Source organism: Psychroserpens luteus, assembly GCF_015319355.1.
In the GTDB taxonomy this organism is placed as follows: domain Bacteria; phylum Bacteroidota; class Bacteroidia; order Flavobacteriales; family Flavobacteriaceae; genus Psychroserpens; species Psychroserpens luteus.
Window position 1 is genome coordinate 173,015 of record NZ_JADILU010000002.1, and the last position, 461,373, is coordinate 634,387.

Here is a 461,373-nt window from a genome sequence, read left to right on the forward strand (position 1 = left end):
GTTTATAGAAATTACTGGTGCATATTCATTTTTGCTTTTAAATAATTATGATTTAGAATGGTACATAAATTTAAAAAATAGTGTATTTTGCTCTAATACTTGGCTATATAATATTTACTCTTTTTTAGCCATTGGTATCATTGGTTTATTTTATTCCAATTTAATGACATCAAAAGTATTTAAAAATGGTATTAGAGTTATTTTTATAGCCTATGCAGTATTCGCATTTGCTTTTTTTACGTTTACAGATGCTTTTTTTACCAAATCGTTGCCTTACAGTTTTATATTTGGTACTGTATCCATAAGTATTTATGTCATATTTTATTTTATTGAGTTAATGAGAAGTGATGAGATACTTAGCTATTACAAATTACCTTCATTCTACATTAGTATTGCTTTATTAATTTGGTATATATGTGTAACACCTCTATTTATTTTTGATTCATATTTTTATGAAATGAATACTAAATTTGTTGAGTTTAGAGGGAAATTCCTATTGTTTATTAATATTTTTACATATCTATGTTTTGCATTCGGTTTTTGGTATTCGCTCAAGAAGAGCAAGCAATAAATGAAGAGCAAATTGCATTAATAGCTTACGTTATTTTTGCTGTCTTGTTACTTTCTATTATGGCTATCTTGTTTTTTGTAACCTTCCAAAAACGAAAAAACAAACTGCTATTAGACCAAATTAAGCAACAAAAAGCTTTTGATGAAGAAATTTCTAAATCCCAAACAGAAATTCAAGAAGAAACCTTAAAACACGTTGGTAGAGAGTTGCACGATAATGTAGGTCAATTACTCGCTTATGCCAATATGCAACTCAATGCATTAGCAGCTAAAGTGCCAAAAGACATGAAGGGTAATGTTGATGAAACCACTCAAATCGTTAAAGATAGTTTGACAGAGGTTCGAGCACTTTCAAAATCTCTAAATAGCGATGTATTATCAAATATGGGATTAGAAGCTTCTATTGAGAATGAATTACAGCGCCTAAAACGTATGGATTTTTCTGCTACAGAATTAATTGTGAAAGGAGAACGAAGAGAACTCAATGATAAAAAGCATGGAATCATCCTTTTTAGGATTTTGCAGGAATTTTTCTCTAATTCGGTGAAATATTCCGAAGCAGATGAAATAAAAGTCATTTTAGATTATCAAGCAAACCAATTGGTAATTACAGCTTCAGATGATGGGAATGGGTTTGATATGGCTTCCGCAAAAAAAGGATCTGGGCTTATAAACATGATCAGTAGAGCAGAACTTATTGGAGCCATTTTTAAGATAGAATCACAATTGAAAGAAGGCGTGAATGTTACGCTTACTTATAAGTTTATATAAAAACAATTTTAACGATTACGCTTCACAAGCCTTCCAAATAGGATCGTCAGGTAGATCTGCTAACACATCAATAACGTCTTTAGAGACAGGATGAGTAAATTGTAGTCGTCTTGCGTGTAAACTAATACTAGCGTCTTTATTGCTTCTATCAAATCCATATTTCAAATCTCCTTTTATAGGAGAACTAATATTTGATAATTGAACTCTAATTTGGTGATGTCTGCCAGTTTCTAATTCGATTTCTAAGAGAAAATAATTATCTAACGCTTTTAAAGTTTTGTAATGTAAAATGGCTTTTTTGCTCTCTGTAATTTCTTTAGGGTAAGCAGTAGACTTATTATTTTTAGGATTTTTCTTTAACCAATTAATTAAGGTGTCATTAGGTTTGTCTGGAGCATTTTTTACAATTGCCCAATACGTTTTGTTGGCTTTCTTCTCTGCAAACAGCTTATTTAGTCTTGGTAAAGCCTTGCTAGTTTTTGCAAACATAACAATACCAGTCGTAGGTCTATCTAATCTATGTACAACACCCAAATACACATTTCCTGGTTTGTTGTATTTATCTTTGATGTATTCTTTTACAACATCACTTAAAGGTTTGTCGCCAGTTTTGTCACCTTGTACAATGTCACCAGCACGTTTATTAACGATAATGATGTGATTGTCTTCGTAAATGACCTGAAGGTTAGATTTGTTGGAAAGAATTTTTTCTGCCACGAATACACTAATGTTTTTACTATTGTTTTCTAAAAACTAATATTGTTCTGAGTCATTTGGGAAATCTTCAGCCTTCACATCATCAACATATTGACCAATAGCTTTTGTCATATCCTCATATAAATTCATATAACGACGTAAAAAACGCGGATTGAATTCATGCGTCATCCCAATCATATCATGGAGAACCAATACTTGCCCATCAACACCACCTCCAGCACCAATTCCAATGACAGGTATTGAAACACTTTTAGCAACTTCCTCAGCCAATTTTGCAGGAATTTTTTCTAATACTATCCCAAAACAACCTGCTTTTTCAAGCATTAAAGCGTCTTCTTTGAGTTGTTGAGCCTCTTGCTCTTCTTTAGCACGAACAGTATAAGTACCAAATTTATAAATAGATTGAGGAGTTAACCCTAAGTGACCCATAACAGGAATTCCAGCATTAAGAATTCGTTTTATAGACTCTTTAACTTCTTTACCACCTTCCATTTTCACTGCATGACCTCCAGATTCTTTCATGATTCTAATGGCAGATCTTAACGCTTCTTTGGGATCACTTTGGTAGCTTCCAAAAGGTAAGTCAACAACGACTAAAGCTCTATCAATTGCTCTAACTACAGATGATGCATGATAAATCATTTGGTCTAAAGTAATAGGTAAGGTCGTTTCATGACCAGCCATAACATTACTTGCAGAATCTCCAACTAAAATCACATCAATACCAGCACCATCAACAATTTTTGCCATGGTATAATCATACGCAGTAAGCATTGATATTTTCTCACCTTTAGATTTCATATCTATTAAGGTTTTTACTGTAATTCTTTTATATTCTTTTTTTGCTACTGACATGTGGTGTTATTTAGTTATTCGTAAAAATACAGAGATTTCTTAAAATATATTTATTCTGAAGCTCAAAAACTATTAAATTTATAATTCTTAGGAAATTTTAAAACGTGAAAAAGTATCTCTTTTGTATTGGACTGTTGATTATCAGTTTGTTTGGGTGGTTGAGCATGTCGAAACCCCAAACTTCAGAAACAGATAATGTCAAAGCTACTATAGAACATTTTTTTGAAGGTTTTCATAAACAAGACAGTACGGTGGTTTTAAAGACGGTTCATTCAGATATTAAAATGCAATCTATCGGAAAAAATAAAAAAGGTCAAACGGTTTTAACTCACGGTAATTTTGAAGATTTCCTTAATTCTATTGTTTCAATTCCGAAGGAAAAAACATTTAAAGAAGAACTTTTAAGCTATAATATTCAAATTGATGGCGATATGGCACATGTTTGGACGCCTTATAAATTCTATTTCGACGGAAATTTTAGTCATTGTGGAGTTAATTCGTTTCAATTGTTCAAGGATAATGAACAATGGAAAATCATTTATCTAATTGATACGCGACGACAAGATTGCAAAGAATAAAAAATTTTTAATTCTCCTTCTTTTTTCAAGGAGGAGTGAATTCGTTCTCAGTAAAGAGAACGAAGAAGAGGTGGTTTAGGGTTTGTTAATCTGATTGATTTCTTAACGGAAATCAAATCCATCTTCTCTTAAAAAAAAGAAGGATTATTTTTCACTACCTATTTCAAAAAGTTGATTTATTTTTAGTTTGTGTTTACTGAGCACGTAAAAATTTAGCAATCACTCAAATTCACACCAACAGCCAAGCCACCTTCACTAGTTTCTTTATATTTTGTATTCATGTCTTTAGCAGTTTCCCACATTGTTTGTACTACTTTATCAAAAGGCACTTTTACATTTTTAGGATCTATATCTAAAGCGAGTTCGCAAGCATTGATTGCTTTTATTGCTCCCATGGCATTACGTTCTATACATGGGATTTGTACCAATCCACCAATGGGATCACAGGTCATGCCTAAATGATGTTCCATTGCAATTTCAGCAGCAACTAAAACTTGTTCTGGAGTTCCTCCAGAGAGTTCACAAAGCGCACCTGCTGCCATGGCAGATGACACTCCAATTTCAGCCTGACATCCACCCATTGCAGCACTAATGGTCGCTCCTTTTTTAAAGAGACTGCCAATTTCTCCTGCAACTAATAAAAAGCGTTTTATATCTTCAAAATTAGCATCGTGATTTTCTATAACTAAATAATACATCAATACAGATGGTATCACACCAGCACTTCCATTGGTAGGTGCAGTGACAACGCGACCAAGTGACGCATTAACTTCATTAACAGCCAATGCAAAACAACTTACCCATTTTAGGATTTGTCTAAACTTAACTTCAGTACCTCTAATAGCATAGAGCCATTCTACAGGATTTGTATAAGGAACTTCTCCTTTAAGTTTTTGGTGCATGTCATAAGCACGACGTCTTACATTTAATCCGCCAGGAAGATTTCCTTCAGTATGACAACCAACATACATACATTCTAACATGGTGTCCCAAATGCGCTGAATTTCAGAATCTATAGTTTCTATAGGACGTATAGATTTTTCATTTTCTAAAACCACGCCAGAAATAGGTAATTTTAATTGCTCACAATATTTTAATAATTGTACTCCACTTTCAACTGGATAAGGAAACGTACAATAAAATGTGATTTTATTTTTCTTAGAGATTTTTCGTTCTTCTTGTACAACAAATCCACCACCAATAGAGTAGTAGGTTGATTTGTAGCGCCTACCATTAATAAGTGCCGAAAAGATCATTCCGTTAGAATGAAACGGTAGAAATTTTCTATTAAAAACAATATCTGCTTTAATATCAAATTCAATTGGTCTCTCGTTATTAAATAAAAGAGTATTAGTGTTTTTTACAGAAGTAACAATGATATCAATAGATTCTACTGGGATATATTCAGGGTCAGCTCCACTTAAACCAAGTATTACCGCATAATCTGTGGCATGACCTTTTCCAGTTAAAGATAATGAACCAAAGAGATCAACAGTAATTTTTTCAACTTTATCAAACTTTTTAGTTGCTTTGAGTTCTTCAATCCAGCGTTCGGCAGCTCGCCAAGGTCCCAATGTATGAGAACTTGATGGGCCAACACCAATTTTGAGCATGTCAAATACAGAAATACACTCCATTTACGAAACCGTTTTAGTGGGTCAAATATATCAAATGTTACCTGTAATGTTTCAATTTTTTTGAAAATAAAAAAAGCACTTTCATTTTACTGAAAGTGCTTTGGTTGATACTTAATTTAGGGATTACTTAATAATGATAATTTTTTTTGTTTCTCCTGTATTAGCTCTTATGAAATATGTACCAGAATTAATATCTGGTATTTTAAAAGAAATGGTTTGAGTTTGAGTTGTAATTTCTCGTCCTTGAATATCAAATAAGGTAGCATCAATTAGTTTGTTAAAAAAAACGGTTTGATTTGCTTTACTTGGGTTAGGGTATATTTTTAAACCATTATTTATTAGTGAAAACTCATCAATATTTAGTGTTACTTCGTCTAAAGAATACACACTTACAGTTGAGCTTACTTCATTAGAAAGCACTATTAATGCTGTGTCAGTTGGGCTATCTTCTGGAGAAATATAAAGAATCCCTTCTGGACCTAAATCGCCACCTTCGTCATCTCCTAAATCTCTATTGTTTACATAGTTTTCAAAAACAGGGTTTGAAGGGTTGGTAACATTATAAGTCATAAATCCACCAACTCGCTCTAAAGTGATAAAAGCATAAAATTCTCCATCTATTTCTGCAACAGTGACACCTTCTGGTTCAGGACCTTTATTATCACTACGGTTTTTAAATGAATTGTTGCTATTGCTTGCGTTAAATAATGCACCATAAACAGGATCTGCAGCAGTGATGCGTTCAAAATCGTCACCACTGTCAAACATTAAAGAACTTGTTGTGGTATTCCAAATACTAAAAGAACGTGTCCCAAATACATGAATTTCATCAAAATCACCATCGTTATCTGTGTCTCCTGTAGCATTTGTGATTGAAAGAGCACCAAGATTTGCGTCTAACGCTAATTGATCTTGATTATTAAATATTGAAGGGTCTAACGTAATATTTCCTATAGATACCTCTTCTTCGAAAGCATCATATTCTCTTGCGTCACCCTCATTTGCAGTGACTAGATACGTGATGTCTCCAATTTTATAAGAAGCAATCGCATCTGGCATATACATGCCTTTTATTGGCCAATTTGCCATGAAAATAAAATCTGTATCGTTAGAGGTGTCTAAAGTGTTTCCTGGTAAGCTATGATCTTTTAAACCCAATGGAAAAATATCTGTAATTGTATTTGTCGTTAAATCAATAACACCAATAGCATTATTCTCTTGTAAAGAGACCCAAGCAGTTTGTGAATCATCAGAAAACGTAATATATTCTGGTTCCAAGTCTTGAGAAACAGATGATCCAGGTCCAAAAATTCTAACATTTTCAGCTCGTAAATTTTCAAGATCTACATCAAAATTGTTAAAGTTGATACTAATAGCATTTGATTGAGTAATATTTCCTAATCCGCCAGTAACATCAATAACTGTAATAGTACCTTCAGGGTCTATCGTATAATCACTGTTTGGTTGACCTTCATTAGCCACCAAGACTTTTGTGCCATCTGGAGAAAAAGTGACCATGTCTGGCAAATTTCCGACGGTAATGGTAGAGATATTAGTTCCATTTGTATCCATAAAAAGAACGAGGCCATCTGCTGTAGGTCCATTTGAAACTGCAGCAACAACTAAACCATTATGAGTAGCAACACTTGTTGGTCCTTCTGTGCCATAAGAGGATAAATCAATTGAAGTTATGGTGTTGATCGCATTTAAATCTGAAAAATCTAAAATTTCAACCTTAGCACCTATAGAATTTAATACAAATAAACGTTCGGTTGCTGGATCAAAAGCCGAAATTTCGGCAGAACTAGATCCATCTATTAAATAGCTTGTTTGAAAATTTATACCTAATAAATTGTTTGCCGAAGGAACATTGACATCATCATCAAGAATGTAAACACCTGTAACATCATTATTTCCTAACGTTGCATTTGTAGGATTAGATAATTGTAAAAGAAATAACTCATCAGCCTCTTCAGTTGTGTCATTTAAAATAACAATATCTAAAGTAATTGGAGTAGTGCTATTAGCTGGAATTGTAACGGTTTGGTTAGTGAAAACAAAGTCTGTAGTTAATGTCGCTGTTTGTAATTCTGTTATCACAGCTACATCAACCGTGATGTCATTTGTAGATACTGAAGTTGCTTCAATTATGACAGAAATGGTAATATCGTTTTCATAAACATTATAAAATGCTTCACTAAAAGTTATTTGTGGGACCACATTTGTATTTGGTATAAAAACTCCTGGTGAAGCCAAAACATCAAAACCGTTATCTTGACCAACCAAATTTATAGCTGGTGCCCAATTGGTACCATCATTGAAATCGTTTGACGGATTTTGTAATTCTAAAGAAGGACCATCACCATCTGCAGATGTTGGCCAAGGTGCATCATCAATATATTCCATTTGGAAAATGATGGTTTGTTCAGAATTTAAAATTTGTAATTCTTCACCACCATTTCCTAAAGCATTAGAAATACCTTGAGGCATATCTAAAAATGTAACTCCGTAAAATGTATCTGCAGTTGTTTTATCGGTTGCTAATAATACTATTTCTCCAGATGCTAAGGTTTGCTGCGGAAATGTAAAAACAAAATTAGCTTCGTCTTTAACCTGTATACCACCTAAATTAATAGCAGAGATAGAATTATTGTAGATTTCTAAAAACTCAAGAGCATCGTTATCTGATGCAGTATTATACATGATTTCAGTAATAATCAATCCTGAAGTTAAGTTGTTAAAAAACAAATCTTCACTTTCAAATGGCAGATTTTGAACGTTTGTAGATAAGTCTTCAATTGAGTTTACAATAAGATTGTAAGCAGTTCCGGTTGAGAACCCAGAATGTGTCACAGTAGCAGTTTGATTACTATTATCATAAGATATAGAAATAATTGTAATATCATTATTAATGGTATAGTTTGTCATGTTTTCTGCAGAAGCTGTAGTTACTTCTTCAGAAAATATAACACTTATTATAGTAGCACTAGTAACTAAAGCATTACTAACTGATGGTGTTGTGTTATCTGTTGTTGATAATATAAAAGGTGTTGTGTCAAATGGTAAAACAGAAGCGCTTTGGTCTCCACTTGCATCATCTAAGAAATAATTAGCCATGTCATTTAAGGCAGCTAAATATCCATTGGCTTGTAAGCCAGTCCTTGCTCCAGTGTATTGAGCAACGTCTGTTCCACTTGGGTAAGTTATAGCTGTCATACCCTCTATAAGGTTTGTACCTTCTAAACTACCATATCCAGAACCAGAGTTTGCCACTGCAGCTATAAATGTTGATGGTACTCTAGGTTGGTTTACATCATCAACTAAAAATACAAAAATAGCTTCAGCACTTCCAGAAATCCCACCAGGTTCTCCAGTTATCGTTCCTACAGATACTGTTGGAACCGCAGCACTAATAGTGTTAAATGTAATCACTGTTCCCGCAACAATACTAGAATTTCCAGAATTCCACGAGAAATCATTCTCATCATCTCCAAATGCAGATCCATCCCATTCAGAATCTGTAAAATAAAGTGTGGTATTTGCAGGTATATCTACAAATGTTACCATTGCAAAATCATCATCTGCATCTGCATTGAATGCAATAACCGCCATGTCTCCTGTACTTAGTTGGGCATGTGTTAGATTGGCAATTAAAATAATAGAAATAAGTAAAAGTTTTTTCATAATGATAGTTGGTTTAATTTTGGTGAAGGTATCAACCTAACGTTTTAAGAAAACTATCTAAATATTAAGAAACTATAACTAAATGAAATCAGTAATCAATGAATTGGCCATTGATGTTATCAAATACATGAATCTATTAAACTTTAGCTAACAATTAATTAACTAATTATATTGTGATTTTTTTTTTATACTATATAAGGACTTTAGAGATAAGAGTAAAAAAAAGTCTGAAAACAATGAAGCTTTCAGACTTTTAAAATTTTAAAATCTAAATTATCTCAAATTAAATGATTCTATAGTATTGGCTTGCATTACCAAATCAAGATTAGATGTGTCTAAACCGTCAACATTATCTGCAGGAACAACGACAACTCTAAATACTTGATTTTGTGTCCATTCTTGTCCAAGTAGATTGAAGTTTGTTGTGCCATCTAAAAAGAAACGCACATCTGTTTGTGTGAAATCATAATTATATGTCAAATTTCCATCTATAAATTCTACAGTTTGTGGCAATAATCTCCATATGTCTTGTCCGTTTTGTGTGTCCCAAAGAATATATACTAAGGTGACGTCAGATGGATAAACTTGAAAACCATAAGCTTCAATAAATTCATAATTATTAGTTTGTGTAAAATCTACTGAGATTTCAAAGGCACTTGAAACAATAAGTCCACCATCAAATCCTGGAGGTCCTTGCTCTCCTTCACAAGCTGTAAATAAGAATGTTGAAATAAACAATAAGGCTAAGATCTTTTTCATAATATATGTTTTGAGTTATATGTAAAGGTACAAATAGTAATGAATCATATATAGGTTATAAAAGCATTTTATTACTAATAAATGACATCATGTCATACTTTTTGTAATGGCATAATCATTGACATATAGATTACGAAGTTAAAATGAACATAACATTTCCGAAGCAAAAAGGAAATACTTAAAACAAATATAATTATGAGTAAGATTATTGGAATCGATTTAGGAACTACCAACTCTTGCGTTTCTGTAATGGAAGGTAACGAGCCAGTAGTTATCCCTAATGCAGAGGGTAAAAGAACAACACCATCAGTTATCGCCTTTGTAGAAGGTGGAGAAATTAAAGTTGGAGATCCTGCTAAAAGACAAGCAGTAACAAACCCAACAAAAACTGTTTATTCAATTAAACGTTTTATGGGTAACAAGTATTCTGAATCTAAAAAAGAAGCAGAACGTGTACCATATAAAGTGGTAAAAGGTGACAATGACACACCAAGAGTAGATATTGATGGTCGTTTATATACGCCTCAAGAATTGTCAGCAATGATTCTTCAAAAAATGAAGAAAACTGCTGAAGATTATTTAGGTCAAGATGTAACTGAAGCAGTAATTACTGTACCAGCTTACTTTAATGATTCTCAACGTCAAGCTACTAAAGAAGCAGGAGAGATTGCAGGTTTAAAAGTTCGTAGAATTATCAACGAACCAACTGCAGCAGCTTTAGCTTATGGAATGGACAAAAAAGGTATCGATCAAAAAATCGTAGTTTTCGATTTTGGTGGAGGAACACATGATGTATCTATCCTTGAATTAGGAGATGGTGTATTTGAAGTATTATCTACAGATGGTGATACACACTTAGGTGGTGATGATGTTGATCAAAAAATAATCAACTGGTTAGCAGATGAGTTTAATACAGAGGAGTCTATTGACTTACGTAAAGACCCTATGGCTTTACAACGTTTAAAAGAAGCGTCTGAAAAAGCGAAGATTGAATTATCATCTTCTGAACAAACAGAAATTAATTTACCATACGTTACAGCTACTGCATCAGGACCAAAACACTTGGTACGTACATTAACACGTTCTAAATTTGAGCAGTTAATTGACGATTTAGTCAAACGTACGATTGAGCCATGTGCATCTGCTTTAAAAGCTGCAGGATTATCAAAAAGTGATATTGACCAAGTAATTTTGGTAGGTGGATCTACACGTATTCCAGTTGTACAAGCTGAAGTAGAGAAGTTCTTCGGAAAAGCGCCAAGTAAAGGAGTTAATCCAGATGAGGTTGTATCATTAGGAGCAGCAATTCAAGGTGGTGTATTATCAGGAGATGTAAAAGATGTATTATTATTAGATGTTACTCCATTATCTCTAGGTATTGAAACTATGGGTAACGTAATGACGAAGTTGATTGAAGCAAATACTACGATTCCTACTAAGAAATCACAAGTATTCTCAACAGCAGCAGATAATCAGCCATCGGTAGAAATCCATGTATTACAAGGAGAACGTCCAATGGCAGCAGATAACAAAACAATAGGTCGTTTCCATTTAGATGGTATTCCACCATCACAAAGAGGAACACCTCAAATTGAAGTGACTTTTGATATTGATGCCAATGGTATCATCAAAGTTTCTGCTACAGATAAAGCAACAAATAAAACTCAAGATATTCGTATCGAAGCATCTTCTGGTTTAACAGAAGAAGAAATTGCTAAAATGAAGCAAGATGCAGAAGAAAATGCAGATGCAGATGCTAAAGCAGTAGAAAGTGCTAAGAAATTGAATGAAGCAGATGCTATGATTTTCCAAACAGAAAATCAGTTGAAAGAATTTGGTGAAAAATTATCAGAAGATAAGAAACAACCAATTGAAGAAGCACTTGAAGAGTTGAAGAAAGCTTACGAAACTAAAGATATCGCTTTAATAGAGCCTGCTTTAGAAAAAATAAACGAAGCTTGGAAAGTAGCTAGTGAAGAAATGTACAAAGCACAAGCAGATGCTCAAGGTGGAGCAGAAGCACCAGGACCAGATGCAAGCCAAAATGGTGAAGCAGAAGGAAGTGATGTGGAAGATGTAGATTTTGAAGAAGTAAAATAAAATTGTCATTCCTGCGAAGGCAGGAATCTCAAAAACATACTTATTTTAACATTTGAAAAAACGCAATCAGAAATGGTTGCGTTTTTTTATACATAAAGCTGAAGTTATATTTAAAACCCGTTAATTTGCATTTATGACATTTTCCTCATCAATAGAAAGCACATTTAAGCCCAAACGTTTAGCCATAAAACTCACTGCAAAAGGAGAAAACTACGTACAACAAGGTCATCCTTGGGTGTTTTCAGATAGTATTGTGAAAATCAATGCAGATGCAAAAACAGGTGATTTAGCAATTATCTTCGGAAAGCGAAAAAACGGAATGATTGGCATTGGATTATACGATGCAGATTCGCCAATTAGAATTAAAGTAATTTACAGTGACGGTAAACCTACTCAAATAGATGACGCCTTTTTTCTTCGGAAAATTGAAAATGCATACCAAAAACGTCTTCCATTACTAAAAACAGAAACGACAAGTTATCGATTGATTTTTGGTGAGAATGACGAATTCCCTTCATTAATTGCAGATGTTTACGATTCTGTTATGGTAGTAAAACTCTATTCTGAAATCTGGTTACCTTACATTAAAACTATTTTGGAAAGTTTAGTAAAAACTTCAGGTTGTGAGACCGTTGTGATGCGTCTAAGTCGAGGATTACAGCAATCTAGTTCTCACAATTTAAAAGATGGTGAAATTGTTTATGGAACCTTAGAAAATGAGACTGTAGAATTTGTTGAACATGGTGTTAATTTTTCGGCAAATGTGATTAAAGGTCATAAAACAGGCTACTTCTTAGATCATAGAGACAATAGAAGACAAGTTGGTTTGTTGAGTAAAAACAAAACGGTGTTGGATGTGTTCTCTTATGCTGGCGGATTTTCAGTACACGCCTTAGCGAATGGAGCTAAAGAAGTGACTAGTTTAGATATTAGTTCACAAGCATTGGAAATTGCAGTTCAAAATGGTAAATTGAATGACTATCCAGGAAAGCATTTTACTTTAGCTGGTGATGCGTTTAAAATCTTGGAGCAGCTCATTTCAGAAAAAAAGAAATTTGATGTGGTTGTTATTGATCCGCCAAGTTTTGCAAAACAACAATCTGAAATTCTGCTCGCTAAAAAGAAATATGCTCAGTTGGCTAGACTAGGAGAGAAGCTTACAGCCAGAGAAGGCTTATTGGTTTTAGCATCATGCTCATCTAGAGTCACTGCTACAGCTTTTTATGATATTAATGAACAGACCATAAAATCTACAAAACGTTCATTTTCCGTAGCACAAAAAACGCAACACGATATCGATCATCCTATTGGTTTTGAAGAAGGTGCCTATTTAAAATGTGGTTATTATAGATTTCAAGATTAGCAAACTGTTATGCGTGCATAATATTTATTATATTTGTTCTTATTCAACGAAACCTTTTCAATGCTGAATTCAAAATAATGTAATATTTATGGAAACGAAACTCACCAAACTTCTTAATATAAAATACCCAATTATACAAGCACCAATGTTTTTAGTGTCTAACGTTGCTATGGTAACTGAAGCTATGAAAAGTGGAATTGCAGGTTGTATTCCAGCACTTAATTATAGGACTCTGGATGAATTAAGAGTTGCATTACGCGAGTTGAAAGCAAATAAAGTAGAAGGAGGATCTTTTGGGTTTAATCTTATTGTCAACAAATCTAACATTAAATATAAAAGTCAGCTAGAGGTTATTTGTGAGGAAGGTTGTGATTTTATAATTACATCTTTAGGAAGTCCAGAGGAAACGATTAACCAGGCACATGCTGTTGGTATTAAAGTGTTTTGTGATGTCACCGATTTACGTTTTGCTAAAAAAGTAGAACAATTGGGAGCAGATGCTGCAATTGCTGTAAATAATGAAGCAGGTGGTCATAGAGGAAATCTTACACCAGAGGAATTAACAAATCAATTAAGTAAAGCGTTAACTATACCTGTGATTTCTGCAGGAGGTGTTGGTTGTAAAGCTGATATTGATAAAATGTTGAGCTATGGTGCAGAAGGTGTTAGTGTTGGGAGTCCGTTTATTGCATCAATTGAAGCAGGCGTGACAGACGAATACAAACAGGCTTGTGTTGATTATGGTGAAAAAGATATTATTATGACAGAGCGTATTTCTGGAACACCATGTACAGTAATTAATACACCTTATGTTCAAAAAATTGGAACAAAAGCGACATGGTTAGAAACCATGCTTAATAAAAGTAAGAAACTTAAAAAGTGGGTAAAAATGGTGCGTTTTTCAATAGGAATGAAAGCGACTGAAAATGCTGCTAAAAAAGCGACTTATAAAACAGTTTGGGTTGCTGGTCCAAGTATTGAGCACACTAAAGAAATACTTCCTGTTAAAGATATTGTTGCTAATTTGGTATCCTGATTATAGTTACTATTGGAAGCTATGATTTAGATTGAGGTGAGATGATAGATTTTGAATATTATTTTTCTGTCAACTATCTGGTATAATTTATTTGGAAATTGAATTCGGTTAATTAAAATTGTAATAGCGTTCACAAATAATTCTATAAAAACTTAATTTTAGAACACATAATTTGTTTTAAATGAAACGGTTTTTTTACGCAATTCTCATATCACTTTTACTTCTTGTAGCTGTTGTCTACTGGTCTTTGTCAAGTACAGATAAAACATTTGAGCGGAATAGGGTTTTAAATTTTAAAGATATACAAGCTGTTAATTTTCGTGACTATGATTCTGTTTTGGTTGCAGCTAGTGAACTTTACGAACCAAATTTTGTAAAGGAGTTTATTCAAGGTTCTCAATATCGAGATGTATGGGCAACATCAGTTAAAGTTCCTGTTTTATTTTTAGATACACTGTTTGGAGGTGTCACTATTTTGAAAGAAGGAGGAGGAAAGCAAACTCATTCTTTAAAACTAAAAGCAAAAAATGGTATTGAATACACATTAAGAAGTGTCAATAAAGATCCAGAACCACTTATTCCAGAATTTGCTAAAACACTCGGTTTAGAAAATATTGTTGTTGATGGCATTTCGGCTCAACATCCTTATGCAGCAATATTAGTGGCAGAGTTGGCGCAATCTGTAAAAGTGCTACATACTAATCCTAAATTGGTTTTTCTTCCGAAGCAAGAAAAATTAGAAAACTATAATGATAAATTTGGAAACCGATTATTCTTATTAGAATACGAAACAGAAGGTGAAATCAACTGGACTTCATATGAAAACATAGATCAATTAGTAGATACAAAAGATTTACAAGAACTCAAACAAACCCTAAAAGACAGTTTGAAGATTGATAAAAGAGCGCTCATTAGAGCGAGACTATTTGATTTTTTAATTGGAGATTGGGATAGACATACCAAACAATGGGGTTTTGCGCTCCAGAAAACAGATACTAATTACGTGGCAATCCCAATTGCTGGTGATCGCGACAACGCATTTTTTAATACTGATGGATTAATCCCATCAATACTCACAAATAAAAATGTAGTACCAGAGCTTAGGCCTTTTGAAAATGACATAGAATTTATTGAAGGATTGGTATATCCTTTTGATCGCTATTTCTTAATTAATACTCCAGAAACTCTTTTTTCTTCGGAAGCTAAAGCACTCCAAAATTTGTTGACAGATGATGTTATTGATGCATCTCTAGAGGTTTGGCCAGTTGAGATTTCTGTATTAAACGGAAAAGAAATTACAGATAAAATTAAAAGTAGAAGGGATGACCTTTTAGACTATGCTCTAAAATTTAAAATAGAGATTGATAAGCAAGGTATTGTGAATGAAAATTTAAAAGGATCTGAAGATTTAAATTTGTCTAAAAATTTAATAAACTGTTTTGAATGTGATTAATTATTGATCATTAACTAATTGGTACAGTGTTTGTTTGTAACAAATAGTCGTGTTTTACGACTTATAAATAAAGACGTTTAATTAAAAGAAAACCAAGTTATGATAAATAAAGGAACAGTAATATTAGGAGTATTGATTGGAGCAGCTGCAGGAGTTTTATTAGCACCAAATAGAGGAAATATTACAAGAGAAAAACTGAGAAAAGAAAGTAAAGAGATAAAAGACCAATTAACAACTGATTTAACAGAAGTAAAGGAGGATTTATCTAAAGCAGCTGTGTCTGGTAAGGAGACATTAAATAAAGAGTTTAAGGACATAGCCTCTAAAACAAGTTATAAAACAGAACAAGCAATTACATTTTTAGAAAAGCAATTAGCTATTTTAAAAGAAAAAAATAAAACGCTACAGAAGACAAGTTAAAATCTTTAAAAAAAAGAATGGTCAACTTAATAGTTGGCCATTCTTTTTTTTAAAGACATTACAATAAATTTTTTGTCTAAAAATTTTTATATCACTTAACTAGATATGGTCGTTACGAGTTAAGTGAGATTAAATGAATTATTAATTTTTTTATTGAAAATATTTTTTTTTTCACAAATACCACTTCATAGTAAATCTTTGTATTTCAACGAATTAATTTTATTGGTCAATTTGAATTCTCATATATTTACACCTCCTTTTTATTTAGTTTTTAGAAGATTAGAAACTAATTTCATTTAATAGCATTTTTAGTAAGGTTGATTAATAGCAAACATTAACCCCAACTACCTAAAGCATAATTTATAATGTGATGGTTTAACTTAACAAACCAAATACACTATGAAGTTCAATGCTATTATTTCGCATTTAGTTTATTGTTGTTTCAACAATAAACTCTTGAGTAAAAGACCATTATTAATTGTAATACTGAGTCTTAGTTTTTTTATAACATCTGCACAAACGTTTTGCGAGGATATTTCGGGAAGTGATTGTGATGATTGTCCAGCAATCCCTATAACTATTAATCCAGATATGTTGGTTAACTGTGAGGATGAAATTGACGTAATATTAATTTTGGACGAATCTAATTCTATAAATAGCCAAACATTAGAAAATCAAGTTAGAGATGGTGTTTTGGCATTTCTTGAAGAATTGGAATGCAAGCCTGTAAATGTTGCTATCATAGAGTTTGGATCGGTAGCTAATTATGTTGTGCCAACTTATAGATCAGTAGCCACTGTGCTTCCAGATATCCAGAATTATTTTGATGATAATGTAGGATTTAATGGGAATACGTATACACCTAATAATTTTTCAAATGACCAATTAGGAGGAACTAATTGGCAAGCAGCATTGTTAAGAGCAAATGCATTACCAACCGCAGACTTATTATTGATGTTTACAGATGGTAAGCCAACTGCTTATTCACCAGACGCTAATAATCCTGGGTCAAGTTATGATTTTTGTAATGATGGTGCTGATACACAAGAAGCTGAAATTTATAATGCAGCTATTGTAGCAAACTTAATAAAAACTAAAAACACACACATGTTTGTGTTGGGAGTTGGAAATGTTGATGATACTTATATTCCAAGTATTACAGGAACTAATGAATATGATCCAAATTTAGGAGACATAATTGCAGATTCAGACTATGAAATAGATCCAAATTTTGCAAATCTTGCAGCTTGTTTTCGCAGTATAGCTAATAATTTATGCTCAATTATTGTTGAAAGTGAAGGTTCTACAATATGTGAAGGAGAAGTAAATGGAGTTATAGATATAACATTAACGACGCTTGCGACAGGACCTTTTACAGTAACAATATCCAATGGACCAACTAATGTTAGTCCGTTTTCTACCTCTCAAACAATTTTTTCTATTTCTAATCTTTCGGCAGGAACATATAAAGTTGAGGTCGAATCTAATGATGGATGTTATGAAGAAGGAAGTGTTTTTGTAACAATCGAAACTAGTAATCCAATTGCTATTACTAATGGTCCTTTAGAAATAGATTGTATAAATAGTACCACCACATTAGATGGTACTGGAAGCACAACTTCAGGTGTTACATATTTATGGTCAACTAATGATGGTGCTGTTTCTGGTCCTGTTAATCAGATTACTGCCACAGCTACAGCAATAGGTACATACACCTTAACAGTTACAGATATTGAATCAAATTGTTTTGCAACTGAAAATGTAGTGGTAACATCTAATGCTAATATTCCATCAGTAGATGCAGGATCAGATGCAGAGATAGCATGTGGGACTTCAGAATTAACGATAAATGGTTTAGGAAGTTCAACTAATCCCGATTCAGACTTAAGTTATGCGTGGAGTGGTCCAAATGGTTTTGACGAGTCAACTGAAGATATTACAGTATATGAAGCAGGAACTTACATGCTCACAGTAACAGATAATGATAATGGTTGTTCTGCAACAGATGGTTTAGAGGTTACGCTATGTGTAGATCCATGTACAGATCCATTAGGGGTTGATACAGATGATGACGGTATCAATGATATCTGTGACTTAGATGATGATAATGATGGAATTTTAGATGATGATGATTGTGGAATAAATTTAATTATACCTATTGGATTTGATGGGCAGCAAGAAAGAGTGACTATTTATCCAGAAGATGATCCGCGTAATCATTGGTTCTCAGATTTCAACTTTTTGGTTATAGATGATGTAGATTTTACTTTAGGTACACCAGATTATGCAGCAGATGCTATAGATTCTCCATGGTATGCAGTACCTCAAGGAGATTCATTTGCTTGGTTACAAGCGAAAAATAATATTCCAGGAACAAATACATTTGGTAATGACGGTATTTTTGTAACCTTAACTGCTTCCGAGTTGGCTGCAAAAGGCGTAGCAATAGGAGATATTTTAAATGTTACAGTTAAGTATGCTCCAGGTTTTAATTATTTTGCAGGTAGAAAATCTGACCATGATACTACACTTAATATTTGGTATGGAAATGGTGTTGTGACGAGTTCTACAATACCTTCGACTCCAACAGAAACAGTGCTTCCTGGATCTTGGGGTTCTACAAATTTTCGTGAAGGAAATGCAGATGATTGGAAAGATTTCTATGCCTCTTTTGTATATAATGGCGGAGATATTTTTTATGGTGTACAAGCTACTACTGGACCTGATGATTCTGGTGATGAGTCATTGTATATAGACTTTATGAGGTTAACCTCAACTGACTGTGATGATACAGATGGTGATGGTCTACCAAATAATATTGATACAGATAGCGATAACGATGGCTGTCCTGATGCGTTGGAGGCTTTTCAAAATTTGACTGCACCAAATATTTTAACTGGAGGTAGTAATGGTGGTAGTTCTAATAATATTACTCAAACAGATGTTAATTTTTTAGGTGTACCAAATGATGCCAATGGAGGTCAATCAAATACTACAGCTACAATTACACCTGTAAATTATTTAGGAGATACATTAATTACTGGAAGTACAGTTGTTAATCAAGGAGATTCATTTACTATAACTTCTAATGCAGTCTCTATGACGACAGATATTTGGAGTTTGTCATCACCTTTCGCCCCAAATTATTTGGCGCCCACAGCTACAGATGTGTCAAATGATCTAATTTATACTTGGACATTTGATGATGGTGGAGGCCCAATTTCAATTGCTCCAACAGAATCAGGTCCAACCGGTCAAACCTTTGATTTCGGTGTGATTACTTCAGCTAATGCAGGAACATACCATGTAACCATTACTCACCCTAATAATACATGTATTAATGAGGTAAGAAGTATTGTTTTAGAAGTAAACGAGATTTGTACAAATCCACCTACAGTAAACTTGTCTTCAGAGACAGGTTCAACGTGTGCCGATACTTCAATAACAATTTCAGGAAATACATTTGGAGGAGGAGCTACAGCAATTGAAAGTATTACAGTAGATGGAGCAGGAACTTTAGATGTATCTTCTGCAGCAACGTCTCCATTTAATTTTACATATACACCTGCAGTTGGAGATGAAGGAAATACAGTCACAATTACTGTGATAACAAATAATCCAGATCCACAAGGTGATTTATGTGCTTCAGCTACAGCTACATATGAATTAACTATTAACGCATTACCAATAGTTGCTTTTACAGCCCTAGCAGATCTATGTTTGGATGCAGGAACACAGTTAGGCCTTGGAGGCGGAAGTCCACAAGGAGGTATTTACTCTGGAGCAGGCGTAACTGATGATGGTAATGGCATGACTTATAGTTTTGATTCAGGATTAGCAGGAGCAGGTGTACATACAATTATTTATAATTATATAGATGCAAATGGATGTTCAGATTCAGCAAATGATAATGTTGAAGTTTATAATGCAATCCCAGATGACACAGCGTCAGGAGAAGTTTGTGAAGGAAACACATATAACTATGAAGGTATAGAATATGCAATAGGATCACACGATATTCCAAGAACAGATGCTAATGGTTGCTCATACAAAACGGTTTTAACGGTTTCAGCATATGAGGTAACACCAGATGAAACAGCATCAGGGGAAGTTTGTGAAGGAAATACATATAACTATGAAGGTACAGCATATGAAGTTGGAAGTTATGATATCCCAAGAACAGATATTAATGGATGTTCATACAAAACAGTGTTAACAGTTTCAGCCTTTGAAGTGACACCAGATGACATAGCTTCAGGAGAAGTTTGTGAAGGAAATACATATAACTATGAAGGCATAGAATACGAAGCAGGAAGCTATGATATCCCAAGAACAGATGTAAATGGATGTTCATACAAAACGGTGTTGATAGTTTCAGTATTTGAAGTGATACCAGATGATACAGCTTCAGGCGAAGTCTGTGTTGGAGATAAATATACTTATGAAGGTCTTGAATATGAAGTAGGGATTTATGATATTCCAAGAACAGATTCAAATGGATGTCCATACAAAACAGTATTGACTGTTTCAGCATTTGAAGTGACACCAGATGACACAGCTTCAGGCGAAGTTTGTGTTGGAGATAAATATACTTATGAAGGTCTTGAATATGAAGTAGGATCATATGATATCCCAAGAACAGATATTAATGGATGTTCATACAAAACAGTATTAACAGTTTCAGCATTTGAAGTAACACCAGATGACACAGCTTCAGGCGAAGTTTGCGTAGGTAATACATTTAATTATGAAGGCACAGCATATGAAGTAGGATCATATGATATCCCAAGAACAGATATTAATGGATGTTCATACAAAACAGTATTAACAATTTCAGCATTTGAAGTGACACCAGATGATACAGCTTCAGGAGAAGCCTGTGTTGGAGATAAATATACTTATGAAGGTCTTGAATACGAAGTAGGATCATATGATATCCCAAGAACAGATATTAATGGATGTTCATACAAAACAGTATTAACAATTTCAGCATTTGAAGTGACACCAGATGATACAGCTTCAGGAGAAGCCTGTGTTGGAGATAAATATACTTATGAAGGTCTTGAATACGAAGTAGGATCATATGATATCCCAAGAACAGATATTAATGGATGTTCATACAAAACGGTATTGACAGTTTCAGCATTTGAAGTGACACCAGATGATACAGCTTCAGGAGAAGTTTGTGAAGGAAATACATATAACTATGAAGGCATAGAATACGAAGTAGGATCATATGATATCCCAAGAACAGATATTAATGGATGTTCATACAAAACAGTATTGACAGTTTCAGTATTTGAAGTGACACCAGATGATACAGCTTCAGGAGAAGTTTGTGTAGGTAATACATTTAATTATGAAGGCATAGCATATGAAGTGGGATCACATGACATCTCAAAAACAGATGCGAATGGTTGTCCTTATACAACAGTATTAACAGTAACCGCATTTGATGTGACTCCAGACGTTGTAAATAATGTGACTATTTGTGAAGGAGATTCTTATCTGTGGTCGGTAGATGATATGACTTATACAGCAGCCGATTCACCAGTAGAATTAAATTTACTAGATGATAATGGTTGTCCTTACACAGCAACATTAACAATTACCGAAGACGATGTACCAGATACAGGAGAAAACGGAATGTTAACAGTTTGTGAAGGCGTGACACCAACAAATGAAGAATTATTTGACTCTTTAGCAGGAACTCCAAATGAAGGTGGAGTTTGGACTGGACCAGATTCAGGAGTTTACACATATACTTTTGCAGCATCAGGATCATGTCCTGAAGTATCAGCAACAGTAACTGTAGATTACTACGAAGTGACACCAGATGACACAGCTTCAGGAGAAGTTTGTATAGGTAATACATTTAATTATGAAGGCACAGCATATGAAGTAGGATCATATGACATTCCAAGAACAGATATTAATGGATGTTCATACAAAACGGTGTTGACAGTTTCAGCATTTGAAGTAACACCAGATGACACAGCTTCAGGAGAAGTTTGTGAAGGAAATACATATAACTATGAAGGCACAGCATATGAAGTAGGAAGCTATGATATTCCAAGAACAGATGTAAATGGATGTTCATACAAAACAGTATTGACAGTTTCAGCATTTGAAGTGACACCAGATGATACAGCTTCAGGAGAAGTTTGTGTAGGTAACACATTTAATTATGAAGGAACAGAATATGAAGTGGGATCACATGACATCTCAAAAACAGATGCTAATGGTTGTCCTTATACGACAGTATTAACAGTAACCGCATTTGATGTGACTCCAGACGTGGTAAATGATGTTACAGTTTGTGAAGGAGATTCTTATCTGTGGTCGGTAGATGATATGACTTATACAGCAGCCGATTCACCAGTAGAATTAAATTTACTAGATGATAATGGTTGTCCTTACACAGCAACATTAACAATTACCGAAGACGATGCACCAGATGCAGGAGAAGATGGAACTTTAACAATCTGTGCAGATGTAGTACCAACAAATGAAGGATTATTTGATGCTTTAGATGGAACTCCAAATGAAGGTGGAGTTTGGACTGGACCAGATTCAGGAGTTTACACATATACTTTTGCAGCATCAGGATCATGTCCAGAAGTATCAGCAACAGTAACTGTAGATTACTACGAAGTGACACCAGATGATACCGCTTCAGGAGAAGTTTGTGAAGGAAATACATATAACTATGAAGGCATAGCATATGAAGTAGGATCATATGATATTCCAAGAACAGATGTAAATGGATGTTCATACAAAACGGTATTGACAGTTTCAGCATTTGAAGTGACACCAGATGACACAGCTTCAGGAGAAGTTTGTGTAGGAAATACATATAACTATGAAGGAACAGCATATGAAGTGGGATCACATGACATCTCAAAAACAGATGCTAATGGTTGTCCTTATACGACAGTATTAACAGTAACCGCATTTGATGTGACTCCAGACGTTGTAAATGATGTTACAGTTTGTGAAGGAGATTCTTATCTGTGGTCGGTAGATGATATGACTTATACAGCAGCCGATTCACCAGTAGAATTAAATTTACTAGATGATAATGGTTGTCCTTACACAGCAACATTAACAATTACCGAAGACGATGCACCAGATGCAGGAGAAAACGGAATGTTAACAGTTTGTGAAGGCGTGACACCAACAAATGAAGGATTATTTGATGCTTTAGATGGAACTCCAAATGAAGGCGGAGTTTGGACTGGACCAGATTCAGGAGTTTACACATATACTTTTGCAGCATCAGGATCATGTCCAGAAGTATCAGCAACAGTAACTGTAGATTACTACGATGTGACACCAGATAATACAGCTTCAGGAGAAGTTTGTATAGGTAACACATTTAACTATGAAGGCATAGCATATGAAGTAGGATCATATGACATTCCAAGAACAGATATTAATGGATGTTCATACAAAACGGTATTAACAGTTTCAGCATTTGAAGTGACACCAGATGATACAGCTTCAGGAGAAGTTTGTGAAGGAAATACATATAACTATGAAGGCACAGAATACGAAGTAGGAAGCTATGATATTCCAAGAACAGATGTAAATGGATGTTCATACAAAACGGTGTTGACAGTTTCAGCATTTGAAGTGACACCAGATGACACAGCTTCAGGAGAAGTTTGTGTAGGTAACACATTTAATTATGAAGGCACAGCATATGAAGTAGGATCATATGACATTCCAAGAACAGATATTAATGGATGTTTATATACAACAGTACTCACCGTTACTGCTTATGAAGTAACTGAAGATGTAGTTGAATATGCTACAGTTTGTGAAGGTGGTTCATACTCATGGTCAATAAATGACATGACATATACTGCATCAGATTCACCAGTTGTAATTGAATTGCAAGATGTCAATGGATGTTCATATACAGCAACATTAAACATTACAGAAACACCAGGATTAAATGCAGGTGAAGACGGAGTCGTGACAGTATGTGCTGGAGAAACACCAACATTTGATGAATTATTTGCATCATTAGGTAGTTCAGCAGATGAAGGAGGCGTATGGAGCCAAGTATCAAACGGTGATTATGTTTATACTTTTGAATCAACAGAAGACTGCTCAGGATCATCAGCATATGTAAAAGTGTACTATTATGAAGTAACCGAAGATATAGTTGAAGACGTCACAGTTTGTGAAGGTGGTTCATACTCATGGCTAATAAATGACATGGCATATACTGCATCAGATTCACCAGTTGTAATTGAATTGCAAGATGTAAATGGATGTTCATATACAGCAACATTAAACATTACAGAAACACCAGGATTAAATGCAGGTGAAGACGGAATAGTGACAGTATGTGCTGGAGAAACACCAACATTTGATGAATTATTTGCATCATTAGGTAGTTCAGCAGATGAAGGAGGCGTATGGAGCCAAGTATCAAACGGTGACTATGTTTATACTTTTGAATCAACAGAAGACTGCTCAGGATCATCAGCATATGTAAAAGTGTACTATTATGAAGTAACCGAAGATATAGTTGAAGACGTCACAGTTTGTGAAGGTGGTTCATACTCATGGTTAATAAATGACATGACATATACTGCATCAGATTCACCGGTTGTAATTGAATTGCAAGATGTCAATGGGTGTTCATATACAGCAACATTAAACATTACAGAAACACCAGGATTAAATGCAGGTGAAGACGGAGTCGTAACAGTATGTGCTGGAGAAACACCAACATTTGATGAGTTATTTGCATCATTAGGTAGTTCAGCAGATGAAGGAGGCGTATGGAGCCAGGTATCAAACGGTGACTATGTTTATACTTTTGAAACAACAGAAAACTGTTTAGGATCATCAGCTTATGTCAAAGTTTATGAATATGATGTCACACCAGATATTGAAGAAGACGTTACTATTGCTATTGGAGCATCATATACATGGTCAATTACTAATGAAACATATACTGCTGAAGATTCGCCAGTTGTCGTAGAACTTTTAGATGACAATGGATGTACTTATACTGCATATCTTAAGATAACTGAAGATAATAGTTTATCAATAGAAGGTTTGGATATCAATGACACAACACTTGTAAAAGTATTTCCAGTACCTCATAATCAATTTATAAATATATTATATGAGTTTGGGTTTGATACAGATGTTTCAATACAGGTAATCGATGTAAGAGGAGTTATACTTAAAGATATTAATATTGATGACTATGGTCGTAACTCAGAGAGAAGAATGCAAATTGATCTTAGTCAAATAAGTGATCAAATGTTGTTAGTAAAAATCACAACTAAAAGAGGAAGTATTATTAAAAAGATAGTTCCTTCAAACAAGAGGTAAAAGTCTTGTAGGATTTTATTAGTATTTTAATTAAAGCGAAGAGTAGTCATAATTTATGGCTACTTTTTGTTTTTAACAAGGTTTCCTATAAGTTGAGTATTCACTTCATGCACACCTTCAAAAGGAATAATCTCTAAATGAGAACCAAACAAGTTTTTAGCTTTTTGAAGTTCTTCTTTCATTCGCTCATCATTGAGGTATTCATCTTTGTCACCATAAACAAGTTTAGCTTTTCCGTTAAAAAAGTCAAAATCTTCTTTTTTTAATTCCTTCGGAATTCCACCAGAATGCAATACCAATTGCGAACATTGCAATTGTCGGTTGGCAACATATCTCATAGCAACGCTCACACCTTGCGAATAGCCCAAAACAATAAGGTTTTTTCCTTCGGAAATTTTCTCAGCCTCAAAAATGGAATCAAAATAAGCCATTATGTTTTCGGTGTCCATTGCAGTGTTTTCTCGCGTTAACCAACTTGCTCCAACATGTTTAAATTTAGGAGTACTATAATATTTACTTTGAGCCTGAGGTGCAATAATATAATTCTCTTCAGGATTTAAACCCTTAAAATATCTAAGAAAATACCGACTTAAATAACCCATACCATGACAAACAAACCAAACGTTTTTTGTAGATGAGGTCAGTTCATTTAAAGTAGAGTAACTATTGGTAATGGAATAAGAAATTTCCTTTTCTGTAGAATTCATTTTTGTATCTTTGTGTTTCTTAAAAATCATGCTAAAAATACAGTAATTATATGCAATTATCTAAACAGGATGTGCTTGCAAAAGCTAATGCAGCGAGTAAAAACACCTTAATGGAAACCTTAAATATTGAGATGGTAGATTATGGTGACGATTTCCTTGTAGCTAGAATGCCAGTAGATTCAAGAGTTTATCAACCAGATGGTGTTTTACATGGAGGAGCAACTGCAGCTTTAGCAGAAAGTGTTGGTAGTTTTGCATCACATATTTTTTTGGATATTGAGAACAAATTTGTTCGTGGTTTAGAGATTACAGCCAATCATTTAAAAAGCGTTACAGAAGGGTATGTTTATGCTAAAGCTACTTTTTTACACAAAGGTAGAACCACACAATTATTAGATATAAGAGTTACAGATGATAACGATAATTTGGTATCTATTTGTAGATTGTCAACAATTTCGCTTCCCAAAAAGAAGTAGAAGATGATAGAAAAAGAGTTCTTTACAACTATAGAAACCCATTACAATTCGCAACTGCCTTTTGTAGCTTATAGAAAACCAAACGAAGGCTTTGTGAAGGCAATTCTTCAAAAGGATGGTGCAATACATACTGTAAATGATTTTACTGAGAGTGGTTTTCTTTTCTCACCTTTTGATTCTAAAAAAGACACGATACTGTTCCCTCTAGAACAATCAAAAACAATTTCCTGTGAGTATATTATATCTTCGGAAATATCTAATATTTCAAAACTAAAGCGTAAAAAGGAAGCTTCTAATAATTCTGAAAACGAACAAGAACAACACATCAAATTAGTAGAGCAAGGAATCAAAGCTATAAATGAAGGCAGATTTGAAAAAGTGGTTTTATCAAGAGTTGAAGGTGTTCCAATTTCCGAAGAAAATCCAATAGAAATTTTTCAAAACTTACTTGAAAACTACCCAACTGCATTTGTATATCTCTGGTATCATCCAGAAATAGGTCTCTGGCTTGGTGCAACACCAGAAACACTTTTAAAAATTGAAGGACAACGATTTAAAACCATGTCATTGGCTGGTACAAAAAAGTATGACGATGCGATTGAAAAACCTTGGGGAACTAAGGAAATTGACGAACAACAAATAGTAACAGATTATATTGTTAATAATCTTCAAGACATCGTTAGAGACATTAATGTGACAACTCCAAAGACAATTAAAGCTGGAGAATTATTACACCTACAGTCTAAGATTTCGGGTGTTTTAAAATCGGAACATTTAAAACTAGTTGTTGAAACTTTGCATCCAACACCTGCTATTTGTGGTTTACCCAAAATAGAAACCAAAAGTTTCATTTTAAATAATGAAAATTATAATAGGGAATTCTACACAGGATTTTTAGGAGAGTTAAATATTAAAACCTCAAAATCCCGAAACACCAATAGGCGTAACGTAGAAAATAATGCTTATTCAACTGTGAAAACTACAAGCGAATTATTCGTCAACTTACGTTGCATGCAAATTAAAAATCAACAGGCTTTTATTTATGTTGGAGGTGGCATTACAAAAGATTCTAACCCAGAGTTAGAGTGGGAGGAAACGGTTAATAAAACCCAGACGATTTTGAGTGTGTTATTAAACTAAATTAGAATTCTAATTAATTCCCTTCAACAACTCAATAACAGCAGCTTCTATTTGTTCATCTTTTCCGTTGGTAATTGCATCAAAACCATTTTTAACTAAAATGTCTGGTTGTAATTCTTTGTTTTCTAAAACTTCACCTTCAATATCTAAGACTTGCATGTTTGGGATCCCAAAGACAATACCGTTTTGGATACGTTCCCACCACACAAAACTACAAGTTCCAGGAACTGGCATTCCTACCAGTTTTCCAATTTTTAAATCTTTATAACCTACAGGAGTACAGTGTGCATCAGAATAGTTGGATTCTCCCATGAGCATGATGCTTGGTTTTGTCCAACGACGTTGTGATTCTGTACCAACAACTTTTCCTCCGTTTCTAAACTCCATATATTTTGTTCCGCTTAAAAAAGTAGTGATATCATCTACTAAATCTCCTCCACCATTAAAACGAGTATCAACAACCAAAGCTTTTTTGTTCACTTCTTCTCCCATCACTTCTTCTAAAAATTCTCTAAAACTACTATCATTCATATTACGAATATGCATGTAACCAATTTGATTATTTGATAGTTTATGTACCATTTCTCGGTTTTTCTTAATCCAGCGTTGGTAGCGTAATTCGTTTTCTGCACCTATTGAAATTGGCTTCACACGTTCTTTCCATCTATTTTTTGTTGTAGAATTGTAGTAAGAGATTGTAATAGCATCACCTGCTTTTCTATTTAACAGAGTATAATAATTAATTTCTTTATTTATCGCTTCTCCATTAATTGTTTCAATGATTACTCCTGTTTTTACTTTTTTATCTCCATTTAATAATGGACTTCCTTCAATAAGTTCAGATATTTTGAGTCCGTCGCCATCGTAACTATCATCTATAAAAATACCAAGTGATCCTGTTTGATCACCTTTTTTATTTGATTCTCTAAAACGTGCGCCAGTGTGAGAAGCATTTAATTCTCCTAATAATTCTCCCAATATGTCTTTGAAATCAAAGTCATTATTAAGATTAGGTACGAATTTTTTGTAGTTAGCAGATAATTCGTCCCAAGGTGCTTCATGAAGATTAGGGTCTAAAAACTTTTTCTTTACCTGACGAGAGACGTGATCCATGAGATATAAACGTTCTGCAGATAAATTAAAAGACATTTCGTCATTGATTCCAACTCCTTTTTTCTTACCAGAATCGACATCTACCTTGGATATTTTTCCAGCACTCAAAATAAAAACTTCCTTAGCATCTTTTCCAAATGCTAAACTGCCTCCACGATCATATTTACCCAAAGATTTGATTTCTCTGGTGCGTAAATCTAGTTTCCATAAATTGGCTTTATTATCTACACGACCTAAGTATAATAAGGATTTAGCATCTTTAGTGACTAACATGTCAGATAGGTTAGTAGAAAATAATGAAAGTTTGACTTTACGCTTATATAAATTTTCAAGTTCAATTTCAATAGGCTTTAATTTTTTCTTTTCATCCTTTTTGTCATCGTCTTTTTTGTTTTTATCTTTTTTAGAATCCTTATCGTCTTCTTTCTTGTCATCGTCTTTATCATCTGAAACAAAAGCATACTCATCTTTGCTTAATTTGAATTTGTCATATGCTTTTTGAGTTAAAAACACACCATATACATCTAATTGAGAAGGACCTGTTTTTGCAACACTATGCATCCCATTTCTATCTGAAGACCAATAGATCATAGAACCATCAAGCGACCATTTAGGTGTAAAGTCATTAAATCCACTTTTTGAAACATTAATCAAATCACCAGTTCCATCGGCTTTTAAAAGTCCAATTTCTGAAACCCAATATTCATCTGGATAGAAGGTTAAAGCAATCCATCTACCGTCAGGACTCCACTCAAATTGTTGGTCTCCATCTGCATACGAGAACTGTTTTTCGCCATTATGAATTGATGTGATTTTTTTAGTTTTTAGATTGATAGTTCTCAATTTTGTGCGCTCTTCTAGGTAAGCGATATCTTCTCCTGTTGGCGAAAATTTGGGTTGAAAACTTTCCGAAGCATCAGCTAATAAAACTTCTTCATTTAATTCAATGGCATTCAAAAAATATTTTTCTTCTTTCTTCGGAAGCGTTTGCGTGTAAAGGTTCCAGCTATTATTACGTTCTCCAGCGTAAACAATTGTTCTACCATCTGCGCTAATATCAATGCTGCGTTCTTGTTCTGGAGTTTCGGTAAGTCTACGTGTTAAACTTCCATCTACAGACGTTACAAATACATCACCTCTATGGATGAAAATTAATTCTTTTCCGTTTGGAGAAGGAACCATATCTGTCACGCTTCCATTAACAAATAATAACTCATTTTCCATTATTGATTGGTCACCACTAACATCTACAATTACTTTTTTGGGAGATTCCCCAATGCGCTGAGTGTAGATATTTCCGTTGAAACTATAAGCCAAAAGATCATCATTTGAAATCGAAAGATGTCGTACAGGATGCATTTCAAAATTTGAAACTTGTGAAGATTCATTAGGATTAGAGAAGGTAGACTGAAATACGTTAAACGTTCCAGATTTTTCAGATAAAAAATAAAATGTATCATTGGAACCAAAAAGTATATTACGATTTTCACCTTTAAAATTAGATAGTTTTGTGTAATCTCCCGAAACCGATTTGATCCAAATATCTCTAGTTACAGATGAGGTATGATGTTTTCTCCATTCATCTTCATAACCTTTGATTTCTTCAAAAATCATATCACCTTTACTATTGTTTTTAGCTTCATAAGCAGGAAAACTGCTGAGTTGTTTAGGTGTTGATGCATTTTTGTTTACACTATATAATTCTCCTAATCTATGAAATAGCATAGAGTTTTCATTATCTAAACGAATACTATTGAACCAAATATCTTCATTGTTTTGAGAGAAGTCTGTTGGCATATCGTCAGCAGAATGAAATGTTAATCGCTTTACATTAGTTCCTGAAGCTGTCATTATAAACACATCAAAATTTCCATGCCTGTTAGAAGCAAAGGCGATGTGTTTACCGTCGTGTGACCAAACAGGTTTTGTGTCATAAGCACTGTGAGTTGTTAATCGTGTTGCTCTCCCACCATTTGAAGATACTAGATAAATATCTGCATTGTAAGTGAAAGCAATTTGATTTCCATTTGGAGAGATAGCTGTATGTCTAAGCCATAATTCGTCGTTTTGTTGTGCTGTTACGAAGTTGCTAAAAGCTAAAGATAAAAGGAGAAAAAGGAGGGAATGGATTTTCATATAATTTAAATTTGATTATAAAGGTTTGGAAGTTAGTGAATTAATTGTATTCAATCTTGTTTTTTTTGAGTGACATTTTGAATAACTTTGTAAACAGATGATATACCCTAAAATTCCGCTTGCACAAACTGTAATTCAGTTGTGTAAACTTAAAAATATAAAACACATTGTTATTTCTCCTGGAAGTAGAAATGCACCTTTAACGCTTGGATTTAGCAATGATGAATTCTTCAATTGTTATAGTATAGTAGATGAGCGTTGTGCTGCTTTTTTTGCTTTAGGTATTGCTCAGCAAACCAAAGAGCCAACAGTTGTTGTTTGTACTTCAGGTAGCGCGTTACTTAATTATTATCCTGCGATTGCAGAGGCTTTTTATAGTGATATTCCATTAATAGTACTTTCAGCAGATAGACCAAAACATTTAATTGGTATTGGTGACGGACAAACGATCAATCAAAAAGACGTTTTTGAGAATCATATCCTATATTCAGCAAATTTAAAATTAGATTTAAAGGATGAAAAGCGACCATCAGACAAAGATGAGCTTCCTATTTTTAAGAATTTAGAAAATAAGCTAGAACGTATCTTAGGCTTGCAGCAAAGTATTCAGTCTCATAACGAAGAAGAAATAAACAAAGCATGTAATCTAGCGAGATTTGGTAAAGGACCAGTGCATATTAATATCCCTTTTGACGAACCGCTTTATGAAACCGTTGAAGAATTAACAGTTCATCCTAAAACCATAGAATTAGATGTTAAACCATTAAAAATTGATCAGGCAGAGCTTAAAGACTGTATTGATGAATGGTATGTATCAAAGAAAAAAATGATATTAATAGGTGTGTTGCCACCTAATCAAATTGAACAACAATGGCTAGATGAGTTAGCAAATGATAATAGTGTGATTGTTTTTACAGAAACGACTTCTAATGTGCATCATCAAAAATTCTTTCCCAGCATTGATAAAATGATAGCACCTTTAGAAGCTGATGATTTAAAAGCTTTACAGCCAGAAATATTAATAACTATTGGAGGTTTAATTGTGTCTAAAAAGATTAAAGTCTTTTTAAGAGAATTTCAACCAAAACACCATTGGCATGTAGGAGATAAACATGCAAATGATACATTTTTCTGCCTAGATAAGCATATTGTAGCACCACCCAATGATTTTTTTGCTGAGTTTTTGCCAAAAATAACACACGTTGCTAAAAGTAATTATTTAGATACCTGGACTGCAGTAAAACAATTACGCCATAAAAAACATTTGGAGTATGTGAAGCAAATTCCGTTTAGTGATTTTAAGGCTTTTAGTCTCATGTTAAAATCTATTCCTAATAAAACTATTTTACAGTTAGGAAATAGCTCTACCATAAGATATGCACAATTGTTTAATATGAATTCTTCTTTAGAAGTGTTCTGTAATCGCGGTACAAGTGGTATTGATGGCAGTACATCTACAGCTATAGGTTGTGCAGTTGCTAATGCTAAACAGACGACTTTTATCACAGGAGATTTAAGTTTTTTCTATGATAGTAATGCATTATGGAATAATTACATCCCAAAAAACTTTAGAATTATAGTGGTTAATAATCAAGGAGGAGGAATATTCAGGATTCTCCCTGGACATAAAAACACAGATAATTTTGATTACTTCTTTGAAACCAAACATCATCTAACCGCAAAGCAATTATGTGAAATGTATGATTTTGAATATGTTACAGCCAGTAATGAGCAAGATTTAGATGTCGCTTTGAAATCATTTCATAATAAATCAAAACAACCACGACTGCTAGAGGTGTTTACACCAAGAACAGAAAATGATTCTATCCTCTTAGACTACTTTAAGTTTATCAAATAAAATTGTGACATCTTAAGTTTTCATGTGTCTAATAATTAACTATATTTATAGAGCAATTATTTATTAACCTAAAAATTAACAACTAAGATGAGTAAAAGAGACGATTTAATAGTAAAGTATGCTGCAGATTTAAAAGATAAATGCGGAGTTACTGCAGACATGGATTTTTTAACTAAAGTAACCATTGGTTGTGGACCATCAATATATAATGCAGATGCTGCAACAGTTTCTGGATCTGATCCATCTGAATTAGCTACAGTAAAAAATAATTTCTTAATTAAAAAATTAGGATTAAAAGATAGCGCAGATTTAGACAAAGCAATTGATTCTGTAATGGAAACATACGGTAAATCAAACCGAAATAAATATAGAGCTGTTGTATATTATTTATTAGCAACACATTTCAAAAAACAATCTGTTTATAAATAGAATTTTTAAAATATATCAAGAAGCGTTACGAGAGTGACGCTTTTTTTTATTCTGAAATTTTAAGTCTTGAGTATTTGTAAAGAAAATACATGTAAATTTCTTGCATCATAAGTCAATAACTCAAGCCAACTAAAACTCTTTTTGCATATCTTTGGAGCATGATTAGAATAGGAGACTACAACACATTAGAAATAATACGCGAATCAGAGCAAGGAATATACTTGTCTGATGCAGAAGATAACCAAGTTTTACTTCCAAATAGGTATGTACCAGAGACATTTCAAATTTGGGATCAACTTGAAGTTTTTGTGTATTTAGATAATGATGAACGTCCAGTTGCAGTAACCGATGAACCTTATGTTATTCGTGATGATTTTGCTTTATTGCGTTGTAATCAAGTGACAGATCATGGCGCTTTCTTAGATTGGGGATTAGTAAAAGAACTCTTTTGCCCATTTAGTGAACAAGCCTTTAAAATGAAAGCTGGTGGATGGTATCTCATCTTTTGTTATCTCGATGAGAAAACAGACAGATTAGTTGCTTCTAGTAAAACCAATCGTTTTTTAGATAATAAAGACTTGACGGTTCAGCAATTTGATGAAGTTGATTTAATTGTATCTCATCCATCAGATTTAGGAATGAATGTTATCGTTAATAATCAACATTTAGGTTTAATATTTCATGAAGATATATTTAAAGATATTAGTGTTGGAGATCGTTTAAAAGGATTCGTGAAAAAAGTACGTGAGGATAATAAATTAGATATTGTTCTTGGTAAAATTGGTTATAGAAAAATTGAGCCAAATGCCGATTTAGTCATGGAATATCTTGGTGACACCGAAGGCGGTTTTTTAGCGCTTAATGATAAATCTAATCCAGACGACATTAAAAACGTCTTACAAATGAGTAAAAAAACTTTTAAAAAGGCTATAGGTACTTTGTATAAACAAAAGTTGATTACTATAAAAGATGATGGTATTTATTTGAATTAAATAGAAGCAGCTGTTTCTTTTAGATGATATTCAATCCATTGTATAGCATCTTCTAAATTATCAAAATTTCTCCTATTAAAATTGAAGAAATGATTTTCTATTTCAAATACCTTACTAGCTAATTCTGAGTAAGTTACTGTAGCGTAGGCTTTTAGATTTTTAAATATCTCATTAAATATTGGAGCATCTGTGACTAAAATGGAGTATGAATGTATTCTGTTGCTAATAAAACCGAAACTGGTATTACCATATTGCTTTTCAATTTCAATCTTGGCTTCATTAAAATTATCAAAATTAATGTTTATACCTTCATTGAATTCGCAGACTACAAATTTCTTAAAAAAATATAAATCTCCTATATCTATAGTTTTTTTGAATATGAGGTCTTCATAATAAGGAAAATCAACAATTGACATATTTGTTATTTTAAAAAATTAAAAATGCAAATATACTATGCTTACATAGTATATTTATTGTAATTATTAACTTAAATATATTATTATAAATTCTCTATTTATAGGAATGAAAACTTTACGAATAATGCATATTTTATGAAAATAACTCATAATGATTATTAAAAAAAACATTTAGAGTGTTTAAATTAATAATCTTCTAACAATATGCATTAAAAAAAGATTATAGAATTTAATTAAGAGGTAAAGGAATAGTGCTTATCACTCTCTTGTAAACAGTATCTAAACCTTCATAAAGGTTATTAAAGCTGATATCTTCGGAAGTGCAAAACTGACTTTCAATATCAGCATTCATGCGTCCAGCAAAGTTATAACTAACAATTCCGTAGGCAACTAAATTCGGAAACATAGAGCGCACTTCAACAGTTTCTAACAAAGCTATAGAATAAGAATTAATTCTATTGGCAACAATACCAAAAGGTTTAGAATTTCCGAAGTAATTCATCATAGATTCTAAAATTTTCTTCCCGTTTTTTATGTCAGCATGAATGCCTTCGTTAAATTCTACAACAGCAATATGGTTGAAGAAATGAATAACACCTGCTTCAGATTGTTCTTCTTTAATAATTTGATGTGCAATATTAGAATTCAAAATTTTCATAGCCCTAAAAGAGGTATTAATTATTATGGCGTTTTAAACTGATGCCTATAATAAGACACCTAATTTTATAAAATGTCACATAAATATATAATTGCTAGAATTTTATGTGTTAGCCTCATAAGATTTAGATGTTTTTTGATTGAAGTATTATTTTTAAAGCAGTATTTTTGTATTAAATATTAATAATTATGAGTCAAACCGAATGGGTTACCGCAAAAACCTATGAAGACATTACCTATAAAAAACGCAATGGTGTTGCCAGAATAGCGTTTAATCGTCCAGATATTAGAAATGCATTTCGACCTAAAACAACAAAAGAACTTTACGATGCTTTTTACGATGCAGGAGAAGATGTAAATATTGGTGTTGTACTTTTATCTGCCGAAGGTCCATCAACAAAAGATGGGATTTGGAGTTTTTGCTCTGGAGGTGATCAAAAAGCAAGAGGTCATCAAGGTTATGTTGGAGAAGATGGTTATCATCGTCTCAATATTCTTGAGGTTCAACGTTTAATTCGTTTCATGCCAAAAGCTGTTATTGCAGTGGTTCCAGGTTGGGCAGTAGGAGGAGGACACAGTCTTCATGTAGTTTGTGATTTAACCTTAGCGAGCAAAGAGCATGCTATTTTTAAACAAACAGATGCAGATGTGACAAGTTTTGATGGTGGATATGGATCTGCTTATTTGGCTAAAATGGTCGGACAAAAACGCGCTCGTGAGATTTTTTTCCTCGGAAGAAATTACTCTGCTCAAGAAGCCTATGATATGGGAATGGTCAATGCTGTGATTCCTCATGATGATTTAGAAGATACAGCCTATGAATGGGCTCAAGAAATTTTAGAAAAATCACCAACATCAATAAAAATGCTAAAATTCGCTATGAATTTGACAGATGATGGGATGGTTGGTCAGCAAGTATTTGCAGGAGAAGCAACTCGTTTAGCATATATGACAGATGAAGCTAAAGAAGGTCGTGACGCGTTTTTAGAAAAACGTAAGCCTAACTTTGACAAAAAGTGGATTCCTTAATTATAGCGTTGTTTCATGATTAAAAAAATAAAGCCTTGGCTTTCCGCTTTTAGATTGCGCACCTTGCCACTTTCGGTATCTGGAATTATTATTGGGTCTTGCTTTGCATATTACAATGGCAAATTTGACGGACTTATAATGACTTGCGCTATTCTTTTAACTATAGCATTACAGATTCTTTCAAATCTTGCTAATGACTATGGAGACGGTATAAGAGGTACAGATAACGAAAATCGAATAGGACCAGAGCGTGCTATTCAAAGTGGAGCAATTACTCCAACAAAAATGTTTGATGCTATTAAAATCAACGTGCTCATTGTTATTGTGCTCACTGTTGGACTCATATTTGTATCATTTGGAAGTAAATATCTTCTCTATACAATATTATTTTTCTTGTTGTCTGGATTTTCGGTGTATGCAGCTATAAACTACACAGTAGGGAGTTCTCCCTATGGTTATAGAGGTTTAGGAGATGTATTTGTTTTTATTTTCTTCGGAATTTTAAGCGTCGTTGGGACTTACTTTCTTTACACAAAACATTTAGATCACCATGTTTGGTTACCTGCAATTTCATTAGGTTTTTTAAGCATGGGAGTTTTAAATCTCAATAATATGAGAGATATAGAATCTGATAAATTATCAGGAAAAGAAACGCTTGCAGTCAAGTTAGGTAAAGATAAAGCTAAGACTTATCACTTGACACTTATTTTTTTAGCTATTGTTGTATCTATTGTATTTTCACTTTTATACTTTTCTAACTTTTGGAATTTCTTATTCTACATAGCTTTTATTCCATTATCTATTCATATTAATAAAGTTAGAAAAGCTAAAGACCCAAGAGACTTCGATCCACAATTAAAAGTATTGGCTTTAACCACATTTCTATTTTCAATCCTTTTAGGTATTGGGTATATTTTATGATTTATTTAACATAGATATTTGGTTATCAGAGAATTAATCCTTATATTTACTATAGAAATTTTGTAGGTAGACACCTTGTTTATGAGGTGTCAACAATAAAATTTGGGGCTTAAAAACTCAGACAATTTCTTCAAATCTGTCTGAGTTTTTTTTGTATTTTCGGGTCAGGTAATTAATCTTATTAAATTTATCACCAATGCAAATTACATTTTACGGTCACGCAAGTTTAGGAATCAAAATTGAAGATGTTAATATTTTAGTAGATCCTTTTATTTCAGGAAATCCAAAAGCTGCTCATATAGATATAGAAACGCTTAAAGCAGATTATATTTTGGTGACTCACGCGCATCAAGATCATATTCTAGATGTAGAAGCCATTGCCAAACGCACAGGAGCAGTTATTGTTTCTAATTTTGAAATTGCAACACACTTTGATAAATTAGGTTTAGAAAATCACCCGATGAATCATGGCGGACAATGGGATTTTGAATTCGGAAATGTAAAATACGTCAATGCCATTCACACCTCATCCTTTCCAGATGGTAGTTATGGTGGTCAACCAGGAGGTTTCATCATAGAAGGCGAACATAAAAATATATACATCGCAGGAGATACCGCTTTAACAATGGATATGAAACTCATCCCATTATTCACAAAGTTAGATTTAGCTATTCTCCCAATAGGAGATAATTTCACGATGGGAATTGATGAAGCCATTTTAGCAAGTGATTTTGTGGAGTGTGATAAAGTATTGGGTTACCATTTTGACACCTTTGGTTATATAGAAATTGACCACGAAGAAGCAAAACGAAAATTCTTTGACAAGGATAAAGATTTAATGCTGTTAGAGATTGGTGAGAGTATTGAGTTGTAGATTGACTTCAATTTGACTAAAAACTAATGAAAAGAAAAAAAGGATTAATACATACACTAATCTATTATAGTATTTGTGTGGTAGTCTTTATGGTTTTATCTGTGACATTAGAACAACCAAGACATTTTATTGGTTTGAATTATATATTTCTCTTTTTGATAGCATTAATTGCGTTTTTCTTGATACTTATGAACCTGATTAGTATAGATATGAATAAACATAAAGAGTATAATATAGGTGCTCTTTTTGTTCATTTATTTTTTTTAACAGGAGTAATAACATGGTATGTAATTATTTATTATAGTCAATTTGAATAAAATATTTGTGACTAAAAAATTAGGAGATTATTTTGCTAAACATCTTCTGTGATCTTTACTCACAAACAAAAAACCTACCTCACCTTACTACGCAACACAAATTTATGAACCAATCTTGGTGACAAGCGTTTTAATAACACACCAAAACGTTCAAAATTACCAATATAAGCTTCATACTTTTCTTTACGAATGGCTGTAATCATTTTTTTGACGAAGACATCAACATCTAATCCGTTTTCTGTCATCTCATCTTGATAGTCTTGTTTGCTACCATCTGCAGTTAAAGCATTTCTTGCCACATTGGTATTTACAAAACCAGGACATATAAAAGTTACTTTCACATGGTCTTTGTCATGTTCTAAACGCAACGCATCAAAAAATCCATGCAAGGCATGTTTTGCACCACAATAGGCAGAGCGATAATGAGAACTAAACTTTCCCATTAAACTAGACACGACAACATAATGACCAGATTGGTTGGCAACAAAATGAGGTAGCAATGCTTTAGAGATAGCAACGGTTCCTAAATAATCAACTTCCATAAGTTTACGATCTACAGCTATAGAGGTTTCTATAATTGGAGAACGCTGACTAATACCACCATTATTCACCAGTATATCAATAGTTCCAAATGCTGAAATAGCTTCCTTTGCAATCTCTTGCATGGCATCAGTTTCTGCTAAATCTAGAGGTAATACATACACCAAATCTGGATTATTACATAGTTCTTTAACCTTTTCAAGTTCTGAAGTTCTTCTAGCAGACAAGATTAATTTACAATCGTATTTTGATAATGCAATTGCTAAACTTTTTCCAATTCCGCTGGAAGCACCAGTAATCCAAATGATTTTATTGTTAAGCTTCATTTTTGTTTTTTTTAACTGAAAACTGCTCATTTCTTAATAAATCTGTCCATTCCTTCCTTAAATCATCCGAAAGCTGTCCAGTGCCATCATGTCTCCAACCAGGAGGTTTAATCAGATAAAGTAATCTGTGTTTTAACGATTTCCGACCAGAAAAAGCATCTTTAAACATTTGTACCCATTCAATAAAAGCAATAGTAATTGGGTTATAGGTATCGATGTTTTTTACCAGTCCGTAAACTACTTTTTCATCTTTTAATTCAGGTTGAAATGTACCGAAGAGTTTATCCCAAATAATTAAAATTCCTGCGTGATTTCTATCTAAATATAAAGGGTTGCTTCCATGGTGCACACGATGATGCGAAGGTGTGTTAAAAACCGCTTCAAACCATTTTGGGAGTTTATCGATGGCTTCAGTATGAATCCAAAATTGATAAAGCAAACTTATTGACATTTGTAATAAAATCATTCCTGGATGAAAACCTAAAAGTGGCAACCAAAGCCAAAATATGAAGGAGTAAAATCCGCCAGACCATGTTTGTCTCAACGCTGTACTTAAATTATAATGTTGAGAGGAGTGATGCACAACGTGAGAAGCCCAAAATAAACGACACTCATGAGATGTGCGATGAAACCAATAATAGGCAAGATCATCTGCAAAGAATATTAAAACAAAACTCCACCAAGTAATTGGGATGGTAAACAATCTAAAATGTTCATAAATGTAAAAAAATGCCAATAGCACTAATGCTTTACTAAAAAAGCCAAGAAATACGTTACCTAATCCCATTGCAATAGAAGAGACTGCATCTTTAGTTTCGTAAGTTTTAATGCCTTGTTTTACTGTTACATACAATTCTAATAACATCGCTATGATAAAAACAGGAATGGCAAATAAGATAATATTAGGAAAGTTTGGGTCTTGCATGTGCTAGTTTTACTTTTAGCTAAAGTACAAAATTGTTAAACTATTACCTTCATTATAATGAAGCAGACTTTTTTGGCCTAAGGACACTTATCGTAAAAAGTAAATTAAGTTTTCATCATAACTTCTAACTCAATCAAACGTAATTTATGCACACAGATTTCTTATTTTTGTTATAATGATAAAAGCAACATACAAACACTACAAACTACATTTCAAAAACCCAAGCGGAACTTCCAGAGGTATTCTTAAAACCAAAGACACGTGGTTTATCATATTAGAAAAAAATGGTAAAACAGGTATAGGAGAATGTGGTATGTTTAAAGGTCTCAGTATTGATGATAGACCAGATTATGAGGATAAACTCCAATTTACTTGTGACAACATCAACTTAGGTTTAGAAAATTTGGTCAGCGAGCTTATTGAGTTCCCGAGCATTCAAATAGGTGTAGAGATGGCTTTTAAATCTTTAGAAAGTGAAGATGGTTTTAATTTGTTTCCTTCGGAATTCACTCAAAACCAAAAACCAATTCCAATTAACGGATTAATTTGGATGGGTGACAAGACCTTCATGAAACAGCAAATCAAAGACAAATTAAACGCTGGATTCTCATGTATAAAACTAAAAATAGGAGCCATAGATTTTTCTTCGGAAATTGAACTCCTCAAATCCATTAGACAGGAATTTTCAGCAAAAGATATAGAACTTCGAGTAGATGCAAATGGTGCATTTTCGCCACAGGAAGCTTTAGAGAAATTAAAATGTTTATCAGATTTTGATTTGCATTCTATAGAACAACCCATAAAACAAGGTCAATGGAATGAGATGGCGAAATTGTGTGAAAGCACACCTTTACCAATTGCTTTAGACGAGGAGTTGATTGGCATATTTTCCGAAGAAAAAAAGAAAGAGATGCTATCTATTATTAATCCGCAATACATCATTTTAAAACCAACCTTAGTTGGTGGATTTGGAGGTAGCGAATCGTGGATAAAATTAGCAGAAGAGCAACAAATAAAATGGTGGATTACAAGCGCTCTAGAAAGTAATATTGGACTTAATGCTATTGCGCAATGGACTTTTACGCTTAACAATAAATTGCCTCAAGGTTTGGGTACAGGTAGTTTATTTTCTAATAATTTTGATTCGCCATTAATTGTAAAAAATGGTACATTGCAGCACGAAAATAATAGAGATTGGAACACGTCGTTTCTCGATATTAAACTAAAATAAGAATGAACAAATTTATTGCACAAGCTTTTAAAGTAGAACATGATTTTTGGAAATATTTAGTAGGATCTATAGTGGTTTTTGCTGCAGCGCTTGTTGGCCAATTTCCGTTATTGGGAGCAGTGGTTATAAAAATGATTAGTGATGGCACTGATATAAATGGGCTTAACGAATCAACGATGTACACTATTTTAGATTCTAACGTATTTTTGTTTTTGGCTTTGCTCTCTTTTGCAGTCGCTTTTATTGGCTTATACATTGCTGTGAAATTTATTCATAAACAAAAAATGATAACGGTTGCCACGTCTAGATCAAAGTTAGATTGGAAACGAATTTGGTTTGCTTTTTTCTTTTGGGGAATTGTATCTTCTGGATTAGTATTAGTCGATTTTTTCTATTTAGCACCAGAGAGTTATGTTTATAATTTTGAAATGCAACGCTTTATTATTCTAGCAATTATTGCTATTGCTTTAGTACCAATACAAACAAGTTTAGAAGAGTATTTGTTTAGAGGCTATTTAATGCAAGGATTTGGTGCAGCAACTGTTGAGCAATATTTCCCTTTTGCGTTCTTGATTTCGTTGATTACGATCCCAATGTTTATCATATTAAATATTAAATATTCTATTAGTTATGTAATGAATTTTGGGTTGTTATTGATTGTGATTAGTGTTGGAGTTGTCATATTTCAGATTATAAAAGTAAATAACGGATTTGAATCTAAAAGTTTTAATAAACTTAGAGACGTATGCCAAAGAAACTGGACACCTTTATTGATTACATCTGCTATTTTTGGATTATTGCATATTGCAAATCCTGAGATTGATAAACTGGGATATATTTTATTAATTCATTATATAGGTACTGGTGTTTTCTTAGGGATTATGACTTTAATGGATGAAGGTATAGAGCTTGCTTTGGGCTTTCATGCTGCAAATAATTTGTTTACAGCCCTATTGGTGACTGCAGATTGGACAGTGTTTCAAACCCATTCTATTTTAAAGGATGTTTCAAGTCCTAAATATGAACTTATGGATGTGATACTTCCTGTCTTTATAATGTATCCAATCTTACTATTAATTTTCGCCAAAGTTTTTAAATGGACTAATTGGAAAGAAAAATTGTTTGGTAAAATTGAAGTTCCACCACAAGATGACTATAAAATTATTGATTAAATATTTGTATTAAGCTGAAATATTATGACACCAACATTTGATAAAGTTCATTTAAAATTTAAACTCAACGGAAATAATTATGACCATGAGGATCTAAAAGAAGTAGCTTATAGCTTGATAAAAGAAGGTGAGCCTTATGAGCAAATCACTGGAGATTTCTTGTTAGATTGGTTAGATGAAAAAGATTTTGTTTTAGCACAAACCTCTGGTTCTACAGGAAAACCTAAAAAAATAAAATTGAGTAAGCAAGCCATGGTTAACTCTTGTATTGCTACTGGTAATTATTTAGGATTGGAGCCTGGAGATTCTTCATTACATTGTTTGCCAACACAATACATTGCTGGTAAAATGATGTTAATTCGTGCTATGATTTTAGGACTAGAAGTAGATCTTGTTGAGCCAACATCACAACCTATATTTGATTACGACAAAAAGTATCGTTTTTGTGCCATGTTGCCAATACAATTAAAGTCTACGTTAAGTTATTTGCATAATGTTGATATTCTGATTGTAGGAGGTTCTGCAGTGTCAAAACATCTTATTGAATCTACACAAAATTTAGAAACAAAAGTGTTTGCTACCTATGGTATGACAGAAACTGCAACGCATATCGCTTTAAAACCTTTAAATAACAATCAAAAAAAACCACATTTTGAAATTTTGCCAGATGTTACAATTTCGCAAGATGATAGAGGTTGTTTGGTTATTGATGCTCCAAAAGTAGCTTCAAAAAAAGTGGTAACTAATGATATAGTAAAACTCTACTCAGATACTACTTTTGAATGGCTTGGTCGTATTGATAATGTTATTAATTCTGGCGGATTAAAATTATTCCCAGAGCAAATAGAAGAGCAATTAAAAGGCAAAATAAAACAACAATTCTTTGTGGCTTCTGAGCCTAACGAAACTTTAGGAGAGCAACTCATTTTGGTTGTTGAGGCAGATGATGCTACTTTAGATAAAGATGTCTTTGATGGATTAGGAAAACTTGAAATTCCGAAGAAAACCTACGCAGTACCACAATTTGTGATGACAGAGACTGGTAAGATTCAACGTAAGCAAACACTTGCGAAAATTAAATCTTAGTTATTTGAGAGTTTTAGCTTTTGGTAAGCGATAAAGGATGTAAGCAGCAACCAGTCCAACGCCTGCAAAAATTGACATGACTCCAAAAGTATATTGTAAGCCTAATGCTCCAGGATGAGCATCTAAAAAATAACCCATTAAAGGTCCTGCAAAAATATCTGGAGTGTAGCCAATAATAGAAATAAAACCAACAGCAGTTCCCGTTAACGCTATCGGGATTTTACTTTCTTCTAAGGTTGCAAAATAAAGTACTCTTGCAGAATAAACACCAATTGCCATTGTTCCAATTGAGAGGATAAAAAATAGAGTAGAACTATCATCAATTATTCCGCTGGCAAAAATACCACTTGTAATGAGCATGAGAAAGAATCCTATGACTATCCATAATGATGCTCTTGTACGATCTGCAAGTAAACCAATAATAACGCCAATTATTGGTCGCATATATAAAAGGTAAGTACCCACTTTTGCAGATTCAATATCATCATATCCCATGACATCTTTAGCATATAAACTAAAAACATCGGTCATTTTATAGGCGTAATAAGCACAAAGAATAATAATCATCAATAACCAAACCGACGGTATTTTCATAACAATTTTAAAGTCAGCAAAAGTTAAATTGGATTTAGATATGGTTATATTTTCTTCGGAAGAATTGAGACGTTTCAAGAAAAAGAAAACCAAAACACTTACTATACAAATAGCAACAGAGGTATAAATAATCACTTGTTTAAAAGCCTCTTGACGTTCTAAAAGTGATGTTAATTCAATGTCCTTTGTAATAAATAAGGAAAATATTATCAAACCTACTGATCCAAAAAGAGCAGCAACTAAACCACGACCACCATCTAAAAATCCAAAAGCAATACCTTGTTTATCTTTTCCTCCCCAAATTCTCGTGGCTTTAATCATTGCAGCCCAAAAGAGAAAAATAGTTGTGAAACCCCAAAATCCATACAAAATATGAAGGTTTGTGAGAGAAGGGTAGGTGGCAAGATAAAATCCGCCACATGCAGTGAGCATTAAAGCGACAGACATTAATATATGCGGTTTAAATTTGTCTGCTAATGGTCCTCCAAAGAAATAGGAGAAAAAAGCAACCGTTCCATACACTGAAAAACAACTTCCTATTTGTACATTATTAATGGCAAAAACTTCTAGAAATGTGGGTCTAAAAATACGTTGTAAAACAAATGGTAATATAAAAACTGCCTCACCAGCTAAAATGAGTAGGATGATGATATATGCTGGTGAGGTAGTTTTTTGTTTTGACATACTAAACCTGTAAAACTCCCATGTTAAAAGGTTTTTCAATAGGAGCGTGGTTTGCAGCTTCTATTCCCATACTAATCCAAGTTCTTGTATCAAGAGGATTAATTACTGCATCTGTCCAAATACGAGATGCAGCATAATAAGGAGATACTTGGTTATCGTATCTATTTTTAATTTTATCAAACATTTCTTTTTCTTTCTCCTCAGTGATTTTCTCACCCTTTTTAAGAAGTGATGCTTTTTCTATTTGAAGTAAAACTTTGGCAGCAGAGTTTCCGCTCATTACCGCTAATTCAGCACTTGGCCAAGCGACTATTAATCTGGGATCGTAAGCTTTTCCACACATAGCGTAATTTCCTGCACCATAACTATTTCCGAGGATAATAGTAAATTTTGGTACTACAGAATTACTCACAGCATTTACCATTTTAGCACCATCTTTAATGATACCACCATGTTCAGATTTACTTCCAACCATAAAACCAGTGACATCTTGTAAAAACACTAGTGGAATTTTTTTCTGATTACAGTTTGCAATAAAACGCGTCGCTTTATCAGCACTATCATTATAAATTACACCACCAAACTGCATTTCACCTTTTGCATTTTTTACGAGTTTACGTTGATTGGCAACAATACCAACTGCCCAACCATCAATACGAGCATATGCTGTGATGATTGTTTTTCCGTAATCTTTTTTATATTCATCAAACTCACTATTATCAACTAAGCGTTTGATAATCTCTTTCATGTCGTATTGTTCTGCACGTGATTTTGGTAAAATTCCGAAGATATCATCAGGATTCTCTTTTGGTTTTTTAGAAGCTGCTTTATTAAATCCAGCCTTATCATAATCTCCAATTTTATCCATTAAACGTTGAATAGTTTCCAACGCATCCTTATCGTCTTTAGCTTTATAATCTGTAACACCAGAAATTTCGCAATGTGTAGTTGCTCCTCCTAAAGTTTCATTATCAATTGTTTCTCCAATGGCAGCTTTCACTAAATAACTACCAGCAAGAAAAATACTTCCGGTTTTATCTACAATAAGAGCTTCGTCACTCATAATTGGTAAATAAGCACCACCTGCAACACAACTTCCCATCACTGCAGCAATTTGTGTAATACCCATACTGCTCATCACTGCATTATTTCTAAATATGCGACCAAAATGTTCTTTATCTGGGAATATTTCATCTTGCATTGGTAAATACACACCTGCAGAATCCACTAAATATATGATCGGTAATCGGTTTTCAATAGCAATTTCTTGAGCACGTAGGTTCTTTTTTCCTGTAATAGGAAACCATGCTCCAGCTTTTACTGTAGCATCATTAGCAACAACGAGACATTGCTTGCCTTTAACGTATCCCATTTTTACAACAACTCCACCAGATGGACAACCACCATGTTCTTCATACATGCCATCACCAGCAAAAGCACCAATTTCTATGGATGGTTTTTTTGAATCTAAAAGGTAATTAACACGTTCTCTCGCAGTCATTTTGCCTTTAGCATGGTGCTTCTCAATACGTTTTTCTCCACCACCTAGCTTTACTTGGGCGAAACGCTTTTTAAGGTCAGAAAGAAGTAATTTATTATGATCTTCGTTTTTATTGAAGTTTAAATCCATAGTGTGTTTTATTTCCCACGAATTTACGAAACCAACAACGGATTTAAAAGCGAATATTTTGTTAAAATTAATTACATGGAAATAGTTTCCTAGGGATATATAATTATTTTATTGTATATTTGTAGTAATTAAAAACCAATTTAATATGAAAAGAGATAAAATTATTTATTACGTAGCTACAGGATTATTGACATTGTTGATGTTGTTTTCTGTAAGCATGTATTTTTTTAAACATGATGATGTATCAGCAATGTTTACAAATTTTGGGTATCCAACTTACATAATATATCCATACGCTGTTGCTAAGCTATTAGGATTAGTAGCGCTTTGGTTGCCAAACTTTAAAACGCTTAAAGAGTGGGCCTACTCAGCATTCTTTTTTGCTTTCATACTTGCGTTTTTTGCACATTATATGATTGGTGATGGCGAACAAACAGGAGCTTTGATAGCATTAGTATTATTAGGAGTATCGTATATTTTTTATAAAAGAATTAATAAGTAATAGACATGAAGAAAGTTTTAGCATTCGCAGGAAGTAACAGTAAAAGATCAATTAATAAGCAATTAGCTATATATGCAACAACTTTATTAGAAAACGCAGATATCACTGTTTTGGATCTAAATGATTTTGAGTTGCCTGTCTACGGAATTGATTATGAAATTGAACATGGTATTCCAGATAACGCAAACAAATTTTTAGAGCATATAAAATCTTCAGACGGATTAATAATATCTCTAGCAGAACACAATGGAGCATATGCAACAGTATTTAAAAACCTATTTGATTGGTTATCTAGAGCTGAGCAGAAAACTTTCCTAGGTAAACCAATGTTGCTAATGGCTACTTCACCAGGAGTAAGAGGAGGTCAATCTGTTTTAGGGATGGCAACAGATCGTTTTCCTAGACACGATGCGAATATCGTTGGACAATTTTCTTTACCATCGTTTAATGATAACTTTTCCGAAGAAAAAATAAATAACCCAGAATTGAATGATCAACTACTAGAAGAAGTTAAACAATTTGAAAATAGCTTATAGTCATGGAAGTAAAACATAACGAATTAAAGAATAAAGGTAAATTCTATTTAGAAGATAACGGAAAGGAAATTGGAGAAATGACTTATGTATTTGTAGATGAAAATACTATTGACATTAATCATACATTAATTGATAAATCTTACAGAGGCAGAGATCTTGGATTACTACTTATTGATAAATCTGCTGAATTCATGAGAGCGCATCAACTAAAAGCAATCCCATCATGTCCTTATGTAGACAAAGTATTTAAAGAGTCAACAAAGTATGACGATTTAATAGCCTAGAAGTAAGTTATTATCAAAGAAATATTTAATAATAGTTCACATATAAATATGGGAGATTTAGCAAAAGATATCAATTCTAAGTTTGAAAATAATAGAGTAAAAGCAATGCTCAATATTATTTATACAGCAAATTGGATTACGAGCTATCAAAATGAGTTTTTTAAAGACTTTGGTATTTCACCGCAACAGTACAATATTCTTAGAATTTTAAGAGGAGCAGGAGAGCCATTGAACGTTCAAACTATAAAAGATAGAATGTTAGAACGTTCACCAAACGCTACACGATTAATGGATAAATTATGTGCTAAAAATTGTATAGAGCGTTTACCATCAGAACATGATAGACGCGTTGTCAAAATAGCGATTACTAAAGAGGGAATAGCATTACTAGAATCCATACCAAATAATATCAATAAAGAATTGCTTAAAAACTTGAATGAACAAGAAGCAGAGCAGTTAAGTAATCTTTTAGATAAAATGCGTTAAGTAAATTTTTGTGTAATTAGAGATTTCTCTAAAGATAAAAACAAGCGTATTTTTTTAATCAAATAGTTTCCATGGAAACTAATGCAATGAAAGAATTTTAAATGAAACATCTATATCTAAAAATTTAGTTACTGTCATCAAATTTTAAATAGATGTTCCATGTGACATAACAAATAATAAGTAAAGACACATGAAAACAAATACAATAAAAAGAGCAGGACGAAGCCATTTCGTCAATATGGGACCAATAAGATTGCGTCAGCCATTTCCAACACAACATATAGAAATGATAGATCCATTTGTGTTATTACATCATTATGGACCTTACGAAATTAGTGAAGAGCACAATCCGTTTGATTTAGGTCCACATCCACATAGAGGTTTTGAACCTGTGACTTTTTTAGTTCAAGGTGAACAATTACATCGCGATTCTTTGGGTCATGAAAGCGTCGTAAAAGCAGGTGATGTGCAATGGACGACTGCTGGACGAGGCATCATTCATGCTGAAAAGCCAACCAAGGAGTTTGTGAAAAAAGGGGGTACGATAGAAGGGATTCAGTTATGGTTGAATTTACCAGCAGAGAAAAAGATGATGCAGGCAAATTATCAACATGCAAAAAGCGAAGAGTTCAATATGATCGTTTCCGAAGACAAAAAAGTTGAGACCAAAATTGTAGCTGGCGAGTTTAATAATAACTACGGAAAAATAGCAACGCAAACACCTGTTAATGCATTTATGATTGATGCTCGAGCAGGAGGAAAGCAAACCATAAATTTTGATAGTTCTCATCAAGGCATGTTGTATTTATTACACGGAAAAGTGATTATTAATACTTCGGAAATTTTAGAACTCGACAAAAATCAACTGTTAGAGTTTAATCAAGATGGCGACGGATTTTCAATAGAAGCAGAAACCGATAGTAAATTATTGTTTCTCTCTGGAGAACCTATTAATGAAACCGTAGCAACTTATGGACCTTATGTTATGAATTCGCAAACCGAATTGTTAGAAGCTATGCGAGATTATCAAATGGGTAAAATGGGGTTTTTACCACCAAATTAATGCTCTTCTCATTTAGAGCAAAACGAAGAATCTAAAACGATTTTCGTTTAACAAAAAAACAAAATAAGATGAAAACTATATTTCACAAAGCAAACTCAAGAGGATTCGCAAACCATGGATGGTTGAAATCATACCATACCTTTAGTTTTGCAAGTTATCAAAATGCAGAACGCATGAATTTTGGAGCACTTCGTGTATTAAATGATGATGTAGTACAGCCAAAAATGGGATTTGGTACACATCCACATCAAAACATGGAGATTATTTCTATTCCCTTACAAGGCGCATTGTCTCATAAGGATAATATGGGAAACAAACGTGCCATTGAAGTAGGAGAAGTACAAGTAATGAGTGCAGGAACAGGTTTAACACATTCTGAATTTAATGATAGTAAAACAGATGAGGTTAATTTTCTTCAGTTATGGATTATTCCAGAACAATCAAATGTAGAACCTAATTATGAGCAACGAGCATTTTCTTCCGAAGAAAAAAAGAATCAACTACAAACAGTTGTTGCTCCAAAAGATAAATTAGAAGGTCATGCTTTACCTATTAGTCAGCAGGCTTACATTTATCGTACTAATTTAGATCAAGATAAATTAGTAAATCTTACTGTGAAATCTAGTAATAACGGATTTTATATTTTCGTTGTTGAAGGCGATATTGATGTTGCTAATCATGTTCTGGGAAAAAGAGATGCTATTGGTATTTCTGAAACTGAAACTGTTGACATTAAAGCAAATAAAAATTCAGAATTAATTATTGTCGAAGTTCCAATGAACTAAGTAAACTTTAATTGTTTAATAGCAAAAAAGCATTCTGTAATGGAGTGCTTTTTTGGTTAAAAAATGCGATATTTGTTATTCCCTTAAAAATAATTGAATTATGGCAATGAATAAAAATACAGTGTTGGCTTGGGCTACCACAATTATGGTAATAGTAGGATTAGGTTTAATCGCTTTAGGAGCGTTTAGATATGATGATGTCGCTGGTTGGGGATTTGCTGCTGTTGGTGGTGGGTTTTTCTGTATAGCATGGGTGTTTAACGCTTTAAAAGGTAGAGTGTAAATCTTTTTCTAGCGAGCAATCGCAGTGATTAGTTCTACTCAAATAAAATAAATTATAAATCTAAATTCATAAAAAAATATGTCTGACGATAAAAAAGTAATCTTTTCAATGTCTGGTTTAACCAAGACATTTCAAAGTTCACAAACTCCAGTTTTAAAAAATATTTATTTAAGCTTTTATTATGGAGCTAAAATTGGAATATTAGGACTTAACGGTTCTGGTAAATCAACACTTCTTAAAATTATAGCTGGTGTTGATAAAAACTACCAAGGTGATGTTACATTTCTTCAAGATTATTCTGTAGGTTTTTTAGAGCAAGAGCCAAAATTAGATGATGATAAAACCGTAATGGAAGTTGTTCGTGAAGGTGCTGCAGAAACTGTAGCAATTCTTGACGAATACAATAAAATTAACGACATGTTTGGTCTTGAAGAAGTCTATTCAGATGCAGATAAGATGCAAAAGTTAATGGATAGGCAAGCAGTACTTCAAGATGAGATTGATGCAGCAAATGCTTGGGAGTTAGATACCAAATTAGAAATAGCAATGGATGCGCTTCGTACTCCAGATGGTGATAAGAAAATTGGTGTGCTTTCTGGTGGTGAGCGTCGTCGTGTTGCTTTGTGTCGTTTGTTATTGCAAGAACCAGATGTATTATTATTAGATGAGCCTACCAATCACTTAGATGCAGAATCTGTACATTGGTTAGAGCATCACTTAGCACAATATAAAGGAACTGTTATCGCAGTAACTCACGATAGATACTTTTTAGATAATGTTGCTGGATGGATTTTAGAACTAGATAGAGGAGAAGGTATCCCATGGAAAGGGAATTACTCATCATGGTTAGATCAAAAATCTAAGCGTATGGCTCAAGAAAGCAAAACTGCTTCAAAACGTCAAAAAACATTAGAACGTGAGTTGGAATGGGTACGTCAAGGAGCTAAAGGGCGTCAAACCAAACAAAAGGCGCGTTTAAATAATTACGACAAACTAATGAGTCAAGATCAAAAACAACTTGACGAGAAGCTAGAAATCTATATTCCTAATGGACCACGTTTAGGGACTAATGTTATTGAAGCTGTTGGTGTTAGTAAGGCTTATGATGATAAGTTGTTGTATGAAGATTTAAATTTCAATTTGCCACAAGCGGGTATTGTTGGAGTTATTGGACCTAATGGAGCTGGTAAAACGACGATTTTCCGTATGATTATGGGAGAAGAAACGCCTGATAAAGGAGAGTTTAAAGTTGGTGAGACAGCTAAAATAGCTTATGTGGATCAAAAACATTCTAATATAGATCTAGAAAAATCAATTTGGCAAAACTTTAGCGATGAGCAAGAGATGGTCATGATGGGTGGAAAGCAGGTGAATTCTAGAGCGTATTTAAGTCGCTTTAATTTTTCTGGTAGTGAGCAAAATAAAGCTGTTAAATTATTGTCTGGTGGTGAGCGTAACCGTTTACATTTAGCCATGACACTTAGAGAAGAAGGTAACGTATTACTTTTAGATGAGCCAACCAATGACCTTGATGTCAATACATTAAGAGCTTTGGAGGAAGGTTTGGAAAATTTCGCAGGATGTGCAGTAGTCATTTCTCACGATAGATGGTTTTTAGATCGTATCTGTACGCATATTTTAGCTTTTGAAGGTGATAGTCAAGTGTATTTCTTTGAAGGTAGTTTCTCAGATTATGAAGAGAATAAGAAAAAACGTTTGGGTGGAGATTTAATGCCTAAACGAATTAAATATAAAAAGTTAGTGAGATAATCTAAATTGAAAATTAATTATAGTCACTGAGCATAATCGAAGTGAACCAAGAACTATTAAAATAAAAAAGCCAGCAATTTGCTGGCTTTTTTAGTAAATATGATTTGAACTTACTTTATAATAATTTGATAAGTCTATTTTTTTTAATGTTTCTAAGTTTGTTTCAAATTTCTCAAGTTCTGTTTTAATTGAAGATTCATGTTCGTGAACATAGAGATTTTTTTTAGCTTTTAAAGCAAAAATTAACGTGACTAATAATGAAATACAGCAAGCGATGACTTCAATCATAACTAATTATTATTATCATATAAATGACTATCAGTAAAATCTTGGTAGCTTTTATCTATTTCAGATTTATAGAAACTACTGTCTAATAGGCGTTTATTTTCTGCTTTCAGTTTATACATCTTAATAATTGCTACTGCAATAAAAACTAAGAATATCGAAGCTGTTACGATAAGAACTATAGTAAGTTGCATCGTGCTTGCAAGAAGAGTATTTGATATATAAGTAGTTAGCATATCGCTATTTTTATAATGATTCGGAATTCAAATATACAAAATAAATGAATACGATTACACTTTATCTGAAAAAAAACACACTTCATCGATAAAATTTATAATCAATCTATCTTTAAATAGTTAAGAACTCTACTATTTATACCATTCTAATTGAATAACTTCAATGCTTTCATCTCCTTGATTAATAAGTGTTTTAAAGTTTTTTACATCACTAAAACCATCAGTTCCTCTATAGTGATATGGGTAAACTTGCTTTGGTTTAAACTCTAACACAGCACTAACAGCACTTTCTACAGTCATTGTGTAAGGTAAATTCATACAAACAAAAGCTTTGTCAATATTCTCAAGAGCTCTCATTTCTGGAATATCTTCTGTATCACCAGAAATATAAATACGCTCACCACCAATAGTTAATATGTAACCATTCCCACGACCTTTAGAATGAAACTTTAAAGCTTCTTCTCGTAGGTTATACATTGGGATGGCTTCAAATGAGTGTCCGTTTATTGTAGTGGAATTTCCATTATTGAGCGTTACAATTTTTCCTGGTTTTAAATCCTTCGGAAATTTATCAACTACAGCTTTAGGTGCTATTATAATAGCATTAGATAAATCCAACGCTTTCAAAGTATCAAAATCTAAATGATCGCCATGAATATCTGTGATTAGGACAATTTCCGGAGAAGAAAAACCTTCAAAACTTTCGGCACCTCCTGTTGGATCAACAAAAATATCATCTTCGCCATAGGATAAAACCATAGTAGCATGTGATATTGGGTTAATTGTTAATATGTTTTCTTCGGAAAATGTTTCAGTAATCAAATCCTTTGCGCTAGTTTCTATAGCATTAACAGATTGTTCTTTTGAGTCTGTTTTGCACGAGAAAACAGTCAAACACAAGAAAAGAGATAGTAAATTGAAATATTTCATAATAGATATGTTTTAAGAATCTAAAGATAATAACAAAACAATTCCGAAAATAATTTGTAACAAAACATTAAGTTTTACTACATATATTTTAGGCAGTTTATGTTTATAAAATCAGATTTTTTAACGAAATTGCTTGACCTAAACATTGTTCAACCTAAATACACAACATAATATGTCTGATGATTTTGATTTATTAGAAACAAATTCCAACGAAAAAACTGAGAAAGTAGATGTCAATTGGGGAAAAGCCATAGACCAAATGAAGTCTAAGCTTGCTCAAGAAGATGATCCAGAAAGTCGTCAAAAGATCTTAAATGCCACTTTAGACAATGTTGTTGATATGGCAGAGAAAGATCGTTCTACATTATTAGATGCGATTAAAGATTTGACCGATTATCAAGATGAGGTTGGGATTATGTTTGAAGGTTTTTCTGCATTAAACGCAGGAGAGCAAAAAATCATTGATGATGCTGTCAAACGTTTAGAGCGTGCAAAAGTAGAACTGGAAGATGCGAATGCAAAGCCAGATACATTTTGGAATAACCTCTTTGGAAGAAAAGGAAAAATCAAAACTGCAGAGCAAGAACTTAAAGATGCTCAAAAAGTACGTAATGAAGCAGATAATAAAGCAAAAGCAATGTTTCAGCAACGTATCGAAACTGCAGATGTACAAACATTATTAAATGAATTGTCTTTTAAAAGTCAGGCAGCTGTAAAGCGTTTAAAAGATAGAGAAATTGAAATCAAAGAAGTAGAAGAAAGTTTAAAAACTGCTATAGTAGAAGCTAGTAATAATCACACAAAGGCACTTCAAAAGAAAAAAGAAGTAGAAGATAAGTTAGAAGAGCAGTATGCCTTATTAAAACAAGCAAGGCAAGGTTTAGAAGAAGTTGCAGATAAGCAATCAACACAATACTCTGAAGCTTTGAGCAAAGTCACTACTCTAGAACAAAAAGTTGAAGAGTTAGAAGGTCTTAAAAATGCATACACAACCCTTGCAGCTTCAAAAGACAGTTTTGTACACAAACATAATTTAACAATTAAAGTATTAACATCACTGCGAAGTAATTTACAAACGCATCGTGCTAAATTAAAGAGTGATACAGATGAGCGTCTTAAATATTATGATGGTTATGTAGTGGCTTTAAAAGCACGTACAGATCAAGAGTTCGCTGCGATTTTAGAACATTTAGGTGTTAAAACAGATGAACATATTGGAGAAACACTAGCATCAATGCATACTGCAAGTGCTAAAGCACGTCAGGAAATGATGGATAATATCCCAGTTCATGAAAAAGTGATGCAAGGTGTTTACGGTAGTTATGCTGAGGCTTTACAAGAAATTCGAGAAAAAGATAAGTCTATTCAAAAGAATTTTGCTGAGCGCTATGGTATCGATATGAAAGAAATTTTTGAAGATTATTACGCTGCAGATGCTAATGCACCATCAGGAGATGGAGGAGGAGAACCAGAAGGCGAACCAAAACCAGAAGCTAACGACGACGATTTATTGTCTTAAAATAATTATAATAGCGTTACCTACTTTTGCTTTAAATGACAAAAGTAGGTCAGGCTTTCGGCAGTCGCTTCCCGATAACTATCGGGAGAGCTTCAACAAATGCCTCAACTGTTAAGCAATCATGAGGACATTTTAATAAAAATGTAAAAAACCGAATAATCCTTAACGCGCTTACTCAAATTCCAAAAATCAGCTATGAAAAAAACAATTATTTTCTCTTTTTCAGTGATTTTAGTATCGGTTATGGCAATTCTATTTATAGATAATTCTAATGACCATGAAGAATGTTCTCAAGTTAAAGAAACAAAAACCTTTGCAAACGGAGCAACAGCAATAACAACAGAAACACACATTTGTAAAGAAGAATTTAATTTATAAAAACCTAAAGTTTGCTTGTGGCCAATTACCAATAGCTAAAAGTTAAGAGCGAAAAAACATGATTGTAACACCATTAGATTCTGCAGTACTAGACTCCAAAGAGCAATATATTTTTTACCATAAAATGGTAGATTTTTCGCTCAAAGAACTTATTGTAGCAGTACAACAAAAGCAAATCTTAGAAAAGACAGAGATTTTATTGTTCAAGCAATATTCAGATTTGCTCTTATATTCTATAGAAGCTATGCGTGTAAAGTACATGTATGACGATGAAGAAAATATGAAGGTGGATTTAACAGATTCTGGTTTTCCTAATTATTTGGAGTTTCGTTATTTGTTTAATGATTTAGAACTACGTGATGATTATTTAGATAAGCTCACCAATATTGAAGTTCTAAAAGACGAGTTTCTTGATACACTATTACGTAAGAAAGAACCAATTGCTAAGCGTAAATTATTTCAAGCGTCTTCAATTGTATATTATACATCAGCAAAAAAAGAATATATTTTTAATCGCTTTGTACAAGGCAAAATTATTGAAGCACCTCAAGGCTCAGTTGGAGAATACATGGTAAGTTGGAGTTTTTATGATGTATCACACAACAGACCGTTTATTTGTTACATGTATTTTAATTACGATGGTGATCCGCAAAAAGATAGAGATGATATTTACTATGCATTAAAAACAGTTGCAGATAGAGATATGGCTTTAGATACAATGGCTTATGGGATTGATAAGCGTATTCCAAAACTATTTCCGAAGCTTATAAAACGTGTCGATTTAGGACCAATCCATAATGTGTTTGCAAAAGATGAAAATAAAGTAACACATGCTATTTTACAAGGCATTGCAGAAAAAACAATCCCATTAGAGTCTTATGCTATTTCTTTTAAAATTGATGAAGTAAGCTCAGCAAGTGAATTTAAAGAAGGTAGTTTTTTTAATAAACAAACCTTCCAAAAATGGGATTCGATTTTTAGACAACGTTATGTGTTTGCACCACATAGAATTATACAATTATTATATAATAAAACACCTGAGATAATGAATAAGCTAGCGAAAGCACCTATTCAAATTGCAGATTTGAAAATTAAGAAATAACAGATAAAATTAATTCCTTCCTTTGTTAAAGGAAGGTGGATATATTTTGAGACACCAGAACAAAGGCGGAAGGGTTATAACCACCTCGTCTTTTGCTAAAAAGCAAAATCCACTCCTCCTTCAAAAGGAGGAGAACCAAATTGATAATTAAATAAAAAGACTCGGCAGAGTAAGACATAAATTTAAATACAGAAGACTGCCAACTGAAGACTAAAAAAATATGGAACACAACTCAACATTTCCAATAAAACAAAATGAACTTGATATGCTTCGTGATGAAGCAACTTCCTATATAAAAAGTATTCAATGGGAACAAGGTCAGCGAGCAAAAAACAAAGATAAAGACGCTAAAGATGAGTCTATACTGCTGTATTTATCTCGTGCTAAAGGAAATGGAGGAGGAGTAGACGTGACTTCAGTATCAAAAACGATTTTAGAACTTAAAAAACGTTTGTTGCCAGAGTCTATTGCGATTCCAATACATTTAAACCAAACGCTTTATGCAGTTCAAGAAGGCATTACTTTAGGAATTTGGATAAAAGACAGTTTCTATGACTCTTCTGGATTATCTAGTTTATCTGAAAACAGATCTGCTTTAGATAATTCTGGCAAACGCGAGTATGAAAGTAAAATGCAAACAGCAACAGCATTCATGCTATTTTCTACTGCATACAAGATCTTACATGATTTAAAAAACATAGCATCAGACGATTTAAGTGTCATGAAAAATAAATTTGCAGGAATTCCAGAAGTGTCTCTCATGACACCATTAAAAGGGATTTCGTGCGCATTATTTTATTATGATAAATATTTAGGACATCCAGAAATCATAAAAACAGATAAAGACGTTATCGACTTTACGGTTGTTTATTTTGAAGCTTTAATTGCTGAAATTCAAATGCGTAAAAGTAGTTTGGAGTATACAGAGACTATTGCTGATAGAACCTACAAATTAGAAAATTCAGAATTTGCAGTTTCAGGTTGGGATAATGTGTTTCAAGGCACAGCAAAAAGTGTTGAGTTTAATAAAATACAGTTTGAGCAAATTGTAGGTAATAGAGATGCAAAGCATTTTGCTCGTCGTTTGACAGAGCGTATGTTGAGTTACGATTTTGAAGCAAAAAAGAATCCGTTTCAAGAATTGGGTGGTTTTATGCCAGTGTTTATGGGCTACGGAATTCCGGGAACAGGAAAAAGTATGTTAATTGCTGCAATTGCAACGCGATTAAAAGAACATTCAGATAATTTAGATATTCCGTTTTTGTTTCACCCAATGCCAGACACGCTGATTTCAACCTTTCAAGGTGGTTCCGCAGAAAAAATGGTAGATTGGATGAAACCAATGCAAGATCCGTCAAAATTAATTTTTGCTCCAATAGATGATGCCGAAAACAATTTGCAAGAACGTACAGCACAAGGTGTTTCCGCAGGTGTAAAAGAAGTTATTGGTGTGTTTTTGAGGTATACTGAAGGTGCTTACGCTGTTAACTACGGAAATAGTTCTATTGGACTATTCACGAATCTTCCAGAAATGTTAGATAAAGCGGTCATTTCTCGTGTACAAGGACGTTTCAAAATTGATGGTGCTCGCACAGAACATGACTTTTTAGATCAAGATCATTTGTGGTGGAGAAAGTTAGATACTACAATGCAAGATTTCGTAAATATGAATGGTCCAGAAAACTATAGCTATTTGCAAGATCAAGGATTGGCGAAGAATATGGGAGAAATCTTTAACGTATCTGATAAGCCAACCGAACAACGTGTTTTAGATGCTTATGACAAAACCGAGAAGCATTTTAAAACCAATCATCATTTATTTTATGCGAATCTTTATACTGAAATTCAGAGAATCTTTCCATTCTTTTCATCTCGTGATGTGAGAAACATACAGAGTGCTGTATCATTACGATTAACAGATTTTGATTTAGAGGAAGATTGGTTTGAAAATCCGGAGATCTATTTCAAGAAAGATTATGAAACGAAGTTTAATATGCTTCAGGAATTAATGCGAGGAAATATGAAAGGGTTAGATTTTTCTGAAATTCGCCGACAAGAAGTCGTTCGCTATTTAGATAACGTTGCGACAATTGCAGATACCGACTTTAAACGAAAAGTAGATTCTAGAATCAACCAATTAAATATTGAAACTGAAGCTAGAGAGCAGTTTGAAAATAGAGATTAAATGCAAAATTTAAGAAACATAAAACATGTTAATCTATCTAACGATTGGGCAAAATTAGATAGAATTGATTACGATTATAAATTTAAAAATGGCGAATGGAAACGCTTATCACGCGAAACCTATAACAGAGGCAATGGCGCAGCTATTTTGTTATATAATTCTAAAAAAGGAACTGTAATTTTAACCAAGCAGTTTAGAATGCCAGTTTATGAAAACAATGAACTTGAAGGTATGTCTATTGAGGTATGTGCAGGAGCCATTGATGGAAATGAAAGCCCTATTGAAACAATTTTAAGAGAAACAGAAGAGGAAGTTGGTTATGAAATTGATAATGCTAAGCAAGTACTTACAGCATACACATCACCAGGTGCATTGACTGAAAAAATGTATTTATTTGTTGCTCAATATTCCGAAGAAATGAAAGTGAATAATGGTGGTGGATTAGAAAGCGAAGATGAGGAAATAGAAGTTATAGAGCTTCCCTTTTTGGACGCTATTAAAATGATAGAAAGCGGTGAAATAATTGATGCTAAATCGATTATGTTATTACAATATTTACAAATTCATAAGTTGTTAGACTGAAAATGAACAAATTAAAAGCAGCAAATTTATATAGAAGTGAATTAATTCCAGTGAGTGGAAAGCTCGTTGAGCGTTATAATAAATGTCTTAAAAAACTTGGTTTTACAGAGACTAAACTTACTCATTTTCATATTGATGGTATTGGTTGGAGTCCAGAAATAGCCGAAGAAAAAGCCAATGCTAACTATTTATGTAATGGAGAGTCTAATCCGCATGGTATTATCATTTCTCCTCTGCAAAATAAAAAACCTGTATATATTCCATATCATACTTTTGATAGGGAAATGATGCAAGAGGTTTTTAAAGTTCATGGTGAGAAGATTAATGATATTACTAGAGATTCTGCTATTTGTATTGATTTTGATCAAAGTATAGATGCATTTTATGAACCTCTAGATGTACTCAAATATCACATAGTAACGATTAAGTTTCACCTCATTGATAATTTAGATCATGTTAGAGAACAACAGTTAGATCTCATTGAAAAGTTTAAAATTGGAAACAACTTTATTGACGAAGACTTACATAAACAGTTGTTGGAATCTGCTAACAAATATGGTGATTTAAGAGAACGTGATTTAAATTTGAGTTCAGTTAATTTCGTAACCGATTCTTTCTACACAAAATCTTTTGGAGGTGTTTATGTGCTACGTGATTTTATAACACCAATAGTTGTGTTTGAAGATATGAAATGGTACAAAGAAGCCATTAAGGATACGCTTCATGAGGTCATGATTTTTCATATTTCGCAACCAGAACTTATAGAGAAACTTCGAGACCATATCATAATTGCTTATGATTTAGAAGAGATGGTGAAGACCAAGCGCTATGAACGTATTAAGAAATATGAGTTTGCTCAGTATTTAAAAGATACACAGCACCCAATAAGAGATATTCTTAATGATCCATTATTATTTAAAAGTTATTTAAATAAAGTTGACATTGACACTCGTAAAAAGGTGATGAGTGTAGAGCGTTACTTAGAAAAGTTAGAAAAGAGTAATCAATATAAAATTTCAGATATTATAGATGACGATTTATTTGTAGCTATGCATGAACCACATTCTAGTTTGCATCCAAAACATCAAGACTTAATTTGGAAATTACTAATTAATATCTCACCAAAAGATGTCTTGTTTTTATATTGGTATGACAAAGAAGAGTTTTACAAACAATATAACACTTGGGATGATTCATTAAAAGACTGGGTGATTGAAACGATTAGTAACAATATCTAATAAAATTAGACTAACTTTATAAGTGGTTGTCATTCTGCACTTGATGCAGAATCTCAAAACATTATGAAAGGTAATTATCATCAATATTTTACTTATTTAGTCACAAATAATAAAGAAGGAACACTATACATTGGTGTTACAAATGATCTAGAAAGAAGAATGTATGAGCATAAGAACAAATTAGTAGAAGGTTTTACTTCTAAATATAATTTGAATAAATTAATGTATTTTGAACAATTCCAATATGTTAATGATGCTATAAGAAGAGAAAATCAATTGAAAAATTGGAACAGACAATGGAAAATTGAATTAATTGAAAAGGACAATCCAGATTGGAACGACTTATCATTTGATTGGTAACATATAATAGATTCTGCGTCGTAGCGCAGAATGACAAAAAAGACAACTATGGGAGCAGACATCATAATTTTTATCGTAGCAATTCTATTTGGAATTTTCCTGTATTGGAGAGAATCAAATGGAAATGGTGTTTATCGTTTTGTAAACAAAATGGTCAATAGCAAAGAATTGCAGATGGCTCCAGATAGTAAAAAAGGCTTTATCTATCAACAAGCATTTTTACCACGTCTTATTTTTGTAGTTGCAGTGGTTTTAATAGCAGCATTGATTGTTGAATTTTTAACACCAATTTCAATATTTGGAAGTTACTTAGGCATTTCTGCTTTTGCATCTTTTGCTGCAGGAACATTATTAGGAACGTATTTGGCTAACTTAGTATTAAAGTCTGGACAAGTTTTAGAAGAACAAAGTGAATCTTTAGAAGACAAGTTTGATCATGCAGTTGAAAAAGGAAAAGACTTTATTGAAGAATTGAAAACTAGAGACGCTAAAGTTGTTGAAGAAGCTAAACAAGAAATCAAAGTAGAACCTAAACCAAAAGCAGATGATAAATCTGCACGTGACCGTTTGAAAGATAAGGGTCTAATGTAGCAGGTACTGTCATCCTGAACTCGTTTCAGGATCTCATTATTAAATTATAAAACTAACACAATTGATTGCCACATCACGCTTGAAAGCGTAATTCGCAATGACAAAACATAACCAATGATCAAATCATACTGGAATAAAGGCGCAAAGCAAAAATTCATAACCATTTTGTTGGGTTTAATTCTACTCATTGCATTATTTGCTTTTAGAGATGACTACCAACCTGGATTATTATTTCTTCGGAAATATATCTTCATCATTCTATTAAGTCTGGTGGTTTTGTTTTTCGGACTTAAAAAATTCCGAAGCTCTGTCAGCACAGGAAAACGCTTAGGAGTTTTAGCTTTACTTATTTTGTTTTTTGGGCTAATTTATGTCGCAGGATGGCATTATAAGATGTATGATTATATGAGAACATATAATGTGTTCAACGATTTAAATAAGGTTGAAATTAACGAATTACCACTAACGCAAAATGAACGTATCCAACCATTACGTAATATTTTTACAATGGCAAATGAGAGTGTTGGAGAGACTAAAGATGTGTCACTGCCTCATTTAGTTCGCGTGGACAATCAGAATAAATGGACGATGGCAATCCAACCTTCAGAGAATTATACATTTCAACAAATTAGTGATAATACAGAAGAAGTGTTTGCTGTATCCAGTACAACGCCTTTTCCTCGTTTTTCTAATGAAAATAGAATTCCGGTGACGTTTTCCATAGGAGAATCCTTAAAATTTAGTCGTAATACTTATAATGCAGTAGTGCAGCGTTTTAATCCATGGATGCTTTTCAATTATGAACCTAGTGATACGTTTTACATGAAAAATGATTCAGGAGAATGGGTTGAAGTCGTGAGTTTAATTAAATGGAAAGGTTTTTTCTTTCCATATCCAAGTTTTGGAGGTGTTATGGTCATTGATAGTGGTGAACATGATATGAACGATTATTTAGAACGTATCACCATTGGTAAAGGAACTTATATTTCGCCAGATGAGATGCATAATTATCCTTATCTTACAAAACAAAATACCTTATCAGAAAAAGTATCTCAATTACAAGCAGAGTCTTTAAAATTTCTTGGTGGATTTAGTGACCCTTTACCATGGAACATGTTAACAGCAGTTAAAATTCCAAAAATGCCAAAAGACCAAAATCAACAACCTTATGTGACCGATTTTGATTTTGCAGGTTCAGAAAGTGATGCATATAGTGGTTTGTATCATTGGTTTGGTCTAGAGCCAGTAGGTGCAGAGCGTACAAGTTTAAGTTATAGCGTTTTTGTACCAGCAGATGGAACAGATAAATTATATTATTATGATCACGCCTCTAAAAAGCAAGGATATGCAGGTGTATCTGCGATGCCTCAAAAAGTAAAAGAATCAAAAAAAGAAATAGATTGGACAGCCAATACTCCTGTTGAGTTTAGACCATATATTAAAGATATAGCAGGACGTAAACGTATGTTCTTTTTAGGAACAATTTCAGCAATTAGTAATACTGATGCAAAACAATTTGATGGTTCTGCAACGCCAGATTTAGTATTGATTGATAGTGAATATCGTGACGTAATTTGGATTGATGTAAAGCATCCTAGCACATGGGATGAAGAAGTGTATAACCAATTAGGTGAAGCGTGGAGAGCAAGTGAAGGAATTGGTTATTACTACCAAAAAGAAATCACAGATGAAGATTTACAAAAAATAGTAGATTCTTTAACTGTAATTCCTAAACAGACTAAAAATACTACAGAAATTGAAGCGCTACAGCGTAAGTTGGATTCTTTGAAGGCTTTGGATGAGTAATTAAAATTCATGAAATTTAGGTTAATTTTTGCTATGTATGTTTTCTTGTTTCTTATGCTCATTGCTACAGGATTGACTGCTGTATCTAGATTTGTTGAAACTTTTGCAGGGATAGACTTTGATTTTACTTCAAGTAATCATATTGGATTTGCCTTTTCAATCTTTAGAACATCATTAGCAGTTACTCTTCCTTTATTCGGTCTTTTCTTTAGAAATAGATTTGGATGGTTTTTAATCACTCAGTATTTCTATTTTATTTTATTCAATCTCATTTTTTCATTTTATGATGATTTAGTTAATGATGAATGGGTTAATGATATTAGATATTTTTTAATCCTTATTTTCTTTCTATTAGTCAACCTTGGATTACTTTTTATTGTAAATCATCATAAGATTTTCAGTAAAGAATTTCATAATGACCTAAAGCTTAAATCAAAATATAATTTGATATCTGCTATAATTGGATTTGGGATTAGTATAATCTTTTTCGTGTTGAAAAATTAAATATTTGTTATCTCAACGATAGGAGGAATCTCATAAGAAATACATCTCAAATTTCGTAACAAAACCCATGATTTTCAGACTAATAAGTAAAGTCTGTTATGGGAGGTTACATGGGATTTGGTATGGCTTCTTGGATTTATAAACAAGGTCCAAGAAAAGCGTTTTCTAAAAGAAAACGACGACCAACATGTAACACCCTTTCTACTTATGAAAGAGTGTTTAAATTACAGCCATCAAAAAAATCAAGTAATCTTTATATTGTTTTTAGTTTTTTGTTAATAGGCATAGTTGCTGTTGGCTTGTATTATACAATTCCAGAATTTACAGATTATCATAATAATAGATCTACCAAATTGCAAAAGCGAGCTAAACGAGCTGACAAAAATGCTTTTAATTTTTTAATGAATTCTGGGATGAATAGATTGAGAGCAAATAATTTAGTTGGTGCACATTCTGAATTTAAATTAGCAAAAGCAATTTATCCTAATGATGACACTGTAAATCAATTATTGATTGAGACTTTGGTTGGATTGTGTGATGATAATAATACGTATTGTGTTGAGTTAGATGACCTTTTAAAAAGTTTTTTATAACAATTTCAACTCCATCTTAATATCACTACGTTTATAAGGACTATCTTTTTCAAGTTCCAACTCAACAAACCCAAATTTTCTATAGAGATAAATGGCATTCTCTAATTTGGTAGCAGAGTAAAGCATGAGTGATTTAAAGTTATTCTCTTTTGCGAAATCTATACAATATTGGAGTAGTTGTTGACCAATTTTTTTTCCACGTTGATTTGGTAAAACTGCCATTTTGGTGAGTTCAAAAACTAAAGAATCATTTGTGGGCATTAAAGCAGCTGTTCCTAAAATGGTATCACTAGATTTTGCAAAAAAGATATAGCCACCTTTATTAATAATGTGAGTTTCTGGTTTGCTTAACACGTCTTCATCAAAAGGCTCAACATAGAAATATGTTTTTAACCACTCGATATTTAAAGCGTAGAAATTCTTAGCATATCTATTATCAAAAGGTATAATCTCAAATGTTTTCATGTGCTCTAATAAAATCGGTTATGAGATACGAAATGAGTTTCCCAACCTGAGTCTCGGTTTCTGGAGTAGGAGCAGCTTCACAAATATGTAAATAAGATACTTGCTTTCGTTTGCCAAAATAATTGACAAATGCTCTAGTTTTATTTACTGAAAACCCACTAGGAGTCATCGCACTGCTTGGCACATCTTGGATGGCATCACAATCTATTTCTAACCCAAAGTGTCTTGATGAGATGTGTTCTAAAGCAATTTTCATTTCAGCATCAAAAGAAGTGTCTCTTCTCACCATCATACTCTCAAATGTATTGTATTTAATTGCTTTAAGCTTTTTTAAAGTTCTAAAAATTCTATCAGATGTATAATTTTCATGCAGACCAAAAACGAAATAATTTTTTAAAAAGCCTTCAGCGAAAGCATAACTAAATCCGTTACCACTATGACGACCTTCTTCTGCTCTAAAATCGTGATGTGCATCAAAATTTATAGCATTTATAGGCTTATTTAGTGCTAATGCTGTGCCTTTAATATTTCCGTAGGCATTATTATGACCACCTCCAATAATGATGGGAATCTTACCAGCACTCACAATTTGTGATACTAAAAAGGAGACCGATTCATCAATTGATGAGACTTTTTTACGTGCTTTAGCAACGTCTTTCTTTTTATTTTGATCTAATTCTTGTATTTGTTCTTGATACTTCGGAAATTCTAAACATCCTAAAATTGCTATTTTATTTGCATGTGTATGTGCATTACTTTGAATATTTAATAAAATTTTAATGGCTGCATCCCAAGCATTGTAAGTTCCTGGATTACCGTAATTTGCAAACACACCAACGTCTTCTTTGATACCAAAAATAACGTAAGAAACGTCTGTTTTTAATAATTGCTCGTATATACCTTTGAGGTTGGGAAGTAACATGACATGTTCTCCTAGTTTGGTTTCTTTAGAGCGTTTTTTCAGAATAGAATTTAATTCTGAAGTTGTAAAAAGTTTTAAGTTATCCATTAACAAAATTGTTTAATTTTGGCGTAATAAAAGTACAGTTTTTTTATTCTCAACTTCAATAACTATTAACTAAAATTAAAGATTAAATTTTTAAAATAATTTAAACAAAAAGTAACTTATGGAAAATTCAAAAAGTAAGAGTACAGGATTAAAAATTGCTTTAGGGATATTGCTAGCATTATTTTTAGGTACAGGATTTTACACATCTAAACTCTATAAAGAGAAAAAAGAAAATGAAGCTTCACTAACTCGCGAGAAAGAACAAGTTATGGCAGATTTGAATACAATGGCAAAACAATATGATGTTGTAATTGGTGAGAATGAAGAGTCTAATGAACGTTTAGAAGAAGCTAGAGGACGTATTCAAGGTTTAATGGATTCATTGAAGATTTCTCAAAATAGTGTAAGTAGTTTATGGAGATACAAGAAGAAATTCATGGCTTTACAAGAGGAAATGAATGTGTTAATGACAGAAAACGGTAAACTTAAAGTAGAAAATTCTCTATTAGCATCTACTTTAGATAGTACAAATGTTCAATTGGCAGAGCGTACAGTTTTTACAGATTCTCTTTTAGTACAAAACACACAATTAGCAGAAGTTGTTGAAAACGCAGCAGTTTTACAGACTACAGATCTTAAGGGATTTGGAGTTATTGAGAGAAGCTCTGGTAAATTGATACCTACAGAACGTGCTGGACGTAGTGACAAAATTAGAGTTTGTTATACGGTTGCAAAAAACAGACTAGTTGGCTCTGGAGATAAAGAATTATACGTTCAAGTTTTAGATCCTAAAAACAATGTTATAGGTTCTAATGATCAAGTTCAGTTTGGAGATACGGTTTTAAATTATAGCTTAATTAGTAAGTTTAATTACGAAAATAGAAACTTAAATATTTGTGAGTTTGTTGCTCCTAATGATGAGTTTGAAAAAGGACGTTACATTATAAATGTTTTTAATAATAAAGAATTAATTTCTTCTTCAGAATTTACACTGAAATAAGAATAATAATTTAGGTTAGATTGAAAAATCTGGGTGTTCAATTGAGCTCCCAGATTTTTTTTGTTTTATTCGGAAAGTTGAGCAATACATAATTCTCTAGCTGTCCACAATTCATCAAAGCTTAACTGCACATTTTCTTTAAGATTAATGTGTAATCGTTTCTGTTAGAATTTCTACCATAAGGTAGTTGTTTTACGTAGTTATAAACAGATTCAAAATTGGTAAGTCCCAATGCTATAGATTGTTTTGAAAGAACTTCATTTTTAGACAAATTAAAATTTTTCACCATTAATGATAACCGTTTCAATACCATTTTCTCCAAAGGCATAAGGTAAATGGTAGTAACTAGGAAGCTCTTTGGTGATAATTAAATTTGCTTTTTTTCCTCTGCAAATACTTCCGTAGAGATTAGAAATACCCATTGCATATGCTCCGTTAATTGTTGCTGCGTTAATAGCTTCTTCTGGAGTTAATTTCATTTTAATACAAGCGGTAGAGACTACAAAATTCATGTTTCCGCTAGGTGTAGAACCAGGATTATAATCTGTTGCCAAAGCCAATGGTAAACCAGCATCTATCATTGCTCTTCCTGGAGAATAAGGAATACTCAAAAAATACGAACACGATGGTAAAGCCACAGGCATCGTATTGGATGTTTTTAATACAGCAATATCATCGTCGTTAAGTTCTTCTAAATGATCTACAGAAAGTGCGTCATATTTAACACCAAGAGTAACACCTCCAAAAGCATTAAATTGATTGACATGAATTTTTGGTGTCATGCGATGCTCAATACCTGCTTTTAAAACACGTTCTGTATCCTCTAAATCAAAATAGCCTTTCTCACAAAAGACATCAATATATTCTGCCAAGTTTTCTTTAGCAACTGCAGGTATCATTTCATTAACTACCAAATCAATAAAACCACTCTTATTATCTTTAAACTCTTTAGGAATGGCATGAGCAGCCAATAATGTTGGTTTTATGCTAATAGGGAAATCATGTTTTAATCGTTTAATGACACGAAGCATTTTCAATTCTGCATCGATGGTCAAACCATAGCCAGATTTTATTTCTATAGCACCTGTACCTAATTTTACAACTTCGGTTAGTCGTTTAGATGCTTGGGCATACAAATCATCTTCTGAGGTGTTTTGTAACGTTTCCGCAGAATTTAAAATTCCACCACCACGATTAGCAATATCTTCATAAGACAGACCATTTATACGATCTACGAATTCTTGAGTTCTATCACCAGCATACACAATATGCGTATGAGAATCACACCAAGCAGGTAATACAATTTTCCCAGTAGCATCAATGATTTCATCTGCATCAATGTCTATACAATCTTCCATGCTACCATATTCTACTATGGTATCATGTTCAATTAAAACATAAGCATTTTTGAGAATAGGTAAGGTTTTCATGTCTTTACCTTTAACGATTGTAACGTTGGTTTCTCTAACTTGAAGTAATTCTTTGATATTTGTAATAAGTATGGACATAGTATTAATCTAGAGTATAAATTTATAAATTAATCTATAACTATAGAAGGCTAGAGGTCTCTATTTTTTGATAAACTTAAATACGCTATTGGTATTATTAAATTTCAGAAAATAAATACCACTTACAAATTCTGAAACATCAAATGCTTCATTTAATTGAAGCTGTTGTGTTTTTAAAGTTTTACCAAGACTATCAATTATAGATATTTCTGTAGAAGTTGTTAACCCATTGAAATAGAGTTTATTATTTGTAGGATTTGGAAACATCGTAATATTAAAGTCTTCAATTTGAGAAACCGATAATACAATCTTCTCATTTTTGAACATATTTACCTTATCATCGTTGTATGCAATGGTTGAGATGTCTAAATCGCCATCATTTTCAAAGTCTGCAAACGTAATGGTGTACGCTTGACTCTGTGTAGCATCGATTATTTGTTCTGGGCCAAAGCCTCCAGTACCATCGCTTTTAAACCAAACGATGTCATTTCCAGAACCCGAAGAGGCACTAGTAAGTACAAAATCATTGATGTTATCATTATCCAAATCTCTTAAATCTAAGCATGCAGGATTAGCAATACTCGTACTAATTACAGATTCTACGTAAGTTGCTGTTCCTGGAGTAATTTCTGTTCGTTTAAACCAAGATGCATTTCCTGTAATGTCTGTGACTAATATATCTAAGCTGGAATCATTATCAACATCTTCTGCCATGACACTAAAAATATAATCTTTAGAATTTAAGGATACAACATTAGCATCTGGAGTGAAATTACCATTACCATCGTTATAAAAAACTTCAATTCTACAATCGTTTGGAACTCCAAAAGCAATAGCATTTGCAATAACACTATCGATATCACCATCAAAGTCAATATCTTTCATAGCAAATGCACCAGGACTAATTATAGTATTGTCAATGATATTTTTTGTTCCAAAATTACCAAGACCATCATTTGCAAACCAGATGACTTCATTTCCATTGTAAGCAGCAACTGCGACATCTAAAGTTGCATTATTATCTATAGTTCTAACATACACTTGTCCTGGACCATTTATGGTAGACGAGATTATTTGTTCAGTTCCAAAATTACCAAGACCATCATTTGCGAACCAAACTAGTGTTCCGTCTGTAGATGACGTTGAAACGACATCATTAAAACCATTCCCATTAAGATCTGCTATGGCAACACCTCCTGCGCTGTTTAGTAAGCCAATTGGCGTTGATTGTAAATCAAAATTTCCTGTACCATCATTTTTTAACCAATACACAGTCCCTCCAATTGTGGTGCTCACTACGATATCATGAAAAGCATCGTCATCAATTAAACCTGATGCTATATTGTAAGGAGCGTCTCCTCCAGGAAGCGGTAGTTCAATAGATTGCGTTTTATTAAAAGTTGTTTGTGCAAACAGATTAAAATTTCCGAAGACAATTAAAAGGGTATAGAATAAAAAATTACGCATGGTCATGGAACTAGGTTTAAAACAAAACAAGCAAGTAAATAAAAATTCACCTGCTTGTTTTACGATAAGAATGAATTTTTATTGTTTAATAAACTTTCTTGTCATATTAGAATTGTTATCTTTTATGATGTAAATTCCATCACTTAATTGCGATACATCTAAATCTTCACCAGCTGCAATTTTATTTGATAAAACAACATGTCCTAGAGCATCATAAACTGAAACTTCTAATATGTCGTTGAAATTTCCTGAAAATGTTAATTTGTCTGTTGCAGGATTAGGATGAATAATTAAGTCATTGACTTCAAACTCAGAAACACCAAGCGTAATCAGTTCATTTTCAAACCAGAAAACAGTATCATTAAAATTACCAATAGAAGCAACATCTTTATCACCGTCTGCATCTAAATCATCTACAATAAAATCAATCATTTGAAAATTATTATCTGCAATTGGATCTGCTGTAGCACTTGGGCTTGCATTAGCTGCGCCTTCAAAGTAGATTATTGCAACGTCAACTGATCCACCATCTGAGACAAGCACATCATTATTACCATCATTATTAATATCTGCAACAACTGCGAAAGCAGGTCTATCAATAATAGTTTCATCAGAAATTATATGAGGTGTTGAAGCAACATCTTTTTCTGTATCATACCATGTAACATCTCCACTCAAATTATCAACAGATACAATATCAATTTTCCCATCATTGTTTACATCACCAGTTGTAACATTAAATATGTAGTTAGCTGCAATTGATCCACTGTCAACTGTTTCATCATCTTTTATCCAAGATACAGCAGTAGAGCCACTTTCAAAAAATTGATTGTAATATATTTCTATAGATTGTGTGTAGTAATATGTGACAACAGCATCCAAATCTGAATCACCATCAAGATCTGCCAAATCAACAAAAAGAGTCCCATTTGTAGTTCCATTTTCAATATCAGGTTGAGCCATAAAAACTCCTGATCCATTACCAGAATACCAAACTGTTTTATTGTCGTTAAACGCAATTGTAACAATATCCATATCACCATCTAAGTTGATATCTCCAGCAACAACTTCACCAGGACCACCAAGGGTAGCGTCAATAACCACTATAGGATCAAAACTACCTACAGCATTGCTAAGGAAGTAAGCCAAACCATGGCTAGCTGAAGTGACAATAATATCCAAACCATATTGACCATCAATATCTGCAACAGTCAATCCGTCTATCCAATATAATGCAGAAGATATTGTTTCTACAGCAAAGTTTCCACTACCATCATTTTTGTACCATTTTATATAATCTGTAGCAGGAACTCCTCCATTGTAATCATAAGTAGCCATAACAAGATCAATATCACCATCTCCATCTAGATCACCAGATGCAAATTCATAAGGTTCGTTTCCTGTATTTGGATCAATGACTTGAAAATCAGTAAAAGTCTGAGCGTTAAGTAGAGTACAAGCTCCAATTAAAGTTAATAAGCTAAGTAATTTTAATTTCATAATTGTAAATTTTAGATTGCTAATATACGAAAAACGCTAATAAATTAGCGTTTTATCGAATTTTAACGCGTTTTATCGTTATTTTATGGTGCCAACCATGTTTTCAGGTTTTACCCATTCGTCATAATCTTCAGCAGTAACATAACCAAGATTTATAGCTTCTACTTTTAATGTTGTTCCGTTTTTATGTGCAGTATTTGCTATTTCCGCAGCCTTATAATATCCTATTTTAGTATTAAGTGCAGTTACTAGCATTAATGAGTTATTCAATAATTGCTTGATAACTTCATAGTTAGGTTCTATACCCGCAGCACAATGCTCTTCAAAACTCACACAAGCATCTCCAAGTAATTGAGCACTCTCTAATACATTTGCAGCCATCATTGGTTTAAACACGTTGAGTTCATAATGACCTTGCGTACCACCAACAGTCACAGCAACATCGTTACCCATTACTTGAGCACAAACCATTGTTAAAGCTTCACATTGCGTAGGATTAACTTTTCCTGGCATAATAGAACTTCCAGGTTCGTTTGCAGGAATCGTGATTTCTCCAATTCCACTTCGAGGACCAGAAGCCATCATTCTAATATCATTCGCAATTTTATTAAGCGAAACTGCTAATTGTTTTAAAGCACCATGCGTTTCTACTAAAGCATCATGAGCTGCAAGCGCTTCAAATTTATTATCTGCGGTAATGAAAGGTAAGTCGGTAAATTTTGCAATGTATTCAGCCACTAATTCGCTATAACCATCAGGAGTATTTAGACCTGTACCTACTGCAGTTCCTCCAAGAGCCAATTCACTCAAATGCGGAAGTGTGTTTTCTAACGCTTTCAAACCGTGATCTAATTGTGACACGTATCCCGAAAATTCTTGTCCGAGTGTTAAAGGCGTCGCATCCATTAAATGCGTACGTCCAATTTTAACCACTTCTTTAAATTCTATTGATTTGTTGTGCAATGTATTTCTTAATTGAATCACACCAGATATTGTTGTCTCTACAACTTTTTTATAAATTGCAATATGCATTCCTGTAGGGAACGTATCATTAGACGATTGCGATTTATTCACATCATCATTTGGCTGAATCGTTTTCTCTCCTTCACCAATCACTTTACCAGCAATTTGATGTGCTCTATTAGCAATCACTTCATTAACGTTCATGTTACTTTGCGTACCAGAACCTGTTTGCCAAATGACTAACGGAAACTGATCATCATGCTTCCCTTCTAAAATTTCTTCACAAACCTGAGCAATTAAATCACGTTTTTCACTAGCCAATACACCTAACTCACAGTTGGTGTATGCTGCAGCTTTCTTTAGGTAGGCAAAACCATATATAATTTCTAGAGGCATCGACGCTGGAGCACCAATTTTAAAGTTATTGCGAGAGCGTTCTGTTTGTGCTCCCCAAAGTTTATCTGCAGGCACATTAACGTTACCCATCGTGTCTTTTTCTATTCTATACTCCATAATTGTTTGTGTTTTTTTAGGTATTACAAAGTTATGATTTTTGATTGTTTTTTGGGAGGTATTTTTTCTTTAATTACTTCGGAAGAAAGGAAATAGATACTTGCGTAATAAATCGATTATTTATGAAAATTAAAGATTTGCTACCTTAGTATTATAACACGGTTATAGACAATAGCGTATGTCTAATTCTTGTAAAACATTAAAAATGACATCGAAATCAATTTGTAATCTTGAAAAATCAGATATAAAAAATCTCCTTTATTAAAACATATACTAAAACAAAGTAGATTTAATTAAATCATCTTATTCAAAAAGGTCTGACGATAAATAGCGATCGCCACGATCACATATAATGCTAACGATAACGCCACTTTTTAATTCATTTGCGAGTTTTAATGCTGCTGTGATGGCTCCTCCGCTACTCATACCTGCAAGAATACCTTCTTCCTTTGCCAATCTTCTCGTCATTGCGATAGCTTCATCACGACTTACTTCTAGAGTTCTGTCCACTTTATTAGCATCAAAGATCTTAGGCAAATACTCTTTTGGCCATTTACGTATACCAGGTATACTTGAGCCATCTTTAGGTTGAACTCCCACAATCTGAATATTTTCATTCTGTTCTTTTAAATAACTAGAAGTGCCCATAATGGTTCCTGTAGTTCCCATAGATGAAACGAAATGTGTAACTTCTCCATTGGTATCTCTCCATATTTCAGGTCCTGTAGTTTTGTAATGAGCTTTCCAGTTGTCTTCATTTGCAAATTGATTAAACGTATAGTAACCTTCGTTTTGAACTTTTGCCATTGCATAATCACGAGCTCCTTCAATACCGTCAGGATGTAAAGTAACTTTAGCTCCATAAGCCTTCATTGTTTGAACGCGCTCTTTAGTAGCTGAAGCTGGCATTACTAATTCTATATCTAGTTTGAATATCCCAGCAATCATTGCAAGAGCAATACCTGTATTTCCGCTTGTAGCTTCGATGAGCTTTGATGTATTATCTATTCTTCCAGTATCAAGAGCATTTTGAATCATATTGTATGCAGCCCTATCTTTTACACTTCCTCCAGGGTTGTTTCCTTCAAGTTTAAAATACAAACTCACATTAGGGTTTATATTTAATACCATCGATTTTACAAGAGGTGTATTTCCTATTTGACCAATTAATGTATTGTTCATATTATTTGTCTGATTTTGTAATTATTTGTAATTCTGGAGTATGCAAGACTTTAGAGTTTTTTGGGATTGATGCAGTTAACCAAGTGTTACCTCCAATAATACTATTTTCTCCTATAACCGTTTGTCCTCCTAGAATAGAAGCATTTGCATAGATCACAACATTTTTTTCAATGGTAGGATGCCTTTTAATATTCTTAAGTTGTTTTCTTACTTTAAGAGCTCCTAAAGTAACACCTTGATAGATCTTAACATTATCGTGTATTTCAGTGGTTTCTCCAATAACGACACCTGTACCATGATCAATAAAAAAAGAATTCCCAATCTGTGCACCTGGATGAATATCGATTCCTGTAAGCTGGTGAGCATATTCTGTCATTAGTCGTGGTATGAGTGGTAATCCTAATTTAAAAAACTCTCTCGCCATTCTATAAATGGAAATAGCAAAAAAGCCAGGATAGGCTAAATAGATCTCTTCAATAGACTCAGCTGCAGGATCGTTATTAAAAATAGCAGTTGCATCCTTTTTTAAACTACAAAATAAATCAGGTATGTTTTTAGTGAAATCATCCCAAGTTTTACAAGGAGCATCTTTAATTTCTGGACAGGCTATATTCCTTATTTTTAGAAATAAAGCTTCGAGTTCAATAAGTGCTTTTTCTGCTTTTGTATTTTGATCAAACAATGCATTAAAAAGCAATATGGTAAACCGTTGAGATTCCTGCTTTAGCGTGATGGAAACCTTAATTTCCTGCTTTTGTTTATTTATAGCTTGTATTAATTTTGATTGCTCCATATTATTTTTCAAAGACACGAATTTTAAAATAAAACATAATTAAAAGGGCGTTAAAAATTTATTTATTTTTATTTCCATTTTCAAATAGTAACAGTATAGACTATTTGTAATGCCAATTTACAAAGTTTTTGATGTGTTTTTATTAGAGACTAGCATAAATCTGATTTTTTATGGAATTAAAAACTCACTAGACATACGTCTCTTTATATTAATATAATTCCATATTTACTTACCTTCTAAAATTTCTTCACAAGCCTGACCTGAGTAATCAAATCACGTTTTTTACTAGTCAAAACATCTAACTTACAGTTAGTATAAGCAATAGTTGAGTTAAGTCAGTTTATTGAAGGATAGGTCTAAATAAACTTGTGTTAATGAAGTGTGCAGTGGATTATATATAAAAAGAATGCATCAAAGTATTTCAAGTTTTAAGTTATTCTCTTACTGTGCAAATCAAATTCAATTACATTTGCAATGATTAATAACTTTGTTATTTTATATGAAAATAGCGTGTTTAATGTCCCCAAAAACTGTGTTTAAACATTTGAAATATTATAGTATTATAGCTCTTTTTTTAGGAGCAGGCTTATTTGGTGTATACAAATTTGTTGATTCTCACCAAACACTTGAGCACCAGAAATTGGATTCAAGATTGGAACAAGCGCATTCTGATGCTATTTTAAGAGCGGAAGCAGCTATAGAAGTTTATGCTACTCTAGTATCTTCATTAAAAAGTTACACAATAAATCAAGAGACTTTTCCATCAGAATTACAATTACAAAAATATTTAAAAGATTTACTTAAAGAAATTAATTTTAAAGATTCAATTCTTGTTAATTACATAAATAAAGATCATGTATTTGAATATGTAGTTACTCCTAATGAAATTGATGTTGTTGGCTTAAAAGGGATTTCTGTTAGGAGTATATTAAGTCCAGAGAGAGTAGAAGAGTTAGATGAATTAATGAAACGGGAAAATATTGTTTTATTTTCACCTATTAATCTAAGAGAAGGATGGGCAGGTTTTCCTTTTAATTTTTCTGCTCGCAATTTAGACAATGAAGTTTTAGGTTATGTTGCTCCAGTATTAAATGTGAAATACTTACTCGATTATTTCTATAATACTAAGACCGATAATAATTATGTACATAGGTTTATCGTTAATGATTCTTTTGATCTTACAAGAGAAGCCTATTATGATGGTTCAGAAATTTTTAATAATAACCGTGATTCAGAATATTATAAGAATTTTAATGTAGATGAAAACAATTTTATATACTCAAATATTACACTTTTTGGCTCACAATTAAAAATAGGAAGTGCATATAAAATAGAACCAAAAATTGGCTATACAATAGCCATACTTGCCTATGTTTGGTATTGTTTAATTGCATTACTTACAATAGTTATCTTTAATCAATTTATTAAAAATAAAGTATTAAATAAAAGATTAATTTTTGCTAATGCAGATTTAGAAGCAAATCTGCTTAAAATTCAAACACTTATCAAGGAGATACATCATCGCGTTAAAAATAACATGCACATGATTGCAGGTATATTAACACTTCAAGAGGATGAAGAAGAAGATGAAAAGGTTATCGCTGCGTTAACCCAAAGTAGAAATAGAATTCAGTCTATGTCTTTAGTGCATGAGAAATTATATGGAAGTAAATCTTTAAATGAGATTAAAATTAAAGAATATATAGAAGAGCTTATTAATTTTGTTGAACAAACTGTTGGAGGTAAGGAAATTAAACTCAAAAAGACTATTTCTGTTGATGCGGATTATATGTTTGATGGAGACACAACATCTAATCTGGGGTTAATTGTAAATGAACTTATCACTAATTCATTTAAATATGCTTTTAATGTTCATGACGAAAATATCCTTAGTATTTTTATAACTAAAGACAGTGATGACACCTATAAATTAGTTTATAGTGATAGTGGGAAAGGTTTACCTCAAGATTTTAATATTTCTGAAAGCACGTCTTTAGGGATGCAATTAATTCAAATACTTACAGAACAATTACATGGGACATTAACTTATAATAATGATTCTTTAAGTGCTTTTACTATTTATTTTAAACCATTAGAAAAGAGTTTTAAGGATTATTAGATTTCTTAACAACATGATGTTAATAATTCTTAAATTTCTTATTGCAAAACAAATCCCTTTATTATATCTTTGCAGTAACAAAAAATAAGAACATGTTCGATTTTGACCAATATTTAGGATTTTTAGCATTTTTAGGAATATTTACTTTAGGATTCTGGTTGATGCTTTTTCTCATCACATTTGTAATTCCTTATTGGATTGGAGGATCGCTTATTGAGCGTTTAAACGAAATTAAAGAAGAAAAGAAAGCTAAGCGTGAAGCTGCGACTCACTAGAAGTCATTAAACTTTTATATAGATACTAAAAAAGGAAACCAATTTGGTTTCCTTTTTTAGTATCTATAATTGAAATGAGTCTGTTTGTTTTAATTCTCCTCCTTTTTTCAAGGAGTAATGAATTCGTTCTCAGATAAGCGAACGAAGAAGAGGTGGTTACCTTTGAATACTGAATATATTACTAGAGTTTACCTAATTTATCCTTTAGATATTCCCCTAACATTTTTGACTACACTCAATGATCAAAGGAAGTGAGTGACCTAAACTCTTATTTTGTATTGGCTCGGTTTTTAATAGATTTTAAATTATCCTTCCCTTGAAAAAAAGGAAGGAATTAACTCAGTTTTCTTTTTTACTAAAGGCTAAAGTCCTTTTTATCCAAAACTGTTAGCACTTCAAACTGCCTACTTAAAAATTATCCTTCAAAATCAAAATCATCACCTCCTGCAGAATTTCCACGACCATCTTTTTGACGTTTTTTCTGTTGGTTAAATCTATAGGTAAATGTGACATTAAAACTACGTTGTCTCCATTGAAATTCACTCTCATTAATAAAAGTATCTGTTGTAGTAGTAGATTGACGCTTTCTAGAATTAAAGACATCACTTACGTTTAATGCTATAGATGCTTTAGAATCCCATAAATCTTTGCTAAATGCTAGATCTGTTGATAAAATTCCTTCTTGTGTGCTTTGTGCATCTTCACTAGCTCCACGATAGAATAAACGAGTTTGCCAATCTATATTACCTGGTAAGGTATATTTATTATTGATTCTTGCAAACCAGCTAAAGTTATCTGCTCCAAAATCTGTTCCTTCATAAATACCTTCTGTAACAGATTTAAATAAATTTAGGTTTCCGTTAAGGTTCCATTTTTTTGAAGGTCTGTAGGTTAATGTAAATTCAAAACCATAACGATCATTTGTTGCCAAGTTAATTGGTGAACGTCTAATGATTGGAACTTCTGTTCCACCTACTATCGTAGTTTCTCCTGTATCTAGGCTCACAAATGTAAAAACATCTGTTGCACGTTGGTAATAGATAGAGGAATTAAGTGTCATTTTTCCGAAGCGATTCAAATATCCAAAATCAAATGAATTTGAATAACTAGGATCTAAATCTGGATTTCCTTGAAAGATGTTAGTAGCACTACTTCTAGAAGGAAACGGATTGATATAACGAGAACGTGGTCGTCTAATTCTACGATTGTAACCTAAAGTTAAACTTTGCTTTTCGGAAATTTCATAACCAAAATTTACAGTAGGAAAGAGTCCTGTATAGTTTTTACGCTGTAAGTCATTGGTCGTAATTTGGTTTATAGTCACACGAGATTGCTCCATACGTAAACCAAATAAATAAGAAAATTTATCTTTTACTTTGCTACCAAACTGTGTATATAGTGCATTTACATATTGACGAAATATTAAATTATTACTCACATCATTATCTAAAATATAAGTACCGTCTTCATTAAATTCTAATGTATAATCTGTATCTGTTTCTTCAAAATTACCTCGATAACCAAATTCGAAACTACTTTTTTCACCTATTGGACGTGTATAGTCTAATTGTAAAAGGATTTCATCTTGATTTTCTATAGTTTTCACACGTTCAGCAGCATCACCATCTTGCGCAATGATAGATTGTTCTTCTTCACCATTATCTTCATACTGAAAATCGATGGTTAAACGATGCTGACTATTGCCATCAAATTGTTTATCATAATTAACAGCATATTGTCTTGTTGCATCTGTCTCTTCTTCTGGATCTAATCTAAGAGATTGGTTGATAAGGTTTCTATTACTATCAAATTCTTGAATAGTATTTGTATTATTATTATTTTGATCACTATCACGATACACAAATGAAGCCACAACAGAAGTTGTTTCATTGATATACCATTCTACACCAAGATTAGTATTAAATCCTTTTCTTTCTCGATCAAAAATTCTTGATTCTTTAAAAAAAGTACTAGGATCATCTCCATTAAAGTACTCAGTATTTGTAGTAGCATTACCAGGAGATTCTCTGTAGCTATATCCAGAGGTATTAAAAAAGTTAAAATCTCCAGTTCTATAATTAATATTACCAGAAGCACCCAATTGTGTTGGATCACCTGCATTTAAAGTCACAGCTCCATTAAAACCTTGAAGCTTGCTACGACGCAAAATAATGTTAAGAATTCCTGCAGTACCTTCAGCATCATAACGAGCAGAAGGAGATGTAATAACCTCTACACGTTCAATAGATTCTGCTGGTAATTGTCTCAGGGCATCTGTAGAATTTAAACCAACTAAACCAGATGGTTTACCGTTAATTAGTATGGTTACGTTGTCATTTCCTCTTAAAGCAACATTCCCTTCAACATCTACCGAAACAGAAGGTACGTTATCTAAGACATCACTTACGGTACCACCTCTAACAGTTAAATCACTACCTACATTATATATTTTTTTGTCTAATTTAATCTCTACGGTTGTTTTTTCTGCAATAACCTCTACCGCATCTAATGCTTCTAAATTAAGCATTAATGATACTGTACCAAGATTTATATCTTGAGTAAACGTTTTATTTTCGTAGGTTTTAGTTTTATAAGAAAGATATTCAACCTTAACGTCATAGGTACCTGGAGCAACGTCTATTTCAAATACACCTTTAGGATCTGTAATGCCACCAGTAATAGTCTTGTTTTCTTTTTTGCTGAAAAGCGAAATAGTAGCATATTCTAATGGATAGTCTCCATCTGCATCTAATACAGTACCTGATACAGTGATTTCATTTTGTGCAAAGCCAGATGCAAAGCATAAAAATAATAATAGTAATAAATAAGTAGTTTTTCGAAACATTTTCAAGTGATTAAAATTTGTGTGTTTAGTTTCACAAAAATAAAATTACTTGCACTGGAGATGGGTTAATGTTTTGTTAAACAAAAAACATAAGAATGTTAAAAAAAATATAAGATGATGTTTAGTACTAAACGATATTATGATTTGTTTTTATTCTTACGCTTTTTATCTTTCTTTTTCTTCTTTTTTTCTTCGCTATGATTCCATTTACCTTTTAAGGCATCCATAATTTTAGACATTTGTTCTTCAGTAATCATCGCTTTTAGATCTCTAAAATGTTTGTCATCTAAGTTTTGAACATATGTTTTTCTTTCAAACTCTCGTAGACCAAGCATATTAATTTTTTGATACTCTTCAAAGTACGACTCCATCTGTTGTTTGATAATTTCTTTTTGAAAGTCATCAACTTTTAAAGTTCCTACAAAGTCATTGATGTATTCTCTTTTTTTCTGTTCCATCTCTGCTTCGTATTTGAGACGGTCTTTTTCTTCTATAGCTTGAGAAAAACTGTTACTAATAAATAATACTGAGCAAAAAATGGAGATAAATAATGTTTTCATTTTGTAATAATTATATAATGTCTAATATGTTTTGTGACGGACGACCAATCACAGCTTTCTTGCCATTGATAACAATAGGGCGTTCTATTAATTTTGGATTAGCGACCATAGCTTTTATAATTTGAGCATCTGATAATGTTTTACCTTTAAAATCAGATTTCCAAATAGTTTCGTTCTTTCTAACTAATTCAATTGGAGTAATACCCAAGAGAGAAATGATGTTTTTCAATTTTTCTTCGGAAATTGGCTCATCCAAATATCTTATCACTTCAAAATCTTTGCCAGAATTTTCTAAAAGGCTCAAACCTTCTCTGGATTTACTACATCTTGGGTTGTGAAGTATTGTAATCATTATATTTCTTTAAATTATAATTGGTTAGGATCTTCTTCTTTTTGTCCCATCATCATCAAATACGCTTTTAAAAATGGCTCAATATCACCATCCAATACAGCATCTACATTTCCTGTTTCGTGAGCAGAACGAACATCCTTAATTAATTTATAAGGATGCAACACATAGTTTCTAATTTGGCTTCCCCATTCAATTTTCATCTTGCCAGCTTCTATATCATCACGTTGTGCTAATTGCTTCTGTAACTCTATTTCGTAAAGTTGAGATTTCAGCATTTGCATAGCACGAGACCTGTTATCGTGTTGCGATCGTGTTTCAGAACAAGAAATCTGTATTCCAGATGGTTTGTGAGTTAACTGTACTTTAGTTTCTACCTTGTTAACGTTTTGTCCACCAGCACCACTTGAGCGTGCAGTTGTAATTTCAATATCTGCAGGATTGATATCTATTTCAATTGTATCATCAACTAAAGGATACACATAAACCGAAGCGAAACTTGTATGACGTTTGGCATTACTATCAAAAGGCGAGATTCTCACCAAACGATGCACACCATTTTCACCTTTAAGCCATCCAAAAGCAAAATCGCCTTCAATTTCTAAAGTAACCGTTTTTATACCAGCAACATCACCACCTTGGTAGTTGAGTTCTTTGACTTTAAATCCGCTTTTTTCTGCATACATCAAATACATGCGCATGAGCATACTTGCCCAATCACAAGACTCTGTACCTCCTGCACCAGCAGTGATTTGAAGAACCGCACTTAGTGAGTCACCTTCTTCAGACAACATATTCTTGAACTCTAACTTTTCTATAAGCAGTAAGGCTTTATCAAATCGGCTTTGCACATCATCTGCAGTAGCTTCATCTTCTTTGAAGAACTCATATATAATTTCTAAGTCTTCAATAAGCGTTTGAGAAGTGTTGTAATCTTGAACCCAAGCCTTTTTTGTTCTTAAAGACTTCATTATAGATTCTGCGTGTTTGGAATCATTCCAAAAATTAGGATCAAAAGTTTGTTCCTCTTCGTTTGAAATTTCTATTAATTTGGCATCTATGTCAAAGGTAGTGCCTAAGTTTATCGAGGCGTGTATTGAGATCTTTAATTTGATCTGATGTTATCATTATAAATAATTTTTGGTAAAATTAATATTTATATTGTTCAGCAGAAAATTTAATGACGACTATGTTGTTTTGGATTTTATAATTTTCCGAAGAAAAAGTGCTAAGAATAGTTCACTAAGGTTACATCTGCTGTTTGTTTAAAAATAACTAAATTTAGGTTTTAAAATTGATTATGAAAAAACAAATACTTCTCGCAATGACGTTTTTGATTGTCTTAAGTGGGTTTTCCCAAGTATTAAAGACAAAACAATTAAAAGATTATAATGGGTTTTTTAATTTCCATTATGAAGAATCAACAGATAAAATCTATCTAGAGGTCAATGATTTAGATAAAGAATTTCTATATGTAAACTCTTTAGCAACAGGAGTAGGCTCAAATGATATTGGGTTAGATAGAGGACTAATAGGTCGAGAACGAATAGTGAAATTTGAAAAAGCAGGGAATAAATTATTGCTCATTCAGCCTAATTTGAATTATAGAGCAATAACAGATAATGAACTAGAGAAAAAAAGTATAGAACAAGCCTTTGCAAAATCGGTACTTTATGGGTTTAAAATTGAAGAACATAATAATGGTACATACATTATAGATCTCACACCCTTTCTAATGGAAGATACAAATGGTGTTGCAAATAGGTTGAAAGATGAAGGCGCTTATAAACTAGATTTGAGTAAAAGCGCATTATCATTAGATAGAACTAAGGCATTCCCTAAAAATGTTGAATTTGAAGCCTTGCTAACGTTTAAGGGTGAACCTAAAGGTCGAAATATTAGAAGCGTCACACCAACATCTTCATTAGTAAGTGTGATACAACATCACAGTTTTATTGAGTTGCCAGATGATGGTTATAAAATGAGAGAGTTTGATGTGAGAAGTGGAGCCATTGCTATGTCTTATTTAGATTATGCAACGCCAATTCAAGAGCCAATTAGAAAACGGTATATCATTCGCCATCGTTTAGAAAAGAAAGATCCAAGTGCACAAATTAGCGAAGCAAAAGAACCAATTGTTTATTATTTAGATCCAGGAACACCAGAACCTGTGCGTTCTGCATTATTAGAAGGTGCTCGTTGGTGGAATCAAGCCTACGAGTCTATAGGGTTTAAAGACGCATTTCAAGTAAAAATGTTGCCTGAAGATGCAGATCCTATGGATTGTCGCTACAACGTGATTCAATGGGTTCATCGCTCAACAAGAGGATGGAGTTATGGTGCAAGTGTTATAGATCCTAGGACTGGTGAAATCATTAAAGGTCATGTGAGTTTAGGGAGTTTGAGAATTCGTCAGGATTTCATGATTGCGCAAGCCTTGATGAACAAACCATTTGTTGAGCGCGACGATAATTATCAACCTATGCTAGATATGGCTTTGGCAAGAATTAGACAGCTGAGTGCTCATGAAGTTGGTCACACTATTGGGTTTACACACAATTTTGCTGCGAGTGCAAATGGTAGAGCTTCGGTTATGGATTATCCGCATCCTATGATTTCTATTAACGACGGAAATATCAACTTTTCAAACGCTTATGCAGTTGGAATAGGAGCTTGGGATAAAGTTACAGTTGCCTATTCGTATTCGGAATTTAATGACAATCAAAACGAAAAAGATAATTTAAATACAATTTTAAGTGATGCTAATAATGCAGGTTTACAATTTATTTCAGATGCTGATGCCAGAGCACAAGGAGGAGCACATGCTTTTGCACACCTTTGGGATAATGGCAAAAGTGCTTCTCAAGAATTAGAAAATGTAATGACCATTAGAGCTCAAGCCATTTCAAATTTTTCTGCGGATAATATTCGTGATGGTGAACCATATTCAGTTTTAGAAGATGTGTTTGTGCCTTTATATTTCTTCCATCGTTTTCAAGTTGAAGCAGCAACTAAGGTTGTTGGCGGATTAGATTATAACTATGCTGTAAAAGGTGATGGTCAAACGATTGTAGAGCCAGTGGACGTCAACATTCAAAAAGAAACCTTAACTCAAATCTTAAATACGATTTCTGCGGAAGCGTTAGCAATTCCGAAGTCAAAATTAAAACTTTTTCCTCCACGAGCGTACACCTATAGTAGAACGCGAGAATCCTTCAAAGGAAAAACAGGCGTTGCTTTTGATCCTATGAGTGCAGCAGTGACAGCAAGTGATATGACATTGAAGTTGTTGTTACATCCGCAACGTGCCAATAGAATGATTCAGCAAAAAAGTTTAGATGATAAGCAGTTAGGATTGGATGAATTGTTTGATGACGTTTTAAATAATTCCTTCGGAAAGCGATATGATGATGCTTATAAGGATGAAATTCAACAATTGATAAACGAACGTGTATTACTATATATCATGAATTTGGCAGTAAGTGATCAATCGATATTTCAAGTAAAAGCAAAAGCAAATGATGCTATAAATTCACTTTTTAGAGATTATCTTGCAGATAAAAAGAAACCATCACTGTATGCAGCGCAATTTGCAATGCTTGTAAAAGAATTTAGAGAACATCCAGAAAAGTTTAAAATAGAAAACGCTCCAAAAATACCTGATGGTTCACCAATTGGAAGTGATTTTTGTAATTATAATGAGAATTAAAATATGATTATAGATTTAAGAAGTGATACGGTTACAAAGCCAACAAAAGGAATGTTGGAAGCTATGATGAATGCAGAAGTAGGAGATGATGTTTTTCAAGAAGATCCTACTGTGAATGCATTAGAAAAGCGACTAGCTGAGATGTTTGGTAAACCTAGAGCTTTGTTTTTTCCATCGGGAAGTATGGCAAATCAAACTGCCTTGAACTTGCACACTAATCCTGGTGAGCAGGTCATTTGTGACAAATATGCACATATCTATAATTATGAAGCAGGAGGAGCTTCTTTTAATAGTGGGATTTCATGTCGTTTACTTGATGGTCAAAGAGGAATGTTTACTGCTTCTCAAGTTAAAGACGCTATTAATCCCGATGCTTTTTATTACAGTCAAACCACATTAGTTGAGGTTGAAAATACAACCAACAAAGGTGGAGGAGCTTGCTGGGATTTTGAAGAATTAAAAAAAATAAAAAGTATTTGTACTAATCATGAATTAGGTTATCATCTTGATGGTGCTCGACTTTGGAATGCTTTGGTTGCAAAACAGGAAACGACGAAACAGTATGGAGGTCTTTTTGATACCATTTCAGTATGTTTAAGTAAAGGGTTAGGTTGTCCTGTGGGTTCTGTGTTGATTGGAGATGAAGCAATAATGAAAAATGCCATTAGAGTAAGAAAGATCTTAGGTGGTAACATGAGGCAAGTTGGGTATTTAGCTGCAGCAGGTTTATATGCTTTAGATCATCATATAGAACGTTTAGGCGACGACCATAAAAAAGCAAAAGAGATTGGTAAGGTTTTAGAAGATTTATCTATCATCAGAAAAGTAGAGCCAATAGAAACTAATATCGTCATTTTTGAATTAGAGTCTCACGTAGATGAAAATGAATTTATCAGCCAATTAGCAGATAAGAACATTAAAATTATTGGTATGGGAAGCAATAAATTACGAATGGTAACCCATTTGGATTATACAGATGAGATGCATGAAAGATTATTGGATGTTTTGAATGAGTTTTAAAATATGACTAATAAATCTTTTAGAAAAGTGCTGCTTTTTTTTGCAGCGATAGTTTTTGGAGCAGGTTTGTATTTGTTACTTAAGATATTGACATTTTCTCTTTTTGATAATAAGCCTTTATCAATAGAAATTATAAAAATACCGAATAAGAATTATGATATTGAAATTTGTTATTTTCCTTCAAATGCCACGGTTCAGCCTTCAATTCAAATTAGAAAAATCACCAATGACAGTGTTAAGGTCATAAGTGATTATAATAGATATAATTTTCTAAAAGAATATCAAATTAAAAATGATAGCTTATTCATAACCTTGAGTGATACCATGAGAAAAAATGTTAAAGAAAAAAAGACAGGAATAAAACTACCTAATGAATAATTCTTTCTATTTAAACATATCCATCCCAGGAATACTTGGCATCCCTTCTTTGGCTACAGCAGCAACTTCGGTTTCATGAACTGTCGTAGCACGAGCAATAGCTTTATTTATTGTAAGAATTAAATAATCTTCTAACATATCTTTATCTTGAAGTAACTCATCATCAATCTCGATAGATTTTAAAGTACGATTAGCAGTAATGGTCACTTTTACTTTTTCATCATGACTTTTCATATCAATCAAAACGCCATGTAAACGTTCTTTAGTTTCTTCAACTTTTTTTTGAGCTTCTTTGAGTTTGCCCATCATTCCCATCATATCTCCAAACATAATATTCTGTATTAAAAATTATCAGTAGCAAAATTACTAAATTGCAACGCTTTTAAAAAGAAAAATGCTATCGCATAATTTTCCGAAGACATTTATATGAAGAAAACCATTGAAGTTCCTGTAGCTAGAATAATTCCGAAGGAATTAAAAATCCATAACGATTTAAGAATAGATAATTATTTTTGGCTCAATCAACGCGATGACCAAAATGTACTAGATTATCTTAATGAAGAGAATAATTATTATGAGCAAGAGACTGTACATACTAAAGGTTTTGAAGTCAAGCTTTTTGAAGAAATGAAAGCTAGAATTAAGGAGGATGATTCTTCAGTTCCTTATAAATATAATGGATATTGGTATATTGTTAGGTATGAAAAAGGGAAAGGTTACCCGGTTTATACACGTAGGAAAGAAACCTTAGAAGCTGAGGAAGAATTGCTTTTTGACTGCAATAAAATGGCAGAAGGTCATGCCTATTTTAGATTAGTAGGTTTGAGTGTGAGTCCAGATAATACCATGATTACCTTTGGAATGGATCTTACAGGAAGAAGACAATACACATTACAAATCAAGAGTTTGATTACTAATGAAATTTTCTCAGATGCCATAGAAAACACAACTGGTTCATCAACATGGGCAAATGATAATTCAACTTTGTTTTATGCAAAGAAAGATGAACAAACATTAAGATCTAATGAGATTTTTAAGCATAAAATTGGAGATTCAGAAAAAGATGATGTTTTAGTATTTACTGAAGAAGATGATACATTTGGTGCAGCAGTTTATAAAACCAAATCAAGAAAATATATCATTATTGCTTGTTATAGCACGCTAACTAATGAATTTCATGTTCTAAATGCTGACACGCCAGATGATAGCTTCAAAATTTTTCAACCTCGTGTTCGCGGATTAGAATACAGTATTTCTCATTTTGAAAATCAATTTTATATTCTTACAAATAAAGATAAAGCGACCAATTTTAAACTCATGAAAACTCCAGAAACCAAAACTGGAATCGATAACTGGGTTGAGGTTATTGGACATCGTGATGAGGTTTTATTAGAAGATATAGAGATTTTTAAGGACTATTTAGTCATTAGCGAACGTACCAACGGATTAAATAAAATAAGAATTACACGTTGGGATAAAACCCAAGATTATTACTTGCCATTTCATAACGAAACGTATACAGCCAATACAGGAACTAATGTTGATTTTGATACAGAAATTTTAAGATTTGGCTATAATTCGCTTACTAGTCCAGCTTCGGTTATTGATTTCAATATGCGAACTAAGGAGAGAGAAATCAAAAAAGAGCAAGAAGTTTTAGATCCAAATTTTGATAAAAATAATTACACATCAGATCGCATCTGGGCAAGGGCAAAAGACGGAACTAAAATACCAATGTCATTAGTAAGACGAAAGGATACAAAGCTAGATGGTAATGCGCCTTTACTTCAATATGCCTACGGAAGTTACGGTTCTACAATAGATCCTTATTTCTCAACAATACGATTAAGTCTTTTAGATAGAGGTTTTATTTATGTGATTGCACATATTAGAGGAAGTGAATATTTAGGAAGAGATTGGTATGAAAACGGAAAGTTATTACAAAAGAAAAATACGTTTACAGATTTTATAGATTGCTCCAAACATTTAATTGAAAATAAATATACTTCAAAAGAACATTTATATGCAATGGGAGGAAGTGCAGGTGGTTTGTTAATGGGAGTTATTCTTAATCAAGCACCTCATTTATATAATGGTGTGATTGCTCAAGTGCCTTTTGTTGATGTTATTACAACTATGTTAGATGATACTATTCCATTAACTACAGGTGAATATGATGAATGGGGAAATCCTAATAATAAAGAATACTACGATTATATTAAAAGCTATTCTCCTTATGATAATGTAAAGACTCAGGATTACCCTAATCTTTTAGTGATTGCAGGTTTAAATGATTCTCAAGTGCAATATTGGGAGCCAGCAAAATGGGTAGCAAAATTAAGAACGCACAAACAAAATAACAATAAGTTGTATTTTAATACTAACATGGATGCAGGACATGGAGGTGCATCTGGGAGATTTGAATCTCTCAAAGAAGATGCTCAAGAATACGCATTTTTACTAGACTTAGAAGGCAAAATTGACTAATTCAAAAAAAAGTATTAATTTTGCAAGGTTTTATGTTTCAGATTTGAATTAGGATTGAAACTGATAAATAGCATTTATGAAAAAAGACATACAAGTATTTGATAACGTTTTACAATTAATAGGTAAAACTCCCCTCATCAAATTAAATAAAATGACAGAAGGATTTAATGGAGACTTCTTTGCGAAAGTAGAAGCTTTTAATCCAGGTCATTCGTCAAAAGACAGAATTGCACTTCACATTATAGAAGAAGCTGAAAGAAAAGGCATCTTATCTCCAGGAGATACTATTATAGAAACGACATCTGGTAATACAGGATTTAGTATTGCTATGGTGAGTATCATAAAAGGTTATGAGTGTATATTGGCTGTAAGTTCAAAATCATCTGCAGATAAGATAGATATGTTAAAGTCTATGGGAGCACAAGTTTATGTGTGTCCTGCAAATGTAAAAGCAGACGATCCACGTTCGTACTACGAAGTAGCAAAACGTTTACATAACGAAATTAAAGGCTCTGTTTATATCAATCAGTACTTTAACCAATTAAACGCAGACGCTCATTATCACTCTACAGGTCCAGAAATTTGGGAACAAACGGAAGGAAAAATTACGCATTTGGTAGCTTGTAGTGGAACAGGAGGAACAATTTCTGGAATTTCTAAATATTTAAAAGAGCAAAACCAAGACGTAAAAGTTATTGGTGTTGATGCTTATGGATCTGTATTAAAAAAATACCATGAAACTCGTGAGTTTGATGATAAAGAAATTTACCCTTATCGTATTGAAGGTTTAGGTAAAAACTTAATTCCAACAGCTACAGATTTTGATTTAATAGATAAGTTTGTCAAAGTTACAGATGAAGAAAGTGCACATACAGCACGTGAAATCTCTAAAACCGAAGGTTTATTCGTTGGTTATACAAGTGGTGCAGCAATGCAAGCGCTAAAACAACTTAATGAAGAAGGTGAGTTTAAAGCAGGAGACAAAGTAGTTGTCGTTTTTCCAGATCACGGATCTCGTTATATGAGTAAAGTGTATAGTGACAAATGGATGGAAGACCAAGGATTCTTTGATAGTAAGACACAAATTGCTGAAAAAATTCAGTATATAAAATAACAGCATTTTTAATGCTTTTTAAGTCCTATTGCGATATTTCGTGATAGGATTTTTTTTGTTTAAACTAATTATGAACATTGGTTCATAAAAATATTATGCGGTCATAATATATTTAACTAATTTTGCATCGATTATGTCTTCTTGTTTTCCGAAGAAAAAACTAGAACACTAAGGCAAATTCAAATAACTAATATGACTAAAACTGACTTATAAATGAAGGACTTATTTGCAAAGATATATAAGGACAAGGGACCATTAGGGAAATGGGCTTCTCAGGCAGAAGGCTATTTTGTATTTCCTAAGCTAGAAGGAGAGATTTCTAATAGAATGAAATTCCAAGGAAAAGAAGTTATTACTTGGAGTATAAATGACTATTTGGGATTAGCTAATCATCCAGAAGTAAGAAAAGTAGACGCAGAAGCTGCTGCTCAATATGGATCTGCTTATCCAATGGGAGCACGTATGATGTCTGGTCACACAGAGCTTCATGAGCAATTACAAAACGAACTTGCTGAGTTTGTTAATAAAGAAGCTGCGTATTTACTAAACTTTGGTTACCAAGGAATGGTATCAACTGTAGATGCTTTAGTAGCTAAAGATGATATTATTGTTTATGATGTAGATGCTCATGCTTGTATTATTGATGGTGTACGTTTGCATATGGGTAAACGTTTTACATATAGACATAACGATGTTGAAAGTTTAGAGAAAAACTTAGATCGTGCTACTAAAATGGCAGAGCAAACTGGAGGAGGAATTCTTGTTATTTCTGAAGGTGTCTTCGGAATGAGAGGTGAGCAAGGTCGTTTAAAAGAAATTGTAGCGCTTAAAGAGAAATATAACTTTAGATTATTTGTTGATGATGCTCACGGTTTTGGAACCTTAGGAAAAACTGGAGCAGGAACAGGAGAAGAGCAAGGTGTACAAGATGGTATCGATGTGTATTTTGCTACGTTTGCTAAATCTTTAGCAAGTACAGGTGCTTTTATTGCTGCAGATCAAGAAATTATTGATTATTTAAAATATAATTTGCGTTCTCAAATGTTTGCTAAATCGTTACAAATGCAACTCGTTGTAGGTGCTTTGAAACGTTTAGAAATGTTGAAAACGATGCCAGAATTAAAAGAAAACCTTTGGAAAATCACCAATGCGTTACAATCTGGATTAAAAGAACGTGGTTTTGATATAGGGACGACACAAAGTTGTGTAACTCCAGTATATTTAAAAGGAAGTATTCCTGAGGCTATGGCTTTAGTAAGAGATCTACGTGAAAACTACGGAATTTTCTGTTCTATTGTTGTGTATCCAGTAATTCCTAAAGGATTAATTCTTTTAAGAATGATACCAACTGCAACACATATATTAGACGATGTTACGCAAACTCTTGATGCTTTTGATGCCATTAGAACACGTTTAGAAAACGGAACATACAAACGCTTATCTGCCTCAGTTATGGCTGCAATGGGTGAGTAATTTGATTATAATATAAAGATTTAAAAAATCCGATTCTATTTAGAATCGGATTTTTTTATTTAGTTTTCTTTTCAGTTGTTTTGTAGATGTATTCAATTATAAAACAAAAGGCTATAATGGATAAAGCCACTATAACTCCGGTTTTATTAGATTCAAATTGTTTTATAATTAATACGATTAACGATAAGGAGCATAGAATAAAACCTATTAAGGGAACCCACCGTTTTGCGTTAATTTGTTTACTTAATTTGAGTCCGACGTAATTGACAACTGCAAAAATGATTAAGAATCCAACACTACCAGCAGTTGAAATACTCTCTAATTTTAAAAAATTGACAAGAATTAAGGTCGCAATAGCAGTAATGATAAGACCTATAGGTTGGTTCCAAAATTGACCTGTAAGCTCGTGAGGTAATTCGTCATCTTCAGCAATTTGATAACTTACTCGACTTCCTCCATATAAAGATGCATTTATTGCCGAAAATGTTGAAATAAGGGCTGCAACAGTCATCACAGTAAATCCTAATTTACCTAGCATTGGTTTAGCAGCTTCAGCTAGAACATATTCTTCAGCAGATTTTATAGCATCAAAAGAAAGTGAGCCAACAGTGACTATAGAAATTATAATGTATAGCAAAATCACAAAGCTAACAGAATAGTAATAGGCTTTAGGGATATTTATTTTTGGGTTTATAATATTTGATCCTGCATTAGCGATGAGTTCAAATCCTTCATAAGCTACAAAAATTACCATTCCTGCAGTTAGAATTTGGATTGGGCTCTCCCAATTTTTAGCCGAAAGTTGTGATAAGTTAGGATTTCCGAAGAGACCATAAATTCCAATTCCAATAAAAGCAATTAGGATAATAAGTTTTATGGCTACGGAATAAGTCTCAATCGTAGAAACGACTTTTACACTGTAATAATTGATGATTGTAGCAATAATTATGATAGCACTAGAATAAATATGAGAGTCGATTTTTACACTATCTGTAAGTTCTAAAAGATTTGGTGCGTAAGACCCAAATGCAGAAGCATAAAGGGACAGCATAATAATATAACTTATCCAGAGCAGATTATTGATAGAACCACTAAAAATAGTTTTTCCAAAACCTTCGTTTATAAACTTTACAGTGCCTCCATTATCAGGAAATTTAAGTGTGAGTTTGACATAAGAATAAGAGGTGATGAAAGCTACAATGCCAGCAAAAAGAAAAGCCAAAGGAGTTGCACCTTTTGATAATGAAACAGCAAGACCAAGTACAGCGAAGATTCCTCCACCAACCATACCACCAATACCTATAGAAATTGCACTTTTTAAACTTATTTTGTCACTCATTGCAATTCTATTTTATCGTTATAGGATTTATAAAGATTTTCTAAACGTCTTACGACGTCTATAAACCACAGGAAAAAAGTGCTTCCAGATTTTATGGATAGCTTCATTGTCTTCTAACTCTGGAGTTCTATAGCAGGTTTCAATGCCTAGTTTTCTAAAAGTTTCATAGTATTCGTTGAAAATAACAGCGTGAACACCTTTATTTTGATATTTAGGATGGATGCCAATCAAATAGAAAATAACGTCTTTACTATTGGTTTTGGCTTTTAAAATATGTCTAAATCCAAAAGGAAATAATTTACCATTAGCTTTTTGAAGCGCTTTAGAAAATGCAGGCATGACAATAGCAAAACCAACTAACTCATCATCTTTATCAACGACGAATTTGATATAATCTGGATTGATAAAACTTATAAATTTCTTTTTAAAATATTCTTTCTGAATGTCTGTAATCGCAACAAAAGAAGATAATGAAGAGTAACTTTCGTTAAACAAGTCAAACATCTTGTCTGTATAAGGCATGACTTCAGATGTTTTAGTAAACTTAAGTGCTCGTAAGTTATAGCGACGTTTAATGAGTTCTTGTGCTTTTTTAAAAAATTCTGGTTTTACGTTTTCAAAAGGAAACTGGCTTTCAGAATAACTTTTTTCAACAGCATAGCCATGTGCTTTATAATGATCCACATAATAGGGATGATTATACCACGTTACCATAGGTGCGATTTTATTAAAACCTTCGGTAATAACTCCAACTTTATCTAGGTTAGAAAATCCTACTGGACCTTCTGTATAATCTAGATTATTTTCTTTTCCTATACGATTTACTTCTTCTAAAAGAGCTTTAGAAACCTCTTGGTCATCAATAAAATCAAACCAACCAAAACGCATTTTCTTCTGGTTTTGGTTTTTGACTTCTAACCAATTAATAATGGCAGCAACGCGACCAACGATTTTATCGTTTTTATAGGCTAAGAAAAAACGAGCCTCTGCATCTTCAAAAATCGGGTTTTTGTCTTTATTGAACGTTTCTAATTCTTGCTTAATAATAGGAGGTACCCAATATTCTGAATCTTTATAAAGTTCAAAAGGGAATTTTACAAATTGTTTTAACTCCTTTTTAGAGTGAATTTCTTTAACTGTAATCATAGTTTAGGCTTAAAGGCTTCCGTCGTCATCAAAATCATCTGTTCTTTTTTTCTTGCCTTTTTTCTTTTTCTTAGGTTTTCGTTTGTCGGCAGCATCTCTAGAATTCCCATTATCCGTTTCTTTATCAACATGGAAATCGAAGCGGTACGACATTCCGAAGTTAATACCAAAAACAGAAGGCGTATCCTTACTGTTAAAGGTAACAGCAGTATCTAATTGAAAATCTTTACTCCATAAATAACCACCTCCAAAACGGAATAAGTTATCTGCATAAAAATCACTTTTGATACCTTGTGTTTCTGCAAAAATCACCCATTGCGGACTGAAAGAATGCGTAAGTGTTATGATATATTGAAATTCTGAGTAATCTGTACCAATTTTATCCATTAATAAATTAGTCACTAAAACCCAACCTCCAGAAAAATTATTTTGAGAAGCCACCATGATTTTTGGACTAAAACCTTCAATTCCTGGTCCTGTGTATGGATTATTTTTTGTGTCAAAATTAGCACCTGCATATACTGCAACTGCAGGGATTAGAGATTTCCATTTGAAAGAATGGTTAGCGTGATAACTGTATAAATTTGGTTTTTCTTCTTCACCATCAGCAGTTTTATAAGGGTCATAAACTAAATATTTTGCTCCAATTGTAAATTGCTTAAAATTAGACCGTTTATCTTCTGTAGAAATAGTAGAACGATTATCTGTAAATGTATCGTTTTGATAAGTTCCTTCTATATTAAGTTCTAATTGCTCAAAAAGAAGTCCGTAACGAGCTGTAAAATCAGCTCCAAAACCAGAAACTTCATATTTTAAAGGTGTATGCTTTTCATTTATGATATAAGGTCCAACCTCTAATTGTGCAACATTTGTTCCTACGGAAAAAGCACTTTTAGAGACACCTGGTCTGTTAGAATTAATCACCTCAGTATATTGGGCAAACATAAACTGAGCACATAGAAATGTTGTAAAAATGAGTGCTTTTTTGATGTGTTTCATAGGTTGTTGATTAAATTCAAATATAGAGATTTTATATAATTTTTAAGTATTTATAACAGTAATTATATAGAGATAATTGTATTTTTGAATAAATTTAATTTAATGTTACAAGAAGCATCATTATATGGTTTTGTGAGAACCATTCTTATTATAGTTTTGGTGTACTACGCTATAAAAATATTAACGCGCTTTTTTGCGCCTTATTTTATGCGTTACATGTCAAAGAAAATGCAAGAAAAGTTTGAAGGTCAATTTGGTCAACAGCAGCAACGACAACAACCTAAGCAAAAAGAAGGTGAAACCGTTATTGATAAAATGCCTAATAGAGATTCCTCTTCAAATAATAAAGTAGGCGAATATATCGATTACGAAGAAGTTGATTAATCACTCTGCGTAGTATTAAAACGTTTTATTTTTTACTTCGGAAATTTTAATGACTCACACTTTGTAGCCTTTTTAAGTCCTATCTTTTAAAAAAAATAACTACTTTTCAGAATCATTCAATTTAATAGCGTTTCATGCAATTTTCATTTAAAAAATTTCTGCCTCATTTATTGGTTTTAGTTGGTTTTGTAGCCATTTCACTTGCTTATTTTAGTCCAGTTTTACAAGGGAAGAAAATATATCAAAGCGATATCATGCATTATATTGGTATGGCTGAGCAACAAAAAGAATTTAAAGCCACTACAGGACAAGAAACCTATTGGACTAACAGTGCGTTTGGTGGAATGCCAACCTACCAATTAGGAGCACGATATCCACATAATTATATCAAAAAATTAGATTCTGTTTTGCGTTTTTTACCGCGTCCAGCAGATTATCTCTTCATTTATTTCATAGGATTTTACATTTTATTACTCTGTCTTAAAGTAGATTACAAACTAGCTGCTTTGGGAGCATTAGCCTTTGGTTTCTCTACCTATCTCATCATTATTCTTGGTGTAGGACATAATAGTAAAGCGCATGCAATAGCCTATATGCCAATGGTTCTCGCAGGAATTGTACTCACCTTTAGGCAAAAGTATATTGGAGGTTTTCTACTCACAGCAGTTGCTTTGGGTTTAGAAATAGGAGCCAATCATTTCCAAATGACGTATTATTTAATGCTGTTAGTTCTAGTTTTAGGAATTGCTTATTTAGTAGATGCGTTTAGAAAAAATATGTTGCCACACTTCTTTAAATCCGTTGGTTTAATGGTCGTTGCGCTCATCTTAGCCATTGGTCTCAATGCCACCAATATTCTAGCAACACAAGAATACGTTAAAGAAAGTACACGTGGACAAAGTGAATTAACCATCAATCCAGACGGTTCTCCAAAAGAAGTGAGTTCTGGTTTGAGTAAAGAATATATTACTGAGTATAGCTACGGAAAGTTAGAAACCTTCAACCTTTTCATTCCAAGATTTTTAGGAGGAGGAAGCGGAGAAGATGTTGGTAAAGACTCAGAGATTTACAAGTTTTTTAGAAACATAGGAGCAACTCCTGTACAAGCCTTGCAAGAATCTCAAAATGCACCTACTTATTGGGGAGAACAAACCATTGTAGAAGCACCAGCTTATATAGGAGCAGTGATGATTTTCTTATTTGTTTTTGCATTGTTTTTAGTGAGAGGTCGTTTAAAATGGTGGCTTGTTGGAGGAACAATCTTATCTCTTTTATTATCCTACGGAAAAAATCTAGGGTTTCTAACCGATTTCTTTATTGATTACGTACCACTTTATAATAAGTTTAGAGCAGTAAGTTCAATCCAAGTGATTGTAGAATTGTGTGTTCCAGTATTGGCGATTTTCGGATTGGTTAAACTATTCAACGATTTTGATAAAGACGAGCGTAAACTTAAAGCACTCAAAATTTCTTTAGCAATTGTTGGAGGTTTAGCATTGATATTCTTACTCTTTAAATCAACGTTCTTTGAGTTTGTTGGAGCAAATGATGGTTACTACAGACAAGCGTATGGAGAATACGGTCAAGGCTATATTGATGCGCTTAGAGATGATAGAAAAGCGTTCTTCACACAAGATACCTTGCGCACATTAATTTTAGTACTGCTATCTGCAGGAACGATTTTTATGTTTATAAAGAAGAAAATTTCTGAAACTTTAGTCGTCGGTATTTTTGCTATTTTAATATTATTTGATTTAGTAGGAGTTGATAGACGCTATGTGAATACAGATAATTTTGTGTCTGCATACAAAGTTGATAAACCGTATCAACCAAATGCAGCAGATCTAGAAATTATGGAAGACAAAGGTCATTTTAGAGTCCTTGATATTTCTACCGAAGGCAGCAGAGCACCAGCTAGAGCAGCTTATTTTCACAATACATTAAGTGGTTATCACGCAGCAAAATTAAAACGCTTTGATGAGTTGTTTGATTTTCATATTGCTAAAAATAATATGAATGTTATTAATATGCTTAATGTTAAATACTTTATTGCAGATGAACAAGGGCAAGTATTCCCTTATGTGAATGAAGATGCTAATGGTAATGCGTGGTTTGTTTCTGAAATTGAAAAACTAGACAACGCAAATGCAGAAATTAAAGCTTTAGATAGTTTGCAAACGTTAACAAAAGCAGTAACAACGGTTTCAGAATTATCATCAAAACGTTTCAATGTCGATTCCACAGCAACAATAAATTTAACAGCACATCAACCAAATAAGTTGACGTATAAGTCATCAAACTCAAATGATGGTTTTGCAGTTTTTTCTGAAATGTACTACGGAAATGGTTGGATAGCAACCATCGATGGAAAAGAAACACCAATCCAACGCGTTGATTATACACTAAGAGGTTTACAAATTCCTGCAGGAAATCATGACATTGAATTTAAATTTGAACCTCAAGTGGTACAAACCGGAAGTATGATTGCGCTTGGGAGTTCTGTATTATTAGGACTGTTGTTGATTGGTGGTGTTTGGTTTGGGTTTAGGAAGGAAGATTAATTGTCATTCCTGCGCAGGCAGGAATCCAGAATTAATAAAAAACTAATAGATTCCTGCCTTCGCAGGAATGACAAAAATGAGTAAAACAAAAGTACTTATCATCACATACTATTGGCCACCAGCTGGAGGTCCAGGAGTTCAACGATGGTTGAAGTTTGTAAAATATTTACCTGAGTTTGGTGTTGAACCCATTGTCTATTGCCCAGAAAATCCAAGTTATCCAATTGTTGATGAGAGTTTATTGAGTGAAGTTTCTTCAGAAATAAAAATCATTAAACAACCCATAAGCGAACCTTATCGTTTTGCTAGTATGCTTTCAAAAAAGGATTCTAAACAGATTAGCTCTGGTGTGATTCCGAAGAAAAAAAAGCAAAGTATTATGCAACGTTTAATGTTGTACGTAAGAGGTAATTTTTTTATACCTGATGCGAGAAAGAATTGGGTAAAACCATCGGTAGAATTTCTCAACGATTATATTAAACAAAACAATATCAAAACCATAATTACAACTGGTCCACCACATAGTTTACATCTCATTGGCTTACAATTAAAAGCGCAACTAGGAGTGAAGTGGCTGGCAGATTTTAGAGATCCTTGGACAACCATTGGTTATCATAAACAGTTGAAACTTTCAAAATCTTCTGCAGAAAAACATAGAGCATTAGAATCACAAGTTTTGCAAAGCGCAGATGAGATTATCGTCACCAGTGAAAATACCAAAAAAGAGTTTTTATCCAAAACAAAACAACCTATAACCGTTATTACCAATGGTTATGATGCTCATAAAATTGAGCGACCAGAAAAAGACAAAAAATTTACGTTAGCTCATATTGGTTCATTACTATCTGAAAGAAACCCAAAGCAATTATGGGCATCTTTAAAAGAACTCATTGACGAGAATGAAAATTTCCGAAGTGAATTTGAGCTAAAATTAATAGGCGTTGTGAGTGAAGATGTTTTGCAAACACTCAAAGAATTTCAATTAGAACCTTACATTAATACTGTTGGTTATGTAACTCATGAGGAAGCAATAAAAGCCCAAATGGCATCTCGTGTATTGTTGATGGTAGAAATAGATTCTGCAGATACGAAAGTTATTATTCCAGGTAAAATATTTGAATATATGGCTTCGGGAACTCCAATTATTGCGGTAGGTCCAAAAGAATCTGATGTAGAAACCATTTTAAAATCAACAAATACAGGTCGTTATTTTTATTACGACGATAAAGAAAAAATTAAATCACAAATTTTGTTGTATTTTGAAGCTTTTAAATCCAATTCTTTAACTGTAAATGCGATTGGATTGGAGCAGTATAGTAGAAAATCACTAACCAAAGTATTGTCTGGAATTATCTAATGGGAATCGTTCTTCATCAATCCTTAAGAAACACAATTACAACCTATTTAGGTTTTGGTTTAGGAGCTATTAGTACACTTTTTTTATACACCAATTTTATAAGTGCTGAATATTACGGACTCGTAGCTTACATACTCTCTGCAGCAAATATTATGATGCCTTTATTGGCTTTTGGAGCACACAATACGATTGTAAAATTCTATTCTACATTTAAAACTAAAAACTCACTCAATAGCTTTTTAACATTGATGTTGTTTTTACCAATTGCGCTCTCAATACCTTTGGCTTTTGTTGGTTATTTGGCTTATGATACAATTGCAGATTTATTAACTACAAAAAACGAAATTGTTAGAGGCTACCTCTGGTATATTTTTCTCACTGCTTTATCCATGGCATATTTTGAGGTATTTTATGCTTGGGTAAAAGTACAGATGCAAACTGTTTTTGGTAATTTTATGAAAGAGGTTTTTCATCGTGTAGGAGTAATGTTACTCTTATTTGCAGTCTATTTTAAACTCATAGATATTGACCAGTTTATGCTAGGCATTGTTGGAGTTTACATCTTACGAGCTTTAATTATGATGTTTTATGCGTTTAGCAGAAGACTACCAGTGTTTAGGTTTAATAGAATAGATAAACTGAGTTCTATTTTAAAGTATTCATCACTTATTATTATTGCAGGTTCCATTTCAACCATCATCTTAGATCTCGATAAATTTATGCTCAATAATTATATCGAAATCGAAAAAGTGGCCTATTACAGCGTTGCAGTTTTTATTGCAACAGTAATTGCGGTTCCCCAACGAGCCATGCACCAAATATTATTACCACTTACTGCTCAGTTTTTGAACGAGAAAAATAAAGTAGCGCTTAGAGATTTGTATCAGCGAAGTTCATTGACTCTATACGTTATTAGCGGATTTATATTTTTACTAATTGTTCTAAATATCAATGAATTATATACTATTATTCCTTCGGAATTTAGTGGTGGATTAATCGTCGTTTTCCTTATAAGTATTGCCAAATTATACGACAATCTTTTAGGAAATAACAACGCTATATTATTTAACAGTGATTACTATAGAATGGTGCTTGTTTTTGGTGTTGTCTTAGCAGTTTTAGCAATCATACTCAACATAATATTAATCCCAATGTATGGTATTAATGGAGCAGGATTAGCAACTTTTATTGCTATTGTGATTTACAATACGATTAAAATTATTTTTGTAAAACGAAAATTTAATATGCTTCCATTTACTTCGGAAACTTTAAAAATCACAATACTCTTAATTCTTTTAGTAATTGGGTTCTACTTTTGGGAGTTTCCGTTTCATGCGTATTTAAATATTACATTGAAGTCGATGGCAATAGGAGTAGTGTATGGTTTCTTAATTTATAAATTAAATGTTTCTGAAGATATTTCCGAAGTCATAAGAAAATACTTGAGGCTTAAAGCCTAAAATTGCCTTGTAAATGTTAATCATTGCTAAGTAGGCAGGAGTCTACTATAAAAGGATATCATTTTCGTGGTTACTAGAATGAGAAAGTCCCACAAGGTGCTTTGAGGCATACTCTTATGGGACAATCTACTAACCAACCAAAACTTTAATATTGTTATGAGCGAGATCTTGTCTTGCTCGTTCCAGAACTTCTTCCTGTAGATGATGTTCTTGAACTTGATTTTTTTACTTGCGACTGACTTCTAGATTGTGTTGCACCACTTGAAGTTGTACTTCGCTTGTTACTAGATATACGTGTATTTGTTGTTTTTGGTTTTCTAACACTCGTATTTTTATTAACCGTTCTAGGTGTTGCTTTTCTATTAGACACAGTTCTAGGTGATTTGGTCACATTTGTAGTTCTTGGTGTAACTGTTCTAGGTGTTGATGTTCTAGGTGTCACTCTTGTGTCATTACTTTTTGTTCTTGGAGTTCTCGTATTTCTTGGTGTAGACGTTTGTCCTTGAGTTGTTCTTGGAGTTGATGTTGTTGCTCTATCACCTCTATTTGTTGTTCTTGGTGTAGAAGTTAAACTTCTGTTATCTCCACGTCTTGGTGTAGCTTCTTGTCTGTAACGATCATTCATTGTTGAACCTCTACGATTTGTTGTCGCTACTGCACCTCGTCTGCTATTTACTCTTACAGGTTGTCTATAATTATCTCTATATGGTCTGTAATATGTATGTCTTACAGGTGTGTAATATTGTCTATATGGTCTTGCATATACAACACAGTAATTTACTGGAGGTATAACATAATACGTGTGCCATGGTCTGTAAACATAAGCTCTATTATATACATTTATGAAACCTGTATAATGAGTATATACTCTATTTCTGTTGTAATGAACATACATTCCTCCTAAACGTGTGATACGTCCATAAGAATTATAGTTAATATCTACGTTTCCAATTTGAGTTACACGACCGTAGTAATCATAATAAATTGCTGTGTTTTCAACTTGAATAATTGCTCCAAAATCGTCATACTGTACATAAGGGTCATAATCATAACCAGAATTAAAACTAATAGAGAAACCTGGTGTGTTGATGCCAACACTTACATCTGGTCCATAATTTTGCATGAAGAAATCAAATTGCCCATCAGGAAAAACCGAAAATTCGACGCCTCCTTCTACAAATATGAAAGAATTACCATAACCTCTAACATAGTTGTTTGATGTGTTTGATTCTACTGTGTTGGTGGTTGTTGCGCTTACCGTTGTTCCTACTAGGAGCAAAAGGGTAAAAAGTGATATTAATCTTTTCATAATTGTAAAGTGTTTTTTGATTACAGTTATTATAAAACAATTAACGTGCCAAAAACGATAACACTAGTTAGTGTGTTGATTTGTAGTGATTTGTGTAAACGGGTAAATCTACCTACACATATTTCAATAGATATAATTAATTTGTTGCTTTATAATTTTAGTAGCGAATAATCATGAATACATTAGAAGAAACGATAACAAAACTAAATCGTGTTAAATTGCCTTTTAATTTTAATGCGCAACGAATGCATGACGAATATTTTAAACTCCAACTCAAAGATTTTGAATATTACAATGTGATTCAGTTAAGAGCTCCTGCTCATCTTGTTGATACATCTTTGCCTTTTCCTCCACCTGCAGATGATTATGCAGATGGTTCATGGACAGATTGGTTAGATACAGATAATTTAAATTCATCACCTTATTTAAAAAGTATTATAGATTCTTTTAAGGAAATTACAACGGTAACTTTAGTGAGACTACTTCGATTAGCTCCAAAGTCTGAAGTTAAAGAACACACAGACCCAACACTTGGCTTAGAAGTTGAAAAATCTGTAATACGATTAACCATTCCAATTTATAATAATGAGGAAACCACATTTTATTTGAATTCTATACCTGTAGATATGCAACCTGGAGAGTGTTGGTATTTAAAACTAACAGATCCACATCGGGTTGTAAACTCTGGAGATACAGAACGTGTGAATTTGACGATAGATATGATACCTAATGAAGATTTGAGAACGCTTATAAAGGAAAGCCATTCGGTAACTAATTGATTAAAATTAAAAAATCCCGAAGGTTTGGGGAAACCTTCGGGATTTTAGATCTATTCACATTAAAGTGAACAACTAATCAATATGTAATCTTTTATATTTTCTTGTTCTTTTTCTGCTTTTTTACAGCACCGTTTTTACGGTAGTAGTAAAAATCATCGTCATCACTATAGTCATTGTTATAACCATCATACTGTTGTCCTCCATGTCCAGATTCAACGCCATAATTATGGTTTGCATTATTGTGATTTACAACACCTGTAAAGTGAATAATTTCTCCCCAACGGTTGTAGTTTATTTTTAATCCGCCAACCTGACGAAGCAATCCATTACTACGTTGGTAGCTCATATATACAGATCCAGCACGTTTGATTCTACCTTCTCTGTCATAGTTAATAAATACATTTCCAATTCTACGAACCTTCCCATTACTATCATGTGTAATAATTACACCTCTTGGTCTTGGCGTTGAATAATGAACTCTGTTTACAGTTCCTGGAGCTCCATAAGTGGTGTTTACAGAACTTCTTCGTGTTCGTGATGTTCTGTAATACGTTTCTGTGACATTGTTTTCTATTTCTGTATTGAAATCGAAACTTCCATCAGGAAAAATTAAAAATTCTACACCTCGCTCAATGAACACTATTGGTTCTGCAAAACGATAATTGGTATTATTAAAATCTTCCCCATGTCTAACAACATCTCCTGTTGTAGTTGCTTGTGCAGATGTTAATCCAATTAACAGTGCTGCAAAAAAAAGTACTTGCTTTTTCATAATTAAGGGTTTTTAGATTTAGTCTTTATTTCTAACACGTTTAGAAATTTTTAGACTTAAGTTATTTGACAGGAATAAAACAATTTGCGTGCCAAAAAATACAATTAACTGATTGTCAGTAATTTGATATGTATTTTTGGAGGCTTAACATTTCCGAAGTGATTAAGAAAAACATTAATTATGAGAATTATTAGTTAACATATATATATTTCTTCGGAAATATCTCAAATCAAAATCATCATTTTTTTTACTACTTTTATAGCACCAACCAATACATACTAATGGGAAACCAATTGATAAAATGTCAAAATTGCGAATCTGAGATAAATGAAGAATTTGAGTTTTGTCCAAATTGCGGACAAAAAGTAAATGAAGACCTTACTATAGGTGTATTGTTTTATAACACCATTAGTAATTATTTTTCTTTTGACGCACGATTTTTTAAGAGTTTCATACCATTAATGTTCAAACCTGGCTATCTGGCAAGAAAGTTTCTGGAAGGAAAACGATTACTCTATTTGCATCCTGCACAAATGTATTTGTTTATTACAGTTGTTTTCTTTTTTATATTCTCATTTACAGTACGTAACCAAACAGATACGCTCAATAAAGAATTAAAAGAAACCTTAAAAAGTAATAAACCTGTTGTAATTACAGACTCACTTGAGCGACGTAAAAATGATTCGATAAACAGAATTGAAACACTAAGAAAAGATTCTATAGCACGAGCGGAAGTTAGAAAAGCGCTTGATGATAATAAATGGATTACTGGAATGGATGATAAACAGATTGATTCTTTAATGACTCGAGATGATTTCAGTAAAAATAAAAGCGTGAATTTTGATTTCAATGAAAACAAAATAGATTCTTTAATTGAAATTGATGCCTCAGATAAGGAGATCTATAAAACCATGGGACTGGAAGAAGATGATGGTTGGTTTAAGAAAAAACTGTATGCTCAGGCCTTAAAGTTTTATAAAGCAAGAGATGGAGGTAATATTCTAAAAGCTTTCTACGATACCGTACCAATAGCATTGTTTATATTGTTGCCAATATTTGCATTTATTTTAAAAATTCTATATTTCAATAAAGGTCGTTATGCTCACCACTTAGTCTTTAGCTTCTACTATTTCTCATTTTTGTTTACAGTGTTTAGCATCATTTTTGGAGTTAATATCTTTTGGGATGTTCCAGATGGTATAGATTGGTTAATTGCCTTATCAACATTTATTTATCTATTTATAGCACTTAAACGTTTTTATGGACAAGGTTGGTTTTTGAGTTTCTTTAAGAGTAGCGTTGCGACGTTTACTTTTATGCTTTTGGTTGTGCCAACAGCAGCATTTATTATAGGTTTACTGTCGTTTATGATTTATTAGAAGTTCAAAAAAGTCAAGTGTTTTCACAAGTATGCTAAAATCATAAATTTATTATGAATGTTATTACATGTGGTTTTATTTATTCTTTATCTAAATACTTTATTATCATAATTATCTTCTACTATTGAAGGTTTTCCTTTATAAATGAAGTTTGGAAAGTTTTGCTTTAGCCCTTTTCTAATATCTTCGTCTCGAACTGATTCTAATAAGATTTTAGGATTATGACCTTTTGCAGGAATGACTATTATCATATGAATTTCATCATTCTTTTTATTAACAACTGTGTTTTCAATAAAAAGACGAATTCGACTTATCAATAAGTCCTTATTGTCTTTGAGGCTCTTTTCTATACTATAATCTTTGCGAGCTTTACCAATTCTGACTAGATCAAATTTCGTTTTCATATTATCTTACATTCTGATTTTTTATTCTGCGTTCTAGTAAAACTATACTATAAATAAATTCATATTTTAAGTAAAAAATTTTTAATCATATTTAGTCTTAAACCTTCTCTTTCAAATAAACACCAGTAATAGACTTCTTATTCTTCACGATTTCTTCAGGAGTTCCTGCAGCCATGAGTTGTCCACCTCTAATTCCACCTTCAGGACCTAAATCAATAATATAATCGGCACATTTTATTAAATCGAGATTATGTTCAATGACAATGATAGAATGACCTTTTTCAATTAGAGCTTGAAATGATTTGAGTAATTTTTTAATATCGTGAAAGTGAAGTCCAGTTGTAGGCTCATCAAAAATAAATAGCGCATTATCACTCTTGGATCCTTTTCCGAGGAAAGAAGCCAATTTAATACGTTGTGCTTCACCACCAGAAAGAGTAGAGGAGCTCTGCCCTAAAGCAACATAACCCAAACCAACATCTTGAAGTGGTTGTAGTTTATTCTTAATTTTGGTGACATTATGTGTTTCAAAAAATGCAATCGCATCATCAATAGTCATTGACAAAATATCATCAATATTTTTACCTTCAAAAGTAACTTCTAATACTTCTTTTTTGAAACGCTTCCCATTACAAGTTTCACAAGTTAAGTGCACATCTGCCATAAATTGCATTTCAATGGTTACTTCACCATCACCTTTGCAGGTTTCACATCGTCCGCCATCCACATTAAAACTAAAATGTTTGGCTTGATAGTTTCTAATACTGCTTAATTTTTGATTAGCAAACAATGCTCTAATATCATCATATGCTTTGATATACGTCACAGGATTTGAACGTGACGAGCGACCAATTGGATTTTGATCTACAAACTCTATATGTTTTATGTTTTTGAAATTCCCTTTTAGTTCTGTGAATTGACCAGGTTTATCTCCAAAACCTGTGAGTTGTTTTTGAATCGCAGGAAATAAGATCTTCTTTACTAGCGTACTTTTTCCACTACCAGAAACACCAGTAATTACCGTCAACATTTCTAAAGGAAACGTCACATCAATATTTTGAAGATTATTCTCTCGAGCTCCAATAATCTCAATTTGATATTTACTTGTTCTTCTTTTCTTCGGAAGTTCTATTTCTAACTTTCCGTTAAGATATTGAGCAGTTAATGAGTTAGATTTTAAGATGTCTTTAAATGTTCCTGTAGCAACAACTTCACCACCAAGAGTTCCTGCTTCTGGACCAATATCAATGATTTCATCTGCAGCTTTCATTATGTCTTCGTCATGTTCTACGACAATAACTGTGTTTCCTAAATCACGAAGCGCAATTAAAACTTTTATTAGTTTCTCTGTATCTTTTGGATGCAATCCAATACTAGGTTCATCTAATATATACATTGAGCCAACTAAGCTACTACCAAGAGATGTTGCTAGATTAATACGCTGACTTTCTCCACCAGAAAGAGTGTTTGATTTTCTGTTAAGCGTTAAGTAATCTAAACCTACATTACTTAAAAATTCGAGTCTGTTTTTAATTTCTTTTAATAAACGTTTCGCAATGGTTGTGTCATGATCATCAAGTTCTAATTTCTTGAAAAATACAGCGAGTTCATCTAAAGGCATTTCTACCAAATCAGTAATAGTCACATTAGCAACCTTTACATAATTTGCTTCTTCTCTTAATCGCTTGCCTTTACAAACGGTACATTTTGTTTTTCCGCGATAGCGAGATAACATCACACGGTTTTGTATTTTATAAGCTTTAGACTCTAATTCTGCAAAGAACGAGTTAAGCCCTTCAAAGTATTCGTTACCATTCCAAATGAGTTGTTTTTGTTCCGCAGATAATTCGAAAAACGGTTTATGGATAGGGAAATCAAATTTATGAGAGTTGTTTACTAATTGATCACGATAGTAGCTCATGCTTTCTCCTCTCCAAGGAAAAATAGCATTTTCGTAAACTGATAATCCTGTATTTGGAATAACTAAATCGCTATCAATACCAATTACATCTCCATAACCTTCGCATTTAGGACAAGCTCCATAAGGGTTATTAAAACTAAATAAATGCGGATTTGGTTCTAAAAACGTCATTCCATCCAATTCAAATTTATTATTGAATTCTGTTCTTTTATTATTAGAAAGCGATTCTATGATAGCTGTTCCTTTTCCTTCAAAAAAAGCAGTTTCAATGGCATCTGCAAGTCTGTTATAGAAGTCTTCTTCGTGTTTTACAATGATACGATCAACAACGAGAAAAACATTTTTTTTCAAGTCTTTTTCAACAGCATCATCAATTCTTAATACTTCATTTTTATATTGAACTCTAGCATATCCTTGTTGTTTAAGGACATTGAGTTTGTCTTGCATTGTTCGTCCTTCTTCAAGAGTAATAGGAGAGAGGAGTAATAGTTTTTCACGTTCATCAAATGATTTTACCAAATCTAAAACATCTTTTGTGCGATGTTTTTTTACTAAACCTCCAGAAATAGGAGAGTAGGTTTTACCAATTCTAGCGAATAATAATTTTAGGTAGTCATAAATTTCTGTGGAAGTACCAACTGTAGAACGCGGATTTGTACTATTTACTTTTTGTTCAATGGCAATAGCAGGAGCAATACCTTTTATAACGTCAACCTTTGGTTTATTGAGTCGTCCTAAAAACTGACGAGCATAACTTGATAAACTCTCAACATAACGACGTTGACCCTCTGCATATAAGGTGTCAAAGGCTAAACTAGATTTTCCAGAACCCGAAAGACCAGTGATTACCACTAATTTGTTTCTTGGAATAACAACATCAATATTTTTTAGGTTGTGCAATTTTGCACCTTTTATGATGATATTTTCTTTTGGGTTAAGGTCTAGAATATTAGTGCTCATAGGTGTTTTGACGAAAATGAAAGTGCAAAGATAAGTCTTTTATAAATGCCTAAAAAATGGATTATTGTTCATTAAAATGTTAAAGTTTGTTACTTTTTTTTGGAATTAAGGAATGATTGTTGTTATATTTGGGAACATAAACAATTAAAACAGAGTGCTTATAATATAATATTACTTTAAACATTTAACCCCAAGCTGAGATTAAAATCTTTGCCATTAAAGTAATTATTATGAGACACGAACTTATCACAGACGCTGTTTTAGTTAAGAACTACATGAATGGAGACGAAAGTGCTCTTTCTACTCTTATCCACAGACACAAACAAAGAATTTACAGTTTTATTTATTCAAAAGTATTTGATAGAGATATCACTGAAGATATTTTTCAGGATGCTTTTATCAAGGTTATTAAGAATTTAAAACTCGGAAAGTATAACGAGGAAGGTAAATTTTTACCTTGGGTGATGCGAATCTCTCATAACTTGGTTATTGATCATTTCCGTAGAAATAATAGAATGCCAAAATTTGATAATGCTGGTGATTTTAATATCTTTTCGGTACTTGGAGATTCATCTTTAAATGCTGAAAAGCAATTAATTAAGGAGCAAGTTGAGTGTGATTTAAGACGACTTATCCAAGAATTACCAGAAGATCAAAAAGAGGTTTTAATAATGCGTATGTATAAGGATATGAGTTTTAAAGAAATCTCAGAACGCACAAATGTGAGTATCAATACAGCTTTGGGAAGAATGCGTTATGCACTCATTAATTTGAGAAAGGTGATTGATCAAAATAATATCATTTTAACAAATTGATATAATAAAGTAAGTTTTGTTGCGTTATTAAGTTTATAACAAACTAAAAAACGTAAAATGGCAAAACTTTACTCAGAGTGTACTAAAAAACAAAATGAACGAAACCCAAAAGAAGAGACAGTGGATTTTCTTTTAAATTACAGCAAGGCTTTAAGTGTTATAAGTTATAAAAATTTGAAGTTTGAAGCACTTCAAAACTAAATTTGAGAAAGTCCCGAATCGTTAGTCTTCGGGACTTTTTTTATTCCTGCGAAAGCAGGAATTTCTTTTCTTCGCAAATGTAATGCTATTATAGAATTTTCTCTAAAACATCAAAATGATGCTCTTCTGATCTTAGTTCAATAGTTAACTCATTTCTTTGTAATTCAATTTCGTAAATAATCTTTTTATCAAAAAGCGGTTTTAAAGCTATAAGAATATTTTTTACTTGTTTAGATAAAGGTCTACTTGAATTTATAATGTAGCCAGTTTTTTGGTTAAGGGTATCGATGTTTTTATTGAATAATTTTCTTATAAAGTCGAAGTTTTTTGTTCTACGAATTGAAAAACTTGAGTTTTCACTTATATATAATTTTGTAGACCATGTAGCCATTGTTAACAGGCACTGACTTTTAGATGATAATAATAAATTACCAGATGATGAAAACGTCGACTTCTTATACATCAAATCCCACGATTTTGAACTTTCAAACTTTCCAAAAATCAAATAAGACCAAGCGTTATATTGGCCTTTAATCATCCCGTTTTTTGAAGCTATATAATTTTCAAATCTTATACAAAAGTCTTCATTTGCCTTATAGAAAGGGGAAGTGAGTTCATTTTGAGCTGCGTGTGATTTGATTTTCATATAAATAACAATCTAATTTATATGTAGCTTTTAATCCAAAATGTTACAATTTATTTATATTTCATTTCAAAGGTTTCTGTAACTATGATAATTCTACTGACTGTATTTTATCTCTAGAGTTTCCATTGAAGCTTCAGCATCAATAAAGAAGTTTTCTTTGTTAGATAAGTTTGTGTAAAACACAAATTCTATCAACTCACCATTTAAATTTGTTCCGAAAGTTATTGATTTGTCTACAGCATCATTGAATGGCATCATTACTTTTAAAACACCAAATGTTCTATTGTTTATGATTATAGAATCGGTTGTGACTTCAATATTGATTTTTTCTTCTTCGAGTAGTTGTTTTTTATCTGAAGCCCAAGTTTTTAGTTCAAAAGGTGCAAATTTATTGAATGCTCGAGGTTCTGAAATTGTAAACTGTTCAAATTGTGTTTTTTCAGTTTTGTAGAACATACCACTTTCCATTAATACTCCCAACTTAGAATTTTGAACTCTATAACATTTTCTGTCGTCCATGACATTATCCGAATAATTATCCCAAATATTTAAAGTATCATAACTTTTAGGTAAATTAATAGATATAGAACGTTTGTAGTGCGTCAAATACATGTCATAACGATTGTCTTCTTTTCTAGAACACGAAAAGACTAATATCAATAATAGAATTGTTATTACATTTCTAATATTTAACATCTATCACTTTTTCTTTGCATAATATTCCTTCAAAACCGATGACCTTCCAATCGTTTTGGTTATCACATCCTTTTCTATATCCCAACCTCTGGCTGGAGAGTATTCTCGTCCGTACCAAATGATTTGGAGGTGTAAATCGTTCCATATTTCCTCCGGAAATAGGCGTTTTGCATCTTTTTCGGTCTGTACAACGTTTTTTCCGTTAGTGAGATTCCAACGATACATTAATCTATGAATATGAGTATCTACAGGAAATGCAGGAATCCCAAAAGCTTGGGATAAAACTACAGCAGCTGTTTTGTGACCAACAGCTGGCAACTCTTCTAAATCCTCGTAAGTTTTTGGAACTTCGCCATTATGTTTATCAATTAAAATATGAGATAAGCCATGAATTCCTTTACTCTTCATAGGCGATAATCCAACGGGTTTAATAATCTCTCGAATTTCTTCAACAGACAGTTTTATCATATCATAAGGATTATCTGCTTTAGCAAATAGGAGAGGTGTGATTTTATTCACTCTAACATCTGTACTTTGAGCAGACATTAAAACAGCAATTAATAACGTATAGGGATCTTTATGTTCTAACGGAACAGGAATCGTTGGATACAATTCTTTTAACGTATTAATAACAAAATCTACCTTTTCTTGCTTAGTCATAAGTTGTATTTTTACTAAAACCAAAGTTAACAATTATGACACAATTAAAAGCAGGAGATCCTGCTCCAAATTTTTCGGCAAAAGATGAACAAGGAAACACGATTTCTTTAGGAGATTATAAAGGAAAAAAGCTAGTTGTATTCTTTTACCCTAAAGCGAGTACACCAGGATGTACAGTTGAAGCGTGTAATTTAAATGATAATTTTGAGCGTTTTCAATCTCTAGGTTATGAGATTTTAGGAGTTAGTGCAGACAGCGCAAAACGTCAATCTAATTTTAAAACTAAATACGGATTTCAATACCCACTTTTAGCAGATGAAGATAAAGCTGTTATTGAAGCTTTTGGAGTTTGGGGACCAAAGAAATTTATGGGAAAGGAGTATGATGGGATTCATAGAACAACTTTTGTCATTGACGAAAAAGGCGTGATTGAAAATGTAATCACTAAAGTTAAAACAAAAGATCATACTGCTCAGATTTTGGCAGACTAGACTTCATAGATTTATTAATTAGATACTAGTCAAGTTTTAATATTTCCGAAGTGAGATAGATACAAAATAGTGTAAACGAAAAAAACCGCATGAATTTCATGCGGTTTTTTATATATCATAATTTGAAATTACTCTCCTAAATAGGCTTGCTCAGTTTCACAACCAAAAAGACTTTTCTCTTTGATAAGGCTTGATACACCTTCTGGCAACATGCTTTCCCAGCCATCATCACCATTAGCAATCATTTTTAATACTGTTCTTGAAAATACAGATAATGTAGATTCATCATAATCTGTGATATCTACAACTTTACCATTGTATTTAAAGAACTTGTACAGTTCTTTCATACGTGGATGTACTTTTAAATTTTCACTATCTGTTACAGTACCATCTTCATTTTTCATAGGATATAGGTACACTCTTAAATCTTTGTAGAATAATTTACCGAAGGCTTCTAAGATTCCACCACTTAAATGACGGTAATATTTCTCATCAAAAATATCAACGAGGTTATTAACTCCCATTGCTAATCCCATACGAGCTTTAGTATATTGAGAGAAATATTCAACCAATTTATAATACTCTTGAAAGTTTGAAATCAATACTGTTTGTCCTAAAGAACAAAGTAATTTAGCACGATCCATGAAATCTTGTTCATCAATTTCGCCTTCTGCACGAAGATTTGATAATGTAATTTCGAAAATTACTTGAGTTTTATCTAAATCAACTTTATTCTCTTTAATGAACATCTCATAAGATTTCTTATACATGTCCATATTAACTTTTGTTACAGGTCTAAAACTACCACGTAACGCCAAAATATTCTTTTTGTAAAGTACTTTTGCAGGTAATACATTTGTTCCATCTGGAGAAAACATGACAGCATCTGTCATTCCGTTTTTTACCAATTGTAAACTCATTAAACGATTATCAACACCTTCAAAAATAGGTCCGGAAAAATTAATCGTATCAATTTCTACTTGATCTTTATCTAAATGGTCATATAAATAACGTAAGAGTTTTTTAGGTTCATTGTATTTATAAAATGCACCATAAATTAAATTAGTCCCTAAAACACCTAAGGTTTCTTGTTGTAATCTTGCATCTGTTTCTTTAAACCTAAGGTGTAAAACAATTTCATTATAACCTTCATCTGGATCAACTTGGTATTTAATACCTACCCAACCATGACCTTTATATTTTTTGGCAAAATCAATTGTAGCAACTGTATTTGCATACGCAAAAAACATTTTATTAGGATGTGTTTCTCTTAGAATACGCTCTTCTACAAGGTTTACTTCATGGTCTAGCATTTTTCTAAGACGAGCTTCTGTCACATAACGCTTGTCGTTTTCAATACCATAAATGGCATCACTAAACGCTTTGTCGTAAGCAGACATTGCTTTTGCAATCGTACCTGATGCTCCACCTGCTCTAAAAAACTGACGTACAGTTTCTTGTCCTGCACCAATTTCGGCGAAGGTTCCGTAGATGTTTTCATTTAAGTTGATGCGTAAACATTTCGTTTTTAACGAAGGAATCTCATCAAACTCTCTATCTCCTTTTAAGGTTATTTCCATTTTGTGGTTTGGGTTTTGTCAACTACACAAAGGTATTAAATTAGGAGGTTAAACTAAAAAAATTAGTTTTATTTTTGCTGTAAAGAAAATAGACATTGAAAGTAACATTTTTGGGTACAGGTACATCACAAGGAATTCCAGTTATTGGGAGCGATCATCCTGTGTGCCTAAGTACCAATCCAAAAGATAAACGATTGCGTGTTTCTGTGATGATAGAATGGGATGATTATGTTTATGTGATTGATTGCGGACCAGATTTTAGGCAACAGATGCTTAGAGCACATTGTAGTAAGATTGATGGTATCGTTTTTACTCACGAACACTCAGACCATACAGCAGGACTGGATGATATTCGTCCGTTTTATTTTCGTCAAGGTGATATTCCGTTTTATGCGCATAAGCGTGTGTTACGTGAATTATCAATACGCTTTAATTATATTTTTACTACTGAAGACAAGTATCCTGGAGTGCCTAGCGTGATTCAGAATGAAATAAAAAATGAATCTTTTCTCCTCGGAAATTTGCCAGTCATGCCAATTAATGGCTATCATCATAAACTTCAGGTTTTTGGGTTCCGTTTTGGAGATTTTGCATATCTCACAGATATGAAAACTGTAGCAGACGAAGAAATTGATAAATTAAAAGGTGTAAAAGTACTTGTTGTTAATGCTTTGCGGGAAAAAGAGCATATGTCACATTTTAACTTAAAAGAAGCACTCGATTTTATTGATAAAGTCAAACCAGAAACCGCTTATTTAACACATATTAGCCACTATTTAGGTTTTCATGATGTGGTACAACAAACCTTACCAGAAAACGTTTATTTAGCTTACGATAACTTACAAATAGAATTATAAAAGATGGAACGAGCATGCTAAAAAGGTTCTTGTTTTTGATAATTATGATTTGCGAACAACATATGACAACTAAAAAACATTAAAAAATACCATATGAAAAAAAGACTTTTTATGTACCTGTTTATTTTCACGCTATTGCTCGTGATTTTTCAATTCGTAAACTCAAAAAAGATTATTGAGAGCTATGACCAGAAACTCACGAATTATATGGAGAAGAATACGGAGTTAAAGGATTCAATAAGTTCTATAGAAGATAATAAAAGTATAGATTTATATACCTTTAGATTTGATACTAATGATAGTGCGATGACGTATTGGGAAAATGAAGGCTATCGTATTTCAGAATTTGTACCCTTTTTAAAAGATCAACTCATGAATCTTAATATTTATGATACCGAAGATCATCCATTAGTGCCTTATGCATCAATGACTGGAAATAAAATGCTTATCGATCAAATAAGAATTATCAACCATAAATGGATTGTTGCTAGTTTTACAGATGGTACATATTGGGGAGAAATGCTTTTGGCTTATGATATTGAAGATAAGAAGAACCTGAAATTTAAGGTGATTGAGTCTATTTTGTATCAGCCTTAAGCTATAACTACTCAATAATCGAATTTTTGAGTCTTATGTATAAATATTATAAATGAAAATAATCCCTTCTGATACTATAGAGATAGTAACTTCACTCACGATCAAAGAGGTAAAGGACATATTGGATAATAACATTCAACCAAAAGTTAAGTTTGATTTTAGTTTCTCTAATAAGCATAAAGTTTTTGAAGGCTTTTTGAAACAAGATTCTTTTGAAATACAACGAATTATCAGAGGAAGAAATTCATTCATACCACAAATAAAAGGAAAAATTAAAAGCAACAATAATGGTTCAACATTAATGGTAGAACTTAAAATGAATCAATTTGTTATTGTTTTCGTGATAATATGGCTTGGAATTACTGGTGTAAGTTTTTTTGTTTCATTATTTGCGGTTTTTAATCAAGGCTTAAACCCAATAGCAGCTATTGGACCTGCTGTGATGATTGCTTTTGCTTTTGGTTTAATGAATTATGGGTATAATAGCGAAAAGAAAAAAGCAATTGAAGCCTTAGAAAAAATATTAAAAGGTAAGATGCATTCTGCATTTTAGAAGTGATTGTAGACTTCTGTTTTATATTTGAGCTACATGTTATTTTCTTTCAGCCACTTTGTTATAGTAATACTAAATACCTTAAAACCATCAACTTGTTTTTCTAGAGTCATTCCGTTTTTGATGGCGACAATTTCCGAAGCTATATTATCTACATGCATCATAGAAACAACATTATCTGTGAATTCATGTTCAAAACAGAAGTCTCTACATTTTTTAGCAGCTTCTTGAGCATAACCTTTTCCCCAAAACTTTGGTAGAATAGAGTAGCCAACTTCTAAACGTTCTTCTTCTTCAATGGTTTGAATTAAAAGTCCAGATTGTCCAATAAAATCTCCTGTTTGTTTATCAATAAGAGCATTCATGCCTCCAAGATTATTCTCGTATCTATGCCATACTTTTTTGAACCAATAGTCGCATTGTTCGGTTTGTGACAAACCTTCTGGCATGCCTAGAAATTTATCAACGTTTTTTTCTTTGAATAGAGGTAACCAAGTATCATAATCAGCTGCAGTGACTGGTCTAAACTGTAAGCGTTCGGTTTCTTGACCTGTAAGGAGATAGTTCATTTTTAATAAATTTTATACAATTTAATAATTTACTATGAGATTCCTCGTTCCTCTGAATGATAAAAACAGATTGTATGTCATTTAGAGCGTAGCAAAGAATCTCTAAAATAAGTTCTTCGCTTGTAATTAGATAACTTAAAGATGTGTTCTCAATGAAGGTACATCTTTATTTAACAATGTTCAGTTTGGTAATTTGAATAACGAAATTTATATACGCGTTTCTAACCACCTCTTCAACTCATAAAAGTTTTGAGGAGCAACACCATGACCAACAGGGAATTCTGAAAAGGTGTTTTTTATATGTAATGTATCTAGAAATTTAGGTGCTTTTCTCGCCCAATCAATAGGTATTACTTGATCTACGCTACCATGAGAACAATAAAAATCCAGATTAGAATAGTCTTTATCTTTTAAATTATCGTTGAGCATATCTTCACTTATGTAACCACTTAAAGCGATGATATTCTTAACTTTTTCTGGATAGGTGAGTGCCACAGCATAACTTAAAATCGTGCCTTGACTAAATCCTAAAAGCGTCACATTATCTTTATTTACTGGATATTCTGCACAAGCATCACCAATAAACTGAGCTATTTTATCTCTAGATTCTACAGCTTGTTCAACATCGTTCCATTTATTTTGTTGAGCATCAAAGTTTATAGCATACCAAGCGTTTCCGTATGGTTGCATTGGGTAAGGAGCTCTAACCGAAATTATAAACAATTCTTCTGGTAATTCTTGAGCAAACGAGAATAAATCGTTCTCATCGCTACCATAACCATGACACATAATTAGTAATGGCGCGTTCTCTTTTAGAGTAGAAGGTCTGGTGATGTGGTGTAATTGTAAATTCATAAATTATTGTCCGATTTGTGCAAAAAGTTTCTGAAAATATGGTCCTAGAATTGGGACTTCATTCATTTTTTTTCCGACAGCTCCAAATATTCCATAAGTAAAAAGTACGATAAAGAAAATCCAAAATGAAGTGGAAATCATCAAGCTGTCAAATGCACCTATAAAATAGCCTAGTAATATTTGAAGCAACCATAAACCTAATGCTTGACGTATGTGAAATAATACTAAAGGGTTTTGCTTCTCACGATTCATAAAGAAAGCAATTAATGTTCCAATAAGTGTGATATAAGCTACGATAGCTAATTTATCGTTGTTGTCTTCTGATGTATTTTGCATTTAACTTAATTTAAAATCAATTGATTATTAGAAATAATACCATAAACGATTCCTTTTAATTCCTTATCAAGAAACATAGAGTTTTTGGATGTAGATATGATGTTTTCCGAAGAAAAAGTATAAGTTTTATTAGGATTAAATAAGGCTAAATTAGCTTTATTTCCAATAGAAATAGGAGCGCTTTCAACTTTAAAACGGTCTTTTCCTTTTGTAAGTAATTCAATAGTTTTCTTTACTGTAAAGATAGAGTTTAATGCTCCAAAAGCGCTTTCTAAACCAATAGTTCCATATTTAGCGTAATCAAATTCTATCTTTTTATGCTCGATGTCTATTGGGTTATGATCACTTGTGACCATATCGATTGTTCCATCTTTGAGTCCGTTAATTAACGCATCAATATCGCTTTGTGTTCTAAGAGGAGGCAATACTTTAAAGTTGGTGTCAAATGTTGTTAAATTTTCATCTGTAAACACCAAATTATGAATCGCAACGCTACAAGTAACGTCTAGTTTTTTTTGTTTTGCAGCTCTAATTAATTCAACCGATTTTGCTGTAGATATGGTTGGGATGTGAAGTTTACCTTCAGTATATTCTAGAATAAATAAATCTCTGGCGATTTGTAATTCTTCGGCTAAAGTAGGATTCCCTTTTAAACCTAATGAGGTACTCGTCACATTCTCATTCATGACGCCTAATCCTGTTATTTTTGATTCCTGCGGAAATGAGCAAACCAAACCTCCAAAATTGCTAGCATATTGTAATGCGACTTTCATCAAGTTTGGATTGGCAATTGGTTTTTGATAATCATAAAAAGCCACAGCTCCAGCCGAAGTCATATCGAATAATTCGGCTAAATCCGTACTATCGCTATGCTTTGTTAAGGCTCCAATTGGTAATAATTGGACAGCATGATTGGCAGATTTAGATTTCAAGAAAGAAATATCTGCATAACTATCAATCACAGGATTGGTATTTGAATTCACTGCAACCGAAGTAAATCCAGAGTGTACAGCTGTTTTAAGTCCGTTTTCTATCGTCTCACGTTCTTCATAACCAGGTTCTCCAAAACTTACCGAACTATCAAACCATCCTTGTGAGACATGGAGGTGATCTAGTGTAATCTCTTTATAGTTTTTAGGGTTTTGAATACGTTTTGAAATTTGAGAAATCAATCCCTTTTCAATTAGAATATCAACGGTTTGATTGTGAAAATCGCTTTTAGGGTCAACTATTGTGGCAGATTTTACAAGTACGTTCATTTTAGGAATTTTAAGATGAGCATTTCAATGATTAAGAAAATCACTGCAAAAATAACAAACCATTTCCATAGTTCGTTAACATTTGTTGCACTTTTGATATCACTTATTGCAGAGGCTACCGAATTATTTACACTAGCGTTCGTAAAATTTTGAGTATCAAAATAATTGAGATTACTTTCATTACGGTCAAAATTGAAGCTTAAGTTTTTTAGAAAAGTCTCCTTATTTTGAACAGAAATAATTCCAGCAATATCTGGATATGTATTGGTAATTAACTCCACTTTGTTATCATAAGTTTGCTGTAACGGGATTACAGAATTCTCACCATTAACCAAAGTTAGAATATCGTCTTGTTGCAGTTGTGTAGCGATATCAATTGTATTTTCTTCTCCAATAGTATAATATAAATTTCCAGTTTTTAAACTCTGTTTTCCAATATTATACAAGACAGGAACAATTAAAGGCGAGTTTTTAAAATTAGAATTTTTATCATCTACTGCTGCGGAAAATCGATAGGCATTACCACTTTGAGCAAGAAAAGACGTACCATCTTCATAACTTAAAATTGATGATACTGAGCTAGTCGCATTTGCATAAAACCCATTTACTTTTGGATACTGAAAATTAGAAACCCGCTTATCAAACACATTAGTTAATAAAGGATGCGAATAGTTAATCGTAGTAATTTTCTTTTCTACGGAATTTAACCCTCCAAAACTCGATAATCCATAACTATTAAAAAGTTGATTATAAGTATTGACGTTAATATCATTTGAAGGAATGACTAATAGTTTTCCATCATTATCTGTAAACGATTTTAAGGCAGTTGTAAGAGAATTTGGGATCTCTTTCAACTCATTTAGGATGATTAAATTTTGTTGCTCTAAGGTATTGTAATTTAAAGCATTAAAATTTGAAGATGTATATTGAAATTCATCACTCGTGTAAATTTTTTGAAGAAATGTGTCATCAACTTCATTGATTGCTAACACATTTATTTTTTCACGCTGATCTATATTAAAATAGAGTGTATTATCATATTGAAGGTTGTTGTCATCAATTACGAGTTTACCATTAAAAACCGAATTTGTAGGTATTGTAAAACTTGTCGTTGTTTCATCAGTAATATCAACTGCAGTTTTAGCAATGAGTTTGTCGTCGTTAAACAGAGATACAGGTAAAGTTTCTATAGCGTCACCTTGATTTTTGAGACGAACAGTAAGTTCTAAATTTTCAACCGTAGTTTTAGAAATGTAAACGCTGTCTATCGCAATATTACTTTGATTTGAAGGTTGGAGTTGTACTAGTTTTAAATTTATCAAACTATCATTTGTAACTGTTAAACTTTCGCTTTTTTGCTGAAAATCTGATACTAAAACTAAGTTTTTAATAGAACTCTCATCATTAGAAAATAATTTTTTTCCTTTTAGAACAACTGCATCGTAAGCTAGTTGATTAGGAGAATGTTCTAATTGGATTAAATCATTCTTAATCGCTTTGATACTCGTTTTATTAAAATTTGCATCATTTGTAAAAATAGAAACTTGTTCATTCTCATCAATATTTTCTATAATATCTTGAACTGCAGAATTAAGCAAACTCCCATTATTACTAGGAGATTGCATACTAAAAGAATTATCGAGATAGATAACCGTTTCGCTTTTGGTATTAAAACTATCAGAATTTGAAATGTATGGTTGTGCAAATGCAATAATAACACAAGCAAGAAGCAACATCCTTGTAATTAAGGTGAGCCATTTTTTTATTTGAGAGCTTTTACGTGTTTGTATCGTAAGTTCCTTTAAAAACTGAACATTAGTAAAAGGTACACTCTTAAATTTTCTAAGTTGAAATAAGTGAACAATAATAGGGATGATGAGCAGCAGTAAAGCGTAAAGAAGTTCTGGGTGTTTAAACTGCATTCCTGTTTTTGAGATTGTTTGTATTAGAAATCAAATATAGAAAATGATAAGGGATTTGCGGGTTTTGGTTTTGAGAATTTTAACAGATAGTTTTTTTAACGCAAATTATTCTAGCAAAAAAAGAAATAATCAACCATAGACTCCATTTGTTGTGCTTTAAAATAAGTCTTAATTTCTAATTGAGCTTCAGTATTAGCTACACTCACAATACATTGAGGATGCTCTAAAGCATTTAAATGTTCAAAGCTATACATTAACTCATCATAAATGTGTTTGCCTATTTTTTTAGGGTTGTCACAAATCCAGATAAAATTAATACCTTTCTGTTTGAGAAGTTTCGCTACTTTTTTCCCTTTTTGACCTGCTCCCCAAATGGTTAATGGTCTTGAAGCATCATAATTAAGCTCTAAAAAATAATCGATTTTAAGTTCTAGAAAATGATTTTCGGCATAATGATCGTCAGTTCTTGATGCTCTTGTGCTGTAATCTCGCCAATAGTGTAAAACAGATGTGGTTGGAATACAGCGCATTTCATTTTTGTAAAACCGAAATGTTAAGTCATAATCTTCGGGATAGCGATTTGGAGAAAACGCGCCACATGCATCAAAATCATCTCGATGAATCATCCAACAAGGTGATGGGATGACACATTCTTTATAGATTTCTTGATAGTTATGACCATTTTGTGTCAATGTGTTTAACCAAGATTCATATTTAGCATAACCCTCACCAATACCTTCTTCACTAAAATATTTTACGAGACCTAATGCAATATGTTGTGTGCCATGGCTTTGTAAATCTTTTAGCATGACGCTCAACTTTTCTGGATGCATGATGTCATCACTATCCATTCTTGTGATGTAGGTTCCGTTACTTTTAGAATGCGCTAAACGTAGGGCTTCAATAATGCCTTGACCTGAATTTTTTATCAGTTTTATGCGTTTATCCTTTTCCGCGAAAGCGAGAACAATATTATAACTTTCATCTGTAGAGTGGTCATCAATAATGAGCAATTCCCAATGCTTATAAGTTTGATTTACAATAGAATCTAAGCATTCTGTCAAATAGTGAGACGTATTTTTAAAAGGCGTAAGTATGCTAATTAGCGGTTTCTGCATGTTACAAAAGTACCATTTTTAACAAAATCTTAGCTTATTTAATAGTAACAGATTGTAGTTTTGCACGTCGAATCCTACAATTAAAAAAACAATTTATTATATATGAAACATATTTTTTCGACTTTAGCCTTAGGAGCTTTGTTATTCTCTTGTGGAGGATCAAAACCAACGGTTAATGATTTGGCAACTGCCAATCCAATTACAACTTCAATTAATTTATCTAAAGTAACAAATGATAAAGCACCAGTGACTATAAATCCTGGTAGATTTACTGTAGAAACGGTAACTTATAGAATGCCAAAAGTAGTTCAAGGGACGTATTCAATTAGTGACTTTGGAAAATATATTGACGATTTTAAAGCTCTTGATTATAAAGGAGAAGAAATGAGTGTTACGAGAGTTGATGATAATACATGGACGATTGCCAACGCAACTAATCTTGACAAAATTGAGTACTTAGTTAATGATACTTTTGATCAAGAAGCAATAGGAGGTATTGGAGGAGAACAACCTTTTTCTCCAGCAGGAACAAACATAGAACCAGATAACTACGTATTAAATTTACATGGTTATATTGGTTATTTTGATTCTTTAAAAAATGTACAATACACATTAGATGTTACTGCACCAGCAAGTTTTGTTCGTACTTCTGCATTGCAAAACACAAATACAAAATCTAGTAGTGATGGCACACAAATCACAACGTCATATTTTGCACCACGTTATTTTGATATTACAGATAACCCAATGATGTATGGTAAGTTAGATGTTGAGGAGTTTATGGTTGGCGATATTAAAATTGTATTAAGCGTTTATTCTCCAAATAAATTACATACAGCAGCAAGTATGAAAGAGACCGTTTATAAAATGATGGAAGCTCAAAAATCATATTTGGGTGATGTGAATACAACTCCTCGTTATGATATTTATTTGTACTTGTCTGAGGGAAGTCCAGAGTCACCAAAAGGTTTTGGAGCCTTAGAACATCACACATCTACAGTGGTTGTTTTACATGAGCAATCAACCAAAGATCAATTGTCTGCAGCTATAATTGATGTTGTTGCACATGAGTTTTTTCATATTGTGACACCACTGTCTGTACATTCTGAAGATGTACATTATTTTGATTACAATGAGCCAACTTTCTCTAAACATTTATGGATGTATGAAGGTGTGACAGAATACTTTGCTCAGCATTTTCAAGTGTATGAAGGTCTTGTAGATGCAGAAACATTCTATAACACAATGGATCAGAAAATTAAAGGATCTATGCGTATGGATGACACGATGAGTTTTACTACAATGAGTGAAAATGTGATTGAAGAGTCTTATGCATCTAATTATTACAACGTTTATGAAAAAGGTGCTTTGATTGGAATGTGTATAGATATTATAATGCGTGAAGAGAGTAATGATAACAGAAGTATGTTATCATTAATGAAGGAGCTTTCTGCTAAATATGGTAAAGAAAAACCATTTGTTGATGATAATTTAATAGCTGAAATTACTGCAATGACGTATCCATCTGTTGGAGAATTTCTAAATACACATGTTGTTGGGACAACACCTATTGACTATGCTAAGTTTTTTGAAAAAGTAGGAGTAGAGTATAAAGATGTAAAAGTAGAAACGTCTTATATACAAGATAATAACGGATTTATTTTTGATGGAGATCGCGAGAGATTAGTGATTTACTTTTCCGAAGGTGTAAAAAATAATAGTTTTTGGGCAGATCAAGGTGTGTTACCAGGAGATGTTATTAAAACTGTTAATGGCGAAAAATTAACGGTTGTAAATGCTCAGGCAATGCTTGGTGCAATGTACCAATGGCAACCAGGACAAGAGATTAATGTTGTTTTAGATCGTGATGGTAAAGATGTTATTGTGAAAACGACATTGACTCAATCATACACAACGGTCAATAAACTTGTAGAAAATAAAAAAGCAACAGATGCTCAAGTTAAGTTAAGAAAAGCTTGGTTAAAAGGGTAGTCGGTAATTTTTTTTGAAAATATATAAAGCTGATGAACATCAATGATTGATGTTTATCAGCTTTTTTTTATACTATTTCTGAACTCATTTTTTTAAATTTTAATAATCATTCTATTTTAAAAGTGTAAAAGAAAACTTACTTCCTTTATCTTCTGTAGATTCAACAGTAATGTTCCCACCCAATTTCTCTACTAAATCTTTAACTGTACTTAAACCTATTCCAGTACTCGTTTTACCAAAGTCATTTTTAACGGTTTTAAAAATTTCAAAAATGTATGCTTGCTTATCTTTTGGGATTCCAATTCCGTTATCTATCACACTAAATTGATGTTTAAATAAATTTGATTTGTATGTGATTTCTACCAGTCGTTTTGACTTATCGTTATATTTTAAAGCGTTATCTACTAGGTTTATCAAAATTTGAGACAAAGCAGCTTTATTTACATTGTTAACAATTAGTCCTTTTGGGAATTTTAATTCGTCTGTTTTAGAGATGAGAATTTGTTTTATGTCTTCGGAAAGCTCATCAAGATTAACATCCTCACGTTTTGATTTTAATAATTCATCTGCTTTATAATGTATTAAAATTCCGTCAATATAATCTTTAAGTATTGATGTAGACTCTTCGATGTAGGCTAAGTATTCTTTAGAATCACCAGATAGATTGTCTTTGTTGTCATCACGTAATAAACTGGTAAGCGAAATAATATTTGCTAAAGGTGATTTTAAATCGTGTGATACATGACTGGCAAACGACTTTAATTTTTTATTACGTTTTTCTAATTCTAGTTTCGCCTTTTCGAGTATTGCGTTTTTTTTCCTGAGCTCAAAAAGATTAATCACCTGCTGACTCAAAATCTTTAATGCATCAATTTGATTGTCATCAAGAACTCTAGGCTTGTAATCAAAGACACAAATACTACCAAGGTTATAACCTTCTGGATTAATTAAAGGCATACCTGCATAAAATATGGCTTCAAGATCTGTAACCAATGGATTATCTATAAAACGCTCATCTAAACGAGCATCTTCTACAATTAAAATTTCGTCTTGTAAAATAGCATGTCCACAAAAAGAAATGTCTCTTGGAGATTCGTTAAATGGGATTCCATGATGTGATTTAAAGAAATTTCGATTTTCATCAAGAACTGTAATTAAAGAAATAGGAACATCGCAAATATTAGCTATCAATTTGGTGATATTGTCGTAATCAATTTCTGGAAGTGTATCTAAGATATTGTAAGACTTTACAGCATCTAGACGCTGTAGCTCATTTTTAGGGAATTTTGGGCTTTGCATATTGTGAGTTAATTTGCTATCAAATTAGTTACGTAAAAAATAGTTGATTGGTTTTGTTTAATTTTAAAATCCTTCAAAAACACCTAGTCCAAATAGAGCAAAATCGTATTTTACAGGATCGTTAGGATCTAGTTTTCGTAAGGCTGTATCAAGTTCTAAAAGCGCTTTGCCATCATTTTGTTTGCGTTTTAAGAGTTTTAATTTTCTAGCTACGTTTCCAGAATGTACATCTAAAGGACAAGATAAAAGCGCAGGAGAAATGCTTTTCCAAATCCCAAAATCTACACCATTGTTATCCTGTCGTACCATCCATCGTAAATACATGTTGATTCTTTTTGCTGCAGAATTTTTAAGAGGATCGCTCACATGTTTTTTCGTACGATCTAAATGGTCAATCTCAAAAAAGATGTTTTTAAAATTGTGGATAGAATGCTGAAGATTTTTTTCTTCGGAAACATTAGTAAATACACCTTCCAGTCCGTTGTGAGAGGTATAGATATGTTTCAAGCTTTTTATAAACTGAACCAAATCGTTGCCATTAAAGGTTCTATGAACAAAAGGAAGCAATTTTTCTAAATCTGTTTCTTCGTGATTTATGATGAAATCGTGAGGCGATTGATCGAGAAAGTTCATCATTTTATTAGCATTATTGATGATGCTTTTACGATTTCCCCAAGCAATAGTTGCAGTTAAAAAACCTGAAATTTCAATATCTTCCTTTTTAGAAAACTGATGCGGAATTTGAATAGGGTCACTCTCAATAAATCTAGGATGATTGTATTGCTCTACTTTAGTATCTAGAAATTCTTTGAGGTCTTTTTTATTCAAGCGGTTTTAATTTATAATAAACAAAATTAAGTTTCTTTATGTCATGAAACAATAATAATTATTACTTAAAATTCTAGTATTTTTGTCACACAAACTAATTTTTATGAAATCTTTAATATACACTTTCGCTTTAGTATTTTTAATGTTGTTCTCTTGTGAACGTGTTAAAAACAAAACCCAAGAAACCATAAATGCTGGAGGAGAAGTCGTTGGTAAATCTGCAACAGAGTTTGTTGAAGGAATTTCAGAAGGCATTGATAAAACTCTAGAATCCAAAATAGAATTGTCTCATGATTTAATAAAAAAGGGTTTGTCAACAGGAAAATTTGAAATCTCAGACAACCCATTAGGAGGTAAAGATAATTTACTCACACTGTATCTTATTTTTGATCAAGATTTTGATGGAATTCTACAAGTCAAGGTTTTTGATAAAAATGGATTGGAGACAGGTCGTGCTAAATTAGAAGTCAAAGATGTTGGTGGTCACGCCAATTATTTTGATTTTACTTTTGGTAAACGCGTTGAAATAGAGGCTAGGAGTTTGATTGTTGTGGAGTAGTCTTTGAAATTTGATTAGTGAAAAAAAATATAATTTTTGTTATCCTTTTACTAGTGTCTGTAAATATGCAGGCTCAAAAAAAACACATAGACCAGAGTGAACCTTTTGAAAATGTTTTGTTAGCAATGAAGACAGACTCTATTTCTCTTTTTAAAAGTGTTTTTAGTAAGAGTATTAAAAATGATGATGATGATGATGATGATGATGATGATGATGATGATGATGATGATGATGATGATGATGATGATGATGAAAATTGGAAAGCTAAGTTAAATGAAGGTCAAGAAAAATTCAAAGAGAAATTTGGTGATTACAAAATAAAGTCATTTTCATATGTTTTTAATGAACAAGACATGTTATTGATCGTTTATTTTAAAAAGAAAAAAATATCAGGTATAAGAGTCATTAAAGAAAATGGTGTTTGGAAACTAGACCAGCATTAATTTCTAAAGCATAAAACTTAAATAATTACCCAACAATCTTCCCATCAACCATTGTCAATTTTCGGTCTGCCATATCTGCTAATTCTTCGTTGTGAGTAACGATAACAAAGGTTTGACCAAATTCATCACGGAGTTTAAAAAAGAGATTGTGAAGGTTTTCGGCAGATTCACTGTCTAAATTCCCAGAAGGTTCATCTGCAAAAATCAAACTTGGGTTGTTAACTAAAGCTCTGGCTACTGCAACACGTTGTTGTTCACCTCCAGATAATTCATTTGGTTTATGATGGTATCGATGTGATAATCCAAGGTAGTCTAATAATTCTTTAGCGCGTTTTTCGGCTTCCAACTGCGATTTTCCGAAGATAAAAGCAGGAATACATACATTCTCTAAAGCTGTAAATTCTGGTAATAATTGGTGAAACTGAAATATAAAACCAATATGCTCGTTTCTGAATTTTGCTAAAGCCTTATCTCCCAATTGCGGAATAGAAACCTCATTAATCACCAATTCACTAGAGTTGTTTTTTTCAATTTGATCTAGTGTACCAATAATTTGAAGTAAAGTGGTTTTTCCAGCACCAGAAGCGCCAACAATAGATACAACTTCGCCTTTTGAAATATTTAAATCTACACCTTTTAAGACGTGTAAATCACCGTAATATTTATGAATGTTTTTTGCTTTAATCATCTAGTAGAAATGAATTTCGAAAATACTACTTTAATCTGAATTATCGTAAATTATAAAAAACGAGAATGTCTTTGATTAGTTTGTGATAGACTACTTAGTTTATTCGCATTATTATCTTTCTTTTTAAAGATGCCTTTAACATTGTTATAATCTATAAAATATTGAAGTCTCAAAGAAAAAGAATGTAATACTGGTTGGTCAAAAAGGTTGTTTACACTTTTGCTATAATTTATTGTAGCATCTCTATCTCTATTAAATAATTGATTTCGATATAAGGCAGTTAAAAAACTTCCTGGTGCAAATTGCCATGTGTAGTTTAAATCTAAATTCCATGTGCTAAAGTTGACATTAGAGCTGTCTAAATCTAAACTTTCATATGTGTTTTCTGTGTTTTGGAGTTGGCCATTTTCTTGTAAAAAATAAACCTCATTCTCATAATCAACAACAGACCAATAGTTTCTAAATGTTAAGCCTAAAGAATGAAACGGATTAAAATTATAATTACCTCTCACTTGATTTACAATGGTTGTTTGGTCACGTTGTCCAAATACAATCTCATCATCTAAATCATTAGAGTTATTGGCATAACCTCTGTCTTTAAATACTTTATTGATGTCAAAAGAATAGATGACTAAAAACTTATCGCTTATTCTAACTCTAGGATCTATTCCTATCCAAAATTCTTTAGTGTCTCTGTCATCTTCAAAAAATAAAACGCCTCCAACATTAATATCGTATGCAAAAACGTTGTTGTAATTAGATGAAAAATATGCGCTTCCGTTAACACGATTTTCATAGACGAAAAAACGGTTATCTTCTCTGGCTTCAAAATAATCGTATTGCTTTCCTGCAAGAATATTTAGACTTGCACCAAAACCGTGTAATTTTTCTTTCAGCTGAAAGTTGATGTTTCCACCAAATCCAAATCCAGTAAATGCACCAGGATCTGCTAATCTAGTGTAGTTGATGTAAGTGCTCCAGCTTCTGCTGATGTAATTTTTAGTTGGCTCAAAAATTTGATGGCTAAAATCAACTCCAAAATTATTGTAGTTGTTTCTGTAAATAAGTCCTAAATCATTAATATCGTATTTTGTATCTGCATAGCTGTGATCAAAACTATATCTATAATTTCCATGAATTTTTCTAGCCATAAAAAACGTGCTCAAACCTGTAGATGTTTCTTCTGCTAGGTTAACATTACTCATTTTAGCTTGACCATATAAATTGTATGTATTTTTTTTATTAGTAATATCTGCAACCAATGCAGTGACATTTGCATCTCTAAAATGACCGTTTCTTGACACATTAGTATTGACTAAACTTATAGATGAATTTTGGTTAAATTGTTGATCTAAAACCAAAATATTGTAATTAGAGAGTGGTTCTACAACTTGCTCCCTATATTCTCCAGTAATGGTATCTCTGGTTGTGGCGAATGTTTTTTCTGTAATGGCATTAAAAAAGCCAATCCCTAAACCTTTTTTTGTACGACCAGAAACTTTAGCTGCATTTAAAACTTTTACCGTATTTGGTTGATCTGTAGTAACTTCATTGTCATTTAGAGAAACACTTCCAACAGGTCTGCTACCTACACGTCTTGAGAAGAATAAATCTCCTTTGCTAAATAGGTCAACACCTTCGGTGAAAAATTGACGTTGCTCAGAAAAAGTCTGCTCAAATGGACCTAAGTTTAATGATAAATTATCAAAACCTGCCTGACTAAAATCTGGTACAAGTGTCATATCAAGTGTGAAATTCTCTGTGATACCATATTTAACATCTAAACCAAATTTCAAATCGGTTTCTGTATTACCATCAAAGCTATTTATGATTCCTGTAGAAAACGGGTAGAAAGCCAGTCGAGTAGGAGGTTCAATGTTTTTAATTCCTGTGAGTTCTCCATGATACAAGCCAATATTACCCTTAGTGATATCTATGGTGTTCCATGTGTATTGTGAACGATGACGTCTAAACTGTCTGTGAAATTGAATTCCCCAAGTTTGTACTTCCTGGTTAGAAAATCGTAAACAGCGGTAAGGTATTTCCATCTCTACAACCCAACCATCATCATTAATTTTCACTTTACTATCCCAAACCGCATTCCATCCAAAATCTTCACCATTACTTGGTGTTCCAACAGCATCTGCTTGAGTTCCTGAGCTAAACACAAAAAACTCGGTATCGTTTTGAGCATCGTTGTTTGGGTTTAATATGAGTCCGAAAAAATCCGATTGTCCAAAATCATCTCTACTCGTGAGTTGGCTCATTATTTTTGAAGGATCATCATACAAATATGCAGCGACGTAAATCGCTTTATCATCATACGTCATTTTTACAATGGTGCGATTTTCAAGAGAATCTTTAACACCAGCATCTGGTCTAAACTGTGTAAACCCTTTGGCTTCTTGTGCGGTTTGCCAAACAGCATCATCTAATATTCCATCTATTTTTGGAGGTGTAGACGTTCTTTCTATTTGGAGTTGTTTTTTTTCTTGAGCATGAGAGAATACACTCAATAATAAAAGGACAGCAAGTAGTGATCGAAAATTCATTGATTTATTGATTGATGATTAGTGTCTTGTTTCAATAAAGACACCAAAAAAATTAGCTTGTTACAGTCAGGTTTTTACAAATCTAATTATGAAAGAGCTTAATTTTCATAAACAAACGTTAAAATGAACGTTATTGTTACTGTTAAGACAACATAAGTGTAAGTTTTGTGTGATTTTTTTTACTTACTTTTATTAAAAATAAACTCAATTAGACAATGCCATATAAAAATTTTGAAGAATATAACATGCAAGTTACAGATGACGTTAAACAACGTTACAAACAAATTATTGAAGATTTAGGAGAAGATACAAAGCGAGAAGGCTTATTAAAAACACCAGAACGCGCTTCTAAAGCGATGCAGTTTTTAACGCAAGGTTACAATCAAGATGCTGCCGAAATCCTCAAAGGAGCCATGTTCAAAGAATCTTATAATGATATGGTTATTGTAAAAGACATTGAGTTGTATTCTCTTTGCGAGCACCATATTCTTCCTTTCTTCGGAAAAGCGCACATCGCATACATTCCTAACGGACACATTGTTGGTTTAAGTAAATTACCAAGAATTGTAGATGTTTTTGCTCGCAGACTCCAGGTACAAGAACGACTCACACATCAAATTTTAGATTGTATTAATGATACATTAAAACCAGCAGGAGTTGCAGTCGTTATTGAAGCATCGCATATGTGTATGATGATGAGAGGTGTTCAAAAACAGAATTCAGTAACCACAACATCAGGCTTTAGAGGTGCTTTTGAAAATATAGAAACCAGAACCGAATTTCTAAACCTGATCAACGCTAAGTTGTCATAATTTTAACTTTGGAATGTTATTTGCTTTAGATTAAGTAAATTACAATACAATTTATGACATTAGAAAACACATCAAAAACTAAAAAATTAGCATTAGGTCTTTTATTTGACGCCTTAGGTTACGTCTCTTTTATTTTTCCACCATTTGATTTTGTTTGGGCACCAGCATCTGCATGGTTAATGACCAAACTTTATAAAGGTAGAAAAGGAAAAATAGCTGCAGCCATATCATTCGTCGAGGAAGCTTTGCCATTTTTTGACGTTATCCCAACATTTACACTCATGTGGTTATATACGTTTGTTTTTTCTTCGGAAAAAGGGAAGGAAGAGACTATTATTGATATAAATTAAAATGAAGTAAATATCTTAAACAATTTTATTTTATGAATTATAGTAAAAACCTCAAAGAACACCTTGAAAAATGGTTCAGTAAATTACGTAATTCAAACTTGAAATTATTTCATGTAGAATTAAAATTATTACTTGACAATATTGAGTCTAATCAATTAGCTTATTCAATTATAAGAGAAGCTATTTCAAAATGGTCAATTTCTTCGAATGAACTAAGCCGAATATCTGACAATTTACATTATGATTTTTATCAACAAAAATTTGAAAATTCAGAAAACAGAGCTGCATTTTGTTATCAGCTTTGTCATTATTTGGTTAAAAAAAATAATTATGAATTAAATTATAATGAAGATTTTGGAGGTAATGACTATAAGGAAACTCAAAATAATGTTAGTAAAGATTTAATTCTGCCTTTTATCGATTATATAATAAGTGTGCTTGAAGAAAGTAATTCTGTTTTATATCTGCTTGAAAAGTATAAAAAAAGGACAGAGTGGTTTACCCATGAAGAAATTTATACTAACTACGGAATTCTTGAAAAAGGATATGAAGATTATCTAGAAGATGACTTGAGAAAATTTTTATTTGATCAAGGAATTGAATACCCGTTTTCTACTCCAAAATCTCCTTCTGGACGAGTAGATATAGTAGGTAATATAAATACAGAAGATCCATTGATTATAGAAATAAAAATAATTGATAAATCCAAAGGTTACGGAAAAAACCGCATAAAAAGTGGGTTATCTCAAATAATAGATTACACAGATAAATTTCATAAAAATCAAGGTTTTTTAGTCATCTTTAATTTTGATAATCTCGAAATTAACATCAACCTAGATGATGACAATGAGTTTTACCCTCCAAATCTTGTACTAAATAATAAAAATTACTATTTCATAATCATAAATATGAATTTAGAGATACCAGCAAGTAAAAGAGGTAAAAGAAAAATCATGAATTTGACTATTGCAGATTTAGTAGATTAAAGTTCTCTTTAACAAACAGTCTTCTAAATCAAGATTCAATTGTGAATGAAACTACAATATTTGTTTTATACTAGAGTTTAATATGATAAAAAATATTATCTCCCATAAAACCCCTTCCTAATCCAAACAAATACAAAGATCATCACTGAATACACAATAAAAAACGGGATGATATGATCCTTCCATCCTAAGACCAAAAAGATCGCAATTAGTAATAGTTGAAATCCTAATCCGAAAATAGAAATAGCAGTCATTAGCCAATTGGGTGTAATTTTTCCTCTGGATGCATTCTTGTCTAAAGCGTAAATAGCGTTGTCAAAGTTTCCGTAGAGAAATTTATAAAGTTTAAATAAAATATTGACATGACTTTGTTTTTCACCTTCTAAAGCTTGAGGTGTTTTGTTTTCAAAAACTCTACTTGTCATATCACCATCAAACTGATTTCGTAAAATCACATAATAGTAATTATACAACGTACCTTGCAATTGTATCCCAATAAAAGCAAGTATAGTCATCCAAATCTTAGCATCACTAATATACCAAACAGCTATTAAAATAATAGCATTTAGAATAATATCTGCAACCGAATCTAAATAACGTCCAGTATACGAAGGTGTCTCTTTTATTCTCGCCAATTCACCATCTGCAGCATCTAAAATAGATTTGAAAATTAAAAAGAAAGCAGCAGCCCAAAAATAACTAGAGATAATACAAATAACAGCTATCAAACCAGAAATGATAAAAGCTATAGTGACATGAATAGGAGTAAAGCATGTGTTTTTTAAAGATGTAGCAATACATCTTGCTATTGATCTTCCATAATCTGAAAGATCAATAAATTTATGCGCTTTGGGTAATTTGGACATGTATAATCATGAAGATAATTGTGCTGTGGAATATACCAAGTGAGTATTCAAAAATGAAATTTCTTATTCTAGTTTGTAAATATAAGGTTAATAGAATGTTTAATAACACAATTTAAAACACAAAAAATCCCACTAGTTAGTGGGATTTTTTGATAAGTCAAAAAGAATTACAACGTATAATTCAATCCAAAACTAATATTGCGTCCCATATTTAAAATACCATCGGCTTTTAATCTCGATAAATGATTGATGTAGTTCTCATCTGTAATATTAGTTGCAGAGATAGAAACTTCTAAATCGTTTTTAAAGGCTTTAACAGTACAACCAAAACCAGCACTTAATAAATTATAAGCAGCAGTAGGCGTTTCAAAAGCACTTACATTATTTTGATCAAATGTTGAGCTGTATTTTACAAAAGCATAACCTTGTTTGAACCAGTCTTTTTCAAACTCTACTCGTACTGTATTGTGTAATGAATTCGCAGGAATTAATGGCAAATAATTATCGTCTTCCAATTGTCCTGTAACGGTTTCAAAGCTCGTTTCTATGTGCAACCAATCTAGAGGATGCGGATGAAAATGAAACCCAAATTCTCCACCATACAATCTCGCATTATCTTGAAGGTACACATACACAGGATTACCATCAATTAAGTTACCATCTGGATTTAGAAAAATATAATCGCTTATAGAGTTATAAAACGCATTTGCAAAAACCTCTACATGTTCGTTTTTGTATTCTAAAGCCAAATCAATTTGAAGGTTTTGTTCGTTGTTTAGATCGAGGTTTCCAATTTCGTAACGGTTAGTTCCTTCATGTGTTCCGTCAGAAGCTAATTCTGCTAAATTTGGTGCTCTAAATCCGCTAGCCAAATTCAAACGTGCTGTCACTTTTTTGAAGAGATTTGTTTTTATTCCGAAGGCACCATTAAAACTATTGAAACTTCTATCGATTTGATCATTTATAGTGATTGATCTATTGTCAAATCGTGCACCTAATTGAATGTCAATAGTTTCAAAGTGAATGTGAGACGTCGCTAAAACACCAATATCATTTGTAGTTGCATCAGGAATCAACAACTCTTCACCATAATTTGTATTGACTTGGTTCATCCCTTGAACACCAACAATAGTCTCGAATTTACCAATATATGGAAGATGATATTTTGCATCATAATTAAATGTTTTTAACTTCATGTGAAGCGCTGCAGCTTCATCTTCTTCATGTGCTTCCTCTTCATGATCTTCGTCTTCAGGTTCTTCTTCATCACCATGATGATGATCTTCAAATTCCTTTCTATCATTATACAAGTAACCAAGCGTTACATCTAAACTAGAATTATTAAAAAACACAGTTGATTTTGAACTAAAAATATGATTTGTCAATTCCTGAAAAGGCTCAAGAGGTGTTCTATTAGTGTTTTGCTCACCAATTTCTTCTGGGATTCCTAATTTTGATTGGTTGATATTGTAACGGATTTCGGTTTTAAATTTATTTTTTTGATACCCAATACCAGCTTTAAAATCTTGCTCTCTAAAACGCGTATTTGTGACTCTGTAATCTTGAGTTTCATAATCGGAATGTTCTGAAACACTTCCTCTAAAAATGTATTTAAAATCTGATCCAGATGATTTAAAACCTGCACTTGTATTGTAACCTTGTGTATTTGTGAAATAGGTAGCCCTAATGTTTCCTTCGGAAGAATTTTCCGCAGAAAAACGTTCAGGATTCAAATACAAAACGCCTCCTAATGCATCACTACCATAGAGTAGGGAAGCAGGCCCTTTGATGACTTCTACGCTTTCTATTCCTGCATCATTGAGTCCCAAACCATGCTCATCTCCAAATTGCTGATTTTCTAATCGCACACCTTGCGCATAGACCAAAACACGATTAGAACTCAAACCTCTAATCACAGGTTTACCAATACTCAAACCTGTGCTCACGCTAGAAACTCCTGCAATGTTTGTTATCCCTTCGGAAAGGTTTACAGCTCCACTTGCTTTCATTTCTTTGATACTCTGTCTTTCAACTTTCATCACGTTTTGACTCTGAAGTTTATGAAAAGGTGTTGAAATAATGACTGCTTCCATTTCAATAGCAGACGGATTTAATTGAATGTTTAAAGGTTCTGATACTGGAAATAAAATCGTTTTAGCAAAAGTTTCATAACCAACGAACGATATGACGAGTTTATGATTTCCGTTGGGAATATTATCAATAGAAAATTCTCCATTCTCATTAGAATTTGTGCCTTTTTCTAACTGCGGAAAATAGATATTCACAAAAGCTAAACTTTCATTAGTTTGAGCATCTGTGATTTTACCTGTTAATGTATGTTGTGCAAATAATGGTTGCATTGCCAGTATACCTAGCAATACAAAGTATGTTATATTTTTCATTTGTATGATTTATAGTTAATAATAAAAACTGTCTAGGTGGTATTTACCAACAGACACTATGTATTTAACTATAAATTGGAGGACCTCTAAGTGAGAAGTGAAGTCTTTGGTAATCACTTAGAAATTGATATTGAGATTTGGTTATTTGTTTGATTTCTATAGGAATATATAGCTCGTAATTCTCTATAGTGAAGGTGTAATGATTAGTGATTTTAAAATTGTAAAAACTACAATCTAAATCTAAATTATGTAAATGCGCTTGAGAATAATCTGTACAAACTTCATGATTATGATGACTAAAAACATGCGTAAATTTGACAACAGTAGGCAATGCTAACGCTACAACTAAAATGAGTGTTGCGATGCTGTAAATAATATGTTGTTTGTAGTGTTGCATTAATCTAAAAATTGACCTAGTCCAAAACGTCTTAGCATTTTCTTCTCAAACTGCCAGAAAAATTTAAACTGACCAAAGAGCCAACCAAAAGTTACCAATAGAATTTGATAGAAAATAAGACCAATGATAATAAATAATACCCAATAAAGAATAGGGTTTAAGTTTTCTTTAGTAATTCCTATAGCTCTAATAATTGGTCTTCCAATAAAAAGAGAAGATGATCCAGTGATTGCAAAAACAATAAAAATACGTATGATTTCCCAACGATTATCTACAACCCATTTGTTTTCTAATTTTTTAAATAGAAACAAAATAAATTTTAAAAGCGCAACAAACAAAATTACTGCCAGAATAATCGTGACAGTAATATGATATGTTTTTGTAATTAGTAATGCGAGTTTGTAACTGCTATATGCTAACCCTAAAAGGCCGAGTATAGGAAATAGTAGTTGCCAATTTTGTTGAATCTCCCAATTCTTTTTAAATACTTTTAACATAGCTTAAATTCTATGCAAAGATAATTTAAATTCTAGGAACAAATGATGATAATCGTTGCTTATAGGTTAATTGAAAGTAATTGAAATAGTTAAATAACTTATAATTAACGTCGTAGCCATAATCTATGTTAGAATTGTAATCTATTCGTAATTCATAAAGATTTGGATCATATGTTTGTGGCTGCATAACTCTGTTATTCCATTCTATAACATTAACAATATTTCGTGCTTCCATGTAAGATTGAGAGTAATAGCCTTCTGGTTTTGCCATAGAAGCGAGCCATGTATTAAAACCAGGTTCTATAATTATGATTTCATATTCGATATCATCATTAGCTATTCGTACAATATCTTCTTCTGGAACATCTGTTAGATCAACTTCAGAAGTTGATTGATAGGAACCACAGCTTACGACGAGTAAGGCTAAGATAAAAAATTGAGTAATACGTTTCATGGCGTTTTTTATATTTTAAAGTTACAAAAATCATTCCGAAGCAAATAGCATCAAAAATCATTTTTTTGTTTTGATTAACCCAAAAGTAAAGCGGTTATGTGATATAATATAACAACAATGAGTGAATGCTACTTTTCAATGAGTGAATAGTGTCTGGGTTTAAATGCAATAAAATTAAGAACGTCTAATTAGGACCAATTATTAAATGGCAAAAAAAAAAGCCAAACCTGACGTTTGACTTTTTATATATGTATTGTAAACTTGTTTTATTTTCCAAAAAGTCCGCCAAGCAAACCGCCTAAACCGCCTTTTTTACCTGCGCTTCCTAATACCATTCCTGCAACATCATCAATAACGCTACCGTCACCATCTGCATCTAGTATTTTTTCTAAGAAACTTTGTTCTTCTTTTGCATCGTTTCCGCCAAGAAGACCACTTAATAAACCCCCTAAATCACTAGAAGAACTTACATTGTTTTGTGCTTTTTGTTTACCTAAAACACCCATTAAAATTGGCGCAGCAACTTTAAGGATATTTGCAACAGATCCCATGTCTAAACCAGATTTCTCACCTAGTATTTTTTCAACACCTTGTTTTTTGTTACCTAAAACATGATTCAAAATTTTATCGCCATCATTTTTTACGTCGTCATTAACTCCACCACCAAACAAACCACTAAGGTTATCTAAGATACTACCATCGTGTTTATTGTTAAGTGCACTCATTAAACCTTCAGCACCTTCTGGTGTAGAAGCATTTCTTTCCATAGCTTTCATTAACACTGGCAAAGCCATTGTTAAAACGCTACTTGTTTTACTTTCATCTGTTCCAGCAGATCCAGAGACACCACTAATAATTGTTTTACCTAAGTCACTGTTTAACAAGTCTAAAATTCCTGACATAATTTATTTTTAATTTAAGATTAATATAAGTTAGAATTCAATGTACAAAAAAAAGTCCTAACATTAAGTAGGACTCATTTTTTTGCAATAGGTCACATATTATGACTATTTATTTTAAAATGCTTATAATTTGCTCTGCTAATTCGGTACCAATTCTATCTTGAGCTTCGTTTGTAGCTGCTCCAGTATGAGGTGTTAATGATAATCCAGAATTCATAAGTAATTGCATTTCTGGTTTTGGTTCTTTTTCAAAAACATCTAAAGCACCTCCTAAAACTTTACCACTTTCAATTGCTTTAATTAATGCAACTTCATTGACCACACCACCACGAGCAGCATTAGCAATGATGATACCATCTTTCATTTGCGCAAAATCTGCTTCGTCAATCACATAATTTTTTTGAGCTGGTACGTGAAGCGTTAAAAAGTCTGATTGTTTTAGAACTTCTTCTTTAGAGATTGTTTTAATCTCAAAATTAACTTTTTGTCCATCAAAAAACTCTAACTCTAAATCTGCCTTTTCTAAGAACGGATCAAAAGCAATAACTTTCATTCCTGCACCAAGTGCAACTTTAGCTGTAGCTTGACCAATACGACCTAAACCTAAAACACCTAAAGTTTTACCTTTTAATTCTATTCCTTTAGCATATGCTTTTTTAAGACCTTTAAAATTTGCATCACCTTCTAAAGGCATATCACGATTAGAATTATGTAAAAAACGTGCTAATCCGTAGAAATGAGCAAAAACCAATTCTGCAACAGAGTGTGACGATGCTGCAGGTGTATTGATTACTTTTAATCCTTTGCTACGTGCATAATCTACATCAATGTTATCCATACCAACACCACCACGACCTATGATTTTTAGGCTTGGGCAATTGTCAATAATATTTTTTCTAACTGTTGTTGCGCTACGAACTAATAAAACGGTAATATCATTCTCATTGATATAATTTTCTAATTGTTCTTGGGCTACAGTTGTTGTGATAACTTCAAAACCAGCTTTTTCTAAAGCGTCAATTCCACTTTGTGATACTCCGTCGTTTGCTAATACTTTCATGATTTTTATTTTTGTCATTGCAATTACATCTCGTGTGACCATCTTATTAAATAGAGTCCTTCACTTGGTTTAGAATGACGATTATTTTATTTTTTTATTTAAGTCTGAGTAAGCACTGTAAACTTTTATCGTTCGAGTAAAAACGGTTTACTGCGACTTAAAACTGCAAACTTATTTAAGCTTTACGCTCCAATTCACTCATCACATCTACAAGTACACCAACACTATCTAATGGTAATGCATTGTACATTGATGCTCTGTAACCACCAACACTCCTGTGACCATTCAATCCGTTGATTCCTGCTTCTTTAACCATAGTTTCAAAAGTTTCCTTTAAATCCTCATTAGCTAATGTAAATGTCGCATTCATTGTAGAACGATCAGGTTTTGCTGAAAATCCTTTAAATAATGGGTTGAGATCAATTTCAGAATATATCAATTGAGCTTTCTTGTCATTTTCTTTTTCAATAGCTGCAATACCACCAAGATCTTTTAACCATTCTAAAGTTAGCATTGATGTGTAAACCGCAAAAACAGGAGGCGTATTAAACATACTACCTTTGCTAATTTGAACTTTATAATCCATCATTGACGGAATTTTACGAGATACTTTACCAAGTATATCTTCTTTCACAATCACTAAAGTAGTTCCTGCAGGACCCATATTTTTTTGAGCTCCAGCATATATCAAATCAAATTTTGAAAAATCTAACTTACGAGAAAAAATATCACTACTCATATCACAAATCATTGGGATAGGAGAGTTAGGGAATTCTTTCATCTGTGTTCCAAAAATGGTGTTGTTAGACGTACAGTGAAAATAATCGTAATCTGCAGGAATATCAAATCCTTTTGGGATGTAATTATAGTTAGCATCTTTAGAAGAAGCAACCTCATAAACATCATCATAGATTTTTGCTTCTTTGATGGCTTTGTCACTCCAAGTACCAGTATTTAAATAACCAGCACGTTTTTCTAACATGTTAAGAGCGACCATGAAAAATTGAGTACTTGCTCCACCTTGTAAAAACAATGCTTTGTATCCTTTTCCTTCTAAACCTAATAACTCTAAAGCTAAGGATCTAGCATTTTCCATTACATCAACAAAAGGCTTGCTTCTATGTGAGATTTCTAATAATGATAAACCGTTGTCAAAGTTAATTACAGCTTCAGAAGCTTTTTGTAGAACGCTACCTGGTAAAATAGAAGGTCCAGCGCTAAAATTATGTCTTTTCATGAAAATTTAGTTTTCATTTCCGATCCCAATAACTATCGGGAGGAAATCTATTTAATTTTTAATCTTCACAAAGGTGGGAAATTCTGTAAAAAAATGTATTAAGAAAATGATAATTTATTAACAGATTGTCAACGAAAACGTAATAGTATCAACGTTATCTGCATAATCCCATAATTTTGGCAATTGCGTTTGCCCAAATTTGATTTCGGTATCTAAAAATCCATTAGAAACGACACATTGTATGGCATCACTTTTCTCTTTTAGGGTTGCTTTTAATTTTTCTTCGGAATCATAGCGCTCATAAAACACTGTTGCGATAGGTGAGGAGAAGCTTTCGTCTTCTTTAATCATTAAAAAACCATTCTCTAACATGTCAAACAAACTCATTAAATACACAGCTTTGTTATAATCGTAGTTGTTTGCGTATTTATTTTGGTGGATGATTGGATTCCAATGATACATAGCCTTAAAAAAGCTATCAAAATCATAATCTTTAGGTACAAATAATTTAGAGACATTTCTACAACCCAAACCATAATATCTAAATATATCTTCGGAAAGCGCTACAAGCTCATCCTCAGTTTCTTTTCCAGTTAAAATGGCTACAGAATTGCGATTCTTTCTAATCACCGAAGGTTTATCTTTAAAATAATATTCAAAATAACGTGCAGTATTATCGCTTCCTGTGGCAATAACAGCATCAAAATTCTCTAATTTACCTTCTGTGAATGTGATACGACCTTTAAATTCTGGTTCTACATACTCTAAATACTTCGCCAAAAAAGGCAATAAATGTTTGTCATTTGAAGATTGCTTCACCAACACGTTTTGACCAGAAATCAATACCGATAAAAAATCATGAAACCCAACTAACGGAATATTTCCAGCCATCACAATAGCAATAGTTTTTAGATTTTCCGTAGTAAAGTTATAGTTTGAAGTCCATTTGTTAATGTTGCTTTCAGTCAATTGATTAGACCATCCGTTTAATGCAAAAACAACATTTTCTTTTGTAAACCAACCGTTGTGCTGTTGCGCTAATTTTATTTGGTGTTTAAATCCGTCAAAAAACAAATCATTATGTTCGACATGGTCTTTTTGTTCAAATTCTTCCGAAGAAAACTGACTTAAAAAATCTCCTAATTTTACAAATGCGTTAATTCTTTGTTGTAAATCCATGTTGAGTTTGGTTATACGATGTTTTGGCTTTATTTTTGCAATTGCAAATTTACGCAAACAAAAAAGAAATGAGCTAATTTAAAATTGATGTGTTTCATCGCAAATTTTCTGCGAATTCATGACGACTTTATTTTAGCAATATTAACGAGAGAATAATTATTACTATGGCAATTATTATAACAGACGAATGTATTAACTGTGGCGCATGTGAACCAGAATGCCCTAACACAGCAATATATGAAGGTGCAGATGATTGGAGATATAATGATGGTACAAGTTTAAAAGGCAAAGTTGTTTTACCAAATGGTAAAGCTGTAGATGCAGATGATGCTCAAGAGCCAGTAAGTGATGAGATTTATTACATCGTACCAGATAAATGTACAGAATGTAAAGGGTTTCATGAAGAGCCACAATGTGCTGCTGTGTGTCCTGTTGACTGCTGTGTGCCAGATGATGAGCACGTAGAAAGCGAAGAAGTACTATTAGGAAAGCAACGTTTTATGCATCCTGAAGATTAGTCTACACTAAGATATATTGAACATAAAAAAGCCGAATTCTATTCTAGATTCGGCTTTTTTATGTTTTAAAAGTTTATTTTATTCTTGATCTGTGATTTCAAATACCATGAATTCCATAACACGATCTGTAGTAGTGAAATCTGGATCTGTATTTTCAGTATGAAATGAAGAGTAGAGCACGCTTCCATACCCTAGTTTAAATGATACTGCCAAATCTTTGTTTTCTGTAACCATATTGTTGTTGTCGTTAATGTATGTCACAGGACCATTTAGCCACGACATCGTAGTTTCAGCATCATAAGAATCAATTACTTGCCACGTTGGTAAAAATTCATCTATATAAATGGTATCATTATTACCAATGCCAAAAGTTAATAACCATGCACTGAGATCTATATCTAAAATGGTTGCAGTTGTTTCTAGAGAATTTCCGCTTCTTTCTGGTACAAGGAATGACACAAAATCTGCGTTGTCATTAGTAATCGTAGTTAACACTTTTGAAGCCCAATCTGTAGCATATAAATAACCACCATTATCAACATAATCGTAAAGATTTTGACCACCATCAAGGTCTCCAGTATAAATTCCGCAGTTAATAAAAATAATATCATAATTATCCAGTAAGTCAGGATCGTTTAGTAAATCCTGATAGCTAAAATCAACATTAGATGCTAACATAGGATTATTTCTTTCTACATTAGAATCATGACTATGGCCATGATGATTATCGCGATCATTAGTAACGTCAACTCTATTAAAACTCATACCATCAATGATATCAAAGAGAGGTAAACCAGTATCTAAATCTACGAGACCAATATTATAAAGTATGTTTTCTATATTATCATAATCACCAGTTACAACTGCAATGCTTGGTAAGTTTTCAATTCTATAAGTCTCTAAAGTCGTTTCTTCTTCAACGGTAATGTCTTTTTGTGTTGAGAATAAGCCTTTAGTTAAATTAATGTTGTAATCTCCAATTGGAATAACTAATGTGTATTCACCATTTGGATTTGTGGTGGTTTCAAAAATAACAGTATTGTTTTGTACTGCGGAAACTTTAGCATTCACAATAGGATCTAAATTATTGGGAGCCAATAATCTTCCCATCACGTTTACTGTTTCTTGATTGATATTATTAGGGTTGTCCTCTTTAGAACAAGAAAACACCAGTAATAGAAAAATAAAAGCGAAGAATATTGATTTCATAATATAAGGATTGTGGATTAATAGATGTTTAGGTGAGATGCCTAAATGTGTCATTCTATGTATTAAACAAACAATACGTTGTTTTCCCTACCTAATGTAATGAAATCTAGATGTTAATGAAATAAATTTAGCATAAATAATCGACATTTGGAATATAAAAAAAATCCCAAGCTCTTAAGCTTGGGATTTACTATTATTTATTCCTCTCCATCAAAAGTTTTTAGTTCTGCTGAAGGAGCAAGCGTTTGTTTACCGCTCCAATTGCTAGCATCGTATTTTCTTAAAACATCATAAGCAATCGCTTCTTTTTCGTTGAGCGCGTCAAATTCTGTACGGTCTAAATTAGTTATGGAAGAGAAGAGTAATTCTTTTCTGGAGATGGTATTCCCAGCAATTTTACAATCAAATGTGGTTTTATTTTTATCTGAGCTGTTTTCAATAAATTTTAACGATCTATTGAGATAAAAATATTGTCCAAATTCACTTTTAATATAACGAGGTTCGTACAAGTTTTGGTCATTCATTGTATAAATGATGGTTCCTGTATTAATGTTTTCAATAAACTTAACACCAAAGAGTAATTTTAAATTAAGCTTATGACCTTGTTTTCCTTTAGCATAACTATAGTCTAGTTTTAGAACACCATACGTGTCTTCAGACACATACAAACTCCCTGCAAAATTAGCAGAAGATCGATTAGGTTTAAACGTTATTAAATATACCATTTCACCATTTACCATACTGGCATTGTCTAGAGTGTATTCATAATCATCTTGATTTAAGACTTCTTTGAGCATACCACTTGTACCTGTTCTAGATTTATCTAATACTGAAATCGTTCCTTCTTTAAGATCTTTAATTTTAAACTCGTTTAAGGTTTTTTCTTTTTTGTCATCATCATTTAGAGATAACGAATCTTCAATTTTAAACAATCCGGTTTTTAATTTATAGGTCATTGTAGTGTCTAAATACTTCAACACTGTAAGTCGTGCATTTTTTTGAATCTCCTCTAAAGACACATTTTCATTAGAATTAACGATTTTAGTAGCTTTATCAACATTGAGTTTCAAACTATCGTCCATGATATTTAATGTGCCTGAGTAATCTGTGAAGTACACAAAATCACCATTTTTAATGCCATTACCCATTTTAGTAAGTTTATCATTGGCTTCCTCTAATTGACGTTTTTTAACTTTAGACGATTTTTTGATTTCTAAGTCCAGATCTTCAAAATTGGTATAAGCTGTTTCGCGATAGAAAAAATTATAGCTTAGCGCATCGCTTTTGTAATTCTTAATTAAATTTCTATTTACTCTAGAAATAATAGAATCTACATTAGGCTTTGAATTTGTGAGATAAATAGCATTAAGTTCGTTTATTGCAGGTTCTAACTGTATGATGTAATTGTTAGATTTTAAATCGGAAATGGTAATTGTTAGTGATTGGTAACCTAAACACGAGAGTTCAATAGTATTTGCATCTACATCTTCTAAATCAATAATAAACTCACCTTCTTCATTAGAAATAACACCTTTAAATTCAGCTGTTTGTACTGCGACAAAAGGTATGAACTCATTAGTTTTACTATCCACAATTTTTGCAGTGAGTTCTTGTGCATTTATAAAAGAACTGAGTAATAAAAAGACTCCTAGAGTAAAATACGTTTTCATAATTGGATGGTTTATTATGTTTAGACGCTAAGAGTTTTGTTTTGTTACTGAAATTTGAAAACTTTAATATTATTGATTTAATTAGAAGACATAGTTAGAAACGGAATAGGGTGGTATTTTGCTAAAATACGTAGTTCTACGTATTGACATTGTGTTTTAAAAAAACTAACTTCGCTTATCAATCGATATAGTTTATTGAAACGAAACTATATCTTTACGTTACAAACAATTTAAAACCAAAATTACGAATGAAAAAACTGAATTTATTATTAGCAATTATTATCACTTTAACAATTTTTTCTTGCACATCTGATGACAACATTTCAAGTGAAGAACCTGAATTAACTGAAAAAAAACTTACTAAAGTATCAGAAGAAGGGAATTATGGAATTTATGAAAAACTATATATTTATAATTCAGATAATAATGTAACTGAAATGGAAAGCAGTTTTACAGAATTTGGACAAACAGCTTCTGATTTACACAATACTGTTTTTAGCTATGAAAATAATTTAGTTGTTTCTGCTATAGATTACGAAAATGGAGCTTTATATAAAACTTATGAATTTAACTATTCAAATGATAATTTAACTGAAAGAATAATTTATGATTCCGATGGAATTGAAGATGAAAGAATAGAATTCACTTACAATTCTAATAATGAAATTGAAAGTTTTGATTATTATGTTGATTCTATTTTACAACAAACACGAAATTTCACTTATAATACGAATGGTAATATTATAATAGCTGAAGATATTGATTATTCAGAAATTGAATATGACACAAACCCAACACCAAGTAGTAATTTCACTAGTTCAAATAAAATAATATTCGGAGCGGAAAGTCTTATTATGAATCTATGCGGAAATAATGAAACGATGAGAATCACTAATTACAATAACTCACTTCCGAGTGAAACAGTAAGAAATTTTGAAACTACCATAACTTATGATACTGATAATTATCCTTTAAGTAAAGTTCTAGTGCAAACTGACAATAGCGGAAATGAAATAAACACTAGAACAACAACTTTTGAATACGAATAAAAACTGTTTGTAACAACGTGTATAATTAATTGCTTTGGTCGTTGTTTATTTGGAAAATTCCTTCGGAATTTTCTCGCGTTCGTTTTTGTTTACTAAATTAGTTGCTTAAACACGCAACTAACCATACACAATACCGATAAGCGCCACCCATTTACAAATCATAATTATTTCAAAATAATAAATAACTCCTTACTAAAATATGTCTTATTTTCTTGTCCACTTTCTTTGGATTTTATATAAGCGTTCTTCTTTTTGAAAAAGGCTTGTAAAAATCAAATAATTTTTGTTGCATAAACTCTTGTATTTCAGGTAACTTGCATACTAGTGTTAAACTTGTCTCAGTATCAATGAATTTCTATCAAAAAATATTTGCCTCAAAATATGATTCGTTCATGACGAAACTAGAAAGCACATTGCAACCCATTAGAAAAGAATTAATAGGTGATTTAGAAGGATCTATATTAGAGGTAGGCTCGGGAACAGGAACGAATTTCAAACATTATAACGCTAAAGCAAAAGTAATAGCACTGGAACCTTCTTCTTTCATGTTAGATAAATCAAAAGCTAAGCTTCCAAAAAAAACACAAATTACGACCTACAATATGGGTATTGGGGATAAACGATTAGATTCAATTATCAAAAACAATTCATTGGATTACATTATTTGCACCTTAGTTTTATGTACAATCCCAGATCAAAACTTAGCATTAGATAAATTTAAAAAATGGTTAAAACCTACAGGTAAGCTCATTGTCTTAGAACATATTCACGCTCAAAATAAGCCTAATAGATTACTATATAATATGGTAAACCCATTATGGAAAATTGTTGGTGATGGCTGTAATTTAAATAGAGACACAGATCTTTCAATAAAAAAAGCAGGCTTTAAAGTAGAAAGTGAACACTACTTTAAAAAAGCATTAGGTTTTTACCAAGCAGTTTTTACAGTGTCATCTTCTAAATAAATCTAATCATGTATATGCGATAAGCGCAACACAATTCCAAATTATAATAATTTGAAAATGACAAACAACACTTTTACTCACTACCTTTTCCAGACTGCTCCTTTAAAATCTTAACAACCTCTTTACTAAAAGACGTGCTATCTGCTTGTTTACTTTCTTTAGATTTTATATAAGCGTTCTTCTTTTTGAGTAAGGTTTGTACTTTGAGTTGTTAAAAACTGTTCATGACGTTACCTTTCAGGTTGTTGACTTGTACTTGACTTATTTCAGTATCAATCAATAAAATTCATTGAAATAGAAAGATGTATTAACGTTGGCGCACATTATTCACTCTACTCTATAAAATTTCAAATACAAAACCCTAAACTGACAATTAATAACAATCTAAGAGTAACTATTGTGAAGACTGACATTGGATAGGGTTAATTTTGAAATAGATTCTTTTCGATATCTCACAAAAATAACTTAACTTACTGAATGTAAAATACTTAACATGGTATTTGATTTTGTTTAATCCATTAAAACTTCAATCATGCTATATTTAAAAAAATATTTAACAGGTGTATTAATTTTATTTGTTTTGACGTATTCTTCTGCTCAAGTAAACAATAAATTCCAGTCTTCTATTGAAAAGCTAAACACCTTTATAATTGAATCTAAAGAAAAGAATTCGGTCAACTTCATTCAAGATAAATTTCAAACTTTGCAAATAAAAAAAGATTATTTAATAAAAGAGTCAAAATCAAAACAACCTAAATTCCTTCTCGATAGTCTAAGAACAACTTTACAACTAAAAGCAGAAATTGATAACTTTATTAAAAACTATGAAAAAGAATTGACTGACGTGGTAAAGTTAAGAAGTATCATACATAATACATCCTTTGCAAGGAAATATAAATATGCATCTATTTCTAAAGCGGAAGAGTTTTATAATAGTTTAACTAGTGGACAGGAAAAAATTGTAGATTCCAAATTTATAAAAGACATTTCCTCTCTAAAAAAGCAATATGGTAGTATAATAAACGCATCCTATGCTATTCTTCAAAAAGAGAGCATAACTACATTAGAAAAATTTCAAAAAAATATTAATCTTGACATACAAACAATCAGTAATCAAAAAATTGACACTAAAGTTATTTATCGAGCTCAAGATTTATTTAACAGAATAAACCCAAGTAATAGCTTTAATAGCGATTTAGGTAATTTAGGAGTTAATGACTTACCTCCATATTATCCTCCAAATCCTTCAAATGGACCTCGAGCTCCTGTTGTTGCAGATATCATAGCAAGAAATTCTAATTCAATGACTGTTGCATGGCATGATAGATCAGATGATGAAGAAGGTAATAGACTGTTGAGAAGTACTGATTTGTTTAATTTTACCAGTGTTCAAGATTATGGTCCATTTGAAAAGTTTTCACGTCAAGAATTTACTGACCAAAATTTAGAACCAAATACAAAGTATTGCTATAAGCTAGAAACATTTAATTCTGAAGGTTCAAATTCATCCCAATATAGATGTGCTTACACAACTGATGGTAATAATATACCAGTTTGGAGAGTTCAGTTAAAAGTCAAAGTAGCAGATCTCTCAAATGCTGGAACTGATAGGTTAATTAGATTTTATTTGGATAGAGGTAATAGTGTATTACCAATTACTACTAATATTGATTATGGTGTGAATGATTTTGAAAGAGGTGAAGAATACTTTTATGATCTAAATTTTGATGGTATAACCGATTTAAGTGACATAATTGGTTTTAGAATTGTAAATAGTTCTGGTGATAAATTACTTCTTAGTGAAATGAGCCTTTTAATAAATCAAAGGAGTGTATTTAGTAGAGATTTTGGAATTACTAGTAGTTCAGTACTCAACTTAGAAAATAGTTATTATCAAGTTGAACATGACGAATTACAAGCTCATTCATCTTGGTTAGGGTTTATTGAAGCGTATTTAAGTGATCCAATTTTTCTAATCAGACCATTGATCAATAATGTTGATAATAATATTGTCTTACAGATTTCTAATGAACAACTCGTTTCCAGAATAGAAGGATTAATAGGTCATTTATTACACGAAGATCCTGATTTAAGTAGTAAAACAGAATGGGGTAAATTAAATGGTCCAGCTGTTGAAATTGTTAGAAAAGATGCAAGTACCATATCAGTAGATCTGGATTTAGAATTAGACGAAATTGGTTTTAATCCATCATTAGATGTAGATTTTGATATTAAATTTAGCTCATCATGTAGGCAAAATGGGGAGATTTTTAAAATTACTTTTAATTCCCAAAACTTTACTACTAATGCAGATGCTTCTTGGTGGCAAGATATAATATCTTTAGGGTTGTCCAAAATTGTTTCTGATGTTGCAGATTGGTATTCAGAGAATTGTACGTCTCCTCCATTAATTTCAAAATCAATAGAAATTAATTTGCCTGAAAATATAAATTGTGATGATTTGTCTGTTAATGTGGATATCAATGGTAATTTAAATATTTGTTGTATTACATTTTAAGGATTTGAATGAGCACTTTACGATAAATTGCTGGTAATGATTTCATAACAAACAAGTGACTTTTTTACTCACTACCTTTCCCAGACTGCTCCTTTAAAATCTTAACAACCTCCTTGCTAAATGACGTGCTATCTGCTTGTTCGCTTTCTTTAGATTTTATATAAGCACGTTTCTTTTTAAATAGTTCTTTAAGTTGCGATTGATTATGATCTCTTCTGTTAGATAATTCTTGTATCATTTCTTCCTGTTGAGAAATGTTAAGTACTCTAAGTTCTTTTGGTAATTTGTCTTCTTCAATAGTGTTTAAGTTGAGCTTTCCGTCGTTATAATCATTAATGATTTCATTAGTACCATAAGACCCTTTTTTGCCTACTTTACTATTTTTGTATTCTGCACGTTTACTATTAGCAGTTGCAGAACCGTCATCATAAACCTTCATAGATTTTTCTTTCTTATCGTAGTTATATTCACGCTCATTAAGAGTGCCATAATACATTCTTGTATCATCAATTTCTTTAGAGAGTTCATTGATTTCAGCATCAAAAGGTGTTGCTATTACGTAATCTTTTGCATCTTGATCTAGCATTAAAAATTCTCCATTGGTGCATTGGGACATTTCTCTAAAGTGAGGAATCGCTTCCTGGCAACTATTACCCAATTTTATAGTATTGATAATGATGCCTTTTTGTGCTGCGAGTTTACAGCTTTCGGTATATTTTACATCGTCTTGATAGTCCATGTGTGGCGGACAATCGCCAACCACAAATATCGTTTTATACGTATTTCTGTCTGTTGACCATTTCATATCAGTAATAGATTCATGTAAGGCTTGATTGACGCTTTCTGGTGTGTCGCCTCCACCATCTGCACTCATTTCTAACAAATCTGCATAAACTTCATCTAAATCTGTAGTGATTGCAATTTGTCGCGTTACAAACGAATCTCCACGATCTCTGTAAAAAACCATTCCCATTTTTAAGGTATCAACGTCATTACTTTGTGCTAGTTCTGTGACGATATCCCAAATCTTTTCTTTTGCTGTGCCAATAAGTCCGCTCATACTACCTGTTGCATCTAGGCAAAATACTATTTCGGTGTTTTTTATGGGTTTTTTATTTCTTTGTTTGGTTACTGAAGTCTCAATAGCATTTGCTAAATCTTTATTAGAGTTTTTATGGGTTGAATTTTTACAATTCAGTAGAAATAATACTACGAGTAGAAGGCTGAGTTTTTTGATCATGAGATTAGAATTTGGATTAAAGGTATAACAGCTAAATTGTAATTGAAACCGTAAACTAGCAAACGAACTAATGCAATTAGTAAACGAGAGGTTTGATTGAGTAAACGTTTCTTTTTGATTAGTGAACTAGAATCTTGAGCTTTGGTTAAGCTGTTTTTTGTATAAAAACGATTAACTTCGTTTTCGTCTTAATAAAGACATACTTCATATTTCAAAAAACGAATTAAAATTTATAAAACCATAACCAAATGAACGAGAATCAAATCAATAAAAAATTAGAAAGAAAAATTAATTTCCTTACTGCTTATGCTTTTTTGAGTGCATTAATTATTGCTTTTTTTGCATTTAGTAGTTTTAGTGATAAAGATAGAAATGAAGAATACGATGAACTTATAGTGAAAAAAATCACTGTTATTGGTGAAGATAATTTACCTCGAATGGTTTTGAGTAATGAGAGTAGACAACATCCTGGAAGAATGAATGGTAAAGAATGGGAAAAAAGAGAACGTCCATCAGGACTTATTTTCTTTAATAACCAAGGCGATGAGTGTGGAGGTTTAGTATATCAAACAAAAGAGAAAGACGGGAAAGTCATGTCTGGAATGTCTTTTACAATGGATAATTACAAAGACGACCAGGTGTTACAAATACTAAATGATGAGTATTATAAAGATGGCAAAGCTTATATAAAAAGAGGGATTTCAATTAATCAATTTCCAGTGGGATCTAATGTAGATGAAAGAAATGATAAGCTTAAAGTCTTAAGAATGATAGAAGATAAAAAAGAACGAAAAGAGAAAATCAATGAATTAATGGAAAAAGAAGGATCTGTAAACCGTTTGTTTATTGGGAAAACAAAAGGAAACAGTTCAGGACTATTTTTATCAGGACCTGATGGTTCTCCAAAAATGATGATTTACGTTGATGATAAAGGAGAACCAAAAATTCAAACGTTTGGAGAAGATGGAGAAATTACGGACTTCCTTGTAAATAATTAAATTAGAACATAGCATAGGTTATAAAATAATTGCGGATTCTTACATCTGATTTTTTTCTTCGGAAAAGCTTCGTGTGAGAATCCGCAATTATTTTTATATATGAAAGATAGGCGTGATAAGAATTAAAATTATAATCATTTTATTGAGTAAATGTGTTTTTTGAATTAAATGAAGTATGGTATTGAGTTTGGAGTTTTTTTTGTATAATTTAGGTTCATGAAATTTTTAATAATTTTCTTACTTATTATAATTCTTCTTTCTTGTTCCGAAGAAAAAAAGACTTCATTGCAGCCACTTTTTGTTGAATATGTTGACGATATACCTTATTTAATGACTCAGAACCAAATAGGTTCAGTATTTGAAATTATCTCCTATGGAGAAATCGCTTATTTAGCAAAAAATGATACATTAAATTATTACGTCCTAGATACTGAAAATAGAGTGACTCAAAAACTAAAAAGTTTCATGTGCTGCTCTTATGTTTATGAATTTGATTCTTTAGGCTTGTTGAAACAAAAACGAGTGTTTACAGATTATCCTGAGTATTTTTCATACGATAGATTAAGAGAAGAAAATGTTATTTATGAAAATCAGTCTTCTAATATGGGAACAGAAGTTGAATATAAATATCAAATTGAAAACAAAAAAATAATTTCACGAGTTGGTAAGATAAAAGGAGATTCTAAATTTAGTGATAGTACACATTACGAATATTCTAAAGAAAATAAGCTAAAAACAAAAATTAGAATTCGATTAAATGATTCAAAAGGTGAATTTATAAATGATAATACAATAACTTCTTATGTTTGGAATCAAAACGTTTTAGAACACGTTGATATTAAACAGTTTTTGATTGAGGACCAAAGACAGCCCTATTTTACAACTTCTATTTCATTTGATTCTCTTGGGTTTCCGAGAAGTACTGTCCTATTAATCAAGCAAGACACAATCTCTAAAACATCAATAATAAAAAAATAGGGATGACTTTTTGATTCAATTACTATAGTTCTGTTTTTTATTTAAAACAATAAGATATTTAACTACATTTGCACTCGCAAAATCACAAATTATGAAAGCTGGAATTGTAGGATTACCAAACGTAGGAAAATCAACCTTATTTAACTGTTTATCTAATGCAAAGGCGCAAAGTGCAAACTTTCCGTTTTGTACTATAGAACCTAATATTGGTGTGGTGAATGTACCAGATCCAAGACTTCAAAAATTAGAAGAATTAGTAAACCCAGAGCGTGTATTGCCAGCAACTGTAGAGATCGTTGATATCGCAGGTTTGGTAAAAGGAGCAAGTAAAGGTGAAGGTTTAGGAAATCAGTTTTTAGGAAACATTCGTGAAACAGATGCCATTCTTCATGTATTGCGTTGTTTTGATAATGATAATATCGTTCATGTTGATGGAAATGTAGATCCTATTAGAGATAAGGAAACTATCGATATGGAGTTACAGCTTAAAGATTTAGAGACTGTAGATAAAAAATTAGATAAAGTTAAGCGTGCTGCAAAAACAGGAAATAAAGAAGCTCAAAAAGAAGAAGCGGTTTTATTAAAACTGAAAGCAGGATTAGAAGCAGGAACTTCTGTTAGAGCATTAGAGTTTAGCGATGAAGATTTAGAAGAGTTTGTAAAACCAGCTCAATTAATTACAGCAAAACCAGTCATGTACGTTTGTAACGTAGATGAAGGAAGTGCAGTTAATGGAAATGCTTATGTAGATTTAGTAAAAGAAAACGTAAAAGATGAAAATGCTGAAGTTTTAGTGCTTGCAGTAGGTACAGAAGCAGATATCACAGAGTTAGACGATTTTGAAGAGCGTCAAATGTTTTTAGCAGATATAGGATTAGATGAAGCAGGATCTGCAAAGTTGATTCGTTCTGCATATAAGTTATTAAATCAACAAACATATTTCACAGCAGGTGTTAAAGAAGTTCGTGCTTGGACAGTAAATGTTGGAGCAACAGGACCACAAGCTGCAGGAGTTATTCATACCGATTTTGAAAAAGGTTTCATTAGAGCAGAAGTTATCGCTTACAACGATTTTGTTGAATACGGTAGTGAAGCTAAAGTAAAAGAAGCTGGTAAAATGCGTGTTGAAGGAAAGAATTACGTTGTTAAAGATGGTGATGTGATGCATTTCTTGTTTAATGTTTAAATAAACACCTCGCTTTCTGTTTCTTTATTGAAACAAAAACTACTCTAAAATAAGAGGAGAATTAACTAGGTGGTTTGTTATCATCTTAGCAAAATTTCAGTTTTAATAAAAATATTAAATCCCTTCCCTTTTTTTAGGGAAGGTGGATTTGATTTTAGTTAAAAAAATCAAATACGGAAGGGTTATTTTAGAAATTGAATTTAAGAACTCTTTAATTACAATAACCACCTCATCTTCGTTCTCTCTGCAGAGAACTAATCCACTGCTCCTTCAAAAGGAGGAGAATTATAATAGATATGCCAACAATAGAAATCAAAACTTACATTTCTGCAGATATCCAAACCTGTTTTGATTTAGCGCGTAATATTGATTTTCATAAAGCATCGATGGAACATTCTAACGAGAAAGCTATTGCAGGCAAGACTTCTGGCTTAATTGGTTTAGGAGAGTGGGTGACTTGGGAAGCCGAACATTTCGGTATTGAACTACAACTCACTTCAAAAATTACTGAGTTTGAAAGTCCGAATCGTTTTGCTGACGAACAAGTAAAAGGAGCCTTTAAAAGCTTTAAGCATGAGCATGTGTTCATTTCCGAAGAAAAAGGAAAAACACTTATGATTGATATTTTCGAATTTCAATCGCCTTATGGTGTCTTCGGAAAATTAGCCAATCGATTATTTTTGAAACGTTACATGACCAATTTGCTAACGACCAGAAATTCATTTTTAAAGCAAAAAGCAGAAGAATTAGCTCAAATAAGCTAAAACCCTTGGGTTCTCAACAATATTAAAGTGGTATTGTTAATTACTTTGTGCCATCACTATTTCATTTTTTATAGCGTTACCTTATATTAGCTGTCTATCTAAATTTTTCAACCTTTTATGTCTCAAGAAACCAAATATACCGAAGATAATATACGCTCGCTCGATTGGAAAGAACACATCCGTATGCGACCAGGAATGTATATTGGTAAATTAGGTGATGGTTCTTCTCCAGATGATGGAATTTATATTCTAGTTAAAGAAGTTCTAGATAACTCTATTGATGAGTATGTCATGGGAGCAGGAAAGACGATAGAAATTTCCATTCAAGGTAATAAAGTGATTGTTCGAGATTATGGTCGTGGAATTCCGTTAGGGAAAGTCGTTGACGTAGTTTCAAAAATGAATACTGGTGGTAAGTACGATTCTCGTGCGTTTAAAAAATCGGTTGGTTTAAATGGAGTTGGTACTAAAGCGGTAAATGCATTGTCCAATTATTTTAGAGTAGAATCTACAAGAGATGGGAAATCTGCTTCGGCAGAATTTACGCAAGGAAATCTAGTTGATGAAGAACTGTTAGATGACACGTCTAGACGTAAAGGAACAAAAGTCTCTTTTATACCTGATGAAGCTATATTTAAAAATTACAAGTATCGTAATGAGTATGTTGCAAAAATGCTCAAATACTACGTGTATTTAAATCCAGGATTAACAATCGTTTTTAATGGTGAAAAGTTTTATAGTGAAAACGGACTTAAAGATTTATTAGCAGATAATATTTCTGAAACAGATAGACTTTACGATATCATCCATTTGAAGGGAGAAGATATCGAACTAGCCTTGACACATAGTAAAACTCAATATAGTGAAGAGTATCACAGTTTTGTTAACGGACAAAATACAACTCAAGGAGGAACACATTTAGCAGCATATAGAGAAGCGCTAGTAAGAACGATTCGTGATTTCTACGGAAAAAACTATGAAGCGTCAGATATTAGAAAATCTGTAGTGTCTGCAATATCTATTAAAGTGATGGAGCCTGTTTTTGAGAGTCAGACGAAAACAAAACTTGGTTCTACAGATATGGGAGGCGACTTGCCAACGGTAAGAACTCACATCAATGACTTTTTAAAACGTTACTTAGATAACTATTTACATAAAAATCCAATTGCTGCAGAGAAAATTCAGCGTAAGATTTTACAAGCAGAACGTGAACGTAAGGAATTATCTGGAATTAGAAAATTAGCCAAGGATAGAGCAAAGAAATCTAATCTTCATAACAAAAAATTAAGAGATTGTCGTGTGCATTTTGGAGATGCTAAGAATCCTAGAAACCTGGAAACAACCTTGTTTATTACAGAGGGAGATTCTGCATCTGGTAGTATTACGAAGTCTAGAGATGTGAATACTCAGGCAGTTTTCAGTTTAAAAGGGAAGCCCTTAAATTGCTACGGTTTGACTAAGAAAATCGTTTATGAAAATGAAGAGTTTAACCTCTTACAAGCAGCACTTAATATAGAAGAATCTTTAGAAGACTTACGTTATAATAATGTGGTGATTGCAACAGATGCCGATGTTGATGGAATGCACATTAGGTTGTTGTTGATTACATTTTTCCTTCAGTTTTTTCCTGAAGTCATAAAAGAAGGTCATTTGTATATTTTACAAACGCCTTTGTTTAGAGTGCGTAATAAGAAGAAGACTATTTATTGTTATTCCGAAGAAGAAAGACGAGCAGCATTAGAAGAATTAAAACCTAAACCAGAAATCACCCGATTTAAAGGTCTTGGTGAGATTTCGCCAGATGAGTTTGTGCATTTTATTGGAGAAGATATTCGTTTAGATCCAGTTATGTTAGAAAAAGACATGTCTATTGAAGATTTATTGTCATTCTATATGGGAAAAAATACACCTACGCGTCAAGAATTTATCATTGATAATTTAAAAGTTGAATTAGATATTGTTGAAGACTAAACACATAATGAAAATATTTACTCTAAGTACTTTAAAGATTGTAATCATTACATTTTCGTTTTTTGGTTTTGCTCAAAACGCTAATTTAAAAAAGGGAAAAGTAAATGCTAAAAATTATTATCAAGAAATTTCATTTGAGTTTTTGAAGAATAAAATTGTTATTCCGGTAACAATAGAAGGTCATACTTATAGATTTTTATTAGATACTGGTGCTCCAAATATTGTGTCTTCAGAAGTATATCAAGCGATAAAATCTAAAACAGTTACATCAATTTCAACAAGTGATGCTAATAGTAAAAGTCAAAATCTTGATGTTGTTACAATCAAAAGCTTAAAACTTGGTGATATTGAATTTAAAGGTTTTAATGCTCTTGTTTTTGATCTTAACGGAAGTCATATTTTTAAATGTTTTGGAATTGATGGATTTATTGGTAGTAATTTATTGAGACATTCAATAATTCAAATTGATGCTGATCAAAATCTTTTGAAATTAACAGATCAAGCCAAGTTGCTCAAATTGAATAAAAAAGAATCTGATAAAATTAAATTAGTAGGTAATCAAAGTAGTCCGTATGTGCAAATTCAGCTCACTGGTAAAGAAAATGGTCGTGAAATGGTACTCATAGATACAGGAATGGGTGGTTTGTATGATGTGTCTAGAGATAATTTTGAGATTTTTAAAACTAAAAGTATTTTCAATATCATTGGAGAAAGCGATGGTGCATCATCTGTTAGTTTATTTGGAGAAGTACCTACAAATAGGCAATTAAGAGTTCATTTACCACAACTGATGATTAATGATTTGATATTAGAAAATCACATTACTCATACATCAAACTCTGATAATTCAAAAATAGGTGCAGATTTATTAAACTATGGAGTAATGACTATTGATTATAAAAATAAACGGTTTTACTTTGAACCAAAAATGAATAATGTAGATCTTTCTAAATCAATTCCTGGTTTTACAACAACCATAAAAAATAAACGAATTGTAATTGGTTATGTCTGGGATAGAAGCTTACAAGAAAAACTAAATTATGGCGATGTGATTTTAGCAATAAATGGTAAGGAACTCAACGATTCAAATTTTTGTAACTCTGTTATTAATGATTCTAGCATTAGTTTACTTAATGAATTTGTTTTAAATATAGAGAAGGAAGCCGATGGTCAAGTTATAGATATAAGTATTACTAAAAAAGAATTACTTGCAGTTTTAAATGATTTTAATATAAGTTTAAATTAATAAAATGATTATTTTAAAAAAATAATATGAGGATTAATAATTCAAAAGTTAAAAACACGATTATTTCTGTCTATTTCATTTTGATAGTTTTAGCTATTGTTTTTGCTACGATTTTCAAATTGTTTAGTGACTTAACATCTAATCCAACTGTAACTTTTGTTATCATATCTATTGGTTTTGCATTATTGTTTTTTCTTGTTCATTTTATTTCAAAGTATTTTGAATACGATAGCGACGGATTAAAAGTTGTCGTTACCAATAAAGGTTTGTTGTTATCTGATAGTTTTAATTACAGAGAGCATCTACTGGAGTTTGATAAGGGAGACTTGTATGCTTATAAATTCCGAAATTTTATAGTGTTCAAAACCTTAACCTTCTATCTAAATGATAGTCGAGGTAAGAAAAAAAAAGAGACTTTTAATGTCACTTTAGTGCCAAGAAAGAAGAGACGATATATTAGACAATCATTAAGTAAAATGATTAAGATGAATAAAAATTCCCAATAGATTAATGAGCGAAGATATTAATGATAGTATAGATAGTCAAGACGAACCACAAGAAAGCATTACCAAAGTTACAGGTATGTTTAAAGATTGGTTTCTTGATTATGCATCATATGTGATTCTTGAACGTGCAGTGCCAGCTATAGAAGACGGTTTTAAACCTGTACAACGACGAATCATGCATTCTATGAAAGATTTAGATGATGGTCGTTACAATAAAGTAGCCAATATTGTTGGTCACACGATGCAGTATCATCCTCATGGTGATGCAAGTATTGCAGATGCGATGGTGCAAATTGGTCAAAAAGATTTATTAATTGACACTCAAGGAAACTGGGGAAATATTCTAACAGGAGATAGAGCAGCTGCAGCACGTTATATTGAAGCACGAATTTCTAAATTTGGTTTAGATGTCGTTTATAATCCTAAAATTACAGAGTGGCAATCCAGTTATGATGGTCGTCGTAAAGAACCAGTGAATCTTCCTGTGATGTTCCCTTTATTACTAGCTCAAGGTGGAGAGGGAATTGCTGTAGGTTTATCTACTAAAATTTTGCCACATAATTTTATTGAGCTTATTGATGCTTCCGTAAAACATCTTAATGGGAAACGTTTTACAATTTATCCTGATTTTCCAACAGCAGGTATTGCAGATATTTCTAATTATAATGATGGTTTGCGAGGTGGAAAAGTAAGAGTACGTGCAAAAATCTCGCAGTTAGATAAGAACACGTTGGTAATTACTGAAATACCTTTTGCGACAAATACATCTTCATTAATTGATTCTATCCTAAAAGCTAACGATAAAGGAAAGATAAAGGTTAAGAAAATTGAAGACAATACTGCTGCAAATGTTGAAATTTTGATTCATTTGCCTGGAGGCATTTCACCAGATAAAACTATAGATGCATTGTACGCATTTACTAATTGTGAATCTTCTATTTCACCATTAGGATGTGTGATTGAGGATAATAAACCATTATTTGTTGGTGTGACTGAAATGTTGAGACGTTCAACAGATCTTACGGTTCAATTGCTTAAAAGTGAATTAGAAATTAAGCTTGGTGAGTTTGAAGAGCAGTGGCATTTTGCATCTTTAGAACGTATTTTTATTGAAAAACGAATCTATCGTGATATTGAAGAAGAAGAAACTTGGGATGGTGTAATTAGTGCCATTGATAAAGGGTTACAACCACATATTAAACATTTAAAACGTGCTATTACCGTTGAGGATATTACACGTTTAACAGAAATTAGAATTAAACGTATTTCTAAATTTGATATTGATAAAGCACAACAAAAAATTGATGCTTTAGAAGATCAAATTGCTGAGGTGAAACATCATTTAGCAAATCTAATCGCTTATGCGATAGCTTATTTTGAACGTCTTAAGAAAGAATATGGAGAAGGACGTGAGCGTAAAACAGAATTAAGAGCTTTTGAAGATGTAGATGCTGCAAAAGTGATTATTCGTAATACAAAATTATATGTCAATAGAGCCGAAGGTTTTATAGGTACATCATTGCGTAGAGACGAATATGTTTGTGATTGTAGTGATATTGATGACATCATCGTGTTTACCAATGATGGTAAAATGATGGTCACTAAAGTGGATAGTAAAACCTTTATTGGTAAAGATATTATTCACGTCGCAGTCTTTAAAAAGAAAGATAAACGTACCATTTATAATATGATTTATCGTGATGGCGCAAAAGGATCAACGTTTGTGAAGCGTTTTGCTGTGACATCAATAACCAGAGATAAAGAATATGATTTAACTAATGGGTCTAAAAGTTCTAAGTTGTGGTATTTCTCTGCAAATCCGAATGGAGAAGCTGAGGTTATTACGATATTCTTACGTCAGGTAGGAAGTATTAAAAAACTGAAATGGGATTTAGATTTTGCAGAAGTATTGATAAAAGGTCGAGCATCTAAAGGAAATACAGTAACTAAGTATCCTATTAAAAAAATAGAACTCAAAGAAAAAGGCGTATCTACACTAAAACCACGTAAAATCTGGTTTGATGATACGGTTCAACGTCTTAATGTTGATGAAAGAGGTGATCTCATTGGAGAATTTAGAGGAGAAGATCGATTGTTAATTATCACACAATCGGGTGATGTGAAAACCATTCTTCCTGATTTAAGCACTCATTTTGATGATGACATGATTATTTTGGAGAAATGGATTCCGAAGAAACCAATATCTGTTATTTATTATAATGGTGACAAGGAAATGTATTACGTTAAGCGTTTCTTGATTGATAATGAAGGACGAGAAGAATCTTTTATTTCTGAGCATCCAGATTCTCAATTAGAAATTGTGTCTACCGATTGGAAGCCAATGGCAGAGATTGAGTATAAGAAGGAGCGAGGTAAAGATCGTAAAGACAACGAAACTATAAATCTTGAAGAATTTATTTCTATCAAAGGAATTTCTGCTTTAGGAAATCAATTGACTAAAGATAAAATCAATCAGGTGAGTTTATTAGAGCCTTTGCCTTATGAAGCTCCGGAGGAAGTTCCTGCAGAAGAGATTGAAGTGGTTGATGAAACGGTTGAAAATTCGTCAGACGATGATGATAGTGAGCCAATTTCCGAAGAAAAACCAGATACGTCATCAAAAGATAAAAAGAAAGATGATGATATGGATATAGATGATAAAGGGCAAGTGACTTTGTTTTAAAAAGTGATATTTATCATTTTTTAAGAGTATTAATTGCTGTTCCTTTGTTTTAACATTTTTTAACGCTGCTATTGTAAGTATTTATAATATTTAGCGTTCTTATGTTAGCAAACACCTAAATACATAACGAAATGAAAAGTAATAGTCTAATTGCTTTGTTCATGCTTTTTACAATATCCTCATTTTCTCAAGATTGGAATACGGATTTTGAAAAAGCAAAATCTTCTGCAAAGGAGAGTCATCAAAAAATAGTATTGGTTTTTCAAGGATCAGATTGGTGTGCACCTTGCATCAAATTAGATAAAGAGATTTGGCAAACAGAAACCTTTAAAACTTATTCAAAGGACCATTTTGTGATGTTGAAAGCTGATTTTCCGAAGCGAAAGAAAAATGCTCTAACTGAAAAGCAACAAGCACATAATGATAAATTAGCCGAAGCTTATAACAAAAATGGATATTTCCCTTATGTAGTCGTTTTAGATGAGAACGGTAAAATTTTAGGATCTACCGGTTATAAAAAAACATCACCTTCAGAGTATATAAAGATTTTAGAGTCATTTAAATCTTAGTGTTTTTGAAAAATCTATCAATAATTATTTTAGTGTTGTTTCTCAATTTTCAAGTAGGAGCACAAATTACTCATAAGCGAACTTTGAAGCTTATGGGAAGCCGATTTGATATTACTGTCGTCGCAAAAGATACAATTCAAGCTGATGGTTTTATTGATTTAGCAATTTCAGAAATTACAAGAATAGAACAATTAATATCCTCTTGGGATCCAAAATCACAGACCTCAAAAATCAATGAGAATGCAGGTGTAAATCCAGTAATTGTTGATAAAGAGCTTTTTGATTTGATACAAAGAGCTATGTCAATTTCTAAATTAACAGATGGTGCTTTTGATATTTCTTATGCTTCAATGGATAAGATTTGGAAGTTTGATGGCAGTATGACTCAAATGCCTTCAGAAGAAAATATTAAAGCTTCCGTAGAAAAAGTGGGTTATGAAAATATAGTTCTTGATGCTTCTAATTCTTCTGTTTTTCTTCGGAAAAAAGGAATGAAAATAGGTTTTGGGGCTATAGGAAAAGGTTATGCTGCAGATAAAGCAAAATCACTTTTAATAGAAAAAGGTGCTGTCTCTGGAATTATTAATGCTTCTGGAGATATGAATACTTGGGGAAATCAAGTCAATGGAGAAGAATGGAAAGTAGCCATTACCAATCCGTTAGATAAAAACAAAGCATTTGCATTGCTGCCAATAACCAATGGCGCAGTGGTGACCTCTGGTAATTATGAAAAACAAGTGACATTTAATGGTAAACGTTACACACATATTATTGATCCAAGAACTGGATATCCTTCTTCTGGAATTATAAGTGTTACCGTTTTTGCTCCAAAAGCAGAACTGGCAGATGCTTTGGCGACTTCTGTTTTTGTAATGGGAAAAGAGGTTGGTTTAAATAGAATTAATCAGTTGCCAAATATAGAATGTATAATAATTGATGAGAAAGGGAATCTTTTTACATCTAATAATATAGAAATCAATAAAATATGATCAAGCGAATAGGATTACTTGTGATGGTTTTGTCTCTGTCAACATCATGTGTTGTAGTAAAGGAATATGAAAAAGTCAACTTAAATGATCCAGACATGGTTTTGGCAGATAAAAAAGCTGACAGAAACATATCAACTGCACATTCTTACAGAGAAGCAGCTTCTGGAGCAAATGGAGGAAAAACTGGTGGTGGTTGCGGTTGCAATTAAATAATTTAAAAAGAGAAATTTGAAACATATAAGTTTATTAATTATTGCGGTTTTGTCAACTCAATTCGCAATAGGGCAAGCACAAGATTCAACCCAAGTTTATAAAAAGAGAGTTTTAGAAACGACTGAGGTTGATTTTCTATCAAGTTATTATACTCAAGATGGCGATAATGCTGCAGTGAGTGGAGGAATAGGATCAGAGGAATTAACAGATGTTACCGCTACATTTATTATATCGATACCTTTAAACGATGACGATGTATTAACGATTGATGCTGGAGTTTCAGCTTATACATCAGCATCTTCAAGTAATGTTGATCCTTTTGATGGTAATAGTCCTGCAGATCCATTTGTAGCAAGTTCTGGAGCTTCTGAGTCTGATTTGTGGACCAATTTAACAGGTTCTTATAGTCATAGTTCAGACGATAGAAACGATATTTGGTCTGCAAAACTATCTGTGTCTGCAGAGTATGATTATTTTTCTATTGGAGTTGGAGGTAGCTATACCAAACTTTTTAATGAGAAAAATACCGAAATCAGTATTAATGGTAATGTTTACGTAGATACATGGAACGCTCTTTATCCAACGGAACTAAGACCCTTTGCAGGAAGTGGTAATGGATTAAATAGTAGTTTATTTACTCAAAACACCATAACAGGAAATGCTAACTATAATCCCAATTTCACAACTTTTGATAGCGAAGGTAGAAATACCTATGCTTTAGGTTTTGGCTTTTCTCAAATTTTATCTAAAAACCTTCAAGGTTCGTTGGCGTTAGATTTAGTTCAGCAAGACGGTTTATTGTCTACACCTTTTCAGCGTGTATATTTTAGTGATATTGCAGACTCTTTTATTGATAATTTTCAGTTGGCTGATGATATTGAACGTTTGCCAGATACAAGGTTTAAAATAGCTGTAGGAGGACGATTAAATTATTACATTAATGAAACGTTTGTAGTAAGAACGTTTTATCGCTATTATACCGATGATTGGGGAATTAAATCTCACACAGCAAGTGTAGAAGTGCCAATAAAAATTACTGATAAATTTACATTGTACCCATCATATCGTTTCTATAATCAAACAGCAGCAGATTATTTTAATATATATGAAGGACATCTATCTACAGATGAGTTTTACACCTCAGACTATGATTTGTCTGAGTATTCTGCCAATCAATTTAGTTTTGGAGCATCTTACACAGATATCTTTACCAAATTCCATATCTGGAAATTAGGACTAAAGAGCATTGATTTAAAATACACGCAGTATGATAGAGACAACACATTGAGCGCAAATATTATTACTGCTGGATTTAAATTTGTGATTGATTAGTTGTTCTCAGGTTTCTTCTTGCTCTTCTTACTGATTTTATAATTTAACATTTCAGTAAATAAAGAGAAAGCAATAGCGAAATACAAGTAGCCTTTTGGTATAGCTCCAACTTCATTACCAAAGAATTCTGTGTGTGATAAATGAGCAGCTTCTGTAATTAGCATAAAGCCAATTAAAATTAGGAATGCTAGTCCTAGCATTTGAATACTTGGATTCGTGTCAATAAACTTACGTATTGGGTTTGCAAAACCAATCATAATTGCAATAGAAATCATAACAGCAATAATCATTAATACAAGGGTGTAATTATGGTTTGGATGTAAACCATTCGTCATTCCTACAGCTGTTAGAATAGAATCTATCGAAAATATAAAATCAAGAATCATTATTTGAACAATAGCATTTGATAATGATGTTATCTTTTTACCTTTTATTTCGTCTTCATCATGTCCAGGGTCTGTTACTTTTTCTCTAATCTCAGAGGTGCTTTTATAAATTAAAAATAATCCTCCAGCAAACAATATAATAGCTTGCCAACTGATGTGTAATTGAATCCAGCTAGTTTCTAAATTGTAAAAAGGTTCAGATAGTCCTACAAGAAAAGATACGAAGAACAATAGAATAATACGTTGCACCATTGCTAAAAGTAAACCAATGTTTGTCGCTTTGCTTCTTTGGTGCTCTGGGAGTTTGTTAGCTGCAATAGATATAAAAACAATATTATCTATTCCTAAAATAATTTCTAAAAACGTTAAAGTTATTAGGGCCATTATGGCATCGCTTGTGAGTAAGAAGTCTAACATTGCACCAAATAGATTTGAATTATATATTGTTTGTATTTAAATATAAACAAAATAGAAATGAATTTCAACAGTTACTTTGAAGTTTATTTAATACTACTTTATCTTTTTTGCGGTTCCTTTTTCAACACGTTTCTTTTTGTAAGGATCTTTTACTGCTAATTGGTATTCAAAAGTGTACGAATCTTTAGAAGTCGTGAGAATTTTAAAATGGATTGCTTTTTCTTCGTTTTTATTTTTCGGATTTATTTTCTTCTGAATAAACTCACAATCATTAATCCATCGTATAGAAGCAGAATCTACCTTACTTTCATAATAATCAATATTTAGAGTATCTGTACGAACAAATCTTCCTGTTTTTTCTATACCATCTACAGTATATTGAAATTCGAAATTACCAGTTTTAAAATCTGAGCAATTTCTTTCAGTTTGAAAACAGCTTAAACATAATAATGATAATAGTAGGAGTAGACTTTTTTGCATTTTGGTTATTTTAAACAAAATTACGAAACAGTTCCTGAATTACGTGAGTTACGTATTTGAAAATTTAGAACTTATCTTAAGTTCTCATAGAAGTTTTTTATGATTGTTCAAAATTCTTGAATGTTCCGTCTTTATAAAAAATCACGATACGTTCAATTGTTTTGTCTCCGGAAATTGAATCCTTCAAAATTTGAGAATTTGATTCTGGATTTGAAGTCAGATTTTTTTTCTCTTCGGAAATTTTAATAGTTTCATTCTGAATTTTTGTAGCAGGAAAATTTCCTTTGCCATTCATCAACCAATACAATTCAACTTCCGGAAAGGAGGAAAGTACCTTCAATACAAAATCCAAACTTGGCTTATTTCTACCAGATAATATGTGTGAAATACTTGAGCGTTGAACTCCAATTTTTTCGGCAAAAGACGAGGCAGATTCACCATAGAAATCTATGACTTTTTGGAGTCGTTTTGTAAATTCTTCGTTGTTTATCATTGTAAACGGTAAAGTTTAGTTTTGTAACGTTACAAATGTAAACATATTGTTTTAGATCTACTATGATTATTTGTTAAAGATGTAATAGTGTGGTATTAAAACTTTATATAAAGTGTTCTAAGTAACTGAAATACAAGTAATCTAAGTTATTATTTTGTTTTAGGTTGTGTAATCTCTATTGGATTCATTCATTTGCTTGTTGAATTGTAAACAAAACACATGATTTTACAATGTTAAACTTGAAATCAGTGTTTACAATTGTAAAATATCATTTGTTTACCTTTGTGGTTCTTAGATAAAAACAATGCAAGTAAAAACAATAAAATCTCTTTTTAAATCTCATAAAGAATCTACTCTTTTTGGTCGATATATTCATGGCGAAAACATAGAGTCTCTCTTTGAGAAATTCATAGGAAAATTTCAGATTAGCCAAGTTGGAAAATCTGTAAACGGGTTGCCAATTCATACAATCACTTTTGGTTCTGGTGATAAAAACATATTGATGTGGTCTCAAATGCATGGTAATGAAAGCACGACTACAAAAGCTGTTTTTGATATGCTTAATGTTTTTTTAGAAGAAAAGAATGAGATTAAACACGTTTTAAAACACTGTAAAATCTGTATCATACCAATGCTTAATCCTGATGGAGCTAAATTGTATACACGATTAAATGCTAATAAGGTTGATTTAAATAGAGACGCTCAAGAATTATCGCAACCAGAAAGCGTAGTGTTGCATAGCGTTTTTGAAGATTTTAAACCTGATTTTTGCTTTAATCTACATGGTCAGCGTACTATTTTTAGTGCTGGTAGTGTTAATAAGTCTGCAACGATATCTTTTCTTGCTCCAGCTCAAGATGAAGATACAACGGTGACTCCAACTAGAAAAATAGCTATGGAGGTTATTGGTGTGATGAATGAGAGTTTGCAGGAGCAAATACCAGATCAAGTAGGAGTGTATGACGATAGTTTCAATATTAATTGTGTTGGTGACTCTTTTCAAGCTTTAAATGTGCCAACATTGCTTTTTGAGGCTGGACACTTTGCTGGTGATTACAATAGAGAGAGAACGAGAGAGTTTATCTTTCAGTCATTGTTAGTGTCATTAGATTATATAGCCTCTAATAATGTGGATGGTGATAATTACAAGTCGTATTTTAAAATTCCGCAGAACGAAAAGTTGTTTTTTGATATTATCATAAGGAATACAAAAGAACAAGACATTGCTGTTCAATATTCAGAGCGATTAATAGAAGGTTCTATTGCTTTTGTGCCTGAAATTGTAAAAATATCTGATTTAAGTAATTTTTTTGCTCATCGTGTGATTGATGCCAATGATTATGAGGTGTTTAAAGAAGATGGTAGTGTGTTGAAAGTAGGAAGCGAAATCGATTTCGTAATGATAAACAATGAAAAATTCTCACTTAAATCGTAAAATATTCAAATTTTTATGAGATATCTTTAAAGAAAATGCGTTATTTTTGCTTAAAATTCAATAATACTTAAAAATGGCTAAATTTAAATTAGACGAAGTTGATCATCAAATTTTAGATATGTTGATTGATAATACAAGAATTCCTTTTACAGATATTGCTAAAAAATTAGTTATTTCTGCAGGAACGGTTCATGTTAGAGTGAAAAAAATGGAAGAAGCGGGAATAATTAAAGGCTCGTCTTTAACTTTAGATTACTTAAAATTAGGATATTCGTTTATTGCTTATGTAGGTGTGTTTTTGAATAACACGTCTCAAACAAAATTTGTTTTAGAGCGCATTCATGAAATCCCATATGTTACTGTAGCTCATATTACTACAGGTAAGTTTAATATTTTCTGTAAAGTAAGAGCTAAAAACACATCTCATGCTAAAGATATTATTTTTATGTTAGATGATATTGATGGTATTTATAGAACAGAGACAATGATTAGTCTAGAAGAAAGTATAAACGATAAGAAGCGTTTAATGCATACGATATTTAACGAGCTGTAAACATAGCTTTATTTATAAAAACAACCCTTCATTGCAATTGTAGTGAAGGGTTTTGTTATTTTTATTCATTAAAATTTAAGTTATGACAAAAGAAGATTTAGCTATAGATGAGTATAATCCTTACTATCAGCAATATATTCAAAAGGCTGGTGATGCTACTATTTCAGAAGGCTTGAAAGAAAATGGAGATGCGACAATTGCTTTTTTGGAGTCAATTCCTGAAGAAAAATTAGAATACCGTTATGAGGAAGGTAAATGGACAATAAAAGAAATTATCCAACATCTTATAGATACAGAGCGCGTATTTACTTATAGAGCATTGTGTATAGCGCGAAAGGATAAAACATTGTTTCCTGGTTATGATCAGGACGAGTATGCGGTAAATTGTGAAGCTAACAATCGCTCCATGTATAGTTTAATGAACGAGTATAAGACTGTGCGATTAGCGAGTATTATTCTGTTTGAGAGTTTTTCTTCGGAAATGTTAAAACAAATAGGGATTGCAAGTAATAGTAATTTGTCGCCTAGAGCAGTTGTTTTCATTACGATTGGGCATGAAAATCATCATTGCGAAATCATAAAAGAAAGGTATTTGTAAGGTTTACTATGAATTCATGATATAACGCAAAACAGCCACTTCAATTGAAGTGGCTGTTTTTATATGTTACTATCTATTTAGGTTTTAGAATCTGTATCTAATTCCTAAAGCGATATCAAAATCTAAATCATCTCTAAAGTCTCCAAAACCTAATTCTGGTCTAGCATCAAGCGATAATTGTAAAGGAATGTCAAAATTGTATTCAATACCTATATCACCTGCTGCAAAGAAAAAAGTTTCGCTATCATCATTCTTGTCATTAAAGGGTTTGTCAAAACTATAAGACCCAACTCCACCACCAACACCAGCATACCAGTTAAAAGCGCCATCAAGTTGCCATACCCATTGGTATAAACCAGCGAGTTTGAAACCGTCGTAACCGTTTCCGCTTCTTAGTCCAAGGTCAATCTCTAGACGGTTATTGTCGCTAAGTGCTCTTTGGTATGAAACTTCTGCGCCAAAACCATCACTATCACCTAAACGTAAGCCGATAGCATTCTCTGAAATGTCTTGTGCGTTAGATAGTGCTGAAAATCCAATAAAAGTAATCGCTACTAAAAATATTCTTTTCATAATTTATAGTTTTAAATTTAAGTTATATTGGCAGTGATTAGCACTGCCTTATTAATAACGACAAAATTATGTTAATATTGAATATTAAGGCTTGTTTTTAAGACAAATTTATAGTGCTTTCAATCAAAATATTGACTCATATCCTATGCTGAGAAACATAAATAACGAATTCAAGCAATTAGCTGCTAATTTGACTGGTGAATTGCATTTTGATGACTTAATGAAAACACTGTATGCTACAGATGCTTCGGTGTATAGAATGCTGCCATTAGCAGTAGCATTGCCTAAAAATAGTCATGATATAAAAATTCTTGTAGATTTTGCTAAGCTCCATAAAACATCGTTAATTCCAAGGGCAGCAGGAACTTCACTTGCAGGACAATGTGTTGGTAAAGGTATTGTGGTTGATGTGTCAAAATACTTCACAAAAATTATTGATATTAATGAGAAAGCGCAAACTGTAACGGTTCAGCCAGGAGTTGTGCGAGATGAACTTAATAATTATCTAAAATCATTTGGTTTATTTTTTGGACCAAACACATCAACTTCAAACAGGTGTATGATTGGAGGTATGGTTGGGAATAATTCATCTGGTACAACCTCAATAAAATATGGAGTTACGCGTGACAAGGTTTTGGAATTACATACAATTCTAAGTGACGGAAGCGATGTTGTTTTTAAAGATTTGTCTTCGGAAGAATTTGAGAAAAAACAAGGTCTAAGTACTTTAGAGGGTGATATTTATAATGCCATCAAATCTCAATTGTCATCAAAGGAGATTCAGGAACAAATAAAATCTAATTTCCCAAAACCTGAAATTCACCGCAGAAACACGGGTTATGCCATTGATGAATTAATTAAAACCGAAGTGTTTTCCGAAGAAAAAACACCTTTTAATTTATGTAAACTATTATCTGGAAGTGAAGGTACACTTGCGTTCACGACACAAATCACTTTAAAGCTTGATAAATTGCCTCCAGAAAACAGTGTTATGGTTGCTGCTCATTTTGATACGATTGAAAATTGTATGAATGCAGTAACTATTGCAATGAGGCATGATTTGTTTACATGTGAAATGATGGATAAGACTATTTTGGATCTTACAAAGCATAATAAAACACAACAAGAAAACAGACAATTTATTGAAGGAGATCCAGAGGCTATTTTAATTTGTGAGCTAAAAGAGAATGATCTTAAAATTCTAAATGATAAAGCACAAGAGTTGATTATGTCATTAAAAGCTTCAGGGTTGAGTTATGCGAATCCGTTACTTAAAGATGGAGATATCGATAAAGCGAATGAGCTTCGAAAAGCAGGTTTAGGCTTATTAGGGAATATGATTGGAGATGAAAAAGCTGTTGCTTGTATTGAAGATACTGCAGTTGGACTTGATGATTTGTCAAATTACATAAACGATTTTTCGAAGTTAATGCAGACTTATAATCAAAAACCCGTGTATTATGCACATGCAGGAGCAGGAGAGTTGCATTTGCGTCCGATTTTAAATTTAAAAAAGAAAGCTGATGTTGCGTTATTTAGAAAAATCACAACAGATGTAGCGCATTTGGTCAAACGTTATCAAGGCTCTATGAGTGGTGAGCATGGTGATGGGATTGTACGTGCGGAGTTTATTCCTTTGATGATTGGAGATGACAATTATGAAATTTTAAAACGAATCAAATTTGCTTTTGATCCTCAAAACATCTTTAATCCTGGGAAAATTGTTGATGCGTTTCCAATGGATAAGTCTTTGCGTTATGAGCCAGATAGCGAGAAACCTGAGATTAAAACAGTTTTAGATTTTTCTAGTTCGCAAGGTATATTGCGTGAGGCTGAAAAATGCAACGGTTCTGGAGATTGTAGAAAGCTGCCTGAGTTTGGAGGAACGATGTGTCCAAGTTATCGAGCAACTAGAGATGAAAAAGACACCACTAGAGCGCGGGCTAATGCTTTGAGAGAGGTGTTGACTAATTCTAAAAAGCCTAATAAGTTTGATAGTAAAGAATTAAAAACTGTATTCGATTTATGTTTGAGTTGTAAAGCATGTGCGAGTGAGTGTCCAAGTAGTGTGGATGTGGCGAGTTTAAAAGCAGAATTTCAGTATCAATATCAAAAGGCTAATGGTGTAAGTTGGCGAACAAAATTGTTTGCTTATAATAATCGATTGAATGACTTCGGAAGCAAATTTCCTGGCCTAACAAATTTTGTATTTTCTAATAAAATGACGTCTTCTGTTTTAAAGAAAACCTTCGGAATTGCTAAAAATCGAAGCCTGCCTTTAATTTCAAATAAAAGTTTAGATAAGGTGATTCAATTATCTAAAAATAAAGTAATTAACAATAAATTTATTAGAGAAGTGTATTTCTTTAATGATGAGTTTACCAATCATTTAGACACATCAATAGGTATAGATGCTATTGATCTTTTAAAGGCCTTAAATTACAATGTGAAATTTATAAATCATCACGAATCTGGTCGTTCATTTTTATCAAAAGGATTGTTGGAACAAGCTAAGGAATTAGCAAATAAAAATGTATCGGTTTTTAAAGATTTGGTTTCAGAGGATGCGCCATTAATAGGTATTGAACCTTCTGCAATCTTAACGTTCAAAGATGAATATTTGAGGTTAGCAGATGATAAGCCTTCCGCAGAAAACATAGCAAAACATGCATATTTGATTGAAGAGTTTATTCAAAAAGAAATAGAATTGGGTAATATTAAGTCTTCACAATTTACTTCCGAAGAAAAAACAATCAAGTTTCATGGACATTGTCATCAAAAGGCATTACTGAATCAATCGTCTAGCTTTGCTGTACTAAATCTGCCTAAAAACTATAAAGTGACTATTATACCTAGTGGTTGCTGTGGTATGGCAGGTAGTTTTGGTTACGAGAAAGAACATTATGAAGTAAGCATGCAAATAGGAGAGCAGACTTTGTTTCCTGCAATTAGAAATGCTAATGATGATGTGCAAATTTCAGCAAATGGAACGAGTTGTAGGCATCAAATTAAGGATGGTACGCAAAGAGTAGCTTTACATCCTATTACAATTCTTAAAGAAGCTTTAATCTGATTTTTTCTTTTTCTTTTTTTGTTCAACAATGGTAATAGCAGCTATTAAGTCTTTTATTTCCATGTCTTTAATGTCTTCATCTGCATAAAAGGCTCTTAGTTTGTCATTATTATAGTTGTAGATTTTCCATCGCTTAAATTGGTATTCTAGTGCTGTAAAATTCTCAATCCAATCACCAGAATTTAAATAAGTAGTTTTACCGTGTTTATTTTTAACTATTTGCATTTTTGGTTGATGTATATGTCCACAAATCACAAAATCATATCCATTTTCTATGGCTAAATCTGTAGCAACCTTTTCAAAATCATTAATATATTTAACAGCACCTTTTACACTATTCTTGATTTTTTTAGAAAGTGAGTATTTGTCTTTTCCAATTTTATCCAAACACCAGTTTACAAAGCTATTGAGACGTATGAGTAAATCATAACCGTAACCGCCAAGTTTTGCTAACCACTTAGCATTCTGTATAGATACGTCAAATATATCACCATGAAAAAACCAAGCTTTCTTTCCGTCAAGTTCTAAAACAATCTTATCTACTATTGAGATGTTGCCAATAGTTGTGTCACTAAATTTACGTAGCATTTCGTCATGATTTCCAGTGATATAGATGATTTCTACACCGTTAGCAGCCATGTCCATAATTTTTTTAATAACTCTTAAATGAGATTTCGGGAAATATCGTTTTTTAAATTGCCAGATGTCAATAATATCTCCATTAAGAATAAGTTTTTTTGGAGAAATACTGTTAAGGTAAGTTAGTAATTGTTTCGCATGGCATCCATAAGTTCCTAAATGAACATCAGAAATAACAACGACTTCTACTTTGCGTTTTGTTTTCACGGACTTTTATCAATTTACATGACAAAGAAATTAATATGTTTTTAAACAGCATAAATTTTGTAATTAACAAACAATCAGCAAATTGTTAAGCAATTGTTATGTGAAATATCTTCGGAAATAGGATGCTTTATGGATTTCTGTTTTTGTTTGTCTATTTTTACAAGTACTTTAGCGTAAAATCTTTTATTATGGCAGGAAATTCCTATGGAAACATTTTTAAACTTACCACATTTGGTGAGTCACATGGTGCAGCAATTGGTGGAATTATTGATGGCTGTCCTCCAGGAATACTACTAGATTTTGATGCTATTCAAAATGAAATGAATAGACGAAAGCCTGGACAGTCAAATATCGTTACCCAACGTAAAGAGCCTGATACTGTTGAATTTCTATCAGGAATTTTTGAAGGTCAAACCACAGGAACTCCAATTGGATTTGTTATTAAAAATACAAACCAAAAATCAAATGACTATTCGCATATAAAAGATGTTTACAGGCCAAGTCATGCAGATTACACCTATGAAAAAAAGTATGGTGTGCGTGATTATAGAGGAGGAGGACGAAGCTCTGCACGTGAAACAGCGTCTAGAGTGGTTGCTGGAGCAATTGCGAAACAATTTCTAAGTACTATCAAAATTAATGCTTATACATCATCTGTAGGTGATATTTTTTTAGAGAAGCCTTATCAAGCTTTAGATTTTTCTAAAACTGAAACTAATGCTGTACGTTGTCCAGATGAAGCAGTTGCAGAACAGATGATTGCAAAAATAAAAGAAATTAAAAAAGAAGGAAATACTATTGGAGGCACAGTGACTTGTGTACTTCAAAACGTACCAATAGGATTAGGAGAACCTGTATTTGATAAACTCCATGCAGAACTAGGAAAAGCAATGCTTTCTATAAATGCAGTTAAAGGTTTTGAGTATGGCAGCGGGTTCTGTGGAGCACGAATGAAAGGAACAGAACATAATGACCTTTTTAATGAAGATGGAACCACTAAAACCAATCTTTCTGGAGGTATTCAAGGAGGCATTAGTAATGGAATGGATATCTATTTTAGAGTAGCCTTTAAACCCGTAGCAACAGTGATTCAAAAACAAGATGCGCTCAATAGCTCTGGTGAAATTGTAGAAATGCAAGGTAAAGGTCGTCACGATCCTTGTGTTGTACCAAGAGCAATACCAATCGTAGAAGCAATGGCAGCTTTGGTAATAGCCGATCTTTATTTGCTCAACAAAATGTATAATTAGAATACACATAGATTTTAAATCCCAATAGATATATGAAAAAACTGGCATTACACTGGAAAATTTTAATAGGAATGCTACTAGGTTTAGTATTTGGTTTTATAATGCTTCAAGTAGGAGGAAGAGCATTTACAGAAGATTGGATTAAACCAATAGGTTCTATCTTTGTGAAGTTATTAAAGCTTATTGCTATTCCTTTAATATTAGCGTCTTTAATTAAAGGGATTTCAGATTTAAAAGATATTTCTAAGTTTAAAAATATTGGTTTAAAAACGATTGGGATTTATATAGTAACTACTGTAATTGCTATTTCAATAGGATTGGCTCTCGTTAATATTATTCAGCCAGGAGATGGAGTTTCCGAAGAAACAATAGCTAAACTTACCGAAACGTATTCTGAAAATAGTAGTGTAAAAGCAAAAATAGCAGAAGCCTCTAAGCAAATGGATACAGGACCTTTACAGTTTTTAGAAGACATGGTTCCTGATAATGCGTTCAATGCTTTAAGTAATAATAAGCTAATGCTTCAAGTGATTTTCTTTGCTATATTTTTGGGGATTTCGATGCTTCTAATAGGAGAAAAGCAAGCGAAACCAATGAAAAAATTATTCGATTCATTAAATGATATCGTATTAAAAATGGTGGACTTGATTATGTTATCGGCTCCAGTTGCAGTGTTTGCCTTATTAGCTAATGTTGTTGTGTCTTCAGATGATCCAGACATATTGTTTGCCTTATTAAAGTATGCAGGAGTTGTTGTTTTTGGATTAGTCTTAATGATCGTTTTTTATTGCATTATCGTTGCAACGTTTACAAAGAAAAATCCATTTTGGTTTTTAAAAGAAATCAGTCCAGCTCAACTATTAGCATTTTCAACGAGTTCTAGTGCTGCGACACTTCCAGTAACTATGGAGCGTGTTGAAGAACATATAGGAGTTGATAAAGAAGTTTCTAGTTTTGTTCTACCAGTTGGAGCAACAATTAACATGGATGGTACAAGTTTATACCAAGCTGTTGCTGCAGTATTTATATTTCAAGCACTAGGATTAGATTTAACTTTTGCAGATCAAATCACTATTGTTTTAACAGCTTTGTTAGCATCAATTGGTAGTGCAGCAGTTCCAGGTGCAGGAATGGTAATGCTTGTTATTGTTTTAGAATCAGTAGGACTTCCTCCAGAATTATTACCAATAGGCTTAGCATTAATTTTTGCAGTAGATAGACCTTTAGATATGTGTAGAACAGTCGTTAATGTTACAGGAGATGCAACAGTATCAATGATTGTTGCTAAATCTGTTGGAAAATTGCACGATCCTAAACCTAAAGAATGGGATGATAACTATGATGCTGTAAAATAGCTTTTAAAAACCGTTTAAGATGCGTAGTGATAATTCACAAATTGTTAGTGTAAAATGGCTTCATGACAACCTTGATAATGAAAAGCTAGTCATTTTAGATGCAACAATTAGAAAAGTGTCAGATTCTATTTCTTTTTCTTCGGAAGGATGGATTCCTAAAACAAGATATTTCGATTTAAAAGGAAAATTTAGCGATACCGGAGCTGAGTTTCCAACAACAGTGCCTTCTGCAGAACAATTTCAACGAGAAGCGAGAGTTTTAGGAATTAATCAAGATTCTATTATAGTCGTATATGACACTAAAGGGATTTACTCAAGTGCCAGAGTTTGGTGGCTCTTTAAAACGTTTGGTTATGACAATGTGGCTGTTTTAGATGGCGGACTTCCAGAATGGAAAAAACTAAACTATAAAACAGTAACTTCTTTAGATATTCCAAATTGGAGTACTGGAAATTTTGTGGCAAATTATCATCCCAAATACATGCGTTTTTTTAATCATATTTCTGAAATATCTAATAATAAAGATTGTTTGATTTTAGATGCTCGTTCCCAAGATAGGTTTAAAAGTAAAGTGGCAGAACCTAGAGAAGGATTACGAAGTGGGACAATTCCAAATTCTGAAAATCTACCTTATACAGATTTACTCAATGGTAATTGTTTAAAATCTAAAGAAGAATTGGAATCTATTTTTAATACTTTTGAAATTGAAGATAAATCATTAACTTTTTCTTGTGGTTCAGGAATAACAGCTTGTATTTTAGCTTTGGCTGCAACTATTTTAAATTATAAAAATATATCTGTTTATGACGGTTCATGGACAGAATACGGAACTTTAACAACATAATTATGACAAATAATAATTGGACAAAACAAGAACTAGTCGCATACACTTTATTATATGTGGCACATTCTGATTTAGAAGAAACTAAAAAAGAACGTCATTACATCCTTTCTCGCGTTGATCTCAAAACTTATCTTCATATAAAAGAAGAGTTTGATGCAGACAATGATTACCAAAGTTTGAATAAAATAATTGAAGCTGTCAAGCATGAAAGCACTTATAACAATAATTTAGATGACTTATTTGCAGACATTAAATTAATGGCTTTTGCTGATGGGGAAGTGGATCAAATGGAATTAGCTACTTATAATGTTTTAAAGAAAATATTGAGTTAGTAAGTAAGAAGTAGTTAAGAATAAATTCAAACGTTTGTAAATGTTCGAGGGTGATTTTAATTGATTATTTAATATAAACGGAAACCTCTTTTTAAAGCTAAAAATAAAAAAAGCCTTAAAACTTAAGTATTCTATCAGATTTTTAAAACCTGAAACTCATTTGCTGTTAGACTATTCATCAAACGAGAACTTGATATATTCCCAACTAACTGAAGTTAGGCTCAAGCTGAACATGTCGCTTTAAGGCTTTCATGTATTAACTTTTACAAATTTACACGTTTGTATTTGGGATACTTGACTGTGTATGAAAATTTATGAGTTTCTTTAACATTTGTATCAAGTTTAAGCGTCCATTTTAAGATTCCTTTTTTGTCATCGTAATTTGAGCGACCAGTTTCTATATCATCAATTTTAATGTCTTTATTCTGGCTAATTGGGATACGATCATATAAGACCAAGTCAATTGCAGATGATTTATTGTTTTTCAATTCTATTTCGTATTGTTTTGAAATGATTTTATTACTGCCAATAAACGCATTCTTTTTAAAGTCTGTTGGTTGTGTTCGTTTTACCACAACATTTGGATCAACACCTAAGGAAATGGTTAATTTTTCTGTGGTGCTCTGCGGATTGATGTTTGTTTTCCCAGAGTAACTCCCTTCAAAATAAACGTTTGCTTCTGCTGGTAGCAGATTATATTGTTCCCAATTTTCAATTTCCGCAGTTAAAAACACATTTTCATTTAAAACAGGAGCAGCAAAGTAAGAGTAGGTTGCTGGTACTTCATAATTTTCTATTTCAATTACCGTAACATCGCCACTGGTTGGGATGGAGTGTAGTTTGCTAATTTCAAAACGTGTATTGGTAATACCTTCTTCTATAAAATCGCCATTAGATGTAAAATCACCTTCTTTTGTTGAAATTAAAATAACACCACCTGCGCCTCGATTGCCATATAATGCAGTCGCACTAGCGTTTTTTAGTACTTTCATGTCTTTGATGTCATTTTGATTTAATTCTCTAAAATTATCCTGGTCTACAGGAACACCATCAATTATAAATAATGGCTCAGTATCTCCATTTAGGGAATTTCGACCTCTTATAATGACATTTGCGCTTTGTCCAGGTTGACCATTGCCAGTACTTATGTTTAAACCTGCAGTTTGACCTTGTAGTAATTCATCAATACTTATTGTTTTAACAGCACTCGATAATTTACTTTTCGAATTTTTTCCAGCATAACCCGTAATAACAACTTCATCTAAAGCATTCAAATCCTCCAACATAGTAACATTCATAATACTCGAGTGAATTGGTAAAGTTTCACTTTGCATGCCAATAAACGAATATTGTAAATCTTTACCACCTTTGGTTTTTATAGTATAATTACCATCAAAATCAGTTTGGACACCATTACTTGTTCCTTTTTCTATAACATTAACTCCTGGAAGTGGCAATCCGTCGCTTGAAGATGTCACCACACCAGATACTGTTTTTACTAAAGGGTTGTATTTATAGTTATAACTCTTAGTTGCTCGATTACTGTTGTAGTTACTGTGTTTGCTAATAAAATTTAAATATTTAGGATCTATATTTGGTTTTACATTATTGGTATTTGGATCACTTGTAGAAAGTGTTAGTTTTACATTATTCCAATCGTTACCCGTGTTTTGGTAAACGTGTGCTTTGTATGCTAATTGTAAAGGCTTATTGATTTTCTCAGCCTTAATATCATATATAGGAAACCAGCCAGCCTCACTCACATTGTATTTTATAATCAAGTTTAGATCTGTTGCAATCTCTGTGTTTAACTTAATTTTAATTTCTCCAGTTTGGACTTTTTCGTCCACATTAAGTTCATTAAGTTGTTTTTTTAAATCTGAAATTTGAGCACTTAGATCACTTTTAACACTTGTAGATTCTTGGATTTTTTCTTTAATCTCTGTTATTCTCGTTCTGAAATAGGTTGAAAACTTTTGAAGCTTCTCTAAGCTTACAACTTGTGTAGTATTACCAAGAGATCTGTTTTGTTGAATGAGATAAAGTTCTTCATTATAACCAGTAATGATATTGTCTTGGCTTATGTATTTGTTGTTTAAATCTTTAATTCGTTGCTGAATATCCTCAACTTCTTGAGAGTTATCCTGCTTTGATAAATAATTAATTCCGAAGTTAACAGAAAGAATAGATGCACTTTTAAGTCCAGAAATTTGAATACTACTTTCCTGAATATTTGGTGAGAGTTTATTAAATACAAACTCAGTTGTGCCTTTTGCTAATTTAATGGTTGCAATGCGCTCTATTTGAGCTCCACTTAAATAAACTGTGACTTCTTTTAGTGTAGATGATGTATTGTTTTTTTTGTTTTTGTCTGTTTTGGCAAAACATAATGCTGATATAAAAAATAGGAGGAAAGTAATGTGTCTCATAACATGTTGGTTTTAATTCAATGTAAACATAGATGACAGTCACATGTTTTAAAACCTCGTTTGAGTAAAACCTTGATTTGAGTTAGTTAACGTATCGTTTGAATGAGTTTTGGAATAAATTATGCATCTCATAGATGTTTTTTACACGTTAAGTGTATTAAACAATTTTTTTCGGGTTTATAACGATGTTTTTACTCAACATCTAAGATATGCAGTAGATTTATAGTATAAATAATGTGCTATTAATCAAATATATCGTTAGATAATCCCTCTTTGATTAAAAATTATTTTAGTTTTAATTAGTTGTTAATTATTAAAGTCCTTTTTTCCCGAAAGGACTTTTTTTATACCTATTATTTACAAGAATTTAGATTTTAACTCAGGAGTAGGAATCATACATGCTTCTTTCTTACCATACCATTTGTAACGGTTTTTTGCAATGTAATCATAAACCCAATTTCTAATAAATGTTGGAACAATAAAAAATACAGACATTAAATTTCTAGGAAACCCAAGGTGTTTAGCCACTTTTAAAGCAGCTGTAGATTTAGATGATAACCCGTTTTCAATAGAGTAAAGTAGAATAGAATCTGTTTTTTTAGGATCTATTTTATATTCATTTATGATGTCTTGACCAATGTTACTCTGTAAAGGCGCAAACATAAACAGATTTTTTTCATCATGTTTAATCACATATTGAATGGAGCTATTGCAAAGATTGCAAACACCATCAAATAAGATTAATTGTTTGTTTGTTGGTAAGGATTCTATCACGTTGCAAAGATAAGCTAAGTGTTATTAGTCTTTTTGAAAAATGTGTTAAAAGCATAAGATTAGAGTTTAAACTATTTAGAAACTGCTTACTTTTTCACAGCCTCAACCAGCTCCAATTGATCCATACTCACATTAGTAGTAAACATGCCATAGTTAACTACCGCTTTGTTTTTTTCTATTTTATCAATAGTTCCAACAGCGCGACCATCTTCCATTCTTACACGATCACCCAATTTTAATATAGCTTTAGGTTTTTCAACAGGCTTTGCTTTTTCTTTGGCGATTTTTTTCTTTTTACGAATGACAGCAACTTTTTGTTCTGCTTCTTTTTTTACTTGCGTTTCTTTAACTTTTTCTGCCTTTTTTTGTTTAGCGGAAACTTTCTTTCGTTTAGAATTTTCTATTTGAACCAATTTAAATAGCTCTGCCATTAATTCTCGCTTCTTCTTGTCGTCAAAAAATTTCTCTGAAATATCGTTAACCTTCTGTCCTAAGTAAATAAGACGTTGGTTAGAATCGTATAACTCTTGAAAACTCTCTAATTTCTTTTGAACTTTAGCATTTATTTCTTCTAGCTTATCTGCTTCAGTTTGTTTTTTCTTCTCGTTTTCTTTGAGAGAACGTTCCGTTTTTTCTAGTTTACTTCGTTCTTTTTGAAGTTTTGCAATCGTTGCATCAAAACGAACTTTACCGCGTTCTATTTTCTTTTTTGCTCGATTGATAAGGCTATATGGGATTCCGTTTTTTTGTGCAACTTCAAAAGTAAATGAACTACCTGCTTGACCTAAAGCGAGTTTAAACATAGGTTCTAAACTCTTTTCATCAAACATCATATTAGCGTTTTGCATGAACGGTAACTCGTTTGCTAAAACCTTAAGGTTAGAGTAGTGGGTTGTTATAATTCCGTAGGCTTCACGATGATAAAATTCTTCTAAAAACGTTTCAGCTAAAGCGCCTCCAAGTTCTGGATCACTTCCTGTACCAAATTCATCTATAAGGAAGAGTGTGTTTTTGTTACATTTCCGAAGAAAAAAGTTCATTTGTTTTAAACGGTAACTGTATGTGCTTAAGTGGTTTTCAATAGATTGATTGTCACCAATATCACTAATGATACGGTCAAAAAAGCATACGTTACTTTTCTCATGTACAGGGATTAATAAGCCACTTTGCAACATCACTTGCATTAAACCAATGGTTTTAAGCGTGATACTTTTTCCACCTGCATTAGGTCCAGAAATAACAATAATTCTATTTTCTGGGTGTAAAACGATAGATTGTGGATGGGTTTTCTTGCCTTCCGCTTTATTAGAAACATAAAGTAAAGGATGGTAAGCATCTTGAGCATTGTAAACCTTGTCGTCGTTTATTGTTGGGAGAATTCCGTTGATAGAATGAGCGTATTTTGCTTTTGCATAAATGACATCTAAATTTAAAAGAAACTCTTGGTATCTCTGCAGTAGAGAGGTGTAAGGACGAATGTATTCGGTTAAATTTCTAAGAATTTTATCAATTTCTTCACTTTCATCAAACTCTAGGTTATTAAGTTCTCGCGCATATTGAAAGGTTTGTTCTGGTTGGATGTAAACGATGCTTCCCGTTCTGCTTCCACCCATGATACTTCCTTTAACTTTACGTCTGTACATCGCTTTAACAGCTAATACTCGTTTGTTCTCAACGACAGATTCTCGTATATCATCAAGATAATCTAAGTTATGATATTGCGTCAATGCAGCATTGAAACTGATGTTGATCTTTCCTCTAATTGAGTTTATAGATTGACGTAATTGATACAATGTATCTGTTGCATTGTCTTTTACATCTCCAAAACGATCTATGATTGAATCAATCTCTGTAACAAGATGTGCAACGACTTCCAGTTTAGCAGAGGATGTATATAAAGATGGATAGTATTCTTCGAATTTCTTAAAAAACTTAAGTATCTCACTTATTGTAAGTGTGATAGAAGCTATTTTTTTGAAACTTTTAGTATCTAAATAAGAGTTTTCAATCTTTAAAAGTTTGATTTCTTTTGTGATAGGCTCAAATCCATGATTAGGAATTCTATTATCATTATAAAAGGAAGATACATACTCATTGGTGTAATCTAGAGATTTAAGAACCTCCTCTTTTGTTGTGTAAGGTTTTGTTTTTAATGATTCAACACGACCTAAGTCTGTTATACAAAGCTCTGACACTTGCTGTAAAACAGTGTAGAATTCAACATCTTGTAATGTTTTTTCGTGAATATTAATCATTAATAGTTAACCTCTAATTGTTAAGGAAGCAAAGGTACTTATTAATGGTTTAGTAATAAAATGTTTTAGCTGATTGTGATTTAGCGTTTTACTGTTTTCTTAGCAAAATTTTAATATAGATGATGCCATTGCTCTAAGGCATATTTCATATTTTAGAGCATAAATTTTTTGATAAAATGAACGTAAATATCCATTCTAGTTGGAAAGCAATACTCCAAAATGAGTTTGAAAAACCATATTTTGAGGAATTAATGAATTTTGTTAGAGAAGAATATGCTTCTCATAAGTGTTTCCCTCCAAAGGATGAGATTTTTTCTGCTTTTGATTTGTGTGCTTTTGAAGACGTTAAGGTTGTGATTATAGGTCAAGATCCTTATCATGGAGATGGTCAAGCTAATGGTTTGTGTTTTTCGGTAGCAGATGGAGTAGCTCATCCACCATCTTTAATGAATATTTTTAAAGAATTGGAAACTGATCTTGGTATTCCATATCCAAAATCTGGAAATTTAGAACATTTGGCTAAACAAGGTGTTTTATTGTTAAATGCGACGCTAACAGTAAGAGCGCATGAAGCTGGTAGTCATCAAAAAAAAGGGTGGGAACAATTTACAGATAATGCTATAAAAATGATTAGTAAAGAAAAAGAAGGAGTTATATTTCTACTTTGGGGAGGATTTGCGAAAAAGAAAGAAAAATTAATTGATACGAGTAAGCATACAATATTCACTTCGGGTCATCCTTCACCATTAAGTGCAAATAGAGGATATTGGTTTGGTAATAAACATTTTAGTAAAACTAATCTCTTGTTGAAATCAAAAAACAGAAAAGAAATAAATTGGTTATAATTAACTTCCTGTAGGTGCTAATTGCCTAGTTGCGAGTTGCTTGGTTTCTGTCTGTGGTTTAACGACTTTAATAATAGTTGCTTGTTGTTTAAGAGTTGTTTTCTTAGTTGCTTTATTGCAGCTAAAAATTAATAATAAAAAATTTACTGCAACTAAAAATGATATAGCAAGAGTAATAGTTATAATCATAGTTGATTGATTTTGTTAAGTTAGTTTAAAAGATTTGGCAATGCTAATGTAATTAAAATTTTGATAAATAGAAAGTTATGAAAAAAAAACAGGTAAATTTACCTATTACATCGACAAATTACATTCAAACATAAAACATCTTTAAGATCTTTTTTCCTACCTAAAATGATTATAATTTCATAACTAACTTCTTATAAGCTACTTTTTTAGGAATAATATCTAATTTAAGTAGTTTATCTTGTATTGTATTAATTGTAGTTTCATCAATAACCTCTTGAGACCATTCTGTTAATGATAACCATTCTTGAACATCTTCTAACTTTTGATCATATCTGTTAGCAATGGTTTTATCAATGCTTGGAATGAGTTTAAATTCTTCTGTAGTATTATTAACAATATTTAAAATCGTTTTTACGTCTTCTAAATTTGATTCTAAAAATTCTTCTCTCACAGCAATAACGAAACAAGGCCATGGAGTAGGACAGTTGCTAATTCTTCTAAAAACACCATCATCAACGATTGGTTTTGTTGTGAATTTTTCCCACATAAAATAATCTGCATCTCCATTAGATAACCCCTCTACTGCACCATCAAGATTTTTAATAACCTCAAAGTTCAAGTCTTTTTCTAAATTCCATTTATGGTTTTCGGCATTTATGTAAGCCATCAAGTGAGAACCTGAACCATATCTGCTTATGGCAGCTCTTGTACCTTTTAAGTCGTCAACGGTTTTGAATTGAGAATCATGAGCCACATGAATTCCCCAAATTAATGGAGATTGCACAAAAGTTTGTACAATTTTGGTTGGGTTCCCATCAATAATATCCTTGATGACACCTTCAGTAAGAATAACTGCCATATCAATTTCGCCTTCGCGAAGTGCTTTATTCATAGCTCCTGTTCCTCCAAAATAATCTTTCCAACGCAGATTAATACCTTCGTCTTTGTACTCACCATTTTTTAGAGTAAGATACCATGCAAGATTAAAATGCTCTGGAACGCCTCCTATATTTATTTTTTTCAATGTTTTTGTCTTAAAATTTTAATCTTACTCTACTATTTTGTCTAAGGTATATTTAATGAGTTGTTCAACAACCTCTTTTGGATCTTCACTAAATTCACCAGTTGCTCTATTTGCAATTATAGCATTCATTGAGAGTGAGTTATGACCTAGTAAATTAGAAAGCCCATAAATTCCAGCAGTTTCCATTTCTAGATTGGTAATTGTTTTTCCGTCGTAATTAAAATTAGCAAGTTTATCATTTAACTCATTATCCTGAATTGCTAATCGTAATATGCGTCCTTGTGGACCATAAAAACCAACATTAGTAGCTGTAAAACCAGTGAATGTTTTTTCACTAGATAGTTTTTTTAATAAACGATCACTACATTTTACAACATAAGGATCAGATTTTTTATCAAACCAATTGGTTTGTGCTTTCAATGCTTCTGAAATTTTAAAATACTGCACATGCTCGCTATCATAAAAATGTAGCAAACTATCAAAACCTACAGCATATTCACTAATTACGATAGAATCAATAGGGATGTCCTTCTGGATAGAGCCAGACGTACCAATTCTAATAATATCTAGCGAAGTTAACTCAGGTTTTATTTCCCTTTTGTCTAAATCGATATTGACTAGTGCATCCAATTCATTGAATACAATATCAATATTATCTGTCCCAATACCAGTCGAAATTACAATGATTTTTTTTCCTTTATAAGTTCCTGTTTGTGTATGAAATTCTCGCTTACGTGTTGTGAAATCTACACTGTCAAAATGTTTTGTGACACTAGATACACGATCTGGATCACCTACAGTAATAATTGTAGTTGCCAAATGTTCTGGACGTATATTTAAGTGATAAACACTTCCGTCAGGATTTAAGATTAATTCAGATGCTTTAATTGGCATTTGCTATTGTTTTAATGAGTTTATTTTGTTGTTTATCAAATTTAAAATCCAATGCTCGTACACCTCCATATTGGATGGTATTATTCATTTCGACTTGATAATTATGTTGATGTTCAAGAGCTAAATGCCCTTTTCTATTTAATATTAATGAGTTTTCTGTTTCAGTAAAAAACAAAGATAATAGATCTATAATACGAGCTAACTGTAAGTCGCCATAACCGTAATAACCTTGATAGTGAAGTGTGTATCCTACAAGGTGGTGTCTGGAAGTAATGGTGTTTTCTTTAACGAGTTTTAAGATGTTGTACTCTAAAGTACTAATTCCACTTCGTACATCTGGAAAACGTTTAATATGAGCCTTCAAGCAAATTCCCATATATTCAAATGAAGACGTTCTAGTTATAAGAGGTTTGAGTAAATTATGATCATTTCCGCAGTAAATTGTCCAAACTTTTTTTGCTAATGCAATATCATCAACGTTAAGTTTTACTTTGTTGTCGTAATGAGTTTGTAATTGTTGTGGATTTAATTCTCCTAAAGCTTTTAGGCCTTTTTCTCCTTCAACGCGACCACTACAAACCAAATACAATGGTAAATAGATTCCTTTTTGCTCTAATAAACTTATAACTGCTACCATATTAATGTGACAGAATAAATCGTATTCAAACCATAAAACGATCTCTGTAAAATTTGAAATGTCGTCTAATTTTTGAAGACCACTAATGAGGTCTTTCTTGCTTAAAGTGAGATCATAAAACGATTTAAAAAAGGCTTGTCTAATCTTTATAAATGCAGGAGAAGCAACTTCTTCAACAGTAGGTCCAACACAAAGTGTTTCTTCCCAAGTGATGATGTTTTCTTTTTTAGAAATATCTAATTTTAGTAGATAATCGGTTAAAGCACTACCGTTTGTGATATGTAACGTTGTATCAATCATCCACCAACACGTTTTACATTAAAGCCTTTATCTTTTAAAATTTGCATGATTTTATCTCTATAATCACCTTGAATAATAATCTTGTCATCTTTAAAACTGCCACCAACACTTAATGTTTGTTTTAGTTCTTTGGCTAGTTTTTTAAAATCTTCAATTGCTCCAGTATAACCTTCAAGAATAGTGATAGGTTTCCCTTTTCGCTTTTCGTATTTGCAAATTATAGGGTCGTCTTGTAACCAAATACCTTTCTCTTTCGGAGTTTTTTCTTCGGAAACATCTGCCTCAACATGTTCTGGGAAGAGATTTTTTAATTGGTCTTGTAAATCCATCTTATTAGTATTTAGTAAAAAGTAAGAATCGTAAAATATATGATTCTTATGTTATTTTAGAATAAAGCTATTTTACACTTTTTTACTACTTCTTAAGTCCAAGTTCAATTAAACGTTCATTTAAAAACTCACCAGCAGTAATATTATCAAACTGCTTAGGGTTATCTTCATCAATACAACTTTCTAAAACGTCTAATTTCATTTCGCTTATTGGATGCATAAAAAACGGAATTGAGTAACGTGACGTTCCCCAAAGTTCTCTTGGCGGATTTACAACTCTATGAATTGTAGATTTCAATTTGTTATTGGTATGTCTTGATAACATATCACCAACATTAATCATCAATTCATCAGGTTCTGCCATGGCATCAATCCATTCTCCTGCGTTGTTCTGTACTTGTAAACCACGTCCTTGAGCTCCCATTAACAATGTGATTAAATTAATATCACCATGAGCAGCTGCACGAACAGCATTTTCTGGTTCTTCTAAAATAGGAGGATAGTGGATAGGTCTTAAAATAGAATTCCCATTATGGATATAATTATCAAAATACGTCTCTTCTAAATTTAAATATAAAGCTAATGCTCTCAACACGTACTTCGCTGTTTTCTCTAGCATTTGGTATGTTTCCTTACCAATCTTATTAAATTGTGCTAGTTCATTTACTGTTACATTTTCAGGATATTCCTTAGCACGTTCTGGATCGTCTTCTACATATTGTCCAAAATGCCAGAATTCTTTTAAATCGCCTTCTTTTTTACCTTTTGCGCTTTCTTTTCCGAAGGAAATATAACCACGTTGCCCACCAATACCTTCAATTTCATAACTACGTTTCGTTTCGACAGGTAGGTCAAAAAAGTTCTTAACTTCACTATATAAATTATCAACGAGTTGATCGTCTAAAAAATGACCTTTCAATGCTACGAAACCAATTTCTTCGTATGCTTTACCAATTTCATCAATAAATTTTTGCTTTCTATTTGCATCTTCAGAAAGAAAATCCTGAAGGTTTACACTTGGTATTCTATTCATTGTATCCTGTATTTATTTACACTTCGATAAAACAAAAATAGCGAAAATAGTCCTAAAATCACAGATTTGAGTTCCACTTAAAAAAAACACACTTAGCCTTTATAAAACTCAATTTTTATTTACATTTGATTTACTAATGTAATAATTCAAATAATGTTGACTTCAACCAAGAGTTTAATAGCCTACGATAAAAAAAATCTAGACGATAAAACTTTAATTAGCCTTTATAAAAACATGCTTAAACCTCGCATGATAGAAGAGAAAATGCTCATTCTATTACGTCAAGGTAAAATTTCAAAATGGTTTTCTGGGATAGGCCAAGAAGCTATTTCTGTTGGTGTGACGATGGCAATGGAAAAAGAGGAGTATATCTTACCAATGCATAGAAATCTTGGTGTTTTTACGACACGTGAGATTCCGTTATATCGCTTATTTAGTCAATGGCAAGGAAAAGCCAATGGGTTTACAAAAGGTCGTGATCGTTCTTTTCACTTCGGAACACAGGAGTTTAATATCGTTGGAATGATTTCACATTTAGGTCCACAATTAGGAGTTGCAGATGGAATTGCTTTAGCGAGTTTATTAAAAAAGAAACAACAAGTAACTGCAGTTTTTACAGGAGAAGGAGGTACGAGTGAAGGTGATTTTCATGAAGCATTAAATGTCGCTTCTGTTTGGCAATTGCCTGTTTTATTCTGTATTGAGAATAATGGCTACGGATTGTCAACACCAACCAGTGAACAATATAATTGTAAAGATTTAGCAGATAGAGCTAAAGGTTACGGTATGGAATCTTTTATTCTCGACGGAAATAACATACTAGAAGTTTATGCCACAATTAAAAAATTGGCAGAAAGCATTCGTAAACGTCCACGCCCGATTTTAATTGAGTTCAAAACCTTTAGAATGAGAGGTCATGAAGAGGCAAGTGGAACAAAATATGTGCCTAAAAAATTAATGGATGATTGGGCTAAAAAAGACCCAGTAGATAATTTTAAAGCTTATTTAATAGAACAGAATTTGCTTACTGAAAAAGATGACAAATCCTTTAGAGAAGCCATTCTTGATGAAATTAATGAGCATTTAAAGTTAGCTTATGACGAGGATGATATTGTTCCTGATGTGGCAACAGAATTAAATGATATTTATAAACCGTTTCAATATAAAGAAGCGACACCAAGTACAAAAACAGAAGAATTACGATTAATAGACGCTATTTCTCAAGGTTTAAAACAATCTATGGAAAAACATAATGATTTGGTCATTATGGGACAAGATGTTGCAGAATATGGAGGTGTTTTTAAAATTACCGAAGGTTTTGTAGAAGCATTTGGAAAAGAACGTGTACGCAACACACCAATTTGTGAGTCTGCAATTGTAGAAGCAGCAATGGGATTATCAATTGCAGGTATTAAGTCTGTAGTTGAAATGCAGTTTGCAGATTTTGTAACTTCTGGATTTAATCCAGTGGTTAATTATTTAGCAAAATCTCATTATCGTTGGGATCAGCAAGCAGATGTTGTTTTAAGGATGCCATGTGGTGGAGGTATTGCAGCAGGACCATTTCATTCTCAAACTAATGAAGCTTGGTTTACAAAAACACCTGGTTTAAAAGTTGTATATCCAGCATTTCCTTATGATGCAAAAGGATTGTTAGCAACAGCGATAGAAGATCCAAATCCAGTCTTATTTTTTGAGCATAAAGCCTTGTATAGAACTATTCGTCAAGAGGTACCAGTAAATTATTTTACAATTCCTTTAGGAAAAGCAGCCTTGCTTAAAGAAGGAACAGATGTTACGATTATCACTTATGGAGCAGGAGTACATTGGGCTTTAGAAACTCTAGAGAATAATCCAGATATCAATGCAGATCTTATAGATTTAAGAAGTTTACAACCGTTAGATACTGAAGCTATTTACGCATCTGTTAAGAAAACAGGTAGAGCCATTATTTTACAAGAAGATTCTCTTTTTGGAGGTATTGCCAGTGATATTTCTTCACTAATAATGGAGAATTGCTTTGAGCAATTAGATGCACCAGTAAAGCGTGTTGCTAGTATGGAAACTCCTATTCCTTTTATTGGGCAATTGGAGAAACAGTATATGGCTAAAGGTCGATTTGAAGAGGCTTTGAAAGAGGTTTTGGGGTATTAAAATTACTCTGATTTAAAGTCATGATTGCAGGATTAAGCTATATGCAAATCATAATATTTTAAAAAGTTAATGGATAAAAAGTTACAGAATTTAATAAAATATGGATTAGGTCAGAAAATGGCTAGTTATTTTATTGAGAAAGGTCTGTCTGTAACAAGCATAAAAGGAAATTCTAAAAAAAATCTAATAGAAAAATTTGGACTTACAAAAATAGAAGCTGATGAAGCCAAAAATAAAATATCAAGACAACCAATAGATAAAAAGGTAGTTAACGATTTGTTGCTTCATAATAATTTCACTTGCTGTTGTTGTTTAGGTAATAAAGGTAAGAGTTATGTAATTCATCATATTGAAGAATATGAAATAAGTCAGAATAATAATATAGAAAATCTAGCATTGATTTGTCCTGTATGCCATGATTTAGCACATAGTAAAAGAGCTTTAACACTAACAATATCAAAAGAACAATTACTAAAAGCTAAAAGGACTTGGGAAGAGAGTTGTATAAATAAACGAGGAATAAAAGAAACATATCCATTAGATCAAACTTGGGAAGCTGAATTCGATTATTTTGATGATAATTTTATTTTAAAATACTCAATGGATTTAAGTGTTTGGCAAGAAAAAGGTAAGACTAAAGGATACTTTAATGTAATTTATTTGGATAGAGGTAATATCTGTTTGGCAGGAGAGTTTGAACACCAAACAGTTGAAATGGACGTTGACGTAAATATCAATTATTGGTTTATGAATTGGAATATGAGAGTTTCAAAAAAAATGACTGAAAGAATTATATTAAATTATGGTTTTGGAGATCAAATAATTTGGATTTGTAAAAATGGTGTTGCTGATATAATTCCATATAAGTTAGAATTTCGTTTAATAAAACAATCATAAAGATGATGAGGATATGAAAAATAATGATTGCTAACTTAAAATGAACCCAAATAAAAACTCAAACAAATCCTTCCAATTTGCAATCATCACTATTGTGTGCTTTTTGATATTTATTGTGTTTCAGTTTCTTGCTGGGAGTGATAAAATTTCCGAAGAAACCTATACCTATGCAAGTAGCTTTTCTATTTCATTAGTTTTTGTGGCAGGAATTGCTGGCTTTATTTATAGCATGAAAGGGCTGAAGGAGCCAATTTCAGTAAAAAAAATAATTGGGTTGCTCGTCAATTCTATTTTAATTCTATTATTAGTCGGTATTATTGTTGCTAGTGTTAAGGATATTAGCAATTTGTTAGCCTAAGATTGCATTTTTTTTGCCACAGCCTGAACTTCATCCAAAACTCTTAATAAATTGCCACTCCAGAGCTGTTCGATTTCTTTTCCAGTATAACTACGGTTTACCAATTCTAAAGTCACATTAAAAGTTTCTGAAGCATCACTCCAGCCTTCAACACCTCCACAACCATCAAAATCGCTACTAATTCTTACATGGGAATATCCCATTTTTAAACATAGCTTTAGTTAAATCTCTAAAATGTATTAACTTACAGAGTTATAATCCAAAACCATATCAATGAAAACATCCATTTATTCATTACTAGCAATTACATTACTAATTACAAGCTGTAAAACTGAAAAAAAAGAAACGGAAACAGCGTACAAGTCTATAGAAACTCCTGTAGCCAAAAAAATTGCAAAAGAATTAACTATTCATAACGATACCAGAACAGATGATTACTTCTGGATGCGTTTAAGTGATGAACAAAAAAATGCAGAGTCTCCAGATGAACAAACTCAAGATGTTTTAGATTATTTAGGTGCAGAAAATGAGTATTTAGACAAGGCTATGAGCCATACAAAAGATTTACAAACCAAATTATATGATGAAATTGTTGGACGTATTAAAAAAGATGATGCATCTGTCCCAGTTAGTAATAGAGGTTATTCTTATTATACACGCTTCGTTGAAGGAGATGATTACCCTTTATATTGTCGAAAAAAGTTAGAAGATAATAGCAAAGAAGAAATAATGTTAAACGTTCCTGAATTGGCTAAAGGACATTCATATTATGAATTAGTAGGTCAATCTGTAAGTCCCAATAATAAAATGATTGCTTTTGGTGTGGATACAATATCGAGGAGAAGGTATACTATTTATTTCAAAGACTTAGATAAGAGTAAGGTAATTGAAGATTTCCTAACAAACACAACAGGAAGTGCTGTTTGGGCAAATGATAATAAAACGGTGTTCTATACCACAAAAGATCCAGTAACTTTAAGATCTAATAAGATTTTTAAGCATGTTCTAGGCACAAAACAAGTTGACGATGAATTGGTTTACGAAGAAGAAGATGAAGCGTTTAGTACCGATGTTTTTAAATCTCAATCCGAAGCGTATTTAATGATAATTAACTATCAAACACTTTCTACAGAATACAGATATTTAGATGCCAATACGCCCAATGATGAATGGAAAATAATTCAACCAAGAGAGAAAAATTTAGAGTATCATGTAGGAGATTATAAAGACCATTTTTATATAAGGACTAATTTAGATGCTAAAAACTTTAAAATTGTAAAAACGCCAATTAATGCAACAACTAAAGATAACTGGGAAGATGTAATTCCGCACAGAGAAGATGTTTTGGTTGGTGGTATTGATTTATTTAGCGATTATTTAGTGATCAGTGAGCGTATCAATGGATTAAGCGCAATTAGAATTAAACCATGGAGTGGCAGTAAAGATCATTACATTGAATTTAATGATCCTGCATATTTAGCATATCCAACAGCTAATTTAGATTACAACACAAAAGTGCTTCGATATAATTACACCTCGTTAACAACACCTATAAGTACTTTTGACTATAACATGGATACAAAAGAACAAGTGTTATTAAAGCAACAAGAAGTATTAGACCCCAATTTTTCTTCGGAAAATTATGTGTCTGAACGCATCACAATAACAGCGAGAGATGGTGTTAAAGTACCAATGTCTATTGTATATAAAAAGGGAACTAAAAAGAGTGCAGAAACACCTTTATTACTATATGCTTATGGCTCTTATGGTGCTAATTCTGAAGCTACATTTAGATCCGTTGAATTAAGCTTACTAGATAGAGGTTTTATCTTTGCAATTGCACATATTCGTGGTGGTCAAGAAATGGGTAGAGATTGGTATGAAAACGGAAAACTCTTTAATAAGAAAAATACATTTACAGATTTTATAGACTGTGGAGAGTATTTGGTTAAAGAAGGTTACACGAGTAGCGATCATATGTATGCATATGGAGTAAGTGCAGGTGGCTTATTGATGGGAAGTATTTTAAATATGAAACCAGAACTATGGAATGGCGTGGTTGCTGCTGTTCCTTTTGTAGATATTGTGTCAACAATGTTGGATGAAACAATTCCGTTAACTACTTCTGAATTTGACGAATGGGGAAATCCAAAAGATAAAGACTATTACGATTATATGAAGTCTTATTCTCCTTATGATAATGTTGAAGCCAAAGACTACCCAAACATCTTAATTACCACAGGCTACTGGGATAGTCAAGTGCAATATTGGGAGCCAGCAAAATGGACTGCAAAATTAAGAGCGCTAAAAACAGATGACAATTTATTAATTATGCATAGTAATATGAAAACTGGTCATTTCGGTGCTTCTGGACGCTTTCAAAAATACAAGCGACAAGCACTTTATTATGCGTTTATATTAGATTTAGAAAATATTTCTGAATAAGGTATACAAAAAAGCCAGTAAGTTTTTGTTCTTACTGGCTTTCAATTATAAAATAGTATAAAACTTGAAGTATATCTATCAGGTTTTTTGAATTTCTTAGCAATAACCTGAACTTCATCCAAAACTCTCAATAAATTGCCACTCCAGAGTTGTTCGATTTCTTTTTCAGTATAACCACGTTTCACTAATTCTAAAGTCACATTAAAGGTTTCTGAAGCATCACTCCAGCCTTCAACTCCGCCACCTCCATCAAAATCACTACTAATCCCAACATGTTTAAGTCCGATTTTTTTAACCATATAATCTATATGGTCTACAAAATCTGATACATTTACTTTAGGAGGAAAGTTTTCCATCTCACGCACTTTTTCATCAGCAAGTGTCACAATAGTACTTCGGATATCATAAAATGCATTTCGTTCTTCATCTGATAACGTTTTGATTTCACTCCATTCATACCATTTGTTGCCTAAAGAGTCGGCAATATTTTCCCGTATTGATTTTAGAGCTTTATTTCTAGCATCATTTTTTTCGGTATTTGTATACGTTTGAAAGGCTACGGTTTGAATCACACCTCCATTTTTCTTCATCCATTCTAATTGTTCGACATCTAAATTCCTACTGTGATCACACAACGCTCTAGCCGAAGAATGTGACGCAATTATTGGAGCTTCACTTAATTCTATCATTTGTCTCATAGATTCTTTAGATGGATGAGACACATCTATCATCATCCCTAAACGGTTCATTTCTTTGATGACTTCTTTTCCTAAATCACTCAAACCATTATGTAACCAGACATCATCTTCTTCTCCAGTATTACTATCACATAGTTGGCTATGACCATTATGAGATAAAGACATATAACGTGCTCCTAAATTATAGAATTTTTCAACATTAGAAATGTCTGTTCCAACAGGATAACCATTTTCTATACCAATCATTGCTACTTTTTTTCCTGCTGCGGAAATTCGCCTAACATCATCAGAAGTCACAGCCAATTCAATTTGGTTTGGAGCAATATCTTCAACTAATTTATGAATCGCATCAAACTTAGACATCGCATTATCATATGCTTTTTTGTAACCTTCATCAGTTAACGAATCTTGTCCTGTATAAACGATAAACCAAGCAACATCTAATCCGCCAGCTTTCATTTTTGGTAAATTAACTTGAGATTCTAAGTTTTGGGTGTAGTTAATAGAATCTGTGAAATTTTTAACATTAATATCGCAGTGTGTGTCTAAGGTAATCACACGTTCATGAATGGCTCTAGCACGTTCAACTAATGCAATAGTATCTGCTTTATCAGAGTTCATATCATGAGGTTTATTGTCAATTTTGCAAGAGGTGACCATAATTACAAGGCATAATGAGATATATATGGATTTCATAAATTTTAGATTTCATTTTGATTGTGAAGTTACAAAATCTTATATTTAAAAATGAATTACTTCAAGCGCTATAAATATGTCATCTTCTTGTTTTGTTTGGTTCTTCTTAATTGTAAAAAAGAAGCATCTACTAACTACGAATGGAAAAAGATTAAGGTGACAGCAACCGCTTTTAATTCCTTAGCGTATCAAACGAGTTCGAATCCGCATATTACAGCTTTTGGAGATAGTTTAAAACCTGGATTAAAATATATAGCTGTATCTAGAGATTTACTGAAAAACGGACTAGAACATAATACTTTAGTAAAAGTTGAAGGTTTAGATGGTACATATTTGGTCAAGGATAAAATGAATAGCCGATTTAGAAATAAGATTGACATTTATATGGGAACTGATGTTAAAGCTGCTAAAAAATGGGGCAGACGCAAGGTTAACATCAGTTATAGGGTTGAGCTTGAAAAAGATTCTATAGCAACAAAATAGCCATATCTGTCGTTTCTAGTAGCTATTTGTCATTCCTGCGCAGGCAGGAATCCACTTTTATTTTTAGAAATAGATTCCTACGAAAGCAAGAATAACTGCACTCACTAATTCTTAATCTCAGCCTCAGATAATATAAAAGGATAAGCCTTTTTTACAGCTTGAAGTTCTTCTAGAGTCAATTCATTACTAGGTTTGTTTAAAACAGTTGTAGTGTAATCACTTCGTAATTCATAATAAGCTTTTGTAATTTCATCTTGAACTTTAATATAGAAATCATAAGATGTCATTTTATCATTAGCAAGTGACACCACTGCTTTTTTAGGGTTGTCTGATGACTTTTTATCTGCTAAACCAACACAATAATCACAAGAACCATCTCCATTGTTATTTAAAAATGCTTTGGTGATGTCTTTGAGTTCATCAATAGAAATAACTTCATTTTCTACAAGTAATTCATCTTTTGCATTGACTTTGACTTCTAGAATATTACGTTTATTAATAACTATTCCATCACTACAATCTACATTCACAGGACAAGGAGGTGGTAGTTTTCTATTAATCCCTTTGTCTTTTGGTATGACAGCGGTTACTAAGAAAAAAATAAGCAATAAAAATGCAATGTCTGCCATAGATCCAGCATTAACTTCTGGGTAATCTCGTCTTGAACTTTTCATAATAGTGAGTGTTTATATCCTTAATACTTTTCAGTAAAAAAGATGATTAATAATAGGAGAGACCTCACAAAAACGATACCATAAGTCATCTAAACGTAAAAAGACCAGCATACTAAGAGTTTGCTGGTCTTTCTTGATTTTATATTGAAAACAAATTTCAATATAGATTTTGATTGATGAATGTTTAAATAATTAACACGTACTACGTAACGTTTCTAAATCGTCATTTGTTGTATGTGATGTATTGATAATTCTAGTTAAAGCTCTCATGGTAGATTGATTTTTTTTGATTGATGAATTGAAATAGATTTGATTATCTATATCTTCTTTTCTGGTTCCAAGTATAAATTCGTGTTTCTGTAGATGTACTTGTAATTTGATTGCTGTTTAATGTTCTCATGATTTTTTATTTTTTTATACTGAATAAACTCAGTATTGATTGATAATTGATTGATGACTATTTAATAATTGTTGACTTATTATCTGTAACGTCTTTTTTTATTCCAAGTAAAAATTCTTGTTTCGGTTGATGTACTTGTCAATTGATTGTTGTTTAAAGTTCTCATAATATTTGATTTTAATGATTGTGTTATACTTAAAAGACGACAGAAGAATAAATTTGTTACAGTACTATGCTTTACAAAGTAGTTATTTAACACATTTTAACATAAGTAGGGTGTGATTTTTTTCAATTGTTGTCAACAATATGCTTAGTTAACTATGTAATGAGTTAATTTTGTAAGAATTTTTTTTTCAGAAGCTATTTACTTTATGTCCGAAACCGTTCAAGTATCATCAAAGAAAGAGACGAAAAAGCGCCTCTATGACTATCAAATTGCCGATTTAAAGCGCATTTTTGAAGTATTTGATGCTGCACCAAATAATTATAACCTATTATATCAATTGCCAACAGGTGGTGGTAAAACGGTTGTTTTTTCTGAAATCGTTAGACAATACATTAAAAAGCACAAAAAGAAAGTGGTGATCTTAACACACCGTATTGAGTTGTGTAAACAAACTTCAAAAGTGTTAAATAATTTTGGTGTCAATAACAAAATCATCAATAGTAAAGTTAAGGAATTACCAGACCAAGACCAGTACGAATGCTTCGTAGCTATGGTTGAAACCTTAAATAATCGTCTTAATGATGGCAAGCTTAATCTAGAAGATATTGGTTTAGTTATTATTGATGAAGCGCATTACAATTCCTTCAGGAAATTATTTGGTTTTTTTGAAAACTGTTTTATCCTAGGAGTTACAGCAACACCTTTAAGTAGTAATATTAAGCTACCAATGAAAGACAATTACAAAGAGTTAATTGTTGGTGATAATATTTCTACATTAATAAAAAACGGGTTTTTAGCCTCTGCGGAAATATACAACTACGATGTATCGCTTAACACATTAAAGATTGGTATTAATGGAGATTATACTGTGAAATCTTCTGAAGCTTTATATACCAATACAGCAATGCAAGGCAAATTATTATTTGCTTACGAAGAGCTTTGTAAAGGAAAGAAAACACTTATTTTTAATAACGGTATTAACACATCTAAAGAAGTATATTATACGTTTAAACGTGCTGGATATGATGTGCGTCATCTTGATAACACATCAAGCAAGCAAGAACGTAAGGATATTTTAAAATGGTTTAAAAATACACCAAACGGAATTTTGTCATCTGTAAGTATATTAACCACAGGTTTTGATGAACCTTCTGTAGAATCTATAATATTAAATAGAGCTACAAGATCATTGACACTCTATTTTCAAATGATTGGAAGAGGATCTAGAATTTATGATAATAAATCAACGTTTAAGGTCCTAGATTTAGGAAACAATGCAGTTAGATTTGGTCCTTGGAGTCAGCCAGTAGATTGGCAACATATTTTCAAAAACCCAGATTTTTATTTGGAGAATCTGCGTAATGATGAAGATATAGAGCGTGAGTTTGTGTATGCAATGCCAGACTCTCTAAAAAAACGATTTAAGAAAAATCCGAATGACGATTTTGATATCAAAAAAGAATACAAAAAAGTCACAAGAGAAGGCAGTAAATCTATGCAAGCTATAGAAAACAGTATTGCTCAACATTCTCAATTAGTGATTGCTAATAGTGAAGATGTATTTGAGGCAAGAGAACTGTCTAAACTGTTACATGATGATATTTGTTATCGTATTAAACAATATTGTTACTGTATCATGAACAGCACAAAAAACTACAAAGAGTGGTTGTTAGAAGAGTATACGCGTAAGCTTCGTTTGAGTTTCAACGGAAAATTTTAACGTATTATTTAAATAATTAAGTTTTTAACACGTTACATTTGAGATTAGGTATAGTTTTTGAATTAGCTATACTAAACGATACTATTGATGAAAAAGAACATCCTTTTATTATTTTTCACCCTATTTGCGTTGCAAGTCTTTGCGCAACCAGATACTAATGAGAAAAAGTCAATAAAAATTCCAGCTAAAGAAACAGAGAAAAAAGATACAACTTCTGTTAAACTAGATATTAAACCTAACTCTAAAATAGGTATTACTAAAACAAAAAAGAACATCGCAGGTATTACGATTCCTAAAGAAAGTAAAGAGTCTGCTACAAAGCCGAAAAAGGAATTCTCAATGATTCATGACAATGGATTAAGAAATCCGGGAGAACTTTTTCAGGAAAAATTTAATAAGGTAGCAGTAGAGCAAGGTCTTAAAATTGAGACTATGGCAGATGTCTTTCTAGGTGAAATTAGAAGTAATGGTGCTTTTGTTAGAATTGTTTGTCGTGATCATGAATATCCAGATGGAGATTTAGTTCAGGTAAAAGTAAACGATGATATTATTGTTCCAAGATTATTATTAACTGGAGGTTACAAGGGGTTTAATGTAGATTTAAATGTAGGAAGCAATAAAATTGAATTTCTCGCTTTAAATCAAGGAGACTCAGGTCCTAATACTGCAGAGTTTATTGTTTATAATGATAATGGTACTGTAGTTTCTTCAAAAAAATGGAATCTTCTCACAGGCGTAAAAGCAACAATCATAGTGCTTAAAGACGCTAACCCAATTACTGAAAAGGAGCCAAAAAAGAATTAAAGATTTTCTAAATCTCTAGACAAGCTATTAAACAGTTTCGCTTTTGCAGTCAAATATTTATTTTGAACTTCTAATGCTTTTAATTGTGTATCGATTAAGCTTTTTTCACGAGAATTAATGAGAAATAACGAGCTTTCACCAAAGCTAAATTTGCGCTCTTCTGCACTTAGCATTGTTTTGTAATCTTTTACGATATCGTCTATAAGATCATTTTGAATTTCAAAAGATTCCAATTCTCTGTAAATAGCTAACACTTTATTCTGAATCATAATTTTAGCATTACTAATATCAAATTGCGCATCTTGAAGTTTAAACTTTGCGAGTTTTAAATCACCGCGTTCTTTCCGAAGAAAAAGAGGAAAAGCAATACTAAACCCACCTTTATATTGGTTTGTACTAAATGATCTTGCAATATCTGGATCTTGTGTTAAGAAATTATATTGCACATCAACTTTTGGTAATAATTTGTTTGCTTTTAGTCGTTTGTCTACTTCTAGTCCTTTAAACTTATAATTAAGAGAACGTAGTTTTGGATGATTTTCTAAAACGAAATCGGTTAATGGTAATCCAGAAATTTCTAAAACATCATCTACAGAATCCTCAATAAAAGCGTCAGGAATAACATTAGGTTGCAATTCCACAGGAATCTCATCATTCAACCATAAATAAGTAGATAAATCTAGAGAGGCTTTCATCAATTTTACTTTGGCTTGCTCTAAACCAAGCGTTCTGTTTTTTACTGTAATACTAGCTTCAACAGAATCTATTGTGGCTTTGTCACCATTTTCGACACTTCGCTTTACACCTTTAAATCTAACTTTTGAATTCTCTAAAAATTGCTCATATATTCGAGTTTCATTATAAGCTTGTAGCCAATTAAAGTAGGCGAGAGAGGCATCAAATAGTATTTGATTGACCAAAATTTCTCTATCTACAACGGTTTGCTCTCTAAAGAGTTTTGCTTTCTTTAAATCTGCCATGCGCTGATTAATAAACAGACCTTGACCTAAGGATGCCGAAATTCCTGCGCTGTATAACCCATCTTCTGGAACAATCGCTTGCGGATTCAAAAATACACCATCATTTTGTTCAAAATTACCTTTAAGCTCAATGCCATACCAAGTTGGAATTTTGAAGGTCGCATTTAACTGATCAAAATAGTCTATGTTTTTAAAGGTTTTTCGTTCGTTATCTACTTCAATTTTAGGGTCAAACGCACCACGTGCTTTCATTAAATTAGCTTGACCAATTTGTATCGTCAATTCAGCTTGCTTAGCAATAGGATGGTATTTTTTTACATATCCTAAATACTCACTAAAACTCAATGTGATAGAATCTTGAGTTTGTGCAAAGGATAATGATGTAATAAATACAAATATGATGAGTAGAGATTTATTCATTTTATTTCTCTTTTTTAGTTTGTGAAGTACCTTCTGGTTGATAATAATTAGGGGGAAATCCGTTAAGATTTCTCCATAATTCAAACCAAATTGGGACATCTTCTAAAAGTGCAATTGTTTTTGCTCCAGAACCGACTCTTATGGCTTCAGGCCATTCATAATCTGTTTCATCTGGAGCTAAGAGGATTCTAAATTTTCCGTTATCACTAATAAAATTTTCTATAGCAACTACTTTGGCGCCATACGTTCCGTAGGAAACATTAGGCCAACCGCTAAAAATAATTGCAGGCCAACCGTCAAACTGGACACGAACTTTTTCATTGAGGTGAATTAGAGGTAAATCAATAGGATTTACAAAAGTTTCAACAGCTAAATCATAGTTTGAAGGCATAATCCCAACAAGGCGTTCACCTTCTTTGAAAGTTTCACCAATACCACCTTTTAAAGCTTTATTGATATAACCATTTTGAGGAGCTTTGATATAATACATATCATTTCGCATCTCGTAACTCGTGTAATCACTTTCTAACTTTGTGACTTGTGCTTCGGCATCAAAACCATTAGATTCAGCTGTGAATTTATCGCTCTGTGCTTTTGAAATTTTATCTGAATACTCAGCTCTCACACGATTAATTTCTACCATAGCATTTAATACTTCATTTTTTGAAGCGAGAAATTTATTCTCTTGAGAAATTAATTTGGATTGTGATTCTTGAAATTTAGAACGTTTTTCTTCTAATTGCGTTAAGGATTTAAGGCCTTCTTCATATAGTTTTTCAATTGCTCCAATTTGTCGTTCTGCAATACCCAAATTGATTTTTACAGCTTCTAAATCGATACTATCACTCTTCACTTTTAATTTAGACTGTAGTAATTTATTTTGAGCTTGTTGTAATTTTAAACCACGTTCTGTACTTAAAGCTCCAATTTGATTATTAAGTGCATTAACTTTAGATCCATAAGAACTAACAGAGGCTTCTTTAGCCTTAATTTGTTGTCCTGTACGATTTACAAGATTAGGGTCAAAATATTCGTTTTTTACTTCGGAAATAAACAATATCGTATCTCCTTTCTTAACAAAATCACCTTCTCTAACGTACCATTTTTCTATACGTCCTGGAATTACAGATTGAATTGTTTGCGGTCGTTGGTCTGGTGTTAATGTTGTCACACTACCACGACTATTAATGTTTTGCGTCCATGGTAAAAACATGACTACAAAAACGACGATTGCAAATGCTAGTAAAAAGCGATTAAAATGCTTAAAATGTCTTTTATGGAATACCTTTTTAACCGACTTATAAGAAGATAAATCAACTTTTGTATTTAGTTTATTATTAGAAATATTAAGCATAATCTTAGTTGTTTGACACTATTTTACCTTGTTCTAAATTTATAATTCTTGTGCAGTTATTTTTCCAATCCAAATTGTAACTCACTACGACTAATGACCATGGATTATTTCTATCTGTCAAGAATTTCATAATACTATGAGCTTCTTCTTTTTCAAACTGGTCTAAAGGGTCTTTGAGTAAAAGTAGCTTAGGCTTTTTAAGGATACTTCTTGCTAGAACTATTTTTTTAGAAACCGTAGAGGAGAGTCTTTGACCTTCAGGGTAAAGAATGGTATTTAAACCTTTAGCTTGAGATTTGACAAACGCTATTAGTTTTGTTTTTTCTAGAACAAAATCAATATCATCATCAGTAATATTTGGATCTCCAAAAGTTAAGTTCTCTCTAATTGTACCTTCAAAAGGCGACTCTTCTGGTAATGATTGTCCGATGTTTGCTCTATAATCATTTAATTTAATGCCTTGTAATGCAACATCATTAATGTAAAGTACTCCAGAAGTTGGTTGGTTGATACCAGCAATTAATTTTAGTAATGTTGTTTTTCCTGAGCCATGTGATCCATGAATCATGATACGGTCTTTGGCATTAATTTTAAAGGATACATTGTCAATAATAGGTTTCATCATATCTGGAACGATATAACTCAAACTGTCTAATTCTAATGTAAAAGCTTTGGTCTCACTAATACTTCCGCCATCTTGTGGTTCTAATTCTTTGTCAACTACTTGACCTAACTTTTCAATAGATGTCAATACATCGTAGAACGACTCTAAACCTAAGATTAATTTTTCAACAGAATTTATGACTAATAGGATGATGATTTCCGCAGCAACAAATTGTCCAATATTCATTTCTTGATTCAATACTAAAAAACCACCAATAACCAATAAACCAGCAGTTACAAGGACTTTAAAGCCTATTAATTTGATAAATTGCTGTACTAATACTTTAAAATGACTTTCACGAGCATCTAAGTAATTAGAAACTAGCTCGTCGTTTTTTTGTAGCGCCAAACTTGTTCTGCCAGAAAGCTTAAAACTCAAGATTGAACGTGCGACTTCTTGGATCCAATGTGCAACTTTATATTTTTGTTTAGACTCGTCTAAGCTTGTGTCTAATCCTCGTTGAGCCGAAAACTTAAACACAATATATATTAAGAGAAGGAGTAAAATTCCGTAGATAATAAAAAATGGATGATAGAAAGACAGGAGCATTAATCCTAATATGATTTGAAGTAATGCAGCAGGAAAATCTATTAATATTTTTGATAACCCTTTTTGTACGGTTAATGTGTCAAAAAAACGGTTGGCTAATTCTGGCGGATAATAATTACGTAATTCGCTCATTTTTATCTTCGGAAATCGATAGGCAAATTCAAACGATGATCTCGTAAATATTTTTTGCTGTACGTTCTCAATAATTCGCATTTGCATAAGTTGAAGTAAACCAACAAAAGCAACACCAAGAGTGACCAAAATAACGAGAACAATCCAAGAACTGCTTATTTGTGCACCTTGAAGAAGATTTATAATTGCTTGAATTCCTAATGGTAGTGAAAGGTTTACTAGTCCAGCAAAAATCGCATAATAAAATACCTGTCTAATATCTTTTCTATCTAATTTTAAGAGTCCGATTAAACGTTGCCAGGAAGTTAAAATAGTTTTTGTCATTATTGGTTTTTTAAAGCATTAGATACTAAATGCCTGAAATAATCTGAAGGTTGTGTCTCATCATTGCAATCTGTTAAAGATTTAAAATGGTCCTTTAAAAAATGCTGATGTAGTGCGCCTTCAATAACTGTACTTGCCAAACTATGTGGAAACTTATAAGTGGAATTTACTTCAATAATTATGTCGCGTAGTCGTGTTACTAAACGTTTATAAATGGCAAAATAACCGTCTTTATTCTCTACATCTACTTCTTTTGTTAAATAGGATTTAGAATATTCGTTAATAACGACACGACTTAATACAACTTCATCAATATGAGTGAATGTTGAATCAGATTCAATGGTCCTAGTCAATACGTTAATTGCTTTTTCTAATTTTTTATTGGGATTAGAGATATTGGTTATAGAAAACACGAGTTGATATTCTAACCAAGCCCAATACCAAGATGTTAAATAGAGTAGGAGTTTATGCTTACTATCAAAGTACCTATAAATTGAACTTTCATTAGATCCAATGATGACTCCTAGTTTTTTAAAGGTGAAGCTATCAAAGCCAATGTCGTCTATGAGCTTGATACTGTGTTCAATAATGCGTTTACCTAGATCTGAAGATTCAGGATCTTTTAGATAAATTTTATCATTGATGTCAATTTTAAGATTTGATAGTAAAGTTTTCATAATAATATTATTTACACGCAAATATAATAGTAATACTATTAATATTGTGTTTTTTAACGTTTGTTAACTAAATTATTATAGGACTTTGATAAATTCACAGAATAGCGTATCTTTGTCTATTGGCGCTCTATACGTCATACAATTTAAAACAAGAGAATATAAAGAATGGCAAAGTCGCAACAGACATTTAGTAAAAGTGAAAAAGAAAAGAAACGCTTAAAAAAGCGTGAGGACAAGCGTAAAAAAATGGACGCGCGTAAGAAAGAACAAGAAGACAATGGAGGAGCTGAAAGCATCCCATTTGCTTACGTAGATCAATTTGGTAATCTAACAGATACTCCACCAGATCCAGCAGACAAAGTTAAAGTTAAGGCAAAGAACATCGTTCTAGGTGTGCCTAAAAAAGAAGATATCGAAGAAGAAGAGTACGATCCAATTAGAAAAGGTAAAGTGTCTTTCTTTGATCATTCTAAAGGTTTTGGTTTCATTATTGACACAGAAGACCAGGAGAAATACTTTTGTCACGTTAGTGGTTTAATTGACGAGATAAACGAAAACGACAAAGTACAGTTTGAATTAGAAAAAGGGAATCGTGGTATGAATGCGGTTCGTGTGAAAGTGATTTAAAGTTTGTACTACATATTTTTAGATATGTTAAGAAACAATAATATTAAGAGCCAAAATTGAATATATTCAATTTTGGCTTTTTTTATAAAATTTGATCTAGTTCTTGTACGCTTCCCATATCTAAATTTAATAACTTAATCTTTCCCACTCGAACTCTAACCAAACGCAATGTTGGAAACCCAACTACAGCAGTCATTTTACGTACTTGTCTAAATCTACCTTCGTTTATGGTGAGTGAAATCCAAGTGGTTTTTCCATGACGTTCATCACGAATTTTTTTTGCCCGTTCTGGGAAATCTGGAGAACTTTCTAATTGAAAAGCTTTGCAAGGTTTTGTGAGGTAAGTTTCGCTTTGGTGACTAATTTCTACACCATTTTGTAGTTGATTTATAGCTTCTGGTGTAATCTCACCATCCACTTGCACATAATATTCTTTATCGGTTTTAGAACTTGTGATTTCATAGCTTACTTTACCGTTTGTTGTAAGTAGGAGTAGGCCTTCAGAATCTTTATCTAATCTACCAATTGCCATCGTACCTTCTGGGAAATCGTGTAATTCTCCTAAGAATTTCTTATTGATTTCGTGTTTGGCGTTGGTTTGAAACTGACTTAAATACCCATAAGGTTTAAAGAGTTTGAAATGGCGATGATTCATGTATGAGTTTCTTGTTTTCCTGTAAGGTTTTTAAAACCTTGTAGGTATTCTGGCTTTCTTGGTGTTTTTCATTAAAAACTATAATTGTTTTGATATTGGAGACAACACCAATATTGAAAATATTTCTATTTATATCTACAAACCTACAAGGTTTTCAAAACTTCGCAGGTTAATTTTTAACTTCACGATTAACTTTCGCCTTTTAAAATAGCATACACCAAATCTTTAGTAAGCTTTCTATCTTTTGCCTTTTCACGAATAGCATCAAAAGACATTTTAAAATCACAACCTGATTTATAGTCACTACAACCATAAGCAGTTTTGCCTTTAATGATATGTCCTTTATTACATTTCGGACAGTTAATCACATCCGAATTTTGTTCTGATTTTTGTTCTTCGGAAATTTTAGTTTTTCCTTTTTTTGCTTCTAAAACCAATTTGAAGCTTTCATCAAAACGCAATAAACCTTCAGTCGTTCCAGTTTCCGAAGTGAACCCTTTTAAATTTACGGTAGATCCTTTTTGTAATAATCTAATGAATTGCTTTTCAGAAAACTTCTTTCCGTAGTTCTCAAAAGGCATCACAAAATCACATCCATTTTTAAATGCACTACAACCATAAGCCGATTTTCCTTTTAAAATAGACCCTTTTTTACATTTTGGGCACGTTTCCGAAGTAATACCAGCAGCTACTTTTTTCTTGGTTTTTGCTTGTCGTTGTTTCACAACGGTTGCTTGTGAGATATTGGCACGCTTGGTTTCACTACGAACATCATAAACCAATTCATCAACCATTTTTTTCATGTTTTTGATGAAGAGACTTGCACTATATTCGCCTTTTTCTATGTCTTTAAGTTGTTTTTCCCAAAGACCAGTGAGCTCAGCAGATTTCAATAATTCACTTTGTATCGTATCTATAAGCGCAATACCTGTAACGGTTGGGATTAATTGCTTCTTGTTACGTTTTATATATTGACGTTTAAATAAGGTTTCAATAATGTTTGCTCGTGTTGATGGTCTACCAATCCCGTTTTCTTTCATTAGGTCGCGAAGCTCGTCATCATCTACTTGTTTACCTGCAGTTTCCATAGCACGTAGGAGTGAGGCTTCTGTAAATTGATTTGGTGGTTTGGTTTGTTTCTCTAAAAACGATGGCTCATGAGGACCTTTTTCGCCTTTTGTAAATGTAGGTAAGGTGTCTTTCTCTAATGTATTTGATGATGGCGATTTTCCGAATTTAAAAACAACCTTCCAACCGTCTTTTAAAATTTCTTTTCCTGTGGTTTTAAAATTAACATCTGCAGCTTTACCAATAACTGTTGTATTTGAAACATCGCAATCTGGATAGAACACTCCAATAAAACGTTTCACGATAATGTCATAAACCTGCTGCTGATTGTATTGCAGATTGATTTGAATTCCCGTTGGGATAATCGCATGGTGATCTGTTACTTTTTTATCATTAAAGACCTTAGCCGATTTCTTTATTTTTTTGCCTAAAAGCGGTTGTGTTATCTCAGCGTATTTTGTGAGTTTTTCAAGAATACCGTGAACTTTAGGATACACATCATTTGGTAAAAACGTGGTATCAACTCTTGGGTATGTCACGACTTTTTGTTCATATAACTTTTGAACGATTTTTAAAGTCTCATCTGCAGAGAAACCAAATTTTGTGTTACAGTACACTTGCAATCCTGTAAGGTCAAAGAGTTTTGGAGCGTATTCTTTACCTTTCTTTTTTGTGGTTGATACAATTTCAAAATCGTCTTCTTTGACTTTGTTGGCTAGGATTTCTCCATCTTCCATCTTGAGAAAACGACCTTCCTCATAAGCGAAAAGTGTATCGCGATACATCGTTTGTAGTTCCCAATAAGGTTGAGGCTTAAAATTTTCAATCTCTTTAAAACGATTCACAACCATTGCCAATGTTGGTGTTTGTACACGACCAACCGATAAGACTTGTTTATAACCACCATGTTTTACAGTATATAAACGCGTTGCATTCATTCCCAGCAACCAATCTCCAATGGCACGAGAAAATCCTGCGTAATAAAGATTATCATAATCTTTAGAATCTTTGAGGTTTTGAAACCCTTCTTTAATCGCTTCTGTTGTTAATGATGAAATCCATAAACGTTGCACTTTACCTTTATAATTGGCTTGATCTAAAACCCAACGTTGTATGAGTTCTCCTTCTGTACCAGCATCACCACAATTGATGACTAAATCTGCGTTGTCAAATAAGGACTTTACAATGTTGAATTGTTTTTTAATCCCAGTATTGCTCACCACCTTAGTTTTAAACTTTTCAGGAAGCATTGGTAGGTTATTAAGATCCCAACTTTTCCAATACGGTTTATAATCGCTTGGTTCCATTAATGTGCAGAGGTGACCAAAGGTATAAGTTACAGCATAGCCATTGCCTTCATAGTAACCATCACGTTTTGTGTTGGCTCCAAGAACTTGCGCGATTTCTCGTGCTACGCTAGGTTTTTCGGCAATGCAGACTTTCAAAATATTATTTTCTTCGGAAATTTAACAGACCTGCAAAATAGTGAATTGCGCTTATTTTTTGTCAGGGAATTGTTGGGAGTTATTAACTAAATCTGTGTATTTTTTTTGATTAAGCTAAAAACAGTAATTTTTGATATACGATGTTATACCTTGTTTTTCTTAATTAATTTTAGTTGAGATGACAATTAAACCATTATTATCATAAATGCCAAGACTACCATCACTTTCAATCATTAAATATTCTCCATCATCATTATCATAGGTAAATTTGTCTTTTCCGTTTTCATTTGAATATTCCAAATCTCTATTTGTATCATATTTTCCGTCATCTAGCAACGATTTCATTTTATATTTTTCTCCAATTTTATATATCAGATGTGAGGATTTTGTGTGAGGTGAATCATCATACCATTTTCCAATAACTTCGGAGCTTTCTTTTGGAACTTTTATATTCTTCAACGTTTCAGCAACTACATTTTTAATTCCATTAATTTTTATTTCAAGGTTAGGATTATATGAAGCATTAGCCCAACCTAAAAGTGAAGGTCCCATTTTTGGTAGGAGATAAGAAATATAAAGAAGTTTATTCTGGTTATATTCTATTCTTAAATATTCTGCGATTTCAGTTATTTCATCTTTTGTAATTTCTTTTGGTATTCTAATATAGATTCTCGTTTTGTAAGTTTCAATGCTACCTTTTTCATAAGCTTCTATGTTAATTACTTTACAATCATATTTATCGAGTATATCTTCCTGATTACAGGATATTAGAGTTAAAATAAAACTTATGAGAATTAACTGAATGTTTATTTTTTTCAATTTTTAATAAGGTATAACTAGTTATATACCAACAAATATAGCATATATCCAATATTATTTACTGGATATACCAAGTTTTACAACTGTTTGTAATACTCAAAACTTCTAATAATCAATTCATTATCAACCAAGCAATCAATTTTAGGTTTTCCAATAGTATTTAGTAATACAAAGTTGATATTCCCATGCTCATTTTTCTTATCGTACTTTAAAAGCTCGATAATGGCATCATAATCTGATGAATCAATAATAACTGGTTTGTAGATGTTCTTTAAAGCCTTAGTGATGTATTCTAGATCCTGTTTTGGTAGGTTTAGAATTTCCGCAGAAATAAAACATTCTAAAATCATCCCAATAGCAATGGCTTCGCCATGTAATAATTCTTCTTTTTCGGGATGGCTTAAAAAATAGGATTCTATGGCATGACCTAAAGTGTGACCAAAATTAAGATGCTTGCGCTCATTTTGCTCAAGAGGATCTTTGGTAACAATGGTTTTCTTGATGTCTACAGATTCATGAATTAATTCATCTAAATCGTTAAGTGTAAGTTTTGATAAGTCTGTTAATTTATCAAAATAGGCTTTATCGACGATGAGACCGTGTTTTAACATTTCGGCTAAACCAGATTTCATTTGATTTTGAGGAAGTGTATCTAAATATGAAGTGTCGATGATGACCATATCTCCAGAGCTAATTACTCCAACTTGATTTTTAAGAGCACCTAGATCTACACCAGTTTTTCCGCCAACTGAAGCGTCAACCATTGCTAATAATGAGGTTGGAATGTTGATGTATTTGATACCTCTTTTGAATGTACAGGCAACAAAACCTCCAAGATCTGTGACGACACCACCACCAAGATTTAGCATAAGGCTTTTGCGATCTGCACCAAGATCTGACAGTGCATTCCATACACCAACGCAAGTATTTATGGTTTTATGTTGCTCACCTGCTTCAATTTCTATGACTTCTATGGCGATTTTTGTTTCCAATTGTGCCATAAATTTAGCTAAACAGAGTTCGTGGGTATTAGAATCTACCAAAATAAAAATCTTAGAAAATTGGTGGTTTTCTATGTAGTTATTAAGCTCTGTATATGCTTTTGTGTTGAAGTGGACTGTGTATGTTTTAGTTTCAATAGAATTCATGCCGAAAATTAGCAACTTTTAATAACATATTACCTAACGAATAATTATTTTTGTTATATATTTTTAACATATGAATACAACCACTCTTTTTGATAATACTGAAGTTGCTTTTGCACTCAAAAATGACTCGCAGTTAGAACGTGCTTATTTTTTATTTAAAATGATCTCTTATGAGCCAATGGTTCGCATTGGAACTGCAGCGACAAATTTCGCACTCAAAGCACATTTACCTGTTGAAGGATTGATACGTTCTACGGTTTTTGATCACTTTTGTGGTGGTGTTAATGAGGAAGATTGCTTACCAGTGATTGATAATATGTTTACCAAAGGTGTGAGTGCTGTTTTGGATTACTCGGTAGAAGGGAAGGAAGTTGATTCTGCTTTTGATGATTGTAGAGATAAAATTTTAAAAATTATCAGGTTTGCAGATGAAAAGGAAGCGATGCCAATTGTGGTATTTAAACCTACTGGGTTTGGACGTTTGCATTTGTATCAAAAATTAGGAGAAGGGAAGACTTTAACTTCTGAAGAAAAAGAAGAATGGGACAGAATCGTAGCTCGTTTTGATATGGTTTGTAAACTTGCTAAAGAGAAAGATGTAGAAGTGTTGATTGATGGCGAAGAAAGTTGGATGCAAGATGCTGCAGATGATCTTTGTGAGGATATGATGCGAAAGTACAACGTGACGAAGCCTGTTGTTTATAATACATTGCAGACGTATCGTTGGGATCGTTTTGATTATTTGAAGTCACTTCATGAACGTGCAAAAGCAGATGGTTTTAAAGCAGGTTTTAAAATTGTACGTGGTGCTTACATGGAAAAAGAACGTAAGCGAGCAGAGGAGAAAGGATATGATTCTCCAATATGTGAAAGCAAATTGGCTACAGACGATAATTTTGATACTTGTATGAGTTATATCTTAAATAATTTGAATGATATTTCTCTTTTTATAGGTACGCATAATGAACAAAGTTGTTATCTAGCTATGACCATGATGGATGAAAAGGGTATCGAAAAAACGGATAATAATGTGTGGTTTGGCCAACTCTACGGAATGAGCGATCACATAAGTTATAATCTCGCATCGCAAGGTTATAATGTTGCTAAATATGTGCCTTTTGGACCTGTAAAGGATGTGATGCCTTACTTGATTAGAAGAGCTGAAGAGAATACATCTGTCGCAGGACAAACGAGTAGAGAGCTTAATTTACTTAAAACGGAAAAGAAACGACGTAAGTTGTAATATTTTTTCTTCGGAAAATTGCTTGGTTTTAAATTTGTTGAAATTTCCGAAGTAAAAAAAATGAGATTAAAATTTGAATTTTAATCTCATTGATTTAAGGTTTTAATTTTTGAAATGATACCATTTCTTTTTTCTAGTAGGATTATTTCCGTAGCCATAACCATAGCCTTTCTTTTTAACACTACCATTAAGTAGCGTTACCATATTTGGCAAACGTTTTTCTTCATACATGGTTTGTGCTACATGTAATTGACGTTTATCTATATTATTAGCACTAACGACATAGATAAAGATATCTGCGTGATCACTTATTAAAAGCGTATCTGTTACTAAACCAACAGCAGCAGTATCGACGACGATATAATCATAATCTTTTTTTGCATTGTCAAAAAGATAGTTGACACGATCACTCATGAGTAATTCTGCAGGATTAGGCGGAATTGTTCCAGATGGAATCACGTCTAAAAACGGATTATCTGGTACACTAATAGTGACATCTTTTATTGACAGGCTTTTATCTGAAATGAAATCTGTTAATCCTTTTTTTGGTGTTATTTTCAAGTAATCATTAACTCTAGGAACACGAATATCTGTTTCTATTAGGAGTACTTTCTTTTCTGAATATGAAAATGAACTAGCAAGATTAGTTGTTGTATGAGATTTTCCTTCTTGAGCTGTTGTTGATGTTACAAAAATGACTTTGCAAGGATGATCATTTTTTTGAAGCATAAAATCAACATTTGTTCTAATGATTCTAAATGCTTCTGCCTTTGGGGAATAATCTACTTTTTTAACAACTTGTAATTTACCTTCACCTTTAGGAATATCTCCAATAAAAGGTGCTTTAATTAAACGTTGTACATCTTCTTTTGTGTGTATTTTAGTATCTATTAAATCCTTAACATAAATTAATGATATAGGAATGAAAAGCCCTATTAACATTGCAGATAGATAAATGATTTTGTTTTTTGGTGCAATAGGACTATCACTTGTATATGCAAGGTCAATCACTTTTGCGTTAGCAGAAGACATACCTAAAGTAATGGCAGTCTCTTCACGCTTTTGTAATAAGTATAAGTATAATGATTCTTTGATGCCTTGCTGGCGCTCAATACTCTTAAATTGTCTTTCTTTAGTTGGTGCATTGTATATTTGACCACGAATTCTAGAATTTTCTCTATTTAAATTATTAAGAGTAATTTTATTAGTAGATATTATGTTCTCGATACTTTGATTTAGATTACCTTTTAAGGCATCAATCTGGTTATTTAACTTAACTACTGTTGGGTTTTTATCACTAGAATTTTTTAGAACTTGGTTACGTCTTGATACCAATTCGTTATAGTTATTTGTTATTTGCGAAACATTGCTGTCTGTAATGCCAATATCTGCTGGTAAAAAATCTGATTCTCTATTGTCATTATTAATTTCATCATTCATGAATTCTGCCAACTGCAATTGATTGCTAGTTTGGTTAATTCTATTTCCAATTTCGCGCTCACTTTCTAAAAAGATGTTGGATTGTGATCCTAAAGCGGTAAGCCTGTTATTTTGTTGAAGATTTTCTGCTGTGAAATCAACTTGTTCTAATTCATTTGATACAACGTTTAGTCTATTGGTAATAAAGTCTGAAGTTATTTGAACAATCTTCTCTTTGTCTTTTATGACATCTTCATTGTATTTCTCAATCACTTTATTAAGTATGAGACGAGCTTTCTCTTTTATACTTTGATTAATCGATAATTTTATAACGTTTGACTTTTCTGTAGTACCAATTTGTATAGCAGAAAGATAGGATTCAACCACACTGTGTACTGGGCTAATATTGATTTCTACAAATGAATTTGGACTAGAACCATATATACCAATATTTGGAGTTAAAACAAATTCTCCAAACGAAGCTTTTACTTTCTCACCAAAACTGTGTGTTGTTGTTCCTCCATCATCAAACTCAAATAATTTATTAGTATTGACCCTTGAAAGCTCATATTTTTGAGCAGATATTATTTTTATATAAAGTGAAGCGCTCAAGTTTTGGAGGATAGAATCACTCATAAAAAAGTTGATGCTAACTGGAGGATTAGAATAAACCTCTTCTTTCTTTACTTTACCAGTCACATAAATCGTTGTGTTTAGTTTAAGCTCTTTAACAACCTGTGTAATGATAGACCTAGATTTGATAACTTCAATTTCGTCTACAACATTTGGTAGAGCACTTCCTCCTAATCCACCATTTTGGAGAGAAGAAATTTCAGATAAACTACGTGAATTCTCATCTTCTTTTAATTTAATTGTAGCGCTCGCTTGATATAGAAACGTACTATATCTAATTTTCAAAAAAGCAATAGCGAATGCGATAAGTAAACAAACTAGAATGAGTTTCCATTTTGATAGGTATAACTCAATTAAATGTATGATAGAGTCTTTATTTGTAAGTTGATTTTGAGACATGATATGTTTTAAACTTTATTAGTTTCTAATTATAAAGATAGCTGCAATTGTAGCCAATGTTGATATAGCCGAAATTAACACACCAGTATTTGGGTTATATGTTGATGTTTTAATTTTTGCATTATTAGGCTCAACATAGATAATGTCATTTTGTGAAAGATAATATACTGGAGAATTTACGACGTTAATAGAGGTTAAATCATATTTTGCATACTTCTTTTTCCCGTCAACTTCACGTATTAAAAATATATTATCTCGCTTTCCATAGATGGTTAAATCTCCAGCTAAACCTAAGGCTTGAATTAACGAAATTCGTTCGCCTTGCACAATATAATTACCAGGTTTGTTAACTTCTCCATTAACTGTAATTGTGAAGTTTACAAGTCTAATGTTAACGATGAATTCATTAACGTATTCACTAATTATCTCTTTAAGCATGGTCGTCGCTTCTGTTCTTGTGAGTCCGCCCATTTTAATGGTTCCAAGTGTAGGGAATTCAATATTACCTTGAGGGTCTAATAAATAAGTTTGTCTTACAACTGTACCTTGTTCTGTAGCTCCTCCAACTGTATTATAAGAAATCGCAGGTAAGTTAAAGGGAAGAACTGACTCTATATTTTGAGAAGTAACGTCAATTGTTAAAATATCATTTGGTTTATATCGTATCTCAAAATTATTATCTAATTCACTTAAACTTTGATCTGTAATTGGTTCATCTTGAAAGTATACTAAATCTTTTCTAGAACCACATGATGTTAAAATGATTATGGAAGATAAAATGATTAGTGATTTTGATAGAGATATTAAATGTTGACGCATCATATTTAGTTTGATTTGAGTGTGCTTATTTTTTAGAATCAAGTACTTCGTATTTAGAGTTGTTAGAAATATATTCTGGAATAATATCTTTAATTAATGCTACAATTTCTAAATTTTGTGATTTTGTACTAACAGCGCATAAATTAGAAATTTTATCACTAATTGTAAGTGCGTCGATTTCTTTTGTTCTGGCTATCATTATTTTCTCATGGTAAGTAGGTCTTGTATTCTCACCATCTGCTAGTAGTTCTTCATATATTTTTTCTCCTGGTCTTAAACCAGTAATTTTAATATCAATATCTTCTGGGTATCTAAGACCAGATAGTATTATCATGTTTTTAGCTAAGTCATGAATTTTTACAGACTCACCCATATCAAATACAAATATTTCTCCACCATTACCCATTGTAGCAGCCTCTAATACAAGTTGACATGCTTCGGAAATGGTCATAAAATAACGTGTAATATCTCTATGAGTTACAGTTAGAGGTCCACCATGGTCAATTTGCTTTTTAAATAATGGAATTACAGATCCATTTGAACCTAGCACATTTCCGAAGCGCGTGGTAATAAATTTTGTTTTACCTTTTCCTTGTAAGCAATTTACATAAAGCTCAGCAATACGTTTTGTTGCACCCATTACATTGGTAGGGTTAACCGCTTTGTCTGTAGAAATGAGCACAAATTTATTCACACCATATTTTACAGAAAGACTTGCCATGTGACGTGTTCCTCCAATATTCACGCTTACTGCTTCATAAGGATTGTTTTCCATTAAAGGTACATGTTTGTAAGCAGCAGCATGGAAAACCATATTAGGTTTATATTGCTGAAAGAGTTTTTCCATACGTCTAAAATCTCTCACATCAGAGACTATAGCTATGAAATTCTTAATACCATTTTGCACAAACTCTTGTTGTAATTCGTAAAGAGGAGACTCTGCAGTATCAACAAGTATTAATTTTTTATAATTATAATTTGTTGTTTTTCTAGCAATTTCACTACCTATAGAGCCTGCAGCACCAGTAATTAAAATGATTTGATTGTCATATTCATCTAATAATGCAGGATTAGTAATTGAAATTGGATCTCTACCTAAAAGGTCTTCAATATTTACTTCTTTAATTTGACCTACACTTAAATCACCATCAATCCAATGTTGAATAGGAGGAACAATCTTGACCTTTAAACCAAGCTCAAATAATAGACCTGATATTTGTAAAAGCCTTGAAGACTCAATATTTTGAACAGAAATAATGACTTCTTCAATACTATGCTTTTCAATAAAAGCAGATGTAATCTTATCAAGACTATAAACAGTTAATGTGTTTATTTTTTTACCGATTTTACGTTCATTATCATCAATAAAACCAATAATCTTGTGACTATTTGTTGGGTCATTAGAAATTGCATCATAGGTGATCATCCCAGCACTTCCTGCTCCAAAGATTAAAACTCTTTTTTGTGTTTTAAAATCTTGCATCAATTTATTGTACACAGATTTTATAAAAAGTTTAGAGCCTACAAGAAAAAGAATGTTGAGTAATAAATGAATATATATGATTGAACCAGAAATATTAAAAATACTCTCATAGTTTAACCTTCTACTAAAAAAGGTAGATATAATAAGAATGGTCGCAAGAATATTAACACCAATGATAATATTGATAACGTCTTTAAAACCAGTAAATCTAACAACACCTTTATAAGATCCAACAAAAATAAAACTAATCAGTGCTGCCAAAAACACAAAAGGAATTTGCTTAAACATGACTACCCAGTCAAAGTCTATAATAAAATTAAAACGGATGACATATGCAGCAATAAATGTGAAAGCAACAATGCTTAAATCAAAAAGCATTACTAGCCACTTTGAAGCATATTTATTTGATATGTCTTGTAATAATTTTTTAATCATGCTCTAAAATACGTTTTTATTGCAGATGTTACTCTATTTAATTCGATATCAGTTAAGTTTGAGCCACTTGGCAAACATAATCCTTTTTTAAATAAGTCATCTGAAACACCATTAAGGTATTTAGGTGCATCTTTAAAAACAGGTTGTTGGTGCATTGGTTTCCAAAGCGGTCTAGTTTCAATATTTAAAGCATCTAAACTTGTTCTAATGCCTTCTCTAATCTCTTCGGAAGGTGTAAGGATACAAGATAACCAACGGTTAGAATAGTAACCTTCTGGCTCATCAACAAATTTTATTTCTTCTATGTTTCTGAAACTATTTTTATAATGCTCGTAGTTAGCTCTTCTAGCAGCCACACGATCATCAAGAACTTCCATTTGACCTCTTCCAATACCAGCTAATACATTAGATAATCTATAATTATAGCCAATTGATGAATGTAAGTATTCAACAGCCTTATCTCTTGCTTGAGTTGCAAGGAAAACAGCTTTCTCTTTAATTTTAATGTCTTTAGTCACTAAAGCACCTCCACCAGAAGTTGTAATAATTTTGTTACCATTAAATGATAATATTGAGATGTCTCCAAATGTACCACACTTAATAGATTTGTAAGTGCTTCCTAAAGCTTCTGCACTATCCTCTAATACGGGAATACTATATGCCTTTGCTATTTTATGCACCTCATCAACTTTATAAGGCATTCCGTAGAGATGAACAGATATAATTGCTTTAGGCTTTTTTCCTTTGCTTATACGATCTTTAATTGCAATTTCTAGTTGTTCTGGGCAAATATTCCAAGTGTCTTTTTCACTATCTACAAAAATAGGAGTAGCACCTTGATATGCAATTGGGTTGGCAGATGCAGAAAATGTTTTACTTTGACAGATAACTTCATCTCCTAAACCTACATTCAATAAAATAAGACCTAAATGAATAGCAGATGTACCAGAACTAAGAGCAGCAACCTGAGTATCTTGCTTGAGATAGTTTTGAATGTCACTTTCAAAACCATTAACATGAGGTCCTAATGGAGCAATCCAATTTGTCTCGAAAGCATTATTTACATAAGATTGTTCTTTTCCACTCATATGTGGAGATGACAACCAAATTTTTGATTCCATAATATATGTTAAGTAAGTTAATTACTATTCAATTACTATTGTTTAGCGAGGGATTTGGGGTTGAATATTTCAAGATAAAATAATATTAATATTATATATTTTACAAATTCGATTTAAAGATGCATTATAACTGCATCATTAACCAAATAAAGACGATAAAACACGCTTTTTCACGATAATAATACCAAGATTACATTTAATGAATATTAATATGATTTTTTAAGAACTAAACGATTCTAAACCCTCTATTGAATTAGGAAGGTTATAAATTTGAAGCTTATCTATGTTTTTTGTTTTTGTAATAAGTGCAAGTGATGCAACATAATGGTCATTTAAATCAAAACTCAATACCTGTAAGTTTTTAAAATCATTTAACAATTTTGAAGATACTGAATGACAACCATCTATTGCAGGAATCAAAGATAAATAATCACTTATACCTTGTCCTGTTGCTTTTACAATGGATTCCTTACGCGTCCAAAAATTATAGAACGCTTGTGTTTTGTTTTTAGCATTTAAAACCGTCTCAATCTCAAGGGTATTGAATATATCTGATAAGATCTCTGAGAAATCGAAATCTCTGTTGAGATATTCTAAATCGATTCCTATAGCTTTATTACTCAGTGTAATAATTGCAAAATCTTCAGCATGAGAAATATTAAAATATACAGATTCTTTTAAATTTAAATAAGGCTTTTTATTTGGATCTAATTTTATATCAATTTTAGAGACATTAAGGTTAGTATACTTAGCAAGTATGAATTTTAGTAAAGTTCTGCAAATAATAAATTGATTTGAGTCTTTCTCAAAATGATATTTTTGGGCACGCTCTAACTCTGCGATACTCAAGTATTTTATAAATTCCGGAACCAAGTTATAGTAGGAGGAGAGTTTAAGTTTAAATAACTTTATATCTGAAGTGCTCTCATCTAGTTGGTTGAAATCCTTGTGTGATATTTGGATTGTCCTACAACAGATTTTACTCATAGTGTTCAGAATTACGATGATCAAGAACGTGTTGAAGACTAGTAGCAAAATCTTCTACGTTTTGCTTTTCAAACATGTCAACGTGATTACCAGTTACCATATGTTTACGAATGCCTTTAAGTGCCATTTTTTTCCAACCAAGAAATTTGTGGTCATGCACAAAATTAACTTCTTCTTTAGCTCTAAATAAATCTATAACAATATCTTGAGGAGTTATGGTGTAATTACCAGTTGCAATATTATGATTGGTTTGCATTTTTAAAGGCACATTGAATTGCAATTCAAACTGTTTAGCCTTTCCATGTTTTAACCTTAGTTTTAATCCTGAAATTTGCAGTTTTATTAATTCAAGTCTACGGTTAAAATTCTTTTTACTACTAAACATATTTAGAAATATGTAGACAACTTTCCCTGATAAATACGTAAGAGATAAAATCTTCTTTTTTAGAGGACTACTATAATAATATTCAGGAAAAACATAAGTATCAAATTGTGCAAGAATTTTTACTTCTCGACCTTGAGCTTTTAGTTGTCGTGCCATTTCATAAGCTACAATTCCTCCATAAGAAAATCCTGCCAATGCATAAGGTCCTTTTGGATTTGAAGCCACAATTTCAGCCACATAATCTGCTGCCATCTGATCAATCGAATTATGCGGTTCTTCAATACCATTTAATCCTCTGGATTGTAGACCGTAAACTGGTTGGTCTTTATCTAATTGTTGAGCTAATTCATTGAATATTAAAACATGATGATTAGCACCATGGACAATATATAAAGGTGGTTTAGTTCCTTCTGGTTTTAGAGGTACTAAAGAATCCCAAGTAAAGAACTCACTGTCCATAAAAGCAGCTAATTTTTTAATTGTAGAATGCTTTAATAAAGCCACTAACGGAAGTCTATTTCCCGTTTCCTTTTCCAGTTTTGCCATGACTTTAACACCAATAAGAGAATGACCGCCAATTTCAAAATAATCACTATTGACATCTATCTTTTCTAATCCTAAGCAGTCTTTCCAGATGTCTAAAATAATTTTTTCTGATGGTGTCGAAGGTTCTTCAAAACCAGATGTTTTAGTTTTATTTGGTGAAAGATTTAGTAGCGCTTTTCGGTCTATCTTTCCATTAAGAGTAACAGGGAGTTCCTTGAGCAAATTAAATTGTTGAGGAATCATGTGTGTTGGAAGTTGTTCTTTTAAAATCGTTTTCCAAGCATTGATCTTATTTGTGTTTTCATTTCCTATTTCCGAAGATATAAGATATGCCACCAAAAGATCATCATTAAGTAATACGACTGAAGATTGCACACCTTCTAACGCATCTAAAGCTTGCTCAATTTCACCCAGTTCAATACGCTGTCCTCTAATTTTTACTTGATTATCAATACGTCCTAAACATTGTACTTCACCAGAAGGGAGTAATTTTGCTAAATCTCCTGTACGATATAATAAAGAGTTTGAGTCTGATTCAAACCGATTATTAATAAATTTCTCAGCAGTTAAATCTGGTCGTTTCCAATAGCCTTTTGCAACGCCATCTCCTGCAATGCAAAGCTCTCCAACCATTCCTGGAGCAACCAAATTATTTTGCTCATTAACTATGTAAAGTTGGGTATTGGCCACAGGACAACCTATGGGAATAAAATTATCTATTTTAGTGATTTGCGTCATTGCAGACCAAATCGTGGTTTCTGTAGGTCCATATAAATTCCAAAGTTCATTTACCCTTTTTAAGATGTTCTTAGCTAATTCAATTGGTAATGCTTCACCTGTAGATATAGCTTTTATAGGCAAATGTTCATCCCATCCAGAATCTAAAAGCATTTGCCACGTTGCTGGTGTTGCTTGCATCATAGTTGCTGATTCATCTTTCAGGACATCTAGTAACAATCGCGTGTCTTTTGCTGTTTCCTCGTTAGTTAACATCAATTTTGCACCTTTTAATAAAGGAGCAAATAACTCTGCCATAGCAATATCAAAGGATATTGTGGTAATAGAAATTACAGTGTCTGTTTCTTTAATTCCTGGCTTTTCTAATACGCTGTAAAGTAGATTTACTAAATTTTTATGTGTAATAGGAACACCTTTAGGTTTACCTGTAGAACCAGAAGTATAAAGCAAATAAACTATATCTTTTGGGTTGACTTCTACGGAAATTCGCTGCTCAGAAAATTCAGAAAGATTTAAAAACAAATCGTCTTGTATTAATACAGTTGCTTTTGAGCTTAATGTTGAAGACACTGATTGTGTTGTAATTAAAAATTTTGCTTTAGAATCTTCCAACATATAATTTAATCGTTGGATAGGATAACTAGGATCTAAAGGAATATAAGCTGCACCACATTGCATGATAGCACGTAAAGTGATAATCAACTCAATAGAACGTGGTAAACAAACACCAACAAAATCACCAGGATTTATACCTTGAGAGGATAAACTATGAGCTAACTGATTAACCTGTAATTCCATTTCCTCATAAGAAATCTCAGTCTTACCAAACTTTAAAGCTTGATTTTTAGGCGTTTTTTTAGCTTGCTCTGAAAGTAACTCGTTTAATGGTTGATTTGGATATAACGTTTTGGTATCATTAAGATGATCATAAGCAGAAACATCTATGTCTATAATTTCTGAAATTGTAACCTCTGGGTTTTCAACGATTTTACGTAAAATCCCTTCAAAGGTCGCCATCATTTCTTTTATCGTTGATGGTTTAAAAAGAGAGGTGTTATATGACCATTCTAAAATAAAATCGTCTTCTGAGCCTGTCGCATTTAAGAAAATCTCGAAGGTTTCGTGTGTTCTAGGATTACTTAATAATTTATATGTTAAGTCTTTGAAATTCACACGACTTGTCATACCCATATCTATATTAAAAACTACAGGAACAAGTGGTACTCGAGATGGATCTCTTTTAATATGTAGTTTTTGTAAGAGCTCTCCAAAACTGAGTTGTTGGTGGTCATAAGCATCAAATATTGATGATTTTCTAAGTTTTAAGTAGGTGTTAAAAGAAAGATTTGTATCGAGCTTACTTCGTAAAGGTAATAAGTTGACACAGTGACCAATTAAATGTGTTAAACCAGTTACAGATTGACCAGCTGCTGGCAAACCAAGCGTGATATCATCTTGACCAGATTGTTTAAATAGAAAAATCTCAAAAGAGGCCATCAAAGTTGTCACAAAGCTAGAACCAGACTTTATGCCTACTTTTTTTAATTTAGCAAGCAATTCTTTATCTATAGAAAAATCTAAGCGTTCACTTTTATGAGTTCTTAATTCTGGTCTAGGAAAATCTGTTGGTAAGGATAATTCTGGAATGGAATCTTGATACTGATTAAGCCAGAATTTTTCAGTTTTAATATGTTCATCACTACCATCATAAACTTGTAAAGCGTCTGCATAAACACTAAAATTATCTACTTTAGGTAATGAATGAGGAGTGTTTGTAACAATAGCTGTAAATAGCGCTCCCAATTCTTCAAGTATGATGCCTAAAGACCAGCCATCACAAATTATATGATGAGCGGTTATAACTAGTTGGTGTTCATTGTCATTTATTTTAAGTAAACCTACTTTAAATAATGAACCTTTTACTAAGTCAAAAACATAATTAGCATCGTCTAATATATAATTAGATACAGCTTCTTTTTTTTCTTCGGAAGAATTATGAGAAAAATCATGACGTTCTATTTTTACAGGAACGTCTTGTAAAATACTCATGAAACGTCCATCAGCACTAAATACTGATCTTAATGCTTCATGTCGTTGCGATAATTTTTGAATAGCGTCTTCAAGAGCATCATCGTTTAATTCACCGTTTAAAACAAGAGTAATAGACTCATTATATGCTCTATTGGCATCATCACCACCTAATTCACAAGCGATCCAAATTTCAGCTTGTGATTGGGTAGTTAGAATTACCTTTTCAACGGTAGGTCCTGCAAAAGGGTTGAAAGAGATAATGTGGTTTTGATTGACAACAGGTTGCTTCATAGACATAGAAAGGATCTTGTGCGATTATTTTTTAAATATTAATTTGCTTTACAAATCTATTTGAACATATTCTCCAACCTTATCTTTATCAGCCACAAACCAAGCAGGATTTCCTAATTCGTCCATACCTAATCGTGCACCTTTTACAGGTGGTTGATTTAATTCTTTAGTGAATGTTTTTTGACCATTCATTATTGAATCATTATTTGATTCTGTATTAAAAAAACCTGCTGATAGAAGTTCATCTGCACACTCTTTAAACGTATTAATCAAATGTGTAAGATCATCTTCGGTATAGGCTTCAGTCATGTAACATGGGAAACCATCCCAAAGGTGAATTCCTTTTTCTCTCATTAAAACAAATACTAATTCTGCATAAGGCACATCTTCTAACATTCTCAATTTCCATAAAGAACGATAGTGCATTATTTCCATTGGAAGATTGTGAGATTCAAAATATCCATTCATTTCAGAAGCAAAAACGTCAATCTTTCTTGACAATTCGTCCTGAAGTGCTACACCTTGCTCTTTCATATGCAATAATGATGCTTTACAAGTAGCTAAAGCAAGAGGATGACGTACAAATGTTCCTGCGAAATAGGTAACTCCAGCTTCTGGAAACGAATCGTCTCCATATTGCCAAAATCCGCCATCAAGCGCATCCATACACCATTTGCTACCTACTATTGCACCTATAGAAATCCCACCACCAATCACTTTTCCGTAGGTACCAATATCTGCTTTTATTCCAAAAAGGGCTTGAGCACCACCTGGATGCATTCTAAAACCTGTGATGATTTCATCAAAAATCAATACAGATTCAGATTCGGTAGTAATTTTTCTAACTTCTTTTAGAAACTCTACAGGTCTAAAATCTGGTCTACGACTCTGTACTGGTTCAACAAGAACTGCAGCTATCTCATGAGCACGTTCTTTAATAATTGCTAAGCTTTCTTCAGTTCCATAATCTAAAATCAACATATTTTGAACTGCTTCTGGTAAAATACCAGATGCTGCTGGAAATGATTTTAATTTTTTAGAACCTCTTACAAGAACTTCATCATTAATACCATGATATGAGGTTGTAAATGCTACAATAAGTGAACGTCCAGTGACAGTTCTTGCAATACGCATAGCACCTAATACAGCCTCAGACCCTGTGTTGCATAAAGCAGCACGATCTTGATTTGTAAATTCACAAAGTAGCTCACAAACCTCACCAGCTATTGGATGTTGAGGACCAACCTCAAAACCTTGTTCTACTTGTTTATGTATGGCATCTTTTATGAAATCTGGTTGGTGACCAAATAAACACGCTCCAAAACTATTTAAAACATCCAGATATTCGTTGCCATCAATATCCCAAAGGCGACTACCTGAAGACTTATCTACCACAATAGGGTAGACCAATTCTTTAGTTAAAGGCTTAAATCCTGAAACGACTCGTGGATCTGACATATGAGCACGATGTTTTTGAGCATAGGCCTTACTACTTGCTGTCTTTTTATTATATCTGGTAATTAGGTTGTCTAAAAATCCTTTTTGATTGCTGTTAAGTTCGGTTGATAGTTTTTCAATTCTAGGTGTTGCTCCAAATGGTTTTTGATGTTCTTTCTTTTCTTCTTCGGAAAGAACTTCAGTTGAAGCATCATTAGATGGGGTCATCATTACAGGTTGTGCAGCATGACTAGTCGCTACAGGTGTTACTGTAGTATTATTTCCCTGAAGCAACTCTATTTGTTTTCCTAAAAGCTGAATTTGTTGCGCTATTAGGCTTAGTGCTGTATTTTGGTTAGCGTTGTTTGTCACATTAAAATTCTGCGGAACAGGATTAAACGATGTTACATTATTAGCAACTGGTGCAATAGGATTTACAGTTGGAGCAGGAGCCATAACCTCTTTTGGTAACACGTTATCTAAATGCGTAGCTAATAAATCTGGTGATCCAAATTCATCATTTAATTGTCTAAATGAAATTGGTGTATTAAATTCATTTTTTAAGTTAATAGCCATTTGAGTAAGAACTAACGAGTCTAAACCAAGTTCTAAAAAGCTTTGGTTAAATTCACTAGCTTCGATTTCAATTCCAGAGTTGTTTTCTACAATCTCTGTTATTTTATTAAGAATTATAGGCTTTCTCATAAATTTTATATTGACATTTGGTAATGATTCTACCGATTGATGTTCTGTATTTAAATGTATTGAATTTTCATTTGTATTGACAGTAGGCTGCGCAGTTATAGTATCTATCCAACATGGTTTGCGATCAAAAACATATGATGGCAACCAAACTTTTTGTCTCGTTTGACCTTCATAAAATAACTTCCAGTTAGGTTCTATACCATTGATCCATAAATCACCTAAAGTAGGTAAAACAGTATGGTGTGCGGTTTCGTTTTCCTTCGGAAATGTCAAACTCGCAATAGAAGCTAATGATTTTAAGCCTTTCTTTTGCATTGATAATGTTGTCAATGCTCGTCCAGGTCCAACTTCTAATAACACAGGATCTTCCAATCCTAAAACGGTTTCCATTGCACCAGAAAAATTCACAGCTGCTCGTAAATGGTTTGTCCAATATTGAGAACTGGTTGCTTCTGCATCTGTAAGCCACGTTCCTGTTACTGTAGATACCATTGGTAAACGTGGTATATTAAGCTTTACTTTATTGACTTCGGCTTCAAAAACATCTAGTACAGGATCCATCATTGTAGAATGAAACGCATGACTTGTTAGTAACAATTTATTGGCAATGTTTTCTTTATCTAATAATTCTGAAAAATCATGAATGTCATTATCGGGTCCTGAAATAACAATTAATTTATCAGAATTTATTGCTGCAATTGATAAGGCTTCCGGAATTAAATTTTTTAAATCTTCAATAGTTGATCGCACAGATAACATACTACCACCAGGAAGTTCGCTTACCAATTTACCACGCATAGTAATTAAATGTAAAGCATCTTCTAAACTGAAAATTCCTGCCAAATGAGCTGCAACAAATTCGCCTATACTATGACCGCAAAGTAAAGTTGGTTTAATTCCCCAACTCATCCACAATTGTGCAAGCGCATACTCAATAACAAAAAGAGCAGGTTGTGTAAACTTGGTGTCTTTTAATTGATTTTCTTTTTCTTCGGAATCAATTTCAGGATAGATAATGTCTCTAATATCTAATTTTAAGTCTGATTTTAATAATTCAGCACATTGATCTACTGCATCTTTAAATACTTTTTCTTCGGAATAAAGCGATTTACCCATTTGAAGATATTGAGAACCTTGACCTGGAAATAAAAATGCGAGTTCACTAGGAACTACTTTTAATTCCTTAGTTTTTATTTGGGTATTATTCTCGTTTAATAGATTTTTACTAGCATCATCAGTATTTCCTGCAATAGAAAAGCTTCTATGCGCAAATGATTCTCTTGTGTGACTCAAAGCGTGAGCAATATCTGCAAGCGAAACATCAGCAGAAGATTTTAGGAATTCACCCAATGCTTTCTGATAACCGTCTAAGCTATTTTGTGATTTAGCAGACCATGTTAATAATTGTAAAGGTCTTTCTATGTTTGATGTTGTTATTGTATTTTCATACTCTTCAACAATGAGATGCACGTTTGTACCTCCAACTCCAAAAGAACTGATTCCAGCTTTTCTTGGGTTATCAGATTTCCATTCTCTCAATGTACTGTTCACATAAAACGGACTGTTCTCAAAATCGATAGACGGATTTGGTTTTTCAAACCCTAACGATGGCGGAATTTGTTGATGTTTTAAAGCTAAAATGGTTTTAATTACACCAGCAACACCTGATGCTGCTGTGAGATGTCCCATATTACTTTTAATAGAACCAATGCCACAATATCCATTTAAGTCTTGTTTTCCGAAGGCTAATTTTAATCCTTCTATTTCAATTGGATCACCAACTGGTGTTGCTGTTCCGTGAGTTTCGATGTAGCTAATTTCCGAAGCATCAATTTCTGCATCAAATAATGCATTAGCAATCGCACCAGCTTGACCCTCTACACTTGGCGCTGTAAAACTTCCTTTATCTCCACCATCATTATTGATACCTACACCTTTAATGATACCGTGAATGACATCGCCATCTCTTTGTGCATCTTCTAAATTTTTGAGAAGTACAACACCAGCACCATCACTAAAAACAGTACCTTTTGCGTTTTCATCAAAAGGACGACAATGACCATCTGGACTCATTATTGAGCCTTCTTGATATAAATGACCACTATTAATTGGCGTTGTGATACTAGAACCTCCAGCCAATGCAATGTCACAGCGACCATTTCTAATGGCTTCTGCAGCTTCTGCAATTGCTAATAAAGATGTTGAGCAAGCAGAATGCACTGCTACAGCAGGACCTTTAAGATTTAAATGATATGCTGTTCTCGTTGATATATAATCTTTCTCATTAATTGTACTGGCTTGAAAATCACCAATTCTATCGATTACATTTTTATTAGGTAGAATATTGTTTTTGTAATACGTATTCATTCCTGTGCCAGCATAAACACCAATATTTCCATCATAATGTGTTGGAAGGTGACCAGATTGTTCTAAGGCTTCCCAAGCTATTTCTAAGAACAAACGTTGCTGTGGATCCATTGCTTCTGCAACTTTTGGGTTAATACCGAAAAAGGCTGCATCAAAGGTTTTAACTGAAGGTATAACACCTCTAGCTCTAACATAGAGTGGATCTTTCCGAAGTGATTCGGAAATACTAATATCGAGTTCTTCTGGTGTGAAAAATGAAATGGTTTCTTTTCCATCTTTTAAAACGTCCCAAAGTTCTTGAATTGAATTTGCACCAGGAAAGCGTCCTGCCATCCCAATGATGGCAACATCTGATGATGAACTATTTCTTTTTTTAGAGGCAGTTGGCTGAAATTTAGTTTCCTTTTTTGGTTCTAAAAATGTCGATAATTCTGATACTGTAGGATGTTGGTATAGCTTTATTATTGGAATTTCATAATTATAATTTAATCTCAAATTAGAAACCGTTTTTTGGGCTAGGAGCGAAGTGCCTCCCATTTCAAAAAAGTTATCTGAAATTCCAATTTTAGGAATTCGTAATATATTAGACCAGACTTTGGCTATATTTTTCTGAATATCTGTAACTGGTTTTTTGTACAATGGTGCTGTACTTGGTCTCTCATATTTTGGAAGAGGTAACTCTTTTTTATTGACCTTTCCGCTTGATGTCTTCGGAAATTCTTTTACCCAAATATAATGGGAAGGTAACATGTAATCTGGAAGTACTGAGCTTACTTGTTCTCTAAAATTTGGAATGTCTTGTGAAGCATCATGAGATTGCAAATAGGCTATTAATTGAGCTTGATCTGATAAATGTGTAGTAGCAACAACAACTGCATTTTGAATAAACGGAAGTTTGTTGAGTGCTATTTCTACTTCTCCAAGTTCTATTCTGTGACCACTAATCTTTACTTGCTCATCATCTCTACCAAGAAATTCTATGTTTCCGTCTGGTAAAAAGCGTGCTATGTCTCCAGTGCGATACATTCTAATTGTTGAAGCATCTGGAAGTTTTAAGCTTGTGAATTTCTCTTTTGTTAGGAGGTTGTTACCTAAATAACCTTCTGCCAAACACTTGCCAGTTATGCAGAGTTCTCCAGTTTCACCATTAGGAACTATTTCTTGGTTTTTGTCAAGAATATAAATTGTGGTATTATCAATTGCTTTTCCTATATTGGGTAATGCAGGCCAGTTTTCTGGATTGCCCTCAAGTTTTAGTTCTGTAACTACATGACATTCTGTAGGACCATATTGGTTATATAATTTGCAATTATTGAGTGCTTTGAAAAATGTTTTTACCTGAGGCGTGATTTTTAATTGCTCACCAGCAGTCATAATTTCTTTTAAATTGGATGGAAAAAGATTGATGCTTACAGCGGTTTCAACTAAAGCTTGTAAAGCCACAAAAGGAAGAAAAAGTCTGTTTACAGAATGTTGCTCAATCAACTTGATGAGCTCTACCATATCTAGTCGTTGTTCTTCATTTATTAAAACAAGCGTTCCACCATTACTAAGTGTTGCCATAATCTCTTGAAAGGAGACATCAAAACTCAATGGTGCAAATTGCAGTGTTCTTGTACCTTTTGTAGCTTCGGAGTTTTTGTTTTGCCAGTTGATAAGGTTGACTGTTGCATCTTGTCCCATGCAAACACCTTTAGGTTCTCCTGTAGATCCTGAAGTGTATAATACGTAAGCTCCATTTTTAGACATTGCGTCTTGCTCCTTTAAATTAGAAACTATTTGTGATTCATGGATTGGTAATGAAAGTAATCCCATTTCCGAAGAAATATGAGCCTCCGCAGGAGTTATTAAGCAAAAGTTGAGCTTAGAATTGCTTATTATTTTTAGAATTCGGTCTTCAGGATAATTAAAATCTATTGGCAGATATGCTTTGCCTGCTTTTAAAATTGCAAGCATAAAAATTATTTGATCTACACCTCGTGTGGTAGATACACCTATTATATTCTCATTACTTGCTTGTTTAAGGATAGTATTATATACTTGAGATACTTTGTTTTCTATTTGAGAGTAGGTTAGAAGCGTATTGTCTGATATGATACAGTAATCATCAGCATAAAGTTTGGCTGCTTGGTCAAAAAGTAAGTATGTAGAATTAGGTTTCTTCATGTCTCAAAATAGTTTACAGTAAAAATACTCATTTAGCAATGATTTTAATTCATTGCAAGTTATAAAAGTTAAGAATCTAAAATCTTATATTTTACATTTAATTGTCTAATCTTGAGGGATTTTGAGGCTTTTTTAAATTTAGATAGTTTAAACTTAAAACTAATTTTAATGCTCCTAAAAAAAAATAGTTATATGACACTTTTTTCGGTTTAACACAACTCCTTTTTTTACTCAGAATACTGTTTTAAACTTATGACTTAACAAAATCTATCAAATTTTGTTTGAATATTTATATTTGAAAGGTTGTTGTTAGTTTTTAGCTCCAACAAACGTTTGAGTATTGCCACCATTAAACCAAGGTTTTTGTGAAAAGTGCCATAAGGTAAAACCTGCATTTTTGAAGAGATGCGGATAGTTGTGTGAAAATGAGGGTTCATTTCCATAAAGTTGTGTCTCAGGTTGTGTGTCAAAATCATGATTTACGTCATTAGGCTCTATGGCTACAAAAAATGTTTTGCCTAATTGATTTATTTCATTTAAAAAATCTTGTAAACGTTGTTCTAAAAAATATTCTAAAACACCTCTTGATGAGACAAATATAGTGTTTGATTGTCCGTTTTCTTTAACCCAATCATAAGCATCTAATGCCACAAACTCAAGCTTTTTATTGCTTTTAAACTTTATATTATTTAATTCAATTTGATCTGGACTAAGGTCAATACCAACGAATTTATTAATTTGAGGGAACTCTGCACTAAGATAATTTAGTACATCACCATTTCCAGTTCCAATTTCTACTAACGTGTCAAATTGTTCTGATTGATTTGATAATTCTTTTTTAAGTATTTCAAATATGAAACTGCAGTGTGGAAGAAAATCAGTTTTGAATGTTTCTTCAGTTTCTTTGAAAAGTTCAATGGCATTGTTATTGGTCCAGAATTCGCGATTTTTTTCTGCTATTGTATCGTGATTTTCTATTTTTTCGAGCTTTTGAACAAGTGCATAACGCATTAATCTTTCGACTATATTCAAATTATTTTTATTCTTATGTATTAAGGTTATTCTATTTTCTGATAGTTGGTGTGCCTTATTAGGAAGTATAAACACAAGTATATTACCTAATATTCTGGCAATTGTTGTAGTAATAGTTGATTTAGCGTTAATACTCATGAGTAATAAATTAGTTATTATATGATTTATTTCAAGTTATACTAAAAGTTCTAATTATAATAAATAACTTTTATACGAATCTATCAAATTAATCAAAAATAACAGATGTATAGTAGTTAATTCGTTGGAATTTTATATTGATTAATTTTTTTTATTGGATTCATAAAATACATAAATACTAACATAGTTAAAAAATAAACTATGGCATAGCCTGTAAATGTAGGTACACCTCCAGTGCTAGGAGAGAGTGATAATGCATTTAGAGTGATGTTAACCATAAACTGTAATATTAATACACAAATACCACTTTTTGAATTGCCATAAACGACAGTACACATACCTGCAATTCCTAACATGAATATTCCTAAAGACACTATTGGAATACCAGGTAGCACACCTTCACCAAGAAGAATTATGGGAATCCACCATAAGGTCCAAACTAAACCAACAATTTGACTTGCATAAAAAGGTTTTGTGATTTTTGACAATTCACGAATACAATAGCTAACCCATACCACTTCACCTAGGAAGGCCCAAACAAATAAAGCTAAAACACTCCTTAATCCAAAAACAGTAAAATCTGGTTTTAAAAACGTGGTATATTCATTACCTGAACAAATACCTTTTAGTGACAAAGTAAAAAGACCTACTGTGAAAGCAAATACAAAACTAAATAAATACCATTTAGGACTAACTTTCCAATTTAACATAGGTCTAAATATATCTATTACACCTTTAACACCTCTAGTGTATAATACTAAACAAATTAAGAATAACAAAAGAACACAAAATCGACCAGTATTATATAAAGGCTGTGGCACTAGGCCTCGGTATCTAGCATAAACAAAAAAAGCATTAATAATAGGGCCAAGAGCTAAAAATACCCAAATTTCATTTTTTTTTATAAATCCCTTCATACTTTTTTGAATTAAAAGAAGTAAATGTAATATTAATATTTAGATAACTTTTTTAGAATGTGACAGATTTTTCACATTTATCATTGCCTTTTTTTAAATATTTATTTTGGATTCTCGAGAATATTTTGTCTAGATATTTTGAAATCTATAACAATAATAGTTTTATTATTTATATCAACAAAAAAAGAAAAAGAATTTGAAAAGATATTTAATAAATGTCTATAAGATGGGTAAACCTATTATATATTGTCTGAGGATAGGATTTTAGTAATATTTCTTATTAATTTAATTGAATTAATTTTTCATTAATATTAAATATTTTTCCCATAATTACTTTATAAACCTTAACAAGCCAAGCTAAATTTGGATGGTGCTTCTGTGCAACTAAATAATTTTCATCCATAAATCTATTCCAATTAAAAGAATTTACATGGTCAATTGCATAAGTAAGGTTGAAATTATGAATATAAGTTGTATGCCACCAACCAGAAGGAATAAACATAGTATCTCCCGGTTTTAGGGTGATTTTTAGAGGCTCTGCATTTTTAAATAATGGAAATTTATCGGAATCAGGATTAATTATATTTACTTGGCTAAGATTATGGTTTATTTTATCTGGGTATAAATAAGGAGTCTGGCTAGGTGGATATAAAATAAAATCTTTCTCTCCTATTATTTGTGTCAATTGTGTGTGCACCCAATGATAATCAATATGTAATGTTGGGAAAGAACAACCTTTTCCTCCAAAAAATAATTGTCGTTGATTAGTTTGATTTGCGATACTGTTAGGTAACATCCAGCTGGATAGTCTATTAGACTTTCCGTAATTTATTAATGGTATATCTTCAAGGTATTCTGGAAAATCTTTATGAAGATCATAAATATTTGGGTAAGGCGCTTTATTTTCTGGTGTTGATGATTCGCATAAATCAATTATTTCTGATAATGAATAAGTTTTACCGTCTATTGTTCTAGTTAAGTGGCTGTAATTAGCTTTAAAATATTCTGTTGTAAATTTTTCTGATGTTGTCCACTCAGCGATATCACTAATTACTACAGGTAATGAATTTTTTACATAAGTATTGTAGAATTCTTTATTAGATAGACCACTACATCTATCGATTTTGGATATGTTTATGGTTGGCTTCATTTTTCTAATGTTTAAATACTTCGGAAAAATATTTCAAACTTTTTTCTATAATTAAACTATAGGAGTCTAGAATAAATGTGGGGATAACTACGTAAAGTTAAATTAATTAGTTAATTATATATTATTAATTTAATATTTTAACTAAAAAAAAGAATATTCTTACATATTTATTTTTAAAAATTAGCTGTTAGGATTCAGAAATCTTCTCATATTATCAATCTTTAGTAATAATGAATTATTGGGTTAAAGTTGATAGTAATGAAAGGTGAAATTTAAAAGTGTTTCTAAATAATTTTAACAATTAAAATCTCAGATTAAAGAATTCAATGTCAATGTATATTTTGATGAATTTTCTTTATGTGATTAAGCTAGTTAGTTTTTCGATATTCTTTTAATAATTCATCCCAAACATAAGTATGCTTGTAATTGTTTACTATGTTTTGTCTTGATTTTGAACGCATTATTTCATGTATCTCTGGATTCTTGATGCAGTATTCCATAGAAACAATAATGGCTTGCACATCTTTTACTGGAATAATTAAACCATTTTCTCCTTCACTGATAATTTCATTGCAACCATTGATATTTGTAACAATGCTTGGTAGTTGCATGGCACCTGCTTGCAATACTACATTTGGAAACCCTTCTCTATAACTAGGAAACACTAAGGCATCAGCAATTGCAAAATATGGTCTAACATCTGCTTGATAACCGACTTGAATAATATCTTTATTTTGTTTTAAAATGTTTTCTGTTTCAGGAAGTAGTGGGTCTAATTCACTTTCTCTCCATCCAACAAGTATTAACTTTGCATCGTGACTTTTAGATAATATGTCAAAGGCTGTCACCAATTCATTGATGCCTTTGTCTGTCACCAAACGTCCTACATACACATAAACAAATTGTTGATCGATATTTAACTTTTTCCTGAGTGCATTTAAATCTGCTTCTTTGAGCAAAGTCCGGTCAAAATGATCTATGTCAATGCCATTGCTACTACCTTTACCAATTACGCCAAGCTTTTTCTTAGTTGTAAATCCTTCTTCTAAAATAATGTCCTTTAAGTTAAAGGAGTTTGGAAACACTTTGGTGGCACATTTATAGGTTAATTTTTCTACGTAATTCAATAAGACTCTCTTTGGTCCAGTAGCTACTAATAATGGCATTCCTGCCACTGTGTGGAAACGATGTTTGACACCAGCTAGCTTTGCAGCAAGCATACCAATAACACCAGCTTTAGGAGTATGTGTATGTACAATATGTGGTTGCTCTTTTTTAAGAATTTTATAAAGGCTATAGACCGCTATAATATCTTTAATAGGAGAGATGGTTCTAGTCATTTCAACAATTTCTGTTCTAATGCCTTCATTTTCTTGAACATCTTTCAAAATTTTCCCATCGCTAGAAACACCAATTACTTCATAATATTGATTAATAAAACGTAGTTGGCCTTCTAGTAAACTCATTAAAGAATCAGGAACAGTTGTGACTCTAACTATTTTTTTCATTTAAACAATCTTAAATTAATATTGAATATGAGTCTTTTTATATTTTTCTGTAAGACCAGTCATAGTTTCACTTTGAAATCCATGAGCTTGTTTTAATGTTTGATAGGTTTTGAAAATGGTTTCTAAGTTTTCTAAGTTTTCATCTAAGTTAGATCCAAAATTATGTGGATGCCACCAAAGGTGATAAACCTCATTATATTTAGCAGCGTAGGTCATTGCTTTCTTTATCCTTCTCAATTTGAGAGGTTCAAAAAATTTGAGTATAGTATTGTAAGGTCTCAAAAAACGACTCGAAGGGATATTAAAAAGAATAGAATTTTTATTTATTTCTTCGAGATTATATGTGTTACTGCCTGTAATATTAAAATAAGCATCTAATGGTTTCAAAGCTTTAAAAATAAAAAAATTACGATACTTTTTTGTGCTGTGAATATTATAGATAAATGATTTTTCTTTACCTCTAAAACTAGTTATTCCATACTTTTTACAAATTTGTAAATAGGGTTTATCAACTTCATCATCAGGATTTATTTGATTTTTAGGAAAAACAATACTGTTAATGTTTATTTTAAGAGGTTTTGCAATATTAATAGCAGCATTTAGATCTTCATCAAATTGCTCTATTGTTTGTCCGAGCGCATGACAGTAAAAATGAGAAAATGTATGAGTTCCAATTTCATGGTTACCATTATCTTTAATTTTTCTAATTTTAGAAAGTGCATAATGAAATGGATCTTCTGACTCATCATTGCCATTTAAATCTATTAGTTCGTAAGGATTTAACTTTTTTAATAGATATGTAGGCTTGTTTTTAGGAATGTGATTATGTAAATCGCTTTTGTCTTTAGCAAATAATAAACCAACTGTAGAAAAGGTAAGTTTAATACCGTATTTGTCACTCATCTCTAGTAATCTATCAATGACTTTATTTACATTTTCTAGATTTTCTCGGTAATCATTAACAGTTTTATTTTCAAAAACTCCCCAATGCATTTCAAAATCTAATGAAATAACTAAATGACCGACCATTACTTATTTTTTCTTTGTTCAAAAGTAAATAAAATAAAAGTACTTTGTGTTTAACACTGTATAGAAATATATCACAGAGTTGATCTATATTTTTATAAAAATTGAATTTAAAACACTAAAAATCAATAGCTTTTGATGCTATTGAGTTTGTTGTTAGATCAACTATAATATTTATGTGAATTTTGTTTTTTATTCACAATACTGTTATTCAGTATAAAATTAATTAGGTTCTCTATAACCAGGAAAGTAATCTGGTTGTGTTGTAGCTTTAGAATTAGTTAAACTATCAAATAGTTCTTGGTTAACTACGTGTTGCCAAACATGAAAATCAACCAATTGTTTAGAGAATGATAATTTAAAGCGCATTAAAGAATCATCTTGACCTCCATAACCACCACCAAGATTAAAATATTTGTAATTTTCTTGTGTTGCAGAAATTCTCATTTCATCAATTAATAGTTTAACAGGTGCAATATCTAAATGCTCTTCTTTAGCTCCAGATATATGATATTGTACTATATCATTTGTTTTGATAAACATAGCTCCTGCAATAATCTCATTAGTGTCAACTAAACTAGCTAATAAAATATCTGTTTGTAAGCTTTTACTTTCTAGAAATTTAAAAAAGTAATCTGGTTTAAAATAATAAGAGCTCCTAGCTTGAACTCTATCCATATTCTCGTAGTATATATCAATAAACTCTAATATATCTTCTTTTGTATTAGCTTTTCTAACATTACACAGTCGTCTGGCCTTATTGATTTGTGTTTTAATTCTTCGTTGATAATTTTGTCTTTGAATATCTAAAGACTTCATTAAATCTATATTTACAATATTTCCAACATGTTTAATTTTACCGATTCCTTTTAATACATCATGTTGAAGGTTAATGAATGGATTTAATCTACTAAATACAGAAACAATATTTTCATTTTTTAAACATGAGTTTAAAGCATTGGAGAATTTTTGATTGTTAAAATTTGCGTCAACGTTTTTTGAAATTGGTCCAGCATAGCCATAAACGGATGTTAGATCTTTAAAATTGCTATCTAAGATTTTTCTTATTATAAATGGTAGTCCTATGCGTGTATCATTTTCAGTATAAGTTATCATAAAAAAGGCTTCATCTTTTTTTATTGATAATTCATGATAATCATAGGTGTGATAAAAATCATAATAATCAACTTTATCTAGAAATGAATCCCATTCTTTTTTACTTTTAATTATTTCAATCATATCTATGTCCCTAAACACAAAATCATTAAATCTAAAGTTATTTGATTCACTGATTATTAATTGTTGGTTTTTTCTAAAGGCTATATTTCTTGTAAAGAGTTATATAAATAGCTTTTTTATTTTTGTATAAATGATTGACACATAGTAATTTATTAATATTAATGTCAAAAACACATTTAAAACTCAAATATAAGAATTTCATTGTCTAAACAATAAAACTCTTTATCATTTACACATAATTTTTTATAAAAGTCCCTAAATGTTAGAACTTTACAATAATTAGTTAGTATTTATCTCTATTATTCTATCGCATTTTGAGAAAAGCTTTCCAGACTCATAGTTATTAAAATGATCTACATTTTTATTGCCTTTTAACCACTCTATATAAATTGCTGCAGTATTAATTCCTGCTTCATGAGAGAAAGGATATCCTCCACCAAATCGAGGATTACATTCTATTATAAAGATTTTATTCTTTTTTAAAATGACATCACAATCTAAACTTCCTAGATGTTTAAGATGGTTTGATAATTGGTTTCCTAGTTTTTCAAACCGGTCATCTATTACAGAGAGTGCTTTGTCAGTTTCACCACAACGCATTTTATGTTTTTCTCTAACAAAAGTTCCATAATAATCTGTTTCAAAATTATTAACAATATCCATACCGTATTCAATGCCTTCAATTTTCTCTTGAATTATGATAGCGTGATCAAAATCTTTAAGGCTAGCAGTATTTAAAACTGATTTTTTTAATCTTATATTTAGAAGTTTAAAAGACAACTCTAATTCCTCGATTGATTCAGGAAAACTTAGACCTATTGAAGCGCTTCCCCAACGAGGTTTTACTACAAGAGGAAATTCAATTTCATCATTTTTTAAAGCAATTTTCACATCTTCTAAAGTAGTGTAGGTGAGTGGTGTTTCAAGACCAATACTTTTTATGAAATTAAAGGTTTCTAATTTATCAAATGTAATATCTATCACTTTTTCACTAGACACTAAAACTTTTGCTCCACAAGCTTCTAATTCATCTTTATGCTTTGATAGGATGGGTAATTCTAAATCATTAAGTGAAATGATTGCTTTGATGCTATGATTTTTGATTATAGTCTTGAGTTCTTCAATATAATTTTCATCATAAATATTAGAGACTAATAGAGAAACATCTGCATCAATCATGGCAGGAGCAGATAGATCTTTGTCTACTGCAAAAATTTTGCCATCATTGCCAATGGCTTTTTTAAAATAATTTATAAGATAATTGCGCCTACCAGCACATGTAAATAGAATATTCAAATTCAATTAATTATTAGATTTAGTTCCCTTAAAATCAGACATGATATCATTATCTACACTATAGATACCATCTTTTTTAAACACTTTATAAATTGTTAAAAATAATATTTTCACGTCTAAGATAAGTGATAAATTTCTTACGTACCAAACATCGTACTCAAATTTCTTTTCCCAACTAATAGCATTTCTTCCATTTACTTGTGCCCAACCTGTTATACCTGGTCTAATGAGGTGTCGCTTTTTTTGTTCTTCATTGTAAACTTGTAGATATTTAACTAATAAAGGTCTAGGTCCAATTAAACTCATATCTCCTTTAATGACATTTAGAAGTTGAGGAATTTCATCCAAAGAATATTTCCGAATAAAAATACCAGTTTTTGTTATTCGTTGCTGTGCAGGAAGTAATTCACCATGTTGATCTGTTTTGTCATTCATGGTTTTAAATTTAATGATCTTAAATATGCGTTCATTTTTTCCTGGACGCTCTTGATAAAAAAAAGCTTTTCCGTCATTTTTTATCATTAAAATTATCCAAGTGACCATAAAAACAGGTAATAATAGAATAAATCCAATACTTGCAGAAAGGAAATCAAAAAGCGGTTTAATGATGTTTTTATACATATAGTCTTTAACTTAAGCTATTATAATAATGTAAAAGTTCATTCCAAACAAATTTTTGTTCGTAACGTTTTATAATTCTAGATCTTGTGTTTTGTTTCATTGCAATTCTCTTATCAGGAAAATCGATCATAAATTGCATTGCTTTTTCTAATTCGGTTTCATTTTTTACTGGAATTATAAGTCCGTTAACATGATCTTCAATCACTTCATTACATCCATTAATGTTAGATACAATACATGGTAATTCCATGCAGCTACATTGCAACACAACATTAGGGAAGCCCTCTCTATAACTAGGAAAAGTTAATACATGTGAAATCGCAACATAAGGTCTTATGTCTTTTTGTAAGCCAACAGATAAAATTTGTTTGTTTTCTGTGATTAATGTTTCAGTTTCTGGTAACAAAGGATCTAATAGGTTTTCTTTATAACCCACTAAAATAAGTTTAATGTTGTGTTGTTTTTTAGATAAACGATTAAAAGCCTGAATCAATTCATTAATGCCTTTGTCTTTTACAATTCTGCCAATAAATATAAAAACAAGATCATTTTCACCAATCCCAAGTTCTTGTTTGAGCTTTTCTTTTTTTTCTTCGGAAATTAAACTCGCGTCATAATGCTTCGTATCAATACCATTAGAGCTACCATTACCTATAACTAGGAGTTTCTCAGGTTTAGTATAATTGTTATCTATAATTATTTTTTCTAATCCACAAGAATTAGGTAATATTTTTGTTGCGCAACTGTAGGTGAATTTCTCAACGTTATCTAAAAGGACTCGTTTTTTTCCTGTAGCTTCTAATAAAGGCAATCCTGCAATGGTGTGTAATCTATGAGGTACTTTTGCTAATTTTGCAGCCAACATGCCTAAAGTTCCTGCTTTTGGAGTGTGTGTATGAACTATAAACGGACGCTCTTTTTTGAAAAACTTGTAAAGCTGGTAAGTTGCTTTTAAATCTTTGAGAGGTGTAATTGTACGTGTCATTTCTACAACATGCGTTTTAATACCTTCGTTTTGTCTAACATCTTGAAGCGCATCACCATCTCCAGATACACCAATGACTTCAAAATGATTGCTCATAAACCGATGTTGACCTTTTAAGAGTGATCTTAAAGAGGAAGGAACTGTTGTAACACGAATTAGTTTTTTCAATAGCTTACGTTTATTAATCTTTATTGATTAAGAATTTAAATAAGTGTTGATATACCATTTTTGAAAGCAAAAGAAAGACCATACCTTAAACGTATTATCTGCTTTACCTTGAATATGATTTTCTACTAGTTTTTGAATTTCGGCTATATTAAAAATGCCTTGAGATTTTAATAAGGGTAATTCAATATAACTTGATAATTCTTTTTTGAGTCCGTCACGAAGCCAATCTCCCACAGGAACACCAAATCCCTGTTTTGATTTCTCTAAAAATCCTTTAGGAAAAACCTCTGTAAAAGCTTCTTTTAAAATATGCTTTTTACTCCATTTTTTTAAGAGATAATCTTCTGGTAAGCTCATCGTAAAATTAAAAAGGTCTCTATTGAGAAAAGGTGAGCGACATTCTAACGAGTTAAGCATACTAGTACGATCAACTTTTACCAACATATCGCCTTCAAGACTTAAATGACGATCAATGGTTCTAAAATCGTTTAATGATTTTGGATTGCTAATATTTGATTTTGTTTTGTAATAATCAAAAATATTAGGCTGTTGAAAATCTGAAACCAACAAATTTTGAATATCATTTTCATTGAGTCCTAGAGAAATAATATCCCAATAATAATTATTGGTATAATCAATAGCATTAATGAGTTTATTAAGTCTGTATTTTATGCCACGACTATCATCTTTTTGTTGCAATAATTTACCAGAAAGCTTATTTACAGTATTATGAACACCTTTTGGTACAACGTTAGTATATTTTGCGTTGAGTTTACCAATATAATATTTGTTATAACCTCCAAACACTTCATCACCACCATCACCTGTTAAAGCAACTTTGACGTGTTGTTTTGTTTTTGCCGAAACGAGATAGGTTGGGAGTGAAGACGAATCTGCAAAAGGCTCGTCAAAATTCATTAAAATTTCATGTGTATGTTTTTTTAAATCGTTCTCACTGATAACAAATTCATGATGATTACTATTCACCATTTTTGCTACAACCTGAGATTTATCGGTTTCATCAAATGATTTTTTTTCAAAACCGATAGAAAACGTATCAATTTTAGCATCTGTCATTTCTGCTAAACAATACGTAACAATTGAAGAGTCTACACCTCCAGAAAGAAAAGTACCTAATGGCACATCTGAAATTGAGCGACTTTCAACACTTTCAAACATTCTTTTATTCACCTCTTTTTTGGCATCGTTAAAAGATAAAGTTGATTTCTCTATAACTTGGTCTGCATGAATTTTTTCAATGTCAATCGTGTTGGTTTTTAAATCATAGCTTATAAAATGATTAGGCTCTAATTTTTGAATACCTTCATAAATTGTATTTGGTGCAGGAATATAGGTTAATCTAAAAAATAGATTAAGACCAGTCTTGCTAATTGGAGGTTTTGCTGGTAAGCTACTAATTATTGATTTAAGCTCAGAAGCCCAATAGAATTCTCCATTAGTATTTGTGTAATATAATGGTTTTTCTCCAAAATAATCTCTGGCAATAAACACTTTACCTACATTAAAATCATAGATACTTAACCCAAACATGCCATCAAGATCTTTGAATGCCTCTATACCTTTTTGTTCGTAAAGTTTTAAAATAACTTCTGTATCACTAGTCGTTTTAAACTGTATGCCATTGGCTTCCAGTTGCTTTTTAAGTGTTTTAAAATTATATATTTCGCCATTAAAAACGATGGCTATATTTTTATCTTCGGAAAACATTGGTTGCTGGCCAGAACTTAAATCTATAATGGATAAACGACGCATTGCCATACCAACACTACAATCTTGAGCAGTGTTAATGAATATACCATCATCATCTGGTCCTCGATGAATAATGAGATCATTCATAACAGTAAGTTTTTGTCTTACGGTTTGTTCATCTTGTTTGGATTTAAATATTACGCCATTAATTCCGCACATAATTAATTAATTTGGTTGTTTATTAACTGTTTTACTTGATCATAAATTTTAGGCAAACTAAAGTTTTGAGCCTTTTGAAAGCCTAATTCACTGTATTTTCTACGTTGATCATCATTGTTACGCAAAAATAGAATAGCTTTTGATAATGCAACATTATCTTCCGGATTTATTAAAATACCATACTTTGCTAAATAAAATTCTCCATTAACAATAGTTATAGGTTCATTATCATTTAGTATTTCTAAAGGACCAGATAAACAGTTTGTTGAAATAACAGGAAGTCCAACTGCCATAGCTTCTAATAATACGTTAGGGAAGCCTTCGGTATTAGAAGAGAGCACAAAGCAATCATTCTCTAAAAGATAATCTTTTATATTCTTTACGCTGCCTGGTAAAATAAGCTGATTTTCAAAACCATTGATTTTAGCAAAATCTGTTAAGTTAGTTGTGAGAGGTCCTGCTCCAGGTATGGTTAATGTATATTCTGTATTTAAATGTTTAAATGCTTTTAAAAGTAAAATTTGATTTTTTGCAGGTGTATGACTACCTACGCTAATTACTTTAAAGTTTTCGGTTTTTTTGTAGCTGTCTTGATGTGGTTTTTGGTCATCTATTTCAATAGGATTGTAAATTAACTCCATCGGGATTTTTATTCCGAAGTTATCCTTTAAATCCTTATTAATATGTAATGAATTAGAAAACAATACATCTGCTTTATTATAAAACTTTGGATAGAATGTTTTTGCAACTTTCATTGCAAAATTATTACCATCATACATCTTTGATGGGAAACAACGCTCGCTAATAATTGTTTTTGGTTTTGATTTTAACTTAGAATTCACAAGACCATTGATGATGTTAGGGAGTGCTAAAAACGACATAACGACATCAAATTTTTCCTTTTTAGCAATGGCACGATATTTATAAACAAATTGAGCCATACTTTTCAATTTTAGTATGGGAGAAGTCGTATCGAGAACATCTGTTTTACCCAAAACTAGAAGCTTTACATTTTTAGGTGGTTCAAAGAAAATATTATTTGATAATAAAATCAAAGTCACGTCAAAATCATGCACTAGATGTTTGAGTAATAAACTTATTACACGCTCTGCTCCACCAGATGAAAGGCTTATAGCTAATACGCAAAGTTTCTTTTTGTTCATTAGTTTTGAGCTACTTTTTTTATGAAATCTTCAAATTGGTTTATAATATGTTCTTTTTTGAATTTGGCAAATACACTTTCGCTAACTGATTTAGAATTTAAAGGATATTGGTTAAGCTGAACTAAATAGTTTAAAAACTCATTTTCATCTTTGGCTAAATAACCATTCACACCTTGTTCTACAATTTCATTTGTACCACCAACAGCATTAAAAGCAATTACAGGAGTACCAATAGCACAGCTTTCTAGTAATGCGTTTGGAAAACCTTCGGCAAATGAACCTTGTAAAAAGATGTCACTAGCCTCTAAATATTCTGGTATTTTATTTGAGTAATCTATAAATTCAACTTGTGTTTTAAGGTCTAGTTTTTCAACATGGTTTTTGATATTATCTTCCCAATCACCAGTACCAATAATTGTATATTTAAAAGGTGTTTTGAGTTGTGACAATACATTTAATAACCTTAAATGTCCTTTTTCTTCATGTAAACGACCAACAGTGATATACCTTTTTATCTCATTGTTTTTTTTGTTTTTAGATAATTTAAAAGCGTCAGATATTGGGTTATTTATTGTTGTGATTTTTGACTTCGGAATTTTATATTCTGAGATTAACTCTTCGGCCATATCTTTGGACTGACAGATAATTGCATTTGTTCTTTTATCTGCTATTTTTTTTAGCACATTTCCGAAGAAAGAACTACTAGAATCATTATACAACGCTGTTACTTTTTTAATATTTGCTTCTCGATTTATCAATTTAATTTTAGGAAAGCATACTAATATTAGTGCTAATGCAGTATTTAAATGTGACATACAACTCACAACAACGTCAGGCTTAGCTTTAGACATGAATTTGAATAACTTAGGTATACCCTTGCCAACACGAGATTCATTGAGATAGATCACATTTAGCCCATCAACATCATATGCTTTATCTTTTTCATAACCAATTACAACCAATGTGGTATTGAAATCGTTATCATTAATGTTTTTAGCAACTAATGACATGACTCGTTCTGCACCACCTGCAACTAGAGAAGGTAAGACAAAAACTACATCTATTTTGGAGTTTGTCATAACCTATTTAATCGAATATCCTTTTCCGTTATTATTAAGCCATTGTTTGAGAACAAGCAAATTCCAAATAAGAGGATATCTATCCCAAGTACCATCCATATGTTGCTTGATCCTAAATTGAACTTTCTCAACATCAATACATGGAATATCTTTTAAAGATTTATCATCTAGTTCACTTAATACATAGTCTTTTAGGTCTTCTTTGAACCAACGTGAAAATGGCATAGTAAACCCAGCTTTTGGACGATCAAAGATATGTTTTGGTACAGATTCATAAAGCACATCTTTTAAAATGCGTTTCATCACACCGTTATGGAATTTAAATTCGGTAGGAAGTGAATTTGCAAAATCGACAACGCGATGGTCGAGTAGAGGAGCACGAGCTTCTAATGAAAATGCCATAGTTGCTCTATCTACTTTGGTGTTGATATCAAAATTGAGGTAGGTTTTAGTGTCAAAGTCAGATATACGCTCATACAGGTTTTTATTTTCATGAACCAGATATTTTAATTCGTCAATGTCATTAGTATCATATGGTGTATTAATATATGATTTGTCTACTCCAGTCATTGCGCTTAAATAGACTTCATTTTCATCCTTATAACGTAATGCTTTTGAAATCACCTTTAGTTTATAATGCGGAGCAAGTTCTAAAATGCTAGCTCCAACTTTTCTAACAGACAATGGTAATTTGTAAAAAATGCTTCCTTTTTTTGCCCAATTATATCTATGGTAACCAATAAAACTTTCGTCACCTCCATCACCAGACAATGCTACTGTAACTTGTTTTTTAGTGTGTTTTGCAAGTAACATTGAAGGAATTGCTGAAGAGTCTGAAAATGGCTCATCATAATAATGGCAAAAATCTTGAATGAGATCTATACCTTCATCATAATTACATTCTATGACATTATGATCGGTTTGAAGATGATCTGCTACTTGTTGTGCATATTTGCTTTCATCAAAACCTTTTTCATTGAATTTTACTGAAAAGGTTTTAATTTTTGTAGACGATGTTTGAGTTGCCATAGAAGCTACCAATGAAGAATCAACACCACCTGAAAGAAATACACCAACTGGTACATCTGCAAATAAGCGAGCAGAAACGGTTTCTCTTAAAATCCCATCTAGTTCTTTCTTAGCATCTTCATAACTTCCTTGATAAGGTCTTTCATTTTTGTAATCGATATCCCAATATGCTTCGGTTTCAAATTTACCCGTGTTTAAATCAAATGTAAATTTATGACCAGCTTTTAGCTTTTTAATTTCATTAAATATGGATTGTGGATCAGGAATATTCCCCCAAGCCAAGTAATAAGCAATGGCTTTTTCTGAAATAGTGAGATCATCCATGTGCATTTGGATTGAAGAAATCTGACTTGCGAATTCAAAATTCTTTCCGTTGTGATAGTAATAAAATGGTTTTTTACCCAAACGGTCTCTAGCTCCAAAAAACAATTGTTTCTTTTCATCATAAATTACAAAAGCAAACATACCATCAAAGTGATCTACACAGTCTTGACCATATTCTAGATATGCAGCGCATAAAACTTCTGTATCACTTGTGGTGGTAAATTTGTAACCCTTTTTTACTAATGTTTCTTTGATGGCTTTGAAGTTGTATACTTCTCCATTAAATACAATATGGATGTGATCGTAATAGGTGAAAGGTTGATCAGATCTTGGGTCTAAATCAATAATAGAGAGTCTATTATGACCAAAAGTAATGTTGTGGTTTTCGTGTTTGTAAAATTGCCAACCCATTTTATCTGGACCTCTAAATGCAGTACGTTTTAGTTTGTCTTTGACTTGCTGTTCGTTGTAATTTAAAGTGGTTCCGTATATTCCGCACATAAAAGATTCAATTTGGGTTTTATTCTTGTGACAAAAATAGATATTTAATCAACTTATTCTCAATAAAGCCTATTAAATGTATATTTATACTATGAAATGATTATGATCTTTTTTTTACTTCTGAAATGTTTATCAAACAACACATTTGTAGAGTTTTAAATGTGTTTGGTATACGTTGTCAATATTGTATTTTGATTTGATTTCACTGTATAGAACTTCGGTCTTAAGAAGTGCTTTTTTGTAATCCTGAATACAAGTTACCATAGCATTATGAAATTCTTCAATTTCTGATACATAAGCGTTTTCATTATTTAAAAAATCTGGGATACTACCAACTGGAGTTGCAATAATTGGTAATTTGGCTGCTGCAGCTTCTATTATTACCATAGGCATTCCTTCCCATTTTGAAGGAAGAATTAAACAATTGGAAGCTTCTAAATAAGGCTTGATATTACTTTTAAAACCCAATATATTGAAATGGTTTTCAAGACCTTCCGAAGAAATTAAACGTAATAATTCTATTTTTTGATTTCCTTCTCCTACAACGTCAAAAATGAAACTTGTGATTCCATTTCTTAGTAGTTGATTAGCAGCGGTGACCATATATAGTGGGTTTTTTTCATCACTCAATCTTCCTAAAAACAAAAAAACAAATGGCTTTGTAATCTCTTGCTCTCTAGTTTTTTGTATTGATAGTTGATCAAAATCAACACCATTTGGTATTATCTTACCTTTTTTTAAAAACCACTTTTGAGCATTACTACTAAAAATGATATCTACTTTTCTAAATGGCTTGGTTAAAAACAAAATTAATCGTCTGCTTGCGCTTTCTATAGTGCTAGAATGTAAGGTGAAAACTATTGGTTTTTTTTTGTAAAATAAATTATATAAAAGTCCAATTAGAAAACCATGATATTGATGAGAATGAAATACAACATCTTCTAAAGAATTAATAATTTCATGAAGTTTCTTAACTCCCTGAATGAGTGTACCATTTTTAAATGATGTTACATTTAAAAAGTGACATTCAATATTTTGTGCTTTAAATTGGGCTTCTAGTGTATTGTCTTTTGAGACAGAAAAGACTAATGTTTTTATATGAGGAGTACTTTTTTTTGCTAATTGCAAAACCATTTGCTCTGCACCACCACCACCTAAACTACTTGATAAATGAATTATTGTCAAAATATTTAGTTGTTTAATTGAGTTTCTATTTTTAAAATAATATCCTCAGATTTACCATTTGGTTTAATTACATTAACAAAGACCCAAATAGATATAAATAAAAGAACTTCATTGTCAAAATAATTATGGATTACCATAAGAAGTGTTACTAGAGCTAATGCCATTAAAGGTAAATGGGTTTTTGTGTATAAATGAGGAATTGACTTTTTTAGTATAAATAAATAAATGCCTATTAATATAAGAAATGGAATAAATCCAGATTCTCCAATAGTCATTAAATATGTATTATGAACTCCTTGTTTACCACCAGCTCCTCCACTGAGAGCTTTGTAACCATTTCCAAAAATTGGATTAGTTAGGATGTCATCTGTATACTGACTCCAAGTAGCTGTTCTTGAATCTTCAGAAAAACCTTTAACCTCAGTGCTATCTTTGTCAAAGATACTTTCTAGCATAGACAAGCGTTTTGTGTTTAATTGTAATACAGTCGCCAAGCTCAATATAAAAATTAAAGAACCAAAGCCTAAAAAAAGGCCTTGTGCATTTTTTTTATTTGCTACAATTGCTATAATACTTACAAAAAGCCACATAACTAAAAAGTATCTAGAGAATGTAAGAATTCCAGATAGCGTGAACAGAATAATATAGAGATATTTAAGTTTTATATTTTTTATACTATATGAAAGGCTATAACCTATCAAACAAATGAAAGATGCACCGTTAGGGTCTAAGTAAAAGCCACTATACCTACCATAACCATCTGCAAAAACAGTAGCATGTATTAAAATACTCAAAGAACCAAGAGCTAAAAATAAACAAAGTTGTTGTACGCTAGTGTTTCTTGCTAACTCTGCTCCACAAACAATAATTATGAAATATTTTATAATCTCATTAATAAAATATTTTGATGATTCAACATAAACAAATCCAGATATCATGTAATATGTGAGTCCCAAAATTATAAAAGGGAATAATAATTTTCGTTTTTCACTTATAAAATAATATCCTAATAAAATCAAATATGTAAAAGCACTAGCTGCGCTACCAGCACCAGATCCAAAAGCCACTAGCGAAAAGCTTGTAATTCCCCAAGTAATCATCATTAATGCTATGAGTTGTATAATAACTTTCATAGTTTATTAAGGAGTCTATTAGGAATTAGTAATATAAAAATAGCTAAAGAAACTAAATATTTTGAAAATGATAATTTAAGTTTTTTATCTGAGTAATAGAATTTAGATTTTGCATATTCAAACGCTATATATCTATAATATTTATTTGATATGATAGCGCTAGTAGATACATCTTTTAACCCGTAATAACCACTGTAATAAGCACCTCTTGCTTCAGCTTTTCTAGAACGTTTTGAAGTTATCAAACTTTGTTCTGTTATATGCGCTTTTAGATGATTAATATTGACACACAAAAAATCATGTTTTTTATTTATTCTATTCCAGGTATGACTTTCTCCTATATGGCATCCATCATCAGAATATAATGGATGTGCTTTTAATATTTCAGTGTTCCAGCAATGCCATTTGTCTCCATGGAGTTGGTTTTTTAAATCTAATACGCGTTCTTTAAAACCAACTTGCCACCAATCTTTTGGGAATTTATCGCCTTTAACGTTATTATCTTCATCTATTACTAGTGTCCAAATAGCACATATATTATGGGAACTTAAATTAATAACATCCCAAATAGATTTTAAGTCACTTAATGTATTTGGTACGTGTGTATCATCACTATCTGCAATTATCGTATAAGGTCTATCACATTTTTGCAATCCAAAATTCACAGCTTCTGGTTTACCAACATTTTGATCTAAATAGTAATATTCTATTTCAAAATCTTCAGTTTCTTTCTGCCAAGTTTGAATAAGTTCTTTTGTGTTATCTGAACTTCCGTCGTCAACAATAATCCATTTAAAATCTTTAAATGTTTGTTTCCGAAGAGAATCATAAACCCTACTTATTAGGTCTTTTCTATTGTATGTTGGTGTAACAATATTAAACATATATTTTGTTTATTTTACTAATATAGATATATAAGACGATGCTATTCATAATTGATACTAAAGAGGTTGCTAAAGCTAAACCATAAACTCCCATAATATCAATTAAAAAATAATTTAAAGTAATGTTTAATAATAGGCCAATTATTGAAGTAATTACCATTATATTATTTCTATTAATTGATGTTAAGAATTTAACCATTACTAGACCAGTTACGTAAGATGGTATTTGTAATAAATACATTTGCTGTATTTTTGATACAACAGCTGTGTCATTACTTGTAAATGCGTTACGTTCAAAAAGAATAGAAATTACGGGATAGGATAATAAAACACCAATAACAACTATTACTGAACCTCCTAGAATTAGGTATTTTAATATCTGTTTAAGTTTAATAAATGTATCCTCTGGATTATCTATAGCATATTTTGAAAAATAGGGTAGCAGCACGTTTCCTAATGCAGCACCTACAATACCAATAGCAAACATTGGTATTTTAATCCCGTATCCTAATGCAGCAATTGAACCAATAACTAATTGTTGAGAAAAGAATTGATCTATTAAAGGATTAATACCGCTTAAGAGACTTGATGATAACTTTGCAGGTAATTGCTTAAAGAGTTTTACAACATTATGAGATTTAAAATCTGGTTTATCTAAATGAATTACCCCTCGTTTAATGGCAACTCCTAGAATGAAAATAAAATTCAAAATACTACCAATTAAAGTACCTACTGCCAATACGACATCACCTAAATAATCTTTAAATAAAAGTAATGCTAAAATAATTGAAATTGGAGTAAAAATTGTGCTTATTGATGAATATTTAAATTCATTATCAATGGTTAAAAGTCCGCTGATTACAGAAGAGAAACCCCAAAATAATATACAAGGAGCAACGAAATAAAATTGTTTTTTAATTAATTCATAATAGGATGCGGTATGACCTTCATATAATAGCTCTAAATAAGTGTCGGTAAATAAAAAAGCTATAATTAAGAAAAAAATAGCAACACCAATTGTTAATATAAAGCTGGTACTTTGAAATGCACCAATATGTTTGCCCGTTTTAAGCTCACTTACATAGTTTGGGATAAATACACTATTAAACGAGCCAAGAAAAACACCGCTAATAAAACTAGGAACAAGAATGGCAATATAAAATGTGTCAATTAATTCTGAAAGACCAAAACTATCAGCAATTACAATATCTTTTAAAAACCCAAAACCACTAACGATTAAGGTTGTTATACCAACCGTTATTACATTAGTAATTGTTGCATTCTTAAGTAAATTACTTATTAATGACTTTAAATCGAATTTTAAATTCAATTGGAATTGTTTTGGTTAAGTTTATCTTAGATATTTTCTAATTGGCCATAATAGTACAAATAAAAATTTGATAAAGTATGAATCAATAGATGTGGTGTAATTTTTTAGGTTGAAATCTAAATATTTTGATTTCGAAGTTAAAAAGTAAAGTTGTTTTAAAAAGTAAATAGGTGACTTGAAAGCATAAGATTTTAAAAACCAATTAAAGTTAGAGATATAGTATATTATAGCACCTAATGCTGTTTTGTCTTCTGAACTTGAGCTAATAGAGCCAGCTGTGTCAATGTGATAAATACGTAATACTGTATTGATGTATTTTGTTTTGTAACCTTCTTTAGCTATTAAATTCCATATAATGCCTTCCAACATAAATCCATTATTAATAAAGCAGTCATTATAACTAATACTTTTTAGAATATTAGTTTTTGTAAAACCCCATTTTTCTCCCTGAATACTATCAATAGCGCTAATATGAAAAGGATTACTTATATAAGGATTTGAAGGGAATTTATCACCAATTAGGTTTCCATGTTGATCTTTACATAAACCAGTTACTGCTACAATTTTAGATTTATCAATATTAGATATGGATTCATATTCATTGTTGAATACTTCTAAAGCGTTAGGTACACATTCATCATCTGCATCAAAAGTTAAAAAAAAATCACCATTAGCTAATTCTATTGCTTGAAAGAAACAAGCCATCTTATGCTTATTCTTTTTATTATTTACATAATTAATAGTTAAAGGTGAATTTTCTTTAATATTTAAAATAGTATTATGAGAATCGTCGTTAGATCCATCATTAACTATAATCCACTCAAAATCTTTAAAAGACTGCCCAACTAACGAGTCATGAACACATTTAATAGTTTTCTCAGCATTATAAACAGGTGTAAATACACTAAATCTATATTTATAATTTTTATCCTTTAATTGATTTATTGAAGGAGTGTATGATTTTAAGTTCATAAATAGGCTCTTGTTACAGGGTTTAAAAGTACTATAAATGTGTAAAAATCTATCTAATAATAAAGTTTGTTTTCACAGTATCTCTTAACATTTATCGAAAAAAAAATCCTACAAACGTTAAAATTTGACACTTAAACGTCTTTTTATATCATTTCAGCGTATTTAAAATATTGAATTGATTGATAATTTACGTTACATATCTAGCCTTGTAAGAAAATATATTCAAAAAGACTACACTTAATCGAATAATTGTATGTTTAAACGATTTTTTCGAATAATATTATCTAGATTGGCCACATATTAAGCCCCAAATTAATATAAAATGATTTCCAAAAGCCCTATTTACCATAGCAATGGTATAAAAATATATTGCTCAATTTTACTATTTGTGTTATTTGTTGTAATACCTACAAGTTTGTTTTCACAGGATTTAGCATTTCCAACTGCCACAGGTGCAGGCGCTTATGCTACGGGTGGGCGAGGTAAACCTATTTATACAGTTACTAATCTTAATAATGCTGGTCCAGGTAGCTTTAGACAATGTTTAGAGGATACTAAATTAACAGATGGAGGTATAATTACATTCGCTGTTTCTGGAACTATAAATTTGACTAGTCAAATTTATTTTTACAATCAAGATAATATTACCATTGCTGGACAAACTGCTCCAGAAGGTGGAATTACGGTAGCAAATTACAGATTGAGATTTCAAAACGTCAATAATCTCATTATGAGATATATTAGATTGAGACCTGCTTATGCAGCATATCCCGCAAGTGAAATAGACTCTTTTGAAATTTTTCAATCTAGTAATTACATTATAGATCATTGCTCATTCGCTTGGGGAACTGATGAATCTGTTGATAGCGGAATTGGTAATACATATACTTGGCAAAGAAATATTTTTGCAGAGAGTAAAACAGGAATGATAATGGGGGCAGAGTCCAATGTGTCTTATGATTTAAGTTTTAACAACAACTTATTTTATCATTGTAGTCATAGATTTCCAAATTGGTCAAGTGATGGTCGTGTAGACGTTATCAATAATGTAGTATGGAATTGGAGATCTCGTATGTCTGTTCCAGGTGGAGGCTTTGAAGTTAATCATATTAATAACTATTATGTTCATTATACAAGTAACCCAGTTCCAGATATAGATGTTAGAGGTATGTTATGGTATCCAAATACTACAAACTTCCCAACAATTTATACAAATGGTAATTATGTAAGTGATGTCTTAACAGATCCAAATGCAGATAATTGGTTTTTATGGAGATTTAGATTTAACCCAACAGGAACTATATATTCTGGAGCAGGTAATGAAAGTCCGTTGACTACAGATTTTAAAACCCTTACACCATTTCCTCAGTTGGGAAGAGAAATAAACATTAAATCAGCAGTAGAAACCTTAGAAAATATTACTTTGAATGTTGGTTCAAATGCAAGATTAGACGAATTAGGATACAAGTTTGAAGAGATTGATTTCGTAGATAATGAGTATTTAACAAATGTTCAAAATGGTAATATAGTCCCTTACACACAAGATAATGTGTTGGAAACTCAATATCATGATGATTTTTTAGATTCAGTAAGCAGCACACCAATAAATTCTCATCCAAATGATTATGATACAGATAATGATGGTATGCCAGATGCTTGGGAGTTTAATCGTTTCGGAAATTTAAATAACAACGGACAATCAGATACAGATAGCACTGGTTACACAGATGTTGAAGATTATTTAAATGGTGTAGATTCAGATTCTCAAGATCCTCAAGGTAATGAAGTCATCATAACATCTCAAGATGAAGATGATGTGCTTTGTGAAGGAGAAAGCACAATATTAACTGCATCTGGAGCAGATTCTTATGAATGGAATTCAGGAGAAACATCTGCAAGTTTAGAAATCATTCCAAATGTTACTACAACATATACCGTTACAGGAACACATTCTGACGGTAGTACAACAGAAGCCGAAATTACAATTACTGTCAATCAAAATCCTATAGCAAATGCAGGAGAAGATATAGACACATGTTTAGGTTCACCAGTAACTTTAACAGCAACAGGAGGAACCTCTTATTTATGGAATAATGGAGCAACTACTGCTTCAATTGACGTAAACCCGAATAGTACAACAACATATATAGTAGAAGTTTTTGAAAATACATGCTCAAGTACAGATCAAGTTATAGTAACAGTAAATGAAATTCCAGTTGTTGATGCAGGAGAAGATCAAACAATATTTGAAGGCGAAAGTGCAACCTTAACAGCAACAGGAGCAGATTCTTATGTATGGAGTACAGGAGAAACGACAGAAAGTATTACAGTAAACCCATTACTAGAGACTTCTTATTTTGTAACAGGTACAACTAACACATGCGAAAATACAGACACTGTCACTGTTTTTTTGCTAGATGACGGTGTCAATGCTAATGCTGGAGTGGACACTGAGATTTGCATTGGTGAATCTACGACATTAACAGCAACAGGAGGAACAACATATTTATGGAGTACAGGAGAAACAACAGCATCTATAGAGGTGTCTCCAATAGAAATTACAACATATACAGTAACTGTATACAGTGTTTCAGGCAATAATTCTGAAGACGATAGTGTTATAGTTTCAGTCAACGAATTACCAATTGCAAATACAGGAGATGATGTTGAGATTTGCTCCGGAAATGCAACTACATTAACAGCTTCAGGAGGTTCAACCTACCTTTGGAGTACAGGAGAGACAACAGAAACTATCACAGTAACTCCTAGTGCAACAACAATTTATACAGTAGAAGTATTTGAAAATAGTTGTTCAAGTACAGATGATATTATTGTTACAGTAAATGATTTACCAGAAACAAACGCAGGTAATGATGTCTCAATCTTTGAAGGTGATTCTACAACATTAACAGCGTCAGGAGCAGATTCTTATGTTTGGAGTACAGGAGAAACAACAACAAGTATTACAGTGAGTCCAACGAGTACAACAACATATACAGTAACAGGTAATACTAATGGATGTGAATTTGAAGATAATGTAATTGTTACTTTAATCTCAGATGATGTTACAGCAAACGCTGGAGATGATATCGAAATTTGCTTCGGAAATGTAACAACTTTAACAGTAACTGGAGGAACAACATATTTATGGAGCACAGGAGAAACAACAGCATCTATAGAAGTCTCTCCAACAGATACAACAACATATACAGTGACCGCATATAGTATCTCAGGAAATAACTCTGCTGAGGATAGTGTAGAAGTAACTGTTAGCGAATTACCAATTGCAAATGCTGGAGATGATGTTGAAACTTGTTCTGGAAATGTAACTACATTAACAGCCTCAGGAGGTTCAACCTACCTTTGGAGTACAGGAGAAACAACAGAAACCATCACAGTAAATCCTAATACAACTACAATTTATACAGTAGAAGTATTTGAAAATAATTGTTCAAGTACAGATGATATTATTGTTACAGTAAATGATTTACCAGAAACAAACGCAGGTAATGATGTCTCAATCTTTGAAGGTGATTCTACAACATTAACAGCGTCAGGAGCAGATTCTTATGTTTGGAGTACAGGAGAAACAACAACAAGTATTACAGTGAGTCCAACGAGTACAACAACATATACAGTAACAGGTAATACTAATGGATGTGAATTTGAAGATAATGTAATTGTTACTTTAATCTCAGATGATGTTACAGCAAACGCTGGAGATGATATCGAAATTTGCTTCGGAAATGTAACAACTTTAACAGTAACTGGAGGAACAACATATTTATGGAGCACAGGAGAAACAACAGCATCTATAGAAGTCTCTCCAACAGATACAACAACATATACAGTGACCGCATATAGTATCTCAGGAAATAACTCTGCTGAGGATAGTGTAGAAGTAACTGTTAGCGAATTACCAATTGCAAATGCAGGAAATGATGTTGAGATTTGCTCTGGAAATGTAACTACATTAACAGCCTCAGGAGGTTCAACCTATCTTTGGAGTACAGGAGAAACAACAGAAACCATCACCGTAAACCCTAATACAACTACAATTTATGCAGTAGAAGTATTTGAAAATAATTGTTCAAGTTTAGATCAAGTTCAAGTTACAGTTAATGCATTACCATCAACAAATGCTGGAAGTAATGTTTCAATAATAGAAGGTGAGTCAACAACATTAACAGCAACTGGTGCAGATTCTTATGTATGGAACACAGGTGAAATCACACAAAGTATCACTGTGAGTCCAACAAATACAACAACCTATACAGTAATAGGGAATTCTAATGGATGTGAATTTAGTGATAATGTTATCGTTTCCGTAGGTGCAGAAGTAGTTAATGCCAATGCAGGAGATGATGTAGCAATTTGCTCTGGGAATGTAATAACTTTAACAGCCTCAGGAGGTTCAACTTACCTTTGGAATACAGGAGAAACAACAGCAAGTATTACAGTAAACCCAAGTCAAACAACAACCTATACAGTTACAGCTTTTAATGAAGCGCAAACAGCATCTGATGACGATAGTGTAATAGTGACAATAAACGAATTACCAGAAACTTACGGAGGAAATGATGTTTCAATAACAGAAGGAGATTCTACAATATTAACAGCAACTGGAGCAGATTCATATGTATGGAGTACAGGTGAAACAACCCAAAGTATCACAGTAAGTCCAACAAGTTCAACAATCTATTCAGTAACAGGGAATTCTAATGGATGTGAATCTAGTGATGACGTTATCGTTTCCGTAGAAACAGAAAATGTAAACGCTAATGCAGGAGCAGATGTTGCAATATGTAATGGAGAAAGTACAATACTTACAGCAGCTGGAGGAGCAACATATTTATGGAATACCGGTGAAACTACTCAAACGATAGAGGTATCTCCAACAACAACGACAACATATATTTTTACAGCATTTAATACAAATGGGACTGAGTCAGATGATGACAGTGTTACAGTTACAGTTAATGAAATCCCTATTGCAAATGCAGGAAATGATGTTGCAATTTGCTTCGGAAATTCTACAACTTTGTCAGCTTCTGGAGGTACAACTTACCTTTGGAACACTGGAGAAACAACTCAAAATATTAATGTAAGTCCAAATAATACAACAACATATTCAGTAGAAGTATTTACAAATAATTGTTCTAGTACTGATGATGTTATTGTTTTAGTAAACGAATTACCAGAAACTAATGCAGGAAATGATGTTTCAATTACAGAAGGTGACTCTACAATTCTAGTCGCTTCTGGAGCAGATTCTTATATATGGAGTACAGGAGAAACAACCACAAGTATTTCAGTGAATCCTATTTTAACAACGACATATACAGTTACTGGTATCTCTAATGGATGTGAATCTATTGATGATGTAATTGTTATTGTAGAGCCATTTATTTATACTGCAAGTGCTGGTGCAAATCAAACGATTTGCAATGGATATGAAACAACACTTACAGCGAGTGCTGGTGATAGTTATTTATGGAGTACAGGTGAGACGACACAAAGTATTACGGTTAACCCAACTAATACACAAACTTATACAGTTACTGTTTATGAAGGGGACTATCAAGCTGAGGCTGAGGTTGAGGTTGGTGTAAATCCTAATCCAAATGTTGTTATTTTAAATGGAGATGATGTTATAATTTTAGAAGGAGAATTTATTACACTCTCTGCATCTGGAGCTAACACGTATTCATGGAACAATGGAGCAACACAGCCAAACATTGCTGTTAGTCCGTCAATTACCACAACATATGAAGTAACAGGATTTATTAATAACTGTGAAGATACCAAAGCGGTTATTGTAAATGTTTTAGAAATAGTTCAAGCAGATGCTGGTGAGGATTTAATTATCTGTAATGAAGAGATTGTAACGCTTACAGCAAACGGAGGTGATGAGTATTTATGGAGTAATGGAGAAACAACTCAAAGTATAGAAGTCTCTCCAGATGTGGATACAGAATATTCTGTTTTGGTTTACAATGCTTTAGATAGTGATGAAGATACAATTATGGTTTTCGTTGAAGAATGTAATACTATTGAATTTCCTATTGAAAGTGAAACGTTTGATTTTATGATCTATCAAGATCCAACAACAGATATTTTGAATGTTCGAATAGATGGTTTACAATCTGTGACTGCTAAAGGATATTCTATTTATGATTTGTCAGGTAAAATAATTTATACCGAAATATTCAATCAATCTGAAATGCAAGATCAGACTCAAATGACAAGAGCATTAGATGTATCAACCTATTCTAGAGGTATCTATATTGCTAAGTTAATTTATGATGATACGAGTTTAATAAAGAAAATCCCAATACGATAAAATAAGAGTTAGTTTTTTAATTAGATTGGTAAACCATTATTAGCGCTATATGCTAGTAATGGTTTTTTTTTATTAAATTGTCATTTATGCGAAGTGAATGTAGAAATCTATGTGCTTTTAAAAACTCCTACCTATCAAAGGAAAGACAGTGCTAACTGAAAAGTTTTTAGAAATTTAATTTTAAAAAACACCCAAGAAAAGTATAGACTAAAGTTGTTTTTATAGAAGCTAAGAATAGTTGTTCTATTTTATTATAATAGATTGTATCGTAGCACTAGAATCACAATTCTTGACCCATAATTCTATGTCTTTATCTTCAAATTCGTTTTCTAAAAGATAGACTTTGCAGGAGTCTGCTTTGGTGTCACTTTCAGAAAAGTTAACACTACTAGTTTTTATTAATTCTGAAACTTTAAGTGTATCCAAACTATAATTTTGCATGGCTAGTTGCGTGTCTTCAGAATAGAAACGCTTTTTTATAGAAATATTCTTTATAGTTCTTGCGTTTGGACCATAAGAACAAGATGTTTTTTTTCCGCCTAAAAAAAAGGCTAATAAAACGAGTCCTATGGAGAATCCTCCCAAATAGTAACCTATTCGATGTAGTAGTTTCATAACAATGTGTAGTATTTATTTAGAAAATTAACAGGTTAACATCGCTGCAGTCTAAATCAAACCAATTGGCTACAGATTTGTTGGTTAAAATTCCGTGGTAAAAATACAACCCATTTTTTAAACCACGATCAAAACGAATGGCATTTTCTATACCACCATCTTCGGCAATCTTTAAAAGGTAAGGTGTAAATATGTTACTTAGGGAAACAGAAGCAGATCTAGAGTATCGTGCAGGAATATTTGGCACACAATAATGAGTCACACCATTATAGTCAAATGTTGGCTTATCATGATTGGTAACTTCACTAGTTTCAAAACAGCCACCCATATCTATACTTACATCAATCACCACAGATCCAGATTTCATAGTATTTACCATAGCTTCTGTAACTATAATAGGTGAGCGGTTATTACCACGTACAGCACCAATGGCGACATCACAGCGTTTTAAAGCTTTTAATAAATTTTTTGGTTGAATTGTTGAGGTATATAAAGTACGACCTAAATTAGATTGTACGCAACGTAATTTGGTGATAGAATTATCAAAAATTTTAACATTTGCTCCAAGACCAATTGCTGATCGCGCAGCAAACTCACCAACGGTTCCTGCACCTATAATAACAACTTCGGTTGGTGGAACTCCACTTATGTTTCCAAACATGAGTCCGTTTCCTCCATTGATATTAGATAACAGCTCAGAAGCTATTAATATAGAAGCTGTACCAGCAATCTCACTTAATGAGCGTACTGCAGGATAAGCACCATCTTCATCTTTTATAAATTCAAACGCTAATGCAGTAATGCGTTTTGATGCCAACGCTTGAAAATAACTTTTGCTTTGTGTTTTAAGTTGTAGTGCAGATATTAATAAGGTTTGAGGATTTATTAATTTAATTTCATCAATAGAAGGTGGCTCTACCTTTAATAAAATTGGGCAGGAGAATACCTTTGCAGTATCTTTTGTGACTTCTGCTCCAGCTTCACTATATGCTTTATCTTTAAAATTAGCACCTTCTCCAGCGCCAGACTCAAACATTACACGATGACCATTAGACACCAATGCATGAACTGCATCTGGTGTTAGACATACACGTTTTTCTTGAAAATGGGTTTCTTTTGGGATTCCTATAAATAAATCACCTTTCTTTTTGTAGACTTCTAATGTCTCTTCTTGAGGTAATAATTGTGCTTTTGTAAAAGGAGATAATGATTCGCTCATTGAATTTTTAATTGGTAACTCAAATTACAAATAATTATTTGATTAATACAAGTAAGAGTAGGATTCAAATTAAAAATATTGCTTAATCGTACCCCAAACCCCTTTAGGCTTCATCATAAATTCTTCTTCCAACTCTTGCATTGATTTATCTGCATAGTTAATTTTATTAAACATTTTTGCCCTAATCAAATATATTGAAGGAATAATTATAGCCATTATTGGTAACATATAGATTAGATCAAAGTTGTCAAAGAATATAACATCTTCATTGATAGTTCCAATCAATTGATATGTAAACATTGCAATTGGAACTAGAATAGAATGATACCACCAGTGGCGACATGTAAAGAACCATATAAATAAAAGGAATAATGGGATGAGTTTAGTCATTATCATCCAGAAACTTGTTCTTACATCTTCATAAAAACCACTGTTATATGTAAAAAGGAAATTTTCCCAAACTTTAGTATCTGGAAAGTAAATATAAGAATAGAAAAAAATGGGAGTTATAGATATTAAAACACCTATTATACTCCCATTAATTATAAGTTTAGAATTGCTTCTCTTATCCGTGTGTTGGAATTTTAACTTTTCTTTTGTCGATTTCTGTTTTTGTTTGTCCATCTAAGTTGATTAAATCAGTTGCATGAGCAGTAAATAACATTCCTCCGAAAATCGCAATCGCGATAACATACTTTTTAGTTTTCATAATTATAAGGGATTAAATTAATTAATTATTCAAATATAGTAATGCTCTATATATTAATTAGTTAAAACGAGTGTTAAAAAACACTCTAAAATCGTCTTACGATTACGGTTTTTCCGTAGTCTGTAACTATGATGCTGTGTGAGGTTGTTGATTTATTTCTAAAATTTTGCTACTTTTTGCTGGTTTTGAGGGTTAATGTTATGATTTTGGCTCAGTTTGAGGATTCTTTCGGTTTTATTTTTATAAGAAATTTCTATAATGTTAGCGTCTTCTGGTATCAAATTTTGAACATTTTGAGGCCATTCTATGAACACCCAATGTGATGTGTTTAGATAATCTTCAAAACCAAAATTTAAAGCTTCTTCTTCATCACTAATTCTATACAAATCAAAATGATGTATAGAGTCATCTTTAGATTCATAATCATTAACAATAGAAAATGTTGGGCTACTCACATCATCATCACTACCCAATAATTTTACTAAAGATTTTATAAGTGTTGTTTTACCAGCACCCATTTCTCCATAGAAAAGAATGGTTTTAGAAGATACATGATTTAAGATTTGTTTTGCAACAGTCTCTATACCTTCAATTTGATAATCTAGTTCTAATAATTTAAACATAATGTAATAGTCAAATCAGTTTATAGGCTGATTTAATCGCAATAATAAGCAATATTATTGATAAAAACTAGCAAAAAGTGTATTTCATCGGTTTTATTTGCATTACATGGATTGTAAACTTTTGAGTGTTAACTATAAAATATTATGTTCTCATGTTTCCGAAGAAAAAATAAATTTCTATTTAGGATTCATTACCACAAAAGGAATAATCATTTCTTCTAAAGAAACTCCACCATGTTGATACGTATTTCTATAGTAACCTACGTAATGATTGTAATTATTTGGATACGCTAAGAAGTAATCACTCTTTGCGAATATAAAAGAACTACTCATTGTAAGTGCTGGTAAATGAATGGATTTAGGGTCTTTGGCTACCATAACCTCTCGATCCTCATAAGTTAAGCTACGTCCAGTTTTATAACGCAAATTCAAACTCGTATCACGATCTCCAATTACTTTAGAAGGATTTTTAACATTTATAGTGCCATGGTCTGTAGTAAGAATTAATTTAAACCCTAAATTTTGAGCTTGCTGAATCATCTCTAATAAAGGGGAATTCTTGAACCAACTCACTGTAAGAGAACGGTATGCTTTATCATTAGAGGCTAATTCTTTAACGACATCCATTTCGGTTTTAGAATGTGAGAGCATGTCAACAAAATTGTAAACGATGACAGAAAGGTCATTATCCTTAAGTGTTTTAAAGTTTTCAACGAGTTTCTTTCCAGCTCTTAAATTTGTAATTTTATGATATGAGGTTTTTAGATTTTGTAATCCTAATCGTTTTAGTTGACCTTGTAAAAACTCATTTTCAAACAAGTTTTTTCCACCTTCATCGGTATCATTTTTCCATAATTTAGGATGTAGTCTTTCCATATCTAAAGGCGTTAACCCAGAGAATATTGCATTTCTAGCATATTGAGTCGCTGTTGGGAGAATACTATAAAATGGTTCTTCAGATACTTTTTTATAGTAATTATTAACGATAGGCTCAAAGGCTTTCCATTGATCATAACGTAAATTGTCTATCACAATAAATAGCGTAGGTTGATCTGTACTCAACTCTGGCACTACTTTTTCTTTAAAAAGATTATGTGATAGAATTGGAGCATCAGAATTATGATCAAACCAATCTTCATAATTTTTTTCAATAAACTTTCCAAATTGAAGATTAGCCTCATTTTTTTGTGATTCTAAAATCTCTGTCATGCCAACATCTTCAATATCTTCAAGTTGTAACTCCCAATAAACTAGTTTTTGGTACAAGTCGCTCCATTCTTCAAACGTATTGACCATAGCCATATCCATCGCTATTTTTCTAAACTCTTGTTGATAGTTTGAGGTTGTTTTTTCTGAAATGAGCCTCGAATGATCTAAGTTCTTTTTTAAACTCAATAAAATCTGGTTTGGGTTTACAGGCTTAATCAAATAATCGGCAATTTTATTACCAATAGCTTCTTCCATGATATATTCTTCCTCACTTTTAGTAATCATAACTACGGGAAGATTAGCACGACGCTCTTTAATTTCATTCAAGGTTTCTAAACCTGTAAGTCCAGGCATATTCTCATCTAAAAACACAATATCAAAGTTGGTATCATCAATAATCTCAATGGCTTCTGTACCACTTTGACAAGTTGTAACTTTATATTGCTTTTGTTCTAAAAAGATAATATGTGGTTTTAAAAGATCGATTTCATCGTCAACCCAAAGAATATTTATAGTGTTCATGTATATTTGTTTATAATATTAATATGATACCATTGTATATGGTATAAAATTTTTCAGTTTGAAGACAAGTAACAAACTTAAAATCTTTAACGACCCAATTTACGGATTTATTACTATTCCTAATTCGGATATTTTTGATTTAATTGAACATAAATATTTCCAAAGACTAAGACGAATCTCTCAAATGGGATTATCTTACTTGGTATATCCTGGAGCAAACCATACACGATTTCATCATGCAATAGGTTGCATGTATTTAATGCAAAAAGCGGTGAATGTACTTTGTTTTAAGGGTGTTGAAATTTCTGAAGAAGAAGAAAGAGCACTTTATATTGCCATTTTGTTGCACGATATTGGTCATGGACCATTTTCTCATGCAATGGAGCATAGCATTGTAAATGGAATTTCTCATGAAGAAATCTCTATGCGTTTTATGCAAAAGCTCAATGAAGAATTTAACGGAAGTTTAACGCTAGCCATCCAAATTTTTGAAGGTAAATATGATAGACCGTTTTTATGTGAGCTTATTTCTAGTCAGTTTGATATGGATAGAGCAGATTATCTCAAACGCGATAGCTTTTATACAGGTGTTGCCGAAGGAAATGTAAATAGCGAACGTTTAATCACCATGCTCAATGTTGTAGATGATCGTTTGGTTGTTGAAGAGAAGGGAATTTATAGTGTTGAAAAATTTTTAGTAGCCAGACGTTTTATGTACTGGCAGGTCTATCTTCATAAAACAGGTTTGGTGGCTGAGCAATTATTGACACGTGTTTTGAAACGAGCTAAAGAATTGACAATTCAAGGTGTTGAGTTAAGAGCAAGTGATGCGTTATCTTTTTTTCTTCGGAATGAAATCACAAGCAAAAATTTTGATGATGACACATTAGAAATTTTTTCTAGATTAGATGATACTGATATTGTATCTGCAATGAAAGATTGGCAATACCATGATGATTTTGTTTTAAAAAATCTGTGCAGCATGATTATTAATAGAGATTTATTAAAGGTCAAGATTAAAAATAAACCTATTAAACGATCAACTTTAGATAAGCATATATCAAAACTTGTTGCTAAATATCATATTTCTAAAAAAGATGCTGAATACTTCGTTTTTAGTAATGAGATTTCAAATTTGGCATATCAATCTAAAACTCAAAAAATAAAAATATTGCAAAAATCTGGTAAAGTGGTTGATATTACAAAAGCATCAGATCAATTTAATATCAAAGCGTTGTCTAAGGCGGTAACTAAATATTATATCTGTTATCCGAAGGAATAATATCCAGTCGGAGTCACGGTTTTTAGTTTGCAATGTCTTGAAGTTTAAAATTCCCGAAGGTATGAAAAACTAATGTATGCAATAGATTGTTCTCTGTTTTGGTCTATATTTTAAATGAGTAAAATTGACAACCTACCTTTTAAACACAAACAACAGTAAATAATTTCTACATTTTTCCTATTTTTGCGAGAATGAACTTTACAGCACAACAAATAGCTGGAATTTTAGAAGGTGATATCGTAGGTAATCCTGAGGTAGAAGTTTCTAAACTTTCAAAAATTGAAGAAGGTATAGAAGGCTCTTTAACCTTTTTAGCAAACCCTAAGTATAATTCATACATATATTCTACTAAAGCATCAATTACAATAGTTAATAAAACATTTGAACCAGAATATGATATTTCAACAACCCTTATAAAGGTGGATGATGCGTATCAATCATTTTCAAAACTTTTAGAATATTACAACCAAGTGAAGATGAATAAAAATGGTATTGAACAACCGTCGTTTATTTCTGAAACTGTTAAATTAGGAAATGATATTTATATAGGCGCTTTTAGCTATGTTGGTGAAAATGTGACTTTAGGTAACAATGTGAAAGTGTATCCAAATAGTTATATTGGTGACAATGTCACCATTGGAGATCATACGATTGTATTTTCTGGTGCTAAGATTTATTCTGAAAGCATTATAGGAAATCACTGTGTTATCAACTCAGGTGTTATTATTGGAGCAGATGGTTTTGGTTTTGTACCAGATAAAAATGGAGAGTATAGTAAAATGCCACAAATAGGTAATGTTATTATAGAAGACCATGTAGATGTTGGTGCAGCAACGACAATTGATAGAGCTACATTAGGTTCTACTATAATAAGAAGAGGTGTGAAATTGGATAATCAAATCCAAATAGCACACAATGTTGAGATTGGAAAGAACACAGTGATAGCAGCTCAAACAGGAATTGCTGGATCTGCCAAAATTGGTGAAAATTGCTTAATAGGTGGTCAAGTAGGAATTGCTGGGCATATAACTATAGGTAATAATGTAAGAGTTCAAGCACAATCTGGTATTGGAAGACATGTAAAGGATAATGAAATATTACAAGGATCTCCATCATTTGCATTTAGTGATTGGAACAAATCCTATGTGCATTTTAAAAACCTACCTAAGATTGTTAAAACCATTAATGATTTAGAAAAAAAAATAGATGGCAATAATTAAAACAGACATTAAGCAAAAAACGATAGAGAATAAAATTTCTCTTAAAGGCGTTGGTTTACATACAGGAAAAGAAGTAACCATTACTTTTTGTCCTGCACCAGTAAACAATGGTTTTTCTTTTAAAAGAGTAGATCTAGAAGGTTCTCCTGTGATTGCAGCAGATGCAAATTATGTGACCAATACACAAAGAGGGACTTGTTTAGAAAGAAATGGTGTGACCATTCAAACCTCAGAGCATGTATTAGCTGCTTTAGTGGGATTAGATGTTGATAATGCTATCTTAGAACTCAATGCAGCAGAGCCTCCAATTATGGATGGATCATCAAAGTTTTTTGTTGAAGCTATTGAAAAAGCAGGAATTGTTGAGCAAGACGATTTTAGAGAAGAATATGTTGTGACAGATGTTGTATCGTATACTGATGAAGAATCAGGAAGTGAGATTATCGTTATGCCTTCTAAAGAATACCAGGTGACTACCATGGTTGACTTTGGGACAAAAGTTCTTGGCACTCAAAATGCGACATTAAATCGTATGTCTGACTTTAAGGAGGATATTTCAGATTCTAGAACCTTTAGTTTTTTACATGAATTAGAAATGTTATTAGAACACGGTCTTATTAAAGGAGGTGATTTAAATAACGCTATTGTGTATGTTGATAAGGAACTATCTCCAGAAACTATGGAGAAATTAAAAGTAGCATTCAATAAAGAATCCATAGCAATTAAACCAAATGGGATTTTAGATAATTTAACCCTTCACCATCCTAATGAAGCAGCAAGACATAAGCTTTTAGATGTTATTGGAGATTTAGCTTTAGTTGGTACACGCATTAGAGGTAAAGTAATTGCTAATAAACCTGGGCATTACATCAATACTCAGTTTGCTAAGAAATTATCAAAAATCATAAAAAATGAACGTCGTAATAACGTGCCACAAATAGATTTGAATCAAGAGCCTTTAATGGATGTGATGCAAATTATGGAGATGTTGCCACATAGACAACCATTTTTATTATTAGATAAGGTTTTTGAGTTATCAGATTCTCATGTGATTGGGATGAAAAATGTGACCATGAACGAAGAGTTCTTTAAAGGTCATTTCCCTGGAGCACCTGTAATGCCAGGCGTTTTAATTGTAGAAGCCATGGCTCAAACTGGAGGTATACTTGTATTAAGTACAGTACCAGATCCTGAGAATTACTTAACCTTCTTTATGAAGATTGATAAAGTGAAATTCAAGAAAAAAGTAGTGCCTGGAGATACACTTATATTTAAGTGTGATTTAATTACACCAATACGTCGTGGTATTTGTCACATGCAAGGTTATGCCTACGCTAACGGACAATTATGTGCAGAGGCAGAATTAATGGCACAGATTTCTAAAGTTAAATAAATAATATTTAACGTATTTTTATCGAATCAATAAAAATTTAGGGATGAATTATAATTCATTATAAAAATAAAGTAATATCAGATAAATTGAACTCGCTTGGACGAGATAGTAATAAAACTATCAAAATTCTTAGCGCACACATTTTGCGATAGAGAAAAAATAATAACGAAAAAATGAACCAACCTTTAGCATACGTACATCCAGGAGCAAAAATTGCTAAGAATGTAGTTATAGAACCATTTACAACTATTTACAGCAATGTTACTATTGGAGAAGGAACGTGGATAGGAAGTAATGTGACTATAATGGAAGGTGCAAGAATAGGAAAGAATTGTAATATTTTTCCAGGTTCTGTAATTTCTGCTGTACCACAAGATTTAAAATATGATGATGAAGATACACTTACAGTAATAGGAGATAATGTTACTATAAGAGAGTGTGTTACAATCAACAGAGGTACAACAGATAAAATGAAAACCGTCATTGGTAATAATTGTCTAATTATGGCATATTGCCATATTGCGCATGATTGCGTTGTTGGTAATAATTGTATCTTTTCAAATAATAGTACCCTTGCTGGACATATTACCGTAGGAGACTATGTGGTTTTGGCAGGAATGACTGCTGTACATCAATTTGTTTCTATAGGAAATCATGCCTTCGTAACAGGTGGATCTTTAGTTAGAAAAGATGTGCCACCTTATGTAAAAGCTGGTCGTGAGCCATTATCTTATGTAGGTATTAACTCTGTAGGTCTACGTCGTAGAGGGTTTACAACAGAAAAAATTAGAGAAATTCAAGATATATACAGAATGTTATATCAAAAGAATTATAATAATACACAGGCTTCAGAATTAATAGAGGCAGAAATGGAGGCAACTCCAGAGCGTGATGAGATTCTTCAGTTTATTAAGAATTCGCATCGCGGAATTATGAAAGGATATTTCAAATCAAATTAATTTTTTTCTTCGGAAAAGATAACACACAATAGTAGTGCGTTTGAGTAAACAACTCAACAATGCACATTAAAACAACTTAATAATAAAAAAATGGCAAGTACTTCAGATATAAGAAACGGATTATGTATCAAATACAATAATGATATTTATAAAATCATTGAATTCTTACATGTGAAACCTGGTAAAGGTCCTGCATTTGTTAGAACAAAAATGAAAAGTGTTACAAACGGTAAAGTATTAGATAATACATTTTCAGCTGGACATAAAATTGAAGATATACGTGTAGAAACACACAAGTTTCAGTTTTTATATCATGATGGTGAGTTTTATCATTTTATGAACGAAGCCGATTATACTCAAATTCGTTTGTTAGAAACTGCTTTAGACAGAGCAGATTTAATGAAAGAAGGAGAAATCGTTACCATTCAAATCAATACAGAAGACAACATGCCATTATCTGTTGATATGCCAGCAACAGTTGTTTTAGAAGTTACAGCTACAGAACCTGGTATCAAAGGTAATACAGCTACAAATGCTACAAAACCTGCAACTGTAGAAACAGGAGCAGAAGTTAATGTCCCTTTATTTATTAATGAAGGAGACAAAATAAAAATAGAAACAGAAAAAGGAACTTATAAAGAACGCGTAAAAGAATAAATGAAGTTTCCAAAACTGCATACACTCAAGGAAATCGCCAATCTTATTTCTTCGGAATATATTGGAGCAGATGACTTTCCGGTTTTAGGAATGAATGAAATTCATGTTGTAGAAACTGGAGACATCGTTTTTGTAGATCATCCAAAATATTATGATAAAGCATTAGAAAGTGCTGCTACTATTGTTTTAATTAATAAAAAAGTAGATTGCCCAGAAGGAAAAGCACTCTTAATTAGTGATGATCCTTTTAGAGACTTTAATAGCTTAATACTTCATTTTAAACCGTTTCAATCATCAAATTCTGCGATTTCTCCAACTGCGAAAATCGGAAAAAACACAACTATACAGCCTAATTGTTTTGTTGGTAATAATGTCACTATTGGTGATAATTGCATTATTCATTCTAATGTTAGTATTTATGATGATACGATTATTGGAGATAATGTGACGATTCATGCAGGTGCAATATTAGGTGCAAGTGCATTTTATTATAAAAACAGACCAGAAGGTTATGATCAATTAAAATCTGGTGGACGTGTTATTATTGAAAACAATGTAGACATAGGTGCACTTTGTACGATTGATAGAGGTGTTACGGGAGATACTACCATTGGAGAAGGCTCTAAATTAGATAATCAAATTCAAATTGGACATGATACTTTAATTGGTAAAAAATGTTTAATAGCTTCACAAACTGGTATTGCTGGATGTGTTGTCGTTGAAGATGAAGTTACAATTTGGGGACAAGTAGGAGTGAAAAGTGGTATTACGATTGCAAAAGGCACAGTTATCTATGCACAATCTGGCTTAGGACATTCTACAAAACCAAACGGAACTTATTTTGGGTCACCTGCAATTGAAGCACGAGAAAAATTTAAGGAAATGGCTTACCTTAGAAAGATTCCTGAAATATTAAAAAAATTAAAAACGAAATAAATGTCTGCAAAACAAATTGCCAAAGCGTTTTACGATTTAGACTTAGCAAAAGATGAAAATAGCATAGATTATTTTCATAAAGATTGTGAGTTGAACTGGCATAGTAGTAAAGGGTATTCGAAATTAGATTTTCAAGGCTTAAAAAATAGGCTTGAAGGTATAAAAGAATCTTTTCATTCATTTAAATACAGATTAAGTCATCTTTTAGAAGATGATAATACAGTTACAGCGAGATATACAATTTATGTAACATCAATTGAACGACCAGAAAAGGAAGATGCTTTAGCACATTTCATCTCTATCTGGGAAGTAAAAGATGATAAATTGTTTAAAGGATATGAGGTGAGTCAGTTAGCAGATAACAGTTCAGATAGCTTAAACTCATATGCTGAAATTAAAGTTTAAAAAAGGTTTAATAATCATAAGCAATATCTTATTTTTGTGACTCAGTTCAGAAATAGTCATCTGAATACACAAAAACTTAAAATCAAAATTATAAATAGCCTGTAATTTTTAAAACGGTACATTTCCGAAGAAATAAAGGCAATAAAACAAAAACAAATGAGCGTTTTAGTTAATAAAGATTCAAAAATAATTGTTCAAGGATTTACTGGTAGTGAAGGTACATTTCACGCTGGTCAGATGATTGAGTATGGAACAAATGTTGTAGGTGGTGTGACTCCAGGAAAAGGTGGTCAGACACACTTAGATAGACCAGTTTTTAATACGGTTGCAGAAGCTGTAAAAGAAGTTGGAGCAGATACAACGATTATCTTTGTTCCGCCTGCATTTGCTGCAGACGCAATTATGGAAGCTGCAGAAGCAGGTATCAAAGTGATTATTACAATTACTGAAGGTATTCCTGTAGCAGATATGATTAAAGCTTCAACGTATATTAAAGATAGAGATTGTAGATTAATTGGTCCTAACTGTCCAGGAGTTATTACTCCAGGTGAAGCTAAAGTTGGTATTATGCCAGGTTTTGTTTTCAAAAAAGGTAGTGTTGGTATTGTATCAAAATCTGGTACATTAACTTATGAAGCTGCAGATCAAGTTGTAAAACAAGGATTAGGAATTACAACTGCTATTGGTATTGGAGGAGATCCTATTATTGGAACAACGACTAAAGAAGCTGTTGAGTTATTAATCAATGATCCAGAAACTGAAGCTGTGGTTATGATTGGTGAAATTGGTGGTCAGTTAGAAGCAGATGCTGCAAACTGGTATAAAGCTAGTGGAAGTAAAAAACCAGTTATTGGTTTTATAGCTGGAGAAACTGCACCTGCAGGACGTACAATGGGTCACGCTGGAGCAATTGTAGGAGGTAGTGATGATACTGCTCAAGCAAAAAAGAAGATTATGAGAGCTTGTGGAATTCACGTTGTTGATTCTCCTGCTGAAATTGGAAAAAAAGTAGCAGAAGTGATGAATAGATAAGAATCTTCTTGTTAAAATAAATATAAAACTTATTCGTTATAAATCCGTTGACAGTAACTTGTCAACGGATTTTTTTTTATAAAAGATTTCAATTAACAATCAATCTAATTCAATTTAAATGAAACACATTAAACTAATCATGATGTTTTGTATTGTCGCTTTGGCTTACAATTGCAAAACAGAAAACAAAAACAAAGATTTGGCTTATGCAGTTGAATCAACAAAAGATGCTAATGGTTTTTCTTATGAAGCAGTATCTAATGACCCAACTGGTTTACGTTTGTACACCTTAGATAACGGACTAAAAGTCTATCTAAGCAAAAACGTAGAAGAACCAAAAATTCAAACTTACATTGCTGTAAGAGCAGGTTCTAATTATGATCCTAAAGAATCTACAGGTTTAGCACATTACTTAGAACACATGGTGTTTAAAGGTACAGATCAAGTTGGTACTGCAGACTGGGAAAAAGAAAAAACTTATTTAGATCAAATTTCAGATCTATATGAGCAACATAGAGCAGAGACTGATCCTGCAAAAAAGTTAGAATTATACAAAAAGATAGATGAAGTGTCTCTTGAAGCTTCAAATTATAGTATCGCGAATGAGTACGATAAAATGATTGGATCTTTAGGTGCTACAGGAACTAATGCTTACACATGGTTTGAGCAAACAGTGTACACAAATAAAATACCAGCAAACGAATTAGATAAATGGTTATACGTAGAAGGAGAGCGTTTTAGTCAATTGGTATTGCGTTTATTTCATACAGAATTAGAAGCAGTTTTTGAAGAATTTAATAGAGGTCAAGATAGTGATGGACGTAAGCAATATGCTGCGATGCTTGAAGGTTTGTTTCCTAATCACCCTTATGGTCAACAATCAACAATTGGTATTGCAGATCATTTAAAAAACCCTTCAATGGTTGATATTCATAATTATTTCGATAAGTATTATGTGCCAAATAACATGGCAATGGTATTGGTAGGTGATATAGATTTTGATGAGACGATTAAATCTGTTAATGATGTCTTCGGAAAATTTGAAAAGAAAGAAGTCGTTCACCCAACATTACCAAGAGAAAAACCAATTACAGCTCCAGTTGTAAAAGAAGTTTTTGGACCAACTTCCGAAAGTATTTCAATAGCCTTTAGAACAGAAGGTGCAGGTACACAACAAGAGAAATTAATCACTATGGCAGATATGATTCTTGCTAATGGTAATGCAGGTCTTATCGATTTAAACTTAAATCAAAAGCAATTGGTACAATATGCTGGTTGTAGTCCACAAATCTTAAAAGAATATGGATATCACTCATTTAATGGTGCACCAAAAGAGGGGCAATCTTTAGATGAAGTTAAATTGTTACTACTTGCTCAAATTGAAAAATTAAAAAAAGGTGAGTTTGATGAATGGATGATGAATGCTGTTATTAACGATTTAAAATTAAATCAAACAAGACAGTATGAAAACAACTCTGCATTAGCAGATATCTATGTTAATGCTTTTATTAAGGATGAAAATTGGAAAAATAAAGTCCAGTTTCTCGATGATTTAAAGAAAATCTCTAAGCAGGAATTGGTAGATTTTGCTAACTCTTTTTATAAAGATAATTATGTCGTGACTTATAAAAGACAAGGTGAAGACAATTCTATTGTAAAAGTTCAAAATCCAGGAATTACACCTGTGAATGTGAATAGAGAAATGAGTTCTCCATTTTTAGTGAATTTCAATAAAATGGAATCTAAACCATTACAACCAAAGTTCATTGATTATAAAGAAGAAATCAAAGAAACTAAATTGGATAACGGTATTAAAGTTGCTCACATCAATAATGAAAACAATGATTTATTTGATATGAATATCATTTTTGATATGGGAAGTGATAACGATAAAAAGTTAGGACTTGCTGCTGGATACTTGGAGTATTTGGGTACTGATAAGTATTCTGCTGAAGAATTGAAAAAAGAATTCTACAAATTAGGTGTTAACTATTATGTAAGTGCAGGAGCAGAAACAACGTATGTTGGATTAAGCGGATTGAAAGAAAACTTACCAAAAGGATTAGAACTTCTAGAACACCTTTGGAACAATGCTGTGCCAGATCAAGAAGCCTACAATAAATATGTGGAGTCTATCACTAAAGGAAGAGTAGATGGTAAATCTCAAAAAGGAAACATCCTTTGGAATGGATTAATGAATTACGGTAAATATGGTGATAACTCACGTTTGAGAAATATTTTTCAGACAAAAGAACTTAATGCTATGGATCCTGCTCAATTAGTAGATATCGTAAAAGGTATGAAAGATTTTGAGCAACGTATTTTTTACTACGGAAAAGATATCGATGCAGCTGTAACAGCTTTAAATATGAGTCATAAAGTTTCCGAAGAATTGAAAACCTATCCAGAAGCAATGGCCTATTTAGAGAAAGAAACTGGTGGAAATGTATACTTCGTTGATTTTGATATGGTACAATCTGAAATGTTATTCTTAGCAAAAGGAGATCCTTTCAATGCAGATAATATGGCAGCTTCAACATTATTCAACACGTATTTTGGTAGCGGATTATCGTCAATCGTGTTCCAGGAAATTAGAGAATCTAAATCTTTAGCATACTCTGCATTTTCTAGTTATAGCACTGCAAGTAAAAAAGATGATAACAATTACGTGATGGCTTATATGGGAACTCAAGCTAACAAAATGCCACAAGCAGTTGATGCTATGATGGAGTTGATGACCAATATGCCAGAAGCAGAAGAGCAATTTAATGCAGCAAAAGAGGCGACATTGAAAAAGCTAGCTGCACAACGTATTACAAAATCTAGTGTGTTTTGGAATTACGAGCGACTTAAAAAATTAGGAATCGATAATGATAATAGAGAAGACATGTATAATACCATAAAAGATATGACTATGGCAGATTTACGTGATTTCTTTAACAAAAATATCAAAGGAGAAAACTATAATGTAATGGTGATTGGTAACAAAAAAGATATCGATTTCAAAGCATTAGAAAAGTTAGGTAAGCTGCAAGAAATGGATATTGATTATCTATTTAATTACGAGCAACCAGAAGATATTAAGATGTAATTTTTCTTCGGAAATATTAAAACTCACACAATTAGTTAGATGAAATTATTGTAAAAGAAAATGATGTATTTTTTATTTGAATGAAATTGAAAAATAAAGCATAGCCTGAGTTAAGGTTTCTTTTTAAATTGAAATAGAAATGAAAAAGGTGCGTTTTATTGCAGAAATTTCATTTAATAAATTGTATAAAAAGCAGTTGCATTCATTTGTAACTGCTTTTTTTGTTCAATTTTTTTACTGTAAAAAAATAAATGTATCACCATGAATAGATTGAAGAAAACTTTGAATCCAAGCATTGAATTTATTTCAGGGATTTTAAGATGTTTTTATATATTCTAAAACTTGTATTTCCTATATTTGAATACCAACTATTTTAATTAAATACATATGAAATTACTAGAAGGAAAAACAGCAATCATAACTGGCGCAAGTCGAGGAATAGGAAAAGGAATTGCAGAAGTTTTTGCACAACATGGAGCCAATGTGGCTTTTACATATAGCGCTTCAGTAGAAGCAGCAAATGAATTAGAAAAAGAATTAAATGCTTTAGGTGTTAAAGCAAAAGGGTATCAAAGTAACGCAGCTAATTTTGACGAATCTCAAAAACTAGCAGAAGACGTTTTAGCAGAATTTGGAAGCATTGATATTCTAGTCAATAATGCAGGAATCACAAAAGATAATCTCCTCATGAGAATGGGAGAAGCAGATTTTGATAAAGTGATTGAAGTCAACTTAAAATCGGTTTTTAATATGACTAAAGCTGTCATGCGACCAATGTTGAAACAACGTAAAGGATCAATAATTAATATGAGTTCTGTGGTTGGTGTAAAAGGTAACGCAGGACAAACAAATTACGCAGCATCAAAAGCTGGTATAATTGGGTTTTCTAAGTCTGTAGCTTTAGAGTTAGGATCAAGAAACATTAGAAGCAACGTGATTGCACCAGGCTTTATTGAAACCGAAATGACAGCCAAATTAGATGAAGAAACCGTTAAAGGATGGAGAAATGCAATTCCATTAAAACGTGGTGGAACTCCAGAAGATATCGCAAACGCTTGTGTGTTTTTAGCAAGTGATATGAGTGCTTATATCACAGGACAAACATTGAATGTTGATGGTGGAATGTTGACTTAATAGGATTAATCAAATGATCGTATAATTAATATAATATTCATTTTGCATGAAATTAAATCAAACAATTGTTTTTATCAGTTTATTGCTCTTAACTTCCTGTGGCTTAAAACCTATAACTTCTGAATATGCATTTGTAAAAACTGACTTTGAAAAGATTGAACTTGAGAAGTTAGGAAATGGAAACATTCTAATTTATAATGGAGCGAATGTATTTCATAAAATAGATAATACAGCAAGACTTAACGTTTGGATTGATGACAAACCATTAGGTCAAATTAAACCAAATGAATACGTCATTATTAATATGAAAAATGGTAAATATACATTTAAAGTACTTCATAAAGATGTTGTTAATATGCGAAGTGAACACGTTGTAGATATTAATGAACAAACCAAAATAATTAAAATTAAACCGAATATAACATCAAATAAATTAGAAGTGACTAACGAATTGCCTGAGAATTTTGGAAAATTTAGTTATGCTGAAAAAAGCTAGTAAAAATTAACAATGCTAACATCAATAAACCCAAAACTCCCAATGCGTAATAAGGCAATTACTAAAGCCTATTACTATAATTTAGGTTTTGAACAATTGGGAGACAAAGAGTACGATGGTTATCTAATGATTCAAAAAGATGATATTCAAATTCACTTTTTTGAATTTAAAGAGCTTGACCCAAAAGAGAATTATGGTCAGGTTTATATTAGAACAGACGATGTAGATGAAATTTATAAATTTTGTTTGGAGAAAAATATAAAAATTCACCTAAATGGTTCTTTAGAAATCAAACCTTGGGAAGTAAAAGAATTTGCTTTGTTAGATCCAGATAATAATTTGTTAACTTTTGGGCAAACAATATGAATCACAAAAATTAAAGAAAATAAAAAACTAATTGCAAACTCAAACGATAACATTCATCATATTAGCAGGAATCATAGCGCTACTACTAGCGCTTTTTCAGTATGCTTATAAAGCAAAACTAAAAGGAAAGCGTGCTTGGATTTTGACAGCCTTGCGTTTTGTGAGCTATTTTTCGATTTTTGTATTGCTCATCAATCCTAAGTTTGATAAGGTCACGTATTATAATGAAAAACCTAATTTGGTGGTTGCTATTGATAATTCAGAATCTATAAGTTATTTAAATCAGTCGCAAAATACTTCAGAGTTTATCAAGTCTTTAAAAGCTAACGAAGAATTAAACGAGAATTTTAATTTGGAGTTTTACCGCTTCGGAAATGAAGTCATTTCAACAGATTCGTTGTCATTTGATGAAAAACAGTCAAATCTCGCTTTAGTTTTTGAACGTTTATCTGAAGTGTATAACAACTCAATCTCTCCAACGCTTATCATTTCCGACGGAAATCAAACCTACGGAAACGATTACGCTTACATGAATAAACGTTACAAGCAATCTATATTTCCTGTTATTTTGGGAGACACGACAACGTATACAGATATTAAGGTTCAGCAATTAAATGTCAATCGTTATGCGTATTTAAAAAATAAATTTCCAGTAGAAGTTATAGCCACTTATAATGGAAATGCGACGGTTAATACGCAGTTGCGAGTTTCCGCAGGAAATTCAACTGTATTTTCAAAACCATTAACCTTTAGTAAAACGCAAACCTCACAAATAGTCAACTTTACATTACCAGCAAATAGAGTGGGTGTGACAAGTTATAGAGCACAAGTGGTGCCTTTAGATAACGAGAAAAACACGGTTAATAATGTCAAGAATTTTGCTGTTGAAGTGATTGACCAAAAAACGAAAGTTGCCATAGTGTCTAATATCCTACATCCAGATTTAGGAGCGCTCAAAAAATCAATAGAAAGTAATGAGCAACGCAATGCAGATATTTTAACAACCCAGGAGTTTTTAAATAAATCAAATGATTATCAATTGGTGATTGTATATCAACCAACCAATAATTTTAGAACATTGTTCAATGAGATTGACAAGTTAAAACTCAATAAAATTGTGATCACTGGTACGAAAACAAATTGGGCATTATTAAATAAATTACAAAGCAATTATAAACAAGAACTGACTAATCAAGACGAAGAGTATCAACCAAGTCTAAATCAAAACTATGGGACTTTTACAGTTGATAATTTGAATTTTGGAGAATTCCCGCCTTTAAAAGGAGAGTTTGGCGAAACCTCATTTACAGTACCTTTTGAAACCATACTCTATAAAACCATCAACGGAACTCAAATTGATGAACCTTTATTTGCCACATTTGAAATCAATGATAGAAGAGAAGCATTAGTATTAGGAGAAGGGTTGTGGAGATGGAGAGCTCAAGCTTATTTAAATGAAAACTCGTTTAATGCGTTTGATAATTTCATGGGTAAATTAGTGCAATACTTGAGTACTAATAAACGTAGAACACGTTTGAACGTTAACTATGAATCATTTTATAACGGTAATGACAATGTGAGAATCACATCACAGTTTTTTAATAAAAATTATGAGTTTGAGGATAATGCTAATTTGAATATTACATTAAAAAATAAAGAGACAGATGATGTGAAATCATTTCCATTTGTTCTGAAAAACACAAGTTACGAAGTAGATTTAAGCGGATTAGAAGCTGGAGATTACTCATTCACAGTAAAAGTAAATAATGAGAATATCTCAAAATCTGGTGAGTTAAAAATATTAGATTATAATGTGGAGCAACAATTCTTAAATGCGAATGTCACTAAACTTCGAACTTTAGCGACTAATAGCGAAGGAACTTCTTATTTTATTGATAATACAAGCGCTCTTGCAAATGACTTGATTAATGATTCTAGGTTTGCAACAATTCAAAAGAGCACTAAAAAAGTCGTACCTTTGATTGACTGGAAATATCTTCTAGGACTCATCGCATTAAGTCTAGCTGCTGAGTGGTTCATAAGAAAATATAACGGACTTATTTAAAAAATTAAACTATGGAAAAATTACCTAAAAGTGCTGTAATTACACTTGTCGTTATTGTAGGAGTATTAATATTATTATTCAAATCAGCAGTTACAATTGATTCTGGTCATGCTGGAGTAGTTCACGAAACACTTGGTGAAGGAGTAGATCCAGAAAAAGAAGCACTAGGACCAGGTTTTCATATAATTGCACCTTGGAATCGTGTGATTGATTATGAAACACGTCAACAGGAAATGCCTGAAAAAATGTCTGTTTTATCATCTAATGGATTGGATATAAAACTGGACGCTTCGGTATTGTATGAGCCTGATTTCAGTAACTTGGGTAGATTACACAATCAAAAAGGAGTTGAATACAAAAGTAGAGTTTTACAGCCAGCTATAAGAAGTGCAGCTCGTAGTGTTGTTGGACGTTACACTCCAGAACAATTATATTCTAGTAAACGTGATGCTATTCAAGATGAAATTTTAGAAGAAACAAAAAAGATTGTAGAGCCACAATTCATTCAGATTAATGATATTTTAATTAGAGATGTCACTTTACCTTCAACAATTAAAGAAGCTATTGAGCGTAAATTAAAGCAAGAGCAAGAATCTTTAGAATATGAGTTTAGATTAGTAACAGCTGCAAAAGAAGCAGAAAAAGTAATTATTGAAGCTGAAGGTAAAGCAGAATCTAACAGAATATTAAGTGCGTCATTAACAGATAAAATTTTGCAAGATAAAGGTATCGATGCCACTATGAAACTTGCTGAATCTCCTAATAGTAAAGTGATTGTTATTGGATCTGGAGATTCTGGATTGCCAATTATTTTAGGGAACCAATAAGATCAAAGTGAGAGTTTTAATTATTATAGTATTATTTAGTTTTTGTGGTTTTGCTCAAAATCAAAATCAATTGCATTATCTGGATGTAGTTGAGGCATACTATAATAAAGAATCTGTCAAACCGCTTTATATTTATGATGCTGTAGATGGAAACATCATTGATACTCTATTTAATATAGAATCTAAAAACGCGTATTATAAAATTGCAATAATTGAAAGTCAATATGGTTGGTTTAAGATTAAGAATCTACAAAGATTACCAGAGTCTTATAAAAACTATGATTACGAAAATCACTGGGTTAAATCATCAAATTTTTTAATTCACGTAGATAATTATGATGAAAAGCGTGTCGTTTATTTATATGATTTGCCTTCAAAAAAGTCAAACAGAATACATAAACTAGATGATTTTCAAATAACAAATGTTATTGAAATAAGTGATCGTTGGGCGAAAGTAAAATTTAAAGTAGGTAAGAAAACAATAGAAGGATGGCTTGATTTTAAAGACCAATGTGCTTATCCTTGGACAACATGTCCAAAATATGATTAATCAATAATTTAGATTACAAATATTAATAATTTCATAAATCATGTTCAAGAATTTGGAATTATGAATTATAATTTGCAATCTTTGTGTATATAAAAACAACAATGACCTTTATTCAATCTCATCATCATCATTTTCATACTGGCCTTCAAGCGAGCTGAAAATGTATTGAATAAATTCAAAACATATTTAAAACCCGTTTGAGCTAATCAAACGGGTTTTTTAATTCCCAATATTAGCTCAGATATAAACAAAAGATTCTCGCTTTCTCGAGATTTATTATGAGTAAATTAAAAATAGCAGTACAAAAATCAGGACGTCTTAATGAAGACTCTATGAAAATCCTCAAAGACATTGGGATTTCTATAGACAACGGTAAAGACCAGTTAAAAGCCTCAGCAAAGAATTTTCCGTTAGAAGTTTTTTATCTTAGAAATGGAGACATTCCTCAATATTTAAAAGATGGTGTTGTAGATGCAGCAATCATTGGAGAAAATGTTTTAATTGAAAAAGGAAACCATATTTCGGTTGTAGAAAAATTAGGATTCTCGTCTTGCAAAGTCTCAATTGCAGTTCCAAAATCTGCCAAGTATAATGGGATTAAGGATTTAGAAGGTAAGCGTATCGCGACATCGTATCCAAACACAGTTAATCAATTTTTGGAGAAAAATAACGTTAAAGCAAACTTACATATCATCAACGGTTCTGTTGAAATTGCTCCAAATATTGGATTGGCAGATGCCATTGTTGATATTGTATCTAGTGGAAGCACACTATTTAAAAACGGACTTAAAGAGGTTGAAGTGTTATTAAAATCTGAAGCTGTATTAGCAGTTTCTCCATTAATTTCTTCGGAAAATCAACAAACCTTAAACAAGTTGCAGTTTAGATTGCAATCTGTTTTACGAGGAAGACAAAGCAAATATGTATTACTAAATGCACCAAATGATAAATTAGAAACAATCATAAATATTTTACCGGGAATGAACAGTCCAACCATTCTACCTTTAGCAAAAGAGGGATGGAGTTCGCTACATTCGGTAATTAATAAAAATGAATTCTGGGAAGTTATTGATGAACTTAAGCAAAATGGTGCTGAAGGTATTTTAGTTTGCCCAATTGAAAATATGGTGCTCTAAAATTCCTTCGAGGGAAGGAATCTCATGGCTGTTTTAAGCAAAGCTGCAAATGAGAACAAAGCATAAATACATAAGAGTAAGTACAATTAGTGAAATCGGTGTAAAAAATGAAAACAATAATAAATCCAAATAAAAAAGATTGGTCAGAACTTCTCAAACGACCTACACAAACCGTTGAGAATATTGAGAATACTGTAACCGAAATTTTTAATGACGTTCAAAGACGAGGAGATAAAGCAATCACTAAGTATACTGAGCTTTTTGATGGTGTCAATTTAAATGAAATACAAGTGTCGCCAGCAGAAATTGAAAAAGCATCAAGTTTAGTTCCTGAAGAATTAAAAGAAGCGATTCAAACAGCTAAAGCCAATATAGAAACATTTCACGCAGCTCAAAAAACGGAACGTGTTTCTGTACAAACCTCAAAAGGTATTGATTGCTGGCAGGAGAAACGTCCTATTCAAAAAATAGGATTGTACATTCCTGGAGGAACAGCACCTTTGTTTTCTACAGTTTTAATGTTGGCAGTTCCTGCTAATATTGCAGGTTGTAAAGAAATCGTATTGTGTTCTCCTCCAAATAAAGAGGGAAAAATAGCTAACGAAATTTTGTATGCTGCGCAGTTATGTGGTGTGACTAAAGTTTTCAAAGTAGGAGGTATTCAAGCTATTGCAGGTTTAACTTTTGGTACAGATGCAATTCCGCAGGTTTATAAAATTTTCGGACCAGGAAATCAATACGTAACTGTTGCAAAACAATTAGCTACAAAATATGGAGTTGCTATTGATATGCCAGCTGGCCCAAGTGAATTGTTGGTTGTTGCAGATGATACAGCAAATGCGAGTTATGTAGCTTCAGATTTGTTGAGCCAAGCAGAACATGGTGCAGATAGCCAAGTGATTTTAGTGTCAACATCAAAATTGTTGTTAGATAAAGTGCAGAGTGAGATACAAAAACAGATCTTAAATCTACCTAGAATGGAAATGACTCAAAAAGCAATTGACAATTCTAAATTGATTTATGTTGAGAATGATGACATTGCGTTAGAGCTCATTAATGAATATGCACCAGAGCATTTTATAATTTGCACTAAAAATGAAGATTTTTATGTTGACAATATAGCAAATGCTGGATCTGTGTTTATTGGGAACTACACTCCAGAAAGCGCTGGAGATTATGCTTCTGGAACCAATCATACACTACCAACTAATGGATTTAGTAAAGCGTATTCTGGAGTTAATTTGGATAGTTTTACAAAGAGTATCACATTTCAGAAGATAACAAAAGAAGGGATTCTAAATATTGGAAATACCATTGAATTAATGGCAGAAGCAGAAGGTTTACAAGCGCACAAGAATGCAGTGACTTTGAGGCTGAACGATTTGAAATAGAAACGTCATGCTGAACTTGTTTCAGCATCACAAACGAATATCTTAATGAGACACTGAAATAAATTCAGTGTGACGACAATGAAAACAAAATTCAACATAAACAATCTCATTCGAGAAAACATCAAAACCTTAAAACCATATTCATCTGCAAGAGATGAATACAAAGAGGTCACAGAGGATATGGTGTTTCTAGATGCTAATGAAAACCCGTTTCAAAATGGAGTAAATCGTTATCCTGATCCGCAACAGAATAAAGTAAAAACTCAGTTATCAAAACTAAAAGGTATTTCTACGGAAAATATCTTACTAGGAAACGGAAGCGATGAAGTATTAGATTTAATTTTTAGAGCATTTTGCGAACCTAATCAAGATAAGATTATCACATTGCCACCAACTTATGGGATGTATGGTGTTTTAGCAAATATTAATGCGGTAGAAAATATTGAAATAACATTGGAATATGATTTTCAACCTAATGTTGATGAAATTTTAAGAGCAGCACACACCAATGCCAAACTGTTGTTTTTGTGCTCACCAAACAATCCCACAGCAAATAGTTTTGAAGCGTACAATATTGAGAAGCTAATTAAAAATTTCAACGGACTTGTAATCATAGACGAAGCCTATATTGATTTTTCAAAAGAGAAATCTTGGATTGCTAGATTAGAAGAGTTTCCCAATATAATAGTGACACAAACACTATCAAAAGCTTATGGTATGGCAGGAATTCGTTTGGGAGTTTGTTATGCTTCCGCAGAAATTATTTCAGTTTTAAACCGAATTAAACCACCTTATAACGTTAATGAATTAACGCAATTAAAGGCTTTAGAGCGATTGTCTAATCCGCAAGATGTTTCCGAAGAAATAAATAAAATTTTGCAACAACGTGATTGGCTCATTTCAGAATTAAAAAATATTAAGTTTGTTACTATTGTTCATCCGTCAGATGCTAACTTTATTTTAGTTGAAGTAGATGATGCTAATAAACGGTATTCAGAATTGATTAACAAAGGCATTGTTGTACGAAATAGAACAACGCAACCTTTGTGTGAAAACTGCTTGCGATTTACAGTAGGTTCACAAATTGAAAACATAAAACTAATTACAGCTTTAAAAGCACTATAAAAGACTACGTCATTCTGAACTTGTTTCAGAATCACACAAATAATGAGATGCTGAAATAAATTCAGCATGACAATAAACTTTAACCACCATGAAAAGAGTATTATTCATTGACAGAGACGGAACCATCATAAAAGAACCAGCAGATGAACAAATTGATTCGTTTGAAAAATTAGACTTTTATCCAAAAGTATTTACATACTTAAGTAAAATAGCTAAAGAATTAGATTTTGAAATTGTTATGATTACTAATCAAGATGGTTTAGGTACAGATGTTTATCCAGAAAATACATTTTGGCCAGTGCATAACTTTGTGCTAAAAACCTTCGAAGCAGAAGGTGTGGTTTTTAAAGAACAGTTTATAGATAGAACTTTCGCAAAAGACAATGCGCCAACTCGAAAGCCAAATACAGGATTATTGACTAAATATTTTTCTTCGGAATATGATTTAGCAAACTCCTTCGTTATTGGAGATCGATTAACAGATATTGAACTGGCAAAAAACTTAGGCTCAAAAGGGGTTTTTATAAACGATAACACCAATTTAGGAACTGATGAAATTACAGTAAAACGTGAAGCACTTGATGATTTTATAGCTTTAGAAAGCAATGATTGGGAAGCTATTTACAAGTTTTTAAAAACAGATGCTAGAACAGGAACTATTGAAAGAAATACAAACGAAACAAAAATCAAAATAGATTTAAACCTCGACGGAACTGGTAAAAGCAACATCGATACAGGAATTGCTTTTTTTGATCACATGTTAGATCAAATTGCTCGTCATGGGCAATTAGATTTAAATCTCAAAGTAGATGGAGATTTAGAAGTTGATGAACATCACACTATTGAAGATACAGCAATTGCTTTGGGAGAATTATTCGCAACGACATTAGGAGATAAATTAGGAATTGAGCGTTACGGATTCTCATTGCCAATGGATGATTGCTTTGCGCAAGCTGCAATTGATTTTGGTGGAAGGAACTGGCTCGTTTGGGAAGCAGATTTTAAACGCGAAATGATTGGTAAAATGCCAACCGAAATGTTTTATCACTTTTTCAAATCATTTACAGATGGTGCAAAATGCAATCTTAATATAAAAGCAGAAGGCACAAATGAGCATCATAAAATTGAAGCGATTTTTAAAGCTTTTGCAAAAGCCATTAAAATGGCTGTAAAAAGAGATGTTGAGAAAATGATATTACCAAGTACAAAGGGCATGTTATAAAATTATTTGTCATCCAGGAGGAGTTCCGACAATTGTCGGATAACCGAAGAATCTATAGCTTAAACTAAGATTCTTCGCTTTGCTCTTAATGACAAAGTCAAAAAAGAATAGACTTTAATGAAATTAGTAATTATAGATTATGGAGCAGGAAATATTAAAAGCATTCAATTTGCTTTTAAACGCTTAGGTATAGATGCTATACTTTCAAATGATCCTGAAGTGATTTTATCTGCTGAGCGTGTTATTTTTCCTGGAGTTGGAGAAGCAAGTTCTGCAATGAAAATGCTTGAGAAAAGTGGATTGGATAAACTCATAGCTGAGTTAAAACAACCTGTTTTGGGTATTTGTTTAGGGATGCAATTGATGTGTAATTCTAGTGAAGAAGGCAATACAAATGGTTTGGGAATTTTTGATGTTGATGTGAAGCGATTTTCTAATGCTGTTAAAGTGCCACATATGGGATGGAATACTGTGAATGGGTTAAAATCTAACTTATTTAAAAACATAAAAGAAGATGCTTTCATGTACCTTGTGCATAGTTTTTATGCGGAAATGTGCCAAGAAGCAATAGCATCAACTTATTATGAATTAGAATATGCTTCTGCATTACTAAAAGATAATTTTTATGGTGTCCAGTTTCACCCTGAAAAAAGTGGAGAAATAGGAGAGCAACTTTTGAAGAATTTTTTAGAATTATAGACTAGAATTTTTTTGCCATATGAGTTAACAGAAGAAAGATTAGTATTGTGGCAGGTAATAGAATTAAATCATAATAATTTTCAAACTCTGTGGCTAACCAGTTAGCCACAACAATGCTAATTAAAAAGCGAAAGAACCAATTTTTGATTATACCCATAATATTCAAATATAATGGTATAGACTTTAAAGTATAATATTAATTAAAAGAGATTCCCAATCCGTGGGAAATGAATATGAGAATAATACCAGCAATAGATATCATCGATGGAAAATGTGTGAGACTTACAAAAGGAGATTATAATACTAAAAAAGTATATAATGAAAATCCATTGGAAGTTGCAAAAGAGTTTGAAGGTGCAGGAATTAAATATCTACATCTTGTAGATCTTGATGGCGCTAAAGCTCAACATGTAGTTAATTACAAGGTTTTAGAACAAATTACATCTAAAACGAGATTAAAAATTGATTTTGGTGGTGGTTTAAAAACAAATGAAGATTTACATATCGCTTTTAATTCTGGAGCAAAACAAATCACAGGAGGAAGCATTGCAGTAAAGAATCCTGAAATGTTTGAAGGTTGGATTAATAAATATGGTGGTGTGAAAATTATTCTTGGTGCAGATTGTAACAATGAAAAAATAGCTGTTAGCGGTTGGCAAGAAGAAAGTAATATAGAAGTGATTCCTTTTATAAAAGGATATGAGGAGAAAGGGATTAAATATGTGATTTGTACAGATATTGCCAAAGATGGTATGTTAGAAGGACCTTCTTTTGATTTGTATAAGCGTATTTTAAATAAATCAAAAGATATTAGATTAATAGCATCTGGAGGTGTAACGTCTATAGATGATATAAATCGTCTTGAGGATTTAGGTTGTGAAGCTGCAATCATTGGTAAAGCACTTTATGAAGGACATATTAAATTAAAGGACTTAGAAGCACACTTTTAAATTATGCTTACAAAAAGAATTATTCCTTGTTTAGACATCAAAAACGGAAGAACTGTTAAAGGTGTAAATTTTGTTGACTTACGTGATGCTGGTGACCCAGTAGAACTAGCAAAACAATATGCAAAGTTAGGAGCAGACGAATTGGTGTTTTTAGATATTTCTGCAACATTAGAAGGTCGTAAAACAATGCACGATATGGTTTTGAAAGTGGCAGAGCATGTTAATATTCCGTTTACAGTTGGTGGTGGAATTTCATCCATTCAAGATGTAGATGATTTATTACATTGTGGAGCAGATAAGATTTCAATCAACTCAAGTGCAGTAAAGCGACCAGATTTAGTAAATGAATTGTCAAATAAATTTGGGAGTCAGTGTGTGGTTGTTGCTATAGATGCAAAACAAATAGGAGATGAGTGGATTGTTCATTTAGCAGGAGGTACAATCCCAACCAAATTAAATTTATTTGATTGGGCAAAAGAAGTCGAGCAAAGAGGAGCTGGAGAGATTTTATTTACATCTATGAATAACGACGGAACAAAAGCAGGTTTTGCCAATGATGCTTTAGCTAAACTTTCAGAAAGTGTAAATATTCCAATCATTGCTTCTGGAGGAGCAGGAACTGTTCAGCATTTTGTAGATACATTTAAAGTTGGAAAAGCGGATGCTGCTTTAGCTGCTAGTGTGTTTCATTTTGGAGAGATTGAGATTTTGGATTTGAAAAAAGAATTAAAAGAGAATAGTATAGAGGTTAGATTATAAATAATGTCATTCAGAACGAAGTGATGAATCTTTAAATGAGATTCTTCGTTTCACTCAGAATGACAATACTAAATGATTATGAATATAGATTACGCAAAAAATAACGGACTCGTGCCAGCAATTATTCAAGATGCAACAACCAATAAAGTATTGATGTTAGGTTATATGAATGAAGAGGCTGTAAAGAAAACAGTAGAAACAAACTTGGTGACCTTTTTTAGTAGAACAAAACAACGTTTATGGACCAAAGGTGAAGAAAGCGGTAATGTACTTAATCTTGTTGGAATCAAATTAGATTGTGATAGTGATACACTTTTAGTGAAAGTAAATCCTAAAGGTCCAACTTGTCATAAAGGTTCTGATACATGTTGGAATGAAGACAATACGCAAAGCTTTGGTTTTCTTTCAGAATTAGAAAGTGTTATTGACGATAGAAAAAATAATGCTACAGAAGAAACATCATATGTAGCTTCATTATTTGCAAAAGGTATTAATAAGATTGCACAAAAAGTGGGAGAGGAGGCTGTTGAAGTTGTTATTGAAGCTAAAGATAATGATGATACATTGTTTTTAGATGAAAGTGCAGATTTACTATTTCACTACTTAATACTGCTTCAGGCAAAAGGATTTAAATTGAGTAATGTTGTGGATGTTTTAATTAAAAGAGAGGCTAAATGAAAAATAACGTCTTTTAATCGTTGAAATATGTATTTGGTCGATTAAATTTTTTTTTAACCGAAAAAAAATAATTAATTCTTGGCTTTTTGCATGTTTTTATAAGTTTGCTGGTATAAATGTTTAAATAAAAATTATAACCCCAAACTTATGAAAAACTTAAAACCGACTTTCACCTTATTATTTATTATGTGCATTTTTAATTTTTCAAAAGCACAAGAGAAATCTGGATTAGATATCCAACAACAAAACCAATCTGAAGTTTCAGGTATGATTGAGTCAAATCAAAATGCAGATAACAAACTTCAAAATTCTTCAGACGAAGAAGAATTGTCGAGAGGAACATTATCTGTTTCTTATACTTATAACGGTACTTGGTCACCAAGTAGTCCAATAGGTGTTGCAACTTCAATTGACACTATAACTTTAGAATCGGGAACTGTTTCTATAACCGCTGATACAGTTTGTGATAATTTTATTGTAAATGCTGGTGCTGGAGTAATAATTGATGCAGGTGTCACTTTAACTACAGCAGTGATAGATTTAAATTCAACATCTCAAGAATTTTCTAGTTTAATATCAAATGGAACAATCGTTGGTATTGTAAATTACCATAGATATACATCACAAATAGGAACAAATGATTTAATTTCCTCTCCTCTTTCAAATCAGAATTTTGGATCATTTGCTACTGCAAACGATGGTGTATTAGCTGCTTCAGGAGCAGTAAGAGCTTTTGCTCCTTATAATACTTTTGCTGGTGCTTACCAAAATTACAATACTGTTGCTCATGACGTAACACCTATTGAAGCAGGAATAGGTTACCGAGCAGCAACAGTTCTTGGAGGTACATTAACATTTACAGGAGATGTAAGAAGTGACGATGTATTAGATGTGCCAATTTCAGATGCTGTAGCTGGTGGTGCTTGGAATTTAATTGGTAATCCATACACAGCTTATATCGATTTTGAAGATTTCTTTATGTTGAATAAAGCACAATTAGCAGATGATTCATTTCAAGCCATTTATGGTTATAATGGAAATCCTTCTGATGAATGGACCTGTTTGAATCAAGCAACAATTGATGCTCCAGCTGGAACAAAGGCAATTGCACCAGGTCAAGCTTTCTTTGTGAAAGCAAAAGCAGGTGGTGGACTTATTGATTTTACTACTTCAATGCGTTGTGTAGAGACGTCAGATGATTTTATTGCTGGAAGAACTACAACAACATCTCCTCATTATGGATATGTAAAATTAGGATTGAATTCTGTTAGTTCTAACTTTAGTACAGACTTTTATTTTAATACTAACACTACACAAGGTTTTGATTCAGGATATGACTCAGCGTTATACAGTCAAAATCCACCAGCATTTTCAATCTATTCTAATTTAATTGAAAACAATACTGGAATTCCATTAGGTATTCAAGCATCTAATCCTGATAACCTAAATACTGTAGCAGTGCCTTTAGGTGTCAATGCTAATCAAGGAGAGGAAGTTACAATTAGTATTATTGCAAGTGATATGTTAGATACTGTGGATGTTTATTTACAAGATAAAGCTAATAATACTTTTACGCTATTAACAAATAGTGACTATGTTTTTACTCCTAGTACTAATCTATCAGGTATAGGTCGCTTTTTTCTTAGATTTTCTGCAGAAACACTAAATACAACTGAATCAGTTTTAGAGACTTTAGATATATACTCAAATAATAATGAAGATACTATTGTTGTTTCTGGTCAATTACAAAGTGATACAAAAGCAAAATTATTTGACATAAACGGTCGCATGGTTTTAACAAATAGTTTAAGTGCTAATAACACGAAGAATACTATTGATGTGAGTCACTTAAGTGCAGGTATCTATGTAGTAGAATTGAATAATGGTACAAACGAAAGACAAGTACAAAAATTAGTAATAAGATAATCAATAAGACAATAATATATGTAGAAAAAAATACTCATATAAATATTATACAAAAAAATAAGCCATCACAATCGTGATGGCTTTTCTAATGATGAATAAATAGAAAGTTTAATCGTGCATTAGAACACTTAAACTTTTATTGTCTTATTGATTATCTTTTGTGATAATTTCTAAAGTTTGCTCTATCCAATCTCTATCAAAATCTAAATGAATTTCTGGGGATACACCTTTACCTTCATATTCAAAGTATTTGTGAAAGTTCATATCTGTTGGTAATATTCTAAAATGACCTGAAGGAGTATCATAACTTCTTCCATAATTAAGTCCATAGGAGATCACTCCAAAAGTACTTTGACCTAAGTGTTTTGAGTTTTTTAAGTTTTTAAGTTTTACTGTAAATTGTTCGCCATTACTTCCTGTAAAACAATTAGTTAAAATATATACATTTTTGTTTTTTAAGAGTTTTAAAAATGGGTCTGAGAATTTTTTATTTCCACCACTGTTACTTCTAAGATCCACGATAATATTTGTAGCAGTCATTTTATTTTCAACATCTTTTAGGAATTGTTGATGTGCCTCTTTCTTGCTATTACTAAAATTGCCAAAATATAAATATTGAGTATCGTTATTGATTTGCTTAAAATCTAATTGAGGTAAGCTTTTGTCGCGAAATTCATTGTTATAGTTGTTGCCTACTTTTTTGTAGCTCCATATTCTACCATTTTCAAAAGAAAAACTCTTTGCCAAACTTGGTGTTCTTGTTGTAGCATTATAGTTGTATACGTCATATTTGTTACCAGAAGTATATGTGGCATAAAATCTAATTTCTCCAGGTTCCCATTGGTTTAAATTACTTTGTAAGACGACGCCAATTAAGTCTTTTTTGTTTTCAGCATAATAGATTCCAATTTTTTGTTCATCTATAGAGTAATCATATATTCCTTCTAAGTCATTGGATGGTTTTTTAGATAAATCCTTTTCTAATTCTTTAAGATTACGAGTCGTTCTAGGGTGGTTTTTAAAACGATTTGAAGCTCTAAACATTGCTAGTTTATCTTCATCTTTTAAATCTTCTTTAGTCAAATAGACATCGTTCATACTAATTGATGCATGTGCATCATTAATTAATGACATTTGCTCTAGTAACATTTTATAGCAATCTTCAACTAAAATAGGTTGTTCCATTTTTGCTGAAAGCGTAGTATATAAATTTTCAAATAGGTTCTTTTTATCACCTTTTATTTGCTTTTTGTAAGAAGGCATTTTTTGTAGTTTTTCAACAACAAAGTCTAAATCGGTTTTGCAGTCGCAGGTTTGTGATTGTGAAAAAATAGAAGTGATTGTGAATAGAGATACAATGCTAAATAGTAATAGATTTTTCATTATTAATGTTTTTGTGTGATTAAACTTTCTGAAACAAAGATATTTCAGAAATCACTTGTAATCCAATAATAATGGGTGTTTGGGGTGAAATGTATCTATTCTGTGGTAGAATGAAGTTGTGTTTTTACCTGTTCTAAGTAAGTTTTTGAAATTGGAACTTCAATGTCTTGAGCAAGTGATAATAAATGTTTTCCTTTTTCGGTTTTCCACGATTTAAAATGAAATGGATTGATAATAAAGCTACGATGTGTTCTTAATAATTCGGGAAAAGAATCTGCTACTTTTGAAAGCGTATTTCTAATCAAACTTTTTTTAAGCACATTTCCGTCGAGATAAAAAACTTCCACATAATTATCTGACGATTGGATGGAGATCAAATCATTCAGTAATAATCGCAAACTTTCATAATTACCTTCGCCTTGAATTTCAATTTTTTGATCCTCAATTTTCTTGTCTTTATATTTTCCGAAGGCAAAGCGACCAATAATTATAATTGGTAAAATCGTTAGAATTGCTGGTAATAATATGGATTTGACGTGATAAAATAAATCATAACGATTGGGATGCCAATTAACAATAATGAATAAGTAGTACAATCTTAGTACAAAAAGAGAAAGGAGGCAAAAAACGCATAAAAGCACTATTTCATTGCCCAAAGTCCACTGAGAGGACTTTCTTTTTAATAACCAATTCTGAAATGGTAAAACTATAACATATAATAAAGCACCAATAAAGCCATAGCCAGGTAGGTAAATGAGTTTTTCTGTAGCGTCAAAATCGCTAACATCCAATGGCTCTGTAAAATATAAAAACATAAAAATCCAAACAACGAGCCCAATTGCAATAAGCAAATGATGTTTTATTGATGGATCAAAAGGATACTTTTTGTGCACTCTCTAATTTTATGCTTAAAAATAAAACTTCAATCTAGAATGACCAACAACAAAGCTTATAAAAATTTTGTAAAAACTCATAAATTAGCGTTCTTGCTTCTATGTTTAATAAACGTTACTATTATTTAATTAAGATTCAATATTTAGGGTACCGTTTTCATGGTTGGCAAAAGCAACCTAAGTTGAAAACGGTTCATTTAATGATTGATAGAACTTTTAATTTTATTCTTGATGGGAAACCATTTAAGACCTTAGGTTCTGGTCGTACAGATGCTATGGTGTCTGCAAACGAAACTGCTTTTGAGTTGTTTATTTATGAAAAAATTGAAGATGAAACTGCTTTTCTAGCATTGTTTAATCATAATCTTCCACAGGATTTACGCGCTTTAGCGATTGAGGAAGTTGATGCAGAGTTTAATATCATTCAAAATTCTAAAATCAAGGAGTACGTTTATCTTTTTACCTTCGGAAATAAATGCCATCCTTTTTGTGCTCCACTAATGACAACGATTCTTGATGATTTAGATATTGAAATCATGAAGCAAGGAGCTCAACTATTTGAAGGGACTCACAATTTTAAACCTTATTGCTTTAGAGCTACAGATCAAGGCTTGTATAGGAGAACAATTGAAAGTTGTGAACTTACAGAAAACACCCTATTTACAGCCAATTTTTTTCCGAAGAAAACATACACACTTATTATTAAAGGTAAAGGTTTTGGTCGTAATCAAATTAGACTCATGATGGGAACTCTCATAAAATTGGGTAGAGGAGAAGTAGACTTGACTTATATTGAAAACTCACTTAAACCTGAAAGTACAGATGTTATGGATTTTGTAGCTCCAGCGTCTGGATTGATTTTAAACTCAGTTGAGTTTGAGTAAGTTTATTTTATATTAGAGCTGTGTGTGATTATTTTTATGGTAAGCTATTCTAGCTTTTTATTTTTAAAAATCGCCCAACTTACAAATACCAGTGCGCTAAATAATACAGATTTTTCTATTATGTATGATACAATAATGATTAATATATCTGTATTAAACTGTGATTCTCCCATGAAGACATCTCTGTGATATGATGCAGTAATGATCACAAATTTTTCAAATATTGATCCTGAAAAAAGAGAAACAATTAATACTAAAAAAGTGATAAGAGCAACATAACGCATTTTAGTCGCTATTTTTTTCAACCAAAACAATTGAAGTAACGCACAAAAAACAAGAGGACGTAAAAGCATCATCCAATAAGCCCAAGCATAGGGACCAACTGCTCTTCCTTCAAAGAATTCAAATTCTTTAGAAGTATAATAGATACATAATGAAATAGCATAAATCACAAAATAGAAGATTGCTAAGTTTTTAGCGACTAGAACAGTATAGTTGATAAATGTTCGTAATTCTCTCTTTTTATAGAATATATAGATCAATAACGCTAATAAAGTCACTATGCAAAAACCAAAGAACAGTCCTTCTAAATAATCGCAAAGTGCTCTAATAATTTTATAAGTTTGTGTATCCATTTACAATTTGCTTTTAGCATGTTGAAGACCTAACTCGATGTAATGTAATAGTTCAGTTTCGGTTTTAACACCATCTTGAGAGACATAAACGAACTCTTTTATTGGTCGTTTAGTAAAATCCATTGGTCTTACTGAATCTTTATCTAATTCTACTTCAATTTTATCTGAAACGATTCTCACCATTAAATTTTCTTTCATAACACCAACTGTCATTTTGCCTTTGTGCAGAAAACTGACACCTCCAAACATTTTCTTTTCAGTAAAATCATCAGGAAAGAATCTCAGTTGTTCTCTAATTCTATTTGCGAGTTGTTCGTTGAATGCCATGTTTGAAGATATCAAGAATTATATTAATGAGAAATATGAGTTGGGCAATTAAGAACACAAAAAATGTAATAGCAATATAAGTCAGTTCATTTGTAGTAACATCAAATAATGGAAAATCTTGATTTTCAGAATTTGCATAGTATAATTTGATAACAGCTATTAATATTATACATGTTGATGATAAATACTTATGGATATTAGACGATAATTTATTTAGTTTTATTGACCAATAATTGAATAGAAAATAAATATTACCAATGACAAAAAGGTAAGATGCTAATAATAACAATAAATCAGCATACGAGATAACAAAATAAGTGTCATGAATATTGATGTCTAAAGCAAGTTCACTTTTATAATAAAAAAATGACCACAGAATTGTTATTGGAATCAATGACATCCAAAACCAATGATAAATCTTTAACTTTTGCATTTAATAATTGTTATCATTTGTAATTTTTAAACTTGAGTAAGCTTTGTGACTCTGCGCCTTTGCGAGAATAAAGAGTCCGAGTAAGAACTGAAAACTGAGATTGCAAACTAACCTTATATCTTCAACCTCGAAGAAGCCATCACATTCTGCTCTGCATAATCACCTTCTAAAAACTTTAAATGCCCAACTATAGCAATCATCGCAGCATTATCTGTTGTGTATTCAAATTTAGGAACATAAGTCGTCCAACCAAACTTGCTTTCACCATCTTTTAATGCTTGTCTAATTCCTGTATTTGCCGAAACGCCTCCACCAATTGCAATATGTTTAATGCCAGTTTGTTTTGTTGCTAATTTCAACTTATCAATTAAAATCCCAATAATCGTATATTGAATAGAAGCACAAATGTCATTTAAGTTCTCTTTAATAAAATCTGGATTTGCTTTTACTTGTTTCTGTACAAAATATAATATTTGAGTTTTCAATCCAGAGAAACTAAACTTCAATCCGCCTACTTTAGGTTTTGTAAATGCAAACGCTTTTGGATTTCCAAGTTTTGCTCTTCTATCAATTTCGGGTCCTGCAGGATAGCCTAAACCAAGAAGTTTTCCACTTTTATCAAAAGCTTCACCAACAGCATCATCCATGGTTTCTCCAATAACTTCCATATTAAAATAAGAATTGACTCTTACAATTTGTGTATGACCACCAGAAATAGTCATTGCTAAAAAAGGAAAAGGTGGTTTTTTAAAATCATCCTCCTCAATAAAATGAGCTAGAATATGTGCTTGCATATGATTCACATCAATCAACGGGATATTTAATCCAAAAGCTAACGACTTTGCAAATGAAGTACCAACCAATAACGATCCCATTAAACCTGGACCTCTAGTAAATGCAATTGCACTCAATTGTGATTTATTGATATTCGCTTTTTTAAGTGCTTGATCCACAACAGGAACGATGTTTTGTTGATGTGCTCTAGAGGCTAACTCAGGAACAACTCCACCATACTCTTCATGTATTTTTTGGCTAGCCACAATGTTGCTTAATATTTTACCGTTACACATGACTGATGCAGCAGTATCATCACAGGATGACTCAATAGCAAGAATATATATATTTTGTGAGGTCATTAATATAAATTAGGCACAATAATTGTTAATTTTGAGGTCAAAGTTATAACTTTCAAGTCGTATCAAAAAATTTCTAAAAATAGTATCAAAGATATTAGCAATTATTTTGCTATTGTTCATCATTTTGGTGCTGATACTTTCTATTCCTGCAGTACAAACCAGTTTAGGGAAATATGTGACTAAGCGTATCAATGATGATTACGGAACAAATATCAACATAAACAAAGTAGGACTTCAATTTAATGGTGATGTTGAACTCAAAGAAATCTATATAGAAGATTATAAAAAAGATACATTGATTGCAATTGGAGAATTAAATACTTCAATTCTCAACTATGGGAATATCATAGATGGCACTCTAAATTTTGGCGATGTTGACATTATGAATTTGACCTTCAATGTTAAAACTTATAAAGGCGAGTCTGATACAAATCTAGATGTTTTTGTAGCTAGATTTGACGAAGACAACCCACGACCAGAGAAGAGTACGTTTCTATTATCTTCAAGTGACGTTTCTATTTATGATGGTACGTTTAGGCTTATAGACGAAAACAAAGAGATTCAAAAAGTATTAGAATTTTATGACTTAAATATTAATGCTACAAACTTTGTAATTGCAGGAAGTAATGTCAATACTCGTATTAATACGCTTAATTTTAAGGATAGTCGTGGTGCATATGTGAAAAATTTGGTAACCGATTTTGAGTACACTTTAGAGCACATGACTTTTGATAATTTAAGTGTTAAAACCGAAAAATCTAATCTCCTCGGAAATTTGCGTTTTGACTATAATCGTGAAGATTTTAAAGATTTTGAAGATAAAGTTAAAGTGACTGCAAATTTTAAAGACTCTGAAGTTTATCTAAATGATCTTAATACTTTTTATAACGAATTTGGAAATAACCAAATAGCAAAACTAGATGTAGAACTTTCTGGAACATTAAATGATTTAACTGCAAAAAACTTAAAGCTTAATGCAAGTGGTAGAAGTAAAATTTATGGAGATATTACTTTTAAAAATTTGTTGAGTAAAGAAGTGGGTGACTTTTCAATGAATGGTAGATTTGATAATCTATCTTCTAACTATTATGATTTAAAAGCCTTATTACCAAATATTCTTGGTGAATCTATTCCATCAGTATTTTCAAAGCTTGGAGATTTCAGAATCGTAGGAACCTCATATATTACAGATACTACAGTTGATGCAGATATTAATATTTATACAGATTTAGGTTTAATTGTGTCAAACATGAAAATGACACATGTAGATGATATTGATAATGCAAGTTATGTTGGTAATGTTGTTTTTGATGAGTTTATATTAGGAGAATTACTCAATGATCCAAAAGTAAAAACAACATCTTTTAACTTAGATGTTGATGGTAAAGGATTTACGCTTAATAATTTGAGTACTCAAGTTAAAGGACAAGTATTTCATATTGAGTATAATGATTATAATTATGAAGATATTGAAGTTTCTGGAAAATTAGGAAATCAAATTTTTAACGGACTTCTAGAATCTAAGGACAAAAACTTTAAATTTAAATTTGATGGTTTGGCAGATTTATCAAAAGACATCAAAGCATTTGACTTTAATGCTAATGTAGAGTATGCCAATTTAAGAGCACTTAATTTTATTACAAAAGATAGTATTTCGGTATTTAGAGGAAAAGTAACCACTTCAATGAAAGGGTCTACTATTGATGATGCTTTTGGAACATTAAATTTTGAAAACACGACTTATGTTAATGAAAATGATGAGTACTTTTTTAAGGATTTTAAAATAGAATCAAAATTTGATAACAGTAAACGTATTCTAACAATTAACTCACCAGATATCATTGAAGGTATGATGAGTGGTGATTTTAAATTTGCAGATATTGGTAAACTTGTGGAAAATTCCGTAGGAAGTATTTATACCAATTTTATACCAAATAAGATAGAAACAGATCAATATTTAGAATTCGATTTTAAAATATATAATAAAATTGTAGAAGTTTTTTATCACGATTTAGAACTTGGACCAAACACAACAGTAAAGGGACGAATTGAAACCGATGAGAAACAATTTAACCTTACATTTAAATCACCTAAAATAAAATTATTAGATTATTTTGCTAATGATATTTCAGTTTTAATAGATAATAGTAATCCTTTATTTAACACTTATGTTGAAATTGATACACTGAGTACAAAGTATTATGATGTGTCTAAATTCAGTTTAATTAATGTAACCCAACGTGATACTTTATTTATTAGATCTGAATTTAAAGGAGGTAAGCAAAATGTTGATGATTTTAATCTTAGTATGTTTTATACTATTGATGAAAGTAATCAATCTGTTATTGGTTTTAGAAAATCTGAAGTTGTATTTAAAAATAACAAATGGGTTATTAACGAAGATAAAAACAAACTCAATAAAATAGCATTTACACGAGATTTTAAAAACTTTGATATTAGTGAAATGGTCATGAACCATTTTGATGAACGCATAGAACTTTCAGGACAAATTACAGGTGATAACTATAAAGATTTAAAACTAGACTTTACAGATGTTGATCTTAAAAAGATAACACCAAGAATTGATAGTCTGTCACTAGAAGGTCGCGTTAATGGTAAATTAGATATTCTACAAAAAGATGGTGTGTATTTACCTGTTTCTGATGTGGTTATTAGTGATTTAAAAGCTAATGATTTTGAATTAGGAGAGCTTAGTGCTCGTGTTAGAGGAAATAATTCTCTAACCAATTACACTGTTGATGTCACACTTAAAAATGACAATCTCAAATCTTTAGACGCTAAAGGTTTAATCGATGTAGAAGGGAATGCTATTGATTTGGATGTTAATTTTGAAGAATTTTTATTAGACCCTCTTAACCCATTTGGTCAAGGCGTTATAACTAATATTAGAGGTCTAGTAACTGGTAAAGCGAAAGTAACAGGTAAGTTAGATGACCCTCAATTTAATGGAGATTTATTATTAGATAACGCAGGTTTAACAATACCATATCTTAACGTAGATTATAGTTTTGATTTTGATTCTCAAGTTAAATTAGAATCACAACGATTTATTTTTCAGGAGGTAGAAATTACAGATTCTGAGTATTTTTCAAAAGCGATTCTTAATGGATACATTGCGCATCATAATTTCTCAGACTGGAAATTAGGTTTGGAGATTGAGACAGACCGTTTGTTAGTATTAAATACAGATTTTGATGAAGAGGAATTATATTATGGTACTGCATTTGTTAACGGAAAAGCAGATATCTCTGGTCCAACAGATAACCTGAAAATAGAATTTAATGGTAGTACAGCTCAAGGTACAGTTTTCAAAATACCATTAAGTGATTTAGAAAGTTATGGTGATAACTCATACATCCACTTTTTAAGTCCTGAAGAAAAAGAAGCACGTTCAAGAGGAGAAGTTATAAATAATACCGAAGTCAAAGGATTAGAATTAGAATTCAATTTGTTTGTTAATCCTTATGCAGATATTGAAATTGTAATAGATAAAAACTCAGGTAGTACCATTCAAGGAAAAGGAAACGGAAACTTACTATTTGATATTAATACCAACGGAAAATTTCAAATGTTTGGAGACTTTCAAATTGTAGAAGGGACTTATAATTTTGCTTATGGTGGCTTAATACAAAAAAAATTGACTGTACAACCAAACGGTTATATTCGTTGGGAAGGAGATCCATTAAAGGCTCAAGTTGGTTTAACAGCGGTTTATGCAACTAGAGCTAATCCATCAGTATTACTAGATGCACCAATTAATAGGAGTATAGATGTTGAAGTAGAAATCAATCTTTCTGGACAATTAGAACAACCAGATCCAGATTTTACATTTAATTTCCCCAACGTAGATACCACTATTAAATCTGAGTTAGATTATAGATTAGAAACCAAAGAGAGTAGAGAAAACCAAGCACTGTTTTTATTGTCTACTGGTTCTTTTGCAAGTGAAGTAAGTTTAGGTCAACAAGCTTATGGTACAATCTCAGATCGAGTTAATTCTTTATTTAATAGTTTCCTAACCGATGATGACGGTAAACTCCAAGTAAACTTTAATTATGAAGCAGGAGCTGTAACTACAGATTATCAAACCGATGACAGGCTAGGTCTTACATTAAGTACAAAGATTAGTGACCGTGTTCTTATAAACGGTAAAGTAGGTGTCCCGATTGGAGGAGTTAATCAAACCGTAATTGCAGGTGATGTTCAAATTGATGTACTATTAAATGATGATGGTACATTAAAAGCAACGTTTTTTAATAGAGAAAATAGCATTAGAAATTTTGGTGAAGAAATTGGTTACACTCAAGGGGCAGGTCTAGCTTACAATGTAGAGTTTGATACTTTCAAAGAATTTTTACAAATTATCTTTTCAGGAAAAAATAAAAAGAAAGACAAACCAAAAGAAGATAAAAAGAAAGAAAACGGGGAGAAACTCACTCCAGATTTCATAAAATTCACAACAGAAAAAGATTCAAAAAGCAATTAATTGCATCGTTTTTTAACAATTTTAATAATACTTATTAACGAAAACGTTTGAATTATTGTAGTACTGTTAAATAAAGTTCAATTCCATTTATATTGTAGTTTTTGTTTACTAGTTTTACTCTATCTAAAGTAAACTATAATGCTACATACCATAAAAAAAATAGGCGTTTTTACCTCTGGAGGAGATTCTCCTGGGATGAATGCTGCTATCCGTTCAGTTGTTAGATCTTGCGCTTTTCATGATATTGAATGCGTTGGGATTTACCGAGGTTATGAAGGTATGATTGAAGGTGATTTTAAGTCTATGAATGCACGTAGTGTAAAAGGCATCATCAATAAAGGAGGAACGGTTTTAAAATCAGCACGTTCTAAAGAATTTAGAACAGCAGAAGGTCGTAAAAAAGCATATGACAAGCTAGTTGAAGCTGGTATTGATGCTTTTGTAGTGATAGGTGGTGATGGTAGTTTTACTGGAGCTATGATTTTTAGTCAAGAATACGGGATACCTGTTATGGGAATTCCTGGTACAATTGATAACGATATCTTTGGAACCTCACATACATTAGGTTATGATACCGCTTTAAATACTGTGGTTGAAGCCATCGATAAAATTAGAGATACAGCAAGTTCACATAATAGATTATTCTTTATTGAAGTTATGGGTCGTGATGTTGGACACATTGCATTAAATGTTGGTATTGGAGCAGGAGCTGAAGAAATACTAATACCAGAAGAAGATTTAGGATTAGATCGTTTGGTAGAATCATTACGTCGTAGTAAACAATCTGGAAAATCGTCAAGTATCGTAGTTGTCGCTGAAGGTGATAAAATTGGAAAAAGCGTATTTGAGTTGAAAGATTATGTAGATGCAAATATGTCAGAATATGAAGTAAGAGTATCTGTGTTAGGTCACATGCAACGTGGAGGATCGCCTTCTTGTTTTGACCGTGTTTTAGCAAGTAGGATGGGAGTGAAAGCTGTAGAAAGTTTAATAACCGGAAAATCGAATTACATGGTAGGATTAAAAAATGATGTGATGGCATTAACGCCTTTGGATCAAGCTGTAAAAGGTAAATCAAAAATAAACTTAGAATTATTACGTGTATCAGACATCATGTCTATATAAGTAGTTCAAATAAAAATTAATATAACAATAGAGAAAATGTCAAATTTAAAATTAGGAATTAACGGTTTTGGTAGAATAGGTAGAATCGTATTTAGAGCAACAGTAAAGCGTGATGATGTAGATGTCGTTGCAATTAACGATTTGCTAGAAGTAGAACATCTAGCATACTTATTAAAATATGATTCAGTTCATGGAAACTTTGACGGAACCGTAGAAGTTAAAGATGGTCATTTAGTAGTTGATGGTAAAACAGTAAGAGTTACAGCAGAAAGAGATCCTAAAAACTTAAAATGGGATGAAGTTGGAGTAGATGTTGTAGCTGAGTGTACTGGTATATTCACATCATTAGAAACAGCAGATTATCATATTCAAGCAGGAGCAAAGAAAGTTGTAATTTCTGCACCTAGTAAAGATGTGCCAATGTTTGTAATGGGAGTAAATGATAACGAATTAACAAGTGATCACTCTATTGTTTCTAATGCTTCATGTACAACAAACTGTTTAGCTCCAATTGCAAAAGTAATTAATGATAACTTCGGAATTGAAGAAGCATTAATGACTACAATTCATGCAAGTACTGCAACGCAATTAACTGTTGATGGACCATCAAAAAAGAATTATAGAATGGGACGTTCAGCTTTATTGAATATCATACCATCTTCAACAGGAGCAGCTGTAGCTGTAGGTAAAGTAATTCCAGAATTAAACGGGAAATTAACAGGTATGGCATTTCGTGTACCAACTGCTGATGTCTCTGTAGTAGATTTAACAGTAAGAACAACTAAAGACACATCATTAGCAGAAATCAAAGCAGCTTTCAAAAAAGCTTCTGAAGGTTCTATGAAAGGTGTTTTAGGATATACAGAAGATGCTGTAGTATCTCAAGATTTTGTAAGTGATGCTCGCACAAGTATTTTTGATGCAGATGCTTGTATTGAGTTAAACTCAAAGTTTTTCAAGCTTGTATCTTGGTATGATAACGAGTTTGGATATTCAAACAAATTAGTAGATTTAGCTCAAAAGGTTAATTCTTTATAATGTAACATTCATTTTAAATCTGTAGTTATATCTATATATAGCTACAGATTTATTTTTTATTCATAACTCATGATTTTAATTACAGATGGTGGTTCTACAAAATGCGATTGGATTGTTGTAGATAATAATGGAAAGCAACTTCAGGAAAAAATTCGTACAAAAGGACTCAATCCAGCTATTTTAAAAGAAAAGAAATTAAAAAAAATCATCAAAAAAAGTGATGAACTCATGAAGTTTAGCGACCAAGTGACACATGTTTTTTTCTATGGTGCTGGTTGTGGTACTGCAAATCCAAAGGCTATACTTACTGAAATTTTAGAATCTATTTTTATCAATGCAGAAATAGAAGTTCAAGAAGATACAATGGCTGCTGTTAGAGCAACAATAAATCGCGATGATGAAGCTGCTGTAGTTTGTATTATGGGAACTGGATCTAATTGTAGTTATTTTGATGGGAAACGATTACAACAACGTGTGATTTCATTGGGTTATACACTTATGGATGACGCTTCTGGTAATTACTACGGAAAAGAACTAATTAGAGATTATTATTATAAAAAAATGCCAGAAGATATTAAAGTGGCATTTGAGCATAAATATAATTTAGAAGCAGATTACATAAAGTATAATTTATATAAGCAGCCAAATCCCAATGCTTATCTCGCTAATTTTGCTGAGTTTATGTTTTTAAATAAAGATTCTAAATATATAAAAGAGCTTATTAAAGATGGTTTAAAACGATTTGTTACAAATATGATATTTCAGTATAAAGAAGAAATCAAAATTGTTCCTGTACATTTTGCTGGATCAATTGCATTTTATGCCGAAACAGAAATTAGAGAAGTCGCAGATGAATTAGGGTTCATAGTTGGTAATTTTGAAAGACGACCAATTGAAGGTCTAGTAGAATATCATACAAAAAGTTTATAATTTTTTTTTAAATATAATTATCTCAACTTTTTAAAAATCTTATTAAAAAAGGCATTAGAAAAATCTAATGCCTTTTTTGGATAAAATTGGTTGGTTAAATAATTATTTTATCCATGTTTTTGATATCGATGATTTTGAAAACCATACTAATAATGCACAAACTACAATAATCATAATAGGCATTACTTTACTAGCCTCTTCAATTTCTATCATTATATAGACTTGTTGAATGGTTGCTGTAATAAATGAAACTATAAAAAGAATATAAGCCCATTTTTTTCTAATTAAAAGCGCTAGACATCCTAAAGCTCCTGCAAAAACTGCTATTGCAAATAAAGCAGTGTACCATGCAGGATGTTCATAGAGATACTCGGCTTGTTGCTCTTTTGGTAAATCTGCAATCATTTCATTAGTCATGAAAGCTTGTGCTAAATATGCCATAACACCTAGAGCGTTCCACAGTAAAGCTATTACTGCTACTATCCAATACCATACTGGTGGCTTAGTGTTTGATAAATCAGTCATTTTTATTGGTTTTAGTTAGTTATAGCAACTAATTTAAATATTATTATTCTATAAAATAAAAAAACTCAACTTAGTTTTATATAAACGATATAAAACTAAGTTGAGCTTAACACTTAAATTTGTATAAACTTTAATCTTCTACAACATGTAGAGTAGGTGTTTTGTTAACCCATTTCCCATTTTTAGATTCACCTAAAATATAAACATCCTTACTGTGTTCATATTCTTTAATAGTTCTCATCATTTGGTCCTTGGTGTCTCTGTGTAATTTAATTCCAGTATTTTTACCTTTATTTCGGATTTCTAAATAAAATCCATCTCTAAATTTTATTGGTCTTGTTGGAGGTCTTCCCATGTATATTTATTTGTAATAATAATAATCTGCATATTAGTAAAAAAATGTGCAATATGCAAGTTGTTTAATAATAATTCAAAAGTAATCGTTATATAGCGCGTATTGCAGAAATTTATATCGCAATTAGTAATTACGTTATAGGTGTCTGCAATAACAAAAAGTTTTTATACATTTAGCTCTATCACAACGTCTATTATTTATGAAAGTAAAAAAGAAAAAAAAGTCTTACAAAACATCTAATCTTGCGCCTGGGACAATTGCATATCTTGGTAAAAAGCAATCAACAATTACAAATATTGAGATTGTAAATTATTCTAAAGATAATTATAAAAGTTTTAAATCTAATGCTGTTAAAGATGCTTTTGACTTTAAAGGTAATGATTGTGTAACTTGGGTTAACATCGACGGACTGAACAATGTAAAAGATATTGAAACCTTAGGATTACATTACAAATTACACCCACTAACTTTAGAAGACATTGTAAATACAGGACAGAGACCAAAATTAGAAGAGTTTGAGAATTATATGTTTGTTGTTTTTAAAATGTTGTTTATTAAAAATGATGACGAGATTCATTATGAACATTTAAGCTTGATAGTAGGAGACGATTATGTCTTAACTTTTCAAGAGGCAGATGGAGACGTGTTTAATGATTTGCGAGAACGATTAAATTCAGCAAAAGGACGTATTCGTACTCAAGGTTCAGATTATTTGATGTATTCTATTTTAGATGCAGTTGTAGATAATTATTTTACAGTAATAGAGGTTTTAGGAGACAAAGTTGAAGATATGGAAGGTTTACTCTTTCAATCTAATGATGCAGATGATAGTACGCCAGGAAAAATTCAGGAATTAAAACAAGAAATTCTTAAAATGCGTCGTTCTATTTATCCGTTGCGAGAAGTTATTAGTCGCATGGAAAAAACCGATTGCATATTTATAGAAGAGAAAACACACAGTTATTTGCGTGATTTATATGATCATATCATTCAAGTGAGTGAATCAGTAGACTTATATCGAGAAATGATTTGGAGTTTAATGGATATGTATATGACAATCATTAATAATAAAATGAATGAAATCATGAAGGTGCTTACTATTGTAGCTACCATTTTTATCCCATTGACGTTTATTGCTGGTATCTACGGAATGAATTTTAAGTATATGCCAGAGCTTAATTCACAAAACGGTTACTTCATATTATTAGGAGTTATGTTTATTATATTCATTTTTATGTTGATCTATTTTAGAAGAAAACGTTGGCTTTAAAATTTTGATTATAATGTCTCTTCAAGAATAAATTTAATTGTTTAATTACTATTATAGTATGACGACAAATTTCAATTGAATCAATTGCTTCATGATATGAGCAAAACTCATTTTATAAATTATTTCATATTTGTAATATGCTTTTAAAGCATGATTATATAAAATAAAATTATTTATAACATAGAGGAATATGAAAGATCAATTAAATACAGCATTTGGAAATTTAAAAGATAAACTTTTTGGATGGTTCAATGCAATTATAGAAAATTTGCCCAATTTAATATTAGCTATTTTAGTTTTTGTTGCAGCATTTTTTTTAGCAAGATACGTGAGTAAGCTAGTAGAAAAGCTGGTTGTTAAACGCGTGGAACAAAAATCTATTAGTTTAGTAGTTTCTAGAATTGCTTCTGTAATTACAGTACTGGTAGGTTTATTTATTGCTTTAGGAATACTTAATTTAAGCCAAGCATTAACTTCGCTTTTAGCAGGAGCAGGAGTTATAGGTTTAGTTGTAGGTCTTGCATTACAAGGCACATTGTCCAATACCGTTTCTGGTATTGTGTTATCATTTAGAGATCGTATTAGAATTGGTAATTGGGTAGAAACCAATGGTTATTCTGGAGAAGTGATAGATATTAATCTTAATACTTTCATTTTAAAAGAAGCGGATAACAATATAGTAATTGTCCCTAATAAAATGATTTTAGAAAATCCACTAAAAAACTATTCGTTAACCACAAGAATGAGAGTGTTTTTGGAATGTGGAGTAGGTTATGAGTCAGATTTAGAGCAAGTTGAGAAACTAACTAAAGATACCATTGCCAAAACTTTTGACCAAGTTGAAAAACCTGAAGATGTTGAATTTTATTATACTGAGTTTGGAGATAGTTCTATTAATTATTTGTGTCGTTTCTGGATTGATGCCGATAGTATGTTAGAAAAGCTTAGAGCAAAAACAACAGCAATTATTGAAATAAAGAAAGCTTATGATAACGCAGGTATTAATATTCCATTTCCAATTAGAACGTTACAATTTGATAATAAATTGGGTATTGAAAATTCAAAAACTCCACAAGAGTCATTTTCTGAAAATTAATAATAACTTATATCATATGTGTTAATACATTTATGTTTTGAGTAAAAAAAATGATTTTAAAAAAACTTTATTTGTATTGTTGATTTAATAAACAAATTAATAATTAACCAATAAAACTATTAACATGAAAAAAATAATTTTAACATTCGCATTTCTATTCACATTAGCAACAGTATTTACAAGTTGTAGAGAAGAGAAAACACCAGATGAAAAAGTAGAGTCTGCAATAGATGACGTTAAAGAAGATTTAGAAGATGCATCAGACGATGTACAAGATGCTGCAGAAGATCTTCAAAATGAAATTGAAGAAACTGCAGAAGAAGTTGGTGATGATAACTAATTTGTAAAATGATACCTTAATTTTATTAGAAGCCTTGATTTTCATCAAGGCTTTTTTTGTACTTTTATTCAGTAAAACAATCACACATGGCAACACCTAAATTCTCGAAAGAAATTTTAGACTTTTTCAAAAAATTAGAAAAAAACAATGATAGAGACTGGTTTAATGAACACAAACCTGAGTTTAAAAAACTAGAAGCTAATGCCAAACATGCTTATAAGCAGATTAGCGAAAACTTAAATAAACATGATGTTATTGACGGTTTTAAACTTTTCAGAATTTACAGAGATGTAAGATTCTCTAAAAACAAATTGCCATACAAAACGCATTTTGGTGGTTCTTTCAGTAGAAAAAAACCAGAGTTGAGAGGTGGTTATTATGTTCATATTCAGCCAAATAATGAGTCATTTATCGCAACAGGATTTTGGGATCCAAACAAAGACGACTTATTAAGGATTCGTCGAGAATTTGAACAAGATGATGAAGAGATTAGAAGTATTCTTTCAAATAAAAAATTTAAAGCTATTTGGGGAGATTTTGTTGGAGATGAATTAAAAACTGCGCCTCGAGATTTTGATAAAGAGCATCCTGCAATAGATTTGATTAGAAAGAAACAATTTATCTTCACAAAAAAGTACACAGACAAAGAAGTTATAAGTGAACAATTTATAGAGGATATAGATGCTTCATTTAAAGCAATAAAGCCATTTTTTGATTATATGAGTGATGTATTAACAACCAATTTAAATGGCGAATCTATTATTTAATGTCTTTGATTTTATAGGCTGTATTATTAAATGTAATACTGTCTCCAATAGTTTTATTGATTAATAACTCACCAATAGGAGATGATTTAGATAGTATGAAATAATTTTCATTATCTATTTCAACTTTACCAATGCTCACAGCCAAATAAAAATTTGAAGTATCAGTTTTTACCAAACTACCTAAAACTACATGTTGATGAATCATGTTAGGTTTAATAAGTTTGAGCGTGTCTAGCATTTTAGTAGCATCACTCAAATATTGAGAGTTTTTTTCTAAGTCATTATAGAGTTTTCCGTTGCCAGAATCATCTTCTCCATCACCTTTATCATTATTTTCAATAGAATCCTTAATGGTTTCTATTTCGTCCTTGTAATTAGCTATACGTTTATTAACGTGTGCTAAGCAAACTTCTAAAAGTTGCGATTTAGTTGAGCTCATATGGCTGTAGCAAGCGGTTGATTAAATAATTGGATGTTATTGACTAGACGTTCTTTTACGATATTCATCATACGTTTATTTAATGCTGAAGAATTCTCAATATAAACACCATATTCCTCCACTGTAAATTGACCTATAATCATGCCTTTTACAGAGTTTCTAAATTTCATATCCTTATTAATAGAATTATCAATATAAGCTAGCTGCTTTTGTAATGATAAATCATAAAATACATTTTTGCGTTTAGAGATATAATTTCTAAATACAACAATTAGCAAATGATTTTGCATTTTAATAATTGGTCTCAATGTTGCGTTTTGAAAGCATTCATCGGCACTCATATTATCATTTACTTGTGCAGATGCAATGATAGGACGTATGGATTTTAAATTCGTAGATCGATCATTCATGGCTTTAATTTTTATTAAAAATAGCTATAAAATATTGCTGATTTTAACCCTAACTTATATGTTGTCAACGGTCTTATTAACAAATAAGAAATTCTTATATGGTAATTGAATTTTATAATAAACGCACTTATCATTTAAAATGATAAAGTATTATCTTTGTTTAAAGCAAGATTATGAAATTTGGAAGTGTTGATAATCCTCAAGATTTTGATTTAAGTTTACCACAAGATCATATAGATACAGCGAGAGTTTTAGATAAGGTCAAGGATGATAATATACCAGAAATATATGTTGGTTGCGCCAAATGGAACAAAGCCGAATTAAAAGGTTTTTATCCCAAAGGAACAAAAGACGAATTAGTCTATTATTCTAATCAATTTAATTCTATAGAGCTTAATGCAACGTTTTACAGAATTTTTCCTGCGGAACAATTTTCTAAATGGTACGACAAAACACCTGATGGATTTAAGTTTTTCCCGAAGATAAATCAAGAAATAAGCCATTGGAAACGATTAAACGAAGTGAGTGCTGTAGTTGATCATTATCTCGAAAATGCAATTAATTTAAAAGAAAAACTCGGAACCATATTTCTTCAAATGAATTCTAATTTTTCTCCTAAAGATTTTGATAGAGTTGTCCACTTTGTTGAGAATTGGCCAAAAGAAATTGATTTAGCAGTAGAGTTTAGACATACTAATTGGTATAATGATGAAGCAGTAGCAAATCAATTGTATGATTTGCTAGAACAAAACAATATTTCAAATGTTATTACAGATACTGCAGGACGACGAGATTTAATGCATATGAGATTAACCAATCCAACAGCTTTTGTGCGATATGTTGGTGCAAACCATGAAAGTGATTATTCAAGACTAGACGATTGGATAGAACGATTGAAAGAGTGGAAGGAGCAAGGAATAAAAGAAGTTGATTTCTTTATTCATCAAAACATTGAAAAAGAATCCCCTTTATTGTCTGCTTACTTTATAAAGAAGCTAAATTCTGAGCTAGGTTACAATCTAAAAATACCAAATGAAGATAACGGAACACTTTTTTAATATTTCATGTTAGAGCAACAGTTAAAATAATTCAAAATATTAACAATAAATAAAGAATAAATGAGATTCCATACAAGAAAATGGGTAAAGCCCGAAGATTTAAATCCTAACCATACATTATTTGGAGGTCAACTTTTAGCTTGGATTGATGAAGAAGCTGCGTTATATACCATTATTCAATTAGAGAATTCTAAGGTTGTGACTAAATACATGTCTGAAATTAATTTTATGGCCTCCGCAACACAAGGTGATATTATTGAAATTGGTATTGAAGTTCTAAAATTCGGAAAATCCTCATTAACCTTAAAATGTGAAGTTCGTAATAAGATGACAAGAGAAACTATAATTACCGTAGATAATATAATTATGGTTAATCTTGGCGAAAATGGAAAACCAAGTCCTCATGGTAAAACACAAATTGAGTTCGTAAAAGATAGGTTAGAAGATAAATAGTTATTCTACAATCCCAGCATTCAATTCAAATAACTCTAAATCAAAATAAGGCACAGCAGCAAGAGTATGGTCAAATATATCACTCATGATATATTCATAATTTTCCCAACGTTTATCACTACTAAAGCAATAAATTTCTAAAGGTAAACCTTGAGCTGTTGGCGCTAATTGTCTAACCATAATAAACATGTCTTTATTTACAGCAGAGTGTTGCTCAATATATGTTTGTAAGTACTTTCTAAAAACACCTAAATTGGTCATATTACGACCATTTATCATTACAGATTTATCTACATTTTTAGCTTCATTAAATGTATTGATATCCTTTTGACGATGATTAAGATATGAGGTAATCAACTCAATTTTTTTAAGTTTATCAATATCATCGTTAGTTAAATATTTAATGCTTTTTGCTTTTAAAATAATAGAGCGTTTTATGCGACGTCCACCAGAAGACTGCATCCCACGCCAATTCTTAAACGAATCTGATATAAGAGCATACGTTGGGATATTGGTAATCGTCATGTCAAAGTTTTGAACCTGGACGGTTGACAAATTAATTTCAATAACATCACCATCTGCTCCATATTTCTCCATGGTAATCCAATCGCCAATACGAACACTATCATTAATAGCAACTTGAATACTAGCTACAAATCCTAAAATGGTGTCCTTAAATATTAATAATAAAACAGCAGAGGCAGCTCCTAACGTTGTAAAGAATTTTAAGAATGATAAATTTATTAATATTGCTAAAATGGAAGCAATACCTACGATCCAAAGAAATAGCATCACAACCTGTATATAGCTGTCTATGGGTTTGTCCTTTAGCTTTGGTAAGGTTTTAAAATAAGATTCAAATGTTTTTAAAACGCTTCGTATAATCCATAATGTGAGAACAATAGTTGCCACCTTTAAAACGATGAGTATGTGTGTTTCAAACTCTGGAAAATCTTTAAAAACTAGAGGAAATAGTTTAATCGTAAGAAATAACGGAACGAGATGGGCAATATTACGAGGAGCACGATTATTAATTAATAAGTCATCAAAGTTTGTTTTTGTACGCTCTGAGAATCTTCCGAAGAAAGTAATTAGCAAGCGTCTTGTTATTTTATCTGCAATGTATGTGATAATCAGTAAAATAATCAACAAGCACAGCATGTTAAAGTATTTCGCAGATAATTCAGAAACACCAATAGACACAAAATAATCGTAAAAAAAACATTGAATCTGTTCCATTATTTAATTGGTTTTAAATATTTTTTTTCGATATAAAATGTGCCAAATGGTATTATGGAAGCCACAAGAATAATAAGTGTGGTTTTGACATCCCACTTAAGTTTATTTGAAAATAGAAGCGCTAAAATAATATAGGTTATAAACAATAAACCATGAGCCATACCCATTGGAAACAACAAAGTTTTATAAATATCTAAAAAATAAGGCTTAATAAATAGCATGTTTCCAAATAATAATAGGTAAGATATACCTTCTAAAAGGGCTATTATTTTAAAACTTTTAAATAATGATAACATAGGTTTCATATTTTGTGCAAAATTACCTTATGTATAATAGAAAGCACTAGTATTTTATGATTTTTTTAATAAATGAAGACTCATTCTTTTTAGAATTGAATTTTGCAAAATATAATCCAGAATCTAAATTAGTCGCGTTTATCGCATTATCACCTGCTTGTAGTTGAGTCTTTAGTATTAACTTACCTTCTAAAGTATAAATAGTAACGTTATATACTTTGGTTGAAGATATATGAACATCATTTTTAAATGGAATTGGGTAAATAGTAACAGGACTTTGTGCTTCAATTGTAGGAGTATTTAAAGTGCCATCAAAATATGTTATTGCTAAATTAAATGCTTCATTTCCAATTTTATCACCAATAATCCTACCTTTTATATCATCTTCTGGCGGATGAATTCCTCCCCAAATTCTTGATAAACTTGTTTGGTCTGATGCGTCTTGATAAGTAGCCCATTGCAAAGTAAAACTTTGAGTTGGCCCAGTTTCAAATACTAAAAAGTCATTTTGAGTAATATCAAATGTTCCCATTCCGTCAGGAAAAAATGAATCACCAGTAAACTGAGTCATCACTTCAGCAGCAGCGCGAGAAAACGTAGAGTGTCCAGATAAATAACCAGCAAAAGGAGGTGTTACAAAAGTCCCTCGTTGATAAGGCCACCAATGTGTACCCATAATCCAGTCAACACCAGCTGTATCTGTAGTTGGGTCTGTAATAAAATCTGGACCTTTCCATGACATAATTTTTATTCGGTTTAAATTTTCATTATTTTCACCACTAAGAGGGTCGCTAGAATCAATCAACTCTATAAGTCCGTCAATTAAAGGCAAGCCATGAGGATCATAACTTGGTAAACTCGCATCTGTACTTTGTCCTTTTCCTGCCATATATCTAATTGCCGAAATAGGTCGTGTATAATCATAATAACCTTTAATTCCCCATGTGTTAATTGCAGCATCATGCATTGCTCCACCAAGTGTTAAATATGCTTTCACATCCCATTCTAAATCTGAAACAATAGCTCCAATACCTGCTATTTTTTTTTCTACGGAAGGATGATCACTCACATAATTTAATACTGTAAACCAATGGCCAGGAGGTGTTTCTGAGTCTGGTCCATCTGCCCAAAACTCTGCAAGAACTCTTGCATAGTCAGATCGTTTAACCATTTGAGGCGTGTAAGCTAATCCTGTTTTTGGGTTTACTGTATGACCAGTACTTGCGTCACCACCATTTGTGAAATCATAAAATGCTTGATACTCTGTAAAAGTTTCAGGAAAATTGTTTAGATCATAATTACCAATGGCTCCAGGTGAAATATCGACAAGTGTTGGGTCATTAGGATCTAGATGTGATGACCATGCTGCTACTAATGCAAAATTCCATTTGTAAGGATCACTTATACCATCTTCATTAGAATTTTGAATATAAGCTGGTGCTCCAGGATCGTTGTAAACATAGCTGTCAAAACCGTTGTTTAAGATTTGTAAATCATCTTGAGATAATGAAAAAGGTGTGACATGTCCCCATTCTGGGCTTAAAAATGAAGGTGTATTTAATGGATATTCATTACCACTTTGGTCTACAAATACATCAAAAGCCAATGGTTGCCAACGATTTGGATCAATATCATTAGTTTCGTAGTAATTCTCTAAAATTAATGGAGAATTTACTGGTCCGTAAAATTGATTAGCATAGTTATTTTGTTCATTTGAGTAATCTTGCAAACCAAAAGCGATCATTTCACTTGCCATATAATTTCCTAAAGCAGCATAAGAATTTGTACTATAATCTGTTGACGTAAAATTAGGATCGTAGCCATATGAAGTGAAAAGAGTTTCAAATTCATTCAATAAATCAATACCTCCAGGTGAGTTTTGAAACCTATGATTGAGTAATCTAAACATTGCAAAACTAATAACTTCGTGTCTTGCAGCATTTATATCTGCAGGAGTAGCAATACCATTGAAAGAACAGTTGTAACCACCATAGTTTTTGCCTAAGAAAACAGTTTTTGCTTGAGAATCAAAAATAGCCCAAGCATCATACATTAATACAGAGGTATGAAATAAATTCCTGGCATGTACTGTTGGCCTTGCAAAATCTGCTCTAATTGCAGTTAATGTCATCTCATTCCAATCTCTTGCTACACTCTGCTGAGCTTGAGAGAAGGATATGTAAAAGAATAGAATGATAAATGTAATGTTTTTCATATGCTAAGTAAGTTGGTTACTCCAAATGTATAAAAGATTTTGATATTTAGAGTTTAAACATAAAAAAGACCGTTGATAACAACGGTCTTTTTCGGATTAATTAACCACAATACTATAGGTTAAGCAAGTATTTAGTTTGATGACATCATAGCAAAAAATTTGTCAATATTTGGTAAAATCACAATACGTGTTCTACGATTTGTTGCTCTATTCTCTTTTGTGTCATTATCTGTTAATGGCTTATAAAAACTACGACCAGCAGCTATCAACTGTTCTGGAGCAACTTTATAATCGTCTTGTAATTTTCTAACAACAGATGTTGCTCTTAATACGCTTAAATCCCAGTTATCTCTTACAGCTGCATTATTTTTCATCAATTTATTATCTGTATGACCTTCTACCATAACGTCAAGGCTCTCTTCAGAATTGATTACGTTAGCAATTTTTTGTAAAATATCATTTGCCTTGTTGCTAATCTTATAGCTTCCAGAATTGAATAACATCTTATCAGAAATAGAAATCATTACAACTGTTTCTTCAATATTGATTGCGATATCTTCATCCTCTTCAATATTGTCTAATGATGATTTTAAGTTAAATTGCATCGCTAAGTTCATTGAATCTTTCAATGTTTTTGCAGTAGCCATGTAAGCTGGTGGTACTTTTGAAAGAGACTCACGCATGGCTGCTTTTTGGTTTTCTGAAATAACAACACCATCTACAGATACTAACTTAGCGTTATTATCATTTGTGAGTTCATTTATTTTAGAATTATAACTGTCAACACGTTGCTGTATTATTGTGAACTTAGATTCTAATTCTTCTTTTTCTACTTTAGTCTTAGTTAGTTCACTCTTTAACTCACCATTATCTTGTTCTAATGCTACATATTTCTTTTTTGAAACACAAGCTGTGAAAAATAATGCTGATAATACTATTACTGAAATTCGTTTCATATTGTTTATTTAGTTTTAATTGGTTTATGTTTATATCTACGATGGGAATAGTCTTACGGACTATCAAGGATTAAAATTTTTATAAATTTAAGATGATAATTATGTTGTTAATAATGTTTAGATGTCACGTTAACAAAGCTCTAGACTCTTAATATGTTTTCATTTTTTCTTTTCGTTTTTTGAGCTGCTTTGTAAGTTCATTTGCAGTTTCAGATACTGCATCTCTAAAATTATCATGAGATGCCTCAGCAAATAGTCGAGGACCAGGAGCGCTTAATCTAATACCACAAATCATTCCTGTTTCATCACTAGATGTGTTCTCTGTTTTGAAAAATACATCTGCCCTAATAACAAAGTCAAAACGTGTGAAAATTGATTCTAATTTTTGTTCTGTAAATGTTTCTAAGCTTTCGCTTGCAGTAACATCATGATATTCATAATTGATTTTCATAATTTTTATTTTTAGTTTAGTCCAACTTACAAACTAATAGAAAATCATACTATCGCTATCCTTATCATTATTGTCTCATTTGCTAAAAGCTATACAAAGGCATTAAAATTTTGTAAAATTCATCAATACCTTATTGTGTTTTATTAATTTTAAGGAAAATTCGAAAAAGATCACTAAATATGAAAAAAACGTTTCTATATGCATTGGTATTAGTATTTTCTTTTATGCCAATAACACATCAAGCACAGTCTACAAAAAACAAACGCAAGAAAAAAAACAAAACAGAAGCTTTACAGTCAAAAGCGACGCCTAAAAAGAATCAAGGTCAAATTAAAGATTATGACAAGGTCATCACAAAAGATGCTGTCACAGACGAAGGTTTATTTAAAGTTCATAAAGTAGGGGACAAGTACTATTTTGAAATACCTAATGAACATTTAGGAAAAGACATGCTTTTAGTAAGCAGAATTGCTAAACTCCCATCAAATTTGGGAGGTGGATATATGAATGCAGGAACAAAAACAGGAGAACGACTCGTAGCTTGGGAGCGTTTTGATAAAAAAATATTAATAAAAGAACGTTCATATAATTCAGTAGCAGAGGAGGAGTTACCTATTAGTATATCTGTAAAATCAAATAATTATGAACCTACATTATTTGCTTTTGATATTGCAGCTTTTAGTAAAGATTCTACTGCTGTAGTGATAGATGTAACTAAGTTTTATAGTACAGATGTTAAAGCTATTAGTGGCTTGCAAGGACGTTTAAGGACGACTTATAAAGTAAGAAATCTAGATGCTTCTAGAAGTTTTATTAATGGTATGAAAAGTTTTCCGAAGAACATAGAAGTCGTACAAGATATGACCTATAACGCGTCACAACCACCATCTGCTCAATCTGCAGAGACGATTAGCTTACAAATGAATCAATCCATGATTTTACTGCCTGAAGTACCAATGCAACCTCGTTTTGCAGATGATCGGGTAGGTTGGTTTACATACAGTCAGGTTGACTACGGAAGTAAAAAACTGAAAGCAGATCGCAAAACATACATTCGTCGTTGGAAATTAGAACCAAAAGATCCTGAAGCCTATGCAAGAGGAGAATTAGTAGAGCCTATAAAACCAATTGTGTATTATCTAGATCCAGCAACACCAGAAAGTTTACGAAAATACATAAAGGAAGGGATTGAACTTTGGCAAGGTCCTTTTGAAAGTGCAGGTTTTAAAAATGCTATTATTGCTAAATATCCTCCAACAAAAGAAGAAGATCCAGATTTTAGTCCGGAAGATATCCGATATTCTGTCATAAGATATGTAGCAAGTGAAACTAGAAATGCAATGGGTCCAAGTGTATCAGATCCTCGTAGTGGTGAAATAATTGAGAGTGATATTATTTGGTATCACAACCATTTGCGTTCATATAGAAATCGTTATTTGTTAGAAACAGGAGCTGCAAACCCAAGTGCAAGAACTTTGGACACTTCTGAAGAAGAAATTGGAGAAATGATGAAAATGGTTATTGCTCACGAGGTTGGTCATGCACTAGGATTGCCTCACAATATGAGTGCTAGTAAAGCTTATGATGTAGAGAGTTATAGAAATGGCGCTTTTACTCAAGAGTTTGGGATTGCATCTACAATTATGGATTATGCGCGTTACAATTATATAGCGCAACCAGGTGATCAAAATATCAGGTTTATTCGTCAAATTGGACCTTACGATCATTATGCAATTAATTGGGGATATCGTGAAATTCCAGGAGCTAACTCTGCAGAAGCAGAAAATGTGACCCTCGATAAATGGATTATGGAAAAAGCTGGTGATGCTAAATATGTCTTCGGAAAGCAGAGCAGCAGATTTGATCCTACGTCGCAAACAGAAGATATAGGAAATGATGCTATAAAAGCTTCAGATTATGCGCTTAAAAATTTAAAATATGTTGCGCAAAACCTTCCGCAATGGACGAGTAGTCAAACTAATGATTATGATGATTTAGAAGAGTTATATGGTGAATTATTAGGTTGTTATAATAGATATGTAGGTCACGTTTTAGGAAATGTTGGTGGTGTTGAAGAAAACTTGATTACACCAAGCCAAGGCGGAATAGCTTATCAAGCTGTTCCGAAGATATTACAACAACAATCCATACAATGGTTGCATAAAAACGCGTTTGAAACACCTCGTTGGCTGGTTGATAAAACCATGCTTCAAAATATTGATTATAATGGATACACTGAGCGATTAAGACGCTTACAAAGTAGATATTTAAACTCATTATTGAGTTTTGATAAGTTAGGTCGCTTAATAGATCATGAAAGTATTGATGCAACAAATTACAGTGCTTTGACTATGATGCAAGATTTAAGAAAAGGCGTGTTTTCTGAAGCTCTTGTTACAAAAAACGTAGATGTTTACAGACGTAACTTACAACGAGCGTTTGTAGATCGTATGGCATTTTTAATGACAGAGGATTTAGAATCTAATAGAAGAGATGATTATTTCAATGTTTCACAATCAGATATTAGAGCAATCGTTCGTGGAGAACTCAATACTTTAAAACGTCAAGTTGCTTCCGCAGGAAACAGACAAGTAAATACAGTAACTAAGTACCATTATAGAGATTTAGTAAAGCGTATTGAAGAGATTCTAGATCCTAAATGATTTAATCCCGATAGCTATCAGGACTGAAAAAAACTAGATTAAAACACCTTCTTGCTTATGTTGAGAAGGTGTTTTTTTTATTGTTTATATTTGGGTAATCAACTAAGCTAAATACAAAATGAAGCTATTTCATAAAAAACGATTTCAATTATTAAGAGGTGCGAGATTGAGTAAATACTTAACTTATGCTTTTGGAGAAATTTTACTCGTTATTATTGGGATTTTAATTGCTTTAGGTATTAATAATTGGAATAACAATAGGCAATTAACCAATATAAATAACGAGCTTACTAAAAAAGTAATAAAACAAATTGAAAGAGATATCCAGAAAACTAAAGCTTTTCAAAAGGATTTGGACACCATTCAAAATATTTATTTAAAAGCATTAGATCGTGATTATGATAGGTCAAAAGTTAAAATGAATTCCATGGTGAGTACATTATTATATGATGTTTATGATTTACCATTAGATCAAACTGCAATTAATTTGATTGATAACGCAACACTAGATAATAGTGCACGATCTAAGGAACTCATTGCTGTAAGTAGTATGTATAAATTGTATGCAAAAAATATTAATGATATTGAAAATATAATCTATGAGAAGTTAGCGTCTAATTTATCTGAAATTGAAAAAACCGAAAATTGGTACGTTGAATTAATCACAGACTACAAATGTAAAGACGATTGTATTCGTTATTTAAGTAGTGCTAAATTTAAATCTAAAATAGCCTCATTACGATTTTTGTATGTTAATCTCTATGGAGATCTTGTTTATGGATTTGAGAATGACTTAGAAGGGTATAAATTACAATTAGAAAAATTATGAGTTTAGAAGTCTAAATTTTTGGTCATCAAACATTTTATTAAAAGCAATAGCAACATGTTTTTCTTTGTAAGCTTTTAATTCTTGTATACTATTAAAGCCACCTGCAGTATAATCTAATCTAAATGTTCTAAATATAAAGCTTCTAAAGAGTAGAGTGATTTCTATATGTGTAAGGGTAGATTTACTTGATTTTAAAATCCCGAAGTATAACAAAATGCAATCATTTATTACGATTTCAGTATATTGTAGCAAATTAACCTATAGATAAAATTATTGTAATGAAATCATTGACCATACAAGAGATTAATACCTTATTAAACGGAGAAGTTTTAGGAGAAACATCTCATCATATAACTGGATTAGAACAAATTCAAAAAGCAAATAACAATCAAGCGACATTTATAGGAAACCGAAAATATGCTGCCATGTGGGCAGACTCTAATGCATCGTTAGCAATTGCAAATGACAACATAGATATAGAACCTGGTGATAACCGAGTTATTATTAAGGTGAAAAATGCCGATTTAGCAATGGCTAAATTACTAGAAGTGTTTGCACCAGAAGCACCACATTTTGAGACAGATATTCATCCTTCTGCAAACATTGATCCTTCAGCAATAATAGGAGAAGGCAGTAAAGTTGGAGCAACTTGCTACATTGGTAAAGATGTCGTTATTGGTAAAGGCGTGATATTATATCCAAATGTGACCATTCTAGATGAAACAACTATTGGAGATTATACTACAGTGTGGTCTGGTACAGTGATTAGAGAACGTTCTGTTATTGGGAGCCATTGTATTTTTCATATCAATGTGAGCATTGGAGCAGATGGTTTTGGTTATCGTCCAAGTGATGATGGTAGAGGATTGGTTAAAATTCCACACATAGGAAATGTAATCATAGGAAATGCTGTAGAAATTGGCGCTAATTCTTGTGTTGACCGCGGAAAGTTTAGCTCTACAATTTTAGGCGATGGATGTAAGATTGATAACTTAGTTCAAATTGCTCATAATTGTATCTTAGGTCGTTCTTGTATTATGGCAGGAAGTAGCGGATTGGCAGGTTCTGTCACACTTGGTGACGGAGTAATAATTGGAGGAAGCGCTTCTATAAAAGATCATACAACCATACACTCTGGTGCCACTGTTGGTGCAGGATCTGGTGTTATGAACGATGTGCCAGCTGGAAAAACGGTATTAGGATATCCAGCAGTAGATTCTAGAGAAATGCTAAAACAATGGGTTGCTTTAAGAAAATTAGCACGCTAATTAATTTGTGGCATCATCTTTGCTTTCTTATTAGTATTAATAATAAATTATATTACAATTATGAGTAAAGGAACAGTAAAATTCTTCAACGATGCTAAAGGCTTCGGATTTATAACAGAAGAAGGTTCAGACAAAGATCACTTTGTGCACATTTCAGGATTAATCGATGAAATTCGCGAAGGCGATGAAGTTGAATTTGATCTTACAGAAGGAAAAAAAGGATTAAACGCAATTAACGTAAAAGTTATCTAATATACGCTTAACCAAAAATTGGAAAGCCCATCACTATGTGATGGGCTTTTTTTATGCAGAAAATTAATTAAAAACCTAACTATGAGTTGATTGATGTGGTATTTTACAAACATAATTGCTTACTTTTATAGATGTTAATTAAAATATTATGGCTGGTAAATACAAATCCCCTGGAGTTTATATAGAAGAAATAAATGCATTTCCTCAGTCGGTTGCAGAAGTGGCAACAGCAATTCCTGCTTTTATTGGTTATACTGAAAAAGCAATAAGAGATGGTCAATCTTTACTTAATACACCTGTAAAAATCACATCAATACTAGATTATATAGCGTTTTTTGGAGAAGATTTTAATGCTAAATTTGATATTTTAGAACCAGAGCTAAATGAAGCTAGACCAATTATAACTATCAATGGAACTGATAAAATCATTGATTACGCAACAAACAATAAAGCTTTTATGTTTAAAAGCCTTAAGTTTTTCTATGCAAATGGTGGTAATGAATGTTACATTGTTTCTGTTGGGACTTATGAAAATCAATCGTCAGCAGATATTGATGTTGATGCGTTATTAGGAATATCAAGTGGTTCACAACCTTTTGAAGGTTTAAACGCATTAAAAAACGAGCAAGAACCTACTATGGTTGTCATTCCAGATGCGGTAAATCTTAGCTCTAGCTATTGTTATAGTTTATATCAAAAAGTACTTGAGCATTGTGCAGAGATGCAAAATAGGATTGCTATTTTTGATATTCACTCTGGATTTAAAGCCAGAAGTATAGTAGGAAGTCAAGATGATATTATTACAAATTTCAGAGAAAATATAGGAACAGAACACCTGAGTTATGGTGTTGCATATTATCCTTGGCTCAATACTAATATTCAACAAAACAGAAACCTTACATTTGAGCATATTAACCTTGAGTTAAGTGCTTTGTCAAATTTATTACCAGAAACGACAACAACGACTTTAATAAATAATTATATAGACTCTTCTAACACTAGCCAAGATAATAAACGATTGCTTCATTTAGAACTTTTGAAAGCTAGTCCAACATACGGTACAATTATAAATGGCATTCATGAAGTTTTAAATTTGCTTCCGCCTTCTGCAGCAATGGCAGGAATTTATTCTAGAATTGATGCTCAAAGAGGTGTTTGGAATGCTCCAGCAAATATTAGTGTTGCTGCTGTAGTTAGTCCGTCGGTACAAATTTCAAATAGTGATCAAGAAAATTTGAATGTGGATTCAATCTCTGGTAAATCAATTAATGCGATACGTACTTTTCCTGGTAGAGGAATACTCGTTTGGGGAGCAAGAACTTTAGATGGTAATAGTGGAGAATGGAGATACATCAATGTTAAACGAACCATCATAACAATTAAGGAATCTATAAAATTAGCAATTAGTTCATTTGTTTTTGAGCCTAATACAGCGACTACCTGGGTTTCTGTTAAAAACAGGATTGAAAGCTATTTAAATGCACTTTGGAGAGATGGTGCATTCGTAGGATCTAGTCCTAGAGAAGCTTTTGGTGTTCAAATTGGTTTAGGTAGTACAATGACTAGTTCAGATATTTTAGAAGGAAAAATGAAGATTACTGTATTCGTGGCAATGATTAAACCTGCAGAATTTATAGTTATGAACTTTGTACAACAGATGCAGGAATCTTAAAAAGAACGGTTGTCTTATTATTTAATATTTCCGAAGAAAAAATAAAGTCTTAACTCAATTAAAGTTTTTGTTCTCAAATATATGCATTCATGTGTATTCATTCTTTAAGTTGAAAAGCACTAAAATCTCATCGATAAATTAGTGCCTTTTGTATAGTCAATTCCCTCAAACGTCTATTACGCTTTATTATAGTAGTACATAGTTTCACCTTTGAAGTGTTAAATATAAACACTCAAAAAATGAAACGCTTTTTAATCATCTTATCCATACTAATCTCACAGATTGCCTTAGCGCAAGAGGTCGGTTATGAGTCATCAAAAGTTTGGTCTTTAGAAGATTGTCTTGAATATGCAGTAGAAAACAACATTACCATAAAAGATGCTGCTCTTAATAAAAATCAGGCTGCAGTAGATTACAGCAAAGCAAAATCTTCTAGATTACCAGACCTTAACGGTACAGCTTCTCAAACATTTTCTAATGGTAATTCTATTGACCCTATCACAAGTGATTTTGTCACAGATCAAATTTATAGTACAAACGTGAGTCTTAGTAGTTCTATGACGTTGTTTCAAGGAAATCAAATTAATAACCAAATAGATCAAAACGAATTGCTCCTCAATCAGAGTGTGTTTTTAGAAGAAGAAACTAAGAACAACATTATGGTGAGCATCTTGGAGAATTACTTACAAATCTTATATGCTAAAGAAGGTATTATTATAGCCGAAAACAACTTAACTGCTTCAGAGAAAGAAGTAGAGAGAGCTAAGGCGAGATTAGATGCAGGATCTATAGCTTTAAGTGATTATACTGAAGCACAAAGTCAAGCTGCAACTAATAAATATGCCATTATTACTGCAAAAAACACGTATCAACAATACATCATAACCTTAAAACAATTATTAGAGTTAGATCCAACTCAAAATATAGAGATTCAAACGTTGGGAGATGATATAGACTATTTGAATCTTGAGCTCGACAAAATGACAATTTACAATAAAGCTTTAGGGATTTTACCAGAGGTTAATGTGAGTAAAATTGGAGTAGAAGCAAGTGAAAAGGACTTGGATATCGCTAAAGGTGGCTTTTTGCCAACCTTATCGCTAACAAGTAGTCTTGGCTCTGGTTACACAAGTGTAAATGATAATAATTTTTCAGATCAATTTAATGTCAACTTTAACCAACGAATTGGCCTGTCATTAAACATTCCTATTTTCAATAGAAATCAAACAAAAGCTAGTGTACAAACAGCACAAATTAATATTGAAAAAGCACAAATTAATCAACAAACAGTTCAAAAAGAAGTATATAAAAAAGTAGAGACAGCTTATCAAAATGCTACATCTGCACAAGAACAATTAATAGCTTCTGAAGCTTCTAAACTAGCAGCAGAACAAACTTATAAGCTAGCACAAAAAAAATATGAATTAGGTGCTTTAAGTACCACTGATTTAGTGATAAGTCAAAACACGTATACCAATGCTCAACAAAATTATTTACAAGCAAAATATTTAAGTGTTCTATACCATCAATTATTACAATTTTATCAAGGAAACGACATCAAACTTTAATCAATAGTATTATGAAAAATAGTAAGAAAATAATAATAAGCGTCATAGTTTTAATAGTACTTGGCATAGCAGTATTCTTTTTTATAAAAGGTGATGATGCCATAATCATAGAAGCTAAAACCGTTGCAGCAAAAAAAGAAAATGTGACGACTATGGTTACAGCAACAGGAACTATTGAACCAATAAATCAAGTAGATGTTGGTACGCAAGTTTCTGGAGTAGTAGAAGAGATTTATGTGGATTACAATAGTGAAGTAAAAGAAGGGCAACTTATTGCCGAGTTAGATAAAACAAATTTAAAGGCGTCGTTAACACAAGCACAAGCAGCATATGATAATGCTGTAAGTCAAAGAAATTACACAAAGACAATTTATGATAGACAAAAAACACTGTTTGATAATCAGGTTATTAGTAAGTCAGATTTTGATGATGCAGATTACAATTACCAAACAGCAAAAGGTACAGTGACGCAACGTTTTTCAGACTTGCAGTCTGCAAGAACAAATTTGGGTTACGCTAATATTTACTCACCTATAGATGGTGTTGTATTATCAAAAGACATAGATGAAGGACAAACCGTTGCAGCAAGTTACAGTACACCAACGCTATTTACAATAGCTCAAGATTTAAAAGAAATGCAAGTAGAGGCAGATGTGGATGAGGCTGATATTGGACAAGTTAAAGATGGTCAACGTGTAGAGTTTACTGTAGATGCCTATATAGGAGAAACATTTACTGGTGTGGTGACACAAGTTCGTTTGGATCCCACAGTAACCTCAAATGTAGTAACTTATACGGTTGTAGTTAAAGCTGAAAATGAAGACCTAAAACTGAAACCAGGATTAACAGCCACCATTTCAATTTACACATTAGAGTTAAATGATGTCTTAACAGCGGAAGCAAAAGCAATAAACTTTACTCCAGAAACTGAAATGTTAGCAACATATAATATGCATCATAATTTAACTGAAAATAATAGTGACATTGTTAAAAAAGAAAATACACTTTGGGTTCTTGGAAAAGATAAAAGCATAACACCTAAAACGGTGAAATTAGGAGCTAGTGATGGCGTAAATATTCAGGTTTTAAGCGGAATTTTAGAAGGAGATAAATTAGTGTATAGTTTAAAAAGTGTTTCTAAATCTGAAGCGCAAGCAGGAGGTACAAATGAGAGTCCATTTATGCCACAACGTCCAGGAGGTAACAAAAAGAAGTAAAAGCCATGAGTAAAGAAATCATTAAAATAGAAGATTTAAAACGTGAGTTTACCATGGGAGCGGAAACGGTACGCGCTTTACGAGGTGTCTCTTTTACAATAAATGAAGGAGAATTTGTTACAATAATGGGCTCTAGTGGTTCGGGTAAAAGTACTTTATTAAATATTTTAGGATGTTTAGATCAACCAACTTCTGGAAATTATGAAATTGATGGTGTAAAAATGAAGGATTTAAGTAAAAACCAACTAGCTACTATACGAAACGAAAAAATAGGCTTTATTTTTCAATCTTATAATTTATTGGCAAGAACATCAGCATTAGAAAATGTAGAATTACCCTTGTTCTATAATAGTAAAGTGTCTTCAGAGGAGCGAAAAGATAGAGCTACAAAAGCAATAGAAATGGTTGGTTTAAGCGACAGAAAGGACCACACACCTTCTCAACTTTCAGGAGGTCAACAACAACGTGTGGCTATTGCAAGATCATTGGTGAACAACCCAGTTATGATTCTTGCAGATGAGGCTACAGGAAATCTAGACACAAGAACTGCTTACGAAATCATGTCTATTTTTCAAGAGTTAAACAAACAAGGTATTACCATAGTATTTGTAACTCACGAACCAGATATTGCATTATTTAGTAATAGAACTATTGTATTAAAAGATGGTAATATTATAAAAGATTATCAAAATCATAATATTCAATCTGCAACAGAAGAATTAGCAAAATTACCTAAACAAGACGATTAATTATGAGACTATTAAATTTATTAAAAATCGCATTTAAAGCTATCGTTCTTAACAAAATGAGAACCTTGCTTACCATGTTAGGTATCATCATAGGTGTAGCATCTGTAATTGCGATGTTAGCCATTGGTGAAGGTTCTAAGGAAAGCATCCGTACCACAATTTCAGCTATGGGTTCTAATATGATTACCATTAGACCAGGAGCTGATGATAGAGGTCCTGCAAGAGGAAGTGGAGGTGATGTGCAAACATTGACTTTAGATGATTACGAAGTTATAAAAGAAAAAGCCACAACGCTAAGTTATATTACACCTATAGTAAATGGAGGTGGACAAGTAATTAATGGTTCTAACAACTGGCCAAGTACTATTTACGGAGTAAATCCTGATTATTTAAATATTAAAGTAGTCGATTTACAAAGTGGAAGTATGTTTACAGATGCAGAGGTGAAATCGGCTTCAAAAGTGGCTTTAATTGGTCAGACTGTTGTAGATAATGTGTTTCCTGACGGTCAAGAACCTGTAGGACAAATGATTCGTTTTGATAATATTCCGTTTAAAGTCATTGGAGTTTTAGAAGAGAAAGGAGAGAATACATTTGGGCAAGATCAAGATGATGTGGTTATTGCGCCTTATACAACTGTACAGAAACGTATTTTGGCTATCGATTATTTAAATCAAGTTATGGCTTCTGCCATTAGTGAGGATGATGCACCAGAAGCAGTGACTCAAGTCACAGAAATTTTACGTTCGCAACATAAATTATTGGATAGTGAAGATGATGATTTTACGGTTCGTTCTATGGAAGAATTAATTTCAACATTTAGTTCAACCTCAGAAATGTTAACTATTTTATTGGTGGCAGTTGCTAGTATTTCTTTGTTAATTGGAGGTATTGGGATTATGAATATTATGTACGTTTCTGTAAAAGAGCGTACTAAAGAAATTGGACTAAGAATGGCAGTAGGAGCTAAAGGAGCAGATATTTTAATGCAATTTTTAATTGAAGCTATTTTAATTAGTATTACAGGAGGTTTACTAGGAGTATTACTAGGTTTAGGAGCAACAGTCTTCATAGAAAAATTTCTTAATTGGCCGACAAGCGTCGCTTTATATTCCATTATAATTTCGTTTGCTGTTTGTGCAGTAACAGGTATATTTTTTGGCTGGTATCCTGCAAGAAAAGCTTCGGCATTAGACCCAATTACAGCTTTGCGTTACGAATAAGAAACATTGAAAAATAAGTATAGAAACAAAATATAGTAATTATGAAAACATTAAAAAACACCACAACAAAAGTTGTAACTTTAATTGTGTTACTCATTTTTACAATCCAAGCATGTAAAGATAAAAATTCAAGTATACACCCAATCACTAATGCTGTACAGAATTATGTACAGGTTGCTACTGGTCAAGTGACTTTGTATGATGAAGATGGCAACGTACTTCGATCTTTAAAACCAAGTGATTCACTTTTTGGTCAAGATGCTAATTATCTTAAAGGCAAAAAAATGTCTTATCAAAAAAATGAAGAAGGCATCGCAACAGATTTAAATACAGGCTTAATGTGGCAAGAAATCCCTACAACAGAAGGCTTTGATTGGGAAGATGCCAAAGCTTATTGTGAAAACCTGGAGCTAGGTGGTTATGATGATTGGAGAATGCCAACAGCAAAAGAATTATACTCAATTAGCGATTTTAGTGAGGGTTGGCCTTATTTAGATACAACTTATTTTTCTCTGGTAAATAATACGCATGTCGATAAAAGTGAACAATATTGGACAAGCAATAAATACGTTGGTCATACAGAAGAAGGACAATATGCTGCTGCCTTTGGTGTTAACCATGCTACGGGTCATATTAAAGCTTATGCAGGAGAAGAACCAAAGGATAGAGGTGATCGTAAAGGTCCTCCTCCTGGAAATCAAAGACCACAAGGACAAGAAAGTGAAAATGGAGAAAAAGGAAATAGACCTCCACCTCCAGGAAATGGTGAGCGACCAACAGGTAACCCAATGTTAAAGCATGTTCGTGCAGTTCGTGGTAACACTTATGGTATTAATGATTTTTATGATAATGGAGATAATACTATTACAGATAAAGCATCAGGTTTAATGTGGTCTAAAAACGACAGTGAAAAAGGTTTAGATTGGAAAAATGCACTTTACTATGCGGAAAATTCAACCTTGGCAGAATATTCAGATTGGCGTTTACCTAATGTAAAAGAACTTCAAGGTATCGTCGATTATGATTATGCGCCAGGTGCTCAAGAGTCAAAACAAGAAGGACCTGCTATAGATCCAATTTTTAATATTTCAGAAATTACTAATGAAAATAGCGATTTAGATTATCCATATTTCTGGACTAGTACTTCTGCACATTTTCAAAAAGGAAAACCCTTCTATTACGCATGGTATGTTGCTTTTGGACGCGCTGTGAATAATGAAGGTTTAGATTTTCATGGAGCAGGAGCCGTAAGGTTCGATACAAAATATGAAAATGGACCAGCAAGCGAAGGTGGTGAACGAATTTATAATTACGTTCGTTTGGTGAGAAACTTGAAGTAATATAAGTTGTTTAATTAAAATTATTGATGTTATGAAAAAGGATATAGACTTCGGATTATTGTTATTAAGAATAGTAATAGCAGGATTAATGCTATTTCATGGCATTGCAAAATTAAATAGTCTCACAGGTATCGAAAATATGCTTGCAGAAGCTGGTTTGCCTTCAGTGATGGCATATGGTGTGTATATTACAGAGCTAATAGCACCAATATTGATTATAATTGGATATAGAATCAGATTAGCGTCATTAGTGTTTTTTCTAGGGATGATTGCTGCACTTATTTTAGCACATTCAGATCATATATTTACTATTTCAAAAACAGGAGGTCTAGAAATTGAATTACTTTTGTTATATGCATTTGGAGGTTTAGTATTCTTTTTTACAGGCTCTGGAAGCTATGCAGTATCTACTTCTAATAAGTGGGATTAACAATAAATACTATAAAATGCATAAAAATAAAAAAATAAGTATCCTTTCACACGTTCTAGTATGGCTTGTGCTATTTAGTATGCCATATCTTTTATCATATGGACAAGAGCAAGAAATAAATAGAGTTATAGCTCATTTCTGGATTCCATTAGTGTTTTATGCTTGCATTTTTTACATCAATTATTTTGTTTTCATAGATCGGTTTTTATTCGAAAAAAAAACAATTCAATTTATTTTAATTAATGTTGTCATTATTGCTTTCTTCATATTTTTAAAAGAGCAAATTGAAGTTACCTTTTTTGAAGAGCTTATGAAAAAGCGAGATAATACTAAAGGTGAAGGTCCTCCTTTTAAAATGTTTGTTTACATCCAAATGCTATCTTACATGGCACCTTTATTATTTTCTATAGCAATAAAGAGTACAAAACGATGGATAAAAACGGAAGCAGAACGCAAAGAAGCCATAAATGTAAAATTGAAATCAGAGCTTCAACATTTACATTACCAATTGCAACCGCATTTCTTTTTTAATTCTCTAAACAATATTTATGCTTTGGTAGATATTTCTCCGGATAGAGCGAAATCATCAATCCATAGTTTAAGTAAATTAATGCGTTATATGCTATATGAAACAAGTGTAGAGTCTGTTTTATTATCTAAAGAAATAGACTTTATGAAAAAGTATATAGAATTAATGAAGCTTAGAATCTCAGATAAAACCAAAGTGAATTATAACTTCCCTGAAGAAGAAACAGGTATAACCATTGCTCCGTTATTATTTATCTCATTAATTGAAAATGCTTTTAAACATGGCGTTTCTGCTAGTAAAGAAAGTGAAATCACTATAAAGATGACTATCATTGAACAAACTGTTCTATTTACTATTGAAAATGCTAATTTTCCTAAAAAGACAGATGATAAGAGTGGCTCAGGAATTGGACTTCCAAATATCGAAAAACGTTTAGAATTACTTTACCCAAACAAAAGCAGTTTTAAAACATTTATAAAGGATAATCATTACATCGCACAATTAGAAATTGAAACCGACTAAATGATAACCTAATAGCATCTCATCTGTGTCATTCTTAAGATTTAAACTTTTAAACTAAAACATATGAAATATAAAATTCTAGTTATCTTTTTCTTTGTACTATTCGGCAATCTTTTTGCTCATGAAGGTGGACATGGAGTATTATTGAAACAATGGAGTTTGAGAGCTAATAACGAAATAATAAATGCAGATTTCATTAAATATGAAAATAATAAAGTCTGGCTTATGGCTAGTGATCACAGTCTTAAAACTTATAAAATTTCAGACTTTTCTAATACCGATCAAGAATTTATTAAAACCAAAAATGAAATCATTCAATCATTAAATGGAGAACATATCTCTGATTTAAAATCTCAGTCATTATCAAAATGGAACATTTTACTTATAGCGTTAGGTGGTTTCCTTTTGTGTTTCTCCGCTTTTAAACTGGTAAAACGAAAACAAATAGTGCACTTAACTTATGGAACTCTTGGTTTAGGTATAATTTTATTTGTATCCTGTAAAAACATTAAAACGGACAAAGAAAGTGTGATAAATGTGCCGCAAAATGATATTTCTATCATGCAATCTTTTTTCGAAAAATTTGATGGAGTCGAAACGCATTCAGATGAAAATTATCTATATGTTTCATCAAATGGCTTGCCTGATCACGATATGATGGTAGGTATATCTAATTGGCAACAACAAGTGCCAATTAATCAAAATTATACAGGAAGTAACAGCTGGGCAATACCTATTCATCCAAAATTGGCAGAACATCCACTTTCTACTAAAACGAACTTGCTTAAAGGCGCAATTGCTGTGGCTGTCAATGGTATTCCTATTTTTAACCCCTTAAATAATAGAGGAGAAGATGCCAATGCTATTGGAGAATTAGATAATTGGGGAGGACATTGCGGACGTGCAGATGATTATCATTACCACTTACCACCATTGCATTTACAAGACCAAGTTGGTGCGGGAAATCCTGTAGCATATGCTGTTGATGGTTTTCCTGTGTATGGAAAAACAACAGATACACTCGATGAGTATTTAGGTAAAATGAATTCCGATGGCTCTTATCAATATCATTCCATAGAAAAGTATCCTTATTTTATTGCTGGTATGCGAGGTGAAGTAAAATTAGATCTCAAAACGGAGGCACCAGAAAATCAGGTTTTCCCTCAACCTAGAACACACGAACTACGACCTGCATTAAGACCTTTAAGAGGTGCTGAAATTATTGATTTTGAATCTTTAGGCAATAATGCGTATTCCTTAATTTATAGTTTAGATTCAAAAGAATATATTATAAATTACCATTGGGACAGTGATGATAAGTATACCTATGAATTTATAAGTCCAGATGGTACATCATCTATTGAAACCTACAAACCAAGAAAATAATGAAGCACTCAATTTACTTATTCACGCTACTATCTATTTGCTTTATTTCTTGTAAAAACAACAATTCAAATGCTACTAAGGTAAATCATGATGATTTTATAACTCTAAATTCAAATTTTAAACTCACTAGTAAAGCAGTAGCAGATGGTGTTTTACGCGATGCCTTTAAATGTGAAGAGAAAATAAATGATGTAGAAAACTCCATTCCGTTATCATGGCAAAACGTTCCTGAAGGCACTAAATCCTTAGCTATTGTTATGTATCATTATCCAAAAAAAGATGATAAAACCGAAATTAATTCATATCTTTTATTGTGGGATATAGATCCTAATGTTACTGAAAAACCTTATAAAATGGCTCCTAATGGAGATTGGTATTTAGGAGCTAATAAAGATGGTACTGCTATATCATATACATCACCTTGTTCTCATGGAAAAGGGAAACACGAATATACCATCGCTCTTTATGCATTGGCTGAAACGCCTACTACTTTGCCTAAAATGAATACTTTAGATGTAAATCACAATGTGTTTATGAATGCAATGGCTACAGTAAAAATTATAGACAGAACAACTTTAACATTTTTAGACACTAAATAAATTACTTATGAAACCTATTAAAAGCACATTATTAACACTTGTTTTTATATCAATTACAACGATGGGTTGTAAAAACAGTAATAAAACAGTACAAACCAATACAATAACACAAACCGATACAACTATTTATAAAGGTACAGCTTCTGTATCTCAAGGACCAGCAACAGTTGTAACTGAGAATGTTTTTGAATGTGATAGAGGTAGAGAAGCACCAATTGGAACAATAATAGCAACAGATGGCACTAGTTGGACAGTTCCTGCATTGGTTAGTTTTACCGATGACAGTTTTCCTTTTGCATCAGATTTATTTAACCCTTGTACTAAGGTCGAGTATAACTCTGCAGATGAAGCCTTATCTGCTTTAGACGGAACAGATATTATAGAAATAGATGAAGGTGGAGAAGTAATTACAGCTTATATTTTTGCTGATAATTATTTTGAAATGTACATAAATGGTGTTCCTGTCGGTAAGGACAATGTGCCTTTTACACAATTTAATTCTAATATTGTTCGGTTCAAAGTGAACAAACCTTTTACCATTGCGATGAAGTTAGTGGATTGGGAAGAAAATAGTGGTTTAGGCTCAGAGAGCAATAGAGGTAAAGCATTTCATCCTGGAGATGGAGGTATGGTAGGTGTTTTTAAAAATGCTAACAATGAAATTATTGCCACTACAAATTCTAATTGGAAAGCACAGACATTTTACACAGCTCCAATAAAAAACTTGTCTTGTGTTTCTGAAGAAGATACTTTACGTTTGAGTACCAATTGTAATGCAGATGATTCTGACGATGGCACTTCGTACTATGCCTTACATTGGAAAATACCTTCAGATTGGCAATTGCCAAATTTTAATGATAGCGAATGGCCAAGCGCATCTGAATATACTAATAATGTAATAGGTGTTGATAACAAGCCATCTTATACCAACTTTACTAATATTTTTGATGATAGTTCTGCAGATGCTAGGTTTATATGGTCTTCAAATGTAATTTTAGACAACGAGGTACTTGTTAGATATACTGTTGATTAAACTTTAGAAAACTCTTCTATATTTATTATAAATTTAAATTATGAGCAATATAAAAATCACCTGTGTTATTGTAGACGATGAACCTATGGCACTTAATCTAGTAGAAAGCTATGTTGAAAAAACACCTTTTTTAGAATTAAAACAAAAGTGTAGCAGTGCGATTGAAGCTATGGAGTTTATTAAAGAACATCCAGTAGATCTATTATTTTTAGACATTCAAATGCCTGATTTAACAGGGATTGAGTTTTCAAAAATGTTACCAAAAGACACGCGTGTTATCTTTACAACAGCATTTGATCAATACGCTTTAGATGGTTTTAAGGTCGAAGCTTTAGACTATTTATTGAAACCTTTTGATTATGCAGAGTTTCTTGCTGCTGCTAACAAAGCAAACACTTGGTTTGAATTGGTAAAAGGTAAATCTCAACATAATATTTTCGAAGAAAAAGAATTCCTTTTTGTAAAATCGGAATACAAGCAACTACGTATTAAACTTGCCGATGTCTTGTACTTTGAAGGCCTTAAAGATTATATAAAAATATGGTTGAAAGATAATCCGAAACCTATTTTAACACTCATGAGTTTAAAATCTTTAGAAGAAGAATTACCAGATGCGCAATTTATGCGTGTGCATCGTTCATTCATTGTATGTTTAGATAGTATTGATGTTATTGAGCGCAGTCAAATAATTATTAATGAACAGCGTATAACCGTATCAGAGCAGTATAAGCCTAAATTCTTAAAATTTGTAAATAATAATTCTTTACTGAATTAAAAGCTCTAGATTCATGTCTTATTCAAATATATAACGTTGTTCTGCTGTTGAAGAGGCATTTAGCAATTGGTTAAATGTCTTTATAGAATCAAAGTTTTGCGTAATGGCTTCGGATACTGCAATACCAGAAATACCTGCTTCGAGTATGTCTGTAACATCTTCTGTAGTGATGCCTCCAAAACCTATAATTGGGATAGGCGTTTTCAAAACATCTGTAATGGCAGTATAGCCTTTTAAACCTAAAACTGGACTCAAATTCTCTACTGTTGTTTCCTTAAAAGGCCCTAAACTAATATAATCAATATGCTTATCTAGTAATAACTCACAATCTTGCAAAGTATTAGCTGTTCCTCCAATCATTTGCCAAGTTTCTAAATGTTTTCTAACTATAGTAGGGCATGCGTCTGTTTTTTCTAAATACACACCATCTGCTTTAATGGTTTTTGCTACTTTATAATATCCTTTAATTATTAATCTGGTTTGAAAATGAGATGTGATTTTTATAGCTTCTTGAGCTAACTTTAAAATCTTTTTTTCTGAAGCATTTTTATAACGTAATTGCACTAATTCTACACCAGATGCACATGCTTTTTGGATGTTTTCTAGAAGTTCTTTTGGTGTGTCTCCTTGAGAGATATAATGTAGTTTAGGTATAATCATGACTTATGTGTTATGTTCAGAATAAATAATATAATCTGCTGCAAAAATACGACTATTATAATCACCTAAAGTCTTCAAGTTGGTTACAAACTCTAAAATTTAATTAACAATTATTTATACTAAAACTATACTGTATTATGTAATTTTACTTCAATAAAAGCGACTATAATAAACATAATAGTACAATTGATTATTGCTACTTATGAAAACGCATCACACCTTATATTCTATCTTAGATCTTGCATTAGTTTCTAAAGATCATACATTAAAACAAACCTTTAATAACGCATTAGAATTAGCACAAAAAGCTGAAACATTTGGATACACACGTTATTGGTTAGCAGAACATCATAATTCATCAAATATCGGTAGTACTGCAACCTCTGTATTAATTGGTTATGTTGCTCAAGGCACAGACACACTTCGTATTGGATCTGGTGGAATTATGCTCCCTAATCACTCACCATTAATTATTGCAGAACAGTTTGGAACATTAGGCTCATTATATCCTAATCGAATTGATTTAGGTTTAGGCAGAGCACCAGGAACAGATCGTGAAACTGCTGAAGCTATTCGATCTGATTTTATGCAAGCTGCACAATCTTTTCCGAATGAATTAGAAAAAATTCAAAAGTATTTTTCTACGGAAAATGTAACTTCTAAAGTTCGTGCTACTGTAGCAGAAGGTGTTGATGTACCTATTTATATTTTGGGTTCTAGTACTGATAGTGCGCACTTAGCAGCAAAAAAAGGATTGCCTTATGCTTTTGCTAGTCATTTTGCGACGACACATTTATGGGATGCTTTAGCTATTTATCGTAAAGAATTTAAACCTTCTAAAGTATTGCAAAAACCGTATACGATAGTAGGTGTCAATATTATTATTGCAGATACTGATGAAGAAGCGCAACGTTTGTCTACGTCATTAATCCGGATGATTGTTGGGTTATTTACAGGGAAACGTGATGCTGTGCAACCACCAACTGAAATGACTAACGATCTTGAACAGGTTTTACAAAATCCTCAAGTACACCAAATGCTGAAATACTCTTTTATAGGAAGTAAAGCTACGGTTAAAGCTCAAGTAAAAGAATTTATAGAACAAACTCAAGCAGATGAGCTTATTGCTGTGACCAATATTTATGATATCAAAGATAGAATACGATCTTACGAGTTATTTGCTGAGATTATGGAGGAGTTAAATGCATGAGTGTGATTGAAATTAATTAAATTAATTATGAATTATTAATGTTAGTAAATCAAAACACTTTTATATCACTAGCATTTTTTATTTCGTCTATAAATTTACTTAATTCACAGGTGAATAAGCGCTGTTTGTCTATTCCTTTTTTTAATACACGTATGTAAAGCTACATTTGCATCAAAATTAAAAAATCAAATACATATCATGAAAAAAGTAACACTATTATTAGTTGTAATTATAACAATTTCTAATTGTAATAGCGTAAAAGATGTCAATACTTCAAGCATCTCTCAAGCTGCAACATTATTAAGTTCATTGAGCTCTAATTCTACAGTACAACAAATTACGAGTCTCTTTAATTTATTAGACAGTAATAATGATGAATCTATTAGTTCTAATGAAGCAATTGGATCTGTAGCAGAAAACTTTGATGTTTTGGATATAGATAGTAGTTCAAGTTTAAATCTTACAGAGTTAACGGGTTTACTTAGTTTATTGAAATAATATTTTTTTGAATTGGTCTAAAAAGAAGGTATATCTTAATGATGTACCTTTTTTATTTATACCTAATAGAAGCAACTAATCCTTAATGATATTTATAATATCTATAAAATTACCTCATTCGTAGATACAATTTAGGCAATCGTCTATTTGCCTTTTTTTGAACACTTTATACAGATACCTTTAAACTATTATAACAAAATAGAGTCTAAGTATTGATAAATAAAAAGAAGTTTAATTTTTTAAATGATATAAACTATGAAAGCATTTTTTAAAACAGTCGTTTTACCAACATTGTTTATTGTAGCTATTACAACACAAGTTTCAGCACAAACAAGACGTAACACAAAAGAGAAAACAGAGGTAAAGACTACTAGAAAAACAAATACTATTAGCAGAAGAGTACCAAGTACCAGAGTGACTTATAAAAGAGCTACACGTAAAGTTGTTTCTGTAAGAAATGTGCCAAACAGAACAGTTATTAGACATAACGGACAAAACTATTATTATGCAAATAACAAATATTACACACAGTCTAGAGGTCGCTATATTGCTATTGCTCCAAAAGTTGGTTTTAGAATAAAAGTATTACCTATAAATTACATAATAGTTCGATTTAATAACTATAACTATTACAATGCTCAAGGTATTTTTTACGTACAAATAAATAACGAATATGAAGTTGTAGATCCAGAAGTAGGAACCATAGTTTATGAACTTCCTGAGGATTATGAAAAAGTAATCATTGATGGACAAACCTATTACGAATATGCAAATATCTTATACGAAAAAGTACAAGTAGATGGTACAAGAGCTTATGAAGTTGTAGGTATCATTGACATGGAATAAATATGAAAAAGAATAATTGATTTGATTGGTTGATTAGTAGTAGAAAAGGAGGATAGTTATCATAGCTATTCTCCTTTTTGATTTTATTATTATAATAATAAAAATTAGAATATTCATCACAAGAACCATTTGTTAATATAGTATAATATTCAGTTAATATTGATGTTTTAATATTGACTTTGTGTACTTATATTAAACCAGGCAATATTGGATGAAACATAAAGTAATTGATTCTTGAAATCGCTAAAAAGAAACATTCAATATACAGACATAAAGCTCCAGATAATTCTGGAGCTTTTATTTTATAATACTATTCTGAACGTTTCCAAGCATCTTTTATATATTCTAAATCTTTTTTTAGATATCTAAAAACTTCTTTTTTATTTATGTTTATTGTTGAAAGTCCTTTTTCTGCACCACCTAAGTCATACTCTGCATGAAGTGAAACAGGAACATTGATTTTATATTTTTTCAGCAATGAGAAATAACGTTTAAAGTCAACCATACCTTTACCTAAAGGAACGTTAATTGGTTTCCATTGCCCATCCACAATTCCCCATTTAAAATCTTTTAAAACTATAGAGTTTATAAACGGTTTTATACGTCTTAATCCAAGTTCCCAACTCTCACCACCTTCAACAACAGCATGCCTAATATCATATTGGCAACCTATGAATTTACCTTTGGTTGCTTCTAAAATTGGAAGAAGATCCCAAATAGGTGCACCAACATGGTTACCTGCATGATTTTGATAGCTTCCAATAATTCTTAACTTTTCGTTTAGGGTTTCTAATTCTCTAGCCTGTTTTCCAAACAACGTTTGGCTTAAGGTAATTGATTTATCTTCTGGATATTTCAACCAATCTGTTCTATAATTAGTAAAACCTAGATGACTAGCAGTTTCTAATACCGTTTTATGTGTAATATTGTTAGCATCCCAAACATTTGTAGACATCATTTTGGGACTAAGACCCTGTTTTTGCATCGCTTCAACAGCTTTAGGTAAATCGTCAATTACATGTTCTGGTAGCACATGACCTTTTCGTCGTACTGTTAAATCTAATCCATTAAAACCCATTTCTGCAGCAGCTGCAGACATTTCATTATAATTAAGAAATTGTAAATGTTTAGAAAACAAATGAACATTAAGTTGGTCTTGAGGTACTATTATTTTTTTTTCTAATTCGTTTTGAAAAGAGAGTAGTGGAAGACTTGCTATACCCATTGTTGAAAGCTTAGTAAATTCTCTTCTAGAATAGAAGGTTTGACGCTTACTCATGTTGTCGTGTGATTTGTAAATAGTTTATATGGTAAGTAAGATAATTATTTTTGATGAGCTTTTTAATCTTCTATTCTATTGATTACTTATTTTTAAAACCATAAATTTTTATAAAAACGAGTAATATATACTTAAATCATTAAGCTTCATTCTTTACAATAATTATAATAAAAGTACTATATCTTAACAAATATTTGCGACAGTGCTATGTGTAGGGGTAAAATAGCACATGTATGTGATAAAAATGTATAGTTGTTATTATGTTTTTCTTCGGAAATTTGCACCAGAGATATTTTGTATTTCTCATTAAACGTTAAAACAAAAACCAATGAAAAAAAATATAAGAGTTAACCAAACTAAAAAAAGAGTTCTTAATTTATTGAAAAATATTATCAGTGGATCTGAAACTTTTTCAAATACATTTTATATCTAAGTTTTGAACTTAGTAAAATTTAAGTACTAAAGGTGTTCTGTTGAGCACCTTTTTTAATTCAAAAGTATTACTTAAAACCTTAAGTTAATTTACCAAATTATAAGCCTGTTTAGCAATTTCTAATTCTTCATTTGTTGGTATCACTAATACTTTTGTTTTAGATGTTGTTGCATTAATTTCTCGTATATCTGAAGATCTTAAATCATTTTTATTGGTGTCTAAATTAATTCCGAAGTAATCCATTTCTGTACATACTTTTTCTCTAATATAATTTGAATTTTCACCTATTCCTGCAGTAAAAACAATAGCATCTAATCCATTCATAGCTGCAACAAAAGCACCAATGTATTTTTTAATTCTATAAGCATTCATTTCTAAAGCTAATTTGCAATCTTCATTTCCTTTGGCAGCTTGTGCTTCTATATCTCTTAAATCACTGTAACCCGTTAAGCCTAACATGCCACTTTCTTTTGTAAGCAACGTTTTTACTTTATCCAAATCATACCCCAAACTATTGACTAAGTAAAATACAATGGCATGATCTATATCACCACTTCTAGTTCCCATAATTAAACCATTAGATGGTGTAAAACCTAAATTATGATCTATACTTTTACCATTTACAACAGCAGTCATACTACAACCATTTCCTAAATGAATTGTAATTATTTTAGACGTTTTAAGCTTTAAATATTGCAGTGCTTTTTCTGTTACATATTTATGACTTGTGCCATGAAAACCATACACTTGAATCCCGTGTTCTATATACAATTTGTTAGGAATAGCATACCTTTTAGCTTTTTCGGGTAAAGTTTGAAAGAACGCAGTATCAAAAATGGCAGCTTGTTTTGCATTAGGAAAAAGTTGCTCAGCAACCACAATTCCTTCCAAATTATTAGGATTATGTAAAGGCGCTAAAGCTGCAAATTCATTAATTTTTTGCTTAACATCTTCGGTAATTAAAGTCGTGTTAGAAAAAGCATTTCCTCCATGAACTACACGATGACCAATAATTTCAATGTCATCAGTATTTTTTATAACGCCTTTTTCAGGATCTAATAATAAATCTACAACGTTTTTTAAACCTTGATTATGATTTTCTATAGGAAGAATCTCTTTTAAATTTATATGATCTGTTTTATAGTTTATGATAGCATCCTTTTCTCCAATACGTTCTACCAATCCACTACAAACTAATGTTTCCGAAGGCATCTGTATCAATTGAAATTTTATGGAAGAACTTCCAGAATTAATGACTAATATGTTCATATTATTTTATATTAAAAGTCTTGAGCTTGTATTGCTGTTACAATTACTGTATTAAAAATATCATCTGTAGTACAGCCTCTACTTAAATCGTTAACAGGTTTGTTAAGTCCTTGTATTATTGGTCCAATGGCTAATGCCTTCGTTTCTCTTTGTACTGCTTTATAGGTGTTATTTCCTGTGTTTAAATCTGGGAAAATAAAAACATTTGCCTGACCTGCAACTTCTGAGTTTGGTAGTTTTATTTTACCAACATTGATATCGACAGCAGCATCATATTGTATTGGTCCTTCAACTTTTAAATCTGGACGTTTTGCTTTAATAAGCACTGTAGCAGCTCTTACGTTTTCAACATCTTCACCAACTCCAGATGTTCCAGAAGAGTAGGAGAGCATGGCTATTTTGGGATCAATACCAAATGCGCTACTTGTTTTTGCTGAAGAAATTGCAATTTCAGATAATTGCTCTGCTGTAGGATTTGGATTAATAGCACAATCACCATAAACCGAAACTCGATCTTCTAAGCACATAAAAAATACAGAAGACACAATAGACGTTTCAGGTTTTGTTTTTATAAATTGTAATGCAGGTCTAATCGTATGCTGTGTCGTATGCACTGCTCCAGAGACCATACCATCTGCATCTCCTTTATAAACCATCATAGTTCCATAATAAGATACATCTTCCATTAAATCTTGTGCCATTGCTAAATTGACATTTTTATGTTTACGCAGTTCATAAAGTGTTTCAGCATAAGCTTCAAATTGCGGAGACTCAATAGGATTTATAATCGTAATTAGGTTTAAATCTAGAACTAAATCTAATGCTATGATTTTTTCTTCTATATGTTTTCTATCACCAAGCAATGTAATTTCAACAGCATCTAAATCTACCAATTGTTTTGTTGCTCTTAAAACACGTTCATCAAGACCTTCAGGTAAAACAATATGTTTTTTATTTGATTTTGCTTGTTTCAATAAGTTATACTGAAACATTCTAGGTGTCACACCTTTTGTTTTAAAAGTAATTAATCGTTCTACAAGCGCGTCTACTTTAACGTGCTGTTCAAAATCGTTTATAGAAGTCTGAATCTTTTCAGTATTTTCAGCATAAATTTGTGATTTAATTTTGCCAATATTATTTACTACGGAAAACGTTCCGCCTTGAGCAGAAATAATAGGTACGATATCAGAAAGTCCTTCAATTAGTTTAATTATGGAATTTTCAGGAGTTAATCCACCAGTTAAAACAATACCAGAAACCGAAGGGTAATTTTCAGAAATATTGGCTTGTAAAGCACCCAAAATAATATCTGCTCTATCACCAGGCGTAATCACCAAAGCATCTTCTTTTAAATGCGTTAAATAATTACGAAGTTGCATGGCGCCAACACTAAAATTACCGGCTTGATTGTTTATATGAGCTTCTCCAAAAAGTAATTTAGCATCTAATGCATCTACAATTTCCTTAATAGATGGATTAGATAATTTTGGATTTAATGGTATGGCATTAGCAATCACACTAGCTGGAAAACTCTTTTCCAATTCAGCAATTACTAAAGCGAGATGCTGTGGTTCTATTTTATTTGCAATCACAGATAGTACTTCAACACCTTTATCCTTAAAAGAGTCATAAGCCATATATAAATTACCAATAAGATCTTCTATCGACTTACCTGTTCCAGTAGCTAAAATAATAGCAGGAACACCTAAGTTTTTTGCAATTAAAACATTAATGTCAAATTCAATGATAGAGCCTTCTCCAACAAAACTGCTGCCTTCTACCAAAACAAAATCAAAGCGATCTTCAATAGCTTTGAACTTATCAATAATTTTCCCGATGATTTCATCGTCTTTATTCTCATTTTTCTTTTTAATGACTTCGCTTCTGGTATATCCATAAGCGTCTTCAAATTTTAAATCGAGATTAAAATAACTAATGACTGTATTGATGTGGTTATCTACTTCTCCTGCTTTTAAATCATCTATGATAGGTCTAAAATAGCCCACTTTTGCTGCTTTTCCCAATAACAATTGCATGAGTCCTAAAGATATTAATGACTTACCACTATTGGGTTCTGTAGTTGCTATGTAAATGGCTTTGTTGGTTGCTTTTTTATTCATTTTATATTGAAAATATGATTAAAATAGTAAGTGTAAGAATTAAGTAACAAATTTACGGATTTCGTCTCGGTTGTTTGTTGAATTTGGATTCAAATTAGATAAAATAAAGTATTAAAATTAAATAGACTTTTTAAGGACAAGACTAGTGACATAATATTAATAATATTGCTAAAAAGCTATGTTCCAAATCATAGTGTTAATTGTAACATAAATAAATAAGAAGTATATAGTGCTATTTTCTTAATCGTAATTTTTATAATAACAATGTAAATAGTATATTTCAAAACCAAACTCCAATATATTATAAATCGCTAATTATTATATGAAAAAGGAAGAGATAGTTGATGTAAATAAATTTTACGAAGACCAAAAAATTAGAAAAGAAAAAGATAAAATTATTGAAAGACAACTTCGTTTCCAAGAGTTATTAATTAATATTTCAACACAATATATCAATTCAGATTTATCAGATATTGATAAAATGGTTCAAGAATCCTTAAAACAAATTGGAGAATTTGTAGAGTCAGATAGAAGTTACATTTTTTCTTATGACTTTATAAATAATACGACCTCTAACACCTATGAATGGTGTTCAAAAGGTATTGATCCCGAAATAGATAATTTGCAAAACATTCCTGTAGATTACATTCCGCAATGGCTCGATGCACATAATAATGGAGAGGCTTTTTACGTAGAAGATGTGAGTCTTTTGCCAGATGATGGTGAATTTGGTTTACGCGCTGTTTTAGAACCGCAAGGCATTAAAAGTTTAATAACAATACCAAAGATTAAAAACAATGAACTCATTGGTTTTATAGGCTTTGACTCGGTCAATAAAATCAATAAATACAATGATAATGAAAAAGACATTCTTTTTGTTTTTGCAAATATGTTAGTGAATGTTATACAGAGAAAAGAGCAAGAGGAAAAAATAAAATTACAAGAAGAGAAAAAAGAGCAATTATTAAAAGATTTATCACTTCAAAATGAACAATTAAATGAGTATGCACATGTTGTATCTCATGATTTAAAAGCACCTCTAATAAACATTCATACGCTTGTAGGTTGGTTTATGGATGATAATAAAGACAAGTTAGAAGAGCAAGATTTGCATCCTCTTACTCAAGTCTTATTTAATGTGGAGAAAATGGATTTTCTAATTAAAGGAATTTTAGATTATTCAACCATAAATAAACTAGAAGCACAAGATTCGCTAGTAGATTTTAATGTAATCATTAAAGAAGTGTTACAAACAATGTTAATTCCTAGTCATACTAAAATTACGATTCAAGATAATTTACCAAGTATTACTGGTAATGCATGGAGGTTTAAACAAGTATTTCAAAACTTGATTCAAAATGCCATAAAATATACAGATAAAGAAAAAGGAATAATAAATGTCGGTTTTATTGAAAAAGACGACAATTACGAGTTTTTTGTAAAGGATAATGGGATTGGGATTAAATCCAATTATTTCGATAAAATATTTAAAGTCTTTACTAAATTAGAAAGTACTGGATCTTCATCAGGAATAGGGCTGTCTATTGTTAAAAAAATCATCAACTATTACAAAGGTACTATCTGGTTAGAAAGTGAAGAAGGTGTAGGTTCAACGTTTTATTTTACGCTATTAAAAAACTAATTATGTAATAATTTCCTTTGCGGAAGTATAAATTCTCAATAGATTTTTCGTTGTTCAATATGTGAAAACACAAGTGTTTACTTCTGTTTATTGAAAAATTATATTCATTAAAACACCTGTATTTATCTTAATAATTATTATTTTAACCGATATTTATACATCTTATCGAACTTTAATGCGAATTTTATTACTCCTTCTAACATTTTTAGTATTTCTAAACGGTCTTCACGCGCAAAAAAGTGAGAATAAATCAAACGTTTCAGAATCTGAAATCATAAGTCATATCGATTCGATTAAAAATCTAATGATTGAGGATTACTATAAGGAGGATTATAGCTCTGTCATCCTTGCTGCTAATGACGTTTTAAAACTAGCAGAGCGTAATGATCTGCCACGAGAAATTATTAATATTCGTAGTTATCTAGCTAATTCTTATCTCAATATCAATGATTCAATCAAATCTATTGAGTATGCGCAGAAAAATAGCGAATTATCTAAAACATTAAATGATACAACAATTATAATAGCTTCTCAAGTAGATTTAGGTAACATTTACTTAGCTTTTGGAGAATCAGATAAAGCCTTGAGTTCATTTAAAAAAGCCATACCACTTGCAAAAAAGCAAGACAATAAAATGGCTCTTTTTATGCTCAACTATAATATAGCCTCTATATATTTTGATCACTTAGAAGATCAAGAAGCAGCGAAACCTTTTCTCGATGCTGCCGAAAAACATGTTTCAGAAGATTTCAAGTATGGTCTTACAGGAGTAAATTTCTTTAAAGCTCAATATGCCTTTTACAATAAAGATTATGATTTAGCTTCGAGTTTGTTTCGTCAGACGATTACAATGGCAAAAGAAATAGAATATCTAGAATTATTAAGAAAAAGCTATGTTGGCTATATTGATTGTCTTGTAAAAAAGGGAGATTACAAAACAGCCTATGAAATAGGTATAATAGAAGATAGTCTTGTTTCTGCAAGAAGCGAAGAAGAAATAGAGAAATCTGCAAAAATTTTAACAGCAGGTCTTAACAACGCTAAAATACAAGAAGAACTTGTGCATAAAGAACTAAGTAATAAACTTGTTGTTGAGAAAGCAGAAATGCAAAAAAAACTCTTAGTTATTAGTGTTGTAGTTTCTTTGTTGCTTTTAGGTCTATTATTCTATCTACTTAGAGTCATTAAAATTAGAAGAAGACTCAATATAGAATTGAGACATAAAAACAAAAAATATTTCGCAGCTAAATTAGAATCAGAAAAATTAGCTCAGGCAAAATCACGTTTTCTATCTACGATGAGTCATGAGTTACGAACACCTCTTTACGGTATTATTGGTTTGAGTTCTGTACTAAACAATGATAGTAGCCTTAAATCTCATAAAACTGAGTTACAATCTTTAAAGTTCTCAGCAGACTATTTACTTAATCTCGTAAACGATGTATTGACGTTAAATAAGATGGATTCTAACGGAAAAACCAAACTAGAATCTAAGGCTTTTCTACTCAAAGATTTACTTAAAAACATTAAAGAATCATTAGAGTATATAACAGGGCAAACCAACAATAATCTTGTGATTTCTATAGACGATAACATTCCTAATAGAATCAAAGGTGATCAAACTAAATTATCTCAAATTCTTATTAATTTATTAGGAAACGCATTAAAATTCACAGAGCGTGGGCAAGTACAACTTGTTGTGAATATGGTAGAACATGTAGAAAATAACTTAACATTAAAATATGAAGTCAAAGATAATGGCAAAGGAATTTCAGAAGTTGACCAGAAAAAAATATTTCAAGAATTTGGGCAATTAAAACATCATGGTGATTTTCAAGGATCTGGCTTAGGGCTAACCATCGTACAAAAACTATTATTAGATATGGGATCTAAGATCCAACTAGAAAGCGTTGTAGGAGAGGGGTCAAATTTCTTTTTTGAAATGACTTTCGGTATTGCTAAAAAGGAAGCATCAAATAAAGGCCTTCAAGATAAAGATTCAATTGAGATGCTACGAGGCAAGAAAATCTTGGTGGTAGATGACAATAGCATTAACCTTTTGGTCACTAAAAAAACATTAGAAAATCACGGTGTATTTGTAGAAGTCGCAACCAATGGTCTGGAGAGTATCGATAAAGTAAAACAAACAGATTATGACATAGTACTCATGGATGTCAATATGCCTGTAATGGATGGTATTGAAGCTACTTCGGAAATTCGAAAACTCAATAAATCGGTCATTATCATTGCTCTTACAGCTGTAACACATGATGAACAAGAAGACCGCTTTAATAATGCGCAATTTGACGATTCTATTGTGAAGCCTTATAAAATGAATGATTTTCTAAAAACACTGGCTTCTAATATTGCTCAGGAAGAGGTTTAAACAGTTCAAAAATATAGATTTCTATTTCAAATTATAGAGGTCATGAATCTTCGTTTTTCGATGTAACAAAAAAAAGAAAGTGACTAGGGAAACTAAATATTTAATCGACTATAAACCATAGACTTATAACTTTCGCCAATAGGGATTCTTTCGTCTTTAATTATAATCCTATTTTTTTGAATGGAAGAAATTTTATTTACATTAACAATGAAAGACCTATGTACTCTTATAAATGTGTTTTCTGGTAACTTAGATTGAATTTCTTTAAAACTCATTAAGGTTAATATTGGTTTTGAATCTTCAGAATGAATTTTCAAATAATCTTTTAAACCTTGAATGTGTTTTATTTTTTTGATATCTATTTTTAGATTTTCATATTCAGATTTCACAAAGATAAAATCATCTTCATGAGAAGATGTTTCTCCTGTTGCTGAAGAAAAATTAATGGAGGCATTAATATTACTTAATCTCATCATTTCTGCTACGCGATTAACTGCTTTTATAAAACGCGGAAATGGAATTGGCTTTAATAAATAGTCAACCGCATTTAGATCAAACCCTTCTAAAGCATATTCTGTATAAGCTGTTGTGAAAATAAAATAAGGTACTTTTCCTTCTAGAGATTTAATAAGTTCTATACCCGAAATATTTGGCATTTCAATATCAGAAAACACTAAATCAATAGTGTTATTATTCAAAAAATCTAAAGCTTCTAAAGCATTAGTAAATGTGCTAATGACTTCAATTTTACTTAAAGTCTGGCAATAAGATTCTATAATATCTATCGCTAAAGGTTCATCATCAATTATTATACACTTCATTGTCTTATAAATTTATCGTTAAATGAACTCTGTAATTAGTTTTATTTTCTTCTATGATTAAATCGTGATTTGTGTGATACAAATGATTCAGTTGATTTTTAATATTCTCTAATCCTACACCAGAGTTTTTTTCATCACGCTTATGTAAACCAATTATATTTTCAACATCAAAGATCAATGTATTATCAAATACCTGAATTTGTATATCTATATGTGTATTTCCTTTATAATCTGTACCATACTTAAATGCATTTTCAATAAAGGAAATTAATAATAAAGGATAGATTTTTAAATTCTTGGTATCTCCTTTTATGTTAAGTTTAACAGCTTCGGTATTTTTAAGTCTTAATCGTTGTAAAGAGATGTAATTCTTGATATAATTCATTTCCTTTTCTAGAGATACTTGTTTGTCTCCTGCTTCATAAAGCATATATCTCATTAATTCTGATAATGAAATCACTGCCTCTGGTGCACTATCAGATTTACTTCTAACTAACGAATAAATACTGTTTAATGAATTGAATAAAAAATGGGGATTTAATTGATTTCTTAAAAACTGAAGATTAATTTCTTTTTGCTCGTTTTCCAATTCTTTAGCTTCACGATCTCTTTTGTAAAAGTCAACCACTAAACTAAAAATCCCACCTAATAGATAAATAGTTAAAGAAAACACAATAGGAATAGCATATCTTATTCCAAATAATCCTCCTCGCATATTTGGAGGTTTGGGCATATCCTTCAACTCATGAACTATCGTGCGCGTAATCAATTCTTCACTAATATAATTGTAGAGTACTAAAAAAGCAATTGAAACTATGATGTATAAAAATAGTTTTCGTTTCAGTAAAATATAAGGAACAAAAACTAAGTAGTTGACGTAGAATAGAATTGGGCGAATCACTTGCCTTAAGTATAAATCTGAAGGTATTTCACCTAAATCAATATAGGCAGTAAGTAAAGGAAATATACTAATACATAACCAAACTAGGATATGAATTGTAATTTCTTTAATGGAGATATGCTTTATCACGATTTGATAATTAATAGGCTAAACTAAATTTATATTTTGTCAAAATAGATATTATTAGTGTTTAAATCATCGGTACTAATAACAGGAACTCTATTTGTTGATAGTTTCCTAACTACAAGTTTTCCAATTTTTTCAGCATCTTCTTTGGTTTTAAAAACTTGTTTTCCTTGTACTGCAGGAATATATTCTTGACTGATAAACAAGTGATTATTGTTGTAGATTTCATAAATCCAAAAACTGTCCTTTTCTTTAACCTGTAATGAAAATGAAGTTTCTTTGACCTCATTGCTATCAATATTCCTGTTTAGGAAATATAAAAGTAAAATACTTAAAATTGAAATCGTTAAAAAAACAGCTATATAACTATATAAATTTTTCATCATTTTTATATTTAAAAAAAGAGCCAAGAATAATAAAGGATACCTATACAATCCTGGCTCTAGGGATTTAACTATGGGCTCAATCAAACCAATAGTCATCAATCAATCTAAAACATTATTTTAATTATCGTCGTCGTCTTGCTCTGCATTTGGAAAGAATTCCATGTTATCATCAAGGTACAAGGTTCCGTTTCTTCCTAATGCTACAAATGCACGGTCACCATTATTAAATGAAATAGCATCTCTTCTTGCATAAAGTTCAAACTCTGTTTTTTCTTCCCATCCTTGGGTTGATGGTGTATATTCATAAACAGTGCTTACGCTTCCTGAATAATCACCACAAGCTACATAGCCTTTACCATTTATTGAAAATGCAACAGCGTTAGATCTAGTTACATAATCATTATCATCTTCATCAATATCTTCAAGCTCTGTCCAAACTTCTGTATCTAAGTTAAATACCCAGAAGTCCTCTTCATAAACACCATTACTAATACCTGTTCCTAAATACACATCGCTATCAATTGTAAACGTAACACCATCTCTTCTTTTGTCACCTCCAAAACCAAATACTTCAGTCCATGAATCAGCTGCTGGATCATATTTCCAAAAATCTTTTTTATCACTTCCGTCATAACCTGTACCAACATAACCAAAAGAATCTGAACCAAAACCTACTGCTCCATATCTTCCCGAACCACCAAAGTCTGAAATTTGTGTCCAGCTATTAGAAGAGACATTGTATTTATAAAAATCAGATAATTCTTCATTAGAATCTCCATTATATCCTGTACCAATGTAACCCTCGTTATTAATCACAAATGATACTGCAGAGCTACGTTCTAATCCAGGAAAATCTGATAATTGTTGCCATGAGTTGGTGTCCATATCATAACTCCAAAAATCTTTGTAATAATCATCACCATCATAACCAGTTCCCATGTATCCAGTATTACCTATTGTAAAGGCTGTAGAACTACTTCTAGCTTCTTCGTTAAACGTCGATTTTTTAACCCAGTTACCTAAAGTATCATCGTCGTCATCGTCATTACTACAACTATAAGACAATACAAGTATAGCACTTAGAAAAAGTAATCTTAAGGCTGATTTGTTATTCATTTTTTTCATTTTTTACTTATTATTTATGTTAAAACTAATTCCTATGTTTAATGACACCGATTCGTTTGAATCAAAATCATATATATTATTACTATTACTATTACTATCTTCAATAGTTAATTCACTTGCTGCCAAATAACCCACGCTAAAAGATGAAGACCAATTGTCATCAAATAAATAGGTATAGACTATTGATAATTTTAAGGCACTAAACTGTAATTTGGAGTTGTCAATAAGGGACTCATTTACGATGTTAAAACCTGAAGGGTTATTGGCATAAATAGATTCTGGTTGTGCTGTGATATCAATTTGACTTTGTTCATTAATTTTATAGTAAGCACCAGTAATAGGGAAGCCTATTTCGTATCTAAACTTTTTATTGACAGCTTTTGAATATGAAATCAAAGGATAAAAGTTTGGTTTCCCAAATAATGATCCATAACCACCACCTAATTTTAAAGAAGATTTAAGTCCATCATTATCCCAATTTTTAATAAAATGTGCCGAATAACTTAAAACAAAGTCTTCTCTAGTGATTCCTTCATTAAACGTTGAAGCCAAATATGGTGCTATAGTGGCATCTAAATTCCAATTATTTGCGAGTGCTTTTCTATATTTTGCATAAACTGATACATGGTGCAATTCTTCAAATGAAGTAAACATATTATGCATATTATAATCTTCAAATCCCATACTATGAGAAGTGTAACGCGCACCAAAACCTATAGTTGGTTTATCAAATAACGTCGTAAAATCAATGACTACAGATTTTTTCTCAAGTTCAATAGCATTCAAACTAGGGTAAATCTCATATTCTAGTGTTACTAAATCGTCAACACCAATAGTCGAAAAAACTTCTTGTCCATATGACACCATAGAAATTAGACTAAAGGCTAAATAGTATATTATTTTTTTCCTCATAGAGTGCGAACATACCACCTCAATCTATTACTGTAATTATGAAATAGACCTAGACTATTTTTTTGTAGACGAACACTGCTTTTTAATCTACAAATCCATCAATACCTTTTTATAGTATAAAAAGCCCATTTTGTAGACAAATACTAACCTTAGGTATATTAGACTTTTAATTAGTTTAAATGGTTAGTTGATTTGTAGAAATTCTACAATACAAATGAATACATCATATTTAAAACTATTTTCTATAATTGTCATTCTGATGATTATGATTTCATGTTCTACAGACACTGAAGAAGAAACCCTACTGGCTGGCGAAGACTTTACAAGTACTAATATTAGAGTCTTGTCTATAGATACCTTTTCGGTGCAATTGTCTACAATGAAATTCGATTCTATTACAACATCTGGAGGCGATAGACTCTTAGCAGGAAAGTATATAGATGAGGATATGGGAATTGTAAATTCTTCAGCATATTTACAACTCATTACCTATTTATATTCCATAGATAATGAAGCTGTTTTAGATAGTGTGGGTTTAACTCTTGGTTATGATAATTACTATTACAATGATACCACACAAGTATCAACAATTAATGTTCATAAATTAACAGATAAGATGAGTACTGAGGATTCCTATTTTTATAACACTTCAGAAACCGCCTATGAATCAACACCTTTAGCGACCAAAATATTCGTGCCAACGCCTAACAAAGATTCACTTTATGTAACATTACCTTATGATTTTGGTGAAGAGCTATTTAATGATATTAGAGATAATAACATTACAGATGTAGAGTCTCTAAATCAAAAACTAAAAGGGTTAGTGATACAACCAGGTACAAATGATGATGGGTCTATTATTGGTTTTTCTTCTGCGAGTGCAGACACCTATCTTAGGTTTTATTACACGATACCAGATGAGTTAGAAAGTGATGAGTACACCTATGATATGTCTATATTTAGTTATTACAATCATATTGAAACTGATCCCACAGGTTTGCCTCTAGAGGTTATTACAGATCAAGAATATAACTTAGAGTCTTCAGCAAGTAATGGAATTAGTTATAACCAGGCTGGCACAGGCTATGTGACTAAAATTGAATTCCCTACACTAAAAGATATTTATAATATTAGCAGTAACGGTACCATATTAGAAGCAACACTTTATATAGAACCAAATACGGTTTCTCATTCTAACATTCAACCTTTAAGTGAAGAATTATTGCTATACACAATGGATCAAAACAATGACTTTGCAAGTCAAGTCACCAACAGTATAGATGTCGTAACAGGATTTCTTACTACAGACGATTCAGAGTTTAATAATATTGTTTATACCATTCCTGTAATTGATTTTATAGATCAAAAACTAAATGAAAGCCCTGAAACTGAGGATGCACTTATCTTAATTCCAAGCGATTACAACTCGTCAATAAATAAAATAATTTTTAACGACAGCCAAAGGTCTGGTTATAAAACAAAACTAATAATAACATATGCTATATATGAATAAATCTAATTATATAATTTTTGCTGTAATGGTATTTGGACTATTTGGTTATGCTCAATCTAATAATCTAACAGGATCGCCTTACTCTCTTTTTGGTTTAGGGGTAGAGAGCAATTCTGGCACAGGTAGAAATAGCGCAATAGGTAAAACAGGGATTTCTTTAGATGGTGATTTTGGTGTCAATCTATACAATTCAGCTTCATTTGCAACTTTAGGTGTAGATGAATTCATTTTAGATTTTGGTGGTGTAGCAGAGCTTTTTACACTATATGGAGATGATTTTACAGAGAAAACATCAAGTTATAACTTCACTAACATCTCTTTAGCTTTTAATAGTGGTGGAAAATATGGTATGGGCTTAACCATAAAACCAGCAAGCAACGTTGGTTATTCATTAACAGGAATAGAAAGTAATATAGAAGGTAGTAATGAGCAATTCACCACAAATATTGAGGGTTCTGGTGGTTTAAATGAATTAAGATTAGACTATGGTAGAAAAATAAATGACAATTTCAATGTTGGTATTAAAGCATCTTATTTATTCGGAAAAATAGAAGAAAGTGAATATGTAGTAACTTCAGAGAGTTATTTAGATGTCAATGAACAAAATTATTACAGTGGTGCACAAATTGGTTTAGGTTTACAATACAATTTTTTAGAAAATCATAATTTCGGACTTACTGTAGATTTTCCAACAGTATTAAAAGGAACTCAAGACATCATTATTGGTAAATACTCAAACTCTGCTTATACATTACTAGAAGAAACCGAAGGCGAAAGCATAGATAACTTCTATATCCCTTTAAAACTTGGTTTTGGTTACAGCAGAAAAATAGATAACTTACTATTATCGGCAGATTATAACAAAAGTTTCTGGTCTACAACAAATCAGTCAGATGCCATAGGAGATTATAAAAATCAAGATGTTTTTGGTTTAGGAGCATCGTATTCCGTAGATCCTACAAGCTACAAATTTTGGGATCGTGTAGACTATAGAATGGGCTTAAACTATAATTCTGGGTATCTAGAAGTAGATGGGCTTAAAATAGATACCTATGCTGCATCCATAGGTTTAGGCATTCCAATAGGAAAAAGATCCTTATTAAATGTCTCGTATTCTTTGGCTAAAAAAGGAACCACAGAGAGCATCCTAATTAAAGAATATGTAAACACTATAAATATCAATATTTCTTTATCAGATATATGGTTTCAAAAGCGAAAGTATAATTAAATAATAAGGACTTCCTGATATCAATTATTTAGGCAAATCCAAAAAATAAAATAGAAGACACCAACAAACTTATTTTCCCTAGTTAGAATTATTTATTTAATACCCTAAGTTCTTAATAGTCTTAAATAGACCAATGGTTCTAGGGTATTTTAAATCTTATTCAAAAAAAAGCATTCATTGGATGCTTTTTTTTATACTTATGTATTCCCTTTTTATTCTGAATTATCTTCAGGATTACCCATATCTAAATATTTTTGTATATTTATAACGTATTGTAAATCAATACAATCCCTTCCCTAAAAAATAGTTAACAAAAATGATTAGAAATAATGCTATTTCTAATCCAATCGCTTGTAGACCATAATTATTTGATTTTAAAATTTTACAAATTAAACCACCATGAAACAGATTAAATACAGCTTGATAATGATCAGTCTTTGTATACTCACATCATGTTATACAGTTAGATTAAGAAGTGTAAACGGAACTCCACAACCTGATCCATTTTCAGACAGAGATGACTATTATAGAGGAATGGCAGTTGTTGAAATAGATACAGTCATTAATATGAAACTTACTTCAAAAGATTTTACGTATCTCATTAAGGAAAGTGATAATTGTGAATCTGGCAAATTAAATATTGTTGAGTATCGCAATACGTTTGGAGGCGTATTACTTAGTGCGATAACTTTTGGGAGAAAAAGAAAAGTAAAAATAAAGTATGTGTGTGAAAAACCTTAAACTTAATTATTATGGCAACTACAAAATCAAAACAATTAAATGAGTGGGATACTTTACATAACAATGGCCCATTTCCTTTAAAAGTTTTATACCAAACCAAATTAGAAGGCGAACGAATAATGCCAAAAAAAATCGATCGTTATAATGATGTAGCTCTTGAAATCCAAAAATTAATAAAAGAAGCAAAAGATGCAAATGAAGGTTTTCGTGCGTATGGTTCTGCTTGGTCTATGAATAATATTGCAAGCCAAAAAGACCGAATGCATTTCAACGGATTCATGAACATATCAATGCCTATTCATTCGAGCAATTGCCATCAAGAGAGTACGTATGATCCCACCAATTTATTTTTATTTGAGTGCGGAAATACCATTAAAGAAATCTCAGAAACTCTAGCTGAAAATGGCAAATCGCTTAAAACAAGTGGTGCCAGCAACGGACAAACAATCGCAGGTTGTATCTCAACAGGTGTTCATGGTTCGGCTCTTGATGTTGGAGCAGTACAAGATTATGTCGTAGGTTTAAATCTCATTATTGGACCAGGTAAAGACGATATTGTATATATAGAACCTAAATCTAAACCCGGTTTAAATGATGATTTTATTAAGACTTTAAACTCAAGAATTATAAGAGATGATGATTTGTTTTATGCTGCTTTAGTTGGGTTAGGAAGTTTTGGTTTTATTCATGGTATCGTCATAAATGCAGAGCCTGTTTATCTTATAAAAAGGTATGTAAAAAAAATAAAGAAAAGCTTAGCGTTTGAACTTGCTAATACCATGGATTTCAAAAATTCGAGTTTTATAATTCCCGGAGAAACAGACGCTCAAGGTAAAGGAAACAGGCCTTATCATTATAAAGTATTTATAAACCAATACAGCAATGAACCAGATTGTGTAGTGGAAATTATGTATAAGAAACCATACAAATCATCTTATCCAGATCCATTTCCAATTATCAAAGAATCGTTATACCGAGATTTAATAAATCTCTTTGTAAAATTAGCCGAAAACTTCCCAAAGAGTATTCCTTGGTTGGTCAAACGGTTAGGCACTACAATTTTACCAGAAGTCAATGAAGAAACGACAGGAATGCTTAAAGAAATTTTTTGGGATGCACCTTATCAAGGTCCAGCATTTGCTTGTTCATTTGGAATAGACCATAAACATTCAGAAAAAGCCATGCAACTTCTTGGCAACCTAACCAGAGATGAAGGACCAATACCAGGAATATTTGCATTACGCTTTGTAAAGCAAACCAAAGCGACGATTGGTTTTACCAAATTTCCAATTACCTGCATGATTGAAATAGATGGTGTGCTTTGGAAAAAAACAAGAAAAATAATGAGTTTAGAAGAGTATTCTAGACGCATGATAGAAGTATTAAAATCAAACAATATTCCTTTCACCATTCATTGGGGAAAAAGTAATGATTGGGGATTTCCAGATTTGGTGAGTCATATGTATGGTAATGAAGCAGAAAAATGGAAAGAACAACGAAAAAAACTACTATCAAATGAAATGCAAAATTTATTTTCAAATGAGTTTTTAAGAACGATTAACTTAGATTAATAACAATTACGATATGGCAGAAACACTTCATCAACCAAAGGGCATCATTAGTTTTCAAATTAAGATAAATGGTTCAAATATTAGAGATATTGTTAAAGTTAAAAACATAGCAATCACAATGGAAGTCAATAAAATTGCTTCTGCAACTATTGTGATTCAAGAAGATTTTGGTAAGATAGATTCAAGTGAGGCTTTCAGTAATAGTGAAAGTAATGACTTTATTCCAGGAAACGATATAGAAATTGCTCTAGGGTACAATAGTAAAAACGAAAGTGTTTTTAAAGGCATTATTGTAACTCAGCAAATTAAATCTAAAGAAGACAATTTCCAGCTTATTGTAATATGCCACGACAAAGCTATAAAGCTGACTAAAAGTAAGCACAATACTTTATTTCAAGATCTGCAAGATGCAGATGTTTTAAAAAGTATTGCTGGTGCACACGCTCTAAAGCTTGACATAGATAGTACGTCCATAAAACATCCTGTTTTAATGCAGTATAACTGTAATGATTGGGATTATCTTATTTCAAGAGCTGAAGCCAATAATATGCTAGTCTATAATTATCAAAATAAACTAAGTATAAAAAATATTGACTTCAATATAAAACCAGAATACGCTTTTAAAGTTGGTGAGAATGTGATTGAATTTGATTTAAAATTAGAAAGTGAACACCTGTCAACAGCTTATAATATGACATCATGGAATTCTAAAACTCAAGACCTTGAAAAAAGCACTGTAATCTCTAATAAAACTTTAAAACAAGGCAATATAACTTCCAAAAAGCTCTCTGAAGTTATGGATACCACTACAAATATGTATTCACCTGCTGCACTTCATAAAGATGAAATGAAACTTTTACTCGAGTCCAAACAATGTAAAGCAGAACTTTCAAAATTTCAAGGCAACATCAAAATTGTAGGATCTTCTAAGATTATTGCTGGCGATTTTGTTGAGTTTTCAAATTTCAGTAAGCGTTATAATGGTAATGCTTTTATTTCAAAAGTAGTACACAGTTTAGAAGATGGTGATTGGTTTACTGAGTTAACCGTAGGTAAAAAAGAAGATTTTCAAACATCAAAATTATTGCCAGCATTAACAGGCACTCAAATAGCTAAGGTGAAACAAATTCATCAAGATCCTGAGGATAATTATCGCGTTTTAGTGAGCATACCAGCCAATGACGATATGAACATTTGGGCAAGAATTTCAATTCCTTATGCCTCAGCAAATGCAGGATTCTTTTTCTTTCCAGAAGTAGGAGATGAAGTACTACTGTCGTTCATGAATAATGATCCAGGGTTTCCCATTATTACAGGATCTTTGTATAGCGCTAAGAATAAACCCAGAGAGACACCTAATGAAACAAATCAATTCAAATCTATTTATTCTAAATCAGGCATAGAGATAAAATTTGATGATGTAGATGAAATTCTAACGATTCAAACACCAGGAAACAATACAATTCTACTTGATGATAAAAATAGAAAGATTAGCATAAAAGATAGATATGATAATGCAATTATTATGGATGAGACAGGGATTGTACTTAAATCATCAAAAGACATAAATATAGAAGCTATGGGAAACATAAACATTGACGCCAATTCTAAATTAAAAATGAAAGTAAAAGGAGATGCCACTTTAGAAGCAACTAATATTATGCAAAAAGCAAGAACTGAATTTAAAGCCAATGGTAGTGCTTCCGCAGAAATATCTGCTGACGGACAAACAACCGTAAAAGGCGCCATAGTAATGATCAATTAAAACTAAAAGAGATGCCACAAGCAGCAAGATTAACAGATATGCACATTTGTCCAATGCAAACACCTGGTGTAGTCCCAATACCACATGTTGGAGGACCAATTGTTGGGCCAGGAGCACCTACCGTTTTAATTGGCGGAATGCCTGCAGCAGTATTAGGAGATCATTGTGTTTGTGTTGGTCCGCCAGATGCTATCATAAAAGGTTCTGCAACCGTAATGATAGGAGGAAGACCAGCAGCAAGAATGGGAGATTCTACAGCGCATGGAGGCACTATAATTAGTGGATGCCCAGTTGTAATTATTGGTTAATACGGAAATTTTATAACTAGAATAATGGTTTTAGTTGAGATTAAGATTTGATAAGTCATACATTCTAAAACAACGAGATCAAATACATTATAGGTCTTCGGTAGTCATAGAATTATTTTTTTTAGCCGAACATTTAAAATGATAAGTAATCCCAAAATTAATTCCGAATGAAGAATAAGGTACCTTTTGCGCCAGTTTTTTTGATGGATCTGTATTGGTATTAGATAGATTATCAACATACGTTGTTTTTTTAACATAGCCAGCAGGCAAGTTGTCTAATGTATAGAAACCACTTACAGCAACATTTCCATCTGGTAAAACAATATCAGTATTAAATTGAGAAATTTCAGAATCCTTTCGTTTTAAACTAATTCCATAATATTCTGCTTCTACAAAAATGCTAAAATTAGAATTCAGTTCATATTTGTAACCAAGAGCAGCAGCAAAACCTAACGGAAATTGTCCGTGAAAATCTTCTTTATAATTGGTTTCAGAATAAGATCCCAAAGGGACACCAAAAGCATCAGCTTCTTCTTGTGAAAAAACAGATTTTTGATACACTACAGCTTCAGTTTTACCACCTACTTTAATTAAAGCACCAAAACGACCATAAATATTATTGGTAAATTTATAAACTACAGAAGCCGAAGCTCCAAAAGCACGAGCTCTGGCAATAGCATCTGTCTCATTATTTGGTAAACTAACTTTAGATGCGGTTTGATCAGTACCATGTAAATAACCCAATCCTATATCAACACCAAAAGAGTCATTAAAAAAATAAGTACCTCTTAATTGAAAATTAAAACCCTCACCATAACTACCATAATCATTTTCTGTTTCATCTACGTTGATCGTTTCTCCTAGTTTCATTTCAGCACTCCCTAAAGAATATCCAGAATTAACCGAAATTTGAAATTGAGCATAAGACGTTGCACTTATTAAAAAGGCAGTTAACATTATAAATAAATGTTTCATAACTAATAATTTTAAATTTATATTTTCATAAAATGATTAAAAACAGGGTGTTTTTATGAGTCTTTAGAGGGATCCGTTTCTTAAAAATACTTTTTAATTTATCTAAATAATATCACAAATTACAATAGACAGTAAATGTATTTTAATAAGGTTTGGTTAGACCATATTAAAGGTAAAGATTCTTAACCTAACACGATAAATCAAATTACTTTTTTTTTTAAATTTTCTTCTGAAATATTAATTATTGTAAGCTTTCGCTTGAGGTTCACTAAATCCTTGAAAGATTAATTGATGCATAACGCTTTTTACATATGACGATGTCAGATAAAAAATGAAATATTTATATTAGGATTGTTCTTACATAGCTAATAATAACTTGTGTTTAAATTTAGATAAAATTTAAGATATCTAATTGAAATTAATCATAAATAACTGATATTGAGTAAAATAAATCGATTAAAAAAAGTTTTGCATTTGTTTTTTTTGTATTTTTATTAGACACAAAATATTTTTATTATGAGTATGCCATCAATTCCAACAACTTTTACTCACAATTTAAAACCGCAAGACATATTTGATATAGAGTCTAAAATTGAAGGCGGTTTAGACACCAATTTATCAGGTAATTTTACTGCTACCCATGCTGGTGCTATTGAAACAAAAGTGAGTGGTAAATTAGAAACTGATAATGTTTTAAAACTAACAGGCGATCCCAAAGCACCTGTAAGTACAGACAGTAAAATTGAAATTTTAAATCTCCCAAGATTTACATTAGAAGACATTAAAGATTTAATGAAAGTAAGGGTTCGTATCCCAAATTATTCTAATGTATGTCTAAGAGTACTTGGTGTAGAATTAATGAGTGTCTGTATGGGTGGAGAAAGTCAAGTGATTACAGAACCTTACAGACCTAATACTGCAGAACAATGTTTGACCGATGAATGTTGTGCACCAGATACCAGACCATTTCCTGAAGGGAAACCACAAAAAAAAGCGTCAGCTAAAAAACAATAATTAAATACTAAGGAATTATGATTACTATAACTTCCGAAAATTCTCAGGAGAAAATTAAAATTGTAGAAAAAGAAATTATTCTTAATGGTTCGCCTAGTAATCTCAACGGACATATCCAGCTCGTAAATCAGCAAAAAGAGGTCTTACGTGTTAAAACGTTGGCGCTTGTAGATAAAAATAATAAAAGAACTAATACAGTTAACGGTTCAGATTTTATTCGTGTGTCTGCCAGATTAAATCCTGGAGAACAAAAGTTAATGTCTATAAATCACACGCTACCTTCAATAACACCTCCAGGAACATATGAACACTATATGATGATAGGCAGTCAAATGCATAAAGTGAAAATGATTGTGCAACCTACATTAGATATTGTAATAAATCCTAGCACATTTACCTTTTTAGACAGCACTCCAGGAAAAAAACATACCGCAGTCTTAACACTTACCAATACTGGAAACATCCCTTTTCAAGTCCCTGTTTTAAAGCATGGTGCTTTATTAGATATGGATTTAATGTGTCGCGCTTTTGGAATGGGTTTTAGAGAAAAAGGAGTAGAGGGTTTTATGTCGTCTTTAGATGAAGTATCTAAAAATGTGAAATCGCATTTAACAGACTGGGTTTCTGTTTCTGTAGATGAATTTGGTCAAATTGTACAGCCTGGAGAATCCATAATTGTTCATGCTAATTTTATAACTCCTAAAAATGCGGATGCTAAAAATGATTATGAAGGGGATTTCAGATTTTGGAATAAAGAAATCTCAATCATTATAAAATCTCATATCGAAAACATTAAAACTAAAGGCAATGGAAAAGCAAAATGAATCTTCTTTACAGAAAACACTTATCGATAACTTTCAAAGTATGTCAAAGCTGTCTGTAAATACTATGCAACCATTATTTAAAAACATGGTTGAGACTGCATCAAATCTAAATAATTCGATTTTAGAAGGCAAAATACCGAGTTTAGATTTATCCTCTTTTCAAATTAATAAAAAAAGTAACTGTTGTCCACCAGTAACAGAATGTCCTCCACAATGTATTGCTTCAATTTCAAGAGAAGCTAGAAGTGATGAGCGTATTATTGTTCCGTTTTTGATAAAAAACACCTGTTCTACTCAAAAAACATATCGCGTTGGTGTTAGAGAATTAAAAAATCTTGATGGCCAATTAGCACCAAACCAACTTTTTTTAAATAAAACCGCTGTGACTTTAGCTCCAGGAGCAAGAGAAAATATTTTAATGTCTTTAGATTTAAGCAATTTTAGCAATGGAAGTACCTATGAAGCAGAAATTGTGATTAGAGAAAAAGAAATTAATCAAAATATTTGCTTCACGCTTTATGTTAATGATCATACACCAATCACTGTTTCTCCCTATAACGAAAACCAATACAAACAAAAATGGTTGAATTGGCAATCCCATTTTTATTGCGATCCACCAAAATATAGAGATGGCATAAACACAGATTTTACGCACAATAATTCTTAATATCAACCAAAGTTATGAGTGAAAAGCAAGATGAAATTGCTAACGACTTTAAAGATATTGTAAAGAAAATAGTAGAAATTAATACACAATATTTTAAAGAAGGGTCCAATTTAGTTAATCAGATAGGTAATTCAGGGAAACAAAATAAAACGATTAATCCGTTTCAACCAGAGCTTCTTACTGGAGCAATTACTGCGTTAACTAAACTCAATATAAATCATTATAAAAACGTAGTTGATTTAGGTTTTGAATTTACTAAAAAGATGATAAATAATGATTTTAAAGACCATAATGATACTGAAGTTGCTACTAAAGACAGCAAAGTAAAACCTTCCTTTATTTTAAAAGAAACCGTTGTTGTTGGAAGTCGTGTTGTACTACAATTTGTATTGGATAATACTAAAAAAGAAGAAGCCACGTGTACTTTTAAAAATTTAGAGTTCATAAATGATAAAGAACCAAAGAACACTCAAAATTTTAAAACCACATTTACACCACAAGCATTTAATATAAAATCTGGTGAATCACAAACCATAAAAATAGAAGTCAAAATAGGAGCGAAGGTAAAACCGGGTAATTACCAAAGTAAAGTTGAAATACTTGGTTTTGAAGCAGCTCATTTTCTTATTAATTTAAGTGTTATAAAAAAACCGACTAAAACCAATATTAATGAGTAATAAGAAAAAAGAGACGTTTAGAAAAACTCTAACCGACGATTTTTTAAATGCTATCAAAAATGAAGAGCTCGTAAGCGGAGCACAGAAGGTAATAAATTCCGCAGTAAATGTCTTAGAAGAAGAAATTGCAGCAGGAATACTAGCTGCAAAAAAAATTGAAAAAAAGATTCTAGACGTTGATGATATCAGGAACGATCCCGACGATTTAATGAATCGTATTAGAAGAGATACTCACGAAGCAGTCGATCTTTTTTTAGATGCAATTACAGCACTTTCAAAACAGGTTAGTGCTCTAACTGCAACTGCCGATAAAGAAAATAAAGCCAAAAATCAACCCGTTTCTAAAACTAAAACAGAAGGTACAGTAACGCTTTTAAAAACAGAATCCCCTTTAAAACCAGGTCAATCAGAGGTTTTTAAATTCGTTCTATTTGAAAATTCTGAACAAATAACAAAAATCAAGTTTCAAAAATCCCATTTATTAGGTCCTAACAATCAAATTATAAATTCGAGAGCTTTAAAAATAAGTCCAGAAACTATTAATTTAAAACCTAATGAAGAGGTCGAAATTAGTATTCAATTAAAACTTCCTAAAAATGCATTACCAGGTCATTACAACGCGTTTATTCATGATGAAGACAATAGTATTGTTAATATCCTTCTTAAGGTTGAAATAATATAAAACGATGGACGACCTTTTTATGAAATCCATGCTTGCAGATTATAGTGCAGATACATTAAAAGGTATTCATAATTTTATTCCAGATAAAGAACCAAAAAAATACTTGTATGATCTTATTTCTGATTACCCAAATCGAGGAGGTAAAGGCTTTAGGCCTGGATTATGCATTGCAACTACCGTAGCTTATGGAGGCAAAAAAGAAGACGCCAGCCATAGTGCAATTTGTTTAGAATTACTCCACAATGCATTTCTAGTGCATGATGATTGTGAAGATGAAAGTTATATAAGAAGAGGCAAACCCACGCTTCATGAAATGACCAATAAGGCAATTGCTATAAACCTTGGAGATGCTATGCAAGCTCTAGCTTTGCAACCTTTAATAAAAAATCAACAAACTTTAGGTGACAAAGTAGCTTTGAGTATTTATTCTGAAATTCAACATTTAGTTTTAGAGTCTGTAGAAGGACAAGCCATGGAATTAGGATGGAGAAAAGACAATGTTTGTAATTTAAAAGAGTGCGATTATTTACAGATGATTCTGAAAAAAACCTGTTGGTACACTTGTATTCATCCCATACGAATTGGCGCCATTATTGGATCTAAAGGAAAAATTAATCCTGATATTTTTAATCGATTAGGCTATTTTATGGGTACTTCTTTTCAAATTCAAGATGATGTTTTAAACTTAGTCGCTAATGAAGATAAATATGGAAAAGAAATATGTGGCGATATTATAGAAGGAAAAAGAACACTCATGCTAATTCATTTGTTAGAAAATTGCAAAGTATCAGAGTTTAAAAAGATTAAAAAATTTCTTTCCTTTCCTATTATAGCAAGAAAACATGATGAAGCTATAGAGATTTTACATTTAATGCATCATTATGAATCTATTGAATACGCTAAAAAAATATCTAAAAATTTAGCTGGAGCAGCTTTAAAAGAATTTTATACCGTTTTTTCCAGATTACCAGAAACGAAAGACAAAACATTAATTGAGAGTATTATTCTTTACATGATTAATAGAGATTATTAAAATATGATAACCGTTAGACCTAAAATAGATTATGATTGTGATGTGCTTATTGTTGGTGGAGGACCAGCAGGAAGTGGTCTGGCATTTCATTTGGCTTCAAAAGGAATTAAAGTTATTGTTGTAGAAGCAGGTGTGTTTCCTAGAGATAAAATTTGTGGTGATGGTGTGAGTCCAATTGCGCTTGCAGAACTAGAAAAAATGGGAATTACTGGAACCAAAAAGTTTAAAAAAGCAAACGAAATAAAAAAAGTAGGCTTGTTTTTAAAAGACAGTAAAGCCTTTATTGATCTTTCAAAACCCGATAATCTTCCATTTCATGCTAGAATAATTCCGAGAATAGAACTTGATAATTGGATCTATGAAGCAGCAAAAAAAGCAGGAGCTACTTACATACAAGGCACACGAGTGATCAATTATTCCATAACCTCTAATTTAGCTTTAGTAGAATTAAAAAATGCTGATAAGATCTTTTCACTTAAAGCAAAACTAATCGTTGGTGCAGATGGAAGCAACTCTACAATAGCTCGAAAATTACATGACAGAAAACCACAAGACGACTACCAATTACTCGGTTTGCGTGCTTATTACAAAAATGTAAATGGACCAAGAGATCGTGTAGATATTTATTTTAATGAAGGAGGTTTTCCTGGTATTTTTTGGATGTTTCCGAAGGGAGAAAACGGAGCAAATATTGGAATTGCAATGATTTCAAAAACATTTCCGCATAAACCACCACATATTAAAGACTTATTGATGACTCATATTTCTAATAATCCTGATATTTTAGAACGGATAGGACCAGGAGAAATCGAAGGAAAAATAGATGGTTGGCCAATTACATTTTTTAATGCGAAACAAAAAATTGTAGCTGATAGGCTAATGTTAGTAGGTGAGGCTGCAGGTTTAATTAACCCATTGAGTGGTGATGGCATTCAATATGCTTTGATAAGTGCTAATTGGGCATCAAAAACTATTGAAAAATGTGTAAAAACACATGACTTTACTTCAGAGGCTTTAGATGCATATACAAAACAAGTCAATCAAAATGTTGGCTATGATTTTGCTTTATCAGATTTACTAGTGCAGTTTCCAAGAAATAAATCGTTTACTAAAGTCTGGATGACGATTTTAACCGTTATGATAGAGCGTGCAAAAACAGATAAGCAATATGCCGATATTGTTGCAGGTATTTTTGAAGGGACTTATCCTTCATATAAAGCACTTACAGGAGATTTTATAATAAAATCTTTAAAGCAAGGAGGTATAGAAATTGGAAAAGCATTAACAAATAGCTTAATAAATCCAAGCGATACAATAAATACAAGTATTGAAGTTACTCAGCAATTATTTAAGCTAATTGAAGATTTAAAAGCACACCCTAAAGCACATTTAAATTGGGTAGGTGATACTGCTTCCAAAGTTTTTACTGTAGCAAAACATGCAGCTAAAAGCAACCCTATAGCTAAATAAAAGTTTTAAAATGATTTGTTTAATTGCCCAAGTTCTGTATCATTTATAACAGAGAATTTCAGTATTGATAAAAATAAATAATTGCCCATTTACAAAAAATTTTAAAAATTAATTTCAGGATTTTGAAGCGTTAAATTGTTTTATAAGTATAACCAAATATTATAATTATGAAAAAGTTACTCTGTATTGTATTCGCATTATTGATTTTTAATTGTTCAAACGACGATGATCTTCGTCCCTTAGAATTCACACAAGACATAGACCTTACAGTATTTAATTCTGAACTTTCAGTAGTAGCAAACTTAGAAAATGGTGTTGCTGTTTTAGATATTACAGAGCAGCTTGGCGTTGAAGTATTTTACGGTATTGAGTATGGTGGAGGTTTTATATTTCATGTAGATGAAACCGACGGAACGCTAATGGTAGCTACAGATTATTCTACTATTGGTACGAAGTCCTGGGGAGATCATTTCGATTTGACCAATAGTGCTTTAATTGGTGACGGACTCGCAAACACACAACAAATAGTTGATGGAAACCTTAACGATAATAGCAATGTTGCCAACGGTTTTGAGTTTGGGAGTGATGATTATGTTTTTAAGATTGTCTCAGATTTAGAGTATCGAGATCATGATGATTGGTTCATACCAAGTAGTGGTTCTATGAAAGCTATATTTGATAATGTCCACACACAAGATTTAGGTGATTTTGATGAAACTCTTTTTTATTGGACATCAACAAAAGAAGGCTATAATCCTTATGTGATGAGTTTTAATGGGAATTTTTTCGGCGGAAACAGTTTTTTAGGAACTTGTTTTGATTCTAATGCAGTTTTAATAGCTAGAAAATTTTAATTGATTTAGGAATTGTAAAATTGATTATAATAAAACATTAAAATTAGTTTGAAAGTTTATAATTTAAAGGTTGTCCTGTTTTTGGGCAGCCTTTTTTATTTTATGTTGAAGGTGAGATTTAATTGTTTGTTTTTTTTTTTTTTTTGATAAAAGTTTCTTTACGGTTGTAATGAAGTCGATTTTACAGTTTATTAGTTCTTAATTTGAGGGACAAGATTCATGAATCCTTTTTATTAAAATAAAAGAGAGTGAATAAAGGACGTAAAGAGAGAAGTGGAATGTGTGTGTGGAATGGTTTTGTTGACTATGTGTTAATAAATTACAGTTTTTACTTTAATATTTCTAATAAAATCATATTAATAAAACTTAATTTGCAATATGGCATTTTTAAGTGGAAATAAATTAGAAAAAGCGTTAGAAAAGGCTCTAGGTGATCAGTTTAAATCTGAAAGAATTAAACAACTTTCATATGAACTATCTTTAGGGGATGAAGTTTTTTTAACAGATTCTAAAGATGGGAAACCAGAAATACTAAATGAAAATAATAGAGTTATAGAAATAAACCCTGGTCAGTTTGCTCTTTTACTTGCAGATGAAAAGATATCAATGCCTGATAATAAGTTGGGATTGATTTCTATTAAAGCTAGTGAAAAACTTAAAGGCTTATTAAATGTTTCAGGATTTCATGTGGATCCAGGTTTTAATGGGCAACTTTTGTTTTCAGTGTATAATGCTGGGCCATCAAAAATTACATTAAAAAAGGGCAATCCATATTTTTTAATTTGGTTTGCTGATATTACGGAATCATTAAACAATGAAGAAGTTTATAGTTCTAAAAGTAATACACATCAAAATCAAAGCGGTATTCCTACAAAGTATTTAGATTCTCTAAAAAGAGGGGAGTTAGCTTCTCCTAATATTTTGCTTGAAAAAATTAAAAGCATTAAATCTGAGTTAGAAAGACATTGGTGGGCAATTGGCATAATTTTAGCAGTATCTATTGCAGCTTGTACAAGATTTTATTGGCAAAAAACTACTTATGAAGAAGGCTTCAATGATGGGTACAATAAAAAAGAAATAGAAGAGAAGGTTGATAAAAAAGTTGATTTAATTTTCAACAACAAAATGGATAGTATAATTGACTCAAAATTTCGTAAATTAGAGAAAAAGATTGATACGACAATAGTAAAATAAAATGGTAGATTTAAAATCAAATAAAACGAGTTTCAATTCAACTTTTCATAAAAATGAAGAGTTACCAAACTCTTTTTTAGTAAATTTTAATGAAATTAAAAAAGAAGGAAAAGAGTTTGTGAGAATTTCAATAGATGGAACTCAGATTGGTGATGTTATAGATGATAATTCTTATGAAAAAGATTTTTATAGATATCATGATGTCTTTCATTATACTTTTGCGACAATGTTAAACTGGTCTCCATGTACAAGAGCGATGTTAGGAAGGAAACGTAAAAGCATTCCAATTATTGATGAATATGAAGATGGAGCGAGAGCAACTATAACTGAAGAGGCAATTTCGTTAATTCTATTCAATGAAGCTAAGCGTACTAATTTATTTGAAAATAGAAAGGTTAGTAAAACTATTTTAAAAATAATTAAGCAAATGACGGAACCTTTTGAAGTTAGAGTTAAAACTGAAAAAGAGTGGGAAAAAGCTATATTGAAAGGCTATAGTTTATTTAAAAAATTAGTTGCTAATAGAGGTGGGGAAATTGAATTTAATTTGGATAATAGAAATGCTATTTATCTAAATAATTAATCTTGTTAGTTAGAATATAATAATATATTAAACTAGCCTAGCTAGTTTTTTCATTTAAAAAGAAAATATTGGAATTAATAATAAAAAAAAGTCTGCCAAAAAAATCTGTTGTTTATGATACTTATTGGAAATTTGCAGTAGAACGACAGAATATTTTTTTTAATAGATTGAATAACGAAACAGTTTGGTCAAATGATGAAATATTATTGAAACATAAATTCACAAATGCATACAGAGCGTCAGATAGAGTAAGTCAATATTTAATTAAAGAGGTTATCTATAATCATAGTCAAGAAGACAAAGAGGTTTTATTTAGAATTTTATTATTTAAAACATTCAATAAGATTCAAACTTGGGAATTGCTGACAAAACGTTTAGGTCAAATTTCTTTTAGAGATTATAGTTTTAAAAAATATGACAATATTCTCACGAATATAATGAATTCAGGAAGCGCTATATATTCAGGAGCATATATAATGACTTCAGGTAGAAGTAGGTTTGGACATTCAAAAAAACATCGTAATCACTTAAAATTAATTGAGTTTATGATGAATGATAATTTAGATGAGAAGATTAGAGGTTTAAGTGATATGAGTAGTTTATTTACTCTCTTGAAATCATATCCAACCATAGGGAATTTTTTAGCTTATCAATATACTACTGATATAAATTATAGTGAACTCTGTGACTTTGATGAAATGGATTTTGTGTTTCCAGGACCAGGAGCTTTGGATGGAATTAAGAAATGCTTCTCGAATTATGGTGAATATAATGAAAGTGATTTAATAAAATATGTTACTGAAGTTCAAGATAGTGAATTTAATAGACTGGAATTAGAATTCAAAAATCTATGGGGACGCAAACTTCAGCTTATAGATTGTCAAAATCTTTTTTGTGAAGTGGATAAATATTCTCGAGTAGCTCATCCTGATGTGAATGGTATTTCTGGTAGAAAAAGAATAAAACAGAAATTTAGAGCAACAAATAATCCCATATCATATTGGTATCCACCAAAATGGGGGATTAATGAATTAATTTTAAATGAAAATGAAAATGAAAAAATCTAAAAATGTTTTTATCAGTCATTACGGAAAAGAGGATAAAAAAGTTCAAAGACTAAAAGAAAGGTTTGCAGAAAAAGGTTATAGTATTCGTAATTATTCGGTTGACAGCACAAAACATACTAGAAAAAAAAGACCAAGTGATGAGCTGATTAAAAGATTTTTGAGAAGACAAATTAGTTGGTCTAGTTCACTTATTTGTATGATTGGACCAAAAACTCATACTAGAGATTGGGTAAATTATGAAATAAAAGCTGCTCACAGACAAGGCAAAAAAATTGTTGGAATATATACTCACGGTAATAATGATAATGTCCCATTACCAGAAGCCTTTAAAAAATATGGAGGTTCAGTAATCGGTTGGAATTCTATTGATAAATTAATGGATATTATGAATGATAAAAAATTTCCTGTAGAGAGTCCAGAAGGTAGCTCACGCACATCTATGTATTCAGTTTCAGATTCTAACTGTTAAAAATGAATTATTTTTCTTATGTCGTTGAGCATGATTATGGTTTAGCTCCCAATCCATTTGGTGGTTATTGCTCTTTGGCTGTTTGCAAGCCAGGTATAAGAGGTAGCAAAAATTTAAATATAGGAGATTGGATAATTGGTACTGGTGGAAAAAAACTCAAAAGTGAAAATCACATAATTTATTTAATGCAAGTTTCTGAAAAATTGAACTTCAATAGTTATTATACAGATAAACGGTTTCAATATAAAAAACCAATTTCAAATGGGAGTTTAGTTCAAATATTTGGTGATAATTTTTACTTCAAAGATACTGAAACAGATCAATGGAGCCAAGATATATCAGCTCACTCTTTTAAGAATAAAGAGAAACATATTAAAATTGATACAAGTTCGGAAATAGTACTTATTGGCCAGGAATTTTATTATTTTGGAGATATGTCTATAGAGATTCCCGATGAATTTAAAGCAATTTGTAAGAAAGGTCCAGGTATGAAATATAAAGAATTGGAAGAAATCGGAACATTATTTGTTAAATGGATTCAAAATTCATTTGGAGAAGGTATCATAGGAGATCCAATTAGTTGGAAAGAATATGATTCAGTACACAATCAATACAAATTGGAAATCTAAAAAAAGTGGAATTTACACAAGAGCAAAATTTATTTATTAATGAGTTTGTTAAAAAACTCAGAAATGGAAATGCTGCAATTTTTTCTGGGGCAGGACTATCTGTTGCTGCAGGTTTTGTTAACTGGAAACAGCTACTAAAAGATATAGCTATAGAGTTAGAATTAGATATTGATAAGGAATTAGACTTGATTTCTTTGGCACAATACCATGTAAATACTAAGCGGAGTAAAAGTCAGTTAAATAAAAAAATACTTGAAGAATTTATTGAAGACGTAGAACCTACTGAGAATCATAGAATCTTATCAAGACTTCCAATTAATACTTTTTGGACAACGAATTATGATACTCTTTTAGAAGATACACTAAAGAATTTCAACAAAATCGTTGACGTCAAACATGAGGTCAAACAACTATCAAATACTAGACATAAAAGAGATGCTGTAGTATATAAAATGCACGGTGATGTTGATCATTCGTCTGATGCAATAATTACTAAAGACCAATATGAAAAATACTATATAACTCATGGACCATTTATAACTGCTCTAAGTGGTGATTTAATCACCAAAACTTTTCTTTTTATTGGGTTTAGTTTTACAGACCCCAATTTAGATTATATATTGAGTAGAATTAGAGTGAATTTTGGGGAGGATAATAATAACCATCACTATTGTTTTCTTAGAAAAATAAAGTTTGGTGAAAAAGGGTGTGAGAGTAAGGCTGATTTCGAATATCAAACAAGAAAGCAAGTATTAATGATTGACGATCTCAAAAGATTTAGTGTAAATGCTATTTTGGTTGAGGAATACCAAGACATCACTACTATCTTAAGTAAAATTGAAACTCGATATAAAAGAAACTCAATATTTATATCTGGTAGTGCAGAAGAATATGGTGAATGGGGAAGATTAAGAGCAATGAAGCTGATTCATAAACTTTCTGCGAAGTTAATAGCTAAAAATTATCGAGTGGTGAATGGGTTTGGATGGGGAATAGGGAGTGCAGTAATCAATGGTGCGTTGGAACAGATTTATTCTAATCCAAAAAAGTATTCAGAAGACCAATTAGTAATGAAGCCCTTTCCTCAATTTGCTACAGGTGAAAAAGATTTACCAGAATTATGGCAAGATTATAGAACAAAAATGATTTCACTTACTGGGATTTCTATTTATTGTTTTGGTAATAAATTTGACAAAAAGGGAAAATATATTATTAATGCAGATGGTGTAAAGGCTGAATTCGAAATAGCATTAAAACAAGGTTGTATGCCTATTCCATTAGGCTCTACAGGATATATTTCAAATGTATTATGGAAAATAGTGATGGATAAGTTTGAAGACATATATGGTAAGAACAAAGAGATAGAAGAAGAAATTAAGGTGCTGGAAAAGGAACAAAATGCTGAGAAAGTAATCCAAAGTGTAGTTCGTATTATTGATAAAGTAAATCAAAATTAAACCTCATTTGATGCGAAATTTTTTAAATATGTGAAATTTTAAAGAACATGTAAAAGCTAGCTTTTTAAATGAGCCTGGCTATTGTAAACTATAGAATTATAAGTAAATATTCTTCGTAAATAACTAGTATACAATTACTATCCATATAAACCGACGTAAGGAGGAAGGCTTAATGCGTGTAAAATGATTTAAAATTAATTAACACCCAGTCATTTAAGTATTTCAAACAAAACAGTTCCAACAAAATTCACCTACATACTTATCAAATAGTTTTTCTGGAACATCTTATCATAAATGTCTTTACTAAACATGTACAATTGAGCAGGTTTTTTAGAAACACCAACTTGTTTTTCGTCTAGAGCAATAATGTATTTTTTGCTAATGAGTTTACGTCTAAAATTTCTATTGTCTATTTCTATCCCTAAAATAGACTCATACAAATCCTGCACATCATTTATGGTAAATTTATCTGGTAAGAGCTTAAAAATAATAGGTTCAGACAAACATTTTTCTTTAAGATCTTTATAAGCTTCTTTAATAATCTTTTCGTGATCAAATCCTAAGTCTGGTAAATCGGTAATAGGAAACCATTTCGCATTATTGTTAGTGTTATCTAAATCAACATCTTCAGTTTTTAATAAGAAATAATAAGCTACAGTAATGGTTCTGGAGTTAAATTCTTCATTTTTAATCCAAAGTAAATCCTTTTCACTTGTCAATCGGTTAGGACTTCCAAAAGCTTTAAACTGTTTCTTGTATTGATTGGTGAGTCCTGTCAATTCCTTTAATACTCGAGTCGCTGTATCATCTAAAGTTTCATGAGTATAAACATGATAACCAGTTAACACATAATCATCTACCAGAATATCATTATCTGTTTCTAAATAACGTTTTATGAGTAAAACATTTAACGATTTTGTAGTAACATCATATCCAAAAACAACACAATCAACAGATATATTTAATATTTTTTCAGGTTTCATAAACTAATTTAGGTTCATAATATTCAAAGATACATTAATAATCAATTCGCTATTAAACGTATATTTTACATTAGTAAATATACTGTTTTATATTAAGAAAACAGCAATTTTGATGTCAATTTAGCACATATAATAGATAATTTAAGATATATTTTTACAAATAATTAGGTTTTTGTAAATATTTTACAATACATTTGAAGAATAAACGTAAATATGACGTTTGTAAATATTTAAGAATTAAAACTTAAAAAATGAAAAATAATTTCATACCATCATTTGATAAGAATTGCAAAACGGAAACGTCTTTTAAAACTGTTTTAATAACCTTAAATATTGTAATGTTTTTTATATTTAACATGACAACTGCTCAAGATACTGTAAAAGCTCACGACACTATAAGTAATAAAATTAGTGTTGATGATGAGTACACACCATTTAGTATTGGTGCTCATTTAAAAAACATGCACACATGGCATGGTTTTGTTGTGCATCCTGGAGCTGTGATTGCAACTAGTTTAGAATATAATTCAAAGAATAAAAAATTCACTTTTGGTTTTTGGGGAGGCGCAAGCTTTTCTACTACAGATGTCAAAAACATAAATACTGGAGAGAACGAAAGCGCCTATTATAAAGAAGTCTCTATATATACCAAATACCGTTTTTCAGATAAGTTCTTTATAGAAGTGGTAACACATAATAATTTTACAGGAGTAGAAGAAAGAGGTGATGAATTGCACTATTGGAGTTATGATAAAACACAAGGATACAACTTTGTTGATTTAAACTTTGGTTACAATGTGACTCCTAACACATTATTGTACTTGGCAACAATTATTGGAGGTGGTTCTGGAGATTATGAAGTACAAGCAGATGGAGAATTAAAAGATTCCTGGACTCATTATTTTGAGGTTAAAAGCAAAGTATGGCAAAATAAAGATTCAAACTTATCACTATTTGCAGGTGGTGCATGGTCATTTATAACAGATAAAACATTTTATACAGAAGGCGCTGGAAATGTTATCAATGTTGGCGCTACTTTTAATAAACAGTTCTCAGTTTTAAAGCACAATGTCCCAGTAGATGTGACATTAATGTGGAATCCTGAGCAAGAAAGAACAGTAATACAATTAGATGTCACTTTATTTTAATAAGATAAAGTATCTTAAGGAACATATTTACAAGCTATAAATCTAAGATTATGAAAACAAAAATGTCTAAATACAGTATGAGAAAAGGATGGATTCCTGTACTGTTTATTTTATTAGTACTTAATCTAACCGGTTGTGCAGAGCAATTAAAAACCTCTGAATCTTCTTCTTCTGAAAATATAGAAGAAACAGGTGATGTTTTTGCAAGTAAAATAGATCTCACAGGAAAAAAAATAGGCTATTGTTCTCCTACATTAAATGCGCCTTACTACCAAGCATTATCGCAAAGTATCAAATCAACAACAGAGAAAAATGGCATGCAATTCATGTCTGCAGATGGTCAAGATGATATCACTAAACAAATTGCTGCTGTTGAAGATTTAATCACTAAAGGTGTTGATGTTTTATTACTAAATCCTAAAGATCCTGATGCGCTAGTTGGCGTTACTAGATTAGCTAAAGCAGCTGGTATTCCTGTTTTTATTATTGATAGTTCTATAAATCCTTCAGCAGAATATATAACGACCATTCAATCTAACAACTTAGCAAATGGAGAATTAGCAGGTGAGTGGTTAGTTAAAAAAATGGGGAATAAACAAATGAATATTGCTTTGTTGAGTGGTAATGCAGGAAATCCCGTTGGTAAAACTAGAAAACAAGGACTATTGCAAGGGATTACAGAAGAGCAATTAAGAACACAAGGTAAAATTGATTTAAATATAAAAACACAAGCCTATACAGAATGGTCGTATGCTGGAGGTTTAAAGGCAATGGAAGACATTTTAGTAGCACATCCAGATGTTAATGTAGTTATCACAGAATCTGATGTTTGCGTATTAGGTGCAATTAAAGCCATTGCTCAAGCAGGTAAAACAGATGATATCTTAATTGTCGCAGGTGCTGACGGACAAAAAGAAGCGATTAAATATATCATGGAAACCGATTTTTACGGTTGTACAGCAATGAATAGTCCTGTTCAAATTGGTAAAAACTCAGTACAATATGCGATAGAATACATGAATGGTAAAAGAGATTTTAATAAAAAGTCTTATACAGCGCCTTTATTAATCACTAAAGAAAACGCTGCAAAATATTACAATCCAAACGCTATATTTTAATTTAAAAGATTTGATATGAATAATTCAGAACATGAATATCGTCTAGAAATGGCAGGAATATCAAAAAGTTTTGGTGTTGTTTCGGTACTTAAAAACGTAAATCTTAAAGTGAAATCTGGTGAGATTCATGCTTTATTAGGTGAAAATGGTGCAGGCAAATCTACTTTAATTAAAATATTAAGTGGTGTTCATCAAAAGGACTCAGGATCAGTGGTTTTAGATGGTCAGGAAATCACACCAAAAAACACGCACGAAGGACAAGTTTTAGGGATCAATGTCGTGTATCAAGAATTGTCTTTAGTGAATGATTTATCGGTTGCCGAAAATATTTATTTACACAAATTAGGTGCCAATAAAACTTGGATGAATTGGAAAGGATTAATCCGTGATGCACAAGAATTGCTGGATTCTTTAGGTTTTAAAATAGATGCTTCAGCAAAAGTTAAAAACTTAAGTATTGTACAAAAACAAGTCGTTGAAATCGCAAAGGCAATATCTGAGGATACTAAAGTTCTAGTCTTGGATGAACCAACAACTGTTTTTGATCCTAACGATGTTAAAAAACTGTTCAATATTCTTTTTAAGCTGAAAGCGTCTGGAGTGTCTATCATTTATATATCACATCATTTAGACGAAATATTTACTATTGCAGATTCTGTAACTGTGCTTAGAGATGGTGTAGATACAGGAAGTATGGCTGTCGCAGATACAGATAAAGATGGTGTAATTCACTTAATGATTGGTCGCGAACTAAAAGATTTATATCCAAAAAGAAATATTAAAATCGGACAAGTACCAGTTTTTGAAGTTAAAAATTTAACAGCAAAAGATACGATGGTTCATGATGTTTCATTTGATGTTAAACCAGGTGAAGTACTTGGTATTGCTGGTTTAGGAGGAAGCGGAAGAACAGAAACTGCCAAACTTATTTTTGGTGCAGATAAAAAGAAATCTGGAATCTTAATTCTGAATGGAAAAGAGATTAAAACAAATTCTCCTGTAGATGCTGCTAATCATCAAATTGGTTTTGTTTCCGAAGATAGAAAAGAAGAAGGTGTCTTTTTACCATTGTCTATTAGACGAAATATTAGTGTCACAAGTTTCGATTCTATTTCAAGTAGACTCGGATTTATAAACGTTGAAAACGAGTATAAAAAAGTTTTAGGTCTTATTGAAAAACTAAATATAAAAACACCAAACTCTGAGGTTAATGTAAAAAACTTAAGTGGTGGAAATCAACAAAAAGTAGCCTTAGCCAAATGGTTGAGTATTGATAGTAAAGTGATTTTTATTGATGAACCAACACGAGGCGTAGATGTAGGAGCAAAAATTGAAATCTATAATCTCATTAACGAAGTTGCTAAAAAAGGAGTAGGAGTAGTTGTTATATCTTCTGATATGCCAGAGATTATGGGCATTTCAGATCGTATTCTGGTAATGCATGAAGGGACACTTTATGGCGAATTACAAAAGGAGCAATTTTCCGAAGAAAACATTTTGCGTTACTCCATTGGAGAACCATTAAAACAACATAATTAAACTAATAAAACACTCGAGTTATGGCTTTAACATTGAAACAACAACTTAGTAGTCCTGGAGGAATACTTAAGTTTTTAGTAAAGTATAATACTATATTCATTTTTTTATTATTAGTGATTTTTTCTGCACTAATCTCTGATGTGTTTTTTACATCGGTTAACCTTTCTAACTTATTAAAACAAGTCTCAGGAATTGGTATTATTAGTATTGGTATGCTTATCGTTATTCTAACGGGTGGAATTGATTTATCTGTTGGTTCTATGGTCGCTTTATTAGCAGTGACTTTTGCTATTTTAGTAAATATCTTCGCTTTGCCTCTTGCAATTTTGTTCACCATTGTATTAGGTTTTGGTTTGGGAAGTGTCTCAGGTTATTTGGTCGCTTATCAAAAAATGGCGCCTTTTGTAGCCACATTAGCTTTAATGACTATTGCTAGAGGAATGAGTTTTATCTATTCTAAAGGATCTCCAGTGACGTTTACAACAGTAGGTGGACAATACATGTCTAATTTTGCAAACAATTCTACTTTAGGGATTCCTAATATTGCCATCGTGTTTTTTATTATTGTGATTATGGCAATGGTAATGCTACGTTACAACGTTTTTGGAAGATTAATAATTGCTATTGGTAGTAATGAAGAAGCTTCGCGTTTATCTGGTATTAAAGTTAATAAATACAAATTTTTAGTCTATGCTATTTCTGGAGCTTTAGCTGCAACAGCTGCAATTATTGTAGCCTCTAGAACTAATTTAGGCTCACCAAACATGGGAATGGCTTGGGAGCTGGATGCCATTGCTGCAGTAGTCATTGGTGGCGCAAGTTTAAATGGAGGTAAAGGAACTGCTATAAACACACTAATGGGAGTTCTTATTTTAGGATTAATTGGTAACATTCTTAACTTATTAAATGTACCATCATATCCGCAACAAGTAGTTAAAGGAGCAATTATCATTTTTGCTGTTTTATTACAAAGATTTGAAAGCAAATAAAAAGACATTCGGTAATGGAAAAATTAAAATTAAATACTAAAAATCTTTCTGCTATTTCAGAAAGAGTTGCTACACCAAAGTACAATAGATCAAATATTAAAACAGGGATTGTTCATGTTGGTATTGGCGGATTTCATAGAGCGCACGAAGCATTTTATACAGACCAATTATTACAAGATGAATTGGTAAAAGATTGGGGAATTTGTGGTGTTGCTTTATTAGATTTCGATACTAAAATTTACAACACATTAAAAGAACAAGATGGCTTGTATACTTTAATTGTTAAAGAATTAGATGGTACTCACACTAAACAAGTTATAGGTTCTATTGTAGAGTGTTTGTTTGCACCTGAAAACCCTTTGAAAGTCATTGAAAAAATGGCTAGTCCTGAGGTGAAAATTATCACATTAACGATAACAGAAGGTGGTTACAATTATAACGAAGCGACGAAACAATTCGATTTTACAAATCCGTTAATTGTTCATGATTTAGCAAATCCAAATGCGCCAAAAACCATATTTGGTTATCTAACGCAAGCTTTAAAATTAAGACAAGAACGTGGTTTGAAAGGTTTAACCATTCAGTCATGCGATAATATTCAAGGTAATGGACACATGACTCAAAATATGTTATTAAGTTATGTTGCAAAAGCAGCACCTACTTTAACAGAATGGATTATAGACAACGTCTCGTTTCCAAATGCTATGGTAGATCGTATAACACCTGTCACTTCTATTGAAGATATAGCACATTTAAAAGAAATTTCTGGTATTGATGATGCGTGGCCAGTCGTTTGCGAGCCTTTTAAACAATGGGTTATTGAAGATAATTTTATTGAAGGAAGACCTGCTTGGGAAACCGTTGGAGCACAGTTTGTCTCTAATGTAGAACCATACGAAAAAATGAAACTTAGTTTACTAAATGCAGGACATTCTGTCTTAGGATTACTTGGTGCATTGGTAGGTTATAATACGATTGATGAAGCGGTGAATAACCCAAATATAAGAACCTTTTTAAACAACTATATGGATGTGGAAGTCACTCCAACGTTGGGTGATTTAGAAGGTATTAATCTTAGTGATTATAAACAGTCGTTATTAGAACGTTTCGGAAACATCAATATTAAAGATCAAATAGATCGTATTTGTTCAGAAACTTCAGCAAAATTTCCAATTTTCATTCTGCCAACAATTAATTCGCAATTAAAAGCTAATGGTTCTATCAAATTGGCTGCATTTGTAACAGCAGCTTGGGCAATATATAGCTTAGGTAAAAACGAAAATGGAGAACCATTAAACATTATAGATGCACTTAAAACGCAATTAAATGAAAAGGCTAAAACTGCCATTCAAAATCCTACTGCATTTTTAGAAATTGATTCTGTATTTAGTGATTTAAATACATCCACAATTTTTGTAAATGAATATACAAAAGCCTATCAAGACATTGCTAATAGAGGTATAGAAGCTTGTGTGAAAGATTATAATAACGATATAAACTAATATGAAAATGAAAAATTTAGTTTGCTTTGGTGAAGTGTTATGGGATGTTTTTCCGACTCACAAAAAAATTGGAGGAGCGCCTTTAAATGTTGCTTTGCGATTACAATCTCTAGATAATAATGTATCTATAATTAGCCGAATTGGAAATGATAAAAAAGGGCATAAAATAGAAGCTTACATCAACAAACACGGTCTAAATACAGAAAATTTACAACTTGATAAGAGCTTAAAAACAGGAAAAGTACAAGTGATGCTTAATGAAAAAGGTTCAGCATCGTATGAAATAAAATACCCTAGAGCTTGGGATAAAATTGAATTAACAGAAAAATCTAAAAGTATAACAGCACAGGCTGATGCTTTTGTCTTCGGAAGTTTAATAGCTAGAGATGAAACATCTAAACATACTTTATATGAACTCTTAAAACTAGCAAAGTATAAAATCTTTGATGTAAATCTTAGGAAACCTTATTATACTATTGAGGTTTTATCTTACTTAATGAAGCAAGCAGATTTTATTAAATTCAATGATGATGAAATTTTTGAAATCGCAAAAAAATTAAAACCTAACACAAACTCATTAGAGCAAAATATCAGGTTCATAGCAGAATATACCAATACAAAATCCATTTGTGTGACTAAAGGTCGTCATGGCGCTATCTTATATTATAATGACACTTTTTATTATAATAGTGGTTATCAAATAAAAGTGGTTGATACTGTAGGCGCTGGAGATTCTTTCTTAGCAACACTGATAAATAAATTATTAAAAGAAGATCATCCTCAAGAAGCTATAGATTATGCATGTGCAGTTGGTGCTTTAGTTGCAGGAAGTAAAGGTGCAAACCCTGAAATAAGTACAGAAGACATCACAAAATTTGTTGACCCTAACAATTAATTTTGTGACCCATAATTGATTAATAGCATTTCAATTATCTAAAAGCTTTATGGAAATATTTCATAAAGCTTTTTTTGTTACTATAAACTCCATATTTCTTTCCATAATTAGCTTTTACATAATTATTTTAGATACAAAATATTTAGGTGTCGTGATCTATGATTATGTCAAACATGACCAAAAGGCACTATTCCTATAACCGTTGTAAATGTCTTATAATATACTTGCGTGAAAATCAAATAGAAATTTATTTCCAAATCAATTCTAAAAAATATAGTAATGCTTGTTTCTTTATTATATTAATCCTCCAAAGAAAGCGTGACAACCAATAAATGCTATTACTGATAAAATAATGCCAATTAAAAAGATGTTAAATGATTTACGAAGTAATTTAAATTTACGGTCAATCGTTTTTCCTAAATGGTAAGTATCTTTAGCAATGGTTTTATAGAGTTCATCACCTTCATTCATTAAGTTGGTAATATTACTTACATATTCATCTTCTTCCATATCTTGAAAATTACCATAAAACATTAAATTTTTAGCATCGCTTTTTCCATGAACCAGTTCTGGGCGTGTTGCGAAAATGGCATAAGCAATAGATGCTAAATTGGTGAATAGTATCATGATTATTGGATAAATAAGATGTGGATCGTTACTTAATTGATTCATTACTGTTCCCAATATTAATGAAAGAATTAAAGCATTTATAGATATCAAAATATTCGATTTTGTATCTATCATCGTATTCAAAGTATATTGATTTTTAGACAGTAACTTAAATAATGTTTCTACACCTCTTTCAGACCTAGGCGAAATTTTTGACAGTTTTTTTTTTAATTGTTTTAAAGCATCTTTATCAATATTTAATTCTTCCATTAAATACTTGTCTTCTGCTTTTTCTTTTGATTTATCTCCCATATCTAGATATTCTATAATTTAAACCTTATTTATGAATAAAGCTGTTACTCTTGTCGTGAGTATTAGCTGGTAATATTTTTCTACTAATCTATTGTATTCAGCACTAGTTGTTTTTTAGTCGATTAATAGCTTCTTCAAAAAATGCGACACCTTCAGATTCCACTATGGTATCTGCATTAAGAATAGCACCAGTAAATCCATCAGATTTCCATTCACCAGATTCTAATTTAGGTAATTGAGAAGTATCTATTGTGCCACCATTTTTGTATCCAGAGATATATAAATAATGTTTGTTGCAAACGGTATCTGGTATTGCCAATCCCAATCCTATAGTAATATCAGAATCGGGTAGTGGACTATAAATTCCTGTATCAAAGTGATGAGGCCAGATTCTAATTGAAGCATCAAGACTGTATTGTTTATCTATGTTTTTAAGAACCAATTGTGCCAAAATACGCAACTGTTTCAACGCTTTCAATTTATTCACATCTAACAATTTGAATGTAAATGCATCGTCTATTGCATAAGGTAAATCGTAGTGATATTGATATTGATACGTTTTATTTAGGAAGGCTTTAGAAGTATCTGTAAGCCATTTTAAAACTTCAGCATGTGAAGCACCATCTAAGTTAAACGTTGTTGTTTCTTGATTAGATTTCCATTTTAAAGCAAAGCTTTCATAATCTAAACAGAGTACATCTCCATTTTCTGAAAGTGTATGTGTATAAAGACATCCATTTTCCGTATCAAACCCTAAATTAGTGTGGCTGTCGTCTGGTTTTTTTTCTAAAAAGCTAATTCCTGCTGCTGCTAAATATTGTGCAGCTAAATGCATTTGTTTTTCCATGATATATTATTTTATTCCTGCGTAATTAATTCCTGTTAAATGATACATCTCTCTATCATAAGTTGACAAATCGTTATGATTAAATTTTGAAATATCATCGTAACCACAAGCACGTGCTACAACTCTAATTAAATCGTTTGTGGCTTCAAAGTAATTTTGTAATTGTTTTGCTGAAGAATCTATAATCAACCTGCTACGTAAAGATTCTTTTTGAGTCGCAATACCAACCGGACAATTATTAGATCCACAAGCACGCATCCCTAAACAGCCAATAGCTTGTAATGCAGAATTAGATACCGCAATAGCATCTGCACCAAGCATCATCGCTTTTGCAAAATCTTCGGCAACACGTAAACCACCTGTAATTACTAAAGAGACATTTGTAGCTCCAACTTTATCCATATAAGCTCGTGCTCTTGCTAATGCTGGAATGGTTGGTACATTAATATGATTTCTTAAAATGGTAGGAGCAGAGCCAGTTCCGCCACCACGACCATCGAGAATAATATAATCTACACCAACATCGAGTGCAAACTGAATGTCTTTTTCAATATGACTTGCAGCAATTTTAAACCCAATAGGAATTCCTCCTGTACGATCTCTTACTTTATCTGCGAATACTTTAAAATCTTCAACCGTGTGAAAATTTGGATTAGCAGCTGGCGAAATAGCTGTTTCACCTTCTTTTAATCCTCTAACCTCAGCAATTTCTTTACTTACTTTACTTCCTGGTAAGTGACCACCAGTTCCTGTTTTTGCACCTTGTCCTCCTTTAAAATGAAAGGCCTGAACATGATCTAATTTATCCCAAGAGAACCCAAATTGCGCCGAAGCTAATTCGTAAAAATATTTAGAATTACTAGCTTGCTCTTCTGGTAACATTCCGCCTTCTCCAGAACAAATTCCTGTTCCTGCTAATTGTGCACCTTTTGATAATGCTATTTTAGCTTCGCGAGATAAAGCTCCAAAACTCATATCACTTACAAAAAGTGGCATATCTAATACTAATGGCTTTTTTGCTTTTGGACCAATCACCACTTTAGTAGCAACATCTTCATGATCTAACAAAGGTCTTGATGCTAATTGTGCTGGTAAAAACTGAATGTCATTCCATTTAGGAAGCGTATTTCTATCGACTCCCATGGAAGCAGAAAACCCATGATGTCCAATATTTTTTAAACCATTTTGGGCCAATTCTTTTATATAACCTGTGTATGGTTCTGTTTCTTCAGGATGCGTATCTGCATAAGCTCCTAAATAAGCATCGCGATTAAATGGTTGCGGACTATTAACTAAATAGGCATCAATTTCAAAAGCATCTACAAATAAATCATCGCCTTCAATTTTAGTTGAAAATTTATGAAGTACTTCTTTATTATTATATTCTGAAACTCCAGAATCTACACGGTAATCCCATCCGTGAACGCCACAAATTAGATTATGTCCATCTATGTGACCGTCGGACATTAGTGCGCCTCTGTGTAAACATCTTCCGTAGAGTACAGAAATATCATCATCAAATTTTACGATGACTAAATCTAATCCGTTTACAAGCGCATGTTCTGGTTGCTTATTTTCTAATGCGCTTACTTGAGCAATGACTATTGGTTTTTTCATGTGATTATAGTATATGTTACTGTTTTATTTAAAAAGCGAAGCCTAATACAAAAGCGATTCTTCCACCATCGCTACTGCCATAGTAGCCTAGATTGGCAGTAAATGTTTCCAAGCCACTGACCCAAAAAGAACCTCCAACACTGTTATGCCATTTGTCTGATGTGTCATCTTCTACCCAAACACGACCATAATCAAATCCTCCTGTTATTCCGTATTTTAATGGGATAATACTGGTTTTAAACTTACCTAATAGTAATCTTAAATCGGTATTATGATACACTGCATATTTCCCTGAAAAGCGTTCTTTTCTAAAGCCTCGTAAGTTATCTCCACCACCTAATTGTGCAGCGTGATATAATTCGAAATCATCACCAAAAATAGCTTCACCACCTAATTTTGTAGCCAATACTAAACTGGCGCTTTTGTTTAACCTATGGTTCATGGCTAAATGAGGTTTAAGATAACCAAATTTGTTATCAGTATCTTCGCCATCTACATTGGCTTTATAACCTGCTGTAAGACCAACATCTAATACCATTGTTGGGTAAGAGGTGTCATCTTTGTTTTTGAAACTATAATCAACTTCGGCTCCTGCATAGGTTTGCCTATCAAATAGGGTAGCAGTTGCAGGTAAACTATTAATGAATCTATCGGCTACATTTTCAACTTCAAAAGATTCTATTAAAGGCTTAAAGTAAAAAGAACCTCCATCTCTACCGCGCCATATTACTGAAATGGCAGCACTCCATTCTTTTATGCTTACACGATTAAAATCTATTTCAACGTCATCTTTATCGTAGGTGGTTTCATTTCCGAAGCCAAAAAAGTTTTGTGCAAAATTTGGACTGGTGTGTTTTGCTTCTATAGCAAAATTCCAATTATGAAAAATATTTGAAAACTCTCCTCTATAAGAGACATCGTAACCTGAATTCCCAGTGTAATAAGAAGCGCTTAGCGAGTGTCTTGTCGTAAACGGGTTGCGTTGTAAACCATAGGTTGTAAAGTTATCTACAAAACCAATACGTAAACCATCGTCTGGATTTGCTCCTAAAATCGGTAAAAATTGATTCATGCTATACTTACGTTTTTTATAGTCGTAATTATTTATCTCATAATCATTTACCAACCATTGCTTCGATTGTTTATTGACTATAGTATTGTCTTTACCTTTATAATCGTAAAGCTTTACTTTTTTTGTATTCTCAAAATTATAAGTGTCATTTTTCTTTCCACCCATAATCTTAATCGTAATTAAATCATTGCCTTCACCTGTAACATTAAAAGTATCTTTTCCGTCCAAACCATAAATCCAAATTTCTTTAGTTTCGTCTTTGGTAAACGTTCTTTCAAAGATTTCAAGATCTTTTCTTTGAACCTCTATAGTTGTTCTACCATTTGGATGTCTTGTGATTTCAAACGTATCAGCTTTTTGAGTTCCTGTAATCACTTCGTGTTTATTTACATACTCATAATAAGTGCGTGCTATGGCAACAATATTTCCACGTCTGCCTTTTAGCTTTCTCTTAATTTCTTCAATAGTTTGACCTTTCACTTCAGCTGGAAGATTTTCGAAGGCTTTTTCTATAACGTCATCTGTTATACCTGTTTGTAAGGTTTGTGCTTCTCTTTCCCAATCTGCCCAATTAGATTGATTGATGAAAGTCATATCTAAAGGATAAGGCTCAAAACTAAACCACTTAGGACTTGGTAATTCATCGTCAAACGATTGCATCATACGTAAACTTGGTACAGCACAACGAAGAAAACCTAATAGACTGCCATCAAAAACTGAAAAGGCTTGATCTCTATCTCTTGGAATGGGTTTACATATTTCGGTACCATCTTCGTTTTCAAAAAGTGCCCAACGCCATTGATCTTCGTGTCTATCCCAATCGCCAATAAGCATATCAAAGAGCCTCGCTCTAATGTATGATGGTTCATCTACAATAGATTTCCCTGATTTATTGATTTCTTGCAACACATCATTGGTACTCAAAATCCTTTTAGGTTTACCAAAGCTTTCTAAATCGCTATGACCAGATTCTACACGTTCTTCTATAATATAAAGTTCATCACCATATTCGTCATTAAAGACTCCTAAACGTTCATGTTTTGGAATATAATACAGTTCTGGATTGGTATGAAAAATGTCTACAGCATCAGCAAGCGTCCCAACAGCTGTTGGTGTATAAGGATGTGCTGTGGTATAAAAATCCAATAAAAAACTATCGGCGAAACTGCCTTCTAAATCTTCTTCAACGTACTTATCTTGAAAGGCGGTAGATTGCAAAAATTTAATAGCACTTTTACGTAATGCTCTCATAACGTATTGTTTACCGTCTTTATCCTCTAGTCGTAAGGATTTAGATTGATGTCCTCCACCACGTCTAACAGGAGTTAAGCCTCCTTTTAAAGTATCTATAAAAGCAACTGGTGCATTTACTGCTTTACTGTAAAATTCTCTATAGTGTTTTCCCCAAAGTCCTTTGTAGGTCTTGCTCTTTTCTGTTTCATCTGATGAATATACAGAAGCGCTATATGTTGAACCAAAGCTACCTCTGTCTTTAAAATCAGTATGTATGAAGTCTTTAACTGGTACAATAACTTCGGTGGTGTAAGGTGTTGTTATGCCTTGAAACGTGACACTAACAGCGCCACCTTTATAAATATCAATTCGTGCATAGCCATTTTCGTTAGAGTTAAAATCGCTTTCGTTTTTTGAATACGCCTTTTTTGTTTTCCCTGCTGCACCACTTATAATTTGAGGCACACCATAGTTGTTAATGTATTGTAAGTTTTTATCATGTCCTGAAACAAAGAATATATTTTCGGTTTGTCTCGCTAACGTAATCAGTCTATTTCTAAATTTTCTGTTTTGCTTGTTCTGAAAATCGTGTAAAGCAGTACCTCCTGTTCTTGCTAATAAGCCATCTGCAGTATTAGAAAAGATAGAGTGGTGCATGGCTACCATTATCGTTTTCCCTTGTGATTTTTTCAGCATACTCTCAAACTCCAAGAAAAACTGTGTTCTGTTTTTAATATCGCAATCCTCGTTAAGATAAATATGGTCGTTCCAATCTTCTAGATACCATTGCGAATCGACCGTAATTAAAACAACATCATCGGTAAGATCCGTCTTTTTGATAGGACAACCTTCATCTGGATAGAATTTGGCCTTACTATTTTTCTGAATAAATTTTTCTATGTCTCTTACATCTCTATGACCGTTAATAGCCCATTCATGATGTCCTGGTGTAAAAATCACTTTACCATCAAATGATTTTAAGACCTCTAATTGAGAACTTATTTGAGTTTTTGCATCTTTTGAATAGCCATCTTTGGATAGAATATTACCTAATATGAGCAATTTTGAATCCTCTAATGTTTTAGCTTCATCAGTAATTTGAATAAGCATAGAATGAGTCTCTGCTGTTCCGGTATTTGCAGTGACAAAAACAGATGTTTCCAGTTCTTGACCTTGTGCAAAATAACTGACTAGCAATAGTATACTTAGCATACTAATTTTGGTTGGTTTGAAAGTTCTCATATTAGTTTTTGTTGTTGCGTTTTAAATGATAAATTTTTAGAAGTATTAAACCACTAAAAATGATTAAAGAATAGTAACACATGGGTGTGCCAGACGCTGTTTTGGGACATTCTGCATGTCCTGTAAATTGCATAATAGAAGCCACCAAAGCAATGCTACCTGCTAATCCTGTAAATAAAAAGTACAAGACATTCCATTTTTTTAATAGATGTGCTATAAGTGGTATAATGAAACAGATTAGAACAACTAAACACATTGGTATGTGCATTATTTTAGGGCAACCTTCTCCTGTTTTAAATTCTTCAAGAACTAATATTCCAGCACCAAATAATCCTATAATTAGGACAACTAGAATGCTGTAATATGTGATTTTTTTTGACATTAGCTTTTAATTTAAACCATACTTTTTACTTCGGAAAAAACAAAAATATGCTAGCCTTTAATATAGTATTAACATTATTTCAGGTTGTTAATAATGGTAGTAGGAGGCAAGTTTTACTTCTTTAAAAAAAATAGAAAAGGCCTAAATTCCAAAGCGTTACTTTAGGCAACACTTCACACATTTTTTGCATGAAGTATTATCTTTAAAAGTTCATATTTCTTAGATTATAGAAATACGGTAGGTCTGATTTTTAATTATCAATGTCTTCAGAAGCATCTATAATTGATTTTTGCTTTTTAAGCTCAGCTTTCAAACTAATGATACTATTGATTTTTGGGTTATCGATATTAATTGCTTCATCGTTTGTTAACCATATTTTTAAGTTAGAAACGGTCGTCTCTTCTCCTAATCCAAATTGAAGCAATGCGGTTTGGTCACTAGCTAAACCTTCTCCAGAGACTAGCCAGTCGGTTAGTGTTTTTGTTGGAGTCGTTACGGTGACTTTTGCACCTTGTACATTAACAGATTCCCCTAAATCTACTTGTAGATAATTATTAGTTCCACCTTTGTTTATATAGGCTAACGAAGGTGTGTCGATATTTACCCAAATCATATCTAAATAACCATCTTGATTAAAATCACTCACTAAAGATGTAATGGCATAATGCGGATTAACAACCCCACTTTTTTCTTCTGTTGGTGCAAAAGTGCCATCTTCTTTTTGAATTAATAATCGACTAGGCAGTTTAAAGAGTTTATTAGGCGCGAAATCCACATAGTTTTCGGCAACCATAAGGTCTTGTAAACCATCATTATTCATATCTGCGAGGGTGCAACCCCAAGAAAATTCGTAATCGGCAATTTTAGTATCTTCAGCTGTATCTGTAAATTTAAAGTCACCATCATTTCTAAAGAGAATCCATTTTTCATTAAATAATGATGCATCTTTAATATCTCCTTTGGCTATTACTCTTGGTAAAGTACTTCCAGTATTAGAGAACATAAAATCTACCAAACCATCATTATTATAATCACCAACAGCTAATCCCATTGGGTATGCAAATTTTTTGGTTAATGGGTTAGGCTTCATTGTATAAGTAAGGTCTCCATTATTTTTATACGTTCTAGCTTCACCAGTATCATGTACGACTACTAAATCTAACCAAGAATCGTTATCGATATCAACTAACACTCCTTGAAAGGTATTATGAATATAATCTAATCCAGCTTCTTTAGTAATACTTACATAATTTTCATTTCCAGTATTTAAAAGGAGTTCACTTGTAGCGCCATAAGTGTCATCTTCAAAAATGGTTTGACCTTCCATTAACTCTTTTTTTAGATAGGTTGCCATAAAAATATCCAGATCACCATCTTTATCAATATCACCAACTGTCAATCCTGCAGGTGTTGATTTTTCGTTTATTGGTGTGTCAATTTTTTTAACTGTGAATTTTCCATCGGTATTATAATAAATCGTTAATCCATCTTCTCTTCCTAGAAGAATATCTGTAAATCCGTTATTATCAAAATCCGCAGAAACAACACCAACAGTAGTAAGTGTGTTTCCTTTTTTAGGTAAGTTGACTTCCGAAGAAATATCAACAAATGCATTATTTCTGTAAGCGAAAATAGCATCTTCCTGATGCATTCCGCCTCCAAAAAAGACTTCATCAATATTATCGTTATCAATATCTATTAATGCTGAAGGTGCAATTGGTAATGATTTATCTCCATTATATTGATGCTTAAAATCGAGAGCAATTTCTTCGAATAAAGGAATTTTATTATCATCTATTGTGATATCATATTTATCGGAAACTGAATCTCTCCAGAAAAAACCAAGAACTAGCACAACTAGTAAAAGGATTAATATCCCTATGAATTTTAGAGTTTTTTTAAGCATTTTGATGATTTTTAGTGTATTTATTAAGTTGATATAGTGATAGTGTGAATAAAATAAAATGGGTGACGTTCATTAAAATGGGCAGCATGTGTTTTCCTATAGAAGGCATTAGTTTCCCTAAAACGACTAATAAAATGAGAATAACAATTGGGTTGAAAATTGCCATCCATTTTTTGTAGTATGTGCCTCCTTTTAAAATAGTGATAGCAAATACAACAGATAGTGATGCAATAATAATACGAAGTGCTTTTACCAATATTTCCATATGGTTTGTGTAATGTGCTAATAGATTTTGGTAAGTTGTTGCATCTATGGTGTCTTTTAAATGAACAATAGCACCAATGGAAGCACGAGAACCAATCCAAACACCACCAACTGCAAAAGCAATAAAACCTATGGCCAAAACCAATCTTGCTAATGTTTCATTACCCGATTTTAGCATTCTATATATATGTATATAGCCAGCAAAATAAAAAGGTAATCCAATAACTGCCAAGAAATGTCCTATTGTAAGATTTTCTAAGGGTACATATTTAAAAAACTCATAATCTGCAGAATGCTCTAAAATTAAGCTGGAATAGTGTAAAAAGTATTCACCTAGTCCGACAAGAATAGAAGCGACAAGACCTATATAACCTAAAATTTTGGTTAGTTTCATTTAGTTGTTAATTGGTTGGTTTTGTGTTTGTCGAGACATGTTAAAGTTCCTTTCAAAATATAAAAGCGGATGTTAAATGTTTAGTTTCTTTATTTTATTCTTCACTAATGTTTCTCTACTCAGTTAATGGCATCGAGGGACGAGATTCATGAATTGTTTTTTAATAAAATGAGTGATAATTAATGAGCGACGTTAGGAGTGAAGGGTAATGTGTGGAATCGTTTAAATTTTAAGTGATTGTCTAAATATATTTAGCATTTTCAAGGTTCATCCTTTTTAATTGATATTCATCATAGTTTATTATTATTTAGTTATTTAGCTTTGGTTTTTTGAAGAAAATACAATTCATAAAATTTAGCATATATATTTTTGTTTGTATAATTAATACCTAGTTTAGAGTATTCTATAGCCACAAATTGGGAACTTGATTTTACGGGACAATCCTTTTTTGAATTTGAAGATTATAAAACATTAGGAAACAGTTTTTTTTACGATTACGATGGAGTTTTTAAAACAACAGCTATGAAAATAATCACATTAACATTAAATCCAGCTTTAGACAAAAATGCGAAGGTAGATGGTTTAATTCCTGCAAGTAAGATGAGATGCCATTCTATTCAATACCAATCAGGTGGTGGTGGAATTAACGTTTCAAGAATACTAAAACGACTTGAGGTAGATAGTAATTGTGTATTTCCATCAGGAGGAGACACAGGAATTCATCTAACAAGATTACTTAAAGAAGAAGGAGTTCAAACTAATCCCATTTCTATAAAAGATTGGACTCGTGAAAATTTAGCTATTGTTGATACTAATACCAATTTACAATATCGCTTTGGAATGCCTGGAAATGAGTTAAGTGAAGAAGAATTAATAGCTATAAAAAAGACATTAGCTAAATACGTACAAAAAGACGATTTTTTAGTATTAAGTGGAAGTTTAGCAAAGAACTTACCGCAAAATTTCTATTCAAAATTAATTGAAGAGTTTTCTAACAAACAACCCAAAATAGTTGTCGATACATCTGGAATTTCGCTGATAAAAACCTTAGAGCAATCGGTTTATTTAATAAAACCAAATCAACGAGAGCTAGCTCAGCTTGCAGGAAAAGAGTTTCTGTCTAATATTGAACAAGAAGAATTTGCTAAAGAACTAGTTGAAAAAGGAAAAGCAAAATATGTTGTGGTTTCCCTAGGAGCTAAAGGAGCATTTTTAGCGTGCAAAGAAGGCGTGTTTTATCAGTCTACACCGTCTGTTCAGGTAAAAAGCACGATTGGTGCTGGTGACAGTATGGTTGGTGGTCTTATATATGGAGTTCAAAAAGAGTACGCTCCAAAAGACATCCTTAAAATGGGTGTAGCTTGTGGTGTGGCAACAACCATGAGTGAAGGAACTCAATTAGCAAGCACTAAAAACATAGACAAAGTATTACAACTAATATCTGTTTAAATTATCTAATAAGATGAGCTGTTTTAGTTGATAAATATCATAGCAATCAAATCTTATGTTTTATATACTTATTGGTAATTTATTTTTACTGATTCCCTGTAAATCAGGAGTTATTACGCTGATTAATATTCATATTATTCAAGTCTAGATTTAGTTACAAGCTTTTTTTTGATTGGGATTTATTTCTTCATCAAATATTTCTGTAATTTTTTTTTCTACAGTGTTTTTATAATAATCTATATCATTCACTAATTAATCTTTCCACAATTAGCTTGTACATAACCACTTTAGATATAAAACACTTAGGTGCTGTTATATCTGCGATGATGTCAAATACCGCTAAAAAGCGCTATTGGGCTAATTGTTATAAAATGTACTATAATGTCATTGCGTTATGTAACTTGAGCTTTATTCACATGATTTCTATTTTAAATTTTTGAGTTCATGAATCTTCGTACCTCGATGTGGTAAAAAGCGAAAGTTGTTACTCCAGTTTCTTTATTTTTTTCTTGACCAAAGTTTCTCTACGATGTTATGAAATCGAGCTTTTCGCGAGATTCATGAACTCCTTTAAAAAAGCAATATAAATCTTGTGAATAAACACGCTTTTCACGAAACGACGATAGGAGAGTAGTGGCAACCGAATTTATGAGGTTCACGATTTACGATTTAATAAATTAAGCTTATATGAGTAATGTGTGTGGAATGGGTGACATAAAAATATTTTTATTATATTTACGTAATCACTTCATTTTTAGTGATTAACTCTCCCTTTTAGCGAAAATAATAACGTATACTTATATGAACTAACTTTTTTAAGTATGATTAAAAAATGATTGCTAACTTTAGATTTATTTCTATTTAAGAATTTGATGTATTCTAGTCCGTTTATCTCACCTTTAATCATAGTTAAAAATATGAATTGAGATTTATTATTTTTTTAAACTAAGACTAAATGTTATGGATATTATCGTTCAAAATAATGGAGTTATTTATTCAGGAGAAAACATTGAGGAGATTAATAAAATTTTCTCTGTAGCGTCTGTAAGGCCCTATTTTATTGAAATACCAGTAACGTTTGTGGGTGTTGAAAGTGGACCGAAACTATTAAATAATATCTCTATTGAAAAAATAATTATCAATTCTGAAGAGTTTCTAACAATTTCTAACCCTAGTTTTCACTCCTATAAAGTAAAGGATAATAAATTAACAATTTGTGATGCTAATCTAGGCGATTCAATCATACTTAAGGATGAAAATTTAAATAATAGCAATACAACAATTGTTTTTAAAGTTTTATTTGATGATTTTGAAGGTTTCTATGAGAATTTACAACACATTAATGAGCCAATTTCTATAGCACTAAACCTTGTTTTTGATTTTCAAGATGCACAAGGTTTAACAATGCGCTATTCAGGAACCATAGAAAATTTCAGAAAAGGAACTATATCAAAGCCTACAATTGAAAGAACAAAGAGTATCGTCTTAACCCAAATCAATCTTATAGGATTATTTTTATTTATTGCCGCATTATCTCTTTGGAATTATGGCTGGAATAGAGAAATACATCAGCAAAAAACCGAATTTTTTTCTCACGAGTTTTTTACAGCTACCATTGGTGTTTTAGCCACATTTTTGGGATTGTCCTTTAAAAAAATAAAATCGCTTTTTGCAGTGTTTACAGGGACATTAGCCTTTTTTAAGTTTCCGGAACTTCATTTGTCTTTAGAACAATTTAGAGGTTTTTCAAATAAACAGTGGTCAATGATGTTAATCGCACTTGTTGGAGTTTCTAGCTATTTTATTTATGAGAATTGGTCGTTTAAAATGGTTTCCTTAGAAGGTGATTACAAATTATATGATACTGTAACTAAAAGTATAGTAACAAATGATAGGATTTACTATTCAAATATATTGGAAGATAGGTTTCGCATTATAAATAATAATTCAGAACCTTATGAAGGTCATATGCATATAGGAAGGATCAAGGCACAAAGTATATTTAAAAAACCTGAAGTTCTATATGACTCATTAACAGTAATTCTTGGTTCTAATAAGCAATCAAAACAAGAGTATAAAACTACAAATGTTGCATATAAATTAATAAAAAATGAGACACTTAGCAAAGAGAACATTTCTATAGATAAGTTATTAACGACGTGTCCAACAAAGCTTAATAATTACATGGTTGAGTATTTTCCGAATATTAGTCTTGGTAAATCTGTAGAGACGGTTTTAATCAAGGATTATATTAATATTAGCACCGCAGACTTGGAAGAGCTCAAAAAAATTTTCACTAACGAAGAATTTAAAAAAATACCTCCTGGACGTAATAAATATAAAGTCTTATATGAAAATCGGAGTAGCCTAATTAGTAAGTTTGTATATAACTTAGAAAATAAATTTTCCTCAAAACATAAAATTGAAACCCATACTCTTATTAGCGTTACTAAGAGTTGGTTTAGTGAAATACAAGGAGATAAAGCTAAGGCCATAGAACGTCAAATACTTCTAACAGGAATATGGGAATACGTCTTAAATAATTTAGAATTGGGTGCTTTTCAAATAGCTGATATCGCATCGGTTAGCGATTTAGCTTATAGTGTTTACGAACGTCATACAGATTGGCTTGTTGCACGAATGAGTGTTAATTTTTTACTAACATTTCAAAAAAATCTTCCAAATTCACAATCAAAAATACCGTTAGAGAAGATCAAAAATGATTTTATAACGCTTAGTGAAGATAAATTTAATGTGATTGATTTGATATTTATCTCGGCAAAAAATGATGTGATAAACAACAACATTCTTAGTAATTATATTGTTGAAAATTTACGCAAAATTAATCTCTATAATTCTGACACAGAAATGTACACAGCCATTTTAAAAATCAATGAAAGTAATGAACGTCATAAGTTAGACTATCTACACACAGATCCCCTTACTATCAAACAAATCAATTCCTTTTGCCAACAGAAATCAATCAAGGATCTGTATAATAATCTAAATAAAAAAAAAGTTTAAATAAGAGTGAGAATATAATAAGTACTTAGAATTTTACTTTACTCACGTGTTTAATTATTTCATAAATTTTAATGGCGTTGGTGAATCTCCTAAAGTCGATTTGGGTAATAGCTAAAGTTGGTACTAAAGTTTCTTCAAAAAATTTATTCTAAAAAGTTTCTTCTATAATGTTAATGACATCGACGAAGGAGATGCATGAATAACTTAAAAAACAATAGACTAGTAATGAATAAACACGTTTGCGGTTCACGAGCACCTATTTATTAAAATACTGTGTGCGAGTAAACACTTTTTACGTAATCGAGGTACGAAGCTTCATGAATTCCTATTTAATGAAATAGAAATGAAATGAGTAAACGACGTAGAAAGGAAGCGAAAACGAAGCTTCACGATTTCATTATGCAATTAAATTTTATAAGAAAATGTGTGTGAAATAGAATAGGTTGTTGATTACTTGTCATATGTTTCTAGCAATAAGAGTTTTAACTCATTTTAAATAAAGCTATATTTGGATAGAATTCATCTAACCATCAATTATGAAAACCCTCTTAAATTACCGCATTTTTATTTCCGTTGTTATCATTCTTCTTAGTAGTCAGTTTAGTTTTGGCCAATCGCAAAAACCGCTTTCTTTAGAGGATTACGCACAATGGAACAGCATTAGACAAACAAGTATTTCACCCAATGGAAATTTCATGACCTATGCGTATGAACCAAATGAAGGTGATGCGACATTACACATTCGCAATATTAATGGCGATACGCTTCGGACAGTACTAAATGGGAAACGTGTTTCTTTTTCTGAGGATAGTAAATGGTTAGGATATTTAGTTGATCCAGCAAAAGAAGTCGCTGATAAGCTCAAGAAATCTAAAAAGCCAGTCTTAAGTGATCTACAAATTCTAAATGTTGAAACTAATGACATTTCCGAAGTAACAAGCGTTAGAGCATTCAGTTTTTCAAAAACGTCCCAGTTTATTGCTATTCATAAAAATCGGACTGATAAAAAGGCAGATCATAAAGGAAGTGATTTGTTGCTTAAGGATTTGCAAGGTGATAAAACACTCAATATTGGTAACGTTTCAAGCTACGCGTTTAATAAAGAAGGCACCCTGTTTTCCTATATAGTTGATGCAGATGGAGACAATGGTAATGGTTTGTACGTTATTGATTTAAGTAACTTACGAACATGGCCATTGCACACAGGACCTTTTACGTATTCTCAAATGACTTGGAATAAAGAAAACAATCAAATTGCTGTGCTATTTGGTGCAAAAGAAGATGATCATATGGAACGTGACAATACAATGTATTGGACGTCTAATCTGGTTCCTGGAATGACAACAGTTGGATTGCAATCCACGTATGCACCAGAAGATGATGCTAAATTTCCTAAAAACATGGTCATTAGTGAGTATAGTAACTTAACATGGAACGCAACTGGTACAAAACTATTTCATGGTGTTAAAGAGCAGCAAACCAAACTAAAAGAAGAAGATTCTCTAAAAGCTAATGTAGATGTTTGGCACTGGAAAGATGAACGCATACAATCTCATCAAATGGTTCAAGCTAAGCGTGATCGTAAGGCTACGTTTGCTTCCGTCTTGAATCTTGGAAACAAAGGATTTATGCAATTGGAAAATGAAGATATGCCTTCAGTAGAAATTAGTGAAAAGAATGATTGGGCTGTTGGAAGTGTAGATACCTTATATCGCAAAAATGTTAACCTTCCTGGAGGTTATGAAGATTTGTACAGTATCAATACAAACACAGGAGCTAAGACCTTAATAGCAGAACGGGTTTATAGAAATATGGGCATGTCTCCAGACGGTAATTGGGAATTGTTCTCTAGAGATGGTGTTGTTATGGCTTATAATTTTATGACTGGAAAATTGACGAATCTAACAGACAGAACAGGAATCAGTTTTATAGATGAAGATGATGACAAACCTGTAGAAAAACGTACTTATGGTGTCGCTGGATGGTCTAAAGATGGAGACACATTGATCTTTAATCACAAATATGATTTATGGACTATTGGTCTAAACTCTGATGTTTCAGCAAATCTAACTCAAGGTATTGGAAATAAAGGAAGCATACGTTTTAGGTTAGTGCAATTAGATCCTGAAGCTAAGACCTTTGATTTAACAAAACCGTTATTGCTTTACGCGTATGGAGATAAAACAAAAAAGTCAGGCTACTATGACGTTATGGTAGGTGAAAAGCCAAGGGTATTGCTTTATGAAGATAAAATGATTGGCAGAGCAACCAAAGCAAAGCACGCAAACAAAATTATGTATACCCAACAAACTTTTGTTGACTTCCCAGATTATTGGGTATCAGATTTGACCTTTTCAAAAGCTAAAAAAATTACAAATGCCAATCCGCAGCAATCCGATTATAGATGGGGAAAAAGAGTATTAGTAGATTATACAGATGAGCGAGGACATGAGTTGCAAGCAACGTTAGCCTTACCTGCAGATTATGATTCTAAGAAGACCTATCCGATGATTGTGTACTTCTATGAGAAAATGTCTCAGCGACACCACTTATATTCAATGCCAACCTATGATGATAGACCACACATGTCTACCTATGCAAGTAATGGCTATTTGGTATTAATGCCAGACATCGTTTATGATGTAGGTTTACCAGGATCGTCAGCTTTAGATGATGTGACGAGTGCAGTTAAAGAAGTGATTAAACAAGGTTATGCTGATCCAGCTAGAATTGGCATACAAGGACATAGTTGGGGAGGTTACGAATCTTCTTTTATCGTGACACAAACAGATATGTTTGCTGCTGTAGTTACTGGTGCACCATTAACCAATTTGATCAGTATGTACAATACCAATTACAGTCGCGCAGGTTTTTCAAATGGTCCACTTCTAGAATGGTCACAAGGACGAATGGGAGTAAGTCCATGGGAAAACATGGAACTCTATCGCAGTCAATCGCCTTTGCATCATGCAGCGAAGATTACAACACCTTTTCTTATTCTTCATGGTACTAGCGATGGCGCAGTAGATTGGAATCAAGGATTAGAGTATTATTCGGCAGCAAGACGATTGGGTAAAGAAGTGATTCTATTGTCTTACCCAGGAGAACCACATCATTTAAAGGTTGAGGCTAACCAAAAGGATTTTCAAATTCGTATGAAGCAGTATTTTGATTATTATCTCAAAGGTGATGTTGCACCAGTTTGGATAACAGAAGGCATACCGCATTTGAGTAAAAATCGTTTAGGACCTGAGGCATTGGAGACTGGGAATTAGAATTGTAGATTATTAAAGAATTGATGGAGTATCAACTTTTAAAATACATTTTTGTATTATAATGTTATTGCGTTTTGCCTGCACTGAGCGTAGTTTAATACACCATTTTCTTTTTTTTTCTTGACAACTGTTTCTTCTGAAATGTAAATAGCATCAAACTTTTGTGAGATTCATGAAAACTTGTGAATAAGCACTCTTTTTATGAAGGGACGCAAGTCATACGAAGCTTTAGCGAAGTAGGATAGGAGCGTAGTGGAAACCGAACTTGCGAGGTTCACGATTTCCGAATTAATAAATTAAGCTTCTATGAGTAATGTGTGTGAAATGATATATTCAAAATATTTTTTGTATATTTAGGTAATCACTTCATTATTAGTGATTAAACTCTCCCTTTTAAGAAATTACAATAGCAAACTTTATGAATTACCCATTATTGGGTATGTTCTACATTCGTTATAAATTTAAAAAATTCAATGTTGAGTCATTAAGAATAGATTTAAGCAAGATAAACAATATTACAGACGCATAACTATAGCAATTAATAGGGATTTATAAATTTGGTTGAAACTAATAAACGAGCAAATTATAAATGAATTTTTATCCAATATTTTAATTATATATGAATTCTGAAGATATACATGAAAAAAGAGAATTAAGCAAAATAGGTCTATCAACTTATTTAGATGAAATAACATTAGCTCATCTAGATTCAATAACAGATAATTTAGTTAAAGAATTAGAGGCTAATTTAGATGATTCATATAAAGAAATATATCAATCTCATTTAAATAATGAATATTACAACATTGAGGATACATACTACAAAGAAGAACAATTACTTGCTATACAAGAGATTAAAATAATTCATCTGTATAGGAATTTTGAAGTTATTATTAAAAAATTACTACGTGCTGCGTATAATATTGATATTTCGAAAATGTATAGATGGAATAATATAGAAGTCTTTTTAAGTGAAAAAAAAATAGATTACAAGAATATTCCTCACTACGAAGAAGTCAATAATTTAAGATTAGTAAATAACCACTTAAAACATTGGGTCGAGGGAGAAAAGTCCAAAATAGATCATATTAGTGACTTTAGTGGAAATGAAATAAGGCAAATAGATTTATTGAATTTTTATAATAATACAAAAGATAAACCCTTAAGATGGTTTTTTAATCTCAGGGAAAAAATTTATGATAATTTATATGTTTTTGATGAAGATAGAATAAATAATATATCAGAACACTTTGCTCTGAGGATGGATAGAGATACTGCCAACAAGTTTATAAAAAATCTGTTAGAAAAATATTGATAATATTGTTTATTTTCTATCGACCTCATAAAATTTTGGCTAAAACAATAGGAGAGAGGAACGTAATATTTTAGACTTTATAAATGCAATTTCCTAATCGCTGTTTCTTTTTGCTACCTTAGGATATATATTAATTAACCATAAACGAACACTTTATCAGCTATTTTGATTCATGACTGTTGTCCTTGGCCAAATAGAATCTTTAATAAGGATTAGAAAAACCTTAGATCAAGAAGGAATCACTAGATTTAATTCTATAGGTGATATTAACAAATTTATTAAAAATTATAACATCGAAAAAGAGGACGCTTTCTTTAAAATTCAAAATGACGTTGATCTTGAAATAGATGTCTTACAAGCTGAATGGCATGAATTGCAAAAGGAATATGACACTTTACAGTCAAATGCAATAACAACACTAGAAGATAGAATAAGCAAACTAAATACCAAATGTGTTTCTATAGGAACAACTACTGCAAAAAATGTATTTATAGAAGTAGCAAACTGGTATCGATTGCTGTTCTTTATACCAATAAAGTTTCTTTTAGAGAAAAATTTCAATAGACTCATTAGTTGGAAGACTAATAAAAAAGGAGGGATTCTAAAATCTAAAATAAAAGTAATAAAGGCAAAAATGCCAAATAGGCAAGTAACTATTTCAAAACGTTTCACCAAAAAACTTAATGAACTTGAGCATATAAAGGAAGTCGCCTGTTCATTAAACTCACTAATTGCAGGAGCAATTGGTGAAAAATTAGTAGAAAAAGAGCTAAAAAAATTACCTGATACACATGTACTATTCAATGACTTTTCTTTAAAATTCAATGAACCAATTTACAATAGACGTGAGAATGACCATATATACAGTATTCAAATCGATCATCTATTAGTTAGCAGAGCTGGTATTTTTATTATAGAAACAAAGAACTGGAGTAAAGCATCGATTGCGAGGTCAGATATGAGATCACCAGTTAGTCAAATACGAAGGGCAAGTTTTGCGCTTTTTGTTATTCTGAATAGCAACAATTCTGAAGAGAACAGTTTTCTCAATAAGCATCATTGGGGAGATAGGAAATTACAAATAAGAAATCTTATTGTAATGATTAATAATAAACCAAAGGAAGAGTTCAAATTTGTAACTGTAAAAGTATTAAATGAGTTAAACGATTTCATAAACTATTTTGAGCCTATATATGATGAATCAGAAGTTGAAAGTATTGTTCAACATTTAAAAAACATTAAAAATTAAAGCATCCTGTGGTGGATTGGATTTGGATACAATTTTCAAAATTCTTAAAACAGTAACACGTGATAAATCGCATGTTTAAAAATTAATTGCCATTGGTACAGAATATTTAAAATTTCAGAAGTATTAAAAGGCTTTCGTTTTCACAATTTACTTGTGCATAATTGTTACAGATATAAAACACTAATCACTATTACATAATTATCGATATGAGCCTAAAGGCGTCATATCTGCGACTATGTAAAATAAATAACAAACATTCAGTCTTAATTTGTCACAACTTACTTGTACATAATCATTACAGATATAAAACACGTAAGTGTTATTATAAATGCAAATTTGAATTATGTTCAGAATTCTTGTATCAAAATAGAATGATCCTCAGGATCATCATATTTTAATAATATGTCAAATACCGCTAAAAAGCGCTATTACGCAAATTGTTGTAAAATGTACTATAATTTATATTATGTAAAATAGAATTATTTGAGTTGAAACCAACATTCCCTCTTTAGTAATAATTATGATGTTTTAATGAATTGAATATTCCGGACAATCATGCGTAAATTTTTAAATACGCGATTTATAGAGATTGGAAATTTTAGAATTCATATAATGTGTTTAATTATAAATGTAGATTCCTGCTTTCACAGGAATGATAAATTCATTTAAAATACATGTAGTTATAAATTACTTTTTTTTCTTCCGCATTTCAGCAAACAACTCTTTAAACAAACCACGAGCAATCAATATTTTCATAATCTCGTTTGTGCCTGCATAAATTATAGTCATTACATTTTAATCTATAGCATTGAATTAAAACAAAATAAGTCATTTGGAAAGTTACTAATTTCATTAGTGCAATGTCTTATGGACAATTTCAAATTTCGGGTAGTTCTGGATTTGCATTAGGAAGTGCTCAAATGAAATTAGAAGAAACTATCAACATATTTGATACAGAAAATGACTATGGTAGTCATTTTAAATCTTCTGCTAAAAAAGATAGTTCTAACATGACTCTAATAGAAATTATAAGAAAAAATACAGACCATTCATTTAAAAATGGTCTGTAAGCATTTTAATTAAGTAACTTTTTACCGGCTAATTGACTTCCATATTTTCTTTGGAATTCTATAGCATCTGCCTTTAAAATTCTTAAAAGCGTTTCATCATCTATAGCTTGCATAACACTATTGTTTTTGTATGATGTGTAATTTTTTCCATTAATATTATATACCATCGTATTTAGATTTGGAACATATATAATTTTAAGAGTTTTGAAACCATTTTGTTTGATATTGTTCGGTAATAAATTTAATTCATTGTGATATTGATGATTAATTAAATCTGTAACTTCATAACGTCCTTGCTTTATATTAGAGACTCCAATGGTTGTAACAACTTTATTGCCATTAACTAATGGTACAATCTTCTTAATTTCAGGTTTTAACAAACTATTAATTCCTTGTTGATTATAATTTAATAAAAGGTCAAAATTCATTTCTTGATATGAAATTGGTGAAGCCATTGATGCGCTTTTCACACTTGCAGCATCAATACCAAAATTAAAATCTTTTCCCGCTTTTGTTAAAATGTCCATAAGATCTGTTTTTCCCTTATTCACCGCATCTTGTATTGATGAGTTATCCTCCTGAGCGTTAGTAGCAACAGTAAAAACTATAGCTAAAATACTTATGTATGTTTTTAAATGTTTCATTATTTCTATATTATAAAGTTAAACTATTTTTTACTTGTAGCATACCACGTTTTCCAATGAGTACTAGAACCTGCAGGATTAACATATTCATCGTAGGTAATTAATCGCTCTGAGCCTACACAAGGTGACCAAGGATCATTTAATACAACATAGTTTGTGGTACCAACGGTAACATAACCCTTAATAACAACGACATGACCAACAACTCCTGAAGTTCCATAAGCATATCCCAGTACATCTTTAGAACAGTATATGCTTTTTCTAAGCTTAGTAAGACTTAAAGCGTCATCTACTGCAGTAAAGTTTACTCCCGCAAAATCCAATTCTAACCAACCAGGATTATTACAGTCGTTAGTTTTTGGACACGATTCTCCATCATTTTGAAAATCACAACAATTTGTCTTTCCAAATCTATGATTTGCTAAATCGCATTGTGATACAATTTGCCCTTCATTTTGAGCGATCATTTGTGTTACTGCTGCCCAACACCAATTGTTTGTTTCTTGTGGTCTTAACGTATTGTTTACGCTTCCTATTGTCGTACTTGGTGTGCAACAACTTTGAACCAGAAACAATACAACTACTACTTTTGCAATTACTAAAATATTTGTTTTCATATTAGATTGATTTTCGCCTACTTATTTTAAGCGTTTCGGTTTCGTTTATGTCTCGATAAGTAAAAAAAGAACTGCATTAAAAATGAAATCAAAACACGAGTTCAAATTCTATAAATAGTGCTGTCATTTTTATCTTTGAAACAAAATTATATAAAAGTAAATTTAGAATTGCAAGGGTATATCCTAATTACATAAAGGTAAAACACCTATTTTTACTACATGTGTTTTACAATTATTACGTGTGAATTTTAGAACTGAACTAGTCACTAGTTGCTAGTATTAAGTAAAAAAAGCACAGAGTGTCTCGCCAAAAGATTCTAAATTTAAGTTTTTAAAAGCCCATTATGGATTCGTGGCACATTTCCGAAGAAAGAATATTCTTATTCGTATTTTAAAATTAACGTTTTTAAAGCCCTTACGTTTTCAGAATTAAACTTGTTCAAGAGCATAATGCTTGTTAGTATAATTTTTTTTAGAATTGGTGTAGTTACCATTTAAAAGAGTTCGGTTCTAATTTAATTAGTGTGTTTTTTCAGGATTGTTTTTTCTGTGCTTTCATCTCAGCAAATAACGCTTTAAACAATCCGCGAGCAATTAATACTTTCATGATTTCGTTGGTGCCTGCATAAATTCTGGCAACGCGATTATCTGCATACATTCTTGCAATTGGATAATCCCAGATATAACCATAACCTCCAAATAACTGAAGACATTCATCAACGACTTTTCCATGCATTTCTGTAGCAGAATATTTCGCCATCGAAGCACTTTCCGCAGTCAATTTATGATCAGATAATAATTGTGTACAGCGATCTAAAAACGTCTGATGTATTTGTAATTGCGTCGCACATTCAGCCAATTTAAATTGTGTGTTTTGAAATCCAGCAATGGGTTGATCAAAAGCGGTTCTTGTAGATGTATAAGCAATCGTTTTTTCTATAGCACCTTCTGCTCCACCAATAGCGTTAAGTCCTACAGTTAGACGTTCTCTGGCTAATTCGGTCATCATAATTTTGAAGCCTTGACCTTCTTTTCCTAATAAATTTTCCTTCGGAACTTTGACATTATCAAAAAATAATTCACAGGTATCCTGAGCTTTCATACCGATTTTCTTGAACGGAATTCCCTTATCAAAACCATCATAAGCGCTTTCCATAATTAATAAAGAAACCCCTTCTCCATCTGTGCCAACATTTGTTTTTACTGCAACGATAGACATATCACTCATATAACCATTGGTGATAAAGGTTTTTTGTCCGTTGACTAAATAATGATCGCCTTTATCTACTGCACTTGTTTTGATGGCTTTAAGATCACTACCACAGTTGGGCTCAGTCATACCTATGGATGTGATCATTTTTCCAGTTGCCATTTGCGGAAGATATTTTTCCTTTTGAGCTTCGGTTCCATATTTTAAGAGATATGGTGCAACAATATCTGAGTGCAATGAAAATCCGACTCCAGTAATCCCTTCTCTTCCCAACTCTTCAATAAATAAAGCGCTAAAACTAAAATCTAAACCACTGCCTCCATAGTGTTCTGGCATATCAATACAGAGTAAACCTAATGCTCCAGCACGTTGCCAGATTTCTCGGGAAACCATACCATTTTTTTCCCATTCGTCTAATTGATCCATAATTTCATTCTTGATGAAATCCTGAATCATTTCTTGCATCATTTTATGTTCTTCAGATGCGTAAATATCGCGTGATAATAGGACGTTTTGTAACATGTCGATTTAGGTTTTGATTCTTACTAAGTTAAGTTATACTGATTACTTTCTCTAAGGTATAAAAAAACAGATGAGTTTATAGGTTTTAAAGGTTAAGATTAGGTTCCCTCCTTTTCTAAACCACTCCACGCTCCTACTTGATAACAATAACTTAAATAAGAAAATCCCGCAATTGCGGGATTTTCACTTTCACTAAATTTTCACTAAACTATTACTAACTAATACTAATCAATGGTAACTGACTAAAACTTTAAATCGTTAAGAAAGTTATTTACCTTTTCCTTAGATTCTCCAGTACGTTTTTGAATTCTTCCTAAGATCTCATCTTCTTTTCCTTCAGCGTAATCTAGATCGTCATCAGTAAGGTCTCCCCATTTTTGTTTTAATTTTCCTTTAGCAATATTCCAATTGCCTTTTGCTTTATCTTGCCATGGTTTAGACATAATTTTTGAGTTTTAATTTGTTGCTGTAAATCACTATTGATTTACTATTGTAAAATTAAAACAACACAACTTAGATCATTATCTTAATCTATTTTTAAATTAACTCAAATGCTTTTGAAGTGTTAAAGGAATATTAAATACACAGTATTCTTATGATTTTATTAACAAATAGTAAGTTTTTGCATTAAAACTTTGTGATATTAATTAAATTATATACATTTACAGTATCATAATTGGGGTGCTTAAGTTAAACAGCTGAGAGAAACCCATTGTACTTCGAAGGATAATGCTAACGAACGGAATTTATGATACCAAAGGGAATCAAGGCTTAAAAAATCTTCATTCCCTTTGTTCCTTTATACAAGTTATTGTAACTAGTTTTTGCCATTAAAACTTGATGTAGATACTAGTTTTTTAGAGGTCTTAAAGTTCTAATCTGCTTTCAGTTTTGATATAATGCGTCCCACATCTTTAGATTCAAACCTTCCAATGGTTTTAAGTGAAAATCGAATCAATCTCGATTTTGGAGACTTAATGAATTTACTAATTTCTAAGATCACGTTATCTAAGGTATTTACAGCTTCAGGTTGATGGTCTTGCCCAAGACTCCATAACAGATTCGCATGATACCAGGATTGTTGACGTGCTTTACGCATACTAAAGTCAATCACTTTTTCGTCTGAATTTTGCCCAGCCATATCTAATAAAAAAAGCATTGGTGATACGCGACTTAATCGGTCTTGAACTTCATTGACAATACTAAAAAGAATAGCATTCACTTTATCAAAGTCGTTTTTAACCATTTGAATATCTCTTCCCTCCATAACATTGCTGGTCGCAATAGCTAAATCAAGATTTATATGAGTATTCATACCCATCATAATATGTTGTAAAATAGTTAACGACTCGTCTTTATTTGTAAAAGCAAACAGCCATGATTTACTTATTGGAGCATTGTTTTGATGTAAATCATAGGCTTCTAGATATAAATTGGCAAATGCAACATCCAACTGCTCTAAGAGTTCATTATTTTCAAAACCTCCTCGCTGCACTTCCTTAAGAATTTCTGCTGTGGTTCTTCGGTATACATAAGCAAAGAGTCCAAGGCGATTATTAGTAATGATTGCATTTTCTATAATGCTATCTAACTGATTAATAACTTCTTGTATGGTGGTTGCTCGACTCATGTAGAACACTAAAATACAAAATTATCGCCATAGAATGCATTAATGTGACAGATGAATTTACTTTGATAGGATGCTATTTGTTTTTTTCTGAAATATGAAACGTCACAACAATTGAGCAAGACAATTAATCTTCTTCCTTGACATGTAAGATATGTAATAATCGATGTGCAATTGGCGCAAAAATAACTGCGACTGTACTTAGAAAAGCAATTCCGCTAAAAAGTGCATAAAACGAAGCGAATAATTTAGCGTTATCTGTTGGCATTGGATCCACAGGTCCCATTCCTGTTAAAATTAATGAAGCATTATAAAACGCATCTACCCAAGAAATGTTGGCATAATGATGATAACCAACAGTGCCTATTCCCAATGAGAATGCAATTAAAACAATGGAAAACAAGAAATACTTGAGCACTCTTAAAAGGAACTTTTTAAAAGGTAAGATTTGATCACTTCTATGTTCTAGTTCAGATTTCATTTTGGGCTACTATTTTAATAAAGGTAATTTAATAATAGCAACAAAAAAAGCAACATCAATTATGATGCTGCCTTTTAAGAGGGATTTCTAAAAATTAACTATCTAAACGTACGCGAAATTGATTTCGACTTATTTCCTTTTTTAAGTTTCATAGTATAAGTTAAAACAGCTTCACCTGTTTTAGCATATGAGATGACACAATTATTAAGATTAAAAGACCATCCTGGAAATTCCTGAGCTACTTGCTTACCTAATTCGTAAGGTACTCTAACATCTTCATAATACTCTTCAGAGCTTATAATCGTTCCGTTGTGGTCATAAACTGCTTTTATATAATTGTCATTAGCTTCAAAAACCACATCATAGGTGATGCTTTTGTTTTTACTATAAACACGATCTTTTGTCACATCGTAATCTGCTGCAATTTTTTGTAATTTTTGAATTCGTGCTGCCAATTGCAAGTTGTTATTATAACTACAATTTAAATACTGTGCATTACTAACGGTTGCTGTCGTTTTGTAAGTAACTTCAGTATCATTAGTGGTTGCCATTGCGATGTCATTTTGTGCATAAATAAGGTTGGTTAGACCTAAAAGACATAAACCAAGAATACATTTTTTCATGAGTGATATGATTTTATGAATTAAACTTATTGATTACATTATTGTATTTATAAGTAGGATCTAAATGTTTACTTTTTTAGGACACCACTAAGGTATAGGCAATGAAGGATTTAACCGTAAATATGGAATAGACTACTAATGTACAAGCAATAGACAATTGATAGACAACGGTCTATTTTTTGAGGTTAAAATGCTGTAAATAAGTCGATTATAGATTTTGAATAAATACGTCTAAATCGGTGTTTTCAGGCAGATTTAGCTTTTTTCTTAAACGATATCTACTCGTATTAAGTGAAGCTAAGGTGATATTTTGAAGTGTTGCTATGTTACGACTTTCAATTTTTAAGCGAATTAAAGAGCAAAGTCTAATTTCATTTTTACTCAAATTAGGATACTCATCTGTAAGCTTACTATAGAACGCATTATTTAAATGGTCTAAATGCTCAAAGAATTCTTGCGTATCGCTATCTACATTTATTTTGTTGTTAATCGTTTGGTCTAATTCTGCAATTAATTGTTCTCGTTCTTTAGAAGACGTTTGTTTAATAGCTTCTAATTGATCTGCGATGCCTTTTGCCCAATCTTGATCTTGGGTTAGTTTTATAGCAAAATCAGAAAGATCTCGTTCTTTAGATTTAATATCAGAGTTGAGTTGCGCGACCTCTAAAGATGACGTTTTTAACTTCTGCTCTGCTAATAATTGCTTGTTTTTTGCATTGATAAGATGTTGACGTCTACTTATGATAAGTCCCATTAATAGAATGATAAAAATGGAAGACAATAATCCCGTAATCCATAGTTTGGTTTTTTGACTTTTAATTTTGTTCTCCTTCTGGATGCGATCTAATTTAAAATTAAGAGCAATTCTATCTATAGTAAAATCGTTGAGTTCTTCTTGCCATTTAATGTCGTTAATCTTAGCAATATGTTGCAAACTATCTGCATAGTTTTTAATTTGTTTTGCTGTAGCATAAGCTGCAGTGATATTACTTTGGGCTTCCAGGAGCTTTTCTTTTGCTCTCAAAAATTCTAATTTAGAACTGGCAGCCAAATCATTAATTTGTTCTTGATGCAAGACGATTTTTTCTAAGTCACTAAACACACGTTGTGCCTCACCTACTCTATTTAAGTACGCATTTGTGGTTACTAATTGCGCACCAGCACTTATCAATCTTGGGATGTCCTTAGTTAAAGAACGTTCGTTTATAGCATTTTTATAAAAGTCGAAATTTGCCTCATACAACACCAATGCTTCTGCATGATTATTTTGGTCTCTATAAACATCTGCAATATTGTCTCTGATACTACCTATCAACGTATGATTAGGAAAATTTGTTTGCGTAATTGTATATGCACGTTTAAAATAATATAAAGCAGAATCCAGTTCTTTTTTGTGCCAATATAAAAACAGACCATAATTATTTATAGACGATGGTTTATAAATATAGTCCAGATGTTTTGTGAACTCCAGATTCTTTTTATGCTGAATGTCAGCACTATCTAACAGACCAAGTTTTGCATAACTATCTGCAAGCATACTCCTGGCATAAGATCGCATTTCTATATAATGTTTGCGATCTTCATCTGTGAGATACTTTTCATTTTTTTGATAATAATCAAAGAAATTGAGATATGATTTTATGGATTCTTTAGGGAAGTCAATTTCTTTAAACCAATTGCCAGAGTGCAAATAACTATTGATAACAAAGCTGTAATGACCATCAATTTGTTTTAGTAAATCCTGACGTTTAAAATGAAGTGATAAATAGGTTTCTAATTGCGAATCTGAAAACGAAGCACGTCTGTACGTCTTGATATCATCCTCAGGAAACTCAGACGAGATAGAATCGCTAATGCTTTTAAATTGTGCAAAGGCCTCTTCGCTTGTGAGTGTTGTGTTTTGAGACCACAAGTTAGTCGTTGCAAGAACTGCAAAACATAAAAGCGATACATAATACTTAAACAACACGTTTACAATAGCTAAGATTTTTTAAAGGTAGTTTTTTTTTATATGCTTCGGAAATGTTATTAGAATTTTGAAATTTGTCAATTTTCAATAACTTATAGTTATTTTTAATGTGTTGTAGAACAATTTAGTATTTAGTTTTATTCTAAAGGATTTATTGATAGATGTCTACTTATATGTCATGTGTTTAGACTAAAATACTGAGTTAATCTCTTCAACATGATTAAATTAAACTAAGTAAAAAGGATTATTTTTGACAAAATCCTATGGTATGAGTAACTAATAATTTATAGTAAAATTAATGCTAATTTTTCTTTAAAATATAATCTTCATTTCCTTCTTTGTCAAATCTCAATTTAACATACTTCTCATACTTATCTGGATATTTACCTTTTCCAGTAGTTAATATTACCTGATAGTCTTTTATTTTTTCTATTGGGTTATCTTTGTCTTTTTTAGATAATTCTAAAGCTTTATCTAACAATATTAAATTGTCTTTCAATCGACTTTTATCAATACCTCCTCTTTCTGGTGTATCAATTAATAAAAACCTCGGATGCTTTACTGTGTCTCTTTTTAAACCCATACTTAATAAAGCAAAATAATACATTAATCTAATAGGCACTATTGTACTTCGTTCTTTGTATTCACCTCGATCAATATATGGCATATAATCATCATTTATTTCTGCATAATTGCTTGAAGCAGATGACTTAGAAAGTAATTCGGAATAAATTTCACTAAATTCCTTTATAGTTTCTTTATTGTTTTTATAAAAATCTTTTTGTATTTTTTCATAAGACGTTTTTTTCGTGTTAAAATCCTTTTTATCAATTACCACTTTATCTTCTAGAATCTTTTTTTCTTCCAATAAATTAACAGTATTACCAATTGTTAAAATTTCTTCTCTAACTTCTAGAATTTTATCATTTAGTTCATCTATCAATTGTGAATTACCTGAAAACTCGATCGAGTTAATTATTTTCTTTAAGCTCTCTTTTAAATTAAATGCCTTCTCTTTTTTTATTTTTAGAGATGATTCTAATGAATCTATTTCTGAATTATAAGATTCAAAAGCTATTTCTATGCTTATTAAACTTTTCTTTTTATGATCAAAAATCTCTTTATATTCACTAGATTTATATACAAATTTCTCATAATCATCATCCTTAATTTCTGAACCACAAATGCAATGTCCCTTTTTAGGATCTACATCTGACATACAGAATGGACAAATCTCTAATGAAAATAAATTTAATTTATCATGAGTAAAAATGATTTTTTCTATTTGAGAAATTTCATTTTTCTGATTACTTAATAGTTTTTTAATTTTATTCTTCTCAATTTCATAATTATTCTTGATAATTGAATTATCAGATATGGCTATTTCTAATTCAATCAGTTCAGTTTGAATATTTGTTAGCTGCCCAGTTTTATCATTTATAATTGTATTTTCCTTCTGATAAGAGTCTCTTTTATTATTTAGTTTATCTAACTGAATTTCTAATTCAGTAAAATTTATTTTTCTCTCTTCTAGAGATTCTCCTTCTAAATAATAATGAATGTTTTTAAAATTTTCAAAAATGGATTTTGATTCATTCTTTTTTCTTTCTGCCTCTTTAAAATCATTAAATTTTATGTTGTATTCTTCTGATGATACACCAATTAAAATTTCAAATATTGATTTTCTAATAATAGAAGAATCTGCTATAAAATTTTCAGCTGAAGGTTCTTTAAAAATTTTTCTTGGGTCAGAATCTTGATCGTGATAAAGTAACCTATACACATCTTTAAAACCAATTAACCAACTAGAAGCCCCTAAATACAACTCAAACACTTTAATTTCAAGTTTTTCTAATAACCAATCAGAAAAAATTCTTGGAGCATATCTAATATCCCTCTTGATTGGTAGCTTATTGATTTTTCCATATTCTTCAAAAAAAACATCATTGCTGCCAATGAATCTTTTTAAAGTATAATCTTTATCATTTACTGATATTTCTAATTTAACATAATTATTTTCATCATCAGTAATTAAACTATATTTAGAATTATTAAGCTTTTTACCATTGGACTTAGGATTGAAAGGAGCAACAAAACCTCCTAATCCATATGTTATAAAATGTGAAAAAGTACTTTTACCTGAGCCATTATCACCAACAATAATGTTAATACCCTTAGTAAATTCAGGAGAAGTAAATGAATAATTCTCACCAGAATAAATTATTCTTTTAATAATTAAATTTCCCATGTTAGTATATTCTTAGAAGTAAATAAAGTATTAACCATAGTTTTAATTGTTGTGGTTCTTAAACCTCGGATTTCTTTTTTTAGTTTCTCAATATTTTTTAATTCATTGTTAAAAACATCATTATCAAAAAAATCTTCTGGCAAATTTTTCTTTTTTAACCATATATCAAAAGATTTATGAGTTCTATTAATTGAAATTCCTAAGTAGTCCTTATTTTTTAAAACTATTAACAAGTGAGATAGTAGTTTCTTTTTGAGTTGAGCTTTGGAATAAATATTACCTAATTCATCTTGTGAAAAATCAGCAATTACTTTGCTTGAACTAGTGAAATCTACTAAATATGCTATTTTTCTAAAATCTCTGAACTCATTAGATTCTTCTGTACATTCAAGTTTGTTTAATATTAGGATTAAATTATAACACAAATAATTATAATCTTCCTTTTGTATAAACATCATTCTTTTTTTTGCGCTTAGTTTATCCATCATAAAGACCTTTTTTATCAAATGACAGAAAACAATCATTAATTAAATCAAGTACTATTTTCCTCATAAAACCTTTATTGTTAACAGGGTAATCATACTGAGTCGATCTTTCTTCAATTGCTTTTTTTCCTTTCTTACTAAATTTTCTTATTAAAGATTCTATTTGTTCTGTAGTCAATTCTTCTATAACACTTGTTTCAACAAAGTTTAAAAGTTCCAATTGGCAAACTTCAAAAACTCTAAACTTTATGGAGCTTATTTGTTGGTCATTATATCTATTGATTTCCACTTTTCCAAATGCCTGTTCTCTGCAATATAAACTTACCCTATTCAAACTAATTGTCTGGCAGGCATCTTTTAACTTTTCAGGTAAGTTTCTTTTATCATTATGAGTTAATTCTTCATAGGCGGTTTTAGCAACAATATCTATTTCTTTGATTTCTATTTCAGAAGTGAAACATATTCCACACTTTTCTTGAAGAGTTTTTTCTAAGTATCTGAGAGATAAAGCACATAACTCCTTGGACTCCTTATTTTCAACCAATTCAGAATTAATAATGCCAATAATTTTATCATCAACAATTAATGGAGCACCAGAAATACCTTCATAGCTCGACCATTTTAAGTTGTGATTCAATTCTATATCATCTTAAGGTTGGACAAATGTTGATGAACCGTATTATCATCTTGATACATGTTTTCACCTGTATCAATTTTACTTTTTGGATAGCCTCTTGATGTCCATTTTGTTCCTGGTTTTATATTTGTACAATTAGCTATGACCAAAAATGAAACGTTTAAAGCTTCTTCTTCTAATTCTAATATAGCAAAATCCATTACTTTTGATTCTTCAATATCATCTGAAATTATTTTTGCTTTTACAATTAACTTATCATTTTGAGATAGCTTAATGTCATGTGATTTATGTTCTGAAACTACATGATAAACAGTTAAAGCAAAATTTTTAGTTATTAAAAATGCAGTTCCATTTTTTGCACCACAGTTAATTTGATATACTAAGTTTGTTAAGTTTTGATTAAACATTAATTTATTGTTATTTCATTTTGAACTATTATTTCATAATTATACTTTTCTTTTAAACTTGAGCTTTGAAAAGGTTTTAATTTTGGATGTTCATAATTAAAGATTAATTCTTTTGTATGTATAGACTCTTTCTTAATAATCTTTGCAATTACTTCTAAATTCGGATGCGAATGCTTTTTTCCATCAGTTGAAATTAAATACCTCTTTGAATCAAACAAACTTAATAATTTATTAGAAGTATTTTTATTACTACCATGATGTGAAATTTTTACTAAATCAAAGTTCAAGTGATAACCTGAAGCTTTGAGTTTATTTATGTTTTTATATATAATATTGATCTGAGAATCTGCTAAAAATAGCATCTTTTTTTCTTTATATTCTATTATAAAAGAAATTGAAGAACCATTTGTTTCAGTATATTCGTTTTCTTCTTTCAAAGCCAGTTTGTCTATATCAAATACATCACTAGAACTTGAGGTATCTTTTAATTCTAATTCAGTGTCATTTAAGTTTTGCATATACAATTCGAACGCATCGTCAAATATTACATCATCACTAATCTTAAAATTATAAAAAATACTATCTAATTTATCTTCCCATTTTTTAGATAATTTTTTTAATTTTTTATGGTCTGGAGATAAAAGAATAAACTTTACACTTTCGATTGTATTATTAATTTTCTCTTCAAAGCAAATAGCTTTATTATTAAACATATGATTCCATTTATATTTGTTCTCATATATTAGACTTGCAAGCGTAACGCCTTCTTCTATACTCGTATCACAAAGACCATCTTGTTTTGAATTATTAGAATTTTGATGCTTAATTAATGTAAGAGCTTTAGATTCTTCTTTCTGTATTTTATCAACTTTTCGTTTATTAAATTGTAAGTGTTTAAATGAATTATGCCAAACTTCTTCTACTTTTATAATATTTGAATTATTACCATTCTCTTTTAGAAAAGATATTGCTCCTTCTATATGGTCTTTATCTATGTGTGTTACTACTAATAATTGAATGCTTTTAGCTTTTTCATTTAATAAAATTAAGTCTTTTTTTATATGATTTTTATAGGTGTCTGATAATCCCATATCTATAATCACATTAATGTTTTTATCTATTCCAAATGAAATTAAGAAGGCATCACCTTCATTAGCTTGGTACATTCTGACGTTAATCATATATTTTATTACTTTTTTTCATCTAAAGTCATTGAAGAATGCATTTTACATTCAACAAAGGTCATTAATACAATAATTCGCTAAAATAATTAAAAGGGAGATTTGAAATATACTAAATTTTGTAAGAAGACAGTTACGGAAAACCGTAAATATTTGAAGGTGAATAATTTTCAAAAGTATTTTGTTTAATTATGTAAATAACAACCACCTAAAACCTCCCAAACTTCCCAACCAAAAACTCATCACTACTTTCGGTTTGCAATTCCAACCAAATAGGTAAATGATCACTCATTTGGTTCCGTTTCCAATAGGTATTAAAATACGATTTAAAAGAAGCGTCATCTGTCAGGTTGCTTGGATCATCTTTGTGTGAGAGCATGAGTGGGTGATAAATTGATATGTCTGCAGTGGTATTTAAATACACATAATCAAAAAGATTAAAAACGCCACCTTTCTCATTTCCGAGGTCATCTGTAGCAATTTTAAAATATTGATCCACATTAAGAAACATACGATCGTAAATTTGGTTGAGACTCGTATTGGTGTATTTGCCTTCTAGCGCTTCACTTTCTACAAAGTCATGATTTGTGATGAGCTCTACAATATCATAATCATCATCATACAAATTGGTGTCTCCTAGAATAATCATATTGCGATCTCTAAAGGTTGGCGATGCTAATTTTGCATTAAGAACCTCCATTAACAGTCGTACTTCTTCTTTTCTAATGGCTTTATTAGATCCACCATCTCCTGGATGCAAATGCACACTTACGATAGAAAATTTACGCCAACCGCTTTCAAATCCTGTAAATGTAGGTGTTCGTTTGAGTTGATTGATGATGGCATTATCGGCAACAGACTCTGGTGCGATGACGATTTCTCCAGAGAGTCCAGAGTGTGTGACGCGTCTGGAGTCATAAATGAAACCAAAGCGCTCATCGTTGCCTGAGTTGCCTTCGGTCACGTCACTTAATGTGTATTTCCAATGGCTGCCTAAGAGTTTGAGTACCTTTTTGAAATCGGTTAAATCTCTATTGATTTCTTGAACAGAAACGATGTCAAAGGCATTTATAATTTCGGCAATGTAGTATAGGGATTCGGCGGTTCTCTTTTTTAAAGTTCCAAAGTTTTTCACATTCCAGGAACAGAGTAATAAATTGGTATCTACGGTTTTTTTGGGGATGTTTTCAAAAAGACCTTGTCGCAATCTAAGCAAATTGGAGATGGTTCGTTTTTTTGCTGCGTTGCTGAGCATACGACTGTAATTATCTTCTCGCTCTAATAATATTAATGAATATCTATCATTAACAAGTTCACTATCTGGTCTTAAATCATTGTACCACATATCGTTTGCCTTTTGGTTATTATACAATCAAAAATTTCTGTAAATGCAAAGCACACAGAAGCGTTAAAACGTTTGTAGGGATTTTAAAAGGGAGGTTTAGATACTTGATATTTAAGCACCTATGTAAATGTAATCAATTATTTTATGGTTTGTATTGTTCTCCTCGGAAATTTTAAGCGATTAGAAAATGTCAACTTTTACACACTCATTTTAGAAGTTTAAGTTTTAGAGTGGTCCAATTTCCGAAGAAAATAGCACGCGTCTTCATATGCGTTAAGATCAATTACAAATCAGCAAAGCAGAACTGATAACGCACTGTATCTTAGCTATAGTAAGAATAATTAATAAAAGATGATAGATATGAATTTAAATGACAGAACAATAATTATTACAGGAGCATCAAGCGGAATTGGTGAATCTACAGCAAAAAAATTAGCTCAAAACGGAGCTAATGTTGTTTTAATGGCAAGAAGTGAAGACAAATTAAATACACTAAGAGATGCTATTGAAAAGGATGGCGGAAAAGCACTCGTTGCCACTGGTGATGTGACTAAAAGTGAAGATTTTAAAAAGGTGGTTTCTAAAGCTGTTGAGACTTATGGCAAGGTGGATGGCTTAATAAATAATGCAGGTCTTATGCCTTTATCTTATGTTGAAAAGTTAAAAACAGACGAATGGGATCAAATGGTGGATGTGAATATTAAAGGTGTGCTTAATGGTGTGTCTGCAGTATTGCCACAGTTAAAAGAACACAAAGGAGGTGATATTATTAATATTTCTTCTATGGCTGCAAATAGATATTTTCCTGGAGGTGCAGTGTATTGTGCGACCAAATCTGCAGTAAAAATGTTTAGTGAAGGGTTGAGACAGGAATTAGCGCCAAAATACGGAATTAACGTCACGTCTATTGAGCCTGGAGCTGTAGCAACAAATTTGACAAGTACCATTACAGATGAGGATATTAAAGAGACCATGAAAGGCATGGAAGACATGACCACTTTAGAAAGTGAGGATATTGCGAATGCTATTTATTATGCATTGTCACAACCTGCTCGTGTAAACATTAATGATGTGTACATCGTACCTAGTGAACAGAAATAAGAATTAAGAAAACAAAAAAAAAGATATGGAAACTCAAACCAAACAACATACATTCAAAACTACTAATCCTGCTACAGGGAAGTCTTTAGAGACTTACAAATATATGAGCAATGATGACGTAGAGTCTGCAATACAAAAATCACAAAACGCTTTTTTAGACTGGAGATTTAAGTCTTTTGAAGAACGCGGAAAAATCATTAAATCTATTGGAGCAGAACTTCAAAATTATAAGTCTGAACTGTCTCAATTGATGACCGATGAAATGGGGAAATTGCTTAAACAAAGTCATCAGGAGGTCGATTTATGTTCTGCTATTTGTGAGTATTGTGCAGATCATGCTGCAGAAAATTTAAAGAACGAAACGCGTGATCTATCTGATGGTGGAAAAGGAATCATTGCCTATGCTCCTATTGGAATTATCTACGGAATTCAACCATGGAATTATCCGTCATACCAAGTCATAAGATATGCCATTACAAATCTAATGGCAGGAAATAGCGTGTTATTAAAACATGCTGGTAATGTCACAGGAACCGCTAAATTATTAGAATCTATTTTTAAAGCTGCAGGTTTACCAGATGGTTTATTTACTGTTTTAGTGATAGAACATGACCAGTCTGATGCTATTATTGAGCACAAACTGGTAAGAGGAGTCACTTTAACTGGTAGTCCTGGTGCTGGTCGCATTATTGGTAAAAAAGCAGGTGAAGAACTTAAGAAAACTGTTTTAGAATTGGGTAGTAATGATGCGTATCTCATTCTTAAGGATGCAGATATTGAAACTGCAGTTAAAAAATCTGTGCAAGGACGTATTTATAATAATGGAGAAACGTGTATTGCAGCAAAACGTTTTATAGCTGTAGCATCCGTGTATGATCAATTTAAAGAAGCGTTTGTGAAAGCGATGAGCGAATTAAAATTGGGAGATCCTAATGATGAAAATTCCGATTTAGGACCAATGGCTCGAAAAGATTTGAGAGAAGAATTACATGAGCAAGTTACCGAAAGTGTTGATAAAGGTGCTGAAATATTGTGTGGAGGAAAAATGAAAGATGGTGATGGTTATTATTATCCTGCAACCGTTTTAGGGAATGTAAAGCCTGGACAACCAGCTTATGATGATGAACTTTTTGGACCTGTAGCGTCTTTAATTAAAGCTAAAGATGAAGAAGATGCTATGCGAATTGCTAATGATAGTAAGTTTGGACTAGGTGGCGGAATTTTCTCAAAAGATATAAAGCGTGCCACAGAATTGGCAGAGAAACATTTTGATACAGGAATGGTCTTTATCAATTCTTTTGGAACCGCAGAACCTACAATGCCTTTTGGAGGCGTAAAAGATTCTGGATATGGTAGAGAACATGGTGGCTTTGGTATGAAAGAATTTGTAAACACTAAGTCTATTATGATCAGGAAATCTTAAAAGTTATAGTAGTTTTTATGATTAATAGTAAACACCCAAGATGAAATGTCTTGGGTGTTTTTTTATGTTTTTTTTATGCTATGGTGATGCTTTTACTCGTCTTTGCAAATTCTTTTTTAATCCCATTATGCAAATCATTTAACTGAATGACTTTTTCACCACGATCTAAGCTTTTGAGCATAGAATTTTGTAAAATATTGGTTATTGCTTCTGGTGTGAGTTCATACTCATAAGCTAGGTTTTCTAAATCTAGGTTTTCATGATACGTAAAATCATTTGTGATGCGTTGTTTCCATAATTGAAGGCGTTCTTCTGTATCTGGCATGTGAAATGTAATGATGCTTTGAAAACGTCTTACAAAAGCAGCATCTATATTTTTAGCTAAATCTGTGCTTAAAATAATTAAGCCATCAAAATCTTCTATGCGTTGCAATAGGTAACTCACTTCTTGATTGGCATAACGATCATGTGCATCTTTTACATTGGTACGCTTACCAAATAAAGCATCGGCTTCATCAAAAAAGAGAATCCAGTTTTGGGATTCGGCTTGTTTAAATAAACGATCTAAATTCTTTTCGGTTTCACCAATGAAGTTAGAAATAACTAATGATAAATCAACACGATACACATCTCTATTTGCAGATTTACCAAGTAAGGTTGCAGTCATGGTTTTACCGGTTCCGTGAGGTCCTGCAAATAAAACCCGATGTCCTTTTGGCATGTGTTTGTTAAATTTATAATCTGTCTTTAAGTCTTGGCTATGATTGAGATATAGCTTTAATTCTTTAATGCTCTCATGTGTATCATGAGATACTACTAAGTCATCCCAATCTTGTAACGTGCTCAATTTTGTTGCACGAAAACCTGGATGTGCTTTTATATTAGGTTCTTGATTGGTAAATAGCGACAGATACTGTTGTGAGAGTATTAATTGTCTAGAATACAAGGGTAAGTTTTGTGTTGTTGCAGCAAATTCTAAAATCCCATCACGAAAAAGTTTATGATTTTCATTGAACAAAGACATCATAGATAAGCGCTTCTCAATATCTTCACTATCTAATAAAAATAAAGCGGTTTCTCCTGTTGGTAATATGCCATTGTAACCTTTTATGGTTCTACCGCCAAATTCTGAAAATGGCTTATCGTAAGTTTTGTTTTTCTGAAATAAGAAGTCTAGAGCAGATGGTCTTATATGAGGTACTAAGGCTAAAATAAGAATGAGCCTCTCTGCTTCTGTGAGTTTATAAGTTTTGATGACATTGGCATATGGCGAATCATGGTCATCAATTTTTGGAGCACTTTGTATATGTTCATCACTAGATTGTGTAAAATGGAATGCTAGTTTTTGATTCACATAATTCTGAAACCATTTCAATTCTTGCTCAATAGTTTTTGCGTTGGATGTATTACTCATAACGTACTATTTGATTTGCGATACAAGATAGTTATTATTCGTTGCAATGTGATTATTTTAGTTTAATATCTTGCTGATAATCTATGAGTTATATTAAATATGTAATTGTATCGAAAAACAAAACTGCTTTGAATATGTTGCAAAATAGTATCCTATTAAAAACAAAAAAGCCAGCATAAAGCTGACTTTCTTAACCAAATGTTATGTGTATAAATTACTTAGGCATTACTACAGAGTCAATGGCGTGAATGACACCATTTGACGCAGCTACATCAGCCATAATTACTGTTGATGTTCCGCCATTAGCATCTGTCAATATTACGTTTCCGTCTTTTAAACTTAATGTAATAGCATCTCCATTTAAAGTGTCTACTGTGAATTTTCCATCGTTGTTTTTAATAGCATCAATTACTGCTGATGCTTCAAATTTTCCAGAAACAACATGGTAAGTTAATATACCAGCTAGCGTACTTTTGTTTTCTGGTTTTAATAAATTATCTATTGTACCTTCTGGTAATTTTGCAAAGGCATCATTTGTTGGAGCAAAGACTGTGAATGGTCCTTTTCCATTTAATGCATCTACTAAATCTGCAGCTTTTACAGCAGCTACCAATGTCGTAAAATTATCGTTTGATGCAGCTACACCTACTATTGTTGGTGTCTCTTCTTTTTCTGTCATTGCAATCTCATTAGATGTTTCAGTTACTTCTGTATCAACAGTTGTTTCAGGAGTACTTTTTTTAGTTTCTTCGCAAGAAGCGAATAATAAGCCTGCTACTGCAAAGGCTGTGAATGTTTTTAAAATTTTCATTTTTATTTAATTTTTTAGTTAATTAATTTTATTTACTCAAGTCAAAGATATAAGATTATATGTTTTGTTTATACATATTAACAAAACATTAAACAAAATTATTCATTTTCTGTAATAGTTTGAATGTTACTATGCATATCTAATTCATTTTCAAAGCATTCCGAAGTAAATATCCTTATAACTAAAAAAGCATACCTTACTGAGGTATGCTATTAAATTCTTATGCCAGATGTAATTAGGCTTCGCCTCGAGCTGGATAGTCTTGATTAATCACATATTCTAAAGAGTTTAAAAGATCTGTAATTCTAGGTCTTGCAAATGGCATCGTTTGTATCGATGACGCATACAGCGTTTGATCTGGTTTAATGATAAACACTCCAGGCTCAATAAAATGCTTAGGTTCTTCTTTTACACCTTCGGAAATGTAAAGACTCCAAGTTCTAGCATCTTCAATCGAAAAATTATAGCCTAAAGGTAATCCATCAATATCCCATTCCTCATAAGTTGCTTTTGCCACGTCCTTAGTATCAGAACTGATAGCAATCACATTAACTCCTTTTTTAGAAAAAGCATCTAAATGTTTTTGAAGCGTTTCTAAATAGGATTTACAGACAGGGCAATGTTTTCCACGATAGAAAATGACCATTGTAAAGTGCTCAGGTTTTTGATCGCTCAATGTCCATTTAGTATCATTAACTAAATCTATATGAATCTCTGGTGTTTTTGTTCTTGGTTTTATCATCGTTTATTTGAATTGGTATTAAAATTTGGGTTCTTGAAAGGGTTCAAATTATTTAATAGTTTCTAAGGCTTTTCCTATTAAAGTTTCACCTTTAATAATTTCGAAAGTTTCCTTATTTGCTGCATCGTCATGTAAAGATCTTACTAATGTTTGCGCAACATCGTCACGTGTAATTTCTCCTTGTTCATTAAGTGATTTTGCTAATTTGATTTTGCCTTCGCCTGCATTATTGGTTAAACTTCCTGGTCTTACAATGGCATAATTTAAATTGGATGATTTAAGATATTCATCTGCATTATGTTTTGCTTTAAGATAATCTTGAAGTTTTTCGCTTTTCTCTGGTTGGTCTGCTCCCATTGAGCTAAGCATTACAAATTTTTTGACATTCCATTTGGAAGATGCATCGACCATTTTTATAGCACCATCTTGATCTACACCTTTTACATTTTTTCCTCCAGATCCTGCTGCAAAAATGACTTTGTCAATGTTTTTAGTGGTATGAGATACATCTTGTTCTAAATCTCCCATAACTGTTTTGACATCGTGAGCTAAAAACTCAGCTTGTTGCTGTTCGTTTCTAACCATTGCAATAGGTTCAAAATATTGAGATGCTTTTAATAATTGAACTATTTTTTTTCCTGTGGTACCTGTGGCACCTGCTACTAATATGTTTTCCATTTGTTTTCTTTTTTACAAGGTGGTGCTTTTACAAGTTTCACCTTAGTTGAGACCATTAAATTGTTAACTCAAATGGATAATTTATATGCATTTAACTCACTGATGTACAACAAATATAAAACTTTGTTAAAAAAAGAATGAACATTCATTTTTTAAATATCTTTGTACCATAATTAAAAGATAATGGCAAAACTTCAAAAAAGTATAGATAAGCGAAATGCATTAGTTAAAGCAACTATAGACTTGGTAAACAATAATGGTTTCCATGCTACGCCTATGAGCAAGATTGCTAAAATGGCAAATGTATCTCCTGCGACAATCTATTTATATTTTGAAAATAAACAAGATTTAGTAAATCAAACCTATATACAAGTAAAAGCAGAATATACTAATTATACTTTTGCGACTTATGAAGATACCATGCCTGTTGAAGCAGGTTTTGCATTGATATGGAATCGTATTGCAGATTTTAAACTTAAAGAGTGCGACAATGCTTTGTTTTTAGCACAATGTGATAATACACCAATGATAGATGAAGAAAGCAGACAAGAAGGTATTAAACATCTACAACCACTACTCGACCTTTGGGAACGTGGTAGAAAAGAAGGCATCATAAAACCAGTATCCGATTATGTGTTGTATGCCTATGCTATTAATCCGTTGTCATTTTTAATGATGACAGAAAAACGTGGCGCATTTCAATTGGATAAAACACATCTTGAAGAAGCCTATGAATCTGCTTGGAGTAGTATAAAAGCTTGTAAATAATATGAAAAAAACAGCAATTATATTAGGAGCTACAGGTTTAACTGGTAGCAGTATTCTTCAAAAACTAATTGAAGATGATCGATATGGCAGTATCAAATTATTTTCACGTTCTAAAATAGAAGGTCTGCCAAAAAAAGTGACACAATTTATAGGTGATCTTTTAGAGCTAGACCAGTTTAAAGCAGATTTTATTGCAGATGAAGTGTATTGCTGTATAGGTACAACAAATAAAAAAACACCCAATAAAGCATTATACAAACAAATAGATTATGGGATTCCAGTGAATGCTGCAAGACTTTCTTCGGAAAATGGCATCCAAACATTCTTAGTGATTTCTGCAATGGGAGCAGATAAAAAAAGTAGTGTGTTTTATAACAAGACCAAAGGAGAAATGGAATATGATGTGTTGCAAGAACAAATTAAACACACTTACATTTTAAGACCTTCATTAATTGGTGGTGATCGTAAAGAAAATAGAACACTAGAAAAGATAGGCTTGGGTGTGTTTAAAATCATCCAACCATTATTTATCGGAACATTAAAAAAATACAAAATAATTGATGCTAAAAATATTGCAAAAACGATGATATACTTAGCAAATAATACAAGTCATTCTGAGGTGATTATAACTTCGGATGAGATCAAAGAACTTTCAGAAAATTAACCAAAAAAAATTGAGAATATGGAATTATTAGACAAATTAAAGTGGAGATATGCTGCAAAAGCGATGAATGGCGAAAAAGTTTCCGAAGATAAAATAGAACGCATTTTAGAAGCTGCACGCTTAGCTCCTACTTCTAGCGGATTACAGCCTTTCGAGATTTTCGTAATTAAAAACCAAGCCATTAAAGAACAAATTAAACCAGTAGCATGGAATCAATCTGTAATAACAGACTGCTCTCACCTACTCGTTTTTGCTGCTTGGGATACTTATACTGCAGAGCGTATTAACCACATGTTTGATTTAACTAATGAAATTCGTGGATTTAAAAATGAAGGATGGGAAAACTACCGTCAGATGTTACTAAGTATGTATCCTCAAAAAGATCCAGAAGAAAACTTTAATCATGCTGCCAGGCAAGCTTACATTGCTTTCACAGAAGCTTTAACTGCTGCAGCTTTTGAAGGTGTGGACGCAACACCATTAGAAGGTTTTGAACCAGATGCTGTAGACAAAATTCTAGGTCTACGTGAAAAAGGTTTACGTAGTGCTGTAATGTTACCAATTGGTTATAGAAAAGAAGATGCAGATTGGTTAGTAAATCTTGTAAAGGTTAGAAAACCTATGGAAGAATTAGTAACTGTAATAGACTAAAAAATAATTATCATGACTAAAACAATTTTATTAAATAATAGACCTAAAGGAAAACCTACAGTTTCAAATTTTGAATTTGTGACTGATGATGCTCAGCTTACAATTTCTGAAGGAGAAATACTTTTAGAAGCAGCTTATGTATCTGTAGATCCTTACTTAAGAGGTCGAATGAGCGATGCAAAATCTTACGTTCCTCCTTTTCAATTAAATGAGCCAATACATTCTGGTGTAGTTGCTAAAGTCATTGCTTCTAAAAACAAAAATTTTGCAGAAGGTGATTACGTGTCTGGTATGTTAAACTGGTCAACGCAACAAATATCAAATGGTGAAGGCTTACATAAAGTAGATGGTTCTAAAGCGCCTTTAAGCACATACTTAGGTGTTTTAGGAATGACAGGATTAACCGCCTATTTAGGATTAACTCAAATTGGAAAACCTGTAGCTGGAGAGACGATTGTTGTTTCTGGAGCAGCTGGAGCTGTTGGTAGTGTTGTTGGTCAAATTGCAAAAATCTTAGGACTAAATGTCATAGGAATTGCAGGAACTGATGAGAAAATTGACATGCTAAAAAACAAGTTTGGTTTTGATGCAGGTATCAATTATAACACCAGTAAAGACATAAATGGAGACCTAAAAAGATTAGCTCCAAATGGTGTAGATCTCTATTTTGATAATGTTGGAGGACCAATATCTGATGCTGTGTTATTCAACATCAACAGATTCGCAAGAATTATAGTTTGTGGTGCTATTTCTGTTTATAATGAAACAGAATTACCGACAAGTATAAGCGTACAGCCATTCTTAGTTAAAAACAGTGCTTTAATGCAAGGATTTATTGTGTCTAATTACGCAGATAAATTCCCAGAAGCGATGCAACATTTATCTACTTGGTTAGCCGAAGGAAAATTAAAATATACAGAAACTATAGTTGAAGGTTTTGATAATATTCCGAATGCTTTTATCGATTTATTTGAAGGTAAAAACAAAGGAAAAATGATAGTAAAAATTTAGATTAAAATAATTAAAAAGAAAAAGAAGATGAACAATTTTGAATTTAAAAACCCAACCAAAATTATTTTTGGAAAGGATACAATAAAACAATTAGAAAAAGAAATACCTCAAGATGCTAAAGTATTATTGCTTTATGGTGGAGGAAGTATCAAGAAAAACGGAATATACGACCAAGTAAAAACAGCGTTATCAAAAGTTGATGTTATCGAGTTTGGAGGAATACCTGCAAACCCAGAGTACGCAACACTTATGGAAGCGTTAAAAGTTGTTAAAGACGAAAATATCACGTATTTATTAGCTGTTGGTGGTGGTTCTGTAATTGATGGAACTAAGTTTTTATCTGCTGCTGCAGTCTATGATGGTGATACGCCTTGGGATATTTTAACTAAAAACATCAAAACTGAAAAAGGAATGCCTTTTGGAACGGTTTTAACGTTACCAGCAACAGGATCTGAAATGAATTCTGGTGCAGTAATTACAAGAGCAGAAACTAAAGAGAAATTAGCAATGGGTGGACCTGGTTTATTTCCTGAGTTTTCTATTTTAGATCCTCAAGTGATTACTTCAATTCCGCAACGTCAATTAGCAAATGGATTAACCGATGCTTTTACTCACGTTTTAGAGCAATACATGACGTATCCAATTGGAGCATTATTACAAGATCGTTTTGCTGAAAGTATTTTACAAACTTTAATTCAAGTTGCACCAACGGTTATAAAAGATCCAACAGACTACAAAGCTGCATCAAACTTTATGTGGAGTTGCACAATGGCTTTAAACGGATTAATACAAAAAGGAGTACCAACAGATTGGGCTGTTCATGCCATTGGACATGAGTTAACTGCTTTATTTGGTATCGATCATGCACGTACGCTAGCTGTCATTGCTCCTAGCCATTACAAGTTTAATTTTGAAGCTAAAAAAGAAAAATTAGCACAATATGGTGAACGCGTTTGGAATATTACTGAAGGAAGTACAGACGATAAAGCTTATGCTGCAATTGAAAAAACAGTAGACTTTTTCCATGAATTAGGAATCGATACAAAACTATCAGATTACACTAAAGATTATGAAGGAACTGCTGAAAAAATCTCGCAACGTTTTACAGATCGTGGTTGGTTAGGTTTAGGAGAACACCAAACATTATCGCCAGACAAGGTTGAAAAAATAGTAAAAATGGCTTACTAAAATTAAAAATGAAATTCATTAAATCAATAGCCTTAACGCTGACTATCATTACAGCATCAAGTTGTAAAGACACAAAAAGCGAAACACCTTCTGAAACAGTTTCAGAAGTAAAAACAGAATTAAAAAAAGATAAAGAAATGAAAATATTATTTGTATTAACATCTCACGATAAATTAGGAGATACAGGAAAAAAAACAGGGTTTTGGGTAGAAGAATTTGCAAGCCCATACTACTCATTATTAGATAAAGGAGCAACAATTACTATTGCCACTCCAAAAGGAGGCGCTGCACCAATTGATCCAAGTAGTGATACTCCAGATGCTGCAACAGAAGCTACAGCGCGTTTTAATAAAGATGCAGATGCAAAAGCTAAAATTGCAAATACTAACAAATTATCAGATATGAATGCTGATGATTTTGACGCAGTATTTTATCCAGGAGGTCATGGTCCATTATGGGATTTGACTAATGATGCGACTTCTGTTGCTTTAATTGAAAAATTTGATCGTCAAGATAAACCAATTGCATTTGTTTGTCATGCTCCAGCAGTATTGAAAGATGTTAAAAATGCAGATGGTACTGCATTAGTAAAGGGTAAAAAAGTTACTGGATTTTCAAATTTAGAGGAAGCAGCTGTAGGATTATCTGCAGTCGTTCCATTATTACTTGAAGATATGCTTATTGAAAATGGTGCATTTTATTCTAATTTAGGAAAATGGGAACCTTATGCTGTGCAAGATGGTAATTTAATTACTGGTCAAAACCCAGCTTCTTCAGAATTGGTTGCTGAAAAATTATTAGAGAGTTTGAAATAGTATACTAGAATTTAAATTTTCCAACAAAAAAGGTTGTCCAAATTAGGCAACCTTTTTTGTTATTAGCAAGTAAAACAATTGGTAGTGTATTTACTTTAAAATCTTACAGCAGAACGTTAATCTTGTGTTCTCTTAAAAGTTTTCATCATTTCAATTGTAGATATATGAGGTCTTCCAGCTGCTTTTTCAAAATCTGAAGTCACATCATTTGCTCCATTTTTAATGCCTTCATAAATTCCTGCAATAACAGTTCCCATAAAATCACCTAATGCAGCAGTTCTTTCAGCTCTATATGCTTTAACAGAAACAGAATTATAGACAAGATTTGTATTAAAAACTTGATTGATATCACTTGCTAGTTGACTTTGTGTAATAGCATCACCAACTAGATTATACACTCGTTTGTTATGTTTTTCTTCTGTTAACATTTTAGCATAAGCCTCACCTAATTCTTCTCGACTTGTGTATGTACATTTTCCATCTGCAGCACAATTTCTTATTTCACCTTCTTTCACATAAGTGTCTAGGTATTCTAAATCTGGTTCAATATAAATTCCATTTCTTCCAATGACCCATTCTAAACCAGAATCTTGTACATCTTTTTCTGTTTGTCTATTACTTTGAACTATAGGGCTAAAAGCATTATTTTCTTCTGCTCCAACGATACTTGTATAGACTATTTTATCAACACCATTCTTTTTTGCTGCTTCAATTACATTTCTATGTTGTATGATTCTTTGATCTGGCTGATCCATTCCTGAAACCAACAATACTACATTGACTCCTTTTAATGCTTCATTAAAATCTTCACGATTATTATAATCTCCTTTTCTAATTTCAACTCCCAAATGCTTTGCTCTTTCTGGTGTGCGTGCAATTCCAATGACATTATCTTTACCAATGATATGGATTAGGTGTTTAACTATTGAAGCTCCTAATTTCCCGCTTGCTGATGTTACTGCGATTACAATATGTGGTATGTCTTTTTGCATGATGATTTTATTGATTTTGTTTGTTATCTACAGCTTTTCTAATGTGTTCGCTATCCCAATGATTATCAAATTCTACAATACCTCTTTTAAAATCTTCATTTAAAAACTTCTCCTGTTGTTCTAACTCTTTCCTTGCTCTAAAAATGTAGTTATCTTCTCTTTTGGGTTCTGAAGCTAAACGTCTTAAACTATCTTCATCATACTTGATAAAATTCTGTACTTGTCTATTTAACGTATATTTTCTGAAACCCATTTTACTCAATACATCTTTAGCTAAGGTTAATGAAGTTTCTAAGGATTCTCGATAGATATTTTCATTTCCAAGATTAAGCAACTCGTAAGCATCATATCGATTTTTAGTACGAATCATGAGTTCTACATGTGGATATTTCTCTTTTACTATTTTGCTAATAGCTTTAGAAACTTCAATCTTATTTGTAGCACAAATAATTATTTTAGCTTCTGCAATTCCTGCAGATTCTAATAGATCGAGACGAGTTGCATCTCCATAATACACTTCGAATCCCATTTTCCGAAGAAAATCAACACGATTAGAATCATGATCTAAAATGGTAGCTTCGACGCCATGGGAACGCAAAAAACGTCCAATGGTACTTCCAAAATGACCAAAACCAACGAGTATTATTTTATGTGATTTAGCAATATGATCCATTGGTCGTTTTACAGATTCTTTAGTACCAATTTTTGGTAGAATAAAACGCTCGTTAATAATACCGATAATTGGTGTAAGTGACATACTAAGCGCTGTTATCACTAACATCATATCCATTTGATCTTGTGATAAAATATTAAGTCCGAATGCAAACGATAATAATACAAAAGCAAATTCTCCAATTTGAGCTAAACTGAAAGTAAGCAGTAATTTTTGGTCTAGCTTTAATTTAAAAATATGACCTGTTATAAATAAAACAACAGCTTTTATAGCGATAATTGCAATTAGAATTCCTCCAATAGTTAACGGACTTTTAGCGATAACAATAAAGTTAATAGATGCGCCAACAGCCATAAAAAACAAACCTAAAAATAAATTTTTAAAAGGCTCGAGTGTGCTTTCTAGTTCATGCTTAAATTCACTATTTGAGAGTACTACTCCACCCAGAAATGCTCCTAAAGCAGGACTTATTCCAACGTATTCCATTAAAAATGAAATTCCGAAAACAATTAAAAAAGCAGCTGCAATTAATAGTTCTCGAACACCTGTTTTAGCTACTTTTCTTAGCATTGGAACTATTAAATAACGACCGGCAACAATGATTAAAACGACTGATAAAATAATAGCTAAAGTTTGAAAACCAATAGGCAGGCTTTCTAATAAATTGGTATGCTCGCTATGTTTTTCTGCGGAAGCATTACCATCTACATTTGATAGCAGTGGAATAAAACCTAACATGAAAATCACGATAATATCTTGAAACAATAAAATGGAAAAAGAAGACGTACCAAATGTAGTATCCATTAATCTTTTTTCTTTTATAGTTTGCATAGCAATTGCTGTAGATGATAATGCCACAGCCATAGAAATAACCAAAGCTACTTTCCACTCAAAACCTAAAACGGAAAACAGTATATACGATAGCAACATGGTTCCTCCTACTTGTATTCCTCCCATCCCAAGTATGGTTTTTCGCATGTTCCAGAAATTTTTTGGTTCAATTTCTAATCCAATTAAAAATAGCATCATTACTACTCCAAATTCTGCAAAATGCAAAATATCTTCCCCTTCATTTCCTATAAATCCTAAAACATAAGGACCAATTAATACACCTGCTAATAAATAACCTATTACAGAGCTTAGACCTAATCGTTTGGCAATAGATACACAAATAATGGCTCCTGCAAGAAAAACTATGGCTTCAAAAAGTATACTTCCAGTCATAGTTTAAGGTGTATTTAATTTATGAATATCGTTTATAAATGAGAATCCTTTACAATCATTATTGGTCAGATTATCTTTAAGTAAAGTAATTAGATTCCCATATTGAATTGCATTTTTGTTTAAATTGTCATCACTTAATTTATGTGTTTCCATTACAGCAAATGGTGGTAAATAACTCATCCCACATAAATTAGCAGTTTGTTCGAATGGTCTTAAAAATTGACGGATTGTAAAGCTATTACTACCTTCTGAACAATAGACTTCTCTAGAGCCACCAGTAGTAATCACATTTAAACAGGTTTTGTTTTGCAAGGCATTACCATTTGGACCATAAGCCCAACCAAACTCTAAAACCATATCTATCCATTGTTTCATTAAAGGAGGGCAACTATACCAATAAAAAGGATGATGCCAAATAATGACATCATGTTTGGTTAATAGTTCTTTTTCAGCAGGAACATCAATATGAAAATCTGGATAACGTTCGTATAAATCATGAAAAGTGACACCTTCCATGTCTTTTATATGATTAACAAGTGCTGTATTTGCTCTAGATTTCTCAAATTTAGGATGGGAAAAAAGCACTAGTATTTTTTTCATATTCAGTCTAGATATTGCACTTTATGTTATGTAGATATTAAATTAAAAGAAATTTTAATTCCTTGGATAATCATACCAGTACCAATAATCGCTATAATTAATCCCATAATTTTTCCAATTACAGAAATCACATTATGACCAACTAATTTAACAATTAAATCACTTAATCTAAATGTGAAATAGGTTAATAGACTCATGGAACCAAATATAAGAATGACTAAAATGATATGTATTGTTTCCACATTAGACACAAAATTCATTGCAGTAACAATAGTTCCTGGTCCTGCTAAAATTGGTATCGCTAAAGGTGAAACAGCAATATTTTCATCTACATGAACGTTATCCAGAGTTTTTACATTAGACTGTTTTGATTGCAGCATGTCGAACCCAATAAAAAAGATCAAAATACCACCTGTAATTTTAAAGGCTGGAATACTGATATTAAACAATTCGAAAATATATTTTCCTAAAAGCACAAAAACAGCTACAATAATAAATGCGATTATATTGGATCGTTTATTGATATCATGTTTTGTTTTCTTATCGGCACCTTGTGTTAAAGACACAAAAACAGTCATGTTTGATATAGGATTCGTTATAGCAAAAAAGGCTGTAAATACCGTAATTGAAAATGTAATTAAGTTATCCATTAATTATGAAATTATAATCTGCAAAAAAATTAAATTACTTCTGTATTACCTAAGTAATTTTGTCTTTTTTTTAAATCGTTTTAATACTATAAAATTGAATCAATTTCTATTCGTTTTATAATATAAGAAATGCTCCAATTAATCACTAAATTAATTGGAGCATTTTACTGAAAAAGTATTTATGACTATTAAAAATCCGATACTTTAAAAGGGTGTTTTCTTGGCGTTTTTTGAATCGTAATCCAATTACTTTTTTTTACAATGAAATTTTCAATTCCGTCTGTAATTCCTGTTACTATTATTGTTTTATTCATGACTTCTACTTGTTCCGTAAAATAGAAAAAGTCACTTCTAACTAATGACTTCTTCAACTATTAATCAATTCTTAAATTATCTAAAAGAAACATCTGTTGTAATAGGTTTAAATCTGGAAATGTAAAATGGTTTTGTAAGTGAATCTTAAAACCCTTCTAAAACTATTTTACCTTTTGCTTTTCCTGTTTCTAAGAAAGCATGAGCTTTACGTAAGTTTTTCGCATTTATAATTCCGAAGTTCTCACCTAACGTGGTTTTAATCGTCCCGTTATCAATTAAAGTAGACACTTCGTTTAAAATATTATGTTGCTCTATCATATCTTCGGTTTGAAACATAGAACGTGTAAACATAAATTCGATATGTGTAGAAACCGCTTTTGCTTTAAAAGGCATCACGTTAAAAGTTTTTGGATCGTCAATAAAACCAAATCTACCTTGTGGTTTAATAAGTTTAGCTATTTCATCTGCGTGTTGTTCGGTTCCGTTTAAACTAACTACATAATCTGGAGCTGCAAGATTGTAGTTCTCTAATTCTTCACTTAATTTATTTCTGTGGTTAATAACTGAATCTGCACCCAATTCTTTTAACCAATCTGTAGTTTCTTCACGAGAAGCAGTACCAATAATATTCAGTTTTGTTAGCTTTTTAGCCAATTGCACTAAAATAGAACCAACACCTCCAGCAGCGCCAATAACTAAAATGGATTTGCTAGCATCCTCTTTTGCAACTTGTAATCTATCAAACAATAGTTCGTAAGCTGTAAGTGTTGTTAATGGTAAAGCAGCAGCTTCCGCATAAGATAAACTTGAAGGTTTTTTACCAACAATACGTTCGTCCACTATTTGATATTGTGCATAACTACCTTGACGTGTAAAATTCCCAGCATACCAAACTTCGTCACCAACTTTAAATAAAGAAACATCATCTCCAACTTCCTTTACAATACCTGTAGCATCCCATCCAATAACTTTCCAATCATCTCCTTCTACTGGCATTCCTGCGCGGACTTTATAATCTACTGGATTTACAGAAATAGCTTTAATTTCTACTAAAATATCTTTTCCAGTAGCTTTTGGTGTGTCTAATTCTATGTCTTGTAATGAATTAACATCTTCGACTGGAAGATTCTCTTTATATCCTATTGCTTTCATTTTTTTGTGTTTTTTTAGATGGAAATGTTTATTTAAACGTCACGATATCTTCAAAGTTTCTTCTTGATTTACCATGTTCTGGATCTGCTTTTCTATACCCAAAAGCAGTCATAAATGATAAACCATATTTATCGGTATCTACTCCAAACTTCTCTTTTAATAATGCTTCTGCTTTTTCTTGGTGAAAACCTTCTATCGGACAAGAATCAATTCCTGTTAAAGCAGCAGCAGTCATCATATTACCTAATGTGATATAGGTTTGTTTTGAAGACCAATCGAATAATTTTTTGTCTGTATCTAAATCGAAATCATTTTCTTGAAATTCTCTGTAGAATTTAGAATACATTTCAATAACATCTTCTGGTAATTGTTTTACATCTTTCATCATGTGCATAATGTAATCTGCATCATGTTTTACCATTGGTGCTTTCATACTTAAACCCAATACAAAATGACTTGCAGTATCTAATTTTAATGGCGCTCCCCAAGCTACAGGTTTTAATAACTCACGTAATTCTTTGTCTTGAACAACAATAAAATGCCAAGGTTCGAAACCAAATGAACTAGGAGATAAATGTGCTGTTTCTAAAATAAATTTCATATCCTCATCGGAAACTTTTTTAGTAGCGTCAAATTCTTTGGTAGCATGTCTAAAATTAAATGCGTTTAATATATCTTCTTTTGCAATGTTTGGTGTATTCATAATTATGTATTATTATCTGATTTATTGTTTTATAATTTATACTATCAAAAGTATAGGGACAAAAGTATATATAGTTTTAGTTTCTCGCAATAACGGTCAAAAAGGATAGTATATAATAAATGTTATAACATATTGATTGATAACTAATTAAATAATAAATAATTTACTATAAAAATTATAGTTGTATTATTTAGTATAGTGCTATATCTTTGTACTATCAGTAAATATAAATATTATAATTTTTTAAATATATTATGTATAAATTCAAAGGAAAAAAATACCCATGTTGCGCAAGTTTAACCATGGGAATTATTGGAGGAAAATGGAAGACAGTCATTTTATTTCATTTAATAGATGGAACACTTCGATACAATGAATTAAGAAAAGAAATGCCAACTGTTACAGAGCGCACTTTAAGCTTACAGCTAAAGACTTTGGAAGAAGATGGAATAGTTAAAAGAAAAGTGTATACATCTAAACCTCCTTTAAAAGTAGAATATTCGTTAACCGATTTTGGAAAAACTTTAATTCCGTTAATCAAATCTATTGCAGATTGGGGAGTTTATGTTGCTGAGGAAAAAGGCGAGATTATAGAATAACTATTTTAGTTGTTGTTCTTAATAATATTTAATCAACTTAGTTTTTCGTTCTAAATTCATTTTTTTAATATTTCTTACCCCATTTTTTATTCACTTTTAATTCATATCCATAGTTCTGTTAAGTTTCAGAAATGGTATCATTTTATTACAGATTTGGTTTTTAAAGCACTTATAGTTTGTCTATCATTTTTACTTACATATTGCATTGCAATTCTGTTTTCTGGTTGGTTATCAAAAGTGTAAAGTACGAATAGAAAAACGAATTCTAAAGGCTTCATTAAAATGTAAACAACATCAGCAACTAGTTTGTTATTGAATATGTGATAATGCTTATGAATTAGATCTCCTACTCTATTATAATTCTTTCTGATGGTTTTATGAATTATAGGATAGTTATCATGAACTAAATCTTCAAAGGCATTAGAAATTAACAATTGCCTATTGCAAATTATTTTATTGCCATTTCGTTCTCCATATCTAATCGGTTTTACTATAAATTGGTGTCCATTTGCTCCTACTGAACACAAGAAATGTCCGCCACATTCAACATTATCGCACAAATGATCTAGTTGTGAAAAACCATGTTTATAGGTTTCTGTAAATGCACTAATAAGACTGTCTGGTTTTTGTCCAAAAAGTAAAAGAAATAGTGATAATAAAATTAATATGGGAACTAAAATTAGAGTTAATGTTGGGTATTTATAAGTTGGTTTAAGTTTCAGGATAAACAAGCTAAATTTTCCGAAGATATGCGTAGAATTCAATTCATGTACTTCTATGTGCTGATTTAATGTCTTTTGGTTTTTGACTAATTCTATACACAGCAATAAAATAATAGGAACATTTCCAAAAAACCAAAATAAAAAGCCAATTTCTATAGGATTAATATGAATGCATAAAAGAATATTAATGATTAACCCAAGTATTAAAAATGAATTCGTAAGAAGCTCAGCTATAGGTGGCAAAATACGTTTTTTAAAAATTGATACGATGTAAAATGCGGTATAAGCTAAAAGCAATATATAGATACCAACTCTGTGTTGAGGAGAAAATAAGGTACTGTCTATGCAACATTCATTTTCTTTCCATAAATCAAAGCTTAGAATAAAAACAAATGGAACAATGGCAACCGTCCAAATTTGAATGACTTTGAATATTGCATCTCTTGTTTTTATTCTGCCTTTATTTAGGAAATAGAAAAAATTAAAAATGATAAAACAAAAAGAAACTAAAATTATTAAGAATAATGGGAATATAGTCATGGATTAAATCACTTATATTTTAAAGATTACTATTTTGTAGTTCACGTATTACATATCGTTTATTAAGATTTGGATATGTAATATGCGCTAAACTACTTTGTATTTCTGAAATGCAGACATCATTATATTTACTTCCTTCATAATAACTTATAGGAACTAATTTGATAATATCATTTTTAAAAAATGGAAAATTAACATTAAACTCTTGTATTAAAGGTATGTCTTGCAGCATTATGGTGTTCTTATATTTATTATTTAGAAGAATTTTCATTTCTTTAACTCTTCCGTTTTTATAGAAAACATCTTCTGATTTTACATAACCATTAACTAAGCTCAATCTAAAAGGTTTTAAAATGGTGTCTTTAGTTTTTAAAACGTCATCAACTGACTTATTAGTATAATAAACATGATTGTCACTATTTCTCAATAGTCTTAGAGTAATTTCTACGTTATCATTTTCTTTAAAAACATAAGCTGTTCCGTAGGTTTTATCAGATAAATTACTATCAGGATAATTATCATTTTTTATATTAGTACTAATATCAAAGTCTAATAATTCTGAATATAAAAGATCTGCTTCAGTACAGCACCTGCCAAACATTTTATCAGACCAAATTTCTACTTCATCTAAAGTTTCAGTATTGTAATATTCAAAAATAGATTGTTTAGGATTAGTATAGTGTTTTATTTGATTGAGTGAAACACTATCGATTTTAGCAATAATTATATTTTCTTTAATTGACTTTTTGTATTCATTATCATCATTAAAATTTAATTTACTATATTTTATTGTAACGGTTTCAGAATTAATACAATCATCATTATTTTCTTCCTTTATTTTAGAATTACAAGACGTTAATAAAATAATTAAGAATAATAAGTGCTTCATTTTAAGCTTTTAACAATCATTTTTATTAAAGATTAAATCATCAAAAAGAATATTATCTAATTGTTCAATAATGGTATCATCTGCTTCGAACTTTGTGTTTAGTAATTGATGTTCTAGTTCTAATTTATATTGTTTTGTAACATCTGGACTTATCCAATAACCATTAAAATTGTTTTTATTTTTGTTTAAAAATAAAGTACCAGTAAAGTTATTTTCAACCATGCAGTAGTTCTTTTTTTGTCGATCTGTGGTGATATCCAATAAAATCCATTTATCTTGATTATCATACTTATACATCGCATTAAAAAATGTTGCTTCTCCTCCACAGGGATTTTCGTGTTCTGTTATGTATAGCGTTATTTTAATCGTTTCGTTTAACACGCCTTTATATAAATTACTATTAATATAACCTGTGTTTAGTATGGTTTCTTCAATATTAGAAACATTGAAATTATCTGCTTTTGATATGGCTGTATTTTCTGAATTTTTTGTCGTGTTTTTATTTTCAAAAGAATTTAAAAGCAAAATGCTAATAACAAAAAAGTATTTGATATTGTTCATATTTTATTCAATTTTAAATATTATTTGTTAAACAATTTATATTCTAAAAAGGTAATATTTATAAATGTAGAAGACTTTTTTAAAATCACATTCATTAAATCACATCAATAACTTTTTCTAAAATATAATGAGTTGTCATCACAAAAACAGCAATAAGAATTATAATTATTAAGCGAATAACTGTTGAGTATCTTCTGTTTTTTAGTTTATGATTTAAGTAAAAAAAATCAATAAGAATAAATAAAAAAGCAATAATAATACCAATGATTGTTCCTATATAAACAAAAGTATATTCATAAACCCAATCAAACATTCTCATGAAATTTGTAGAAGGTTTTGGTTGAGTTCCTAAAATAATATGCATATAAATAAAAGCACATAAAAATGCTATTAATGTTGATATACCATAATTTAAAATCCGTTTTAAAACACTCATAAGCAAATTTGTTGTCGTGTTGAACTGTGTGATTTTATTCAAAATGCATCTTCATTCCTTCATGAGTTGTTTTGAATCCTAAATCTTCATAAAACTTAATGGCTATTGGTCTTTTCTAACTCTTACAGCTTCAATTTGTGCTCTAATCCCTCCTTGATAGGTTAAGTATTGAATAAATGATAAGTGTAACGTTCCAACAATTTCAGGTTTGTTGTTTTCTAAAACAATAAGTTCTTGGTTTTTATCTGCGTTTATATTATCAAACGCATTTGAATATTCTTTAGGCAAAGGTATTTGAAAATTTTCTCGTTTTTGTCCAAATTCATCGTCTGCAATCATTTCAACGATTTTTGCAATATCTTGTGCGGTTGCTTTTCTAATATTCATTATTTCAAATCGTTTAGATGCTTCAATAAAAAGCAAACATCAATTTTTTGCATGCCTATATGTGGATAATAATTTTCAGCATCTGGAGCAGCCAATAAAATAAGAGTTGCTTTTGATGTTTCTTTCTTTGTTAATCTAATGAGTTCCTTTCCTATACCTGATTTTTGGTATACTTTGTCTACTGCTAAATCTGATAAATAAGTACAGTACACAAAATCTGTAACAGACCTTGATATACCTACTAATTTATGATCATCTCTTGCTGTAATAATTAAGTTGGCATTTTCTACCATAGCTTTTATTCTGTCAGAATCATCAATAGGTCGTCGTTCTCCAAGAGTAGATTTGATGAGTAGATCTTTAAACTCAATTGGCGATAAATGATGTTCTACTTGATAGGTTATCATCGTGATTACATTTTGATACTGTTATTTACAGCACTTAAATTACTAATTAAAAACTAAATTGAATCAGTAATAACTCTTAAGATTCAATTTGGTTCTTAGATGGAGTTTAAAACGATTAATTATCGTTTGTTAAACTTTATTTTTAAGGGCATAAATCGCTAACATTACTGAATAGTATAAGCTTCTAAACGTTTTTCTGCGAAATGTTCACTCTGTGATGCATATGATAGTGTACTCAATATTTCTCCTTTTCCATCTTCTCTATAAATATGATCTGTAGAATTTAATTGATTACCATTAACATCACGTATAAAATAATGATTATCTAAACAATAAAAATCACCTAAGTTATCTACTGTAATAATATCTTCGTCATTAGATAGTTTCAAATTATATGAATTAAAACTAATATCATCAATATGACTTACAAAATGCTCTTCATAATTGTTATTCGAGTATTTAATTTTCCCCATTTGATTTATTAAAAAACCTAAAGAGTCTCTTAACATAAAGTTTTGTTCGCCATTTTCAGGTAATAAAGTGTTACCATCATTACCAACGACTATATGTTTAAAGTTATAATAAATAATACCATCTATAGCAGCAGTATGTGTAATATTAACCGTTTCAGTTATAGTTGTTGCTTCAAAATTATTTGTAACGTTGTCTTTAACATAGTATTTATACTCCCAAGAATTCCCTTCTGTTAAAGCATAAAAATTGTTACTTTCAGTGGTTTCGATATCATTTGAGCTACATGAGCAAACCATGAGTAATATCATTAAAATACTAGCAATTTTTTTCATAATTTTTACTTTTTATTGATTTTATTTTCCTTTAACTATTAATACGTTCTTATCAAGCCGAAATTTCACAAAACACATGTTCTATCTCTTTAAAAGCTTTATTCTGAGCAGGTTTTAATAGTGCATCTTTTATTTTATTAGTTACTATTTCTAATATATTTTGATATCTTTTTTGGCTTTTACCAAAATAGGCATTCGTCATTTTGTTAGGTATAATGTAGGTCATCTTTAAAGTGTTTTCGTTTTCAAAATGAACTTTCATACCATGCAGCCCATTTTTTTTAATGACTACACATTGTTCCATTTGCCCATGAGTATTTGTTCTAATGTCCCAACTATCATATTCTTTAGAACATTCAAAAGATGCGACTCTTTTCAAATAGGTATTAAGTGAATCTAAAGTATTGTACTCGCTTTTAATTGTGATTAATTTTTCCATTGGTTCATATATTTTATTTACTAATTAAAAAGCAACTAAACTTATAATGTAGAGTGGCTTTTAGTTTTTTTAATAGTCCATTTCTATAAGTTCTCCATTGAGATTATAACGAAATGTAAATGTGGTACCACCATGTTCTGGTTTTAACATAATTGTATATTCGGTTTTTGATACATCTCCATTTTTTGGAAATTTCACGAAAGCCATATTCAAGGTTGGATTTTCAATCTTTTTATCGGCTGTTAATTGAGCGGTAGATTTTTCGGTTAGTTCTCCTAATTTTGATAAGCTAATTTTACTGTTTAGCTGATACATAAAATCCTCTGCTTTTGAGCCTTCAGGAACTTGAATAGAAATGTCTTGGTTTTGTTGCCAAACACCTTGGGTTTGATTCCATTGACCCATTTTTAAAGAACTAGGATCTTGAGTTACAGTAACACCAACAATATTGCCAATAGATTCATTGTAAACGATACTGATATCTGTAAAATAAGCATCGTCACCAAATTCGCTTTGGATTTGGTTTTGGATGTCTGAAAACCCATCTGCTGTTGCTGGTTGTTTTCCTGATCCTCCTCCACAAGACGATAAAGTCATTGCAGCAATTACTAATACTGTTATACGTTTTAATGTTTTCATTTTAATTGGTTTTTAGTTTATGTTAGTTATTAATCATCATTTTCATTTCCGAAGAGAAAAAATAGAGCTCCACCTCCAGCGATTAAGAGAATTCAAATAATCCATCCCATCGTATTGCCCCAAATATCTATCCATGAAAGTAATCTAATGTTGTAATTAAAAAATGAAAGGACAATAGACATAATGCCTAAAGCTGCAAGTAGCAAACCTCCTTTACCTAGTTTTGATTTAATGGTGTCCATATAATGATTTTATCGATTCGAGATATAAATGTATATGGTAAAAATGAAGAAAGAAATAGTAAATCTATTTTGGAGCATTACGAATCAATAAGCGCGATACTTGATGACTTATTCGTAAAAAGAGAATGATGTAGTGAATTATAAATAATGAAGATTACTGGAGTTTAGCTTTTGTTCCAGTTTAAAAATGTGGATAGAAAAGTTTCTTTTTTTCTTGAAGATACTGGTATTTTCTTTCCGTTTTTTAAATGAATTTGTCCAGATTTATCATATTTATCTATAAACTTTAAGTTGACCATAAACGATTGATGTGGACGCGTAAAATTAGCATTAGAAAGCTGCTCTTCAAATTCTTTTAAGGTTTTTGATACCATGTGTTTTTTACCATCACTACAGTAAAACGTAGTATAGCCTTTATCTGTTTCACAAAATAGTAACTCGTTTAAATCTATCACTTGAAAACTATCATGAAGCGATAATATTAATTGAGAGCCTTCATTTTTCCAGAATTGTTTGACGGTATTAATTTGTTTTTTTTGTTCGGAAATAGGCAATGCATAAACTTTCTTTAATGCTGTTTGAAGTTCTTCTATATCTACAGGTTTTAACAAATAATCTACTGCACCAATTTTTAAAGCTTGAAGAGCGAATTCTTCATAAGCAGTTATAAAGATAACTTTAAAATTGAGGTGTTCTGTCTGGTCTAAAAAATCAAAACCTGTTCCATCTGTAAGATTTATATCAAGAAAAACCAACTCTGGTTTACAAGCATTGGCAACAATTACAGCTTCTTTTACAGATTCACATTCTCCAATGATTTGTGTATTGGTTTCTATTAACTCTAATAAATTGAGTAAACCTTTTCTAATGTATACTTTGTCTTCTACGATTAATGCCTTCATTATACAATATGTTTTTTATAAGGAATTACTAAAGTAACGATGGTACCTTGCTCATTGAATTTTTGCCTGTTTTCAATAGTTATAGAGCCATTGGTTTTAAATTCTTTTGATACTATTTTTAATCGTTCATTAGTTATTGTCGTTGCTAATGATCTTTTATGTTTCTTCTTTTGCTTCTTTTGCTCATCAATACCAATACCATTATCTTTAATCGTACAAATTAAATCTTCATTAGAATATTTAAGTTCGATATCAATTTTTCTATTCTCCTTTTGATTTTGAAAACCATGTTCTATGGCATTTTCAATAAAGGGTTGAATTAGCATTGGAGGAATTTCAAATGCAGTAGTATCTATATTTTCACCTACTAAAATTGTATATTGATATGTCTGGCTTACTTCTAAGTTTTGAAGCTCTAAATAGTTGTTTACAGCTGTTAATTCTTCATGAAGTGGCACCACTTTATCTCTTGAATTTTCTAAAGTAATACGTAATAGTTTTGAAAATTTAGAGAGGTATAAAATAGATTTTTTATTTTCTTTATTTAAAATCATCCCTTGTAAAACAGATAATGAATTAAATATAAAATGTGGCGTCATTTGAGATCGTAATAACTTTTGTTCTATTTCTATATTTTGAGTTTTTGTTTTTTCATTTCGTAGTCTCAAAAAGAAAATTATAGCTCCTAAAACTATAGCTAAAATCAAAAAAGCAATGACTCCAAGAAATAAATTACGCTGTGATTTTTCTAAATTCTGATTGGTATCTTTTACAGTTTTAGTTAGTTTTAATTCTCTAATACTTGCAGAGTCTAAGGCTTGTTTATACTTATATTCGTATTCCAATTGTGTCATTTTCTCTATGTTTTCTTTATTAAACAGACTATCGTTTAATATTTTAAACTCTTGATGACTTTCATATGCGTTCAAATAATTATCTGTTCTACCATAAACAGTAGCTAGAATCCCAGAGGCCATTTTTTGTTGTGCTAACATTTCTAAATCATCAGCTATTCTTTTTCCTTCAAGAGCATGATATAAAGCTAGAGAATTATTTTTCAGTTCAACAAATGTATTTGCCAAACCAATATGAGCATGACACGTATAAATCTTGTCTTCAAGAGATACACTTATATCTAAACAGGTTTTGTAATGTTTTAACGCTATTTCTGGTTGACCCATTGAAAGGCGTAAACCTCCAAGTTGAAAATTACCAGCACTCAATTCTGCTTTATCATTAATTTCTTCACTTATGAGCAAAGACTCTGTCATGTAGTCTAATGCTTTGTCAAATTTATTCAAATCTGCGTATACAGCTCCTATGTTAATTAAGCAACTGGCTATCATACTCCTATTCTGTATTTCTTTACTAAGTTCTAATGATTCTTCTAGATACCTAAGTGTCTTATCATACTGTTTCCATTCATAATAAACTGCGCTCATATTAATAGTCGCTAATGCAATTCCATCCTTGTTATTGTCTTCTCTATGAATAGATAAACACATGTTAAAATATTTTAAAGCTTCTGTGTATTTACCTTGATTGAGGCAAATAGCACCTATATTATTCAAAGAACCTAAGCCTAATTTTTTATTTCCTAATTGTTCCCTAATAACATATGATTGTTTAAAAAAATTGACAGCATCGTCCAAATTCCCTTTTGAATGAGAGATGACTCCTATATTATTTAACATAGAAGCTTGCTGCTCTAAATCACCATTTCGTTTACTGTAATTCAAAACTTTTTCAAAATATTCTAAAGCTTTATCTGGATCATTTTTATTAAGTGCTAAAATACCTAAGCTAATGTATGTCGCGTTAACACCATCTTGATCGTTTATCTCTTCATATAGTTTAAGCGCATTCCAAGCATCCTCTTCAGCCTCATCCAATTCTGATTTTTTTCGATGTTGAATACTTAACCTTATATAACTCCTTGCTTCACCTTTTCTAAAATTCAGTTGCTTTGCCAAATTATTTGCTTCTTGAGCTTTTTCTTCAGATTTTTTGGAGTCAAAACTAGAGTAATTGGCAGAAAGTATATTTAATAAGTTAACCTTAGTAGTATCATTCTCTTTATGGTTTAGTAATACTTTGTTTAAACTATCTATAACTTTCTCTTGTGAAAAACTTAGTGATGGAAAAGACAAAAAGAGAACTAAAAAAACAAGAAATGTTTTGATGATTTTCATATAACTTGAATGATTATTTTTCAATATTTCTTTTTTTCTGAAATACTATCGAAATATATACTAATTATTATAAATTAAACTAACCGCAATCACTTTAATAAAAAGCGTTGCGGTTAGTAAAAAAATGAAACAGACTGTTTTTATTTCACAAACTTTTTTGTGAGTTTACCTGTATCAAAAGTTAGCTCAATAATATAAATTCCTTTTGAGAGCGTTTCAATTACTATGTTGCTTTCTGTACCTACTTTTACTTTTGCGCCAGTAATACTGTAAATAGTATAGTTTTCCAATATAGAATTACCAGATGAGATTACGTTTAACTCATTTGGTGTTGTCACTACAATGACTTCATTTATAAGCTCAAAATCTAAGACACTTAATGCTGCATCTTCAGTTACTGGATTAAAACCTGTCCATAAAGCACCAGGATCTGTAACATATGCTCCCATTGTATTAGCTGGTATGTGTAAATGTATGTTACTTCGGTTACTACTAAATGAATCATTTGCACCTCCAGTAGATATAGTAGGTGGTATTATACTTTCAGAAATAACATCAGCTAATGGATTATTCTTAAAGGCTTGTATGCTAATACTAGTTACGGTATTAGGTATAGTAATACTAGTTAATGAATTATTTTTAAAAGCTCCAAGACCAATATTAGTAACTCCATTAGGTATGGTGACACTTGTCAATAAATTAGTTTCAAAAACACCAAGACCAATATCCGTAACTCCACTAGGTATAATAACATCTGTTAATGAATTTTGAAAAAAAGCATAAACACCTATTGTAGTAACACTATTAGGAATAATAACACTTGTTAATCCATCACCTTGAAAAACCTGATTCCCAATATTAGTAACACTAAATTCGATACAACCACTAACAACAGTAGCAGGTATATCTACAACAGTACCACCTGCTGTATTATAATCTGTTACAGTTACCTCATTATTCGGCGTTCCATTAATTTGATACGTTAGATGATCTACTACAAAAGTACCAGAAAGCCCTTCTGAAACACTATTAAAACCTGTCCATTGAGCAGCTACATATACACTTGCTGTGCCAGATGGTATGGATAAATCAATATTACTACGATCTCCACTAATATGAAACGTATCATTAGCACCCGTAGTTATTGCTGGAGCTGTTGTAGATTCAGATATAACACAAGTTAAAGGGTTATACCGAAATACAGAATCGCCTATGCTTGTAACAGCGTTTGGAATAGTAATATTTGTTAGTTGATTAGAGGTAAAAGCATTATCTCCAATACTTGTAACAGAGTTTGGAATAATAATACTTTGTAATTGATTATTAGAAAAAAGAAAAGCAGAAATACTTGTGATACTGCTGGGAAGTGTAACACTTATTAGTTGATTAAGTTGAAAGGCACCAGCTCCAAGAGTAATAACACTATCTGGAATTGTTATAGTTGTAAGTAGATTTGAATAAAAAGCATAAAACCCAATACTTGTAACACTGTTAGGAATCGTAATACTTGTCAAATTATTTATAAAAAAAGCATATAAACCAATATTTGTAACACTATTAGGAATCATTACACTGGTTAATTGATTTTCTCTAAAAGCATTTACACCAATACTAGTAACAGTATATGTTGTAGTAACAGTACAAACGGTATTGTCAACCATAGATGGTATATCAATATCAGTACCTCCAGCTATATAGTCCTTTACTTCAACAGTATTAGCTGAAGTTATATTATACTCTAAAGTATTGTTATTATTATCAAGTGCTATAAAGGTCTGCGAATACCCAATCACAACTGTAAATAAGGTCATTAAAATAAGTAGTGTTTTTTTCATCATAAATAGGTTTTAAAAGTTTATTTAAAGCCAAAATAAGTTGATAAAACACACTAAGAAATAGGTAATCTTTTTTTGAGTAGTTTGAAACAATAAGCGTTTAGACTGATTATATATTCGTTTTTATACTATTTCATTTTAATGATAAAACATGATAAAGCCACAAATAACGAGTAGTTGTGGCTTTCTTTATAATTTAATGTAATGAGAATTTTATTATGCTTCCTCAAGTGTACGTTTAGATTTTCTATACGTGTATTTTGGATAAATAGCGCGTTTTGCAAAACGATTGATTTTACCGCTATTAACCATCTTGATGTAAACTTGCTTTGTCACACCAAAGTATTCATAAGTTGATCCATCAAGAAAAGTGATTTCTAGCAACATCCCTTTATGTTGATAATCATCAATACCTACATTAGTAATTGTTTCTGTATAAGCCTCTAAATTTGCTGCTTTAGTTTCTGGAGCCATACTCACTAAAAAGTGGTAGCCATCAATAATACTTCTACTTTGAATCTCAGCTTCTTCCTGTAATTCGTGACCATCTTGAAATTTATCAGGATGCCATTCCTTAACTAAATTACGATACGATTTTTTAAGAATTTTTAAATCGATCTCGTTTTCTATTCCAAAAAGTTTCTTGTATTGTTTTATGCGTTTCATTTCAACTATTGTTTGAGCGCGCGAAAGTACGTCCTATTTTTAAATGAATTGCAATACTTTGAGCTTTAATATTTAATAAATCTTACCAATCAATAGGAAAATAATCCTTCAAAAACTTCCCACACCAATGTTTTCCTGTGTTTATCCCATCAATTAAAGGATCCATAACACGAGCTGCTCCATCTACAATATCTAAAGGAGGCTGGAAATCATGTACTTCAATTTTCTTTTTAGATAATTCAGCTGGATCTTCATCGGTTACCCAACCTGTATCTACAGCATTCATATAAATCCCAGATTTTGCAAAGGTTGCTGCAGATGTGTGCGTCAACATATTTAAAGCAGCTTTTGCCATATTGGTATGTGGATGACGGTCTTCCTTTTTAAATCTATGGAACTTCCCTTCCATCGCAGACACATTAATAATATGTTTTTTACCTGTATTTTCTTTCTTCATGAGATTAGACAAACGGTTACACAATACAAAAGGTGCAACTGCATTTACTAACTGAACTTCAACCATTTCAGTCGTTTCAATTTCACCTAAGGTTAAACGCCAACTGTTTGTTTTTCGTAAATCTACTTGTTGTAAATCTGCATCTAATTCACCTTCAGGAAATACTTCTTTAGCTTGTAAAGCATTATCAAAACTGTACGGGATTTGAGACAATTCCGCAGAAGAACGCAAACCAATTCCTGGTTCTGGACCATGCCATGTCACGGGCAACACATCGTTTTTAGCAGTTTTAGAGGTTGGAATACTCAAATCTGTCAATTCTTGTAAACAACTCACATGACTTTTCAATAAGTCTTGTGCTCTTAGTGGTAATTCTGAAATTGGCCTTTTTTCATGTTCCATCAAGTGGAAATAAAATCCGGAAGGTCTTCTAACCGTCTGCGCAGCATTATTTATCAAAATATCTAATCGAGAATATTGCTGTTCTATATAATTACAAAAAATCTCTACACTTGGGATATGACGTAAATCCAACCCATGAATATGCAAACGATCACTCCATTTGCTATAATCATCTTCTTTAGAAAACCTAATTGCAGAATCTGCAGGAAATCGTGTCGTTGCAATAACTGTTGCTCCAGATCGTAACAACATCAACGTAATATGATAACCAATTTTTAATCGCGAACCTGTAATCACAGCAACCTGATCAGTCAAATCTGTGGTTTGAAAACGTTTTGCATAATTCAAATCACCACAATCTGTACACATCGTATCATAAAAATGATGCAATTTGGTATATACTGTTTTACAAACGTAACAGTTTCTTGGCGATTCTAATTCTGGAGTGTCTTTTTGAGTTTGAGCTGGAGCCAATAATTTTGGAGCAGTAAAAACACTAGCTTCTCGAGCAGAACGAATACCAGTTTCTTTTCGTGCATGCTTATCACGAGCAATCATCTTGCGTTTTATGGCTTTTTTCGCGTCTTTTTTCCGACGTTTATGTTCCTCACGACTTGGTCTAGACAATTGACCAGCGACTTTAATAAGCGCTACTCTCTGGTCTTCTGGGAGTTCATAAAGCTGATTAGAATCCTCTAATATCTTCTGTAAAGTTGTAATACAGAACTCTATGTCATCATTTAAATTAGTCTCACTCATGTCAATTAAATACTCATTTTTATGTCGTGCGCAAGATACATAAGCAGTTTCAAATTGTATCCCTTTTTTTCTTCGGAAATTTTAAATGGTCAAAAAATATCTGCAAAATTATAATTGTAGCTAACGGATTTCAATTCTGGCACATTTCAGAAATAAACCCTAAAAAAATATAACTTGAACTCCTAGCCTTCTCGTCTCAAAACCTCCAAAGGAGAACTTCGCAATACCGTTTGGATGTTGCTCAACCCAATGATAACAACCAACAAACTAATGCCTGGCAAAAACACTAAAAACGGAATCATAGATGGCACAAAAGGTTCATTAAACATCAATAACGCCAAACACAAACTGCCAACTAAAGCCAATAAAATGCCTACCAAACTACCAAGAACACCTAAAAAGAGATATTCTAAAGCAGATATTTTTAAAATTTGTTTGTTTTGAGCACCAAGCGTTCTTAATAATACACTTTCCTTAATGCGTTGATATTTACTTGTTCTAACAGAGCCAATCAAAACAATAATTCCTGTGAGGATACTAAAAAATGCCATAAAATTGATAATCCACGATACTTTATCCAAAATATCTTCAACAACAGTATAGACTTGTCGTAAGTCAATCACAGAAACATTAGGGAAATTAGAAACCAGCTCTCGTTGCAACGTTGCCGATTTATCTTCATTTGGAACTGCAGTTGTAATCACATTAAATTGTGGTGCTTGTTCTAAAACACCTTTCGGGAAAAGAATCGTAAAGTTAGGTTTTAATTGTGCCCAATCTACTTTTCTAATGCTACCAACTTTAGTATTCATGAGTACACCTTGCACATTAAATACAATGTCGTCACCAACTTTTACTTTAGCATCAGAAGCTAAATTATCTGACAATGAAATAAGAATTGGAGCATCTGCTTGTATTTCTGGAGTCCATTCACCTTCTATAATCTCTTCAGAAGTGGTAAGCGAATCTCGATAGGTTGCTCTAAATTCATGACTCAAAATCCAACCTCTAACTTGGCGAGTAGAGTCTAAACGTAATGTATTTACCAATTGATCTTTGATGCTATGCATTCGCATGGTTACAATAGGAATATTATCTAGAATAGGTAATTCTAAACTTTGAATGCGCTTCTCCACAGCATCTTTTTGCTTTGTCTGTACATCTAAAATTATGATGTTGGCTGCATCTGCAGTTTCTGCAACTTCTGTTTTAGACAATAAAATATCCTTGGTAAAATATAAGGTACTTATTAAAAATGTTCCTAAACCAATAGCAACTACTAATACAACAGTTTGATTGTTAGGTCTAAATAAATTCAACAAACTTTGACGTGCTGCAAAACCAAAACGCTTTGGAAAAAATGTTCTAATGCCTTTCATACTCAACAAAGCAATTCCTGCTAAAATAGCAAAGGTTAAGAGTGTTCCTAATACAAATCCAAGCGCATAAAAAATATTGTCCAATAAGATGTAAGAGAATAAAAGTAAGAATAAGGCAATAGCACTACTAACGATAAGTTGTGCTCTTTTTGAACTTTTTGACGGACTTTCGCCAACTCTTAAAACTTCTAATGGTGACACATACCAAGTGTTGATGAGTGGCAATAAAGCAAATAACACAGACATGAATAATCCTAAAAGCACACCTATTAAAACAGGTAGAAATGAAATACTAATCTCGACATCAAAAGGTAAAAATGATTTTAATAGATACGGAAATAACTCTTGTAACGCAATTCCAAATAAAGAGCCTATTAAACCTCCAATGATACCAATACCAGCAATTTGAATTAGAAAAATCAAGAAACTTTGTCGTCTCGTTGCTCCCATGCATTTTAAAACAGCAATCGATTTTAATTTCTCTTTAATATAAATATGTACAGAACTTGCAATCCCAATACAACCTAATAATAAGGCGATAAAAGCAGCTAAATTTAAAAACTTACCCACATTATCATACCGATTCCCTAAACGTTTACTTGTACTTGTATGTGTGTCTAAATCTGCATTTTCGAAATCCAACATCGGATCAATTTTATCTTCAAATGCGTCGAGATCAAAATCATTTGTGGTTTTATAAAAGAACTGATATTCTTTTCTGCTTCCAAATTGTAATAACTCTGTGTCTTCTATATAACGATTCGGAATCACAATAGGTGGCGCAACAGAACTTGAAATGGCATTACTTCCAGGTATGGATTTTAAAGCACCAACGATTGGCAATGTGAGTTCTCCAATTTTAATAGAATCACCAACTTGAATATTAAATTGCAATAATAAAGTCGCATCTACCAAAGCACCACCTACATCTTGATAATTGGTTGCTGCTATTTTAGGTTCGGTATTCATTTGACCATAAAAAGGAAAAGCGCCTTCAATTCCTCTCACTTTAACCAGTTTTGCACCTCCATTTTTAGGAAACGCAATCATAGACACAAAGTTGACTTCGTGAGCATCAGGCTTTAGAGAATCTATAATAGCTTGAGCACGCTCAGTTGGTTCTTGTCTAGTATCAATGGTATAATCTGCACCCATCAAAACTTTAGATTGACGCTGAATATTATCCTTTAAATTTGTACTAAACAATTGAATAGAAACCACAGCAGCAATCCCTAAAACAATAGAACTCATAAATAATAATAGCCTGACTTTACTAGCTTTGGCATCTCGCCATGCCATTTTAAAGAGCCATTTTGTACTTGGATTCATAATCTATGGAGCTCTAAATTACTGTACAGATGTACGTTGGTTAGTTAAAATTTGTCCGCCTTTTAAACGTAAGATTTGCTGGGTCCGGTTAGCGAGGTCCAGATCATGGGAAATGATAACCAAGGTTGTACCTGCTTCTTTATTAAGGTCAAATAAAAGTTTAATCACTTTTTCACCAGTATCTTCATCTAAATTACCTGTAGGTTCATCTGCAAATAAAATAGAAGGTTCATTTGCAAAAGCTCTTGCTAATGCAACACGTTGTTGCTCACCTCCAGAAAGTTGCGACGGATAATGATGCACACGATTTGCTAATCCTACTTTTTCTAAAAGCACCAAACTGCGTTTTTCAGCATCTTTTGCACCTTGTAATTCTAAAGGCACACTAACATTTTCTAATGCAGTAAGGGTTGGCAATAGTTGAAAATTTTGGAATATAAATCCGACTTCTTTATTTCGTAATTGTGCACGTTGATCTTCATTTAAAGTACTTAAATCTTGTCCGCACAATTCAACGCTACCTGCATTTGGTTCGTCTAAACCAGCACATAAACCAAGTAAAGTTGTTTTTCCGCTTCCTGATGGTCCAACGATTGAAAATGTTTGTCCGCGATCTACATCAAAAGAGATGTCATGCAAAACCGTTAATTCTTTGTTACCGCTAGAATATGTCTTTTCTAACCCAGTAATCTTTAATATCTTTGGTGTATTCATTTTAATATAATTGACAACGTATGTCTATGGCTCAAAATAATAAATTGATTGCAAAGTTACCCACTTCAGTGTTACATAAATACTTAAAGTTTTGTTATTTTATATTGGTTTTTTTAATGTTTTCCTGCGGAAATGGGACAACGGAAAAAACGGATTCTAAAAATCAAGATTTAGAAGAGACCAACACAATGCAGCCAACAGAAGTTGCTACCAACAAAACAAAAACCATTTTATGTTTTGGAGATAGTATTACTGCAGGCTACGGTTTAGATGATACTAATGATGCTTTTCCTGCATTACTTCAGCAAAAAATCGATTCTTTAGGCGCTAATTATACCGTTGTTAATTCTGGATTAAGTGGAGAAACAACAGCAGGTGGTAAAAGTAGAATTGATTGGATTTTAAAACAAGACATCTCTATTTTTATATTAGAACTTGGAGCTAACGATGGATTGCGTGGAGTTCCTTTATCTGAAACGCGTTCTAATTTACAAGCCATCATTGATGTTGTAAAGCAAAAAAGTGAAGACACGACAATTATTCTTGCTGGTATGGAATTACCGCCAAATATGGGACAAGATTATACTCAGGAATTCAGAAAAATGTATGCAGATTTGGCACAACAAAATCAATTAGAGTTTATTCCTTTTATTTTGAAAGATGTTGGTGGTATTGCAGGACTCAACCAAAATGACGGTATTCATCCAACAGTAAAAGGTCATCAAATTGTTGCTAATACGGTTTGGGAAGTTTTAGAGCCTTTGGTTAACGCAGACTAATATTAAATTATAATAATTTAAAGAACCGTAATCCTAACTTTCTTCTTTTTCAATCTACTATTATTTAATGTGCCAACCAATTGATCTGCCAGAGCAACAGGAACAGCTACAAAAGCACAATCTGGTTTGAGTTCAATAGTACCCAATTGGTCTTTTTTCAATCCGCCTTGTTTAAAAAATAAACCAGCGATATCACCTTTTGAGATTTTGTCTTTCCGTCCTCCGGAAATGAACAAAGTTTCCCAATATTGCTTTTTATATGGTGCTTTGTTAGAGATGTCTATTGGATCTTTTGCTTTAATGAAGTTGGGTAATAATTGATCTTTCCATTTCAAAATATAAGAAGTCCCTTTTGCATCAACTCTAGCAGTTCTACCATTTCTATGAATGAATTCTTCTTCATGGACTGGCAATTCATAATGAATAATAAATTTCATTTCTGGAATATCAATACCTCTAGCAGCCAAATCTGTAGCGACTAATAATTGACATGTTCCATTTCTGAATTTTATAAGAGCACGTTCTCTGTCTTTTTGTTCCATGCCTCCAGAAAAACAAGCATGAGCAATGTGATTTTTGTCTAAAACAGCACTAACTTTATCTATGCTTTCTCTAAAATTACAGAAGATAATTCCTGGTTCATTACCTATATGTTTTACTAATTCCAACAAGGTTGATAGCTTATTTTTATCGGGAGAAATCACTAGTTTGAGTGCTAGCCTAGATTCTGCTTTTTCTTTTAAATAATTAATGGTAAAAGGATTCTCTAATTCTACAAATTCAGGAACATTAACTGCTTGAGTGGCAGAAGTTAAAATACGTTTACTTAAACTAGGTAAATAATAGAGAATTGCTTTCATTTCTTCCTCAAAACCATTTTCTAAAGACTTATCAAACTCATCTAATATGAGTGTTTTAATATGAGCTTTAGAAAAACGATCATTATCAAAATGGTCTAGAATTCTACCTGGAGTTCCTACTAAAATAGCTGGATTATGTTTGAGTTCAATTTTATCTTTAGACATTGGTCTGCCTCCATAAACTGCATTGACTTTATAACCAGAACCCATAGAACGAATGACTTGTTCAATTTGAATGGCTAATTCTCTAGACGGTACGATAATTAAAGCTTGGATCTCTGAAGATTTAGGGTCTAAGAGATCTAAAAGTGGTAATGCAAAAGCTAATGTTTTACCTGTTCCTGTAGGAGATAAAATAATGGTGTTTGGGCTTGTTTCAATGATTAACAAAGCTTCCTCTTGCATAGGATTCAAGGCTGAAATGTTTAATTTAGCCAGAATATCTTGCTGATTTTTTATATCATTTGCCATTCTATTTCTTTTTAGCTTTTTTTGGTGTTTCTAATTTTGAATTATCAGTACTGTTTTGAGCTAGATAATTAGCTAAAATTTTATCAACAAGTTCCTCTTTTGTTAAATGATGAAAGATGGTTTTAATTTGAGATTTAAAATCTTCGGAAACGTCACGATTAGGCTTCGTTTTAAATATTTTTCTAGCCCACAATAAACCATTATTTTCTTCAATACTTTGAGCATCTGCTTTTTTAAATTCAGTAAAAACAAGACCTAAATCAGCTTCAAATTCTGGAATTTCTTCTACTTCTTCTTTTTGTATGATACTTAATGATAGTCCCTTTGCTCCTGCTCTAGCTGTTCGTCCACTTCTATGCACATAAGCATCATAAGTATCTGGCAAATGATAATTGACAACGTAGGCAACGTCTTTGACGTCAATACCACGAGCAGCCAAATCTGTAGCGACCAAAATATCAATATGACCTTCTCTAAATTGTCCCATGATACGATCACGAATTCCTTGCGTTAAACTTCCATGGATTGCACCAGATGAAAACTTATTAATGGCTAATTTTTTAGCTAGTTTATTTACTGCTGCTTTGGTTTTGCAAAATATGATTCCGCGTTCACCTTCTTTTGAATTTAAAAAATGAAGTAATACTTCTAGTTTTTCAATAGGTTCTACAACAACATATTGATGATCAATACCTTGATGACCAAGTGTAGACATATCTGCTTCCAATTGCACCACATGTTTGGACATGTAATTTTGAACGACTTGTTTTATAGCACCAGATAGTGTTGCTGTAAACAATAATGTACGTCGCGTTTTTGGGATGCCTTTTATAATCGTGTCTACTTCATCTTTTAAAGCGGTTACCATCTCATCAGCTTCATCCAACACTAAATACTTTAAGCTTTTAATGTCAATAGCACCACGTTTAACTAAATCAACCAAACGTCCAGGCGTAGCAACAACAATATGTGTTGTCGTTTTTAAACGTTCTATTTGTGGTTTTATAGGAATCCCTCCACATACTGATGCGATAGAAATGTTTGGACTATTTGCCGAAAAATCTACTAAATTAGTATAAATCTGTTGTCCTAATTCTCGTGTTGGTGCCAATATAAGGGTTTGTACATTGGTGTTTTTTAAATCAACTAACTGTAATAATGGCAAGCCAAAAGCAGCTGTTTTCCCTGTTCCGGTTTTTGCTAAAACAACTAAATCTTCGGTTTGATTAAGAACAACCGGAATTGCCTTTACCTGAATATCTGTAGGAACAGTGATCTGTAAATTGGTTAAACTTTGTTGTAGGTGTTCGTTGATTCCTAAGTTAGAAAAGGATTTAGACATGATATATTTTTCAGCAAAGGTAAGAATACTGTTCGTGAGAAATAACTAAATAGTTGTCATTCCTGCGTAGGTAGGAATCTATTTTTATAAGAGGTGGATTCCTGCCTACGCAGGAATGACAAAATAATTAAAATTTTTCTGATAAAACAATCTAATAACTACGATTGAACTTAGAGTTTAAGACAAAAAAAACCATCAATTAAGATGGTTTTTTTTTGTTATAATAATCTTTTTATTTTTTTACGACACGTACATTTGTAGCAATGGGTCCTTTATCACTCTGTTCTACATTGAAAGTGACTTTATTTTTATCCTTAATTTTATCAATAAGGTTCGATTTGTGAACAAAGATTTCTTCGTCAGAATCTCCAAGGGTTATAAATCCGAACCCTTTTCTAAAATTAAAAAATTTCACTGTTCCTTCCTGTGTCCCTTTACTTGAAACAGCACCTTTACTTGAAACAGCACCTTCGCTAGAACCAAATATTTTTTTTATCCAATTTTTAATCATTACTTCTGTTTTGTATTTTACTTCTTTACACTAACTTATCAATTTAGTTATTAGTGTCAGTTATTAACATTGCTAAAGTCACAAGGTCTTTAGTTTTATTTTCCACAAAGATAAACGTCTTTTATTGCTATACGAGTAGAAATTGAAGTATTACTAGTTTTTTTTGAAAAAAGCACCTAATTAAGCAATACGAGGATTGCCTAAAACTTTAACTTTTATGCTCTTAGAGATAATCATACTGCAAAAACCAAACTTTTCAGTAATAAAACCTAAGCATTTATAAATTCCTACACCATGAATTGGATATTGGTGTACAGTATCTGTAAAATGAACTGCATCAAAATAGTGCCCTTGCTTATCAACAAAGGTACTGAGTCGCATTAATTTGCCTTGTGAGGTTTTATTGTGTCTTGTATTTACTAAATTACCATATATAATAACTTCTTTTTTTACATAGTTACACATTTCTTTAGATGTAATATCGTGTGACATAGGTTCATCAATCAAATCAAAATAACCACATAAAGGAAATCCTAATAGCTCTAACTCATCAAATGCATCTTCAACTGCATTCGTTTTTAAAACAGGTAATTCAAAGTGTTTGTGTTTTGGTTTAAATAATTTAGGTTGCTTGTTTGATGTTTTACTCGCATTGAGTTTAAAAATAGCATGCCATAACAATTCAGACTTTGATTTTTTTGTAAAACGGAAACATCCTATTCTTATCAAAATAGTGAGTTGCTCAATACTAATCGTAACACGATCAATAAAGTTTTCTAAAGATGTATAGCAACCATTAAGTTGACGCTCACTTAAAAACCTTTGGATGACTAATTTTTCTAAATTCCGTAGATAACCAAAACCCAAATAAATAGCTTTAACTAAGACTTTATTTGGATGATCACTGGTGTTAATACATGGTAACTCTATAGTTGCACCTTGCATTTTGGCTTCGTGGATGTAATGTTCTACACTATAAAAACCGCCTCCATTGTTTAAAACAGCGACCATAAATTCAATTGGGAAATAGCATTTTAAAAATAGACTTTGATAACTTTCTACAGCATAAGAGGCAGAATGTCCTTTTGCAAATGCATAACCAGCAAAACTCTTAATTTGATCCCAAACTTCAAATATTAAATCTTCTGTATAACCCTTGTTTTTACAGTTAGAAATAAACTTTTGTTCTACACCTTGAAATTCTTCACGAGAACGAAATTTACCGCTCATACCGCGTCGCAATACGTCGGCTTCCCCTAAAGTTAAATCTGCAAATTGACTTGCAACCTTTAAAACATCTTCTTGATACACCATCACACCATAAGTATCTGGCATAATCTCTAAAAGAATGGGATGTGCATTTTTTCGTTGCTCTGGGAAACGATGTCTTTTAATGAACTCCTCTTTCATTCCTGAGCCAGAAACACCAGGTCTTATAATAGAACTTGCAGCTACCAAACCTAAATAATCTTGGGTTTGTAATTTAATCATCAAACCTCGCATTGCTGGAGATTCAACATAATAAGCACCAATAGCACCACCACTTTTGAGCATATTATTAATCTTTTTATCTGTTTTAAAAGACTCTAAATCGTGTATATCAATTGGAGGTTCATTTGGTCTGTTTTCTGCAATAATATCTAAAGCATCCTTGATTTTAGCTAAACCTCGTTGTCCTAAAACATCAAACTTAAAAATACCAACATCTTCAGCAATTATCATATCAAACTGTACTGTTTGAAATCCTTTTGGCGGTAAAAAAGTAGCTGAATATTGATGAACAGATGCATCGAGAATTAATATTCCTGCGGAATGCACGCTCACATAATTAGGAAATCCGTCAATCAATTTTCCGTATTTTAAGACCAATTGTGAAACATCATCCATTTGATTAAACGGAATATTCCCTTTACTCAACTTATCAATTTCTTCTTTAGGCAATCCAAATACTTTACCCAATTCTCTAACGACTGCTCGATATTTAAAAGTATTATATGTTGCTAAAAGCGCTGTATTTTTAAATCTTCGGAAAATATAATTAGTCACATCCTCTCGGTCTTTCCATGAAAAATCGATATCAAAATCTGGTGGTGAGGCTCTAAACGGATTTATAAAACGTTCAAAGTAAAGATCTAACTCAATTGGGTCAACATCTGTAATACCAATAATATAAGCTACAATACTATTTGCTCCACTCCCTCGACCTACGTGAAAATAACCTTGACTTTTTGCATATGACACAATATCATGATTGATTAAAAAGAAACTAACAAAATCCAAGTCCTCTATAGTGTCTAATTCTCGTTTTAAACGCTCGTGAACTTTCGTCGTTGGTTTTTTATAGCGCTTTGGTAAACCTTCCTGGCAGAGTTGTTTTAGGAGTTTTAAATCGTTTTTAGCAGAATTGGTGTACAACTTCAAGTTTTGTGATTGTCTCTCGTTTCCGAAGTTAAACTGAATCTCACATTGCGACATCAAACGAAGCGTATTGTCTATAATGTGAGGAAAATCTAAAAACTCGAGTTCTAAGTCTTTTTTGGACAATATTTTTTCGTCTTGTTTGCACTCTTCACATTTTGGCAACTTGCTCAATAAACAATTATTAGCAATGGCTCTCAACAGTCTGTGAGCGTTGAAATCACGCTTGTTTCTAATAGTAACGGTTTGCAGTATGACGAGTTTATCCTTGAGTTCTTTTAATTTTGAGAAGCGAAGTTTTCTAATTTCAGCAACAGAAATACCAATAAACTCATAATCCTCAAAAGCAGTCATTTCGAGTTCTAAAACCTGTTCAAACGGATAAATAATAAATGAATTAGAAAGCTTTGGAGCTTTATCTGAAAATTCAATTTTGTCTTCTAAATGATGAGATAATAACTGATTCAACTCTTCAAACCCATTGTTGTTTTTTGCAATCCCAACGAATTGTTGCTTAGCTCCATTTCTAAAATCGATACCTATTATGGGTTTGATAGCATATTTTTTAGACTGTCTAATAAAATTTAAGCATGCAGATGTATTATTGATATCTGTCAAAACCAAAGACGAGATTTCATTGTTTTTAGCAAGTTCTAAGAGTTCTATTTCAGAAAACGTACCATAACGAAGTGAGTAATATGTATGACAATTGAGATACATTATTGTTTTCTATGTGCTAATAATACTGGAGGTTCTCCATTGAACGGGTTTTGAAAACGTCCTATAGTTTTTGCTCCAATTGAGGATGCTCGCATGATGCTTAACTCGCCATATTTTTCTCTTACATGATCCATGGCGTTATATAAATTGAGCATTTCTTCAGTATCATCAAATAGATTAATTTGGTAATTACCGCTTACAATATCTGTCATTTTAACACCTACTAATCGTACTAATAACCGTCTATTATAAAGTTTTTCAAATAACTCTAAAGCAGTAGGAATTATGACATGGTCTGCACTAGAATACGTCATTTTAATTTGTTTGCTATACGTGTTAAAATCTGAATATCTGATTTTTATACTTAATGTTCCTGCTAATTTATTTGCTCTTCGCAATTGAAAGGCTAAATTTTCTGCCATTGCAAAAATGGTAGTTCGCAACTGCGATGTATCAATAGTATCTTTATTAAATGTACGTTCTGTAGAAATGGATTTGCGTTCATGAAATGGGATTAATGGCGAATTATCAATACCATGAGCTCTTTTCCAAATCGTCATACCATTTGCACCTAAAACACTCATCATCATTTCAACTGGCATTTGCTGAATAACACTCACCGTATCAACCCCTAAATTTCTGAGAATTTGATATGTTTTTTCACCTACGGAAGGAATTTTTCTTATGGATAAAGGTGCTAAAAATGATTTCTCAAAACCAGAATCTATCTTTAATTGATTATTAGGTTTTGCTTCTCCTGTAGCAACTTTAGAAACTATCTTATTACAAGACAAACCAAATGAGATTGGCAGTCCGGAGTTTTTTATGATTTTTTGCCTTAATTCTGAAGCATACTTATAAGTACCATAAAATTTATCCATACCTGTTAAATCTGCATAAAATTCATCAACACTAGCTTTTTCAAAAATAGGTACATCTTCTTTTATAATTTCTGTAACGAGATGAGAATATTTGGTATAAATACTAGAATTTCCTTTAATGACAATTGCCTGCGGACACAAACGACGTGCAACTTTCATGGACATTCCAGAATGAATTCCGTACAATCTAGTCTCATAGCTACAAGCAGCTACAACACCTCTATCTCCTATGCCTCCTACTAATAATGGCTTGTTCTGTAAACGACTATCAATTAACCGTTCACAAGACACGAAGAAGGTATCTAAGTCTAGATGTAAAATATTCTTTTGCATTTGGCAAAGTTAACTCAAAATTGTAGCTTTGTTAACTCAAAATTTTAGTTTTATGTCAATTGTTCAAAAAAATATTCAATTCATAAGAAGCCAAAATGGATTATCTCAAAGTCAGTTTGCAGAAGATTTAAATTGGTCTAAGTCGCAAGTTGGTGCTTATGAAGAAAATAGAGCCTTACCATCTATTGAAAAATTGATTCAATTATCTGATTATACTAAAATTCCTGTTGATATTTTGATTCGGCATGATCTAAAAAAATCTGGGAGCTCATCATTTATTGAAATTGGAAATCAGCGTGTATTGTTTCCAATCATGGTAGATAGCGATAATGAAAATTTAATTGAAGTCGTTCCTATAAAAGCATCTGCTGGATATCTGTCTGGCTATGATGATCCCGAATATATTGAGCAACTTCAAAAGATAAAATTACCTTTTTTACCAACAGGTAAGCATAGAGCATTCCCTATTAAAGGAGATTCTATGCTACCAATGAAAGATGGATCATTTGTTATTGGAAGATTTATTGAAGATAGACGCGATATAAAAACAGGAAAAACGTATGTTTTATTAACACTAAATGATGGTATGGTTTATAAACGTGTATATAATAATATTGATTTGAATGATTCTCTTTTACTAATGTCAGACAATAAAACGTACAATGATTATAGTGTACCAATGAACGAAATATTAGAGTTATGGGAATTTACATGTAGTATCAATACGCAAGAATATAGTGAAGAAGAATTAAAATTAAGTAGTATAATGAATATGTTTAACGAGCTTGGAGTTGAATTGAAATCTTTAGAGAAATTGATAAAATGATTTACACTATTATTGATGTTGAAACTACAGGAAGAGAAAATCGTATGACTGAAATATCAATTTTCAAGTATGATGGAACACAAGTAGTTGATGAATTTACGACACTTGTAAATCCAGAAAGTGAGATTCCAATGCATATTACAGCATTAACAGGAATAGATAATCGCTTGGTGGCAGATGCTCCAGTTTTTGCAGATGTTGCACAAGACATTCTCAATATTACTGAAGATTCCACTTTTGTGGCTCATAATGTAAATTTTGATTACAATGTCATTGGTGGCGAGTTTAAGCGTTTGGGTATCGATTTCCGAAGAAAAAAATTATGCACAGTTAGACTTTCAAGAAAATTGTTGCCAGGATATAAATCGTATAGCTTAGGCAAGATTTGTAAAGATTTAAAGATTGATTTGGTTGACAGGCACAGAGCAAGAGGTGATGCTGAAGCGACTGTGATTTTGTTTGAATTATTATTAGCTCAACCTAAAGCTGTAGAGGTTTTTAACGACTTTTTAAATAAAAATTCTAGAGAGGCGACTTTACCTCCAAATTTACCAAAAGAAACTTTTGAAGCCTTGCCAAATTCTCCAGGAATCTATTTTTTTAAGGATAAAAAAGGAAAAATTATTTACGTTGGTAAAGCCAAAGACATCAAAAAAAGAGTGCTGAGTCACTTTTATAGTAAAACAAAGAAATCACTCGACATGGTGAGAGAAACACGAGATATTGATTTTGAATTATCTGGTAGCGAACTTATTGCGTTATTAATGGAAGATGCTGCTATAAAACACAACTTCCCGCTGTTTAATAAGGTGTCAAAAAGAACCATCCAATCCTACTCTATTTTCTCTTATGAAGACAGGAACGGAATTATTCATTTAGCAATCAATAAAGGTCGCTTGGTACACAAGCCTATCGCTACTTTTTTTAATATGAGAGATGTACGATTGTATATGGAGAAAATTTGTTCTCAATATAATCTCTGTCCTAAATATTGCCATTTACAAGAAGCTGTTTGGGAGTGTTCTCATTATAACATCACAGATTGTAAAGGGATTTGTAGAGATGAAGAAACGAGTGATGAATACAACAAAAGAGTGCACAAAGCAATTTATGAGGTTTCAGAAAACAAGCAAGACATCATCTTAAAAGAAAAAGGGAGAAACTCAAATGAAGAAGCCTTTATTTGGATTAAAGAAAATGTGTATTTAGGATACGGATTTATTGACAAACAAGAACAAATCAGCCATCAAGACGATTTACAGTATTATCTCATTAAACAAAAAGATAACATCGATATTCAAAAGATTTTGAAGCATAAAATGTTAGACATATAATATTACAAATCCCTATCTTCACGCATTAATTCTTAGTACAACTATAAGTGCAACAAATAAAAGCCCACATAGATCGAATTGCCACTATCTCAAATGCAGATTGGGAGTTTTTTTCATCCAAATTAAAGCGTCTTGAAATTCCGAAGAAAACGGTATTTTTAAAGCTCAATGAGATAGAAAATCATATTTCGTTTATAGAATCTGGTGTGGTACGTTTATTTATTCCGAAGGAAGATTCAGAAAAAGAAATCACTTTTGGTTTTAGTTTCAAAGACCAATTTGTAAGTGCTTACGATTCGTTTTTAACACAAACACCATCTGCTTATCAATTGCAAGCATTGACTAAAACAACCATTTTAAGCATCACTTACAATGATTTACAAGAAGTATACAAAACCACTCAAATAGGAAATCTTATTGGGAGATTAACAGCAGAACGTCTCTTTTTGCTAAAATCTAAGCGTGAACAAAACTTATTAAATTTAACTGCGGAAGAACGCTATCTAAAGCTTTTTAAAGAGCGTCCAGAATTGATAAAAATCATTCCGTTAAAATACATCAGTTCTTATATTGGTGTTACTGCACAAGCATTAAGTAGGATTAGAAAACGGATATAATCTAATTTTCAGCATGATACCTATTAAATAGCTCAATTTGTTTGGGTTTTGAACGTTTTATGACCTCTTTATTTATGAAAATCTTAAGTCTTTAATTGATTTAGGTTCATTGTTTGGCACGCAACGTGCAAGTATCTTTGTAAAAAAAGTTATGGTTATCGTTATTTTTGTCTTAGTACTTTGGTATGGAGGCTTATTTTTTCAGTCGTTCTTTTTGCATCGTTATGCAGCACATCAAGTGTTTACGATGTCTAAAACTATGGAACGCATCACATTTATTCTTACTTGGATTTTTCAAGGCTCTAGTTATTTGAGTGCTTATGGCTACGGAATCATGCATCGCATGCATCACGCTTATACAGATACAGAAAAAGATCCACACTCACCATCTCATGATGCTAATGTATTTGCCATGATGTGGAAAACTAAAACAATCTATCAAGATATTAATACACAGCGCATTGCTGTAGACGAGCGTTTTACTAAGAATGTTCCGCAATGGAAATCGTTTGACTCCTTTGCTAGTTCTCGTTTATCTAGAGTGCTTTGGATTGGGCTCTACATTTTATTTTTTGCATTATTTGTAACCTCATGGTGGCAATGGTTGTTATTGCCAATAACATTTTTAATGGCTCCAATTCATGGTGTGATCATTAACTGGTTTGGTCATATTTATGGCTATGTGAATTTCAAAATGAAAAACACGAGTAAAAACCTTTTTCGTTTTGATTTTTTAATGATGGGTGAGGGTTATCATAACAATCATCACAAACATGCCAGTCGTGCTAATTTTGGTGTAAAATGGTATGAAATTGATGTCACTTATGTGATTATAAAAGTATTGGATGCTTTTGGTTTAATCCATTTAAAACCAATTAGGATTAAGTCTTAATCTTTTTATCTCTTCGGAAATTTTCAAGTATTGAAAATATCAACTCATAAACACAAATTTCTATTATAAGGATTAATGATCCAGTCTAAAATGTTTTACTTTTGATTATAGTTATAATAATAATATGAGCCAATACATAATTAATTATATTGGCTTTTTTTGTTTTAACTAGAGAGTTAGAATGCTACAATATCTTTTTAAAATCACCAAAATAATCTCTTGTAAATTTAAATTAAATTCTACCTTGGTTCAATATTTCAATTAATAAAATAGAATGGACTCAAATTATAAAGATATTATTGCTAGCGTTTATAATATCACATATATGCTGAAAGATGAAGGAAAATCAGCAACGTATATTCAAGAATTAGCCAATGTAAATCCGTCCTTTTTTGGTGTTCATATGAAAAAAATAGATGGTACAAATTTTGGTATGAGTGATAATTTAAAAAAGTTCTCTATCCAAAGTATTATCGCTTAACCTCGCTTATAAAATTGTTGGAGAGAAACTATGGGAACTTGTGGATGTAGAGCCATCAGGCACAAAGTTTGACTCGCTCCTACTTTTAGAAACGTATCAGAGGATTCCGAGGAATCCATTTGTGAATTCTGGTGCGATTGTGATTTGTGATTTCTAAAGAGCACATCTCGACAATGCAAAAGAGGGTTTTTTGAAGTATGTAAGAGATTTGGGTGAACTACCAGATCTTACCTATTCTGATAAAATAGCCAATTCTGAAAAAGCTACAGGTTACAGAAACATAGCCTTATGTAATTTTATTAAATCCTTCGGAAACATTAAAAACGAGCCAGAAGTCGTACTTGATTTTTATTTTGATATGTGCTCTTTAGAAATGACATGTCGACAACTCTCATACACATTCTCATTTTTAGTAAATGGCGCACGAAAGTTAAGTGACAACAAAAAAATTATATTAAAAAGCAAAACAATACGAATCAATGCTTTAATGCTCACTTGCGGGTTTTACGATGAATCCGGTGAATTCGCCTTCAAGTAGGATTACTTGGAAAAAGTGGTGTTGGTGGTGGCATTGTGGCTTTATATACTAATAACTATACCATAATCATTTGGAGTCCAAGACTAAATAAAAACGGAAACTCCTTCAAAGGTATGAAATTATTTGAAGAAGTTACTACTCACTCTGAGTTGAGTATATTCTAGAATACATTTTTTAAATATTTTCTTCACACTAAACTTATTTAAATTTCTCATATTACAAATAACTATCAATTATTACGAAAAACTCAGATAAGTTTAGTACAACTTTATGTATTAATATCTAGCAGACAAGTCTTTTAGATGGCATATTTCCGAAGAAAAAAGTAGTTCATTGGCGTTTAGTTAACAATAAACGATGTATAAACTTCAATTTAACAACCACAGGCTCTGTAATTACAAATGGATATACATCTGGAACACCCATTGCTCTATTGATACTATTTACAGCAAAAGATAACGGTCTACAGGTTTTAATAATGACATCAAAATCTTCGATAGTATAAGGGTCAAAAGTGACTTTAGTTTTCAATTCTTTTTTCTTTTTAATGGGCTTTACTGTGACTCCAAAAAAGTAAGCAGTTTCTACCATATCCATGATATGTAGATAATGTGCCCAAGTTTCTGCCCAATCTTCCCAAGCGTGAGAGGTTGCATATTTACTAATAAAAGATGTTTCCCATTTGCTTGGTGCTCCTACTTTGTAATACAGTTGTAATGCTTCTCCATAATTAACGCGCTCATCACCAAAAATAGTTCTAAATTCTTCTAGAGCTTTTGGATCTGTATAGATTAACCGATCCCAAAAATAATGTCCAACCTCATGTCTTAAATGTCCAATCAAGGTGCGATAAGGTTCTACAAATTGTTTACGCATTTGTTCTCTTAATACAGAATCTGCTTCTCTTAATAAAATAGTAATCACTCCATTGGCATGACCTGTCATTAAATTAGGATTATTTTGTTGTGCCACGAAGTCAAAACATAATCCGTTAATATCACGCATTTTACTTGGTATAGCTAAGCCTATTTTTTGAAGCTGATAGACTAATCTGTGTTTTGCGACTTCTAAATTTTGCCACTTTTCAAAATTATTTAAATCTGAAAGGTTGGGAATCGTTCTATTAAGTAAACAAGCATTGCAATAGTCTTCTGGACTATCTTTTTTTATAACCCAGTTACAAGCATTAAACTCTATATTTTTACAGTATTTATATGCTTTCTGATTTTCATCGGAAATTAAGTTTTCACTATCAGGAGTAAACGTTAACATCTTGCGACCTTTATCTTTATAACCAGATAAATGTCCGCAATTTTCACAACTATAGTTCTCAAAGAATATAGCATGATTACAATGACCACATCTAAATATTTTCATTTTTGCTTCCGCTCAGGCGGTAATCTTTTTGTTAATTTAAAAGTGCGTAAATGTAGACTATTCGCTATATCTTCTCTATAGAAAGTTGTGTTATTAATTTAGATGTTGCACTCCCTCGAATGCCTCCAGAAACAGGCATTGTATTTTCAGGGTTTGCGCTTGCAGCAATAGGGAAATGTGTGTTACAGGTCAACATCCCATAACTGGGATCAAAGCCAACCCAACCTGCTCCTGGTAGAAAAACATCTACCCAAGCATGCAATTCGTATTTTGGTTCATCCATTTCATAATAGTAATAACCACTTACAAAACGTGCAGCAATACCCTGTTTTCTTAGAAGGTTGATTTGCATCCAAGTCAAATCACGACAAGATCCTTTTTTATGCTTAAAAGTTCTATTTGGTGAAAATGGCGCTCCTACTTGACGATAAACAACCATAAAATCATTGCAAATTTGTTTTGTGAGTGCTGTGAGATATGAAACAGTATTAAAATTACATGATTTTAACAGAGAATCTCCATAGTCTAGCAAATCATCTGAAATTGGTTTTCTCTGTAAGGACGCATATAATAATCTTTTACGAGGTTCGAAGTATTCAAAAGGTATCTCATTAAACTGTGGAGGATATAGAATAAAGTCAAAAGGATTAAATGATTTTATTTCTAAAGTGCTTTCAGCTTTAATAGTAAGTTTTTTTGTTAAGCCATCAAACCAATAAAAATCTACTATATTATTTTCTTCATCT

Annotated in this window: 401 protein-coding genes and 2 pseudogenes (2 of these 403 only partly in view); 204 read left to right on the forward strand and 199 right to left on the reverse strand. The window is 31.8% G+C overall.

Annotation, left to right across the window (positions count from 1 at the left end; translation table 11 throughout):
- Both IM744_RS04425 and IM744_RS04430 read left to right on the forward strand, forming a co-directional pair.
- Nucleotides 1-571, forward strand: the 3' portion of a protein-coding gene (locus IM744_RS04425) for a hypothetical protein (RefSeq protein ID WP_194506895.1). It extends 140 nt beyond the left edge of the window; only the last 571 of its 711 coding nucleotides appear in the window; its start codon lies beyond the left edge, outside the window; the stop codon is at nt 569-571.
- Nucleotides 523-1,341, forward strand: a complete 819-nt coding sequence (locus tag IM744_RS04430) for a sensor histidine kinase (protein WP_194506896.1) — start codon at nt 523-525, stop codon at nt 1,339-1,341. The genes IM744_RS04425 and IM744_RS04430 overlap by 49 nt, the downstream gene beginning before the upstream one ends.
- 15 nt (nt 1,342-1,356) lie before the next feature.
- Here the strand turns inward: IM744_RS04430 and IM744_RS04435 are convergent, their stop codons facing one another.
- A complete protein-coding gene (locus IM744_RS04435; RefSeq protein WP_317175383.1) occupies nt 1,357-2,058 on the reverse strand; it encodes an RluA family pseudouridine synthase in 702 nt (233 codons plus the stop codon).
- Between the two features lie 36 nt (nt 2,059-2,094).
- On the reverse strand, nt 2,095-2,913 hold the full coding sequence (gene panB / locus IM744_RS04440) for a 3-methyl-2-oxobutanoate hydroxymethyltransferase (RefSeq protein WP_194506897.1): 819 nt from the start codon (nt 2,911-2,913) through the stop codon (nt 2,095-2,097).
- Nucleotides 2,914-3,077: 164 nt separating this feature from the next.
- Here panB and IM744_RS04445 point away from each other — a divergent pair, with 164 nt between their 5' ends.
- A complete protein-coding gene (locus IM744_RS04445; protein ID WP_194506898.1) occupies nt 3,078-3,491 on the forward strand; it encodes a nuclear transport factor 2 family protein in 414 nt (137 codons plus the stop codon).
- A 212-nt stretch (nt 3,492-3,703) separates the two neighbouring features.
- Here the strand turns inward: IM744_RS04445 and IM744_RS04450 are convergent, their stop codons facing one another.
- The 3 genes from IM744_RS04450 to IM744_RS04460 all read right to left on the reverse strand — a co-directional run bounded on the left by IM744_RS04450 (nt 3,704) and on the right by IM744_RS04460 (nt 9,571).
- Nucleotides 3,704-5,128: an L-serine ammonia-lyase gene (locus IM744_RS04450; protein WP_194506899.1), complete on the reverse strand. Its 1,425-nt coding sequence runs from the start codon at nt 5,126-5,128 to the stop codon at nt 3,704-3,706.
- Between the two features lie 123 nt (nt 5,129-5,251).
- Nucleotides 5,252-8,812, reverse strand: coding sequence for a choice-of-anchor I family protein (locus IM744_RS04455; protein WP_194506900.1), 3,561 nt, complete (start codon nt 8,810-8,812; stop codon nt 5,252-5,254).
- Nucleotides 8,813-9,085: 273 nt separating this feature from the next.
- Nucleotides 9,086-9,571 (reverse strand): hypothetical protein, encoded by a 486-nt coding sequence (locus IM744_RS04460; RefSeq protein WP_194506901.1) that lies wholly within the window; start codon nt 9,569-9,571, stop codon nt 9,086-9,088.
- Nucleotides 9,572-9,766: 195 nt separating this feature from the next.
- Between IM744_RS04460 and dnaK the strand changes: the two genes are divergently transcribed.
- The 6 genes from dnaK (at nt 9,767) to IM744_RS04490 (ending at nt 25,303) form a co-directional block, all read left to right on the forward strand.
- Nucleotides 9,767-11,671 (forward strand): molecular chaperone DnaK, encoded by a 1,905-nt coding sequence (dnaK, locus tag IM744_RS04465; protein WP_194506902.1) that lies wholly within the window; start codon nt 9,767-9,769, stop codon nt 11,669-11,671.
- A 133-nt stretch (nt 11,672-11,804) separates the two neighbouring features.
- Nucleotides 11,805-13,034 (forward strand): class I SAM-dependent rRNA methyltransferase, encoded by a 1,230-nt coding sequence (locus IM744_RS04470; RefSeq protein WP_194506903.1) that lies wholly within the window; start codon nt 11,805-11,807, stop codon nt 13,032-13,034.
- An 88-nt stretch (nt 13,035-13,122) separates the two neighbouring features.
- Complete coding sequence (locus IM744_RS04475) at nt 13,123-14,070, forward strand: NAD(P)H-dependent flavin oxidoreductase (RefSeq protein WP_194506904.1); 948 nt, start codon at nt 13,123-13,125, stop codon at nt 14,068-14,070.
- A 181-nt stretch (nt 14,071-14,251) separates the two neighbouring features.
- Nucleotides 14,252-15,523, forward strand: coding sequence for a HipA domain-containing protein (locus IM744_RS04480; protein ID WP_194506905.1), 1,272 nt, complete (start codon nt 14,252-14,254; stop codon nt 15,521-15,523).
- A 99-nt stretch (nt 15,524-15,622) separates the two neighbouring features.
- The gene (locus IM744_RS04485; RefSeq protein ID WP_194506906.1) at nt 15,623-15,943 is read left to right on the forward strand and encodes a YtxH domain-containing protein; all 321 of its coding nucleotides are present in this window, start codon (nt 15,623-15,625) and stop codon (nt 15,941-15,943) included.
- A gap of 456 nt (nt 15,944-16,399) precedes the next feature.
- Nucleotides 16,400-25,303 carry a VWA domain-containing protein gene (locus IM744_RS04490; RefSeq protein ID WP_194506907.1) on the forward strand — a complete coding sequence of 2,968 codons (8,904 nt, stop codon included), beginning with the start codon at nt 16,400-16,402 and terminating at the stop codon, nt 25,301-25,303.
- A gap of 59 nt (nt 25,304-25,362) precedes the next feature.
- Here the strand turns inward: IM744_RS04490 and IM744_RS04495 are convergent, their stop codons facing one another.
- Nucleotides 25,363-26,010 (reverse strand): alpha/beta hydrolase, encoded by a 648-nt coding sequence (locus tag IM744_RS04495; protein WP_194506908.1) that lies wholly within the window; start codon nt 26,008-26,010, stop codon nt 25,363-25,365.
- A 50-nt stretch (nt 26,011-26,060) separates the two neighbouring features.
- On the opposite strand from IM744_RS04495, the gene IM744_RS04500 reads away from it, so the two are divergent.
- Together IM744_RS04500 and IM744_RS04505 are read left to right on the forward strand one after the other, a co-directional pair.
- A complete protein-coding gene (locus IM744_RS04500; RefSeq protein ID WP_194506909.1) occupies nt 26,061-26,486 on the forward strand; it encodes a PaaI family thioesterase in 426 nt (141 codons plus the stop codon).
- A gap of 3 nt (nt 26,487-26,489) precedes the next feature.
- Nucleotides 26,490-27,626 (forward strand): chorismate-binding protein, encoded by a 1,137-nt coding sequence (locus IM744_RS04505; RefSeq protein WP_194506910.1) that lies wholly within the window; start codon nt 26,490-26,492, stop codon nt 27,624-27,626.
- A 9-nt stretch (nt 27,627-27,635) separates the two neighbouring features.
- On the opposite strand, the gene IM744_RS04510 is transcribed toward IM744_RS04505, so the two are convergent.
- Nucleotides 27,636-30,875 (reverse strand): S41 family peptidase, encoded by a 3,240-nt coding sequence (locus tag IM744_RS04510; RefSeq protein ID WP_194506911.1) that lies wholly within the window; start codon nt 30,873-30,875, stop codon nt 27,636-27,638.
- Between the two features lie 97 nt (nt 30,876-30,972).
- Between IM744_RS04510 and menD the strand changes: the two genes are divergently transcribed.
- The 3 genes from menD (at nt 30,973) to IM744_RS04525 (ending at nt 34,154) form a co-directional block, all read left to right on the forward strand.
- Nucleotides 30,973-32,733, forward strand: coding sequence for a 2-succinyl-5-enolpyruvyl-6-hydroxy-3-cyclohexene-1-carboxylic-acid synthase (gene menD, locus IM744_RS04515; protein WP_194506912.1), 1,761 nt, complete (start codon nt 30,973-30,975; stop codon nt 32,731-32,733).
- A gap of 87 nt (nt 32,734-32,820) precedes the next feature.
- The gene (locus tag IM744_RS04520; protein ID WP_194506913.1) at nt 32,821-33,162 is read left to right on the forward strand and encodes a DUF2853 family protein; all 342 of its coding nucleotides are present in this window, start codon (nt 32,821-32,823) and stop codon (nt 33,160-33,162) included.
- Between the two features lie 158 nt (nt 33,163-33,320).
- Nucleotides 33,321-34,154, forward strand: coding sequence for a CvfB family protein (locus IM744_RS04525; protein WP_194506914.1), 834 nt, complete (start codon nt 33,321-33,323; stop codon nt 34,152-34,154).
- Here IM744_RS04525 and IM744_RS04530 read toward each other — a convergent pair.
- Together IM744_RS04530 and IM744_RS04535 are read right to left on the reverse strand one after the other, a co-directional pair.
- A complete protein-coding gene (locus tag IM744_RS04530) occupies nt 34,151-34,570 on the reverse strand; it encodes a hypothetical protein (RefSeq protein WP_194506915.1) in 420 nt (139 codons plus the stop codon). The genes IM744_RS04525 and IM744_RS04530 overlap by 4 nt on opposite strands.
- A gap of 229 nt (nt 34,571-34,799) precedes the next feature.
- A complete protein-coding gene (locus IM744_RS04535; RefSeq protein ID WP_194506916.1) occupies nt 34,800-35,228 on the reverse strand; it encodes a hypothetical protein in 429 nt (142 codons plus the stop codon).
- A gap of 188 nt (nt 35,229-35,416) precedes the next feature.
- Here IM744_RS04535 and IM744_RS04540 point away from each other — a divergent pair, with 188 nt between their 5' ends.
- From IM744_RS04540 to IM744_RS04550, 3 genes are all read left to right on the forward strand, one after another.
- Entirely contained in the window at nt 35,417-36,256 is an 840-nt protein-coding gene (locus IM744_RS04540) for a 1,4-dihydroxy-2-naphthoyl-CoA synthase (RefSeq protein ID WP_194506917.1), read from the forward strand.
- 15 nt (nt 36,257-36,271) lie between these two features.
- The gene (gene menA / locus IM744_RS04545) at nt 36,272-37,177 is read left to right on the forward strand and encodes a 1,4-dihydroxy-2-naphthoate octaprenyltransferase (protein WP_194506918.1); all 906 of its coding nucleotides are present in this window, start codon (nt 36,272-36,274) and stop codon (nt 37,175-37,177) included.
- Between the two features lie 196 nt (nt 37,178-37,373).
- Nucleotides 37,374-38,051: a metal-dependent hydrolase gene (locus tag IM744_RS04550; protein WP_194506919.1), complete on the forward strand. Its 678-nt coding sequence runs from the start codon at nt 37,374-37,376 to the stop codon at nt 38,049-38,051.
- Nucleotides 38,052-38,442: 391 nt separating this feature from the next.
- Here the strand turns inward: IM744_RS04550 and IM744_RS04555 are convergent, their stop codons facing one another.
- On the reverse strand, nt 38,443-39,234 hold the full coding sequence (locus IM744_RS04555; protein ID WP_194506920.1) for an SDR family oxidoreductase: 792 nt from the start codon (nt 39,232-39,234) through the stop codon (nt 38,443-38,445).
- Nucleotides 39,224-40,159: a sterol desaturase family protein gene (locus IM744_RS04560; RefSeq protein ID WP_194506921.1), complete on the reverse strand. Its 936-nt coding sequence runs from the start codon at nt 40,157-40,159 to the stop codon at nt 39,224-39,226. The genes IM744_RS04555 and IM744_RS04560 overlap by 11 nt, the downstream gene beginning before the upstream one ends.
- Before the next feature lie 175 nt (nt 40,160-40,334).
- Here IM744_RS04560 and IM744_RS04565 point away from each other — a divergent pair, with 175 nt between their 5' ends.
- Genes IM744_RS04565 through IM744_RS04575 form a run of 3 tightly spaced genes read left to right on the forward strand, consistent with a single transcriptional unit; the run spans nt 40,335 to nt 43,648 of the window.
- Nucleotides 40,335-41,390 carry an o-succinylbenzoate synthase gene (locus IM744_RS04565; RefSeq protein ID WP_194506922.1) on the forward strand — a complete coding sequence of 352 codons (1,056 nt, stop codon included), beginning with the start codon at nt 40,335-40,337 and terminating at the stop codon, nt 41,388-41,390.
- A 2-nt stretch (nt 41,391-41,392) separates the two neighbouring features.
- Entirely contained in the window at nt 41,393-42,562 is a 1,170-nt protein-coding gene (locus IM744_RS04570) for a CPBP family glutamic-type intramembrane protease (protein ID WP_194506923.1), read from the forward strand.
- Between the two features lie 24 nt (nt 42,563-42,586).
- The gene (locus IM744_RS04575) at nt 42,587-43,648 is read left to right on the forward strand and encodes an AMP-binding protein (RefSeq protein ID WP_194506924.1); all 1,062 of its coding nucleotides are present in this window, start codon (nt 42,587-42,589) and stop codon (nt 43,646-43,648) included.
- Here IM744_RS04575 and IM744_RS04580 read toward each other — a convergent pair whose 3' ends face one another.
- Both IM744_RS04580 and IM744_RS04585 read right to left on the reverse strand, forming a co-directional pair.
- Nucleotides 43,649-44,926: an MFS transporter gene (locus tag IM744_RS04580; protein WP_194506925.1), complete on the reverse strand. Its 1,278-nt coding sequence runs from the start codon at nt 44,924-44,926 to the stop codon at nt 43,649-43,651. It lies immediately after the preceding gene.
- A gap of 1 nt (nt 44,927) precedes the next feature.
- Nucleotides 44,928-46,556 carry an acyl-CoA carboxylase subunit beta gene (locus IM744_RS04585; RefSeq protein WP_194506926.1) on the reverse strand — a complete coding sequence of 543 codons (1,629 nt, stop codon included), beginning with the start codon at nt 46,554-46,556 and terminating at the stop codon, nt 44,928-44,930.
- 145 nt (nt 46,557-46,701) lie between these two features.
- Between IM744_RS04585 and IM744_RS04590 the strand changes: the two genes are divergently transcribed.
- The 8 genes from IM744_RS04590 (at nt 46,702) to ettA (ending at nt 52,265) form a co-directional block, all read left to right on the forward strand.
- The gene (locus IM744_RS04590) at nt 46,702-47,058 is read left to right on the forward strand and encodes a DoxX family protein (protein ID WP_194506927.1); all 357 of its coding nucleotides are present in this window, start codon (nt 46,702-46,704) and stop codon (nt 47,056-47,058) included.
- Nucleotides 47,059-47,063: 5 nt separating this feature from the next.
- Nucleotides 47,064-47,594 (forward strand): NADPH-dependent FMN reductase, encoded by a 531-nt coding sequence (locus IM744_RS04595; RefSeq protein WP_194506928.1) that lies wholly within the window; start codon nt 47,064-47,066, stop codon nt 47,592-47,594.
- 2 nt (nt 47,595-47,596) lie between these two features.
- The gene (locus IM744_RS04600) at nt 47,597-47,878 is read left to right on the forward strand and encodes a GNAT family N-acetyltransferase (protein ID WP_194506929.1); all 282 of its coding nucleotides are present in this window, start codon (nt 47,597-47,599) and stop codon (nt 47,876-47,878) included.
- A 48-nt stretch (nt 47,879-47,926) separates the two neighbouring features.
- Nucleotides 47,927-48,364 (forward strand): MarR family winged helix-turn-helix transcriptional regulator, encoded by a 438-nt coding sequence (locus tag IM744_RS04605; RefSeq protein WP_194506930.1) that lies wholly within the window; start codon nt 47,927-47,929, stop codon nt 48,362-48,364.
- 190 nt (nt 48,365-48,554) lie between these two features.
- Nucleotides 48,555-49,427 (forward strand): pirin family protein, encoded by an 873-nt coding sequence (locus IM744_RS04610; protein WP_194506931.1) that lies wholly within the window; start codon nt 48,555-48,557, stop codon nt 49,425-49,427.
- A gap of 68 nt (nt 49,428-49,495) precedes the next feature.
- Nucleotides 49,496-50,212, forward strand: coding sequence for a pirin family protein (locus tag IM744_RS04615; RefSeq protein ID WP_194506932.1), 717 nt, complete (start codon nt 49,496-49,498; stop codon nt 50,210-50,212).
- 100 nt (nt 50,213-50,312) lie between these two features.
- Entirely contained in the window at nt 50,313-50,495 is a 183-nt protein-coding gene (locus IM744_RS04620) for a CAL67264 family membrane protein (protein WP_186845628.1), read from the forward strand.
- Between the two features lie 78 nt (nt 50,496-50,573).
- On the forward strand, nt 50,574-52,265 hold the full coding sequence (gene ettA, locus IM744_RS04625; protein ID WP_194506933.1) for an energy-dependent translational throttle protein EttA: 1,692 nt from the start codon (nt 50,574-50,576) through the stop codon (nt 52,263-52,265).
- Nucleotides 52,266-52,555: 290 nt separating this feature from the next.
- On the opposite strand, the gene IM744_RS04630 is transcribed toward ettA, so the two are convergent.
- Complete coding sequence (locus tag IM744_RS04630) at nt 52,556-52,786, reverse strand: hypothetical protein (protein ID WP_194506934.1); 231 nt, start codon at nt 52,784-52,786, stop codon at nt 52,556-52,558.
- Between the two features lie 132 nt (nt 52,787-52,918).
- Nucleotides 52,919-53,716: an MBL fold metallo-hydrolase gene (locus IM744_RS04635; protein WP_194506935.1), complete on the reverse strand. Its 798-nt coding sequence runs from the start codon at nt 53,714-53,716 to the stop codon at nt 52,919-52,921.
- 172 nt (nt 53,717-53,888) lie between these two features.
- Between IM744_RS04635 and IM744_RS04640 the strand changes: the two genes are divergently transcribed.
- The 11 genes from IM744_RS04640 to IM744_RS04690 all read left to right on the forward strand — a co-directional run bounded on the left by IM744_RS04640 (nt 53,889) and on the right by IM744_RS04690 (nt 64,574).
- A complete protein-coding gene (locus tag IM744_RS04640) occupies nt 53,889-55,235 on the forward strand; it encodes a coiled-coil domain-containing protein (RefSeq protein WP_194506936.1) in 1,347 nt (448 codons plus the stop codon).
- Nucleotides 55,236-55,430: 195 nt separating this feature from the next.
- The gene (locus IM744_RS04645) at nt 55,431-55,613 is read left to right on the forward strand and encodes a hypothetical protein (protein WP_194506937.1); all 183 of its coding nucleotides are present in this window, start codon (nt 55,431-55,433) and stop codon (nt 55,611-55,613) included.
- Nucleotides 55,614-55,671: 58 nt separating this feature from the next.
- Entirely contained in the window at nt 55,672-56,715 is a 1,044-nt protein-coding gene (locus IM744_RS04650) for a hypothetical protein (protein WP_194506938.1), read from the forward strand.
- Between the two features lie 220 nt (nt 56,716-56,935).
- Complete coding sequence (locus tag IM744_RS04655) at nt 56,936-58,900, forward strand: AAA family ATPase (RefSeq protein WP_194506939.1); 1,965 nt, start codon at nt 56,936-56,938, stop codon at nt 58,898-58,900.
- Nucleotides 58,901-59,482, forward strand: a complete 582-nt coding sequence (locus tag IM744_RS04660) for an NUDIX domain-containing protein (RefSeq protein WP_194506940.1) — start codon at nt 58,901-58,903, stop codon at nt 59,480-59,482.
- Nucleotides 59,483-59,484: 2 nt separating this feature from the next.
- On the forward strand, nt 59,485-60,720 hold the full coding sequence (locus IM744_RS04665; RefSeq protein WP_194506941.1) for a DUF6638 family protein: 1,236 nt from the start codon (nt 59,485-59,487) through the stop codon (nt 60,718-60,720).
- A 63-nt stretch (nt 60,721-60,783) separates the two neighbouring features.
- Nucleotides 60,784-61,080, forward strand: a complete 297-nt coding sequence (locus tag IM744_RS04670; protein WP_194506942.1) for a GIY-YIG nuclease family protein — start codon at nt 60,784-60,786, stop codon at nt 61,078-61,080.
- 48 nt (nt 61,081-61,128) lie between these two features.
- Complete coding sequence (locus IM744_RS04675; RefSeq protein ID WP_194506943.1) at nt 61,129-61,671, forward strand: hypothetical protein; 543 nt, start codon at nt 61,129-61,131, stop codon at nt 61,669-61,671.
- 114 nt (nt 61,672-61,785) lie between these two features.
- The gene (locus IM744_RS04680) at nt 61,786-63,477 is read left to right on the forward strand and encodes a hypothetical protein (protein ID WP_194506944.1); all 1,692 of its coding nucleotides are present in this window, start codon (nt 61,786-61,788) and stop codon (nt 63,475-63,477) included.
- Nucleotides 63,478-63,486: 9 nt separating this feature from the next.
- Nucleotides 63,487-63,981 (forward strand): hypothetical protein, encoded by a 495-nt coding sequence (locus IM744_RS04685; protein ID WP_194506945.1) that lies wholly within the window; start codon nt 63,487-63,489, stop codon nt 63,979-63,981.
- 98 nt (nt 63,982-64,079) lie between these two features.
- Nucleotides 64,080-64,574, forward strand: a complete 495-nt coding sequence (locus tag IM744_RS04690; protein WP_194506946.1) for a hypothetical protein — start codon at nt 64,080-64,082, stop codon at nt 64,572-64,574.
- Here IM744_RS04690 and IM744_RS04695 read toward each other — a convergent pair.
- Both IM744_RS04695 and IM744_RS04700 read right to left on the reverse strand, forming a co-directional pair.
- The gene (locus IM744_RS04695; protein ID WP_194506947.1) at nt 64,569-65,039 is read right to left on the reverse strand and encodes a GNAT family N-acetyltransferase; all 471 of its coding nucleotides are present in this window, start codon (nt 65,037-65,039) and stop codon (nt 64,569-64,571) included. The genes IM744_RS04690 and IM744_RS04695 overlap by 6 nt on opposite strands.
- A complete protein-coding gene (locus IM744_RS04700) occupies nt 65,026-66,048 on the reverse strand; it encodes a formimidoylglutamase (protein WP_194506948.1) in 1,023 nt (340 codons plus the stop codon). Before IM744_RS04700 ends, IM744_RS04695 begins: the two co-directional genes overlap by 14 nt.
- A gap of 118 nt (nt 66,049-66,166) precedes the next feature.
- Here IM744_RS04700 and IM744_RS04705 point away from each other — a divergent pair, with 118 nt between their 5' ends.
- Nucleotides 66,167-67,048 carry a chromosome partitioning protein ParA gene (locus IM744_RS04705; protein WP_194506949.1) on the forward strand — a complete coding sequence of 294 codons (882 nt, stop codon included), beginning with the start codon at nt 66,167-66,169 and terminating at the stop codon, nt 67,046-67,048.
- 272 nt (nt 67,049-67,320) lie between these two features.
- On the opposite strand, the gene hutI is transcribed toward IM744_RS04705, so the two are convergent.
- From hutI to epsC, 6 genes are all read right to left on the reverse strand, one after another.
- The gene (gene hutI, locus IM744_RS04710; RefSeq protein WP_194506950.1) at nt 67,321-68,556 is read right to left on the reverse strand and encodes an imidazolonepropionase; all 1,236 of its coding nucleotides are present in this window, start codon (nt 68,554-68,556) and stop codon (nt 67,321-67,323) included.
- 60 nt (nt 68,557-68,616) lie between these two features.
- Nucleotides 68,617-70,029 (reverse strand): T9SS type A sorting domain-containing protein, encoded by a 1,413-nt coding sequence (locus IM744_RS04715; RefSeq protein WP_194506951.1) that lies wholly within the window; start codon nt 70,027-70,029, stop codon nt 68,617-68,619.
- Nucleotides 70,030-70,101: 72 nt separating this feature from the next.
- Nucleotides 70,102-71,523, reverse strand: a complete 1,422-nt coding sequence (locus IM744_RS04720; RefSeq protein ID WP_194506952.1) for a T9SS type A sorting domain-containing protein — start codon at nt 71,521-71,523, stop codon at nt 70,102-70,104.
- 78 nt (nt 71,524-71,601) lie between these two features.
- On the reverse strand, nt 71,602-72,999 hold the full coding sequence (fumC, locus tag IM744_RS04725) for a class II fumarate hydratase (protein WP_194506953.1): 1,398 nt from the start codon (nt 72,997-72,999) through the stop codon (nt 71,602-71,604).
- A gap of 303 nt (nt 73,000-73,302) precedes the next feature.
- Nucleotides 73,303-74,181: a cysteine synthase CysM gene (gene cysM / locus IM744_RS04730; protein ID WP_194506954.1), complete on the reverse strand. Its 879-nt coding sequence runs from the start codon at nt 74,179-74,181 to the stop codon at nt 73,303-73,305.
- Between the two features lies 1 nt (nt 74,182).
- On the reverse strand, nt 74,183-74,986 hold the full coding sequence (gene epsC, locus IM744_RS04735; RefSeq protein ID WP_317175384.1) for a serine O-acetyltransferase EpsC: 804 nt from the start codon (nt 74,984-74,986) through the stop codon (nt 74,183-74,185).
- A 505-nt stretch (nt 74,987-75,491) separates the two neighbouring features.
- Here epsC and IM744_RS04740 point away from each other — a divergent pair.
- Together IM744_RS04740 and IM744_RS04745 are read left to right on the forward strand one after the other, a co-directional pair.
- Nucleotides 75,492-77,093 (forward strand): sensor histidine kinase, encoded by a 1,602-nt coding sequence (locus tag IM744_RS04740; protein ID WP_194506955.1) that lies wholly within the window; start codon nt 75,492-75,494, stop codon nt 77,091-77,093.
- Between the two features lie 92 nt (nt 77,094-77,185).
- Complete coding sequence (locus IM744_RS04745; RefSeq protein WP_194506956.1) at nt 77,186-77,368, forward strand: ATP synthase subunit B family protein; 183 nt, start codon at nt 77,186-77,188, stop codon at nt 77,366-77,368.
- A 415-nt stretch (nt 77,369-77,783) separates the two neighbouring features.
- On the opposite strand, the gene IM744_RS04750 is transcribed toward IM744_RS04745, so the two are convergent.
- From IM744_RS04750 to prfB, 4 genes are all read right to left on the reverse strand, one after another.
- Nucleotides 77,784-80,213 (reverse strand): TonB-dependent receptor domain-containing protein, encoded by a 2,430-nt coding sequence (locus IM744_RS04750; RefSeq protein ID WP_194506957.1) that lies wholly within the window; start codon nt 80,211-80,213, stop codon nt 77,784-77,786.
- A 137-nt stretch (nt 80,214-80,350) separates the two neighbouring features.
- Nucleotides 80,351-80,773, reverse strand: a complete 423-nt coding sequence (locus IM744_RS04755) for a hypothetical protein (RefSeq protein ID WP_194506958.1) — start codon at nt 80,771-80,773, stop codon at nt 80,351-80,353.
- Nucleotides 80,774-80,783: 10 nt separating this feature from the next.
- Complete coding sequence (gene arsC / locus IM744_RS04760) at nt 80,784-81,125, reverse strand: arsenate reductase (glutaredoxin) (protein WP_194506959.1); 342 nt, start codon at nt 81,123-81,125, stop codon at nt 80,784-80,786.
- A gap of 14 nt (nt 81,126-81,139) precedes the next feature.
- Nucleotides 81,140-82,250, reverse strand: a protein-coding gene (gene prfB / locus IM744_RS04765) for a peptide chain release factor 2 (protein ID WP_194506960.1) whose coding sequence is annotated in 2 segments (ribosomal slippage) — nt 81,140-82,186 and nt 82,188-82,250 — 1,110 coding nt in all. Because the reading frame shifts where the segments join, the coding sequence is not laid out codon by codon here.
- A 172-nt stretch (nt 82,251-82,422) separates the two neighbouring features.
- Between prfB and IM744_RS04770 the strand changes: the two genes are divergently transcribed.
- Genes IM744_RS04770 through IM744_RS04780 form a run of 3 tightly spaced genes read left to right on the forward strand, consistent with a single transcriptional unit; the run spans nt 82,423 to nt 86,229 of the window.
- The gene (locus IM744_RS04770) at nt 82,423-84,831 is read left to right on the forward strand and encodes a zinc-dependent metalloprotease (protein WP_194506961.1); all 2,409 of its coding nucleotides are present in this window, start codon (nt 82,423-82,425) and stop codon (nt 84,829-84,831) included.
- Nucleotides 84,832-84,834: 3 nt separating this feature from the next.
- Nucleotides 84,835-85,851, forward strand: coding sequence for a threonine aldolase family protein (locus IM744_RS04775; RefSeq protein WP_194506962.1), 1,017 nt, complete (start codon nt 84,835-84,837; stop codon nt 85,849-85,851).
- Nucleotides 85,852-85,854: 3 nt separating this feature from the next.
- Entirely contained in the window at nt 85,855-86,229 is a 375-nt protein-coding gene (locus IM744_RS04780) for a hypothetical protein (protein ID WP_194506963.1), read from the forward strand.
- Between the two features lie 6 nt (nt 86,230-86,235).
- Here IM744_RS04780 and IM744_RS04785 read toward each other — a convergent pair whose 3' ends face one another.
- Nucleotides 86,236-86,559 carry a YbaB/EbfC family nucleoid-associated protein gene (locus tag IM744_RS04785; protein ID WP_194506964.1) on the reverse strand — a complete coding sequence of 108 codons (324 nt, stop codon included), beginning with the start codon at nt 86,557-86,559 and terminating at the stop codon, nt 86,236-86,238.
- Nucleotides 86,560-86,655: 96 nt separating this feature from the next.
- Here IM744_RS04785 and IM744_RS04790 point away from each other — a divergent pair, with 96 nt between their 5' ends.
- The 3 genes from IM744_RS04790 to IM744_RS04800 all read left to right on the forward strand — a co-directional run bounded on the left by IM744_RS04790 (nt 86,656) and on the right by IM744_RS04800 (nt 91,303).
- On the forward strand, nt 86,656-88,716 hold the full coding sequence (locus tag IM744_RS04790; protein WP_194506965.1) for a S9 family peptidase: 2,061 nt from the start codon (nt 86,656-86,658) through the stop codon (nt 88,714-88,716).
- 76 nt (nt 88,717-88,792) lie between these two features.
- Nucleotides 88,793-89,830 (forward strand): PLP-dependent cysteine synthase family protein, encoded by a 1,038-nt coding sequence (locus IM744_RS04795; protein WP_194506966.1) that lies wholly within the window; start codon nt 88,793-88,795, stop codon nt 89,828-89,830.
- A gap of 213 nt (nt 89,831-90,043) precedes the next feature.
- Nucleotides 90,044-91,303: an aminotransferase class I/II-fold pyridoxal phosphate-dependent enzyme gene (locus IM744_RS04800; RefSeq protein ID WP_194506967.1), complete on the forward strand. Its 1,260-nt coding sequence runs from the start codon at nt 90,044-90,046 to the stop codon at nt 91,301-91,303.
- A 55-nt stretch (nt 91,304-91,358) separates the two neighbouring features.
- On the opposite strand, the gene IM744_RS04805 is transcribed toward IM744_RS04800, so the two are convergent.
- The 3 genes from IM744_RS04805 to IM744_RS04815 are packed head-to-tail and all read right to left on the reverse strand — an operon-like array spanning nt 91,359 to nt 94,787.
- Nucleotides 91,359-92,642, reverse strand: coding sequence for an APC family permease (locus IM744_RS04805; protein ID WP_194506968.1), 1,284 nt, complete (start codon nt 92,640-92,642; stop codon nt 91,359-91,361).
- Nucleotides 92,643-92,669: 27 nt separating this feature from the next.
- Nucleotides 92,670-93,788: a GNAT family N-acetyltransferase gene (locus tag IM744_RS04810; RefSeq protein WP_194506969.1), complete on the reverse strand. Its 1,119-nt coding sequence runs from the start codon at nt 93,786-93,788 to the stop codon at nt 92,670-92,672.
- Between the two features lie 9 nt (nt 93,789-93,797).
- On the reverse strand, nt 93,798-94,787 hold the full coding sequence (locus IM744_RS04815) for a transporter (RefSeq protein WP_194506970.1): 990 nt from the start codon (nt 94,785-94,787) through the stop codon (nt 93,798-93,800).
- A 102-nt stretch (nt 94,788-94,889) separates the two neighbouring features.
- On the opposite strand from IM744_RS04815, the gene IM744_RS04820 reads away from it, so the two are divergent.
- From IM744_RS04820 to IM744_RS04835, 4 genes are all read left to right on the forward strand, one after another.
- Nucleotides 94,890-95,171, forward strand: a complete 282-nt coding sequence (locus IM744_RS04820) for a DUF4834 family protein (protein ID WP_194506971.1) — start codon at nt 94,890-94,892, stop codon at nt 95,169-95,171.
- A gap of 134 nt (nt 95,172-95,305) precedes the next feature.
- Entirely contained in the window at nt 95,306-97,732 is a 2,427-nt protein-coding gene (locus tag IM744_RS04825; RefSeq protein ID WP_194506972.1) for a YfhO family protein, read from the forward strand.
- Between the two features lie 76 nt (nt 97,733-97,808).
- The gene (locus tag IM744_RS04830; RefSeq protein ID WP_194506973.1) at nt 97,809-99,089 is read left to right on the forward strand and encodes a glycosyltransferase family 4 protein; all 1,281 of its coding nucleotides are present in this window, start codon (nt 97,809-97,811) and stop codon (nt 99,087-99,089) included.
- Nucleotides 99,089-100,549 (forward strand): lipopolysaccharide biosynthesis protein, encoded by a 1,461-nt coding sequence (locus tag IM744_RS04835; RefSeq protein ID WP_194506974.1) that lies wholly within the window; start codon nt 99,089-99,091, stop codon nt 100,547-100,549. The genes IM744_RS04830 and IM744_RS04835 overlap by 1 nt, the downstream gene beginning before the upstream one ends.
- Before the next feature lie 154 nt (nt 100,550-100,703).
- On the opposite strand, the gene IM744_RS04840 is transcribed toward IM744_RS04835, so the two are convergent.
- Complete coding sequence (locus tag IM744_RS04840) at nt 100,704-101,858, reverse strand: hypothetical protein (protein ID WP_194506975.1); 1,155 nt, start codon at nt 101,856-101,858, stop codon at nt 100,704-100,706.
- 173 nt (nt 101,859-102,031) lie between these two features.
- Here IM744_RS04840 and IM744_RS04845 point away from each other — a divergent pair, with 173 nt between their 5' ends.
- Nucleotides 102,032-102,637 carry an aspartyl/asparaginyl beta-hydroxylase domain-containing protein gene (locus IM744_RS04845; protein ID WP_194506976.1) on the forward strand — a complete coding sequence of 202 codons (606 nt, stop codon included), beginning with the start codon at nt 102,032-102,034 and terminating at the stop codon, nt 102,635-102,637.
- 91 nt (nt 102,638-102,728) lie between these two features.
- Here IM744_RS04845 and IM744_RS04850 read toward each other — a convergent pair whose 3' ends face one another.
- Nucleotides 102,729-103,409 (reverse strand): hypothetical protein, encoded by a 681-nt coding sequence (locus IM744_RS04850; RefSeq protein ID WP_194506977.1) that lies wholly within the window; start codon nt 103,407-103,409, stop codon nt 102,729-102,731.
- A gap of 281 nt (nt 103,410-103,690) precedes the next feature.
- Here IM744_RS04850 and IM744_RS04855 point away from each other — a divergent pair, with 281 nt between their 5' ends.
- Nucleotides 103,691-104,788: a DUF3667 domain-containing protein gene (locus IM744_RS04855; protein ID WP_194506978.1), complete on the forward strand. Its 1,098-nt coding sequence runs from the start codon at nt 103,691-103,693 to the stop codon at nt 104,786-104,788.
- Between the two features lie 86 nt (nt 104,789-104,874).
- Here the strand turns inward: IM744_RS04855 and IM744_RS04860 are convergent, their stop codons facing one another.
- Entirely contained in the window at nt 104,875-105,192 is a 318-nt protein-coding gene (locus IM744_RS04860; RefSeq protein WP_194506979.1) for a hypothetical protein, read from the reverse strand.
- Between the two features lie 97 nt (nt 105,193-105,289).
- A complete protein-coding gene (gene uvrA, locus IM744_RS04865) occupies nt 105,290-108,073 on the reverse strand; it encodes an excinuclease ABC subunit UvrA (protein ID WP_194506980.1) in 2,784 nt (927 codons plus the stop codon).
- A gap of 230 nt (nt 108,074-108,303) precedes the next feature.
- Between uvrA and IM744_RS04870 the strand changes: the two genes are divergently transcribed.
- Together IM744_RS04870 and IM744_RS04875 are read left to right on the forward strand one after the other, a co-directional pair.
- The gene (locus tag IM744_RS04870; protein ID WP_194506981.1) at nt 108,304-108,888 is read left to right on the forward strand and encodes an RNA polymerase sigma factor; all 585 of its coding nucleotides are present in this window, start codon (nt 108,304-108,306) and stop codon (nt 108,886-108,888) included.
- A 57-nt stretch (nt 108,889-108,945) separates the two neighbouring features.
- A complete protein-coding gene (locus tag IM744_RS04875) occupies nt 108,946-109,089 on the forward strand; it encodes a hypothetical protein (protein WP_194506982.1) in 144 nt (47 codons plus the stop codon).
- Between the two features lie 88 nt (nt 109,090-109,177).
- Here the strand turns inward: IM744_RS04875 and IM744_RS04880 are convergent, their stop codons facing one another.
- The 3 genes from IM744_RS04880 to IM744_RS04890 form a co-directional block, all read right to left on the reverse strand.
- A complete protein-coding gene (locus IM744_RS04880) occupies nt 109,178-109,735 on the reverse strand; it encodes a hypothetical protein (RefSeq protein WP_194506983.1) in 558 nt (185 codons plus the stop codon).
- A gap of 93 nt (nt 109,736-109,828) precedes the next feature.
- Nucleotides 109,829-110,431, reverse strand: a complete 603-nt coding sequence (locus IM744_RS04885) for a hypothetical protein (RefSeq protein WP_194506984.1) — start codon at nt 110,429-110,431, stop codon at nt 109,829-109,831.
- A 3-nt stretch (nt 110,432-110,434) separates the two neighbouring features.
- Complete coding sequence (locus IM744_RS04890) at nt 110,435-111,091, reverse strand: endonuclease III domain-containing protein (protein ID WP_194506985.1); 657 nt, start codon at nt 111,089-111,091, stop codon at nt 110,435-110,437.
- Between the two features lie 35 nt (nt 111,092-111,126).
- Here IM744_RS04890 and bcp point away from each other — a divergent pair, with 35 nt between their 5' ends.
- The gene (gene bcp, locus IM744_RS04895) at nt 111,127-111,582 is read left to right on the forward strand and encodes a thioredoxin-dependent thiol peroxidase (protein WP_194506986.1); all 456 of its coding nucleotides are present in this window, start codon (nt 111,127-111,129) and stop codon (nt 111,580-111,582) included.
- A gap of 128 nt (nt 111,583-111,710) precedes the next feature.
- Here bcp and IM744_RS04900 read toward each other — a convergent pair whose 3' ends face one another.
- Nucleotides 111,711-113,162 carry a TonB-dependent receptor gene (locus tag IM744_RS04900; RefSeq protein WP_194506987.1) on the reverse strand — a complete coding sequence of 484 codons (1,452 nt, stop codon included), beginning with the start codon at nt 113,160-113,162 and terminating at the stop codon, nt 111,711-111,713.
- A gap of 95 nt (nt 113,163-113,257) precedes the next feature.
- Between IM744_RS04900 and IM744_RS04905 the strand changes: the two genes are divergently transcribed.
- From IM744_RS04905 to IM744_RS04915, 3 genes are all read left to right on the forward strand, one after another.
- Nucleotides 113,258-114,019 (forward strand): MBL fold metallo-hydrolase, encoded by a 762-nt coding sequence (locus IM744_RS04905; protein WP_194506988.1) that lies wholly within the window; start codon nt 113,258-113,260, stop codon nt 114,017-114,019.
- A gap of 207 nt (nt 114,020-114,226) precedes the next feature.
- Complete coding sequence (locus IM744_RS04910; RefSeq protein WP_241738286.1) at nt 114,227-114,616, forward strand: hydrolase; 390 nt, start codon at nt 114,227-114,229, stop codon at nt 114,614-114,616.
- Between the two features lie 52 nt (nt 114,617-114,668).
- On the forward strand, nt 114,669-115,169 hold the full coding sequence (locus IM744_RS04915; RefSeq protein ID WP_194506989.1) for a hypothetical protein: 501 nt from the start codon (nt 114,669-114,671) through the stop codon (nt 115,167-115,169).
- A 32-nt stretch (nt 115,170-115,201) separates the two neighbouring features.
- Here IM744_RS04915 and IM744_RS04920 read toward each other — a convergent pair whose 3' ends face one another.
- From IM744_RS04920 to IM744_RS04945, 6 genes are all read right to left on the reverse strand, one after another.
- Nucleotides 115,202-115,738, reverse strand: coding sequence for a GNAT family N-acetyltransferase (locus IM744_RS04920; RefSeq protein ID WP_194506990.1), 537 nt, complete (start codon nt 115,736-115,738; stop codon nt 115,202-115,204).
- A gap of 207 nt (nt 115,739-115,945) precedes the next feature.
- On the reverse strand, nt 115,946-116,593 hold the full coding sequence (locus IM744_RS04925; RefSeq protein WP_194506991.1) for an alpha/beta hydrolase: 648 nt from the start codon (nt 116,591-116,593) through the stop codon (nt 115,946-115,948).
- Nucleotides 116,594-116,596: 3 nt separating this feature from the next.
- Entirely contained in the window at nt 116,597-116,929 is a 333-nt protein-coding gene (locus IM744_RS04930) for a hypothetical protein (RefSeq protein WP_194506992.1), read from the reverse strand.
- A 5-nt stretch (nt 116,930-116,934) separates the two neighbouring features.
- Nucleotides 116,935-118,188, reverse strand: a complete 1,254-nt coding sequence (locus tag IM744_RS04935) for a dihydroorotase (protein WP_194506993.1) — start codon at nt 118,186-118,188, stop codon at nt 116,935-116,937.
- Nucleotides 118,185-120,110: a BatA domain-containing protein gene (locus IM744_RS04940; protein WP_194506994.1), complete on the reverse strand. Its 1,926-nt coding sequence runs from the start codon at nt 120,108-120,110 to the stop codon at nt 118,185-118,187. Before IM744_RS04940 ends, IM744_RS04935 begins: the two co-directional genes overlap by 4 nt.
- A 110-nt stretch (nt 120,111-120,220) precedes the next feature.
- The gene (locus IM744_RS04945; RefSeq protein WP_194506995.1) at nt 120,221-121,228 is read right to left on the reverse strand and encodes a glycosyltransferase family 2 protein; all 1,008 of its coding nucleotides are present in this window, start codon (nt 121,226-121,228) and stop codon (nt 120,221-120,223) included.
- A gap of 102 nt (nt 121,229-121,330) precedes the next feature.
- Between IM744_RS04945 and IM744_RS04950 the strand changes: the two genes are divergently transcribed.
- On the forward strand, nt 121,331-123,220 hold the full coding sequence (locus IM744_RS04950; RefSeq protein WP_194506996.1) for a M61 family metallopeptidase: 1,890 nt from the start codon (nt 121,331-121,333) through the stop codon (nt 123,218-123,220).
- A 111-nt stretch (nt 123,221-123,331) separates the two neighbouring features.
- On the opposite strand, the gene IM744_RS04955 is transcribed toward IM744_RS04950, so the two are convergent.
- Nucleotides 123,332-124,519, reverse strand: a complete 1,188-nt coding sequence (locus IM744_RS04955; protein WP_194506997.1) for a sensor histidine kinase — start codon at nt 124,517-124,519, stop codon at nt 123,332-123,334.
- Nucleotides 124,520-124,582: 63 nt separating this feature from the next.
- On the reverse strand, nt 124,583-125,347 hold the full coding sequence (locus tag IM744_RS04960; protein ID WP_194506998.1) for a TIGR02757 family protein: 765 nt from the start codon (nt 125,345-125,347) through the stop codon (nt 124,583-124,585).
- Between the two features lie 103 nt (nt 125,348-125,450).
- On the opposite strand from IM744_RS04960, the gene IM744_RS04965 reads away from it, so the two are divergent.
- Entirely contained in the window at nt 125,451-125,906 is a 456-nt protein-coding gene (locus IM744_RS04965; RefSeq protein ID WP_194506999.1) for a hypothetical protein, read from the forward strand.
- Nucleotides 125,907-125,923: 17 nt separating this feature from the next.
- Nucleotides 125,924-126,349, forward strand: coding sequence for a hypothetical protein (locus tag IM744_RS04970; protein WP_194507000.1), 426 nt, complete (start codon nt 125,924-125,926; stop codon nt 126,347-126,349).
- 25 nt (nt 126,350-126,374) lie between these two features.
- Here the strand turns inward: IM744_RS04970 and IM744_RS04975 are convergent, their stop codons facing one another.
- Nucleotides 126,375-127,037 carry an ABC transporter ATP-binding protein gene (locus IM744_RS04975; protein WP_194507001.1) on the reverse strand — a complete coding sequence of 221 codons (663 nt, stop codon included), beginning with the start codon at nt 127,035-127,037 and terminating at the stop codon, nt 126,375-126,377.
- A gap of 50 nt (nt 127,038-127,087) precedes the next feature.
- Nucleotides 127,088-129,589 carry a DUF5916 domain-containing protein gene (locus IM744_RS04980; RefSeq protein ID WP_194507002.1) on the reverse strand — a complete coding sequence of 834 codons (2,502 nt, stop codon included), beginning with the start codon at nt 129,587-129,589 and terminating at the stop codon, nt 127,088-127,090.
- 215 nt (nt 129,590-129,804) lie between these two features.
- Here IM744_RS04980 and folE point away from each other — a divergent pair, with 215 nt between their 5' ends.
- Genes folE through IM744_RS04995 form a run of 3 tightly spaced genes read left to right on the forward strand, consistent with a single transcriptional unit; the run spans nt 129,805 to nt 131,737 of the window.
- Nucleotides 129,805-130,401: a GTP cyclohydrolase I FolE gene (gene folE / locus IM744_RS04985; protein ID WP_194507003.1), complete on the forward strand. Its 597-nt coding sequence runs from the start codon at nt 129,805-129,807 to the stop codon at nt 130,399-130,401.
- 53 nt (nt 130,402-130,454) lie between these two features.
- Nucleotides 130,455-130,751: a hypothetical protein gene (locus IM744_RS04990; protein ID WP_194507004.1), complete on the forward strand. Its 297-nt coding sequence runs from the start codon at nt 130,455-130,457 to the stop codon at nt 130,749-130,751.
- Nucleotides 130,752-130,783: 32 nt separating this feature from the next.
- The gene (locus tag IM744_RS04995; RefSeq protein WP_194507005.1) at nt 130,784-131,737 is read left to right on the forward strand and encodes a hypothetical protein; all 954 of its coding nucleotides are present in this window, start codon (nt 130,784-130,786) and stop codon (nt 131,735-131,737) included.
- 95 nt (nt 131,738-131,832) lie between these two features.
- On the opposite strand, the gene IM744_RS05000 is transcribed toward IM744_RS04995, so the two are convergent.
- The 9 genes from IM744_RS05000 to IM744_RS05040 all read right to left on the reverse strand — a co-directional run bounded on the left by IM744_RS05000 (nt 131,833) and on the right by IM744_RS05040 (nt 140,731).
- Nucleotides 131,833-132,603, reverse strand: a complete 771-nt coding sequence (locus tag IM744_RS05000) for a CDP-alcohol phosphatidyltransferase family protein (RefSeq protein ID WP_194507006.1) — start codon at nt 132,601-132,603, stop codon at nt 131,833-131,835.
- A 167-nt stretch (nt 132,604-132,770) separates the two neighbouring features.
- Entirely contained in the window at nt 132,771-135,005 is a 2,235-nt protein-coding gene (locus tag IM744_RS05005) for a TonB-dependent receptor (RefSeq protein ID WP_194507007.1), read from the reverse strand.
- 64 nt (nt 135,006-135,069) lie between these two features.
- Nucleotides 135,070-135,402, reverse strand: a complete 333-nt coding sequence (locus IM744_RS05010) for a hypothetical protein (protein WP_194507008.1) — start codon at nt 135,400-135,402, stop codon at nt 135,070-135,072.
- Nucleotides 135,402-135,899, reverse strand: coding sequence for a DUF6787 family protein (locus IM744_RS05015; protein WP_194507009.1), 498 nt, complete (start codon nt 135,897-135,899; stop codon nt 135,402-135,404). The genes IM744_RS05010 and IM744_RS05015 overlap by 1 nt, the downstream gene beginning before the upstream one ends.
- A gap of 25 nt (nt 135,900-135,924) precedes the next feature.
- Nucleotides 135,925-136,353: a DUF6146 family protein gene (locus tag IM744_RS05020; protein ID WP_194507010.1), complete on the reverse strand. Its 429-nt coding sequence runs from the start codon at nt 136,351-136,353 to the stop codon at nt 135,925-135,927.
- Between the two features lie 266 nt (nt 136,354-136,619).
- Nucleotides 136,620-137,255, reverse strand: a complete 636-nt coding sequence (locus IM744_RS05025) for a DUF937 domain-containing protein (protein WP_194507011.1) — start codon at nt 137,253-137,255, stop codon at nt 136,620-136,622.
- A gap of 109 nt (nt 137,256-137,364) precedes the next feature.
- Nucleotides 137,365-138,315, reverse strand: coding sequence for a D-2-hydroxyacid dehydrogenase (locus IM744_RS05030; protein WP_194507012.1), 951 nt, complete (start codon nt 138,313-138,315; stop codon nt 137,365-137,367).
- A 175-nt stretch (nt 138,316-138,490) separates the two neighbouring features.
- Entirely contained in the window at nt 138,491-139,552 is a 1,062-nt protein-coding gene (serC, locus tag IM744_RS05035; RefSeq protein ID WP_194507013.1) for a 3-phosphoserine/phosphohydroxythreonine transaminase, read from the reverse strand.
- 117 nt (nt 139,553-139,669) lie between these two features.
- Nucleotides 139,670-140,731, reverse strand: a complete 1,062-nt coding sequence (locus IM744_RS05040) for an acyl-CoA reductase (protein ID WP_194507014.1) — start codon at nt 140,729-140,731, stop codon at nt 139,670-139,672.
- Nucleotides 140,732-140,895: 164 nt separating this feature from the next.
- Here IM744_RS05040 and IM744_RS05045 point away from each other — a divergent pair, with 164 nt between their 5' ends.
- Nucleotides 140,896-141,249: a 4Fe-4S dicluster domain-containing protein gene (locus IM744_RS05045; protein ID WP_194507015.1), complete on the forward strand. Its 354-nt coding sequence runs from the start codon at nt 140,896-140,898 to the stop codon at nt 141,247-141,249.
- Between the two features lie 78 nt (nt 141,250-141,327).
- On the opposite strand, the gene IM744_RS05050 is transcribed toward IM744_RS05045, so the two are convergent.
- Together IM744_RS05050 and IM744_RS05055 are read right to left on the reverse strand one after the other, a co-directional pair.
- Nucleotides 141,328-142,458, reverse strand: a complete 1,131-nt coding sequence (locus tag IM744_RS05050; protein WP_194507016.1) for a carboxypeptidase-like regulatory domain-containing protein — start codon at nt 142,456-142,458, stop codon at nt 141,328-141,330.
- Between the two features lie 197 nt (nt 142,459-142,655).
- On the reverse strand, nt 142,656-144,128 hold the full coding sequence (locus IM744_RS05055; RefSeq protein WP_194507017.1) for a carboxypeptidase-like regulatory domain-containing protein: 1,473 nt from the start codon (nt 144,126-144,128) through the stop codon (nt 142,656-142,658).
- Nucleotides 144,129-144,376: 248 nt separating this feature from the next.
- Here IM744_RS05055 and IM744_RS05060 point away from each other — a divergent pair, with 248 nt between their 5' ends.
- The 3 genes from IM744_RS05060 (at nt 144,377) to IM744_RS05070 (ending at nt 148,660) form a co-directional block, all read left to right on the forward strand.
- On the forward strand, nt 144,377-145,177 hold the full coding sequence (locus IM744_RS05060) for a hypothetical protein (RefSeq protein ID WP_194507018.1): 801 nt from the start codon (nt 144,377-144,379) through the stop codon (nt 145,175-145,177).
- 392 nt (nt 145,178-145,569) lie between these two features.
- Nucleotides 145,570-146,142, forward strand: coding sequence for a class I SAM-dependent methyltransferase (locus IM744_RS05065; protein ID WP_194507019.1), 573 nt, complete (start codon nt 145,570-145,572; stop codon nt 146,140-146,142).
- A 532-nt stretch (nt 146,143-146,674) separates the two neighbouring features.
- Nucleotides 146,675-148,660: a fibronectin type III domain-containing protein gene (locus IM744_RS05070; protein WP_194507020.1), complete on the forward strand. Its 1,986-nt coding sequence runs from the start codon at nt 146,675-146,677 to the stop codon at nt 148,658-148,660.
- Between the two features lie 64 nt (nt 148,661-148,724).
- Here the strand turns inward: IM744_RS05070 and IM744_RS05075 are convergent, their stop codons facing one another.
- Nucleotides 148,725-149,900, reverse strand: coding sequence for a vWA domain-containing protein (locus IM744_RS05075; protein ID WP_194507021.1), 1,176 nt, complete (start codon nt 149,898-149,900; stop codon nt 148,725-148,727).
- A 248-nt stretch (nt 149,901-150,148) separates the two neighbouring features.
- Here IM744_RS05075 and IM744_RS05080 point away from each other — a divergent pair, with 248 nt between their 5' ends.
- From IM744_RS05080 to IM744_RS05135, 12 genes are all read left to right on the forward strand, one after another.
- Nucleotides 150,149-150,898: a hypothetical protein gene (locus tag IM744_RS05080; RefSeq protein ID WP_194507022.1), complete on the forward strand. Its 750-nt coding sequence runs from the start codon at nt 150,149-150,151 to the stop codon at nt 150,896-150,898.
- A gap of 216 nt (nt 150,899-151,114) precedes the next feature.
- Complete coding sequence (locus IM744_RS05085) at nt 151,115-151,876, forward strand: hypothetical protein (protein ID WP_194507023.1); 762 nt, start codon at nt 151,115-151,117, stop codon at nt 151,874-151,876.
- 91 nt (nt 151,877-151,967) lie between these two features.
- Nucleotides 151,968-153,062, forward strand: coding sequence for a redox-regulated ATPase YchF (gene ychF, locus IM744_RS05090; RefSeq protein WP_194507024.1), 1,095 nt, complete (start codon nt 151,968-151,970; stop codon nt 153,060-153,062).
- A 296-nt stretch (nt 153,063-153,358) separates the two neighbouring features.
- A complete protein-coding gene (locus IM744_RS05095) occupies nt 153,359-153,826 on the forward strand; it encodes an SRPBCC family protein (protein WP_194507025.1) in 468 nt (155 codons plus the stop codon).
- A gap of 117 nt (nt 153,827-153,943) precedes the next feature.
- A complete protein-coding gene (locus IM744_RS05100) occupies nt 153,944-155,797 on the forward strand; it encodes a DNA topoisomerase IV subunit B (RefSeq protein WP_194507026.1) in 1,854 nt (617 codons plus the stop codon).
- Between the two features lie 7 nt (nt 155,798-155,804).
- Nucleotides 155,805-157,043: a retropepsin-like aspartic protease gene (locus IM744_RS05105; protein WP_194507027.1), complete on the forward strand. Its 1,239-nt coding sequence runs from the start codon at nt 155,805-155,807 to the stop codon at nt 157,041-157,043.
- 26 nt (nt 157,044-157,069) lie between these two features.
- A complete protein-coding gene (locus IM744_RS05110) occupies nt 157,070-157,549 on the forward strand; it encodes a hypothetical protein (RefSeq protein ID WP_194507028.1) in 480 nt (159 codons plus the stop codon).
- 4 nt (nt 157,550-157,553) lie between these two features.
- Nucleotides 157,554-160,232: a DNA gyrase/topoisomerase IV subunit A gene (locus IM744_RS05115; RefSeq protein ID WP_194507029.1), complete on the forward strand. Its 2,679-nt coding sequence runs from the start codon at nt 157,554-157,556 to the stop codon at nt 160,230-160,232.
- A 131-nt stretch (nt 160,233-160,363) separates the two neighbouring features.
- A complete protein-coding gene (locus IM744_RS05120; protein ID WP_194507030.1) occupies nt 160,364-160,801 on the forward strand; it encodes a thioredoxin family protein in 438 nt (145 codons plus the stop codon).
- 5 nt (nt 160,802-160,806) lie between these two features.
- Nucleotides 160,807-161,790, forward strand: coding sequence for an FAD:protein FMN transferase (locus IM744_RS05125; protein ID WP_241738287.1), 984 nt, complete (start codon nt 160,807-160,809; stop codon nt 161,788-161,790).
- Entirely contained in the window at nt 161,787-161,999 is a 213-nt protein-coding gene (locus IM744_RS05130) for a DUF4266 domain-containing protein (protein WP_194507031.1), read from the forward strand. Before IM744_RS05125 ends, IM744_RS05130 begins: the two co-directional genes overlap by 4 nt.
- Before the next feature lie 19 nt (nt 162,000-162,018).
- Entirely contained in the window at nt 162,019-163,335 is a 1,317-nt protein-coding gene (locus tag IM744_RS05135) for a DUF3570 domain-containing protein (protein ID WP_194507032.1), read from the forward strand.
- On the opposite strand, the gene IM744_RS05140 is transcribed toward IM744_RS05135, so the two are convergent.
- From IM744_RS05140 to IM744_RS05150, 3 genes are all read right to left on the reverse strand, one after another.
- The gene (locus IM744_RS05140) at nt 163,332-164,138 is read right to left on the reverse strand and encodes a TerC family protein (RefSeq protein WP_194507033.1); all 807 of its coding nucleotides are present in this window, start codon (nt 164,136-164,138) and stop codon (nt 163,332-163,334) included. The two genes, IM744_RS05135 and IM744_RS05140, sit on opposite strands and share 4 nt — an antisense overlap.
- A 93-nt stretch (nt 164,139-164,231) precedes the next feature.
- Complete coding sequence (locus IM744_RS05145; protein ID WP_194507034.1) at nt 164,232-164,618, reverse strand: hypothetical protein; 387 nt, start codon at nt 164,616-164,618, stop codon at nt 164,232-164,234.
- 97 nt (nt 164,619-164,715) lie between these two features.
- Entirely contained in the window at nt 164,716-165,111 is a 396-nt protein-coding gene (locus tag IM744_RS05150; RefSeq protein ID WP_194507035.1) for a helix-turn-helix domain-containing protein, read from the reverse strand.
- Between the two features lie 304 nt (nt 165,112-165,415).
- Here IM744_RS05150 and IM744_RS05155 point away from each other — a divergent pair, with 304 nt between their 5' ends.
- The 3 genes from IM744_RS05155 to IM744_RS05165 all read left to right on the forward strand — a co-directional run bounded on the left by IM744_RS05155 (nt 165,416) and on the right by IM744_RS05165 (nt 167,697).
- Nucleotides 165,416-166,546 carry a M14 family zinc carboxypeptidase gene (locus tag IM744_RS05155; protein WP_194507036.1) on the forward strand — a complete coding sequence of 377 codons (1,131 nt, stop codon included), beginning with the start codon at nt 165,416-165,418 and terminating at the stop codon, nt 166,544-166,546.
- 73 nt (nt 166,547-166,619) lie between these two features.
- The gene (locus tag IM744_RS05160) at nt 166,620-167,099 is read left to right on the forward strand and encodes an Lrp/AsnC family transcriptional regulator (RefSeq protein ID WP_194507037.1); all 480 of its coding nucleotides are present in this window, start codon (nt 166,620-166,622) and stop codon (nt 167,097-167,099) included.
- 82 nt (nt 167,100-167,181) lie between these two features.
- A complete protein-coding gene (locus IM744_RS05165; protein ID WP_194507038.1) occupies nt 167,182-167,697 on the forward strand; it encodes a DinB family protein in 516 nt (171 codons plus the stop codon).
- Between the two features lie 84 nt (nt 167,698-167,781).
- Here IM744_RS05165 and IM744_RS05170 read toward each other — a convergent pair whose 3' ends face one another.
- Complete coding sequence (locus IM744_RS05170) at nt 167,782-168,270, reverse strand: hypothetical protein (RefSeq protein WP_194507039.1); 489 nt, start codon at nt 168,268-168,270, stop codon at nt 167,782-167,784.
- Nucleotides 168,271-168,415: 145 nt separating this feature from the next.
- Here IM744_RS05170 and IM744_RS05175 point away from each other — a divergent pair, with 145 nt between their 5' ends.
- The gene (locus IM744_RS05175; protein ID WP_194507040.1) at nt 168,416-171,343 is read left to right on the forward strand and encodes an FAD-binding and (Fe-S)-binding domain-containing protein; all 2,928 of its coding nucleotides are present in this window, start codon (nt 168,416-168,418) and stop codon (nt 171,341-171,343) included.
- Here IM744_RS05175 and IM744_RS05180 read toward each other — a convergent pair.
- The gene (locus IM744_RS05180; RefSeq protein WP_194507041.1) at nt 171,335-172,189 is read right to left on the reverse strand and encodes a UDP-2,3-diacylglucosamine diphosphatase; all 855 of its coding nucleotides are present in this window, start codon (nt 172,187-172,189) and stop codon (nt 171,335-171,337) included. The two genes, IM744_RS05175 and IM744_RS05180, sit on opposite strands and share 9 nt — an antisense overlap.
- 188 nt (nt 172,190-172,377) lie before the next feature.
- Here IM744_RS05180 and aroC point away from each other — a divergent pair, with 188 nt between their 5' ends.
- From aroC to IM744_RS05200, 4 genes are read left to right on the forward strand one after another with little or no spacing between them, the layout of a single operon-like run.
- Nucleotides 172,378-173,439 carry a chorismate synthase gene (gene aroC / locus IM744_RS05185; RefSeq protein WP_194507042.1) on the forward strand — a complete coding sequence of 354 codons (1,062 nt, stop codon included), beginning with the start codon at nt 172,378-172,380 and terminating at the stop codon, nt 173,437-173,439.
- A gap of 32 nt (nt 173,440-173,471) precedes the next feature.
- Nucleotides 173,472-174,794 carry a dicarboxylate/amino acid:cation symporter gene (locus IM744_RS05190; protein WP_194507043.1) on the forward strand — a complete coding sequence of 441 codons (1,323 nt, stop codon included), beginning with the start codon at nt 173,472-173,474 and terminating at the stop codon, nt 174,792-174,794.
- 19 nt (nt 174,795-174,813) lie between these two features.
- Nucleotides 174,814-175,638, forward strand: coding sequence for a sulfurtransferase (locus IM744_RS05195; RefSeq protein ID WP_194507044.1), 825 nt, complete (start codon nt 174,814-174,816; stop codon nt 175,636-175,638).
- 2 nt (nt 175,639-175,640) lie between these two features.
- Complete coding sequence (locus IM744_RS05200) at nt 175,641-175,970, forward strand: hypothetical protein (RefSeq protein WP_194507045.1); 330 nt, start codon at nt 175,641-175,643, stop codon at nt 175,968-175,970.
- 263 nt (nt 175,971-176,233) lie between these two features.
- On the opposite strand, the gene IM744_RS05205 is transcribed toward IM744_RS05200, so the two are convergent.
- From IM744_RS05205 to IM744_RS05215, 3 genes are all read right to left on the reverse strand, one after another.
- On the reverse strand, nt 176,234-178,399 hold the full coding sequence (locus IM744_RS05205) for a DUF4139 domain-containing protein (RefSeq protein WP_194507046.1): 2,166 nt from the start codon (nt 178,397-178,399) through the stop codon (nt 176,234-176,236).
- 357 nt (nt 178,400-178,756) lie between these two features.
- The gene (locus IM744_RS05210; RefSeq protein ID WP_194507047.1) at nt 178,757-179,173 is read right to left on the reverse strand and encodes a thiol-disulfide oxidoreductase DCC family protein; all 417 of its coding nucleotides are present in this window, start codon (nt 179,171-179,173) and stop codon (nt 178,757-178,759) included.
- An 86-nt stretch (nt 179,174-179,259) separates the two neighbouring features.
- Nucleotides 179,260-181,428 (reverse strand): endonuclease MutS2, encoded by a 2,169-nt coding sequence (locus tag IM744_RS05215; protein ID WP_194507048.1) that lies wholly within the window; start codon nt 181,426-181,428, stop codon nt 179,260-179,262.
- A 176-nt stretch (nt 181,429-181,604) separates the two neighbouring features.
- On the opposite strand from IM744_RS05215, the gene IM744_RS05220 reads away from it, so the two are divergent.
- Nucleotides 181,605-182,273, forward strand: coding sequence for a uracil-DNA glycosylase (locus IM744_RS05220; RefSeq protein ID WP_194507049.1), 669 nt, complete (start codon nt 181,605-181,607; stop codon nt 182,271-182,273).
- On the opposite strand, the gene IM744_RS05225 is transcribed toward IM744_RS05220, so the two are convergent.
- The 6 genes from IM744_RS05225 to IM744_RS05250 all read right to left on the reverse strand — a co-directional run bounded on the left by IM744_RS05225 (nt 182,274) and on the right by IM744_RS05250 (nt 186,679).
- The gene (locus tag IM744_RS05225) at nt 182,274-182,462 is read right to left on the reverse strand and encodes a hypothetical protein (RefSeq protein WP_194507050.1); all 189 of its coding nucleotides are present in this window, start codon (nt 182,460-182,462) and stop codon (nt 182,274-182,276) included.
- A gap of 169 nt (nt 182,463-182,631) precedes the next feature.
- Nucleotides 182,632-183,486 (reverse strand): substrate-binding domain-containing protein, encoded by an 855-nt coding sequence (locus tag IM744_RS05230; protein ID WP_194507051.1) that lies wholly within the window; start codon nt 183,484-183,486, stop codon nt 182,632-182,634.
- A 24-nt stretch (nt 183,487-183,510) separates the two neighbouring features.
- A complete protein-coding gene (locus IM744_RS05235) occupies nt 183,511-184,380 on the reverse strand; it encodes a nucleoside phosphorylase (RefSeq protein ID WP_194507052.1) in 870 nt (289 codons plus the stop codon).
- Nucleotides 184,370-185,317 (reverse strand): DUF1835 domain-containing protein, encoded by a 948-nt coding sequence (locus IM744_RS05240; protein ID WP_194507053.1) that lies wholly within the window; start codon nt 185,315-185,317, stop codon nt 184,370-184,372. The genes IM744_RS05235 and IM744_RS05240 overlap by 11 nt, the downstream gene beginning before the upstream one ends.
- The gene (locus IM744_RS05245; RefSeq protein WP_194507054.1) at nt 185,314-185,646 is read right to left on the reverse strand and encodes a translation initiation factor; all 333 of its coding nucleotides are present in this window, start codon (nt 185,644-185,646) and stop codon (nt 185,314-185,316) included. Before IM744_RS05245 ends, IM744_RS05240 begins: the two co-directional genes overlap by 4 nt.
- An 85-nt stretch (nt 185,647-185,731) precedes the next feature.
- Nucleotides 185,732-186,679 (reverse strand): isopenicillin N synthase family dioxygenase, encoded by a 948-nt coding sequence (locus IM744_RS05250; RefSeq protein ID WP_194507055.1) that lies wholly within the window; start codon nt 186,677-186,679, stop codon nt 185,732-185,734.
- A gap of 153 nt (nt 186,680-186,832) precedes the next feature.
- Here IM744_RS05250 and IM744_RS05255 point away from each other — a divergent pair, with 153 nt between their 5' ends.
- The 3 genes from IM744_RS05255 (at nt 186,833) to IM744_RS05265 (ending at nt 190,088) form a co-directional block, all read left to right on the forward strand.
- Entirely contained in the window at nt 186,833-188,833 is a 2,001-nt protein-coding gene (locus IM744_RS05255) for an alpha-ketoacid dehydrogenase subunit alpha/beta (protein WP_194507056.1), read from the forward strand.
- Between the two features lie 69 nt (nt 188,834-188,902).
- A complete protein-coding gene (locus tag IM744_RS05260; protein WP_194507057.1) occupies nt 188,903-189,730 on the forward strand; it encodes an HNH endonuclease signature motif containing protein in 828 nt (275 codons plus the stop codon).
- 40 nt (nt 189,731-189,770) lie between these two features.
- On the forward strand, nt 189,771-190,088 hold the full coding sequence (locus IM744_RS05265; protein WP_194507058.1) for a hypothetical protein: 318 nt from the start codon (nt 189,771-189,773) through the stop codon (nt 190,086-190,088).
- Here IM744_RS05265 and IM744_RS05270 read toward each other — a convergent pair.
- Nucleotides 190,085-190,294, reverse strand: a pseudogene (locus IM744_RS05270) (membrane dipeptidase); the annotation flags it as partial. The gene IM744_RS05265 and the pseudogene IM744_RS05270 sit on opposite strands and share 4 nt — an antisense overlap.
- A 67-nt stretch (nt 190,295-190,361) precedes the next feature.
- On the opposite strand from IM744_RS05270, the gene IM744_RS05275 reads away from it, so the two are divergent.
- Nucleotides 190,362-192,533: a S9 family peptidase gene (locus tag IM744_RS05275; protein WP_194507060.1), complete on the forward strand. Its 2,172-nt coding sequence runs from the start codon at nt 190,362-190,364 to the stop codon at nt 192,531-192,533.
- 41 nt (nt 192,534-192,574) lie between these two features.
- Here IM744_RS05275 and IM744_RS05280 read toward each other — a convergent pair whose 3' ends face one another.
- Nucleotides 192,575-193,852 carry a dipeptidase gene (locus IM744_RS05280; protein ID WP_379660219.1) on the reverse strand — a complete coding sequence of 426 codons (1,278 nt, stop codon included), beginning with the start codon at nt 193,850-193,852 and terminating at the stop codon, nt 192,575-192,577.
- A gap of 126 nt (nt 193,853-193,978) precedes the next feature.
- On the opposite strand from IM744_RS05280, the gene IM744_RS05285 reads away from it, so the two are divergent.
- Nucleotides 193,979-194,410, forward strand: a complete 432-nt coding sequence (locus IM744_RS05285; RefSeq protein WP_206694466.1) for a 3D domain-containing protein — start codon at nt 193,979-193,981, stop codon at nt 194,408-194,410.
- 104 nt (nt 194,411-194,514) lie between these two features.
- On the opposite strand, the gene IM744_RS05290 is transcribed toward IM744_RS05285, so the two are convergent.
- The gene (locus tag IM744_RS05290) at nt 194,515-195,084 is read right to left on the reverse strand and encodes an ExbD/TolR family protein (protein WP_194507062.1); all 570 of its coding nucleotides are present in this window, start codon (nt 195,082-195,084) and stop codon (nt 194,515-194,517) included.
- A 771-nt stretch (nt 195,085-195,855) separates the two neighbouring features.
- On the opposite strand from IM744_RS05290, the gene IM744_RS05295 reads away from it, so the two are divergent.
- Together IM744_RS05295 and IM744_RS05300 are read left to right on the forward strand one after the other, a co-directional pair.
- Nucleotides 195,856-197,370, forward strand: a complete 1,515-nt coding sequence (locus IM744_RS05295) for a DEAD/DEAH box helicase (protein ID WP_194507063.1) — start codon at nt 195,856-195,858, stop codon at nt 197,368-197,370.
- A gap of 87 nt (nt 197,371-197,457) precedes the next feature.
- Entirely contained in the window at nt 197,458-198,174 is a 717-nt protein-coding gene (locus IM744_RS05300; protein WP_194507064.1) for a hypothetical protein, read from the forward strand.
- On the opposite strand, the gene IM744_RS05305 is transcribed toward IM744_RS05300, so the two are convergent.
- The 4 genes from IM744_RS05305 to IM744_RS05320 are packed head-to-tail and all read right to left on the reverse strand — an operon-like array spanning nt 198,171 to nt 203,274.
- Entirely contained in the window at nt 198,171-199,574 is a 1,404-nt protein-coding gene (locus IM744_RS05305; protein WP_194507065.1) for a TolC family protein, read from the reverse strand. The genes IM744_RS05300 and IM744_RS05305 overlap by 4 nt on opposite strands.
- A gap of 1 nt (nt 199,575) precedes the next feature.
- The gene (locus IM744_RS05310; protein WP_194507066.1) at nt 199,576-200,928 is read right to left on the reverse strand and encodes an HlyD family secretion protein; all 1,353 of its coding nucleotides are present in this window, start codon (nt 200,926-200,928) and stop codon (nt 199,576-199,578) included.
- Nucleotides 200,929-200,932: 4 nt separating this feature from the next.
- Nucleotides 200,933-202,597 (reverse strand): peptidase domain-containing ABC transporter, encoded by a 1,665-nt coding sequence (locus tag IM744_RS05315; RefSeq protein ID WP_194507067.1) that lies wholly within the window; start codon nt 202,595-202,597, stop codon nt 200,933-200,935.
- On the reverse strand, nt 202,597-203,274 hold the full coding sequence (locus tag IM744_RS05320; RefSeq protein WP_194507068.1) for a TetR/AcrR family transcriptional regulator: 678 nt from the start codon (nt 203,272-203,274) through the stop codon (nt 202,597-202,599). The genes IM744_RS05315 and IM744_RS05320 overlap by 1 nt, the downstream gene beginning before the upstream one ends.
- Before the next feature lie 165 nt (nt 203,275-203,439).
- Here IM744_RS05320 and IM744_RS05325 point away from each other — a divergent pair, with 165 nt between their 5' ends.
- Nucleotides 203,440-203,901 carry a cold-shock protein gene (locus tag IM744_RS05325; RefSeq protein ID WP_194507069.1) on the forward strand — a complete coding sequence of 154 codons (462 nt, stop codon included), beginning with the start codon at nt 203,440-203,442 and terminating at the stop codon, nt 203,899-203,901.
- Between the two features lie 82 nt (nt 203,902-203,983).
- Here the strand turns inward: IM744_RS05325 and IM744_RS05330 are convergent, their stop codons facing one another.
- The 4 genes from IM744_RS05330 to aroB all read right to left on the reverse strand — a co-directional run bounded on the left by IM744_RS05330 (nt 203,984) and on the right by aroB (nt 209,036).
- Nucleotides 203,984-204,556, reverse strand: a complete 573-nt coding sequence (locus IM744_RS05330) for a pseudouridine synthase (RefSeq protein ID WP_194507070.1) — start codon at nt 204,554-204,556, stop codon at nt 203,984-203,986.
- Between the two features lie 188 nt (nt 204,557-204,744).
- On the reverse strand, nt 204,745-207,069 hold the full coding sequence (locus tag IM744_RS05335) for a type IA DNA topoisomerase (RefSeq protein ID WP_194507071.1): 2,325 nt from the start codon (nt 207,067-207,069) through the stop codon (nt 204,745-204,747).
- Between the two features lie 159 nt (nt 207,070-207,228).
- Nucleotides 207,229-207,888, reverse strand: coding sequence for a hypothetical protein (locus tag IM744_RS05340; RefSeq protein WP_194507072.1), 660 nt, complete (start codon nt 207,886-207,888; stop codon nt 207,229-207,231).
- 77 nt (nt 207,889-207,965) lie between these two features.
- Nucleotides 207,966-209,036 (reverse strand): 3-dehydroquinate synthase, encoded by a 1,071-nt coding sequence (gene aroB, locus IM744_RS05345; RefSeq protein ID WP_194507073.1) that lies wholly within the window; start codon nt 209,034-209,036, stop codon nt 207,966-207,968.
- Between the two features lie 70 nt (nt 209,037-209,106).
- Between aroB and IM744_RS05350 the strand changes: the two genes are divergently transcribed.
- Nucleotides 209,107-210,279, forward strand: coding sequence for a proline dehydrogenase family protein (locus tag IM744_RS05350; protein ID WP_194507074.1), 1,173 nt, complete (start codon nt 209,107-209,109; stop codon nt 210,277-210,279).
- A 102-nt stretch (nt 210,280-210,381) separates the two neighbouring features.
- Here the strand turns inward: IM744_RS05350 and IM744_RS05355 are convergent, their stop codons facing one another.
- The 25 genes from IM744_RS05355 to IM744_RS05475 all read right to left on the reverse strand — a co-directional run bounded on the left by IM744_RS05355 (nt 210,382) and on the right by IM744_RS05475 (nt 249,850).
- Complete coding sequence (locus tag IM744_RS05355) at nt 210,382-212,730, reverse strand: GumC family protein (protein ID WP_194507075.1); 2,349 nt, start codon at nt 212,728-212,730, stop codon at nt 210,382-210,384.
- 18 nt (nt 212,731-212,748) lie between these two features.
- Nucleotides 212,749-213,549: a polysaccharide biosynthesis/export family protein gene (locus IM744_RS05360; RefSeq protein WP_194507076.1), complete on the reverse strand. Its 801-nt coding sequence runs from the start codon at nt 213,547-213,549 to the stop codon at nt 212,749-212,751.
- 25 nt (nt 213,550-213,574) lie between these two features.
- Nucleotides 213,575-215,467 (reverse strand): polysaccharide biosynthesis protein, encoded by a 1,893-nt coding sequence (locus IM744_RS05365; RefSeq protein WP_194507077.1) that lies wholly within the window; start codon nt 215,465-215,467, stop codon nt 213,575-213,577.
- Nucleotides 215,464-216,588, reverse strand: coding sequence for a DegT/DnrJ/EryC1/StrS family aminotransferase (locus tag IM744_RS05370; RefSeq protein ID WP_194507078.1), 1,125 nt, complete (start codon nt 216,586-216,588; stop codon nt 215,464-215,466). The genes IM744_RS05365 and IM744_RS05370 overlap by 4 nt, the downstream gene beginning before the upstream one ends.
- Before the next feature lie 219 nt (nt 216,589-216,807).
- Nucleotides 216,808-217,575, reverse strand: coding sequence for a 4'-phosphopantetheinyl transferase family protein (locus IM744_RS05375; RefSeq protein ID WP_194507079.1), 768 nt, complete (start codon nt 217,573-217,575; stop codon nt 216,808-216,810).
- Entirely contained in the window at nt 217,568-221,572 is a 4,005-nt protein-coding gene (locus IM744_RS05380; protein ID WP_194507080.1) for a non-ribosomal peptide synthetase, read from the reverse strand. Before IM744_RS05380 ends, IM744_RS05375 begins: the two co-directional genes overlap by 8 nt.
- Nucleotides 221,573-221,614: 42 nt before the next feature.
- On the reverse strand, nt 221,615-228,241 hold the full coding sequence (locus tag IM744_RS05385; protein ID WP_194507081.1) for a polyketide synthase: 6,627 nt from the start codon (nt 228,239-228,241) through the stop codon (nt 221,615-221,617).
- Between the two features lie 309 nt (nt 228,242-228,550).
- Nucleotides 228,551-229,411, reverse strand: coding sequence for a class I SAM-dependent methyltransferase (locus tag IM744_RS05390; RefSeq protein ID WP_194507082.1), 861 nt, complete (start codon nt 229,409-229,411; stop codon nt 228,551-228,553).
- Nucleotides 229,412-229,527: 116 nt separating this feature from the next.
- Nucleotides 229,528-230,328 carry a hypothetical protein gene (locus tag IM744_RS05395; RefSeq protein ID WP_194507083.1) on the reverse strand — a complete coding sequence of 267 codons (801 nt, stop codon included), beginning with the start codon at nt 230,326-230,328 and terminating at the stop codon, nt 229,528-229,530.
- A gap of 280 nt (nt 230,329-230,608) precedes the next feature.
- Nucleotides 230,609-231,478, reverse strand: coding sequence for a cupin-like domain-containing protein (locus tag IM744_RS05400; protein WP_194507084.1), 870 nt, complete (start codon nt 231,476-231,478; stop codon nt 230,609-230,611).
- Between the two features lie 368 nt (nt 231,479-231,846).
- The gene (locus tag IM744_RS05405) at nt 231,847-232,986 is read right to left on the reverse strand and encodes a glycosyltransferase family 4 protein (protein ID WP_194507085.1); all 1,140 of its coding nucleotides are present in this window, start codon (nt 232,984-232,986) and stop codon (nt 231,847-231,849) included.
- Nucleotides 232,987-233,001: 15 nt separating this feature from the next.
- Nucleotides 233,002-234,015: a polysaccharide deacetylase family protein gene (locus tag IM744_RS05410; RefSeq protein WP_194507086.1), complete on the reverse strand. Its 1,014-nt coding sequence runs from the start codon at nt 234,013-234,015 to the stop codon at nt 233,002-233,004.
- A 219-nt stretch (nt 234,016-234,234) separates the two neighbouring features.
- The gene (locus tag IM744_RS05415; protein WP_194507087.1) at nt 234,235-235,251 is read right to left on the reverse strand and encodes a GNAT family N-acetyltransferase; all 1,017 of its coding nucleotides are present in this window, start codon (nt 235,249-235,251) and stop codon (nt 234,235-234,237) included.
- Between the two features lie 279 nt (nt 235,252-235,530).
- The gene (locus IM744_RS05420) at nt 235,531-236,547 is read right to left on the reverse strand and encodes an ATP-grasp domain-containing protein (RefSeq protein WP_206694467.1); all 1,017 of its coding nucleotides are present in this window, start codon (nt 236,545-236,547) and stop codon (nt 235,531-235,533) included.
- A 6-nt stretch (nt 236,548-236,553) separates the two neighbouring features.
- A complete protein-coding gene (locus tag IM744_RS05425) occupies nt 236,554-237,168 on the reverse strand; it encodes a sugar transferase (RefSeq protein WP_194507089.1) in 615 nt (204 codons plus the stop codon).
- 7 nt (nt 237,169-237,175) lie between these two features.
- Nucleotides 237,176-238,321, reverse strand: coding sequence for a glycosyltransferase family 4 protein (locus IM744_RS05430; RefSeq protein ID WP_241738288.1), 1,146 nt, complete (start codon nt 238,319-238,321; stop codon nt 237,176-237,178).
- A 27-nt stretch (nt 238,322-238,348) separates the two neighbouring features.
- Nucleotides 238,349-240,250 (reverse strand): asparagine synthase (glutamine-hydrolyzing), encoded by a 1,902-nt coding sequence (gene asnB / locus IM744_RS05435; RefSeq protein WP_194507090.1) that lies wholly within the window; start codon nt 240,248-240,250, stop codon nt 238,349-238,351.
- 2 nt (nt 240,251-240,252) lie between these two features.
- Nucleotides 240,253-241,413 carry a glycosyltransferase gene (locus tag IM744_RS05440; RefSeq protein WP_194507091.1) on the reverse strand — a complete coding sequence of 387 codons (1,161 nt, stop codon included), beginning with the start codon at nt 241,411-241,413 and terminating at the stop codon, nt 240,253-240,255.
- On the reverse strand, nt 241,413-242,492 hold the full coding sequence (locus tag IM744_RS05445) for a glycosyltransferase (RefSeq protein ID WP_194507092.1): 1,080 nt from the start codon (nt 242,490-242,492) through the stop codon (nt 241,413-241,415). Before IM744_RS05445 ends, IM744_RS05440 begins: the two co-directional genes overlap by 1 nt.
- A 3-nt stretch (nt 242,493-242,495) precedes the next feature.
- On the reverse strand, nt 242,496-244,346 hold the full coding sequence (gene asnB, locus IM744_RS05450; RefSeq protein ID WP_194507093.1) for an asparagine synthase (glutamine-hydrolyzing): 1,851 nt from the start codon (nt 244,344-244,346) through the stop codon (nt 242,496-242,498).
- A gap of 132 nt (nt 244,347-244,478) precedes the next feature.
- Nucleotides 244,479-245,531, reverse strand: a complete 1,053-nt coding sequence (locus IM744_RS05455; protein ID WP_194507094.1) for a glycosyltransferase — start codon at nt 245,529-245,531, stop codon at nt 244,479-244,481.
- Nucleotides 245,532-245,536: 5 nt separating this feature from the next.
- Nucleotides 245,537-246,664, reverse strand: a complete 1,128-nt coding sequence (locus tag IM744_RS05460) for an O-antigen ligase family protein (protein ID WP_194507095.1) — start codon at nt 246,662-246,664, stop codon at nt 245,537-245,539.
- Nucleotides 246,661-247,548: a glycosyltransferase family 2 protein gene (locus tag IM744_RS05465; protein WP_194507096.1), complete on the reverse strand. Its 888-nt coding sequence runs from the start codon at nt 247,546-247,548 to the stop codon at nt 246,661-246,663. Before IM744_RS05465 ends, IM744_RS05460 begins: the two co-directional genes overlap by 4 nt.
- Nucleotides 247,541-248,878, reverse strand: coding sequence for a murein biosynthesis integral membrane protein MurJ (murJ, locus tag IM744_RS05470; RefSeq protein WP_194507097.1), 1,338 nt, complete (start codon nt 248,876-248,878; stop codon nt 247,541-247,543). The genes IM744_RS05465 and murJ overlap by 8 nt, the downstream gene beginning before the upstream one ends.
- A gap of 21 nt (nt 248,879-248,899) precedes the next feature.
- Nucleotides 248,900-249,850, reverse strand: a complete 951-nt coding sequence (locus tag IM744_RS05475; protein ID WP_194507098.1) for a glycosyltransferase family 2 protein — start codon at nt 249,848-249,850, stop codon at nt 248,900-248,902.
- 322 nt (nt 249,851-250,172) lie between these two features.
- Here IM744_RS05475 and IM744_RS05480 point away from each other — a divergent pair, with 322 nt between their 5' ends.
- A complete protein-coding gene (locus IM744_RS05480; RefSeq protein WP_194507099.1) occupies nt 250,173-256,193 on the forward strand; it encodes a T9SS type A sorting domain-containing protein in 6,021 nt (2,006 codons plus the stop codon).
- A 243-nt stretch (nt 256,194-256,436) separates the two neighbouring features.
- Here the strand turns inward: IM744_RS05480 and IM744_RS05485 are convergent, their stop codons facing one another.
- From IM744_RS05485 to porX, 5 genes are all read right to left on the reverse strand, one after another.
- On the reverse strand, nt 256,437-256,808 hold the full coding sequence (locus tag IM744_RS05485; protein ID WP_194507100.1) for a hypothetical protein: 372 nt from the start codon (nt 256,806-256,808) through the stop codon (nt 256,437-256,439).
- A gap of 19 nt (nt 256,809-256,827) precedes the next feature.
- A complete protein-coding gene (locus IM744_RS05490; RefSeq protein WP_194507101.1) occupies nt 256,828-258,027 on the reverse strand; it encodes an alanine dehydrogenase in 1,200 nt (399 codons plus the stop codon).
- A 69-nt stretch (nt 258,028-258,096) separates the two neighbouring features.
- Nucleotides 258,097-258,651: a hypothetical protein gene (locus tag IM744_RS05495; RefSeq protein WP_194507102.1), complete on the reverse strand. Its 555-nt coding sequence runs from the start codon at nt 258,649-258,651 to the stop codon at nt 258,097-258,099.
- Between the two features lie 243 nt (nt 258,652-258,894).
- Entirely contained in the window at nt 258,895-259,359 is a 465-nt protein-coding gene (gene tsaE / locus IM744_RS05500; protein WP_194507103.1) for a tRNA (adenosine(37)-N6)-threonylcarbamoyltransferase complex ATPase subunit type 1 TsaE, read from the reverse strand.
- A 177-nt stretch (nt 259,360-259,536) separates the two neighbouring features.
- Nucleotides 259,537-261,090 (reverse strand): T9SS response regulator signal transducer PorX, encoded by a 1,554-nt coding sequence (gene porX / locus IM744_RS05505; RefSeq protein WP_194507104.1) that lies wholly within the window; start codon nt 261,088-261,090, stop codon nt 259,537-259,539.
- Nucleotides 261,091-261,148: 58 nt separating this feature from the next.
- Here porX and IM744_RS05510 point away from each other — a divergent pair, with 58 nt between their 5' ends.
- The 24 genes from IM744_RS05510 (at nt 261,149) to IM744_RS05625 (ending at nt 287,389) form a co-directional block, all read left to right on the forward strand.
- Entirely contained in the window at nt 261,149-262,372 is a 1,224-nt protein-coding gene (locus tag IM744_RS05510) for an HD domain-containing protein (RefSeq protein ID WP_194507105.1), read from the forward strand.
- Nucleotides 262,373-262,563: 191 nt separating this feature from the next.
- Nucleotides 262,564-263,592, forward strand: coding sequence for a UDP-3-O-(3-hydroxymyristoyl)glucosamine N-acyltransferase (gene lpxD / locus IM744_RS05515; protein WP_194507106.1), 1,029 nt, complete (start codon nt 262,564-262,566; stop codon nt 263,590-263,592).
- Nucleotides 263,579-264,985 carry a bifunctional UDP-3-O-[3-hydroxymyristoyl] N-acetylglucosamine deacetylase/3-hydroxyacyl-ACP dehydratase gene (locus IM744_RS05520; protein WP_194507107.1) on the forward strand — a complete coding sequence of 469 codons (1,407 nt, stop codon included), beginning with the start codon at nt 263,579-263,581 and terminating at the stop codon, nt 264,983-264,985. Before lpxD (IM744_RS05515) ends, IM744_RS05520 begins: the two co-directional genes overlap by 14 nt.
- A 173-nt stretch (nt 264,986-265,158) precedes the next feature.
- Complete coding sequence (gene lpxA / locus IM744_RS05525) at nt 265,159-265,944, forward strand: acyl-ACP--UDP-N-acetylglucosamine O-acyltransferase (protein WP_194507108.1); 786 nt, start codon at nt 265,159-265,161, stop codon at nt 265,942-265,944.
- 90 nt (nt 265,945-266,034) lie between these two features.
- On the forward strand, nt 266,035-266,601 hold the full coding sequence (gene efp / locus IM744_RS05530) for an elongation factor P (protein ID WP_194507109.1): 567 nt from the start codon (nt 266,035-266,037) through the stop codon (nt 266,599-266,601).
- Nucleotides 266,602-267,537, forward strand: coding sequence for a UDP-3-O-(3-hydroxymyristoyl)glucosamine N-acyltransferase (locus IM744_RS05535; RefSeq protein ID WP_194507110.1), 936 nt, complete (start codon nt 266,602-266,604; stop codon nt 267,535-267,537).
- Nucleotides 267,538-267,942, forward strand: a complete 405-nt coding sequence (locus tag IM744_RS05540; protein WP_194507111.1) for a nuclear transport factor 2 family protein — start codon at nt 267,538-267,540, stop codon at nt 267,940-267,942.
- Nucleotides 267,943-268,098: 156 nt separating this feature from the next.
- Nucleotides 268,099-268,974 (forward strand): succinate--CoA ligase subunit alpha, encoded by an 876-nt coding sequence (gene sucD / locus IM744_RS05545; protein WP_194507112.1) that lies wholly within the window; start codon nt 268,099-268,101, stop codon nt 268,972-268,974.
- Nucleotides 268,975-269,092: 118 nt separating this feature from the next.
- A complete protein-coding gene (locus IM744_RS05550; protein ID WP_194507113.1) occupies nt 269,093-272,065 on the forward strand; it encodes a M16 family metallopeptidase in 2,973 nt (990 codons plus the stop codon).
- A gap of 387 nt (nt 272,066-272,452) precedes the next feature.
- Nucleotides 272,453-273,199, forward strand: coding sequence for a 3-oxoacyl-[acyl-carrier-protein] reductase (gene fabG, locus IM744_RS05555; protein WP_194507114.1), 747 nt, complete (start codon nt 272,453-272,455; stop codon nt 273,197-273,199).
- 46 nt (nt 273,200-273,245) lie between these two features.
- Complete coding sequence (locus IM744_RS05560; RefSeq protein ID WP_194507115.1) at nt 273,246-273,695, forward strand: hypothetical protein; 450 nt, start codon at nt 273,246-273,248, stop codon at nt 273,693-273,695.
- A gap of 12 nt (nt 273,696-273,707) precedes the next feature.
- Nucleotides 273,708-274,061 carry a bleomycin resistance protein gene (locus tag IM744_RS05565; RefSeq protein WP_194507116.1) on the forward strand — a complete coding sequence of 118 codons (354 nt, stop codon included), beginning with the start codon at nt 273,708-273,710 and terminating at the stop codon, nt 274,059-274,061.
- A gap of 31 nt (nt 274,062-274,092) precedes the next feature.
- Entirely contained in the window at nt 274,093-276,126 is a 2,034-nt protein-coding gene (locus IM744_RS05570; RefSeq protein ID WP_194507117.1) for a VWA domain-containing protein, read from the forward strand.
- An 11-nt stretch (nt 276,127-276,137) separates the two neighbouring features.
- The gene (locus tag IM744_RS05575) at nt 276,138-276,953 is read left to right on the forward strand and encodes a prohibitin family protein (protein WP_194507118.1); all 816 of its coding nucleotides are present in this window, start codon (nt 276,138-276,140) and stop codon (nt 276,951-276,953) included.
- Nucleotides 276,954-276,960: 7 nt separating this feature from the next.
- The gene (locus tag IM744_RS05580; protein WP_194507119.1) at nt 276,961-277,503 is read left to right on the forward strand and encodes a hypothetical protein; all 543 of its coding nucleotides are present in this window, start codon (nt 276,961-276,963) and stop codon (nt 277,501-277,503) included.
- A gap of 278 nt (nt 277,504-277,781) precedes the next feature.
- The gene (hisG, locus tag IM744_RS05585) at nt 277,782-278,639 is read left to right on the forward strand and encodes an ATP phosphoribosyltransferase (protein WP_194507120.1); all 858 of its coding nucleotides are present in this window, start codon (nt 277,782-277,784) and stop codon (nt 278,637-278,639) included.
- A gap of 107 nt (nt 278,640-278,746) precedes the next feature.
- Nucleotides 278,747-280,030 (forward strand): histidinol dehydrogenase, encoded by a 1,284-nt coding sequence (gene hisD, locus IM744_RS05590; RefSeq protein ID WP_194507121.1) that lies wholly within the window; start codon nt 278,747-278,749, stop codon nt 280,028-280,030.
- 78 nt (nt 280,031-280,108) lie between these two features.
- Nucleotides 280,109-281,155, forward strand: coding sequence for a histidinol-phosphate transaminase (hisC, locus tag IM744_RS05595; RefSeq protein WP_194507122.1), 1,047 nt, complete (start codon nt 280,109-280,111; stop codon nt 281,153-281,155).
- A gap of 88 nt (nt 281,156-281,243) precedes the next feature.
- Nucleotides 281,244-282,377, forward strand: coding sequence for a bifunctional histidinol-phosphatase/imidazoleglycerol-phosphate dehydratase HisB (gene hisB, locus IM744_RS05600; protein WP_194507123.1), 1,134 nt, complete (start codon nt 281,244-281,246; stop codon nt 282,375-282,377).
- Nucleotides 282,378-282,494: 117 nt separating this feature from the next.
- A complete protein-coding gene (gene hisH, locus IM744_RS05605) occupies nt 282,495-283,076 on the forward strand; it encodes an imidazole glycerol phosphate synthase subunit HisH (RefSeq protein ID WP_194507124.1) in 582 nt (193 codons plus the stop codon).
- A gap of 233 nt (nt 283,077-283,309) precedes the next feature.
- The gene (gene hisA, locus IM744_RS05610; protein ID WP_194507385.1) at nt 283,310-284,026 is read left to right on the forward strand and encodes a 1-(5-phosphoribosyl)-5-[(5-phosphoribosylamino)methylideneamino]imidazole-4-carboxamide isomerase; all 717 of its coding nucleotides are present in this window, start codon (nt 283,310-283,312) and stop codon (nt 284,024-284,026) included.
- 3 nt (nt 284,027-284,029) lie between these two features.
- The gene (gene hisF, locus IM744_RS05615) at nt 284,030-284,785 is read left to right on the forward strand and encodes an imidazole glycerol phosphate synthase subunit HisF (RefSeq protein ID WP_194507125.1); all 756 of its coding nucleotides are present in this window, start codon (nt 284,030-284,032) and stop codon (nt 284,783-284,785) included.
- A 78-nt stretch (nt 284,786-284,863) separates the two neighbouring features.
- Nucleotides 284,864-285,463 (forward strand): bifunctional phosphoribosyl-AMP cyclohydrolase/phosphoribosyl-ATP diphosphatase HisIE, encoded by a 600-nt coding sequence (gene hisIE / locus IM744_RS05620; RefSeq protein ID WP_194507126.1) that lies wholly within the window; start codon nt 284,864-284,866, stop codon nt 285,461-285,463.
- A gap of 147 nt (nt 285,464-285,610) precedes the next feature.
- Complete coding sequence (locus tag IM744_RS05625) at nt 285,611-287,389, forward strand: T9SS type A sorting domain-containing protein (RefSeq protein ID WP_194507127.1); 1,779 nt, start codon at nt 285,611-285,613, stop codon at nt 287,387-287,389.
- 144 nt (nt 287,390-287,533) lie between these two features.
- Here IM744_RS05625 and IM744_RS05630 read toward each other — a convergent pair whose 3' ends face one another.
- Together IM744_RS05630 and IM744_RS05635 are read right to left on the reverse strand one after the other, a co-directional pair.
- Complete coding sequence (locus IM744_RS05630) at nt 287,534-288,772, reverse strand: S41 family peptidase (protein ID WP_194507128.1); 1,239 nt, start codon at nt 288,770-288,772, stop codon at nt 287,534-287,536.
- 95 nt (nt 288,773-288,867) lie between these two features.
- Nucleotides 288,868-289,665 (reverse strand): LytTR family transcriptional regulator DNA-binding domain-containing protein, encoded by a 798-nt coding sequence (locus tag IM744_RS05635; protein WP_317175385.1) that lies wholly within the window; start codon nt 289,663-289,665, stop codon nt 288,868-288,870.
- 101 nt (nt 289,666-289,766) lie between these two features.
- Here IM744_RS05635 and IM744_RS05640 point away from each other — a divergent pair, with 101 nt between their 5' ends.
- On the forward strand, nt 289,767-290,549 hold the full coding sequence (locus IM744_RS05640) for a tRNA pseudouridine synthase A (RefSeq protein ID WP_194507129.1): 783 nt from the start codon (nt 289,767-289,769) through the stop codon (nt 290,547-290,549).
- A gap of 44 nt (nt 290,550-290,593) precedes the next feature.
- Here IM744_RS05640 and IM744_RS05645 read toward each other — a convergent pair whose 3' ends face one another.
- The 4 genes from IM744_RS05645 to tsaD all read right to left on the reverse strand — a co-directional run bounded on the left by IM744_RS05645 (nt 290,594) and on the right by tsaD (nt 293,080).
- Nucleotides 290,594-291,184 carry a hypothetical protein gene (locus IM744_RS05645; protein WP_194507130.1) on the reverse strand — a complete coding sequence of 197 codons (591 nt, stop codon included), beginning with the start codon at nt 291,182-291,184 and terminating at the stop codon, nt 290,594-290,596.
- Complete coding sequence (locus IM744_RS05650) at nt 291,185-291,511, reverse strand: TfoX/Sxy family protein (RefSeq protein ID WP_194507131.1); 327 nt, start codon at nt 291,509-291,511, stop codon at nt 291,185-291,187.
- Nucleotides 291,483-291,944: a hypothetical protein gene (locus tag IM744_RS05655; RefSeq protein WP_194507132.1), complete on the reverse strand. Its 462-nt coding sequence runs from the start codon at nt 291,942-291,944 to the stop codon at nt 291,483-291,485. Before IM744_RS05655 ends, IM744_RS05650 begins: the two co-directional genes overlap by 29 nt.
- 113 nt (nt 291,945-292,057) lie before the next feature.
- Nucleotides 292,058-293,080: a tRNA (adenosine(37)-N6)-threonylcarbamoyltransferase complex transferase subunit TsaD gene (tsaD, locus tag IM744_RS05660; protein WP_194507133.1), complete on the reverse strand. Its 1,023-nt coding sequence runs from the start codon at nt 293,078-293,080 to the stop codon at nt 292,058-292,060.
- Nucleotides 293,081-293,186: 106 nt separating this feature from the next.
- Between tsaD and IM744_RS05665 the strand changes: the two genes are divergently transcribed.
- The 4 genes from IM744_RS05665 (at nt 293,187) to IM744_RS05680 (ending at nt 300,680) form a co-directional block, all read left to right on the forward strand.
- A complete protein-coding gene (locus IM744_RS05665) occupies nt 293,187-297,587 on the forward strand; it encodes a translocation/assembly module TamB domain-containing protein (RefSeq protein WP_241738289.1) in 4,401 nt (1,466 codons plus the stop codon).
- 138 nt (nt 297,588-297,725) lie between these two features.
- Nucleotides 297,726-298,712 (forward strand): 6-phosphofructokinase, encoded by a 987-nt coding sequence (gene pfkA / locus IM744_RS05670; protein WP_194507134.1) that lies wholly within the window; start codon nt 297,726-297,728, stop codon nt 298,710-298,712.
- Nucleotides 298,713-298,748: 36 nt separating this feature from the next.
- Complete coding sequence (gene gap / locus IM744_RS05675; protein ID WP_194507136.1) at nt 298,749-299,750, forward strand: type I glyceraldehyde-3-phosphate dehydrogenase; 1,002 nt, start codon at nt 298,749-298,751, stop codon at nt 299,748-299,750.
- A 69-nt stretch (nt 299,751-299,819) separates the two neighbouring features.
- Nucleotides 299,820-300,680: a BadF/BadG/BcrA/BcrD ATPase family protein gene (locus IM744_RS05680; RefSeq protein ID WP_194507137.1), complete on the forward strand. Its 861-nt coding sequence runs from the start codon at nt 299,820-299,822 to the stop codon at nt 300,678-300,680.
- A 102-nt stretch (nt 300,681-300,782) separates the two neighbouring features.
- Here the strand turns inward: IM744_RS05680 and IM744_RS05685 are convergent, their stop codons facing one another.
- Nucleotides 300,783-301,205 (reverse strand): hypothetical protein, encoded by a 423-nt coding sequence (locus tag IM744_RS05685; protein ID WP_194507138.1) that lies wholly within the window; start codon nt 301,203-301,205, stop codon nt 300,783-300,785.
- Between the two features lie 130 nt (nt 301,206-301,335).
- Nucleotides 301,336-301,560 carry a hypothetical protein gene (locus tag IM744_RS05690; protein WP_194507139.1) on the reverse strand — a complete coding sequence of 75 codons (225 nt, stop codon included), beginning with the start codon at nt 301,558-301,560 and terminating at the stop codon, nt 301,336-301,338.
- Between the two features lie 199 nt (nt 301,561-301,759).
- Between IM744_RS05690 and corA the strand changes: the two genes are divergently transcribed.
- From corA to IM744_RS05710, 4 genes are all read left to right on the forward strand, one after another.
- On the forward strand, nt 301,760-302,830 hold the full coding sequence (gene corA / locus IM744_RS05695; protein WP_194507140.1) for a magnesium/cobalt transporter CorA: 1,071 nt from the start codon (nt 301,760-301,762) through the stop codon (nt 302,828-302,830).
- A 190-nt stretch (nt 302,831-303,020) separates the two neighbouring features.
- A complete protein-coding gene (locus IM744_RS05700; RefSeq protein ID WP_194507141.1) occupies nt 303,021-303,926 on the forward strand; it encodes a mechanosensitive ion channel family protein in 906 nt (301 codons plus the stop codon).
- 124 nt (nt 303,927-304,050) lie between these two features.
- The gene (locus tag IM744_RS05705) at nt 304,051-304,266 is read left to right on the forward strand and encodes a YtxH domain-containing protein (protein WP_194507142.1); all 216 of its coding nucleotides are present in this window, start codon (nt 304,051-304,053) and stop codon (nt 304,264-304,266) included.
- An 86-nt stretch (nt 304,267-304,352) separates the two neighbouring features.
- Nucleotides 304,353-305,033, forward strand: a complete 681-nt coding sequence (locus IM744_RS05710; protein WP_194507143.1) for a DUF2461 domain-containing protein — start codon at nt 304,353-304,355, stop codon at nt 305,031-305,033.
- Here the strand turns inward: IM744_RS05710 and IM744_RS05715 are convergent.
- A complete protein-coding gene (locus IM744_RS05715) occupies nt 305,026-305,472 on the reverse strand; it encodes a transcription elongation factor (protein ID WP_194507144.1) in 447 nt (148 codons plus the stop codon). The two genes, IM744_RS05710 and IM744_RS05715, sit on opposite strands and share 8 nt — an antisense overlap.
- Nucleotides 305,469-305,882 (reverse strand): glyoxalase, encoded by a 414-nt coding sequence (locus IM744_RS05720; RefSeq protein WP_194507145.1) that lies wholly within the window; start codon nt 305,880-305,882, stop codon nt 305,469-305,471. The genes IM744_RS05715 and IM744_RS05720 overlap by 4 nt, the downstream gene beginning before the upstream one ends.
- Before the next feature lie 173 nt (nt 305,883-306,055).
- Between IM744_RS05720 and IM744_RS05725 the strand changes: the two genes are divergently transcribed.
- Entirely contained in the window at nt 306,056-306,940 is an 885-nt protein-coding gene (locus tag IM744_RS05725) for a DUF72 domain-containing protein (RefSeq protein ID WP_194507146.1), read from the forward strand.
- 60 nt (nt 306,941-307,000) lie between these two features.
- Nucleotides 307,001-307,393 (forward strand): acyl-CoA thioesterase, encoded by a 393-nt coding sequence (locus tag IM744_RS05730; protein ID WP_194507147.1) that lies wholly within the window; start codon nt 307,001-307,003, stop codon nt 307,391-307,393.
- Here IM744_RS05730 and IM744_RS05735 read toward each other — a convergent pair whose 3' ends face one another.
- The 5 genes from IM744_RS05735 to hpf all read right to left on the reverse strand — a co-directional run bounded on the left by IM744_RS05735 (nt 307,394) and on the right by hpf (nt 312,550).
- Complete coding sequence (locus IM744_RS05735; protein WP_194507148.1) at nt 307,394-308,632, reverse strand: mechanosensitive ion channel family protein; 1,239 nt, start codon at nt 308,630-308,632, stop codon at nt 307,394-307,396.
- Nucleotides 308,632-308,928 carry a DUF3817 domain-containing protein gene (locus IM744_RS05740; RefSeq protein ID WP_194507388.1) on the reverse strand — a complete coding sequence of 99 codons (297 nt, stop codon included), beginning with the start codon at nt 308,926-308,928 and terminating at the stop codon, nt 308,632-308,634. Before IM744_RS05740 ends, IM744_RS05735 begins: the two co-directional genes overlap by 1 nt.
- 46 nt (nt 308,929-308,974) lie before the next feature.
- The gene (locus tag IM744_RS05745; protein ID WP_194507149.1) at nt 308,975-311,143 is read right to left on the reverse strand and encodes a T9SS type A sorting domain-containing protein; all 2,169 of its coding nucleotides are present in this window, start codon (nt 311,141-311,143) and stop codon (nt 308,975-308,977) included.
- Between the two features lie 131 nt (nt 311,144-311,274).
- Nucleotides 311,275-312,099 carry an OmpA/MotB family protein gene (locus IM744_RS05750; protein ID WP_194507150.1) on the reverse strand — a complete coding sequence of 275 codons (825 nt, stop codon included), beginning with the start codon at nt 312,097-312,099 and terminating at the stop codon, nt 311,275-311,277.
- A 148-nt stretch (nt 312,100-312,247) separates the two neighbouring features.
- Nucleotides 312,248-312,550, reverse strand: coding sequence for a ribosome hibernation-promoting factor, HPF/YfiA family (hpf, locus tag IM744_RS05755; RefSeq protein WP_194507151.1), 303 nt, complete (start codon nt 312,548-312,550; stop codon nt 312,248-312,250).
- A 179-nt stretch (nt 312,551-312,729) separates the two neighbouring features.
- Between hpf and IM744_RS05760 the strand changes: the two genes are divergently transcribed.
- Both IM744_RS05760 and IM744_RS05765 read left to right on the forward strand, forming a co-directional pair.
- Nucleotides 312,730-315,213: a zinc-dependent metalloprotease gene (locus IM744_RS05760; protein WP_194507152.1), complete on the forward strand. Its 2,484-nt coding sequence runs from the start codon at nt 312,730-312,732 to the stop codon at nt 315,211-315,213.
- 118 nt (nt 315,214-315,331) lie between these two features.
- Nucleotides 315,332-316,042: a hypothetical protein gene (locus IM744_RS05765; protein WP_194507153.1), complete on the forward strand. Its 711-nt coding sequence runs from the start codon at nt 315,332-315,334 to the stop codon at nt 316,040-316,042.
- On the opposite strand, the gene IM744_RS05770 is transcribed toward IM744_RS05765, so the two are convergent.
- Nucleotides 316,037-316,294: a hypothetical protein gene (locus IM744_RS05770; protein WP_194507154.1), complete on the reverse strand. Its 258-nt coding sequence runs from the start codon at nt 316,292-316,294 to the stop codon at nt 316,037-316,039. The two genes, IM744_RS05765 and IM744_RS05770, sit on opposite strands and share 6 nt — an antisense overlap.
- Before the next feature lie 26 nt (nt 316,295-316,320).
- On the opposite strand from IM744_RS05770, the gene lpxD (IM744_RS05775) reads away from it, so the two are divergent.
- The 14 genes from lpxD (IM744_RS05775) to IM744_RS05840 all read left to right on the forward strand — a co-directional run bounded on the left by lpxD (IM744_RS05775) (nt 316,321) and on the right by IM744_RS05840 (nt 330,605).
- A complete protein-coding gene (gene lpxD, locus IM744_RS05775; RefSeq protein WP_194507155.1) occupies nt 316,321-317,310 on the forward strand; it encodes a UDP-3-O-(3-hydroxymyristoyl)glucosamine N-acyltransferase in 990 nt (329 codons plus the stop codon).
- Nucleotides 317,311-317,370: 60 nt separating this feature from the next.
- On the forward strand, nt 317,371-317,562 hold the full coding sequence (locus IM744_RS05780; RefSeq protein WP_194507156.1) for a cold-shock protein: 192 nt from the start codon (nt 317,371-317,373) through the stop codon (nt 317,560-317,562).
- Between the two features lie 148 nt (nt 317,563-317,710).
- A complete protein-coding gene (locus tag IM744_RS05785; RefSeq protein ID WP_194507157.1) occupies nt 317,711-319,234 on the forward strand; it encodes a phage tail sheath family protein in 1,524 nt (507 codons plus the stop codon).
- Between the two features lie 239 nt (nt 319,235-319,473).
- Nucleotides 319,474-320,802, forward strand: coding sequence for a TolC family protein (locus tag IM744_RS05790; protein ID WP_194507158.1), 1,329 nt, complete (start codon nt 319,474-319,476; stop codon nt 320,800-320,802).
- A gap of 11 nt (nt 320,803-320,813) precedes the next feature.
- Nucleotides 320,814-322,019, forward strand: coding sequence for an efflux RND transporter periplasmic adaptor subunit (locus tag IM744_RS05795; protein ID WP_206694468.1), 1,206 nt, complete (start codon nt 320,814-320,816; stop codon nt 322,017-322,019).
- Nucleotides 322,020-322,024: 5 nt separating this feature from the next.
- Nucleotides 322,025-322,768: an ABC transporter ATP-binding protein gene (locus tag IM744_RS05800; RefSeq protein WP_194507159.1), complete on the forward strand. Its 744-nt coding sequence runs from the start codon at nt 322,025-322,027 to the stop codon at nt 322,766-322,768.
- A 2-nt stretch (nt 322,769-322,770) separates the two neighbouring features.
- Nucleotides 322,771-323,991: an ABC transporter permease gene (locus IM744_RS05805; RefSeq protein WP_194507160.1), complete on the forward strand. Its 1,221-nt coding sequence runs from the start codon at nt 322,771-322,773 to the stop codon at nt 323,989-323,991.
- A 41-nt stretch (nt 323,992-324,032) separates the two neighbouring features.
- On the forward strand, nt 324,033-325,331 hold the full coding sequence (locus IM744_RS05810; protein ID WP_194507161.1) for an Lcl C-terminal domain-containing protein: 1,299 nt from the start codon (nt 324,033-324,035) through the stop codon (nt 325,329-325,331).
- Nucleotides 325,332-325,362: 31 nt separating this feature from the next.
- A complete protein-coding gene (locus IM744_RS05815; RefSeq protein ID WP_194507162.1) occupies nt 325,363-325,761 on the forward strand; it encodes a DoxX family protein in 399 nt (132 codons plus the stop codon).
- Nucleotides 325,762-325,777: 16 nt separating this feature from the next.
- A complete protein-coding gene (locus IM744_RS05820) occupies nt 325,778-326,812 on the forward strand; it encodes a sensor histidine kinase (RefSeq protein WP_194507163.1) in 1,035 nt (344 codons plus the stop codon).
- A 63-nt stretch (nt 326,813-326,875) separates the two neighbouring features.
- The gene (locus tag IM744_RS05825) at nt 326,876-328,198 is read left to right on the forward strand and encodes a YHYH protein (protein ID WP_194507164.1); all 1,323 of its coding nucleotides are present in this window, start codon (nt 326,876-326,878) and stop codon (nt 328,196-328,198) included.
- On the forward strand, nt 328,198-328,797 hold the full coding sequence (locus tag IM744_RS05830; RefSeq protein ID WP_194507165.1) for a YbhB/YbcL family Raf kinase inhibitor-like protein: 600 nt from the start codon (nt 328,198-328,200) through the stop codon (nt 328,795-328,797). The genes IM744_RS05825 and IM744_RS05830 overlap by 1 nt, the downstream gene beginning before the upstream one ends.
- Nucleotides 328,798-328,804: 7 nt before the next feature.
- Complete coding sequence (locus tag IM744_RS05835; protein ID WP_194507166.1) at nt 328,805-329,830, forward strand: hypothetical protein; 1,026 nt, start codon at nt 328,805-328,807, stop codon at nt 329,828-329,830.
- Between the two features lie 40 nt (nt 329,831-329,870).
- Entirely contained in the window at nt 329,871-330,605 is a 735-nt protein-coding gene (locus IM744_RS05840) for a LytR/AlgR family response regulator transcription factor (protein ID WP_206694469.1), read from the forward strand.
- 18 nt (nt 330,606-330,623) lie between these two features.
- Here the strand turns inward: IM744_RS05840 and IM744_RS05845 are convergent, their stop codons facing one another.
- Nucleotides 330,624-331,265 carry a thiamine phosphate synthase gene (locus IM744_RS05845; RefSeq protein WP_194507167.1) on the reverse strand — a complete coding sequence of 214 codons (642 nt, stop codon included), beginning with the start codon at nt 331,263-331,265 and terminating at the stop codon, nt 330,624-330,626.
- 202 nt (nt 331,266-331,467) lie between these two features.
- On the opposite strand from IM744_RS05845, the gene IM744_RS05850 reads away from it, so the two are divergent.
- From IM744_RS05850 to IM744_RS05860, 3 genes are all read left to right on the forward strand, one after another.
- Nucleotides 331,468-332,475 carry an LLM class flavin-dependent oxidoreductase gene (locus IM744_RS05850; RefSeq protein WP_194507168.1) on the forward strand — a complete coding sequence of 336 codons (1,008 nt, stop codon included), beginning with the start codon at nt 331,468-331,470 and terminating at the stop codon, nt 332,473-332,475.
- 198 nt (nt 332,476-332,673) lie between these two features.
- On the forward strand, nt 332,674-332,973 hold the full coding sequence (locus IM744_RS05855; protein WP_194507169.1) for a hypothetical protein: 300 nt from the start codon (nt 332,674-332,676) through the stop codon (nt 332,971-332,973).
- Between the two features lie 255 nt (nt 332,974-333,228).
- Nucleotides 333,229-333,819 (forward strand): DUF6515 family protein, encoded by a 591-nt coding sequence (locus IM744_RS05860; protein WP_194507170.1) that lies wholly within the window; start codon nt 333,229-333,231, stop codon nt 333,817-333,819.
- Nucleotides 333,820-334,129: 310 nt separating this feature from the next.
- Here IM744_RS05860 and IM744_RS05865 read toward each other — a convergent pair whose 3' ends face one another.
- The 3 genes from IM744_RS05865 to pta all read right to left on the reverse strand — a co-directional run bounded on the left by IM744_RS05865 (nt 334,130) and on the right by pta (nt 338,920).
- Nucleotides 334,130-335,098: a sugar phosphate isomerase/epimerase family protein gene (locus tag IM744_RS05865; RefSeq protein ID WP_194507171.1), complete on the reverse strand. Its 969-nt coding sequence runs from the start codon at nt 335,096-335,098 to the stop codon at nt 334,130-334,132.
- Between the two features lie 517 nt (nt 335,099-335,615).
- On the reverse strand, nt 335,616-336,800 hold the full coding sequence (locus tag IM744_RS05870; protein WP_194507172.1) for an acetate/propionate family kinase: 1,185 nt from the start codon (nt 336,798-336,800) through the stop codon (nt 335,616-335,618).
- Between the two features lie 11 nt (nt 336,801-336,811).
- Nucleotides 336,812-338,920 carry a phosphate acetyltransferase gene (pta, locus tag IM744_RS05875; RefSeq protein ID WP_194507173.1) on the reverse strand — a complete coding sequence of 703 codons (2,109 nt, stop codon included), beginning with the start codon at nt 338,918-338,920 and terminating at the stop codon, nt 336,812-336,814.
- 322 nt (nt 338,921-339,242) lie between these two features.
- Here pta and IM744_RS05880 point away from each other — a divergent pair, with 322 nt between their 5' ends.
- On the forward strand, nt 339,243-340,562 hold the full coding sequence (locus IM744_RS05880; protein WP_194507174.1) for a sensor histidine kinase: 1,320 nt from the start codon (nt 339,243-339,245) through the stop codon (nt 340,560-340,562).
- A 175-nt stretch (nt 340,563-340,737) separates the two neighbouring features.
- Entirely contained in the window at nt 340,738-342,948 is a 2,211-nt protein-coding gene (locus IM744_RS05885; protein WP_194507175.1) for a response regulator, read from the forward strand.
- Nucleotides 342,949-343,040: 92 nt separating this feature from the next.
- On the opposite strand, the gene IM744_RS05890 is transcribed toward IM744_RS05885, so the two are convergent.
- The 5 genes from IM744_RS05890 to IM744_RS05910 form a co-directional block, all read right to left on the reverse strand.
- The gene (locus IM744_RS05890) at nt 343,041-343,769 is read right to left on the reverse strand and encodes a LytR/AlgR family response regulator transcription factor (RefSeq protein ID WP_194507176.1); all 729 of its coding nucleotides are present in this window, start codon (nt 343,767-343,769) and stop codon (nt 343,041-343,043) included.
- A 4-nt stretch (nt 343,770-343,773) separates the two neighbouring features.
- Nucleotides 343,774-344,799, reverse strand: coding sequence for a sensor histidine kinase (locus tag IM744_RS05895; RefSeq protein WP_194507177.1), 1,026 nt, complete (start codon nt 344,797-344,799; stop codon nt 343,774-343,776).
- Between the two features lie 29 nt (nt 344,800-344,828).
- Entirely contained in the window at nt 344,829-345,182 is a 354-nt protein-coding gene (locus tag IM744_RS05900) for a DUF4907 domain-containing protein (RefSeq protein ID WP_194507178.1), read from the reverse strand.
- Nucleotides 345,183-345,299: 117 nt separating this feature from the next.
- Nucleotides 345,300-346,298 (reverse strand): Kelch repeat-containing protein, encoded by a 999-nt coding sequence (locus tag IM744_RS05905; RefSeq protein ID WP_241738291.1) that lies wholly within the window; start codon nt 346,296-346,298, stop codon nt 345,300-345,302.
- Nucleotides 346,299-346,310: 12 nt separating this feature from the next.
- Complete coding sequence (locus IM744_RS05910; RefSeq protein ID WP_194507180.1) at nt 346,311-347,219, reverse strand: hypothetical protein; 909 nt, start codon at nt 347,217-347,219, stop codon at nt 346,311-346,313.
- Nucleotides 347,220-347,433: 214 nt separating this feature from the next.
- Between IM744_RS05910 and IM744_RS05915 the strand changes: the two genes are divergently transcribed.
- From IM744_RS05915 to IM744_RS05940, 6 genes are all read left to right on the forward strand, one after another.
- A complete protein-coding gene (locus IM744_RS05915) occupies nt 347,434-348,732 on the forward strand; it encodes a DUF4270 family protein (RefSeq protein ID WP_194507181.1) in 1,299 nt (432 codons plus the stop codon).
- Nucleotides 348,725-349,960 carry a hypothetical protein gene (locus tag IM744_RS05920; protein ID WP_194507182.1) on the forward strand — a complete coding sequence of 412 codons (1,236 nt, stop codon included), beginning with the start codon at nt 348,725-348,727 and terminating at the stop codon, nt 349,958-349,960. Before IM744_RS05915 ends, IM744_RS05920 begins: the two co-directional genes overlap by 8 nt.
- Before the next feature lie 399 nt (nt 349,961-350,359).
- Nucleotides 350,360-350,701, forward strand: a complete 342-nt coding sequence (locus IM744_RS05925) for a hypothetical protein (protein WP_194507183.1) — start codon at nt 350,360-350,362, stop codon at nt 350,699-350,701.
- 11 nt (nt 350,702-350,712) lie between these two features.
- Nucleotides 350,713-352,272: an FAD-binding protein gene (locus tag IM744_RS05930; RefSeq protein WP_194507184.1), complete on the forward strand. Its 1,560-nt coding sequence runs from the start codon at nt 350,713-350,715 to the stop codon at nt 352,270-352,272.
- Between the two features lie 13 nt (nt 352,273-352,285).
- A complete protein-coding gene (gene vgrG, locus IM744_RS05935; protein ID WP_194507185.1) occupies nt 352,286-354,037 on the forward strand; it encodes a type VI secretion system tip protein VgrG in 1,752 nt (583 codons plus the stop codon).
- 11 nt (nt 354,038-354,048) lie between these two features.
- The gene (locus IM744_RS05940) at nt 354,049-354,345 is read left to right on the forward strand and encodes a PAAR domain-containing protein (RefSeq protein ID WP_194507186.1); all 297 of its coding nucleotides are present in this window, start codon (nt 354,049-354,051) and stop codon (nt 354,343-354,345) included.
- Nucleotides 354,346-354,432: 87 nt separating this feature from the next.
- Here the strand turns inward: IM744_RS05940 and IM744_RS05945 are convergent, their stop codons facing one another.
- Nucleotides 354,433-355,320 carry an outer membrane beta-barrel protein gene (locus tag IM744_RS05945; RefSeq protein WP_194507187.1) on the reverse strand — a complete coding sequence of 296 codons (888 nt, stop codon included), beginning with the start codon at nt 355,318-355,320 and terminating at the stop codon, nt 354,433-354,435.
- Nucleotides 355,321-355,836: 516 nt separating this feature from the next.
- On the opposite strand from IM744_RS05945, the gene IM744_RS05950 reads away from it, so the two are divergent.
- The 14 genes from IM744_RS05950 (at nt 355,837) to IM744_RS06015 (ending at nt 367,940) form a co-directional block, all read left to right on the forward strand.
- Entirely contained in the window at nt 355,837-356,334 is a 498-nt protein-coding gene (locus IM744_RS05950) for a hypothetical protein (RefSeq protein WP_194507188.1), read from the forward strand.
- A 17-nt stretch (nt 356,335-356,351) separates the two neighbouring features.
- Nucleotides 356,352-357,158: a COG1470 family protein gene (locus IM744_RS05955; protein ID WP_194507189.1), complete on the forward strand. Its 807-nt coding sequence runs from the start codon at nt 356,352-356,354 to the stop codon at nt 357,156-357,158.
- Entirely contained in the window at nt 357,142-357,825 is a 684-nt protein-coding gene (locus tag IM744_RS05960; protein ID WP_194507190.1) for a hypothetical protein, read from the forward strand. Before IM744_RS05955 ends, IM744_RS05960 begins: the two co-directional genes overlap by 17 nt.
- Nucleotides 357,826-357,839: 14 nt before the next feature.
- Entirely contained in the window at nt 357,840-358,502 is a 663-nt protein-coding gene (locus tag IM744_RS05965) for a COG1470 family protein (RefSeq protein ID WP_194507191.1), read from the forward strand.
- Nucleotides 358,495-359,184, forward strand: a complete 690-nt coding sequence (locus tag IM744_RS05970; protein ID WP_194507192.1) for a hypothetical protein — start codon at nt 358,495-358,497, stop codon at nt 359,182-359,184. The genes IM744_RS05965 and IM744_RS05970 overlap by 8 nt, the downstream gene beginning before the upstream one ends.
- Before the next feature lie 4 nt (nt 359,185-359,188).
- A complete protein-coding gene (locus IM744_RS05975; protein WP_194507193.1) occupies nt 359,189-360,217 on the forward strand; it encodes a polyprenyl synthetase family protein in 1,029 nt (342 codons plus the stop codon).
- 3 nt (nt 360,218-360,220) lie between these two features.
- Nucleotides 360,221-361,687, forward strand: coding sequence for an NAD(P)/FAD-dependent oxidoreductase (locus IM744_RS05980; RefSeq protein WP_194507194.1), 1,467 nt, complete (start codon nt 360,221-360,223; stop codon nt 361,685-361,687).
- Between the two features lie 167 nt (nt 361,688-361,854).
- Complete coding sequence (locus IM744_RS05985) at nt 361,855-362,541, forward strand: hypothetical protein (protein WP_194507195.1); 687 nt, start codon at nt 361,855-361,857, stop codon at nt 362,539-362,541.
- 378 nt (nt 362,542-362,919) lie between these two features.
- Nucleotides 362,920-363,735, forward strand: a complete 816-nt coding sequence (locus IM744_RS05990; RefSeq protein ID WP_194507196.1) for a dCTP deaminase domain-containing protein — start codon at nt 362,920-362,922, stop codon at nt 363,733-363,735.
- Nucleotide 363,736: 1 nt separating this feature from the next.
- Nucleotides 363,737-364,318 carry a nucleotide pyrophosphohydrolase gene (locus IM744_RS05995; protein WP_194507197.1) on the forward strand — a complete coding sequence of 194 codons (582 nt, stop codon included), beginning with the start codon at nt 363,737-363,739 and terminating at the stop codon, nt 364,316-364,318.
- Nucleotides 364,319-364,386: 68 nt separating this feature from the next.
- Nucleotides 364,387-365,385, forward strand: coding sequence for a nucleotide kinase domain-containing protein (locus IM744_RS06000; RefSeq protein ID WP_194507198.1), 999 nt, complete (start codon nt 364,387-364,389; stop codon nt 365,383-365,385).
- Nucleotides 365,372-365,854, forward strand: a complete 483-nt coding sequence (locus tag IM744_RS06005) for a TIR domain-containing protein (RefSeq protein WP_194507199.1) — start codon at nt 365,372-365,374, stop codon at nt 365,852-365,854. The genes IM744_RS06000 and IM744_RS06005 overlap by 14 nt, the downstream gene beginning before the upstream one ends.
- Before the next feature lie 2 nt (nt 365,855-365,856).
- Nucleotides 365,857-366,483, forward strand: a complete 627-nt coding sequence (locus IM744_RS06010) for an Nmad2 family putative nucleotide modification protein (protein ID WP_194507200.1) — start codon at nt 365,857-365,859, stop codon at nt 366,481-366,483.
- Nucleotides 366,484-366,488: 5 nt separating this feature from the next.
- Nucleotides 366,489-367,940, forward strand: a complete 1,452-nt coding sequence (locus IM744_RS06015; RefSeq protein ID WP_194507201.1) for an SIR2 family protein — start codon at nt 366,489-366,491, stop codon at nt 367,938-367,940.
- Nucleotides 367,941-368,191: 251 nt separating this feature from the next.
- Here the strand turns inward: IM744_RS06015 and IM744_RS06020 are convergent, their stop codons facing one another.
- Nucleotides 368,192-368,923: an NUDIX hydrolase gene (locus IM744_RS06020; protein WP_194507202.1), complete on the reverse strand. Its 732-nt coding sequence runs from the start codon at nt 368,921-368,923 to the stop codon at nt 368,192-368,194.
- Between the two features lie 251 nt (nt 368,924-369,174).
- Between IM744_RS06020 and IM744_RS06025 the strand changes: the two genes are divergently transcribed.
- From IM744_RS06025 to IM744_RS06050, 6 genes are read left to right on the forward strand one after another with little or no spacing between them, the layout of a single operon-like run.
- Entirely contained in the window at nt 369,175-370,071 is an 897-nt protein-coding gene (locus tag IM744_RS06025) for a hypothetical protein (protein WP_194507203.1), read from the forward strand.
- Nucleotides 370,072-370,121: 50 nt separating this feature from the next.
- Nucleotides 370,122-371,189: a substrate-binding domain-containing protein gene (locus IM744_RS06030; RefSeq protein WP_194507204.1), complete on the forward strand. Its 1,068-nt coding sequence runs from the start codon at nt 370,122-370,124 to the stop codon at nt 371,187-371,189.
- Between the two features lie 15 nt (nt 371,190-371,204).
- A complete protein-coding gene (locus tag IM744_RS06035) occupies nt 371,205-372,728 on the forward strand; it encodes a sugar ABC transporter ATP-binding protein (RefSeq protein WP_194507205.1) in 1,524 nt (507 codons plus the stop codon).
- A gap of 20 nt (nt 372,729-372,748) precedes the next feature.
- The gene (locus IM744_RS06040) at nt 372,749-373,717 is read left to right on the forward strand and encodes an ABC transporter permease (protein ID WP_194507206.1); all 969 of its coding nucleotides are present in this window, start codon (nt 372,749-372,751) and stop codon (nt 373,715-373,717) included.
- A 14-nt stretch (nt 373,718-373,731) separates the two neighbouring features.
- Entirely contained in the window at nt 373,732-375,219 is a 1,488-nt protein-coding gene (locus IM744_RS06045; protein ID WP_194507207.1) for a mannitol dehydrogenase family protein, read from the forward strand.
- A 7-nt stretch (nt 375,220-375,226) separates the two neighbouring features.
- On the forward strand, nt 375,227-376,114 hold the full coding sequence (locus tag IM744_RS06050; RefSeq protein ID WP_194507208.1) for a carbohydrate kinase family protein: 888 nt from the start codon (nt 375,227-375,229) through the stop codon (nt 376,112-376,114).
- Nucleotides 376,115-376,408: 294 nt separating this feature from the next.
- On the opposite strand, the gene IM744_RS06055 is transcribed toward IM744_RS06050, so the two are convergent.
- From IM744_RS06055 to IM744_RS06085, 7 genes are all read right to left on the reverse strand, one after another.
- Nucleotides 376,409-377,035, reverse strand: coding sequence for a Pycsar system effector family protein (locus IM744_RS06055; RefSeq protein ID WP_194507209.1), 627 nt, complete (start codon nt 377,033-377,035; stop codon nt 376,409-376,411).
- A 103-nt stretch (nt 377,036-377,138) separates the two neighbouring features.
- Nucleotides 377,139-377,882 carry a hypothetical protein gene (locus IM744_RS06060; protein WP_194507210.1) on the reverse strand — a complete coding sequence of 248 codons (744 nt, stop codon included), beginning with the start codon at nt 377,880-377,882 and terminating at the stop codon, nt 377,139-377,141.
- A 6-nt stretch (nt 377,883-377,888) separates the two neighbouring features.
- On the reverse strand, nt 377,889-379,499 hold the full coding sequence (locus IM744_RS06065; protein WP_194507211.1) for a glutamate synthase-related protein: 1,611 nt from the start codon (nt 379,497-379,499) through the stop codon (nt 377,889-377,891).
- Nucleotides 379,500-379,527: 28 nt separating this feature from the next.
- Nucleotides 379,528-383,046, reverse strand: coding sequence for a metallophosphatase (locus tag IM744_RS06070; RefSeq protein WP_194507212.1), 3,519 nt, complete (start codon nt 383,044-383,046; stop codon nt 379,528-379,530).
- 1 nt (nt 383,047) lies between these two features.
- Nucleotides 383,048-383,428, reverse strand: coding sequence for a hypothetical protein (locus tag IM744_RS06075; RefSeq protein ID WP_194507213.1), 381 nt, complete (start codon nt 383,426-383,428; stop codon nt 383,048-383,050).
- 250 nt (nt 383,429-383,678) lie between these two features.
- Nucleotides 383,679-385,334: an FG-GAP repeat domain-containing protein gene (locus tag IM744_RS06080; RefSeq protein WP_194507214.1), complete on the reverse strand. Its 1,656-nt coding sequence runs from the start codon at nt 385,332-385,334 to the stop codon at nt 383,679-383,681.
- Nucleotides 385,327-385,992, reverse strand: coding sequence for a DUF6796 family protein (locus tag IM744_RS06085; protein ID WP_194507215.1), 666 nt, complete (start codon nt 385,990-385,992; stop codon nt 385,327-385,329). Before IM744_RS06085 ends, IM744_RS06080 begins: the two co-directional genes overlap by 8 nt.
- Before the next feature lie 522 nt (nt 385,993-386,514).
- Between IM744_RS06085 and IM744_RS06090 the strand changes: the two genes are divergently transcribed.
- The 6 genes from IM744_RS06090 (at nt 386,515) to IM744_RS06115 (ending at nt 397,374) form a co-directional block, all read left to right on the forward strand.
- Nucleotides 386,515-387,441, forward strand: a complete 927-nt coding sequence (locus IM744_RS06090) for a 1-phosphofructokinase family hexose kinase (protein WP_194507216.1) — start codon at nt 386,515-386,517, stop codon at nt 387,439-387,441.
- Nucleotides 387,442-388,401: 960 nt separating this feature from the next.
- Nucleotides 388,402-390,465, forward strand: coding sequence for a hypothetical protein (locus IM744_RS06095; protein WP_194507217.1), 2,064 nt, complete (start codon nt 388,402-388,404; stop codon nt 390,463-390,465).
- 536 nt (nt 390,466-391,001) lie between these two features.
- Nucleotides 391,002-393,740, forward strand: a complete 2,739-nt coding sequence (locus IM744_RS06100) for a S9 family peptidase (protein ID WP_194507218.1) — start codon at nt 391,002-391,004, stop codon at nt 393,738-393,740.
- A 619-nt stretch (nt 393,741-394,359) separates the two neighbouring features.
- Nucleotides 394,360-395,055: a hypothetical protein gene (locus tag IM744_RS06105; RefSeq protein WP_194507219.1), complete on the forward strand. Its 696-nt coding sequence runs from the start codon at nt 394,360-394,362 to the stop codon at nt 395,053-395,055.
- 172 nt (nt 395,056-395,227) lie between these two features.
- Entirely contained in the window at nt 395,228-396,304 is a 1,077-nt protein-coding gene (locus tag IM744_RS06110) for a nuclease-related domain-containing protein (protein ID WP_194507220.1), read from the forward strand.
- A gap of 860 nt (nt 396,305-397,164) precedes the next feature.
- The gene (locus IM744_RS06115; protein ID WP_194507221.1) at nt 397,165-397,374 is read left to right on the forward strand and encodes a hypothetical protein; all 210 of its coding nucleotides are present in this window, start codon (nt 397,165-397,167) and stop codon (nt 397,372-397,374) included.
- 5 nt (nt 397,375-397,379) lie between these two features.
- Here the strand turns inward: IM744_RS06115 and IM744_RS06120 are convergent, their stop codons facing one another.
- The 14 genes from IM744_RS06120 to IM744_RS06185 all read right to left on the reverse strand — a co-directional run bounded on the left by IM744_RS06120 (nt 397,380) and on the right by IM744_RS06185 (nt 411,370).
- Nucleotides 397,380-398,018, reverse strand: coding sequence for a hypothetical protein (locus IM744_RS06120; protein ID WP_194507222.1), 639 nt, complete (start codon nt 398,016-398,018; stop codon nt 397,380-397,382).
- A 23-nt stretch (nt 398,019-398,041) separates the two neighbouring features.
- Complete coding sequence (locus IM744_RS06125) at nt 398,042-398,635, reverse strand: papain-like cysteine protease family protein (RefSeq protein ID WP_194507223.1); 594 nt, start codon at nt 398,633-398,635, stop codon at nt 398,042-398,044.
- Nucleotides 398,636-399,167: 532 nt separating this feature from the next.
- On the reverse strand, nt 399,168-400,367 hold the full coding sequence (locus IM744_RS06130) for an acyl-CoA dehydrogenase family protein (RefSeq protein ID WP_194507225.1): 1,200 nt from the start codon (nt 400,365-400,367) through the stop codon (nt 399,168-399,170).
- A 242-nt stretch (nt 400,368-400,609) separates the two neighbouring features.
- On the reverse strand, nt 400,610-400,810 hold the full coding sequence (locus tag IM744_RS06135; RefSeq protein ID WP_194507226.1) for a CsbD family protein: 201 nt from the start codon (nt 400,808-400,810) through the stop codon (nt 400,610-400,612).
- Nucleotides 400,811-401,241: 431 nt separating this feature from the next.
- Entirely contained in the window at nt 401,242-401,997 is a 756-nt protein-coding gene (locus IM744_RS06140) for a DUF5995 family protein (RefSeq protein ID WP_194507227.1), read from the reverse strand.
- 124 nt (nt 401,998-402,121) lie between these two features.
- On the reverse strand, nt 402,122-402,475 hold the full coding sequence (locus tag IM744_RS06145; RefSeq protein WP_194507228.1) for an ion channel: 354 nt from the start codon (nt 402,473-402,475) through the stop codon (nt 402,122-402,124).
- 98 nt (nt 402,476-402,573) lie between these two features.
- Nucleotides 402,574-403,098 (reverse strand): hypothetical protein, encoded by a 525-nt coding sequence (locus IM744_RS06150; protein ID WP_194507229.1) that lies wholly within the window; start codon nt 403,096-403,098, stop codon nt 402,574-402,576.
- Nucleotides 403,099-403,306: 208 nt separating this feature from the next.
- Nucleotides 403,307-405,064, reverse strand: coding sequence for a transcriptional regulator (locus tag IM744_RS06155; protein WP_194507230.1), 1,758 nt, complete (start codon nt 405,062-405,064; stop codon nt 403,307-403,309).
- Nucleotides 405,065-405,368: 304 nt separating this feature from the next.
- Nucleotides 405,369-407,315 carry an AAA family ATPase gene (locus IM744_RS06160; protein WP_194507231.1) on the reverse strand — a complete coding sequence of 649 codons (1,947 nt, stop codon included), beginning with the start codon at nt 407,313-407,315 and terminating at the stop codon, nt 405,369-405,371.
- The gene (locus IM744_RS06165) at nt 407,303-407,803 is read right to left on the reverse strand and encodes a hypothetical protein (RefSeq protein ID WP_194507232.1); all 501 of its coding nucleotides are present in this window, start codon (nt 407,801-407,803) and stop codon (nt 407,303-407,305) included. Before IM744_RS06165 ends, IM744_RS06160 begins: the two co-directional genes overlap by 13 nt.
- Entirely contained in the window at nt 407,793-408,437 is a 645-nt protein-coding gene (locus IM744_RS06170; protein WP_194507233.1) for a hypothetical protein, read from the reverse strand. The genes IM744_RS06165 and IM744_RS06170 overlap by 11 nt, the downstream gene beginning before the upstream one ends.
- Before the next feature lie 2 nt (nt 408,438-408,439).
- The gene (locus IM744_RS06175; RefSeq protein WP_194507234.1) at nt 408,440-408,844 is read right to left on the reverse strand and encodes a trypsin-like peptidase domain-containing protein; all 405 of its coding nucleotides are present in this window, start codon (nt 408,842-408,844) and stop codon (nt 408,440-408,442) included.
- The gene (locus IM744_RS06180; protein ID WP_194507235.1) at nt 408,844-410,025 is read right to left on the reverse strand and encodes an MBL fold metallo-hydrolase; all 1,182 of its coding nucleotides are present in this window, start codon (nt 410,023-410,025) and stop codon (nt 408,844-408,846) included. The genes IM744_RS06175 and IM744_RS06180 overlap by 1 nt, the downstream gene beginning before the upstream one ends.
- Before the next feature lie 208 nt (nt 410,026-410,233).
- Nucleotides 410,234-411,370, reverse strand: coding sequence for an endonuclease/exonuclease/phosphatase family protein (locus IM744_RS06185; RefSeq protein ID WP_194507236.1), 1,137 nt, complete (start codon nt 411,368-411,370; stop codon nt 410,234-410,236).
- A 360-nt stretch (nt 411,371-411,730) separates the two neighbouring features.
- On the opposite strand from IM744_RS06185, the gene IM744_RS06190 reads away from it, so the two are divergent.
- Together IM744_RS06190 and IM744_RS06195 are read left to right on the forward strand one after the other, a co-directional pair.
- The gene (locus IM744_RS06190) at nt 411,731-412,471 is read left to right on the forward strand and encodes an SDR family oxidoreductase (RefSeq protein ID WP_194507237.1); all 741 of its coding nucleotides are present in this window, start codon (nt 411,731-411,733) and stop codon (nt 412,469-412,471) included.
- A gap of 25 nt (nt 412,472-412,496) precedes the next feature.
- The gene (locus tag IM744_RS06195; protein WP_194507238.1) at nt 412,497-413,894 is read left to right on the forward strand and encodes an NAD-dependent succinate-semialdehyde dehydrogenase; all 1,398 of its coding nucleotides are present in this window, start codon (nt 412,497-412,499) and stop codon (nt 413,892-413,894) included.
- Nucleotides 413,895-413,967: 73 nt separating this feature from the next.
- On the opposite strand, the gene IM744_RS06200 is transcribed toward IM744_RS06195, so the two are convergent.
- The 4 genes from IM744_RS06200 to IM744_RS06215 form a co-directional block, all read right to left on the reverse strand.
- Nucleotides 413,968-415,308 carry an ATP-binding protein gene (locus tag IM744_RS06200; protein ID WP_194507239.1) on the reverse strand — a complete coding sequence of 447 codons (1,341 nt, stop codon included), beginning with the start codon at nt 415,306-415,308 and terminating at the stop codon, nt 413,968-413,970.
- A 214-nt stretch (nt 415,309-415,522) separates the two neighbouring features.
- A complete protein-coding gene (locus IM744_RS06205) occupies nt 415,523-416,119 on the reverse strand; it encodes a fasciclin domain-containing protein (protein WP_194507240.1) in 597 nt (198 codons plus the stop codon).
- 235 nt (nt 416,120-416,354) lie between these two features.
- Entirely contained in the window at nt 416,355-416,861 is a 507-nt protein-coding gene (locus tag IM744_RS06210) for a redoxin domain-containing protein (RefSeq protein WP_194507241.1), read from the reverse strand.
- Nucleotides 416,862-416,909: 48 nt separating this feature from the next.
- A complete protein-coding gene (locus tag IM744_RS06215; protein WP_194507242.1) occupies nt 416,910-417,539 on the reverse strand; it encodes an SDR family oxidoreductase in 630 nt (209 codons plus the stop codon).
- A gap of 183 nt (nt 417,540-417,722) precedes the next feature.
- Between IM744_RS06215 and IM744_RS06220 the strand changes: the two genes are divergently transcribed.
- Genes IM744_RS06220 through IM744_RS06245 form a run of 6 tightly spaced genes read left to right on the forward strand, consistent with a single transcriptional unit; the run spans nt 417,723 to nt 422,636 of the window.
- Nucleotides 417,723-418,307: a TetR/AcrR family transcriptional regulator gene (locus tag IM744_RS06220; protein ID WP_194507243.1), complete on the forward strand. Its 585-nt coding sequence runs from the start codon at nt 417,723-417,725 to the stop codon at nt 418,305-418,307.
- 1 nt (nt 418,308) lies between these two features.
- Nucleotides 418,309-418,971 (forward strand): NAD(P)H-binding protein, encoded by a 663-nt coding sequence (locus IM744_RS06225; protein ID WP_194507244.1) that lies wholly within the window; start codon nt 418,309-418,311, stop codon nt 418,969-418,971.
- 18 nt (nt 418,972-418,989) lie between these two features.
- Nucleotides 418,990-419,622: an NAD(P)H-dependent oxidoreductase gene (locus tag IM744_RS06230; RefSeq protein WP_194507245.1), complete on the forward strand. Its 633-nt coding sequence runs from the start codon at nt 418,990-418,992 to the stop codon at nt 419,620-419,622.
- Between the two features lie 12 nt (nt 419,623-419,634).
- A complete protein-coding gene (locus IM744_RS06235) occupies nt 419,635-420,633 on the forward strand; it encodes an NADP-dependent oxidoreductase (RefSeq protein WP_194507246.1) in 999 nt (332 codons plus the stop codon).
- Nucleotides 420,634-420,660: 27 nt separating this feature from the next.
- The gene (locus IM744_RS06240) at nt 420,661-421,821 is read left to right on the forward strand and encodes an iron-containing alcohol dehydrogenase (protein ID WP_194507247.1); all 1,161 of its coding nucleotides are present in this window, start codon (nt 420,661-420,663) and stop codon (nt 421,819-421,821) included.
- 8 nt (nt 421,822-421,829) lie between these two features.
- Nucleotides 421,830-422,636 (forward strand): type 1 glutamine amidotransferase domain-containing protein, encoded by an 807-nt coding sequence (locus IM744_RS06245; RefSeq protein WP_194507248.1) that lies wholly within the window; start codon nt 421,830-421,832, stop codon nt 422,634-422,636.
- A 116-nt stretch (nt 422,637-422,752) separates the two neighbouring features.
- On the opposite strand, the gene IM744_RS06250 is transcribed toward IM744_RS06245, so the two are convergent.
- From IM744_RS06250 to IM744_RS06275, 7 genes are all read right to left on the reverse strand, one after another.
- Nucleotides 422,753-423,628: an SDR family oxidoreductase gene (locus IM744_RS06250; protein WP_194507249.1), complete on the reverse strand. Its 876-nt coding sequence runs from the start codon at nt 423,626-423,628 to the stop codon at nt 422,753-422,755.
- 7 nt (nt 423,629-423,635) lie between these two features.
- On the reverse strand, nt 423,636-425,525 hold the full coding sequence (locus IM744_RS06255; RefSeq protein WP_194507250.1) for a monovalent cation:proton antiporter-2 (CPA2) family protein: 1,890 nt from the start codon (nt 425,523-425,525) through the stop codon (nt 423,636-423,638).
- A 3-nt stretch (nt 425,526-425,528) separates the two neighbouring features.
- Complete coding sequence (gene kefF, locus IM744_RS06260; protein ID WP_194507251.1) at nt 425,529-426,125, reverse strand: glutathione-regulated potassium-efflux system oxidoreductase KefF; 597 nt, start codon at nt 426,123-426,125, stop codon at nt 425,529-425,531.
- 26 nt (nt 426,126-426,151) lie between these two features.
- Nucleotides 426,152-426,775, reverse strand: a complete 624-nt coding sequence (locus IM744_RS06265) for a MarC family protein (RefSeq protein WP_194507252.1) — start codon at nt 426,773-426,775, stop codon at nt 426,152-426,154.
- Between the two features lie 188 nt (nt 426,776-426,963).
- On the reverse strand, nt 426,964-427,089 hold the full coding sequence (locus IM744_RS20780) for a hypothetical protein (RefSeq protein WP_262892944.1): 126 nt from the start codon (nt 427,087-427,089) through the stop codon (nt 426,964-426,966).
- A 145-nt stretch (nt 427,090-427,234) separates the two neighbouring features.
- Nucleotides 427,235-428,242, reverse strand: coding sequence for a zinc-binding alcohol dehydrogenase family protein (locus IM744_RS06270; protein ID WP_194507253.1), 1,008 nt, complete (start codon nt 428,240-428,242; stop codon nt 427,235-427,237).
- Nucleotides 428,243-428,270: 28 nt separating this feature from the next.
- Nucleotides 428,271-428,945, reverse strand: a complete 675-nt coding sequence (locus IM744_RS06275; RefSeq protein WP_194507254.1) for an NAD(P)H-dependent oxidoreductase — start codon at nt 428,943-428,945, stop codon at nt 428,271-428,273.
- Nucleotides 428,946-429,199: 254 nt separating this feature from the next.
- Here IM744_RS06275 and IM744_RS06280 point away from each other — a divergent pair, with 254 nt between their 5' ends.
- The gene (locus tag IM744_RS06280; RefSeq protein WP_194507255.1) at nt 429,200-429,544 is read left to right on the forward strand and encodes a winged helix-turn-helix transcriptional regulator; all 345 of its coding nucleotides are present in this window, start codon (nt 429,200-429,202) and stop codon (nt 429,542-429,544) included.
- 137 nt (nt 429,545-429,681) lie between these two features.
- Here IM744_RS06280 and IM744_RS06285 read toward each other — a convergent pair whose 3' ends face one another.
- The 17 genes from IM744_RS06285 to IM744_RS06365 all read right to left on the reverse strand — a co-directional run bounded on the left by IM744_RS06285 (nt 429,682) and on the right by IM744_RS06365 (nt 446,247).
- The gene (locus IM744_RS06285; protein ID WP_194507256.1) at nt 429,682-430,806 is read right to left on the reverse strand and encodes a DUF6688 domain-containing protein; all 1,125 of its coding nucleotides are present in this window, start codon (nt 430,804-430,806) and stop codon (nt 429,682-429,684) included.
- Nucleotides 430,807-430,825: 19 nt separating this feature from the next.
- Nucleotides 430,826-431,695 carry an NADase-type glycan-binding domain-containing protein gene (locus tag IM744_RS06290; protein WP_194507257.1) on the reverse strand — a complete coding sequence of 290 codons (870 nt, stop codon included), beginning with the start codon at nt 431,693-431,695 and terminating at the stop codon, nt 430,826-430,828.
- Nucleotides 431,696-431,704: 9 nt separating this feature from the next.
- The gene (locus IM744_RS06295) at nt 431,705-432,256 is read right to left on the reverse strand and encodes a hypothetical protein (RefSeq protein WP_194507258.1); all 552 of its coding nucleotides are present in this window, start codon (nt 432,254-432,256) and stop codon (nt 431,705-431,707) included.
- A 94-nt stretch (nt 432,257-432,350) separates the two neighbouring features.
- The gene (locus IM744_RS06300; protein ID WP_194507259.1) at nt 432,351-432,692 is read right to left on the reverse strand and encodes a hypothetical protein; all 342 of its coding nucleotides are present in this window, start codon (nt 432,690-432,692) and stop codon (nt 432,351-432,353) included.
- 102 nt (nt 432,693-432,794) lie between these two features.
- Complete coding sequence (locus IM744_RS06305; protein WP_241738292.1) at nt 432,795-433,079, reverse strand: GNAT family N-acetyltransferase; 285 nt, start codon at nt 433,077-433,079, stop codon at nt 432,795-432,797.
- Nucleotides 433,079-433,486: a GNAT family N-acetyltransferase gene (locus tag IM744_RS06310; RefSeq protein ID WP_194507260.1), complete on the reverse strand. Its 408-nt coding sequence runs from the start codon at nt 433,484-433,486 to the stop codon at nt 433,079-433,081. The genes IM744_RS06305 and IM744_RS06310 overlap by 1 nt, the downstream gene beginning before the upstream one ends.
- Nucleotides 433,487-433,650: 164 nt before the next feature.
- The gene (locus IM744_RS06315; RefSeq protein ID WP_194507261.1) at nt 433,651-434,292 is read right to left on the reverse strand and encodes a hypothetical protein; all 642 of its coding nucleotides are present in this window, start codon (nt 434,290-434,292) and stop codon (nt 433,651-433,653) included.
- A gap of 52 nt (nt 434,293-434,344) precedes the next feature.
- Complete coding sequence (locus tag IM744_RS06320) at nt 434,345-434,731, reverse strand: hypothetical protein (protein ID WP_194507262.1); 387 nt, start codon at nt 434,729-434,731, stop codon at nt 434,345-434,347.
- 69 nt (nt 434,732-434,800) lie between these two features.
- Nucleotides 434,801-435,370, reverse strand: coding sequence for a hypothetical protein (locus tag IM744_RS06325; RefSeq protein WP_194507263.1), 570 nt, complete (start codon nt 435,368-435,370; stop codon nt 434,801-434,803).
- Nucleotides 435,371-435,462: 92 nt separating this feature from the next.
- Nucleotides 435,463-435,612: a hypothetical protein gene (locus IM744_RS06330; protein ID WP_194507264.1), complete on the reverse strand. Its 150-nt coding sequence runs from the start codon at nt 435,610-435,612 to the stop codon at nt 435,463-435,465.
- Between the two features lie 164 nt (nt 435,613-435,776).
- Nucleotides 435,777-436,514 carry a LytR/AlgR family response regulator transcription factor gene (locus tag IM744_RS06335; protein WP_194507265.1) on the reverse strand — a complete coding sequence of 246 codons (738 nt, stop codon included), beginning with the start codon at nt 436,512-436,514 and terminating at the stop codon, nt 435,777-435,779.
- Nucleotides 436,514-438,706, reverse strand: a complete 2,193-nt coding sequence (locus IM744_RS06340) for a tetratricopeptide repeat-containing sensor histidine kinase (RefSeq protein WP_194507266.1) — start codon at nt 438,704-438,706, stop codon at nt 436,514-436,516. The genes IM744_RS06335 and IM744_RS06340 overlap by 1 nt, the downstream gene beginning before the upstream one ends.
- A 140-nt stretch (nt 438,707-438,846) precedes the next feature.
- Nucleotides 438,847-440,541, reverse strand: coding sequence for a leucine-rich repeat domain-containing protein (locus IM744_RS06345; protein ID WP_194507267.1), 1,695 nt, complete (start codon nt 440,539-440,541; stop codon nt 438,847-438,849).
- A 216-nt stretch (nt 440,542-440,757) separates the two neighbouring features.
- Nucleotides 440,758-441,207, reverse strand: coding sequence for a KTSC domain-containing protein (locus IM744_RS06350; protein WP_194507268.1), 450 nt, complete (start codon nt 441,205-441,207; stop codon nt 440,758-440,760).
- Between the two features lie 82 nt (nt 441,208-441,289).
- A complete protein-coding gene (locus IM744_RS06355; protein ID WP_194507269.1) occupies nt 441,290-442,825 on the reverse strand; it encodes an SDR family NAD(P)-dependent oxidoreductase in 1,536 nt (511 codons plus the stop codon).
- A gap of 182 nt (nt 442,826-443,007) precedes the next feature.
- On the reverse strand, nt 443,008-445,503 hold the full coding sequence (locus IM744_RS06360; protein WP_194507391.1) for an ABC transporter permease: 2,496 nt from the start codon (nt 445,501-445,503) through the stop codon (nt 443,008-443,010).
- 48 nt (nt 445,504-445,551) lie between these two features.
- Entirely contained in the window at nt 445,552-446,247 is a 696-nt protein-coding gene (locus IM744_RS06365; protein WP_194507270.1) for an ABC transporter ATP-binding protein, read from the reverse strand.
- Between the two features lie 20 nt (nt 446,248-446,267).
- On the opposite strand from IM744_RS06365, the gene IM744_RS06370 reads away from it, so the two are divergent.
- A complete protein-coding gene (locus IM744_RS06370; protein WP_194507271.1) occupies nt 446,268-447,026 on the forward strand; it encodes an arylesterase in 759 nt (252 codons plus the stop codon).
- 17 nt (nt 447,027-447,043) lie between these two features.
- Here IM744_RS06370 and IM744_RS06375 read toward each other — a convergent pair whose 3' ends face one another.
- The 5 genes from IM744_RS06375 to dinB form a co-directional block, all read right to left on the reverse strand.
- Nucleotides 447,044-448,357 (reverse strand): DEAD/DEAH box helicase, encoded by a 1,314-nt coding sequence (locus IM744_RS06375; RefSeq protein WP_194507272.1) that lies wholly within the window; start codon nt 448,355-448,357, stop codon nt 447,044-447,046.
- 1 nt (nt 448,358) lies between these two features.
- A complete protein-coding gene (locus tag IM744_RS06380) occupies nt 448,359-449,699 on the reverse strand; it encodes a DEAD/DEAH box helicase (protein ID WP_194507273.1) in 1,341 nt (446 codons plus the stop codon).
- Between the two features lie 232 nt (nt 449,700-449,931).
- Nucleotides 449,932-450,210: a cold-shock protein gene (locus IM744_RS06385; protein WP_194507274.1), complete on the reverse strand. Its 279-nt coding sequence runs from the start codon at nt 450,208-450,210 to the stop codon at nt 449,932-449,934.
- Nucleotides 450,211-450,390: 180 nt separating this feature from the next.
- Nucleotides 450,391-453,348, reverse strand: a complete 2,958-nt coding sequence (locus IM744_RS06390; protein WP_194507275.1) for a DNA polymerase III subunit alpha — start codon at nt 453,346-453,348, stop codon at nt 450,391-450,393.
- Complete coding sequence (gene dinB, locus IM744_RS06395; protein ID WP_194507276.1) at nt 453,348-454,562, reverse strand: DNA polymerase IV; 1,215 nt, start codon at nt 454,560-454,562, stop codon at nt 453,348-453,350. Before dinB ends, IM744_RS06390 begins: the two co-directional genes overlap by 1 nt.
- A 52-nt stretch (nt 454,563-454,614) precedes the next feature.
- Here dinB and IM744_RS06400 point away from each other — a divergent pair, with 52 nt between their 5' ends.
- The 5 genes and pseudogenes from IM744_RS06400 (at nt 454,615) to glsA (ending at nt 459,414) form a co-directional block, all read left to right on the forward strand.
- Complete coding sequence (locus IM744_RS06400) at nt 454,615-455,388, forward strand: XRE family transcriptional regulator (protein ID WP_194507277.1); 774 nt, start codon at nt 454,615-454,617, stop codon at nt 455,386-455,388.
- Complete coding sequence (locus IM744_RS06405; RefSeq protein ID WP_194507278.1) at nt 455,385-456,722, forward strand: exonuclease domain-containing protein; 1,338 nt, start codon at nt 455,385-455,387, stop codon at nt 456,720-456,722. Before IM744_RS06400 ends, IM744_RS06405 begins: the two co-directional genes overlap by 4 nt.
- Nucleotides 456,723-456,769: 47 nt before the next feature.
- Entirely contained in the window at nt 456,770-457,339 is a 570-nt protein-coding gene (locus IM744_RS06410; RefSeq protein WP_194507279.1) for a Crp/Fnr family transcriptional regulator, read from the forward strand.
- A gap of 151 nt (nt 457,340-457,490) precedes the next feature.
- Entirely contained in the window at nt 457,491-458,231 is a 741-nt protein-coding gene (locus IM744_RS06415; protein ID WP_194507280.1) for an acyl-CoA desaturase, read from the forward strand.
- Nucleotides 458,232-458,505: 274 nt separating this feature from the next.
- Nucleotides 458,506-459,414, forward strand: a pseudogene (gene glsA / locus IM744_RS06420) (glutaminase A).
- Between the two features lie 166 nt (nt 459,415-459,580).
- On the opposite strand, the gene IM744_RS06425 reads toward glsA, so the two are convergent.
- Together IM744_RS06425 and IM744_RS06430 are read right to left on the reverse strand one after the other, a co-directional pair.
- Entirely contained in the window at nt 459,581-460,627 is a 1,047-nt protein-coding gene (locus IM744_RS06425; protein ID WP_194507281.1) for a zinc-binding metallopeptidase family protein, read from the reverse strand.
- 64 nt (nt 460,628-460,691) lie between these two features.
- Nucleotides 460,692-461,373, reverse strand: partial view of a transglutaminase family protein gene (locus tag IM744_RS06430; RefSeq protein WP_194507282.1) — the 3' portion only. It continues 161 nt past the right edge of the window; 682 of the gene's 843 nt are visible here — the last part of the coding sequence; its start codon lies off the right edge, out of view — the gene reads right to left on this strand; the stop codon is at nt 460,692-460,694.

Bases quoted from the DNA above. Each gene is read 5' to 3' on its own strand.
- IM744_RS04640 (WP_194506936.1), top strand. From the start codon at position 53,889: ATGTCTGATGATTTTGATTTATTAGAAACAAATTCCAACGAAAAAACT.
- IM744_RS05970 (WP_194507192.1), top strand. From the start codon at position 358,495: ATGAGTAATAAGAAAAAAGAGACGTTTAGAAAAACTCTAACCGACGAT.
- IM744_RS05915 (WP_194507181.1), top strand. From the start codon at position 347,434: ATGAATACATCATATTTAAAACTATTTTCTATAATTGTCATTCTGATG.
- IM744_RS04475 (WP_194506904.1), top strand. From the start codon at position 13,123: ATGGAAACGAAACTCACCAAACTTCTTAATATAAAATACCCAATTATA.
- IM744_RS04695 (WP_194506947.1), bottom strand. From the start codon at position 65,039: ATGAAAACATTTGAGATTATACCTTTTGATAATAGATATGCTAAGAAT.
- IM744_RS04450 (WP_194506899.1), bottom strand. From the start codon at position 5,128: ATGGAGTGTATTTCTGTATTTGACATGCTCAAAATTGGTGTTGGCCCA.
- IM744_RS05220 (WP_194507049.1), top strand. From the start codon at position 181,605: ATGAACGTAAATATCCATTCTAGTTGGAAAGCAATACTCCAAAATGAG.
- IM744_RS05520 (WP_194507107.1), top strand. From the start codon at position 263,579: ATGGCAATAATTAAAACAGACATTAAGCAAAAAACGATAGAGAATAAA.
- IM744_RS05205 (WP_194507046.1), bottom strand. From the start codon at position 178,399: ATGAGACACATTACTTTCCTCCTATTTTTTATATCAGCATTATGTTTT.
- IM744_RS04855 (WP_194506978.1), top strand. From the start codon at position 103,691: ATGGGAAACCAATTGATAAAATGTCAAAATTGCGAATCTGAGATAAAT.
- IM744_RS05025 (WP_194507011.1), bottom strand. From the start codon at position 137,255: ATGTCAGGAATTTTAGACTTGTTAAACAGTGACTTAGGTAAAACAATT.
- IM744_RS04660 (WP_194506940.1), top strand. From the start codon at position 58,901: ATGCAAAATTTAAGAAACATAAAACATGTTAATCTATCTAACGATTGG.
- IM744_RS04700 (WP_194506948.1), bottom strand. From the start codon at position 66,048: ATGGATAACTTAAAACTTTTTACAACTTCAGAATTAAATTCTATTCTG.
- IM744_RS04950 (WP_194506996.1), top strand. From the start codon at position 121,331: ATGAAACATATTTTTTCGACTTTAGCCTTAGGAGCTTTGTTATTCTCT.
- kefF (WP_194507251.1), bottom strand. From the start codon at position 426,125: ATGAAAAAAATACTAGTGCTTTTTTCCCATCCTAAATTTGAGAAATCT.
- IM744_RS05475 (WP_194507098.1), bottom strand. From the start codon at position 249,850: ATGAACTTAAAATCATACACTCCTTCAATAAATCAATTAAAGGATAAA.
- IM744_RS05000 (WP_194507006.1), bottom strand. From the start codon at position 132,603: ATGTCCAAATTACCCAAAGCGCATAAATTTATTGATCTTTCAGATTAT.
- IM744_RS06185 (WP_194507236.1), bottom strand. From the start codon at position 411,370: ATGTGGTACAATGATTTAAGACCAGATAGTGAACTTGTTAATGATAGA.
- IM744_RS04445 (WP_194506898.1), top strand. From the start codon at position 3,078: ATGTCGAAACCCCAAACTTCAGAAACAGATAATGTCAAAGCTACTATA.
- IM744_RS06045 (WP_194507207.1), top strand. From the start codon at position 373,732: ATGGAAAAATTAAAATTAAATACTAAAAATCTTTCTGCTATTTCAGAA.
- IM744_RS05015 (WP_194507009.1), bottom strand. From the start codon at position 135,899: ATGTTAAAAGTATTTAAAAAGAATTGGGAGATTCAACAAAATTGGCAA.
- IM744_RS04850 (WP_194506977.1), bottom strand. From the start codon at position 103,409: ATGAAAAAGCAAGTACTTTTTTTTGCAGCACTGTTAATTGGATTAACA.
- IM744_RS05495 (WP_194507102.1), bottom strand. From the start codon at position 258,651: ATGGACAAACAAAAACAGAAATCGACAAAAGAAAAGTTAAAATTCCAA.
- IM744_RS05825 (WP_194507164.1), top strand. From the start codon at position 326,876: ATGAAATATAAAATTCTAGTTATCTTTTTCTTTGTACTATTCGGCAAT.
- IM744_RS06180 (WP_194507235.1), bottom strand. From the start codon at position 410,025: ATGATTAACGTCAGAATGTACCAAGCTAATGAAGGTGATGCCTTCTTA.
- IM744_RS04930 (WP_194506992.1), bottom strand. From the start codon at position 116,929: ATGCAAAATACATCAGAAGACAACAACGATAAATTAGCTATCGTAGCT.
- corA (WP_194507140.1), top strand. From the start codon at position 301,760: ATGAAAGTAAAAAAGAAAAAAAAGTCTTACAAAACATCTAATCTTGCG.
- IM744_RS06085 (WP_194507215.1), bottom strand. From the start codon at position 385,992: ATGAAACTAACCAAAATTTTAGGTTATATAGGTCTTGTCGCTTCTATT.
- IM744_RS06160 (WP_194507231.1), bottom strand. From the start codon at position 407,315: ATGGGAAATTTAATTATTAAAAGAATAATTTATTCTGGTGAGAATTAT.
- IM744_RS04690 (WP_194506946.1), top strand. From the start codon at position 64,080: ATGGGAGGTTACATGGGATTTGGTATGGCTTCTTGGATTTATAAACAA.
- hisIE (WP_194507126.1), top strand. From the start codon at position 284,864: ATGAATATAGATTACGCAAAAAATAACGGACTCGTGCCAGCAATTATT.
- IM744_RS06240 (WP_194507247.1), top strand. From the start codon at position 420,661: ATGAACAATTTTGAATTTAAAAACCCAACCAAAATTATTTTTGGAAAG.
- IM744_RS04755 (WP_194506958.1), bottom strand. From the start codon at position 80,773: ATGAAAACATTATTTATCTCCATTTTTTGCTCAGTATTATTTATTAGT.
- IM744_RS05690 (WP_194507139.1), bottom strand. From the start codon at position 301,560: ATGGGAAGACCTCCAACAAGACCAATAAAATTTAGAGATGGATTTTAT.
- pfkA (WP_194507134.1), top strand. From the start codon at position 297,726: ATGCTACATACCATAAAAAAAATAGGCGTTTTTACCTCTGGAGGAGAT.
- IM744_RS05625 (WP_194507127.1), top strand. From the start codon at position 285,611: ATGAAAAACTTAAAACCGACTTTCACCTTATTATTTATTATGTGCATT.
- IM744_RS05290 (WP_194507062.1), bottom strand. From the start codon at position 195,084: ATGAAAAGTTCAAGACGAGATTACCCAGAAGTTAATGCTGGATCTATG.
- IM744_RS06050 (WP_194507208.1), top strand. From the start codon at position 375,227: ATGAAAAATTTAGTTTGCTTTGGTGAAGTGTTATGGGATGTTTTTCCG.
- IM744_RS05080 (WP_194507022.1), top strand. From the start codon at position 150,149: ATGAACGAGAATCAAATCAATAAAAAATTAGAAAGAAAAATTAATTTC.
- IM744_RS05955 (WP_194507189.1), top strand. From the start codon at position 356,352: ATGATTACTATAACTTCCGAAAATTCTCAGGAGAAAATTAAAATTGTA.
- IM744_RS06090 (WP_194507216.1), top strand. From the start codon at position 386,515: ATGAAAATAATCACATTAACATTAAATCCAGCTTTAGACAAAAATGCG.
- IM744_RS06250 (WP_194507249.1), bottom strand. From the start codon at position 423,628: ATGCAAAAAGACATACCACATATTGTAATCGCAGTAACATCAGCAAGC.
- IM744_RS04815 (WP_194506970.1), bottom strand. From the start codon at position 94,787: ATGAAACACATCAAAAAAGCACTCATTTTTACAACATTTCTATGTGCT.
- IM744_RS05640 (WP_194507129.1), top strand. From the start codon at position 289,767: ATGTTTAATAAACGTTACTATTATTTAATTAAGATTCAATATTTAGGG.
- IM744_RS05020 (WP_194507010.1), bottom strand. From the start codon at position 136,353: ATGAAACGTATTACTCAATTTTTTATCTTAGCCTTACTCGTCGTAAGC.
- IM744_RS05380 (WP_194507080.1), bottom strand. From the start codon at position 221,572: ATGTCTATGAAGCAACCTGTTGTCAATCAAAACCACATTATCTCTTTC.
- IM744_RS05165 (WP_194507038.1), top strand. From the start codon at position 167,182: ATGACAAAAGAAGATTTAGCTATAGATGAGTATAATCCTTACTATCAG.
- IM744_RS05275 (WP_194507060.1), top strand. From the start codon at position 190,362: ATGAAAACATCCATTTATTCATTACTAGCAATTACATTACTAATTACA.
- IM744_RS05315 (WP_194507067.1), bottom strand. From the start codon at position 202,597: ATGACAAAAACTATTTTAACTTCCTGGCAACGTTTAATCGGACTCTTA.
- IM744_RS04550 (WP_194506919.1), top strand. From the start codon at position 37,374: ATGCAAATTACATTTTACGGTCACGCAAGTTTAGGAATCAAAATTGAA.
- IM744_RS04705 (WP_194506949.1), top strand. From the start codon at position 66,167: ATGGAAAATTCAAAAAGTAAGAGTACAGGATTAAAAATTGCTTTAGGG.
- IM744_RS06145 (WP_194507228.1), bottom strand. From the start codon at position 402,475: ATGAAATCTGAACTAGAACATAGAAGTGATCAAATCTTACCTTTTAAA.
- IM744_RS05355 (WP_194507075.1), bottom strand. From the start codon at position 212,730: ATGTCTCAAAATCAACTTACAAATAAAGACTCTATCATACATTTAATT.
- IM744_RS05010 (WP_194507008.1), bottom strand. From the start codon at position 135,402: ATGCAACACTACAAACAACATATTATTTACAGCATCGCAACACTCATT.
- IM744_RS06105 (WP_194507219.1), top strand. From the start codon at position 394,360: ATGAATTCTGAAGATATACATGAAAAAAGAGAATTAAGCAAAATAGGT.
- IM744_RS04830 (WP_194506973.1), top strand. From the start codon at position 97,809: ATGAGTAAAACAAAAGTACTTATCATCACATACTATTGGCCACCAGCT.
- IM744_RS05305 (WP_194507065.1), bottom strand. From the start codon at position 199,574: ATGAATAAATCTCTACTCATCATATTTGTATTTATTACATCATTATCC.
- IM744_RS05930 (WP_194507184.1), top strand. From the start codon at position 350,713: ATGGCAACTACAAAATCAAAACAATTAAATGAGTGGGATACTTTACAT.
- IM744_RS06285 (WP_194507256.1), bottom strand. From the start codon at position 430,806: ATGACTATATTCCCATTATTCTTAATAATTTTAGTTTCTTTTTGTTTT.
- IM744_RS05155 (WP_194507036.1), top strand. From the start codon at position 165,416: ATGCAAGTAAAAACAATAAAATCTCTTTTTAAATCTCATAAAGAATCT.
- IM744_RS04620 (WP_186845628.1), top strand. From the start codon at position 50,313: ATGGCAATGAATAAAAATACAGTGTTGGCTTGGGCTACCACAATTATG.
- IM744_RS05425 (WP_194507089.1), bottom strand. From the start codon at position 237,168: ATGTATAAAAACATCATTAAACCGCTTTTTGATTTCCTTTCTGCAAGT.
- IM744_RS04510 (WP_194506911.1), bottom strand. From the start codon at position 30,875: ATGAAAATCCATTCCCTCCTTTTTCTCCTTTTATCTTTAGCTTTTAGC.
- serC (WP_194507013.1), bottom strand. From the start codon at position 139,552: ATGAAAAGACATAATTTTAGCGCTGGACCTTCTATTTTACCAGGTAGC.
- IM744_RS06125 (WP_194507223.1), bottom strand. From the start codon at position 398,635: ATGAAAACAAATATTTTAGTAATTGCAAAAGTAGTAGTTGTATTGTTT.
- IM744_RS04650 (WP_194506938.1), top strand. From the start codon at position 55,672: ATGATTGTAACACCATTAGATTCTGCAGTACTAGACTCCAAAGAGCAA.
- IM744_RS05820 (WP_194507163.1), top strand. From the start codon at position 325,778: ATGCATAAAAATAAAAAAATAAGTATCCTTTCACACGTTCTAGTATGG.
- IM744_RS05055 (WP_194507017.1), bottom strand. From the start codon at position 144,128: ATGAAAACGTATTTTACTCTAGGAGTCTTTTTATTACTCAGTTCTTTT.
- cysM (WP_194506954.1), bottom strand. From the start codon at position 74,181: ATGAACAATACATTAATTGGTCAAATAGGAAATACACCTCTTGTAAAA.
- IM744_RS05280 (WP_379660219.1), bottom strand. From the start codon at position 193,852: ATGAACTCTGATAAAGCAGATACTATTGCATTAGTTGAACGTGCTAGA.
- IM744_RS05110 (WP_194507028.1), top strand. From the start codon at position 157,070: ATGAGGATTAATAATTCAAAAGTTAAAAACACGATTATTTCTGTCTAT.
- IM744_RS05975 (WP_194507193.1), top strand. From the start codon at position 359,189: ATGGACGACCTTTTTATGAAATCCATGCTTGCAGATTATAGTGCAGAT.
- gap (WP_194507136.1), top strand. From the start codon at position 298,749: ATGTCAAATTTAAAATTAGGAATTAACGGTTTTGGTAGAATAGGTAGA.
- IM744_RS05260 (WP_194507057.1), top strand. From the start codon at position 188,903: ATGGATAAAAAGTTACAGAATTTAATAAAATATGGATTAGGTCAGAAA.
- IM744_RS06100 (WP_194507218.1), top strand. From the start codon at position 391,002: ATGAAAACCCTCTTAAATTACCGCATTTTTATTTCCGTTGTTATCATT.
- asnB (WP_194507093.1), bottom strand. From the start codon at position 244,346: ATGTGCGGAATATACGGAACCACTTTAAATTACAACGAACAGCAAGTC.
- IM744_RS05120 (WP_194507030.1), top strand. From the start codon at position 160,364: ATGAAAAGTAATAGTCTAATTGCTTTGTTCATGCTTTTTACAATATCC.
- IM744_RS04565 (WP_194506922.1), top strand. From the start codon at position 40,335: ATGATAAAAGCAACATACAAACACTACAAACTACATTTCAAAAACCCA.
- IM744_RS06030 (WP_194507204.1), top strand. From the start codon at position 370,122: ATGAAAACAAAAATGTCTAAATACAGTATGAGAAAAGGATGGATTCCT.
- IM744_RS04575 (WP_194506924.1), top strand. From the start codon at position 42,587: ATGACACCAACATTTGATAAAGTTCATTTAAAATTTAAACTCAACGGA.
- IM744_RS04920 (WP_194506990.1), bottom strand. From the start codon at position 115,738: ATGAACTATCTCCTTACAGGTCAAGAAACCGAACGCTTACAGTTTAGA.
- IM744_RS04665 (WP_194506941.1), top strand. From the start codon at position 59,485: ATGAACAAATTAAAAGCAGCAAATTTATATAGAAGTGAATTAATTCCA.
- IM744_RS05245 (WP_194507054.1), bottom strand. From the start codon at position 185,646: ATGGATTTACAAGACCAATTAAAAAATCTCTTCCCAGAACATGTTGAG.
- IM744_RS04530 (WP_194506915.1), bottom strand. From the start codon at position 34,570: ATGTCAATTGTTGATTTTCCTTATTATGAAGACCTCATATTCAAAAAA.
- hisF (WP_194507125.1), top strand. From the start codon at position 284,030: ATGCTTACAAAAAGAATTATTCCTTGTTTAGACATCAAAAACGGAAGA.
- IM744_RS05715 (WP_194507144.1), bottom strand. From the start codon at position 305,472: ATGAGCTCAACTAAATCGCAACTTTTAGAAGTTTGCTTAGCACACGTT.
- IM744_RS05850 (WP_194507168.1), top strand. From the start codon at position 331,468: ATGAAAACGCATCACACCTTATATTCTATCTTAGATCTTGCATTAGTT.
- IM744_RS04980 (WP_194507002.1), bottom strand. From the start codon at position 129,589: ATGAATTTTCGATCACTACTTGCTGTCCTTTTATTATTGAGTGTATTC.
- IM744_RS05070 (WP_194507020.1), top strand. From the start codon at position 146,675: ATGCTATATTTAAAAAAATATTTAACAGGTGTATTAATTTTATTTGTT.
- IM744_RS05890 (WP_194507176.1), bottom strand. From the start codon at position 343,769: ATGAAGTGTATAATAATTGATGATGAACCTTTAGCGATAGATATTATA.
- ychF (WP_194507024.1), top strand. From the start codon at position 151,968: ATGAAAGCTGGAATTGTAGGATTACCAAACGTAGGAAAATCAACCTTA.
- IM744_RS05880 (WP_194507174.1), top strand. From the start codon at position 339,243: ATGAAAAAGGAAGAGATAGTTGATGTAAATAAATTTTACGAAGACCAA.
- IM744_RS04965 (WP_194506999.1), top strand. From the start codon at position 125,451: ATGAAATCTTTAATATACACTTTCGCTTTAGTATTTTTAATGTTGTTC.
- IM744_RS04590 (WP_194506927.1), top strand. From the start codon at position 46,702: ATGAAAAGAGATAAAATTATTTATTACGTAGCTACAGGATTATTGACA.
- IM744_RS04670 (WP_194506942.1), top strand. From the start codon at position 60,784: ATGAAAGGTAATTATCATCAATATTTTACTTATTTAGTCACAAATAAT.
- IM744_RS04825 (WP_194506972.1), top strand. From the start codon at position 95,306: ATGCAATTTTCATTTAAAAAATTTCTGCCTCATTTATTGGTTTTAGTT.
- IM744_RS05465 (WP_194507096.1), bottom strand. From the start codon at position 247,548: ATGTTTAATATTGTTACACCAACATACAATAGAAAAGACCTAATAAGT.
- IM744_RS05065 (WP_194507019.1), top strand. From the start codon at position 145,570: ATGACGAAACTAGAAAGCACATTGCAACCCATTAGAAAAGAATTAATA.
- IM744_RS05310 (WP_194507066.1), bottom strand. From the start codon at position 200,928: ATGCTTAATATTTCTAATAATAAACTAAATACAAAAGTTGATTTATCT.
- IM744_RS04835 (WP_194506974.1), top strand. From the start codon at position 99,089: ATGGGAATCGTTCTTCATCAATCCTTAAGAAACACAATTACAACCTAT.
- IM744_RS06390 (WP_194507275.1), bottom strand. From the start codon at position 453,348: ATGTATCTCAATTGTCATACATATTACTCACTTCGTTATGGTACGTTT.
- IM744_RS05575 (WP_194507118.1), top strand. From the start codon at position 276,138: ATGGAAAAATTACCTAAAAGTGCTGTAATTACACTTGTCGTTATTGTA.
- IM744_RS05705 (WP_194507142.1), top strand. From the start codon at position 304,051: ATGAAAAAAATAATTTTAACATTCGCATTTCTATTCACATTAGCAACA.
- IM744_RS05685 (WP_194507138.1), bottom strand. From the start codon at position 301,205: ATGACTGATTTATCAAACACTAAGCCACCAGTATGGTATTGGATAGTA.
- efp (WP_194507109.1), top strand. From the start codon at position 266,035: ATGGCAAGTACTTCAGATATAAGAAACGGATTATGTATCAAATACAAT.
- IM744_RS05905 (WP_241738291.1), bottom strand. From the start codon at position 346,298: ATGAATAACAAATCAGCCTTAAGATTACTTTTTCTAAGTGCTATACTT.
- IM744_RS06075 (WP_194507213.1), bottom strand. From the start codon at position 383,428: ATGTCAAAAAAAATCACATATTACAGCATTCTAGTTGTCCTAATTATA.
- IM744_RS05235 (WP_194507052.1), bottom strand. From the start codon at position 184,380: ATGCCAATTAAAGCATCTGAATTAATCTTAAATCCTGACGGAAGTGTT.
- IM744_RS05560 (WP_194507115.1), top strand. From the start codon at position 273,246: ATGAAATTAAATCAAACAATTGTTTTTATCAGTTTATTGCTCTTAACT.
- IM744_RS04600 (WP_194506929.1), top strand. From the start codon at position 47,597: ATGGAAGTAAAACATAACGAATTAAAGAATAAAGGTAAATTCTATTTA.
- IM744_RS04595 (WP_194506928.1), top strand. From the start codon at position 47,064: ATGAAGAAAGTTTTAGCATTCGCAGGAAGTAACAGTAAAAGATCAATT.
- IM744_RS06020 (WP_194507202.1), bottom strand. From the start codon at position 368,923: ATGAAACCTGAAAAAATATTAAATATATCTGTTGATTGTGTTGTTTTT.
- IM744_RS06065 (WP_194507211.1), bottom strand. From the start codon at position 379,499: ATGAAAAAACCAATAGTCATTGCTCAAGTAAGCGCATTAGAAAATAAG.
- IM744_RS06265 (WP_194507252.1), bottom strand. From the start codon at position 426,775: ATGGATAACTTAATTACATTTTCAATTACGGTATTTACAGCCTTTTTT.
- IM744_RS06130 (WP_194507225.1), bottom strand. From the start codon at position 400,367: ATGTTACAAAACGTCCTATTATCACGCGATATTTACGCATCTGAAGAA.
- IM744_RS05540 (WP_194507111.1), top strand. From the start codon at position 267,538: ATGTCTGCAAAACAAATTGCCAAAGCGTTTTACGATTTAGACTTAGCA.
- IM744_RS06335 (WP_194507265.1), bottom strand. From the start codon at position 436,514: ATGAAGGCATTAATCGTAGAAGACAAAGTATACATTAGAAAAGGTTTA.
- IM744_RS04570 (WP_194506923.1), top strand. From the start codon at position 41,393: ATGAACAAATTTATTGCACAAGCTTTTAAAGTAGAACATGATTTTTGG.
- IM744_RS04630 (WP_194506934.1), bottom strand. From the start codon at position 52,786: ATGCTAACTACTTATATATCAAATACTCTTCTTGCAAGCACGATGCAA.
- asnB (WP_194507090.1), bottom strand. From the start codon at position 240,250: ATGTGCGGAATTAATGGCGTAATATTTAAATCCAAACAAGATGAACAA.
- IM744_RS05365 (WP_194507077.1), bottom strand. From the start codon at position 215,467: ATGATTAAAAAATTATTACAAGACATATCAAATAAATATGCTTCAAAG.
- IM744_RS04680 (WP_194506944.1), top strand. From the start codon at position 61,786: ATGATCAAATCATACTGGAATAAAGGCGCAAAGCAAAAATTCATAACC.
- IM744_RS04790 (WP_194506965.1), top strand. From the start codon at position 86,656: ATGAAGAAAACCATTGAAGTTCCTGTAGCTAGAATAATTCCGAAGGAA.
- IM744_RS06115 (WP_194507221.1), top strand. From the start codon at position 397,165: ATGTCTTATGGACAATTTCAAATTTCGGGTAGTTCTGGATTTGCATTA.
- ettA (WP_194506933.1), top strand. From the start codon at position 50,574: ATGTCTGACGATAAAAAAGTAATCTTTTCAATGTCTGGTTTAACCAAG.
- IM744_RS05390 (WP_194507082.1), bottom strand. From the start codon at position 229,411: ATGAGTATTAACGCTAAATCAACTATTACTACAACAATTGCCAGAATA.
- IM744_RS05900 (WP_194507178.1), bottom strand. From the start codon at position 345,182: ATGATGAAAAATTTATATAGTTATATAGCTGTTTTTTTAACGATTTCA.
- IM744_RS04940 (WP_194506994.1), bottom strand. From the start codon at position 120,110: ATGCAGTTTAAACACCCAGAACTTCTTTACGCTTTACTGCTGCTCATC.
- IM744_RS04845 (WP_194506976.1), top strand. From the start codon at position 102,032: ATGAATACATTAGAAGAAACGATAACAAAACTAAATCGTGTTAAATTG.
- vgrG (WP_194507185.1), top strand. From the start codon at position 352,286: ATGGCAGAAACACTTCATCAACCAAAGGGCATCATTAGTTTTCAAATT.
- IM744_RS05780 (WP_194507156.1), top strand. From the start codon at position 317,371: ATGAGTAAAGGAACAGTAAAATTCTTCAACGATGCTAAAGGCTTCGGA.
- lpxA (WP_194507108.1), top strand. From the start codon at position 265,159: ATGAACCAACCTTTAGCATACGTACATCCAGGAGCAAAAATTGCTAAG.
- IM744_RS05995 (WP_194507197.1), top strand. From the start codon at position 363,737: ATGGTAGATTTAAAATCAAATAAAACGAGTTTCAATTCAACTTTTCAT.
- IM744_RS06140 (WP_194507227.1), bottom strand. From the start codon at position 401,997: ATGAGTCGAGCAACCACCATACAAGAAGTTATTAATCAGTTAGATAGC.
- IM744_RS05285 (WP_206694466.1), top strand. From the start codon at position 193,979: ATGAATTACTTCAAGCGCTATAAATATGTCATCTTCTTGTTTTGTTTG.
- IM744_RS05865 (WP_194507171.1), bottom strand. From the start codon at position 335,098: ATGAGTAAGCGTCAAACCTTCTATTCTAGAAGAGAATTTACTAAGCTT.
- IM744_RS05805 (WP_194507160.1), top strand. From the start codon at position 322,771: ATGAGACTATTAAATTTATTAAAAATCGCATTTAAAGCTATCGTTCTT.
- IM744_RS04605 (WP_194506930.1), top strand. From the start codon at position 47,927: ATGGGAGATTTAGCAAAAGATATCAATTCTAAGTTTGAAAATAATAGA.
- IM744_RS04795 (WP_194506966.1), top strand. From the start codon at position 88,793: ATGAAAAAAGACATACAAGTATTTGATAACGTTTTACAATTAATAGGT.
- IM744_RS06375 (WP_194507272.1), bottom strand. From the start codon at position 448,357: ATGGCAAATGATATAAAAAATCAGCAAGATATTCTGGCTAAATTAAAC.
- IM744_RS05815 (WP_194507162.1), top strand. From the start codon at position 325,363: ATGAAAAAGGATATAGACTTCGGATTATTGTTATTAAGAATAGTAATA.
- IM744_RS05785 (WP_194507157.1), top strand. From the start codon at position 317,711: ATGGCTGGTAAATACAAATCCCCTGGAGTTTATATAGAAGAAATAAAT.
- IM744_RS05810 (WP_194507161.1), top strand. From the start codon at position 324,033: ATGAAAACATTAAAAAACACCACAACAAAAGTTGTAACTTTAATTGTG.
- IM744_RS06275 (WP_194507254.1), bottom strand. From the start codon at position 428,945: ATGAATACACCAAACATTGCAAAAGAAGATATATTAAACGCATTTAAT.
- IM744_RS04455 (WP_194506900.1), bottom strand. From the start codon at position 8,812: ATGAAAAAACTTTTACTTATTTCTATTATTTTAATTGCCAATCTAACA.
- IM744_RS05860 (WP_194507170.1), top strand. From the start codon at position 333,229: ATGAAAGCATTTTTTAAAACAGTCGTTTTACCAACATTGTTTATTGTA.
- IM744_RS06040 (WP_194507206.1), top strand. From the start codon at position 372,749: ATGGCTTTAACATTGAAACAACAACTTAGTAGTCCTGGAGGAATACTT.
- IM744_RS04520 (WP_194506913.1), top strand. From the start codon at position 32,821: ATGAGTAAAAGAGACGATTTAATAGTAAAGTATGCTGCAGATTTAAAA.
- IM744_RS06195 (WP_194507238.1), top strand. From the start codon at position 412,497: ATGGAAACTCAAACCAAACAACATACATTCAAAACTACTAATCCTGCT.
- hisA (WP_194507385.1), top strand. From the start codon at position 283,310: ATGAGAATAATACCAGCAATAGATATCATCGATGGAAAATGTGTGAGA.
- IM744_RS06355 (WP_194507269.1), bottom strand. From the start codon at position 442,825: ATGAGTGAGACTAATTTAAATGATGACATAGAGTTCTGTATTACAACT.
- IM744_RS06025 (WP_194507203.1), top strand. From the start codon at position 369,175: ATGAAAAATAATTTCATACCATCATTTGATAAGAATTGCAAAACGGAA.
- IM744_RS05945 (WP_194507187.1), bottom strand. From the start codon at position 355,320: ATGAAACATTTATTTATAATGTTAACTGCCTTTTTAATAAGTGCAACG.
- IM744_RS05385 (WP_194507081.1), bottom strand. From the start codon at position 228,241: ATGAAGAAACCTAATTCTACATACTTACTTTTTGACCAAGCAGCCAAA.
- IM744_RS06330 (WP_194507264.1), bottom strand. From the start codon at position 435,612: ATGGACACCATTAAATCAAAACTAGGTAAAGGAGGTTTGCTACTTGCA.
- IM744_RS06310 (WP_194507260.1), bottom strand. From the start codon at position 433,486: ATGATAACCTATCAAGTAGAACATCATTTATCGCCAATTGAGTTTAAA.
- IM744_RS04810 (WP_194506969.1), bottom strand. From the start codon at position 93,788: ATGATTACAGTTAAAGAAATTCACTCTAAAAAGGAGTTAAAACAATTT.
- IM744_RS04720 (WP_194506952.1), bottom strand. From the start codon at position 71,523: ATGAAATTAAAATTACTTAGCTTATTAACTTTAATTGGAGCTTGTACT.
- IM744_RS05910 (WP_194507180.1), bottom strand. From the start codon at position 347,219: ATGAGGAAAAAAATAATATACTATTTAGCCTTTAGTCTAATTTCTATG.
- IM744_RS05990 (WP_194507196.1), top strand. From the start codon at position 362,920: ATGGCATTTTTAAGTGGAAATAAATTAGAAAAAGCGTTAGAAAAGGCT.
- IM744_RS05795 (WP_206694468.1), top strand. From the start codon at position 320,814: ATGAAAAATAGTAAGAAAATAATAATAAGCGTCATAGTTTTAATAGTA.
- IM744_RS05680 (WP_194507137.1), top strand. From the start codon at position 299,820: ATGATTTTAATTACAGATGGTGGTTCTACAAAATGCGATTGGATTGTT.
- hisD (WP_194507121.1), top strand. From the start codon at position 278,747: ATGAAAACAATAATAAATCCAAATAAAAAAGATTGGTCAGAACTTCTC.
- IM744_RS04770 (WP_194506961.1), top strand. From the start codon at position 82,423: ATGAAAAAACAAATACTTCTCGCAATGACGTTTTTGATTGTCTTAAGT.
- IM744_RS05790 (WP_194507158.1), top strand. From the start codon at position 319,474: ATGAAACGCTTTTTAATCATCTTATCCATACTAATCTCACAGATTGCC.
- IM744_RS04635 (WP_194506935.1), bottom strand. From the start codon at position 53,716: ATGAAATATTTCAATTTACTATCTCTTTTCTTGTGTTTGACTGTTTTC.
- IM744_RS06425 (WP_194507281.1), bottom strand. From the start codon at position 460,627: ATGAAAATATTTAGATGTGGTCATTGTAATCATGCTATATTCTTTGAG.
- IM744_RS05215 (WP_194507048.1), bottom strand. From the start codon at position 181,428: ATGATTAATATTCACGAAAAAACATTACAAGATGTTGAATTCTACACT.
- aroB (WP_194507073.1), bottom strand. From the start codon at position 209,036: ATGAATTCTATTGAAACTAAAACATACACAGTCCACTTCAACACAAAA.
- IM744_RS05200 (WP_194507045.1), top strand. From the start codon at position 175,641: ATGACAAATAATAATTGGACAAAACAAGAACTAGTCGCATACACTTTA.
- IM744_RS05925 (WP_194507183.1), top strand. From the start codon at position 350,360: ATGAAACAGATTAAATACAGCTTGATAATGATCAGTCTTTGTATACTC.
- IM744_RS04685 (WP_194506945.1), top strand. From the start codon at position 63,487: ATGAAATTTAGGTTAATTTTTGCTATGTATGTTTTCTTGTTTCTTATG.
- IM744_RS06150 (WP_194507229.1), bottom strand. From the start codon at position 403,098: ATGAAAAAATGTATTCTTGGTTTATGTCTTTTAGGTCTAACCAACCTT.
- IM744_RS04480 (WP_194506905.1), top strand. From the start codon at position 14,252: ATGAAACGGTTTTTTTACGCAATTCTCATATCACTTTTACTTCTTGTA.
- IM744_RS06290 (WP_194507257.1), bottom strand. From the start codon at position 431,695: ATGAAGCACTTATTATTCTTAATTATTTTATTAACGTCTTGTAATTCT.
- hisH (WP_194507124.1), top strand. From the start codon at position 282,495: ATGAAATTAGTAATTATAGATTATGGAGCAGGAAATATTAAAAGCATT.
- bcp (WP_194506986.1), top strand. From the start codon at position 111,127: ATGACACAATTAAAAGCAGGAGATCCTGCTCCAAATTTTTCGGCAAAA.
- IM744_RS05100 (WP_194507026.1), top strand. From the start codon at position 153,944: ATGTCTCAAGAAACCAAATATACCGAAGATAATATACGCTCGCTCGAT.
- IM744_RS04880 (WP_194506983.1), bottom strand. From the start codon at position 109,735: ATGAAAATCAAATCACACGCAGCTCAAAATGAACTCACTTCCCCTTTC.
- IM744_RS05745 (WP_194507149.1), bottom strand. From the start codon at position 311,143: ATGAAAAACATTACATTTATCATTCTATTCTTTTACATATCCTTCTCT.
- IM744_RS05085 (WP_194507023.1), top strand. From the start codon at position 151,115: ATGAAATTTTTAATAATTTTCTTACTTATTATAATTCTTCTTTCTTGT.
- IM744_RS04820 (WP_194506971.1), top strand. From the start codon at position 94,890: ATGTTACAAGAAGCATCATTATATGGTTTTGTGAGAACCATTCTTATT.
- IM744_RS04555 (WP_194506920.1), bottom strand. From the start codon at position 39,234: ATGAAGCTTAACAATAAAATCATTTGGATTACTGGTGCTTCCAGCGGA.
- IM744_RS04675 (WP_194506943.1), top strand. From the start codon at position 61,129: ATGGGAGCAGACATCATAATTTTTATCGTAGCAATTCTATTTGGAATT.
- IM744_RS05045 (WP_194507015.1), top strand. From the start codon at position 140,896: ATGGCAATTATTATAACAGACGAATGTATTAACTGTGGCGCATGTGAA.
- IM744_RS04910 (WP_241738286.1), top strand. From the start codon at position 114,227: ATGGAGAAGAATACGGAGTTAAAGGATTCAATAAGTTCTATAGAAGAT.
- IM744_RS04955 (WP_194506997.1), bottom strand. From the start codon at position 124,519: ATGCAAAGCCCAAAATTCCCTAAAAATGAGCTACAGCGTCTAGATGCT.
- IM744_RS05800 (WP_194507159.1), top strand. From the start codon at position 322,025: ATGAGTAAAGAAATCATTAAAATAGAAGATTTAAAACGTGAGTTTACC.
- IM744_RS04485 (WP_194506906.1), top strand. From the start codon at position 15,623: ATGATAAATAAAGGAACAGTAATATTAGGAGTATTGATTGGAGCAGCT.
- IM744_RS06365 (WP_194507270.1), bottom strand. From the start codon at position 446,247: ATGAATACACCAAAGATATTAAAGATTACTGGGTTAGAAAAGACATAT.
- IM744_RS06080 (WP_194507214.1), bottom strand. From the start codon at position 385,334: ATGCTTAAAAAAACTCTAAAATTCATAGGGATATTAATCCTTTTACTA.
- IM744_RS05565 (WP_194507116.1), top strand. From the start codon at position 273,708: ATGCTAACATCAATAAACCCAAAACTCCCAATGCGTAATAAGGCAATT.
- IM744_RS06215 (WP_194507242.1), bottom strand. From the start codon at position 417,539: ATGGAAAACATATTAGTAGCAGGTGCCACAGGTACCACAGGAAAAAAA.
- IM744_RS05650 (WP_194507131.1), bottom strand. From the start codon at position 291,511: ATGGCATTCAACGAACAACTCGCAAATAGAATTAGAGAACAACTGAGA.
- IM744_RS05150 (WP_194507035.1), bottom strand. From the start codon at position 165,111: ATGATAAACAACGAAGAATTTACAAAACGACTCCAAAAAGTCATAGAT.
- IM744_RS05325 (WP_194507069.1), top strand. From the start codon at position 203,440: ATGGCAAAGTCGCAACAGACATTTAGTAAAAGTGAAAAAGAAAAGAAA.
- IM744_RS05710 (WP_194507143.1), top strand. From the start codon at position 304,353: ATGGCAACACCTAAATTCTCGAAAGAAATTTTAGACTTTTTCAAAAAA.
- dnaK (WP_194506902.1), top strand. From the start codon at position 9,767: ATGAGTAAGATTATTGGAATCGATTTAGGAACTACCAACTCTTGCGTT.
- IM744_RS05360 (WP_194507076.1), bottom strand. From the start codon at position 213,549: ATGCGTCAACATTTAATATCTCTATCAAAATCACTAATCATTTTATCT.
- hisB (WP_194507123.1), top strand. From the start codon at position 281,244: ATGAAAAGAGTATTATTCATTGACAGAGACGGAACCATCATAAAAGAA.
- IM744_RS05140 (WP_194507033.1), bottom strand. From the start codon at position 164,138: ATGTTAGACTTCTTACTCACAAGCGATGCCATAATGGCCCTAATAACT.
- IM744_RS05145 (WP_194507034.1), bottom strand. From the start codon at position 164,618: ATGCAAAAAAGTCTACTCCTACTATTATCATTATTATGTTTAAGCTGT.
- IM744_RS04890 (WP_194506985.1), bottom strand. From the start codon at position 111,091: ATGACTAAGCAAGAAAAGGTAGATTTTGTTATTAATACGTTAAAAGAA.
- IM744_RS05750 (WP_194507150.1), bottom strand. From the start codon at position 312,099: ATGAAACGAATTTCAGTAATAGTATTATCAGCATTATTTTTCACAGCT.
- IM744_RS05855 (WP_194507169.1), top strand. From the start codon at position 332,674: ATGAAAAAAGTAACACTATTATTAGTTGTAATTATAACAATTTCTAAT.
- IM744_RS05005 (WP_194507007.1), bottom strand. From the start codon at position 135,005: ATGAAAAATATAACATACTTTGTATTGCTAGGTATACTGGCAATGCAA.
- IM744_RS04885 (WP_194506984.1), bottom strand. From the start codon at position 110,431: ATGTTAAATATTAGAAATGTAATAACAATTCTATTATTGATATTAGTC.
- IM744_RS05940 (WP_194507186.1), top strand. From the start codon at position 354,049: ATGCCACAAGCAGCAAGATTAACAGATATGCACATTTGTCCAATGCAA.
- IM744_RS06220 (WP_194507243.1), top strand. From the start codon at position 417,723: ATGGCAAAACTTCAAAAAAGTATAGATAAGCGAAATGCATTAGTTAAA.
- IM744_RS04860 (WP_194506979.1), bottom strand. From the start codon at position 105,192: ATGAAAACGAAATTTGATCTAGTCAGAATTGGTAAAGCTCGCAAAGAT.
- IM744_RS06225 (WP_194507244.1), top strand. From the start codon at position 418,309: ATGAAAAAAACAGCAATTATATTAGGAGCTACAGGTTTAACTGGTAGC.
- IM744_RS06010 (WP_194507200.1), top strand. From the start codon at position 365,857: ATGAATTATTTTTCTTATGTCGTTGAGCATGATTATGGTTTAGCTCCC.
- menA (WP_194506918.1), top strand. From the start codon at position 36,272: ATGATTAAAAAAATAAAGCCTTGGCTTTCCGCTTTTAGATTGCGCACC.
- IM744_RS04775 (WP_194506962.1), top strand. From the start codon at position 84,835: ATGATTATAGATTTAAGAAGTGATACGGTTACAAAGCCAACAAAAGGA.
- IM744_RS05255 (WP_194507056.1), top strand. From the start codon at position 186,833: ATGTTGACTTCAACCAAGAGTTTAATAGCCTACGATAAAAAAAATCTA.
- IM744_RS04840 (WP_194506975.1), bottom strand. From the start codon at position 101,858: ATGAAAAGATTAATATCACTTTTTACCCTTTTGCTCCTAGTAGGAACA.
- IM744_RS06340 (WP_194507266.1), bottom strand. From the start codon at position 438,706: ATGAAAATCATCAAAACATTTCTTGTTTTTTTAGTTCTCTTTTTGTCT.
- IM744_RS05840 (WP_206694469.1), top strand. From the start codon at position 329,871: ATGAGCAATATAAAAATCACCTGTGTTATTGTAGACGATGAACCTATG.
- IM744_RS05190 (WP_194507043.1), top strand. From the start codon at position 173,472: ATGAAAAAACTGGCATTACACTGGAAAATTTTAATAGGAATGCTACTA.
- IM744_RS06095 (WP_194507217.1), top strand. From the start codon at position 388,402: ATGGATATTATCGTTCAAAATAATGGAGTTATTTATTCAGGAGAAAAC.
- IM744_RS05250 (WP_194507055.1), bottom strand. From the start codon at position 186,679: ATGAATAGAATACCAAGTGTAAACCTTCAGGATTTTCTTTCTGAAGAT.
- IM744_RS04945 (WP_194506995.1), bottom strand. From the start codon at position 121,228: ATGCAGAAACCGCTAATTAGCATACTTACGCCTTTTAAAAATACGTCT.
- IM744_RS05415 (WP_194507087.1), bottom strand. From the start codon at position 235,251: ATGATTGAAATAATTAAAAGTAAAAAAGAATGGGATTCATTTCTAGAT.
- IM744_RS06135 (WP_194507226.1), bottom strand. From the start codon at position 400,810: ATGTCTAAACCATGGCAAGATAAAGCAAAAGGCAATTGGAATATTGCT.
- fabG (WP_194507114.1), top strand. From the start codon at position 272,453: ATGAAATTACTAGAAGGAAAAACAGCAATCATAACTGGCGCAAGTCGA.
- IM744_RS05655 (WP_194507132.1), bottom strand. From the start codon at position 291,944: ATGCAAAAGTTAAAGATTTATCATTGGTTTTGGATGTCATTGATTCCA.
- IM744_RS06280 (WP_194507255.1), top strand. From the start codon at position 429,200: ATGTATAAATTCAAAGGAAAAAAATACCCATGTTGCGCAAGTTTAACC.
- IM744_RS20780 (WP_262892944.1), bottom strand. From the start codon at position 427,089: ATGAATAAAACAATAATAGTAACAGGAATTACAGACGGAATTGAAAAT.
- sucD (WP_194507112.1), top strand. From the start codon at position 268,099: ATGAGCGTTTTAGTTAATAAAGATTCAAAAATAATTGTTCAAGGATTT.
- IM744_RS05490 (WP_194507101.1), bottom strand. From the start codon at position 258,027: ATGAGCGAATCATTATCTCCTTTTACAAAAGCACAATTATTACCTCAA.
- IM744_RS05740 (WP_194507388.1), bottom strand. From the start codon at position 308,928: ATGTTATCATTATTTAAAAGTTTTAAAATAATAGCCCTTTTAGAAGGT.
- IM744_RS05485 (WP_194507100.1), bottom strand. From the start codon at position 256,808: ATGAAACTACTACATCGAATAGGTTACTATTTGGGAGGATTCTCCATA.
- IM744_RS04715 (WP_194506951.1), bottom strand. From the start codon at position 70,029: ATGACCATGCGTAATTTTTTATTCTATACCCTTTTAATTGTCTTCGGA.
- IM744_RS05950 (WP_194507188.1), top strand. From the start codon at position 355,837: ATGAGTATGCCATCAATTCCAACAACTTTTACTCACAATTTAAAACCG.
- IM744_RS06315 (WP_194507261.1), bottom strand. From the start codon at position 434,292: ATGAAAAAAATTGCTAGTATTTTAATGATATTACTCATGGTTTGCTCA.
- IM744_RS04525 (WP_194506914.1), top strand. From the start codon at position 33,321: ATGATTAGAATAGGAGACTACAACACATTAGAAATAATACGCGAATCA.
- menD (WP_194506912.1), top strand. From the start codon at position 30,973: ATGATATACCCTAAAATTCCGCTTGCACAAACTGTAATTCAGTTGTGT.
- IM744_RS05265 (WP_194507058.1), top strand. From the start codon at position 189,771: ATGAACCCAAATAAAAACTCAAACAAATCCTTCCAATTTGCAATCATC.
- IM744_RS04655 (WP_194506939.1), top strand. From the start codon at position 56,936: ATGGAACACAACTCAACATTTCCAATAAAACAAAATGAACTTGATATG.
- IM744_RS05985 (WP_194507195.1), top strand. From the start codon at position 361,855: ATGAAAAAGTTACTCTGTATTGTATTCGCATTATTGATTTTTAATTGT.
- IM744_RS05060 (WP_194507018.1), top strand. From the start codon at position 144,377: ATGAAAAAACTGAATTTATTATTAGCAATTATTATCACTTTAACAATT.
- IM744_RS06300 (WP_194507259.1), bottom strand. From the start codon at position 432,692: ATGAGTGTTTTAAAACGGATTTTAAATTATGGTATATCAACATTAATA.
- hpf (WP_194507151.1), bottom strand. From the start codon at position 312,550: ATGAAAATCAATTATGAATATCATGATGTTACTGCAAGCGAAAGCTTA.
- IM744_RS05030 (WP_194507012.1), bottom strand. From the start codon at position 138,315: ATGAAAGTATTAGCAAACGACGGAGTATCACAAAGTGGAATTGACGCT.
- IM744_RS04800 (WP_194506967.1), top strand. From the start codon at position 90,044: ATGAAGGACTTATTTGCAAAGATATATAAGGACAAGGGACCATTAGGG.
- IM744_RS05240 (WP_194507053.1), bottom strand. From the start codon at position 185,317: ATGATTGATACAACGTTACATATCACAAACGGTAGTGCTTTAACCGAT.
- IM744_RS04430 (WP_194506896.1), top strand. From the start codon at position 523: ATGTTTTGCATTCGGTTTTTGGTATTCGCTCAAGAAGAGCAAGCAATA.
- IM744_RS04585 (WP_194506926.1), bottom strand. From the start codon at position 46,556: ATGGATTTAAACTTCAATAAAAACGAAGATCATAATAAATTACTTCTT.
- IM744_RS06235 (WP_194507246.1), top strand. From the start codon at position 419,635: ATGACTAAAACAATTTTATTAAATAATAGACCTAAAGGAAAACCTACA.
- IM744_RS05760 (WP_194507152.1), top strand. From the start codon at position 312,730: ATGAAAAAAACGTTTCTATATGCATTGGTATTAGTATTTTCTTTTATG.
- IM744_RS06370 (WP_194507271.1), top strand. From the start codon at position 446,268: ATGTCTATGGCTCAAAATAATAAATTGATTGCAAAGTTACCCACTTCA.
- IM744_RS04900 (WP_194506987.1), bottom strand. From the start codon at position 113,162: ATGGAAATAACCTTAAAAGGAGATAGAGAGTTTGATGAGATTCCTTCG.
- IM744_RS06345 (WP_194507267.1), bottom strand. From the start codon at position 440,541: ATGAAAAAAACACTACTTATTTTAATGACCTTATTTACAGTTGTGATT.
- IM744_RS05725 (WP_194507146.1), top strand. From the start codon at position 306,056: ATGAAATTTGGAAGTGTTGATAATCCTCAAGATTTTGATTTAAGTTTA.
- IM744_RS05885 (WP_194507175.1), top strand. From the start codon at position 340,738: ATGCGAATTTTATTACTCCTTCTAACATTTTTAGTATTTCTAAACGGT.
- IM744_RS05730 (WP_194507147.1), top strand. From the start codon at position 307,001: ATGAGATTCCATACAAGAAAATGGGTAAAGCCCGAAGATTTAAATCCT.
- IM744_RS04495 (WP_194506908.1), bottom strand. From the start codon at position 26,010: ATGAATTCTACAGAAAAGGAAATTTCTTATTCCATTACCAATAGTTAC.
- IM744_RS05320 (WP_194507068.1), bottom strand. From the start codon at position 203,274: ATGAAAACTTTACTATCAAATCTTAAAATTGACATCAATGATAAAATT.
- IM744_RS06035 (WP_194507205.1), top strand. From the start codon at position 371,205: ATGAATAATTCAGAACATGAATATCGTCTAGAAATGGCAGGAATATCA.
- IM744_RS05225 (WP_194507050.1), bottom strand. From the start codon at position 182,462: ATGATTATAACTATTACTCTTGCTATATCATTTTTAGTTGCAGTAAAT.
- IM744_RS05195 (WP_194507044.1), top strand. From the start codon at position 174,814: ATGCGTAGTGATAATTCACAAATTGTTAGTGTAAAATGGCTTCATGAC.
- IM744_RS05550 (WP_194507113.1), top strand. From the start codon at position 269,093: ATGAAACACATTAAACTAATCATGATGTTTTGTATTGTCGCTTTGGCT.
- IM744_RS04805 (WP_194506968.1), bottom strand. From the start codon at position 92,642: ATGAGTGACAAAATAAGTTTAAAAAGTGCAATTTCTATAGGTATTGGT.
- IM744_RS04780 (WP_194506963.1), top strand. From the start codon at position 85,855: ATGACTAATAAATCTTTTAGAAAAGTGCTGCTTTTTTTTGCAGCGATA.
- IM744_RS05980 (WP_194507194.1), top strand. From the start codon at position 360,221: ATGATAACCGTTAGACCTAAAATAGATTATGATTGTGATGTGCTTATT.
- IM744_RS05405 (WP_194507085.1), bottom strand. From the start codon at position 232,986: ATGAAAAAAATAGTTAGAGTCACAACTGTTCCTGATTCTTTAATGAGT.
- IM744_RS04745 (WP_194506956.1), top strand. From the start codon at position 77,186: ATGTTCGATTTTGACCAATATTTAGGATTTTTAGCATTTTTAGGAATA.
- IM744_RS06320 (WP_194507262.1), bottom strand. From the start codon at position 434,731: ATGGAAAAATTAATCACAATTAAAAGCGAGTACAATACTTTAGATTCA.
- IM744_RS05130 (WP_194507031.1), top strand. From the start codon at position 161,787: ATGATCAAGCGAATAGGATTACTTGTGATGGTTTTGTCTCTGTCAACA.
- IM744_RS05440 (WP_194507091.1), bottom strand. From the start codon at position 241,413: ATGAACAAAAAGAAACTTTGCGTATTAGCTATAAGCCTTTCATCTGGT.
- IM744_RS05075 (WP_194507021.1), bottom strand. From the start codon at position 149,900: ATGATCAAAAAACTCAGCCTTCTACTCGTAGTATTATTTCTACTGAAT.
- IM744_RS06270 (WP_194507253.1), bottom strand. From the start codon at position 428,242: ATGAAAGCAATAGGATATAAAGAGAATCTTCCAGTCGAAGATGTTAAT.
- IM744_RS06060 (WP_194507210.1), bottom strand. From the start codon at position 377,882: ATGGAAAAACAAATGCATTTAGCTGCACAATATTTAGCAGCAGCAGGA.
- hisG (WP_194507120.1), top strand. From the start codon at position 277,782: ATGAGTAAATTAAAAATAGCAGTACAAAAATCAGGACGTCTTAATGAA.
- IM744_RS04505 (WP_194506910.1), top strand. From the start codon at position 26,490: ATGATAGAAAAAGAGTTCTTTACAACTATAGAAACCCATTACAATTCG.
- IM744_RS05835 (WP_194507166.1), top strand. From the start codon at position 328,805: ATGAAACCTATTAAAAGCACATTATTAACACTTGTTTTTATATCAATT.
- IM744_RS06400 (WP_194507277.1), top strand. From the start codon at position 454,615: ATGTCAATTGTTCAAAAAAATATTCAATTCATAAGAAGCCAAAATGGA.
- IM744_RS06070 (WP_194507212.1), bottom strand. From the start codon at position 383,046: ATGAGAACTTTCAAACCAACCAAAATTAGTATGCTAAGTATACTATTG.
- IM744_RS04560 (WP_194506921.1), bottom strand. From the start codon at position 40,159: ATGCAAGACCCAAACTTTCCTAATATTATCTTATTTGCCATTCCTGTT.
- IM744_RS06190 (WP_194507237.1), top strand. From the start codon at position 411,731: ATGAATTTAAATGACAGAACAATAATTATTACAGGAGCATCAAGCGGA.
- IM744_RS05965 (WP_194507191.1), top strand. From the start codon at position 357,840: ATGAGTGAAAAGCAAGATGAAATTGCTAACGACTTTAAAGATATTGTA.
- folE (WP_194507003.1), top strand. From the start codon at position 129,805: ATGCCATATAAAAATTTTGAAGAATATAACATGCAAGTTACAGATGAC.
- IM744_RS05720 (WP_194507145.1), bottom strand. From the start codon at position 305,882: ATGAATGATCGATCTACGAATTTAAAATCCATACGTCCTATCATTGCA.
- IM744_RS06205 (WP_194507240.1), bottom strand. From the start codon at position 416,119: ATGAAAATTTTAAAAACATTCACAGCCTTTGCAGTAGCAGGCTTATTA.
- porX (WP_194507104.1), bottom strand. From the start codon at position 261,090: ATGAACACTATAAATATTCTTTGGGTTGACGATGAAATCGATCTTTTA.
- IM744_RS05445 (WP_194507092.1), bottom strand. From the start codon at position 242,492: ATGACAAACTCCAAAATAGATGTAGTTTTTGTCTTACCTTCTCTAGTT.
- IM744_RS06295 (WP_194507258.1), bottom strand. From the start codon at position 432,256: ATGAACAATATCAAATACTTTTTTGTTATTAGCATTTTGCTTTTAAAT.
- IM744_RS05535 (WP_194507110.1), top strand. From the start codon at position 266,602: ATGAAGTTTCCAAAACTGCATACACTCAAGGAAATCGCCAATCTTATT.
- IM744_RS04540 (WP_194506917.1), top strand. From the start codon at position 35,417: ATGAGTCAAACCGAATGGGTTACCGCAAAAACCTATGAAGACATTACC.
- tsaD (WP_194507133.1), bottom strand. From the start codon at position 293,080: ATGACCTCACAAAATATATATATTCTTGCTATTGAGTCATCCTGTGAT.
- IM744_RS05400 (WP_194507084.1), bottom strand. From the start codon at position 231,478: ATGAAGCCAACCATAAACATATCCAAAATCGATAGATGTAGTGGTCTA.
- IM744_RS04925 (WP_194506991.1), bottom strand. From the start codon at position 116,593: ATGAATTTACAATTACACCACATCACCAGACCTTCTACTCTAAAAGAG.
- IM744_RS06405 (WP_194507278.1), top strand. From the start codon at position 455,385: ATGATTTACACTATTATTGATGTTGAAACTACAGGAAGAGAAAATCGT.
- pta (WP_194507173.1), bottom strand. From the start codon at position 338,920: ATGAATAAAAAAGCAACCAACAAAGCCATTTACATAGCAACTACAGAA.
- IM744_RS05460 (WP_194507095.1), bottom strand. From the start codon at position 246,664: ATGAAAGTTATTATACAACTCATAGCATTAATGATGATTACTTGGGGA.
- lpxD (WP_194507106.1), top strand. From the start codon at position 262,564: ATGAACTTTACAGCACAACAAATAGCTGGAATTTTAGAAGGTGATATC.
- IM744_RS04500 (WP_194506909.1), top strand. From the start codon at position 26,061: ATGCAATTATCTAAACAGGATGTGCTTGCAAAAGCTAATGCAGCGAGT.
- IM744_RS05040 (WP_194507014.1), bottom strand. From the start codon at position 140,731: ATGGATTTACAACAAAGAATTAACGCATTTGTAAAATTAGGAGATTTT.
- IM744_RS06175 (WP_194507234.1), bottom strand. From the start codon at position 408,844: ATGTTTAATCAAAACTTAACAAACTTAGTATATCAAATTAACTGTGGT.
- IM744_RS05370 (WP_194507078.1), bottom strand. From the start codon at position 216,588: ATGGAATCAAAAATTTGGTTGTCATCTCCACATATGAGTGGAAAAGAA.
- IM744_RS06210 (WP_194507241.1), bottom strand. From the start codon at position 416,861: ATGATAAAACCAAGAACAAAAACACCAGAGATTCATATAGATTTAGTT.
- IM744_RS05765 (WP_194507153.1), top strand. From the start codon at position 315,332: ATGAAGCTATTTCATAAAAAACGATTTCAATTATTAAGAGGTGCGAGA.
- IM744_RS04740 (WP_194506955.1), top strand. From the start codon at position 75,492: ATGTCCCCAAAAACTGTGTTTAAACATTTGAAATATTATAGTATTATA.
- IM744_RS05295 (WP_194507063.1), top strand. From the start codon at position 195,856: ATGTCCGAAACCGTTCAAGTATCATCAAAGAAAGAGACGAAAAAGCGC.
- lpxD (WP_194507155.1), top strand. From the start codon at position 316,321: ATGAAATCATTGACCATACAAGAGATTAATACCTTATTAAACGGAGAA.
- fumC (WP_194506953.1), bottom strand. From the start codon at position 72,999: ATGGAGTATAGAATAGAAAAAGACACGATGGGTAACGTTAATGTGCCT.
- IM744_RS05375 (WP_194507079.1), bottom strand. From the start codon at position 217,575: ATGAGTAAAATCTGTTGTAGGACAATCCAAATATCACACAAGGATTTC.
- IM744_RS04645 (WP_194506937.1), top strand. From the start codon at position 55,431: ATGAAAAAAACAATTATTTTCTCTTTTTCAGTGATTTTAGTATCGGTT.
- IM744_RS05350 (WP_194507074.1), top strand. From the start codon at position 209,107: ATGAATACAACCACTCTTTTTGATAATACTGAAGTTGCTTTTGCACTC.
- hisC (WP_194507122.1), top strand. From the start codon at position 280,109: ATGAAAACAAAATTCAACATAAACAATCTCATTCGAGAAAACATCAAA.
- panB (WP_194506897.1), bottom strand. From the start codon at position 2,913: ATGTCAGTAGCAAAAAAAGAATATAAAAGAATTACAGTAAAAACCTTA.
- IM744_RS05115 (WP_194507029.1), top strand. From the start codon at position 157,554: ATGAGCGAAGATATTAATGATAGTATAGATAGTCAAGACGAACCACAA.
- IM744_RS04615 (WP_194506932.1), top strand. From the start codon at position 49,496: ATGAAAACTATATTTCACAAAGCAAACTCAAGAGGATTCGCAAACCAT.
- IM744_RS05645 (WP_194507130.1), bottom strand. From the start codon at position 291,184: ATGGATACACAAACTTATAAAATTATTAGAGCACTTTGCGATTATTTA.
- IM744_RS06200 (WP_194507239.1), bottom strand. From the start codon at position 415,308: ATGAGTAATACATCCAACGCAAAAACTATTGAGCAAGAATTGAAATGG.
- IM744_RS05630 (WP_194507128.1), bottom strand. From the start codon at position 288,772: ATGAAAAATCTATTACTATTTAGCATTGTATCTCTATTCACAATCACT.
- IM744_RS06245 (WP_194507248.1), top strand. From the start codon at position 421,830: ATGAAATTCATTAAATCAATAGCCTTAACGCTGACTATCATTACAGCA.
- IM744_RS05960 (WP_194507190.1), top strand. From the start codon at position 357,142: ATGGAAAAGCAAAATGAATCTTCTTTACAGAAAACACTTATCGATAAC.
- IM744_RS05300 (WP_194507064.1), top strand. From the start codon at position 197,458: ATGAAAAAGAACATCCTTTTATTATTTTTCACCCTATTTGCGTTGCAA.
- IM744_RS06380 (WP_194507273.1), bottom strand. From the start codon at position 449,699: ATGTCTAAATCCTTTTCTAACTTAGGAATCAACGAACACCTACAACAA.
- IM744_RS06165 (WP_194507232.1), bottom strand. From the start codon at position 407,803: ATGATGGATAAACTAAGCGCAAAAAAAAGAATGATGTTTATACAAAAG.
- IM744_RS05845 (WP_194507167.1), bottom strand. From the start codon at position 331,265: ATGATTATACCTAAACTACATTATATCTCTCAAGGAGACACACCAAAA.
- IM744_RS04875 (WP_194506982.1), top strand. From the start codon at position 108,946: ATGGCAAAACTTTACTCAGAGTGTACTAAAAAACAAAATGAACGAAAC.
- IM744_RS04870 (WP_194506981.1), top strand. From the start codon at position 108,304: ATGAGACACGAACTTATCACAGACGCTGTTTTAGTTAAGAACTACATG.
- IM744_RS05050 (WP_194507016.1), bottom strand. From the start codon at position 142,458: ATGAAATCAATATTCTTCGCTTTTATTTTTCTATTACTGGTGTTTTCT.
- IM744_RS05830 (WP_194507165.1), top strand. From the start codon at position 328,198: ATGAAGCACTCAATTTACTTATTCACGCTACTATCTATTTGCTTTATT.
- IM744_RS04935 (WP_194506993.1), bottom strand. From the start codon at position 118,188: ATGAACGTACTTGTAAAATCTGCCACAATAGTTGACCCTAAAAGCGAT.
- IM744_RS04470 (WP_194506903.1), top strand. From the start codon at position 11,805: ATGACATTTTCCTCATCAATAGAAAGCACATTTAAGCCCAAACGTTTA.
- IM744_RS05395 (WP_194507083.1), bottom strand. From the start codon at position 230,328: ATGAAGGGATTTATAAAAAAAAATGAAATTTGGGTATTTTTAGCTCTT.
- IM744_RS05330 (WP_194507070.1), bottom strand. From the start codon at position 204,556: ATGAATCATCGCCATTTCAAACTCTTTAAACCTTATGGGTATTTAAGT.
- IM744_RS06325 (WP_194507263.1), bottom strand. From the start codon at position 435,370: ATGAAAACATTAAAACGTATAACAGTATTAGTAATTGCTGCAATGACT.
- IM744_RS05160 (WP_194507037.1), top strand. From the start codon at position 166,620: ATGGCTAAATTTAAATTAGACGAAGTTGATCATCAAATTTTAGATATG.
- IM744_RS05735 (WP_194507148.1), bottom strand. From the start codon at position 308,632: ATGGAACAGATTCAATGTTTTTTTTACGATTATTTTGTGTCTATTGGT.
- IM744_RS04610 (WP_194506931.1), top strand. From the start codon at position 48,555: ATGAAAACAAATACAATAAAAAGAGCAGGACGAAGCCATTTCGTCAAT.
- IM744_RS05920 (WP_194507182.1), top strand. From the start codon at position 348,725: ATGAATAAATCTAATTATATAATTTTTGCTGTAATGGTATTTGGACTA.
- IM744_RS06305 (WP_241738292.1), bottom strand. From the start codon at position 433,079: ATGAATATTAGAAAAGCAACCGCACAAGATATTGCAAAAATCGTTGAA.
- IM744_RS04535 (WP_194506916.1), bottom strand. From the start codon at position 35,228: ATGAAAATTTTGAATTCTAATATTGCACATCAAATTATTAAAGAAGAA.
- IM744_RS05175 (WP_194507040.1), top strand. From the start codon at position 168,416: ATGCTGAGAAACATAAATAACGAATTCAAGCAATTAGCTGCTAATTTG.
- IM744_RS06385 (WP_194507274.1), bottom strand. From the start codon at position 450,210: ATGATTAAAAATTGGATAAAAAAAATATTTGGTTCTAGCGAAGGTGCT.
- IM744_RS04785 (WP_194506964.1), bottom strand. From the start codon at position 86,559: ATGTTTGGAGATATGATGGGAATGATGGGCAAACTCAAAGAAGCTCAA.
- IM744_RS06055 (WP_194507209.1), bottom strand. From the start codon at position 377,035: ATGGGAGATAAATCAAAAGAAAAAGCAGAAGACAAGTATTTAATGGAA.
- IM744_RS04750 (WP_194506957.1), bottom strand. From the start codon at position 80,213: ATGTTTCGAAAAACTACTTATTTATTACTATTATTATTTTTATGCTTT.
- uvrA (WP_194506980.1), bottom strand. From the start codon at position 108,073: ATGAGCACTAATATTCTAGACCTTAACCCAAAAGAAAATATCATCATA.
- IM744_RS06005 (WP_194507199.1), top strand. From the start codon at position 365,372: ATGAAAAAATCTAAAAATGTTTTTATCAGTCATTACGGAAAAGAGGAT.
- IM744_RS04915 (WP_194506989.1), top strand. From the start codon at position 114,669: ATGAAAATAATCCCTTCTGATACTATAGAGATAGTAACTTCACTCACG.
- IM744_RS06230 (WP_194507245.1), top strand. From the start codon at position 418,990: ATGGAATTATTAGACAAATTAAAGTGGAGATATGCTGCAAAAGCGATG.
- IM744_RS04975 (WP_194507001.1), bottom strand. From the start codon at position 127,037: ATGATTAAAGCAAAAAACATTCATAAATATTACGGTGATTTACACGTC.
- IM744_RS06350 (WP_194507268.1), bottom strand. From the start codon at position 441,207: ATGAAACGCATAAAACAATACAAGAAACTTTTTGGAATAGAAAACGAG.
- hutI (WP_194506950.1), bottom strand. From the start codon at position 68,556: ATGTCCATACTTATTACAAATATCAAAGAATTACTTCAAGTTAGAGAA.
- dinB (WP_194507276.1), bottom strand. From the start codon at position 454,562: ATGCAAAAGAATATTTTACATCTAGACTTAGATACCTTCTTCGTGTCT.
- IM744_RS04460 (WP_194506901.1), bottom strand. From the start codon at position 9,571: ATGAAAAAGATCTTAGCCTTATTGTTTATTTCAACATTCTTATTTACA.
- IM744_RS04580 (WP_194506925.1), bottom strand. From the start codon at position 44,926: ATGTCAAAACAAAAAACTACCTCACCAGCATATATCATCATCCTACTC.
- IM744_RS06110 (WP_194507220.1), top strand. From the start codon at position 395,228: ATGACTGTTGTCCTTGGCCAAATAGAATCTTTAATAAGGATTAGAAAA.
- IM744_RS05095 (WP_194507025.1), top strand. From the start codon at position 153,359: ATGCCAACAATAGAAATCAAAACTTACATTTCTGCAGATATCCAAACC.
- tsaE (WP_194507103.1), bottom strand. From the start codon at position 259,359: ATGTTTAAATTATTAGAACTAGATTATCAAATTGAAGGTATAGAGACT.
- IM744_RS05410 (WP_194507086.1), bottom strand. From the start codon at position 234,015: ATGGTCGGTCATTTAGTTATTTCATTAGATTTTGAAATGCATTGGGGA.
- arsC (WP_194506959.1), bottom strand. From the start codon at position 81,125: ATGATTACAATACTTCACAACCCAAGATGTAGTAAATCCAGAGAAGGT.
- IM744_RS06360 (WP_194507391.1), bottom strand. From the start codon at position 445,503: ATGGCATGGCGAGATGCCAAAGCTAGTAAAGTCAGGCTATTATTATTT.
- IM744_RS04995 (WP_194507005.1), top strand. From the start codon at position 130,784: ATGAATTATAGTAAAAACCTCAAAGAACACCTTGAAAAATGGTTCAGT.
- IM744_RS06255 (WP_194507250.1), bottom strand. From the start codon at position 425,525: ATGACTGGAAGTATACTTTTTGAAGCCATAGTTTTTCTTGCAGGAGCC.
- IM744_RS05170 (WP_194507039.1), bottom strand. From the start codon at position 168,270: ATGAAAAGAATATTTTTAGTAGCGATTACTTTTATTGGATTTTCAGCA.
- aroC (WP_194507042.1), top strand. From the start codon at position 172,378: ATGGCAGGAAATTCCTATGGAAACATTTTTAAACTTACCACATTTGGT.
- IM744_RS05480 (WP_194507099.1), top strand. From the start codon at position 250,173: ATGATTTCCAAAAGCCCTATTTACCATAGCAATGGTATAAAAATATAT.
- IM744_RS05700 (WP_194507141.1), top strand. From the start codon at position 303,021: ATGAAAGATCAATTAAATACAGCATTTGGAAATTTAAAAGATAAACTT.
- IM744_RS05870 (WP_194507172.1), bottom strand. From the start codon at position 336,800: ATGAACATATTAGTCATTAATTCTGGAAGTTCTTCCATAAAATTTCAA.
- IM744_RS04990 (WP_194507004.1), top strand. From the start codon at position 130,455: ATGACATTAGAAAACACATCAAAAACTAAAAAATTAGCATTAGGTCTT.
- IM744_RS06415 (WP_194507280.1), top strand. From the start codon at position 457,491: ATGGTTATCGTTATTTTTGTCTTAGTACTTTGGTATGGAGGCTTATTT.
- IM744_RS06120 (WP_194507222.1), bottom strand. From the start codon at position 398,018: ATGAAACATTTAAAAACATACATAAGTATTTTAGCTATAGTTTTTACT.
- IM744_RS05105 (WP_194507027.1), top strand. From the start codon at position 155,805: ATGAAAATATTTACTCTAAGTACTTTAAAGATTGTAATCATTACATTT.